The sequence below is a fragment of the Streptomyces sp. NPDC043685 genome (genome assembly GCF_056436585.1).
The window spans coordinates 113,010-569,082 of sequence record NZ_JBWKCH010000001.1 but is presented as its reverse complement, the minus strand read 5'-3'; the positions used below and the strand labels follow the sequence as shown (position 1 = coordinate 569,082).

Below are 456,073 nucleotides of genomic sequence, written 5' to 3'. Positions count from 1 at the left end.
CGTACGCGCCGGTCGACGACCGCACGCTCGGCGAGGTGCGCCGCGCGATCGCCGGGTGGAACGGCCCGGGCGACGACCTCGACATCGACTGGCGCACGGTCGGCGAGTACCTCGACCGGCTGGACCGCGGGATCGCCGTGAACGCGGCCTACCTGATCCCGCAGGGCACGGTCCGGGCCCTCGCCGTCGGCTGGGAGGACCGCGAGGCCACCGAGCAAGAGCTGGACCGGATGCGGCGGTTGGTGGCCGAGGGCATGGAGCAGGGCGCCGTCGGCATGTCCTCGGGGCTTACGTACACCCCGGGCATGTACGCGCGGGGCGCCGAACTGACCGAGCTGTGCCGGGTGGTGGCCTCCTACGGCGGCTACTACTGCCCGCACCACCGCTCCTACGGGGCCGGCGCCCTGGAGGCCTACCGGGAGATGATCGCGCTGACCCGTGAGGCGGGCTGCTCCCTCCATCTCGCCCACGCCACCATGAACTTCGGCGTGAACAGGGGCCGGGCGCCCGAGCTGCTGTCCCTGCTGGACGAGGCCCTCGCCGAGGGAGCGGACATCAGCCTCGACACCTACCCGTACACCCCGGGCTGCACGACGCTGGCGGCCGTCCTGCCGAGCTGGGCGAGCGAGGGCGGCCCGGAGGAGACCCTCCGGCGGCTGGCGGACGACGGCACTGCGGAACGCATCCGCCACCATCTGGAGGTCACCGGCTCGGACGGCTGCCACGGTGTGCCGATCGAATGGGACACCATCGAGATCTCAGGCGTGGGCGACCCGGCCCTGGCCGATCTCGTCGGCCGGACCATCGCCGAGTCGGCGGCCGTCCGGGGCGAGGAGCCCTGGGTGACCGCCCGCGGACTGCTGCTGGCCGACCGGCTGGCCCCGACGATCCTCCAGCACGTGGGCCACGAGGAGAACGTCCGCGCGATCATGCGCCACCGGGTCCACACCGGTGGCTCGGACGGCATCCTCCAGGGCGCGAAGCCGCACCCGCGCGCCTACGGCACGTTCCCGCACTATCTCGGCCACTACGTGCGGGAGTCGGGGGTGCTGTCGCTGGAGGAGTGCGTCGCACACCTCACGTCCCGCCCGGCGGCGCGGCTCCGCCTGCCGGACCGGGGCCTGGTCCGCGAGGGGTACGTGGCCGACCTGGTCCTGTTCGACCCGGCGACGGTCGCGGCGGGCTCCACGTTCGCGGAGCCGCGCACGCTCCCGACGGGCATCCCGCACGTCCTGGTCGACGGCCGGTTCGTGATCGAGGAGGGCCGGCGCACCGACGTGCTGGCGGGCCGGGCGATCCGCGGGACTCCTCCCACGTGACCGCCCGGCCTGCGCCCTGTCCTGGTCCTACGGCTTGGGCAGGGTGCAGCCGCTCGCGCTCAGGTCGAGCTTGTTGTCGATCCCGAAGCAGGCCGGGATCCCGTAGGTCTCCTGGGCGTAGTTGATGCCCTTGCGGACGGTCACGGTGCCGTTGGCGTCGACCTCGCACGGGTTGTTCACCGTGCAGCGCTCACCGTCCTCGTTGCCGGTGTTGTTGATGGCCACGACCTTGTTGGTGGCCTGGTCGACGACGGGCGAGCCGGACGTGCCGCCGATGGTGTTGCAGGCGGAGGTGTAGCGGACCGAGTCCTTCCAGGTCCAGTCGCCCTCCTTCAGGCGGTACGCGAACCCGTCGATGGAGCAGCTGTAGATCCGCTTCCAGTAGCCGGAGGGGATGCTGATGGCGGTGCCGGCGACCGGGTGGGTGTCGTTCAGCGTCAGCGCGTTGATGTTGTACGAGCTCTTGATCTGCGCGTACGTGGTGGTGAGCTGGTACAGCGCGACGTCCGTGTCGGTCATCGTGCCGTAGGCGAGCTTGGCGGCGCGCAGGGTGGCGACGCGCGAGCCGGAGGAGTTGAGCAGGCTGAAGGTGCGGCTGGAGGCCTTGTCGACGAGGACCTGGCCCGGGCCGGGGAAGCCGGACTCCAGGCAGTGGCCGTTCGTCATCACCAGGGCCGGGTCGTCGGCCTCGGAGTCCGGCATCCGGACGACCGAGCCGGAGCAGTTGCTGAGCGCGACGGTGCCGGCGAAGTTCACGGCCTTCGCCGACGGAGCGGTGAGCCCGGACAGCGTCTGCTCCACGGACGTGACCACGCCCGATACGGCGGACGTGGCCGAGCCCGTGTCCGCGGTCTTGCCGACGCCCGTGGGGGCGGCATCGGCAGCGGCCGCGGGGGCCGCGCCGGCCCCGGCTATCGCCAGGGCGAAGAACGCGGCGGCGAGAGGTTTTCTCATGGGGGGTCCCCTCTTGCGACGGAGGCGGCCGAAAATCTTCCGGCCGCCTGCACTGTTGTCATGTGCATTGTGATCGTCGCAAGGGAGTGGCACAAGAACCTGTTCCACAACCGGAATTCTGGAGTCCGGTACCGACCCTACTCAACCGCCCTTACAGGGCGCTCACTTGGGGCCCTTGGTGCCACCGGGCCCATGTCCGGGTTTCCCGTCCCACCTGCCGGGCGCCGAGGTCGTGGCGGTGGGGCCGGAGTTCACGGGTGCGGTGGTCGTGGAGTCGCCGGCCGGGGGCGGCGCGCCTTCCGTGGCGGACGGGGACGCGGACACGGACGGGGTCCGGCTCACGGTGGGGGGCGGAGTCGGGGACGCCGCACCGGACGGGTCGTCAGAGCTTTCCGGGCGGGCCGCCAGCGGGGCGCCGGAGCTCACCCCCGGACCGGTGTCCGAGGGGGAAGCCGTCGGGGAGTCCTCCGTCGCCGGATCCGCACGGCCGCTCTCACCGCCCCGCGGCCCGCCGGAAGGCGCGCCCGAGAAGGAGAACCCGGCGATGAGCACGGCCACGGACAGGGCCCCCACAGCACCGGCCGCGACCGCCACGCGGCGCGACCGCGGGGCAGGGGCTTTGCGCCGGGCCCGGTGTCCGGCCCCGGACCGGCCGCCCGGCACCGGCACCACCGGCAGCTCACGGGTTTCCCCGATGCCGTCGGAGCGATGGCCCTGGTGGGCGCCGTCGGCATCGCTGCCGGGGTAGGCGGGAACGCCGGGGTCCCCCGGGTACGCACGCCCCTCATGGGCGCCGTCGACCTCGCCGGAGTACACGGGCGCGGGACCCCCCGGATTCCCCGGTTCCCCCGGATACGCATGGAGGTCGGGGGCGTCGGCCGGGCCGCCACCGTGGCCGTGATCGTGGCCGTACACGTCCTGCCATCCGTGCGCCGCCGCCGGATCCGCGTAGGCGTCGTACACCGGAGGGGCGACCCCCTGCGGCAGGTACACGTTCGGCGGCCCCTGCGGCTCGCCGCCCGTCGCTCGCTCGGCGTAATCGAATGGCTTGGACATGCCGGGGGATTCTAGGGACCGAAGGTGCTGGTGGGACAGCGCGCACCGATATCGCCGCAAATCCCCGCGTCTCACGTGGCGGAAAACACGGCCCGAGAGGCATTACCGGGCCGTAAGCTCCCAGACATGCAGGTGATCCAGTCGACCAAGCTCGCCAACGTCTGTTACGAGATCCGGGGCCCGGTCCTCGAGGAGGCGATGAGACTGGAGGCTGCCGGGCATCGGATCCTCAAGTTGAACACCGGAAATCCGGCCGCGTTCGGCTTCGAGTGCCCCCCGGAGATCCTGGAGGACATCCTCCGGAACGTCTCCTCCGCCCACGGCTACGGCGACGCCAAGGGCCTGCTGGCCGCGCGCAGGGCGGTCGTCATGCACAACCAGACCCTCGGCATCGAGACGGACGTCGAGCACGTCTTCATCGGCAACGGCGTCTCCGAGCTGATCGTGATGGCCATGCAGGGCCTGCTGGACGACGGCGACGAGGTCCTCGTGCCCGCGCCCGACTACCCGCTGTGGACCGCCGCCGTATCCCTGTCCGGCGGCACGGCCGTGCACTACCGCTGTGACGAGCAGGCCGACTGGATGCCGGACCTCGCCGACATCGAGCGCAAGGTCACCGACCGCACCAAGGCGCTGGTGATCATCAACCCGAACAACCCGACGGGTGCCGTCTACGACGAGGCGATGATCAAGGGCCTGACCGACATCGCCCGCCGGCACAACCTGCTCGTCTGCTCCGACGAGATCTACGACAAGATCCTCTACGACGGCGCCACGCACACCCCCACCGCCTCCGTCGCCCCCGACCTGCTCACCCTCACCTTCAACGGCATGTCGAAGGCGTACCGGGTGGCGGGCTACCGGGTCGGCTGGATGTCGATCTCCGGGCCGCGCGCCCACGCCGACTCCTACATCGAGGGTCTGACGATCCTGGCGAACATGCGTCTGTGCGCGAACATGCCCGGGCAGCACGGAGTCGTCGCGGCCCTCAGCGGACGGCAGACGATCAACGACCTGGTGCTCCCCGGCGGGCGGCTGCGCGAGCAGCGGGACGCGGCGTACGAGCTGCTGACCCAGATCCCCGGCGTGAGCTGCGTGAAGCCGAAGGGGGCGCTGTACCTCTTCCCGCGCCTCGACCCCAAGGTGTTCAAGATCAAGGACGATCGCCGCATGGTCCTGGACCTGCTCCGGCGCGAGAAGATCATGGTCGTGCAGGGCACGGGCTTCAACTGGCCGGAGCCCGACCACTTCCGCATCGTGACCCTGCCGACGGTCGGGGACCTGACCGACGCGATGGGGCGCATCGGGCACTTCCTGGACGGCTACAGCCAGCCCTGATCCGCACCGGCCACACCTCACCCGACCTGCCCGCTCACGCTATGTGCGCGGGCAGTCCGGTCTTGTGAACAACTCAACTTTAGACGAATTCTAAGCTAGGATGGTTTCCTGCAAGGACTCAGGAGGCCTTCCCATGTACGAACCGATCCGCACCAAGTCGGTCCACAGCACGGTGGACGGCCCCAACCCGGACTTCCCCCACCGTTCGCGTGAGGAAGAGCTGGACATCCAGCTCGCGGGCCACCTCGCCGCGCTGCTCGCCGTCACGGACGAGCTGCGGGCGACGCAGGCCTCGGCCGACCTGGACACGGCGGCGGAGCGGCTCGCGAAGCAGGTGAGCAGGCTGCGGGGAGGCCGCACCCCCGTACGGGCGCCGATGAGCGGCCGACACGAGAAGAACGCCGCCGCCCTGCACCGGCGGGCGCACGCCCTGGCGGGCCGGGCACTGGTCGTGGCCGCTTCCCGTGCCGACACGGCGGCCGCGATCCTGGCCGCCGAGCGGATGGACGCCCACACCGCGGCGCTGGGGCCCCGGGAACTCGCGTCCCACTGAGCCCTGCGGGGCTCCCCTTGACGGCCCCGGTCCGCGCGCACCCGCAGCGACGCGCGGACCGGGCGCCACTAAGCCCTCAGTGAGGGCCCTCGGGTACCCCACCCGAAGCCGGTCACGCCTCTTGCAGACCACGATCGCCCGCCACGTCGGCTCGAACAACTCCGAGCCCGTCAAGCTGGGTTCGGCCTGGTTCCACCACACCGCACACCCCGGAAACGCCCGAGCGCCCCGGTCGACGTAGGCAGTCGGCCGGGGCGCTCGGTCATCCATCGGCACGTTCGTGAGCCCGCGGAGCGAGCCGTGCCGAAGCGGGCGGGAGTGGACCTGTCGCCGCAGGGTTCCGTCGGGGCGGACGGAGGGCGGTGACGGGCCCGGAACCCCGCACGCCGTTGTGCGGGCCCCGCCTGTCGGTCCCGCGGCCGGCCGTGACGATGTTGCTGGTCAGGGCACTGTCGGTTCCAGCCGGCCGCGGAGTTCGGGGAGTGGGCTCAGCCCAGGCGCTCCACCAGGGCGCGGTACTGGTCCCACAGCTCCTTCGGCGTGTGGTCGCCGAAGGTGTTGAGGTGCTCGGGGACCAGGGCGGCCTCCTCGCGCCAGATCTCCTTGTCGACCGTGAGCAGGAACTCCAGGTCGGACTCGGCCAGTTCCAGGCCATCGGTGTCGAGGGCCTCCTTGGTCGGCAGAATGCCGATCGGGGTCTCGACGCCCTCGGCCCGGCCGTCCAGCCGCTCCACGATCCACTTCAGGACGCGGGAGTTCTCGCCGAAGCCGGGCCAGACGAACTTGCCCTCGTCGTCCTTGCGGAACCAGTTGACGTAGTAGATCTTCGGCAGCTTGGACTGGTCCTTGTCCTTGGCCACGTCGACCCAGTGGGCCATGTAGTCGCCCATGTTGTAGCCGCAGAACGGCAGCATCGCGAAGGGGTCGCGGCGCAGTTCGCCGACCTTGCCCTCGGCGGCGGCGGTCTTCTCGGAGGCCACGTTGGCGCCGAGGAAGACGCCGTGGTTCCAGTCGAAGGACTCCGTCACCAGCGGTACGGCGGTGGCGCGGCGGCCGCCGAAGAGGATCGCCGAGATCGGCACGCCCTTGGGGTCCTCCCACTCGGGCGCGATGATCGGGCACTGCGAGGCCGGGACCGTGAAGCGGGCGTTGGGGTGGGCGGCCGGGACGCCGGACTCGGGCGTCCAGTCGTTGCCCTTCCAGTCCGTCAGGTGGGCCGGGGTCTCCTCCGTCATGCCCTCCCACCACACGTCGTTGTCGTCGGTGAGGGCGACGTTGGTGAAGACGGAGTTGCCCCACAGGGTCTTCATCGCGTTGGCGTTGGTGTGCTCGCCGGTGCCCGGGGCGACGCCGAAGAAGCCGGCCTCGGGGTTGATGGCGTAGAGGCGGCCGTCCTCGCCGAAGCGCATCCAGGCGATGTCGTCGCCGATGGTCTCGACCGTCCAGCCCGGGATGGTCGGCTCCAGCATGGCGAGGTTGGTCTTGCCGCAGGCACTCGGGAAGGCGGCGGCGACGTACTTGGCCTCGCCGCGCGGCGGGGTCAGCTTCAGCACGAGCATGTGCTCGGCGAGCCAGCCCTCGTCCCGGGCCATGACGGAGGCGATGCGCAGGGCGTAGCACTTCTTGCCGAGCAGGGCGTTGCCGCCGTAGCCCGAGCCGTAGGACCAGATCTCGCGGTCCTCGGGGAAGTGCGAGATGTACTTGGTCTGGTTGCAGGGCCAGGGGACGTCCGCCTGGCCGGGCTCCAGCGGGGCGCCCAGGGTGTGGACGGCCTTGACGAAGAAGCCGTCGGAGCCGAGCTCGTCCAGGACGGCCTGGCCCATGCGCGTCATGGTGCGCATGGAGACGGCGACGTACGCGGAGTCGGTGATCTCCACGCCGAGTGCGGACAGCGGCGAGCCGAGCGGGCCCATGCAGAAGGGCACGACGTACATGGTCCGGCCGCGCATCGAGCCGCGGAACAGACCTCCCTGGCCCCCGGAGCCCTGGAAGATCTCCCGCATCTCGGCGGGGGCCTTCCAGTGGTTGGTCGGGCCCGCGTCCTCCTCCTTCTCGGAGCAGATGAACGTCCGGTCCTCGACGCGCGCGACGTCGGTGGGGTCGGAGGCCGCGTAGTAGGAGTGGGGGCGCTTGATCGGGTCGAGTTTGCGGAAGGTGCCCTTCTCCACGAGCTCTTCGCACAGTCGCTCGTACTCGGCCTCGGACCCGTCACACCAGACCACGTTGTCCGGCTGCGTCAGTTCTGCGATCTCGTTGACCCACGAGATCAGCCCCTGATGAGTGGTGGGGACGGTGGGAGCCGCGATGTCGCGCGCCACGATTGCTCCTAAATGAGGGATTTTTTGTGATGTGGAGGCCCCGTGGGGGCTGCGACCCGGATGCTTCAGGTGGATCTTGGCGCTCATCCGGTGCCGACCGCACTCATTTGATCATCCGATGCTCGCGCCCATCTGTCCAGAGGAGTGCACAAGTGAGCAACGTGAGGCTCGCCACGGTTTCTCGGGCCCTCTTTACGTGCACGTTGCGTTCACCTGACGGTTCATTTGCGTAACCGCCGCCGGGCGAGGGTGAGAGGATGGCCACTCTTCGACGGTCGAACCGAGCCACTGATGGGTCACTTACGGTTCCGTAGCTACCATTCGGCCATGACTGCGTTCGTCCCCGACGCGCCCTCGGACTCGGCGGCCGACGGCCACGGTCCGCAGGAGCTCTCCCTGCCTCATCCGGTGAAGCCGAAGCTGCGCGGCTGGCTGCACCTCGGCATGTTCCCGGCCGTCGTGATCTCCGGCCTCGCGCTGACCGCCCTCGCCGACACCTCCAGAGGCCGCATCGCCTGCGGCGTCTTCGCTCTGACCGCGTGCCTGCTGTTCGGTGTGAGCGCGCTGTACCACCGGGGCGACTGGAGCCCGCGCATGGATGGCGTCCTGCGCCGGCTGGACCACGCCAACATCTTCCTGATCATCGCGGGCACCTACACCCCGCTGGCCATGCTGCTCCTGCCGGGCAGCAAGGGTGAGTGGCTGCTGTGGGGCATCTGGGCCGCGGCCGCGGCCGGCATCCTCTTCCGCGTCTTCTGGGTCGGCGCCCCGCGCTGGCTGTACACGCCGTGCTACATCGCGATGGGCTGGGCGGCCGTCTTCTACCTGCCGGACTTCATGCGCAACGGCGGCGTCGCGGTCCTCGTCCTGATCGTCGTCGGCGGTCTGCTCTACAGCGCGGGCGGCGTGGTCTACGGGATCAAGCGGCCGAACCCGTCCCCGCGCTGGTTCGGCTTCCACGAGGTGTTCCACTCCTTCACGCTCGCGGCCTTCATCGCCCACTACGTGGGAATCTCGCTGGTGGCGTACCAGCACGGTTAGGCCCCCCTGCCCCCAGGCCCCACGGGCCCCCAGGCCACGGCCTTCCGGCCGTGGCCTTTCGCGTGCCCGCACACCCGCCTCGGGCGCGGACACGTGCGAGCGATGCCCGAACACCTGCCGAGTTATTGACATCCACTCTCTTTTGAGAGCTACTGTCATTTCATGGCCGCTGTCATTTCACCCGATCCCCGGCGCTGGTGGGCCCTGACGGCCCTGGTCGCGAGCATGCTCACGCTCGGCTTCGACATGACGATCCTCAACGTGGCGCTGCCGACCATGGCCGGGGAACTCGGCGCCGGCACCGGTGAGCAGCAGTGGATGGCGGACGCCTATGTCGTCGTCTTCGCGGCGCTGATGCTCCCGGCCGGGCTGCTCGGCGACCGGTTCGGACGGCGGCTGATGCTGATCACGGGACTCGGGATCTTCCTGGCCGGCTCGGTCCTTGGCGCCGCGGCCCCGGACGTGCCCTGCGTCGTGGCGGCCCGGGCCGTGATGGGGGTGGGCGGAGCGCTGGTGATGCCGCTGGCGCTGTCGGTGCTGCCGTCGCTGTTCGGTCCCGAGGAGCGCACCAAGGCCGTCGGCGCCATGTCGGCCGCCTCCGCGCTCGGCATGCCGCTCGGACCCGTCCTGGGCGGCTGGCTGCTCGACCACTTCTGGTGGGGCTCGGTCTTCCTGATCAACGTCCCCATGGCCGGCCTCGGCATCACCGCCTGCCTGTTCCTGCTCCCCGAAACGCGCGACCCCTCCGCCCCGAAGGTCGACGCCCTCGCCACGGCCCTCACCGCCGCCGGCCTCGGCGCCCTGGTCTACGCCATCATCGAGGCACCCACCCGCGGCTGGGGCGACCCCCTGGTGGCCGGGTTCCTGGCCGGAGCCGTGGTGCTGCTCACCGGGCTGGTGCTGCGCGAACGCCGGGCCGCGCGGCCCATGATCGACACGCGGCTGCTCGGCCACCGGGGCTTCCTGGTCAGCGCGCTGACGGCGACCCTGGTCACCTTCGTCCTGGCGGGTCTGCTTTTCCTGCTGCCGCCATACCTCCATGCCGTCCTCGGCCACGACGCCCTCGGCACCGGGCTGCGGCTGCTGCCGATGATGGGCGGCCTGATGGTCGCCGCGCGCGGTGCCCAGCCCGTCGTCGCCCGGTTCGGTCCCCGCGCGGTGGTCGGCTGCGGTCTGGTGGTGCTGGCCTGCGCGGCGTTCCTCGGCAGCCGCACCACGCCCGACTCCGGCTACGGCTTCACGGCGTTGTGGCTGACCGTGACCGGGGTGGGCTTCGGCTTCTCCGTGGTCCCCGCGATGGACGGGGCGCTGGCCGCGCTCCCCGCGGACCGGGCCGGCAGTGGCTCCGGGCTGCTGATGACCCTGCGGCAGGTCGGCAGTGCCATCGGCATCGCCCTGCTCGGCAGCCTGCTCGCGGGCGTCTACCGGGACCGGCTCGACGTGAGCGGCCTGCCCGCCCGGGCCGCCGACACCGCCGGGGAGTCGGTGGTCGCCGCACACCTCGTCGCCGAGCGCACGGGCACGGCCGGCCTGGCCGCCTCCGCGGACAGCGCCTACGTCCACGGCATGGGCGTGGTGCTGCTGGTGTGCGGCGTCGCGGCCCTGGCGGCAGCGCCGCTCGCCGGGGCGTTCCTGCCCGGCGCCCGGCCCGCCCCGGCCGGGACGGACGGCGCCCCGGCCATGGCCCCGCCCGAGGCCGATGCCCGACAATGACCTTCATGACGGCCGCACGCACCACCCCCGCCGACCGCCCCCAGCCGGGGCTCCGGGAGCGGAAGAAGATCAAGACCCGCCAGGCGATCCGCACCGCGACCTACGCGCTGATCGAGGAGCAGGGTTACGACGCCACGACGGTCGAGCAAATCGCCGAGCGCGCCGAGGTGTCGCCGTCGACGGTGTTCCGGTATTTCCCCACCAAGGAAGACATCGTCATCACCGACGAGTGGGACCCGTTCATGCTGGCGGAGCTGCGGGCCCGGCCCCTGGACGAGTCGTGGGCGGACGTCCTGCGGCATGTGATGCGCACGGCCCTGGACCTGAGCCTCGCCGAGGAACCCGAGGTGACGCGGCTGCGGACCCGGCTGGGCGTCGAGGTGCCGGCCGTGCGCGCCCGGATGATGGAGAGCATGGCCGCCACCGGCCACCTCCTCCGCCAGGCCCTGGCCGAGCGTTCCGGGCTGGACCCGGACAGCCTGGAGCTGCGGGTGTTCTCCATGGCGGTGATGGGCGGGCTCATGGAGGTCTCCCGCTACTGGGCCGAGACCGGCCACCGGGACGACATCCGGGACCTGGTCGACCGCGCGCTGGACGTCATGGAGCAGGGCCTGCCGAGCGGAAAACTCTGATTCCGGCGCCCCTCACCATGGCATCCTGACCGGGTGAACGGTCCCGAGATCCACGTCGAGTTCGCCCCCGAGCTGCATGTCTTCGTCACCCGGGCCCGCAGGGACGGCACCGTGCGGGCGCCCACCGACGGCGCCTCCAGCCTCGGCCATGTCATCGAGTCGCTGGGGGTGCCGCTGACCGAGGTGGGCCCGCTGGTCGTGGACGGCCGGGAGGTGCCGTTCTCGCACGTGCCGGCCGCCGGCGAGGCGGTGACGGTACGGGCCGTCGCCCGCCCCCAGCAGGTGCCCGGGGCTCCTCTCCGTTTCCTCCTCGACGTCCATCTCGGCACGCTGGCCCGCCGCCTGCGCCTGCTCGGCGTGGACACGGCGTACGAGTCGACCGACATCGGCGACCCGGCGCTGGCCGCGCGTTCGGCGGCTGAGCAGCGGGTCATGCTGAGCCGCGACCGGGGGCTGCTGCGCAGGCGCGAGCTGTGGGCCGGGGCGTTCGTGTACAGCACGCGGCCCGAGGAGCAACTGGACGACATCCTGGACCGGTTCCGGCCGGAGCTGCGCCCGTGGACGCGGTGCACGGCCTGCAACGGGCTGCTGCGCGAGGCGACCAAGGACGAGGTCGCCGACCAGCTCAAGCACGGCACGCACGCCACGTACGACGTGTTCGCGCAGTGCGCGCAGTGCGGTCGGGCGTACTGGAAGGGTGCGCACCACGATCAGCTGGGGGCGATCGTGGAGCGGGCTGTCGGGCTTCGCTCCGAGCGCCGTTGAGGGTGGGGCGCCGCGGGGAACCGCGCGGCCGTCATGGCCGGCCCTGCGGTTCCCCGCGCCCCTGAGGGACGTCTCAGCGCCTGGTCAGGTCCCCCTCGGCGCAGGCGAGGCCGTCCCGGTTCCTGTCCAGGCCCAGCGGGTCGTCCTTGCCGTTGACCTTCAGGCGGCCGTAGTCGTTGGCCTTGAGCCACGCGCAGCGCGCCGCCGCCGACTTCCTCACCTCCGCCGGGAAGTTCGTCGGCACGCACACGTTGATCGAGCCGTAGTGCCGGTCGCAGCCGGAGATCGTGGGGCTGACCTTCTGGGACACCCGTTTCCTGCCGGGCTCGGCCACCTTGCCCGTGGGCCGGTCGGCGAAGTCGTGGACATGGGCCGAGGCGTCCGTCGCCTCGAGGGCCCGCGGGCCCGCCAGGTGCACCCACTTCGCCACCGAGGGCACCCCGTCCACGTCGACCGCGAAGAGCATGTACCAGCCGGGCGGGGCCAGGTTGGGGTTGCTCGTCACGTTCAGGTCGACGTTGTCGCCGTCGACGGACAGCGGCAGGTCCACGAACCGCTGGTTCGGGTCCGAGGAGTGCGTCACGGCGGCCGGGCGGATCAGCTCGGCCTTGGCGATGGGCCGGTCGACGGTGATGCGCTGGGTGTCGCCGTAGTTCCACTCGGTGTCGATCACCGAGGTGATCTGCGGACGCGGGCCCCTGAACAGGTAGGGCGGGCTGTAGACCGACACGTCGTGGTTCCACGTGCCGTTGCCCGGGTTGTCGCCGGTGGTCATCACACGGCCGTCGGGGAGCAGGAACGCCGAGGAGTGGTAGCCGCGGGCCTCGGGGTCGGCGGCCACCGGGTCGAAGGTCTCCGAGGCGGGGTCGAAGATCGACGTCTCGTGGACCGGGTCGGCCCGGTTGTGCAGGGCGCCGCCCGTCTCCAGCACCTTGCCGTCGGGCAGGAGCACCGCGGAGACGTACATCTTGCCCTGGTTCCCGGTCTGCGGGACGGGCCCGTTGCCGAGGTCGACCGTGCCCTGCGGGATGGGCGGCCCCGCCACGTAGGAGGGGCTGGGCTGCTTGAGGTCGATGATGTCGGTCAGCCGGTTCGCCTCCGGGTTGGAGTCGATGTTGCCGCCGCCGAGGGTGAGAACCCTCTGGTCCTGCGCCGGGGGCAGCAGCACGCTGGCCGACTGGTCGCGCTCGTCCTTGTTCCGCAGGCCCGGCACCTGGGTGGTGGCGTTGGCGGCGTAGTCGTAGATCGCCGAGCCGGTGCCGGGGATGTTGTTGCCGAAGACGTGGCTGCCCGAGTAGAAGAGGCGGCCGTCCTGCATGAGGATCATCGACGGGTACAGGCCCCAGTACGACCAGGTCTGGTTGACCTTCCACAGCGGCTGCCACCGCTGCTCGGCCTCGGAGAACAGCTCGGCGGTGACCGAGCCGGTGGAGTCCTCGCGCAGTCCGCCGAAGGAGATGACGTCACCGTTGCCGAGGATCGTCGCCGACGGGTACCAGTGGCCGTCGTTCATGTCGTTGGTCTTGGAGTAGGTCTCGGTTGCCGGGTCGAAGACGTACGAGTCCTTGAAGCCCTCGTAGCCGTGCCCGCCGGGCACCGGGTACGCCTTGTTGCCGCTCATCACCAGCACCCGCCCGTCCTGGAGCTGGACGTGGCCGGCGCAGAACATGTCCTTCGGCGTGGGGATGACCTTGTAGGTGCCCTTCTGCGGGTCGTACACCGCCGAGGTGAAGGTGCCGGCCTTGAACATCGACTCGTCGTTCCCGGAGCCCGCGATCAGCAGCACCTTGCCGCCCGGCAGGACCACCGAGTGCATGGAGCGGACCGGGTTCCGCGTGGGAAGTACGTCCCACCTGCCGTCGGCGCACTGCTCGGCGGTGCCCGTGCACTGCGGCGGCAGGACCGGGTCGGGGACCTGGTCCATCGTGTAGTCGTCGGTGGTGGCGGAGCCGGTGCCGTAGACGGACACGCCCCAGGAGATGCGGTCGGTGCCGGCCGGGACCTCGGGGGTGCGGACGGTGGCCTCGGTCCAGCCGGCCGCCATGTCCAGGGTCTTGAGGTCGGTCCAGTACTGCCAGCCGGCCGTGGTGTCGTGCCGGAAGAGCGTGATCGCCGCGTCGGGCGTGGTCGTCTTGTACCAGAGGCCGAGGTCGTACTGCCGGCCCGCCGTCACCACCGGCGCGCACGCGGCCGACTCGGTGATCAGCGCCTTGCGGTCGCCCTCGACGCGGCGGGTCAGTTCGACCTTCATGGCCTTCGAACCGGTGTGCGCGTCGGCCGTGGTGGTGAAGGTGAAGTCGTTGTCGCCCCAGCCGGACTTCTCCCAGCAGTACGGCATGCCGTCGCCGCCGGCCGTCTCGAAGCCGGGGTTCTTGATGAGGTTGGCGGCGGACGCGGGCTGGGGCGCGGTCATCAGCAGACCGGCCGTGAGGGCGCCCACGCCGGCGAGTGCGGTTCTTCTCCGGTACTTGTTCACACGGTTCTCCTCGCGGCGCGGCTCCCGCGCGCGGGCTTCTCATGCCCCCGGCGCGGCAGGTAGACCAGCGCTTCGGTCCCGGCGAAGCGCAGGACGAACGTCGTCACCAGCGCGAGCGCGGTGGCCGACAGCACACCCAGGTGGAACTGGTGCACGAACAGCGCGATCAGCGGGATGCGCAGCACCAGATCGGCGTTGGCGAGCAGCGCGAACCGCCCGGCGCGGTCCCACCAGCGGCGATGGCGGCGCCGCTCGCGGAACAGCAGGTGCTCGATCAGCACGAAGTTCCAGGCGACACCGAGCTGGTTGGCGAGGATCTCCGCCGGTACGTAGTGCATGCCCACGGCGGTCAGCGCCCACAGGCCGACCAGGTTCGGCAGGAAGCCGGTCAGCCCGATCAGGCCGAAGCCGATCATGCGCGCCACCGGGGAGGCGGCGCGCAGCCCGGCCAGGTGGCGCAGGAAGCGGAAGCCTTCCTGCGCGGTCGACTTGGACTCCCCGGCGAACCGGTCCTGGAAGACGAAGGGCACCTCGGTGACCCGGCCCGGGCGGCTGCGGACGGCGAGTTCCAGGAGGATCTTGTAGCCGAGCGGCTGGAGCACCTCCGCCGTGACCGCGCTGCGGCGGATCGCGAAGAAACCGCTCATCGGGTCGCTGATGCCGTGCAGTCGGCGCGGGAACAGCGCCTTGGTCAGCCAGGTCGCCCCGCGCGAGACGAACACGCGGTAGCTGCCCGCGAGTCCGGCCCGGCTGCCGCCCTTGATGTACCGGGAGGCGACGACCAGCCCGGCGTTGGCCCGTTCACCGGTGGCGACCAGGTCGGGCACCAGGGACGGCGGGTGCTGGCAGTCGCCGTCCATCACGACGATCCAGTCGGACGTGGCGGCCTTCAGGCCCTCGACGACCGCGCCGCCGAGCCCGCCGACCGGCTCCTCGCGGTGCAGGACGGTCACCGGGAACGGGCAGTCCTGCGCCGCCTTCTCGATGACCTCCGGGGTGTCGTCGGTGGAGTCGTCCACGAAGACGACCTCGCAGGGCAGCCGGGCCGGCACGGCCTCGGTGATCTGGCGCAGCAACTGCCTCACGTTCGCCGACTCGTTGAACGTCGGCACCACGATGGTGACCGCGCCGGGCTCGGGGATCTCGGCGGTTTCGACGACCTCGCCGGGGACGGTGGACTCCTGGCTCATCGCGCGCCTCCGGCGGTGGTCTTGATCTGGCGGATCTCGATGCGGTCCTCGCCGGTGCCGAAGGTGGCGACCGGCTCCGAGTGCTCCATGGCGGCCTTGACGTTGGGCAGGTCGGCCGCGTCACGCCGCACGGTCGGCGAGGCGACGACGTAGTCGAGGTCCTTCCAGCCGCGCGGCATCGTCTTCGTCACCGCGGGGTCGAGGTCGGCCTTGTAGAACCAGATGACGCCGAGACCCGGCCGGTAGCCCTGGTGCACCAGGTCCAGCCAGAGCGCGTCGTCGACCAGCACCCGGGTGCGCTCCGGGTCCTCGACCTGTGTGGCCAGCCACGTGGACGCCGCCACGTAGGGGGCGTTGGCGTCGGTGGTGACGGCCGTGCGGGCGCCGTCGTACCAGCGCGGCACCACATAGGCACCGGCGGCCAGGGCGAGCACGGCGGCGAGCGCGTACCGGCCCACGCTGACGTACCGCTGCTCCGCCTCCGCGCGCCAGCGGCTCAGCACCGCGTGGGCGACGGAGGCGGTTCCTCCGGCGAGGACCAGCGCGAGGAACGGCAGGGCCTGGATGACGTACATCGCGGGCAGGTAACCGTTGGGGCGCAGGGCCAGCGCGGCGAAGATCGCCACGGCCAGGGCCGGTCCGGCCAGGGCGCGGGCGGTGACCGACCAGCGCCAGGTGACGAGCAGGAGCAGGGCGCCCGCCAGGCCGCCGAGGGGCAGGATCCTGTCGTAGTACAGCCACGACTGGAGCACGCCCCAGGAGCCGGAGCCCTGGTCGAGGATGAAGCCCGAACCGGGCCTGGTCATCTGGTACTTGACGCCGTCCCAGAGGGACACGTGCCCGGCACCCGGCAGCAACTCGCCCTTGAGCAGGGCGAACAGGGGGTACGAGAAGCCGATCAATGCGCAGGCCGTGACGGCTCCGGTGAGGGCGAACTTGCGGGTGTCCCGGTGGCTGTGGCGCCACATGGTGAGGAACAGGGCGGGCAGGACGACGAGCATCGTCTCCTTGGTGAGCACGGCCGTGGCGGCCGCGATGCCCGCGCCGAAGTGGTGCCAGAGGTGGCGGCTCGGGGAGGCGGCCAGCGTGAAGGCCAGCAGCGTCCACATCACCGCGAGGTTGTCGAGGAAGATCTCCCGCTGGAGCACGACGGACAGCGGCGAGAGCCCGAAGAACACCATGCCGAGCGCGGCGGCCCAGCGGGGCAGCGCCAGGCGCCGGCCCAGCACGAAGACCAGGACCGCGCTGATGCCGCTGATCACCAGCATCGTGGCGCGCATGGTGCCCACGGTCATCGACTCGGGGCTGATCAGCGCGGGGATCCAGGTCAGCACGGCGAGCTGGATCCAGCCCAGCGGCGGATGGTCGTACCAGTAGGTGTAGTGGGCCAGCCCGTTGCCCTGCTGGACCGACCAGGCCTGGGCGAGGTAGGTGCCCTCGTCGTCGCTGAGGGCGGGGTAGTCGGCGATGTTCCAGCCCTGCACGACGAGGATCGCCAGGAGCAGCACACCGCACAGGAGCAGGTCGGGCCGGGAGGAGCGCAGCCGGCTCGGCGGCTCCACGCGGCGGTGCGCACCGGTGCGGGGCGCGGGCCGGCGCTGCGCGGGGACCTTCGGGGCGGTCACCGCGGGAAGGGTGGAGGTCACGCGGGAACGTCCTCTCGGGTCACGGGAACGTCCTGCCGGTGCGCGGCCGTCTCGTCGAGGTGCGCCCCGACATGGCTCGTCAGCTCCCAGTCGTTGCGGCCGCGCTGCTCGCGCCAGACGGCCCGCACGGCCGCGCCGGCGAGCAGGACCTGGTAGAAGGGGCCGCCCAGGATCAGCTTGAGGTAGTGCGCGAAGCGGACGCGCAGCCCGTACTGCTTGCCGAAGTCGTGCAGTCCGACGACCTCGAAGACGAAGGTGACCAGGGCGGTGACGGCCGGCAGGAAGGTGATGAAGGCGATGCCGACGGGCACGTCGAGGAACAGCGCGATCGCCACGTTGAGCGGGATGATCAGGCCGGTGAAGGCCTGCATGAACGGCGTCATCAGGGTGTAGCGGGCGAGTAACCGCTGCCCGAGCGTGGGCAGTTGCCTCCAGTCCCCCTTCCGGTACACCTGGAGGAAGCCCTGGTTCCAGCGGGTGCGCTGCTTGAGCAGGGACATCAGCGAGCCCGGGGTCTCCTCCCGGGTCACCATGTCGGAGTCGTAGGCGACCACGACCTTCTTGCCGACGCTGGACAGGCGCACGCCCAGGTCGCAGTCCTCGGCGAGGCAGTCCGGGTCCCAGCCCTCGGCTTCCCGCAGGACGTCCGTGCGGACGAACACGGTGTTGCCGCCGAGCGGAATGAAACCTTTCTGCGCATGCAGGTGGAGCCGCGAGCGGAACCAGAAGAAGTACTCCAGGCAGTTGCGCAGGCTGTACCAGCTGGAGTGGAAGTTGATCAGCTGCACCCCGCCCTGGACGACGTCCGCGCCGGTGGTGCGGAAGGCGTGGTCGACGTGCGCGAGGAGCTCGGGATGGACCTGGTCCTCCGCGTCGAAGACCCCGACGACATCGCCGCGGCAGTGCGGCAGCGCCGTGTTCATGGCCTTCGGCTTGTTCTTCTTCTCGTGCGTGTCGACGACCACCCGGACCCGCGGGTCACGCGCGGCGGCCCGCTCGGCCACCGCCGTGGTCTCCGGGTCGTCGTGCCCGACGATCACGATGATCTCGAAGTCGGTGTGGCTCGACTCCAGCAGCCGCTGGATCGTGTGGTCCAGCACCGCCTGTTCGTGCCGGGCGGGCAGCAGCAGCGAGAACGAGACGTGCTCGTCCCCGTCCGGACTGCTGAACCGGGTGGAGGCGAGCACTTCCGGCGTACGCCAGGCGTGCATCTGCCACCACAGGGTGAACGCCGCCATCCAGAACAAGGCAAGTGAAACGGCAGCGATGAAGACAGACGTCAGCAAGCAGATCCCCCCAGATCCCAGAGCCCCCTGACGCGGCGGAGGGCAGGTGCGGCCTCGTCCGCCACGTCACTGTGCAGAGATTAGGGGGGAACTGTGAAGCCTGGGGCCTGTTCAGATAAAGACCATGTTTCCGTTCATACGTGACTTCAGCCACTCAAGACCGTACGCAGCCGGTCAGGCTCGGTCGTCGGGGCATCACACGTGAAGTTACGGCAGACGTACGCGGCCGGTTCACCGCCCACCAGCGGACGGTCCGCGAGCAGCGGGAACTCCTCGCTCCCCGGAGCGCCGAAGGCGACCACCGCACCCGGCGCGGTGCCCAGAAGTGCCGTGCGGTGCAGGGCCCTTGAGGCCTCGTGGTCGAGGGACGGACCCACGATCGCGACCTCGCGCGGCCCGTCCAGCACGGCCTCCGCGACGGCGAGACCCCAGCCGATGAAGCGCGGCACCCGCGGCCCCAGCGCCTTGACGACCCCCAACGCCCTCTCGGCGGCGGTACGGTGCGGCTCGGAGCCGGTGTGCGCGGCGTAACTCAGCAAGGCCCCCGCGGCCGCCGTCCAGCCCGAGGGAGTGGCGTTGTCGGTCGGGTCCTGCGGGCGGCGGATCAGCCGCTCGGCGTCGGCTGCGGTGTCGTACAGCGAGCCCGACTCGGCGTCGGTGAAGCGCTCCAGGACGTGATCGAGGAGGAACCCCGCGAACTCCAGCCACACACCCTCGCCGGTGACCGACGCCAGCGCGAGGAAACCCTCCGCGACATCCGCGTAGTCCTCCAGGACACCGGCGTTGGCACCGGCGTGCCCGTCCTTGCTGGTCCGGGTGAGCCGGGCCTGCTCGTCCAGATGCAGCCGGACCAGCAGGTCGGCGGCGGTGACGGCGGCCTCGACCAGATCGGGCCGGTCGAAGTAGGCACCGGTCTCGGCCAGCGCCGCGATCGCGAGCCCGTTCCAGGCGGCCACGACCTTGTCGTCCCGGCCGGGCGCGGGCCGCTCGGCCCGCTCGGCGAACAGCCGCTCACGGATCGAGGCGACCTTCCCGGCGTCGGACACACCGTCGCGCACCGGCAGTTGGAGCACGGACGCGCCCTCCTCGAAGGTGCCCTCCTCGGTCACACCGAAGTGCCGGGCCGCGAGCTCGGCGTCCTCCTCACCCAGAACCTCCCGCAGCTGCGCGGGCGTCCACACGTAGTACGCGCCCTCGACGTGCCTGCCGGTGCCGTCATCGCTGTCGGCGTCCAGCGCGGAGGCGAACCCGCCCTCGGCCGTGCGCAGTTCACGCACCATGAAGTCGGCGGTCTCCAGGGCGACCCGGCGCGCCAGCTCCGAACCGGTGGAGCGCCACAGATGGGCGTACACCCGGCACAGCAGGGCGTTGTCGTACAGCATCTTCTCGAAGTGCGGCACCACCCAGTCACGGTCGACGGAGTAGCGCGCGAAGCCGCCCCCGAGCTGGTCGTAGATACCGCCCCGGGCCATGCGCTCACAGGTGTCCCGCGCCATCTGCAACGCCCCTTCGGCACCGGTGCGGGCGTGGTGGCGCAGCAGGAACTCCAGCACCATCGACGGCGGGAACTTCGGCGCCCCGCCGAAACCGCCCCGCTGCGGGTCGTACTCCCGCGTCAGCCCGAGCAGCGCCTGCGCCAGCTCCTCCTCGCCGGGGGTCTGCGCGTCGCCGTAGGAGATCTCCCGCCCGGCCAGGTCCCGGACGATCTTCCCGGCGACCTCGGTCACCTCGTCCCGCCGCTCGCCCCACGCCTGGTGCACCCCCTGGAGCACCTGCCGGAAGGACGGCATGCCCTGGCGGGGAGCGGGCGGGAAGTACGTACCGAAGTAGAACGGCTCGGCGTCCGGCGTGAGGAAGACGGTCATGGGCCAGCCACCCTGCCCCGTCGCCGCCTGCACGGCCTCCATGTAGACGGCGTCGACGTCGGGACGCTCTTCCCGGTCGACCTTGATATTGACGAAGTGCTCGTTCATGACGGCGGCCGTCACCTCGTCCTGGAAGCTCTCCCTCGCGAGGACATGGCACCAGTGACAACTCGAGTAGCCCACGCTCAGGTGCACCGGGACCCCCCGCCGCCGCGCCTCTTCGAAAGCCTCCTCCGACCAGGGCCACCAGTCGACGGGGTTGTCGGCGTGCTGAAGGAGGTAGGGGGACGTCTCGTGCGCCAGTCGGTTCGGCATGCTTCCATCCTGCCTCACGACGGCCGGCCGACCACGGAACGCGCCCCTGCTCCCGGCGGGCGGCGCGGAGGTCACCGGACCGCAACCGTTGATCGTCACCCCCTCGCGCTCACGGCTCCCACCAAGGACACTCATAGGCCCAGGAGTTGTGGCCGGAGGGGGACCTGACATGCGGGACAGTCATCGGGTGGAGGCCGAGCGGCTGTTGCAGCGGGCCGTGGAGGAGGAGGTGCGGCGTTCGGGCGGGCGCAGCGACGGGAAGGTGCTGCTCGCACGGGCCCGCGGGGCGCTCGACGTCATGGCGCGCAGCGCGTCCGAGGAGTACGAGGCCTACACGCGCGCCCTGGACGAGGCGGCGGCCGGTCAGCTGACCTTCGCGGAGCGTTACGCCCGGGAGGGTGCCGGGACGCCGCTGCTGGTGGCGGGGGTGGCGGCGGTCGCGGCCGTGGTCGCCGACCTGACGCTCGGCACGGGGACCGGGACCGCTCTCGGGGCGGGTGTGACGGTGGGTGTCGTGGGGGCGGCGGCGACGGTGGTGAAGGTGGTCGGTTCGCATCTGCCGGCCGCGAGCCGCCGCGCCGGTGCCGTGAGCCAGCCGGGCGGGCCCGAGCAGTTGCGGCTCCAGTGGCTGACGGCGCTGGAGGTGCGGGGCATCCGGCCGTTCCTGGACCAGCAGCGGGTGCTGGCGGCGTCGACCGGACCGAAGAAAACCGGGCCCAGGCTGCGGGGGGCGGACAAGAGCGCCGCCGCGCGCGGGCGCAATGTGCTGGAGCAGTCCTTCGCGCAGCTCCCCGAGCCGGCGGAGCCGTTCGCGGGGCGGCGGCAGGCACTGGCGCAGATCCGGCAGTGGGTGCAGGCGGCCCGGGCGAGCACGGAGACGCAGCCGACCGTGGTGGTGCTGCACGGCCCGTCCGGCAGCGGCCGTACGGCGCTCGCCGTGCACGCCGCGCACGATCTGAAGGACTACTTCCGGGGTGCCTGCGTCGTCGATCTGCGCGCCGACGGGCCGGGCGAGTCCCCGCTGTCCACCCGTGACGCCCTGCTGCATCTGCTGAACCGGCTCGGCGCGCCCCGCGAGCAGCTGCTGTTCCGTGAGCGCTCCTCCCCCGACCAGCAGGTCAAACGGCTGAGCGAGCTGTACCACCAGCATCTGACGGGCCTGCCGGTCACGGTCGTCCTCGACGACGCCGCCGACGCCGAGCAGATCCGCGCCCTGGTCCCGGAGCGGTCCGACAGCCTGGTGCTGGTGACGGCGCGGGGCCCGCTGGAGCTGCCGGGTCTGCCCGCTCGGGTGCACCAGCTGGCGGTGGCCGCGCTGGACGCGGCGGGCGCGGAGGAGCTGCTGGGCGCGGCGGCGCAGGATCGTTCCGGGCCGTACGACGCGGAGTCCGCGGACCGGGTCCGGGAGCTGTGCGGTGGGCTGCCGCTGGCGCTGCGCATCGCCGGTTCGTGCCTGGGCCCGCGCTCCCCCCGGGCGCTGGCCACGGACCTCGCCGCGTACGGCCCGGTCGAGCCGGTGGAGCGAGCCCTGTGGCTGCGCTACACCGACCAGCCGGAGACCGTACGGCGGCTGCTGCGCCGGCTGGCCCTGGCCGGCCGGGCCTCGCTGGGGGCAGCCGCGGCCGCCGCGCTGCTGGCCACGGACGAGGCGGAGGCCAAGCGCCATCTGCAGACCCTGACCCGCGCCGGTCTCATCGACCACGTCCGCGGCGATCGCTACCGGCTGCACGACCTGGTGCGTTCCTTCGCCCAGGCGCGCCTTCTCGACGAGGAGGAGCCGGCCGAGCGCACGGCCGCGCAGGAGCGGCTGATCGTGAACTACGCCGAGCTGGCCGACTCGGTGCTGCGCATGGTCGACGGCAACATGTCGACCCGCACCAACCGCTTCAGCCCGTACGGCTTCACCTCCCTCGACGAGGCGCTGCGCTGGCTGGACGACGAGTCGAGCTTCATCACGGCGGCGCTGCGGCACGCCGAGGGCGTGGACCAGGCGGCGGTGCTGAACCTGCTGGGCGCCCTGTGCGACTACTGCCTGCTGCGCGGCGACCTGTACCGCCTGGGCGAGATCAGTGAGCTGGCCCAGGCGGTGGACGAGGGGCTGCTGGTCCGCTCGGTGCAGTGGCGCACGGGCATCGCGGCGCGGCAGCTGGGCGAGCTGGACAAGGCCCGTACGACGCTCGCGTCGGTCGTGGACCTCTACCGGGAGGCGCATCACGACGCCGGGGCCGCGCGTGCCCTGTGCTCCCTCGGCATCACCCTGCACCACCAGGGCAATCTGACGGAGGCGTCGGAGAAGCTCCGCGAGGCTTTGGCTCTCCAGGCCTCCCCCGCGCTGGCCGTGGACCGGGCGTGGACGATGCACGCGCTCGCGGCGGTGGAGCGGGACCGGGCCCGGCTGGCGGAGGCGCTGGAGCTGCTGACCGAGTCGCTGGTGCTGCACCGGCGGGGCGAGTCCGTGCACGGTCAGGCGTGGGCGCACTTCCAGCTGGGGCAGCTGGGGCTGCGCATGGGGGACGTGCCGCGTGCCGAGTCGGAGCTGCGGGCGGCGCTCGACCTGTACGGACGGACCCGTGACGCCCGTGGGGAGGCCTGGGCCCTGACGCAGCTGGCCCGGGCGCTGCTGGTGGGCGGGGACGCGTCACCGGCGGTGGAGGAGCTGCGCGGGGCGGCGGCCCGGCACCGTGACAACGAGGACGCGCGCGGGGAGGCCTGGACGCTGTACTACCTGGGCCAGGCCCTGGAGGAGACGGGTGACCTCGACCAGGCGGTCCGCGAACTGGAACGCGCCCGCACGATGTTCTCGCGCATGCGTGACGTCTACGGCCTGGCCTGCGCCCGCCACCACTCCGCCCGCGTCACCCGCGACCAGCGAGCGGCCCAGACGGGCTCGCTGCGCAACTCGGGCTTCGCCCGCCAGCTGCTGGTCGACGCCCGGGCCGACTTCCAGCGCATCGGTGTCGCCCATGGCGAGGCGTGGACCTGCCTGGAGCTGGCGGTCGTCGACGCGGGCAACGCCCGCACGCAGCAGGCCCTGGCCCTGTGCGACGAGGCGGTGGAGCTGTTCACGTCCTACGGCGACCGCCGGGGCGAGGACTGGGCCCGCTTCCTGCGCTGCACCCTGCTCCCCTACGCGGCCCCGGGCGGCATGGAGGTCGGCACGGCGGTGGCCCAGGAGGAGCTGACCCGGTTGTCGCGCGCGGGCCACGACCTGCGCGACGGCAAGCTGGACGACTACATCGACGCCTTCCAGCTCCTGCTGGAGCGCGGGGTGACCCTGGAGGCGGGCTGGCAGGCCTGGCGCCTGGGCATGGTGCCGAACCGGCATGCGCGCGAGGTGATGGGGGTGGCGGTCCCGGCGGGAGGGCGGTGACGCCCCCGCTGGTCGTCGGGGGACCTCCGCCGAGCCCTGCCCCCTCGCCGCTCTCGACCACGGCTTCGTCAGCAGTGGACGCGAGCGATGTCTTCGTCCGGGGGGAGGGCCCGGCGGGCGCGCGCTCCGATCATCTGCGTCCGGAGACGGCACACCTGCTGCTGTCCCTGGCCGCGCCCTCCCGGTGAGGACACCGGCCGGGCCGCCGCCGCGTGCCGGCCGTCTCCGGAGGGTCAGCCGCTTCGGCCGGTCAGCCGTTCCGGACGGCTAGCCGTTTCCGGACGGCTTCTTGCCGGCGCCGGCGGCGCTCTCGGCGGACTCCTCGGACCCGGCCGGTTCCGCCGGTTCCGGCTGCTCCGACCTCGGCTCCGGGACCTGCTTGAAGTCCACCCGGTTCATGTGCCGGCTCATGGACTTCATCAGGGCCCACACCGCCAGGGCCATCGCCGCGAAGACGATGAAACCGAGGACGCCGGGGGTGACCTTGTCCTCGTCGACCTCCTTGGCGAAGGTGACGAGGTGCGTCATTGCCAGGCTTGCGCTTGCGCTCATGTCAGGCATTGTCGCGGATGCCCGCAAAGAGGTCGTCCTCGGGGAGGGAGGTATCGACGAGGGACTTCGCCAGCTCGTACTCCTCGGTCGGCCAGACGTCCTTCTGGATCTCCATCGGCACCTTGAACCAGCCGCCGTCCGGGTCGATCTGCGTGGCGTGGGCGATCAGCGCCTTGTCGCGGATCTCGAAGAACTCGGCGCAGGGGATGTGCGTGGTGAGCGTGCGCTGCTTCATGCCGAACTCCTCCCAGCGCTTGAGCCAGTCCCCGTAGGGGGACTCCAGGCCGCGGTCCAGCATCGCCTGGTGCAGGGCCTCGGTGCGCGGCCGGTTGAAGCCCTGGTTGTAGTAGAGCTTCTGCGGCTGGTAGGCGGGGCCGTACTCGGCCTCCGGGTACTTCTCGGTGTCCGCCGCCGACTCGAACGCCACCATCGAGATCTTGTGGGTCATGATGTGGTCGGGGTGCGGGTAGCCGCCGTTCTCGTCGTAGGTGGTGATCACCTGCGGGCGGAACGCGCGGATCTTGCGCACCAGCTCACCGGCCGCGTGGTCCACGTCCTCCAGGGCGAAGCAGCCCTCGGGCAGCGGCGGCAGCGGGTCCCCCTCGGGCAGGCCGGAGTCGACGAAGCCGAGCCACTCCTGCTTGACGCCCAGGATCTCCCGGGCCTCGTCCATCTCCTTCTTGCGCACCTCGTGAATGTGCTCCTCGATGTACGCGTCGCCCTGGAGCTTCGGATTGAGGATGGAGCCGCGTTCCCCGCCCGTGCAGGTCACGACCAGCACGTCCACCCCCTCGGACACGTACTTCGCCATGGTCGCGGCGCCCTTGCTCGACTCGTCGTCGGGGTGGGCGTGAACGGCCATCAGTCGCAACTGGTCAGTCAAGACTCAATCCTCAGTAAGTCGGCGCCCTGTGTGCGTCGGCGCAATCAGCGGCTTCTATAGTGACCGAATCGGGGGGCGAATAATTCCGGGGCCCTGCCCTGGAGCCCCTTCCGGGACCCGCGTCCCGGCCCGGTCTGGAGGACGATCATGAGTACGGCGAGCACACGACCGCCCGAGGGCCGATACGGCCGTTCCTCGGACGAGCGCGCCGACCGCACGCTCAAGGTCGTGGGTGCCGTCCTCGCGGTGGCGCTGCTGGGGCTCGTCGGCTATTTCGGCTACCACTACGTCGCCAAGAACGAGATCAGCGCCGAGGTGATCAGCTTCGAGCCGGGCAAGGAGTCCGTGCGGGTGCATCTGGAGGTCCGCAAGGACGCCGGCACCGACGGCTACTGCACCGTGCGCTCACAGGCCGAGAACGGGGCCGAGGTGGGCCGGGCCGACTTCCGCTTCGGCGGGGACGACACCCGCATCGACAAGGTCGTCACCCTCCGTACGACCTCCCCGGGGACCACGGCGGAGCTGCTGGGCTGTCACGCCGGCTGACGACAGCCCGGCGTCACCTGGAATGCGTAGAGGCTGACCTGCATTGACGTGATTCTGGTCGCTTATGTCCTCCCCCTTCGGGCCCTGAATTGTTAGGCTCGTGGTTTCGCCCTTCCGTGAAGGAACATTCTTCTGGGTAGGGCGATGCTTTGTATTCCCAGTACCTACGAGGAGCACCTGTGACCCAGACCAGCGAGAACGTCACCTGGCTGACCCAGGAGGCGTACAACAAGCTCAAGGCTGAGCTTGAGTACCTTACTGGTCCCGCGCGGGCGGAGATCTCGGCGAAGATCGCCGCGGCGCGCGAGGAGGGCGACCTGCGTGAGAACGGCGGGTACCACGCGGCCAAGGAGGAGCAGGGCAAGCAGGAGCTCCGTGTGCGCCAGCTCACCCAGCTCCTGGAGAGCGCCAAGGTCGGTGAGGCGCCTGCGGCGGACGGCGCGGTGGCGCCCGGCATGGTCGTCACGATCGCGTTCGACGGCGACGAGGACGACACGCTGACGTTCCTGCTCGCCTCCCGCGAGTACGCGAGCTCCGACATCGAGACGTACTCGCCGCAGTCCCCGCTGGGCACCGGCGTGATCGGCCACAAGGTCGGCGAGGACGCGGAGTACGAGCTGCCGAACGGCAAGAAGGCCCTGGTGAAGATCCTCAAGGCCGAACCGTACGAGGGCTGACCCGCCGTCTTTTCGAGCCCTGAGCTGCCCCCGGCGCCGCTGCGGCACCGGGGGCGCTGTCATGCCGTCGCCGAGCGGTACTTGCGCACCGCCAGTGTCCGGAAGACCACCAGGATCAGGATCGAGTAGATCAGCGAGGCCCACACGGGGTGCTGCATGGGCCAGGCGTCCGACGGTGACCGGCCCGGGTTGGCGAACAGCACGCGGCAGGCCTGGACCGTGGCGCTGAAGGGGTTCCACTCGGCGATGTGGCGCAGCCAGGGGGTCATGTGGCTGGTGTCCACGAAGGCGTTGGAGATGAAGGTGACCGGGAAGAGCCAGATCAGGCCGCTGGAGGTGGCCGCCTCGGGGGTCCTCACGGACATGCCGATGAGGGCGCCGATCCAGGTGAACGCGTAGCCGAGCAGAAGCAGCAGGCCGAAGGCCGCGAGGACCTTGGCGGCGTTGGTGCTGCCGTCCGACCCGACGCGCCAGCCGACCAGCAGGGCGACCACGGCGAGGACCACCAGGGTCAGGGCCGTCTGCACGGAGTCGGCGAGGGTGCGCCCGGTGAGCACGGCGCCGCGCGCCATGGGCAGGGAGCGGAAGCGGTCGATGAGGCCCTTGTGCATGTCGTCGGCGATGCCGGCGCCGGAGCTGGCGGTGGCGAACGTGACGGTCTGCGCGAAGATGCCGGCCATCAGGAAGTTCTTGTAGTCGGCCGCGCTGGTGCTGTTGCCGATCTGCATGGAGCCGCCGAAGACGTAGGTGAACAGCACCACGAACATGATCGGCTGGATCAGCCCGTAGATGATCATCTCGGGGATCCGGGACATGCGGATCAGGTTGCGCTTGGCCACGACCATCGAGTCCCGGATGGACTGGCTGACCGGGTTCGTGGCCGGCGCCACCCGCACGGTGTCGGTGACGGCGCTCACTGGGCGTCCTCCTTGTCGTTCTCCTGGATTTTGGCCTCGGCCACGTGTCCCGTGAGGGACAGGAAGACGTCGTCGAGGGTGGGCCTGCGCAGGCCGATGTCGTCGATCTCGATGCCGCGGGTGTCCAGTTCGCGGATGACCTCGGCCAGGAGCTTGGCGCCGCCGGTGACGGGCGCGGTGAGCTTGCGCATGTGCTCCTCGACGGTGGTCTCGCCCTTGCCGAATCCGGCGAGGACCTCCGCGGCGGCCGGGATGTGCTCCCGCTCGTGCACCACGACCTCGACGCGCTCGCCGCCGGTGCGGGCCTTGAGCTGGTCGGAGGTGCCCTGGGCGATGACCTTGCCGTGGTCCACCACCGCGATGTCGTGCGCCAGGTGGTCGGCCTCCTCCAGGTACTGCGTGGTGAGCAGCAGGGTGGTGCCGCCGGAGACCAGCTGCTTGATGACCTCCCACAGCTGCTGGCGGTTGCGGGGGTCGAGGCCGGTCGTGGGCTCGTCCATGAACATCACGGGCGGTGAGACGACCAGGGCCGCCGCGAGGTCGAGGCGGCGGCGCATGCCGCCGGAGTAGGTCTTGGTGGGGCGGTCGGCGGCGTCCGTGAGGTGGAACTGCTCCAGCAGTTCGGCCGCGCGCTCCTTCGCCGCCTTGGCCCGCATCTGGTACAGCCGGCCGACCATCTGGAGGTTCTCCCGGCCGGTCAGGTATTCGTCGACGGCGGCGAACTGGCCGGACAGGCCGATGGAGCGGCGGACCGCGTCGGGTTGCTTCAGTACGTCGATGCCCGCGACGACCGCGCGTCCGCTGTCGGGCCGCAGCAGGGTGGTCAGGCAGCGGACGGTGGTCGTCTTGCCCGCGCCGTTCGGCCCGAGCAGGCCGAGGACCGTGCCTTCGGGCACGTCGAGGTCGACGCCGTCCAAGGCCTTTACGTCACCGAAGGTCTTGACCAGGCCTTCGGCGTAGATGGCGCCTGGCATATGAGTCTCCACGTCGTCGTAGATGTCATAGATGTCCGGACGGACGTCCGGCGAGGCTTCACACCGACACACCATATCGCGATGTATCGCGTCTCACAATGAGTGGGTCCGTGGGTGTTCTCCGTGCGACGAAAGGATCTTCGACCGGGCCGGGAGCGGTCAGCCGATGACCGTGTAGCCCGCCTCGCGCAGCGCCTGACCCACCTCGGCGCAGTGCGCCGGGCCCTTCGTCTCCAGGTGCAGCTCGACCTCCGCCTCCGTGAGCCCGAGCCGCGGGTCGGTCCGTAGGTGGCTCACATCCAGGACGTTAGCGTCGACCACTGACAACACGCCCAGAAGCGTGGCAAGGGCACCGGGCCGGTCCGTCAGCCGCAGCCGGACCGCCAGGTAGCGGCCCTGTGCGGCCATGCCGTGCCGCAGCACCCGCTCCATCAGCACCGGGTCGACGTTGCCGCCGGACAGCACCGCGACGACCGGGCCCTCGAAGGTGCCGGCCTCGCTCAGCAGCGCCGCCACCGGGCTCGCCCCGGCCGGCTCCACGACGAGCTTGGCCCGCTCCAGGCACAGCAGCAGCGCGGCGGACAGCTCGTCCTCGCTCACCGTGCGCACCTCGTCGACCAGCTGTCCGACGATGCCGAACGGCACGTCGCCCGGCCGCCCCACCTTGATGCCGTCGGCCATCGTCGCCGGGTTCTCCACCGTCACCGGCCGGCCCGCCGCCAGCGAGGGCGGGTAGGCAGCCGCGCCCGCCGCCTGCACGCCCACGATCCGCACGTCCGGCCGCAGGGACTTCACCGCCACCGCGATCCCGGCGGCGAGTCCGCCCCCGCCGATCCCGACCAGGACGGTGCGCACCTCGGGGCACTGCTCCAGGATCTCCAAGCCCACCGTGCCCTGCCCGGCGATGATGTCGGGGTGGTCGAAGGGGTGGATGAACACCGCGCCCGTCTCGGCCGCGTACTCCTGCGCGGCGGCCAGCGTCTCGTCGACCACCTGGCCGTGCAGCCGCACCTCGGCCCCGTAGTCCCGGGTGGCGCTGACCTTGGGCAGCGGGGCGCCGTTCGGCATGAACACCGTGGAACGCACGCCCAGCAGGGAGGACGCCAGGGCGACGCCCTGCGCGTGGTTGCCGGCGCTCGCGGCGACGACACCGGCGGCACGCTCCTCGGGCAGCAGACCGGCGATCCTGACGTACGCGCCGCGCAGCTTGAACGAGCCGGTCCGCTGGAGGTTCTCGCACTTGAGATGCACCGGCGCGCCGACCAGCTGGGACAGGTGCCTGCTGCCCTCCATCGCGGTCACCCGCGCCACACCCGAGAGCATCTTCTGCGCGCCGCGCACGTCGTCGAGGGTGACGGGGCGAAAGGAGTCAGCCGTGCCGTAGCTCATGACTCCAGCATCGCAGTTCACAGGCGGGAACGACCGTTGTGACCAACCTCCGAGACCCGCTTTGCGCAGCGCCGGTACGGTCCGCCTTCCGTCCGCGTACCCTGTCCCCCAATCTGCCAGCCCTCCACGAAGTGAGCCCCCGGCCATGCCCACAACACCTGAAATGTCGATGGACATGACGACCGTCGGTGACACCGGTCTTCTCGACACGCTGCAGCACGAGGTGGCACTGTTCGCCCGCCGTGCCGAACAGACCCGGCTCGGCGGCGTCGGGCAGGTGCGCAATTCCATGGACCGTGCCGCGTACCTGCTGCTCAACCGCCTCGACAAGGAAGGCCCGATGGGCGTGAAGGCGCTCGCCGCGAGCATGGGGATCGACTCGTCGACGGTCACCCGGCAGGTGGCTCCGCTCGTGGACACCGGCCTGGTCAAGCGCACCTCCCACCCCGAGGACGGGCGCGCGGTGGTGTTGCAGCTGTCCCCGCGCGGTCAGGCCCGCCTGGAGGAAGTGCGCTCCTCGCGGCGGCAGTTGATGGCCGAGCTGACCCACGACTGGGAGCCGGAGGAGCGCGAGGCGTTCTGCGACCTCCTCACCCGGTTCAACACGGCGCTGTCCTCCCGGATGTCGGCCCAGGGAATGCCGGGGCCGGAGGCGCAGCCGACGGCCTGAGGGCCGCACGGCGCGGTCGCTCGCGGCACGCGCTCGGCACGGCACGCGTACGGCAGCGATACGACGGCCGGGGTGCCATGCGCGCGTGGCACCGCGCGAGCCGTGCGCGGCTCTTGACCCCGGGGCCGTCCCTGGCCTGATATGAGACCGGGTCCCCGTTCGTGTGCGACCGGGGCCCGCATCCTCAGGGTCGCCGTCAGGCGGGAGGCGCGGTGCTGGAGCGGCATGCGGCCCGGGCCACCCGTCGCGCCCGGGAGTTCGAGGCGTTCGTCGCGGGCGCGGCCGGGCGGCTGCTGCACGCCGCCACGCTGCTCACCGCGGAGGCCCCGGACGACAATCCCCGCGCGCGGCGCCTGCTGACCCTGTCGCTGGCCCACACGTACGCGCGCTGGGACCGGCTGCGCGGCGAGGACCCCTACGACCGCACCCGCTGCCACCTGGCCACCCGATTCGCACGCGGCGCGTGGCACCACGGCGGACTCGGCCGCCCCCGGGCGCACCCCGCGAGCCCCCTGGCCACGCTGACCCCGCAGGAACGGCTGATCCTGGTGCTCAGGCTCCACGAAGGTGTCGCCGAGGAGCAGACGGCGGCCCTGCTGGGGCTGTCCCCGGAGCGGGTTCGCGCCATCTGCCACCGGGCGACCTCGGCCCTCCTGCACCGCCCGCAGGGCCCCTCGCCCACCGTGACCACCGCGAAGCCGGTGCCGTCATGAACCGGGCCGGCGACCGGAGGGCGTCATGAGAGGGACCGACCGTGAGGCGGCCGTACGGCGGCTGCTGGAGCAGGCGCCGCGGCCCCTGCCGCCCGAGATCCATACGGAGGCGGTGCGCAGGGGCGGACGGATCCTGCGGCGCCGGACGCTCGCCCGCCGCGCGATGTGGCTGCTGCTCTTCGCGGCCGCCGTCGCGTTCACGGTGTGGGCCCTGACGGCCCGCCCGTGGGTGGAGCCGCCGTCCGACACGACTCCACCCCTCACCGGCTGGTGACGCAGCTCGGGTCCCGCTAGCCCAGCGCCTGCTGGAGGTCCTCCAGCAGGTCGTCGGCGTTCTCGATGCCCACCGAGAGGCGCACCAGGTCGGCCGGGACCTCCAGGGCCGAGCCGGCCACGGAGGCGTGCGTCATGCGGCCGGGGTGCTCGATCAGCGACTCGACGCCGCCCAGGGACTCGCCCAGCGTGAAGATCCTGGCGCGGTTGCAGACCTCGACGGCCGCCTCCTCGCCGCCCGCGACGCGGAAGGACACCATGCCGCCGAACGACTTCATCTGCTTGGCGGCGACCTCGTGACCGGGGTGCTCCGGCAGGCCCGGGTACAGCACGCTGGTCACGCGCGCGTGCCGGGTGAGCATGTCGGCGACCTTGACGGCGTTCTCGCTGTGCCGGTCCATGCGCACGGAGAGGGTCTTGGTGCCGCGCAGCACCAGCCAGGAGTCGAAGGGCCCGGCGACCGCGCCCATCGCGTTCTGGTGGAAGGCCAGCTCCTCGCCCAGGGCGGCGTCGCCGGTGATCAGGGCACCGCCGACGACGTCGGAGTGACCGCCCATGTACTTGGTCAGCGAGTGCACGACGACGTCCGCGCCCAGCGCCAGCGGCTGCTGGAGGTAGGGCGTGGCGAAGGTGTTGTCGACGACGAGGCGGGCGCCGGCGTCCCGGGCGACCTGGGCCACGGCGGCGATGTCGGTGATGCCGAGCAGCGGGTTGGAGGGGGTCTCCACCCAGACGACCTTGGTCTTGGGGGTGAGGGCGGCCCGCACGGCGGCCGGGTCGCTGGTGTCGGCGACCGACCACTCCACGCCCCAGCGGGCGACGACCTTGGCGAACAGGCGGAACGTGCCGCCGTAGGCGTCGTTGGGGATGACCACGTGGTCGCCGGGGACGAGCAGCGTACGCAGCAGGCAGTCCTCGGCCGCCAGCCCGGACGCGAACGCGAGACCGCGGCGGCCGCCCTCCAGGGCGGCGAGGTTCTCCTCCAGCGCGGTCCTGGTGGGATTGGCGCTGCGGCTGTACTCGTAGCCGCCGCGCAGCCCGCCGACACCGTCCTGCTTGTAGGTGGAGACCTGGTAGATCGGCGGGACGACCGCGCCCGTCAGGGGGTCGGCGGTGTTGCCCGCGTGGATCGCGAGCGTCTCGAAGTGCTGACTGATGTGCCTGTCGCTCATGAGCACCGAGGGTAGTGCGCCGACGCGAGGAGTGCCGGGGGACGGGGCTACGCGGGGTTTTCCACAGGTTCGCGGCCCACGTTGGCCAATTGTCGGCGCGGTCTGGTTCGCTTGTCGCATGGAGATTCTGTGGGTCCTGATCGCGCTGGTCATGCTGGGCTTCGTGCTGCTTCCCTTCCTGCGGCGCAGGCGCGGTGTCGCGACCGGGCTGGTCTCCCCCGACCACCCGGACGCGGCGGACCCGGCGAACTACGGCTTCGTCCTGGAGGAGGAGCTCGACATCCGCATGCCGGGCCCCGACCAGGACCTGCTGGACGTTCTGGACGTGGTGCAGCGCACGGGGGACTACCGCGCCGCACAGCAGCTCCTGGCGGGCACCGAGACGGAGGGCGAGCGGCGCTGGCAGCGCGTGCAGGCCTTCGCGGGCGCGGCCTCGCTGGAGCTCGCGCGGCGGCCCGGCGGGGTGAGCGAGGCGCCGGGCGGGCAGTGGCTGCGGGTGTGGCGGGCCGAGGCGCCCAAGGACGCGGGCGGCGCGGCGGTGCACGCCGAGTTCCTGGTGCAGCAGGCGTGGCGGACGGCGACGCCGGGGACGGACGAGTTCCGGATCATCATGGAGGAGGCCAGGACGGCGTGCGGCGACGCGGCGCTGCTCGCCCCGGGTGACCCGATCCCGTACATCGTGGAGCTGTCGGTGGCCCGCGGTCTCGGCTACTCCCAGAAGGACTTCGAGCAGATCTGGCTGAAGATCCTGGACCGCGCCCCGGCCCACATGGGGGCGCACCTGGCCGCGCTGCACTACTGGTGCGAGAAGTGGCACGGCTCGCGTGCCGAGGCGTACGCGTTCGCCGAGGCCGCGGCGGCGCGGGCGCCCCGGGGTTCGCTCCTCGCGGCGATGCCCCTCTTCGCGGTGTTCGAGCACCTGCCCGAGGTGACCCTGGTGGCGAACTTCTGGCAGAGCGAGGTCGTCACGAAGGCGGTGCACGGCGCGCTGCACGCGGTGCACTCGGCCCGCCCCGACGACCCGATGCTGGCCCATGTGCGGCACCTGCTGGTGTTCTTCCTGGTCCGCGGTGAGCGCTGGTCGGAGGCCATGCACCAGCTGGTGCACGTCGACGGCCACGTGGGCGCCCTGCCCTGGACCCTGTCCGCCGATCCGGCGGCCGAGTTCGCCGTGTACCGGGCGCTCGCGGTGGCGGGCTACGAGGCGAACGGCGGCAGCCCCGCGAGTCTGCCGCACTGAGGCGCGCCGGTGCCGCGGCCGCGCGGGAATGCCGGTCGCGTGCGGCACGTTGAGGGGGGCGTCGCCCCGATTGGAGCCCGCATGTTCCTGTACAGCCGTACGCCGACGCTGCCGACTCCCGAGCAGGCACTGTCCGGCCGCCCGGAACCGGTGTTCACGGTGCCCGACCGCCACACCGTCCTCGGCACCCCGCTGCTCGGCCCGTACCCCGAGGGCCTGGAGACGGCGGACTTCGGACTGGGCTGCTTCTGGGGCGCGGAACGCACGTTCTGGCAGCTCCCCTCCGGTGTCTGGACGACCCTCGTCGGCTACCAGGGCGGCCACACCGAGAACCCCACGTACGAGGAGGTCTGCTCGGGCCTGACCGGCCACACCGAGGTCGTCCGGGTGGTCTTCGACCCGGAGCGGATCTCGTACGAGCGGCTGCTGAAGACGTTCTGGGAGTCCCACGACCCCACGCAGGGCTTCCGCCAGGGCAATGACGTGGGCACGCAGTACCGCTCGGCGATCTACGCCCACACCCCCGAGCAGGAGGCCACCGCCAAGTCCTCCCGCGAGGCGTACCAGAAGGTCCTGACGTCGTCCGGCCGCGGCAGCGTCACCACGGAGATCGTCTCGGCCCAGGGCCGGCCCTTCTACCCGGCGGAGGGCTACCACCAGCAGTACCTGGACAAGAACCCCGCGGGCTACTGCGGCATCGGCGGCACAGGTGTGTCCTGCCCGATCGGTGTGGCCCGGGCCGATGGGTGACACCGCGAGCTTCGGCGGGGGCTGGATCTTCGAGGAGGGTCTGCGGCCGTTCTGCGAGTCGATCGCGGAGTTCTGCGGCTACGACTTCGACGACTCGGACTGGCTGGCCATCGACAACGCGATGCTGCACACGGACGTGGAGGAGCCCGACGGCTGGTACGACTACCCGCTGGCGGGCCGGGTGCCGATGACCCTGCTGGTGGCGGCCGACCCCGGCTCCTCCGTCGTCTTCGTCCGGCTCACGGGGGCACCCGACGACCGCACACGGGCACAGATCGAGGCGGCCCTGCACATCTTCAGCATGTACACCGTCCGCTGACGGCCCGCTCCCGAAGGACGGGGGGCTGCTGGGAACGTACGCACAGCCAATAGGGTGCCTGCGTGACTGCGCCCCTGAGTTCCGACAGATCCCGTGCCGCTCTGCGGATATCCGCGCGGGTTTCCGCCGATGTGCTGCTCGTGTTCGCCCTGTCCGTCGTGGCTCTGTGGCTGCTGGGCCGGATGTGGTCGGTGGTGTGGCCGCTCGTGGTCGGGCTGCTGCTGACGACACTGACCTGGCCCGCGGCCCGTTTCCTGCGCCGGCGCGGGTGGCCGCCCGCGCTGGCCGCTTCCGTCGTGACCGTGCTGTTCCTGCTGGTCGCCGCCGGTGTCGTGGCGCTGATCGCCGTGCCGGTGGCCTCCCAGTCCGGGGAGCTGACCGACGGGGTCGTGGAGGGCATCCAGCGGTTGCGCGAGTGGGCCGCCGGGCCGCCGCTGAACATCGGGGACGCGCAGATCAACAAGGCGTTCGACAGCGCGGTCGCCCGCGCCCAGGAGGGCGTCGGCAGCATGGTGGGCGCCGTCGTCACCGGGGTGAGCACCGTGGTGAACGGCGTCGTCACCGCCGTCCTCGCGCTTTTCCTGATGTTCTTCTTCCTCAAGGACGGCCCGCGGTTCCTGCCGTGGCTGTCCCGCCAGCTGCCCGGCCGGCTCGCCACCGACGTGCCGACCGTGTGCGCACGCGGCTGGGACACCCTGGGTGCCTTCGTGCGGTCCCAGGCGGCCGTCGGTCTGCTCGACGCGGTCCTGATCGGCCTGGGGCTGTGGATCCTGGGCGTGCCGCTGGTGCTTCCGCTGGCGGTGCTGACCTTCGTCTCGGCGTTCGTGCCGATCATCGGCGCCCTGTTCGCGGGCTTCGTCGCGGTGCTCATCGCGCTCGTCTCCAACGGCCTGACGGACGCGCTGATCGTGCTGGTGATCATCGTCGTGGTGCAGCAGCTGGAGGGCAACGTCTTCCAGCCCATGATCCAGAGCCGCGGTCTCGGTCTCCACGCGGCCGTCGTGCTGCTGGCGGTGACCCTGGGCGGCAGCCTCGCCGGCATCGTGGGCAGCCTGCTCGCCGTGCCCGTGGCCGCGCTGATGGCGGTGGTGTGGAACTACCTGCGCGAGCAGCTCGCCGACCCGGCGGGCGAGCCGGGAGACGGTGGACCGGACTCCACACCCGCCGTGCCGTCGTAGCGATTTCGGGGGCGTCCGCCATGCGAACGGCCCTGCCCCGGTCGCCGGACTCCTGCCCGCTTGAGAGCCTGCGGGCGAGGAGGAATGCGCCCATGAATCCTGTCGCCGCTTCCGCTGTGCGTCTGGAGGCGTCCGTCGATCCCCGCCTGTCCCGCTGGATGTGGCTGGTGAAGTGGCTGCTCGCCGTCCCGCACTACATCGTGCTGGTGTTCCTGTGGATCGGGTTCGTCGTCGTGACCGTGATCGCCTTCTTCGCGATCCTGTTCACCGCCCGCTACCCGCGGGTCCTCTTCGACTACAACGTCGGCGTGCTGCGCTGGAACTGGCGGGTCACCTACTACGCGCACACCGCCCTCGGCACCGACCGGTACCCGCCGTTCACCCTCGCCGACGTGCCCGACTACCCGGCGCGCTTCGACGTCGTCCACCCCGAGCGGCTGTCCCGCGGGCTGGTCCTGGTGAAGTGGTGGCTGCTGGCGATCCCGCAGTACATCGTCGTCGCGCTGTTCACCGGGGGCGGCTGGGGCGGCCAGGACGGCTGGCGGGGCGGGCTGCTGCCCTTCCTCTCCCTGGTCGCCGTCGTCATCCTGCTCTTCACCGCCCGTTACCCGCGGCACCTGTTCGACTTCCTGATCGGCCTGGCCCGCTGGGCGGCCCGGGTGACGGCCTACGCCGCGCTGCTGACGGATCAGTACCCGCCGTTCCGGCTCGACCAGGGCGGGCAGGAACCCCCGGCGGCGTCACCGCCGACACCGCAACCGGGCTCCCCGATGACCAAGGCCTGACCCCGCGTAGGCGTAATCCACAGCGGAAGCGTTTCCTCCCGCTCTACGCTCCCTCGCATGGTTCTCAGACGAGCGTTACAGCTGATCATGGTCATCGCTCTGGCCCTCGCGGGGGCGGTCCAGGGCGGGGCGGGCACGGCGCGGGCCGAGGGGAACGGGACGGCGAGCGGGCGTCAACTGCTCTTCTACAACCACGCCTACGGCGTGTTCGACCGGGTGACCGCGGACGCCATCGAGCACTCCTCCTATCTGCGGGACTTCGCCCACTTCCAGGTCCGCACCACGACCGGCTCCGGCGGGCAGACCTGGACCGGCCGCTATCTGATGGGGCGCGAGACCTATCTCGAGTTGTTCGGGGTGGGCGACGTACCCGGCAAGGACGGCACCCTCGGCTCCGCCGGCCTGGGGGTGTCGGCCGAGCGCGCCGGGGACCTGCCCACGGTGGTCGAGCGGCTGCGCGCGTCCGGGATCACCGACCCGGTCGAGTTCCGGCAGACGCGCGACTTCGGCGACGGCGTCCCTGTGCCCTGGTTCGACGCCGTCCTCACCACCGAGCAGTACGACCTCTTCGGGGCCTGGGGGATGGAGTACCGCCCGGAGTACTTCGCCGACCCGCGCGGCAACACCGAGCCCGCCTCCCACCCCGGTGACGTGGGCCGGGAGCGCTACCTGCCGGACACCTACCGCGACCGGCTGATGCGGGACGTCACCGGCATCAGGATCGCGGTCACCGCACGCGACCTCGCCAGTACGGTGCCGTTGCTGGAGGCCGGCGGGTTCGCCGTCCGCTCGCTGCCGGGCGGGGGCGTCGTCGCGAAGGGCGGCGGCACCACCATCCGCTTCGACTCCGTGCCCCTGGACCAGGTGGGCCTGCGGCAGGTCGAGATGTCGCTGAACCATCCGGTGCCGTACCGGCACGTGGAGCGGATCGGCCACTCGGCCCTGGTGGTCGGCCCGGGGTCGCACGCCGTGTGGACCTTCGAGGAGCAGGACCGGTCCTAGCCCGTGTCCGCGAAGTCCCTCCATGCGGACACGGCCTAGCCCAGCCTTTCCGCCAGGAATTCCTCCCACGTCCGCTTCCCCGCCTCCGCCCCGGCCTCCGCCAGGTTCGCCCCCGCCCGGTAGGCCCGCCCCGCCTTCCCCGGGATGCGCACCGGCAGCATCGGGCGGCGCTTGCCGCGCAGGCGGAGGTAGGGGCGGGCCAGACCGGCGAGGTCGTGGAGGTCCGGCCCGGCCAGGTCGGGGACCAGGCCGCGAGGAGCGCCGAGGGCCAGTTCCGCGAGGCGGGCGGCGACCTCGCGCGCGTCCACCGGCTGGAGCCGGAGGCCGCCGGGGACCGGGAACACCGGCAGTTTCGCCATCTTCTCGACCAGGGTGAACGCCAGGTCGTGGAACTGGGCCGCGCGCAGGGTCGTCCACGGGATGCCCGACTCGGCGACGGCCCGCTCCGACTCCAGCTTCGTCCGCATCCAGGCCAGCGGAATCCGGTCGGCGCCGATGACCGAGACGTAGAGCAGGTGCCGGACGCCGGCCCGGGACGCGGCGCGCACCAGGGCGCGGGTGGCCTCGTCGTCGCCCTTGGGGCCGCCCGCCAGGTGCAGCACGGTCCGCGCGCCGTCGACGGCGGCCGCCACGCCCTCGTCCTTCAGCAGGTCGCCGGTGACGTACCGGACGCCGTCCGCGGCCGGGCGGGCGTGCCGGGTGAGGATCCGCACGTCGTGGCCCGCGGCGCGCAGCAGCGGGACGACGTGGCCGCCCAGGGTGCCCGTGCCGCCGGTGACCAGGATCGGTGCTGCCATGACTGCTCCCCAGTTCTTCGTCGGGTGGTCGCCTTCGCCGGTATGACGCGCGGCGGCGCGACGATGTGACGAGCCGGGGGGCGGGCGGCTCAGCCGCCGCTTCCGTAGGGCCGCGTGATGATCTCCAGGCGGTGGCCGTCGGGGTCGTTGAAGTAGGCTCCGCGGCCGCCGTCGTTGTGGTTGATCTCGCCGGGACGGCTGTGGAACGGATCCGCCCAGTAGGTCAGGCCGGCCTTCTGGACGCGGCCCAGGATCTCGTCGAACTCGTCCTCCGAGACGAGGAAGGCGTAGTGCTGCGGCGAGATGGCTCCGGGGCTGTCCATGAAGTCGAGGGTCACGCCGTTGGAGATCTCGACCGGGAGGAACGGCCCGTAGGGCGGACTGACGTCGAGGCCCAGGAGATCGGCGAGGAAGCGAGCGGAAGCGCGCTTGTCGTGTGCGGCGACGATGGTGTGGTTCAGCTGCACGGTCATGGCGGGCCTCCCCTGACGTGGCCGGCGAACCCCTCTGGTGCACTCCCCCACGTGTACCCCCCGGGCCCCCTGTCGTGCATCACGAACGCCCTGAGGGCCCCGGCGCGCGGCCGGGGCCCTCAGGGGGAGGCAATCGTCCGGTCTCAGATGGTGGCCGTGTCGATCACGAACCGGTAGCGCACGTCGCTGGCCTGGACCCGCTCGTACGCCTCGTTGATCTGCTCGCCGCGGATCAGCTCGATCTCGGCGCCCAGGCCGTGCTCGGCGCAGAAGTCCAGCATCTCCTGGGTCTCCGCGATGCCGCCGATCATGGAGCCGGCGAGGGTCTTGCCGCCGCCGATCACTGAGAACAGGTTGAGGGCGATCGGCTCCTCGGGGGCGCCGACGTTCGCCAGCGTGCCCCCGGTCTTCAGCAGCGACAGGTAGGCGTTGAAGTCCAGCGGCGCGGACACCGTGGACACGATCAGGTCGAACGTGCCGGCCAGTTCCTCGAAGGTCTTCGGGTCGCTGGTGGCGTAGTAGTGGTCGGCGCCCAGCCGCAGGCCGTCCTCCTGCTTGCGCAGGGACTGCGACAGCACGGTCACCTCGGCGCCGAGGGCGTGGGCGATCTTCACGCCCATGTGGCCGAGGCCGCCCAGGCCGACGATCGCGACCTTCTTGCCGGGGCCGGCGCCGAAGCGCCTGAGCGGGGAGTAGAGGGTGATGCCGGCGCACAGCAGCGGGGCCGCTTCGTCGAGCGCCAGGCCGTCGGGGATGCGGACGACGAAGTTCTCGTCGACGACGACCTTCTCCGAGTAGCCGCCGTAGGTGGGCTCGCCGTCCTTGCCGATGCCGTTGTACGTCGGGACGTTGCCCTGGACGCAGTACTGCTCCCGGCCCGCCTTGCAGTTCTCGCACTCGCGGCAGGAGTCGACCATGCAGCCGACACCCACGCGGTCACCGACGGCGAACTTCGTGACGCCCGGGCCGACGGCGGAGACGACACCGGCTATCTCGTGGCCGGGGACCATCGGGAAGATCGCCTCACCCCAGCCCTCCTGGGCCTGGTGGATGTCCGAGTGGCAGATGCCGGCGAACTTGATGTCGATCAGGACGTCGAACTCGCGCACCTCGCGGCGCTCGATGGTGGTGCGCTCCAGCGGAGCCTTCGGGGCGGGAGCGGCGTACGCAGCAACAGTGGTCATGCCGGGGTTCTCCTAGCGGGGGTTCCGTGCCCGGTTGCCTTCTGGATCTTCCGGCCGGGCACGATGACCAGCGTGCCCGATCCGCGAGCGTTCACCCAGACCACGCTTTTGCGTACGCACACGGTGCGTACCACTGGCAGGGTCAGGCTCGTGTGCGTACGACCGTGAATACTGGACGGCATGGACGAACAGCCCGAACCCGCACAGACGGCCGGCGGCCTGGACCGGCGCGCCGAGCTCAGCGAGTTCCTGCGCACCCGGCGGGCCCGGCTGAAGCCGGAGGACGTGGGGCTGCCCGACTTCGGGCGGCGGCGGGTGCCCGGGCTGCGCCGGGAGGAGCTGGCCCAGCTGGCCGGGGTGTCGGTGGCGTACTACACGCGGCTGGAGCAGGGCAACGGCCACAACGTCTCGGCGGAGGTGCTGGACGCGATCGCGCGCGCCCTGCGGCTGAGCGACGCCGAGCACGCGCACCTGACGCACCTGGCGAAGCCGAAGCAGCACAAGAAGAAGCCGGTGGCGCGCAGCCAGCAGGTGCGGCCGGCGCTGCGGCACCTGCTGGACTCGATCGACAGCGTCCCGGCGTACGTCGTCGGCCGCCGCTCGCACGTCCTGGCCTGGAACCGGATGGCCGCGGCCCTGTTCGGCGACTGGGCGGAGCTGCCGGCGCAGGAGCGGAACTGGGCGCGGATGGTGTTCCTGCGGCCCGAGTACCGCGAGCTGTTCGTCGAGTGGGACCAGAAGGCGGCCGACATCGTCGGCTATCTGCGCATGGACGCGGGCTGCCACCCGGACGACCCGCAGCTGTCCGCCCTGGTGGGCGAGCTGTCGGTGAAGAGCGAGGAGTTCCGCCGCCTCTGGGCCGCGCACGACGTCAAGGAGAAGAGCTACGGCGTCAAGCGCATGCGCCACCCCCTGGTCGGGGACCTGACCCTGTCCTTCGAGACGTTCCGCCTGGTCGACGACGTGGAGCAGTCCCTGATCACCTACCACGCGGAACCGGGCACCCCCTCGGCGGAGGCCCTGCGCCTGCTGGCGAGCTGGGGGGCGGACGCGACGCGCTCGGGGGCCAGGGCTTCGACGCCGTCGGAGTGAGCGCCGGCGTATCAGTCCGGTACGCCGAGGTCCTGCCGCATGAGCCTGCGCATCACCGACAGCCCCGGCCTCAGTCTCCTTCAGCTCGGGCGGGACGCCTTGCGCGCTCTCGCCGTCGTGAGGCCGGGCGACGCGACGGGCCCGCCGGAAGCCGAAGCTCCCGACGGGCCCTGAACGCGCGGACGCCTACCGCTTACTTGCCGTAGTACGCGTTGTAGATCGAGATCGTCGACTTGTTGCCCTTCTTGTCGGCGATCTTGGCGTGGAAGGAGATGGCCTTCCCCTTCGCCGGGTTCTTGACGCTCACCTTGCCGTCCTTGACGGTGAGCTTCTTCCAGGTCTTGCCGTAGTCGTACGACGCGTACACCGACAGCGACTTCAGGTTGCCGCCCTTGGCCGCGCCCTCGACGGTGACCGGGATCTTGACGGTCTTGTCGGCGGGGACCTTGCTGTCCAGGCCCGTGGTCGCGCCGAAGCGGGCCGTGGAGACGGGCAGCTTCGTGATGTCGCTGGTCTTCTTCGAGCGGAACGTCCAACTGGCGTCGACGCGGGTGGAGGCCGCCGCGAGCTTGACGCTGCGCTTGACCGACGTGGTGAGCTTGTACTCGGCGTCGGCGGACGGGGCCTTGAACTCTTCGCCGAACAGCGGGTCGGCGTTGGAGCCGACCTTGGTGCCGTTGCGGTAGAGGCTCGTGGCGACCGACGTGAAGTCGGACGCGCCCGCGTGTCCGGAGCCGTCGGCGAACAGCGGCAGCGAGCCGTAGAGGGCGTTGCCCTTGCGGAAGACTCCGAAGTCGCCGTTCAGGCGGGGGCCGAACACTGCCGTGTTGAAGGTCTTGGTGTACTTCTGGCCGGCCTTGTACGTCTGGGGGTCGAGCGAATATCCGGCCTCGGGGATCGGGTCGCCGTTCGCGTCCTCGCCCTTGTATTGCGTGAAGTCGAACGACCACTGGACCTTGTCCGAGGTGGACAGATACATCGTGCGCGTGCTCGGCAGCTTCTGTTCCACGGGAACACCGAAGATCAACGTCTCGGGGAGCTGGCCCAGAGTGAACAGGTCGCCGGTCTTGCCGGACGCGGCCGCACCCATATTGTGCTTCACCGTGGCGAGTTCACTCGCCTTGAAGTGCCGGACCTTGTCGCCCTGGATCTTCTTGACCTTGGCGGAGGTGGCGACGCCGTATTCGGCGTTGTCACCCTTGGTCCACTGCCCGCTCCAGGTCTGACTCAGCCCGGAGACTTCCGGACCCAGGTGGGCCATGCGCAGGTCGCGGAACGTACCGGCACCCAGGCCGAGACCTGTGCCAGCCGCGTCGTAGGAGTAGTCGACCATGGCGGACAGCGGCTTGGCCTGCGCGTCCGGGACCCTGATGTCGGCCGGCTCGGCCTTGCGGGCGTCGATGGTCACCGTGGTGTTCTTGGTGACGGCCAGCTTCGGCTGGACCAGCCAGTCGATACCGCCCTCGAACGTCTCGGCGTCCTCGGCGATCAGGCCGTTCAGCAGGTAAGTGCCCGCGGGTACGCGCAGGGTGACGGTGCCCGAAGGATCGACCGGTGCCAGGTACTGACGCTCCTTGCCCAGACCCTCGTAGCCCCAGAGGTCGGTGCCGTAGATGTCCGTCGGCTTCCCGTCCCTGCCGATGTGCTTGACGGTGACGTCGTAGGACTCGATCTCGCGCTGCACCGCCGCCGCCGTGCGAACGCTCTGGCCGCCGCCCGTCGCCGTGATGTACGCCGAGTACGCGCCGTCGACCGTGCCGCCCAGCTTGGTGTCGACGGTGAACGGAACGGAGGCCTTGCCGCCGGCCGGGACCGTCACCGAGGTGGCGCCGAGCTTGAAGAAGCCGGCCGGGGCGGCCTGGCCCTTGGGGTTGGTGGCCGTCGACGTCAGCTTCAGCGTGACGTCCTTCGTACCGAGGTTGCGGTACGTCAGCTCTTTGGTGACCGGCTTGTCGTCGGTGTGCGGCCACTGCTGGACACCGAAGCTCACCGAGACCGGCTCGGCGATCACGGACTGCGCGATGGCCTTGTCGACCTGGATCCGGCCCGAACCCTGCTGGAACGGGGTGTACTTGCCGCCCTTGGTCGAACCGGTGAGGGCGCCCTTCAGCTCGGCGTACTTCCAGTCCGGGTGCTGCTGCTTGAGGATCGCCGCCGCGCCCGCCACGTGCGGGGTCGCCATCGACGTGCCGGAGATCGTCATGTAGCCGGCCGGCTTCTCGCCGACCTCCTGGGCTATCTGGTTGCCCGGGGCGGAGGCCGCGGTGATGTCCACGCCGGGCGCGGTCACGTCGGGCTTGAGGGCGCCGTCCATACCGGGGCCGCGGCTGGAGAAGTCGGCCAGCTTGTCCTTGTCGTCGACCGCGCCGACGGTCAGGGCCGCGGCGGCGCTGCCCGGGGAGCCGACGGTCTGCTCGCCGAGGTCGCCCTCGTTGCCGGCGGCGATGGCGAACAGGACGCCCTTCTCCTCGGACAGCTTGTTCACCGCCGCTTCCAGCGGGTCGATCGCGGGCGTGTCGCCGCCGCCCAGGCTCAGGTTGACGATGTCGGCGCCCTCGGCGGCGGCCCACTCCATGCCGGCGAGGATCTCGGAGTCGCTGCCGAAGCCGCCGTCGTCGAGGACCTTGCCGTTGAGGATCTTGGCGCCGGGCGCGACGCCCTTGTACGTGCCGCCGGACTTCTTGCCGGTGCCGGCCGCGATGGAGGCGACGTGCGTGCCGTGGCCGACCTTGTCTGAGGCGTCGGGCGAGGTGGTGAAGTTCTTGGCGCCGATCACCTGGCCCTTGAGGTCGTCGTGGGTGGCGTCGACACCGGTGTCCAGGACGGCGATCTTGACGCCCTTGCCGTCGTACCCGGCCGACCACGCCTTGGGCGCGCCGATCTGCGCGACGGACTTGTCGAGGCTGGCCTTGCGGACGCCGTCGAGCCAGACGTGCGCGATACCGGAGGCGGTCTTCTCGCCGTTGGTCAGCGCGTCCCAGAGCTCGGGTGTGTCCTTCTGCGGCGTCTGCACCGCGTCGGCGTTCACGGACTTCAGCGCGCGGCTCAGGGTGCCCGCTTCGCGGACGTCGGCCTTGGTGGCCGCGGCGCTGCCCTGATAGCCGACGATGACCTTCAGGCCCTTCCTCTGGGCCTTGCGGGTCGTGGACTTGTTCAGCTCGGTGACGTCGAAGAGCCGCTGGTCCAGCTTGCCGGTGGCGACCAGGCGAGCCGCGTCGGCCGGGATGACGAGGGTGTGGCCGTCGAGCTTGCGGATCTGGACGGGCACGTGCTCCCGGCCCTTGGCGTGCTCCAGGCCGATGACACGGCCCTTGGCGTCCAGGACGACCCGGTCGCCGGTGATCAGTGTGACGCGGTGCTTGGCGGTCAGGGAGGCCGGCTTGGCGGTCGCCGCCGCCTGTTCGCCGTCGGCCGACGCCGGGCTGGTCATGCCCGCCGCCAGAGCCACGGCCGCCGCGGTGGCGACTGTGGCGGCGTACGCCCTTTTCACTTGTCTGCGCAAGTTTCCCCCTTGCAGAAGAACCGGGTGAATTTCCCCGTTCACCCGGCCGGGGGTGGTCTCGTACGCATGCCCGTACACCCCCCGGAATACGCAGTATGCCGAGGGGTGATCAGGCGCTCAATAGATGAGAGGACGGTAAGAATTCCGTCGGCCGACTGTTACACGGCTGTCGGAACTCCGTTACAGGGCCGCATGGTTACGCACGCGCGTTCTCCTTGACGCCGATCCGGACCCGAGGGAAAAGCGAGGGGCCGCTGCCCACCCCTCGTCCGGAGTGGGCAGCGGCCCTTCGTCAGTGGAGCCGACGGACCGTCAGGCCGCGGAACCGGCCTTCCAGTCGGCCCAGCTCATGTTCCAGCCGTTCAGGCCGTTGTCCGGCGCGATCGTCTTGTCGCCGGTGTTCTCGACGACCACGACGTCACCGATGATCGAGTTGTTGAAGAACCACGCGCCCGGCGTGTTCGGGTCGTTGGCGCCCTTGGCGTCCTGGAGGCCGACGCAGCCGTGGCTGGTGTTGACGCTGCCGAAGATGGACTTCGCGCCCCAGTAGTTGCCGTGGATGAACGTGCCGGAGCTGGAGAGGCGGATGGCGTGCGGCACGTCCTTGATGTCGTACTCGCCCTTGCCGTCGTCGTCCGTGAAGCCCACGGTCGCGCCGTTCATGCGCGTCTCCTTGAACTTCTCGGACATCACCATGACGCCCTCGTAGGTCTTGTTCTCGGGCGAGCCGGCGGAGATCGGGATCGTGCGGACGACCTTGCCGTCCTGCGTGATCTTCATCTTCTTGGTCTTCGCGTCGACGTACGAGACCTGGTTGCGGCCGATCTTGAAGGTGACCGTCTTCTGCTGGACGCCGAAGACGCCCTTGGCTCCCTCGACTCCGTCGAGCGCGAGCTTCAGCGTGACGGTGGAGCCTTCCTTCCAGTAGTCCTCGGGCCGGCAGTCCATGCGGTTGGCGTTGAACCAGTGGCAGGCGACCTCCTGGCCGCCGGTCGTGCTGACCTTGATGCCCTTCTGGACCGCGGCCTTGTTGGTGATCGCCTTGTCGAAGGTGATCGACACCGGCATGCCGACGCCCACGGTGGTGCCGTCGTCCGGCGTGAAGTTGCCGATGAAGCTGTTGGCCGGGGAGACCGTGGTGAACGAGGCGTTCTCATGGGCGACGCGACCCTCGGAGTCCTTCGCCTCGGCCGCCAGCTTGTAGGTGGTGGACCGCTCCAGCTGGGTGGTGGGCTTCCAGCTGGTCTTGTCGGCGGATATCTGGCCGCTGACCTCGGTGCCGTCGGCGGTCGTCATCTTCACGTCCGTGAGCGTGCCCTTGCTCACGGTGACGGCGGCGGAGTTGTTGATCGAGGCGTTGTCCGAGCCGTCCTTCGGTGTGATCTTGATCTGGGCCTCGGAGGTCTTCTTGGCCGCGGCCTCGTCGACCTTCGACTGGGAGCTGTCGCCCCCGTCGCCCCCGGAGGCGCTGTCGTCGCCTCCGGAACACGCCGAGAGCATCAGCACTCCGCCGAGCAGTGCGGACGCGACCGTCAGGCCCTTGCGCCGCTTACTGACCGTCATCACACGCTTCTCCATCGTTGCCGATTTCCCCAAAACCCCGAATGTCCCCCCGTCGAGGACCTGAGTGCCCACGGCGGGACCGGTGAGTCCTCGCCGGGACGCGTGAGTCCTCGTCCGGAACGTTCAACGCTACGACCGGTTCGTCCGGTTCCCCAGGTCGCGCAGGTGTGGGGATCAACACGTCCGTGACGGACGGGACCGGTCGACACGGGTGCGGTCGGTGCGCCGTCTGAGACGCGAAGACCCCGGGCGGCGGTTGCCGCCCGGGGTCACGACTTCCGGACAGCTCAGCCGTCGCTGTCGTCGCCATCATCCTCGTCGAGGTCCCAGTCCGGCGAATCGGGGTCGTAGTCGATCCGCTCGCTGCTCCAGGAGGCCTGCTGGAGCTCCACTCCCGGCACCTGGCTGACCAGGTCGAACGGGTCCACGAGATAGGCCAGGGCCTCCGCGGTGTCTTCCGTCACAGCGCCCTCGGCGTGGGCCCGTTCCGTCTCCGGCATCTCGCTCTCGCCGGCGATCTTGCGCAGCGCGGCCTTGGTGACCGCGTCCGCGTCGTCGACCTCGAGAACGACTTCCACCCGAACCCGTACAAAACGTGATGTCTCTGGAGTGCTCATGGCGCGAGCGTACGTCCAGGTTCTCCCGTGACTTTCCCGTGACCCGCGACTTTCACTAACATCGCCCCACACGGCCAATTCGCCGACGTCACAAGGGGATCGATATTCCGTGTCATCCGCTCGCCGTCCGTTGCTGACCGCCACCGCCGCGGCGTCCCTGCTGGGCGCCCTGTGGTTCGTCCCGTCCGCGAACGCGACGTCGGACTCCCCGGTCAGAGACGCGGTCTCGTCGAGCCCGTCGCCGCACGTCACGGAGCAGGCGAGGATCGTGGAGACGACCGCGGACGCCTCCGTCGCCGGCACCCGTCTCGCCGACACGGGCAGCTTCGACAGCACGCCGTACGTGATCGGCGGGACCTTCTGCCTGACCCTGGGCGCCGGGTTCGTCGCGTACTCGGTGCGCCGGGAACGCCTGGGCTTCTGACGGGCGTTGGGCGGGGCCCCGCCGGGCGGCGAGGCCCCTGCCGTCCTACTGGAGCGGCCCGGTGACCTTCTCCACCGCGGCCAGCAACCGCCCGTCGCGCACGAACGCGTCCGCCGCGGCCAGGTCGGGCGCGAGGAACCGGTCCGGCCCGGGCCCCTGGACGCCCGCCTCGCGCACGGCCTCGACGACCGCCTGCGACGCGGGCGCCGGGGTCAGTCCCTCGCGCAACTCCACGGCGCGCGTGGCGGCGTAGAGCTCGATGGCGATCACCCGGGTGAGGTTGTCGACGGCCGTACGCAGCTTGCGCGCCGCCGACCAGCCCATCGAGACGTGGTCCTCCTGCATGGCGGAGGACGGGATGGAGTCGGCCGAGGCCGGTACGGCGAGCCGCTTCAACTCGCTCACCAGGGCGGCCTGCGTGTACTGAGCGATCATCAGACCCGAGTCCACACCGGGGTCGTCGGCGAGGAACGGCGGCAGGCCGTGGCTGCGGTTCTTGTCGAGCAGCCGGTCGGTGCGCCGTTCGGCGATGGAGCCGAGGTCGGCGGCGGCGATGGCGAGGAAGTCCAGCACGTAGGCGACGGGCGCCCCGTGGAAGTTGCCGTTGGACTCCACCCGGCCGTCGGGCAGGACGACGGGGTTGTCCACGGCGGCCGCCAGCTCGCGGTCGGCGACCAGCCGGGCGTGGGCCAGGGTGTCCCGCCCGGCGCCGGCGACCTGCGGGGCGCAGCGCACCGAGTAGGCGTCCTGGACGCGCGGGGCGTCGTCCTGGTGATGCCCGGTCAGGCCGGACCCCTTCAGCACGGCCAGCATGTTGGCGGCGCTGGCGGCCTGCCCCGGGTGCGGGCGGATGGCGTGCAGCTCGGGGGCGAGGACCTTGTCGGTGCCGAGCAGGGCCTCCAGGGACAGCGCGGCGGTGACGTCGGCGGACCGGTAGAGCGTCTCCAGGTCGGCCAGGGCCATGATCAGCATGCCGAGCATGCCGTCGGTGCCGTTGAGGAGGGCGAGGCCCTCCTTCTCGCGCAGTTCGACGGGCTGGATGCCGTGCGCGGCGAGGAGTTCGGCGGCCGGGCGCACGACGCCGTCGGGGCCCTCGGCGTCCCCTTCGCCCATGAGCGCGAGCGCGCAGTGGGACAGCGGCGCGAGGTCGCCGGAGCAGCCGAGGGAGCCGTACTCGTGCACGACCGGGGTGATACCGGCGTTGAGGAGGTCGGCCATGGTCTGCGCCACCTCGGGCCGCACGCCGGTGCGCCCGGAGCAGACGGTCTTCAGCCGCAGGAACATCAGGGCGCGGACGACCTCGCGCTCCACGGCCGGGCCCATCCCGGCGGCGTGCGAGCGGACGATGTTGCGCTGGAGCTGTGCGCGCAGCTCGGGGCTGATGTGCCGGGACGCCAGGGCGCCGAAGCCGGTACTCACGCCGTACACGGGGTCCGGCTTGGCCGCCAGGGCGTCCACGATCTCGCGGGCCGCGGCGAGGGCGGCCACGGCCTCCTCGGAGAGCTCGACGCGGGCGCCGCCGCGCGCCACGGCGAGCACGTCGGACGCCCTCGTCCCGGACGTCCCCACCACCACAGTGTGCATATCCATATTCAGGAGCGTACGCAGTGAATTCGATGATGTCACCACTGGGGGCGGCGTTCACCCCTTACCGAATGCGTCACACCGCCGGGCCGCGGTCAGGGCGTGTGCCGGCCCCGGAACCTCCGGCGCTCACCGCCCGCCTCGTGGGACGGTTCGTCCGCCAGCCGCACGACGGGATCGTTCGGACCGGCCCGCCCGGCCACGACCGGCCGGTTCGCCCGCTCGGCCTTGGCCCGGTACTGGGCGGCGTCGGCCAGACGGAACAGCCGCCGGGCCGAGCGCACGGGCCCGATCGGGTCCTCGGTGGAGGCGACCCCGCAGGCCACCCCGTCCCCGAGCTCCAACTCCGAGGCCCTGCGGCACAGTTCACCGGCCGCCTTGACGACCTGGTCGGCGGACGGCCCGACCGCGAGCAGACAGAACTCGTCCCCGCCCAGCCGCGCAGCCAGCGCCCCCGGCAGCATGGCCCCGCACAGCGAAAGCACCGAGCCGAACCGCTCCAGGAGCCGGTCACCGGCGGCGTGCCCATGGGTGTCGTTGACCCGCTTGAGCCCGTTCAGATCGCACACGACGAGACTGACGACGGACCCGTCACCGCGGTGCCGCTCGATCGCCTGCTCCAGGCGCACATCCACGGCCCGCCGGTTGGCGAGGCCGGTGAGGGAATCGGTGAAGGCCAGCCGCCGGACCTCCTCCAGCCGCTCGGTCTGCGCGAGACCGGCCGCCACGACGGCGGCCAGGACGGTCGCGAAGTCGGCGTCGCCCCGCCCGAAGACGGCCTCGCCGGCCGGCCGGGCGACATAGAGCTCGCCCCAGGCCCGCCCGTGCAGCACGATGGGCGCGACCACACAGCAGCCCCGGCCCCGGCGCCGCAGGGCCGCCACCCGCTGGTGGCAGTACCCGGGCCGCCCGGCGGCGGGCCCCTCGGCGGTCTCCACCCACGCGTCGGGCTCCCCGCCACCGGCCCACTGCTCGTGCAGGAACTCGGTGATCTCCGCGAACTGGTGCACCGGGTAGGCCTCGTCCTCGGGGAACTCCTCCTCCCCCTCGGCCAGCTCGCCGACGTTCACGAGGACCCTCAGCCGGCCGAGCTCCCGCTCCCACACCGACAGCGCGGCGAAGCTCCCGCCCAGCGCCCGGCACGCCCCGAGGGCCGCTGCGCGCCACGCCTCCCGCGACCCGTGCGCGGCCGCCATCCCCTGAGCCAACGCGACGACGGCCGCCAGCCGTCTGTCCTCACCCATCACTCCAGGCTAGGGAGTTTCCAGCCAGACTGACCTGTTTACGACGCGAACGGGGACGACCTCTTCGGCCCGGGCCGCCGGACCGGGCTCCCTACTCCCCCGGCCACTGCGGCTTGCGCCGTTCGTTGAAGGCCGCGACGCCCTCCGCCCGGTCCCCGGAGAACGCCGTGGCCCGCCACGCCGCGTCCTCGACCTCGAGCCCGGCCCGCAGATCCAGGCCCTGGCCGAGCCGCAACGCCCGCTTCGCCGCCCGGAGCCCCACCGGGGAGTTCCCCGCGATCCGGGCCGCCAGCGCCAGCGCCTCCTCCCGGTCCCGCCCCTCCTCGACCAGCTGGTCGACCAGCCCCAACTCCCCCGCCTCCACGGCCTCCACCCGTCGCGCGGAGAAGATCAGCTCGGCCGCCCGGGCCGCCCCGACCCGCCGGGGCAGCAACTGCGTCCCCCCGCCCCCGGGGATCACCCCGACCGAGACCTCCGGAAGCCCCACCACGGCCGTCCGGTCCGCCACGATCACGTCACAGGCGAGGGCCAGCTCGAACCCGCCCCCGAGCGCGAACCCGTGCACCGCCGCCACCGTCGGCACCGGCAGCTCCAGCACCCCGGTGTACGCCGCCCGCGTCACCGGCCGCTGCCGCAGCAGATCCGCGTCGCTGAACGAGTTGCGCTCCTTCAGGTCGGCCCCGACGCAGAAGGCCCGCTCGTGCGTCGAGGTCAGCACGACCGCCCGGACGTCCCGGTCCTCCCCCAGGGCCGTGCACGCACCGGTGATGGACCGCGCCATCTGCGTCGACACCGCGTTCATGGCCTTGGGCCGGTCGAGGACGAGCTCCGCGACATGCCCCTGCTCGTGCCGCCGCACCAGCACGAACTCCCCGAACCGTTCCTCACTCATGACACCCTCCGGTTAACGCGGGTTAACAAGGTCGACGCTCAGATCATCGCAGCCGCGCCCCACCCGCGAAAGGCCGGACGGGTCCAGGTCCCGGCCACCCCGCCCACCCGTTCGAGTGACATCACCCCAACTCCGACCCAACCGCCCATGGGAGCGCATAGCGTGCGTCCTTCTCGGCGCACCGGGGCGCGGGTGCTTCGGGGAGGGGCCGTTCCAGGGAGGGACCGTCCCGGGGGGAGGGACTGTGATGACGACGAACACACCGGCGAGGCCGCGAGAAGCCACCGGGGCCGCCACGCCGCCCACCCGGCGTGAGCCGCCCGCTCCCCACGCGCCGGCCCCGGCCGAGACCGGCCCCTTCGCTCCCCGTGCCCGGGGCCGTCACCGCAAGCCACGCCCCCGCAAGGTCCTGCTCGCCGCCGGCGGTCTCGCCCTGGCCACGGGCGCCCTGAGCCTGCTGCGCCTGACCTCCGGCCCCGGCACGGACACCGGCCCCGTCGAGGCCGGGGCCCGCCCGGACCCGGTCAGCAGTGCCACGGACGACGCCACTCACACCGCCGCGACCTTCCCGGCCGTTCCTCAGGCCGGTCCGTCGTCACCCACGACCCTGGGCGGCCCGGCCCCGTCCCGGGGCGGCACCGAGGGGGCCCGGCCGTCCCCTGCCGCCGCGACCGGCACACCCGTGACCTCCGCGGTCACCGGCCCCGCGCCCATCCCCGACACGCCGAACACCGCGGATCAGGCCCCGGCTCCGAGGGCCTCGGGCGGCGGCACCCCGCGCCCCGCCCCGCCCGCACCACCGACCGGGACGACATCCCCGAGCCGGACCACCGACGCCCCCGCACCCCGGCCCGACGAGCCCGAGCAGCCGCACGATCCCGGTCTGTGCGTGCCGGTCGTCGGCGTCTGCGTGGACTCCCCCCTGGGCCGCTCATGACGTCCCAGGGGCCTCGCGGCTACGGCGCGCTGTCCCGGCGCGTGAGCAGCCACGGCTCCACCACGCCGAGCCCGCGCACCGGCCGCTGCCACATCGGCTGCAGCCCGAACCGGTACACCGGGGGCTCCTCGCCCTCCTTCTCCGCCGCCGCGGCCTCCTCGGCCGCCTCCGCCTCGGAGGCCGGGGCGTCCTGCGTGCGGATCAGCTCCTCGGCGAAGGCGGTGTCGACCAGGACGGCGTCCTTGGGAGCTATCGACGTGAGCCGGGAGGCCAGGTTCACCGTCGTCCCGAACACATCGCCCATACGGGTGGTGACCGTGCCGAACGCCATGCCGACGCGCAGCTCCGGCATCGTCTCGTCGTGCGCCATCGTCTCGATCAGCCGCAGGGCGATCTCGGCGGCCGTTCCGGCGTCGTCCGCGGCGTACAGCACCTCGTCGCCGAGGGTCTTGATCAGTCGCCCGCCGTTCGCGGCCACCAGGTCGGCGGCCGTGGTCTCGAAGGCCTCGACCAGCTCGCCGAGCTCCTCCTCCTCCATGCGGCGGGTCAGCCGCGTGAACCCGACCAGGTCGGCGAAGCCGACGGCCAGCCGCCGGTCGACCATCTCCTCGTCGTCGGCCGCCTGCACGACCCGTCCGGCCGACGCGGCGAGCTGCCGGCGCCAGACGTAGACCAGGAACTCCTCCAGCTCGGGCAGGAGCAGCTCGACGATCGGGTACGTCACCTCGGTGCGGGTCATGCCCGGCTCGGGCGGCTCGGTCAGGCCCTCCAGGAAGGAGTCGATCTGCCACTCGGCGAGCCGCGCGGTGGTCTGGCCCGTGGACCGGGCCACCTGGACGGCCATCGCCTCGCTCAGCAGCCCCGCCTCGACGAGACCGGCCAGGCGCCGCAGCGCGAGGACGTCCGCCTCCGTGAGGGCCCTGGCCTGGCCGATGTCGGCGAAGCCCATGGCCCGCCAGAAGCGGGAGGCCAGCTCCATGGAGACACCGGCGCTGCGGGCCGCCTGGAACGGGGTGTAGCGGCGCTCGGCGCCCAGGATGAGCCCTTCGAGGCGCAGGGCGAGCGGATCCTCGCCGGAGTCGGCGCCCTGCGCGTCCTCGCCGGAACCCGAGTCGTCGACGGTCACGCGTGTTGCCCTTCCGATCTGTCACGGTCATGTATCGACCGGCCTCAACTCTACGGCAGGTGTGCGCCAGCTCACTCCGTTGGTTGAGCCGAGGGGTGAGGTGCCCGGCGTCGTACAGAAACTCGCCGTCTGTGCCGCTGTTCCCAGGAGGCTTCGCCCCCTGGACCCACGATCGGCCTGGACGGCCCGGTCATCAGTCGCCGGACGGGCCGGGAAGTCCGGAACCGCCGGTTCGCGGCACGCTCCGGCCTCGGCTCACGCCGGCCTCAGGTGCACGATGTCCCCGGCCCCGACCGGCTCCTGCACGCCCTCCTCCGTCGCCAGCACCAGCCGCCCGTCTCCGTCCACGGCCACCGCTTCCCCCACGACCGACCGGTCCCCCGGCAGCTCCGCCCGCACCACCCGTCCGAGCGTCGCGCAACCGGCCGCATACGCCTCGTGCAACCCGCAGGCTCCCGCGTCACCCCCCGCCGCACGCCACATGCCGTACCAGTCCTCCAGCGAGCGCAGCACGCCCCGCAGCAGCGGATCCCGGTCCGTGCTCACGGCCCCGGCCAGCGCCAGCGACCCGGCCGTCGGCACGGGCAGCTCGTCCTCCTTCAGCGACACGTTGATGCCGACCCCGATGACGACCCCGTCGTCGCCGGCCCGCTCGGCCAGGATGCCCCCGGCCTTGCGCTCCGCGCCCCCCACCGTGACCAGCAGGTCGTTCGGCCACTTCAGGGCCGTGTCCACACCCGCCGCCCGGGAAAGGCCCGTCGCGACCGCGACCCCGGTCAGCAGCGGCAGCCACCCCCAGCGCGCGACCGGCACCTCGCTCGGCGTGAGCAGGACGGAGAAGAAGAGGCCGGAGCGCGGCGGGGCCGACCACCGGCGGTCGAGGCGGCCGCGGCCCGCCGTCTGTTCCTCGGCGACCAGCACCGCGCCCTCGGTCACCACGCCCTTGTCCGCCCGGGCCACCAGATCGGAGTTGGTGGAGCCGGTGCGCTGCACCAGGTCCACCTCCGACCACAGTCCCCCCTGGCGCACCAGACCCCGGCGCAGGGCGGTGATGTTGAGGGGCGGACGGTCCAGATTGGACCACCGGCTTCCGTTCGGCTCTGATGCATCTCGCGGCGTCATGCAAGCCACCCTAGGTGTGGTAAACGCCGCACTGCCGATGTGGAGGGCCCCCACTACTCTACGGATGAGTAACCGTCCCCCCTTTTGAGCAGGCAGGGAGCCGCATCCCGATGTCCGAGCCGGAAGAGCAGCAGCAGCCCGACATTCACACGACCGCGGGCAAGCTCGCGGATCTGAAGCGACGCATCGAGGAAGCGACACACGCCGGCTCCGCCCGTGCCGTCGAGAAGCAGCACGCCAAGGGCAAACTGACGGCCCGTGAGCGGGTCGAGCTCCTGCTCGACGAGGGGTCCTTCGTCGAGCTCGACGAGTTCGCCCGGCACCGCTCCACCAACTTCGGCCTCGACAAGAACCGCCCGTACGGCGACGGGGTCGTCACCGGCTACGGCACGGTCGACGGCCGCCCGGTCGCGGTGTTCTCGCAGGACTTCACCGTCTTCGGCGGAGCCCTCGGCGAGGTATACGGGCAGAAGATCGTCAAGGTCATGGACTTCGCCCTGAAGACCGGCTGCCCGGTCATCGGGATCAACGACTCCGGTGGCGCCCGCATCCAGGAGGGCGTCGCCTCGCTCGGCGCCTACGGCGAGATCTTCCGCCGCAACACCCACGCCTCCGGTGTCATCCCGCAGATCAGTCTGGTCGTCGGGCCGTGCGCGGGCGGCGCGGTCTACTCCCCGGCCATCACCGACTTCACGGTCATGGTCGACCAGACCTCGCACATGTTCATCACCGGCCCCGACGTCATCAAGACCGTCACCGGCGAGGACGTCGGCTTCGAGGAGCTGGGCGGCGCCCGGACCCACAACGCCACCTCCGGCGTGGCCCACCACATGGCGGGCGACGAGAAGGACGCGATCGAGTACATCAAGCAGCTGCTGTCCTACCTGCCGTCCAACAACCTCTCCGAGCCGCCCGCCTTCCCCGAGGAGGCCGACCTGGAGGTCACGGACGAGGACCGCGAGCTGGACGTGATCGTCCCGGACAGCGCGAACCAGCCGTACGACATGCACACGGTGATCGAGCACGTCCTGGACGACGCCGAGTTCTTCGAGACCCAGCCGCTGTACGCGCCGAACATCGTCACCGGCTTCGGCCGCGTCGAGGGGCGGCCGGTCGGCATCGTCGCCAACCAGCCGATGCAGTTCGCCGGCTGCCTGGACATCAAGGCCAGCGAGAAGGCCGCCCGCTTCGTGCGGACCTGCGACGCCTTCAACGTCCCGGTGATCACCTTCGTCGACGTCCCGGGCTTCCTGCCCGGTGTCGACCAGGAGCACGACGGCATCATCCGGCGCGGCGCCAAGCTGATCTACGCCTACGCCGAGGCGACCGTCCCACTCATCACGGTCATCACCCGCAAGGCCTTCGGCGGCGCCTACGACGTCATGGGCTCCAAGCACCTGGGCGCCGACCTCAACCTCGCCTGGCCCACCGCCCAGATCGCCGTCATGGGTGCCCAGGGCGCGGTCAACATCCTGCACCGCCGCACCATCGCGGAGGCCGAGGCGGCCGGGGAGAACACCGAAAGCGCAGAGGCGGTCAGGGCGCGGCTCATCCAGGAGTACGAGGACGCCCTCCTCAACCCCTACGTCGCGGCCGAGCGCGGCTACATCGACGCCGTGATCCTGCCGTCGGACACCCGCCGGCACGTCGTACGGGGTCTGCGTCAACTGCGTACGAAGCGGGAATCCCTGCCTCCGAAGAAGCACGGCAACATCCCCCTCTAGCCCGCAGCGAGCCCAGGAGGCCCACATGACGATCAAAGTCGTACGGGGCAACCCGACCCCGGAGGAGCTGGCCGCCGCCCTGGCGGTGGTCAGGGCCCGCGCCGCGGCGGCTGCGGTGACGCCGCCCGGCGCGCCCGCCACCCGCGACTCCTGGTCCGACCCGTCCCGCATCGCGGCCCACCGTCTGCCCCAGCCGGGACCGGCGGCGTGGGGCCGCACCTACTGGCCGGGCTAGAGCCCGCGCCCCCGGGGGCGCGGGGAACCGCGCACGGCGGAACAGCGCGGGGCGCCGATTTGAGTACCCCTACTCAGGCGCCCCGCCCCGCCGAGCCGCACGCTGGACTCATGCTGTGGTCCGACCCCGAGAACGAACCGCCGAAAGAACTCCGCGACCTGCAGGACATGCTCCGGCGGCTGGGCGTTCTCATGGCGTTGGCCATGTTCGTGGCCATGCTGGTGATCGGTGTGAGGTGAGGAGGCCTCACCCGTTTGACTAACCTGACCGCATGACTGCTCAGCGCCGCAGGCGACTCGTCCTCGCCTCCCAGTCCCCCGCCCGGCTCGGACTGCTCCGCCAGGCCGGCCTCGCCCCCGAGGTCATCGTGAGCGGCGTCGACGAGGACGCCGTCACCGCCCCCACCCCCGCCGAGCTGGCGCTCGCCCTGGCCGAGGCGAAGGCCTCCGTCGTGGCGGCCCGCCCGGAGGTCAAGGGCGCGCTCGTGATCGGCTGCGACTCGGTGCTCGACCTGGACGGCCAGGCGCTCGGCAAGCCCGCCGACGCCGAGGAGGCCACCGCCCGCTGGAAGTCGATGCGCGGCCGGGCCGGCACCCTCCAGACCGGCCACTGCGTCTACGACACGGGCACCGGCCGCTACGTCTCCGCCACCGCCTCCACGGTCGTCCACTTCGGCGAGCCCACCGACGAGGAGATCGCCGCCTACGTCGCCTCCGGTGAACCCCTCTACGTCGCCGGGGCGTTCACCCTGGACGGCCGCTCGGCCCCGTTCATCGACGGCATCGACGGCGACCACGGCAACGTCATCGGCATCAGCCTGCCCCTGGTCCGGCGCCTGCTGGCCGAACTGGGCGTGGGCATCACGGAGTTGTGGGCGCCGGCGGAGAAGTGACCGGGGAGCCGTCGCCGCTCTTCCCGCCCCCGGGCGCGGCGTCGGCGGGCGCGGCCGGACGGTCGTACGTCATCAGCAGCAGCACGATCAGGGCGAGCACCAGCACCATGAAGAGGAACGCCGGCCAGCCGACCAGGCCCCAGGTGAACGCGCCCAGCAGTCCGTGCACCACGGCCGCGCTGATCAGCAGCACCCGTCCGAAGCCCGCCGGGCGCTGATCCCGCAGCGCCACGAGCAGCGCGACGAGTCCGCACAGGGCGAAGTAGAGGCCGAAGGCGATCCCGCCGATCTTCGACGACGCCGACATCATCTGCGGGTCCAGCCCGGCCAGCGACATGTCCTGCCGGTCGACGACGACCCCCAGGAACCAGTTGAGCGCCGCGACACCGATCGCCTCGGCGAACAGCACCACGGCCACGACCCACGCCACCGGCCTGCGTATCACCGGGCCCACCCTCTTCCCTCTGAAGACATCGCGAACGCTACTAACCGGTAAACCGGGGGACAAGGGTCCGGCGGCGGGCAAAGAATCATTGGGCCATTCGTAGGGACTCGACAAAGAAACCGAGTGGCCCGCAGCACGTGATGACAGAGACCTTGACCACAGGAGACGGCTAGGGTTTCCCGCAGGAGTACTGCGTACCGCGGTGCGACAAGGGATTACGCGGGTCGAGCGAGCCAGCATCACGCTCCGTGTGGGCAAGCTCACCACTGGGGACGGGTCGTAGTGCCGTGTCGGCAGTCCCTAAACTCGGCTTGTTTCAAGGAGGGAGCCTCAATCGTGCGCAAGGTGCTCATCGCCAACCGTGGCGAAATCGCTGTCCGCGTGGCCCGGGCCTGCCAGGATGCCGGTATCGCGAGCGTGGCCGTCTACGCCGACCCGGACCGGGACGCTCTGCATGTCCGCGCCGCGGATGAGGCGTTCGCCCTGGGCGGTGACACCCCCGGGACCAGCTACCTCGACATCGAGAAGGTGCTGAAGGCCGCCCGCGAATCGGGGGCGGACGCGATCCACCCCGGCTACGGCTTCCTCTCGGAGAACGCCGAGTTCGCCCAGGCGGTCCTGGACGCGGGTCTGATCTGGATCGGCCCGCCGCCGCAGGCGATCCGCGACCTCGGCGACAAGGTCGCCGCCCGGCACATCGCGCAGCGCGCCGGTGCCCCGCTGGTGGCCGGCACGCCCGACCCGGTGTCCGGTGCCGACGAGGTCGTCGCGTTCGCCGAGGAGCACGGCCTGCCGATCGCCATCAAGGCGGCCTTCGGCGGTGGCGGCCGCGGCCTGAAGGTCGCCCGCACCCTCGAAGAGGTGCCGGAGCTGTACGACTCCGCCGTGCGTGAGGCCGTCGCCGCGTTCGGCCGGGGCGAGTGCTTCGTCGAGCGGTACCTGGACAAGCCGCGGCACGTGGAGACCCAGTGCCTGGCCGACACCCACGGCAACGTGGTGGTCGTGTCCACCCGTGACTGCTCCCTGCAGCGCCGCCACCAGAAGCTGGTGGAGGAGGCCCCGGCCCCCTTCCTGTCCGAGGCGCAGGTGGAGCAGCTGTACTCCGCCTCCAAGGCGATCCTGAAGGAGGCCGGCTACGTCGGCGCCGGCACGGTCGAGTTCCTCGTCGGCAACGACGGCACGATCTCCTTCCTGGAGGTCAACACCCGCCTCCAGGTGGAGCACCCGGTCACCGAGGAGGTCGCCGGCATCGACCTCGTGCGCGAGATGTTCCGCATCGCCGACGGCGAGGCGCTCGGCTACGGCGACCCGGAGCTGCGCGGTCACTCCTTCGAGTTCCGCATCAACGGCGAGGACCCGGGCCGCAACTTCCTGCCCGCCCCCGGCACGGTCACCACGTTCGCCCCGCCGTCCGGCCCGGGTGTCCGGCTGGACGCGGGCGTGGAGTCCGGCTCGGTCATCGGCCCGGCCTGGGACTCCCTGCTGGCCAAGCTGATCGTCACCGGCCGCACCCGCAAGGAGGCCCTGGAGCGGGCCGCGCGTGCGCTGGAGGAGTTCCAGGTCGAGGGCATGGCCACCGCCATCCCCTTCCACCGCGCGGTGGTGAAGGACCCGGCGTTCGCGCCCGAGCTCACGGGCTCCGCCGACCCGTTCACGGTGCACACCCGCTGGATCGAGACGGAGTTCGTCAACGAGATCAAGCCGTTCGCCGCGCCGGCCGACGCCGAGGCGGACGAGGAGCCGGGCCGCGAGACGGTCGTCGTCGAGGTCGGCGGCAAGCGCCTTGAGGTCTCCCTGCCGTCCTCGCTGGGCATGTCCCTGGCCCGTACGGGCCTCGCGGCGGGCGCCAAGCCCAAGCGCCGCGCGGCGAAGAAGTCGGGCCCCGTGGCGTCCGGTGACACCCTCGCCTCCCCGATGCAGGGCACCATCGTCAAGGTCGCCGTCGAGGAGGGCCAGGAGGTCAAGGAGGGCGATCTGATCGTCGTCCTGGAGGCCATGAAGATGGAGCAGCCCCTGAACGCGCACCGGTCGGGCACGATCAAGGGCCTGAGCGCGGAGATCGGGGCGTCGGTGACGTCGGGCGCGGCGATCTGCGAGATCAAGGACTGACCGGCCCTCACCGTACGAACGTGTGCGGCGCGGCCCCGACCCGGGGCCGCGCCGCACACGCATATCCGGGGCCCGCCCGCCCCGGGCGCACGCACCGACGGCCGGGGGCGCGCCCGGCGGCCTGCCCCACCCCCCTGCGGCTCTTCGCACCGGCCGCGAGGACCGCCCACCGAACCCGCCCCCCTGCGGGCATGCGTGTCGGTCACAGGACCGCCCTCATCCGACCCCGCTGCGGACACGCGTGCCGGCTACCGGACCGCCCCACCTGTGCCGCCCCGTACGGGCACCCGTACACACGGGGCCACAGGAACCGTCCGCCGAACCACCCCAGGGCGGCACGGGTCGGCGGTGAGGGTCCCCCCGCGCGAAACCGGGAGCTGGGAGCTGAAGGGGGGAGGCACCCCACCCGCTCTGCCGGGTGGCGGGCCGATCCCGCTCCGGCACCGGCGGTCAGCCCACCGTCGGCGTCAACGCCGCCGCAGATCGGCCACCCGCGCCCGTTCCGACCCGGGACTCTGCTCCCCCAGCATCGAGGCGGACGCGGAGGCGGACCTCAACTGCCCCGCACTCCCCGGCACCTGCCGCCGGGGCCCGGGCAACGGCACGTCCCGGCGCTGCTGACGCGCCGGGACGGAATCACCCCCCGGGCCCCCCGCCCCCGCTCCGGCAGCGCCCCCTTGCCCACCGGCGACAGCGATCTGCACGCCCTGGTCGGCAAGCGCCTGGAGTTCCGTGGCGGCACGGTCGTCATGCGCGGGCGGCTCGTCCGTGACGAGGCGCGTGATGAGATCCGTCGGCACGGTCTGGAACATGGTGTCGGTGCCGAGCTTGGTGTGGTCCGCGAGGACCACGACCTCCGCCGCGGCCTGCACCAGCGCCCGGTCGACGGATGCCGACAGCATGTTGGACGTGGACAACCCGCGCTCGGCGGTCAGCCCGCTCCCGGACAGGAACGCCCGCGACACCCGCAGCCCGTGCAGGGACTGTTCGGCCCCGCTCCCGACGAGCGCGTAGTTCGACCCGCGGAGCGTACCGCCGGTCATCACGACCTCGACCCGGTTGGCATGGGCCAGCGCCTGGGCGACGAGGAGGGAGTTGGTGACGACGGTGAGCCCGGGCACCCGGGCGAGCCGGCGGGCCAGCTCCTGGGTGGTCGTACCCGCCCCGACCACGATCGCCTCCCCCTCTTCCACGAAGTTCGCGGCGAGGTCGGCGATGGCGGTCTTCTCGGCGGTCGCGAGATGAGACTTCTGCGGAAAGCCGGACTCCCGCGTGAAACCGCCCGGCAGTACCGCACCGCCGTGCCGGCGGTCGAGGAGTCCTTCTGCCTCCAGCGCGCGCACGTCCCGCCGTACGGTCACTTCGGAGGTCTGGACGACGCGGGCGAGCTCACGGAGCGACACGGCCCCGTTCGCTCGCACCATTTCGAGGATCAATTGGCGACGTTCTGCAGCGAACACGAAACTGACAGTAACGCCAGCGACCGTCTGCTTTCAGCAGTTTGCGCTGAATAGCAGAAGATGTTCGCACCGAGCAGCGGGAAGTGGTATAGGGCCTAGTCCCGCCGCCTATGCCGTACGCATGGTCGAACACTCCCCGTGACCAGCGAGGAGTCGGTTTCGGCCTCAGCCGTGGCCGTTCTCCTTGCGGGTGTGCAACTGCCGTGCCACCTCGGCGATCGAGCCCGACAGGGAGGGATAGACGGTGAAGGCGTTCGCGATCTGTTCGACGGTCAGATTGTTGTCGACCGCGATCGAGATGGGGTGGATCAGTTCCGAGGCGCGCGGCGCCACGACGACACCGCCCACCACGATGCCCGTGCCCGGCCGGCAGAAGATCTTGACGAAGCCGTCGCGGATGCCCTGCATCTTCGCGCGCGGGTTGCGCAGCAGCGGCAGCTTCACGACCCGGGCGTCGATCTTCCCGCCGTCGACGTCGGCCTGGGTGTAGCCGACGGTGGCGATCTCCGGGTCGGTGAAGACGTTCGACGACACCGTCTTGAGGTTCAGCGGGGCCACGGCGTCGCCCAGGAAGTGGTACATCGCGATACGGCCCTGCATGGCGGCCACCGACGCGAGGGCGAACACGCCGGTCACGTCACCGGCGGCGTACACGCCCGGCGCGGTCGTACGGGAGACCTTGTCGGTCCAGATGTGCCCGGACTCGCGCAGCCGGACCCCGGCGTCCTCCAGCCCCATGCCCGCGCTGTTGGGCACGGCACCGACGGCCATGAGGCAGTGCGAGCCGGTGATGACCCGCCCGTCGGCGAGGGTCACCTCCACCCGGTCCCCGACGCGCTTGGCGGACTGCGCCCGGGAACGCCCCATCACGTTCATCCCGCGCCGCCGGAAGACGTCCTCCAGCACGGCGGCGGCGTCCGGGTCCTCACCCGGCAGCACGCGGTCGCGCGACGACACGAGCGTCACCCTCGACCCGAGCGCCTGGTAGGCCCCGGCGAACTCGGCACCCGTCACACCCGACCCGACCACGATCAGCTCCTCCGGGAGCTCGTCGAGGTCGTACACCTGGGTCCAGTTCAGGATCCGCTCGCCGTCCGGCTGGGCGTCGGGCAGCTCACGCGGATGCCCACCGGTGGCGATGAGCACGGCGTCGGCCGTCAGCGTCTCCTCACTCCCGTCGGCGGTGCGCACCACGACCTTGCGCGACCCGTCGAGCGCCTGCATGCCCTCCAGCCGCCCGCGCCCGCGCATGACACGCGCCCCGGCACGCGTCACGGAGGCCGTGATGTCGTGCGACTGGGCGAGCGCGAGCCGCTTCACACGCCGGTTGACCTTCCCCAGGTCGACGCCCACCACCCGGGCGGCCTGCTCGATGTGCGGGGTGTCGTCGGCGACGATGATCCCCAGCTCCTCGTAGGAGGAGTCGAAGGTCGTCATCACCTCGGCCGTGGCGATCAGGGTCTTCGACGGCACGCAGTCGGTGAGCACCGACGCCCCGCCCAGACCGTCGCAGTCGACGACGGTCACCTCCGCGCCGAGTTGAGCGGCCACCAGCGCCGCTTCGTATCCGCCGGGTCCGCCACCGATGATCACGATCCGAGTCACGTACTCCATTGTCCCGCACCGCTCAAGGTGCCACCGCCCCGGGGCCCCGCCGGTGCGTCGGTTGTTACGACAGTGACGCCGGGGCCGCCTGCCGTACCCTCTCCCCATGTCGCTCTACGCCGCGTACGCCGGCAACCTCGACGCGCGGCTGATGTCCCGCCGCGCCCCGCACTCGCCGCTGCGCGCCACCGGCTGGCTCAACGGATGGCGACTGACCTTCGGCGGCGAGCACATGGGCTGGGAGGGCGCGCTGCCGACGATCGTGGAGGACCCGCTCTCCCAGGTCTTCGTCTCGCTGTACGACATCGCCCCGATGGACGAGGAGTCACTCGACCGCTGGGAGGGGGTGGGCCTCGACATCTACCGCCGTACGCGCGTACGGGTCCACACCCTGGAGGGCGAGGACTCCGCCTGGGCCTTCACCCTGAACGCCTACGAGGGCGGCCTGCCCTCCGCCCGCTACCTGGGCGAGATCGCCGACGCGGCCGAGTCGGCCGGCGCCCCGCACGACTACGTGATGGAGCTCCGCAAGCGCCCCTGCTGACGGCGGCCCCGCGGCACCCCTTCGTCGGAAACGACAAGACAACGATCGCCACCCCGTGAGCTCTGCCATCTACGCGCGTAGGCAAACAGCCGCTACCCTCGTCGGCGTGAACGCATCTCTTCTTCCGGACGACATCCAGGGCGACCCGCGCGCGGCCGCCGACGCCGCCGCGGCCCGCCTGCGCGAACTGACGGGCGCCGAGACCCACGACGTCGCCCTCGTGATGGGCTCCGGCTGGGCCCCGGCCGTGGACGCCCTGGGCGCCCCCGAGGCCGAGTTCCAGGTCACCGAGCTCCCCGGGTTCCCGCCGCCGGCGGTCGAGGGCCACGGAGGCAAGATCCGCTCCTACCGGATCGGCGACAAGCGGGCCCTGGTCTTCCTGGGCCGTACGCACTACTACGAGGGCCGCGGGGTGGCGGCGGTCGCCCACGGCGTCCGCACCGCGGTGGCGGCCGGCTGCAAGACGGTCGTCCTCACCAATGGCTGCGGCGGCCTGCGCGAGGGCATGCGCCCCGGCCAGCCGGTCCTCATCAGCGACCACATCAACCTCACGGCCACCTCCCCCATCATCGGCGCGAACTTCGTCGACCTGACCGACCTGTACTCCCCGCGGCTGCGGGCCCTGTGCAAGGAGGTCGACGCCACGCTGGAGGAGGGCGTCTACGCCCAGTTCCCCGGCCCGCACTACGAGACTCCGGCCGAGATCCGCATGGCCCGCGTCATCGGCGCGGACCTGGTGGGCATGTCGACGGTCCTCGAGGCGATCGCGGCACGTGAGGCAGGCGCCGAGGTCCTGGGCATCTCCCTGGTCACGAACCTCGCGGCGGGCATGACGGGCGAGCCCCTGAACCACGAGGAGGTCCTCCAGGCGGGCCGCGACAGCGCCACCCGCATGGGCTCCCTGCTGACTCAGGTCCTGGGCCGCCTCTGAGGGACGCCCCTGCTGGTCGTCCGGCGGCTGCGGGCCCGTAATGGCTGGTCGCGCGGTTCCCCGCGCCCCCGGGGTGCTGCGGCCGCCTGCGCGACAGAGCAGCCGCCGTGGTGCGCTCCCGCACCCGCGCACGGCGAGAAGGGGCCGTGTCGGGGGGTGTCCGCCCGCAGCGGTTGGCGCGTCGACGGACGGTCAGTCGGTACGCGACCCCATAGCGCCGTTCCGAGGACGGACACCCCCGGCGCGGCCCCGCCCCCCCCGCCCCCACCCGGGGGAAGGCGCACGCACCCCCACCCCGCCGCAGGCAGGCACACCCCCACCACCGCCGCAGGCAGGCACCCACACCACACCGGAGAGGCTGACACCACACCGTGCACGAAGAACTCATCGCACAGGCCCAGGCGTGGCTCACCGAGGACCCCGACCCGGAGACCCGCACCGAGCTGGCCCGTCTCATCGACGCCGGGGACCACGCGGAACTCGCCGCCCGCTTCGGCGGCACCCTCCAGTTCGGCACCGCCGGCCTCCGCGGCGAACTGGGCGCCGGCCCCATGCGCATGAACCGCTCGGTCGTCATCCGTGCCGCCGCGGGTCTCGCCGCGTACCTCAAGAAGCAGGGCCACGACGACGGCCTCGTCGTCATCGGCTACGACGCCCGCTACAAGTCCCACGACTTCGCCCTCGACACCGCCGCCGTCATGACCGGCGCCGGCCTGCGCGCGGCCGTCCTGCCCCGCCCCCTCCCGACCCCCGTGCTCGCCTTCGCGATAAGGCACCTCGGCGCGGTCGCCGGTGTGGAGGTCACCGCCAGCCACAACCCGCCCCGCGACAACGGCTACAAGGTCTACCTCGGCGACGGCTCCCAGATCGTCCCCCCGGCGGACATCGACATCGCGGCGGAGATCGCCGCCGTCCCGTCCCTCACCACCGTCCGGCGCCCCACCGAAGGCTGGGACGTCCTCGACGACAGCGTCCTGGACGCCTACCTGGCCCGCACGGACGCCGTCCTCGCCGAGGGGTCCCCCCGCACCGCCCGCACGGTGTACACGGCGATGCACGGCGTCGGCAAGGACGTCCTCCTGGCCGCCTTCGCCCGCGCCGGCTTCCCGGAGCCGGTCCTCGTCGCGGAGCAGGCCGAGCCCGACCCGGAGTTCCCGACCGTCGCGTTCCCGAACCCGGAGGAGCCCGGCGCGATGGACCTGGCCTTCGCGACGGCCCGCGCCGGTGAGACCCCGCCGGACCTGATCATCGCCAACGACCCGGACGCGGACCGCTGCGCCGTCGCCGTACAGGACGGCCCGGACTGGCGGATGCTCCGCGGTGACGAGGTGGGCGCCCTGCTCGCAGCGCACCTGGTCCGGCGCGGGGCGACCGGCACGTTCGCGGAGTCGATCGTGTCGTCGTCGCTTCTCGGCCGGATCGCCGAGAAGGCGGGCCTGCCCCACGTCGAGACCCTCACCGGCTTCAAGTGGATCGCCCGGGCCGAGGGCCTGCGCTTCGGCTACGAGGAGGCCCTCGGCTACTGCGTGGACCCCGACGGCGTGCGCGACAAGGACGGCATCACGGCCGCGCTGCTGATCACGGAGCTGGCCTCCCAGCTGAAGCAGGAGGGCCGCACGCTCCTCGACCTGCTGGACGACCTGGCGGTGGAGCACGGCCTGCACGCGACGGACCAGCTCTCGGTCCGGGTCGAGGACCTGTCCCTCATCGCCGCCGCGATGCACCGCCTGCGCGAGCAGCCCCCGACGCAGCTGGCCGGCCTGCCGGTCACCCGCAGCGAGGACCTGACCCTGGGTACGGCCGACCTCCCGCCCACGGACGGTCTGCGCTACACCCTCGACGGCGCCCGGGTGATCGTCCGCCCGAGCGGCACCGAGCCGAAGCTGAAGTGCTACCTGGAGGTCGTGATCCCTGTCGCGTCCTCCGAAGACCTCCCGGCGGCTCGCGCCGAGGCCGCGGACGTCCTGGAGTCGATCAAGCGCGACCTGTCGGCGGCGGCCGGCATCTGAGGCAGGAGGCCGGGGCGTCGGCCGGGTCCACGCCACCGCCCCGGCCGACGGCTCAGGAACTCTTCCGGGCGGCCTCCCGCCGCTGCCGCTTGCCGAGAGGCGCCTGGGAGAGGTCCTCGGTGGTGGACCTGAGGTTCTTGTAGCCGTACCCGCGCTGCTCCAGCCACTCCCGCGCGGCCCCCTCGGCCCGTTCGGCGGCCTCCAGGATGTCCTCCTCGGTCTCCCCGGAGTCCAGGAACCGGAAGGTGAAGGCGGGCCGCACGGCGATGTCGTACGTGAGGCTCCCCTCGAGTGTGAAGGCGGCGCGCAGCAGGTCGTGCTCGGCGGCCCGCTCCAGCAGCTCGGCACGCTGGCCGGCGCTCAGCCCGTCGAAGACGCCCCGGACGGTGACACGGAAGGTACGGGTGCTCATCCCCCGAACCTAGGCGCGCGCCTCGCAGGGCTCCACCGGTTTTCCCGCGGCCCGGGGCCGGAGCCCTCCGGCCCCGGCACTCCCCGGCGCTCCCCGGCACTCCCCCGGCTCGCTACGGGCCTCCAGGGGAGCCGCACCCGCGCCGCCCCACGGCCCCCTCACCGGGCCACGGGCCGTCACCGCGCCACCCCCACGGGGGTCTCCTCACCGGGCCACCGGGCTGTCCCCGCGGCACCCCACGGCCCCCGCACCGGGCCACGGGCCGTCCCCGCGCCACCCACGGGTCCCCTCAGTCCACCGGGCCGTGCCCGCGACACCCCACGGCCCGCACCGGACCACCCCGCGCCACCCCCGTGGTGCTCGTGCTCGTCGCGATCGCCCTGCTCGCGCCGGTCATCACGAGCTGGTGGGCCAGGACCCCACGGCCCCCACACCGAACCACCGAGCCACCCCCGGCTCCGGACCACCCCCGGCTCCGGCCCGGCCCGGCCCGGCGCGACCCGGCCCCGACGACCCCGTCAGCCCACCACCACGAGGATCAGCACCAGCACGGCCCCCGCGACCGCGGGCGCCAGCACCTCGTAGGCCCACCGCACGCTCACCGCACCCCGCGCCGACGCCGCCTCGTGCCGCGCTTCGCGCAGCGCCCGCAGCTCGTCCATGATCCGGTCGGTCTCCGCCCGCACGGGCCCGTCCGAGATCGGCTCCCGGCTGAGGCCCTGCCCCAGCCCCGCGGTCATCCCGAGCGCGCTGCCGCGGCCCTCGTCCCGTCCCATCGCACGCCGCGCCTGCGCCGTCGCCCGCGACTCGCGCCGCGCGGCCTTCTTGCGCGCGCGCAGCGAGACCGGCACGGCCCACAGCTGGTACTTGGCACCGGACTCGGTGAGGACCTCGTTCGAGTAGGCGGAGCGCAGGGCGGCGACCTGCGCCCAGGGCACGACCACGACGCGGAAGGGGTTGCGGATCCGGAGGCGGTCGTCGCCTGCGTACACGGCGGGCCGCAGGGTGAAGGCGACGATCAGCGGCACGACGAGGAGCAGCACGGCGAGTGCCAGCCACGGCGTGCGCCCTTCGCCGGAGATCACCGCGTCGATGCCGAGCCACCCGGTGAGGGCGAGCAGCAGCACGCCACCGGCGATGGCCGGGGCCGACCGGTACACCCGGTCCTGGGACTCGGGCTCCGAAGGCTGCGGCGCGGGCGACTGGGACTCGGGGCTCGTCATGTCTCGATTCTGCCGGACCGTTCCGCGCGTCCGTCATCCGCCCGAGGACAAGGGGCGCACACGTTCGTCATCCGCCCGAGAACACCGGGCGCACGCGTTCGTCGTCCGCCCGAGGACAACGGGCGCACGCGTGGTCATTGGCCCGAGAACACCGGGCGCATCCGTCCGCGAAGAACCCGGGGGCTGTACAGCCGCTACGCGCGTAGATATGCTCGTCTGGTGACCATGCCCAGTTCTGCACTCACCGCAGCTCACCCCCTCAAGGACGTCGCCTCGTCCGACAGCGCGCTGCGCCGCTTCCTCCACGGGCTCCCCGGCGTCGACGCGGTCGGACTCGAGGGCCGTGCGGCCTCCCTCGGCACGCGATCGATCAAGACGACCGCGAAGGCCTACGCCATCGACCTCGCCATCTCGATGGTCGACCTGACGACGCTGGAAGGCGCGGACACCCCGGGCAAGGTCCGGGCGCTCGGCGCGAAGGCGGTCCGCCCCGACCCGACGGACCGTACGACGCCCGCCACCGCGGCGGTCTGCGTCTACCCCGACATGGTGGCCGTGGCCAAGGAAGCCGTCGCCGGCTCCGGCGTGAAGGTCGCCTCGGTGGCCACGGCGTTCCCGGCCGGCCGCGCCGCGCTCGACGTCAAGCTGGCGGACGTGCGCGACGCCGTCGCCGCCGGTGCGGACGAGATCGACATGGTCATCGACCGCGGGGCGTTCCTGGCGGGTCGATACTTGAAGGTGTACGACGAGATCACCGCCGTGAAGGAGGCCTGCGGGACCTCCGCGCGCCTGAAGGTCATCTTCGAGACGGGCGAGCTCTCGACGTACGACAACATCCGCCGCGCGAGCTGGCTCGGGATGCTGGCGGGGGCGGACTTCATCAAGACCTCCACCGGAAAGGTCGCGGTCAACGCGACCCCGGCGAACACGCTGCTCATGCTGGAGGCGGTGCGCGACTTCCGCGCCCAGACCGGCATCCAGGTGGGTGTGAAGCCGGCCGGTGGCATCCGCACCTCCAAGGACGCCATCAAGTTCCTCGTGCTGGTCAACGAGACGGCGGGCGAGGACTGGCTGGACAACCACTGGTTCCGCTTCGGCGCCTCCTCGCTGCTGAACGACCTGCTGATGCAGCGGCAGAAGCTGGCCACCGGCCGCTACTCCGGTCCCGACTACGTGACGGTGGACTGATCACCATGGCACCCGTATTCGATTACGCCCCGGCCCCCGAGTCGCGCTCGATCGCCGACATCGCGCCCTCGTACGGCCTGTTCATCGACGGCGAGTTCGTCGAAGCGGCGGACGGCAAGGTCTTCAAGACCGTCTCCCCGTCCACCGAGGAGGTCCTGTCCGAGATCGCCCAGGCCGGTTCCGAGGACGTCGACCGTGCGGTGAAGGCCGCGCGCCGGGCGTTCGGGACGTGGTCGGCGCTGCCGGGCGCGGAGCGCGCGAAGTACCTCTTCCGGATCGCCCGCATCATCCAGGAGCGCTCCCGCGAGCTCGCCGTCCTGGAGACGCTCGACAACGGCAAGCCGATCAAGGAGACGCGCGACGCCGACCTCCCCCTGGTCGCCGCGCACTTCTTCTACTACGCGGGCTGGGCCGACAAGCTCGACCACGCGGGCTTCGGCGCGAACCCCCGGCCGCTCGGTGTCGCGGGCCAGGTCATCCCCTGGAACTTCCCGCTGCTGATGCTGGCGTGGAAGATCGCCCCGGCGCTGGCGACGGGCAACACGGTGGTGCTGAAGCCCGCCGAGACGACGCCCCTGTCCGCGCTGTTCTTCGCGGACATCTGCCGCCAGGCGGGCCTGCCCAAGGGTGTTGTCAACATCCTCCCGGGCTACGGCGACGCCGGTGCGGCGCTGGTCGCCCACCCGGACGTGAACAAGGTCGCCTTCACCGGCTCCACTGCCGTCGGCAAGGAGATCGCCCGCACGGTCGCCGGGACCCGCAAGAAGGTCACGCTGGAACTGGGCGGCAAGGGCGCGAACATCGTCTTCGACGACGCCCCGATCGACCAGGCCGTCGAGGGCATCGTCAACGGCATCTTCTTCAACCAGGGCCAGGTCTGCTGCGCGGGCTCCCGCCTGCTGGTCCAGGAGTCGATCCAGGAGGAGCTGCTCGACTCCCTCAAGCGGCGCCTGTCCACGCTCCGCCTCGGTGACCCGCTGGACAAGAACACCGACATCGGCGCGATCAACTCCGAGGAGCAGCTGACCCGCATCACCTCGCTCGTCGAGCAGGGCGAGGCGGAGGGCGCCGAGCGCTGGTCCCCGGCGTGCGAACTGCCGGAGAGCGGCTACTGGTTCGCCCCGACGCTGTTCACGAACGTCACCCAGGCGCACCGGATCGCCCGCGACGAGATCTTCGGCCCGGTGCTGTCGGTGCTGACCTTCCGCACGCCGGACGAGGCGGTCGCCAAGGCCAACAACACGCAGTACGGCCTGTCCGCCGGCATCTGGACGGAGAAGGGCTCGCGCATCCTGGCGGTCGCGAACAAGCTCCGCGCGGGTGTCGTCTGGTCCAACACGTTCAACAAGTTCGACCCGACGTCGCCGTTCGGCGGTTACAAGGAGTCGGGCTTCGGCCGCGAGGGCGGCCGCCACGGCCTGGAGGCATACCTCGATGTCTGACACGCGACTGAGTGTCCTCAAGACCTACAAGCTGTACGTCGGCGGGAAGTTCCCGCGTTCCGAGAGCGGCCGGGTGTACGAGGTGACCGACTCGAAGGGCAACTGGCTGGCCAACGCGCCCCTGTCATCCCGCAAGGACGCGCGTGACGCGGTCGTCGCCGCGCGCAAGGCGTTCGGCGGCTGGTCCGGGGCGACGGCGTACAACCGGGGCCAGGTGCTCTACCGCGTGGCCGAGATGCTGGAGGGCCGCCGGGGCCAGTTCACCCGTGAGGTGGCCGAGGCGGAGGGCCTGTCGAAGTCCAGGGCGGCGGCGGTCGTGGACGCCACGATCGACCGCTGGGTCTGGTACGCGGGCTGGACCGACAAGATCGCCCAGGTGGTCGGCGGCGGCAACCCGGTCGCGGGCCCGTTCTTCAACCTCTCCTCCCCCGAACCGACGGGCGTGGTCGCGGTCCTGGCCCCCCAGGAGTCGTCCTTCCTGGGCCTGGTGTCCGTGCTGGCCCCGGTGATCGCGACGGGCAACACGGCGGTCGTGGTGGCGAGCGAGAAGGCCCCGCTGCCCGCCCTGTCCCTGGCCGAGGTCCTGGCCACCTCGGACGTCCCCGGCGGCGTGGTCAACATCCTGTCGGGCCGCACGGCCGAGATCGCCACCCCGCTCGCCGCCCACCAGGACGTCAACGCGATCGACCTCGCGGGCGCCGACGAGGTCCTCGCGAAGGAGCTGGAGATCGCGGCGGCCGACAATCTCAAGCGCGTCCTGCGTCCACAGCCTGTGGATTACACGCAGACCCCCGGCATCGACCGCCTGACGGCGTTCCTGGAGACCAAGACGGTCTGGCACCCCACGGGTTCACTGGGCGCGTCGGGTTCCTCGTACTGACCCCGCACCCCCGCATACGGAAGCCCTGGCCCTCCTCCGTCCAGGAGGGGCGGGGCTTCTTCTCTGACCGTGCGGCCGACAGAGGAAGGCGCCTTCGCCCTCCCCCCGGCCTCCTTGCCTACCGCTGCGACAGCAGCCCGGTCGCCTGCCCCACCAGTGGGATGCTGCCGATCGACTGCGCCTGGGCCACCGGCCCCGTCAGCGCCTGGGACGTCATCGGCTTGAAGTCGGCGAGGTCGGTGCCGATGCCGTTGTCGAGCGGGTCCACGCCCGTGCCGGCGAGCGGGTTGGGCTTGAGGCCGGCGACCGGGCCTGTGACGTAGCCGAGGGTGCCGGTGGCGGCCTGGAGGCCGGACTGGGGGTCGATCCTGCCGAGGGAGGTGGGCCGGGTGTTGACCACGCCCAGGATCGACTCCGTGTCCGCCGCGGCCGTCGCCGTGCCCGCCCCCAGCGCCACGCCCGCGGTCGCGAGGACGGCCAGGGCGCGCCGGGCGGCCGGGTTGGTGGGGGAGTCGTGTCGGGCCATGGGTGCCACCTTCTGATGCACTGGGTGATCGGGTCGGGACCGAGGGTAGTTGAGGTGTGACGCGCGCATCAAAGCCGACCCGCAGGGCGTACGGCCCCCGGTGGATGCCTCACACTGGTGTCCCGTGAGTTCTCCACTGCCCCTACCGACGCGAGTCGTGCTGCTCTGCGGCCCTTCCGGCTCCGGCAAGTCCCTTCTCGCGGCCCGCTCCGGTCTCCCGGTGCTGCGGCTCGACGACTTCTACAAGGAGGGCGACGACCCGACCCTGCCCCTGGTGGCGGAGAGCTCCGACATCGACTGGGACCACCCGGACTCGTGGGACGCGGACACGGCCGTCGCCGCGATAGCCCGCCTGTGCCGCACGGGCCGTACGCAGGTTCCCGTCTACGACCTGTCGCTCAGCGCCCGCACCGGTGAGGAGACCGTCGACGTCGGGCGGACCCCGCTGTTCATCGCGGAGGGCATCTTCGCCGCGGAGATCGTCACCCGCTGCCGCGAACTCGGCCTCCTCGCCGACGCGCTGTGTCTGAGCCGCGGTCCGGTGCGGACCTTCCGCCGCCGCTTCCTGCGCGATCTGAAGGAGGGCCGCAAGTCGGTGCCGTTCCTGCTGCGCCGCGGCTGGCGTCTGATGCGACAGGAGCGGACGATCGTCGCCCGCCAGACGGCACTGGGCGCGTACGCCTGCGACCGCGACGAGGCGATGGGCCGGCTGACGGCAGCGGCGGCCGGCCGGTTCGCGGGGCTGGGCACGGCGGTCTGATGCCCCGGGCGGACGCCGGGGCCGCGCTCGCGACCGAATTGGGCGCACGGGCGGAGGACGTCCAACGGGTGCGCACCCCGCGCGGGGGCACCCTCCTGGGCTTCCGGTGCGCGCCGGACGCGTGCCTGGACGTGTGGCGGCGCGCCTGTGAGCGCTACCCGGCCACGGGATGGTGGCCGTTCATCACCCACACCCCGCCGTCGGACTGGGAGTGGGCGGAACTGCCGGGCGGCAGTCACCGCGGCGAGGCCCGCGTGCCTTTCGTCGACACACTGATGGAGCTTCAGGCGGCGGAGCTGCTCCAGGAGGCGGAGACGTTCCGGCCACCGACGGGACACCTCCCCGTGCGGGACCTGGACGACCTGGCCCGACGTCTCACTGCCGCCGTTCCGCACCCCGCGCCGCCCCGCCCCGCGGAAACACACCTCGCCACCTTCTTCGTGGGGCCCCCGGAGTGGATCTGCCTCGTCCCCACCGAGGACCCGGCCGGCCTGCCGGAACTCCTGGACGCGCCCGACACACCGAACCACACCCCCTTCCCCGGCGAGGAATCCCTCTCCTACCAGGATCACGCCGACGTCCTGCGCGAGTGGCACGACCGGTTCGGGGCCGAGATCTGCTACCTCGACAGCGACGCGCTCCTGCTGTCGGTCGAGAGTCCTCCTACGGATCCGCTCCAGGCGGCGCGGGTCGCGATCGAGCAGTACGCGTACTGCCCCGACTTCGACCAGCTCATCGGCGGGCTGCCGGAGATCGCCGCTCATCAGGCGCCGACACCGTTCTGGTTCTTCTGGTGGGACTGAGCCGACCGGCGGACGGGAGGAGCACACGGCACGAAAAGCGGGACTGGACGGACCCCCCGGCCCTCCAGTCCCGCTTCCGTGCTCCCCCGTTGCCCTCCCCCGCTCTCCCGCGATGACGCCCCCCGGCGTCCCCGCGGTCCCCCACTCTCCCGCGAAGACGCCCCCCAGCGTCCGTACGGTTCCCCCGTGGGCCCCCTTGTGGTGCTCCCCCCCGTACCTTCAGGCGACGAGCTCGCCGAAGGCGTCTTCCTCGTCACGGCCGAAGCTGAGGACCTCGTCCTCGCGCAGCCGGCGGAGCGACCGCCAGATGCTGGACTTCACCGTGCCGACACTGATGTCGAGGATCTCCGCGATCTCCGGGTCCGTGCGGCCCTCGTAGTAGCGCAGGACCAGCATGGTGCGCTGGAGTTCGGGCAGCCGGGCCAGCGCCTGCCACAGGACCGCGCGCAGCTCGGTGCCGCGCATCGCGTCCGTGTCGCCGGCCGTCTCCGGCAGTTCCTCGGTCGGGTACTCGTTGAGCTTGCGGCGCCGCCAGGCGCTGATGTGCAGGTTCGTCATGGTGCGGCGCAGGTAACCGCCGACCGCCGCCTTGTCACTGATCCGGTCCCACGCCCGGTAGGTCGAGAACAGCGCGCTCTGGAGCAGGTCCTCGGCCTCGAAGCGGTCACCGGTGAGGTGATAGGCGGTCGCGTACAGGGAGGCGCGGCGCTCCTTGACGTAGGCCGTGAACGCCGCTTCGGCATCCGCGGTCTCCGTCAGCGAGCGGCGCTCCCCCGAGCCCTCCCCGTACGCTGCTCCCCCGTTGGTGCCCGTGGCTGCTGCCGCCGCGGACCCCTTGTCGATCTCCCCCGTGGGTGCGTCGACCACCGTCATGTAGGCGGTGTGCTGACGCCCGGCGCCGCGAGCGCACCCCCGCACGCTCACTACACCGGCCTTCTCGGAACCCCTGTGCACGTCGTGCAGACGCGTGACAACTGCGCTGGTGCTGATGCCGTGCAGCGTGTTCATCTCGCGCCCCCCGTCGTGGACTTCCGTTGTGCGGCCCGCCTGTTGGGGCGGGCTTCCTTGCCTGTGCCGAAAAGCTTGCCGCCGCACTTTCATGGCCGTGTCCGCCGACTGTCACAGGCCTGTCACAGGGGTCGGGCACAGGCCGACCACAGCCCCAGCACACGCGTCGGCGGTACCGGCCATAACGAGTGGGCCCCACCGGTCGAACCCCGAGCCCTCCATGGGCCAGAATGAGCGCGTGCCTTCCCTGTTGCTGATCGAGGACGACGACGCCATCCGGACGGCCCTGGAGCTCTCACTGACGCGCCAGGGCCACCGCGTGGCGACCGCTGCCAGCGGTGAGGACGGTCTGAAGCTCCTTCGCGAGCAGCGGCCGGATCTGATCGTGCTGGACGTGATGCTGCCCGGCATCGACGGGTTCGAGGTGTGCCGGCGCATCCGGCGCACGGACCAGTTGCCGATCATCCTGCTGACCGCGCGCAACGATGACATCGACGTGGTGGTCGGGCTGGAGTCCGGCGCCGACGACTATGTCGTCAAACCGGTGCAGGGGCGGGTGCTCGACGCCCGGATCCGGGCCGTGCTGCGGCGCGGCGAGCGGGAGTCGAACGACGCGGCGAGCTTCGGCAGCCTCGTCATCGACCGCTCGGCGATGACCGTGACGAAGAACGGCGAGGACCTCCAGCTCACGCCGACCGAGCTGCGGCTGCTGCTGGAGCTGAGCCGGCGGCCGGGCCAGGCGCTGTCCCGGCAGCAGTTGCTGCGGCTGGTGTGGGAGCACGACTACCTGGGCGACTCGCGGCTGGTGGACGCCTGTGTCCAGCGGCTGCGCGCCAAGGTCGAGGACGTGCCGTCGTCCCCGACGCTGATCCGTACCGTGCGGGGTGTCGGCTACCGGCTGGACGCGCCTCAGTGACCCAGGCGCACCAAGGGGGGGCCCACGGCTGGACCGGGGCGCGCAAGGGAGTTCTGTCGGGGCTGCGCTTCACCAGCCTGCGGCTGCGACTGGTCGTGGTCTTCGGGCTGGTGGCGCTGACGGCCGCCGTGTCCGCGTCCGGCATCGCGTACTGGCTCAACCGCGAGGCGGTGCTCACCCGCACCCAGGACGCGGTGCTGCGCGACTTCGAGCAGGAGATGCAGAACCGGGCGGGCGCGCTGCCCGAGCGGCCGACGCAGGACGAGTTGCAGCACACCGCGGGCCAGATGGCGGGCAGCGACCAGCGCTTCAGCGTGCTGCTGGTCGGCCGCGACAGCGCGGGCCGCACGGTCTACGGCAGCTCCGGCGGGCTGAACGGCTTCTCGCTGCGCGACGTGCCGAAGTCGCTGCGCACGGCGGTGAACCGGACGCAGAAGGTCGACGGGTCCAACAAGCACCCGTACCACCTGTACTGGCAGCGGATAGTCGACCACGACACCCCGTACCTGGTGGCGGGTACGCGGGTGATCGGTGGCGGCCCGACCGGTTACATGCTCAAGTCGCTGGAGCCGGAGGCCAAGGACCTCAACTCGCTGGCCTGGTCGCTGGGCATCGCCACGGGGCTGGCACTGATCGGCTCGGCGCTGCTCGCGCAGGCCGCGGCGACGACCGTGCTGAAGCCGGTGCAGCGGCTCGGGACGGCGGCTCGGCGGCTCGGCGAGGGGAAGCTGGACACCCGGCTGCGGGTGTCCGGGACCGATGAACTCGCCGATCTGTCGCGGACGTTCAACAACGCCGCCGAGGCGCTGGAGAAACGGGTCGCCGACATGGCCGCGCGCGACGAGGCCTCCCGTCGGTTCGTGGCCGACATGAGCCACGAGCTGCGCACGCCGCTCACCGCGATCACCGCCGTGACGGAGGTGCTCGAGGAGGAGCTGGAGGCGGAGACCGGCAGCATGGACCCGATGATCGAGCCCGCGGTCCGGCTGGTGGTCAGCGAGACGCGGCGGCTGAACGACCTGGTCGAGAACCTGATGGAGGTCACCCGCTTCGACGCGGGCACCGCCCGGCTCGTCCTGGACGACGTCGACCTCGCCGACCAGATCACCGCCTGCATCGACGCCCGCGCCTGGCTGGACGCGGTCGATCTGGACGCCGAGCGCGGCCTGCACGCCCGGCTGGATCCGCGGCGGCTGGACGTCATCCTGGCCAACCTCATCGGCAACGCGCTCAAGCACGGCGGCTCCCCGGTGCGGGTCTCCGTGCGGGAGGCGGAGGAGTGGATCGTCATCGAGGTGCGGGACCACGGACCCGGCATCCCGCAGGACGTCCTGCCGCACGTCTTCGACCGCTTCTACAAGGCCAGCGCCTCCCGGCCGCGTTCGGAGGGCAGCGGCCTGGGCCTGTCCATCGCGCTGGAGAACGCCCACATCCACGGCGGTGAGATCACCGCGGCCAACTCGCCCGACTCGGGCGCGGTGTTCACCCTGCGGCTCCCGCGCGGCACGTCCCCGGCGGAGGAGCATCCCGCCGAGGACGAGGTGCGGCCCGGCGGCGACACCGACCGGCCGCAGGGCGAGGATTCGAAGGGGGACGCCTGATGACCGCGCGTTTCGCGGCCGTGCCCCGGCTGCTGGCCGTTCCGGTGCTCGCCGTGCTGCTGGCCGGCTGCGGGATCCGGGCCACCGAGGTGCCGACGAACTTCGGGCCCGCGCCCTCGCGGGTGCAGTGCTCGCTCACCGAGCCGGACGTCTCGACGCAGGCCGCCCGTGGGCTGCCGGTGCAGGTGTTCCTGCTGTGCGGCTCCTCGCTGGTGACCGTCGACCGGGCCGTGCGGGTCCCGGACGGCGCGGCCGACTCCGAGCGGCGCATCCTGGTCGCGCAGGGCCTGCTGGACCAGCTCGCCACACCGCCGTCGACCGCCGAGAAGGAGGCCGGGTACAGCACGGACGTCCGCACCGGCATCTCCGTGGGCGGGCCGCGTCCTGGCGACCCGGAGGACACGCTGCGGCTGAGCACGGCACCGGCCGGACTCACCTCGTACGCCCTCGCGCAGATCGTGTGCACCTTCTCCGACTCGGCGGCGGCCGAGGGGGACGGCTCGGTGGTCCTGGGCGGGCCGGGCGCCGAGGCACCGCGCCGCTACGAGTGCACCGACGAGGTGCGGGCCCGGCCGGGCAGTTCGGAACCGCCGTCCAAGGACGTGGCCGGGGAGTGACCCGCCCGGGCTGTGGCGCATGCCTCACCGGCCGATCGGGGCCCCTCCCGGAACCGATCCGGCCGCGGGCCGCGTCTAGGGGGACGTGCAGCGTCAAGGCTCCATCGGCGGCAGCGCCGCGTTCCGCATCCGTGTGACAGGAGGTGTCCTCCTCGTCGCCCACCTCGCGTTCGTCGCCTGGTTCACGCTGCGGCCGCTGGACGTGCCCTGGGTGATGCCGGCCAACTTGCGGCCATTCGCCGGTATCCGGGCCGATCTCGCCCTGGGCTGGCCCGAGGCGGCCCGCAGGATCGGTGAGGGGCTGGCCCTGCTCGCCCCGCTGGGTGTGCTGCTGCCGGTGGTGAGCGGCCGGCTGGCCGTCTCGCCGCTGGTGTCCCTGCTGCGCACCGTCGCGGCCGGCGCCCTGCTCTCCTGGGGCATCGAACTGCTCCAGACCGGTGTGCCCGGTCAGGTCGTCGACGTCGACTCGCTGCTGCTGAACACCGTGGGCGTGGCTCTCGCGCATCTCGCGCTGGTCCCGGCCGGCCGCTCCTGGCTGCGCCGCCGCACCACCGCCCGTCCGCTCCGCACGCCCCTCCCCACGGAGGAGCCGGCTCAGGGTCGGACCCCGACGATTCCCAGGGTCGGGATCGCCCCGTGGAGCGACGCTTTGCCCCCTTCGTCTCCGTAGCGTGGAGTGCAGATGGGGTACTCGGACGAGAGGCCTCACGCACCCTCACGAAGGAGCCGCACATGTCCCGCCTCGCCCGCCCCACCCACGGCCGCATGATCGGCGGAGTGTGCGCCGCGCTGGCACGGCGCTTCGGCACCTCCACGACCACGATGCGGGTGATCTTCCTGGTCTCGTGCCTGCTGCCCGGCCCGCAGTTCCTGCTCTACATCGCGCTGTGGATCCTGCTGCCCGCGGAGAACAAGACGCACGGCGCGACCCGGACGGCTTGGTGACACGACACCCGTACGCGAGAACGCCGATGGGGCGCACCCACTGTGGGTGCGCCCCATCGGCGTGTGCCCGCCTCGGGAGGGTCAGCCGACCGGCACGCCGTTCACCGGCAGGCCGTGGGTGGGCATGCCCTTCACCGGGAGCCCGCCCAGGAGCTTGGCGGCCGGACCCGTCGGGCCGTTGGCGAGCACCTGCTCGGCGACCGGCTGGGCGGCGGCCAGACCGGCACCGGCCGCCGTCTGCCCCTGGCCCAGCGCCTCGGCCGAGCCCGGCAGCGTCTGGGAGAGCTGCTCCGCCGGGAGCGCCGCGGTGACGGTCTCCAGCGCCTGGGCGGTGTCGGGGAGGGAAGAGGCCGCGTTGGCAGCACCCGCACCGGTGGCGGCGAAGGCGGCACCGAGAGCGGCGACACCGAGGGTCTTGGCAGCAGACTGCTTCATGAAATGCGTCCTCGTAATGGGATGACAGGGGGGTGAGCGGTCCAGCGACCGTAATCACGCGGCCCCGCCCGCCGCAAACATCGAAATGCGGACGGTTGGTGAACACCGCCCGCATTCGAGGTGTGCCGAATATGCCCGAGTCAGCCCTCGGAGGGCGTGGAATCGCTGGTGGAGGCGGTTTGACGGAACAGCCATTCGGATTTCAGCTCCGCATATCCGGGCTTGATCACGTCATTGATCATGGCGAGTCGTTCATCGAAAGGGATGAACGCTGATTTCATCGCATTGACGGAGAACCACTGCATGTCGTCGAGCGTGTAACCGAATGCCTCGACAAGGTGCTCGAATTCCCGGCTCATGCTGGTGTGGGACATCAGGCGGTTGTCCGTGTTGACCGTCGCCCGGAAGTGCAGCCGGCGCAGCAGCCCGATGGGGTGCTCGGCGTACGAGGTGGCCGCCCCGGTCTGGAGGTTGGAGCTCGGGCACAGCTCCAGCGGGATGCGCTTGTCCCGGACGTAGGAGGCCAGCCGCCCCAGTTCGACCCGGCCGTCCTCGTGCACCTGGATGTCGTCGATGATCCGCACCCCGTGCCCGAGCCGGTCGGCGCCGCACCACTGGAGGGCCTGCCAGATGGAGGGCAGCCCGAAGGCCTCGCCGGCGTGGATGGTGAAGTGGTTGTTCTCGCGCTTGAGGTACTCGAAGGCGTCGAGGTGCCGGGTGGGCGGGTAGCCGGCCTCGGCACCCGCGATGTCGAAGCCGACGACGCCCAGGTCGCGGTGGCGGTTGGCGAGTTCGGCGATCTCCAGGGCGCGGGCCGCGTGCCGCATGGCGGTGAGCAGCGCGCCGACGCGGATGCGCAGGCCGTTGTCCCGGGCGCGCCGTTCCCCTTCCCGAAAGCCCTCGTTGACGGCCTCGACGACCTCTTCGAGGCTGAGGCCGCCCTCCAGGTGCTGTTCGGGGGCGTAGCGCACCTCGGCGTAGACGACGCCGTCGGCGGCCAGGTCCTCGGCGCACTCGGCGGCGACCCGGACCAGGGCGTCACGGGTCTGCATGACGCCGACGGTGTGCGAGAACGTCTCCAAGTACCGTTCCAGGGAGCCCGAGTCGGCGGCCTCGCGGAACCAGACGCCGAGCTTCTCCGGGTCGGTGTCGGGCAGCTGCGCGTAGCCGCTCTCACGGGCGAGTTCGATGATCGTGCCGGGGCGCAGACCGCCGTCGAGGTGGTCGTGCAGCAGAACCTTGGGCGCCCGGCGGATCTGGTCCGATGTCGGGGTGTTCGCGATGGTCTGGCTCGTCATTTCCGCACTCTAACTCCTACGCGCGTAGACGGCGCGTTCCCGTTCGCTCGACGTTTTCGTCGATACGTAACGGTGACCCCGATGACGGGTCGAGTACACCCGCGCTTCTGACACTGTTCTGTCATGGCACACCAAGCGACGCCGGAGCGCAGGGCCCGGCTGGGCAGGTCACTCGGTCCGGAGCCGACGGCGGTGAGCGGCGTGGTGCTGCTGCTCCCCGGCGGCGACGAAGTGTCCGGCCGCAGGCCGTCCCCGCTGCTGGCGACCGCCTCCGTGCGCGGCGTCGGGCGCCGCCTGGCGCGCGCGGGGCGGGACGAGGGTCTCGCCACGCACGTGGTGCACTACCGCTGCCGCGGCTGGAACGGCGCCGAGGCCAACCTCGCCCAGGACGCGACCTGGGCGGCCGACGAGGTCGTACGGCGCTACGGGGACGTCCCGGTCTGCCTCCTCGGTATCGGGATGGGCGGCCGCGCCGGGTTGCGGGCGGCCGGGCACGAGGCCGTCAACTCCGTGCTGGCACTGGCCCCTTGGCTGCCGGAGGATGATGTCGCGGCGCCACCCGAACCGGTGAAGCAGCTGGTCGGGCGCCAAGTGCTCATCGTGCACGGCACGAACGACGGGCGGACGGATCCGGAGCTGTCGTTCCGGCTGGCGGCCCGGGCGAAGAAGGCGAACCGGGACGTGTGCCGGTTCGAAGTGCACGCGGACGGGCACGGGCTGAGCCAGTACCGGGACGAAGTCCTGGCCCTGGCCGAGGACTTCGTGATGGGGGCGCTGTTCGGAAGGGCGGTGTCGCGGCCCGTGCGGGACGCGTTCGCCGCGCCGCCGCCGCTGGGTTTGCGGATGCCGCTCGCCGCGGGGTTCAGCCCTTCGAGGCGTAGCGCCATGTGAGGTGCCCGTGGATTTCGGGGTGCGGGTTCGCGGTGGGTTGCTCGCGCAGTCCCCCGCGCCCCTTCAGGTGGGCAACAGGCTGCCCCTTCTCGAGAGCAGGAATTTCTTGAAGGCCGCCACCGGGGGCGTGTCCGGGCGGCCCTCCAGCCAGGCCACGCCGATTTCCCGTGCCGCTCTCGGGGCCGTCACCGTCAGTTCCACCACTCCCGGGCGCGGAACGGCCGGCGGGGGCAGGAGGGCCACACCCAGACCCGCCGCCACCAGCCCCCTCAGGGTTTCCGCCTCCTCGCCCTCGAAGGCGATGCGGGGCTTGAAGCCGGCCTCCTTGCAGAGGTCGTCGGTGATGCGGCGCAGGCCGTAGCCGGGTTCCAGGGTGACGAAGGTTTCGTCGGCCGCCTCGGCGAGGCGGATGCGGCGGCGGCCGGCGAGGGAGTGGTCGGCGGGCACGACCAGGCGCAGCTTCTGTTCGTCCAGGCGGCGGGCCACCAGGTCGGGGGCGTCCGGCACCGGGGACGTCAGGCACAGGTCGAGCTCGCCGGCACGCAGGCGTTCCAGCATGGCCTCGCCGTAGTTCTGGACGAGGCTGAAGCGCACGCGCGGGTGGTGGGCGCGGAAGGCGTGCAGCAGGCCGGGGACGGTCTCGGCGCCCATGGTGTGCAGGAAGCCGAAGGCGACCTTGCCGGTGGCCGGGTCGGCGTCCGCGCGCACCTCCTCGGCGGCGCGCTCGACTTCGCCCAGGGCACGTTCGACGGAGGTGAGGAAGGTGCGGCCGGCCGGGGTGAGGGAGACCGTGCGGCCGTGCCGGGCGAACAGGTCCACGCCGAGGTCCTGCTCCAGGCGCGCCATGGACCGCGAGAGCGTCGACTGGGGGACGTTCATCTCCTGGGCGGCGCGGGTGACGTGCTCGGTGCGGGCGACGCCCGCGAAGTACGCGAGGCGCGGCGCCAGCAGCTTCGACATCTCGGCCCTGTCTTGTGTGTCACTGTTGGGTGACAGGCGGCCCTGTGAGCTGGATTGATGCACCATGGGAACGATTATGGCCGATCCATGCATTGGACGGATCAGTGAGGGCGTACGTACTTTCGAGGCATGTCTCCCGCCAGTACCGGGGCGTCCACGATCGTGGGCGCCGATGCCTCTGTCCCCGCCGCCGACTCACGCATGTCCCCGGGTGGCCCCGGCTACCGCCGGATGAGCTTCGCCCTGTTCCTCGCGGGTGTCGCGACGTTCGCGCTGCTGTATTCCACGCAGGCTCTGCTCCCCCTGATCTCGGGTGAGTTCGGGGTGGCGGCGAGCGACGCGAGCTGGACCGTGGCGGCCGCGACGGGCGGTCTTGCGCTGTTCGTGCTGCCGATGAGCGCCCTGTCGGAGCGCTTCGGACGCCGCGCGGTGATGACGGCGTCGCTGGCCGTGGCCGTCACACTCGGGCTGCTGGTGCCGCTGGCCCCGTCCCTCGGTGTGCTGATCGTGCTGCGGGCGTTGCAGGGCGCCGCCCTGGCCGGGCTGCCGGCGTCGGCGACCGCCTATCTCGCCGAGGAGGTCAGCCCCAAGGCGCTGGTCACCGCGATCGGGCTGTTCGTCGCGGGCAACAGCGTCGGCGGGATGAGCGGCCGGGTCATCACCGGCTGGGTCGCGCAGGAATGGGGCTGGCGGGTCGCCGTCGGTGTCATCGGGGTGATCGCGGTGGCGTGCGCGGTGGCCTTCCGGCTGCTGCTGCCCGCCCCGAAGCACTTCCGGGCCGGTTCGCTGCGGCCCCGTGTCCTGGCCCGGACGGTCCGTGACCACCTCTCCGACCCGCTGCTGTGCCGGCTCTACGCGATCGGCGCGCTGTTCATGACGGTGTTCGGCGGCGTGTACACGGTGATCGGCTACCGGCTCACCGAAGCCCCGTTCTCGCTGCCGCAGGGCATCATCGGTTCGATCTTCCTGGTGTACCTGGTGGGCACGGTCTCGGCGTCGACCGCGGGCCGGCTCGTCGGCCGGCTGGGCCGCCGGGGCGCGCTGTACGCGGCGGGCGGCACGACGGCGGCGGGCCTGCTGCTGTCCCTGGCGGGCTCGCTCCCGCTGGTCCTTGCGGGCCTGGTCCTCATCACCGGGGGCTTCTTCGCGGGCCACGCGGTCGCCTCCTCCGCGGTCAGCAAGACGGCCACGCACGGCCGCGCCCAAGCCTCGGCGCTGTACCAGTCGGCGTACTACATCGGCTCCAGCGCGGGCAGCACGGTCGGCGCGATCGCCTTCCACGCGGGCGGCTGGGCCGGGACGGTCGGGGTCGGAATCCTGGCGGTCGTGGGTGTCGTGACGATCACCGTCTTCGGCACCCGGGCGGCGCGGCTTCAGCGCAGGCAACTGACGGCCGCCGCCTGAGCGTTGTGACGAATCCCCCTGGTCGGGGCCGGTTGTCAGAGGGTGCGGATACCGTCCGCGTCGACTGATCACCGGACCGAGCAGGGGGATCTTTCATGGAGTTCCGGGCCGACCGTACGGAGTTCGCCGACGCCGTGGGACGGCTCGCGTGAAGGCGTGCCGGCCTGTCGCAGCCGGTCTGGATCACCTGCTTTCACCTGCGCCTTTGTGCGCTCGGGGGGCCGTTGTCAGTGGGCTGCGGTAGCTTCCGAAGTGCTGGGGCGCAACGGCGCGTGAACAGAACGTCCACAGGGGTGGGTGGAGATGGCGAACGGCACGGCGGCACCGACGGACCTGGACATCAGGCTGGAGGCACACCGCACCGAGCTCACGGGCTACTGCTACCGCATGCTCGGTTCCTCCTTCGAGGCCGAGGACGCGGTGCAGGACACGATGGTCCGTGCCTGGCGCAGCTACGACAAGTTCGAGGGCCGTTCCAGCCTGCGCTCCTGGCTCTACCGGATCGCGACCAACGTGTGCCTGGACATGCTGACCGCGGGCAACAAGCGCGCCCGGCCGATGGACCTGACCGAGTCCACACCGCTGGCCCGGGCGGCCCTCTCCCCCCGCCCGGACAACACCTGGCTGGAGCCCATGCCGGACGCCCGTGTGCTGCCCACGACCGAGGATCCGGCGGAGGCGGCGGTCGCCAAGGAGTCCGTGCGGCTCGCCTTCATGGCCGCGCTCCAGCAGCTCCCCGCCAAGCAGCGGGCCGTGCTGATCCTGCGCGAGGTGCTGGCCTGGAAGGCGAGTGAGGTCGCCGAGCTCCTGGACACCTCCGTGGCGTCGGTCAACAGCGCCCTGCAGCGGGCCCGCGCCACCCTCGCCGAGCGGCAGCAGCCGGGCGCCGACGCGGCCGTCTCCGACCCGCTGGACGAGGACCAGCAGAAGCTGCTGGACCGCTACATGGCGGCCTTCGAGGGCTACGACATGACGGCGCTGACGGCGCTGCTGCACGAGGACGCCGTCATGACGATGCCGCCGTTCGACCTGTGGCTGACCGGCGCCGGGGACATCACCGGCTTCATGACCACCCTCGGCGCGCCCTGCGCGGGTTCCCGGCTGGTGCCGGTGCAGGTCAACGGCCTGCCCGGGTTCGCGCAGTACAAGCCGGACCCGGAGAAGGGCGGCTTCACCCCCTGGGCGGTCCAGGTGCTGGAGATCTCAGACGGCCGGATCACCGGGTTCCACTGCTTCCTCGACACCCAGCGCTGGTTCCCGCTGTTCGACCTCCCCCTCCACCTCGAAGCGGAGACCGACCAGGTCGAGCAGGGTGCGTAGCGCCGGGTCGGGGTCGCGCAGCCTGATCCGGCCACCGGCCCGGCGGGCGGCCAGCTGGAGTCTCGCCAGCACATCGACGGCGGCGAGCCCCGGCGGCCCGAGGCCCGCGACATCGCACACCACGACCCGGGCACCGCTGCCGCGCAGCAGTGCCCGCACATCGTCGCTGAGCCCTCTCACCTCGTCCCGGGTGAGGGGGCCGGGCAGTACGAGCACGGGCGGTGTCATGGCGTCCACGATCGGTAGACCGGGCGGGCGGCCGTAACTCATCGGGGCCGGCCGTCCCGGCGGCGCCGTGCGCCCCGCTCGGCGCCGGAAGGATCACATTGACCGGGACAGCGCCTTCCCCGGAGGGTTGGCTGTATGCCCCAACCATCTCCCGCCGCCGCGCTGCCCGATGCCCGCTTCGCCGGTGAGGAGGCGCCGTGCAGGGGGTGCTGAGCGGGTTCGCGGTCATCGCCGTCGTCATCGGCGTCGGCTATCTGATCGGCCGCCGGGGGTATCTGGGCGACGGGGGCCGGGAGGTCCTGACCAAGCTCGCCTTCCATGTGGCGTCCCCGGCGCTGCTCTTCACCACCCTCGCGCGGGCCGACCTGTCGGTGATCTTCTCCGACCGGCTGCTGGTCACGGCGATGAGCACGGCAGCGGTGGCGGGGGTCTTCGTGGCGGTGGGCGTGGCGCGCGGCTGGGGCGTGGGCCGGACGACGATCGGCGCGCTGTGCTCCAGCTACGTCAACTCCGGGAACCTGGGCATCCCGATCGCCGTGTACGTGCTGGGCGACGCGTCGCTGGTCGCGCCGGTGCTGCTGTTCCAGCTGGTCGGCGTCACACCGGTGGCGCTGACGGTCCTGGACCTGGCGAGCGGCGGGGCGAAGCGGCCCCTGTGGCAGCGGCTGCTCACGCCGCTGCGCAATCCGATAGCGGTGGGTTCCCTGGCGGGGGTGGCGGTCTCGGCGTCGGGCCTCACGGTGCCGGGCCCCCTGATGGATCCGCTGACCCTGATCGGCAACATGTCGGTCCCGGCGGTCCTGCTGGCCTTCGGCATCTCGCTGCGCGGCAGCACGCTCCCGCTGCGCGGTGCGGAACGGGCTCCGGTGCTCCTCGCCGTGGCCCTGAAATCCGTGGTCCAGCCCCTGGTCGCCTGGGCCCTGGCGGCTGGCGTCTTCGGCCTGCGCGGCGCCTTGCTGCTCGATGTGGTGGTGACCTCGGCGCTCCCGGCCGCCCAGAACCTGTTCACCTACGCGAGCAGCTACCGGGTGGGCGAGGTGCTGGCGAGGGAGGCGATCCTGCTGTCGACGGTGCTGGCGGTACCGGTGCTGGTGGTGGTGGCGGCGGTGCTGGGGTGACTCAGTTCTCGGCGAACTCGCCGGTGTCGAGTTCGAGGCCGAAGGGCTCGGGCAGCGCGATGTGTTCTCCGAACTTGCCCGCGTCGAGAACCCGGTAGACGTCCCGCCGCGGTTCGCCGTAGAGCGTGATGGTGGGACCGCCGGGGGCCCAGCCGTCGATGAGTAGGTACAACGGCACACCCGCCTGGGCGTAGCCCGCGGCCTTCTTGATCCGGTCGTGCGCCGCGTTCGACTTGGACGTGATCTCGACGATGAGTTCGGCGGCAGCCGCTGGGATGAAGTTGCCATCCTCGTCACGCAGCACCTGCCTGGGGGCCACTGCGAGATCAGGAATGTAGAGCCCGTCACGGGACGGGACCGCCGTCCCCAAAGTCTGGTAGATGCCCCAGGTCCTGGGGATGACCTCGTACAGGGCCCGCTGAACCAGATCAGCGATGTCGTTGTGGGCGTTGGACGGCGGTGGCGCCACGGTGACGATCCCCTCGATGATCTCCACCTTGCAGCCCTCAGGCGCGTCCGTCTCCTGCCAGATCCGGACGAGGTCGTCCCACTCGCGGCCGTTGGCCGTCGAGTGGTCGACGGTGAGTGCGCTCATGGCGGTTCTCCAATCAGTGCGTCACCGATCCCAGCATGCCGAACGGGACCGGCGGGGGTCCACCGGTCCCGTTCACCCGCAAGGGAAACCGCCTGGTCAGGCGATACGTTCCAGCACCACGGGGGAGGCCGTGAAGTCCGTCCCCGGGGCCGCGATGTCGTAGGAGCCCTCGATCGACTGAAGGGCGTAGTCGAAGCGCTCGGGGGTGTCCGTGTGGAGGGTCAGCAGGGGCTGGCCCTCGGTCACGGTGTCGCCGGGCTTGGCGTGCATCTCGACGCCCGCGCCCGCCTGCACCGGGTCCTCCTTGCGGGCCCGGCCCGCGCCGAGGCGCCAGGCGGCGACGCCGATGCCGTAGGCGTCGAGGCGGGTCAGGACACCCGAGGACGGGGCCTTGATCACGTGCTGCTCACGGGCCACCGGCAGGGCCGCGTCCGGGTCGCCGCCCTGGGCCGCGATCATGCGCCGCCAGACGTCCATCGCCGAGCCGTCGGCCAGGGCCTTCGCCGGGTCGGCGTCCTTCACGCCCGCCGCGTCGAGCATCTCGCGGGCCAGCGCGACCGTCAGCTCCACCACGTCCGCGGGGCCGCCGCCCGCCAGGACCTCCACCGACTCGCGGACCTCCAGGGCGTTGCCGGCCGTCAGGCCGAGGGGCGTGGCCATGTCCGTGAGGAGCGCGACGGTCTTCACGCCGTGGTCGGTGCCCAGGCCGACCATGGTGGAGGCCAGTTCCCGGGCGTCCTCGATGGTCTTCATGAAGGCGCCGGTGCCGACCTTGACGTCCAGGACCAGCGAGCCCGTGCCTTCGGCGATCTTCTTGGACATGATCGAGGAGGCGATCAGCGGGATCGCCTCGACGGTGCCGGTGACGTCGCGGAGCGCGTAGAGCTTCTTGTCGGCGGGGGCGAGGCCGTCACCGGCGGCGCAGATCACCGCGCCGGTGGTGTCGAGGACGTGCAGCATCTCCTCGTTGGACAGCAGCGCGCGCCAGCCGGGGATCGACTCCAGCTTGTCGAGGGTGCCGCCGGTGTGGCCGAGGCCGCGGCCGGACAGCTGGGGGACGGCCGCGCCGCAGGCGGCGACCAGGGGGGCCAGCGGGAGGGTGATCTTGTCGCCGACACCGCCCGTGGAGTGCTTGTCGGCGGTCGGGCGGGACAGGGACGAGAAGTCCATGCGCTCGCCGGAGGCGATCATCGCGGCCGTCCAGCGGGCGATCTCGCGGCGGTTCATGCCGTTGAGCAGGATCGCCATGGCGAGCGCGGACATCTGCTCGTCGGCGACCTCCCCGCGGGTGTACGCGTCGATGACCCAGTCGATCTGCGCGTCGCTGAGCTCGCCGCGGTCCCGCTTGGTGCGGATGACGGAGATGGCGTCCATGGCCATGGCTTGGCTTCCCTTCCGAGGGTTCCAGAAGCCGTGCGGCCCCCCTGAGCCGGTCGCGTGAGCAACTCAGGGGGGCCGCACGGGGATTACTTGGTGAGGTGGTCCGGGCCGAAGGCCTGGGGCAGCATCTCCGCGAGCGGCAGGATCCCCGCGGGGGTCTCCAGCAGGAGCTCCGGGCCGCCGAACTCGTGGAGCAGCTGGCGGCAGCGGCCGCACGGGACGAGGATCTCGCCGTCGCGGTCGACGCAGGTGAAGTGCGTCAGCCGGCCGCCGCCGGTGTTGTGCAGCTCGGAGACCAGGCCGCACTCGGCGCACAGGCCGAGTCCGTAGGAGGCGTTCTCGACGTTGCAGCCGGAGATGATCCGGCCGTCGTCGACCAGGGCCGCCACACCGACCGGGTAACCGGAGTACGGGGCGTACGCCCGGGACATGGCGTCCCGGGCCACCGCGCGCAGCTTCTCCCAGTCGACGGCGGGGCCGGTGCCGGTCACTTGCCCTGCCCCTTCCGGTAGGGCAGTCCGTCCGCCTTCGGCATGCGCAGCCGCTGCGCGGACAGGGCGAGGACCACCAGGGTGATGACGTACGGCGTGGCGGAGACGACCTGGTTGGGGACCTCGTCGGTGGTCGCGTACCAGGTGAACACCAGGGCCCCGGCGATCAGGGTGGCCACGGCCGGGACGTACTTCTTGCGCACGACCAGCCAGATGGCGCCGATGACCAGCAGCAGCGCGCCGAGCAGCAGCAGGGCGTGGACGTTGGCGGAGCCGCCGCGCAGGTTGAGGCTGTCGGTGTAGCCGAACAGGCCCGCGCCGAGGGCGAGACCGCCCGGCATCCAGTTGCCGAAGATCATCGCCGCGAGGCCGATGAAGCCGCGTCCGCTGACCTGGCCCTCCAGGTAGAAGGGGTTGGCCACAGTGGACAGGAAGACACCGCCGAGACCGGCCAGTCCGCCGGAGATGACGACGGCGATGTACTTGTACTTGTAGACGTTGACGCCGAGGGACTCGGCGGCGACCGGGTTCTCGCCGCAGGAGCGCAGCCGCAGGCCGAACGCGGTGCGCCACAGGATCCACCAGGTCGCGGGGATCAGCGCGATGGCGATCAGGGTCAGCCAGGACACGTTGGTGACCAGGCCGCCGAGCAGGCCGGCGATGTCCGAGATCAGGAACCAGCCGTGGGCGTTGAGGTCCCGCAGGGCGTCGGACAGCCCGGGCACCGTGAAGCTCCCGAGGGAGTCGACCGCCGGGGACTGCTTGGCGGAGCCGCCGGTGTGGCCCTCGAAGGCGAGGGGCGCGAGGTAGCGGGTGGCGCCGAGGGCGAGGATGTTGATGGCCACACCGGAGACGATGTGGTTGACGTTGAAGGTGACGGTCACGAAGGCGTGCAGCAGACCGCCGATCGCGCCGCCGAGGATGCCCACCAGGACACCGGTCCACGGCCCCCACTGGAAGCCGGCCCAGGCGCCGAACCAGGTGCCGAGGATCATCATGCCCTCGAGGCCGATGTTGACCACGCCCGCGCGCTCGGCCCACAGGCCGCCCAGACCGGCGAGGCCGATCGGCACGGCGAGCTGGAGCGCGGTGGACATCTGGCTGACGTTGGTGATGCCGTCGGCGCCGGTGATGATGCGGACGAGCGAGGTGAGTGCCAGGCCTCCGGCGATGATGAGCAGCAGGACGGGCCACGACAGGCGGCGGCCGGTCGGCGCCGCGGGCTGCAGCGTGGGCTGGTTGACGTCGATCGCCGAGGTAGGAGCGGTCATCGGCCAGCCACCTCCTTCGTGTTCTGAGCGCCGAGGACGTGTCCGGCGGCGAGTTCGGCGCCGACGCGACGCTGCTGACGGCGCAGACCCCATTCGCGGACGGCCTCGTAGGAGACGACGACCGAGAGGACGATCAGGCCCTGCATGATGACCGCGATCTCCTTGTCGTAGCCGTGGAAGTCCAGCTCGGGCGAGGCCTTGTCGAGCCAGGCCCACAGCAGGGCGGCGAAGGCGATGCCGACGGGGCTGTTGCGGCCGAGCAGGGCGATGCCGATGCCGAGGAAACCGATGCCGGTGGGAAAGTTCAGGCTGTAGGTGTGGGTGTCGCCGAGCAGGATCGGCAGGCCGGCGAGGCCCGCGATGGCGCCGGAGATCAGCATGGCGCTGAGGACCATGCGCTTGGGGTCCACACCGCTGGCCGCGGCGGCGGTCTGCGAGGCGCCGGAGGCGCGCAGGTCGAAGCCGAAGCGGGTGCGGTTGAGGACGATCCAGTAGCCGATGCCGAGCAGGACGGCGAGCAGCACCAGTCCGTAGATCTCGCCGGCGTCGCCCATCGGGATGCCGGGGATCCAGCCGGACTCGTACATCTCGCCGGTGGTGTTGTTGTTGCCGACCTTCACACCGAAGACGTTCGGCAGCCACAGGTAGGCGATCACGGAGGTGGCGATCGCGTTGAGCATGATCGTGGCGACGACCTCGCTGACACCGCGGGTGACCTTGAGGACACCGGCGATGCCGGCCCAGAAGGCGCCGGTGAGGACGGCGGTCAGCAGCAGCAGCGGGACCTGGAGGGCGGCCGGCAGGTTCACGTGGGCGCCGACGACGGCGGCCATCATGGCGCCGAGCTGGTACTGGCCGTCGACGCCGATGTTGAACAGGTTCATCCGGAAGCCGATGGCCACCGCCAGGGCCGCGATGTAGTACATCGAGGCCTGGTTGATGACCAGCACCTGGATGTCCGAGAAGCCGATCTGCTCGAACATCAGGGCGAACGGCTCGAAGGGGCTCTTGCCCGAGGCGAGCAGCACGATCGCGCTCAGGACGAAGGCCACGGCCAGCGCGATGACCGGCCCGGCCACCGCGAGGAGCACGCGCTCCTTGTCGAACTTCTTCATCAGCGGGCCTCGTCTTCCGGAGACTCGGGGGCGTCGGCCTTCGAGGTCTCGGGGGTGTCGTCGTGCTCGAGGTGCCCGGTGACGGCACCGGTCATGGCCGAGCCGAGCTCCTCGGGGGTGATGGTGGCCGGGTCGGCGTCCGCGACCAGCTTGCCGTTGTAGATCACGCGCAGCGTGTCGGACAGGCCGATCAGCTCGTCCAGGTCGGCGGAGATCAGCAGCACGGCCAGGCCCTCGCGGCGCGCGTCGCGGATGTGGTCCCAGATGGCGGCCTGGGCGCCGACATCCACGCCCCGGGTGGGGTGCGCGGCGATGAGGAAGCGCGGCTTGTGGCTCATCTCGCGGCCGACGATCAGCTTCTGCTGGTTGCCGCCGGACAGGGAGGCCGCGGTGACGTCGATGCCGGGGGTGCGGACGTCGTACTCCGTGACGATCCGGCGGGTGTCCTCCTGGGCCGCCTTCGGGTCCAGCCAGACGCCCTTGGCGAGGGGCTTCTCGGTGACATGACCGAGGATGCGGTTCTCCCAGAGGGGTGCCTCCAGGAGGAGGCCGTGGCGGTGCCGGTCCTCGGGGATGTAGCCGATGCCCTGCTCGCGGCGGCGGCGGGTCGGCCAGGAGGTGATCTCCTCGTCGGCGAGCCGGATGGTGCCGGAGTCGGCGGCCCGCAGGCCGATGAGCGCGTCGACGAGCTCGGTCTGGCCGTTGCCCTCGACACCGGCGATGCCGAGGACCTCGCCGGCGTGGATGGTGAAGGTGATGTCGTCCAGGAGGGCCTTGCCGCCGGGGGCCGTCAGGCGCAGCCGGTCGACGCTGATGACCGGGCGGTCGGTGACCGTGGACTCGGCCGTCTCGGGCGTGGGCAGCTCGCTGCCGACCATCATCTCGGCGAGCTGACGGGGCGTCGTCTCGGCGGGGACGGCCGTGCCGACGGTGGTGCCGCGGCGGATGACGGTGATGTCGTCGGCGACGGAGAGCACCTCGCCGAGCTTGTGCGAGATGAAGATGACCGACAGGCCCTCGGAGCGCAGCTCGCGCAGGTTGGCGAAGAGGGCGTCCACTTCCTGCGGCACGAGCACGGCGGTCGGCTCGTCGAGGATGAGGGTGGTGGCGCCGCGGTAGAGGACCTTGAGGATCTCCACGCGCTGGCGGGCGGCGACGCCGAGCTCCTCGACCAGGAGGTCGGGCCGGACGTCGAGGCCGTAGCGCTCGGAGAGCTCCTTGATCTTGCGGCGGGCCTTGGCGCCGATGCCGTAGAGCTTCTCGCTGCCGAGGACCACGTTCTCGAGGACCGTGAGGTTGTCGGCGAGCATGAAGTGCTGGTGGACCATGCCGATGCCGCGGGCGATGGCGTCGGCCGGCGACGAGAAGGCGACCTGCTGCCCGTCGACGGCGATGGTGCCCTCGTCCGGCTTCTGCATGCCGTAGAGGATCTTCATCAGCGTGGACTTGCCGGCGCCGTTCTCACCGACGAGGGCGTGCACGGTGCCCTTGCGGACGCTGAGGTGGATGTCGTGGTTGGCCACGACCCCTGGGAAACGCTTGGTGATCCCGGCGAGTTCGACGGCGGTCACCGATTCGTTGACCGCCGCTCCGGCCGGAGGGCTGCTGGACGCGTTGATGGCGCACTCTCCTGGGGACGGGGGTCGTCTACGCGCGTAGCGCCCCTACGGCATACAAAGGGGCCGACGCCCCGCGGCAACGGGGTACGGGGAGCGGCTCCCCGTACCCCGTCGAGCGGACGTAACCCCGGGGGTTACCGCCTGCTTCGAGGCAGTCGCTCGTCAGCTGCTCTTGACCTTGATCTCGCCGCTGATGATCTTCTCCTTGGCCGTCTTGATGGCTGCCTGGAGCTCGGCGTTGTCCGCGAACTTCGGGTTGGAGTTCGACAGGCTCACCTCGCCGGTCTTCAGATCGCCACGAACGATACCGGTCTCGGGCTTGCCGTCCTCGACCGACTTCGCCAGGTTGTACACCGCCTTGGCGACGTCCTTCATCGCCGAGGTCAGGATGGAGTCCTTGTACTTGGCAAGGGCTTCCTGCTCGTACTGGTCGGAGTCGACACCGATGGCCCACACCTTCTCGGTGGCGGCGGCCTCGATGACACCCTGACCGGACAGGCCGGCGGCCGCGTAGACCACGTCGGCCTTCTTCTCGATCTGGCCCTCGGCAGCCGTCTTGCCCTTGTCGGGGCTGGCGAAACCGCCCTCCTCGGCCGTCTGGGTGAGGTACTGCGAGAGCACCTTGACCTTGGGGTCGGTGTCCTTGACGCCCTGCGCGAAGCCCGCCTGGAACTTGTGGATCAGCGGGATGTCCACACCGCCGACGAAGCCGACGACCTTCGTCTTGGAGGTCTTGGCGGCGGCGACACCGGCCAGGTAGGAGGCCTGCTCCTCGTTGAAGACCAGGTCGGCCACGTTCTTGGTGTTGATCGTGGCGTCGTCGACGATGCCGAAGGTGGTCTTCGGGAACTTCTCCGCGGCGGCCTTCACGGCCGAGGCGTAGGCGTAGCCGACACCGACGACCGGGTTGTAGCCCTGCTTGGCCAGGGAGACCAGGCGCTGTTCCTTGTCGGCGTCCGTCTCGCCCTCGGTGGGCTCCACGTCGGCCGTCTGGTACCCGAACTCCTTCTTCGCCTGCTCCAGGCCTGCGTAGGCGGCGTCGTTGAAGGACTGGTCGCCCTTGCCGCCGACGTCGTAGGCGATGGCGAGACCCTTGTCACCCTTCGAGTCGGACGACCCGGAGGTCGAGGTGCTGCCGCAGGCGGAGAGGGCGAGGGCCAGGGAGGCGGTCGCTGCGCCTGCGACCGTGATCCGGGAAATCCGGCGCATGTCTGGGTGCTCCTGTCGTACAACCGAGGTCGCACAGCGCCGGGACGGTTCAGCTTCAGCGCTGGCTTCGCCGCAGATTAACGCGCGTAGACCTGCCTGAAAACCCCTTCTGTCCACCTTGTTATGCGCCCGTGGCCAAGCCATCACCCGGCCTTGGCCCGGGTGTTGCCGACCGCAAACGGAGGGTGGCGCTGGGTGATCCGGTGCGGGCGGGGGGCTGGGGGTGTTCCGGCGGGATGGAGAGCTGGGTGTGCCGGTCGGGCGGAGAGCTGTGGCGGGCCGGTTCGGGCGGAGAGCTGGGTGTACCGGCCGGTCGAAGAGCTGGGTGTTCCGGTCCGGGCGGAAACGCAGAAGCGGGCGGGTACCCAGGGGGTACCCGCCCGCTTCTGCCGGTCAGACCGGTCGGATCACTCGGTGTTGACCTTGATCTTGCCGTCGATGATCTCCTGCTTCGCCTTGTTCACGGCGTCCTGGAGACCGGCGACCTTCGCGTACTCGGGGTTGGACTCGGAGAGCCCGACACCGTTGACCTTCAGGTCGAAGGTCTGGGTGCCCGACAGCGGCTTGTCGTCGTGGACCGACTTGGCCAGCGTGTAGACCGCGCCGCCGACGTCCTTGAGGGCGGAGGTGAGGATGTAGTTCTTGTACGGCGCCAGGGCGGCCTGCTTGTACTGGTCGGAGTCGACACCGATCGCCCAGACCTTCGCCTTGGCGGCGGCCTCGATCACGCCCTGACCGGACAGACCGGCGGCCGCGTAGAGCACGTCGGCCTTCTTCTCGATCTGGCCCTCGGCGGCGGCCTTGCCCTTGTCGGGGCTGGAGAAGCCGCCCTCCTCGGCCGTCTGCGTCAGGTACTGCGACAGGACCTTCACCTTGGAGTTGGTGTCCTGCACGCCCTGCTTGTAGCCGGCCTCGAACTTGTGGATCAGCGGGACGTCGACACCGCCGACGAAGCCGACGACGTTCGTCTTCGTGGCCTTGGCGGCGGCGACACCGGCGAGGTAGGACGCCTGCTCCTCGGCGAAGACCAGGGAGGCGACGTTCTTGCCCTCGACCACGGAGTCCACGATGCCGAAGGTGGTCTTCGGGTACTTGGCGGCCACGGCCTTCATCGCCGGGCCGTAGGCGAAGCCGACGCCGATGACCGGGTTGTAGCCCTGCTTGGCCAGCGACGCCAGGCGCTGCTCCTTGTCGGCGTCCGTCTCGCCCTCGGTGGGCTCGATGTCGGCCGTCTTGTAGCCGAACTCGTCCTTGGCCTTCGTCAGGCCCGCGAAGGCGGCGTCGTTGAAGGACTGGTCGCCCTTGCCGCCGACGTCGTACGCGATGGCGACGCCGCGGTCGTTGCTGTCGCTGTCGCCGCTGTCACTGCTGGTGCCGCCGCAGGCCGTGGCGACGAGCCCGAGCGACGCGACCCCCACCGCGACACGGGTCAGTTTGGAAATCCGACGCATCTGAAGTTCCCCATTCTCCAAAGCCCCGCAGTGGGTGCTCGGTTCGGCGCACATTAACGCGCGTAGACACTCCTGGGAACGGTTCGCCGGGGCCGTTATCCATTCGTGCCGATGGCCGGTTACGCCCTTGTGAACCACGAGATCGAACGGGGTCGAAAGGTGTACTCGGGGATACGGCGTGTGTCTACCTCGTGACGCGCACCACGCTGCCGTGAGGCTGCGCCGCTCGCAACCGGAGGCTCTGCCGGGGGTGAGGTTGGGAGGTTGTGGGAGTGGGTTCGGTGCTGGTTTGCGGGGTGGGGTGGGGGTTGGGGTGGTTTTTGGGGTGCGGCGGCGTTGTGGTTGGTCGCGCAGTTCCCCGCGCCCCTCAACGAGGCGCCGGCGCCGTCGTGGGCCCGTGCGGCGCCGTCGTGGCTAACCGCGCAGTTCCCCGCGCCCCTGAACGACGTGCCACGCCGTCGTGGCGCGGACGCGCCGCATGAGACGCGGCGTGCCCCAGATGGCGTCTGCCGCGCCGTCGTGGCTGGTCGCGCCGTTCCCCGCGCCCCCGAACGACGTGCCGCGCCCCGGCGGGGGTGGGCTAGCGGAGGCCGTTGACCAGGGCCGCTGCTGTGAAGAGTTCCACTCCTACCGTGATGGCCGACTCGTCGACGTCGAAGTCGCCCTGGTGGAGGTCGCGGATCTGGCGTTCGCCGGGGGTGCGGACGCCGAGGCGGGCCATGGCGCCGGGGACGTGTTCCAGGTACCAGGAGAAGTCCTCGCCGCCGAGGCTCTGCTCGGTGCCCTCGACCGACTCGACACCGCGCCGGGCGATCATGGCGTCGCGCAGCAGCTCGGTCACGCCGGGCTCGTTGACGACGGGCGGGACGCCGCGGACGTAGTTGATCTCCGACTTGGCGCGGTGCAGGTTGGCGATCTCGTCGATCGCGGCCACCACGACGTCGGGGGCCTGTCGCCACGCTTCGATGTCGAGGCACCGGACCGTGCCGGAGAGCTCCGCGTGCTGCGGGATGACGTTCGGCGCGTGGCCCGACTCGATGCGGCCCCAGGTGATGGCGAGCCCGCTGCGGCTGTCGAAGCGCCGGCCGACCAGCGCGGGCACGTCGGTGACGACCCGGGCGGCGGCGGTGACCAGGTCGGTCGTGAGATGCGGGCGTGCGGTGTGGCCGCCCGGGCCGTCGAGGCCGATCTCCAGCCGGTCGCACGCCGAGGTGATGGGCCCTTCCCTGAGCCCGATCCTGCCCGCGTCCACCCGGGGGTCGCAGTGCACGGCGATGATCGCGCCGACGCCTTCCAGCGCCCCGCCCTTGATGGCGTCGGCGGCGCCGCCGGGCAGCACCTCCTCGGCCGGCTGGAAGATCAGCCGGACGGGGCGGGGCAGCGCGCCCCGGCGGTGCAGGTCGGCGAGGACGAGACCGGCCCCGAGGACGACCGTGGTGTGCACGTCGTGGCCGCAGGCGTGGGCGCGGTCGGGCACGGTCGAGCGGTAGGGGCACTCCGCCTTGGTGTCCGGGATGGGCAGGCCGTCGATGTCGGCCCGCAGGGCGAGCATGCTGGGACCGCCGTCCCACTGCACCCCCTCCACGCCGATGTCACAGACGAGGCCGGTCCCCACGGGCAGGACGCGCGGCTTGAGCCCGGCCCGCTCCAGCCGCTCCTTGATCGCGGCGGTCGTGCGGAACTCCTGATTGCCGAGCTCCGGGTGCATGTGCAGGTCGCGCCGGAACGCGATGAGCTCGGCCCGCAGAGCGTCGGGCAGGGCACCGGGAAGTACGGCTCCTCCGGGAAGGTCGACCTCGGACTCCAGTGACATCAGTGGCTTCACCCTTTGAAGGGTAGGGCGCCAAGGCGGTCGGCTGACCCTGGATCAACAAAACTTCAACCCGATAGGGGAAGAAAATATGACCGCCGGGCGCATAGCTATCAAGTGAGATGGGTAAACTGGCCTGCTTTTTGGGCCTGACCGGGCCACCCACCCCCCGGAGTGTGACTTCGATCACACGCGCGTCACGCATCCGGTATCCATCCATCTTCTCCACGGATACCACGCCCTGCGCGGTGAACACGGGCTCGTTCATCTGCCGGACGCGCGCCCCGCTAGTGTGCGCCCCGTGAGCGCCCCCGAGTTCTTACGGTCCACACGGTCCTCGTACGACGCCATCGCCGAGGCCTACACCGCCGAGCACCCCGACAGCCTGGCCGGAAGACCGCTGGAGCGGGCCCTGCTCGCCGCCTTCGTGGATCTGGTCCGGGCCGTCGAGGGCGCTGCGCGGGCCCCGGTCGCGGACATCGGCAGCGGCCCCGGGTACGTGACGGCACGGCTGCACGAGGCCGGGCTGCCGGTCTTCGGGGTCGACGCCTCGCCCCGGATGGTGGCCCTGGCCCGCAAGGCCCACCCGGAGCTGCGGTTCCACGTCGGTTCGATGACGGCCCTGGACCTGCCGGACCGGACGCTCGCCGGCATCGTCGCGCTCTACTCGATCATCCATGTGCCGGACGAGGAGCTGCCCGGGGTCTTCGCCGGGTTCCGCCGTGTCCTGCTGCCGGGCGCGCCCGTGCTGCTCGGCTTCCAGTCCGGGCAGGAGGACGGGCACCGGCGGCTGACCGAGCGCTTCGGCCGGGAGATCTCGCTCGACTACTACTGGCGCACTCCGGACACCGTCGCCGGGCACCTCGCGCGGGCCGGTTTGCGTCCGCACGCCCGCGTCCTGCGCGAGCCCGAGTCCGGGGAGACGATGCCCCGCGCGTTCCTGCTGGCCCGCAGGCCGGTGGAGTCGCAGGAGGAGCCGGCCGCGGACTGACGGCCGGTGGACGGCGGGGACGCGCGGTGGATCGACCAGGGCCGCCGAACCGGGCCACCGGGCCACAGAGCGCCGGCCGCCGGGCTCGTCTCAGCCCGCCGCCACCGCCCCGGCAGCCCCCGGCGGGGCCGCGAAGCTCGCCGTGCCCGCCGACTCGGCGGGGTCGGTGGGATCGGCGGAGTCGGGCGGTTCCGGGTGCGGCGGTTCCGTCGGGTGGGTGGCGGCCGTCGGAGACAGCCGGTGGACGTCGCGGGCCGTGCCCGTGACCCCGGAGAGGAAGCCCTGGGCACGGGGGGAGGCGTTCTCGGCTAGCCAGGCCGGGTCGATGTCGCAGACGGCGACGCGCACCTCCGTGCCGGACAGCGCGAGCGGGAGGGTGTGGACGACCGTGGAGGGGAAGCTGAGGATCGTGCGGCCGATGGGGCCGCGGCGGGCGATCAGTTCCAGGGGAAGCTCGGGGCGGACGATCTCCAGGCCCGTCTCGACCGCCAGGCGGTGCAGCTTGTCGGTGCTCTCGCGGCGGTGGGCGAAGTAGCGCGTGGCCCCGTGGGCCGCGGCCAGGGCGCGGACGGCCTCCAGATAGCGGCCGTCGTCCACCACGCCCGTCTCCACCAGGGACGTGCCGACCATGTCCGCTCCCTTGGTCAGGCGCGGCGGGCCGAAGCGGGCCCGGGTCCAGGCGAACGCGTTGGCGCTCACCGTCACGCCCGTCGGGGCCTCCTCCATCGGCATGGAGGAGAAGATCTCGACGCGGCGGCCGTCGCCCGGGGTCAGGCGGCGGCGCGCCGAGGCCGACACCGGCGCGAAGAGGACGTCCCGCGGGCCGGGGCGGCCGCCCTTGCGGTGCCAGCGCACCAGGCGTTCGCCCCGGGCCAGCTGCCCGACGAACTCCATGGTGGCCGTGCCGTCGTCGACGACGACCAGGTCACGGGCGCGGGTGATCGTCAGCAGCAGCTGGACGTATCGGGAGAAGGGGTCCCCCAGCACGACCCGGCTCGCCCTGCGGAGCAGGCCGGTCAGGCCGCCGATGGTCTGGAAGGGCGCCAGCGGACCGCCGCGCGCTTCCTCCCAGCGGACCTCGTGCCCCTCGTCGCGGGCCAGGTCGGACATCCGTCGCAGCTGGCCGCGCGTCATCGGGTCGACGGGTGACAGCACCACGAGGGTGAGCCCCACGCCGGGGGCATGCGCGTGCGCCCACTCCAGCACGTTCAGCAGCTGTACCGGGCTCTCGACGAAGGCGAGAGTGTGGGGGCCGGCGTTCCCGGCGCGGGGGCTCATCGACGTACGACCGTCCCGTCGTAAGGGGGGTTGTGGGGGTGGTGCGTTCAGACGCCGACCGGCTCGCCCGCGGCCGTGGCGATCTCCGCCTCGGCGACCACACCGCTGACGCGGCGCAGCTTCTTCATCGGGCCGAGCTCGGACTCGTAGACCTTCTTGACGCCGTCACCGAGGGAGGCCTCGATGGTGCGGATGTCGCGGACGAGGCGGGTCAGGCCCTGCGGCTCCACGGAGGCGGCCTGGTCGGAGCCCCACATGGCGCGGTCGAGGGTGATGTGGCGCTCGACGAAGGTGGCGCCCAGGGCGACGGCGGCGAGGGTGGTCTGCAGGCCGGTCTCGTGGCCCGAGTAGCCGATCGGGACGTTCGGGAACTCCTTCTCCAGGGTGTTGATCACCCGCAGGTTGAGCTCCTCGGCCTTCGCCGGGTAGGTCGACGTGGCGTGGCACATCAGGATGTTGTCGGAGCCCAGGACCTCCACCGCGTGGCGGATCTGCTTCGGGGTCGACATGCCGGTGGACAGGATCACCGCGCGGCCGGTGGCGCGCAGGGCGCGCAGCAGCTCGTCGTCGGTGAGGGAGGCGGAGGCGACCTTGTGGGCGGGGACGTCGAACTTCTCCAGGAAGGCGACGGCCTCGGTGTCCCACGGGGAGGCGAACCAGTCGATGTTCTTCGACTTGCAGTAGTCGTCGATGGCGCGGTACTCGTCCTCGCCGAACTCCACGCGGTGGCGGTAGTCGATGTAGGTCATCCGGCCCCAGGGGGTGTCGCGCTCGATGTCCCACTGGTCGCGCGGGGTGCAGATCTCCGGGGTGCGCTTCTGGAACTTCACCGCGTCGCAGCCGGCCTCGGCGGCGGCGTCGATCAGCTTGAAGGCGTTCTCGAGCTCGCCGTTGTGGTTGATGCCGATCTCACCGCAGACATAGACCGGACGGCCCGGGCCGACCTCGCGCGAACCGAACCGGCGGATACGGGAGTTGGTGCTCATGGCAGAGATGTCCTTACTTGGTGAGGGAATCGAGAGAGGGGCCGAGGATCCAGCTGGCGATCTCTCGGATCGCGCCGTCGCCACCGGGGACGGTGGTGACCGCGCGTGCGGCGCCGCGCACGACGTCGTGGGCGCTCGCGACCGCCACGGGCCAGCCCACGAGGGCGAAGCACGGGAGGTCATTGACGTCGTTGCCGACGTAGAGCACGCGCTCCGGCGCGATGCCCTGCTCCTCGCACCACTGCTTCAGCGCGAGGTCCTTGCGGTCGATGCCGTGCAGGACCGGGAGCTTGAGCTTCCGGGCCCGGGCGGCGACCACAGGGTTCTGTTCCGTGGACAGGATGAGCATCTTCAGGCCGCTGTCGCGCAGGGCCGCGATGCCGAGTCCGTCCCCGCGGTGCACGGAGACGAACTCCCGTCCGTCGGAGTCGATCAGCACCCGGTCGTCGGTCTGGGTGCCGTCGAAGTCGAGGACGACCGCGTCGATGTCGTCGGCGGTCGGGAGCGAACCGGGGCGGTCCGCGTCGAAGAGCGGGGCCAGCGCCCGGGCCCGCGCGAGGTCGTGCGGGTCGTCGACCTCCAGCACCCGGGCGGGGTCGGTGCGGACCAGCTCGGTGCGGCCGAAGAAGCGGTGCTGGTGCTTGCGGAAGCCGGTCGCCTCCATGGCGTAGGCGGCGCCGGTCTCCAGCAGGTCCTGGGGGCGGTCCTGGCGGCGGGGCCGGAAGGACTTGTCGTGGTTGACGCCGTAGCCGCCGCCGGTCGCGGCGTCGGACTCCGCGACGGAGCCGGCCGTCACCTCATCGTCGGCGTCCCGCCAGATGAACCCGTGGAAGGGCGCGACGGTGACCGCGGTGTCGGCGCCGTTCCCGGCGATCGCCCCGGCGACTTTGTCGATGTCCTCGCGGACGAGGAACGGGCTGGTGCACTGCACGAGCAGGACCACGTCCACCGGGGCCCCGTGCAGGGCCTCGTGGGCGTCCATGGCGTGCAGGACGGCGGCCTCGGAGGTGGCGGTGTCACCGGCGATGGCGGCGGGGCGCAGCACGACCTCGGCACCGGCCTCGCGGGCGGCGGCGGCGATGGCCTGGTCGTCGGTGGAGACCACGACGTCGGTCACCAGCCGGGCCGCCCGGCACTCGCGCACCGCCCGGGCCACCAGCGGGACGCCGCCGACGGGCAGGAGGTTCTTCGCGGGGACGCCCTTGGAGCCGCCGCGTGCGGGGATCACCGCGAGCACGCGGCGCACGGAGGCGCCTTGGCCGGCTTCCGGTCGGGACATGGGGTCTACTCCTTGGGCAGGGGTCTCGGGGCGGCTCACAGCTCGCCCATCCGCCGGATGACGGGCGCCACGCGCTGCACGCCGTGCCGGTAGGCGCCGCGCGCCGCCCGGCGCACGATCTGCCGGACCGGTCCGGGCTCCTTGTCGGCGGCGGGCGCGCCGGGCAGCGGGGTGCCGTCCGGGCCGAGGTGGTGGCGGGCGAGGATCCCGGGCAGATAGCCGGGCGCGGTGACGGGGGTGTAGTACGGGGCCAGCGGGGGCAGGCCGCCGGGCCGGGCGAGGAGTTTCGCTATGCGTTCGCGGGCCGCGTCGAAGGCCGAGTCGTAGCCGCCGTCCGCCGCGACGCCCTGCCGGGCGACCCACTCCTGGTCGGGCGTGGGCCGGTGTCCGGCGTCGAGCTGGTCCCAGGAGGCGAGGCAGCCGGAGCCCACGAAGTGGTGGTTGCCGAGCGACTCGCGGATGCCGAGGTCGCTCAGCACGACGGTCGGGACGCGGCGGTGCAGCGACTCCAGGGCGGCCGTGGAGCTGACCGTCACCAGCAGGTCGGTGCGGTCGAGGACCTCACCCATGTTCCCGTACACCAGGCGGAAGTTGGCGGGCGGATCGAGGCGCTGCACCAACTTCTGGTACGGCAACTCCTCGATGTGGGTGGTGTGTTCGCCCGGCTTGGAGCGCAGCTTCAGCAGCACCTCGCGCTCGGGGTGACCGCGGGCGTGCCGCACCAGCCGGTCCAGCAGGTACATACGGTCCCTGCGGCTGTCGGGGACCGAGGGCTGGGCGGCGAAGACGACCGTGTAGGGGTCGTGTTCCCCTTCGTACGGAGCACCGCCGAGGAAGGGCAGGGCGACCTCCGTCACCGAGGAGGCGTCGGCGCCCACACCCTCGTAGACGGCCCGGAAACGGTCGGCGTCCTGGCGGGAGTTGGCGAGGACGAGGTCCGCGCCGTGCCGCAGCAGCAGGCCGTCGGCGAGCTTCTCGTAGACGACACCGACGTAGCCGGTGACGACGACGGGCCGCTCGGCGCGGTTCTCCCAGACGCGGGCCAGGCCGTGCAGCATCGCCTGCACACCGCCGCCGACGAGGGAGAGGACCAGGACGTCGTAGGTCCCCTCGGCCATGGCGCGCAGGAACTCGACGGCGGTCACCTCCCGCAACGAGTCGGCGCGTACGCCCACTTCCTCCAGCTGGCGCGGGGTGGGCGTGGCCCGGCCGCGCAGCAGGAAGCCGTCGACGAGGGGGCCGGCTTGCGCGTCTTCGCGCGGTGCGGCTTCCATGGACGGTCGCGGGGCGATGCGGTCCGCGGTCAGCGCACCCCATTTCCATCGGGTGTCACTGTCCGCGAGGACCGCGATGCGCGGGCGCTTCGGTGTACTTACTGGCACGTCGAAAACGCTAGGAAGCGAATGCTAGGTATGGCGGAACCAGGACTCAACGAAAAGTTAACAACAGCCCACTGAGAGCCGAACTGGCCTGCCGGGAAGCGGGAAGTACACGCGGTGCACCGTTCTGACACACGGAGTTCACCCCGTGTACCCGCATCGGAAAGTTCCGCTGCCGGGCGGCCTCCTAACGTTTTGCGGGTGCCTAAGCTTTCCGTGATCGTGCCGTTCTACAACGTGCAGCAATATGCCCCGGACACCCTCAGAAGCCTGCGGTTGAACGCCGACCGCGATTTCGAGTTCATCCTGGTCGACGACCATTCCAAGGACGAAACTCCGGCCATTCTCGAACGAGCGGCCGAGGAGCTTTCGGATGTCGCCCAGGTGCGGTACATCCGCCACGAGCACAACGGCGGGCTCGCCACCGCGCGCAACACCGGCCTGGACGCGGCGCAGGGCGAGTACCTGACGTTCCTGGACGGTGACGACTGGCTGGCCCCCGGCTATCTCACCGAACTGGTGTCCGCGATGGAGGACTTGGGGTGCGACTTCGTGCGCACCGACCATGTGCAGGCCACCGCGCGCGCCCGTTCCGTGCACCGGGTCCCGGTCGGTCGCCGCTGGGAGGCGTTCGACCCGCGGGAGGCGATTCTCCCCGCCCACCGCTCCACGTCCGTCGACTACGCCTACGCCTGGGCCGGCGCCTACCACCGCCGTCTTGTGGACAAGGGCGTGCTCCACTTCACCGACGGGCTGCGCACGGCCGAGGACCGGCCGTGGATCTGGAAGTTGCACCGCGAGGCGGAGTCGTTCGCCGTGGTGAGCCTGCTGGGCGTGTTCTACCGGCGTGGCGTGGCCTCGTCCCTGACGCAGATCGGCGACGTCCGCCAACTCGACTTCATCCGGGCCTTCGACCAGGTGATCGAGGAGACGGCCGCGGACCGGGACGCCGACCGGCTGCTGCCCAAGGCGGTGCGCACCTACTGCGCGATCATCGCCCACCACCTCTCCAACGAGGACCGGTTCGAACCGGCCGTGGCCAGGCAGCTGCGGTCGATGAGCGCGGCGGCCATCAAGCGCATGCCGCAGGACGCACTCTCCGAGGCACTGGAGGCCATGGACATGGACCGCTCGTCCAAGCTGCGGCGGCTGCGGCGCCGGGTGACCACGACGGGAGCGGCCGCCTGATGCCCGGGACCACTCAGATCTTCTGCGCCTCGACGCTGTACGGCGTCGCCACCCTGGCCGCCGCGATCGACTCGGACCTCTTCGAGGAGCCGGACCGCCGGGTGCTGCTGGTGTTCAACAACACCACGACCCCGGAGATCACTCCGGCCCTCGACGAGATGCCGGGCTTCGCTCCGCTGCGCGAGCACTTCGACGAGGTGCTGTCCTGGAACGAGGCCATCCGTCCCTTCCACCCCGGGGCCTGGACACCGCGCTCCGACGACATCCCCCTCTTCGAGCGCTACCTGCGGCTGCTGTGGGGCCTCGGCGACGACCGGGTGAGCCTGGTGCTGGAGTCCATCCAGGTGGCGCCCGCCCTCACGGTGGCCCAGCTGTTCACCGACGCACCCATCGACGTCTACGCCGACGGGCTGATGAGCTACGGCCCCACGCGCAACAAGCTCGACCCGCTGGTCGGCACGCGCGTACGGCGGCTGCTGCACCTCGACCTGGTGCCGGGGCTCACGCCGATGCTGCTGACCGAGTTCGGCGTCCCTGCGCACCTGGTGCCCTCGCCCGCGTTCCTGAAGGTGCTCGGCGAGGTCACCGAGGCGGTGCCCGAACTGCCGCACGTGCCGGGCGACTCGGCGCTGCTGCTCGGCCAGTACCTGTCCGCGCTGGACATCCTCTCCCCCGAGGAGGAGGAGGACCTGCACGTGCGGATGATGCGGGGCGCCGTCGCCCGCGGCCACCGCACGGTCGTCTTCAAGCCCCATCCGAGCGCACCGGCCCGCTACAGCCGCGCCCTGGAGACGGAGGCCGAGCAGCTCGGCGTGGACCTCACGGTCCTGGACACGCCGGTGCTCGCGGAGGTGCTGTTCGACCGGGCCCGGCCCGCCCTCGTCGTCGGGTGCTTCTCCACCGCCCTGTTCACGGCCTCCGCGTTCTACGACCTGCCGGCCGCCCGCATCGGCACCGAGCTGCTCCTGGAGCGGCTGACGCCCTATCAGAACAGCAACCGCGTCCCCGCCACGCTGGCGGACGCGCTGCTGCCCGGCCTGGAGAGCGACACGGCCGGTGACGTCCTGCCGGCCGAGCGGCTGTCCGGCCTCCTCACGGCCCTCGGGTTCACCATGCAGCCGCAGATCTACCCGGAGCTGCGCCCGCAGGCCGAGCAGTTCCTCGCCCGGCACCTCGGCCCGCGCACCCGGCGCTACTTCAAGAAGCGCCGCCTCACCGCGCTCGGGCTGCCCGGTGGCATCCCGCAGCGGCTGGCGTTCCTGCCGCGCAACTCCACCGCACGCCGCGTGGTGCGGCGGGCCCGGGCGCTGCGCAAGGCGGTGCGCCGCTGAGCCACTCGGCCCGGCGGCCCGCCCCGGCGACATCCAGGTGAACCCATGGGGACCGGCAGGAGAAGCCTGTCGCCATCGAACGTGATTGCGTCAACTTCCGTCCTAGGGTGACAGGCGCCCGCCCACCGGCGCCCGCCCACAGGCGGCTCGGGCAAAGGACATACGAGCCACACAGAGGTATCCAGCGTGACCGAGACGGTCGTCAGCACCCACAAGCCCCGGCCCGGCGTCGCCGTGCCGGTCGAAGAGCCGGGCGCCACGACCGTCCCACGGCGCCGAAGGGATTCCGGCGGGCGGCTGCGCGCCCTCGACGGACTGCGGCTGGTCGCGGCGCTGATGGTGGCGCTGTACCACTACGGCGGACGCGGCGGCGAGGTCGCCCAGGCCTGGGGCACCTCGCCCAAGGACCAGTTCCCGACCCTGCACTCGCTGTTCGCCTACGGCTGCCTCGGCGTCCAGGTCTTCTTCGTGATCAGCGGGTTCGTGATCTGCATGAGCGGCTGGGGCCGTCCCCTGAAGTCGTTCTTCGCCTCCCGCGCCTCCCGGCTGCTGCCCGCCTACTGGGTGGCGGTGCTCCTGGTCACGGCGGTGTTCGCGCTGCCGATGGTGGCCTACAAGGCCGTCTCGCCCAGCGACGCCCTGGTCAACCTGACCATGTTGCAGATGCCGCTCGGCGTGGACCGGGTGCTCGGCGTGTGCTGGACCCTGTGGGCGGAGGTCCGCTTCTACGCCCTGTTCGCCCTGTGCGTCGTGCTGCCCGGGGCGAACCGCCGCCGGGTCATCATGTTCTGCGCGTGCTGGACGCTGGCCGCGGTGATCGCCGAGAACGCGAACATGCCGCTGCTCGACATCGTCCTGATGCCCGAGTACGCGCCCTTCTTCATAGGCGGCGTCGGCCTCTACCTCGTGCACCGCGACCGGCGGGACGTCTACGGGTGGGGCATCGTGGCCGTCTGCTGGCTGATGGGCCAGCACTACGCCGTTCAGGCGCTGTGGCACGCCCCCGACCCGCAGGCCTTCTCCTACCGCTCCGCCTTCGGGATCATCGCCGTCGTCACGTTCGGCTTCGTGGCGGTCGCCGCGATCGCGCTGGGTCTGCTCAACCGGGTGAACTGGCGGTGGCTGACGGTGGCGGGCGCCCTGACGTACCCCTTCTACCTGGTGCACGAGCATCTGGGCTGGGTGGTGATCCACGCCCTGCACCGCGGTCTGGGACTGGCCTCCGGGGTGACGTTCGCGCTGACGGTGGCGTCAATGCTGCTGCTGGCGTGGTCGCTGCACAAATATGTGGAGAGGCCGCTGACGCCCCGACTGCGGTCGGCGCTGGCGAAGGCCCCCTGATCCGTTCACGGGACGTTCAGCCGGCCGTCGTCTCGGGCACCGCTCAGAGAGAAGGCTCGCCGCATGAACAACGCACAAGCGACCGACAAGCACCCCGGCGAACTCGCCGACGTCCCGGGCTGGTTCCCCGCGCTGGACCAGATGCTGTTCACCTGGTTCCTGGACCGGCAGACGGCGGCCGGGACCAAGGGTGACCTGCTGGAACTCGGCGTCTACATGGGCAAGAGCGCGATCCTCCTCGGCCGGCACCTCCAGGACGGCGAGCGGTTCACCGTCTGCGACCTGTTCGAGGGCGAGGCCCCGGACGGGGCCAACCAGGCCGAGGCGGCCATGTCGTACGCCTCGCTGACCCAGCAGGCGTTCGAGCGGAACTACCTCTCCTTCCACGACACCCTGCCGACGGTGATCACCGGTCCCAGCTCCCTGGTGTCCGAGAAGGTGGCCCCCGGGACCTGCCGCTTCGTCCACATCGACGCCTCCCACCTGTACGAGCACGTGTACGGCGACATCGGCGCGGCCCGCGACCTGCTGCTGCCCGGGGGTGTCGTGGTCCTGGACGACTTCCGTTCCGAGCACACCCCGGGTGTCTCGGCCGCCGCGTGGGAGGCGGTCCTCAACCGCGGTCTGAACCCGATCTGTCTCAGCACGCAGAAGCTGTACGCCACCTGGGGCGACCCCGAGCCGCTCCAGGAGGAACTGCTCCGGACGCTGCGGGAGCGCTCGGACGTCGGACTGAGCGTGCAGGAGGCGGCCGGGCACCGGCTGATCCGGACCCGGTCGCGGGGCATGAAGCCCCCGCCCTTCCCGCGCTCCCGGCACTACGTGGAACCCCCGGTCGTACCGGCCCCCGCACCGGCCCCCGCCGCCGAGGCCGGTGCCTCGCGCCCGGCCCGTCCCGCCCCGCTCCGCCGGCTCGCCAAGGACCTGCTGCCGCCCGTGGTCACCCGGGCCGTACGGCGGGCCCGCCGGAAACGGCCCTGACCCGCCCCGGGCGCGTCAGGAGACCCCGTAGCGCGCCCCGATCCCGGCGATCACGAGGGCGAGTCCCTCCTCGAAGTGCCGGTCGTAGTCCTCGAAGATCTCCGCGCCCGCCCGGGCCGACAAGGGAAAGTCGGCCATCAGGCGGGCGCGTTCGTCCATGTCGTAGCCCTCGCGGCGCTCGTCCGGCAGTGGCCGGACGCCCTGCTCCTCGGTGACGAAGCCCAGCGTGTACAGGTACGCCGTGGTGAGCGCGCGGACCGCCTCGGCGAGGGTGAACCCGGCGCCCGTGAGCAGGCGCAGGTTGTCCTCCATCGGTCCGGCGTGCTCGATGCCGGTGAAGCGTGAGCCGCTGAAGACCTTCGCGCCGTCCCGGTAGCCGAGCAGGGCCGCGCGCAGGCCCCGGTTGGCCTTCAGCAGCCGGTCCTGCCAGGTGTCGGCCGGGTCGAGAGCGGTCCCGGCGACCATCCGGCGGAACATCTCCGTCGCCATCTCGTCGAGCAGCGCCTGCTTGTCCTTGAAGTGCCAGTAGAGGGCGGGCGCCTTCACGTCCAGCTCGCGGGCGATGGCACGCAGGGTCAGGCCGTCCAGGCCGGTCTCGTTCAGCAGCCGCAGCGCGGTGTCCGCCACCCGGCGGCGGTCCAGGGGCTCACGTCGTTCCGTGCTCACGCTTGACAACTTAACACCGTTAAGGCGACGCTCGTGCGGCGGAGCTACTTAACAGCGTTAAGGAAGGTGGCCCATGAACAGGGACACGGACGTACTGGTGGTGGGCGCGGGCCCGACGGGTCTGGCGCTCGGCATCGACCTGGCACGGCGGGGCGTGGCCGCGCTGGTCGTCGAGAAGGCGCGGGCGTTGTTCCCCGGCTCGCGCGGCAAGGGGATCCAGCCGCGCACGATGGAGGTCTTCGACGATCTGGGCGTGCTCGACGCGATCCGGGCGGCGGGCGGCACCTACCCGGTCGGGATGATCTGGCAGGACGGCAGGCGCACGGGCGAGCACCGGATGTTCGACCCGGCCGAACCGAGCGAGGACGCGCCCTGGAACGAGCCGTGGATGGTGCCGCAGTGGCGCACCCAGCAGATCCTGCGGGAGCGGCTGGAGGAGCTGGACGGGGAGGTGGCCTTCGGCCGGGAAGTCGTCGGGCTGACGCAGGACGAGGACGGGGTGCGCGCGAGGTTGTCCTCGGGCGAGGTGGTCACCGCCCGGTACGCCGTCGCGGCGGACGGCGGGCGTTCGACCGTGCGCGGGCTGCTCGGCATCGGCATGACGGGCGAGACGGTCGACCCGTACCCGACCGTGGTGGCCGACGTCCGGATCAGCGGCCTGGACCGCGACCACTGGCACCTCTTCCCGCCCGGCCGGGCCGGCGACGACTTCCTCGCGATCTGCCCGCTGCCGGGCGTCGAGGATTTCCAGCTGGTGGCACGGTTCCCGGAGGGGACGACACCGGACCTGTCCCTCCAGGGCATACGGAAGGTCGTCGCCGCCCGCTCGCACCTGGCGCCGGAGTCCGTGACACAGCTGTGCTGGGCGTCGGACTTCCGCCCCCGGGCGGCCCTCGCGGACCGTTTCCGCTCCGGGCGGGTCTTCCTCGCGGGCGACGCGGCACACGTGCACTCCCCCGCGGGCGGCCAGGGCCTCAACACCAGCGTCCAGGACGCCTACAACCTGGGCTGGAAGCTGGGCGCGGTGCTGCGCGACGGCGCGGACGCGGCCCTGCTGGACTCCTACGAGGAGGAGCGCCGGCCCGTCGCCGCCGACGTGCTCGGGCTGTCCACCCGGGTGCACCGCGGCGAGACCCGGCGCGGCGAGGCCACCCGCCAGCTCGGCCTCGGCTACCGGGAGTCGTCGCTCACCCGCGAGACCCGGCCCGGCCCCGGCCCGCTGCGGGCGGGGGACCGCGCTCCGGACGCGACGGTGGCCGGAGTCCGGCTCTTCGACGCCTTCCGCGGCCCGCACTGGACGCTGCTGGTGCTGGGGGACGCGCAGGCGCCGGAGCCCGGCGGGCGGACACGGGTCGTCCGGGGCCCCGCACCCGGCGCGTACGGGCCCGGCCTGTATCTCGTCCGCCCGGACGGCTACATCGGCTGGGCGGGCGCCACGGCGGCCGGGCTGCCGGAGTACCTGACCCGCTTCGGCCGCCGCTGACGCGGGTGTGCGGGGTGCCGGTGGGCGGATGTGCGGGGCGCGGGGGCGCTACGAACTCGCCAGGGACAGCTTCACCGCGAAGCCCAGGAACAGCGCACCCGCCGCCGAGGTCGCCCCCGCGGACAGGCGCCTGCGGCGGCGGAACGCGGCGGCCAGCCGGGTGCCGCCGAAGATCAGCGCGCTCAGGTAGAGCACGCTGGCGGCCTGGGCGAGGGCGCCGAGGACGACGAACGACAGCGCGGGATGGGCGTACCGCGGGTCCACGAACTGCACGAAGAAGGCGACGAAGAACAGGATCGCCTTGGGGTTGAACAGGCTGACGACGAAAGCCCGGCGGAAGGGCCGCTCCTCGGCGGGTGCGGGAGCCTCACCCCCGGCGGACCGCTCGGCACGCGTCCGCCACATGCCCCACGCGGCCCGCAGCATGCCGACGGCCAGCCAGGTCAGATATCCGGCCCCCGCGTACTTCACCACGGCGAACAGCACGGCGTTCGCCTGGAGCAGCGAGGCGACCCCGGCCGCGGACAACGTCATCAGCACCGCGTCCCCGCACCACACTCCGGCCGCGGCCGTGTACCCGGCGCGCACGCCGCGGCGGGCGGCCACGGACAGCACGTACAGCGAGTTGGGGCCGGGCAGCAGGATGATCAGGACGAGGCCCGCCAGATAGGTGGGCAGATCGACGACACCGAACATGCGAAGGAGTGTCGCACGCGGGCAGGGCGGCCGGACAGACACTCCCCCGGGCCCTCCCCGGACGTTCCCCGGGCCCTCCCCGGACGTTCCCCGACGGTCAGAAGGCGTCCGACGGGACGTGTGTCCCCCACACCTCGCGCAGCGCCCCGCACACCTCGCCGACGGTGGCCCGGGCCCTCAGGGCCTCCTTCATCGGGTAGAGGACGTTGTCCTCGCCCTCGGCCGCCTTCTTCAGCGCGGCCAGCGCGGTGCCGACGGCCGCCCGGTCGCGCCCCGCGCGCAGTGCGGTGAGGCGCTCGGCCTGCCGGGCCTCGATGGCGGGGTCGACGCGCAGCGGTTCGTAGGGTTCCTCCTCGTCCAGGCGGAAGCGGTTGACGCCGACGACGACGCGTTCGCCGGAATCGGTCTCCTGGGCGATGCGGTAGGCGTTGCGTTCGATCTCGTTCTTCTGGAAGCCGCGTTCGATGGCCTCGACCGCGCCGCCGAGCTCTTCGACCCGGTCCATCAGCTCCACGGCCGCGGCCTCGACGTCGTCGGTCATCCTCTCCACGGCGTAGGAGCCGGCGAACGGGTCGACGGTGGCGGTGACGTCGGTTTCATGGGCCAGGACCTGCTGGGTGCGCAGCGCCAGGCGCGCGGACTTGTCGGTGGGCAGGGCGATGGCCTCGTCGAAGGAGTTGGTGTGCAGCGACTGCGTGCCGCCCAGCACCGCCGCCAGTCCCTGCACGGCGACCCGGACCAGGTTCACCTCCGGCTGCTGGGCCGTCAGCTGCACACCGGCCGTCTGCGTGTGGAAGCGCAGCATCAGCGACTTGGGGTTCTCCGCGCCGAACTCCTCACGCATCACCCGGGCCCAGATCCGGCGCGCGGCACGGAACTTGGCGACCTCCTCCAGGATCGTGGTGCGAGCCACGAAGAAGAACGACAGCCGGGGCGCGAAGTCGTCGACGTCCATACCGGCCGCCACCGCCGTCCGCACGTACTCGATGCCGTCCGCGAGGGTGAAGGCGATCTCCTGCGCGGGCGAGGCCCCCGCCTCCGCCATGTGGTAGCCGGAGATCGAGATGGTGTTCCACCTCGGCATCTCCGCCCGGCAGTACTTGAAGATGTCCGCGATCAGCCGCAACGACGGCTTGGGCGGGAAGATGTAGGTCCCCCGGGCGATGTACTCCTTCAGCACGTCGTTCTGGATCGTGCCGGTCAGCCGGTCCGCGCCGACGCCCTGCTCCTCCGCCACCAGCTGGTACATGAGCAGCAGCAGGGCCGCCGGGGCGTTGATCGTCATCGACGTCGACACCTGGTCCAGCGGGATCCCGCCGAACAGCACCCGCATGTCCTCCACCGAGTCGACCGCCACGCCGACCTTGCCGACCTCACCGTGCGCGATCTCCGCGTCGGAGTCGTGCCCCATCTGGGTGGGCAGGTCGAAGGCGACCGACAGACCCGTCGTGCCGTGAGCGATCAGCTGCCGGTAGCGGGCGTTGGACTCCGCCGCCGTACCGAACCCCGCGTACTGGCGCATCGTCCAGGGCCGTCCGGTGTACATCGACGGGTACACACCCCGCGTGTACGGATACGCCCCGGGCTCCCCCAGCTTCTCGTCCGGATCCCAGCCCTGGAGGGCCTGCGGCCCGTAGACGGGTTCGATGGGCAGTCCGGACTCCGACTCACGCGCCATGGTGGGTGCCTCCCGCGCAGCTGTGACCTCGCTCACCACCATGCCCTCTGGTTCGCGACCGGTCACGTCCGGGGAAGCATCTCAGGTGACATCCGGGCACGCCGGTGAGACGAGCGGGGGACCGTGTGCGTAGTACGGGCATGGGGAGAGCGTTCGCGGCGGGAGTCGCCGTGCTGGCCGCGCTGACCGGTTGCACGGTGCAGGCTCCGGACGGCGAGGGCAAGGGCCGTTCGCCGGTCCACATCGACCTGCCCGGAACCCCGTCCCCGGCCCGCACACCGGACGCCGGTGACGGGGTGCCGGGCACCGCGCCGCCGTCCGGGGACGCCAAACCCGGCGCCGCCCCCGCCCCGCCCCGCGTGCTGTGGTCCCGGGGCGACACCGGCCGGGACGTCCGGGAGCTCCAGGCCCGGCTGCGGCAGGTCGCCTGGTTGTTCGAGGGGCCGACCGGGACGTACGACGAGCCGACGGAGCGGGCGGTCAGCGGCTTCCAGGGCAAGCGCGGGCTGCCGCGCACCGGCAAGGCCGACGCCGTCACCTGGCAGCGGCTGCTGCGCATGACGCGCGAGCCGGGCCGCTGGGACCTGTATCTGATGGGCGGCCAGCCGGCCGACCCGCCGGACGCGCGCTGCCGGACCGGCCGGGTGCTGTGCATCGACAAGACCAGCCGGACGCTGCGCTGGATGATCGACGGGCGGACGGTGTCGACCATGGCGGTCCGCTTCGGCTCGCAGTACACACCGACCCGGGAGGGCGTCTTCTCCGTCTACTGGAAGTCCCGCGACCACGTCTCGACGCTGTACGACTCGCCCATGCCCTACGCGATGTTCTTCAGCGGCGGCCAGGCGGTGCACTTCTCGGCGGACTTCGCGGCCCGGGGCTACGCGGGCGCCTCGCACGGCTGCGTCAACGTACGGGACGAGGCGGCGATCGCGGAGTTGTTCGCGCAGGTCCGCGACGGCGACAAGGTCGTCGTGTCCTGGTGACGGCGGAGAAGGAAGTAAGGGGCGCGGGCGGGACCGGGGGAACGTGTCCCGCCCGCGCTCGGTGCACGAGCCGTAGGTACGGGGGGAACCCCGGCTCCGTGCGACGGCCGATGACCAGTCGGCTCACTCATTACTGCGCCGGGACGCCCGAAAGTGTCACACCTGCCTCGGCGAGTTTTCCTCGGACCACGAAACCGCAGGTCACAGCGTCGGGCAGGCGGCCTGCCTAGCGGCCGTGGCCCGCGCCGTCCCCGCCGTCGCCCTGCTTACCGGCCTGCCCGCCGGCCTTCTTCCCGGGGTTCTGCTCCCCCTGGGAGCCGGCCTGCCCGCCGCCCTTGTCCTGGTCACGGGTCCGGTCACGGTTCTGGTCACGGCCGTGGTGGCCACCCCGGCCGACGCCCGCACCGTTGCCGTTGCCGTTGCCGCCGTTGCCGTTGCCGCCGTTGCCGTTGCCGCCGTTGCCCTTGCCGTCGTTGCCGCTGCCGTTGCCGCCGTTGCCCTTGCTGTTGCCGTGGCCCTGGTCGGTGCGCTCGTCGTTCTCGCGCTGCCCCGAGCGGGGATCGGCCGGGGACAGGACGCCCTGGCAGTAGGTCCACACCCGCGAGCCGCCCGCCGCCTCCCGCAGGGCGCGTCCGCGATCGGCGTCCAGCCGCTTGCCGTCACGCAGGTCACGGCAGGCGGAGGCGATCGTGCCGTGGTCCTCGCCGGAACGGCCCGCCCCGTCGCCGGAGCCCTGCTTCCGGCTCCCGTCGCGGCCCCGGCCGTCCGCACCGCCCGTCGAGGTGCCGTCCGGGGCCCGCTCGGGGGTGGTTCCGCCCTGCACGTCGTCGCTGGGCGAGGGCGACACCAGCGGCCGCTCGCGCGGGGTGGCGTCACCCGGGACGGAGGCACCGGGCTCGGGCTCGTCACCGTCGAACGGCGTCCTCAGGACTCCGGTTCCGGCGGCGACGGCGACCCCGCCGACCATGCCGACGGTCAGCACGGCGGCCAGGGCGAGACGGACCGGGCGGGCCTTGCGAGGCCGCCGGGCGGTGACGGAGCCGCCGTCGCCGGAGCCCTTGAACCGGCCCAGGCCGCCGACGGTGACCTCGGGCGCGTCCTGTCCGACGGCGGCCGCACGGGCCGCGGCCGCGTCGGCGCGTTCCGCGCGGGCCTTGCGGAACGCGGCCATCGCGGCGGCTTCGCCGGGGAGTTCATCGCTGGTCAGCGGAGGTGTGGCGGACAGCGCGCCGAGGGTCCTCGCCAGGTGTTCGGCTCGGTCCCGGTCGGCGCCTTCGACAGCTTCGAGTGGCTCTCCGCTCAGCAAACGCTCCGCCGTTTCGCGGTCCAGCCACCTGTACTGCTCGTCGGCCATCACACATCCTTCTGCGTCCGCGTAACGCTACGCGTCACACCTGCGGACGTCACCGCGCCGCCGCGCGGTTCTCGCTGAGGCGGCAGGGCGTCGAGCACCCCGGCCGATTCCGGATCGGCCTGCGGGTCGTCGCCGAGCAGTTCGGCGAGCCGCTTCAGGCCCCGGTGCGCCGCCGTGCGGACCGCGCCCGGGCGCTTGCCGAGCGTCTCCGCGGCGGTCTTCGCGTCGAGTCCCACCACCACGCGCAGGACGACCGCTTCGGCCTGGTCCTGGGGCAGCCGGGAGATGAGGGAGAACGCGCCGTCGGTGGCGAGCGCCTCGATGGCCTCGCCGGCGGTGTCGGACTCGGCCGCCCGGCCGGTCAGTTCGGTCTCGTCACCGCCGATCGCGGGCCGGCGCCCGCGCATGCGTATGTGGTCCAGCGCGCGGTTGCGGGCGATCCGGGCGGCCCAGCCACGGAACCGGTCCGCGTCGCCGGTGAACCGCTCCAGGTCGCGGGCTATCTGGAGCCACGCCTCGGACGCCACGTCCTCGGCATCGGGGTCACCGACCAGCGTCCGTACATACCCGAGCAGCCGCGGATGCACGGTGCGGTACACAGTCCGGAACGCGTTCTCATCGCCGTCCTGTGCCGCGCGCACCGCGGCGGTCAGCTCCGCGTCGTCCCCCAGCACCGCGCGCCCTTCTGCGCCTGAACCGGCGCCGCTCTCGCGGACCGGGTTCTCGCCGTCGTGGTTGCTCAATTGGTGGTTGCGGTTACAAGGCCGCAGGTGGTTGCGGTGGTCTTGCCGCCTTCGCCGTTGGCGCGAATGGCACGTTACGACCTGAAACCACTCCCCGTCCATGTCCGCCCGGGATGCAACCAAGCCGTGACGCGGCGGGGTGTGACAGAAAACGCACGCCGGGCGCTGTAGGGAGTACGGGCCGCCGCGCGGCCCGTGCCGCGCGACGGCCGGGGCCTCTCCTGTGGGGGGTGGCGGCCCCGGCCGTTGCCATGGCGGGCACCGGCGGATCAGGGCAGCGCTCGGCCCCGACGGCCCGCCCTCACGGAAATCCCTTACCGATGGCGTCCGTTGGACGGGGCGCGCTTGCCGTCGCCGCGGCTCTCGCCCGCGCCGTTGCCCGACCCGCCGTTCCCGGCGTTGCCCGGCTGGTCGCCCCCGCCGTTGTTCGCGGTGGCGGGGTCCTCGCCGCCGGCGGGATCGCCGTTCCCGGAGCCACCGCTCGCCTTCTTCGACTCGGTCAGGTGTTCGGCGCAGTACGCCGTGACGTTCCTCTCACCGCCCGCGGCGGCCACGAGACGCTGCCAGGCTGTCGCCTCCAGGGCCTTGCCGCGTCCCCGGGCCTGCTCGTAGGCACGGCAGTGCGCCTCGGTGTCCCGGGCCGGGGCAGGCCGGTCCGGGCGGGCCGGGGCCGAACCGGTGCCGCTGCCTGGGCTGTGGCTGCCGCGGGACGGCTGCCCGGCCGGGTCGTGCGGGGCACCGCTGGAAGCGGGCCTGCGCTCGGGGGCGTCCGCACGGTCCTTCTCCGGTGCCCCCGCCACGCCGATCGCCGCCACTGCGACACCGCCCAGCGTGAGACTGGCGAACAGCACGGAGAGCGTCGTACGCAGGGACCGGCCCGGGTACCGCCGCTCCCGGGCACGCCAGTCGTCCCGGCGGTGGCCGCGGGCGCGCAGGACACCGGCGTCCCGGGCGGCCCGGAAGGCGGCCACGGCCCGCTGTTCGGCCTCGGCGTCCACCCCGTCCCCGACGAGGGAGGCGACGAGCAGCGCCTCGATGTCGGAGTCCAGGAGGGCGTGACGGGAACCACGGCCGGAAAGCCCGCCGTCGCTGCGCCGTTCACCCATGTCCGTATCCGTCCCTGCTCGATCCGCTCGATCCGTCGGCCCCGGCGGCGCCGGACGGCCCACCGGGTCCCACCAGTACGTCCCGCCGCTCCGCCCTGTTCAGCGCGCCGCGTCCGCACGACCCCCCGGGGCCGTGAGCGAAACCTCCGGTTCCGCTCATGTCGACTCACCCAGCGTCCGGGGAGCCTCATCCGTCACACTCTCCGCGCCCAGCTGCCCGGCGAGGCGTTTCAGACCCCGGTGGGCCGCCGTGCGCACCGCGCCCGGCCGCTTGCCCAGGACCCGTGCGGCGGACGGGCCGTCGAGGCCGACCACGACCCGCAGCAGCACGGCCTCGGCCTGGTCGCGCGGCAGCCCTCTCACCAGTTCCAGGGCCCGCTCGGTGGAAAGGGACTCCAGCGCCTGGTCGTGGGTGCTGTGCGGCCCGGGCAGTTCCAGGACGTCCTGCTCCAGCGCGGACGACCGGGGCCGTACCCGCTGGCGGCGCAGGTGGTCCAGCGCCCGGTGCCGGGCGATGGTCGCCGTCCAGCCGCGGAAGCCGGCCCCGTCGCCCCGGAACCGGCCGAGGTCCCGGGCGATCTCCAGCCAGGCGTCGGACGCCACGTCCTCGGCGTCGTCCCCGACCAGGCCGCGCAGATAGCCGAGCAGTCCGGGCTGCACGAACCGGTAGGCGACCGCGAAGGCCGCCTCGTCACCCTGCTGGGCCCGCGCGACGGCCGCGCCCAGTTCCCCGTCGTACGCCTGCCCGCGCCGTGGTTGTGCTCCCTGACCCAAGTACCGTCCTCGTCCGTGCCGAGTGCGCGCCCTCCCACGGTGATCAGCGCCGGTCCGCGCGGAAGTGTCACAGGGCGTCAGGCGCCGGGCCCCCGCGACCGTTCGGGTCAACCCGGCCCGCCGTCCTCGGGAGCCCGGCCCCGCGGAGGTTTCGGCCAAGTGCCGCACCGGGGACCTCTGCTCGCGATGCCACCGCCCACGAAAGGCGAGCGCCGTATGACACCCCGCCTCCTGCGCACCGCCGTCGCCACCGCCCTGGCCCTCGGTGCCCTCGGCCTCAACCAACCCGCCCGGGCCTCTTCCTCGGACGGTGTGCACACCGTCCGGGTGCCGGACGGCGACCCGCACGTACGGTCCCTCGCCCCGCGCACCACCGCACCGTTCAGTCTGGTCGGGGTCACCTGGGACGACCCGGACGCCGCCCTGGAGGGCACCGCCGAGGTGCGGACCCGCTCGCGGCAGAGCGGCCTCTGGAGCGCCTGGCGCCCGCTGGAGAGCGACGTCCACGCACCCGAGGCGGGCCCCGACCGGGACCGGACCGGCGTGCGCGGGAGCACCCAGCCGCTGTGGACCGGGCCCTCGGACGGCGTCCAGGTGCGTGTCTCGGGCTCGCGCCTGCCGGCGGGGCTGCGGGTCGACCTGGTCGATCCCGAGGCCGGGTCGGGCGCCGTGCACACCGCGGTCGTCGAGCCGGGCGAGGCCGGGCCGCTCGCGGCCGAGCCTCCCGTCGTGACGTCGCGTTCCTCCTGGGGCGCCGACGAGTCCCTGGTGAAGGACCCGCCCACCTACACCGGCGACACCAAGGCGGTGTTCGTCCACCACACGGCGGGCACCAACGACTACACGTGCTCCGAGTCGGCGTCGATCGTGCGCGGCGTGTTCCTCTACCACGTGCAGAGCAACGGCTGGAACGACATCGGCTACCACTTCCTCGTCGACAAGTGCGGCACCGTCTTCGAGGGCCGTGCGGGCGGCATCGACAAGCCCGTGCTCGGCGCGCACACCTACGGCTTCAACACCGACACCAGCAGCGTCTCGGTGCTCGGCGACTACTCGACGGCGGCCACGAACGCCGCCGTGCGCGAGTCGGTCGCGAAGGTCGCGGCGTGGAAGCTCGGCCTCTACGGCGTCGACCCGGCCGGGACGGTCGTGCTGACCTCGGGCGCCGACAACGGCAAGTACAAGCTGGGCCAGAAGGTGACGTTCCACCGCATCTCCGGTCACCGCGACGGCTATCCGACCGCGTGCCCCGGGCAGAACCTCTACGACGACCTGCCCCAGATCCGCACCCTGGCCCAGAACGCCGCCAAGCCCGCCGAGCCCACCCAGGAGCCGGCCGAGCCCCTGCCGGACGACGAGGACGTCCTCACGCGCTGACGCTGTCGCCGGGCGACGCGCACCGCGTCCCTCTGCCGCTGTCGCCGTCGGCGTTATCGCCGGGGCGCGGCGCGCACCGCGTCCCGGCACAGCAGCCGCAGCGATCCATGGCCCGCGTAGCAGCGGCGCGCCTCGTCGATGGGGTCCCACAGACGCCCGTCGGGGGTGCGGAGCCAGTGGTCACCACCGGTCGCCCACCACTCCGCGCCGGTCTGACGCACCACCACCTCACCGGCGTAGGCGCCGAATCCGCGCAGCACCTCCCGCACGGCGGCGTCGGGCACCCCTTCCCGCCGTATCCCCTCGATCATCCGGTCGATGCTCCACAGGCTCTGCGCCGAGTAGTCGAGGCGCAGCCGCGCCCCCTCACGCATCGTCGCCACCGTGTCCGCCGCCCACCGCAGCGGCTTCGCAGCCGCCGATGGCCTGGTCTCCGCTTGAGTCGTCACATCACGGAAAGCGCTGTGGCGAAGCGTTTCGTCACCCGAAATCGGCGGCTCCCCCGAAGCGGCGCAGGACCGCCCCAGCTCGTTCGAGGGACAGTCACAGGACCCTTCCAGGAAGCGGGTTTAGGCCGGTCGGGACGGTCGGCGGGCGTCGTCCCCTCACCCCTGTCGCCGACTGCGGCGGGAGACCACCGCGCGCAGCACGCGCCGCCCCTCGACCGACACCTCCAGCGCCCGGCGCAGACCGGCCGGGCCGTGTCCGGCCAGGACCTCCAGGACGGTGATCTGGCGGCGCAGTTCGGCGGCGACCAGGGGCGACATCCCCTCCGTCCGGCCCTCACGGCGGGAGTCGACGGACGAGGCCTCGTCCGCGGCGGTGTCCAGGAGCCGGTGGATCTGGAGGGAGGCGACGGAGCAGGCGTCGGCCCACACCCGCACCGAGGAGGCGGACCGCTCGGCGGGGGCGGCCTCGAGCATCCGCCGGGCGAGCACGGCCGCCTCGTCCCCCGTCACGGCCGCGTCCAGCTTGCCGCGGACCTGCTCCAGCCGCTCGCCCCACTCACCGGCGTCCGCGCTGTCGCCGAGGCTCGCCCACACCGGGCGCAGGATCTCGTCGTCGCCGCCCAGCAGGGGCACGCACCGATCCAGACAAGCCAGCCCGCTCGCGGCCAGCCCACGCTCGTCGGCCTGTGCGATCAACTCCACCAGGCTCATCCACGCCTCCCTCCACAGGCCGTCTCCGGGCCCCGACCAGGCCACCGCCGGCCCTCACCCCTCACGGAACCCGCACTTCCCCTTACTGCGCGCAACGGCCCCGGATTGTCACAGGCGCACCACACCCAGCCTGTCGAGGAAGCGGAACAGCAGGTTTTCGGCCTGGGGGTCCCCCCGCTCGAGCGAAGCCGAGAGTGGGGGAGGGTCAGGGTCTGACGTCAGTACGTCCACCAGAGCCTCGGCGCTCACCTCACACCCGGCCTCGGCCGCCCAGAGCACGGCACGCTCGGCGGCGTCGCCGGGTTCGAGGAAGTAGTCCTCCAGCGTGAGGCCCTCCCGGCCCGCCCCCAGATATCCGGCCATCGCGGAGCGCGCGAGGCAGGTCGCCCACGCCCCGCTCTGCGGGGCCGCGGCCTCCAGCACCACGCACTCGCTGTTCATGACGTACCCGAAGAGAGCGGGCGCCCCGGTCTCCCGGGCGAGGGCGTTCATGTTCCCGATGTCGCCGTCGCTGCTCGGGTACTCCCACACCTGCCAGCCGCCCGGCGCCGAGGCGCGCTGCGTCGGGTCCTCCCCTGCCCCCGCCAGCGCGTCCAGCTCCGGCAGCGGCCGCTCCCCCCGGCCCACGACGAAATATCCCCAGTAGCCCATGTCCCGGTTCCCCCCGGCATGTTCGGATCCGCTCGTGTCAGAAGACCACCACAGTCGTACGGGAGTCCGCAGCCGTATGGGCCGATGCGCGCCGGGTCAGCCGAGCCGGTCCGCCAGCGCCCGGAACCGGGCCCAGGACAGCTCGGGCTCGCCCGGGTCCCACAGCTTCTGGACGGTCGCCCGCAGCGGCATCCGGATCCCGGCCGCCACCTGGGCTTGTGTCTGGGAGTTCGCCAGGTCGCACCAGACCGCGAAGGACCCGCCGAGGATCTGCCCGTCGTAGCGCGCCGGGACGGCCGCGGTGCCGCGCAGCACCCGTGGCGTCCACTGCTCGTAGATCCGCTGCCCCGTCGGATAGACGAAGGTCTGCGGCTCGCCGAGCACGTAGTACAGGAACTCGTCGTTGTAGTTGATCACCTTGCGGCCCTGCTGGAGGTACTCCAGGGGCGCCCGGGCGCCGATCTCCTTGCCGGTCCAGTAGGCGACCTGGATGTCCTTGGCGGCCTGGACGGAGGTGCCGCGGAAGAACCCGTCGTTCCACGCGCGCGGGACGCGCTGATGCTCGCGGACGGTGTCGGCCCGGTCGTTCAGCCAGCCGGTGGTGAGGTCGGCGACCGTCGCGCCGGAGCCGTACTTCTCCCGGGCTGCGGCGGCCAGCTGCGGGAAGGAGGCCTCCGGGTTCGACCGGGTCAGCGCCTGGTACTCGTCGCCGCCGAGGTGCCAGGGCCTGCCGGGGAAGAGATCGGCGTACTCGTTCAGCAGGTCGTCGACGATCTCGGCGCTCTCGGCCTTGGAGATGTCGACGGCACCCTGCACCGCCGACCCCTGCGCGGTGCGCAACTGCAGGTCGGGATGGGCGTCGATGACCGCGCCGAGGTGCCCGGGCGAGTCGATCTCGGGCACGATCGTGATGTGCCGGCTCTCCGCCAGGTCGATGATCTCGCGCACCTGCGCCTTGGTCAGATGCCGCTCCGACACGATCTCGGGATGCGAGGAGGACTCGATCCGGAACCCCTGGTCGTCGGAGAAGTGCAGCCCCAGCCGGTTGTACTTCAGATCGCCCAGTTCCCGGATCCGGTCCTCGATCCAGCCGGCCGTGAAGTACTTGCGCGCGATGTCCAGCATGAACCCGCGCTCCGCCTTGGCCGGTTCGTCCTTCACGACGCCCTCGGGCGCCGTGCCGCCGTCGTGCGTCTCCTGCTTGAGCGTGCGGGTGCCGTAGAAGACGCCCGTGTCGGAGGGCCCGTCGATCCGCACCCGCCCGTCGCGCACGGTCATCACGTACGACTCGGGGTTCGCGCCCTTGTCACCGTTGAGCGCCAGCCGCAGGTCGCCGGGCTTCTCGTCGTCCTTCTCGCCCGCGTACGTCATCCCGAGCTCACCGGCGACCAGCCGCCCCTCGTCGGCCAGCGCCGGGTCGTCCACGACCACCCGGTCGCCCTTGCCGGGACGCCAGCCCGGGCCGCGCGCCGGTTCGTGGTCGCGCACGGCGGGGATGGTGCGGGGCGTCTCGGACAGCGGGTAGGAGCGGGTGGGGCTGGGGGTGGGGGCCGCTTCCGGCGCTCGGTCCGGGGGCGGCGCCGCGGTGGCCTCGCGCGAGGCCCGGGCCTCCTGGCCCGTGGACCCGCCGTCACCGCCCGAGGCCGTCCAGAGCCCGAGACTCACCCCGGCCGCGACCACGACCAGGGCTACCGCCAAGGCCACGACCAGCACCTGCCGCTTGCTCTCCTGCTTCGCCGAGGTCCGGCGCCTGTGCTGACTCACACGGCCAACCTAAAACCCGGGGCGGCCCGGCGCGCGTCCACCACGCGTTCCGAAACTCTCTCTCCCGGGTGAAATTCAGGCATCCTTCGGACACGTCGTGGTCGCACTCGATAGCGTGTCGTCACATCTCTCACACTTTTCCCTGCCGACACACGTGACGCCCACGAGGACCCACGCTGCCTGCGCACCGCCTTCCCGATCTCCCCGGCCGGCCCGCCATACCGGTGGAGCACTTCAACGCAGCCTCCGAGGAGGACCTGGAGCAGGCCCTCCTGTCCTGCCTGCGCAGCCGCCGCTGGGCCGGGCGGGTCGCCGGGCACCGCCCCTATCCGGACGTGGACTCCCTGCTGGCCGCCGCGGACGAGGCGGCCTACGACCTGAGCTGGGCCGACCTCTCGGAAGCGCTGGCGGCCGAGTCGCTGCCCAGCCTCCCGCCGGACGTCTACTCCGTGGCCCACACCGCCCTCGGCGCGGCCCACGCCGCCTACGAGGCCCGTTTCGGACACGTGTTCGTCATCTGCCTGGACGGGCTGTCCCCCTCCGAGACCCTGGACCGGCTCCTCGAGGCCATCCGGTCACGATTGACAAACGATCTCGAGGAGGAGCGGGCGGTGACGGCGGACGAACTCAGGCGGCTCGCGAGGGGACGCCTGCTGCATGCCCTCAGGGGCGCGGGGAACTGCGCGATCAGTCACTGAGGGCCCACGCCCCGGCAGTCCCGCGGACACCGCCGGCCCCCTCGGCCTCACTAGCCCACCAGTACCTCTTTGCGTGCCAGTTTGATCACACCCCGGGACCCCGGCTCAGCCCGGCGGCAGCACATCGCTACGATGCTGGGGGCCGGTGGACCGTACCCGGCCGGGCCCGACCGACAAGGAAAGCCGGCGCGGCCCCAATCACCGCTCCCGGAGGAAACTTCCGTGCCGGCTGGAACGCTGTACCGCGGCCGGGAAGGAATGTGGTCCTGGGTGGCTCACCGAGTCACCGGCGTCCTCATTTTCTTCTTCCTGTTCGTTCACGTGCTGGACACCGCGCTCGTCCGTGTGTCCCCGGAGGCCTACGACAAGGTCGTGGCCACGTACAAGACGCCGATCGTCGCGCTGCTGGAGTACGGCCTCGTCGCCGCCATCCTCTTCCACGCGCTCAACGGCCTGCGTGTCATCGCCGTCGACTTCTGGATCAAGGGCGCTCGCTACCAGAAGCAGATGCTCTGGACCGTCGTCGCCCTGTGGGTCGTGCTGATGCTCGGGGCCATCTACCCCGTCCTCGGCCACGCCGCTCGTGAACTGTTCGGGAGCTGACGCCAATGTCCACGACTGACAAGACCGCAGCCGGCGTGGGCCCCGTCGAGGGCGGCGCCGTCTACACCGTCGACAACCCGGCGCCCTTCATCGAGGCCCCGCGCAAGCGCACCAAGAAGTCCCCCAAGTCCACCCGGGGCAACTTCGAGCTCGCCGCATGGCTGTTCATGCGCCTGTCGGGCGTCGTGCTGGTCGTGCTGGTCCTCGGCCACCTGCTGATCCAGCTCGTGCTGGACGGCGGCGTCTCCAAGATCGGCTTCGCCTTCGTGGCGGGTCGCTGGGCGTCCCCGTTCTGGCAGGTCTGGGATCTGCTGATGCTGTGGCTCGCCATGCTGCACGGCGCCAACGGCCTGCGCACGGTCATCAACGACTACGCGGAGCGCGCGAACACCCGGCTGTGGCTCAAGGGCCTGCTCTACACCGCCACGGTGTTCACCATCCTGCTGGGCACGCTGGTGATCTTCACCTTCGACCCGAACATCCGCTAGGCACGGGGCTGCGAGAATCATGAAGATCCACAAGTACGACACCGTCATCGTCGGCGCCGGTGGCGCCGGTATGCGCGCCGCCATCGAGTCGACGAAGCGCAGCCGCACCGCCGTGCTGACCAAGCTGTACCCCACCCGCTCCCACACGGGCGCCGCGCAGGGCGGCATGGCCGCCGCGCTGGCCAACGTGGAGGAGGACAACTGGGAGTGGCACACCTTCGACACGGTCAAGGGCGGTGACTACCTGGTCGACCAGGACGCCGCCGAGATCCTGGCGAAGGAGGCCATCGACTCCGTCCTCGACCTGGAGAAGATGGGCCTGCCGTTCAACCGCACGCCGAACGGCACCATCGACCAGCGACGCTTCGGCGGTCACAGCCGCAACCACGGCGAGGCCCCGGTCCGCCGCTCCTGCTACGCGGCCGACCGCACCGGCCACATGATCCTCCAGACGCTGTACCAGAACTGCGTCAAGGAGGGCGTGGAGTTCTACAACGAGTTCTACGTCCTGGACCAGCTGATCACCGAGGTCGACGGCGTCAAGAAGTCGGCCGGTGTGGTGGCGTACGAGCTGGCCACCGGTGAGATCCACGTCTTCCACGCGAAGGCCGTGATCTACGCCTCCGGCGGCTGCGGCAAGTTCTTCAAGGTGACGTCCAACGCGCACACCCTGACCGGTGACGGCCAGGCCGCGGTCTACCGCCGTGGCCTGCCGCTGGAGGACATGGAGTTCTTCCAGTTCCACCCGACCGGCATCTGGCGCATGGGCATCCTGCTGACGGAGGGCGCCCGCGGTGAGGGCGGCATCCTCCGCAACAAGGACGGCGAGCGCTTCATGGAGAAGTACGCGCCGGTCATGAAGGACCTCGCGTCCCGTGACGTCGTGTCCCGCTCCATCTACACGGAGATCCGTGAGGGCCGCGGCTGCGGTCCCGAGGGCGACCACGTCTACCTCGACCTCACGCACCTCCCGCCGGAGCAGCTGGACGCGAAGCTCCCCGACATCACGGAGTTCGCCCGCACCTACCTCGGCATCGAGCCCTACACGGACCCGATCCCGATCCAGCCCACCGCGCACTACGCCATGGGCGGCATCCCGACCAACGTCGAGGGTGAGGTCCTGGCGGACAACACCACGGTCGTCCCGGGCCTGTACGCGGCCGGCGAGGTCGCCTGCGTGTCCGTGCACGGCGCCAACCGCCTGGGCACCAACTCGCTGCTGGACATCAACGTCTTCGGCAAGCGGGCCGGTATCGCGGCGGCGGAGTACTCGCAGAAGGCGGACTTCGTCGAGCTGCCGGAGAACCCGGCGGAGCTCGTGATCGCCCAGGTGGAGCGGCTGCGTGACTCCACCGGCACCGAGCGCGTGACGGTGCTGCGGCGTGAGCTTCAGGAGACCATGGACGCCAACGTCATGGTGTTCCGCACCGAGCAGACGATCAAGACGGCGGTCGAGAAGATCGCGGAGCTGCGCGAGCGCTACAAGAACGTGTCGATCCAGGACAAGGGCAAGCGGTTCAACACGGACCTGCTGGAGGCCATCGAGCTGGGCAACCTGCTCGACCTCGCCGAGGTCATGGCCGTCTCCGCGCTGGCCCGCAAGGAGTCCCGCGGCGGTCACTACCGCGAGGACTACCCGAACCGCGACGACGTCAACTTCATGCGCCACACCATGGCGTACCGCGAGGTCGGCGCCGACGGCTCCGAAACCGTCCGTCTCGACTACAAGCCGGTCGTCCAGACCCGCTACCAGCCGATGGAGCGTAAGTACTGATGGCTACCCCTGTTCTGGACAAGGAAGACGCGGCCGGCAAGCCCGAGCCCGGTTTCGCCGACTCCCCCTACATCACGGTCACCTTCCGCATCCGCCGCTTCAACCCGGAGGTCGCGGCGGAGGCGGTGTGGGAAGACTTCCAGGTGGAGATCGACCCCAAGGAGCGTGTCCTCGACGCCCTCCACAAGATCAAGTGGGACCTGGACGGCACGCTGACGTTCCGCCGCTCCTGCGCGCACGGCATCTGCGGCTCGGACGCCATGCGGATCAACGGCAAGAACCGTCTCGCCTGCAAGACGCTGATCAAGGACATCAACCCCGAGAAGCCGATCACGGTCGAGGCCATCAAGGGCCTCACGGTCCTGAAGGACCTCGTGGTCGACATGGAGCCGTTCTTCCAGGCGTACCGCGACGTCATGCCCTTCCTCATCACGAAGGACACGAACGAGCCGACGCGTGAGCGTTTCCAGACGGCCGAGGACCGCGAGCGCTTCGACGACACGACGAAGTGCATCCTGTGCGCGGCCTGCACCACGTCGTGCCCGGTCTTCTGGAACGACGGCCAGTACTTCGGCCCGGCGGCCATCGTCAACGCGCACCGCTTCATCTTCGACTCGCGTGACGAGGCCGGGGAGCAGCGCCTGGAGATCCTCAACGACCGCGACGGCGTGTGGCGCTGCCGCACGACCTTCAACTGCACGGACGCCTGCCCGCGCGGCATCGAGGTCACGAAGGCGATTGCGGAAGTGAAGCGTGCGCTGATCACGCGCCGCTACTGAGGTCGACCGCTTGCCGCTGAGGGCCCCGTTTCCGCTGGAGACGGGGCCCTCTGGCATATGCCACACCATCGGGTGAACGCAGCGGAACGGGCCGCACGGACGTCGTCCTGCCTACGATGACGCTCTCGACACCAGCTCCCCAGGAGGCACCTGATGTCCGCAGCTTCCGTCGAGCAGCCCTTCCACGAAGAAGAGCCGGTCACCCTCACGACCATCGCCGACGAGATCATGGAGCGCCATCCGGGCTACCGCGTCGAGATCATCGGAGGCCATCTCCTCGTGACCCCGTCCCCGGATGCACCTCATGCCCGAGCCCTGACCGAACTCATGCGCCCGTTCATCGCAGCAGGGCTGGCCGACGGCGAGACCGAGGTTCTCCAGAAGGTCGGCCTCTGGCTCCCCACCGGAGCCGAGGACTACGCCATTCCCGACCTCGTGGTGGTGGACGCCGACATCGACGACCACCTCGTCGAGAACAACGCGTACGACCCCGCCTGCTTCCGTCTCGTTCTCGAGGTCACCTCCGGCAACTGGAAGGACGACCTGAAGACCAAGGCCGCCGCCTACGCCGAGGCCAAGGTCCCGGTCTACCTCGTCGTGGACCGCAAGCACCAGCGCCTCCACGTCCTGACCGACCCGGCCGGAAGCACCTACGAGAACCACCGCCCCCATGCCCACGGCGAGCTCGTCTCCCTCCCGGACTCCATCGGCGCGAAGGTGACCCTCGACGTGGCCGAGATCCTCAAGGCCGGTCAGGCGAGGACGAGCGACTGAGGCTCACAGCTGGCTCAGGATCGACCGGTCCGTGATCTTCGTGTCCGCCGCCAGCAGCATCGCCTTGCTCAGGATGACCGCCAGCATGCGGTCGCCCTCGAAGGGGAGATACCCCGTGCCCTGAGCCGTCGGGTCGGACTTCGGGACGATGCAGAGGTACTGGTCGTTCGGGCTCATGAGGATGTTGCCCGAGCCGAGGTGGATCTTGTAGGTGTGGCGGTCGCCGCGGACGTGGAGGAAGCGGCCCTCCAGCGTGCAGCGGTCGGCTATCGCCAGGCACGGGACGAGGCGTTCGAGCAGGAGCCTGCGGGTCTCGGCGCTCTGGTTCAGCTCGCCGAAGCCGTACGACGTCCAGTACTCGCGGAAACGGCCGCCGGGGCCGCCGTCCTGCCAGGTCGGGTCGTTGCCGATGCTGGAGACGCCGACGAACAGGTCGACGTCGCGCAGGACTTCGGAGAGGACCAGGGGCGGGATGTCCTCCAGGGGGAGCGGCTCGACGGGGTCCTGGCCGTCGCGGAGCCACATGGCGTACTCGCCGCCGTAGCAGTGGGCGGAGTTCTCCGGGGCGTCGATCGGGTAGAAGCGGACCTGGTCGGTGCGCAGGCGCAGATAGCTGCCGGACTCGGTGGTGTCGACGCCGTACTCCTCGCCGTCGCCCTCGATCCAGTACTCGGCGCGCAGGCCCCACTGGGGCAGCTCTCGGGTGGCGGGAGGGGCCGAGTCGTCGACGCACAGGCGGAGCTTGTTGCGCCAGCCGCGCAGCGCCGCCAGGGAGTTGAACTGGTGCTGGCGCAGGATGTGCGCCGCGAAGCGGTTGGAGTAGGTGCGCGTGGCCCGCTCGGCGTCCGTGAGCAGGTAGATCTCGCGATGGGCCTGCTTGAACGGCTGGGTGATGCCGTGCCGCTCCAGCCAGTCGCGCCAGGCGACGATCTCGGCGCTCTCGCGGCCGACGGGGTGCCAGAGTTCGACCCGGGTGCCCTCGGTGAGCGGTTCGTCGGCCAGTGTGCGCAGCTCGCCGTCCGCGTATCCGGCCGGCCGGCCGTCGATCGTCCACAGCAGACGGCGGGCCAGGGTGCCGACCAGGGGATGGTCGAGGTAGCGCTCGCGCCAGACGGCGTAGGGCCAGCTGCGGCGGGCGAGGAACTGGCGGTCCAGGCGCTCGCTCTGCGCCGAGAGCATCTTGTCGATGTCCTTGACCGCGGTCTTCAGGTCCTTCAGCGCGTCGGCGTGGTCGCGCCTCACCGCGGCCGGGACGCTCTTGACCGGCTTGCCCGCCGCGTTGCGCCAGCTCGGCACGGCCCGGGTGCCGTGGACCTCCAGCAGGGCCGTGGCCTCGCCGAAGTGGTACGTCGCCCGGCCGACCTCCGTCAGGCCGTACGCCGGGACCGCCAGTTCCTCGATCTCCTCGCGGCCGAGGCCGAGCGCGGTGGCCCGGGCCTCCAGGGCCGTGTCGACGAGCTTGGCCGTGTTCTTGTACGTCAGCCGTGTGGCCAGCCGGGCCAGTTCGGCGAGGGCCGCTTCGGAGTCGATGCGGGCCAGCGCGACGACACCCGCGTTCGCGACCTTCGGGTTGCGGGGGCCGATGCCCGCCACCTTCCTCAGGGAGGTCTCGACCAGGGCGCCCAGGGCCCGCGCGGTCTCGGGCCGGGGCGGCAGCAGGGAGAGCAGCCAGGCCAGGCCGCGCAGGGCCGTCGCGTTGTAGGGGTCGTAGGCGTTGTTGACGTCCGTTTCCCACTCGCGGCGCTCCAGCGGCAGCGTGCGGGGGCGGCCGACGAGCGCGAGCCAGGTCAGGACCGTCTCGCGGACGGCGTCCGCGCCGAGGGTGTCCAGCAGGGCCAGCGCGCCCTTGTCCCACTTCGCGTTCGGCTTGGAGGCGGTGGCCGTCATGGCGTACCGCAGAAGGGCCTGCCAGTCGGGGGTGGTGGCGTCGCTCAGGGCCTGATCGGCCCATGCCTCGCCGACGTTGAGGACGGGGTCGGTGAGCTGCGGGGCCAGCCCGACGAGGTCGCTCGCGCGGTAGGCGTCCAGGGCCGCGCGGCGGACGACGGCCACGACGGGCGCGGGCAGGGGGCGGCCGGCGGCCAGTTCGGCGCGGATCAGGACCTCGAAGCGCAACGCGTAGAAGAAGGACTGTCGCCGGCCGAGGTCGTCCAGGGCCTTGCGGCGCTCGGCGGCCAGCGGATCGTCGGCGAGGTCCTCGGAGATCATGCCGCACAGGACGAGATGGCGGCAGCGGGCCTCCGTGTCGTCACCGGCCCGGCGGAAGCGGTCGGCCAGGGCGTGCAGCAGCTCGCGGCGGCGGTCGGCGGGCAGCTCGCGGAGCCGGTCGAGCACCTGCTCCCACTCTCCGCCCCAGATGCCGCGGCGGGAGTCCAGGACGGTCAGGACCTCGTCGGCGACCTGCTCCATGTCGCCGCCGGTGATGGGGTCGCGCAGCCGGTCGAGGTGCGACCGGGGGGTACCGGAGGCGCTCATCAGCCACCCACCAGGGGGACGAGCTTGAGGAACGTGACCTCGGTGCCGAGCGTCAGCTCGATCTCCTCGTCCGGGTCGGTGACCTGACGGTCTCCCACCAGCACCAGGAAGCCGTTGCCCGCGAAGGCCCGCTCGGCCAGGGCCGTCTGCGCCTCGGGGTCGATGCGGCGGGGCGTGCGCACCGCGTAGCCGTTCAGCACCCGTTCGGTGTCCTGCGGCTGTACCAGGCCCTGGAAGACCTCCGGCCTGCGGGCGTTGTACTCCGCGACCTCCTGGAACACCCGGCGCCGGATCAGTTCCCGTACGGTCAGGCGCTCTTCGGCGATCTCCAGCCCCCAGGCGGCCCGCCGCTCCCCCGTCGTCGTCTCGTCGACGAACGTCACGATTCCCATGCCGAGGACAGTACGGGGCACCACTGACAATCACCCCGACCCTTGTGTTGAACATGTTCAAAAGTAGGTCTAGAGTCATCCCCGACAGCGTTTTGAACGTGTTCAAGAAGGGTGGGGCAATGGACCGCACGGTCATCGCCTACGTCATATACCTGCTGGTCAGCATCGGTCTGACCGTCTGGGTGGCCCGCACGCTCAGCCGGAACGGAAAGGTCTTCCTCGCCGACGTGCTGCACGGCAACGAGAAGCTCGCCGATGCGGTCAACCACCTCCTGGTGGTGGGCTTCTACCTCGTCAATCTCGGGTTCGTCGCCCTGTACCTGAGCGGCGACGGGACCATCACCGACGCCCGCGGCGTCTTCGAGGCCCTGTCGACCAAGCTCGGCGTGGTGCTGCTGGTGCTCGGCGTGATGCACCTGGCCAACGTCTACGTGCTGAACCGGATCCGGCGCCGGGGGACCATGGAGCGGGAGCAGGTGCCGCCGGTGCCACCGCAGGGCTGGGTCGCCCCGTCGGCGCGGGCCTGACGGAGGCCCGCGTGAACGCCAGCGGCACGAACGCGACCGGCATGAACGCGCCCGCACCGGTGCGCCGGCTCACCGTCCTGTACGACGCCGAGTGCTCCCTGTGCGCGTTCCTGCGCGACTGGCTCCTGCTCCAGCGCCACCTGGTGCCGCTGGAGCTGGTCCCGGCCGCCTCCGAGGAGGCCAGGCGGCGCTGGCCCGGCCTGGACCACGGCGCCACCCTCGACGAGATCACCGTCGTGGGTGACGCCGGGCAGGTCTACCAGGGTCCCGCCGCCTGGGTGGTCACCCTCTGGGCGCTGCGCGAGCACCGCCCGCTCGCCCACCGGCTGAGCACCCCGTCCGGTGCCCGGCTCGCCAGGGGCGCGGTGCTCGCCGCGGCCAAGTGGCGCGGTGCGCAGTGGCACCGGGGGCAGCGCGGCGGCGCGCAGTGGGGCGGCCGGGTGTACCGGAGGGCGGACGGCTGGTCGTACGACCCGGACAGCGGCTGGAGCCACACCGGGCCGGGCTGCGCCGACGGCACCTGCGCCCCTCGGTGACCGCACCGGTGCTGACGTTAGGCTCTCTTCCCGTGCCCGCGAAGAACGACGGCCCCGACGACGGCGCCACCCCCACCAAGTCCGAGCAGACCCGCGCCCTGATCCTGGAGACGGCCATGCGGCTGTTCCAGGAGCGGGGCTACGACAAGACGACGATGCGGGCCATCGCCAAGGAGGCCGGGGTCTCCGTCGGCAACGCCTACTACTACTTCGCGGGCAAGGAGCACCTGATCCAGGGCTTCTACGACCGGATCGCCGCCGAGCACCAGGTGGCGGTCCGCGAGATCCTGGACCGGGAGACCGATCTGGAGGCCCGGCTCGCGGGGGTGCTGCGGGCCTGGCTGGACATCGCCGCGCCGTACCACGAGTTCGCGGTGCAGTTCTTCAAGAACGCCGCCGACCCCGACAGCCCGCTCAGCCCCTTCTCGCCCGAGTCGGAGCACGCGCGCGAGGAGGCCATCAGCGTCCACCGGGACGTGCTGGCCGGGGCGACGAAGACCAAGGTGCCCGACGAACTGCGGGACATCCTGCCCGAGTTGATGTGGCTGTCCCAGATGGGGCTGTGCCTGTACTGGATCTTCGACCGGACCGAGGGCCGCGAGCGGAGCTACCGGCTCGCCGAACGCGGAGCCCGGCTCACCGCGCGGGGTGTGGCCCTGGCCCGCTTCCGGGTGCTGCGACCGCTCGTGCGCGAGGTGCACGAGCTGTTCACGGACTTCCTGCCGGGGATGACACACGCCATCCCCGACCCGGCGGCCCGGCGGCGCACCGACCCCTGACCGGCGGCCATGGCGGGTCGTCGGAGGACGCGGAGGCCTCAGAGGGTGGTGAGGCTCCACAGGCGGAACACGCCCGTGCCGTCCGACAGGTACTGGCCACCGCCGACGTCCTCGGTCGTCACGACGTACTCCTTCGCCTGCCACAGCGGCAGCACCGGCACGTCCTGCGCGACGGTCTGCTGCACCGAGCGGAAGTCCTGGGCGGCGTCGGTCCGCTCGGCGAAGCGCCGGCTGTCCTTGATGAGCCGGTCGACGGTCTTGCTGCTGTAGCCGGTGTTCATGGCGCTGCCGGTGCCGACGAGCGCGGCGCCGAAGGTGTCCGGGTCGGGGAAGTCCGCGACCCAGCCGACGGCGTACGCGTCGAGCTTGCCGGTCGCCCACTGCTTCTGGAAAGCGGTCCACTCGTAGCCCTTGAGGGTGACCTGGAACAGACCGCTCGCCTCCAGCTCCTTCTTGATCTCGGCCGCCTCCTGCTCACCGGCGCCCCGGCCCTCGGCGTAGCCGTAGGTGAAGCGCACCGGCAGGCTCACACCGGCCTGGGTGAGCAGCCGCCGGGCCTTCTTCGGGTCGGGCTCGGGATAGTCGTCGAAGAAGGAAGCGGTGTGACCGGTCAGGCCGGCCGGGATCAGGGAGTACAGCGGGTCGACGGTGCCGTCGTAGACGGTGGCGGCCAGTTGCTCGCGGTCGATCAGCCAGGCCATGGCCTGACGGACCTTCGGGTCGTGCAGCGGCTTGCCGGAACGGGTGTCGAAGTACAGGTTCCGGGTCTCGGAGCCGTCCGCCTCGTAGACGCGCTGCCCGGGGTCGCTCGGGTTGAGCCCGGCGAGGACGCCGGGCGGCAGCTGGTCGGTCGCGACCTCGACCTGCCTGTCCTTCCAGGCGGTGTCCAGGGCCTCGGGGGTGGCGTAGTAGCGCAGGTCCACGGGCTTGGCGGTGCCGCCTCCGACGGCGCCCCGGTAGTGCTTGTTGGGCGTGAGGACGGCGTCCCGGTTCTTGGTGTACGAGGTGAGGGTGTACGGGCCGGTGCCGTCGACGCGGGCGCCGGTGCGCAGCTTGGCGGCCGGGTACGCGGTGTGGTCGACGATCGAGCCGGCGCCGGTGGCCACCTTGAAGGGGAACGTCGCGTCCGGTGAGGTCAGGTGGAAGGTGACGGTCATGCCGTCGGCGTCCACGGAACCGAGCGTGCCCAGCAGGGACGCCGGTCCGACCGGGGCCTTGATCCTCAGGATCCGGTCGAAGGAGTACTTCACGTCCTCGGCGTCCATCGTCCGGCCGCTGGGGAAGGTGAGGCCGTCGCGCAGCTCGCAGCGGTACGTGGTGAGGTCGCCGTGCGCGAACGCGCAGCTCTTCGCCGCGTCCGGCACGGGAGCGGTGCCGCCCGGCGCGAAGGTCAGCAGCGACTGGAAGACGTTGCTGAACAGCGCCCAGGAGCCCGCGTCGTAGGCGCCGGCCGGGTCCAGCGAGGTGACGCCGTCCGTCGTGCCGACCGTGATGGTCTTCCCGTCGCCCCTGGACGGCGACAACTGCCAGGCGCCCACGCCCGCGGCGGCCAGGACCAGCAGCCCCGCGAGTATCCGCATGCGAACCGATCGCATCGGCTTTGCCCTCCCCGGACCCCCTTGGGGCCCTTGTGCGTATGCCACACCCCTTCGTGGCGGGCTCACCCAATCACACGATTTCGAGCAGGGGGAAGGGAGATCGAATGAGTTGGGAAAGAACTTACCGATGGGCGTTTCGGTACGGTTTCACAGCTCCCGCACAGGGTGGGCGTGCCGTCAGGCCTGCCTCGACGCGAGCTCGATCACGGTGATGTCCGACGGTGCTCCCACCCGGGTGGGCGGACCCCAGGCACCGGCGCCGCGCGAGACGTAGAGCTGGGTGTCGCCGTAGCGGTCCAGGCCCGCGAGGGTGGGGTTGGCGCCGGCAGCGACGAGGTTGCCCGGCCAGAGCTGGCCGCCGTGGGTGTGGCCGGAGAGCTGGAGGTCGACGCCGTGCTCGACGGCGTCGTGGATCTGCACGGGCTGGTGGGCGAGCAGGACGCACGCGCGGGCGGTGTCCCGGTCGCCGAGCGCCTTGGCGAAGTCGGGCCCCTGGCCCTCGTCCTCGCCGGCCACGTCGTTGACCCCGGCCAGGTCGAAGTACGGCATCTCCTCGCGGGCGTTTTCCAGGGGGTCGATGCCCAGGCGGCGGACCTCCTCGACCCACTGCTCGGCGCCGGAGAAGTACTCGTGGTTGCCGGTGACGAAGTAGGACCCGTGCCGGGCCCTGAGCCCGGCGAGCGGGGCGGCCGCCGGGCCGAGGTCCTTCACGCTGCCGTCGACCAGGTCGCCGACGACCGCGATCAGGTCGGGCTGCGTCGCGTTGATCGTGTCGACGACCTTCTGTGCGAAGCCGCGCCCCAGGACCGGCCCGAGGTGCACGTCACTGACCACGGCGATCCGGTATCCGTGTGCGGCGCGCGGCAGCTTGGCCAGCGGCACGGTGACCCGCTTGACCTTCGGACCGCGCAGCACCCCGTACGTCCCGTACCCCACGGTCCCGACCGCGGCGGCAGCGGCGGTCCCGGCGACGACCCGGGAGACGAAGAGCCGGCGGGAGGGCCCGGTGGGGGTGGTGGCGCCGGGGGGCTGCGGGGGATCCTCGGGGGCGTCCGGCGCGGGGTCGGACCGCGGGTGGGGTGCGGTGGCGCTGCGGGCGCGGCCGGAGCGGGAGGCCGTCACGGACGCGGTCGTGCCGCCGCCGTTCGCCCGCGGTGCGCTCGTCGCGGCCGGAGACGCGTCGGGGGACGGGCTCGAGGGGGCCGCCGACGTCGGATCAGCGGTGGTCGGCGTCCGGCCCTGGTGCGTTCGGCTCGCTCGGTGTTCGAGGAAGCGGCGCAGGAGCGGGCGGACGATCTCTCCCGCCAGCACGGCCAGCAGCAGGTAGATCGACAGGGCCAGCCACAGGAAGCCCGGCCAGGCGAGGATCTGCTGGAGCCGGAAGGGGACGCCCGTGCGTTCGGCGACCAGGGCGCCGATCGCCAGGGCCCAGCCGCCCGCGATCAGGACCGCACCCGCGCGGCGCACGAGGCCCGGGCCGCCGGTGGTGTCGCGGAACAGGCGGCGCCACACGTACCAGTTGGCCGTCACGACGAGGGCCAGGACCAGGCTTGCGACGAGTACGAAAACGATGACCACGGTGTCGAGTCTCCCGCTCGCCGCTATGACGTCCGGCGCAGTGCGCGCAGACCACGCAACCCGATGGCCCCGATGACCGTCCCCAATACGAAGGAAACGACGGCGAGCAGCAGGTGCACCCAGAAGTAGGCCGTGGGACGACCGTCGTCGAAGGCGAGCCCGCTGCCGTCCTTGACCAGGTTCTTGACGAAAGTGATCCAGATGACCCAGCTCCACACCCCGAAGGCGAGCAGGAACCAGGAGACGGGGCGGCTGAGCTTCATGGCACCAGTATCGCCAGGGCGTGTCCGGTTCCGTTCCCGGGGTGGGGCCGGAGACGGGACTTCCCCCCGTACGGCATGTACGTTTCCGACCGTGCCCGCTCCGAAGAAGACCGCCAGGCGATCCCTGCTGGTCACCTCCGCCGTCCTGTCGTCCCTCGCCCTGGCCGCGCCCGCCGCCCTCGCCGCCCCGAAGCCGTCGGACAGCCCGTCGGCGAGCCCGTCGGCCACTCCCCCGGCGTCGATGTCGACCGTGGGCGGCGCCCGGCTCGGCAAGCCGGGCACGCAGGTGAACCTGGCGAGCGGCGTGCCGGTGCTGCCGAAGGACCTCAGCGCCCGCTCCTGGATCGTCGCCGACGCCGAGTCCGGTCACGTGCTGGCCTCCCACAACGCGCACTGGCGCCTCGCCCCGGCGAGCACGCTGAAGATGCTGTTCGCCGACACACTGCTGCCGAAGTTCCCCAGCGACACCAAGCACAAGGTCGTCCCCTCCGACCTGGCCGGCATCGGCTCGGGCTCCAGCATGGTCGGGATAAAGGAGGAGGAGACGTACACGGTCCACGACCTGTGGCTGGGCGTCTTCCTGCGCTCCGGGAACGACGCCGTGCACGTGCTGTCCGCCATGAACAAGGGCGTCGAGAACACCGTCAAGGAGATGAACGAGCACGCCGAGGAGCTCCAGGCCCTCGACACGCACGTCGTCAGCCCGGACGGCTACGACGCCGAGGGGCAGGTCTCCTCCGCGTACGACCTGACGCTGTTCGCCCGCTCCGGGATGCAGAAGAAGGACTTCCGCGAGTACGCCTCGACGGTGCGGGCCAAGTTCCCGGGGCAGACCAAGAAGGGCAAGAAGGGCAAGAAGGTCCGCGAGTCCTTCGAGATCCAGAACACCAACCGGCTGCTGGCCGGTGACTCCGACGTGCCGGTCTACCAGGGCATCGCGGGCGTCAAGAACGGCAACACCACCAACGCGGGCGCCACCTTCACAGGCGTCGCCGAGCGCGGCGGCAAGGTGCTGCTGGTGACGGTGATGAACCCGGAGAAGCCCGAGCACAACGAGGTCTACAAGGAGACGGCCCGGCTGTTCGACTGGGGCTTCAAGGCGGCCGGGAAGGTGCAGCCGGTGGGCGAGCTGGTGCCGCCCAGGAGCGCCGCGCAGTCCAGTGCCCAGCCCGGCGCGAACCCCTCCGGCGAGGCCGGTGGTTCCGGGGACGGCGGCAGCGGCCCGGCGGCGACCGGTGCGAAGCCGGTGGCCAGCGCCCCGGCCGCGGGCGGTGCCAGCGGCATCGGGACGGCGCTCGGTATAGCGGGCGGGGTGCTGGTGCTGCTCGCGGGCGGCGCGTTCCTGGTCAACCGCCGCTGGCCGCTGCCGGATCTGGTGCGCCGCCGGACGCGCCCGTGAGGCCCGGGACCTCGTCCTCCTTGCTCCGCGTCGCCGTCCAGGAGGCGCAGAACAGCACCAGCTTCGAGGTGAAGTTGATCCACAGCAGCAGCGCGACGGGCACTCCGAACGCGCCGTACATGCTCTTCGCCGCCACGCCCTGAAGGTAGCCGCTGAGCAGCAGTTTCAGCAGTTCGAAGCCGATCGCGCCGGTCAGCGCCGCCACGAACAGGCGGTGGCGCGTCGGCTCGACGCCGGGCAGCAGGGTCAGGACGTAGAGCAGCAGCAGGAAGTTGGCCAGCACGGCGATCAGGAACGCGGCGATGTGCAGCAGGACCCCGCCCCAGCCGCCCTCCTCGATGCCGGCTTCCAGGGTGAACCAGCCGATCATGGCGGAGGCGATGGCAGAGGCGGCGATGGTGACGAGCAGTGCGCCGCCGAGGCCGATCAGGACACCCGCGTCCTTGCCGTAGCGCAGGACCGGGTTCTCCTCCTCCTCGTCGGACAGCTCCCACACCGCCCGCAGGCACTCGCGCATCGACCCGGCCCAGCTGACGCCGGTGAAGAACAGCAGGGCGCCCGCGATGAGTCCGATGGTGCCGGCGTTGTCGACCAGACCGGCGATGTCGAGCTGGTCGGAGATGCCGGGGACCTGCTCGGCGAGCTTGTCCTGGAGCTTGTGCTCCTGTGACGTGCTGAGGGTGGCGGCGGCGATGGTGGCGGACACCGTCAGCAGCGGGAACAGCGCGACGAAACTGGTGAAGGTCATCGCGGCGGCCAGCCGCGTCCACTTCACGCGGTCCAGCCGCTCGTACGACCGCCACGCGTGCGTGATCATCAGCCGCTCCGCCCACGGCCCGATCACCGGGAGTCTTTTCAGCCAGTCCATGATCCGACTCTGCCCTCCGCCCGGAACACCCATGTGCGGGTACCCCAGAACCGCAGGACTGTGGCCAGCGCCATGCCGACGATCGCGCCGGAGACGGTGTCGGCGCGCTGCGAGGTGAGGCCGAGCCCGTAGTGGCTGACGGCCAGGCAGAGCAGTTGCACGGCGGCCCCGGCGAGGTTCACCGCGAAGAAGGCGGCGTACGCCCGCAGGCCGGGTGCGCGCGCGGCGCGGTAGGTGCCCAGGGCGTTGCCGGCGTAGGCGACCGTGCAGGCGGCCAGGAAGGACACGGACTTGGCGGTGAGCGGGTCGAGTCCGGCGGGGCCGCGCAGCGCGGTGAACAGGGCGAGATCGACGGCGTAGGCGGCGAGGCCGACGGTGGCGAAGCCGAGCAGTTCCCGGCGGCGGGGGGTGCCGGGGCCGCCCCACACGCGCGTGGTCACCAATTCGCCACGGCCAGGCCGTACATCGCCATCCACACCACGCCGATGAGGGCGAGCGCGCGGTCGCGCAGGACTACGTCCTCGGGTTCGCCGGCCGTGCCGCGGTCGGCGAAGACGGCGTACCGCAGGACGGCCAGGATGAAGGCCACCATGGACAGTTGGCGCCAGGGCAGCACGCTGGTGTGCGGGACGCCGCCCTCCTCCATGGCCCACAGGCAGTAGCCGAGGACGGCGACCCCGGCCGCGAGCTGCCAGACGAAGCGGAGGTAGCCGGTGGTGTACTCGGTGAGCAACGCCCGTGTGGCGCCCGCCTTCCCGGCCATCTGGACGGCTTCCGAGTAGCGCTTGGCCGACACCATGAACAGCGCGCCGAAGCCGGTGGTGATCAGGAACCAGCGCGACAGCGGGATGCCGAGGGCGAGTCCGCCGATCATGGCCCGCATCAGGAACCCGGTGGTGACGACGGCGAGATCGACGACCAGGACGTGCTTCAGGCTGACGCAGTAGGCCAGTTGCATGCCGAGGTAGGCGGTCAGCAGCGCGGCGACGGCCGGGCCGCACAGCCACGCGGCGGCGGCGGGCGCGAGGACGCCGAGGAGGCCGCCGACGGTGTAGGCGAGGGGTACGGGGACCTGTCCTGCGGCGACCGGGCGGTGCCGTTTGACGGGGTGGGCGCGGTCGGCGTCGGCGTCGCGGGCGTCGTTGACGAGGTAGACGGCGGCGGCGCAGGCGGTGAAGAGGGCGAAGACCAGGCTCAGTTGGATCGCGGCGTGCCGGGAGAAGAGCTCGCCCGCGGCGGCCGGGGCGGCCACCACGAGGACGTTCTTGACCCACTGTTTCGGGCGCGCGGTCCGCAGGAGACCGGCCAGGAGGCCGCCCTTGCGGGGTGGTGCGGACCGCTCCTCAGGGGTGCGCTGCCGCAGGATGGCCGTCTCAGTCATGGTGGGCGCCTCCGCGCATCCAGCGGGCGCCGAGCCGGGCCGTGAGGGCGCCCAGGGCCGCTCCGGCGGCCACGTCCGAGGGGTAGTGGACTCCGGCCACCAGGCGCGAGACGCACACGGCGGCGGCGAGCGGCGGGACCGCGTGTGCTCCCAGGGCGCCGAAGGCGACGGCGGCGGCCGCGGCGGAGGTGGCGTGCGAGCTGGGGAAGGAGTGCCGGCCGGCGGTGCGCACCAGGGGGTCGACGTGCGCGGGGCGCGGTCTGCGCACGACCCGTTTCACCCCCATGCTGACGAGGTGCGCCCCGGCGATGAGGGCGGTGCCGCGCAGCCAGGCGCCGCGCCGGGCGCCGTCGAGGGCGGCTCCGGCGAGGCCCGCCGCCAGCCACAACGCCGCGTGCTCCCCCGCCCAGGACAGGGCACGCGCGGCACCGGCGACGCGTGGGTCGGTGCCGCACGCCCTGAGCGCCGAAACGATCCGGTGGTCCATGTCGTGCAGGTCGTCGAGGTCGTCCATGTGGATTCACTGTTCACGCCCATCAGGCCTGAACTCCGGCAATATTGAGCGACATCCCATTAATCACCCATTTCGGGGAGGGATGCCATGTTCGCTAACTAATCGCTCACAGTAGGGCGATACGGTCACGGACATGTCTGCCGACACCGATTTCGACCCGGACGTCATGGGCCTTGACCACACCACCGTCATGGGCTGGGGGCGCACCGCCCCCACCGCCGCCCGGCTGATCCGCCCCCGGACGTACGAGGAGGCCGCGGCAGCCGTCCGGGACTGCGGGGCCCGCGGCGGGATCCCCCGGGGGCTGGGACGGGCGTACGGGGACGCGGCGCAGAACGCGGGCGGCTCCGTGCTCGACATGACGGCCCTGGACCGGGTGCACGCGATCGACGCCGACGGCGGGACCGTGCTGTGCGACGCGGGCGTCTCCCTGCACCGGCTGATGGAGGTGCTGCTGCCGCTCGGCTGGTTCGTGCCGGTCACCCCGGGCACGCGGTACGTCACCGTCGGCGGGGCGATCGGCGCCGACATCCACGGCAAGAACCACCACGTCTCGGGCTCCTTCGCGCGGCACGTCCTCGCCTTCGAACTGCTCACCGCCGACGGTGAGATCCGCACGGTGATCCCCGGCACGCCGCTCTTCGACGCCACGGCCGGCGGCATGGGCCTGACCGGCGTGATCCTCACCGCGACGATCCGGCTCCAGCCGGTCGAGACGTCGCTGATGTCGGTCGACACCGAACGGGCCACGGACCTGGACGACCTGATGGCCCGGCTCGCGGCCACCGACCACCGCTACCGCTACTCGGTGGCCTGGATCGACCTGCTGGCCCGGGGCGCCGCCACCGGGCGCGCGGTCCTCACGCGCGGCGATCACGCGCCGCTGGACGCGCTTCCCGCACGCCTGCGCCGGGACCCGCTCGCCTTCCGCACCTCGCGTCTTCCGGCCACGCCCAGGCTCCTCCCCGAGGGCCTGCTCACCCGGACGACCGTCGGCCTGTTCAACGAACTCTGGTACCGCAAGGCCCCCCGCGCCCGCACCGGCCAGGTCCAGCGCATCTCCGCGTTCTTCCACCCCCTGGACGGCGTGCCGCACTGGAACCGCGTCTACGGCCGCGGCGGCTTCGTGCAGTACCAGTTCGTCGTCGGCTACGGCCGGGAGGACGCCCTGCGCCGGATCGTGCGCCGGATCTCCGAACGCCGCTGCCCGTCCTTCCTGGCCGTCCTCAAACGCTTCGGGGAGTCCGACCCGGGCTGGCTGTCGTTCCCCGTGCCGGGCTGGACGCTGGCGCTGGACATCCCGGCGAGCCTGCCCGGCCTCGGCGCGTTCCTCGACGAACTCGACGAGGAGGTCGCCGCCGCCGGCGGACGCGTCTACCTGGCCAAGGACTCCCGGCTGCGCCCGGAGCTGCTCGCGGCCATGTACCCGCGTCTCGACGACTTCCGCGAGCTGCGCGCCGAGCTGGATCCGCGCGGGGTGTTCGTGTCCGACCTGGCCCGCCGCCTCAGTCTGTGAGCAACCTCAAGGAGCTGCTGTCATGAAGGACGCCTTCGGTCTCCCCCAGTCCCTGCTCGTCCTCGGCGGGACGTCGGAGATCGCGCTGGCCACCGCCCGCCGCCTGATCGCCCGCCGCACCCGCACGGTCTGGCTCGCCGGCCGCCCCTCCCCGGCCCTGGAGGAGGCCGCCGGGCAGCTGCGCGGGCTCGGGGCGGAGGTGCACACCGTCGCCTTCGACGCCCTCGACCCGGCCTCGCACGAGGCCGTGCTGGGCAAGGTCTTCGCCGAGGGCGACGTCGACATGGTGCTCCTCGCCTTCGGGCTGCTGGGTGACCAGGCCCGTGACGAGCGGGACCCGGAGGCGGCGGTGCGGGTCGCGCAGACCAACTACACCGGCGCGGTCTCGGCGGGCCTGGTGTGCGCCCGCTCGCTCCAGTCCCAGGGGCACGGCTCGCTGGTCGTGCTGTCCTCCGTCGCGGGCGAGCGGGCCCGCCGCGCCAACTTCATCTACGGCTCCAGCAAGGCCGGCCTCGACGCCTTCGCGCAGGGCCTGGGCGACGCGCTGCACGGCACGGGTGTGCACGTCATGGTGGTGCGCCCCGGGTTCGTGCGGACGCGGATGACCGCCGGGCTGCCCGAGGCGCCGCTGGCGACCACGCCCGAGGCGGTCGCGACGGCCGTGGAGCTGGGCCTCAGGCGCCGCTCGGAGACGGTGTGGGTGCCGGGGGCGCTGCGGGTGGTGATGGCGGCGCTGCGGCACCTGCCACGCCCGGTGTTCCGGCGGCTGCCGGTCTGACCCGGAGACGGTCGGCGGGTCGGGACCGCGCCGTGGCCCCGGGGGCCGGTCAGCGGGTCGGGACCGAGCCGCGTTCCACCCGCCCGGCCTGCGGGGGGACCACCGAGCCGCCGAAGGGGAACTCGCGGAGCTTGCGCCACACGCCGTCGGCGCCCTGCTCGTAGAGGGCGAAGCCGGTGCAGGGCCACTCGGCCTCGTAACCGGCGAGCTCCTCGAAGGCGCGGTCCATGGCCGCCTCGTCGATGCCGTGGGCCACGGTGACGTGCGGGTGGTACGGGAACTGCAGTTCGCGTGCGGCCGGTCCTGCGGGGTCGCGGACCTGCTCCTGGAGCCGTGTGCAGGCGTCGGCGCCCGAGACGACCCGGACGTACACCACCGGCGACAGGGGCCGGAAGGTGCCGGTGCCGGACAGCCGCATGGGGAACGGGCGGCCGGCCGCGGCGACCTCGGCCAGATGCGCCTCGACGGCCGGCAGGGCGCTCTCGTCGACCTCGGTCGGCGGCAGCAGGGTGACGTGGGTGGGGATGCCGTGAGCAGCGGCGTCGCCGAAGCCCGCGCGCAGCTGCTGGAGCTCGCTGCCGTGAGGCTCCGGGACCGCGATCGAGACACCGATCGTTACGGTCCCCACGTCGTCTCCTGTCGTGTCAGTGTGGCCGCTGATACGACCACCCGGTTATCGACTGTAAGGCCACGGCCGGGTTCCGGGCAGGCGCAACCGGAGTGATGTACAGCGCTGTTCGGTCGTACGGCTGTGCGCGGGGGCGGGTTCAGTGCTTGGCGGGCAGGAAGCCCACCTTGTCGTACGCCTGGGAGAGGGTCTCGGCGGCGACCACGCGGGCCTTCTCGGCGCCCTTGGCGAGGATCGAGTCGAGCGTCTCGGGGTCGTCCAGGTACTGCTGGGTGCGCTCCCGGAACGGCGTGACGAAGTCGACCATGATCTCGGCGAGGTCGGTCTTGAGCGCGCCGTACATCTTGCCGGTGTACTTCTCCTCCAGCTCGCCGATGCTCTCGCCGGTGAGGGTCGAGTAGATCGTGAGCAGGTTGCTGACGCCCGGCTTGTTCTCGGCGTCGTAGCGGATCACCGTGTCGGTGTCGGTGACGGCGCTCTTGACCTTCTTGGCGGTGGCCTTGGGCTCGTCGAGGAGGTTGATGAGGCCCTTCGGCGTGGAGGCCGACTTGCTCATCTTGATCGACGGGTCCTGGAGGTCGTAGATCTTCGCCGTCTCCTTGAGGATGTACGGCTTGGGGAGCGTGAAGGTCTCGCCGAAGCGGCCGTTGAAGCGCGTGGCGAGGTCACGGGTGAGCTCGATGTGCTGGCGCTGGTCCTCGCCGACCGGGACCTCGTGGGCCTGGTAGAGCAGGATGTCCGCGACCTGGAGGATCGGGTACGTGAACAGGCCGACCGACGCGCGGTCGGTGCCCTGCTTGGCGGCCTTGTCCTTGAACTGGGTCATCCGGCCGGCCTCGCCGAAGCCGGTGAGGCAGTTCATGACCCAGGCGAGCTGGGCGTGCTCGGGGACGTGGCTCTGCACGAAGAGGGTGCAGCGGTCCGGGTCGAGGCCGGCGGCCAGGAGCTGGGCGGCGGCCAGGCGCGTGTTCGCGCGCAGGTCCTTCGGGTCCTGCGGGATGGTGATCGCGTGCAGGTCGACGACCATGTAGAACGCGTCGTGGGTCTCCTGGAGGGCCACCCACTGGCGGACGGCGCCGAGGTAGTTGCCGAGGTGGAACGAGCCGGCGGTGGGCTGGATCCCGGAGAGCACGCGAGGTCGGTCAGAGGCCATGCCCACCATTCTCTCAGGTCCCGGGGTCCGATCCGGAACCGGCCGGAAACAGACGGGCTCCCGTGCGGCTCCGGCGGTGTAACAAGGGTGAGGCACGGAGGGGCTGCCCCCCGGGCGGGTTCGGGGTGGGCCGTTGTGGCCGTTGTGGGGCCGAGCGGAGGGGGACCGATGCGGATACGAGGCGGGGCCGGCGGACGCCGGGGCCGGGTGGGTTCGGCTGGGTTGCGGGCCGGGGTGGTGTGGTGGGGGCTGGTGGTGTCCGTGGCGGCCGTTCCGGCCGGGGGTGCGGCGGTCCCGGCCGCCGCTGCCGTACCGGCGCGGGGGCGGGACGTTCCCGACGTGGCGATGGTCGTCGCGGGCGGGACGGGGCGGACCGCGGCGGTGCGCTCGGGGCAGCGGGACTTCGCCCGGCTGTGGCAGCTGCTGGAGCCCACGCACACGCAGACGGAGCGGGTGCCGGACGACTGGGCGGAGGGGGACTTCCCGCAGGTGCGGCTCACGGTGCTCTGGGGGCTGTCCGGGGTCGGCGGCTGGCCGAGCACGAACCGGCCGCCGGGCGGGGACGTGGCCGTCGAGCGGCAGGACCAGCTGGTCGTTGCCGAGGACGGCACGCCCTGGGTGCGCTCGGACCCCAGCCCCACCGTGGAGGACGACGACATCCGCTGGCACCGGGCGCCGCGGTCCGTCTTCGAGCGGTTCGACCTGGCCCGGCTGCTCGGTGACGCGGAGGGCGGACCCGTCGCGAGCCCGCCCCCCGCGGCGGACCCGGACGGTCCGGTGCGCGGTGACGTCCGGTGGGCGGTGACGGCGGGGGCGCTGGGGCTCGCGGCCGGTGCGGGCGGCACGCTGCTGATACGCCGCGCGGCGGCCCGGCGGGAAGCCGGACCGCCGCGGGAGGAGCCGCGTCAGGTGCTGATCGACCTGGACGAGTGACGGACCGTGCACGTCGGCCCGGGCCCCGGACGGGTGACGGACCACGGGCGTCAGCCCAGGTCGATCTCCGGGTACAGCGGGAAACCGGCCACGAGGTCGGTGGCGCGGCGGGAGATCTCGTCGGCGATCTTGGCGTCGAGGACGTGGGCCGCCTTGGAGGGGGCGCCCGACTTGGTGGTGCCGGGCTCCGCCGTGGTGAGGACGCGGTCGATGAGGCCGGCGACCTCGTCCATCTCGGCGGTGCCGAGGCCGCGCGTGGTCAGCGCGGGCGTGCCGATGCGGATGCCGGAGGTGTACCAGGCGCCGTTCGGGTCGGCGGGGATGGCGTTGCGGTTGGTGACGATGCCCGACTCCAGCAGCGCGGCCTCGGCCTGGCGGCCGGTGAGCCCGTAGGAGGAGGCGACGTCGATCAGGTTGAGGTGGTTGTCCGTGCCGCCGGTCACGAGGGTCGCGCCGCGGCGCATCAGGCCCTCGGCCAGGGCGCGGGAGTTGTCGACGATGCGCTGGGCGTAGTCCTGGAAGGACGCCTGGCGGGCCTCGGCGAGGGCCACGGCCTTGGCGGCCATGACGTGCGGGAGCGGACCGCCGAGGACCATCGGGCAGCCGCGGTCGACCTGGTCCTTGAGGGAGTCGTCGCACAGGACCATGCCGCCGCGCGGGCCGCGCAGCGACTTGTGGGTGGTCGTCGTGACGATCTGGGCGTGCGGCACCGGGTCGAAGTCGCCGGTGAGGACCTTGCCCGCGACCAGGCCGGCGAAGTGCGCCATGTCGACCATGAGCGTCGCGCCGACCTCGTCGGCGATCTCGCGCATGATCCGGAAGTTCACCAGGCGGGGGTAGGCGGAGTAACCGGCGACGATGATCAGCGGCTTGAACTCGCGGGCGGAGGCGCGCAGGGCCTCGTAGTCGATGAGGCCCGTGGCCGGGTCCGTGCCGTAGGAGCGCTGGTCGAACATCTTGCCGGAGATGTTCGGGCGGAAGCCGTGGGTGAGGTGGCCGCCGGCGTCCAGGGACATGCCGAGCATGCGCTGGTTGCCGAAGGCCTGGCGCAGCTCGGCCCAGTCGGCGTCGGTCAGGTCGTTGATCTGGCGGACGCCGGTCTTCTCGAGGAAGGGCACCTCCACCCGGGCGCCGAGGACGGCCCAGAAGGCGACCAGGTTGGCGTCGATGCCGGAGTGCGGCTGGACGTAGGCGTGGCGGGCGCCGAACAGTTCCCTGGCGTGCTCGGCGGCGAGGCCCTCGACGGTGTCGACGTTGCGGCAGCCGGCGTAGAAGCGGCGGCCGATGGTGCCCTCGGCGTACTTGTCGCTGAACCAGTTGCCCATGGCCAGGAGCGTGGCCGGGGAGGCGTAGTTCTCGGAGGCGATCAGCTTGAGCATCTCGCGCTGGTCGGCGACCTCCTGGCCGATGGCGTCCGCCACGCGGGGTTCGACGGCGCGAATCACGTCGAGGGCGGCGCGGTAGGCGGTGGAAGCGGTGGAGAGGGGCTCGGCTGACATGTGTGGACCTCCGGACGTTGCGTTCAGCGTTCACGGTACGGCCCAGGCGCACGGCTCTGACTGCTCGGGCCGCTCCCCGATGGTTGGTCCCATCCCAGCGCGCCAGTCACGGCCCTCGGTCAGCCTACCGGGTGGGGGGCCGGGGGATCATCTGCCGGGTTGCTCGTCGTTGCCGAGTGCGGGTGCGTCGTGGCTTGTCGCGCAGTTCCCCGCGCCCTTGGGTACGTTCCCCCTGAGCTCCGTTTACAAGATCACGTGGGGCAGGAAGCGGGCGTACTCGTCCGTGATCAGGCCCGAGGACTCTCTGATGCCCAGGCCCGCCGACTCGTTCTCCACCACCCAGGCGCCCAGGACCACCCGGTTGCCGTCGAAGTCGGGCAGGGGGGCCAGCTGCTGGTAGCAGCAGGGCTCGTCGCGGACGGTGGGGGTGGATCCGGGCTCGTGGATCGTGACGCCCGCGCCCTCGCGGCCCAGGAGGGGCTTGGCCACCCAGCCCGTGGAGGACGGCAGGTCCCGGGGGCCGTCCAGGTAGGCGGGGAGGAGGTTCGGGTGGTCCGGGTACAGCTCCCAGAGGACGGCGAGCAGGGCCTTGTTGCTGAGGAGCATCTTCCAGGCCGGTTCGATCCACAGGGTGGAGCCCGTGCCGCCGCCGTTGTCGAGGGTGTCCAGGACGTGGTCGGCGAAGCGGTCGGTGGTGAGCCACTCCCAGGGGTAGAGCTTGAAGACGCTGCGGATGAAGCGGAGGCGGTTGTCGACGAACCGGCGGGAGAGGCGGTCCCAGCCGATCTCCTCCATGGCGATCCAGTCGGTGGCCAGGCCCGCCTGCTCGGCGGTCTCCTTGAGGTAGGCGACCGTCATCATGTCCTCGCCGAGTTCGTCGGCCGACGAGTACGCGAAGTAGAGGGGGTTGCCCGGCGGGAGGAGGGCGGCCTGCTTCTTCCAGGCGTCGATGAGGCGTTCGTGCAGGGAGTTCCACTGGTCGGCGCCGGGGAAGCGCTCCTCCATCCAGAACCACTGGGGGGAGGCGGCCTCGACGAGCGAGGTGGGGGTGTCGGCGTTGTACTCCAGCAGCTTGGCCGGGCCGGTGCCGTCGTAGCGGAGGTCGAAGCGGCCGTAGACGGAGGGGAGTTCGGCGCGGCGCCGCCAGGCCTCGGCGACCGCGCGGGCGACGCGCGGGTCGGTGATGCCCAGGTCGGCGAAGCGGTCCTCGGTGACGATGTGCTCGGCGGCGGCCAGGCACATGCGGTGGAGGTCCTCGACCACCTCTTCGAGGGCCTCGATCTCCTCCAGGGAGAAGACGTAGTACGCGCTCTCGTCCCAGTAGGGGCGCAGGGAGTCGTCGGGGTAGCGGGTCAGGGGGTAGATCAGGCCCTGTTCCTCGACGGTCTGCTGCCAGCCGGGGCGGGGCTCCATGGTCCGGCGTTCCATCTGCCGCGCCCGCCCGTCAGCCGCCGCCGCTGCCGGAGCCGGAGCAGCCGAAGCCGCCCCGGTCCACGGCCTCGTCACGGCTGAAGGTGCCGTTGTCGGCGTAACCGCCGCTGACGTCCGCGTCGTAGTACCAGTCGGCGTCGGCGCCCCTGGTCTTGCCGGTCTTCTTGCGGCCCTTGCCGGAGGAGGACGTGCCGGACGAGCAGTTCTTGTCGGCGACGATCTTGTAGCCGTTGATGTAGTCGTAGCTGTCCCGGTCCACACAGCGGCGGTCGGGGTCGGAGCCGCAGGCCGACAGGGCCGCCGCGAGGACGCCCATGCCGCCCAGCACCACCGTGCTCGAGCGCAGCCTTCGACGTGTTTCAGCCATGTGCGTGTCTCCCCCGGTCTCCCCGTCGTGCACTGACAGACGGTCAGCCTAGAGAGCGGTGTGAACGGGCGCGCATGACCCCCCGTACACAGCCGCTCCCCTACTGTCGGTTTGTGATTTTTGGAATGGTGTGCGCCCTTGGTGCGGCGGTCTGCTTCGGTACGGCGACGGTGTTGCAGGCGATCGCCGCGCGGTCGGCGGCGGCGACCGGCCCGGGCGGGGACGTGGCGCTGCTGTGGCGGGCGTTGCGGCAGTGGCGGTACCTGGCGGGCCTCGGACTGGACGGGCTCGGTTTCGTGTTGCAGATCCTCGCCCTGCGGTCGGTGCCGATCTACGCCGTGGGGGCGGCGCTGGCCGCGAGCCTCGCGGTGACGGCCGTGGTCGCGGCGCGGCTGCTGAAGGTGCGGCTCAGCCGCCTGGAGTGGGCGGCGGTGGCGGTGGTGTGTGCCGGGCTCGCGCTGCTCGGGCTGGCGTCCGGGGCGGAGGGCGACGAGGAAGGGCCGGCCTGGCTGAAGTGGGCCATGCTCGGGGCGGCGGGCGGGGTGCTGCTGCTCGGGGCGGCGGGCGGGCGGCTGCCGGAGCGCGGGCGGGCGCTGGCGCTCGGCCTGGGAGCGGGGCTCGGGTTCGGGGTGGTGGAGGTGTCGGTGCGGCTCATCGACGGGCTGTCCCCCGGTGAGCTGTTCCCGAATCCGGCGACGTACGCGCTGCTGCTGGGCGGCGGGGCGGCGTTCCTGCTGCTGACCTCGGCCCTCCAGCGCGGTTCGGTGACCACGGCGACGGCCGGGCTGGTGCTCGGGGAGACGGTCGCGCCCGCGCTGATCGGTGTGGTGTGGCTCGGGGACCGTACGCGGCCGGGTCTGGGGTGGCTGGCGATCGCCGGTTTCGCGGTGGCGGTGGCGGGGGCGCTGGCGTTGTCGCGGTTCGGGGAGGCGCCGGTGGAGGCGGAGGAGAGCGCCGGCGCGCCGCGGTGAGCCGCCGGGCATTTCCGGCCGCCCGCTCATTGTTCGTTGCATCGTGAACGCGCAGTGAGCGCTTTCCGTATGGGACGGCGTGACCGGCAATGCGCGACCGCGCGGCAGCCGGATTTTCGGAGGGTGGGGTAATGGCCGACGCAGGGGCGGAAAGGCATGTCGTCCATCGCTTCACCTGCGAGGGCCCGGCCCCGGCCCGGGAGTGATCCGATCTGACGGCGCTTCCCTGATGCGCTGACTTCAACGCGCTGTTTCGCACGCTGTCGTTGTGTCTGTGCGGCTCCGGCCTTTCTTCGGGAAATGGCCGCACGGGCCCGCGAACGAACAGAGGGAGGTGGGCGGGTGAAGACCCTGCTCATCGACAATCACGACTCGTACACGTACAACCTGTTCCAGCTGATCGCCGAGGTCAACGGCGAGGAGCCGGTGGTGGTCCGGAACGACGCGCCCGTCGACGGCCTTCCCGATCTGCGTGCGTTCGACAATCTCGTGGTGTCGCCGGGCCCCGGGCATCCGGGTGTGCCCCGTGACTTCGGCATCGGGAGCAGGCTGCTCGCCACCTCCCCGGTTCCCGTGCTCGGTGTGTGTCTGGGGCATCAGGGCATCGCGCTCGGGGAGGCCGGGGCGGTGGAACCCGCTCCGGAGCCGCGGGCCGGGCATCTGTCCACGATCCGGCACGACGGGCGGGACCTGTTCCACGGTCTGCCGCAGCACTTCACCGCCGTCCGCTACCACTCCCTGGCCGTGCGCGAACCGCTGCCGGACGCGCTGGAGGCCACGGCCTGGGCGGAGGACGGCGTCCTGATGGGTCTGAGGCACCGCAGCCGGCCGCTGTGGGGGGTGCAGTTCCGCCCGGAGTCGGTCCTCACGGAGTACGGGCACCGGCTGCTCGTGAACTTCCGCAACCTCACGGCGGAGCGGGCGGGCAAGCTGCGCACGAAGAACACGGCGGTGCCGATGCCGACGCACGAGGTGATCCGGCACCGGTCTGCCGTCCTTGGGTACGAGAGGGGGGTGTGGCGGGCGACGGCGGCCCTCCCGGACACCGCGGGCCTGAACAAGCCGGCCCCGGCGAGCGTCTTCCACGCGGCCGCGGTGCGCCTGGCGGCGAGCTTGTCCCGCGGGTCCGAAACGCCGAGCGGCAACAGCCCTGGCGCACCACGGAACAAGCCCGACGACGCCGCCTCCCGCGAGGCGCCCCGGTGGGCGAAGGCGGCGGGCCCGGCCGGGACACCGAGCGGAAACGGCACGGACGCGGCGCCCGGCAGGCCGGTCGAGGGTGCGCCCGACGGGCCGGTCGAGGGTGCGTCCGCGCGAGGGACCGCCGTCCGCGTTCCCCGGCCCCGTCGTCCCGGGCGGGCCGGGTACCGGCTGCACACGCGGCGGATGGTGGGGGCCGTCGACGCCGAGGTGGTGTTCCGGCGGATGTTCGCGGAGGCACCCCGGGCCTTCTGGCTGGACAGTTCGCTGGTGGAGCCGGGACGGTCGCGGTTCTCGTTCCTCGGGGACGATCAGGGGCCGCTCTCCGAGTTCGTGCGGTACGACGTCGATGCCGGGCGGTGCGAGATCGAGCGGGCGGGGCGGCCCGTGCGGCGGGTCGGGGCGAGTGTCTTCGACTATCTGAAGCGGCAGTTGACCCAGCGACGGGTGGACGCCACCGGGCTGCCGTTCGACTTCACGGGCGGCTACGTCGGGTACTTCGGCTACGAGACGAAGGCCGACTGCGGGTCGTCCAACCGGCACCGCTCCCCCACCCCGGACGCCGCCTGGCTGTTCGCCGACCGGGTCATCGCGGTGGACCACGAGGAGGGCTTCACCTACGCCGTCTGTCTGGCGGAGGACACCCCGCAGGCCGCCCGGGAGGCCGCCGACTGGCTGGAGGGCGTGCTGACCGGCCTCTCCGGTGTGGCGGTGCGAGAGCCGGCGCTGCCCGCGGAGCCCGCCCCGGCCGACCCCGGCGCCGCCGAACCGTGGCTGGTGCGCGACCGGGCGACCTACCTCGCGGACATCGAGGCGTGCCGCCGGGCGCTGCGGGCGGGCACCGGCTACGAGGTCTGTCTGACGAACGCCGCCCGGTTGCCCGCTCCGCCCGACCCGCTGGAGTTCTACCGGACGCTGCGCCGCGACGACCCGGCCCCGTACGCGGCGTTCCTGAACTTCGGGGAGGTGGAGGTGGCCGGTTCCTCGCCGGAGCGGTTCCTGCGCGTGCGCCGGGACGGCACGGTCGAGGCCCGGCCCGTCAAGGGCACCGCGCCCCGGGGCAAGGGGCCGGAGGAGGACGCCCGGCTGCGGGACGCGCTCGCCTCCGACGCCAGGGCGCGCGCCGAGAACCTGATGATCGTGGATCTGCTGCGCAACGACCTGGGGCAGGTCTGCCGGACCGGGAGCGTGCGGGTGCCCCGGCTGATGGCCACGGAGACGTACGCGACCGTGCACCAGCTGGTGTCGACCGTGGAGGGACGGCTGCGGGCCGGCACGGACGCGGTGGACTGTGTGCGGGCCTGCTTCCCGGGCGCGTCGATGACCGGCGCCCCGAAGCCGCGCGCGCTGGAGATCATCGACTCGCTGGAGACCGAGGCCCGGGGCGTGTACTCGGGTGCCCTCGGCTACTTCGGGTGTGGCGGCGGCGCGGACCTCGGCATCGTGATCCGGACGGCTGTCTTCGCCGACGGGATGACGCACCTGGGCGCGGGCGGCGCGATCGTGCTCGACTCCGATCCGGAGGCGGAGTACGACGAGATGCTGCTGAAGACGGCGGCCCCGATGCGGGCCCTGCACCGGCACGCGGCCGGCCGGCTGCGGGGGCAGGGCCCGCCGGAGCAGACGGCCGGGGCGGCCGGGGAGGCCAGGCGCTGACCGGTGCGCAGGCCGCACCGCCCCGGGCCCGGCCGCGGCCGGGCACCGCGGCGCCCGGGGATCCCGCGGCCCGCCCGGCCGGGCTCGCCGAGCGGCGCGCGGGGGCCGGACGGCCCGCCCTCCACCAGGGGCACCGGGCCCGGCCCCACGGCGAGGTGCACGACCTCGCCGCCCGCGCGGCCACCGCTCCGGCCGGCCGCGGGATGCGCCCCGGCGACCGTGTGCCGCTCGCGGTGCCGGACTCGAACGCCCGCGTGACGGCCGTCGCCCGGCCCGCCCGCGTGACGGCCTTCGCCCGGGTGACGGCCTTCCTCGCCGCCACCCGTCTCGGTGCCGTCACGGGGCTCGTCACCCCAGGACTGCCCGTGCCGCCCCCGCGGTCATCCCGGCAGTACCGCGCACAGCGCGTCCAGGGCACCGGACCAGGCGTGGTCCGGCGGTGTCCCGTATCCGACGACGAGGGCGTCGGGCGGCTCGACGGACGCGGCGGGGTTGCGGTAGCGGGCGAGTCCGTGGAGCGCGAGACCGCGCCAGTGGGCCGCCTGGACCACCGACTGCTCGGTGCCGGGCGGCAGCCGCAGCAGGACGTGCAGCCCGGCCGCGATGCCGGAGACCCGGGCCTGCGGGGCGCGGTCCGTGACGGCGGCGACCAGGGCGTCACGGCGGCGCCGGTAGCGCAGCCGGGTCGCGCGCACGTGCCGGTCGTAGGCGCCGGAGGTGAGGAACTCGGCCAGGGTCAGCTGGTCGAGCACCCCGCTGGTGTCGACACCGCCCTTCGCCGCCGCGACCTCCTCGGCGAGGCCCGGCGGCAGCACCGTCCAGGCCAGCCGCAGCCCGGGGGCGAGGGACTTGCTCGCGGTGCCCAGATAGACCACCCGGTCGGGGTCCAGGCCCTGGAGCGCGCCGACGGGCTGCCGGTCGTAGCGGAACTCACCGTCGTAGTCGTCCTCCAGCACCAGCCCGCCGGTGCGGCGCGCCCACTCGACGACGGCGGTCCGGCGGTCGCGGTGCAGGGGCACGCCCATGGGGAACTGGTGGGCGGGGGTCAGCAGCAGCGCGTCGGCCCCGGACAGCCCGCCCGGGTCGGTACCCCGGCGGTCGAAGGGCATCGGAACGGTGTCCAGGCCGCAGTCGGCCACGATCTTGCGGTGCACGTCGAGGCCGTAGGACTCGACCGCGACCGTGCGGGCCCCGCGCGCCCGCAGGACCGTGCCGAGCAGCTTCAGACCGTGCGCGAACCCGGAGCACACCACGATCCGTTCGGGGTCGGCGCGCACGCCCCGGGCCCTGGAGAGGTACCCGGCGAGCGCGGTGCGCAGCTCGGGGCGCCCACGCGGGTCGCCGTAGTCGAGGGCGTGGTACGGGGCGGCGGTCAGGGCGCGGCGGGCGGCCTTGAGCCATTGCGCGCGGGGGAAGGACGCGAGGTCGGGGCTGCCGGGGCGCAGATCGTAGGCCGGGCGGGCGGGGGCGCGGGGGTGGTGTGCCGTGCCGGCCGGCGGGACGACCTCGCGGGCGGCGACCCGGGTACCCGAGCCCTGCCGGGCGGTGAGCCAGCCCTCGGCGACCAGGTCGGCGTAGGCGTCGGCGACCGTGTTGCGGGCGATGCCCAGGTCGGCGGCGAGCGCGCGGGAGGAGGGCAGCCGGGTGCCGGGGGCCAGCCGGCCGGAGCGCACCGCCTCGCGCAGGGCGTCCGTCAGCCCCCGGCGCAGGCCCGGCCCGGTCGGTTCCACATGCAGGTCGACGCCCAGAGTGGCCCAAGGTTCCGCCATGGAAATGGACCATACTCCTGGGCTGCTTTCTTCCTAGGGTCGAGGGCATGACGACGCACACCGACGAGAGGACGACCGTGGAGTACGCCCCCGAGCAGCCCGCCCGGCTGGAGTGGACCAAGCACGCGCCCGAGGTCTACAAGGCGATGGTCCGGCTGGACACCGCCGCCCGGAAGGGCCTGGACCACACGCTGTACGAGCTGGTGAAGATCCGTGCCTCCCAGATCAACCACTGCGCCTTCTGCATCGACATGCACACCAAGGACGCCCTCGCGGCGGGTGAGAGTGTCGAGCGGATCGTGCAGCTCAGCGCCTGGGAGGAGTCGCGGCACTTCTACACCGCGAAGGAGCTCGCGGCGCTGGAGCTGACGGAGGCGGTGACGGTCCTGACGGACGGGTTCGTGCCGGACGAGGTGTACGAGAACGCCGCGAAGCACTTCCAGGAGGCCGAACTGGCCCAGCTCATCGCCGCGATCACGGTGATCAACGCCTGGAACCGCTTCGGGGTGACCTGCCGTATGACGCCCGGCCACTACCAGCCGGGGCAGTACAAGTGACGGACCGGACCTCGCTGTCGGCCCCGGCGGCCGGGCAAGCCCGGTCCGAGGCCGCGAAGCACCGCGACGAGGCCGGGCTCGCCCCGCTGATCGGCCTGGTCGTCGCCCTCGACAACGGGAACCGGGTGAGGGTGAGCCGCCGGATCCCGCCGGGGAGTGACACGCCATGAGCAAGGCCGAGGTGTTCCGCGCCCTGCACCACCACCGGGCGCCCGGTGATCCGCTCGTGCTGCCCGGGCCGTGGGACGCGGCCAGCGCGCGGGTGTTCGCGGAGGCCGGGTTCCCGGCGCTCGCCACGCCCAGCGCCGGGGTCGCCGCCTCCCTCGGGTACGAGGACGGGCAGGTCCCGGCCGACGAGATGTTCGCCGCGGTCGCCCGGATCGTCCGGGCCGTCGACGTGCCGGTGTCGGCGGACGTGGAGGGAGGTTACGGGCTCGCGCCGAAGGAGCTGGTGGAGCGGCTGCTGGAGGCGGGGGTGGTCGGCTGCAACCTGGAGGACTCCGAGGGCGGGGTGCTCAAGGAGCCGCGGGCGCACGCCGCCTGGCTGGCCGAGGTGCGGGAGGCGGCCGGTGACCGGCTGTTCGTCAACGCGCGGGTGGACACCTTCATCCGTGGCGTCGCCGATCCGGACCGGGCCCTCGAGCGGGCCGCGCTGTACGTCGCCGCCGGAGCCGACTGCGTGTACCCGATCGGGGCCCCGCCGGACGTCCTGCCGCTGCTGCGGGCCGGGATCCAGGGGCCGCTCAACGTGGGGGCCCCGGCCGAGGGCGGCCCCTCGCCCGCCGAACTCGGCGCGCTCGGGGCCACCCGGATCACCTTCGGGCCGGGACTCCAGCGGTGGGCCGCCCGGGCCCTGCGGGAGATCGCCGACCGGCTGGCGAGGTGAACGTCAGGACAGCCACTTCTTCCACGTGGACTTGTGGCTGTCCACCCACTTCTTCGCCGCGTCCTCCGGTGTCATCTTCTGGTCGGCGATCATCAGGGAGACCTCGTTCTGGTCCTCCGTCGTCCACCGGAACTTCTTCAGGAAGGCCGCCGCCTTGCCGCCCTTCTTCGCGAAGTCCGCGTTGAGGTACTTCTGCAGCGGGGTGTGCGGATAGGCGCAGGCGACCTTGTCCGGGTCGGCGTCGCAGCCCTCCTTGTACGGCGGCAGCTTCACCTCGGTCATCGGGACCTTCTTGAACAGCCACTGCGGCGAGTACCAGTAGGTGAGGAAGGGCTTCTTCTCCTTGGCGAACTGCCGCATCTGCGTGATCTGCGCCGCCTCGGACCCGGCGAACACCACCTGGTAGTCCAGCTTCAGGTTCTTCACCAGCGCCTTGTCGTTGGTGACGTAGGACGGCGAACCGTCCATCAGCTGGCCCTTGCTGCCGCTCTCGGGGGTGCGGAAGAGCTCGGCGTACTTGTTGAGGTTCTTCCAATTGGTGATGTCCGGGTGCTGCTTGGCGAGGTACGTCGGGACGAACCAGCCGATGTGGCCGGTGACGCCGAGTTCGCCGCCGCGCGCGATCGTCTTCTTGTCCTTGACGTAGCGCTGCTCCTGCTCGGGGTGGCCCCAGTCCTCCAGGAGCGCGTCGACGCGGCCCTGGCTGAGGGCGTCCCAGGCGGGCACCTCGTCGACCTGGACGGTGTCGACGCGGTAGCCCAGCTCGTGCTCCAGGAGGTACTGGGCGACGGCCACGTTGGACTGGGCGCCCACCCAGGACTGCACGGACAGGGTCACGGTCCTGGCGCCCTGCGCGTTGGCGAAGGGCGAGGCCTGCTTGGTCATGTCGGCCGCGCCGCAGCCGGTGAGCAGGGCCAGGGAGCTCACCGCGGCGACCGCGGCGGTGGTACGGACGCGCATGTCAGGCTCCCTTCTTCGCGCGGCGTTCGGTGGGCTGGGTCACCCGGTCGAGCATCAGGCCGAGGCAGACGATCGCGGCGCCGGCCACCAGACCGGTCGCCAGGTCGCCCTGGGCGAGGCCGAAGACGACGTCGTAGCCGAGCGCGCCACCGCCGACCAGGCCGCCGATGACGACGACGGCGAGGACCAGGACCAGGCCCTGGTTGACGGCGAGCAGCAGCGCCGGGCGGGCCAGCGGGAGCTGCACCTGCTTGAGCTGCTGCCAGCTGGTCGCCCCGAGCGAACTGGACGACTCCAGCGCGGCCGGGTCGACCTGGCGAAGGCCCTGGGTGGTGATGCGCACGACGGCCGGCAGCGCGTAGACGATCGCGGCGGCCACGGCCGGGGCACGGCCGACGCCGAACAGGGCGACGACCGGGATCAGGTACACGAACTGCGGCATCGTCTGGAACACGTCGAGGACGGGGCGCAGGGCCCGCTCCAGGCGGTCGCTGCGGGCGGCGGCGATGCCGACCGCGAAACCGACGACGAGGGTGACGGCGACGGCCGCCAGGACCTGGGAAAGGGTGTCCAGGGACGGCTTCCAGACACCGAGGACGCCGATCGCGGCCATGGCCAGGACGGCGGTCAGCGCGGTGCGCCAGGTGCCGATCACCCAGGCCAGGGCGGCGACGATCAGCAGTACCGACCACCAGGGCAGTGCCTGCAGGCCGTCGCGCATCGGGTCGAGGACCCAGGTGGTGAAGTGGCCCGCCCAGTCGGCGGTGCCGCCGACGACGGGGACGCCCGAGTACAGGTGCGCGGTCATCCAGTCGACGGCGCGGTTGACGGGTTCGGCGATGCCGACGACCCAGGACTCCGGCCAGTCGAGGCGGCCCGCGAGCCGCCCGGCGACGGCCACGGCGACGACGCCGGCGAGGGCGATGAGCCAGCCGCGCCCGCTGTGGGGCTCGGGTTCGGCGCCGAGCTTCTCCCCCGCCGCGCCGGTGACGCGGTCGAGGACGACGGCCAGCAGCACGATCGGGATGCCGGCTGCGAGCGCGGCGCCGACGTCGACCGAGGCCAGGGCCTGGTAGACGCGGTCACCGAGACCGCCGGCGCCGATGACGGCCGCGATGACGGCCATGGACAGCGCCATCATGATCGTCTGGTTGAGGCCGAGGAGGAGTTCCTTGCGGGCCAGCGGGATGCGGGCGGTCAGCAGGCGCTGGCGTGCGGTGGAGCCCAGCGACTCGACGGCCTCCAGCACCCCCTTGTCGGCTCCGCGCAGCCCGAGCGAGGTGAGACGGGCCATGGGGGGCGCGGCGTAGATGACGGTGGCCAGCACGGCCGCCGGGACGCCGATGCCGAAGACCAGCACGACCGGCAGCAGGTAGGCGAAGGCGGGCAGCACCTGCATGGTGTCCAGGACCGGGCGCAGGATGCGGTCCATCCGGTCGGAGAGGCCGGCGGCGAGGCCGAGCAGCGCACCGACGACGACCGACGCGAGGACGGCGACGACCATCAGGGCGAGCGTCTGCATGGTCGGCACCCACATGCCGAGCAGACCGCAGGCGAGGAAGGCGACGGCCGTGCCGAGTGCCAGCTTCACACCGGCGACCCGCCAGGCGACCAGGGCGCCCAGGGCCGTGACCCCGGCCCAGCCGACGGCGAGGAGGGTGAGGTAGACGGCGCGTACGGCGAGGACGACGACGTTGCTGACGTGGCCGAAGAAGTAGAGGAACAGCGGGTGGCTGTCGCGGTTGTCGATGATCCAGTCGCTGGTCTTGGCGAGCGGCTCGGAGAAGTCGACGGTCAGCGCGCTCGGCCAGCTTCCGCTCGCCCAGCGGGCGTTGGCCAGCGGCACGAGGATCGCGGCGGCGAGACCGAGCAGCAGCAGCTTGCGGACGGCGTGGTGCTTGAGGAAGGCGGGCAGGCCTATGCGCGTCGGGGCCGCGGTGATGGTCGCCATCACACCGCCTCCTTGGGCAGCTCCGTCCCCGGTGGAGCGGGCTGCTCCGTTCCGGCGACGACACCGAGGAGCGTGTCGGAGTCGATCACGCCCACGCACCGGCCCTTGTCGACGACCCGGGCCGGAGCGCCGGCGCGGGCGACCGCCTCGATCGCCTCGGACACCGTCGCGTCGGGCCGTACCGCCGGTCCGGTGCCGTCCTGGTAGCCCGAGGGGCGGCGCATGGCCGTACGGACGGTGAGGACCTGCTCGCGCGGGACGTCCCGGACGAACTCGCGCACGTAGTCGTCGGCGGGCGCGCCGACGATCTCCTCGGGCGTGCCGAGCTGCACGACCCGGCCGTCGCGCATCAGGGCGATGCGGTCGCCCAGCTTGAGGGCCTCGTTGAGGTCGTGGGTGATGAAGACCATCGTGCGGCCCTCTTCCCGGTGCAGCCGGACGACCTCATCCTGCATGTCGCGCCGGATCATCGGGTCGAGCGCGCTGAACGGCTCGTCGAACAGCAGGACTTCCGGGTCGACGGCGAGCGCGCGGGCCAGGCCGACACGCTGCTGCTGGCCACCGGAGAGCTGGCCGGGGCGGCGGTGCTCCATGCCCTCCAGGCCGACCTTGGCGACGACCTCGGCGGCCCGTTCGCGCCGCTCGGCCTTGCCCATGCCCTGGATCTCCAGGCCGTAGGCGACGTTGTCGAGGACGGTGCGGTGCGGCAGCAGGCCGAAGTGCTGGAAGACCATCGCGGCGCGGTGGCGGCGCAGTTCGCGCAGCCGGGAGCGGTCCATGGCCCGGACGTCCTCGCCGTCGATGGCGATGGTGCCGGCGGTCGGCTCGATCAGCCGGGTCAGACAGCGCACCAGCGTGGACTTGCCGGAGCCGGACAGGCCCATGACGACGAAGACCTCGCCCTTGCGCACGTCGAAGCTGACGTCCCGGACGGCGGCCGTGCAGCCGGTGCGCGAGCGCAGCTCGGCCGGGTCGAGGGCGGTGAGCTCGGGGTCGCCGGGAACGCGGTCGGCCTTGGGGCCGAACACCTTCCACAGTCCCTCCACCGAGAAGACGGGTGTGGTGTCCATGGTCTGCTCCGTGGGGGGTTCGAGGGTCGCGGTCACTTGGAACCACCACCGATCAGCTCGGCGGCCTTCTCCCCGACCATGAGCACCCCGATCATCGGGTTCACGGTGGTCATGGTGGGGAACACGGAGGCGTCGGCGATGCGGATGCCTTCCAGGCCGCGGATGCGCAGCTCGGGGTCGACGACGGCGGTCGGGTCGTCGGAGTCGCCCATCTTGCAGGTGCCGGCGGGGTGGTAGACGGTGTGCGCGACCTTGCGGGCGTACTCGCTGAGCTCCTCGTCACCGGTGATGTCCGGGCCGGGGGCCACCTCGCGCTTGAGCCAGCCGGCCAGGGGCTCGGTCCTGGCGATCTCGCGGGCGATCCTGATGCCGTCGACGAGGGTCTTGCCGTCGTAGTCGTCCTCGTCGGTGAAGTAGCGGAAGTCCAGCGCGGGCTTGACCTCGGGGTCGGCGCTGGTCAGGTAGAGCCGGCCGCGGCTCTTCGGCTTGGGGATGTTCGGGGTCATGGAGACGCCGAACTCCGGCCGCTGGTAGCCCAGTCGTTCCGGGTTGTCCGTGAAGGGGATCTGGTAGAAGTGGAACATCAGGTCGGGGTGCGGCAGTTCGGGGTCGCGGCGCACGAACAGGCCCGCGTCCGAGTCCATCGCGGAGTTCTCCGGGATGGGGCCGTTGGTCTCCCACACGATGACCGACTCGGGGTGGTCGAGCAGGTTCTCGCCGACGCCCGGCAGGTCGTGCGTGACGGAGATGCCGAGCTTCTCCAGGTCGGCCTTGGGGCCGATGCCGGAGTGCATCAGCAGCCGGGGCGAGTCGACGGCGCCGGCGCACAGCAGCACCTCGCGCCGCGCCTTGACGAGGATCTCCTCGCCGTCCTTGGTGCGCACGTGCACGCCCTCGGCGCGGTTGCCGTCCAGCTGGAGCTTGTACGCCCAGGTCTCCAGCAGGATCGTCAGGTTGGGCCGCTCGTCCATCACCGGGTGGAGGTAGGCCACCGACGCCGAGGACCGCTTGTTGTTCTCGGCGTGGTAGGCCAGGTCGAAGAAGCCGACGCCCTCGGTGAACGGCTTCTTGTTGAAGCCGTCGACGCGCGGCACGCCCAGGGCCTCCTGGGCGGCGTCGACGAAGTCGCGGGCGATGGCGTTCCGGTCCTTCTCGTCGACCGGGACGATGTTGTTGAGCAGCCGGGCGAAGTACGCCTCCATCTGCACCGCGCCCCAGCCCTTGGCCCCGGCGGCCTCCCACTCGTCCCAGTCGGCGGGCAGCGGCTTGAAGGCGATCAGGGTGTTGTGCGAGGAGCAGCCGCCCAGCACGCGGGCCCGGCTGTGCCGGATATGTGAGTTTCCGCGTGGCTGTTCGGTGGTCGGGTAGTCGTAGTCGAGCTCGCCGCCGAGCAGGCCCATCCAGCGGCGCAGGGTCAGCACATCGTCACGGCCGACGTCACTGGGGCCGCCCTCGATGACGGCGACGGTGACGTCCGGGTTCTCGGTCAGGCGCGAGGCGATCACGGAACCTGCGGTTCCGCCGCCTATCACGACATAGTCGTACTCATGGCTGGTGTGGGACATGGCGTGCTTGCTCCAGTGGGGATGAAGGGACGGGCTCGGGGGACGGGGACCTCGGCCCGGGGTGTGGGGGTCAGCCCGGGATGGGGGTCGGCGGCCCGGCGGGAGGAGGGGTCAGCCCGCGAACCAGCGCACCGGCTTCGGAGCGAGGTTCTGGTAGACGTGCTTGGTCTCCCGGTACTCGGCGAGTCCGGCCGGGCCCAGTTCGCGGCCCACTCCGCTCTTGCCGAAGCCACCCCACTCCGCCTGCGGCAGGTAGGGGTGGAAGTCGTTGATCCAAATGGTGCCGTGGCGCAGCCGGCCGGCCACGCGGCGGGCGCGGCCCGCGTCGGCGGTCCAGACGCCGCCCGCGAGTCCGTACTCGGTGTCGTTGGCGAGGGCGACGGCCTCGTCCTCGGTGCGGAAGGTCTCGACGGTGAGGACCGGCCCGAAGACCTCCTCCCGCACGACGCGCATCTCGCGGTGGCAGTGGTCGAGGACGGTCGGCTCGTAGAAGTAGCCGTTCTCGGGGCGCTCGGGGGACGGCTCGGGGCGCTTGCCGCCGCAGCGCAGCACCGCGCCCTCCTTGAGGGCGGACTCGACGTACATCTCGACCTTGGCGCGCTGCTGCTCGGAGACGAGCGGGCCGCACTCCACGCCGTCCTCGGTGCCGCGGCCGAGGCGGATCTTCTCGGCGCGCCGGGCGAGTTCGCCGACGAAGCGGTCCCGGACGGACTCCTCGATGATGAGGCGGGCACCGGCCGAGCAGACCTGGCCGCTGTGGATGAAGGCGGCGTTGAGGGCCTGGTCGACGGCGGTGTCGAAGCCCTCCTCGGTGGCGCAGGCGTCGGCGAAGACGACGTTGGGGTTCTTGCCGCCGAGTTCGAGGGCGACCTTCTTGACGGTCGGGGCGGCGGCCTGGGCGACCTTGGTGCCGCTGACCAGACCGCCGGTGAAGGAGACCAGGTCGACGTCGGGGTGCTCGGACAGCCGCGCGCCGACGGAGTGGCCCGGGCCGGTGACGATGTTGGCGACGCCCTCGGGGAGCCCGGCCTCGACGAGCAGCTCGATGAGCGCGATCGTCGTCATCGGGGTGATCTCGCTCGGCTTGATCACGAAGGTGTTGCCGGCGGCGAGGGCGGGGGCGATCTTCCAGCTGGCCTGGAGCAGCGGGTAGTTCCAGGGCGTGATCATCGCGCAGACGCCGATCGGCTCGTGCACGACGACGCTGTGGATGTCGGGCGAGCCCGCGTCCACGACCCGGCCCGGAGCCTCGCCCGCGACCAGGTCGGCGAAGTAGCGGAAGGCGTCGGCGACACAGTCGATGTCGACCCGGCCCTCCTCGACGGTCTTGCCCGCGTCCTGGGCCTCCAGCCGTCCGAGCTTCTCGCGGTCCCGGACGAGGAGATCGGCGACGCGGCGCAGCAGCGCGGCCCGCTCGGGGACGGGGGTGTGCGGCCACGGGCCTTCGTCGAAGGCGCGCCGGGCGGCGGCGATCGCCAGATCGGTGTCCTTCTCGTCGCCCTCCGCGATCAGGGCGAAGGGCAGCGCGTCCGCGGGGTCGATGATCTCGCGGGTGGCCCCGGAAGTGGCCGCCCGCCACTTTCCTCCCGCATGGATGGTTTCACGCGCCTGAAGTTCGGTACTTTCCGCCATGATCGCTCTTCGCCTTCCGTTCCTGATCAGCGCCCCTGTGTCACACACGTGTCACTAAGAGACCGAGTTCGCCTGCCCGACTCCCCCGGATGCATGCGCGTCGGTGGCTGAAAGTGCGCTGCGTCACTGAAAATGCGGACAAACAAGGGTCAAGCGCTCATCATTCACAGGTCGACCCGGCGGATCGGTCCCCCCGCGACCGTTCGGCGAGTGTCTCCCGCACCGCGTTCCGCAGCCAGGCGTGCGCGGGATCGACGTCGTGACGCGGGTGCCAGGCGAGCCCGACCGGCAGCGGCGGGAGCGGCAGCGGCACCTCGAAGGTGGCCACGCCGAGGGCCCGCGCCATAGGAACGCTCCAGTAACTGATCAGGCCCGTCAGGTCGGTGGAGCGGACGACGAAGAGGGAGGCGGGGAAGGTGCCCACCGAGCCCACCACCCGCCGGGTCAGACCGAGTCCGGCGAGGGCGTCGTCCACCGGGCCGCGCAGCCTGCCCCGCCGGGAGACCACCAGGTGATCGACCTCCCGGGCGAACCGCTCGGGAGTCAACTCGCCCTCCAGCAGCGGATGTCCGGCCCGTACGACCCCCATCATCCGGTCCTCGTACAGCGGCTCCACGTGCACCTCGGGCGCCACCGTGTCGATCACGCCGACCTCCAGATCGGCGGTGCCCTCCCGCAGCAGCGGCGCGTCCACATGGCTCTCGGCGAGGAACCGCAGCCGGATGCCGGGTGCGTCCCGGGCGGCCCGCGCGAACAGGGCAGGACCGCACGAGGCGGCCACGGCGTCGTGGCACAGCACCGTGAAGGTCCGGGTCACCGTGCGCAGGTCGGTGTCGGCAGGGGGCGCGAAGAGGGCCCGGGCCCGCTCGACCACCGCACTCACCTCGGCCCGCACGGCGAGCGCCCGCGGGGTCGGCACCATCTGCCGCCCGGCCCGCACCAGCACCGGGTCCCCGAGCGCCTTGCGGATCCGGCCCAGGGTGCGGCTCATCGCCGGCTCGGACAGATGCAGCCGCCGCGCCGCCCCGCCGACGCTCTGCTCCTCCAGCAGCACCTCCAGCGCGACCAGCAGATTCAGATCCAGCCCACTTGATTGCGTCACACGCATCGACCCCTTGCAAAGGTTGCACTGGAGTACAGGGACCTCCCGAGCCTACGGTCGGCAGTGCGATCCCCACCCACCGAGCTCCCGAGGAGGAGCCTTGCCCTCGCACGCCCTGAAACGGCCGGCCCTGCTCGCCCTGTGCGCCTGCGCCCTGGTCGCGCAGAGCATGGTCGCGGCCGTCAACCTGCTGATCCCGCAGCTCAGCGCCTCGTCCCTGCACCCCTCGACCGGCGAGATCCTGTGGACGGTCGACGCCTACGTCATCGTCTTCGCCGGCCTCCTCATCCCGGCCGGAGCCCTCGGCGACCGGTACGGCCGCAAGGGCGCGCTGCTCGCCGGACTCACGCTGTTCGCGGCCGGGGCCGCCCTCAGCGCTCTCGCCCGGGACCCCGCCCTGCTGATCGCCGGGCGCGGAGTCTCCGGGGCCGGGGCCGCTCTGATCACGCCCGCGACGATGTCGATCCTGATGCACCTCGCCGGGCCGCGAGGGCGCGCCCGGGCCATGGCCGCGTGGACACTGGCGCTCGGTCTGGGCGGGCTGGCCGGGAACCTGGGCGGTGGTCTCGCCGGCCAGTACGCGTCCTGGCGGGTCCTGTTCGCGGCCATGGTTCCGCTGGCCGCGCTGCTCGTCGCGGCGGTCGCCGTCACCACCCCCCGCACGGACCGCTCCCCGCACAGCCACCTGGCCCCGGCCGGGACGCTGCTCCTCACCGGCGGACTTCTCGCGGTGCTCTTCGGCATCATCGAGGGCCCGGCGTACGGCTGGACCTCGCCCCGGATCCTGCTCGCGTTCGCCGCGGGCGCCCTGCTCGTCGCCCTGTTCACGATCGTGTCCCTGCGCTCGCGCGCCCCGCTGTTCGACCCGCGCGTCTTCACCGCACCCCGGCTGCGCGCGACGACCCTCGGCATGGCGACCGGCTTCTTCGGCCTGTTCTCCCTGTTCTACGTCAACTCGCAGTACCTGCAAGGCGTCAAGGGCTACGGCCCCGCCCGCACCGGCCTCGCGATCGTGCCGCTGATCATCGGCATGGCCCTGGTGCCCGGGCTGGCCGCCCGCTGGTCCGCCCACCCGCGCCCCGTCATCGGCGGCGGCCTCGCCCTCATCGGCACCGGCCTGCTGGGCGTGTCCACGGCCGGGGCGGCAACGCCCTACCCGCTCTACGCCTGCTGGCTGTTGGTCCTGTCCGCCGGCACCGGGCTGTGCATGCCGGCGCTGACCCTGGGAGTGGTCACGTCCCTGCCGCCCCACCAGGCGGGCCTCGGCTCGGGCCTCGGCACCTCCGCCCGGGAGATCGGCGCGGCCCTCGGCGTCGCGGTCACCGGCACGGTCCTGGCCTCCCACGGCGATCTGCACAGCGGCATGGCACCGGCGCTGCGCGTCGTGGGCCTGCTGGTCCTGGCGGCCACGGTGGCGGTGACCGTGGGATACGGCGGGGCCGGCAAGGACTCCGGCCCCACGAAGCCCGCAGGCCCCGCACCGGAAGCGACCGGTACGGGGCCTGCGTACGAACGCGGAGAGACGGCTCTCGGCGGTGGCGTCAGATGAGACCGAGGCTGCGGACCGCCTCGCGCTCCTCCTCCAGCTCCTTGACGGAGGCGTCGATGCGGGCGCGGGAGAACTCGTTGATCTCCAGGCCCTGGACGATCTCGTACGTGCCGTTCTTGGTGGTGACGGGGAAGGAGGAGATCAGGCCCTCCGGGACGCCGTAGGAGCCGTCCGACGGGATGCCCATGGAGACCCAGTCGCCGTCGGCGGTGCCGTTGACCCAGCTGTGGACGTGGTCGATGGCGGCGTTGGCGGCGGACGCGGCCGACGAGGCGCCGCGGGCCTCGATGATGGCGGCGCCGCGCTTGGCGACGGTCGGGATGAAGTCCTCGGCCAGCCACTTCTCGTCGTTGACGACCTCTGCGGCGTTCTTGCCGGCGATGGTGGCGTGGAAGATGTCGGGGTACTGGGTGGCGGAGTGGTTGCCCCAGATCGTCAGGCGCTTGATGTCGGCGACCGTCGAGCCCGTCTTCTTCGCGAGCTGGGTCAGCGCGCGGTTGTGGTCCAGGCGGGTCATGGCGGTGAACCGCTCGGCGGGGACGTCCGGCGCGGCGGCCTGGGCGATCAGGGCGTTGGTGTTGGCCGGGTTGCCGACGACGAGGACCTTGATGTCGTCCGCGGCGTGGTCGTTGATGGCCTTGCCCTGCGGCTTGAAGATGCCGCCGTTGGCCTCCAGCAGGTCACCGCGCTCCATGCCCTTGGTGCGGGGGCGGGCGCCGACGAGCAGGCCGACGTTGGCGCCGTCGAAGGCGACGTTCGGGTCGTCGGTGATCTCGATGCCCTGGAGGAGCGGGAACGCGCAGTCGTCCAGCTCCATGGCCGTGCCCTCGGCCGCCTTCAGGGCGGGCGTGATCTCCAGCAGGCGCAGCTTCACCGGCACGTCCGCGCCGAGCAGCTGACCGGAGGCGATGCGGAAGAGCAGGGCGTAACCGATCTGGCCGGCCGCGCCGGTGACGGTGACGTTCACGGGAGTGCGGGTCATGGCGTTCTCCGTATGACAGCTGGCGGTAGGGGCGGGGTCCCTGCCCCGGACGTTTGATCGATCTCTTGGCGTCAAGAGATCCATCCAGCGGTCAGGCTATCGCGCATCCGGGATCCCGGACGGCCGGGTCGGTGTGGCCCGGCCCACAACACCTCCCCCGCCCATACAAGAGGCGGCCGCCCGTCCGGGAGAGGAGGACGAAGGCGGCCGCCTGGGGGATACCGACCATGCCGGACTCCCGTGGGGGTACGGTTCGCGTGCCCCCGATCGCCCCGCCCATTCCTCCCGGCCCGAAAAATTTCGCGCCGGCTTCCTCGACGGCGGCAGACCCGGCGGGCGGGCCGCGCACGTGTTCGATACGGCCGCTTTCTCCGCGGTGCGGCGCGGTCGGCTTCTTACGGTCCGGGGCGGCTGCCATTCGACTGGCGGCGGGGTCCGCCGGGGCCCTGCTGGCGGGGCGCGGCCTGCCGCCACCGCATACGGCCCGGCTGCTGAGCGGTGTGGCCGCTTCTCTGCGGTGCGGTCGGCTTCTTTGCGGTCAGGCCCGGCCGCTGTGCGGTGCGGCGGGCTCCTTTACGGCGCGGCTCCGCTGCTGTGCGGCGCGGCCACCTCTCTGCGGTGCGGCCGGCTTCTTTGCGGTCTGGCCCGCCCGCTGTGCGGTGCGGCGGGCTCCTTTCCGGTGCGGCTCCGCCGCTGTGCGGCGCGGCTACTTCTCCGCGGTGCGGTCGGCTTCTTTACGTCCAGCCCTGCTGCCGTTCGGCGCGGCCTGCCGCCACCGCGCACGGCCCCGCCGCTGTGCGGTGCGGCGGGCTCCTTAACGGTCCGGCCCGGCCGCTGTGCGATGCGGCCTGCCGCCACCGCGTACGGCCCCGCTGCCGTGCGGTGCGGCGAACTCCTTATCGTCCGGCCCTGTTGCTGTGCGGTGCGGCTGGCTCCATTACGGCGCGGCCCGGCCGTTGTGCGGCGCGGCGGGCTCCGGTGCGGCTCCGCCGCTTCTCTGCGGTGCGGCGCGGCCTGCCGCATCGGGTGCGGCGGCGCCGCTACTCCGTGCAGCCCTGCTTCCCCGCGGACAGCGTCGCGCAGGCCTTGGCGTCGGTGGCGCCCTTCACGGCCACCATCGGGGTGTACGCGATCGTGTCCCCGGCCGCGGTGATGCTGCCGGACTGCTTCGCCTTGCCCGCGCTGATCTGCACCTCGTCGCCCTGTGCCGCCTGCGTGATACGCCCCCAGGCCGCCTTGCAGGTCTTGCTGTAGCGGACCTCGACCGTAACCGTGCCGACGGTCGCCGTCTGCGCGGTGGTCACCAGGTCACCGCTGCACCCCATGGCCTCCGCGTCCTTGCCGGTGCAGCTGTCGCCGCTGCACTTCACGCCGGGCGGCAGCTTCGGGTCGGCGCTGACGGTCGGCGAGGGCGAGGTGTCGCCGCCCTTGGCCTCGTCTCCGCCCCCGCCGCCGGTGAGATAGAAGGCACCGGCGATCACCACGAGCACGCCCACCACACCCGCGAGGAAGGTCACGGTCCGCTTCTTGCCCGCGGAGGCGGAGCCACGGGACCCACCGGCACCCTGCGAACCACCGGCACCGCCGCTCGCCCCGGCCCGGGCCGGAACGGCGTCCTGCGGTTCGCCGTACGAGCCCGCCCCGGCGCCCGGGGTCCGGCCCGGTCCGACGGGCGAACCGGCGGAGGCGCCGGGAGGCGGGCCGGGCCGGGAGCCCCGGTCGGTGCCGGGCCCGGCGGAGCGCCCGCGGGTCGGCGACGGGCCCTGGTACCCGGCCAGCCCCCATGAGTTGACCTCGGGCTCGGCGGCCCGGCCGCTCTCCTCCCGCACACCCGAGCCGGTGGAGTCCTGGACCTCGGGGGCCGTCGGCTGCACCGGCACGCTCGGGACCACACCGGCCGGTCCCGCGACACCCGGCGTGACGGTGGTGCCACCGCGGCGAGGGGGTGTGCCGCTGCCCGCCGACGCCGCTCTGCCCTCGCCCGCGGACGCCGTTCTGCCACCGGCCTTGGGGTCGGTGAAGTCCTGCCCGCCGAACTCCCCGAGGGCGGCGCGCGCCTGGGAGATCCGTATGGCCTCCATCGTCATGTCGTGCCGCATCTCCGAGCGGCTCCAGGCGCGCTCGGCGAGCTCCCACATGGTGGTGAGGTGCACCGGATTGGTGCCGGTGACCTCGGCCAGGGCGACGATCGCGCCCTTCGGCGCGAGCAGCCGGCCGTTCAGATAACGCTCCCACGACGTCTTGCTGTAGCCCGTGCGGTCCGCCACCGACGCGATGCTCAGACCGCTGCGGTCGACGAGCCGGCGCAGCTGACTGGTGAACTCCCTGATCTGTGGATCGAGCTCATCCGGCAAGGCCTTCCAACGAGGCATTGCTCCCCCTCTTCCCCCCGGTACGTGCTGATATTTCTCGCGCTGTTCGCCCCGCGCGCGGCGGCCCCGGCCGATTCCCCGTTCTGGATACCCACAGGGATGCGCCCACTCAGGATCTCAGTTCCCTGACGGGGGGCGCACTGGAGCATGGTGACCGCGCGCGATACACCCTGGACCGTCCCGATTGTCCACGCCCACCCCGTGCTCGCACCACTTCGTACCGAATCGGAAGCACGACGTACCGGAACTGTCACTTCCGTGCCACAGCGCGCTCACAGCCGTTGAACAGGCCGTTCGCCGTGCCGGAGGGTGGGGCGGGACGGCGGCCCGCCCTTCCTCGGGGGAGAGGACGGGCCGCCGCCCGGTCACTCGTTCGTGACGGTGAAGTGCAGCGTGTCCTTGAGGAACGGGATCTGCAGCAACGGATGCGGCTGTGCCATCAGCGCCAGCAGGACGATCACCAGACCCAGCACGGCGTACGTGACGATGTCCGTGAAGCGGGAGCGGACCGCGAGCATGCCGACGTCCGGCAACAGCCAGCGCAGCGCGCCGCCGCCGAGCAGGGCGGCGCCGATCAGCAACGTCCCGACGCGGAACTGGTCGACCGCCGTCACCAGCAGCCCGACCCCCGTCAGCCCCAGTACGGCGAGCACGGGCCACTGCCGGGCCGGCGCGGGCGCGTCCCGGGGAGCAGCCCGGCCACCGCCCTCGGGGCGCGCGGTGTCCTTGGTGAACAGCGGGAAGCGCCGGGTGACCCGCCGCGGTCGCCCTTCGGCGTCGGGCGCGCTGATGGGATCCCGGACGGTGAGGTCCTCCGGCGCCGCGTGCCCGCTCGGCGTGTCCTGCCCGCCGGGCGCCTCGTGCCCGGCGGGGGCCCGGTGCTCAGCCGACACTGCGCTCCGCCGCCTCGACCACGTTCGCGAGCAGCTGGGCGCGGGTCATCGGGCCGACCCCGCCGGGGTTCGGGGAGATCCAGGCGGCGACCTCGGCGACATCGGGGTGGACGTCGCCCACGATCTTGCCCTCCGCGCTGCGCGAGACGCCGACGTCGAGGACGGCCGCGCCGGGCTTGACGTCCTCGGCGCGGATCAGATGGGCGGAACCGGCCGCGGCGACGATGATGTCGGCGCGCTTGAGGTGCGCCGACAGGTCACGCGTGCCCGTGTGGCACTGGGTCACGGTCGCGTTCTCGCTGCGGCGGGTGAGCAGCAGCGGCATCGGGCGGCCGATGGTCACGCCGCGTCCGACGACCACGACCTCGGCGCCCTTGATCTCCACGCCGTACTGACGGAGCAGGGTCAGCACGCCGTTGGGCGTGCAGGGCAGCGGGGCGGGCTCGTTGAGGACGAGGCGCCCCAGGTTCATGGGGTGCAGTCCGTCCGCGTCCTTGTCCGGGTCCATCAGCTCCAGGATGCGGTTCTCGTCGATGCCCCGGGGCAACGGCAGTTGGACGATGTAGCCGGTGCAGGCCGGGTCCTCGTTCAGCTCGCGGACGGCCGCCTCGATCTCCTCCTGGGTGGCCGTGGCGGGCAGTTCGCGCTGGATGGAGGCGATGCCCACCTGTGCGCAGTCGCGGTGCTTGCCGGCGACGTACTTCTTGCTGCCGGGGTCGTCCCCGACCAGGATCGTGCCGAGGCCGGGCGTGACGCCCTTCTCCTTCAGCGCCGCCACGCGGGCGGTCAGATCGGACTTGATCGCGGCTGCGGTGGCCTTGCCATCGAGAATCTGGGCGGTCATGACCCCATCCTCGCGGATGACCCCGCCGCGGTTCCAATCCGACCGCAATCCGGGCACCCGGGGGCCCCTCCTCCCGTATCCGCCCATGATCAGCGATGTTGCACTTGCACAACACATCGGGAATGCGGCTGGACAAGCCGGTCAGTGGTGCAGAACGATGACCCGACAAGTGCCGCGGGCAGCTCAACGGGGGGACGGTCGCACTACTGAAGATTTCCTCCGTGCGGATGTCACGCGTCGTCCCCGCACTCGGACCAACGGAGGAAAGAGCCCCATGAGCTACGGCGACCCCAACAACCCCTACGGCGCTCCCCAGGGGCAGCAGCCGCAGCAGCCGGGCTACGGATACCCGCAGGACCAGGGGCAGGCTCCCGGTTACGGCTACCCGCAGGCTCCTCCGGTCTCTCCCTACGGCGGTCCCGCCGCGCCGACCACGATGCCGGGCTCGGTGAGCGCGGCCCGCGTGATGATGTGGGTCATCGTCGGTCTGCAGGTCCTCGGTGTGGCCATCTTCGCCTTCTCCGCCGTCGCGCTGAACGCCGCGAAGGACGACGAGTCCCTCAAGGACAACACCGCCTTCCAGGACCTGGTCGGTGACTCGACCGGCCTGATCTGGGGCTACGTGGTGTTCGGCCTGGCCTGGCTGGTGTTCGCGGCGGTCCTGGCGACGAAGTTCAAGAACGGCGGCAACGGCGCCCGGGTCACCATCCTGGTCTTCGCCATCATCACGGCGGTCCTCGGCATCTACCCGTTCGTCATCGTGGGCCTGGTGCACACGATCCTCGCCATCCTGGTGGCCGTCTTCGTCGGCAACGCGGCCGGCAAGGCCTGGTTCAACCGCCCCCGGTACTGAAACGGACCCGGTCGAACGGACCGGTTCACACTTATCGCATCCAAGGGCCGTGTCTCACCCGTACGAGGGGGGCACGGCCCTGGTGCGTCGCCCTGGTCTGACAGGGGCAGCTGATCAGGCGCTGACGCCGTACCCGTGCACAAGGGCCACCGGGTCGGTGTCTTGGAGGAGCGGGACCCCACGTCGATTCCCTGCTCGGTTCACGGCTGACGACACAACTACCCGAGCACACAGGTGATTTGCGCCTGCCGGATATCCGGTGCGCCGTCCGTGTGAAGGGTAGCCTTCGATCAAACTGCCGTGCGATTGCTCGTTGCGAGACCACAGCACATCGGGGGACCCATGTCAGACCAACGGCCGATGCCGCCACACTCGCCGGCGTCCGGGGACGCCGCGTTGGAGCAGGCGGGCGCGAGTCCCTTACGTTCCAGGGACCCCGGACAGATCGGCCCCTACTTACCGCTCGGGCTGCTCGGCAGCGGCGGCATGGGCCGCGTCTACCTCGCCCGTCCCGCCGACGACACCCCCGGTCTCGCCGCCGTCAAGGTGATCCGCCCCGAGTACGCCGAAGACCCCCGGTTCCGGCGGCGTTTCGAGCGGGAGGCCTCCGTGCACACCCGGCTGCGTACGCCGCACGCTCCACCCCTGCTCGGCAGCGGGTTCGAGGACGAGTTGCTGTGGATGGCGACCCGGTACCTGCCCGGCCTCAACCTCGCCGACGCCGTCCGCGAGTGCGGTGCGCTCGAGCCGGCCGGGGTGTGGCGGCTGGTGGCGGAGCTGGGGCGGGCGCTGTCGGCACTGGACGCCGCCGGGGTCGTGCACCGGGACCTCAAGCCGTCCAACGTGATCCTGTCGCCGCAGGGCGCTCACGTCATCGACTTCGGCATCGCGCAGGCCGTCGACAGCAGCTCGATCACCATCACCGGAAACCGGGTCGGTACCCCGGCCTACATGGCGCCCGAGTACCTGCGCGAGGGCCACTGCGACACCGCCTCCGACGTCTTCTCTCTCGCGTGCGCGATCGTCTACGCCGCCACCGGGCACGCCCCCTTCGGGGACGGCACAGGCGTGGACGTCATGCACCGGGTCGCCTTCGAAGAGCCCAAGCGGGACGTCATGGCCGAACTGACAGCCGCGGATCCCGCGTTGGCCGCGCTGCTGTCCGCCTGCCTCGCCAAGGACCCGGGCGGGCGGCCCACCCCGCAGCAGTTGATCGACGCGGCCGCGGCGGCCGGCCACGGCCGCACGTCTTCCTGGCAGGAACCGCTGGCCACCCGTCTGCTCGCCCGGCAGCGGGGCGGTCAGCGGCTGGAACGTTCCTTCGACGAGGAGACCGGCCACTTCCGTGCGCCCACGCCGCCGGGGCGGCACGGCGGCCCGGCGACGCCGCCCGTTCAGGACGCCCCCTCCGCCACATCACCCACCGGCGAGCAGGCTGACCGCCGGAAGCGACAGGCCTCCTTCCTCGCCGTCGCTTGCGTCATCGCCGTGTCCGTCGTGGCCGCGGGCGCCTTCTTCGTCACCCGCCCGGACCTCGACGACGGCGCGTCGGCCGCACCGACGGCCTCCAGCGACGTGCCCCCCAGCGACGGACCGGCTTCTGTCCTGCCAGGTTCCTCCGCCTCGCCCTCCGCCACCGAGGAGAACAAGACCGGCACGGAGGAGGTCAAGGAGGAAGCGCGCGAAGAGACCGACAGGGATGCGTCCGGGTCGGCGGGCAGGGCCGGCGGAGCAGGAAGCACCCCCGGCGGTGGCGCCTCCGCCCCCTCCGGCAGCGGCGATACCGGCAGCGACAGCGGCGGCAGCGCCCAGGCCCCCGCCCCCACCGGCACCGCGACGACACCCGCCACCCCGCCCTGGACCGCCCGGTGCACCCACTACTCCGGCACCGAGCTCACCCGGCGCGGCGACGGTGGCCCGCGCGTCGTGCAGGTGCAGTGCATGCTGACCGAACGCGGCTACGGCCTGGGCGGCACGGGCGTGGACGGACAGTTCGGCGGCTCCACGCTGGCCGCTGTGAAGAAGTTCCAGAGGGCGAAGGGCCTCGCCGCCGACGGCGAGGTGGGACCCGGCACCTGGGCGGCGCTGCGCAGTTCGACGTAGCTGTCGCTCCGGCGCGGCGCCGCCCGGGTGAGGTGTCCGTCAGTGGAAGAAGTGCCGCGTCCCCGTGAAGTACATCGTGACGCCGGCCTTCTGCGCGGCCTCGACGACCAGTTCGTCACGGACCGAACCGCCGGGCTGGACCACGGCCTTCACTCCGGCCTCGGTGAGGATCTCCAGGCCGTCCGGGAAGGGGAAGAACGCGTCCGATGCGGCGTACGCGCCCGCGGCACGCTCGGCACCCGCCCGCTCGACGGCCAGCTTCGCGGAGTCGACCCGGTTGACCTGCCCCATGCCGACGCCGACCGAGGCGCCGTCCTTGGCGAGCAGGATCGCGTTGGACTTCACCGCGCGGCAGGCCTTCCAGGCGAACGCCAGCTCGGCCAGCTCGTCGGCGCTCAGCGCCTCGCCGGTCGCCAGCGTCCAGTGGGCCGGGTCGTCGCCGTCGGCCTGGAGGCGGTCGGTGACCTGGAGCAGCGCGCCGCCGTCGATCGGCTTGACCTCGACCGGGGCGGCCGGGCCCTCGGGGCAGCGCAGCACGCGGATGTTCTTCTTTTTGGTGAGGGCCTCCAGGGCGCCGTCCTCGTAGTCCGGCGCCACGATGACCTCGGTGAAGATCTCCGCGACCTGCTCGGCCATCTCCTTGCTGACCGGGCGGTTGACGGCGATCACGCCGCCGAACGCGGACAGCGGGTCGCAGGCGTGCGCCTTGCGGTGCGCTTCGGCGACGTCCGCGCCGATCGCGATGCCGCAGGGGTTGGCGTGCTTGATGATCGCCACGCACGGCTCGGCGTGGTCGTACGCGGCACGGCGGGCGGCGTCCGTGTCCGTGTAGTTGTTGTACGACATCTCCTTGCCGTGCAGCTGCTCGGCCTGGGCGAGACCACCGCCCTCCGGGGAGACGTAGAGCGCGGCCGGCTGGTGCGGGTTCTCGCCGTAGCGCAGGGTGTGCTCGCGCTCCCAGGTGGCGCCGAGGAAGTCGGGGAACCGCGACTCGTCGACGGGCGCGTAGGAGGAGGCGAACCAGGAGGCGACGGCCACGTCGTAGGCGGCCGTGTGCTGGAAGGCCTCGGCGGCCAGCCGCTTGCGGGTGGTGAGGTCGAAGCCGCCGCTCTGGACGGCCTTGAGCACGTCGGCGTAGCGGGCGGGGCTGGTGACGACCGCGACCGACGGGTGGTTCTTGGCGGCGGCGCGGACCATCGACGGGCCGCCGATGTCGATCTGCTCCACGCACTCGTCCGGGGAGGCGCCGGAGGCGACGGTCTCGCGGAACGGGTAGAGGTTGACGACGACGAGGTCGAACGGCTCGACACCCAGCTCGGCCAGCTGCTCGCGGTGGCTGTCCAGGCGCAGGTCGGCGAGGATGCCGGCGTGCACGCGCGGGTGCAGCGTCTTCACCCGGCCGTCCAGGCACTCGGGGAAGCCGGTGAGCTCCTCGACCTTGGTGACGGGGACGCCGGCAGCGGCGATCTTCGCGGCGGTGGAGCCGGTGGAGACGAGCTCGACCCCGGCCTCGTGGAGCCCGCGCGCCAGCTCTTCCAGGCCGGTCTTGTCGTAGACGCTGACGAGCGCCCGGCGAAGGGGCCGCTTGTTGCTCTCGGCGGTCACTGGATAACTACCTTTCGTCCCTCAATGCGATAGCCGTTGCGGGCGAGGCGCCCCACGACCTCGACGAGCAGCCTTCGCTCGACTTCCTTGATGCGCTCGTGCAGAGCGCCTTCGTCGTCCTCGTCCCGGATCTCCACCACGCCCTGCGCGATGATCGGCCCGGTGTCGACGCCGTCGTCGACGAAGTGGACGGTGCAGCCGGTGACCTTGGCGCCGTACGCGAGCGCGTCCCGCACGCCGTGGGCTCCCGGGAAACTGGGCAGCAGGGCGGGGTGGGTGTTGACGAACCGCCCGCCGAACCGCGCCAGGAACTCCTTGCCGACGATCTTCATGAACCCGGCGGAGACGACGAGGTCCGGGGCGTGGGCGGCGACGGCCTCGGCCAGGGCGGCGTCCCACTCCTCGCGGGTGCCATGGTCCCTGACCCTGCACACGAAGGTCGGCAGCCCGGCGCGCTCGGCGCGGGCCAGTCCCTCGATGCCCGTGCGGTCCGCGCCGACGGCCACGACCTCGGCCCCATACTCCCGCGCACCGACGGCGGCGATCTCGTCGAGCAGCGCCTGAAGGTTGGTGCCGGATCCGGAGACCAGCACGACAAGGCGCTTGGCGCGCGGGGCCACGGGCTTGGCGGCCACGATGGAGGCCTTTCTCGGGGGAGCGTCTGTCCAGGGCGGCCGGGCATCCGGCACTTGTGCATTCATACAAATGCTTCGCCTCCCCGGATACGGGGAAGCCTACGAACCGGCCGACCGTCAGCAACGATACCGGCACACCGGACGGCCCCCACGGGACGGGGGCGGGGCCGGAAGGTAGCGTCTGGGCGGAGCCGGTTCGGGAACGACGTCCGGACGTGGTGCGTTCAGGAGGTGACGGACCCGGGTCCGACGCCGTTCCGTTCTGTCCACCCATTCCTCCTCATCAACGGGAAGACGCTCACTTTGATGCCGGACCGCAGCCTGCGACTCCTCACGTTCCCCCAGCTGTCGCCGCAGGGAGGGGAGCGCGGCGCCGTGCTGCTGCGGGAGCGCCCCAGCTCCCCGCCCGACGCGCCTTCCGGCGGGGACGGCGGGCACGGGCGGGGGCGCGGGTCCCAGGAGGACAACCCCTTCGCCCCGCCGCCCGAGGGCACGCCGGACCGGCCCTGGCAGCCGCGGCGACCCACGGGTGACGGCTCCGAGGACTCCCACGGCTCACAGGACGGTGGCGGTCGCGACCGCGCGCCCTGGGGCAGCCAGTGGAGCGACCAGCAGCCCGGCCGCTCCCCCGGCGGCTTCGGTGAGCGTCCCCGCAGCGGGCCCGAGGGCCAGGGCGGACCGCAGGGCGGCGGCCCGAACATGCGCTGGGACCCGACGGACCCCGCGCAGCGCCGGGCCCGCTATGCGCTGCTGTCGGGCATGTGGGCCTTCTTCTTCGCCCTCTTCAGCTGGCCGTACGTGGCTCTGCTGCTCGGCGCGCTGGCCCTGTACTGGGCCATCAGCTCCCTGCGCGCCAAGCCCCGCAGGCCCGACCCGGACTCCCCCGCCCCCGAGCAGCAGGGCGGCCGCCCGACGACGGCGGCGGTGAGCGGCCTGGTCACGGCGTCCCTCGCGATCGCCCTGGTCGCCGCCTCCTTCACGGCGCAGATGGTCTACCGCGACTACTACACGTGCACCACCGACGCCCTCACCAACGAGGCGGAGCAGGCCTGCACCTCGCTGCTGCCGGAGGAGCTCCGGGGGCTGCTGGGGACGGACGACTGACGCCTCAGGACTTCTCCGGCGCGGCGGGCCGGCCGGGCGGGGCCGGAGGGTCGCGGCGCTCGGGAGCCGGGCCGGAGGGCAGGAAGCCGTAGCGCCCCCGGTCGGCGTCCGGGTCGCGTCCGAGCGATCCGTACGGGGCGTCGTCCTCGACGTCGGCGACACCGGCGCCCCACAAGCCGGGGGCGTCGTCCTCGGCGTCGGCGAGCGCGCCGCCCCACAAACCGAGGGCCTCGTCCTCACCTCCGGCCCACCCGGCGGCCCGGCTCCCCCGGGTCGCTCCGGCACCCCCGGCGGCCTCGGCACCTGCGGCCCCCCGGGCGGCGTCGGCGGCACCGGTGCCCCACAAGCCGAACAGGTCCTCCTCGTCCCCGGCACGAGTGCCGTCGGCCCGTCCGGCAGGCCTGTCCGGGGCGGCGGCCCCGGTGGCGCCGACCACTCCCGCGATTCCGGCGACGGAGGTGCGGGTGAACCAGCCTCGGCCGCGACGGGAGCCTTGTCGGAGTCGGCCGGCCCTGTCAGGGGCCTCGGCCGCGTCCTCGCGCTGCTTGCCGATCTTCGGCTCGTCCGTCCCGGGCGTGCGGCAGCGCCAGGCCCGTACGCCCATCGCCGTCGGGACGGCCAGCAGTCCCAGCCAGGCCACAGTCGCGGCGGCGACCTGCCACCACACCGGGCCGAAGCGGGACAGCACGCCGGAGCCGAGGGGGCCGCCCGACAGCGCGGCCAGAGCCCCGAGCACCGCCGCGCCCAGCACCGACGCCAGCGCCGCCGCCCGGGCGGTGCGGCCGGCCGACCAGACGACCTGCGGACGCGGGTGGCCCGGCCGCGTCCCGCCCGGCTCCCCGGCTGCCGCGCCCTCGGCCACCGTCCAGCCGACGGTCACCCCGGCGGCCACCGCCACCAGCCCGGCCGCCGCCCAGTGCACCGGCGTCCCCTCCCCCGCCTCCGGCACCGCCGCCAGCAGCGGAAAGGGCGGCAGGTAGGGAGCCGGTGCCGAGGACAGCGGGCCGACCGCATGACCGGCGCCGAGGGCGAACCCCGGGCCGAGGGCGTAGGCGGCGCCCCACACCGCCGCGTTGGGGAGCAGAGCCGCGCACAGCAGCAGCACGGCGAACCGCCCCGACCACCCCTCGGTCAGCCGGAGCAACGACGCCTGGGCCGTCGCTCCGTGCCCCAGCAGCGACACGGTCATCAGCAGCGCACCGCCCCCGAGGAGCACCGCCGTCCCGGCGACCGCGGCCCGGGCGGCGACACCCGGGCGGCCGTCCGGGCCGAGCACCAGCGGACGTACTCCCGTCGGCAGCACGCGCAGCAGCCGACGCAGCGGCCGCTGTGGACAGCCGTACGCCGACCACACACCCGCCCCCGCCGCCACGACGGCGACCATCGGGACGCACACCCCCGTCCACCCCCACGCCGGGCGCAGCACACCGCCGGCGGCGTACAGGGCGGCGGGCGCGGCGACGGCGAGGTAGCCGAGGACGACACCCGTCCATGCCGTGCGCGGGGCCACGAGGGGCCGGGGCGCGACCGGCACGGGGGCCGTGCCGGACTCGTCGTCCTCGTCCTCTCCGCCGCCGTCCACGGCGTCCCGTCCCGCCCGGTGCAGCAACCACACCGGCAGCGTCAGCAACAGCAGGGGCGGAACGCCCAGGGGGGCGGGGACGCCGGAGAGCGTGTCCGAGCGGACCAGCTCGGCACCGTGCGCCAGCAGCCACAGCGCCGCCGCCACGTGCATCGCACCGCCGGGGCCGCTGTCCGGGTACGGCGAACTGATCCACAGCAGCATCACGAGCACGGCGAACGACGCGAGCCCCAGGCCCGCCGCCAGCGCGCCTCCCATGAGGCCGCCCGCCAGTCCGGGCGAACGGTCGCGCATCCGGCTGAGCAGGGGCGACGGCGAACGTCGGCGAGCGGTCATCTCGGTCACGACCGCCATGCTCCCAACGACACGCGCTTTCCCGTCGTAACAGGCGAACCACCGCTGTGTCGCTCAATATACGTTTATGTACTTTTCCGGACGGAGGGGCGCCCTGTGACGCAGAGCCCTGCCATCCCCCTACCCCCGCCGAGGGAACGCCGACGCCTGCGCGAGGCCGCCTCGCTGACGCGCGCTCAGCTGGCCTCCCGGGTGGGCGTCACCAGCGAGACGGTGCGCGGGTGGGAGACCGGCCGCTCCACGCCGCGTGGCCGCAAAGGGGAGAAGTACGCGAAGCTGCTCAACTCACTGGGTGACGAGGCGGAGGTGACCGCCCCTCAGGAGGCGAGCGCCGACGCCGGTGAGCCGGCCCCTGCCTCCGGGGCGGCAGCCGCACGGCGAGCCGCCCGGGCGCGACGCAAGGGTGCCGCCACCGACCGGAAACGGCCCGCCGCCAAGGACCGGGGGCGCGGCCCCGTCACCGTCCCCGACCGCAGCCACGACCCCGTCCCGCACGGGCACCGCGTCATCCTCACCGGCCGTCCGCGCACGACGTCACCGCGCCGGCCGGACGACGCCGTCACCGCCCTGACCCCCGACGAGGCCTTCGACGCGCTCTACGCCTTCTGCGCCCCCGCGCTCGTGCGGCAGACCTATCTGCTGACCGGCCGCCGTGAACTGGCCCGGGAGTCCGTGGAACGGGCCTTCCAGATCGCCTGGCAGCGCTGGCCCGAGGTGGCCCGCGACCGCGACCCGGCGGGCTGGGTGCGCGCGGTGGCGTACGAGTGCGCGCTCTCCCCGTGGCACCGGCTCCGGCCGCGCTACCGGTACCCCGAGCCGCCCCCGCCCGACGCCTTCGACCGCGCGCTGATGGACACCCTGCTGAAGCTCCCCCCGTGTTACCGCCGCACGCTGGTGCTCTACGACGGGGTCGGCCTCGGTCTGCCGGAGACGGCGGCGGAGACGGAGGCGAGCACCCGCGCCGCGGTGAACCGGCTGGCGCACGCGCGCGAGGCCGTCGCCGAACGGCTGCCCGAGCTGGCGGACCCGGAGACACTGCACTGGCGGCTCGTCGAACTGGCCTCCACCGAGCGGCTGCGGGCCTCCAAGCCGCTGACCGTCCGCAGAGGCGGGGAGCGCAGGGCCCGCTTCTGGACCCGGGCCGCCATCGCCTTCACGGTCGCCCTGATCGGCACCACGGCCCTGACCGCCCGCACGGCCCCCACCCACTACGAGCCACCGGTCCCGGCGGGAGAGACGGTTCAGGGCGTGCCGCCGCCGGTCGCGCCCGGGCCGCTGTCGGAGTCGGAGCGGGAACTGCGCGCGAAGCTGCGCGAGGAGGAGCAGCAGGGTCCGGAACGGTTGCTTCCGCAGCCTTGGTGAGGGTTTGCGGGAGCGCGGAAACGGCAGAGGGGGCTCGGAAACGGCGGTGGGCCCGCCCCCTGTGCAGGGAGCGGGCCCACCGATGAGCTCTGGCCCGGTTCAGCCCGCGAGGATCTCGCGCGCCAGCTTGGCCGTCTCGGTCGGCGTCTTGCCGACCTTGACGCCGGCGGCCTCGAGGGCCTCCTTCTTCGCGGCGGCCGTGCCGGAGGAGCCGGAGACGATGGCGCCGGCGTGGCCCATGGTCTTGCCCTCGGGCGCGGTGAAGCCCGCGACGTAGCCGACGACCGGCTTCTTCACGTTCTCCTTGATGAAGGCCGCGGCCCGCTCCTCGGCGTCGCCGCCGATCTCACCGATCATGACGATCAGGTCGGTGTCGGGGTCCGCCTCGAACGCGGCCAGGGCGTCGATGTGCGTGGTGCCGATGACCGGGTCGCCACCGATGCCGACGGCGGAGGAGAAGCCGATGTCCCGCAGCTCGTACATCATCTGGTACGTCAGCGTGCCGGACTTCGAGACCAGGCCGATGCGGCCCGGCTTGGTGATGTCGCCCGGGATGATGCCGGCGTTGGACTGGCCCGGGGTGATGAGACCGGGGCAGTTCGGGCCGATGATCCGGGTCTTGTTGCCCTTGGACACGGCGTAGGCGTAGAACGCGGCCGAGTCGTGGACGGCGATGCCCTCGGTGATGACGACCGCGAGCGGGATCTCGGCGTCGATGGCCTCGACGACGGCGGCCTTGGCGAAGGCCGGCGGGACGAAGAGGACGGATACGTTCGCGCCCGTCTTCTCGATCGCCTCGGCGACCGTGCCGAAGACCGGGATCTCGGTGCCGTCGATGTCGACGGACGTGCCCGCCTTGCGCGGGTTGACGCCACCGACGATGTTCGTGCCGTCGGCCAGCATGAGCTTGGTGTGCTTCATGCCCGTGGCACCGGTCATGCCCTGGACGATGACCTTGCTGTCCTTGTTGAGGAAGATAGCCATGGCTGTGTAGTCCCTCGTCCCTTACTTCGCAGCAGCCGCGAGCTCGGCGGCCTTGTCGGCCGCGCCGTCCATGGTGTCCACGCGCTGGACCAGCGGGTGGTTGGCGTCGGAGAGGATCTTGCGACCCAGCTCGGCGTTGTTGCCGTCCAGACGGACGACGAGCGGCTTGGTGACGTCCTCGCCCTTGTCCTTGAGCAGCTGCAGCGCCTGGACGATGCCGTTGGCGACCTCGTCACAGGCGGTGATGCCACCGAAGACGTTGACGAAGACGGACTTCACGTCCGGGTCGCCGAGGATGATCTCCAGGCCGTTGGCCATGACGGCGGCGGAGGCGCCGCCACCGATGTCGAGGAAGTTGGCGGGCTTGACCCCACCGTGCGCCTCACCGGCGTAGGCGACGACGTCCAGGGTGCTCATGACGAGACCCGCGCCGTTGCCGATGATGCCGACCTCGCCGTCGAGCTTGACGTAGTTGAGGTTCTTCTCCTTGGCGGCGGCCTCGAGCGGGTTGGCCGCGTCCTTGTCCTGGAGGGCCTCGTGCTCCGGCTGGCGGAACTCGGCGTTCTCGTCCAGGGAGACCTTGCCGTCCAGGGCGATGACGTCACCGGAGGCGACCTTGGCCAGCGGGTTGACCTCGACCAGGAGGGCGTCCTCCTTGATGAAGGTGTCCCACAGCTTGACCAGGACGTTCACGACCTTGTCAGCGACCTCGGCCGGGAACTTGGCGGCCGCGACGATCTCGCGGGCCTTCTCCTCGGTCACGCCCTCGTTGGCGTCGATCGGCGTCTTGGCGACGGCGTCGGGGCGGGTGGCCGCCACCTCCTCGATCTCCATGCCGCCCTCGACGGACGCGATGGAGAGGAAGGTGCGGTTGGCACGGTCCAGGAGGAAGGAGACGTAGTACTCCTCCACGATCTCCGGGGCCGTCTCGGCGATCATCACCTTGTGGACCGTGTGGCCCTTGATGTCCATGCCGAGGATGTTGGTCGCGTGCTCGACCGCCTCGTCGGGGGTGGCGGCGAGCTTGACGCCACCGGCCTTGCCACGGCCGCCGACCTTCACCTGGGCCTTGACGACGGACTTGCCACCGAGGCGCTCGGTGGCTGCGCGGGCCGCCTCAGGCGTGTCGATGACTTCACCGGCCAGCACCGGTACATCGTGCTTGGCGAAGAGGTCCCTCGCCTGGTACTCGAACAGGTCCACGCGCTTCCGTCCCTATCAGTGATCTCGCGGTTCGTTGTCTGCGTGGGCGTGCCGCGAGGGCAACGTGACGTCCGCTGTCTGTCACAAGGGAGGCGCACACGGTGTCCGAGCGCGCGGCATGTCCGTCTCGCAGGTTATCGCTGCTTGCGGGGGGCCTCTAAATCGAGGGTCACACCTGAGCGGTGATACCTGTCACATGATGCCGCGCTCTCTGGCACGGCGTGCCGGGTGTGAGGAGCGGGTGAGGGGCCTCACCGGGTTGGGGTTGGCCCGGTGAGGCCCGCCGGACACCGCCGAAGGAGCGCCGAGGCCCTGTTCAGGGTCCGGCTCTCCGGGGTGCGGGCCGGGTCGTCCCCACCCCGTTGGGGACCACCCGGCCCCTTCACGGGGGTTTCCGCTTCGGACGACCGACGGCTTTCGGCCGTCCGGGCGTGAGGCCTCGTGAAGCGACTGGGGAACAGCGCCGCGCGGCCACACCGATCGGGCCCGCACGGCCTGTCGGAACTAGCCGGGGAAGAGGGGGACGTCCCCCTGGCTGCTCCGGGTGCCGCCAGCAGGGGTGCGCGTGGATGCCCCGGGCAGCGGACCGAGCGGTGCGGGGAGGCGCGGGGTGACGGCGTGGGCGTCGCCATGCCGCGACGATCCGCCGTCGACCGTCACCCGATCCCCGACCACGCCGCCGGGACGGCCGCCGGACGGGCAGTGGGCGGTCGTACGTCCGGCGGAGGCGGACGACGGAGTGAGGCCGGGCCGACCGACGTGGCTGTCGCCGCTGCCGTAGCCGGACCGACAGTGACCTTTCCGGTCCGGGACCGGACGTCTGGTCGGCTGGGTTCCGCTGGCCCCGTGCAACCCCCGGGTGGCGACACCGGCCACCCCGGCCCGCTCAGGGAGCACAGCCCCCTCCGCAGCCGTCCCGGCCGACTGCTGTGGATCGGCCGCGACCGGGCCGGGCAGTCGGTGGCCACCCGGCAGTACGAGGTGCCCCGGCCACCTAGGCACCCAGGGGATCCCTACATGCGTACCGGGCATCACCGCGTGCCCGCCGGGTGGGAGGGGCAGCCGGGACAAGACGGGGATTGCGGGCGAGGTGGGAAGCCCGGGGGTGCTCGGGAGCGGGGGCTTGTCCGGGAACGCGGGCAAGGCGGGTAGCGGGGGCAAGGGCGGGATCGCGGACTGGTCCTGACGCGCGGGTGCGGTGGCAAGCCCAGGTCTGTTCGGAAGTACGGGCTCGTCCGGGAGCGCGGGTGAAGCGGCAAGCCCGGGCGAACCCGGGAACACGGGCTCGTCCAGAAACGCGGGTGAGGCGGCAAGTCCGGGCCTGTCCGGGCGCACGGGTGAGGTGGAGCCCGCAGGCGAGATTGGGAGCGCGGGTGAGGCCGGAGGTCCGGGCGGACCCGAGACCGAGGGCCTGTCCGGGAGGCGTGGCAGGCCCGGAACCGCGGACGTGTCCGGGAGGCGTGGCAAGTGCGGGAGGTGCGGTGACGACGGCCTCGGTCGGGTCTCTCTCCGCCGTTCGCCCGCCGTCTTCCTCACCTCACTCGCAGCCCGAACGACACTGCCCGCACCGGAAACGCGGCCGGCCCGGGCCGGCCGGTGAGCATGCGGTCGCTCCAGGAGATCAGGGCCGCTGATCACCTGCCGCGCACGGACCTCCGGCGGCGTCCCCACCGAGCCCTCGGCATACGCCCGTTCCCCCCACACCAGCCCGATGGCCAGCAACCCGCCCGCCAGCAGCGCCACTTGGAGCGCACGCCGCCCGGCCGCTGTGCGCGGCACGCGCAACGCCGCCTCGGGCAGGGCTGCTGACCAGGTCACGTGGGGGGCTTCCTCCCGTGCGACGGAAGCGATACCGCCCGGCCGCCAGCACACACGGCCGAGCAGGCGCCGATCCTCGCACGGGAGTGCGGAGGTTGCGCAAGCCCTTGCCTACCGACGGGCCGTCATGTCCGGTGCGCTGCCGCACACCGGGCGGCGGTACGTCGGCAACACGCGGAGCCTCACGCCGCGTCCGGTATCGGCAACGGCCGCTTCTCGATCGCCGCCGCCATCACCTCCGGGAACAGGTCGGGCGTACACGCGAACGCCGGCGCCCCCAGCGCCGCGAGCGCCGCCGCGTGCTCACGGTCGTACGCCGGTGCCCCCTCGTCCGAGAGGGCCAGCAGCGTCACGAACTGCACCCCCGACCCCTTCATCGCGGACACCCGCTTGAGCATCTCGTTGCGAATGCCGCCCTCGTAGAGGTCACTGATCAGCACGACCACCGTCTCGGCGGGCCGGGTGATCTGCGACTGGCAGTAGGCGAGTGCCCGGTTGATGTCCGTGCCACCGCCGAGCTGGGTGCCGAACAGCACGTCCACCGGGTCGTCCAGCTGGTCCGTGAGGTCGACGACCGCCGTGTCGAAGACGACGAGTCGCGTGGAGATCGTCCGCATCGAGGCGAGGACCGCCCCGAACACCGATGCGTAGACCACCGATGCCGCCATGGATCCCGACTGATCGATACAGAGGATGACCTCCTTCTTGGTGGACTGCGCCGCCCGGCCGTACCCGATGAGCCGCTCCGGCACGATCGTCCGGTACTCGGGCAGGTAGTGCTTGAGGTTGGCCGCGATGGTGCGGTTCCAGTCGATGTCGTGGTGACGCGGCCGGCTGATGCGGGCGCTGCGGTCGAGGGCGCCGGTGAGGGTGGCCCGGGTGCGGGTGGCGAGCCGCTTCTCCAGGTCGTCGACGACCTTGCGCACGACGGCCCGGGCCGTCTCCTTCGTGGTCTCCGGCATCGCCTTGTTGAGGGAGAGCAGCGTGCCGACGAGGTGCACGTCGGCCTCCACCGCCTCCAGCATCTCCGGCTCCAGCAGCAGGGTGGCGAGACCGAGCCGGTCGATCGCGTCGCGCTGCATGACCTGCACGACGGAGGACGGGAAGTACGTCCGGATGTCCCCGAGCCAGCGCGCCACGGACGGTGCCGACGCCCCGAGTCCCGCCGAACGGTCCCGGCCGCCCTGTGACGCGCCGTCCTTCCTGCCGTAGAGCGCGGTGAGCGCCCCGTCCATCGCCGCGTCCTGCCCCGACAGCGCGCAGCCGGTGCCGTCCGCCGCGTCGCCCCCGAGGACCAGCCGCCACCGCCGCAGCCGCTCCTGCGCCGGGTCCGTCACCTGGGGGGTCATCCCCGTCCTCCCTTGCGAGGCCGTTCCCAGAGCGGGATCACCGGCACGGCCCTCGCCGGCCGCGCCTCCCCCCGGAGACCGCCCGTCGTGATGGCCCCTTCTTCCCGCGGCGTCGTCCGCTCTTTCCGTGCCTGGATCGTCATCCCGTCACCCCCGCCAGATCGTTGCCGGTGTTCTCGTCCACGTCGTCCAGCCCCAGCAGCAGCCGCACGACGGGCAGCACGGCGTCCGCGCGCGCCAGGTCGAGTTCGGCCGCGAATCCCGGTGTCCCCGAGCCGACGGCTGCCCTGCCGCCCCCGGCGCCCGGCCCGCGCCGGACCAGTTCGCCGAGGGTCCGGCGCACCCCGGGCTCGTACGCCGAGAACGTCCGCCGCAGCAGGGGAAGCACGTCGGTGAAGGCCTCGGCCGGCACGCCGGTGAGCCACGCGTCGACCAGCCCCAGCAGCCGTTCGTCGTGCACCAGGAGCATCCCGCCGCCGGAGCCCCCTCCGACGAAGCCCTCGATCCAGGCGGCCGCGTCCGCGGGCAGGGTGCCCGGGGACAGGACGAGGCCCATCAGCACGGCCGCCTCGTCCTGCGCCAGCTCCCCGTCGTCGAGCAGGAGCCGCACGGCACGGCCCCGGATCACCCCGGGCACGGTGTCCCGCCCGGAGAGCACCCGCAGCACCGACTGCCAGCGGCCTCTCAGGCTGCCGTGTCCCTCCGCGGGCGCGTCACCCAGGAGCCCCACGGCCGCGTGCACCGCGTCCACATGGCGCCGCATCTCCTCGGCGGCGTCCGCGTCGAGCCCGGCACAGGCCGGGGGCAGTCCGACGAAGACCCGCTCGGCGAGTCCCGCCGCGACCTCGGCGAGGGCACCGGTGTTCGTGCCGCGCACGTCGCCGTAGCGCAGGGAGCGGACCAGGGCGGGGAGCGCCTGGGCGAGATGGCCCACGTCCGTGTCGAGGGCCGCCCGGTCGGCGAGGACCCGCATCACCGTCGGCAGCGCGTCGGGCAGTTCGGCCAGCAGGCAGCGCTCGGCGAGCCCCGTGACGTCGGCCAGGCCCTCGGCGGTGACGGCGTCCCCCTCGGCCTTCGCCGTCGCCGCGGACAGCACGGTCGTGCCCCACACCCCGGCCTCGGCGACCCGCACGGCCAGCTCGGGCTCCCAGCGCAGCCGCCAGGTCTCCCGGAAGGTGCCCGTGCTGCCACGGGAGGCGGCCGGTTCGCCCCACGCGATCCCGAGCAGCCGCAGCCGGTGCAGGAGTCTGCTGCGGGCGGCGTCGTTCTCCTTGCGCAGGTCGAGCTCGACCTCCCGCTCCAGTGCCTCCGGCTTCAGCCGCAGCCGTCGTTGCAGCCGGGTGAGGTCCCGCTGCAACGGCACCGCCGGAGCCGAGGGCGGCACCTCCCCCAGCACATCCCCCACGACGAGCCGGTCCCGCACGAGGGCCAGCGGTACGTCCGATCCCTCGCACATCACCGCCCGCACCGCGTCGGTCGTCTCGCTCAGGCCGGGCAGCGGACGGCCGCGCATCGCGGCGAGCGTCTCGGCCAGCCGCACCGCCTCGATGACATGCGCGGAGGAGACGATCCGGTCCTCGGCGCGCAGCAGCCGCGCCACCTTGGTCAGCCACCGCTCGACCGGCCGGTCCGGGGCGCTGAACAGGTGTCCGTACCAGCCCGGCGACTCGATGCCGGCCCCGTAGCCGCTGCTGCGGGACAGCCGGCGGTGGGTCCACGGCACCCAGGTCATGTCCGTCTTGACCTTGGGCAGTCCCTTCAGCAGCGCCTTGTCGGCGGCGACGGTGGTCTTCTGCCGCAGGGCGGGTACGTGCCAGGCCCCGCAGACGACGGCCACGGCGTCCTCGAACTCCCGCTGGGCGGCGCGCACCTGGAGCCGCATGTACGCCTCGCGTACGAGGTCCCGGTCGTGTCCCCCGCTGCCGTAGGTCTCCCGCAGGGCGGTCATGGCCTCCTCGAGCGCGGTGAACGGCGCGAGGGCGTCGTCCGCTGCCGCGCTCCGGTGTTCCACGACGTCCTCCCACCACCGCTCCGGGTCGTCGTAACCGGCGGTCTCGGCGAGCACTCCGAGCGGGTCGATCCGCAGCCCGGCCGGGTCCGGGGCGGTGTCCCCGTCCGCCGCCGTCCCGCCCTCCGGGGGGCGTTCGCCCCCTGCCGCCTCGTCCTCCTGCCTTCGCCAGGCCAGCGTGTGCGTGGCCGGCAGGTCGATGAAGCGGGCGGGTACGTCGTGCTCCAGGGCCCAGCGGACGGCGACCCACTCCGGGGAGAACTCGGCCAGCGGCCAGAACGCCGAGCGGCCGGGTTCGTCCACCGCGTGGGCGAGCAGGGCGACCGGCGGCCGCATCTCCCCCTCGGCCGCGAGCGGGATCAGCGCGTCGGCCTCGGGCGGCCCCTCGATCAGCACGACCCGCGGCCGGATGCCCTCCAGCGCCGCCCGCACCGCCCGGGCCGATCCCGGCCCGTGATGCCGCACCCCGAGCAGCACCGGTCCCGCCCCGGCCTCCCGGCCCGCGGTGCTCTCCAGACCGGTCACGTCATCCCCCTCCCGTCCCGCACGCCCGATCCGAACCCGCCGCCGACCGCGGTCCCGCCGCCCGGAGCCCCCGCCCCGTGCCGGTCACGCGCTCACCTCGCGGCAGGCCCGGTAGAAGTCCTTCCAGCCGTCGCGCTCGCGCACGACCGTCTCCAGGTACTCCTGCCAGATGACGCGGTCCGCCGCCGGGTCGCGAACCACCGCGCCGAGGATGCCCGCGGCGACGTCGCCCGGCCGCAGCACGCCGTCGCCGAAGTGCGCCGCCAGGGCCAGCCCGTTGGTGACGACGGAGATCGCCTCGGCCGTGGACAGCGTGCCGCTGGGCGACTTCAGCTTCGTCCGGCCGTCGGCCGTGACCCCGTCGCGCAGCTCCCGGAAGACCGTGACGACGCGGCGGATCTCGGCCAGCCCGTCCGGCACGGCCGGCAGGTCCAGGGAGCGGCCGATCTGGTCGACGCGCCGCGCGACGATGTCCACCTCGGCCTCGGGACTGTCCGGCAGCGGCAGGACGACCGTGTTGAAGCGGCGGCGCAGGGCGCTGGACAGGTCGTTGACCCCGCGGTCGCGGTCGTTGGCCGTGGCGATCAGGTTGAAGCCGCGGACCGCCTGCACCTCCTGGCCCAGTTCCGGTATCGGCAGGGTCTTCTCGGACAGGATCGTGATGAGCGTGTCCTGCACGTCGGCCGGGATCCGGGTCAGCTCCTCCACGCGGGCCGTCATGCCCTCCGCCATGGCCCGCATGACCGGGCTGGGCACGAGGGCTTGGCGGCTGGGCCCGTTCGCGAGCAGCTGCGCGTAGTTCCAGCCGTAGCGGATGGCCTCTTCGGGGGTTCCGGCGGTGCCCTGCACCAGCAGGGTGGAGTCGCCGCTGACGGCCGCGGCCAGGTGCTCGGACACCCAGGTCTTCGCCGTGCCCGGCACGCCGAGCAGGAGCAGGGCGCGGTCGGTGGCGAGCGTGGTGACGGCGACCTCGACGATGCGGCGCGGCCCCACGTACTTCGGCGTGATCACCGTGCCGTCGGGCAGCGTGCCGCCGAGCAGGTAGGTGGCCACGGCCCACGGCGACAGCTTCCAGCGGGCCGGACGCGGACGGTCGTCCTGAGCGGCCAGCGCTGCCAGTTCGTCGGCGAAGGTGTCCTCGGCATGCGGTCGCAACGCCTGGGCCGGTCGCGTCTCCCCCGCTTCGACGGACGTCGGCTCAACGGACACAGTCATGGCAAAGTCCCCCTCCAGCTCGGCCGGTTCGGATCTGTCGCCAACGTTGCACCACACCACTGACAATGCGTTCCGACCTGCGCAAACGCCCCGCCGACGCCGCTCGCCGACCCGATTGTCAGTGGTGGGATCTACCGTCGATGGCATGACTCAGCAGGGGGTGCGCTGGACGGCGGACCAGGTGCTGGCACTGGCACCTGACGCTGCATCACGCAAAGCGGGAAGCAAACTCGGCGCGGCGGGACCGTGGTCCGAGACGGGCAGTTCCGGCGAGGGGGCGGTGTGGGGGCTGTGCAAGGGCAGCGGGAGCAAGCCGTACCAGACGGTGGTCGACATCGCGGACGCCGCCGGGCCCGCGTACAAGTGCAGTTGCCCGAGCCGTAAGTTCCCGTGCAAGCACGCCCTCGGGCTGCTGCTGCTCTGGGCCGGTGACGACGCGGCGGTGCCGCCGGGGCAGGCTCCGGAGTGGGCCGGGCAGTGGATGGAGGGGCGGCGCAGGCGCGCGGAGGAGAAGAGGGCCGGGGACGGCTCCGGTGCGCCGTCGGGGGCAGCCGATCCCGAGGCGGCGCGGCGCCGGGCGGAGCGCAGGGCCGAGCGGGTCACAGCGGGCGCGGTGGAGCTGGAGCAGCGCCTGACGGACCTGCTGCGCGGCGGCCTGGCGTCGGCGGAGCAAGCGGGGTACGGCCTCTGGGACGAGACGGCGGCCCGGATGGTCGACGCCCAGGCCCAGGGCCTGGCGGGCAGGGTGCGGGAGTTGGGGGCGATCCCGTCCACGGGGCCTGGCTGGCCGGTGCGGCTGCTGGAGGAGTGCGCGCTGTTGCATCTCCTCGGCCAGGGCTGGCTGCGCCGCGAGCGGCTCCCGGACGGTCTCGCCGCCACGGTCCGCTCCCGCATCGGCCTGCCTGCCTCCGCGGACGGCCCGCCGCTGCGGGACCGCTGGCTGGTCCTCGCCCAGTACGACACGACGGACCCACGCCTGACGACCCGCCGGATCTGGCTGTACGGCGCCGAGTCCCACCGCACCGTGCTGCTCCTCTCCTACGGCGCCGCCGGGCGCGCGCCGGAGCATGCCCTTCCGGTGGGGCTGGTCCTGGAGGCGGAGGTGTCCGCGTACCCGGGCACGGGTCAACGGGTGGCCCTGGGCGAGCAGTTCGCCCCGCCCGCGCCCTCGGCGATACGCCCATCGGGGATGACGACGTCCCAGGCGGCCGCCCGTTACGGAGACGCCCTGCGCGACGACCCGTGGCTGGACTCCGTCCCGGTGACGCTGGACCGGGTCGTCCCGGCCCCGGACGGCGACTCGTGGCAGCTGGCGGACGCCGACGAGGACGCGGCGTTGCCCCTCACTCCCACCGCGCGTTCCCGGCCGGGCCTGTGGCGGCTGATCGCCCTGTCGGGTGGCGCCCCGGTCAAGGTGTTCGGCGAATGCGGCCACCAGGGCTTCACACCCTTGACGGCCTGGCCCGACGGACCGGGCGAGGCAGTCGCCCTGTGCTGAGGCCGCGACGCGGGCACGGTCAGGGGGCCACCAGGCCCGGGGCGGGCGGCAGCGCAGACACGAGCGGGGTCACCTGCACAGCGCGGGCAGGGACACGGGCAAGGGCAACCACTGGCACAGCACGGGCCACGGCGCGAGCACAGCCACGGCCACGGGCAAGACACGGCGACGGCCACGAACACGGACCCCGGACACCAAGCCCGGGGCGGGCGGCGGCGCAGGCGCGAGCAAGGCCTCAGCACAGCACGCGCGAAGGCACGAGCACGGCCTCGGGCACGAGCACAGTCACGGGCACGAGCACGAGCACGGCCACCGCCAAAGGCAAGGGCAAGGCCACGAACACGAACCCGGACACCAAGCCCGGGGCGGCCGGCAGCGCCGACACGAGCAGGACCACCCCCACAAGGGCGGCGGGGCGCAGACACCGACACCCCTACCAGCCACGGCCGTTAACCCCGTCTCACGCATCCCACAGATCCACGAATCTTTCAGGCATCACGGGACATCCGGTAAGGGCGAGCCTTCAACCACCGGGCGCCCCGCGGAAAGGAAGCTCATGACCAGGACCTCCGCTCCTGTCGACGCGCCCGGCACGGACGCCTGGGAGGGGCTCGTCACCACCGCGCTGCTGGGCACCGACCGCCGCACCCCGCCGGGCACCACGCCCGGCCCGGACGCCCCGGCGGCCCTGCTGGACGCGGCGGCCGTGCAGACCGTGCGGCGCCGGGCCGGTCTGCGTCCGGCGCGGGCGGCCGAGCGGCCGCAGCCGGCTCCGCAGGACCCGCGTCCCGCCCTGCCACCGGCGGCGGCCCGCAGACTCGCGATGCTGCTGGCCGACCGCCCCGGCCCCTCCGGCGGCGGCCGGCGAGGCGCCGCGCCCGACCTGATGGAGCTGTTGCCCCAATGGCTCGCGGCGGCGAACGCCCGTGGGTTCGCACCGCCTCCGCAGGCGCTTCCGGCGTTGCTGGACGCGGCCCGCGGGCGTACCGACCTGCGTCCCGCGGTGCTGGAGTTCGCGGGGCCGCGGGCCCTGTGGCTGGCGCGGCTGAACCCGGACTGGCGGTTCGCCCTGCGGGCCACCCCGGGCGGCGGAGCGGCCCTGCCGCCTATCGGGGACGACGACCGGATCCAGCAGCTCTGGCAGGAGGGCTTGTTCGCCGAACGGGTGGCCCTGCTGTCCGCGCTGCGCTCCCGGGAACCGGCCGCCGCACGCGACCTGCTGGCGACGACCTGGGCGACGGAAAGGGCCGAGGACCGGCTGATGTTCCTCGACTCGCTGCGGGCGGGCCTGGGCGCGGACGACGAGCCGTTCCTGGAACAAGCCCTGGCCGACCGCAGCCGCAACGTCCGGGCGACGGCGGCGGAGCTGCTGTCGTCCCTGCCCGGCTCGGCGCTCGCCGCGCGTATGGCGGTCAGGGCGGAGGCCTGCGTCGCCCTCGACCACGCGCAGATCGCCCAGCCGCCGACGACCGGCAGCGAGAACGAGGGGCCGGGCGCGACCACGCGGCCCACCCCGGCGATCGTCGTCGAGGCGCCGCACGAGTGCGATGCGGGCATGGAGCGCGACGGCGTCGTGGCGAAGGCCCCGGCGGGGCGGGGTGAGCGGTCCTGGTGGCTCGGCCAGCTGGTGGAGGCGGCACCGCTCGGGACCTGGTCCCGGCGGCTCGGCGGACGCACGCCGGAGGAGATCGTGGCGCTGCCGGTGGCGGACGGCTGGCAGGGCGAACTGCACGCGGCGTGGTGCCGGGCGGCGGTGCGTCAGGAGGACGCCGCGTGGGCACGCGCGCTGCTCGGTGAGCCGTCGGCGCCGGAGGCGGGTGGTCCTGGGGCGGTCTCGCTGGCCGAACGCGCCAAGCTGCTCGGCACGCTGGGCGCCGCTGAACGGGCCGAGTGGGTGGCCGGTTTCATCGCCGCGCACGGCCTGTCCGAAGCCTTCCAGTTGCTCGGAGTATGTGCGGTGCCCTGGGCAGCGCCGCTCGGCGGAGCCGTGGTGGACGCGCTCAACATCGCTCGGGACGCGGGGAGTTATCCATGGAGTTTCAGCGGGGTCATGGGCCTGGCGGAGCGCTGCCTCGACCCGTCCGAGGCCGCCCGGCTCGACGCCCTCCTGGCCGTGCCGGACGAACCGGAGAACGCGTCCCCGGGAGCGGGCGGCTACTGGGCGGAGGCCTTCCAGCGCCTGGTGACGACCCTGCGTCTGCGCGCGGCGATGGCCGAGGAACTGGGAGCGGCCTGACCCCGGGCCGCCCGTCGGCAGGTGGGGACCTTCCGGCGGCCGGGAGGTCCGTCCAGCGGTCCGCCGGACGCCGCGGAGCACGCCGACGTCAGGAACGAGACGAACGGCACGGGCAGCGGACAGGGCAGGGACGACCACCGGAACGACAGGAACGACAGGAACGACAGGAACGACAGGGAGCACAGCAAGCACGGCGACCACAGGCACGGCCGCCACAGCCAGCCGTCATGCCGCGAGTTCCCCGGAGCGAGAACGCACGGCCACCGGCCGGACTCACCGGACCGGCCGGACCCGCTGAACCAGCCCGACCCACTGGACCAGCCCGACCCGCTGAACCAACCGGAGCCACCGGACCAGCCGAATCCGCCGGCCCACCCGGACCCGGCGGACCACCCCGACTCGGCCGCCCGGGCCGGACCACCGCAGGCCTAGGCCCCCGCGGGCTGGCGGGCGTTCGTCCGGACCCAGTCCACGATCGACGCCGTCGTCGCGCCCGGGGTGAAGATCTCCGCGACGCCCTTCTCCTTCAGCAGGGGAATGTCCGCCTCGGGGATGATCCCACCGCCGAAGAGAAGGATGTCCTCCGCCTCCCGCTCCTTGAGCAGGTCGATCACCGCCGCGAAGAGCGTGTTGTGCGCTCCGGAGAGGATGGACAGCCCGATCGCGTCGGCGTCCTCCTGGATCGCCGTGTCGACGATCTGCTCGGGAGTCTGGTGGAGCCCGGTGTAGATGACCTCCATACCGGCGTCGCGCAGGGCCCGCGCGATCACCTTGGCCCCGCGATCGTGGCCGTCGAGCCCCGGCTTGGCCACCACCACGCGGATCGGACCGGCTGCCACACCCATCACTGCCTCCATGAAGCGACTACATCCATCCGTACCGACAAGTACCGCACACATCGGGCAAGCCGTACATGCCGCACCGCACGGACTCCCCGCCCCGAACCCTCCGGGCAAGTGAACGAACGTTATCTCCAGCATCCCGCAACCGGCAGTTTCGGGGCGGAGAGCGAGGGGGAAATCACACGATGGGACAAGCGCAAGGGGAGTCGCAACGGGGTTGCCGTACCGCCACGCCGCCCAGGGCACACAGCGGCGGCCGGACACTTCGGCGAAGGCACGCAGAGCAAGCACCGCATTCACGGCACGAACCGCACGCACAGCCAGCAGGGCAGACACGGCGCATCAGCGGGGATCCCCGTCACCCCACCGGTCGGGGACCCCCGTCGCACGTCCGGCGTCCCGGACGTCACACGCCGCGCTCTGCCCCCGCAGCTCACGCGACTCATGCGGCTCACGCCGCTCGCGCGGTCGACGCCGGCCGCCTCCGCAGCTGCTTTCCACGAGGGCACACGGGGGGCGGAACCGTCCTCCCGCGTGCCGACAGGAGGTCGGCCATGAAGGTCACCAGGGCTGCTCTGCCCTTTCTTCCGTTCTGCGAGCGCCTGCTGCCGGGCAGGTTCGCGGGACTCTCCGTGGCCCTGCTGAAGGCCACCGCCCTGGAGTTCGCGATCCTGGCCGGGCATCTCCTCCTCTACCCGTCGGGCATCACCCAGGAGCGGCGCGCCCCGGTTCCGGTGCCGCCCGTGGACGGCGCCGCCCAACTGCCCACGCGGGCCAAGCCTCCGGTCGTCCTGCTGCACGGCTTCATCGACAACCGCTCGGTCTTCGTCCTGCTGCGCCGCAGCCTCGCCCAGCACGGCAGGCAGCAGATCGAGTCCGTCAACTACTCGCCGCTGACCTGCGACATACGGGCCGCGGCCGAGCTGTTCGGCCGGCACATCGAGGAGGTCTGCGAGCGCACCGGGTCCCGGCGGGTCGACGTCGTCGGGCACAGTCTCGGGGGCCTGATAGCGCGTTACTACGTGCAGCGGCTCGGCGGCGACGCGCGCGTGCGGACCCTGGTCACGCTCGGCACGCCGCACGCGGGAACCCGGGTGATGCCCGTGGCGAACGCGCACCCCATCGTGCGCCAGATGCGCCCCGGCTCACCGGTGCTCGAGGAGCTCACTCTGCCCGCCCCTGACTGCCGTACGCGCTTCGTCGGCTTCTGGAGCGACCTCGACCATGTGATGGACCCGGTGGAGACGGCCCGTATCGATCATCCCGACCTGATGGCGCAGAACGTGCACGTGACCGGCATCGGTCATCTCGCCCTGCCCGTGCACCCCGCCGTCGCCAACGGCATACGGGAGGTTCTCGACACGGCCCAGCCGGGTGAACCCTCCGCCGAACACACCGGCGGTCTGACGGTGGCCTGAAACTCGTCATACAGCGGGCACGTCGCGCCACAGCACCACTCAAGGTCGAACAAACTTCGAACACAGAACCAAACCCGTGCCCGCCGTCCGCCAAAACACGGCCGAATGCCCGTTTCCTGCGCGCGCGAAACCTGCAGAAGATTGTCGTGCCCGCGTACCGCCGGGTACAGTCGCCGCACTGCTCTGGCAGCCCCTGTTGTCGAGGCGAAAGAGAAGTTGGTGAACGACCGTCACCCGTCGGGGACCATGACCCCGGCTCCGGCTTCCGACGCCGCCTCGGCGCACTACGCGTCGTACGGCACCCAGGAAGCCCAGTACGGCGACCTCACCACGTACGGCGACTACGCCGCCACCGGTTTTGACGCCACCGGTGCCGCCACGACCGGTACCCACGGCGCCGGTTTCGATGCCTCCGGGCCCGCCACCACGACCTTCGCCACGGATCCCCTCTTCGGCGACATGCCGGGCGGCGGCCACGACACGGGTGCCTACGACACCGGCCAATGGCCCACCGGCACGCACGAGAACGTGCACTACGACGCCTACGCGGCCCAGCACCACGCGGCCTACGACACCGGCGTCTACGACACGACGTCCTGGACGGGCGAGCAGCAGCCGATGTCGGCGATCCCGTCGCCGAGCCCGCCCCCGGACGCCACCGGGCAGTGGGAGGCCGGCGCCTGGCTCCAGCCGGACCAGTCCGGTGACCCCGCCGACCGCACCCAGCAGTGGGAGTGGGGCAAGCAGGCCTTCGACACGGGCGCGTACGACGCCACGCAGTGGAACTCCGACGGCACCGCGGCACCGGCCCCCGAGGCGTACGAGCACCCTGCTGAAACCTTCGACCAGCTCGAGACCGCGACGTTCGAGCAGGTCGCCTACGACGAATCCGCCGGGGCCGGTTACGAGCCCGCAGCGGACGGCGACGGACCGGCCGCCACCGGTGAACTGCCCGTCGTCACCCCGCTCCTGGACGACCAGGAGGACGTCGCCCCCGCGCCGTCCTCGCGGGCGGCCGCCCGCGCAGGGTCCCGTTCCCGCCGCCGCACACCCCCCAAGCGCTCGGCGCTGATGACCATCGCGGTGCCCTCGGCGTGTGTGATGGGGGTCGCCGGGATCGCCGCCGCCTCCGTCGGCACCTTCGCCGACGACAGTGCCGCCGAGGCGCGGACGACCGCCGCGGACGCCCAGCCCGTCCAGCCGGCCGCGGCCAACAACAAGCTGGACACCCAGCTGCAGAGCCTCGCCGCCGGCGCCGACGACTTCGCCGACCGGGCCAGCCGTACGCAGGAGCGCATCGACCTCAAGGCGCAGCAGGCCGCCGAGAAGAAGCGCGCGGCGGAGGAGGCGGCCCGCAAGGAGCGGCTGCGCCCCAAGTTCGCCCTGCCGGTCGCGCGGCACGGACTCAGCGCCTACTACGGCCAGTCCGGCATCAACTGGATGTCCCTGCACACCGGCATCGACTTCCCCGTCTCGTACGGCACGACCGTGATGGCCGCGACCGACGGCACGGTGCGCACGCAGTGGAACAGCGCGTACGGCAACATGCTGATCCTGACCGCCAAGGACGGCACGGAGACGTGGTACTGCCACCTCTCCACCTACACGGTCGCCTCGGGGACGACCGTGAAGGCCGGCGATCCGATCGCCCGCTCGGGCAACTCCGGCAACTCCACCGGCCCGCACCTGCACTTCGAGGTGCGCCCGGGCGGCGGCTCGGCCATCGACCCGCTCCCGTGGCTGCGCAGCCACGGCATCGACCCGACGTAACGTCCGCCAGCCCCCGCCCCGCCCGCATCGGGTAACGCCCCGGCAGCCCCCCGCCCGCGTCGAGCGCGCAGGGGCCCACCGGTTCACCTCTCGGCGCTACAGCTTCTCCACCGGCGCGTACCGCAGCAGCAGCCGCTTCGGCTTGGTGTCCCCGAAGTCGATCGTCGCCTCGGCGTTGCCGCCCGTGCCCTTGACCGCGACGACGGTCCCGAGCCCGAACTGGTCGTGTGTGACCCGGTCCCCGACCGCCAGCGACACCACCGGCTTCTCCGAGGTGCGGCGGGTGGCGAACCCGGAGGCACCCGAGGCGGACGAGCGGGAACGGGACGACGACAGCGAGGCCGCCACCGCCGAGACCGGCCCGGAGGACGCGGGCGCGGTCGCACCCGTGCGCTTCCACTCCAGGTGCGCCGCGGGGATCTCCTCCAGGAACCGGGAGGGCGGGTTGTAGGAGGGCTGGCCCCAGGCGCTGCGCAGCGTGGAGCGCGTCAGATAGAGCCGCTCCCGCGCGCGGGTGATGCCGACGTAGGCCAGGCGCCGCTCCTCCTCCAGCTCCTTGGCCTGGCCGAGGGCGCGCATGTGCGGGAAGACGCCGTCCTCCATGCCGGTGAGGAAGACGACCGGGAACTCCAGGCCCTTGGCGGTGTGCAGGGTCATGAGCGTGATGACCCCGTCGCCGTCCTCCTCGTCCGGGATCTGGTCGGAGTCGGCGACCAGCGCGACCTGTTCGAGGAAGTCGGCCAGGGTGCCCCGCTCGTCCTCGCCGCGCTCCTGCTCGAACTCCATCGCGACGGCGGCGAGTTCCTGGAGGTTCTCGATGCGGGTCTCGTCCTGCGGGTCGGTGGAGGCCTGGAGCTCGGCGAGGTAGCCGGTGCGCTCCAGGACGGCCTCCAGCACCGTGGCCGGTCCGGCGCCGGACTCGACGATGGTGCGCAGGTCCTCCATCAGGGTGTTGAACCGCTTGACGGCGTTGGTGGAGCGCGCGGCCATGCCGTACGCCTCGTCGACGCGCTTGAGCGCCTGCGGGAAGCTGATCTTCTCGCGCTGGGACAGGGCGTCGATCATCGCCTCGGCGCGGTCGCCGATGCCCCGCTTGGGCACGTTGAGGATCCGGCGCAGCGGCACCGAGTCCTCGGGGTTGGCCAGCACGCGCAGGTAGGCCAGGACGTCCCGGACCTCCTTGCGCTCGTAGAAGCGGACGCCGCCGACGACCTTGTAGGGCAGGCCGACGCGGATGAAGACCTCTTCGAAGACACGGGACTGGGCGTTGGTGCGGTAGAAGACGGCGACGTCGCCGGCCTTGGCCTCGCCGGCGTCGGTGAGGCGGTCTATCTCGTCGGCGACGAACTGGGCCTCGTCGTGCTCGGTGTCGGCGACGTAGCCGGTGATCCGGGCACCGGCGCCCGCGTTGGTCCACAGGTTCTTGGGGCGGCGGGACTCGTTGCGCTCGATGACCGCGTTGGCCGCGCTGAGGATGGTCTGGGTGGAGCGGTAGTTCTGCTCCAGCAGGATCGTCGTGGCGTCCGGGTAGTCCTCCTCGAACTGGAGGATGTTGCGGATCGTCGCGCCGCGGAAGGCGTAGATCGACTGGTCGGCGTCACCCACCACGCACAGCTCGGCGGGCGGGACCTCGGCCTCGGGCGGTACGTCGACCGGGTGCTCAACGGTGCCGACCAGCTCGCGGACCAGGGCGTACTGCGCGTGGTTGGTGTCCTGGTACTCGTCCACCAGGACGTGCCGGAAGCGGCGGCGGTAGTGCTCGGCGACGTCCGGGAAGGCGCGCAGCAGGTTGACCGTCGTCATGATCAGGTCGTCGAAGTCGAGGGCGTTCGCCTCGCGCAGCCGCGACTGGTACAGGGCGTAGGCCTGGGCGAGGGTCTTCTCGAATCCGTCGGCGGCCTGGGCGGCGAAGTCCTCCTCGTCGATCAGCTCGTTCTTCAGGTTGCTGATCTTGGCGCTGAAGGACTTCGGCGGGAAACGCTTGGGGTCGAGGTCCAGGTCGCGGCAGACCAGGGCCATCAGGCGCTTGGAGTCGGCGGCGTCGTAGATCGAGAAGGAGGACGTGAAGCCGAGCCTCTTGCTCTCGCGCCTGAGGATGCGCACGCACGCGCTGTGGAAGGTCATGACCCACATGGCGTTCGCGCGCGGGCCGACCAGCTGCTCGACGCGCTCCTTCATCTCACCGGCGGCCTTGTTGGTGAAGGTGATCGCGAGGATCTGGCCGGGGTGCACGTCCCGCTCGGCGAGCAGGTGGGCGATGCGGTGCGTGAGCACACGGGTCTTGCCGGAGCCGGCGCCGGCCACGATGAGCAGCGGGGAGCCGGAGTGGACGACGGCGGCGCGCTGGTTGTCGTTCAGCCCCTCCAGGAGGGTGGCGGTGTCCACCACCGGGCGGGGGGCGCCGTCCCGGTAGTAGGGGTCGCGGTCCGGCGGCGCGTCGAACTTCCCGCCGAACAGATCGTCCGGGATCGGCTCCGGTACGTGATCGTCCTCGGGCGGCGGCGGGGGCTCGTCCGCGGGGCCCCGCCGGGCCTGGAGGTCCGCCAGGAAGCTGTCGTCAAAGAGGCTGCTCATCGCTCTCCGAGTCTAGGGCGCCCCACTGACAGCCCGCCGCCGCCCCGAGAACATCGCCGGAACATCGCCGCGCACCCGGCCGCGGGCCGACGGTCCGGCGGCGTATTGTCGCCCTCCATGACCGGCCGGTGACGGCCTGCTACACCCTCCCCGATCGCGGACATGTCGTGATCAACCGCCCCGGATCATTCACTCTCCGCAACGCTCATGAGTAAGGTCACGAAAATGTATCGGGCATATCACCCATCAACCTTCACAAGGGCCACACGAATTGGCTACGGTGCGATCAGGCCGCATGACCCCCACCGGCGAACGTCGCCGGGCCGCGCGGCCTCCGCCGAGTCCGGTGTGCCGCAGCGGCAGCCGGAGCCGGGGACCCAACCGTGAACCTGGGGTGAATCGGCCCGACTCCCTGTGCGGAGAAGGCCGTAGGGCAACCCTTCCGAACCATCCGCCCGAACCCGACAGCTAACCCGGTAGGCGGAACGTGGAAGGAGTCGCCTCCCTTGGCGTCGCACCGCAAGTCGCGTCCTACGGGTACGCGCGTGGCAGGCATACGGACCCCCGCCCTCGCAACGGCGGCCCTCACCTCCGTGGCCCTGCTGTCCCAGTCGGCCAACGCCACCCCCGAGGCCGACGACAAGCCCAGCCTGGAGGACGTCGAGAAGAAGGTCGGCGACCTGTACCGCCAGGCCGAGTCGGCCACCGACAAGTACAACGCGGCCAAGGAGAAGACCGCGAAGCAGCGCAAGCGCGTGGACACCCTCCTGGACGACGTCGCCCAGCGCACCCAGAAGCTCAACGAGGCGCGGGAGGAGCTCGGTTCCTTCGCCTCCGCCCAGTACCGCACCGGCGCCGCCGCCCCGGACACGGCCACGTTCCTGCTCGCGGACACCCCGCAGGACTACTTCGACCAGACCCAGCTGATGGACCGGATGACGGGCCGTCAGAAGGTCGCGGTCGACGACTACGTCACACAGCAGTCCGAGACGATGAAGAAGCGCCAGGAGGCCACCGAGAGCCTCGAGACGCTCACCGAGTCGCAGGGCGACCTGAAGGCGGCCAAGGCCACCGTCCAGCGCAAGCTGGCCGATGCCCGCGAGCTGATGTCCCGGCTGACCGCCGAGGAGAAGGCCCGGCTCGCGGCGATCGAGCGGGAGAAGCGGGAGGAGGCCGCCCGCAAGGCCGACGAGCTGGCCCGGCAGCAGGCCGCCCGGCAGACGGCGCAGGAGCAGGCGGCAGGGCAGCAGGACGGCGGGTCCTCCGCGTCGGGGTCCACGGGCTCCGGCTCGTCCTCCACGACCGCCCCGGCCGACTCCTCGTACGCCACCAAGGCCGACAAGGCGCTCGCCTTCGCCCGTGCCCAGATCGGCAAGCCGTACGTGTGGGGGGCCGTCGGCCCGGGCTCCTACGACTGCTCCGGCCTCACCCAGGCCGCCTGGAAGGCCGCGTCCGTCACCCTGCCGCGCACGACCTACGACCAGGTGAACGCCGGCACCACGGTCCCGCTCTCCCAGGCCCAGCCCGGTGACCTGGTGTTCTTCTACGACGACGTCACCCATGTCGGGATCTACATCGGCAACGGCATGATGATCCACGCCCCGAAGCCCGGTACGTACGTGCGCGAGGAGTCGATCTACTACGACGGCGAGTCGGCGATCCACAGCGTGGTGCGGCCGGCCTGACGGTCTTGGTCCGATTTTGAGGGGCACGCGCGCGTGCCCCTCTCCCCGCGCGCACGGCGCTGCCTAGCATCGGCGCCATGCCCGGTCTCTCCCTGTCCGCCGCCCTGTGCGCGATGTACGCGCTGACGACCGGCGCCCTGGCGGTCGGTCTCGACTCGGCGGGGTACGAGACCCTCTCCCGTGTCGCCCTCGTCCCGGCCTGCGCGGCCTGGGCCGGGGCGGTCGCGTACGCCGTGCTGCGGCCGTCGCGGTGGCCGGCGCAGACGCCGGCCGCGCTCACCTTCACGGCGGCGACCGCCCTGATCGGCACCGGCTTCTGCGCGGCCGGCTGGCAGCGGTCGGCCGCGGCGCTGCTGGCGCTCGCGGCCCTGCTGTGGGCGGCGCTGCTCGTCGCGGCGAACCCGGAGCGCCGCGGAACGGTGTTCCTGCGCTGTGCGGCCACCCAGGGGCTGGCGGTGCTCGGCGCCACGCTCGCCGCGGCCGAGTCGGCCGCCTGGCTCGCCCACGCGGCCATGGTGCTGTTCTGGCCGGGGCTGGTGCTCTACTGCGTCGCGCTGCTGCGCTTCCCGCCGCGGGAGGTGACCGAGGGGCGCGGGGACCACTGGCTCGCGGCCGGGGCGCTCGCCCTGTCGGCGCTGGCCGGGGCACGTCTGATCACCGCCGACAGCGCCCGCCTGTACCTGTGGAACGACGACGACCACGCCGTCCTCGGCAGGGTGACGGCCGGGCTGCTCGTGCTCACCCTGGTCTGCTGCGTGGGCCTGCTCACCGCCGAGCTCGCCTGGCCCCGGCACGGCTACGACGTGGCCCGCTGGGCGACCGTCTTCACCGCGGTCGGCACGGCCGCGGCCGCCCTGGCCGTCGCCGCCGCCCTGGACGCGCCCTGGCTCGACGCCCTCGGCGAGGTCCTGCTGTGGATGACCGTGGCGGCCTGGCTCGGCTGCACCGCCTGGGCGCTCACCTCGGCGCGCGCCCGTCCCTCCCGGGTCAGGTCCAGAGCACGGCGATGAAGATGTTCGCCGTGGTCAGCAGACCGACCAGGCCGAACAGGCCCTTGTCCACCTTCTCGTCGTCCCGCTTCACATAGACCAGGCCGAGGATCACGATCAGCAGGGCCAGCTTCACGCCGATCTTGATGTTGTTCACGGTCTGGTCGTCGGCCTGGTTGAGGCCGACCAGCGCCACACCGGTGACCAGCATCGTCAGCGCGCCGTGCAGCATCGCGGGCGTGAAGCGGGCCGTGCCCTCGCCCATCGCCTTCATCTGGGTGAGGAATCCGCCCAGGAGCGCGGCGATGCCGATGATGTGGAGGCCGACGAAGAGGTGGATGAGTACGTCCATGAGGCCGGAGCCTAATCAGGGGCCCGCGGGCCGCCCGACACCGGGCCACTGATGCATATATGCGCCCCATAGCACCCGATCAGGGCCACTCGCGCACGATTCGGCGCATCGGTCATCACACTGAGTGAAGCGTTCGGGGTCGAGACGGCGCTACGGTCGCATACGGTCACCGCCGGTCCTCTCGAGACAGTTCCGCACACCTGCCACCGGCCCGCCTCGGCGACGTTTAGCGTCCTCCTCCAGGTGCCCGGCTCCCCACCGCCGCCCGGGCCAGGGGCGGCAGTCGGACACCACCGCCGAGAAGTCCGGCGGCGATCCGCTTCCCCTGTGCGGGCCGTCGCCGGACGCGCAGGCCGCCCGTCCGCTCCCCTGGCGGCGTATGCGCTCCCACCGGCGGTCGAGGAAAGGACGTGGCCTCCAGGTGGCAGCGCACCGCAAGCCCCGACAGCGCGCATTGGGTGGCGGCAAGGCCCGTACGGCCGCCACGATCGCCCTCGCGGGCGCGGCGACGGCGACGGCCTTCGACGGGACCGGGCACGCCGAACCCCCGCTCACCGCCGGTCAGGTCAAGGCCGAGGTGGACAAGCTGTACCGGGAGGCGGAGGTCGCCACCGAGAAGTACAACGGCGCCAAGGAGAAGGCCGAAGCGGCCGCGCAGCGCCTGAGGAACCTCCAGGATCAGGCGGCACGCAAGGAGGAACGGCTCAACTCCGCCCGCCAGGGCCTGGGTTCGGTCGCCGCCGCGCAGTACCGCGCCGGCGGACTGGATCCCGCGGTGCAGCTCGCCCTGTCCGACGACCCCGACCGGTACCTGGAGAACGCCGAGTTCGTCGAGCGGGCCGGCAACCGGCAGAACGCCGCCGTCTCCGGCGTGCGCAGGCAGCTGAGGGAGATCGAGCAGCTGCGCGGGGCCGCCCACATCGAGCTGACCTCCCTGAAGTCACGCCGGGCGGAGCTGAAGCAGCACAAGAAGACGATCACCGGCAAGCTGGGCTCCGCCCGGCGGCTGCTGTCCCGGCTCGAACCGCAGGAACGTTCCCGGCAGGGCGGATCCGAGGTCCGCGCCTCACGCTCCACGGGCGCGCGGGACACCTTGGCGGCCCCCGGCCCGGCCTCCTCCCAGGCGCCCGACTCCCGGGCGGCCGCCGCCGTCTCCTACGCCTACCAGAAGCTCGGCAGCCCCTATGTGTGGGGCGCCACCGGCCCGAACGCCTTCGACTGCTCGGGTCTGGTGCAGGCCGCCTACCGCGCCGCCGGCGTCTCCCTGCCGCGCACCACGTACTCCCAGATCGCCGCCGGCCGCCGCGTCTCCCGCTCCGAACTGCGCCCCGGTGACCTGGTCTTCTTCTATGCCGGCATCAGCCATGTGGGCATCTACGTGGGCAACGGGCGGATGATCCACGCCCCGAACCCGTCCGCGCCGGTGCGCGTCGCCCCGCTCGACGAGATGCCGTACGCGGGGGCGACGCGGGTGGTGTGAGCGCCGGTGTCAGACCAGCCGGCGAGCCGTCGCCCAGCGCGTCAGCTCGTGCCGGTTCGACAGCTGGAGCTTGCGCAGCACCGCCGAGACATGCGACTCGACCGTCTTCACGGAGATGTACAGCTGCTTGGCGATCTCCTTGTACGCGTACCCCCGCGCGATGAGCCGCAGCACCTCGCGCTCGCGCTGGGTCAGGCGGTCGAGGTCCTCGTCGACCGGCGGCGCGTCGGTGGAGGCGAAGGCGTCCAGGACGAACCCGGCCAGCCGGGGCGAGAAGACCGCGTCGCCCTCCTGGACGCGGAAGATCGAGTCCACGAGGTCCGTGCCGGTGATCGTCTTGGTGACGTATCCGCGGGCCCCGCCCCGGATCACGCCGATCACGTCCTCCGCCGCGTCCGACACGGACAACGCCAGGAAGCGGACCGGCTGCTCGGCGTCGCCCATCAACGGGGCGCAGCGGCGCAGCACTTCGACACCTCCGCCGCCGGGCAGGTGCACATCGAGGAGGACCACCTCGGGCCGGGTCGCGGTGATGACCGTGACGGCCTGGTCGACGTCGGCGGCCTCGCCCACGACCTCGACACCCGTCTGCTCGGTCCGGCCGATCTCGGCCTGGACCCCCGTGCGGAACATGCGGTGGTCGTCCACGAGGACCACGCGCACATGGCGCCCGGGGCCGCCGTCCGACTCCGCGGGGCCGGGCGCCTCCGCCGATCCCGCCGTACCGTTCGCCTCGGTCGGGTCGCTCATGACGTCTTCTCCGCCCTCTCCATCTCCAGCTCGACCTCCGTGCCGCCGTCCGGCACCGCGCGCAGCCGCGCCGTACCGCCGTGGCGCTCCATGCGGCCGATGATCGATTCTCTGACACCCATCCGGTCGGCGGGTATCGAGTCGAGGTCGAAGCCGGGGCCGCGATCCCTGACGGACACGAAGACCGTCCCCCCCTCGACCTCGGCGAAGACCTGTACGGCGCCGCCCTCGCCACCGTACTTGGCGGCGTTCACCATTGCTTCCCTCGCGGCCTGCATCTGTGCGGCGATCCCGTCGTCGAGCGGGCAGTCGCCCACGACCACGACCTCGATGGGCACGCCGTGCTTGTCCTCCACCTCGGCCGCGTTGTGCCGGACGGCATCGGCGAGGGTGGCGGGTTCGTCGGCCTCGTCCTTGCCGGTGCCCTCGGGTTTGTAGAGCCAGGTGCGCAGGTCGCGCTCCTGGGCACGGGCCAGACGGCGCACCTCGTTCGCGTTCTCCGCGTTGCGCTGGATCAGGGTGAGCGTGTGCAGCACCGAGTCGTGCACATGGGCGGCGACCTCCGCGCGTTCCTGGGCGCGGATGCGCATGAGGCGCTCCTCGGACAGGTCCTGCGTCATGCGCACCAGATACGGTCCGGCGAGCAGCGTGATCCCGACGAGCACCGCGAGGGCCGCCTGGAGCACCGAGCCGAGGTGGGCCGCCGATCCTTGCAGGACGAAGATGCCGGAGACGCCGGCCGTCACCAGCAGCACTCCGCCCACCGAGCGCAGCAGCGTCACCGTGCGCCGGCGGCGGCCGACCTCGGCCCAGCGGGCCCGGCGGGCGTTGTCCGCCTGCCGCCAGACCAGGGCGACGCCCGCGCCGACGAGCACCATCGGCCAGAGGTAGACCCTGGCCCCGCCGCTGAGATTCACGTTGCCCACGAAGACCATGGCCACCACGACCATGAGGAGCAGGGCCACGATCTGGCCCTTGTCGGGCCTGCGCGCGACGCGTCTGCGGCGGCCGTCGGGCGAGGTCTCCGCGACCGGGGGCGGCGGTTTCTGCGCCTCGACCCCGCCGACGCCGAGCGGGACGAAGAACCAGAACGCGGCGTACAGCAGCGCGCCGAGGCCGTCGGCCATGAACAGGCCGACGAAGACGAGCCGCACCCAGATCACGGGCAGCCCGAGGTGCCCGGCGAGCCCTCGCGCCACGCCCCCGAGCCAGCGTCCGTCACTGCTGCGGTAGAGCTTGCGCGGCGGCCGCGGTTCGGCGAGTGGCGCTGCTGCGGCTTCCGACATGCCATTGATGGTCACACGCGCGGCAGGCCGGAGCATCAGGGTCGTCCCCTAGAGCTCCCCTGATCTGCGTGGGCCACCCCTCGGGCGGTCGCCGGGCGGCCCCTCAGGGCCGATATCAGGGTCCGGCCAGGGTCGTTCCGGCTCCCGCCCGGGCGCCGCGCCCGTCACCATGGACCCATGACCGATCACGAGCACGCCGCGACGGGTCCGGGACCCGGCTCCGGCCCGCGCCCCGCCCCGGGTGCCGGGCCGCAGGGTGCCGCGCCCGCCGCGGGCTCCGCACCCGGGCGCGCGGACGCCGGAGAGCAAGGGGGAGCACCCGGCGCGGCCGCCTCCGCCGAGGAAGCCGTCCCGGCCGGGCCGCCCCACGCCTTCCGCCGCGACCGCCGCCACAAGACCCTGGCCGGCGTCTGCGCGGGGCTCGGGCGGCAGTGCGACATGGACCCGGTGATCTTCCGCATCACCCTCGCCGTGCTCTCCGCCACCGGCGGTATCGGTCTGCTGTTCTACGGCTTCGCCTGGCTCTTCGTCCCGTACGACGACGAGGAGGAGAACGAGGTCCGCAAACTGCTCACCGGCCGCGTCGACGGCCAGGCCCTGGCGGCCGTGCTGTTCGCGCTGGTCGGCTGCGGGGTGTTCCTGACCATGCTGAACAACGGCGGGGTGCTGACCTTCGCCGTGGTCCTCTCGCTCCTCCTCGCGGGCGCCGGTTACTGGTCGCGCCATCGCGGCACCCCCAGCCCCGACCCGCTGGCCGCGCAGGCGGTCGCCGACGCCCCGCCGGAGCCGCAGGCGCCGCCGGTGTTCCTCACCGGCCCGTCCTGGTGGCGCGACCCGATCGTCAAGGACGGCACCCACATCGGCGGCACGGGCTATCTGTGGGGCCCGCGCGACACCCACGACCTCGATGTCGCGGCGGCCGTCGACGTCAGCCTCGGCACCCGGCCGGGCGCCCGCGAGGACCGGCCCGCCCCGCGCTCCCGGCCGCCTCAGCGCGGGCCGCGCTGGATCGGCGGCTGGGTCTTCCTGCTGGCCCTGCTCGCGGGAGCCCTGGGCACCAGCCGCACCTGGGACGGGCACCCGCTCGGCACCAGCCTTCAGACGGGCCTGGCGTGCGCGCTCGCCGTGCTGGGCCTGGGCATGGCCGTCAGCGCCTTCCTGGGCCGCACGGGCGCCGGCTCGATCCTCCTGGCGATCGTCACGGCAGGTCTGCTCGCCGGAGCGGCGGCCCTGCCCAAGGACATCGACACCCACTGGGCGCGCACCACCTGGCAGCCCGCCGACGTGACGGACGTACGGCCGCGCTACGACCTGGGCACGGGCGTCGCCACCCTGGATCTGAGCAGGCTGGACCTGACGGGGAAGCAGACGGTGACGACGCGGGCGGAGGTCGGCATGGGCAGGCTCAGGGTGGTCGTGCCCGAGGAGGTGACCGTGCGGTTGAACGCCGAGGTCGGCATCGGCGACCTCCATCTGCCTGGCGACGACCCGAAGGACCTGGACGTGCGGCCGGACCGCCACCAGGAGATCACCCTCTCTCCCGCCGAGGGGGCCGGGAGGTCCGGCACCATCGACCTGGATCTCCAGGTCGGCATGGGAAAGGCAGAGGTGGCCCGTGCTGCGTCATGAACTCCAGCCCGGGAAGCTGGTCGCCGGCGCCGTCCTGATCCTGGTGGGCGTCCTGTACGCCGGTGACGCGGGCGGCGCCTGGGAGACCCCGTGGTTCGTGGCGATCCCCCTCGTCACGGGCGGGCTGTGCCTGGCGGGCGCGGTGGCGTTCCTGACGGGCCGAGCCCGGCGCCGCCGGAGAGGCGCCGCGGGCACGGACCCGGCGTGACGCGGGCGGCCCACGGGCGTGGACCCGGCCTGAGGCGGGCGGCCGCTAGCGGTACCCGCCGCGCCGCCGTCGTCGGGAGCGCAGCGCGGCGTCGAGGGACAGCAGGGGCGCGCCCGCCAGGATCAGGGGTGTCCAGGCCATGAGGTAGGCGAGGTCGTTGCCGTAGTAGTACGGGTCGGAGGCCCAGCTCACGGTCAGCCACAGGCTCAGCGAGATCAGCGCGCCGCCGAGCGCGGCCAGACGGGCGAGCAGGCCGAGCAGGGTGCCGATGCCGACGGCCAGTTCCCCGAAGGCGATGGCGTAGCCGAACCCGACGGGGCTCTTGAGGGAGAGGTCGACCAGGGCGGGAAGGGCGGAGGAGTCGCGGACGGCGCGCATCATGTCGCCGATGGACCCGGGGCCGGAGTCCCTCATGAAGGCGCTGTCGGTGAGTTTGTCCAGCCCGGCGTAGATGAAGGTGACGCCGAGGAAGAGGCGCAGGGGCAGCAGGGCGTAGCGGGTGGCGTTGTCCCGCCAGTCACCCCCCTCACCGAAGTGGGGGACGTGCGTGTCTGTTCGCATACCGTGAGTCATCGCTGCTGGCCGCCTCTCGCCGGTGCCGAGCCCCCTGACCGACCATACGTACGACGAAGGGGCCGCGCTCAATCCTGCGCGAACGGCTTGTGCGGTCCCGCCGGTGGGTGCCGGCTCACTCCGTCACGTCGACCGCGTACCGGTTCGTCTCCACTCCGGCCGCGGTGACCACCTGCACCTCGACCCGCCCCGGTTCCACGTCCGCCGGCACCGGGACCGTCAGCAGGGTGTCCGTGGGGTTGCGGAACCCGCCGGGCACCGGCACCAGCGGTACGTGGACGTGCACCGCGCCCACCCGCACCACCATCCGGGCCAGCCGGTCGGCCCCCTGCGCGCCGGGCGGCACGAACCCGGCGCCCCGGATCTCGATGTCGTCCCCGGTGCGGATCGGCCCGTCCAGGTCACCCGCCTCCCGGGCGCGGACCACGGAGAGGATGACCGGCCGGCCGCCCTCGGCGTACTTGCCGGCCAGGTACGTCGCCGCCGACACCAGCACCACCAGCGCCAGTCCCCACGGCAGGTCCGGCAGTTGTTCCGGCCGCCTGGCCAGCCGTACCGCCGCGAAGACCAGGGCGACACCGCTGATCACCACGTACTGGATGTCGGCGAAGGTGCCCCGCCCCGCGTCGTCGGTCAGCAGGTCGGCGGCCCGGGGCCGGTCGGCGCGGATCTTCTGCAGCCGTTGCCCCAAGACCCGCAGCCCGACCACCCGCCGCACGAGCACGGCGATCCCGCACACCACGGCGAGCACGGTCACGACCCCGGCGCCCCGGGCGAGGTCCAGCCCGGAGATCAGCGCGTCCCGCTCCCGGCCCCGGGAGGCTGCGGCGAGCCGCCCGGCGAGCACGAGGACCGCGTACGCCACGAAGAGCACCCAGGCCGCCGCGACCGTGCGGGAGGTGGACAGCCGGTTGTCCTCACCGATCACCGGCGCCAGCACCCCGCCCTTCGCCCGGTGGAACCACGACGCGGCGGTCAGCGCCGGCGCCGTGATCAGCGCCGCGGCCAGCCCCGCCGTGCGCGCCGCCGTCCAGCCCGCGCCGACCGCCGTGAGGGCCTGCCCGAGGAGCAACAGCACGACGGCGGCCCAGACCACGGCCGTCGTGCGGCGCCACAGGCCGGTCAGCCAGGCCTGCCCCTCGGCCCGCCTGCGCTCGGCGACATGCTCGGCGGACTGGGCCAGTGCCTCGGAGACCCACTGGCGGGACGCCGAAGCGGAGTGGGCCACCGAGGCCGGCAGCCCCTGCCCGGCCGCGAACTCGTCCCGTCGGCGCAGGAACGCGGCGACGGCCCGCCGATGCCCTTCACGCGCCCCGTGCGGGCAGTCCCCGCAGGCGCACCCGCCCCCGTGATCGCCGCCGGGTCCGCCCGGATGTCCGCCGGTGTACCCACCGGCGTAGCCACCCGCAGGGCCCTCGCCATGGACGCCCGCCCGCGCACCGCTGTACCCGCCCGCGTCCGCGCCGCCCTGTCCCGCCTCCCGCACCGCCACGCCCGACGCCCGCCTTCCCGCGACCCAACAGCGCCGGCCTTCCGGAACCCCGGAAACACCGCTGCGCAACTCCCCTGCGACGACAGCGAATTGTGCCCTACGCCGCCGGGTTTCCGTCCGACCGTTCTGATCAACACGGGTGAACTTCGGCGTGCCGCGTTGACCCGGCGGGAAGAATTGCCCTATGGCCGAGATCATCCAGCGCGACGGCACCTGGGTCTTCGACGGCGACACGATCCGGATCACGCCCGGCCTGCACCGTTGCGTGCCGCTGTTCCGGCAGACGTACGGCGAGGTCGTCGTGCCGCTCGCGGCGGTCTCGGGCGTCACCCTGGGCCCCGAAGGCGGCCGCGGCCGGCCGGGGTTGCGGCTGCGGCTGCGTGAGGGCGCCGACCCGCTGCTTCGGGCCACGGGCGGGCGGCTGCCGGACGCGGCCGACCCCTGCCGGCTGACGGTGGACGCCGACCGGGCGGGGGTCGCCGAGTACCTCGCCGAGGAGATCCGCCGCGCGCTGCTCCTGGACCAGATCCCTCAGGGCCCGGCGACGGCCTACCTGTTGCCCGGCCCGCCGGTTCCGGTGTCGGTGCGCACCTCGGACGGGACGGTCTCCTTCGACGGCACGCGGGTACGGATCGACTGGGCCGACACCTCCGAGCGGGTCAAGCGCGCCACCGGCCCGCGGATCATCGGCATCGACGACCTCGTGCGGGTCGAGTGGCTGCCGAACACCGGCTCCACAAGCGGCTGCCTGCGCTTCGTGACGCGCGAGACGGTCTCGTCGAGACTGCCGCCGGAGAAAGACCCGTACGCGCTGGACCTGTGGGGCAGCGCCCGCCGCGATCTCCTCGCGGTCCTCGTCGCCACGGCGGTCACCGCCCGGCTCCCGCACCCGTCCGCGCGTGCCGGCGCCGAAACCGGCGAACCACCCGCCGGTTCTTCCGCGGCGCCCCCGGCCGGCGACCACCACGACGTCCTGCTGCGCCGGCTGCGCGAGCTGGGCCGCCTGCACCGCGACGGCGTCCTCACCGACGAGGAGTTCGCGAGGACGAAGGCGGCGGTGCTGCGGGGGTTCTGAAGGCGTCGCCTAGTCCAGCAGACCCGGCTCGCTGCGGCTGATGTCCTCCCACATGGGCTGGTAGTTGATCCACGCCACCAGGTCGCCGCCCAGTTGCTCCCGGGTCGCCACGGCCATCCGGTGGTCGATCCGGACCGGCCGGCCGGCCGCCTGCGCGGTCAGCTGCACCTGGCAGGAGCGCTCCATCGACACGAACCACCAGGCCGCCGCGTCCACCGAGTCCCCGACGGTCAGCAGCCCGTGGTTGCGCAGCACGAGCGCCTTGCGGGAGCCGAGGACGGCCGCGATGCGCCGCCCCTCGTCGGCGTCGACGGAGACGCCGGTGTAGGTGTCGTAGAGGGCGTGATCCTCGTAGAAGGCGCAGCTCTCCTGGGTGATCGGCTCCAGCAGCTCGCCGAGGGCCGCGAGCGCCCTGCCGTGCACGGAGTGGCAGTGGGCGACGGCGACCACGTCGGGCCGGGCGGCGTGGACCTGGGCGTGCACGGTGAAGGCGGCCTGGTTGACGTGGTAGCCGCCCTCGACGACCTGGCCGTCCTGGTTGGCGAGCACGAGGTCGCTCACGGTGACGTGCCGGAAGGGCATCCCGAACGGGTTGACCCAGAAGCAGTCGCTGAATTCGGGGTCACGGGCGGTGATGTGCCCGGACACGCCGTCCTCGAAGCCGAGCCGCCCGAAGATCCGCAGGGCGCCCGCGAGCCGTTCCTTGCGGTGCCGGCGCTCGTCCTCGACCGACTCGTGCATCGGCGGCATGGCGAACCGCAGCCGGTCGGTGGGCAGCGGCAGGGGCGGAGTGGGCCCGTGCATAGGTCCTCCAGCGCTGGTTCTGCGTACGGGCGGAAATTACCGTCCGTGAGGCCGGGAAGAACAGGAGCGAATCGTGAAGATGACACGAGCGCCCCTGTGAGCACCGTGTGCCCATTCGTGTGCCCCCTGGCTCCCCGACCCCACGAATAGCCGACAGAAGATGTCGGATTTCGGCGCGACACTCTCCCCATGACTGCGAACTGGGCGGCTTTCGTCACCGCCGAACCGGATCTGGCCGCCACCGTCGAGAAGCGCTTCGGTGCCTACACCCACCACATCCTCGCCACGCTCCGCAAGGACGGTTCGCCCCGCACCAGCGGCCTGGAGGTGCGGTTCCTGAACGGCGAGCTGTGGCTCGGCATGATGCCGCACTCGCTCAAGGCCCTGGATCTGCGCCGCGACCCGCGCTTCGCCCTCCAGGCGAACCCCGGGGAGGGCACGGGCATGGGAGGCGGCGACGTCCGGATCAGCGGCCGGGCGATCGAGGTCGAGGACGTGGAGACCAAGGCCGGATACGTCGAAGAGGTGGAACCGCCGGAGCCGTTCCACCTCTTCCGCACCGAGCTGACGGAGGTCGTGCGGACCTCCGTCGAGGACGACACCTACCTCGTCGTCCAGGTCTGGACGCCCGGCGCGCCCCTGCGCACGGTCAAGCGCACGTAGGGGTCACCGGGGGAATCACTCCCACTCGATGGTGCCCGGCGGCTTCGAGGTGACGTCGAGGACGACCCGGTTGACGTCCTTGACCTCGTTGGTGATCCGCGTGGAGATCCGGGCGAGGACCTCGTACGGCAGGCGCGACCAGTCGGCCGTCATGGCGTCCTCGGAGGAGACCGGGCGCAGCACGATCGGGTGACCGTAGGTGCGGCCGTCGCCCTGGACGCCGACGCTGCGGACGTCCGCGAGCAGGACCACCGGGCACTGCCAGATGTCGCGGTCGAGGCCGGCCGCCGTCAGCTCCTCGCGGGCGATGGCGTCGGCCTCGCGCAGCAGGTCCAGGCGCTCCTTGGTGACCTCGCCGACGATGCGGATGCCGAGGCCGGGGCCGGGGAACGGCTGACGCTGGACGATCTCCTCCGGCAGGCCGAGCTCCTGGCCGACCATGCGGACCTCGTCCTTGAACAGCTTGCGCAGCGGCTCGATCAGCTGGAACTCGAGGTCCTCGGGCAGGCCGCCCACGTTGTGGTGGGACTTGATGTTCGCGGTGCCGGTGCCGCCGCCGGACTCGACGACGTCCGGGTAGAGGGTGCCCTGGACCAGGAACTCGACGGCCGGCCCCTCGTCGGCGATGATCTCCGCCTGGGCCTGCTCGAAGACCCGGATGAACTCCCTGCCGATGATCTTCCGCTTCTCCTCGGGGTCGGAGACCCCGGCGAGCGCCTTGAGGAACCGCTCCTCGGCGTCCACGACCTTCAGCTGCACCCCGGTCGCGGCGACGAAGTCCTTCTCGACCTGCTCGGTCTCGCCCTTGCGCATCAGGCCGTGGTCAACGTACACGCAGGTCAGCTGGGAGCCGATGGCCTTCTGCACGAGGGCCGCCGCGACCGCGGAGTCCACGCCGCCGGACAGGCCGCAGATGGCGCGCTTGTCGCCGACCTGCTCGCGGATCGCGGCGACCTGCTCCTCGATCACGTTGCCCGTGGTCCAGGACGGGGTCAGGCCCGCGCCCCGGTAGAGGAAGTGCTCCAGCACCTGCTGCCCGTGCGTGGAGTGCATCACCTCGGGGTGGTACTGGACGCCGTAGAGCTTCTTCTCGTCGTTCTCGAAGGCGGCGACCGGGACGACGTCCGTGGAGGCCGTGACGGTGAAGCCCTCGGGGGCGGCGGAGCAGGCGTCGCCGTGCGACATCCAGACGGGCTGCTCGGCGGGGGTGCCCTCGAAGAGGGTGGAGGACACCTTGGAGACGTGCAGGTCGGTGCGGCCGTACTCGCGGGCGCCGGTGTTGTCGACGGTGCCGCCGAGGGTGCTCGCCATCAGCTGGAAGCCGTAGCACATGCCGAAGACGGGGACGCCGGCCTCGAAGATCTCGCGGTCCAGGCTGGGCGCGCCCTCCGCGTAGACCGACGAGGGACCGCCGGAGAGGATGATCGCCGCGGGGTTCTTGGCGAGCATCTCCGCGACCGGCATGGTGCTCGGCACGATCTCGCTGTAGACCCGCGCCTCGCGGACGCGACGGGCGATGAGCTGGGCGTACTGCGCGCCGAAGTCGACGACCAGGACGGTGTCGGCGGCGGTGGCAGCGGGAGTCGCTGATGACACGGGGTGCCTTCCGGCGGTGGGGCGGGGGTCTTGTGCTCCCGATTCTACCGGGGGGCGGTGGACCCGTTCCCGTGTGCCGGGGACCGGCCCCCGTCTCAGGATGCGAACCGGCTTGGACGCTTCCGGGGCGCGGTGCATACTTGCCCCCATGTTCAAGCACCAGACGTTCGTCTTTACCTATGGCATCCGGCCCGCCGGACGCCATGGTCGTGCTGCTTGAGCCACTGACAAGCAACGTTCCAGGCGCCCCGGGCCGACAAGGCCCGGGGCGCCTGTCGTCGTCCGGGCCCTGTCGCCCCGGGGCGGCCTCCCCTCACGAGGAGCCCCCCATGACCACCATCGACGTGACCGGCGCCCGCACCCCCGAGGCCGCCGGCGTGATCACCGGAGCGCGCGAGCGGATCGACGCGCTCGACGACCGGATCATCGGCCTGATCCAGGAGCGGGTGGCCGTCTCCGCCGTCATCCAGGAGGCCCGGATCGCCTCCGGTGGACGGCGTGTGAACCTCTCCCGCGAGATGGACGTGCTCGGCCACTACAGGGAGGCGCTGGGCAAGCCGGGCACGGCACTCGCGATGACGCTGCTGGAGCTGTGCCGCGGCAAGATCTGACGGCGGCACGCGTGGCGTGACCGTGTTCCCGGGACAGACGTACGCATCACTCTCACCCGTACGGCGCGTGACCGGACCCGCGCCGCCTCGTTGATCCCGGTGTCCGTGCCAGCCAGGGGCGGGCTCGAAAGAACCACGCGTGGCTCACTGGGGCGATGAGACGCACGGATCGTGCCGTGCGTCGTGGGACCTCGCTCCAGGGTAGTGACCGGACGGCAGGGGACAGTAGCCCGGTCACCCAAGAGAACGGCCGGCTCCGGGGACGCCCGGAGTCGGCCGGCGGACCTTGCATAAATGCACAAGTTCGGGTCGAACGGTTGCGGGCGCCGCGTTCTTCCAGCACGATGCGTAGACAGCCCAAGTCCCCCTCGCGGGCACCCGCATGACCGCACTTCCAGAGGTACAGACCAGCGGCGCTACCCCCCGGCGCCGCTTCCAGGCACCGGCGCTGCCCTGACGTCGGTGCTGACGAGAGGAAGGGCCCCGCGGCTCCACCCCGCGGGGCCCTTCGCTCGTGGCCCACGGCCCTTCACCCCGCTCGGACGGGGGGCATTCACGTGCGGATCGCTCAGGTGCGGGTCACCGTGCCGCAGTCGTCGCCGTCGCCGTGGTCGATCTCCTTGCTGCGGTCGTACGGGTCCGTCGCCGGGCCGCTCGGGTCCGGGCCGGCGGACGTGCTCGACGGGAACTCCGGGTGCAGGAAACCGTCGTAGACGAAGCACGACGAATTGCCTATCTCCTGGTCGTAGTTCAGCAGGAGGGCGCGGCCCGGTGTGACCTGGTACCTGGCGGGGTCGGCGAGTTCGACGTCGAGGACCCGGCGCACGATGGTCCGGGCGACCTCCGGAGGGCCGTCCGCCCGCACGAGGGGGTAGACGAAGGTGTAGTCGGCGCGCACCGCCACACCCCCGTGCGAACCCTTCTTGACCGTCATGCGGCCGCGGGTCTTGACCACGTCACCGGCCGGCCGCACCTCGTCGGGGTCGAAGCGGCTGAACAGCGTCACCGGATCGTGTTCCTTGCTCGGGGAGCGCAGGCCGGTGCCGAGGTCGTCGAGAAGCTCGGGCTGCTTGGGGTCCAGCACGGAGAGCGCGGCCGCCGGGCGCGCCCCCTGGAGCGTCTTCGGGTCGAGGTTGGCCCCGACCAGCAGCTTCTTGGTCAGCTTCAGCGCCTGTTCCACCCGGTCCTTGGAGACCGTGCCGACGGCCTTGGCCTCGGGCAGGACGATGCCGGCCTCGCCGTCGGCCCAGCGCTCGGCGGGGGAACCGGCGAACGGCCGGTCCAGCGTCGGGGTTTCGGGGTCGGACGCTCCGGGCGCGGCGGTGGGCGCGGCCGTCTCCTCGGGCAGCGGTGAGGCCTCGGCGGCCCGGGACCCTCCGGCGCCGAAGGGGTCACCGGGCAGCAGCGACGGCTTCAGTGCCACCACGACGACGGCCACCGCGGCGGACACCCCGAGCGCGGCCCACAGCTTGCGGCGCCTGGCCGCCCGCCCGTTCATCTCCTGCCAGGCGGGGCCCGTGCGCCACCCGGGCGGCTGTTCGCCCCGGGCGTCCTGCTCCCGCAGGCGCTCGGTCACCATGCGCGCCCGCGCCGACGGCTCTTTCGGGGCGGAGGAACGGATGTCCCGCTCGGTGTCGCGGGTGAACTGTTCCCAGACGTCGTCGGGGAGCTCCGAGGCCGACGGTTGATCGTCGGACGGCTTTTCAGACACGAAGCAAGCATCTAAGCGGCCGGCGAGCGCCTTCACAAGAAGGTTCCTGGTGTGACTCAGCCCACATAAGAATTCTGTGAATGCCGGCACAACCATTCACAGGCTTCACGGATCAAACCTGCCGAACCAAGGGCCACTCCCGCGCCCCACACGCGGAGGCCTCCCCCAACGTTCGTGCCGCACCGCGCGGCACGCCGGACTCTCCGAGGTCTTCATGAAGCTTCGCCGCGCCATGGCAGCAGCGGCCGCTACGGCGGTCATAGCCCCGGTGGCACTGCTCGCGGCACCGGCCGCATACGCGACCGACGAAACGTCACCGGCCCCGAGCACGTCCGCGAGCGAGTCCGCTCCCGAGACGTCGCCGGCCCCGAGCACGTCCGCGAGCGAGTCCGCTCCCGAGACGTCGCCGGCCCCGAGCACCTCCGCCAGCGCGTCCTCCCCGGCGCCGAGCGCCTCCGAGCCGGAGGAGTCGGAGACCCCGGACCCGGAGCCCTCCGTGTGCGAGGACACCAAGGTCGACGTCGGCATCTCCGGCCTGCCCGGCAAGATCGCCGCGGGCAGCGGCTGGCACAAGTTCTCGCTGAGCGTGCTGAACAACTCCGACTCGACGCTGAACGACCTCAACTTCTTCGCCGGGGCCTCCCCCGACGAGAACGGCGAGGAGCTGTTCACCAGCAAGCAGGTCAAGCTCCAGGCGTGGGACCCCGACAGCAAGGTCTGGACCGACCTGAACGACGGCGGCTACGCGGTCGGTTACGTCGGCTACACCGACGAGCTGAAGCCCGACTACGAGGTCGACATCCCGCTGCGCCTCAGCGTCAGCAAGTCCGCCCCGGTCGGCGCCGGCTTCTCGCTCGGCGCGACGATCTACGGCGACAACGACGCCGAGTGCACCGGCTTCGGTGACGTGTCGTACAAGTTCCAGATCGTCTCCGCCGGTACGGACACCGACGGCACCAAGCCGCAGGAAGGCGGCAAGGCGCCCGTCACCGACGAGAAGCCGAGCGGCGACACGCCGGAGGTCACCGGCAGCCTCGCCGAGACCGGCTCCAGCTCGGCCCTGCCGATGATCAGCCTGGTCGGCGGTGCCGCGGTCGTCGCCGGTGCCGGCGCGATCTTCGTGGTCCGTCGCCGCAAGGCCGGCGTCCAGGCGTAAGCCGCAGCGGCCGGCAGGCCGCCGCACCAAGCAGAAGAGGGACCTGCGCTCGGAGGGGGGCGCAGGTCCCTCTTCTGTCTTCCGCTTCCGCTCAGTTCTTCGGCGGTACCGCCGGCATGCCGAGGAACGGCAGCCGCAGCGCGCCGAACGCCTCCGCGGGGACCGCCGGGGACTTCGGCTCGACCGGCTGGAGACGCTCGTAGGCCGCGCCCTGCTGCGGGCGCGGGTCGGGCTCGCCCTTGTTGGGCCAGTACGACATGGCCCGCTCGGCCTGGGCGGTGATGGTCAGCGACGGGTTGACGCCCAGGTTGGCGGAGACCGCGGCGCCGTCGACGACCGAGATGCCGGGGTGGCCGTAGAGGCGGTGGTACGGGTCGATGACACCGGACTCGCGCGAGTCGCCGATCGGGCAGCCGCCCAGGAAGTGGGCGGTGAGCGGGGTGCCCATCAGCTCACCGACGTTGGAGCCCGCGAAGCCGTTGATCTCGGCCGCGAGTGCCGTCGCGCCCTCCGTCGCCGCCTTGATCTGCTTGGGGTTGGGGGCCCCGTGGCCCTGGCGGGCGGTGAGCAGACCGCGGCCGACGCCGGACGGTTTCAGGTGCGTCGTCAGGGAGTTGTCCAGCGACTGCATCACCAGGCCGATGATGGTCCGCTCCGACCAGCGGCGGTTGGACAGCGAGCGCAGCACCAGCAGCGGGTGCTTGGCCGCGTGGGCGAAGAAGCCCAGGACCCGTGAGGTGCCCGAGTTCCGCCCGGCGTAGGGCACCTGGAGGATGGACAGGCTGCCCATCGAGTTGGACCCCTTGCCGTAGCGGACCGGCTCGATGTGGGTGCTGGCGTCGGGGTGGATCGAGGACGTGATGGCCACGCCCCGGGTGAAGTCGGCCTTCGGCGCGCCGTGCGCCTTGCGGTAGCGCCGGTCGTCGGTCTGGGCGCCGACCAGGGCCTCGGAGTTGGTGCGGGTCAGTTCGCCCAGCCGGTCGGAGAGGCGGGGCAGCTGACCGCCCGCCTTCATGCGGTGCAGCAGGGTCTGGGTGCCGTAGGTGCCCGCGGCGAGGACGACCTTGCGGGCGGTGTAGGTGCGGCCCTTCGCCTTGCGGCCGCGGTCGGTGGGCAGGGTGGCGACCGCGTAGCCGCCGCGCGAGTCGTCGGTGACCGAGACGACCGTCGTCATGGGGTGGACGACCGCGCCGGCCTTCTCCGCCAGGTGCAGGTAGTTCTCGTTGAGGGTGTTCTTCGCGCCGTGCCGGCAGCCGGTCATGCACTCGCCGCACTCCGCGCAGGCCCTGCGGGACGGACCCGCGCCGCCGAAGTACGGGTCGGGCACCTCCTGGCCCGGCTTCGCCTTCACCGAGCCGTCGGCGTCCTCGCCGTCGCCGAAGAAGACGCCGACCGGCGCCATGTGGAAGGTGTCGCCGCAGCCCATGCGCTCCGCCGCTGCCTTCAGATGGACGTCCGAGGGGGTCATGGTCGGGTTGAGCCGTACGCCGAGCATGCGCCGGGCCTGGTCGTAGTACGGCGCCAGCTCGTCCTGCCAGTCGGTGATGTCACGCCACTGCGGGTCCTCGAAGAACGGCTTCGGCGGCACGTAGAGGGTGTTGGCGTAGTTGAGGGAACCGCCGCCGACACCCGCGCCCGCCAGGACCATGACGTTGCCCAGCAGATGGATGCGCTGGATGCCGTACATGCCGAGCTTCGGGGCCCACAGGTAGTTCTTGAGGTCCCAGGAGTTCTTGGGCAGGGTCTCGCGGGTGAAGCGGCGGCCGGCCTCCAGGACGCCTACCGTGTAGCCCTTCTCGGTGAGGCGCAGGGCGGTCACCGACCCGCCGAAGCCGGAACCCACGACGATGACGTCGTAGTCGTAAGCGTCCTGAGGCACGTGCCGTCTCCCCTTCGAGTGGCTGGAGCGAGGGTCGTCTACCGGAACCGGAACGCCTTCATCAGGCGCAGGCTCCGACTCATGAACCGGGCGTACTGCTCGTCGTCCATGCCCAGCGAGGGGGCCATGGGGAGCACGCGCTGGTGGGCGACCGTCTGGGCCTCGGTGTACTTGAGGATGCCCTCGGAGCCGTGGCGGCGGCCGAGGCCCGAGTCCTTCATGCCGCCCATCGGGGACTGCACGCTGCCGTAGGCGGGGGCGTAGCCCTCGTTGATGTTGACCGTGCCGGTGCGCAGCCGGGCCGCGACCTCCTGGCCACGACGGCCGTTCTTCGTCCAGACCGAGGAGTTCAGACCGTACGCCGTGGCGTTGGCGCGCTCGATCGCCTCGTCCTCGTCCGTGAAGCGGTAGACCGAGACGACCGGGCCGAAGGTCTCCTCCGTGCAGACGGACATGTCCGGGGCGACCCCGTCGAGGATCGTCGGCTCGAAGAAGTACGGGCCGATGTCGGGGCGCGCCACCCCGCCCGCGACGACCTTCGCGCCCCGGGCGACGGCCTCCGCCACGTGCCGTGTGACCGTCTCCAGCTGGCGCTCGCCGACCAGGGAGCCCATGTCGGCGCCGTACGCCAGGGACGTGCCGAGGCGCATGGCCTTCGTGCGGGCGGCGAAGCGCTCCAGGAAGGCGTCCGCGATCGACTCGTGGACGTAGAGCCGCTCGATGGAGATGCAGAGCTGGCCCGCGGAGGAGAAGCAGGCGCGCACGGCACCGGCCGCCGCTTTCTCGATGTCGGCGTCCTCCAGCACCAGCATGGCGTTCTTGCCGCCGAGTTCGAGGGAGACGCCCACCAGGCGGGCGGCGGCCCCCTGGGCGACCTCGCGGCCGGTGCGGGTGGAGCCGGTGAAGGAGACGTAGTCGGCGTGCCGCACGACCTCGGGGCCGACGACCGGGCCGTCGCCGAGTACGACCTGGAAGACGTCGGCGGGCAGTCCGGCCTCGATCAGCAGGTCACGGGCCCACAGGGCGGTCAGGCAGGTCTCGGTGTCCGGCTTCATGACGACCGCGTTGCCCGCGACGAACGCCGGGAGCGCGTCGCCGACCGACAGCTCCAGCGGGTAGTTCCAGGGGGCGATCTGGCCGACGACCCCGCGCGGGTGGCGCAGTTCGGTGACCTTGGTCAGCGTCGGCACGGCGCCGGCGTGCCGCTTGGGCCGGAGGTAGGAGGGGGCCTTGCGACCGTAGTGCCGGGCGGCGACCGCGACGGCCTGGACCTCCTCGTGGGCGTGCAGCCGGGCCTTGCCGGTCTCCAGCTGGATCAGGTCGAGCACCTCGGCCTGGCGCTCCAGCACCAGGTCGTGGAAGCGGAGCAGGACGGCGGCGCGCTGCCGTACGGGGGTCTGCGCCCACACGGCCTGTGCGGTGCGGGCCAGTTCGTAGGCCTTCGCCACGTCCTCGGGCGTCGACGCGGGCAGGTCGGCCAGCTTCTCACCGGTGAACGGCGTGTGGTTGGCGGTCCTGCCGGAGCCGACGACGCCCTTGGTGAGCTGGGCGACCAGCTCGGGCGTGACCACGTCCGCGGCGGTGCGGGCGCCCTCCGGGGCGGGGGCCAGGGGGTTCGTGCCGGTCTGTGCCGTGTCGGTCTCTGCCGTCTTCTCGGCGGCCTGCGCGTCCGTCATGAGGCGCAGGGTATGCCGCCACGGAGGCTTTGGGTACCCGTCGGTAATACGGCTTCACCGAGTGCACACACGCCGCCAGTGACCGCTGGCAACAAATGCGCTGATCAGGGCGTTGTGCGGTGAACGGCCGGAGTGATTCAGCCTTTCACGATCCCGAGCCGCGTCTGGGCCCCGCGGAACACCGCGGTGCCCTCTTCCTCCTCCGGTGTGCCCCGGGGCATGTCGACGCGCAGCTCGTACATGCGGTCGTCGCCGGTGCGGATCACCACCCGCATGGCCCGCCGGGGGGCTTCGCCCCGGTGGTACGCGGTGTCGGCGAGGGCGGCTTCACGGCCCTGGACGTGGGTGCGGGTGTACCGGGTCTCCCCGCCCGCTCCCTGCGTCTTCCTGACCTGGTCCATCGGGGAGGCCGGGGCCTCGTCCCAGGCGAGAAGGCGGACCTGGATCGTGCCGGTCCGCTCGTCGCCGTAGAGCGCCGTACGGGGCCCGCCCGACGCGCCGCCGGTCCGTTCGAGGAGGTGGTAGTGGCGCGGGAGGTGGAGGACGGCCGCCATGTCCGGCTCGGGGTGCGGGGTCCAGGCGTCCGTCGCGTCGGCGGTCCGCTCGGCACTGTCCGCGCTGCTGGTGTCCGCGAGCTGTGTGACGGCCCCCAGACCACCGGCGAGCAGCGCGCTGAGGAGGGCGAGGGGGCCGGGACGGAGGAGGGGCCGGCGTTTGGGGGGTACGGGGTCCTGCGGCGGTACGTCTGCCGGCAGGGCTTCCCGCGCGGCCGGCTGCGCGAGGGGGGTGGGTGAGGCGGCTGCGGGGACGGGGGGCGCGGTGATCACGGGGGCGGGGCGTGCGGGCGGCCCCATGGCGGGCTGAGCGCCGGGCACGGCGGGCTGGGCGCCGGGGATGGCGGCCGGGGAGCCGGGCACGACGGCCGGAGAGCCGGGCACGGCCGCCGGGGAGCCGGGCACGACGGCCGGAGAGCCGGGCACGACGGCCGGAGAGCCGGGCATGGCCGCCGGGGAGCCGGGCACGACGGCCGGAGAGCCGGGCACGGCCACCGGAGAGCCGGGCACGACGGCCGGAGAGCCGGGCACGGCCACCGGAGAGCCGGGCATGGCCGCCGGGGTGCCGGGCACGGCGGCCTGCGGGTCGAACTGCGCGGCGGGCACGGGAGGCTGTGCGGCGGGCGCCGGGTGCTGCGCGGTGGGGACGGGGCCGGGAAGGGTGTCGACGGGTGGCACGGTCCGGGCGTCGGCCTCGCGTACGGCTGCGGTCGCCGGCGGTGCCGCCCGGGCCGGTATGGGCTCCGCCACCGCCTCCAGTTCCTTCGCGACCTCCTCGGCGTCCGGCCGCTGCGCGGGGTCCGGCAGGAGCAGCCGGGCGATCAGCGGTCCCAGCGCTCCGGCCCGTCCCGGCTCGGGCGGCTCGGCGGCGAGGATCGCGGCGACCGTGGCCTCCGGTGTGGCGCGTGCGAACGGGGAGGTGCCCTCGACGGCCGCGTACAGCAGGACGCCCAGCGACCACAGGTCCGAGGCGGGCCCGGCGATGAGCCCCGAGATCCGCTCCGGCGCCACGAACTCCAGCGAACCGGCGGGCCCCCCGCTCGCCGTGCCGGAGTCCTCGCCCTGACCGTGGCCGATGCCGAAGTCCGTGACGACGACACGCCGGTCCGGGCCGAGCAGCACGTTGGCGGGTTTCACATCGCGGTGCACGATGCCGACCGAGTGCGCGGCGCGCAGGGCACCGAGGACGGCGAGGCCGATCCGGGCGGCTTCGGGCGCGTCGACCGGGCCGCGCCGGAGCGTCTCGCGCAGGGACTCGCCGGGCACCAACTCCATGACGATCCAGGGGAGTCCGTCCAGTGCCTCGGCCCCGTCGAGTTCGTCGGGGCCGACGGGTCCCGGCCGTTCGTCGCGCCGCTCCGCCTCGACGACCACGTCGTGGATGGTGACGGCGGCGGGATGGTCGACGCGGGCGGCGGCACGGGCCTCGCGGTGGAGCCGGTGCGCGGCCCGCCGGTGGCTCTCGTCCTCCGGGCCGCCCGGCAACCGCGGTTGCTTGACGGCGACTTCGCGTTCGGCGAGCTCGTCATGGGCTCGCCAGACGGAACCCGTCCCGCCGGAGCCGATGCGCTCGATCAGCCGGTACCGCCCGCCGACCGTCCGGCTCTGGGCGTCGTCCGTCCCGCCCCCGTCGTTGCTCATGCCCCATCAGTACCCCGCGCGGCGCGTTCTTGTCGACGCGGGTCGTTTTCGGGGGTGTTGAGGGGCGGATTCAGGTCCGCCGGGGAGTCGCGGAACCCGTGACGTCGCAGACGGCCCCTCCCTCCTACGGGGTGCTCGGCGGGTCCGTCCGGGAGGCCGGCGCCTTCGGTGTGTCCGGCGCCTTCGGTGTGTCCGGCGACTGAGGCGCCACCGATGTCGGAGGCGCTGCCGGTGTCCGAGGCGCCGCCGGTGTCCGCGGGGTCGCCGGTGTCCGAGGCGCCGCCGTCCTCGGCGTGGACGCCGAACTCGTCGGCGCGGGACCGCCGTCCCCGTCGCCCTCCGCCCTGAGCAGGGCCGCCGCCGACACCCCGGCCCCCGCCATCGCGGCGACCAGCAGCGCGGCGATGAGCACACGCCGGGCGGGCTGTCTGAGGAACGCTTCGTCCGGCCGGCCCGGGCCCGCCTGGGGCGGGAGCGGCTCGGGAGGCCGTGGGCGTCCGCGCGGCGCGTCCCCCACCGTCGGCGCGAAGGGCGGCGGCGACACCGGCGTGCGGCCCGTGTCGCGGAAGGCCCGCAGCATCCGCTCCGCCCGGTCCGCGTCCAGTCGCCGGTCCGGATCGCGTTCCAGCAGGCCGTGGACGACGGGCAGGAGCGGCCCCGCCTGCGGGGGCGGCTGGATGTCGCCCACGACGACCGCGTGCAGGATGCCGCCGAGCGAGTCGCGGTGGAACGGCGACTCGCCGCTGAGGGCCGCGCACAGCAGGGCGCCGAGCGACCACAAGTCGGACTCGGGCCCGGTCCTGACCCCGGACATCCGCTCGGGCGCGGTGTACTCGGGTGAGCCGACGAAGGCCCCGTTCTCGGTGAGCGTGGGGGTGCCCGCGACCTGGGCGATGCCGAAGTCGGTGAGGACGACCCGGTCGGTGCCGGTCTCCAGCAGGACGTTGTCCGGTTTGAGGTCGCGGTGCAGGACCCCGGCCGCGTGGGCGGCGCGCAGGGCGCCGAGCAGGGCGATACCGATGCGGGCGGCCTCGGCGGCGTCGACCGGGCCGTGCCGGGCGAGCCGGTCGGCGAGCGAGCCGCCCTCGATCAACTCCATGACGATGTACGGGCGTTCGTCGTCCTCGACGACATCGTGGACGACGATGATGTGCGGGTGGCTCAGCTGGGCGACGGCCCGGGCCTCGCGCAGCGTACGGTCCCGCTGCCGGCGTGCCTGCGCGCTGGAGAGCGTCTCGTCGTAGGGGAGTTCCTTGACGGCCACGCCCCGGCCGAGCAGTTGGTCGGTCGCCCGCCAGACCACGCCCATGCCGCCGCGACCGAGCTTCGCCTCCAGGCGGTAACGCCCCGCGATGACACGGAAGTCGGCCCCCTCGGTCCCCATGCGCCCCATCATGCCGCAGACGTCGTCGGCGCCCACCAAATCCGGTCGCCGTCCGGCTCCGGACGGTAACGCTCCTACCGCGGCTGTTGCCAGCCCTGCAGGACCCAGGTGAACTCGCGGCTCGCCTGCGCCCAGTCCTGCTCCGGTGAGGACATGTAGATCGCGTACTCGACGCCGTCGCGCGAGAAGTACGTCTCCTCGATGGCGTGGCGCGGTCCGGCCACGTAGGGCGGATCCTTGGCGAGTGCCGTCCAGGTGTACTCCCACAGCGAGCCCCTGCGGTCGCGGTAGGTGTTCTCCCGCATGGCCACCCGCTTGTAGTCGACGAGCCCCTGAAGCTGCTGTTCCAGATCCTCCTGGTGGGACTTGGCGTCGGCGAAGTCCGGTGACGCGTCGATGGCGATGCGGACGAAGTGCTTGCCGCCGTCGGGCGTGTAGTCGATCTGCTTGATCTCGTCCTGCGGGCCGAAGGGCTTGCGCTTCCATCCCTTGGGCAGGTGGAGGCTGAATCCGGCGGGGTCGTCGTAGCGGACCCAGCTGTCCGGAACCGGTCCCCCGGACCCCTCCGTGCCCGTGGACGTCGTGGTGCCGGACCCGCCGTCCTGCGCCGACCGGCCCTCGTTCCACTGCTGGAGCACCACGGCCGTGCCCCCGCCGATGATGGCGGCGAGCGCCACGACGAGGGCGAGGGTGCGCAGCCTGCGGCGCTTTCCGGAACCGGTCTGTCGCGGGCCCGTCATGGGTCCGGCCGTGGCGGGACCGTAGGGCGGGGTGCCCGCCGTCGACGCGCCGGTGGCCGCGGTGCCGGCCAGCGGCGGGAGCGGCGTCCCGGTGTGCGACCCCGAACCGGCGCCGAACCCACCCGCACCGACCGAGCCGGTGCCCGGCGATCCGCTGCCCGTCGGGCCCGTCCCCACCGAGCCGCTGCCGGACGTACCCGCGGGGGCCCGGCCCGTGCCCGTACCGCTGCCGGCCTCCCGGTACGGCGTGGTGCCGCCGAACTGCGTCGGCACATACGCCTGTGCCCCGTTCGGCCGCCGCCCCTCGGCCGCCTCGGCCAGCATCTGCTCGGCCTCGGACACGTCGGGCCGGGCGCCCGGGTCCTTGCGGAGCAGGGCGGTGATGACGGGGGCGAGCGGGCCGGCGTGCCGGAGCTCGGCGGCCTCCTCCTCGACGACGGCCTGCATGGTGGTCAGCGGTGTCGTGCGCCGGAACGGCGACCGGCCCTCCACCGCCGTGTAGAGGGTCGCGCCGAGCGCCCACAGGTCGGAGGACGGGCCGGGGTCGTGGCCGCGTACGCGCTCGGGCGCCAGGTAGTCGACCGAGCCGACGACCTCTCCGGTCCGGGTGATGGTCGTGTCGCCCTCGATCTGGGCGATGCCGAAGTCGGTGAGCAGCACCCGGCGGTCGCGGGCGAGGAGGACGTTGCCCGGCTTGATGTCGCGGTGCAGGACACCGGCGGTGTGCGCGGCGCGCAGGGCCCGCAGCACCCAGAGGCCGATGCGCGCCGCCTCGCGCGGCTCGACGCGGCCCTCCTCCTTGACCGCGTCGGCCAGGGAGCGGCCCTCGACCAGCTCCATCACGATCCAGGGGCGGCCGTCGTGCTCCAGCACGTCGTGCACCGTGACGACGGCGGAGTGGTTGATCCGTGCCGCGGCCCGCGCCTCGGCCCGGGTGCGCGCCAGCAGGATCGCCTGCTCGCTCTCGGAGACGTAGAGGGCGGCCGTCAGTTCCTTGATGGCGACCGACCGGTGCAGCACCTCATCATGCGCACGCCAGACCCGGCCCATGCCGCCACTCCCGATGGATTCGGCCAGCCGGTAGCGGCCCGCGACGAGCAGGCCCTGCATCTGATTCACGTTGCCCCGCAATGGTCTTGACAGGGTCAGCGTAAGGACCCGCCCTCACCCGGGGAACAAGCGGGGTACCACGGTGACCGCACTGTGACGGTTGTGCCTGCCGGGAGGGGAGGCGACCGGAAGCCGAACTGCGGTGTACCAGCGGCGCGGCGGCAGCTCAGCCCGTGACCTTGTACGTCGCCGCCGCCTGCTCGTACAGCCGTGTCACCTCGTCCCGCTCGGACTCCGGGCCGCGCACCTGGACCACGTGGTAGCGCCCGCCGACCAGCATCGCGAGGTTCCGGACGTACAGGTCGCCCCCGTCGCCGCTCCAGGTGAACTGTCCCTCGGCCATGGTCCGTCCGCCCACCTCGATCCTCTTCAGCCCGGTGGAGGTGGCCCAGCTGGAGTCGCGGTACGGCTGCAACTCGCGCTCCGACTCCCGCTGGTACGCCATCGGATCGCTGCCGTACTCCGAGGCGCTGTCGCGGCCCGCCACGACGATCAGCTCGAAGTCGCCCTTGGAGTAGACGACCTGGCCACTGCCGTTGCGGGGGGCGCGGTCCCAGCCCTTGGCGACGGCGACCTGGAAACCCGCCGAGTCCTTGCGCAGGGTGAAGCCGTCGGCGGCGCCCGGGCCGGTGGTCTGGGTCTCGGTGGTGCCCGCCGACGACGACGAGCTCCCGTCCGGCTCGGGCGAGGTCTGCTCGGGCCGGGGCTCGCTGCTGGCGTCCGGCTCGGGCGGCCGGCTGACCTCGCCCGCGGCACCGGTGCGGTCCGCGCCGTTCGCCCCCTCGGTCCCCGACTTGGGCATGAAGAGCATGGCGTAGGCGATCGCCGCGGCCATCACGAGCAGCACCAGCAGGAGCAGGGTGCGGCCGAGCCGGCGCGGCGAACCGGACTCCCTCTTCGCCCGCTTGTGCCGTCCGTGGTGGGCGGGCAGCCCGGCCTTGCGCCTGCGCACGAGCTCGCCGCGGCGCCGTACGACGGGCAGCCGGCCGGCGTCCACCGGCGGCACCGGGACGACGTGCATCCCGGCCTCCGGCTCGGGCGCCGACCGCACCAGGGAGCGCAGCCAGCCGCGCACCTCCTCGAAGTCGAGGCGCTCGGTGGGGTCCTGCCGCAGCAGCGACTCCACCACCGGCCGCAGCGGCCCGCACTCCTCGGCGTACGCGGGCGGCTCCGCGCACACCATCTGCACCAGCTCGGCCGTCGACTCCTCCGGGTAGGGCGCGTGCCCCTGCACGGCCCTGAAGAGCAGCGCGCCGAGCGCCCACAGGTCGGTCGCGGGGCCGATCGGCGCGGCCAGCTGCCAGTTCTCGTGCACCGGTCCGGCCTGCTCCGGCGCCCAGCGCTCGGTCACGGGCCCGACCACGGCCATCCGCGCCTGCCGCGCCCGCTCGGCGGCCAGCGCGGTCGCCGGGCCGCGCCGGGGGGCGGTGGTGCCGGCGACCAGGTCGTCCCACCGCGTGGACTCGCCGTGGGGCGCGCCGTCCGAAGCCGGCGGGAGTGCCGCCCGCTCCCGGTCCCGCGGGGCCGGTCCGTCGCCGGTCGTGCCCCGGGGCGTCGCGCCGTGCCACCCGGTCGTCCGCGGGCCGCCGCCCACGCCGTAGGGGTCGGCGATCCGCCCGGGCGGCTGGGTGCCGGGCGCGGTGCCCTGCCCGGGGATGTACGGCGACTGCGCCGATCCTCTGTCATGGGGCGCGGCCCCGCCGTCCGGGGCGGGCCGGGCCCCGGGCAGGGCGGCCCGCTCGCCCTGCTGCGCCTCCTGCACGCGGGCCGCCGCCCGGGCACCGGCCCGGTAGGCCGCGATCGCCCCGGCGCGCGCCGCCCTCGGGTCCCCGCTGTCCTCCACCGGCCTGCGCACCGGCACCACCGATCCACCGCCGGGCCCCTGGCCCCCGGCCGAGGGCAGTCCCCTGGACTCCCTGGCCTCGATGGCGGCGCGCCGCGCGGCCTCGGGATCAGCCACGCCACCGGCCGGACCCGGACGTCCGGAACCGCCGACGCCCTGGACCGTCCCCCCGGTGCCGTCTTCCCGCCCCGGCTCCGGGGCCTCCTCGAAGGGCGGTTCCGGCACCGGGTCGTACCCGCACAGCGCTTCCTCCGCGGCACCCACCGCCAGCCCGGTGAGCATCACCCGGCCGTCGTCGCAGACCATCACCGTCCGCGCGGTGATGTTCCGGTGCACCCAGCCGTGCGCGTGCAGCACCCGCAGCGCCATCAGCACGTCGGAGGCGACCTCGGCCGCCCGGTACGGCGTCAGCGGCTTCTCGGCGAGCAGCGCCGCCAGCGGACGGGCGGCCACCAGCTCACTGACGATCCAGAGCGAGCCGCCCTCGGCGAACACGTCGAAGACCTGGTCGAGTCGCGGGTGGTCGGGGATGGCCGCCGCGGACTGCGCCGCCTCGACCGCGCGCCGCACCACCGGATCCGTGGGCCGCCGCACGCCCGGACGCGCACCCGCGCGCCCTCCGGGCCGCCGCGCACCACCGTCACGGGCCGTGAACCCGTCGGGCAGCCCCTCCGCGTCGAGGACCTCGGCCTCGACCACCTCAGGCAACGGCACCTGCCGGACCAGGACTTCCTGTCCGCTGTAGGTGTCGAAGGCCCGGGTCTCGGTGAGTTCGTACTCGTCGGAGGGCGGCAGCGGCAGGCGGTAGCGGTCGGCGAGCACCCGGCCCGCATAGTCGTCCACGTTGCCTCCCCCGGCAGCCCGTTCGGTCACATCCAGTCGCCCCACGGTCCGTTCCGGCTGCACACGGTCCGCACACATTCACGATACGTGCCGCGGGCAACCCGCAATGCGGGGATGCCAGATCTCACTCCCCAAACCCGGGGCGCCTCATGCTCAGGACTTGGGTTCGAAGGTCTTCGTCAGCGTCCGCCACGTCTCCTTGCGCAACTGGCCGTCCCAGCCCGCCGCCTTGGCCGTGTACATCAGCGCGTACCCCTGCCGGTCGTCGACCACGAAACCCCGGTCGATGGTCCGGTACCTTGTGCCGTCCTCGGTGTAGGTGAACTCCCAGTCGGCCGTGTTCCAGTCCCGGTAGTCCACCTTGTCTATGCGGATCCTCTTGTACTGCGCGCGCACCATGTAGCGCTCCTGGTTCTTCCAGTCCGCCACCGGGTCGCCCTTGGGCGTGGACGTCCAGGCGATGAGCAGCTTCTGCCCGTCGGGCCCGGTGAAGCGGTCGCCCGCCGCACCGGTGGACCGGTACTTCCAGCCCTTCGGCAGGCCGATCGAGTACCCCTGGGAGCCCTGGTGAGTCGACTCCGCCGCGGTGCCCTTCCCCGCGCCCGAGCCGCTGTCGTCCGAAGAGCCGCTCGCACTGCCGCTCGCCTGGCCGCTCGGCGTGCCCGAGGCGGAGCCGGACGGCGCGGGCTGGGTCTGCGCCCCGTCCGTGCGCGTGCCGTCACTCTTGTCGCCCTTGGTGTCGGAACCGTCCGACGCGGTGGCGGCGGTCTTCCCCGCGCCCTTGCCGGAGGCGCCCTTGGACCCCTCGTCGTCCCCGCCGAGCGCGAGGGCGAGCACGACGCCGATCACGGCGAGCACCAGGACCGCCGCGATGATCATCAGGGTCCGCCGCGGCACCACGTCGGTGAGCGGCGCCCGGGGCACGGGCCTGGGCGGCAGGTCCGGCGGCGGCATGACGGGCCAGCCCGAACTGCGGCCCCCGGAAGCCGTCTTCGACTCCGGCGCGCCCCGCTCCCCGGCCCCTGCGCCCGGCCGTGTCCCGGACGCACCCGCGGCCCCGACCCCGCCCGTACCGCCGTCCGACGCGGAGGACGTCCGGTCGCCCGTCCCCGAAGAGGCTCCGGAGCCACCGGACTTGGCCGAGAGGGCGGCCGGTCCCGCAGCGGCCTTGCGCACGGAACGCAGCGCCCCGCGCAGCCGCTCCCCGGGCTCCTCGCCCCGCTTGCCCCCGGCGCCCGGCGCGCTTCCCTTGCCCGAGGACCTGTCCGGCTGCGTCGGCAGCGGCACGACCTTCGTCGCGTCCATCGCCTCCGGCTCGGCCTTGTCCGGCGCGCGCAGGACCGAGTTGAGCATGGCCCGGGCACCCGCGTCGTCGAGCCGCTGCGCGGGGTCCTTGGTGAGCAGTCCGTGGATGACGTCCTTCAGCGGGCCCGCGTTCTTCGGCTCCTCCAGCGGCTCGGTCATCACGGCCGTGAGGGTCGCTATGGCCGACCCCTTGTCGTACGGCGGAGCGCCTTCCACCGCCGCGTACAGCAGCCCGCCGAGCGACCACAGGTCGGCCGCCGGGCCGGGCTTGTGCCCGCGCGCCCGCTCCGGGGAGATGTAGGAGGGCGCGCCGACGAGCATGCCGGTCGAGGTGATGGACGGGTCGCCCTCGACCTGGGCGATGCCGAAGTCGGTGAGCACGACCCGGCCGTCCTCGGCGATCAGCACGTTGGACGGCTTCACGTCACGGTGCAGGATGCCCTCGCGGTGGGCGGACCGCAGCACGTCGAGGACGGCGAGCCCGACCTCGGCGGCGCGCTTCGGCTCCAGGAGGCCGTCCTCGCGGATGACTTCGGCGAGCGACTTGCCCTCGACGAGCTCCATCACGATCCAGGGCCGGTCGTCCTCCTGGACGACGTCGAAGACCGTCACGGCGCTGTTGTTGCGGATCCGCGCGATGGCCTTGGCCTCGCGCAGCGTCCGCGTGATCAGCCGCCGCTTCTCCTCCTCGTCGATGTTCGTCGGGAACCGCAGCTCCTTGACGGCGACCGTCCGCCCGAGGGTCTCGTCCTGGGCCCGCCACACCGTGCCCATGCCTCCGCGGCCCAGCACCTTGCCCAGCCGGTAACGCCCCGCGAGGAGACGCTCCCTGTTGTCCTGACGAGTGTCCTGACGAGATGTGCCCGCCCGCTCCGCCTCCGACATGCGTCCCCTCATACAACCCGCCCTGACAGAGGCTCCATTGTCTCTCACCCGACAAGTGCCCGGCGCCCAGGGGCCCCCTGGCGGACACCCGCGGCCCTACCCCGCGGCTACCCGGGTGCGGCGCGCCCCACGCCGCCTTGCATGATGGGCGCCGACCAGGGAGGAGCCCGCATGCCACAGATTCGGACATTGCTGGCTCTGCCGGTGGCCGCCGCCCTGTTCGGGCTTCCCCCGGCCGACTCCTCGGCCCTGTCGATGCCGCCGACCGACGCGGTGCTGCCGCTGCTGGTGACGCGGGGCGAGGCCCCGGCCGCAGCCCTGCTGGCCCGCGAGGGGACCACCACCCGTTACGCCGCAGCCGGTTCGGGAATCGCCCGGTCGGACCATTTCCGCGCCGGCAGCATCACCAAGACGTTCCTCGCGACGGTGGTGCTGCAACTGGCCGCCGAGCACCGCCTTTCGCTGTCCGACACGGTGGAGCAGCACCTGCCCGGCCTGGTGCGGGGAGCGGGCAACGACGGCCGCGCGCTCACCCTGCGTTCCCTGCTGACCCACACCAGCGGCCTGTACGACTACACCACGGACACCGCCGGGACCATACCCGTCACACCCCGTCAGGCCCTGAGTCTGGCTCTCGCCCACCCTCCGGCCGAACGCGGCCGCTTCTCCTACTCGAACACCAACTACGTGCTGCTCGGCCTGGTCGTCCGGCAGGTCACCGGACACACGTACGCCACGGAGGCCGAGCGCCGCATCATCACCCCACTGCGCCTGACGGGCACCTCCTTTCCCGGCTCCCGTTCCTCACTGCCCGCTCCGCACGGCCGCGCCTACGCCGCCGACGGGACCGACGTCACCGCCCTCGACCCGCGGGTGGCGGGCGCCGCGGGCGAGTTGGTGACCACGCTCGCCGATCTGGACCGCTTCTACACGGCTCTGCTCGGCGGCCGGCTGCTGCCCCCGCGCCGGCTGCGCGAGATGCTCGACACCCGCACCGCGCACGGCGCGTACGGCATGGGCCTGTTTCCCGAGAAGCTTCCCTGCGGCACCACCGTGTGGGGGCACAACGGGCACATATCCGGCAGCTATGTGCGCACCGCCGCCACCGTCGACGGCCGGCGTGTCCTCACCTTCCGCGTGAACACGGACGCGATCGCGGACCCCGGCCTCGAACCCGCGCTGCTCGCCGCAGAGTTCTGCCCCCGCACCTCCTAGCGCACCTCCTAGGCGCCTGATCACAACGGCACGATGTCCGGCGCCCCCAGCCGCGCCGCGTCCGCCGTCAGGTCGTCCGGCTGACGCTGCGACTCCCGCTCGGCCTCCACCCGCTTCTCGTAGTGCTGCACCTCGCGTTCGATCTGGTCCTTGTCCCAGCCGAGGACCGGCGCCATCAGCTCGGCGGCGTCCCGCGCGCTGCGCGTGCCCCGGTCGAAGGTCTCTATGGAGATGCGCGTCCGCCGGGTCAGCACGTCGTCCAGATGCCGCGCCCCCTCGTGGGAGGCGGCGTACACGATCTCGGCCCGCAGGTAGTCGTCGGCCGCGACCAGGGGCTCGCCCAGCGAGGGGTCCTCGGCGATGAGCTCGAGCAGCTCCTCGGTCATCGCCCCGTAGCGGTTGAGCAGGTGCTCGACCCGCACCACGTGGAGCCCGGTGCGGGCGGCGATCCGCGCCCGGGCGTTCCACAGCGCCCGGTAGCCCTCGGCGCCCAGCAGCGGCACGTCCTCCGTGACGCACTCGGCGACCCGCATGTCGAGTCCGTGCACCGCCGCGTCCACCGCGTCCTTGGCCATGACCCGGTACGTCGTGTACTTGCCGCCCGCCACGACGACCAGCCCGGGCACCGGGTGTGCCACGGTGTGCTCGCGGGACAGCTTGCTGGTGGCGTCGGACTCACCGGCGAGCAGGGGGCGCAGACCCGCGTACACGCCCTCGACGTCGTCCCTGGTGAGCGGCACCGCGAGGACCGAGTTCACATGCTCCAGCAGGTAGTCGATGTCCGCGCTGGAGGCGGCCGGGTGGGCCTTGTCGAGGTCCCAGTCGGTGTCCGTGGTGCCGACGATCCAGTGCCGGCCCCAGGGGATGACGAACAGCACGGACTTCTCCGTGCGCAGGATCAGGCCGGTCGTGGAGTGGATCCGGTCGCGCGGCACGACCAGGTGGATGCCCTTGGACGCCCGCACGTGGAACTGCCCGCGCTCCCCGACCATCGCCTGGGTGTCGTCCGTCCACACGCCGGTGGCGTTGACGACCTGCTTGGCGCGGATCTCGTACTCGCCGCCGCCTTCGACGTCCTGCACCTTCGCGCCGACGACCCTCTCGCCCTCACGCAGGAAGCCCGTCACCCGCGCGCGGTTGGCGGCCTTCGCGCCGTACGACACCGCCGTGCGCACCAGGGTCGCCACGTAGCGGGCGTCGTCCATCTGGGCGTCGTAGTACTGCAACGCGCCGACCAGCGCGTTCTTCTTCAGGCAGGGCGCCACGCGCAGGGCGTGAGAGCGGGTCAGATGGCGGTGCATCGGCAGGCCCCGGCCGTGCCCGCGGGCCATGGACATGGCGTCGTACATGGCGACGCCCGATCCCGCGTACAGCCGCTCCCAGCCCTTGTGCTGCAACGGATACAGGAACGGCACCGGCTTCACCAGATGCGGGGCGAGCCGCTCCAGCAGCAGGCCGCGCTCCTTCAGGGCCTCGCGGACGAGCGCGAAGTCGAGCATCTCCAGATAGCGCAGCCCGCCGTGGATGAGCTTGCTGGACCGGCTGGAGGTGCCGGACGCCCAGTCGCGCGCCTCGACCAGACCGGTGGACAAGCCCCGGGTCACGGCGTCGAGCGCGGTGCCCGCACCGACCACGCCTGCGCCCACGACCAGCACGTCCAGCTCGCGCTCGGCCATCGATGCGAGTGACTCGACGCGCTGCGCCGGTCCGAGTGTCGCTGTCCTCACCGCTGCCTCCCGCTGATCGGTCGCACCGGCCCCACCCGTCGGGTGAGACCCCGTCCGTACCCCCTGCCCAAATTCTGACCGCGTTGCCCCACTTCAGCCACCACGGGCCCGCAGCCTGTGGACAACGCTCACGGAACACTCACCCGAAACTCGGCCGGACAATCCCGCATATCGGTCATATTTACTCCTAGTCTGACATTGCGCTCGCCCGTCCTGTCCACAGGGCTTGCGCACCTGTCCCACTTCGGCTATCGGGAAGGACGGCCACGCCATGCCCGCAGATCTCGCCGTCATCGGACTCGGCGCATACGGCCTGCCCCTGGCCCAGGCCGCCGTCGCCGCCGGCATCCCCACCATCGGCTACCGGACCGGCCCCGAGGCGGGCTCGCTCAGCCCCGCCGAACTGCGCCGGATGCTCTCGGGGGGCTTCCGGCCGATCACCGACCCGGCCGAGCTCGGCCGGGTGCGCACGGCGGTCATCTGCGCGCCGACCCCGCGCGGAGCGGACGGCGGACTCGACCTGACCCAGCTGGAGGCGGCCGCCCGCACCCTGGCCGCCCGTCTGCGCCCGCACACCACGGTGATCCTGGAGTCCCCGGTGTACCCGGGGGCGACCCAGGAGGTCCTGCGTCCGCTCCTCGAGGAGGGCTCCGGCCTGCGCGCGGGCCGCGACTTCCACCTCGCGTACTCCCCCAGCCGCGTCGACCCGGGCAACCGCGACGTCACGCCCGCCACCACCCCCAAGGTCATCGGCGGCCTCACCCCGGCCTGCACCGAGTCGGCCGCCGCGTTCTACGGACGGCTGACCGACAAGGTGGTACGCGCGCGTGGCCTGCGCGAGGCGGAGACCGTGCAGCTGCTGGAGACCAACTACCGCCATGTGAACATCGCGCTCGTCAACGAGATGGCCGTCCTCTGCAACGACCTGGGCGTCGACCTCTGGGACGTCGTCCGCTGCGCGGAGACCAAGCCGTTCGGCTTCCAGGCCTTCCGCCCGGGCCCCGGCGTCGGCGGCCACTCGGTCCCCCAGGACATGACCGCCGGGGGCGGCCGGGGCCTGCGCATGGTGGAACTGGCCCAGCAGGTCAACAGCCGCATGCCGGGCTACGTCGTCCAGCGGGCCGCCACGCTCCTCAACGAACACGGCAAGTCGGCCCGGGGCGCCCGGGTGCTCCTCCTCGGCGTCACCTACAAACCCGACCTCGCCGACCTCCAGGGCACCCCGGCCCGCGAGATCGCCCTGCGCCTGCGGGAACTGGGCGCGGCGGTCAGCTACCACGACCCGTACGTCCCGGCCTGGAGCGTCCTCGACCACCCCGTGCCGCGCGCGGACTCCCTCTACGAGGCGGCGGCCGACGCGGACCTGACCATCCTGCTCCAGCAGCACCGCACGTACGACCTCCAGGGCCTGTCGGTGAAGGCCCAGCTCCTGCTGGACACGCGCGGGGCGGCGCCCACGGGGGCGGCGCACCGGTTGTGACACAGGAGAAGGGCCGGTCGCCCCACCCGGGGTGACCGGCCCTTCCGCGCTTTTCGGGCGGCCTACCGCCGGTGCTGCGAGTCCGCCACCGTCACCTCGACGCGCTGGAACTCCTTCAGCTCGCTGTAGCCGGTCGTGGACATGGCCCGGCGCAGGGCGCCGAAGAGGTTCATCGAGCCGTCGGGGGTGTGGGACGGGCCCGTGAGGATCTCCTCCAGGGTGCCGACCGTGCCGAGGGCGACCTTCTTGCCCCGCGGCAGTTCCTCGTTCACGGCCTCCATGCCCCAGTGGTGGCCACGGCCGGGCCCGTCGGTGGCACGGGCCAGCGGGGAGCCCATCATGACCGCGTCGGCGCCGCAGGCGATCGCCTTGGGCAGGTCGCCGGACCAGCCGACACCGCCGTCCGCGATCACGTGCACGTACCGGCCGCCCGACTCGTCCATGTAGTCACGGCGTGCGGCGGCCACGTCGGCCACCGCCGTCGCCATGGGGACCTGGATGCCGAGCACGTTGCGCGTGGTGTGCGCGGCGCCGCCGCCGAAGCCGACCAGCACACCGGCCGCGCCGGTGCGCATCAGGTGCAGGGCCGCCGTGTACGTGGCGCAGCCGCCGACGATCACCGGGACGTCCAGCTCGTAGATGAACTGCTTCAGGTTCAGCGGCTCGTGCGCGCCGGAGACGTGCTCGGCGGAGACCGTCGTACCGCGGATGACGAAGATGTCCACGCCCGCGTCCACGACGGCCTTGGAGAACTGGGCGGTGCGCTGCGGGGAGAGCGCGGCGGCGGTGACGACGCCGGAGTCGCGCACCTCCTTGAGGCGCTGCCCGATCAGCTCCTCCTTGATGGGAGCGGCGTAGATCTCCTGCAGACGGCGGGTCGCGGTCTCCGAGTCCAGCTCGGCGATCTCGTCGAGCAGCGGCTGCGGGTCCTCGTAGCGCGTCCACAGGCCTTCGAGGTTCAGCACGCCGAGGCCGCCGAGCTCGCCGATGCGGATGGCGGTGGCCGGGGACACGACCGAGTCCATGGGGGCGGCCAGGAAGGGCAGCTCGAAGCGGTAGGCGTCGATCTGCCAGGCGATCGAGACCTCCTTCGGGTCCCGCGTACGGCGGCTGGGGACGACGGCGATGTCGTCGAAGGCGTACGCCCGGCGGCCGCGCTTGCCGCGCCCGATCTCGATCTCAGTCACGTTGGTGGCCTTTCCCTGATGCGTTTCAGCGTCTTCCAGTATCGCCGACGGGCACGCCGAGGGCGGCCCCGGATGCCCCGGGGCCGCCCTCGGAAGGCCTGGCCGCTACTTACGGCTGTAGTTCGGCGCCTCGACCGTCATCTGGATGTCGTGCGGGTGGCTCTCCTTGAGGCCCGCCGAGGTGATCCGGACGAAGCGGCCCTTGGACTCCATCTCCTCGATGGTGGCCGCGCCCACGTAGCCCATGGTCTGGCGCAGACCGCCGACGAGCTGGTGCAGCACGTTGGCCAGCGGGCCCCGGTAGGGCACCTGGCCCTCGATGCCCTCGGGCACGAGCTTGTCGTCGGAGCCGACCTCGGCCTGGAAGTAGCGGTCCTTGGAGTACGACCTGGCCTGGCCGCGGGACTGCATCGCGCCGAGCGAGCCCATGCCGCGGTACGACTTGAACTGCTTGCCGTTGATGAACTGCAGCTCGCCCGGGGACTCCTCACAACCGGCGAGGAGGCTGCCCAGCATCACGGTGTCGGCGCCGGCGGCCAGGGCCTTGCCGATGTCGCCGGAGTACTGCAGACCGCCGTCGCCGATCAGCGGGATGCCCGCCGGACGGGCCGCGAGGGAGGCCTCGTAGATGGCCGTGACCTGCGGGACGCCGATGCCGGCGACCACGCGGGTGGTGCAGATCGAACCGGGGCCCACGCCCACCTTGATGCCGTCGACACCGGCGTCGATCAGCGCCTGGGCCCCGTCACGCGTGGCGACGTTGCCGCCGATCACGTCGACGTTCACGCTCGACTTGATCTTCGACATCCAGCTGAGGGCGTTGCTGTTGTGGCCGTGCGAGGTGTCGACGACCAGGAAGTCCACACCGGCACCGGCCAGCGCCTGGGCCCGCTCCAGGGCCTCGGGGCTGGCACCCACGGCCGCGCCGACGAGCAGCCGGCCCTCGGCGTCCTTCGCCGCGTGCGGGTACTGCTCGGCCTTGACGAAGTCCTTGACCGTGATGAGGCCCTTGAGGACACCCGCGTCGTCGACCAGCGGAAGCTTCTCGATCTTGTGGCGGCGCAGCAGCTCCATGGCGTCGGCACCGGAGATGCCGACCTTGCCCGTGACCAGCGGCATCGGCGTCATGACCTCGCGCACCTGACGGGTGCGGTCGGTCTCGAAGGCCATGTCGCGGTTGGTGACGATGCCGAGCAGCTTCTTGTTGCCGTCGGTGACCGGGACGCCGCTGATGCGGAACTTGGCGCACAGGGCGTCGGCCTCGGCCAGCGTCGCGTCCGGGTGCACCGTGATCGGGTCGGTGACCATGCCGGACTCGGAGCGCTTGACCAGGTCGACCTGGTTGACCTGGTCCTCGATGGACAGGTTGCGGTGCAGGACGCCGACGCCGCCCTGGCGGGCCATCGCGATCGCCATGCGGGACTCGGTCACCTTGTCCATCGCCGCGGACAGCAGCGGGATGTTGACCCGGACGTTGCGGGAGATGCGGGACGAGGTGTCGACCGCGTTGGGGAGCACCTCGGATGCACCCGGCAGCAGCAGCACGTCGTCGTAGGTCAGCCCGAGTGTCGCGAATTTACCGGGCACTCCGTCGACGTTGGCAGTCATGACACCTTCCCCAAATGGCCTTGATCGGTGCGGATGTCCATGCTAACGGGCAGCGGGGCTGTCTCATTCCACGGTTCCACCCGGCTCCGGGCTTCGTATGTTCGTACGGAAGCGGCACACCGCCTGTTCAACGGAGGGGCAGTTCGCCTGGCGCTACTGCTCGGCCAGGGCCCTCAGCCGGCTCAGCGCCCGGTGCTGGGCCACCCGGACCGCACCGGGTGACATTCCCAACATCTGGCCGGTCTCCTCGGCCGTCAGCCCCACCGCGATCCGCAGCAGCAGCAGCTCCCGCTGGTTCTCGGGCAGGTTGGCCAGCAGTTTCTTGGCCCATTCCGCGTCACTGCTGAGCAGGGCGCGCTCCTCCGGACCGAGGGAGTCGTCCGGCCGCTCGGGCATCTCGTCGGAGGGGACGGCCGTCGAACCGGGGTGCCGCATCGCCGCACGCTGGAGGTCGGCGACCTTGTGGGCGGCGATGGCGAAGACGAACGCCTCGAAGGGGCGCCCGGTGTCCCGGTAGCGGGGCAGTGCGAGGAGCACCGCCACGCAGACCTCCTGGGCGAGGTCCTCCACGAAGTGCCGGGCGTCGCCCGGGAGACGGGACAGACGGGTGCGGCAGTAGCGCAGGGCCAGCGGGTGGACATGGGCGAGCAGGTCGTGCGTGGCCTGCTCGTCCCCGTCGACGGCGCGGTGGACGAGCGCACCGATCGCGCCCTGGGCAGGGGCCGCCTCGTCGTCGCGCATCGGTCCATGGTGCCTTGCGGCCACCGGGTCCGCGGCACCGCGCCCGTTGTTGTGCACCGAAGCGTTATGAGCAGGTGCGCCGGCACTCATCCCCTGCGCCCTCCCCTTCCGCTCGACCGACTCGTCCCCGAGGAACTCCACACCCCCAAGGATGCGGCATCCGCGGCGAAACGAGCAGCGGGCCTTCGGCGGACCCCCGGTCCACCCGCGCCCACCTGGCGTTCCGTGCCTCACCACGACCGCTGGGGCCTGCCGTTCGGATCGTCCCGGGGACGTGGGCCCTCGCCCGCGCCGTCCGGGGCTCTCGACCTCGCCCGGATGGGTGCGCAGGGGCGGCGGCGCCGTCATCGGCCACCGGCTCCGGTCCACGTGGGTGCGGCTCGCGCGGGGGCATCCAGGTGCCCCCGCTCGCCGGCCCCGGCCTGAGGCCGCGCGGCGTCGAAGCCGGGCCGATCCGAAGGACAGGCCCTAGCGCACCAGACCCCATCGGAAGCCGAGCGCCACCGCGTGGGCCCGGTCCGAGGCGCCGAGCTTCTTGAACAGGCGCCGGGCGTGCGTCTTGACGGTGTCCTCGGAGAGGAACAGCTCGCGGCCGATCTCGGCGTTGGAGCGGCCGTGGCTCATGCCTTCGAGGACCTGGATCTCACGCGCGGTGAGCGTGGGCGCGGCGCCCATCTCGGCCGAGCGCAGCCGGCGCGGGGCGAGCCGCCAGGTCGGGTCGGCCAGGGCCTGGGTCACCGTCGCGCGCAGTTCCGCGCGGGAGGCGTCCTTGTGCAGATAGCCGCGGGCACCGGCGGCGACCGCGAGGGCAACGCCGTCCAGGTCCTCGGCGACGGTGAGCATGATGATGCGCGCACCGGGGTCGGCCGACAGCAGCCGCCGGACTGTCTCGACGCCGCCCAGTCCGGGCATGCGTACGTCCATCAGAATCAGGTCCGAGCGGTCGGCCCCCCAGCGGCGGAGGACTTCCTCGCCGTTGGCCGCCGTCGTCACGCGCTCTACGCCGGGCACGGTCGCGACCGCACGACGGAGCGCCTCTCGGGCAAGCGGGGAGTCGTCGCAGACGAGGACGGATGTCATGACCGCCCTCCGCAGCTGATGCACGTCACCTTGAGCCTCCAGGCTGGTACGAAATCGTCACCTGTGCGGTCGACCGCCCCGGACACCCGTCCGAGCGCTTGTTGCTTCAACCGCCTCGCACTCTCAACGACGGTCACTCGAAAGAGTTACGGGGCCGGCTGCCCTCTTCGGCACTCTACGTGAGGGGACGGACACGGTGCAGACATGCACCGCAGACCCTCGAACTTTCATCACAACCTATGCCCCATTCAGACCCATTTCTTCCGCTTTGCCAGTGTCTGGAGCTAGATTCGCAATGAGTCATATTTTCATCTCCTTAGATCGTAGTTGTACGGTCGTAGACACCGGATCCGCCCAGAACGGCTACAAGGGGTCACGTAATGGCAGATTTCTCCCGCCTTCCCGGACCGAACGCGGACCTGTGGGACTGGCAGCTGCTGGCTGCCTGTCGCGGGGTGGACAGCTCGCTCTTCTTCCATCCGGAGGGCGAGCGCGGTGCGGCGCGGAGTGCTCGTGAGAACTCGGCCAAAGAGGTCTGCATGCGGTGCCCGGTGCGTGCCGAGTGCGCCGCCCACGCCCTGGCGGTGCGCGAGCCGTACGGCGTGTGGGGCGGGCTGACCGAGGACGAGCGCGAAGAGCTCATGGGGCGGGCACGCAACCGGCTGGTGTCGGCGTCGGCATCGGGCGGGCACTCCGCCTCGAACAGCTGAAGGAACGTTTCTGCTTACCGGCACGCGCACGCGTGCCGTTGGTTTTTGACGCGGGCGGGCCGCGCTAGCGGCGGGCGGCCCGGGCCAGCTGGTCGAGCGTCGCGGCCACCGCCGGGACCTGTGCGAGGTCGGGCAGGGTGAGCGCGACGATCTCCCGCCGCACCGCCGGTTCGAGCCGCACGGTGCGCACCCCCCGGGGCCGTACCGACTCGACGGCCAGCTGGGGCAGCACGGCCACGCCCAGTCCGGCCCCCACCAGTCCGACGACGGCCGGGTAGTCGTCGGTCGCGAAGTCGATGCGCGGGGTGAAGCCGGCCGCCGCGCACACCTCGACCAGTTGTCCGCGGCAGCGCGGGCAGCCCGCGATCCACGGCTCCTCGGTGAGCTCGCCGATGGCGACGGACTGCGCGCCGGCGAGCCGGTGCCGCTCCGGCACGAGCGCGACGAGCCGGTCCGAGAGCAGCGGCCGTACGACCAGGTCGTCCCATTCCTCGGCGCCCGCCGCCCCTTCGTAGCGGAAGGCGAGCGCCACGTCGCAGTCGCCCTCGCGCAGCAGACCGACGGAGGCGGGCGGTTCGGCCTCCTCCAGGGAGACACGGGTGCCGGGGTGCGCCTCGCGCAGCGCGGCGAGGGCCGTGGGCACGAGGGTGGAGCTGCCGCTGGGGAAGGAGACGAGCCGGACCCGGCCCGCGCGCAGCCCGGCGATGGCGGCGACCTCCTCCTCGGCCGCGGTGAGCCCGGCGAGGATCCCGGCGGCGTGCCGCACCAGGGCCTCACCGGCCTGGGTCAGGCGCATCTCCCGTCCGGTGCGGATCAGCAGCGGTGTGCCGACGGAGGTCTCCAGGGCCTTCATCTGCTGGCTGACGGCGGGCTGGGTGCAGCCCAGCTCACGGCCCGCGGCGGAGAAGGAACCGGTGGTCGCGACGGCGCGCAGGACACGGAGATGACGAGCTTCGATCACCCTTCGAGGATAAGTCACCCTTTGAAGCCGCCGCCGATAATGCGTCGACGCTTTGGGTGACGGTCGCCTACCGTGCCGGGCATGAGGCTTCTGTCGGTGAATCTGGGCCATGCCGTGGCCGTGCCCTACACGGACAACCCCGAGGGTGTGACCGGGATCGACAAGCGGCCGGTGGACGGGCCGGTGCGGGTGTCCGCGCCCGGGCCCAAGGGCATCGGCGGCAGCGGGCTGGCCGGGGACGCGGTGTGCAAGCTGGAGCATCACGGCGGTGACGACCAGGCGGTGTACGCCATGGCCCGCGAGGACATGGACGAGTGGGAACGCGAGCTGGGCCGGACGCTGGCCGACGGCGCGTTCGGCGAGAACCTCACGACCCAGGGCCTGGACGTGTCCGGCGCGCTGATCGGCGAGCGCTGGCGCATCGGTCCCGAGGTGGTGCTGGAGATCACCTCCGGGCGGATACCGTGCCGTACGTTCCAGGGCCACATGGACGAGAAGGGCTGGGTGAAGCGGTTCACGCAGCGGGGTGCCCCGGGGGCGTACCTGCGGGTGATCGTGCCCGGGGAGATCCGGGCGGGCGACGCCGTCGAGATCGTGCACCGGCCCGGTCACGACGTCACCGTGGCCCTGCAGTTCCGGGCGGTGACGACCGAGCGGACGCTGCTGCCGCGTCTGCTGGCCGCGGGCGAGGCGCTGCACCCGGAGTTGCTGCGGACGGCACGGGAGTACCAGGCGAAGTACGGGTCCTGACGCCCGCTCACCACGCCCGTGTTCACCGACCCTTCACCACGGACGACCCCACGGGGAAGCGGACCCACGCAGTCCAGGTCACTAACCTTCTGCCATGACAACGGCTCTGATTACGGGATCGACGGCAGGCATCGGGGCCGCGTTCGCGCGGCGACTGGCGGCGGACGGGCACAACCTGGTGCTGGTGGCCCGCGACACCAAGAGGCTTCGGGAACAGGCGACCGAGCTGCACGACCGGCACGGCATCGAGGCGGAGGTGCTGACGGCCGACCTGGCCGAGGACGAGGGCATCGAGGCGGTGGCCGCCCGCCTCGGTGACCGCAAGAACCCGGTCGACCTGCTGGTCAACAACGCCGGGTTCGGCAACAAGGGCCGGTATCTCGAGGTCTCCATGGCCGACGAGCTGAGGATGCTGAAGGTGCACTGCGAGGCGGTGCTGCGGCTGACGTCGGCGGCGACCGGGGCCATGCGCGAGCGCGGGCGCGGCGGCGTCGTCAACGTCGCGTCGGTGGCCGCCTTCGTCCCGCGGGGCACCTACGGCGCCTCCAAGGCCTGGGTCGTGCAGTTCACGCAGGGCGCGGCGCGCGACCTGGCGGGCAGCGGCGTACGGCTGATGGCGCTCTGCCCGGGGTTCGTGCGCACCGAGTTCCACGAGCGGGCCGGGATGGGCACGGACAACATCCCGGGCTGGATGTGGCTCGACGCGGACAAGCTGGTGGCGGCGGCGCTTCAGGATCTGGCGCGCGGCAAGACGCTGTCCATTCCGGACCCCCGCTACAAGGCGCTGATGGGGGCGGCGAAGCTGGTGCCGCGGGGGATGCTCGGGGCGGTGTCGTCCAGGACGGGACGCAAGTACGGGCCGCAGTAGGCGCGGGCGGCCCGGCCACTCCTCCCCCGCCGGGAGGCATCCGGGCGGGCCCCTTGGGACAATGGAGCTGTTCAGCCGGACCCGGGGGGCCGGAGGCGAGGCCATGACCTTCGTACAGCTCATCGAATGCAGGACCAGCCGGCTCGACGAGATGAACCGGCTGATGGACCGGTGGGTCGAGCAGACCAAGGGGAAGCGGACCGCGTCGCACAGTGTGGTGGCCAAGGACCGGGCCGACGCCTCACACATCGTGGAGATCGTGGAGTTCCCGTCGTACGAGGAGGCGATGCGCAACTCCGGGCTGCCGGAGACCGACCGGATCTTCCAGGACATGGTGGCGCTCTGCGACGAGACGCCGGTCTTCACGGACCTGGACGTGGTGCGGGACGAGCAGTTGTACGCGGCCACCGCGCGCAGGTTCTTCGAGCTCGTGGCGGGCCGGGGGGACGCGCCGCCGATGAACGACGTGTTCACCGAGGACTACCACGACCACGATCCCGCCAATGTGCAGGACACCATCGGGCTGGACGCGATGCGGCGCGAGGTGGAGGTGTGGCGGGGCGGCTTCGACTTCTCGTTCACCGTCGAGGACCAGCTGGCGCAGGGCGACCGGGTGTGCACCCGGTGGACCTTCCGCGGGCGCCACACCGGCGACTTCCTGGGGATCCCGCCGACCGGGCAGGACGTCACCATGACCGGCACGACCATCCACCGCTGCACACCCGACGGGAAGATCGCCGAGGGCTGGTGGCAGTACGACCGGCTGGGGCTGATGCAGCAGCTCGGGGCGCTGGAGCCCACGGAGCTCTGACCCTGCGGCGCTCCTTCCGGTCAGCCGACCCGGCGGGCGACGGTGCGCGCCCGCCGGGGACCGGGCGTGCGGCGTTCCTGCCGGGGGACCGCCGGGCGTAGGTCTCAGGACGCGGGAGGGGTATGGCCGTCGGCCGGCTAGTCGCCTCCGCCGCCGCCCCCTCCGTCACCGCCGCCGCCGTCGCCGCCGCCCCCGCCTCCGTCGCCCCCGTCCCCGCCGTCGCTGCCCCAGCCGTCGCCGCCGCCGGGTTCGTTGTCGTCGCGGTTCGTGCCGAGGTTGCTGAACCAGGGGCGCTCCCAGAGGTCGTCGCCCGTGTTCCGGCGGGAGCTCACGGCGCGGAACCTGGCCAGGCCCGTGGTGTCACCGAGGCCGAAGGACACCGCGACCGCGTGGGCCATCACGGCGTCCAGGGGGTCGGGGCTCTCGTGGTGCACGTCGGCCAGCGGCAGCAGCACCGAGCCCGGCGGGGGGCCGGACCGCCGTGAGGGGCGGGTCAGCAGCGCGACCCGCTGGTCGTCGCGCAGCAGCCACGAACTCACGGCGTTCTCGCGACGCAGGGTCCAGAGCCGGTCCGGCAGGGCGATCTCGACCTTGCTCTTGGACTTGCGCACCTTCTTGCGCAGGTCGAGCCGTGCGGTGACGTCACCGACGGCCATGACCAAGCCGTTGGCCCGGTCGGCGCTGTCGGGGCGGTAGCCGTACGGTGCCCACAGGCGCACCGTGGGGGCGTGCGGGCCCCAGACGTCCACGCGTACCGAGCGCCGGTCCACGGCGACGGTCACCCGCCCGGCGGGACCGGGCGCGTGGCGGCGCGCGATCCACAGCGGTACGCCCTCCGCCCGCGCCTGGGCGGCGAGGTCGGCCACGTGGTCCGGCCCGCCGCACCGGCGCACCGCCAGTTCGCCCAGCGCGCGGGCGAAGTCGGCGGCCTGACGGACCTTCAGAGGAGTGGTGGTGCCGGTCACGCGGGTGACCGGGACGACGCCGGGGCCCTGGGGCAGCGTCCCCAGGGGGCGCTCGGTGCCCCCGCCGCCGAGCCAGCGGCCCCGCAGGAACGCCTCGGCCATGGCGGCGAGGTTCAGCTCGTCCGGCGGGGTCGTCCTGCCGCCCCTGCGCAGTCCGTCCTCGGTGAGCCGCACGGTCCGCGCCAGCGGGTTGCGGGACCGCTCCCCGTAGAGCACCTGGTTCATCCCTGCCCCCTCATGATCCGGCTGCTGTGGGGGTAGACCGTCGCGGGCCCCGGCCCGGTTCCCGGACCGGCGGTGGACGGAGCACGGCGAAGGCCCGGCAGCCCCGTCTGGCGGGGTGCCGGGCCTTCGTTCGGGCTCGGGCGAGCTGACGTCGTCAGCCCTCAGCCGTCATGCCTCAGTGGGAGTGGCCGTGGCCGTGGCCCGCGGCGGCCGGCTCCTCTTCTTCCTTCTTCTCGACGACCAGGGTCTCGGTCGTGAGGAGGAGGGAGGCGATGGAGGCGGCGTTCTCCAGGGCGGAGCGGGTGACCTTCACCGGGTCGATGACGCCGGCCTTGACCAGGTCGCCGTACTCGCCGGTGGCGGCGTTGAAGCCCTGGCCCTTGTCGAGCTCGGCGACCTTCGAGGTGATGACGTAGCCCTCGAGACCGGCGTTCTCGGCGATCCAGCGCAGCGGCTCGACGGCGGCCTTGCGGACGACCGCGACACCCGTGGCCTCGTCGCCGGTCTTGCCGAGGTTGCCCTCCAGGACCTTGACGGCGTGGACCAGCGCGGAGCCACCACCGGAGACGATGCCCTCCTCGACCGCGGCGCGGGTCGCGGAGATGGCGTCCTCCAGACGGTGCTTGCGCTCCTTGAGCTCGACCTCGGTGGCGGCACCCACGCGGATGACGCACACGCCGCCGGCCAGCTTCGCGAGGCGCTCCTGGAGCTTCTCGCGGTCCCAGTCGGAGTCCGTGGTCTCGATCTCGGCCTTGATCTGGGCGACGCGGCCCTGAACGTCGTCCTTGTTGCCGGCGCCGTCGACGACCGTGGTGTCGTCCTTGGTGACGGTGACACGGCGGGCGGAGCCGAGGACGTCCAGACCGACCTGGTCGAGCTTGAGGCCGACCTCCTCGGAGACGACCGTGGCGCCGGTGAGGATCGCAAGGTCCTGCAGCATCGCCTTGCGGCGGTCGCCGAAGCCGGGGGCCTTCACGGCGACGGCGTTGAACGTGCCGCGGATCTTGTTCACGACGAGGGTCGACAGGGCCTCGCCCTCGACGTCCTCGGCGATGATCAGCAGCGGCTTGGAGGCGTTGGACTGGATGACCTTCTCCAGCAGCGGCAGCAGGTCCGCGATGGCGGAGATCTTGCCCTGCGTGATGAGGATGTAGGGGTCGTCCAGGACGGCTTCCATGCGCTCCTGGTCCGTCACGAAGTACGGCGACAGGTAGCCCTTGTCGAAGGCCATGCCCTCGGTGAAGTCGAGCTCCAGACCGAAGGTGTTGGACTCCTCGACGGTGATGACACCGTCCTTGCCGACCTTGTCCATCGCCTCGGCGATGAGCTCGCCGACCTGGCTGTCCTGGGCGGACAGACCGGCGACGGCGGCGATGTCGGACTTCTCGTCGATCGGCCGGGCGGTCGCGAGGAGCTCCTCGGAGACCGCGGCGACGGCCGCGTCGATGCCCTTCTTCAGGGCGGCCGGGGAGGCACCCGCGGCGACGTTCTTCAGGCCCTCGCGCACGAGCGCCTGGGCGAGCACGGTCGCGGTGGTCGTACCGTCACCCGCGATGTCGTTGGTCTTGGTCGCCACCTCCTTGACCAGCTGGGCACCGAGGTTCTCGTACGGGTCCTCGACCTCGACCTCACGGGCGATGGTCACACCGTCGTTGGTGATGGTGGGAGCGCCGAACTTCTTGTCGATGACGACGTTGCGGCCCTTGGGGCCGATCGTCACCTTGACCGTGTCGGCAAGCTTGTTGACGCCGCGCTCGAGGGCGCGACGGGCGTCCTCGTCGAACTTCAGGATCTTCGCCATGGGAGCGTGAGCCCTCTTCCGGAATCAGGGGTTACGGCACTGCGCCCCGGGCGCCCGGCTCAATAGCGATCGCGGGGGCCAGGGGCGCAGTTCAAAGCAAGGTGCTGGGGTGAATCACTTCTCGACGATCGCGAGCACGTCGCGGGCCGAGAGGACGAGGTACTCCTCGCCGTTGTACTTCACCTCGGTGCCGCCGTACTTGCTGTAGAGCACGACGTCGCCGACGGAGACGTCGAGCGGAAGACGGTTACCGTCCTCGAAGCGGCCCGGGCCCACGGCCAGGACGACGCCCTCCTGGGGCTTCTCCTTGGCGGTGTCCGGGATGACCAGGCCAGAGGCGGTGGTCTGCTCGGCGTCGAGCGGCTGGACCACAATGCGGTCCTCGAGCGGCTTGATGGCAACCTTGGAGCTGGTGGTCGTCACGATCCGACCTCCCCCTTCGGAGATCTCACGGGGTTAACTGTCTGAGGTGGCGACCAGGTCGATCCGTCGTCGCGGGTGCCGGACCTGCCCGTCGCTGTGTTGGCACTCTCCTAGGGGGAGTGCCAGAGCCGAGACTATGACTGCGATTAGCACTCGGTCAAGCGGACTGCTAATTGCCGGCCGCGCGTCGGCCGGGCGTTCCCTCCAGGTAGTCCTCCAGCCGCCCCACCCGCAGGCCCTTCCGCTCGATCTCGCGCAGCAGCCGCACGGTCCGCCGCGCCAGGGTCGGGGAGGCCGTCTCGCCCGACGGCACCGAGACGATGTCACCGGCCCGCAGCCCGGAGCGGCCCCGGGCGTACGTCAGTTCGCCCTCGGCGTTCAGGGTCGCCCGCCACAGGACGACGGCCGTGATGCCGCAGTCGGCGGCCGCGCGCAGGGTCACCCGGTCGTAGGTGCCGTAGGGCGGGCGGAAGAGGCGGGGTGTGATGCCGAAGCGGGCGCGCAGCTTGTACTGCTGGCCGCAGATCTCGGCGCGCTGTCCGGCGTAGGGCAGGCCGCGCAGGGCGGAGTGGTCGAGGGTGTGGTTCTGGAGGGAGGCGCCGACCGCGCGCAGCCGGGCGAAGTGGCCGTAGCCGGGGCCCACGACGCTGTCGGTGAGGAACATGCTGACCGGAAGCCTCCGTGCGCGCACCAGGCCCACGAAGCGGGGGTCGCGTTCGGCGCCGTCGTCGTAGGTGAGGAAGACGACCGGGTCGCGGGTGGCGACGTGGTCCACGACGGGCGGCAGCGGGTGTGTGCCGCCCACCGCGCGGGCCGGGTCCTGGGCCCGGCCGTCGGCGGTGCCCTGCCGCTCCCCGGCCGCCCCGGCGCAGCCGGCCAGCAGGGCCGCGCACAGCACGGCGGCGGCCTGGCGCCTCACAGGTAGTCCTCCAGCCGCCCGACCGCGTACCCCTGGGCCGTGACGTTGTTCAGGAAGCGGCGGACCATGTCGGCCATCGTGCCCTTCCACTGGTCGCGGCCCCGGAAGTGCGTGAGGACGATGTCGCCCGGGCGCAGCTTGCGGTCCGCCTCGCGGTACTCCCAGTGGTCGGCGAAGACCTCCTCGTTCCACAGCGGGGCGTACACGATGCCGCAGGTCTTGGCGGCGCGCAGGGTCGCCCGGTCGTAGCTGCCGTAGGGCGGGCGGAAGAGGACCGGGCGGGTGCCGAACCGCCGCTCCAGGTAGCGCTGCATGCCGCAGATCTCGCGCTTCTGCTCCTGGTACGACATGCCCCGCAGGTTGGGGTGGTAGAGCGTGTGGTTGTTCAGGACCACGCCCCGGGACTGCATCTTCCGGAAGTACCGGGTGTCGTCCTTGACCAGGTAACCGCTGAGGAAGGCGGTGTACGGGACGTCCAGCTCGCTCATCATCCGCAGGAACGCGGGGTCCTTCTCGGCGCCGTCGTCGATGGTGAGGAAGACGACCTTGTCCCGGGTGGGGATCCGGGTGAAGACGGGCGGGAGGCCCAGCTCCCGGTGGTCCTCCACCTCGAAGCCCTTGCGGGTCCTGATCCTCGGCTTGTGCGCCGGGGGCGGCGGGGCGGAGAGGGGCACCTTGCGCAGGCCGAAGCGGCGCGCGGCGGCGACACGGGCGGCGTGCGCGGCGCGCAGCTTGGTGGCGTAGGAGTCGAGTGCGCGGGCCGGGGGCGCGTCGAGGGGCTGCTGGCCACCGGCCGGGGTGACCCGGTCGCTGTCGTCGCCCATCGCGCAGCCGGAGGCGATGGCGGCGAGGACGAGCACGGCGAGGACGATCCGGGCACCGGCGGGCGCCCGCCCCACTGCCCGGCTTTTGTCATTTTGTACGACTGCTCGCATGATGCCGGATCCTCGCAGCCCCCTCGGGCCGGTCCGGCCCGACACCGCGGCCGGTGCCCCACCGTCCACCGACTGGCCCACACGCCGCCGCCCGCCGGCGTGGCCGACAATGATCCGGTGAACGACCTCGCCCCCCTCCTCACCCCCGAAGGCCGCGCCCTCCTCGACGAGGTGCGGGACACCGACCCGGCGCGGGAGCTGGCCGTCGCGACCCGGCTGCGCCGCGAGCACCCCGCCGAGCTGGTGTCGGCGGCGCTGGGGCAGGCGCGGCTGCGGCAGCGGGCGGCGGTGAAGTTCGGGGCCGAGGACGCGGGCCGGATGTTCTTCACGCCGAACGGCGTCGAGCAGTCGACCCGGGCGAGCGTGGCGGCGTACCGGGCCCGGCGCATGGCCGAGCTGGGCATCACCTCGGTCGCCGACCTGTGCTGCGGCATCGGCGGCGACGCGATCGCGCTGGCCCGCGCCGGGATCCGGGTCCTGGCCGTGGACCGCGACCCGCAGACCGCCGCGGCGGCCCGGGCCAATGCCGACGCGCTGGGGCTGGCGGACCTCGTCGAGGTGCGCGAGGCGGACGTCACGGACGTGGACACGGCCGGTTTCGACGCCGTGTTCGTCGACCCCGCCCGGCGCGGCGGCCGGGGCCGGATCTTCGACCCCGAGGCCTATTCACCGCCGCTGTCCTGGGCGGTCTTTGCCGCCCGCACGGCCCCGCACGCCGCGTTGAAGATCGCCCCCGGCATCCCGCACGAGGCGGTCCCCGAGGACGCGGAGGCCGAGTGGATCTCCGACGGCGGGGACGTCAAGGAGGCGGTGCTGTGGTTCGGCACCGCGCCCGGGGCGGTCCGGGCCACCCTGCTGCCGGGCCCGCGGACCCTGCTCTCACGTGGCCTGCCCGACCCGGACGTCCGCCCGCCGGGCCGCTACCTCTACGAGCCCGACGGCGCGGTCATCCGGGCCCATCTGGTCGCCGAGGTGGCCGACCAGGTCGGCGGCGGGCTGCTCGACGCGACCATCGCGTACGTCACCGCCGACGCCCCGCACCCGACGCCGTACGCCACGGCCTACGAGATCACCGACCATCTGCCCTTCAACGTCAAGAAGCTGAAGGCGCTGCTGCGGGAGCGGGGGGTCGGCACGCTGACCGTGAAGAAGCGGGGCTCGGCGGTGGAGCCGGAGGAGCTCCGCAAGAAGGTCAAGCCGCAGGGCCCAAACGCGGCCACGGTGTTCCTGACCCGGGTCGCGGGGGCGCCGGCGATGCTCATCGGGCATCCCGCCTGACCCTCACGGCCGGTGCGCGGCCCGGTCCAGCAGCAGCGCCCGCTCCCGCTCGTTGCGGGTCAGGGAGGCCGCCCGCGCGAACTCGGCCCGCGCCTCCGGGGCGCGTCCGAGGCGGGCGAGGAGGTCGCCGCGCACGCTGGGCAGCAGGTGGTAGTCGCGCAGGGCGGGATCGCCGGCCAGGGCGTCGACGAGGGCGAGGGCCGGGCCCGGGCCCTCGGCCATCGACACGGCCACCGCGCGGTTCAGCTCCACCACCGGGGACGGGGAGCGGGCGGCCAGGAGGGTGTAGAGGGTGGCGATGCGGGACCAGTCGGTCTCCTCGTAGGTGTACGCGTGCGCGTGGCAGGCCGCGATGGCCGCCTGGAGGGTGTACGGCCCCGGGGCGCCCGAGGAGGTGGCCTCGGCCCGGCCCAGCGCGGCGACGCCGCGGGCGATGAGCATGCGGTTCCAGCGGGAGCGGTTCTGGTCCTTCAACAGCACCGGCTCGCCGGACGGGCCGGTGCGGGCCGCCGTACGGGAGGCCTGCAACTCCAGGAGCGCGGTCAGGCCGTGCACCTCGGGTTCCTTCGGCATGAGGGCCGTCAGGACCCGGGCCAGGCGCAGGGCGTCCTCGCACAGCGACGGGCGGAGCAGGTCGTCGCCGGCCGTGGCGGCGTAGCCCTCGTTGAAGATCAGGTAGATGACGTCGAGGACCGAGCCGAGCCGCACCTCGCGGTCGGGGCCGAGAGGCACTTCGAAGGCGACGTTCTTCGTCGCCAGGGTGCGTTTGGCACGGACGATGCGCTGCGCGACCGTCGGCTCCGGGACCAGGAAGGCCCGGGCGATCTCGGCCGTGGTCAGGCCGCCGAGCAGGCGCAGGGTGAGGGCCGTGCGGGCCTCGGTGGACAGCACGGGGTGGCAGGCGGTGAAGACCAGGCGGAGCAGGTCGTCGTCGATGTCGTCGGGGTCGGCGGGCTCCTCCGGGGCGGCCGTGGCCGAGAGGTCGCGGCCGATCTCCGCCAGCTTGCGGGCGTAGTTCTCCCGGCGCCGGACCAGGTCCACGGCCCGGTGCCGGGCGGTGGCCATGAGCCAGGCGCCCGGATTGTCGGGCACCCCGTCCCGCGGCCACCGCTCCAGCGCCACGACCAGCGCGTCCTGCGCGATCTCCTCGGCGAGACCGATGTCCCGGACGACCCGGGCGACACCGGCGATGATCCGGGGCGACTCCATGCGGAAGACGGTCTCGATGGCCTGGGCGGTCCGGTGGCCGGCCGGCGGCGGCGGGTCCGGCGCCGGCTGTGGGGCCGAGGTGGGCTGCGGGGTCACAGTCCACCATCAGACACCCGTCGGGACGCCCGGCCAAGCGGGGTCGGTCAGTCCTCGGCGATCTGCCGGACCTCGGCGGTGATCGTCCAGTAGTCCTCGTGCAGGGAGAGGAACCGCTTGGTCCACTCGATCGCCTCGGCCTTGTCCTTGCACTGGCTGATGGAGTAGCCGCCGATGACCTCCTTGGACTCGGTGAACGGCCCGTCGGTGACGGACAGCCGACCGCCCTCCCAGGTCACCCGGCTGCCGTCCGACGTGGGCGTGAGCCCGGCCGTGTCGAGCATGACGCCGGCCTTGGTGATCTCCTCCAGCAGCGTGCCCATCCGCTCCATGAGCTCCGGGCTCGGGCCCTCGGCGGGGGCGTTCTTCTCGTCGATGCGGATCAGGGTGAGAAAGCGCGGCATGGTGACTCCTCGGGGTCTGCGCGGCGGGGTCCTTCCCCGCTCTCACCCCTGCGTCGATCGGGAGACCGCCGGATCGACATCCCTCGCCGTATTTCCCCGAAAAACTTTCCGCGGGCTCTTCCGGGACGCATCGGCGCAGGTCAGCGCAGCGACTCCCACAGCTTCCCCGCCTCGGGTTCCTCGGCCACCACCCGGTTGGGATCCGACGGCGCCCGCACCACCGGCATCATCACCGTCCGCACCCCGCTCGCCGACAGGCCCTTCAGACTGCGTCCGAGCCGGGTCAGCTCGGCGAGGGAGTCCAGGCCCGTGTCGGTGGTGAGGCCGGCGGTCGCCGCGTCCGCGACGCGGTACAGCTTGGCCGGGTCGGTCAGCAGGTCCTGGGAGGCGATCTGCTCCAGCAGCGCCTTCACCAGCTTCTGCTGGAGGCCTATGCGGCCCAGATCGCTGCCGTCGCCTATGCCGTGCCGTGTGCGGGCCAGGGCGAGGGCCTGGGTGCCGTTCAGGTGGTGGGTGCCCGCCTTCAGCCGCAGATGGCTGTCCTCGTCGGCGATGTCCTCGTCCGTGGTGACGGTGACCCCGCCGAGCGCGTCGACGAGCTTGGCGAAACCGGAGAAGTCGATCTCCAGGTAGTGGTCCATGCGGATGCCGGTGAGCGACTCGACGGTCTTCACCGCACAGACCGGACCGCCCACCTCGTACGCGCTGTTGAACATGGAGCGGTGGGCGACCGCCGTCGAGCCGCCGGACGGCCGGGGGCAGGACGGGCGCGTGACCAGGGTGTCGCGCGGGATGCTCACCACCGTCGCGGTCGTCCGCCCCGCGTCGACATGGACGACCATCGCCGTGTCGGAGCGGGCGCCGGAGCTGTCGCCGCCGCCGAGCCTGCGGTTCTCCTCACCCCTGCGCGAGTCCGAGCCGAGCACCAGGAGGGTGAGCGGCTCGCTCGGCAGGACGGGGCCCGCGGGCGAGGGCGTGGTCACCGGCTTCGGCGGCCGGTCGTCGCCCAGCGCGTTGTCGATGTCGACGCCGGTGATGTTGTCGGTGAGGTGCCAGTAGGCCCAGCCGGCGGCCCCGGCTCCCAGCACCAGCGTCCCCGCAAGGGTGAGGCCGGCGATCTTCAGCGCTCTCGATCGCCGGCCCACTTCTCTGCCCTCGTCCCCGTGGTCTTCCGTCACAGGAAGGAACATAAGTCCGAATTATTACGGGCAGGGAGTGCAGGACGTCCTTTCTTCGGAAATTCTCAGATTTTCGGACCCCGGCCCACCCCAGGACCACCACGGGCACCGAAGTGCTCCCGCTTCACGCGCAGTTGAGCCCGCGCACCACCGAACCGCCGTCCGCCACCGAGCCGGTGCGCCCGATCTCAGGGGCCTCGTCGCGATGCCGCCGAAAGTTTCGGTGATGCAGCCGATTGGCTTCGGCGCCGGGCGGAGGGGCCGCCACATCCGTCGATGCGGCCCCTACGCCTGCGCCGGTTCCGCCGTGCTGCTGCGCACCACCAGGCTCGTCGCCAGCTCCACCCGGGTCGCCGCCAAGGTCCCCTCGTCCCGCCCGAGGTCGAGGACCAGCTTGGCCGCCGCCTCGGCCATCTCCGTCAGCGGCTGCCGTACGGTCGTCAGCGGCGGCCCCACCCAGGGCGCCACCGGCAGGTCGTCGAAGCCGACCACGCTCAGGTCCTCCGGGATCCGCAGCCCGAGCTCGCGCGCGGCCTCGTACAGCCCGAGCGCCTGGAGGTCGTTGCCGGCGAAGACCGCGGTCGGCCGGTCCGGGCGGCGCAGCAGTTCCAGGCCCTGCCGGTAGCCGGCCTCGTGGTGGAAGTCGCCGGTCGCGATCAGCGCGGGATCGACCGGGAGCCCGGCCGTCTCCAGCGCGGCCCGGTAGCCGTCGATCCGGGCCCGGCTGCACATCATCCGCGAGGGCCCGCTGATCGCGCCGATCCTGCGGTGCCCCAGCTCGACCAGATGCCGGGTGGCGGCGAGACCGCCCTGCCAGTTGGTCGCGCCGATCGAGGGCACGTCGGCGCCCGGGTCACCGGCCGGGTCCATCACCACGAACGGGATGGAGCGGCTGGTCAGCAGCGCCCGCTGCGACTCGTCGAGACCGGACAGGACCAGGATCACGCCGTGCGGCCGGCGCGCGGCGACCTGGTCGGCCCAGGTCCGGCCGGGGGTGAGCCGCCCGGCGCTCTCGGACAGCACGACGCTGAGCCCGGCGTCCCGGGCCACGTTCTCCACGCCCCGGATGACCTCCATCGCCCAGGCGCTCTCCAGCTCGTGGAAGACCAGGTCGAGCAGGGGCGAGCGGGTCGCCTCGGCGCGGCGTCGCCGGTAACCGTGGGCGCGCAGCAGGTCCTCGACGCGGGAGCGGGTGGCCGGGGCCACGTCGGCCCGGCCGTTGAGGACCTTCGAAACAGTCGGGGCCGACACGCCCGCCTCACGGGCGATCTCGGCGAGCGTCGCGGTCTGCGCGGTCCGCCCTTGCGTCCGGGTCTGGGTCCGGCTTTCAGCGGGCTCCGGGGATGTCATGGCGGCGATCGTAACCCTGCGGGCCCCCTTGACGAAGTCCTCAGGGCGCCATAAGTTCCCGGAACATTCGACGTGCATACCGAAACATTCGTAGCAGCGGGCGCGGGGACCGATGGTCAGGGGCTTCCACGCGCTCGTGAGAGGGCCGTCCCGTCCATCCGACAGGAGCTTCATGACCACCGCGCCCTGGCGTGACCCCGCGCTGCCCGCCGCCGCCCGCGTCGACGACCTGCTCGCGCGGATGACCCTGGAGGAGAAGACCGCCCAGCTGTACGGCGTGTGGGTGGGCGCCGCGACGGACGGCGACGGAGTCGCGCCGCACCAGCACGACATGACCGTCGAGTACGACTGGGCCGAGCTGATCACCCACGGCCTGGGCCAGCTGACGCGTTCCTTCGGCACCGCGCCCGTGGACCCGGCGCTCGGCGCGCAGGCCCTGGCCCGCGCCCAGCGCCGTATCGCCGAGGCCGGCCGCTTCGGCATCCCGGCGATCGCGCACGAGGAGTGCCTGGCCGGATTCACCGCCTGGCAGGCCACGGCCTATCCGGTCCCGCTCGCCTGGGGCGCGACCTGGGACCCGCCGCTGGTCGAGGAGATGGCCCGCCGCATCGGCGCCGACCTGCGCTCCGCCGGTGTCCACCAGGGCCTCGCGCCCGTGCTGGACGTCGTGCGCGATCCGCGCTGGGGCCGCGTGGAGGAGACCATCGGCGAGGACCCGTATCTCGTCGGCACGGTCGGCACCGCGTACGTGCGGGGCCTGGAGTCGGCCGGGGTCGTCGCCACGCTCAAGCACTTCGCCGGGTACGCCTCCTCGGCCGGTGCCCGCAACCTCGCCCCGGTCCGGGCCGGTGTCCGCGAGTTCGCCGACGTCACCCTGCCGCCCTTCGAGATGGCCCTGCGCGAGGGCGGCGCCCGCTCGGTGATGGCCGCCTACACCGAGACGGACGGCGTCCCGGCCTCCGCGGACCCCGGGCTGCTGACCCGCCTCCTGCGCGAGGAGTGGGGCTTCACCGGCACGGTCGTGGCCGACTACTTCGGCATCGGCTTCCTCCACACCCTGCACCGCGTCGCCGGCACGTCCGCCGAGGCGGCCCACGCGGCCCTCGCAGCCGGTATCGACGTCGAACTGCCCACCGTCAAGTGCTACGGCGAGCCGCTGCTGGAGGCGGTCCGCTCCGGCGAGGTGCCCGAGGAGCTCGTGAACCGGGCGGCCCGCCACGTGCTGCTCCAGAAGTGCGAACTGGGCCTGCTGGACGAGGACTGGACCCCCGAGCCGGCCACCGCGATCGACCTCGACTCGACGGGCAACCGCCTCCTGGCCCGCCGCATGGCCGAGGAGTCGGTGGTCCTCCTCGACAACCCCGACGGCCTGCTCCCGCTGGCCCCCGACACCCGGATCGCGGTCGTCGGCCCCCGGGCGGCCGACGCCCTGGCGATGCTGGGCTGCTACTCCTTCCCGTCCCACGTCCTCACCCACCACCCCGGGGTGCCGGCCGGCATCGAGATCCCGACCGTGCTGGACGCCCTGCGCACCGAACTCCCCGACGCCAAGGTGACGTTCGCGCAGGGCTGTGACGTGACGGACCCGGACGCCGCGGGCTTCGAGGAGGCGATCGCGCGCACCGCCGAGGCGGATGTGTGCGTGGCGGTCCTCGGCGACCGGGCGGGCCTGTTCGGCCGGGGCACCTCGGGCGAGGGCTGCGACGCGAGCGACCTCGGCCTGCCGGGCGTCCAGGGCGAGCTGCTGGACGCGCTGGTCGCCACCGGCGTCCCGGTGGTGCTGGTGCTGCTGACCGGCCGCCCCTACGCCCTGGGCCGCTGGCACGGCCGTCTCGGCGCGGTCGTCCAGGCGTTCTTCCCGGGAGAGGAGGGCGGCCCGGCGGTCGCGGGCGTCCTGTCGGGCCGGGTGAACCCCTCGGGCCGCCTGCCCGTCAGCGTCCCGCGGCTGCCGGGCGGCCAGCCCTGGACCTACCTCCAGCCGCCCCTGGGCCTGGCGGGCGAGGTCAGCAACCTGGACCCGACCCCGCTGTACGCCTTCGGCCACGGCCGCTCGTACACGGCGTTCGCCTGGGAGGTGCCCGACCCCACCGGACCGGCCGAGATCGGCACGGACGGCTTCCACGACGTGTCGGTGACCGTCCGGAACACCGGCGACCACGCGGGTGCCGAGGTCGTCCAGCTGTACCTGCACGACCCGGTGGCCTCGGTGACCCGCCCCGACGTCCGGCTGGTCGGCTACCGGCGGGTGGAGCTCGCCCCGGGCGAGGCGGCCCGGGTCACGTTCCGTTTCCACACGGACCTTTCGGCGTTCACCGACCGTACCGGCCGCAGGGTGGTCGAACCGGGCGCCCTGGAACTACGGCTGGCGGCGTCCAGCACGGACGTACGCCACACCGCACGGCTCACCCTCACCGGCCCGCTCAGGGTCCTCGGCCCCGACCGGCGGCTCCGGTGCGAGACGGAGGTGTCGGGGGTGGGGTGAGGCCCGTGCCCCGCCTCCCGGACGACCCAGGCGGCCGTCGGTCAGCCGGCGTCCACCGACTCGAACCGCCAGCGGTGCACCGCCCGCGCGACGAGGTCGCCGTCCGGCTCCGGCAGTTCGGGCAGCTCGGCGTCGCAGGGCGCGTCCCACCAGGTGATGACGAGCACCCGGTCGCCGGCTGCCCGGAGCGTCTCCCGGCGCAGGGGCTCACGGGGGAGCTCCTGGGCGCGTGCCCAGGCCAGCAGGTCCCCGCCGCGGCCGTCGGACGCCCGGGCCTCCCACATCAGCGCGACCGTCATGAGTAGAGGTTCTCCTTGCTGACCTCGTGCACATGGTCGTGGTCGTGTCCGGGCACGTGCGGCTCGGTGACCGGCAGGGACGAGTCCGCCGACAGGTCCCAGGACGACGCGGCCCGGCCCCGGGCGACCATCTCGGCGCCGAGGGCGGCGACCATCGCGCCGTTGTCCGTGCACAGCTTGGGCCGCGGCACCCGCAGCCGGATGCCGGCGGCCTCGCAGCGCTCCTGGGCGAGGGCGCGCAGCCGGGAGTTGGCGGCCACACCGCCGCCGATCATCAGGTGGTCGACGCCCTCGTCCTTGCAGGCCCTGACGGCCTTGCGGGTCAGCACGTCCACCACCGCCTCCTGGAAGGAGGCCGCCACGTCCCGCACCGGGACCTCCTCCCCCGCCGCCCGCTTGGCCTCGATCCAGCGGGCCACGGCGGTCTTCAGACCCGAGAAGGAGAAGTCGTAGGCGGGGTCGCGCGGGCCGGTCAGGCCGCGGGGGAAGGCGATCGCGTTCGGGTCGCCCTCCTTGGCGTACCGGTCGATGACCGGGCCGCCGGGGAAGCCCAGGTTCAGCACGCGGGCGATCTTGTCGAAGGCCTCGCCGGCCGCGTCGTCGATGGTGGCGCCCATGGGGCGGACGTCGGAGGTGATGTCCGAGGACAGCAGCAGCGAGGAGTGACCGCCCGAGACCAGCAGGGCCATGGTCGGCTCGGGCAGCGCGCCGTGCTCCAGCTGGTCCACGCAGATGTGCGAGGCGAGGTGGTTGACGCCGTACAGCGGCTTGCCGAGCGCGTACGCGTAGGCCTTCGCCGCGGAGACGCCGACCAGCAGGGCACCGGCGAGGCCGGGACCGGCGGTGACGGCGATGCCGTCGAGGTCGCGGGCGCTGACGCCCGCCTCCTTCAGGGCGCGGTCGATGGTGGGGACCATCGCCTCCAGATGGGCGCGGCTCGCGACCTCCGGGACGACACCGCCGAAGCGGGCGTGCTCGTCCACGCTGGAGGCGACGGCGTCGGCCAGCAGGGTGGTGCCCCGCACGATGCCGACGCCGGTCTCGTCGCAGGAGGTCTCGATTCCCAGTACGAGGGGTTCGTCAGCCATTGATCTCGGTTCCTTGTACGGAGTTCTCGGGGGCGGTCAGGCGCATCACCAGGGCGTCCACGTTCCCCGGCTGGTAGTAGCCGCGCCGGAAACCGATGGGCTCGAAGCCGAAGCGCTCGTAGAGCTTCTGCGCGCGGACGTTGTCGACCCGGCACTCCAGCATCACCTCGGCGCACTCGAAGGTGGTGGCGGCCCGCAGCAGTTCGGCCAGCAGCCGTCCGCCGAGGCCGGTGCCCCACCGCTCGCGGGCCACGGCGATGGTCTGCACGTCGGCCTGTTCACCGTTGGCGACCAGGCCGGCGTAGCCGACGATCCGGGTGCCGGCCTCGGCGACGACGTACCGCCGGTTGGCCTCGGGCCCCCGCGCGTGGGCCAGCTCGGACCAGAACATGCCCCGGGACCAGGCGTCCTCGGGGAACAGGTCCCGCTCGAGCTCGAGCACGGGGTCGATGTCCCACCAGCGCATCTCGCGCAGCGCGCACGTCACGGGTCCGGTCACTTGGGGGTGACCACCTTGTAGTTCTTGGGGACCTGGGCGTCGGGGCGGCGCAGGTAGAGCGGCCGGGGCGCGGGGAGTTCCTCCCCGGCCGCCAGCCTCTCCGCGGCCAGCCGGGCGAGGGCGGCGGCGGACACGTGCTCCGGCTCGTGCGCGTGAGGGAACGTGCCGGGGTACAGCAGCGCGCCCGCGCCGACCGCCGGCAGGCCCTTCACCTGCTCGGCGATGTCGGCGGGCCGGTCGACGGCCGGGTCGGTCAGGCGGGTGCGGGAGTCGGCGTAGCGGGCCCAGTACACCTCCTTGCGGCGGGCGTCGGTCGCGACGACGAACGGGCCCTCCAGGTCGGCGGCGTAGGCGAGACCGTCCAGCGTGCACACACCGTGCACGGGGACACCGAGCGCCAGGCCGAAGGTGTCCGCGGTCATCAGGCCGACCCGCAGGCCGGTGTACGGTCCCGGACCGATCCCGGCGACGATGTCCGTGACGGCGTCGAGCCGCAGACCGGCCTCGGCGAACACCCGGTCGATCGCCGGCATCAGCAGTTCCCCGTGCCTCCGCGCGTCCACCTGACTCGACGAGGCGATGACATCGCGTCCGTCGTGCAGCGCGACGGTGACAGCGGGCGTGGCGGTATCCAGAGCGAGCAAGAGCACGCAAACAGCCTACGGCTCCCCGGGGCCCGGCACGGCCGCGCCTGTCGGGTCGTCACGTGCTGCTACCGTCACCTACCGTCACGACAGGGATGTGCAACGTGAGGTGAAGCCGGTGGCAACCAGCAGCTCGGGAATCGTGGCCGGGCTCACCGCCGCGGCTCTCGCGACGGTCGGCTACCTCGCCCACGAGGCGGCCGAGGCCGTACCGCCCGGCCTGGGCAGGCCGGCGCAGGCGGGCGCGGCACCGGCGGCCGGTACGACGAAGGCGCCCCGGGTCAGGAAGGACCCCACCGCGCTGCCCGCCGCCTCCGGCGAGGGCGCCCGGGTCGTGTACTCGCTGCGCGGCGACCGGGTGTGGCTGGTCGCCGGGGACGAGGCGGTCAGCCGTACGTTCGCGGTCGAGCCGAGCGCCGTGGACCCGGCCCCGGGCAGCTACGCGGTGACGTCCCGCTCGAACGCGGTCACCGGCTCCGACGGCGTCCCCGTCGAGCACGTGGTGCGCTTCGCCACCGTGGACGGCGTGGTCATCGGCTTCAGCGCGGCCGTGGGCGGCCCGAGCGCGCCCGCTCCCGACCCGAGGGTCCGGACGGGCGGTATCCGCGAGTCGCGCGCGGACGGCGACGCGATGTGGACGTTCGCGACGATCGGCCGCAAGGTCGTCGTGGTCCGCTAGGCCGTGTCCGCAAAGTCCCTCCGTCCGCCCGCCCTCCTGCCCCGCGACGCCTGGCACGCACCCTCGCCGCACTCTCGGCGTACTGGACGTACTTGGGGCTAGGCCGCCTCGCGGTGTGCGGGGGCGCGCCCGGAGAGCTCCGGCTCGGGAGCGCGCGGGGGCGTGGAGATCAGCGCCGCCGCCCGGCCCGCCGCCAGCAGGTCGCGCATGGACACCCCGGCGACCGCGGACCGCTGCGGCTGCCCCTTGCTCTCTGTAGCCGACATGGACGCCTCCCGAAGGGCCGGGACCAACGAAGTTAGGTACACCTAACTACGGACTGGGTACCATGTGACCACGCACAAGACGCCGAACGCAACATCTTGCCGACGTCTTGTCGGAACCTCCGCCGCACGTCCGCACCCCCGCCCGCGGGCGGGACGGGCTCAGGCGGCGAGCACGCTCAGGTCCGCCGACGCCCAGCGTTCCCCCACACCGGTGACGGTCATCTGCCGGACCTCGTCGTCCGTGTCGCCCACGGCCCGGTGGATCAGGACCTGGAGCCGGTCGTCGGTCAGCTCCTCGACCTTGCCCTCGCCCCACTCCACGACGACCACGGAGTCGGGCAGCGAGACGTCGAGATCGAGGTCCTCCATCTCGTCGAGACCGCCGGAGAGCCGGTAGGCGTCGACATGGACGAGCGGCGGCCCGTCGCCCAGGGAGGGGTGCACCCGGGCGATCACGAAGGTCGGCGAGGTGACGGCTCCGCGCACGCCGAGCCCCTCGCCCAGGCCGCGGGTCAGCGTCGTCTTGCCCGCGCCGAGCTCGCCGCTGAGCATCACCAGGTCACCCGGACGCAGTAGTTTCGCGAGCCGGCGACCCAGCTCCCGCATCTGCTCGGGGGACGTGACGACGATCTGGACGGAGCCGGGCTCAGCCGGGCTGTGCGGTGCTGGTGCTTCCATAGCCCTTCACGGTAGCCCCTGCGGGCACGGCACCCGTGCGGGTGAGCAGGTCGGCGAGGCGGTCGGTGACCACTTCCGGGTGTTCCAGCATCACCAAGTGCCCCGCGTCCGGCACCAGCACCAGCTCGGCGTCGGGGAGCAGGTCGGCGATGGCCTCGCTGTGCTCGCTCGGGGTGACCAGGTCCTGCACCCCGGCCAGGACGAGCACCGGCAGGTCCGCGAAGTGGACCAGCGCCTCGGTCTTGTCGTGGTCGTTGAACGCCGGGTAGTACTCGGCGACGACGTCGATGGGCGTGCTCTCGATCATCCGCTCGGCGAACCGGGCGACGGCCGGGTCGACGTCCCGGGACGCGAACGAGTACCGCTTGATGACCCCGGCGAACAGGTCGGCCGTGGCCCGGCGCCCCTTCTCCACCAGCTCGGCCCGCTGCCCCAGCGCCTTCAGCACCCCGGGCAGCACCCGCCGCACCGCGTTGACCCCGGCCACGGGCAGGCCGTAGTTGACCTCGCCGAGCCGCCCCGACGACGTCCCCACGAAGGCGACCCCGACGACCCGCTCCCGGATGAGCTCCGGGTACTGGTCGGCCAGCGCCATCACCGTCATGCCGCCCATCGAGTGCCCGACGAGCACGAGCGGCCCCTCGGGCGCCGCCGCGTCGATGACGGCCTTCAGGTCCCGGCCGAGCTGCTCGATGGTGACCGGCTCGTCGTCCCGCGTCTGGGCCACGCCCCGCCCCGACCGGCCGTGACTGCGCTGGTCCCAGTGCACGGTCCGTACGACGCCCCGCAGCGCCGCCCGCTGGAAGTGCCAGGAGTCCTGGCTCAGGCAGTACCCGTGACTGAAGACGACGGTGACGGGCGCGGGGGACTTGCGGCCGAAGAGCCGGCGGCGGCGGGGGCCGATGGCCGCCGGGGCGGCCTCCGCGTCGACGTCGTCGACCTCGTAGTACAGCTCCGTGCCGTCGTCGGCGAACGCCTTGCCGGGCATGCCGCGCAGCGAGCCGTACGGTCCCGCCGAGTCCAGTGCGAGCCGGGCCTTCTGGCGCATGCCCCGGCCGACCGTCATCCGCTCCAGGGCCACACCGGCCGCCGCGCCCGCGGCCACCACGCCTATCGCCACGCCGGCGAGACCGGTCGCCCGGCGCCAGCCGCCCGCCGCCCCCGCGGCGGAGGCCGCGACGGCCGCGGAGGCCACGTCGACGACGACCTCCGCACTGCTCTCGCTCACGTACCGCTCCTCTTCGCCGGGCTGCCGATCGGGTGACCCACCGGGTCGGGTGATGCCTGTGTCGCCTCAGTGACCGCTGTTTCCCGTGTGACCGGGTCTCTGTGCGAGTTACCCGTCCTGTTCCTCATGCACATAGACGCGCGGAACACGCGTTCCGATCCGGGTCACGATCTCGTAGGCGATGGTTCCGGCCGCCTGGGCCCAGTCCTCGGCGGTGGGCTCGCCGCGGTCCCCGGGCCCGAAGAGGACCGCCTCGGCCCCCGCGGTGGGCTCGTCGCCGCCCAGATCCACCACGAACTGGTCCATCGCGACCCGCCCGGCGACGGTGCGCCACTTGCCCTCGACCAGGACCGGCCCGGCCGAGGAGGCGTGCCGCGGGACGCCGTCCGCGTAGCCCAGGGGAACCAAGCCGAGGGTGGTGTCGCCGGGGGTCACGTACCGGTGGCCGTAGCTGACGCCGTGCCCGCCCGGCACGTGCTTGACCAGGGCCAGCGAGGCCGACAGCGTCATGACGGGGCGCAGCCCGAAGTCGGCCGGGGTGCCGAGCTCGGGGCTGGGCGAGATGCCGTAGGTCGCGATGCCGGTGCGCACCAGGTCGAAGTGGCTCTCGGGGAGCGTGAGGGTGGCCGGCGAGTTGGCGATGTGCCGGACCTCGGGCCGTGCGCCCTGTCCCTCGGCGTACGCGACCATCTCGCGGAACACGCCGAGCTGGGCGGCGATGGAGGGATGCCCGGGCTCGTCCGCGCAGGCGAAGTGCGACCACAGCCCGGTGACGCGCAGCAGCCCCTCGGCCTCGGCCCGCAGCGCCTCGCCCACCAGCGCGGCCCAGTCGTCCCCCGGCTGGCACCCGCCGCGCCCGAGCCCCGTGTCCGCCTTGAGCTGCACCCGGGCGGGCCGGTCGGCTTCCCTGGCCGCCGCGACGACCTCCTCCAGGGCCCACAGGCCGCTGACGGACACGTCCACGTCGGCCTCGATCGCCTCGCGCCACGGCCCGCCCGGCGTCCACAGCCAGCACATGATGCGGCCCGGCAGCCCGGCGGCCCGCAGGGCGAGGGCCTCCTCGGGCGTGGCCGTGCCCAGCCAGGTCGCTCCCGCGGCGAGGGCCGCCCGGGCGCACGGCACAGCCCCGTGCCCGTACGCCTCGGACTTCACCACGGCCATCACGGCCGCGCCCGGCGCATGGGCACGCAGGGCCCGCACATTGGCCCGCAGGGCGGCCAGGTCGATCTCGGCCCGGGCCCGCGGGGGCGCGGTCGGGGCTGTTCTCTCGCTCATCGCGCCCAGTGTCTCAGAGGGCTCCGGCGTCGGATCGGCTACGTCCCGGGCCGCCGCCCCCACACGAACACCCGGTCGCCTTTCCTGAGCACCCCCCACAACCTCTGCGCGTCACCGACGGTGAGATTGACGCAGCCCATCGAACCCACGGCGGTGTACAGCGAGCCGTAGACGCCGTGGAAGGCCTGCCCGCCGCTGAAGAACTGGGAGTACGGCATGGGCGTGTTGTACAGCGTCGACCAGTGGTTCTTGTGCCGCCAGTAGACCGTGTGCCACCCGGCCCGGGTCCGGTACCCGGCCCGGCCGCTGCGGATGGGCACCGCGCCGAACGTCACCTGCCGGCCCTTCTGCACCCACATCAGCTGCCGGGTGAGATCCACACACGCCACGGGATGGGTCCGCACCGGGCAGTTCCCGGCGGCGTTCGGATTCCGGCGGGCCGACAGGTACCGCATCCGCGACCAGGTGACCGGCCCGGCGAACCCCATGGCCGGGGTGATCCCCTGCTTCACCTGGAACGCCCGGATGACCCGGCAGTCCGCCGCCGACTGCCGCCCGTCCACCCGCAGTCCCAGCCACCGCTCGACCTGGCGCTGATACGGCCCGGCCTTCGCGGTGCAGCTCACCCGCGCGACCGCCTCCCCCAACGGCACGTACTCGACGAGCGCGTACGTCCCCGCCGGCGCGCTGCGCGGCTCGACGGCCTCCTCCTCGGCGGACGGCCGGTACACCACGGGTGCCAGCGCCTGGTCGGGCGTGTCGAGCGCCCAGGGCTGCGCGATCCCCGGCGCGACCCCGGGCACCAACTCGGCCGCCGGCCCGGGAGCCGGCGGCACGGGGGCGGCCCCGGCGGCCTCACCGGGCAGCACGGCGACAACGGCGAGCAGAAGGGCGAGGGCCGGCCCGGTGACACGTCTGCGGCTCATACGCCCAGACAAACGCGGCCCACGACCCGCCCCACGGTTGCCGCGCGGCGGGGGTCACCCGGAGGCATCAGCACCCCATCGCACAAGACCCCGCCCCGAAGCCGTCACAGCCCGTCCGGCACGCCCCGACGACTCGTCACAGCCCGTCCGGCACGCCGCGACGACACCGTGCGGCCCCCGTCCGCCGCTTGAGGACGAGGGGTTCAGGCCGAACCCGGGGGGCCCAGCCCGTCCGGCGCCTGAGGACGGGGCCGTTCAACCCGAAGCCGGGGCCCGGGGAAGGGGCGGAGGAGACGACCCACCCCCACAGCACCCCCACCGACCCGCACTCTCCATGAGCCCCCGGCCTCCAGCACCACCCCTCAGCCGCAGCCCTCACCCCTCACCCATCACCCCAGAACATTCCGCCAAGCCTCCGGCACCGCCCCGGCCACGTCATGCGCCCCCACCGGCGCCCCGTCCGCCGCCAACCGCCCGGCCAGCCCGTGCAGATACGCCCCCGCACTCCCCGCGTCCAGCGCCGACAGCCCCGCCGCCAGCAACGACCCGCCCAGCCCGGACAGCACGTCCCCGCTCCCGGCCGTGGCCAGCCAGCCCGTGCCCGTCGGATTCACCCGCACCGCACCGCCCCCCGCGTCGGCGACCAACGTCGTCGACCCCTTCAACAACACCGTCGCCCCGTACCGCCGCGCCAGCTCCCGCACCGCGGCCAGGCGCCCCGCCTCGACCTCCCCCCGCTCCACACCCAGCAGCGCCGCCGCCTCACCCGCATGCGGCGTCATCAGCGTCGGCGCCCGCCGCTCCCGCACGACCTCCGCGTCCGCCAGCCGCAGCCCGTCCGCGTCGATCAGCACCGGCACCTGCGCGGCCAGCACCTCCGCCACCGTCTTCGCGTCGTCCCCGGCCCCCGGCCCGACGACCCACGCCTGCACCCGCCCGGCGTGCTTCGGTCCCTGGTCCGACACCAGCGTCTCGGGGAACCGGGCGATGACCGCGTCCCCGGCCGGCCCGACGTACCGGACCGCCCCGGCCCCGCCCCGCAGCGCGCCCGCGACGGCCAGCACGGCGGCGCCCGGGTAGCGCGCCGACCCGGCGGCGATCCCGACCACGCCCCGCCGGTACTTGTCGCTCTCCGCCCGCGGCACCGGCAGCACCCGGGCCACGTCCTCGTGCTGCAACGCCTCCAGCTCCGCCTCGGCCGGCAGCTCCAGCCCGATGTCGACCAGCCGCACCGACCCGGCGTACTCCCGCGCCGGGTCGATCAGCAGCCCCGGCTTGTGCGTCCCGAACGTCACGGTCAGATCGGCCCGCACGGCGACCCCGTGCACTTCCCCGGTGTCGGCGTCGACACCACTCGGCAGGTCGACCGCGACCACGGCCCCCCGCGACCGTCCGGCCGCGGCCGCCAACGGCACGGCGTCCGGCCGCAACCCGCCCTTCCCGCCGATCCCGACGATCCCGTCGAGGACGAGGTCCGCGCCCTCGACCAGCGCCTCCCCCTCCCCCGCCCCGGCGACCCGCCCCCCGGCCCGCCGCAACGCCGCGAGTCCCGCCGCGTGCGCCCGGCCCGGAGCGAGCAGCACCGCCGTGACCCCGGCCCCCCGACGGGCCAGCCGGGCCCCGGCGTACAGGGCGTCACCCCCGTTGTCACCGCTGCCGACCAGCAGCACCACCCTGCTCCCGTACACCCGCCCCAGCAGGTCGGCGCAGGCCGCGGCGAGCCCGGCGGCGGCGCGTTGCATCAGCGCCCCCTCGGGCAGGCGCGCCATCAGCTCCCGTTCGGCGTTCCGGACCGTCTCCACGCTGTACGCAGTACGCATGCGGTCGAGTTTCCCGTACCACCGCCGGGCCACTCCCCCTCACACGCACCTCCCGCATCCCCTTCATCTGCGCACCGTGCCGCATCCATTGACGCTTTGCCGCCTCTTTGCCAGACTCCCGGCCGCGCAGAAAGCGCTTGCGCACCCCCCACGTTCCGACGAAACCGAGGCCCCCATGGGACGCAGAGCCGCATTACTGGCCGCAGCCGGCGCCACCGCCCTCCTCACCGCCGCCGGCACCCTGACCGCCCCCGCCACGGCCGCCCCCACGCGCGCACTGGCCTGCGGAGACGGTTCCTTCCAGGCCGAGGCCGTGCAGAACGGCAGCTCCTGGACCGCCCGGCGCGGCGGCAGCACGGTCTACACCGGCACCGACATGCGCGCGGCCGTCCAGGCGGCCGTCAACAGCCTGACCTCCGGGCGCACGGCGAAGGAGCGGGTGGTGGTCCGGGGCTCGGGCTCGGTCTCGGCCAGTTCGCGCATCTCGCTGCCGAGCTACACCGCCCTCGACGTCTGCGGCACGATCAACGTCACCGGCAGCGGCTCGGGCGACCAGGCGCCGGTCTACTCACGCGGCACACGCGACATCGAGATCCAGAACCTCAAACTCACCGGCACCCCGCTGTACGGCATCTTCCTGCGCAACGTCCAGAACGTGGTGCTGGGTCAGATCGACATGCGCCTCACCCGCGGCCTGGGCGTCCGCATCGACAACCGGGGCGACACCAGCCAGTGGACGCGCAACGTCCGCATCGACGACGTCTACGTCTCCGGCGCGTCCAGCCACGCCGTCGAGACCTACGGCGTCGACGGCATCACCATCGGCACCGTCACCGCGCGCAACGTGGGCGAGTCCGGCCTGCTGCTCAACCAGACCGTCAACGCCACCGTCGGCAAGGTGGACGCCGAGAACGCGGGCACGGGCACCGGCTACGCCGCCTTCCGCATGGCCAACCGCAACGGCCGCGTCGGCAGCGGCTACCCGACCAACATCCGCGTCGGGGAGGTCGTCGCGCGCGGCGGCGGACGCGGCGTGTTCTGCGTCTCGGAGAGCGGCGGGGCCGTCATCGACAAGGTGACGCTCTCCCGGACCGGCAACAACTCGGTCCTGATCGAGAACTGTTACAACGTCAGCCTCGCGGCCCGCAGCGGCACGATCACGGGCGGCGGCGAGCTGCGCCTGGCCGCCCGCTCGGAGTTCCCCAACAACAAGGACATCACCATCCAGAACCTGACGGTCACCGACTCGGCCATCAGGGAGAGCCCCTGCGGCGACAACACGACGTTCCGCGACATCACGCGCGTGAACACCAGCCAGTCGATCTGCTGACGCCGCCGCCGGGCCGTGACCCCACGCTCCGAAGCCCCCGCTTTCACGCCCGGCGGGGGCTTCGGGGTTTCTCCACCACGTGCGCCGCCCCGGGCGTATGATCGAGCCGTGTTTTGAACTCGTTCAAAATAGGGGGATCGCAAGACATGACCAGTTCGACAGCGCCCGGCGAGACGGACAGCCCCGCCACCGCCCTCGGCCCCACGGCCCTGGCCCTCGGCGCCTTCTCGGCGGCGGGCACCTGGATGTTCCTGATCCCGTGGACGATTCTGGCCGGAGCGCTCGCGGTGACGTTCGGGTCGATGGGCCTGCACTACGCCCGCAGGGGCACGGGCCGGCTGTGGCCGGCGGCGGCCGGTACGACGCTGGGCGCGATCGGCCTCATCGGCACGGCGACGCTGATCTGGTCCTTGTCCTAGGTCTGCTGTCCGGGCAGGTCGGGGACGCGGCCCGGCGCCAGGGCCGCTTCTCACCCCTCGGCGATCACCACCGCCGAGGCCACCCCCGCGTCATGACTGAGGGACACGTGCCAGGAACGCACGCCGAGTTCGGCGGCCCGGGCCGCCACGCTTCCACTCACCCGCAGCCAGGGCCGCCCGCTGTCCTCGACACACACCTCGACGTCGGTCCAGAGCAGCCCGGGCGGAGCGCCGAGCGCCTTGGCCAGCGCCTCCTTGGCCGCGAACCGCGCGGCGAGCGAGGCGACCCCCCGCCGCTCCCCGCTCGGCAGCAGCAACTCCCCTTCCACGAAAAGCCGCTTGGCCAGTGCGGGCGTACGCTCCAGTGAAGCAGCGAACCGCTCGATCTCGGCAACGTCGATACCGACCCCGATGATGCTCATGCGCAGCACCCTACGGTGACGGGCCAGGTCCTGGACGAACGGCACCCTGCCCGCCGCCCGCGCCACCCCGTGATCCTCAACTACCCCTGCCTCCTATAGAGTTCGCGCTGACCGCGATGAGCAAACGACATCGCACCAAACGGGAGGACACCGACTCCATGAAGTTCACGTCGTTGGGGACCACGGCCAGTGCCCTAGCTCTCCTCGCCACGGCCCTCACCGGCACCGTCGCCACCGCCGGCCCCGCCGCCGCGGCGACGCAGCCCGACTGCAGCAGCGCACTGACCAACGTGAAGCCCAAGGCGACCGTCAACCTCCGCAGCCAGCCCAAGACCAGCTCGACCGCGCTCGGCACCTGGGGCAAGGGCCAGAAGGGCGGTATCTGCTTCGGCGGCAGCAGGCCCGTCACCGGCGGCAGCTACACGGCCTGCGGCAAGACCAGCAACAAGTGGTACTTCGGCGGACCCAACAGCACCGACGTGGAGGGCTGGGTCCCGGCGACCTGCCTGCCCGTCTGATCCGAGCGTCCGGCGGCCCGACCGCTGCGAGGGGGCGGACGACACCGGTCGTCCGCCCCCTCTCACGCGCCCGGGCCTGACAGCCCGTCACTCCCCCGCCGTCACTCCACCGTCACCGACTTCGCCAGGTTCCGCGGCTGGTCCACCTCGTTGCCCCGGGCCGTCGCCAGCTCGCACGCGAACACCTGAAGCGGCACCGTCGCGACGAGCGGCTGCAACAAGGTCGGCGTGGCGGGGATCCGGACCAGATGATCCGCGTAGGGCACGACCGCCTCGTCGCCCTCCTCCGCGATCACGATGGTCCGCGCACCCCGCGCCCGGATCTCCTGGATGTTGGACACGATCTTGTCGTGCAGCACCGACCGCCCGCGCGGCGACGGGACCACCACGACGACCGGCAGGTCCTCCTCGATCAGCGCGATGGGCCCGTGCTTCAGCTCCCCAGCCGCGAACCCCTCCGCGTGCATGTAGGCGAGTTCCTTGAGCTTCAGCGCCCCTTCGAGCGCCACCGGATACCCCACGTGCCGGCCCAGGAACAGCACCGTCTTCTTCGAGGCCAGCGTGCGCGCCAGTTCCCGCACCGGCTCCATCGTGCCCAGCACCTGCTCCACCGCACCGGCGATCGAGGACAGGTCGCGGATCACCGCCCGGATCTCGTCACCCCACTTGGTGCCCCGCACCTGGCCCAGGTACAGGGCGACCAGGTAGCACGCCACGAGCTGCGTCAGGAACGCCTTCGTCGAGGCGACGGCCACCTCGGGCCCGGCGTGGGTGTACAGCACCGCGTCCGACTCGCGCGGGATCGTCGACCCGTTGGTGTTGCAGATCGCCAGCACCCTGGAGCCCTGCTCGCGGGCGTGCCGCAGCGCCATCAGCGTGTCCATGGTCTCGCCGGACTGGGAGATGGCGATGACGAGCGTCCGCGCGTCCAGGATCGGGTCCCGGTAGCGGAACTCGCTCGCCAGCTCCACCTCGCAGGGCAGCCGTGTCCAGTGCTCGATGGCGTACTTGGCGATCATCCCGGCGTGGAAGGCCGTACCGCAGGCGACGATGACGACCTTGTCGATCTCCCGCAGCACCCCGGCCGGGATCCGCACCTCGTCCAGCGTCAGCGAACCGGAACCGTCGATCCGGCCCAGGAGCGTGTCGGCGACCGCCTTGGGCTGCTCGGCGATCTCCTTGAGCATGAAGTAGTCGTAGCCGCCCTTCTCGGCGGCCGAGGCGTCCCAGTCCACGTGGTACGAGCGCACATCGGCCGGACGGCCGTCGAAACCGGTCACCGTCACGCCGTCCCGGCGCAGCTCCACCACCTGGTCCTGGCCGAGTTCGACGGCCGAGCGCGTGTGGGCGATGAACGCGGCGACGTCCGAGGCGAGGAAGGCCTCGCCCTCACCGACGCCGACCACCAGGGGCGAGTTCCGCCGCGCTCCCACCACCACGTCCGGCTCGTCGGCGTGCACCGCGACCAGCGTGAACGCGCCCTCCAGCCGACGGCAGACCAACCGCATGGCCTCGGCCAGATCCGCGCAGGCGGAGAACTCCTCGGCGAGCAGGTGCGCCACGACCTCGGTGTCCGTCTCGGAGGCCAGGTCGTGCCCGCGCTCCGCCAGCTCGGCCCGCAGGAGGGCGAAGTTCTCGATGATGCCGTTGTGCACCACCGCGACCCGTCCCGCGTTGTCGATGTGAGGGTGGGCGTTGGAGTCCGTCGGACCGCCGTGCGTGGCCCAGCGGGTGTGCCCGATGCCCGTCGCGCCGGTCGGCAGCGGCCTGCCGTCCAGTTCCTTCTCCAGGTTGAGGAGCTTGCCGGCCTTCTTCGCCGTCGCCAGGCCGCCGTCGGCCAGGACGGCGACGCCCGCCGAGTCGTACCCCCGGTACTCCAGCCGCTTCAGCCCGGCCATCACGACCTCGAGCGCGGACTGCGGCCCCACGTATCCCACGATTCCACACATGGGCGGCAGCTTAGGGGCGATTCCCGCGCCGAACCGGCCGCAGCGTGCCCGAAATCGGAAATCACCACCGGGGTACGAACCCCGGAGGGCGATAGGCGTTCGGCCGGTTCTCGCCCCACCGGGGCCCGTGAGGAGCCCGCGTGACGGATCCCACCTCACCATCCGTTCGTACTGCCGTAACAATGGACTGTGATCTCTCCGGTCTCCTCGATGCCCCGGAGCGCCCACCGGCCCCGCCCGGAGGCGACTCCCTACGTCGACCTCACCCGAGCCGAATGGAGCGCGCTGCGTGACAAGACGCCGCTGCCTCTGACGGCCGAGGAGGTCGAGAAGCTGCGCGGTCTCGGCGACGTGATCGACCTCGACGAGGTGCGGGACATCTACCTCCCGCTGTCCCGGCTTCTCAACCTCTACGTCGGGGCCACCGACGGGCTCAGAGGCGCGCTGAACACGTTCCTCGGCGAGCAGGGCTCCCAGTCGGGCACCCCGTTCGTCATAGGCGTGGCCGGCTCGGTCGCCGTCGGCAAGTCGACGGTCGCCCGTCTCCTCCAGGCCCTGCTGTCGCGCTGGCCCGAGCATCCGCGCGTCGAGCTGGTCACCACGGACGGCTTCCTGCTGCCCACCCGGGAGCTCCAGGCCCGCGGCCTGATGTCCCGCAAGGGCTTCCCCGAGTCCTACGACCGCCGCGCCCTGACCCGCTTCGTCGCCGACATCAAGGCCGGCAAGGACGAGGTCACCGCGCCCGTCTACTCCCACCTGATCTACGACATCGTCCCGGACAAGAGGCTCACGGTCCGCCGCCCCGACATCCTGATCGTCGAGGGCCTGAACGTCCTCCAGCCGGCCCTGCCCGGCAAGGACGGCCGCACCCGCGTCGGTCTCGCCGACTACTTCGACTTCAGCGTCTACGTCGACGCCCGCGTCGAGGACATCGAGACCTGGTACCTCAACCGCTTCCGCAAGCTGCGCGCGACCGCCTTCCAGGACCCGTCCTCGTACTTCCGCAAGTACACCCAGGTCTCGGAGGAGGAGGCCCTGGACTACGCCCGGACGATGTGGCGCACCATCAACCGGCCCAACCTGGTCGAGAACATCGCCCCCACCCGCGGGCGTGCCGCCCTCGTCGTGCGCAAGGGCGCGGACCACAAGGTGCAGCGGCTCAGTCTGCGCAAACTGTGACGCGGGAGGGAAGACGGGTTAGATGAGCGCCATGCTCCATCTGCGTCTGATCACACCGTCCGACCGGACCGACAAAGTGGTCCTGCTGATCGAGAAGACGGTCGGCACCACCCACCTCGTCGTCCTGCCGGGCGCCGCCCGGGACCCCGCCGGGGACGTGGTGATGTGCGACGTGGCCCGAGAGGCGGGCGACGACCTGCTGTCCGGGCTGCGGGACCTCGGCATCGACACCTCCGGCTCCATCGCCGTCGAGTCCATCGACCTGTCCTTGTCGGAGCGGGCCGACAAGGCCGAGGCCGACGCGCCCGGCGAGGGCGCGGACGCGGTCCTCTGGGAGCAGCTGACCGACGCGACGCACGAGGAGTCCACCCTCTCGGTCACGTACCTGGCCTTCATCACGCTCGCCACGATGATCGCGGCCTGTGGCGTGGTCCTGGACAACGCGATCCTGATCGTCGGTGCCATGGCCGTGGGCCCGGAGTTCGGCCCGCTCGCCGGCTTCAGCACCGCGATCGTCCGGCGCCGCCCCCGGCTCGCCCTGCGCTCCCTGATCGCCCTGCTGGTGGGCTTCGTGGCGGCGATGGCGGTGACGGTCGCCTTCAGCCTCTTCATGGATGCCGTGGACCTCTTCAGCGAGAAGCAGCTCATGGCCGACCGTCCGAACACGGGCTTCATCTACGCCCCGGACTGGTTCTCCTTCGTCGTGGCGGTCCTGGCCGGCGTGGCCGGCACGCTCTCCCTGACCTCGGCCAAGTCGGGCGCCCTGGTCGGCGTGGCCATCTCGGTCACCACGATCCCGGCCGCCGCGAACGCGGCCGTGGCCCTGAGCTACGGCGACACGAAACAGACGTGGGGCTCGACGGAACAGCTCCTGCTGAACCTGCTGGGCATCATCGTCGCGGGCACAGCCACCCTGCTGATCCAGAAGTGGCTCTGGTCGAGACAACGCCAGGGAGTCGGCAAGTCCTAGGGGCCCATCAACCCAGCACCTCAACGGCCTCGACTTCCCCGCGCCCCTCAGGGGCGCGGGGAACTGCGCGACAAGCCACCCACAACCCGCAGCCCGGCCCCTCAACCCAGCACGGACTTCTCGATACCAACGGCCTCGACCATCACGCCCCCTCAGGGGCGCGGGGAACTGCGCGACAAGCCACCCACAACCCGCAGCCCGCCACAAACCACAGCCCCCACCCCGGCCCGGCCCGGCCCATCAACCCAGCGCGGACTTCACCGCATCGGCCAACCGCCCCGCGACAGACCGAGCCTGCTCGATATCAGCCGCCTCGACCATCACCCGCACCAACGGCTCCGTCCCGGAGGGCCGCAGCAGCACCCGCCCGGTCTCCCCGAGCTCCCGCTCCGCGTCCGACACCGCCGCCGACAGCTCCGCGGACGTCCCCACCCGCGTCCGGTCGACGTCAGGCACATTGATCAGCACCTGCGGCAGCCGGTCCATGACCCCGGCGAGCTCCCGCAGCGAACGCCCGCTCTGAGCCACCCGGGCCGCCAGCAGCAGACCGGTCAGCGTGCCGTCCCCGGTCGTCGCGTGGTCGAGGATGATCACGTGCCCGGACTGCTCACCGCCGAGGGCGAACCCGTGCTCCTTCATCTCCTCCAGCACGTACCGGTCCCCGACCCCGGTCTGCACCAGCCGAATGCCCTCGCGCTCCATGGCCAGCTTGAACCCGAGGTTGGACATCACGGTGGCCACGACCGTCTCGGACCGCAGCACGGAGCGCTCCCGCATCGCCAGCGCGAGCACGGCGAGGATCTGGTCCCCGTCCACCTCCTCGCCGGTGTGGTCGACGGCGAGGCACCGGTCGGCGTCCCCGTCGTGCGCGATGCCCAGGTCGGCGCCGTGCTCGACGACGGCGGCCTTGATCTTGTCCAGGTGCGTCGAACCGCACCCGTCGTTGATGTTGAGCCCGTCCGGCTCGGCCCCGATCGTGACGACCTCGGCACCGGCCCGCTGGAACGCCTCCGGCGAGACCCGGGCGGCGGCGCCGTGCGCCTCGTCGAGGACGATCTTCAGCCCGTCGAGCCGGTTCGGCAGGGCACCCAGCAGATGCGCGACGTACCGGTCGAAACCCTCGTCGTAGTCGCGTACGCGGCCCACACCCGATCCGGTCGGGCGGTCCCACGGTGCGCCGGTGCGGTGCTCCTCGTAGACGGACTCGATCCGGTCCTCCAGCTCGTCGGCGAGCTTGTGCCCACCGCGGGCGAAGAACTTGACGCCGTTGTCGGGCATGGCGTTGTGGCTCGCGGAGAGCATCACACCGAGGTCGGCGCCGAGCTCCGCGGTGAGGTACGCCACGGCGGGCGTCGGCAGCACGCCCACCCGCAGGACGTCCACGCCCGCGCTGGCGAGTCCCGCGACGACGGCGGCTTCCAGGAACTCCCCGGAGGCACGGGGGTCACGCCCGACCACGGCCCTGGGCCGGTGTCCTTCGAACGTGCCCGCCTCGGCCAGTACGTGTGCCGCGGCCACGGACAGGCCCAGGGCCATCTCCGCCGTCAGATCCGCGTTGGCGACACCGCGCACGCCGTCCGTGCCGAAGAGTCGTCCCACAGTGGTGTCCTCCGAATTGCTGAAGAGAGTGCGGCTCACACCCCCGAGTACACCCCCTGAGACTGTCCGGGGGCTGTAGGGGTTGTGTAAACGAAACCGCCCCGGCAGCACAACCGTGCCGCCGGGGCGATCTTTGCGAAGCCAGTCGCAAGGACAGGCGACGCGACTAGCGCTTGCTGTACTGCGGAGCCTTGCGGGCCTTCTTCAGACCGGCCTTCTTGCGCTCGACCGCACGGTCGTCGCGCTTGAGGAAGCCGGCCTTCTTCAGCGGGCCGCGGTTGTTGTCGACGTCCGCCTCGTTCAGCGCGCGGGCGACACCGAGACGGAGCGCACCGGCCTGGCCGGAGACACCGCCACCGGCGATGCGGGCGATGACGTCGTAACGGCCCTCGAGCTCGAGAACCTTGAACGGCTCGTTGACTTCCTGCTGGTGCACCTTGTTGGGGAAGTAGTCCTCAAGGGTGCGACCGTTGATCTTCCACTTGCCGGTGCCCGGGACGATCCGGACGCGGGCGATGGCGTTCTTGCGACGGCCCAGGCCGGCGGCCGGCTGGGGCTCGCCGAAGCGGGAAGCCATGGACTCCGAGGTGTACTCGCCCTCGACGGGAACCTCGGACTCGGTGGTGTAGCTGTCGATGTCAAGCTCTTCGAGCGGCTGCTCGGCAGTGGTCTCGGCCACGATTCTCCTCAGATTCTGTTCAGTCTTGGGGGTGGCCGGACTTACTGCGCGACCTGGGTGATCTCGTACGGCTGCGGCTGCTGCGCGCCGTGCGGGTGCTGGTCACCCTTGTAGACCTTCAGCTTCGAGAGCATCTGACGGCCCAGCGTGTTCTTGGGGAGCATGCCCTTGACGGCCTTCTCGATGGCCTTCTCGGGGTTCTTGTCGAGGAGCTCGTCGTAACGGACGGAGCGCAGACCACCCGGGTATCCGGAGTGGCGGTACGCCATCTTCTGGGTCCGCTTGTTGCCGGAGAGGTGCACCTTGTCGGCGTTGATGATGATGACGAAGTCACCAGCGTCGACGTGCGGCGCGTAGATCGGCTTGTGCTTGCCCCGGAGGAGCGTCGCGGCAGTGGTGGCGAGACGACCCAGGACAACGTCCTGAGCGTCGATGACGTGCCACTGGCGCGTCACATCGCCGGGCTTGGGGCTGTACGTACGCACGGTTCGTAGCCTTCGCTTCGAGTGAATGGTCCATAACTGGTCACCGAAACGATCACGACAGCCTGGACCGCACTGCGGCGACGCATACCGCGTACGTGGGGTCGCTGGTCATCGGCCCGGTGGACCGGTGTAAGGGCCCGTCCCGTGAGAATGAGCAAGCCAATACACAACGAACAAGCAGAATACCGGGGTACGGCACAAGGGTCAAAACGCGGTGTCAGCGCAGCCGCTCGGTCACGGACACGTACAGGACGGCACAGAGCGTCACGGCCCTGCGCAGCGTCCGCCGCCGCACCGGCCGCACCCAGGGGACGACCACCGAGAGCAGCGCGTCGACGGCGACGGCCGCGCACCACCGCACCACGGACCGGCCCCCGCGCGGACGACGGCCCGCCCCCAGCACCCCCATCACGACCGACGGCCACACCCCGGCCCCGAGGCCCTGCCAGGCGAGCAGACAGGCCAGCGGCACCACGGCCGGCAGCAGTCGCCCCAACCACCCGGAGATGTCGCCTTTGACCGTGCGCATGGGAGGAACGCTAGGGGCTGGAGCCCCGATCCGGGCGGACCAGCACACCCCTTGTCCCGTCTAAGATGCGGCCCATGAGCTATGGGCAGCAGGGGGGACCTCAGTCCCAGTGGGATCCCTGGAAACCGCAGTCGCAGCAGCCCTGGAGCAGCGGGGGCGGCCAGTCCCCGGACTGGGCGGCGCTCGCTGAGGCCTCCGAGGCCCGCAACAGGCGGCGCCGGCTGCTGCTGATCGGCGGCGGCGCGTTCGCCACCGTCGCGATCGGCACCGCGGTCGCGGTGGCCGTCGTCTCGGCCGGTGGCGACAAGCAGGGCAATCCGACCTCGCTGCCCTCGGCCGACATCCCGAGCCAGTCCGCCTCGGCCCCGTCGTTCGCCCCGACCAGCGCCCCTCCCCCGCTGGACCCCGAGGACTTCATCGCCAGCGCGAAGAAGGACACGGCCCCGCTCAGCCCGGCGACCCTCTTCCCCGGCACCCAGCTCACCATGGGCGAGACGGTCTACAAGAAGGGCCCCACGGCGGACACGCGGAACTGCGCCTCGGCGGCCGGAGGCACGCTCCCCAAGATCCTCACCGCGAACGACTGCACCCGTCTGATACGCGTCACCTACGTCAAGGACGGCGTCGCGGTCACGGTCGGCGTGGCCGTCTTCGACACCGAGGCGCAGGCCGCCAAGGCCAAGGGCCAGAGCACCAAGCAGAGCTTCGTCAGGTCGCTGTCCGGCGGCGGTGTGAAGCCCTTCTGCGAATCCGGCTTCTGCCGCACGACGACCAACTCCTACGGCCGTTACGCCTACTTCACCAACGCGGGCTTCACCAACGGCAAGGACGTCACGCCCAAGGACACCCCGGTCTACAAGACCGGTGACGACCTGGGCCAGTTCACGTTCAACCAGATCCGCCGCCGCGGCGAAGCCCAGGCCTCGGCCGCGGCCGACGAGTGAGCGGACGTCAGCAGCAGCCCGCCGACGGCAACGACCGCTTGTTGCGCGCCTCCTTGCTGCGCGCGGCGAGCAGTTCGTCGGCCGGGTAACCGACCTCCTCCAGCGTCAGACCGTGCGGCCGCACGACGTGCACGGCCGAGTCCCGCACACCGGCCGCCAGCACCTTCCCCGGCCACTCGGCCGGGCGGTGCCCGTCGCCCACGAACAGCAGCGCCCCGATGAGCGAACGCACCATGTTGTGGCAGAAGGCGTCGGCCCGCACGGTGGCGGTGATGATCCCGTCGTCCCCCCGCACCAGGCTCAGCTCCTGGAGCGTGCGGATGGTGGTGGCGCCCTCGCGCTTCTTGCAGTAGGCGGCGAAGTCGTGCTCGCCCAGCAGCCCGCGGGCGGCCTCGTTCATGGCCTCCACGTCGAGGGGCCAGTCGTGCCACAGCACATGGCCGCGCAGCAGCGGGTCGACGCCTCCGGGGTTGTCGGTCACCCGGTACGCGTACCGCCTCCAGACGGCCGAGAAGCGGGCGTTGAACCCGGGGGGCGCCTCCCTGAGGGCCCAGACGCGTACGTCCCGGGGCAGCCGTCCGGCGAGCCGCTTCAGCAGCTTCTGGTGGTGCTCCGACCACACCTCACGCGGCAGATCGACATGAGCGACCTGCCCCCGGGCGTGCACCCCGGCGTCCGTACGCCCCGCGACGGTCAGCTCGTACGTCTCCCGCGACCGTGTCACGGTCCGCAGGGCGTCCTCGATCTCCCCCTGCACGGTCCGCCGCCCCCCGGCCTGCTTGGCCCACCCGGAGAACTCACTCCCGTCGTACGACAGATCGAGCCGGACCCGGACGTGACCGGGTGCTACTTCCTCACTCACCCCAGGATCCTCTCACCCACACGAAGACGGGCCCGCCCCCTCGAAAGGGAACGGACCCGCTCACGACGCCCTTCAGGGGCGCGGGGAACTGCGCGAACAACCACGGCGAACCGCAAGCCGCCGACCGTCAGTCCCCGGCAGACGCTTACGCGTCCTTGGACTCCTCGGTGTCCTCGGCCTTGGTCGTGTCGACCTGGGCCTCGGCAGCCTCGTTGTCCTTCGCGGCACGCTTGGTCGCGGCCTCGGCCTCGCCCGTCGCCTCCTGCGCCACCGTCAGCGCCTCGACCAGCTCGATGACGGCCATGGGCGCGTTGTCGCCACGGCGGTTGCCGATCTTGGTGATGCGGGTGTAGCCACCCGGACGGTTCTCGTAGCGCGGGCCGATCTCGGTGAAGAGCGTGTGGACGACGCTCTTGTCCGTGATGACCTGGAGCACCTGACGGCGGTTGTGAAGGTCGCCCTTCTTCGCCTTGGTGACCAGACGCTCGGCGTACGGACGCAGCTTGCGCGCCTTCGCCTCGGTGGTGGTGATGCGACCGTGCTCGAAGAGCGACTTCGCGAGGTTCGCGAGGAGCAGCTTCTCGTGCGCGGCGCTGCCGCCCATACGGGCACCCTTGGTGGGCTTCGGCATGGTGTTCTCCTAGGTGTCTGCCCCGGCCGTATCAGGTACCGGGGTCAGTATCCGAGCAGGCGGTCGCCTGTCGGAGATCCGGACGACAAGCCCGAAGGGACTGTCGTCCGGAAGGGGCGCGGGGAACCGCGCGATCAAGCGCAGCGCACCCGCACCCGAGTACGGACCGGAAGGTCCGAGCTCTCAGTACTGCTCGGTCTCGACGAACCCGGCGTCCGCGTCGTCGTCCGCGCCGAAGGCGTCGGCGGCGGCGGTCGGGTCGAATCCGGGCGGGCTGTCCTTGAGGGCCAGGCCCATGCCGGCCAGCTTCGCCTTGACCTCGTCGATCGACTTCGCACCGAAGTTGCGGATGTCGAGCAGGTCCGCCTCGGACCGCGCCACGAGCTCACCCACGGAGTGGATGCCCTCACGCTTGAGGCAGTTGTACGACCGAACGGTGAGCTCGAGCTCCTCGATCGGCAGCGCCAGATCGGCGGCCAGGGCGGCGTCCGTGGGGGACGGGCCCATGTCGATGCCCTCGGCGTCGATGTTCAGCTCGCGGGCGAGACCGAACAGCTCGACCAGGGTCTTACCGGCGGAGGCCATGGCGTCACGGGGACGCATCGCCTGCTTGGTCTCAACGTCGACGATCAGCTTGTCGAAGTCGGTGCGCTGCTCGACACGGGTCGCCTCGACCTTGTACGTGACCTTCAGCACGGGGCTGTAGATGGAGTCGACCGGGATACGGCCGATCTCCTGGCCCACCTGCTTGTTCTGCACGGCGGAGACGTAACCGCGGCCACGCTCGACCGTGAGCTCCATCTCCAGCTTGCCCTTGCCGTTGAGCGTGGCGAGGACGAGGTCGGGGTTGTGGACCTCGACACCGGCCGGGGGCGCGATGTCGGCGGCGGTGACCAGACCCGGGCCCTGCTTGCGCAGGTACATCACGACCGGCTCGTCGTGCTCCGAGGAGACGACCAGCTGCTTGATGTTGAGGATCAGGTCGGTGACGTCCTCCTTGACGCCCGGCACGGTGGTGAACTCGTGCAGCACGCCGTCGATGCGGATGGACGTGACCGCCGCACCCGGGATCGAGGAGAGGAGGGTCCGGCGCAGGGAGTTGCCGAGGGTGTAACCGAAGCCCGGCTCCAGCGGCTCGATCACGAACCGGGAGCGGAATTCGTCGACGACCTCTTCGGTCAACGAGGGACGCTGAGCGATCAGCATGTGTGGATCAGATCCTTCAGTCGTGGGCGCCCGCTATTTGACACCCGACGTGAACCGTCCCCGGCGAAATGGGACGGGTACTGCAAGGGTACGGGCGATACGGCCCTTTTACGGAGCCGTACCGCCCGGAAACCGTGAACCCGAAGGCGTCGCGTCAGACGCGGCGGCGCTTCGGCGGACGGCAGCCGTTGTGCGGGGTCGGGGTGACGTCCTGGATGGAGCCGACCTCGAGGCCCGTGGCCTGCAGGGAGCGGATCGCGGTCTCACGACCGGAACCCGGGCCCTTCACGAACACGTCGACCTTGCGCATGCCGTGCTCCTGGGCGCGGCGGGCAGCCGACTCGGCGGCCATCTGCGCGGCGAACGGCGTGGACTTCCGGGAGCCCTTGAAGCCGACGTGGCCGGCGGAGGCCCAGGAGATCACGTTGCCGGACGGGTCCGTGATCGAGACGATCGTGTTGTTGAACGTGCTCTTGATGTGCGCGTGGCCGTGAGCGACGTTCTTCTTTTCCTTGCGGCGCACCTTCTTGGCAGCGCCCTGACGACCCTTGGGGGGCATCTATAACTCCTACGGGAGGTGGTCGGTCCTACAGCGAAGACCGTGGACAGGCGTCCGCTGTGGACTACTTCTTGCCCGGCTTCTTCTTGCCGGCGATGGCGCGACGCGGACCCTTGCGGGTACGAGCGTTGGTGCTGGTGCGCTGACCGCGGACGGGCAGACCACGACGGTGACGCAGACCCTGGTAGGTACCGATCTCGACCTTGCGGCGGATGTCGGCCTGGATCTCGCGACGGAGGTCACCCTCGGTCTTGATGTTGTTGTCGACGTACTCGCGGATCGCGACCAGCTGCTCCTCGGAGAGGTCCCGAACACGGGTGTTCGGGTCCACGCCGGTGGCGGCCAGCGTCTGCTGGGACAGAGTCCGGCCGATGCCGAACACGTAGGTGAGGGCGATCTCCACGCGCTTTTCGCGCGGGATGTCAACACCGGAAACGCGTGCCATTCAATGGCTCCAGTTGCTTGTCGGAGGTCTTCCGCAGAACCGACTCCCAGCCGCCGTACCAGGTACGAACTGGGTCCCCAGCCTCCGAACCGGGGGTGTCAGACGGACGGGGTCCGTCTGGGTCCTGCGTATGAACAAATTCAGCTTGCGTCGCGCGAAACCCTGCGATGGATGCAGAGGGATCGGTCGTGCGTCAGCCCTGGCGCTGCTTGTGGCGCGGGTTGTCGCAAATGACCATGACCCGGCCGTGACGGCGGATCACCCTGCACTTGTCGCAGATCTTCTTGACGCTCGGCTTGACCTTCATGTTGAGGTTCTCCGGGTCAGTGCCGGCAGTCCCACCGCACGCGGCGGCGGGGCACAGGCAAGATCTACTTGTAGCGGTAGACGATCCGGCCACGCGTCAGGTCGTACGGAGACAGCTCCACCACGACCCGGTCGTCAGGGAGGATGCGGATGTAGTGCATGCGCATCTTGCCGCTGATGTGTGCCAGGACCTGGTGGCCGTTCTGGAGCTCGACCTTGAACATGGCGTTCGGAAGAGACTCGACGACAGTGCCCTCGATCTCGATGGCACCTTGCTTCTTGGCCACGCTTCGCCCTTCGAATCGACTACCTTGATCGTCTCTGTGCGAGCGCATGCAGACATGCGGGTACACAAGAGCCGACGAGTCAGTCTACGACAGGGCCCTCGGAAACACGAATCGGGGAAGTCTGCCCCACCGGAGACAGCTTTAAGCGCGCCCCGTCAGGGGCGCGGGGAACTGCGCGAGCGAGCACGACGCGACCCGCAGCCGCCCGGCGACCGGACCGCCGCGCCCGTAGGGCGATCAGCCCAGCGGATCCGGCGCGGCGGTGATCCCCAGCTCGGCGAGCTTCGCCTTGCCCCCGTCGGGAGACGTCAGCACCAGCGGGCCCTCCTCGGTCAGCGCGACCGAGTGCTCCCAGTGGGACGACCAGGTGCCGTCCGTGGTGATGACGGTCCAGTCGTCCTGGAGGACCTCCGTCTTGGGCGTCCCCAGCGACACCATCGGCTCGATCGCGAGGCAGAACCCGGGCACCAGCTTCGGGCCCTTGCCGCGCCGCCGGTCGACGTAGTTCAGCAGGTGCGGGTCCATGTGCATCTCGGTGCCGATGCCGTGGCCGCCGTAGTCCTCGATGATCCCGTACTTGCCGCCGCCCGGCTTCGGCTGGCGGCGGATGTACGTCTCGATGGCCCGGGAGACGTCGACCAGCCGGTTGCCCTGCTTCATGGCCGCGATGCCGGCCCACATCGACTCCTCGGTCACCCGGGAGAGCTCGACCAGCTCCGGGGAGTGACCGGAGCCCACGAAGGCCGTGAAGGCGGCGTCGCCGTGCCAGCCGTCGATGATCGCGCCGCAGTCGATGGAGATGACGTCCCCGTCCTTGAGGACGACGTCGTCGGAGGGGATGCCGTGGACGACGACCTCGTTCACGGACGTGCAGATCGTCGCCGGGAAGCCGCCGTAGCCGAGGAAGTTCGGCTTGGCGTTGTGCTCGGCGAGCACCTTGCGGGCGACCTGGTCCAGATCCTTCGTCGTGGCCCCGGGCACGGCGGCCTCACGGGTCGCCGCGTGGATGGCTGCGACGACAAGCCCCGCCTCACGCATCTTGGCGATCTGCTCGGGGGTCTTGATCTGCACCATGGGGACTACGGCCTTTCTGACCTCGGGCGACTGCGGACGCCTTCAACGATACGGGGCCGCGCGCCGGGCCCCGTCCATGCAGCAGCCGCGGCCCCCCGAGGGGAACCGCGGCCGTAGCTGTGCACGGACGACTACTTGTCGTCCTCGCCACGCTTCAGCGCCTCCATGGCGCGCGTCGTGACGTCCTCCACCTTGCCGAGCGCCGAGATCGTGACCACCAGGCCCTGGGCCTTGTAGTAGTCGATGATCGGCTCGGTCTGCGTGTGGTAGACCTCCAGGCGCGTACGGACCGTCTCCTCGGAGTCGTCGTTGCGCTGGTACAGCTCGCCGCCGCAGACGTCGCAGACGCCTTCCTTGGCCGGCTGCTTGTACGTCACGTGGAAGACGTGCGAGGAGTCGTTCCGGCAGATGCGGCGGCCGGCGATGCGCTTGACCACCTCGTCCTCGGGGACCTCCAGGTCCAGCACCGCGTCGAGCTGCATGCTCTCGGTCTCGAGCAGTTCGTCGAGCGCCTCGGCCTGCGACACGTTGCGGGGGAAGCCGTCCAGCAGGAAGCCGTTCTCGGCGTCCGGCTGCTCCATGCGGTCCTTCGCCATGGCGATGGTGACCTCGTCGGGCACCAGGTTGCCCGCGTCCATGTAGGACTTCGCCAGTTTGCCGAGTTCCGTCTGCCGACTGATGTTGGCCCGGAACAGGTCGCCCGTGGAGATGTGCGGGATCGACAGGTTTCTGGCCAGGAACGCGGCCTGCGTTCCCTTACCGGCGCCAGGCGGCCCGACGAGGACGATACGCATCAGCGGAGGAACCCTTCGTAATTGCGCTGCTGGAGCTGGCTCTCGATCTGCTTCACGGTCTCGAGACCGACACCCACGATGATCAGGATGCTGGTCCCGCCGAACGGGAAGTTCTGGTTCGCCCCGAAACCAGCCAACGCCATCGTCGGCACGAGAGCGATCAGCCCCAAGTACAGCGAACCCGGCCAGGTGATCCGGTTGAGTACGTAGCTCAGGTACTCAGCGGTCGGTCGGCCAGCCCGGATGCCCGGGATGAAGCCACCATACTTCTTCATGTTGTCGGCGACTTCCTCGGGGTTGAACGAGATCGCCACATAGAAGAACGCAAAGAAAACGATCAGGAGGAAGTACAGGACGAGGTGCGACGGGGCCTTCGGATCCGCGAGGTTCTGCTCGATCCAGATCTTCCAGTCCGACTTGCCTCCGGAGAACTGAGCGATCAGCGCCGGGATGTAAAGCAGCGACGAGGCGAAGATGACGGGGATCACACCCGCCTGGTTCACCTTGAGCGGGATGTAGGTGGACGTACCGCCGTAGGAACGTCGGCCGATCATGCGCTTGGCGTACTGGACCGGGACGCGGCGCTGGGCCTGCTCGACGAAGACCACCAGGCCGACCATGGCGAAGCCGACCAGGATGACCGTGCCGAACTCGATCCAGCCACCGGCCAGGGAGCCCTCCTGCTTGATGGCCCACAGCGCGGACGGGAAGGTGGCGGCGATCGAGATGAACATCAGGATCGACATGCCGTTGCCGATGCCGCGGTCGGTGATCAGCTCACCGAGCCACATCACGGCCGCCGTACCGGCGGTCATCGTGATGACCATGGTGATGGTGACGAAGATCGACTGGTCCGGGACGATCTGGCTGGCCACCGGGCAGCCCTGGAACAGCGCGCCGCTGCGGGCGGTGGCGACGAGGCCGGTGCCCTGGAGAATGGCGAGGGCGATCGTCAGGTAACGGGTGTACTGCGTGATCTTCGCCGTACCGGCCTGGCCCTCCTTCTTCAGGGCTTCCAGACGCGGGATCACCACGGTCAGCAGCTGCAGAATGATGCTCGCCGTGATGTACGGCATGATGCCCAGCGCGAAGATCGTGATCTGCAGCAGCGCGCCGCCACTGAACATGTTGACCAGGCCGAAGAGGCCCTGGTTGGCCTGGGCGTTGTCGATACAGGTCTGGACGTTCCGGTAGTCGACGCCTGGGATCGGTACGTGGGTACCGACCCGGTAGACCACGATGATGCCGAGCGTGAAGAGCAGCTTCTTGCGCAGGTCGGGCGTCTTGAACGCCCGGGCGAACGCGGTGAGCACGGTGCCTCCTGCGACCCCCGCGCAACTGCGTCAAGGGTGACGGTCTTGAGGTTCGACGAATAGGTAACGGTCAACTGCCGCTCAGAGTGCCGGAAGTGAAGCACCCTGTGAAAAGAGGGCAGTGCAGGCCACCTTACCGGCGAGACTGCCGCCCTAGGAACGACCAACCGGGGATACCCCATATGTGGGGTATCCCCGGTCGGGATCGCTCAGGTCATCGAGACGCCTGTGGTGTTCAGACGAGCTCGGTGACGGAACCGCCGGCGGCGGTGATCTTCTCCTTGGCGGAGCCGGAGACGGCGTCGACCGTCACCTGCAGCGCCACGGAGATCTCGCCCTGGCCGAGGACCTTGACGAGGCTGTTCTTGCGAACGGCACCCTTGGCCACCAGGCCCTCGACGGTGACCTCGCCACCCTCGGGGTAGAGGGAGGCCAGCTTGTCGAGGTTCACGACCTGGTACTCGGTCTTGAACGGGTTCTTGAAGCCCTTCAGCTTCGGAAGACGCATGTGGAGGGGCATCTGCCCACCCTCGAAGCGCTCCGGAACCTGGTAACGGGCCTTCGTGCCCTTGGTACCACGACCGGCCGTCTTACCCTTCGACGCCTCACCACGACCCACACGGGTCTTGGCGGTCTTGGCGCCCGGGGCGGGACGGAGGTTGTGGATCTTGAGCGGGTTGTTCTCCGCCATGATCAGTCGACCTCCTCGACCGTCACGAGGTGGCGGACGGTGTGCACCATGCCGCGGAACTCGGGGCGGTCCTCCTTGACGACCTGCGTGTTGATGCCCTTGAGACCAAGGGAGCGCAGGGTGTCACGGTGGTTCTGCTTGCTGCCGATGTACGACTTCGTCTGCGTGATCTTGAGCTGAGCCATTACGCAGCACCAGCCCCGGCACGCGCACGCAGCAGAGCCGCGGGAGCGACGTCCTCGAGCGGCAGACCGCGGCGGGCCGCGATCTCCTCGGGACGCTGCAGGCCCTTCAGGGCCTCCACGGTCGCGTGCACGATGTTGATCGCGTTCGACGAGCCGAGCGACTTCGACAGGATGTCGTGCACGCCGGCGCACTCGAGCACGGCACGCACCGGACCACCGGCGATAACGCCGGTACCGGGGGAAGCAGGCTTGAGCAGGACGACGCCCGCGGCCTTCTCGCCCGTGATCGGGTGCGGGATGGTGCCCTGGATGCGGGGGACCTTGAAGAAGTGCTTCTTGGCCTCCTCAACACCCTTGGCGATGGCGGCCGGCACCTCCTTGGCCTTGCCGTATCCGACACCCACGGTGCCGTCACCGTCGCCCACCACGACCAGCGCGGTGAAGCTGAAGCGACGACCACCCTTCACAACCTTGGCGACGCGGTTGATCGCGACGACGCGCTCAACGTACGCGGTCTTCTCGGCGGCAGCAGCGCCGCCGTCACGGCCCTTCCGGTCCCGCCGCTCGCCGCCACCGGCACCGCCACCGCGGCGCTGGGGTCCAGCCATTGGAATTACCTCTCTCTGTTTCCGCTAGCTACGGAACCGACTCAGAACTTGAGTCCGGCCTCGCGGGCGGCGTCCGCCAGGGCGGCGATGCGCCCCGCGTACTGGTTACCACCACGGTCGAACACGACGGCCTCGACACCGGCGGCCTTGGCGCGCTCGGCGACCAGGGCGCCGACCTGCTTGGCCTGCGCGGACTTGTCGCCCTCGCCACCGCGGATCGAGGTGTCCAGGGTGGACGCCGACGCCAGGGTGTGACCCTTGATGTCGTCGATCACCTGGGCCACGATGTGGCGGTTCGAGCGGGTAACGACCAGACGCGGACGCTCCGCCGTACCGTTGATGTGCTTACGGATCCGGATGTGGCGGCGCTTGATCGCGGCGCGCTTGTAGGCGTCGCCCTTAAGGATCTTCTGTCCGTATGCCATGGCTTACTTACCCGCCTTTCCGACCTTGCGGCGGATGACTTCGCCCTCGTACTTGACGCCCTTGGCCTTGTACGGGTCGGGCTTGCGCAGCTTGCGGATGTTGGCCGCAACCTCGCCGACCTTCTGCTTGTCGATGCCCTCGACCGAGAAACGGGTCGGGGACTCCACCTTGAAGGTGATGCCCTCGGGGGCCTCGACCAGGATCGGGTGGCTGTAGCCGAGGGAGAACTCCAGGTTGGAGCCCTTCGCCACGACACGGTAACCGACACCGCTGATTTCGAGCTTCTTGACGTATCCCTGGGTCACACCGGTGATCATGTTCGCCACCAGCGTGCGGGACAGGCCGTGCAGGGCCTTGCTCTGCCGCTCGTCGTTGGGCCGCAGCACCTGAAGGGTGCCGTCCTCGGCCTTGGCGATGTCGATCGGCGCGATGACGGTGTGGGTCAGTTCGCCCTTGGGGCCCTTGACCGCGACCGTACGGCCGTCGATGGTGACGTCCACGCCGGCGGGAACCGGGATGGGGAGCTTGCCGATACGCGACATTGCTGTCTCTCCTCCGTTCCCGAATTACCAGACGTAGGCGAGGACTTCCCCACCCACGCCCTTCTTCTGCGCCTGCTTGTCGGTCAGGAGCCCGTGCGACGTGGAGATGATGGCCACGCCCAGGCCGCCCAGAACCTTCGGCAGGTTGGTGGACTTCGCGTACACCCGGAGACCGGGCTTGGAGATCCGCTTGATGCCCGCGATGGAGCGCTCACGGTTGGGGCCGAACTTCAGCTCCAGGACGAGGTTCTTGCCGACCTCGGCGTCCTCGACCTTCCAGCCCGTGATGAAGCCCTCCTGCTGGAGGATCTCCGCGATGTGCGACTTGATCTTGGACGCCGGCATCGTCACAGAGTCGTGGTACGCCGAGTTCGCGTTCCGCAGACGCGTCAGCATGTCTGCGATCGGATCAGTCATGGTCATGAATTGGCCTGTGGCCTCTCTCGCCGGGGTTTCCTGGTGCGCCATCCCTCTCCCCGATCCGAGACGGGACGGGTGCGGCGCGGTGGACCTACGGCGTAGTAAGTCGTAAGGGCGGCGGCAGACGCCCAACCCCACAAGCCTAAGGCATGTGGGCTGGGCGTCCTGCCGCCCCAGATGCTTACCGAGAGTCCTGCAAATCCCTTATTTGGGGGATTACCAGGAGCTCTTGGTCACGCCCGGCAGCTCGCCACGGTGAGCCATCTCACGAAGGCACACGCGGCACAGGCCGAACTTGCGGTACACGGAGTGCGGGCGGCCGCAGCGCTGGCAGCGGGTGTAGCCACGCACACCGAACTTGGGCTTGCGAGCAGCCTTAGCGATCAGAGCCTTCTTCGCCATCTCGCTCACGCCTCCTTGAAGGGGAAGCCGAGGTGACGAAGGAGCGCGCGGCCCTCAGCGTCGTTGGTCGCCGTGGTCACCACGGTGATGTCCATACCCCGGGTGCGGTCGATCTTGTCCTGGTCGATCTCGTGGAACATGACCTGCTCCGTGAGACCGAAGGTGTAGTTGCCACGGCCGTCGAACTGCTTGGGGGACAGGCCGCGGAAGTCGCGGATGCGCGGCAGCGCGAGCGACAGGGTGCGGTCCAGGAACTCCCACATGCGGTCGCCACGGAGCGTGACGTGGGCACCGATCGGCTGGCCCTCACGCAGCTTGAACTGCGCGATGGACTTGCGAGCCTTGGTGACGGCCGGCTTCTGACCGGTGATCGTGGTGAGGTCGCGGATGGCGCCCTCGATCAGCTTGGAGTCGCGGGCGGCGTCGCCCACACCCATGTTGACCACGATCTTGACGAGACCGGGGATCTGCATGACGTTCTCGTACTTGAACTCGTCACGCAGCTTGCCCGTGATCTCGTCGCGGTACTTCTGCTTCAGACGCGGAGTGGTGGTGGTAGCCATCAGATGTCCTCACCCGTCCGCTTGGCAACGCGGATCTTGTTGCCTTCGTCGTCGAAGCGGTAACCGACGCGGGTCACGACCTTGTTGCCGTCCTTCTCCACGACCAGCTGGACGTTGGAGACGTGGATCGGCGCCTCGGTGGTGACGATGCCGCCGGCCTGCGAACCGCGAGCCGTCGGACCGGCCTTGGTGTGCTTCTTGACCCGGTTGACACCCTCGACCAGGACACGGTCCTCACGGGGGAAGGCCGCGATGACCTTGCCCTGCTTGCCCTTGTCCTTACCGGTGATGACCTGGACCAGGTCGCCCTTCTTGATCTTCATGCTTACAGCACCTCCGGCGCGAGCGAGATGATCTTCATGAACTTCTTCTCGCGCAGCTCCCGGCCGACCGGGCCGAAGATACGGGTGCCACGAGGGTCGCCGTCGTTCTTGAGAATGACGGCGGCGTTCTCGTCGAAGCGGATGTACGAGCCGTCCGGACGGCGGCGCTCCTTGACGGTGCGAACGATGACCGCCTTGATGACGTCACCCTTCTTCACGTTGCCGCCGGGGATCGCGTCCTTGACGGTGGCGACGATGACGTCACCGATACCCGCGTAGCGGCGACCGGAGCCACCGAGCACACGGATGCAAAGGATCTCCTTCGCACCAGTGTTGTCGGCGACACGCAGTCGCGACTCCTGCTGGATCACGTCTATCTCCTGATTGTCTGCCGGTTCCCGGGGCGGGTGCGCGAGTCACGCACCCGCCCCGAGCCTGGCGGAACGATGCCTAGGGGGTCCCCCTAGGAGGGATTACTTGGCCTTCTCGAGGATCTCGACGACGCGCCAGCGCTTGGTCGCGGACAGCGGCCGGGTCTCCATGAGGAGGACACGGTCGCCGACACCCGCGGCGTTCTGCTCGTCGTGGGCCTTGAGCTTGCTCGTACGGCGGATGACCTTGCCGTACAGCGCGTGCTTGACGCGGTCCTCGACGGCGACGACGACGGTCTTGTCCATCTTGTCGCTGACGACCAGGCCCTCGCGGGTCTTGCGGAAACCGCGGTCCGTCTTGGTCTCTTCAGTCACGTTGCTCTCGCTCATGCGCTCTCCACCGTCTCGATGCCCAGCTCGCGCTCACGCATCAGGGTGTAGATCCGCGCGATGTCCTTGCGGACGGCCTTGAGCCGACCGTGGTTCTCGAGCTGACCCGTCGCCGCCTGGAAGCGGAGGTTGAACAGCTCTTCCTTGGCTTCGCGGAGCTTGTTGAGGAGCTCCTCGTTGCCCAGCTCGCGCAGCTCCGACGCCTTGGTACCGGCCGACATCACGCTTCACCTGCCTCGCGCTTGACGATCTTGCACTTCATCGGCAGCTTGTGAGCCGCACGGGTCAGGGCCTCGCGCGCGATCTTCTCGTTGGGGTACGACAGCTCGAACATCACACGTCCGGGCTTGACGTTGGCGATCCACCACTCAGGAGAACCCTTACCGGAACCCATGCGGGTCTCGGCGGGCTTCTTGGTGAGGGGGCGGTCCGGGTAGATGTTGATCCAGACCTTGCCGCCACGCTTGATGTGGCGGGTCATCGCGATACGAGCCGCCTCGATCTGGCGGTTCGTCACGTAGGCCGGGGTCAGCGCCTGGATGCCGTACTCGCCGAACGCAACCTGCGTGCCACCCTTGGACATGCCGTTGCGCTTGGGGTGGTGCTGCTTGCGGTGCTTGACCCTACGGGGGATCAGCATGACGGTCAGGCCTCCGTTCCGGTGCTCTCAGCCGGAGCGGCGGCGGGAGCCTCGGCCTTGGGGGCCTCGGCGCCGGCAGCCTGCTGCGGCTTGCGACCGCGCCCGCCACGCTCGCCACCACGGCCACCACGGGCCGGGCGGTCGGCGCCGCCACGGGCCGGGCGGTTACCCGCACGGGCCGCAGCGTTCTCGGCGCGGACCTCGGCGATGTTCTTGACGTCGCCCTTGTAGATCCAGACCTTCACGCCGATGCGGCCGAAGGTCGTCTTGGCCTCGAAGAAGCCGTAGTCCACGTTCGCGCGGAGCGTGTGCAGGGGCACACGGCCCTCGCGGTAGAACTCCGAGCGGGACATCTCGGCGCCACCGAGGCGGCCACCGCACTGGATCTTGATGCCCTTGGCGCCGGCCTTCATCGCCGACTGCATGCTCTTGCGCATGGCACGGCGGAAGGAGACGCGGGAGGAGAGCTGCTCGGCGACGGCCTGGGCAACCAGCTGAGCGTCGGTCTCGGGGTTCTTGACCTCGAGGATGTTCAGCTGGACCTGCTTGCCGGTGAGCTTCTCGAGGTCACCGCGGATGCGGTCGGCCTCGGCGCCGCGGCGGCCGATGACGATGCCCGGACGAGCGGTGTGGATGTCCACACGCACGCGGTCACGGGTGCGCTCGATCTCGACCTTGGAGATGCCGGCGCGCTCCATGCCGGACGTCATCATCCGACGGATGGCGACGTCTTCCTTGACGTAGTCCTTGTACAGCTTGTCGGCGTACCAACGCGACTTGAAGTCGGTCGTGACACCGAGCCGGAACCCGTGCGGGTTTACCTTCTGGCCCATTACCGGGTTCCTTCCTTGCTGCTGACGACCACGGTGATGTGGCTGGTCCGCTTGCGGATCCGGTAGGCACGGCCCTGGGCCCGCGGACGGAACCGCTTCAGGGTCGGACCCTCGTCGACGTACGCCTCGGAGATGTAGAGGCTGTCGACATCGGTGTGGTCGTAGTTGTGCGCGGCGTTGGCAATGGCGCTGTCAAGCACCTTGCCGACCGGCACGCTCGCGGCCTGCGGGGCGAAACGCAGGACCGCCTGAGCCTCCGTGGCGTTGAGGCCACGGATGAGGTCCACCACGCGGCGGGCCTTCATGGGCGTGACGCGGATGTACCGCGCCTGGGCCCTGGCTTCCATGGTTGTCCTTCCAGTGTCTGTCATGGTCATTCCACCCCGCGCTTAGCGGCGCTTCGACTTCCGGTCGTCCTTGACGTGTCCCCGGAAGGTGCGGGTCGGCGAGAACTCGCCGAGCTTGTGGCCGACCATCGACTCGGTGACGAACACCGGAATGTGGGTCTTGCCGTTGTGCACCGCGAGCGTGTGGCCGAGCATGGCCGGCACGATCATCGAGCGACGGGACCAGGTCTTGATGACGTTCTTGGTGCCGGCTTCGTTCTGGGCGTCCACCTTCTTGATCAGGTGGTCGTCGACGAAGGGCCCCTTCTTCAAGCTACGAGGCATCTCAACCCGTCCTTAGCGCTTCTTGTTCGTCTTGCGGCGGCGGACGATGTACTTGTTCGACGCCTTCTTGGGCGAACGAGTACGGCCTTCCTTCTTGCCCCACGGGGACACCGGGTGACGACCACCCGAGGTACGGCCCTCGCCACCACCGTGCGGGTGGTCCACCGGGTTCATGACCACACCACGCACGGTCGGGCGAACGCCCAGCCAGCGCTTACGGCCCGCCTTACCCCAGTTGATGTTGCTCTGTTCGGCGTTGCCCACCTCGCCGACGGTGGCGCGGCAGCGCACGTCGACCAGGCGGATCTCACCGGACGGCATGCGCAGGTGGGCCATGGAGCCCTCCTTCGCGAGCAGCTGCACGGAGGCGCCGGCGGAGCGGGCGAACTTCGCGCCGCCGCCCGGACGCAGCTCGATGGCGTGCAGCGTGGTACCGACCGGGATGTTGCGCAGGGCAAGGTTGTTGCCCGGCTTGATGTCGGCCCCGGGACCGTTCTCGACGCGGTCACCCTGCTGCAGGTTGCGCGGGGCGAGGATGTAGCGCTTCTCGCCGTCGGCGTAGTGCAGCAGCGCGATGCGCGCGGTGCGGTTGGGGTCGTACTCGATGTGCGCGACCTTCGCCGGCACGCCGTCCTTGTCGTGACGACGGAAGTCGATCACGCGGTAGGCGCGCTTGTGGCCACCACCCTGGTGGCGGACGGTCACACGACCGGAGTTGTTACGGCCACCCTTGCTGTGCAGGGGGCGGACCAACGACTTCTCCGGCGTGGACCGCGTGACCTCGACGAAGTCGGCGACGCTCGAGCCACGACGGCCCGGCGTAGTCGGCTTGTACTTGCGGATTCCCATTTCTCAGTCCTCGTCCGATATCGGACGATCCGGACCGCCCTCAGGCGGTCGGACCGCCGAAGATGTCGATACGGTCGCCCTCAGCGAGGGTCACGATCGCGCGCTTGGTGGACGCGCGCTGGCCGAAGCCCGTGCGGGTCCGCTTGCGCTTGCCCTGGCGGTTGATCGTGTTGACCCCGGTGACCTTGACCGAGAAGACCGACTGCACGGCCTGCTTGATCTGGGTCTTGTTGGCGTTCGGGGCGACGATGAACGTGTACTTGCCCTCGTCGAGGAGCGCGTAGCTCTTCTCGGAGACGACCGGCTTGAGCAGCACGTCACGGGGGTCCGTGAAGGACTTGCTCAGCGGGGTCTCGACAGTGTTCTTGCCCTCGGCGGCGTGGCGGCGCGCCTTGGCGACGCGCGCGGCCTTGGCCTTCTTCGCCGCCTTGGAGGCGATAGCGGGGTGACGGATAGCCATCAGACCTCGCTCCCTTCGGTGTCATTGGCCTTCGGGCCGGACACGAAGGACTCGAAGGCGGCCTGGGTGAAGACCACGTCGTCCGAGACGAGAACGTCGTACGTGTTCAGCTGGCCCGGCTCCAGGATGTGGATCTGGGGCAGGTTGCGGGCGGACAGCCACGCGGCCTCGTCGGCGCGGTCGACGACCAGGAGCAGGTTCTTGCGCTCCGAGATCTTGCCGAACAGCGTCTTGGCGGCCTTCGTCGACGGGTTCTCACCCTCGACGACGCCGGAGACGACGTGGATGCGGTTGTGGCGGGCCCGGTCGGTGAGGGCGTGACGCAGCGCGGCAGCCTTCATCTTCTTGGGCGTCCGCTGCGAGTAGTCACGCGGCACGGGACCGTGCACGACGCCACCACCGGCGAACTGCGGCGCGCGGGTCGAGCCCTGACGGGCGCGACCGGTGCCCTTCTGGCGGTACGGCTTCTTGCCGCCACCACGGACTTCACCGCGACGCTTGGTCTTGTGCGTGCCCTGGCGGGCAGCGGCGTTCTGCGCGACGACGACCTGGTGGATCAGCGGAATGCTGATCTTCTCCACGCCGAAGATCTCCGCGGGGAGCTCGACGCTACCGGTCTTCTCGCCTGCAGGCGAAAGGATGTCAACAGTGCTCATCGGTACCTCAGGCCCCCTTGGCCGCGGTGCGGACCAGGACGAGGCCGCCGTTCGGACCGGGAACCGCGCCCTTGATGAGCAGCAGACCCTTCTCCGCGTCAACGGCGTGGACGGTCAGGTTCTGGGTGGTGACTCGCTCGTTGCCCATGCGACCCGCCATGCGGAGGCCCTTGAACACACGGCCCGGGGTGGCGCAGCCACCGATGGAACCGGGGGAGCGGTGCTTGCGCTGGGTGCCGTGTCCGGCGCCGAGGCCCTTGAAGTTGTGACGCTTCATGACACCGGCGAAGCCCTTGCCCTTGCTCTTGCCGGTCACGTCGACCTTGATGCCGGCCTCGAACACCTCAGCGGTGATCTCCTGGCCGAGGGTGTACTCGCTGGCGTCAGCGGTACGGATCTCGACGAGGTGGCGGCGGGGAGTGACGTCGGCCTTGGCGAAGTGGCCCTTGAGGGGCTTGTTCACCTTGCGCGGGTCGATCTCGCCGAACGCGATCTGGACGGACTCGTAGCCGTCGGTGTCGTTCGTACGGACCTGGGTGACGACGTTGGGGCCGGCCTTGACGACGGTGACCGGAACAACACGGTTGTTCGCGTCCCACACCTGCGTCATGCCGAGCTTCTCGCCCAGGATGCCCTTGATCTGCTTAGCCATCGTTCAGATCACCGGCCTCAGAGCTTGATCTCGATGTCGACACCGGCCGGGAGGTCGAGTCGCATCAGAGAGTCAACGGTCTTGGGGGTCGGGTCGAGGATGTCGATCAGGCGCTTGTGCGTGCGCATCTCGAAGTGCTCGCGCGAGTCCTTGTACTTGTGCGGCGACTTGATGACGCAGTACACGTTCTTCTCAGTGGGCAGCGGCACCGGGCCCGCGACCGACGCACCAGTGCGCGTCACCGTCTCGACGATCTTCTTGGCCGAAGAGTCGATGACTTCGTGGTCGTAGGCCTTGAGCCGGATGCGGATCTTCTGTCCCGCCATGGCTACTCAGTAGTCCTGTCTCTCTTACGCTCTGGAACCCGGCGGATTCCTTCTGCTGCCTTCGCTTCTCCGACCCACGCGGTCGGGCGTGTCGCGCTCCCGCTGACACAGATGTCCCTTGTTCGAACATCCCTGCTGGGAATGCACACGGCCTTTCCGGAACCGCAGGCCGGGGGCGAAGGCCCACCGGGTGCCTGGTCGGTGCCGCACTGACACTTCCCGGAAGATTCCCGTACGTCCGCCCCAGCGCTGCCGTGAGGCAGTTAGGGCGACGAGTACTGTGGGACTCGCTTCCGGTCCCCCCGGCGGGAGGCGCGCAGCATCAACACTCGACCGAGCAACTCGGACAGTCTGCCATATGGGGCAGGGCCGACGCCAATCGAGCCGAGGAGAATACCCCGGGGGTGACGAAGGTCAAACGCCCGGCCGGACGAACCCGGACCTCTCCCCCTCGATGAGTCGCTCCGGTTCTGCGTCGTGGGCCCGGTGGCCTACCTTCCCCGCCGGGCGCGTCGAGCGCCGACCGCGGCAGAACCGACAGGTGGAGGACCCGCCGCACGCCTGGGCAACCGGGCCGGCTGAAGATCGGCCCTGCTCGATCCGGCCCATGTACCGTGCCGACCGGGAGCTGGGGATCGCCGAGAGGCGTACGTTCTTTCTGTCAGCGCCGCCGCAGAGCCTTCCAGGCGTCACTGACCGCGTAGGCGGCCTCCAGCCGCCAGGTCTCCAGCTTGTCCTGGACCTTTGACACGGCCTTCCACGCTTTCAGCCACAACGGCAGCTGCCGGAACGGCACATAGTCGAGGGTGTCGTCGATGGCGTTCACAGCGAACCCCTTGCGGCCGGGGCCTTCCGCCCGCAGCGCGGCGTAGAGCTCTGGCGTCAGCTCGCCGTTGATTCGTGCCGCTGTACCGGCCGCGGTGAACGCGAACGAGCGCTGAGTGACGTCCGGCAGCCGCATCGCCCGGACGATCCGGGGCGACGCATCCTCCAGCGAGCAGTTGAAGGCCAGCCCGATAACCGCCGTCCCGAGAGAACGCTCGCCACGCTCGAAGGCCGCATCCACCTCGGCGGGGTCGTCGATACCCAACAGACCCTCGCCGCTCTCCCAGTCCCATCCGGACGCCATGACCGGTCTTTCCTCCCCCTCCCGTCACCCGTCGCACTTGGGCGGGAACACCTGCTGCTCTTGTTATTAATCATTCCGGCCCTGACAAGCTTGGTCAGGTGGTTCGCGGACCGCCAGGCGATCAGGCCGTGCGTTCCGACGAGTTCGTCAAACGGTGAGCCCTTCGGAGGTGCCGGGCGGTCGGGATGGGTGACGAAGTCGATGTCCGCGTCCGCAAGCGGATCCCCGCCCGGAAGGCGGTTTGGGGTGATCCGCACTGTAGTTGCCGCCCCGGCTCCATATCCGTTCCGGGGGCCACCCCCACCCCCGTCCACCGGCCCACCGGATGGCCCGCCCCCGCTCCCCCGGGCACCGTAGGGGCACACCACCGACCACACCACCGGGGGATTCACCATGCGCACCGCCACCGCCACCGCCACCGCCTTGGTCCTGGCCCTCGCCGCAGCAGCCGCAGTGCCCGCCACGGCCGTCTCCACCCCCGGCAGGCCGGGTACCGACGGCCTCTGGCGCATGGACGGCTACGGCACCGTCCTCTCCCTCGACGGCGACACCCTCCAGGAGTTCCAGACGACGTCCGTCAGCTGCATCGAGGGCGACACGGCCCGCCGGACCGCCCCCGGCACGTACGCGGCCGGAGACGGCACCACACTGACCGTCCGGCCAGGCCCCGGCGGGAGCCGCGCCACTCTCGGTTACGACACCTCGGTCGGGCACCGCTCGCTACGGCGGATCCAGAAACTGCCGGCCGACTGCACCCGGCCCTCCCCCAAGGATCCCCGCGCCGCCTTCGACGTCTTCTGGCACTCCTTCGCCGAGAACTACCCCTTCTTCGCGGCGAAGCGTGTGGACTGGCAGGACATGCGCCACCGGTACCGGCCGAAGGTCCACTCGGACACCAGCCGTGAGGAGCTCTTCCGGATCTTCAGCGACATGGTCCGGCCGTTGTACGACGCCCATGTCGCCGTCCTGGACGGGGACCGGGTCTTCGCCCAGGTGCGTCCCGGCACCGAGATGCCCAGCCCTCAACTCGACGCCAGGGTCAAGAAGTTCATCACCGAGCGCGACCTCGAGGGCGCCCCGTACCGCCAGGACTTCGCCAACGGCCGGATCACCTACGCCGACCTCCCCGGCGGCGCGGCCCAGGGCTACCTCCGCATCTCCGGCTTCGCCGGCTACACCGCCGAGGACGCCCCCTACCCCGCCCACCTCGCCGAGCTGGACAAGGCCCTGGACGCCGTCCTCACCACGGACCGCACCCGGCGCCTCAAGGGCCTGATCATCGACCTGCGCATCAACGGCGGCGGCTCCGACGCCCTCGGCATCCCCCTCGCCGAGCGCCTCACCCACAGGCCCTACGTCGCCTACGCCAAGCGCGCCCGCAACCACCCCACCGACCCGGACCGGCACACCCGCCCCGAGCCCATCCGGGTCGTACCGGCCGACGGGCCCCGCTACACCGGGCCCATCGCCGTACTGACCTCGGGCACGACCGTCAGCGCGGGTGAGACCTTCACCCAGGCCCTGATCGACCGGCCGGGCGGCACGGTCCGTATCGGGCAGCCGACCCAGGGTGTGTTCTCCGATGTCATGCAGCGCACTCTGCCCAACGGCATGACGGCGATCCTCCCGAACGAGGAGTTCCTGAACCGGTCGGGCCGGACCTACGACGGCACGGGCATCCCGCCCCACCTGACCGAACCGGTGTTCACAAAGGAGGAGTTCACCGAGAAGCGCGACTCGGCGTTCGACCGCGCGGTACGCGTCCTGCGGAATGACGGCTAGACGGCTAGACGGCTAGACGGCTAGACGGCTAGAGATCTTTAAGGGTGCGGGTTATGTGCGGCCGTGACGGCTGCCGTGGGTCGCGCTATGCCGTAGGGATGAGGTGTCCCGATGGCGGAGGGCTGACGGCTGAGGAGCGAGTTCGGCGTGAGCGGGTCCGGCTGGCGGCCGCTGATCTGATCGAGGCCGGGGCCAGTGACCGGGAGGTGGCCCGGCAATTCAGGGTGACCCGGATGTCGGTGAACCGCTGGCCGCGGGCGCTGGCTTCGGGAGGTCGGCAGGCCTTGGTGCCAAGGGGCCCGGTGGTGCCCGCTACAAGCTCGATTCGCGCTGACCGGTTACCAGCTGCCTCCGTACTCACCCGAGTTCAACCCGGTCGAGGGTGTCTGGTCACACCTGAAACGGTCACTGGCCAACCTCACCAAACACAGCCTCAGCCAGCTCACCACGCTGGTGAAGACCCGGCTCAAACGGATGCAGTACCGACCCGGCCTCATTGACAGCCTCATCGCCAAGACCGGCCTCGACCTCCGACCGCCGTAACCTCAGCCATTGAAAATTCTAGAACGGCAGTACCAGCAGCCTGATCAGCCACAAAAGCGTCGGAAGGCAGAAGATGACACCCCACACACCGGCCGCCAGGAATGCGGCCAGGGCGACTCCCAGCCAGGCGATGCGGGTTGGCGCGAGCACGCGCGAGGGGTCCTGCGGGTCGTATCGAATCTCATCCCGGCGGCCTCGCACTTGCCCGTGCGCCGTGATCTTCCGGCCCTTGAGCGTGCGGAAGTGGACGATGTAGGCGCTGGTGGCCTCGCTGTACGGGTCGGACTCGAACCGCGCCCGCACCGTGATGCCTCGCCGCCACATCACCCACCGCGTGTCCAGCTCGGCCATGCCCACCCAAAGGCGCAGCAAGGCGATGCCCGGCGGCAGCATCAGCCAGGCGATGGGTCCGAGAAAACGGGGCTCCACCGGCAGCCACACGGCCAGGGGGAGCCCCAGAAGGACGTACCACAGGGCACGCCGCCACCAAGGGCTGCCGTTCCGTACCCGATCACGCAGACCCGCCAGGGCCTGCAGGGGCCACACGCGCACCGACTGCCGCCGGATCGACTGCCCGTTCCCCGCAGCCCCCGCGTCGCTCATGATCGCTTCAATCTCGGCGCCGAGCGCGGCAACCGCCGCCGTATTGCGATGGCGGACCGTCAAGGCCGCGTCGGCCTGCGCCTCCTCGAAGAGGCCCACGGCCAGCGACTGCCCGGCGACCTCGACCTGACGGATCTGCGACCCCGGCACGGTGACGGTCGTACGCCCCCGCCTCCAGTGCAGCGCACCGCGCTGCACCCACACCCGGGTGCGGCCAGTGGCCAGGACAACCCCTGCCGACACAGGGTTCGACTCCCCCACGGCGCTCATCCTAGACGTGTCAGGAGGCAGATACGCCCTGACCGTCAGGGGAATGGCTTCGCATCCCGTAACCCCAGCCATTGAAGATCTCTAGACGGTAGACGGAGGCCAGGAACTCCGACCAGGCCTGCGGCGCAAGCGCGAGCCGGGGCCTTCGGCGTGGGTGGAGTCCCGGACGTGGATGGTGCCCGCGTCGAGGGCTGTGGCGATCTCGACGCAGGAGTCGCCGTCCGGGCCACTGCTCTAGCTGCTCTTGAACCACGCCGGTTCAGCGTTGCGGATCATGTCTCTCCCCGCGGTTGCTCGATGAAGGCCAACGACTCTCGCAGGGGAAGGGCCTGAGCTCGGATGGTGCCGTAGCGCAGTTCGAGGATCCGGATGTGCTTCGGATCAGTGGTCGGCCGGCCGGTGAACGCGCCGTCGGACCGGCCCACCGCGGTGCCGTCCCCGAATTTCAGCACCTCGATCCTCCAGGCCGCAGGGCGACGACAGGGCACGAACGCCTCGCCGGTCGGGCTCAGGTGCAGCAGTCGCATCCGGGGCGGCAGCCGCACGCGTCCGCGTCCACCCCGGCCGAGGCCGTCGCCGTCGCCGTCGGGGGCATGGGTGCGCAGCATCCCTTCCCCTGCCAGGCGTCGCGCCCCTCCTTGCCTGCGATGGCGGCAATGACGAGCGCGGCGAACGGGTCGGCCCAGGACCAGCCGAAGGTGGCATTGAGGAGCAGGCCGACGAGGAGCACGGCGGAGAGGTACGTGCACAGCAGGGTCTGCTTGGAGTCCGCCACGGCCGACGCGGAACCGAGTTCGCGTCCGGCGCGGCGCTGCGCGGCGGACAGGAACGGCATGATCGCGAGCGACAGGGCTGCCAGCACGATGCCGGTGATGGAGCGGTCGGCATCGCCGGCGCCGGCCAGGGCACGGATCGCGTCGACACTCACGTAGGCGGCAAGGGCGAAGAAGGAGACCGCGATGATCCGCAGGGTGGTCTTCTCCCGAGCCTCACGGACGGCGTGGTCGGCCGCGGAGAACTGCCAGGCGACCGCGGCGGCGGAGGAGACCTCGATGACGGAGTCGAGACCGAAGCCGATCAGCGCGGTGGAGGAGGCGGTCGCGCCGGCCACGAGGGCGACGATCGCCTCGACGACGTTGTAGGCGATCGTCGCGGCCACCAGCAGCCGTATCCGGCGGGTGAGCGTATCGCGGCGGGCCGGGGACGGCCCCGGGGACAGGGCCACCATCAGCAGCAGCCCTCCGTGGCGGCGTCCGGGCAGGTCCTGTCCTCCTCGACCGCGACCACCACGGCGAGCAGCTGGTCGAGCGCGTGGCCGAGACGTTCGTCGGCGAGCTCGTAGCGGGTGCGCCGCCCGTCCGGGACGGTCACCACGAGGCCGCAGTCCCGCAGGCACGCCAGATGGTTGGAGAGCCGGGTGCGGGAGACGCCGAGCGCGTCGGCGAGGTCGGCGGGGTAGGCGGGGGCTCGGCGCAGCGCGAGGAGGATCCGGCAACGGATCGGGTCGGCGAGCGCGCGGCCGAAGCGGGCCAGCACATCGATGTCGGAAGCAACGGTCAGCACCCCGCCACAGTACAGCGAACCCTGAATTCAGGAAACCATGAACCATGAGGGCAGAATTTGGCCCGACCAACGGCAAAAGGGCCCGCACGACCGAAGTCGTGCGGGCCCCTTCGAGCCACTCAGGTCAGTGGACCCTCAAGCCAGTCCGAGGACTCACTTGTTGATCTTGGTGACCTGGCCGGCGCCCACGGTCCGGCCACCCTCACGGATGGCGAACTTCAGGCCCTCTTCCATGGCGACGGGCTGGATGAGCTCCACCTTCATCTCGGTGTTGTCACCCGGCATGACCATCTCGGTGCCCTCGGGGAGGGTCACCACGCCGGTCACGTCCGTCGTACGGAAGTAGAACTGCGGGCGGTAGTTGTTGAAGAACGGCGTGTGGCGGCCACCCTCGTCCTTGGACAGGATGTAGGCCTGCGCCTCGAACTCGGTGTGCGGGGTGACCGAGCCCGGCTTGATGATGACCTGGCCGCGCTCGACGTCCTCGCGCTTGATGCCACGGAGGAGCAGACCGACGTTCTCACCGGCCTGGCCCTCGTCGAGCAGCTTGCGGAACATCTCGATGCCGGTGACCGTGGTGGTGGTCTTCTCCGGCTTGATGCCCACGATGTCGACGGTCTCGTTGACCTTGAGGACACCACGCTCGATACGGCCGGTGACGACCGTACCGCGACCGGTGATCGTGAAGACGTCCTCGATCGGCATGAGGAACGGCTTGTCGACGTCACGCTCGGGCTGCGGGATGTTCTCGTCCACGGCCTTCATGAGCTCGAGGACGGAGTTGCCCCACTCCTTGTCGCCCTCGAGGGCCTTGAGCGCCGAGACCTTGACGACCGGCAGGTCGTCGCCCGGGAACTCGTACTCGGAGAGGAGCTCACGGACCTCGAGCTCGACGAGCTCCAGGATCTCCTCGTCGTCCACCATGTCGGCCTTGTTCAGCGCGACGACGATGTACGGAACGCCGACCTGGCGGGCCAGGAGCACGTGCTCCTTGGTCTGCGGCATCGGGCCGTCGGTGGCGGCGACCACGAGGATGGCGCCGTCCATCTGCGCCGCACCCGTGATCATGTTCTTGATGTAGTCCGCGTGACCGGGGCAGTCGACGTGGGCGTAGTGACGCGTCTCGGTCTGGTACTCGACGTGCGCGATGGAGATGGTGATACCGCGCTGGCGCTCTTCAGGAGCCTTGTCGATCTGGTCGAAGGCCGAGGCCTCGTTCAGGTCCGGGTACGCGTCGTGCAGCACCTTGGTAATGGCGGCCGTGAGGGTCGTCTTACCGTGGTCGATGTGACCGATGGTGCCGATGTTGACGTGCGGCTTAGTCCGCTCGAACTTCGCCTTCGCCACTGGGGTCCTCCTGGGGAGTGGTTCTGGTACGCCTTACTCATCGGCGCCAGGTGATCTTTGCTGGAAAGCCCGGGCCCCGGGGCACTCTCACCGCGATCGCGGCGGAATGCCCCTCAAGGCTCCGGAGTCAAGCCTACGGCGTGTAGACGCGGTGCGTTACTCGCCCTTGGCCTTCGCGATGATCTCCTCGGCGACGTTCCGCGGAACCTCGGCGTAGGAGTCGAACTGCATGGAGTAGCTCGCACGGCCGGACGTCTTGCTGCGCAGGTCGCCGACGTAGCCGAACATCTCCGAAAGGGGCACGAGGCCCTTCACGACGCGGGCACCGGCCCGCTCCTCCATGGCCTGGATCTGACCACGGCGGGAGTTGATGTCGCCGATGACCTCACCCATGTAGTCCTCGGGCGTGGTGACCTCGACGGCCATCATCGGCTCGAGCAGCACGGGGCTGGCCTTGCGCGCGGCCTCCTTGAAGGCCTGCGAGCCGGCGATCTTGAACGCGAGCTCGGAGGAGTCGACCTCGTGGTAGCCACCGTCGATGAGCGTCACGCGGACGCCCGTCATCTCGTAGCCCGCGAGGATGCCGAACTGCATGGCCTCCTGCGCACCGGCGTCCACCGAAGGGATGTACTCCTTCGGGATACGGCCACCGGTGACCTTGTTCACGAACTCGTACGAGGCGTCGCCGCCCTCGATCGGCTCGATCGCGATCTGCACCTTGGCGAACTGGCCGGTACCACCAGTCTGCTTCTTGTGCGTGTAGTCGACGCGCTCGACGGCCTTGCGGATCGTCTCACGGTAGGCGACCTGCGGCTTACCGACGTTGGCCTCGACCTTGAACTCACGGCGCATACGGTCGACCAGCACCTCGAGGTGCAGTTCGCCCATACCACCGATGATGGTCTGGCCGGTCTCCTCGTCCGAGTGAACCTGGAAGGACGGGTCCTCCTCGGCCAGGCGCTGGATCGCGACGCCCAGCTTCTCCTGGTCACCCTTCGACTTGGGCTCGATGGCGACCTGGATGACCGGCGCCGGGAAGTCCATGGACTCCAGGATGACCGGGTTCTTGTCGTCGGACAGCGTCTCACCGGTGGTGGTCTGCTTCAGGCCCATCACGGCGACGATGTCGCCGGCGCCCACCGAGTCGATCTCCTCACGCTTGTTCGCGTGCATGCGGTAGATCTTGCCGATGCGCTCCTTCTTGCCCTTGACGGAGTTCAGCACCGCGGTGCCGGACTCCAGGCGGCCCGAGTAAACCCGGACGAAGGTGAGCTTACCGAGGTGCGGGTCGCTCATGATCTTGAACGCGAGCGCGGCGAGGGGCTCGTCCTCCGACGGCTTGCGCGCGACGACCAGCTCCGGGTCCTTGACGTCGTGGCCCTCGATGGCCTCGACGTCGAGCGGAGTCGGCAGGTAGCGCACGACCGCGTCGAGCAGGGGCTGAACGCCCTTGTTCTTGAACGCGGTGCCGCAGAACACGGGGGTGACGGTGGTGCCGCCGCCCTTGCCGGACGCGATCGTGATACGGCGGATCGCGGCGTAGAGCTGCTCCACGGTGGGCTCGGTGCCCTCCAGGTACAGCTCCATCAGCTCTTCGTCGTTCTCGGCGACGGCCTCGAGCAGCTTGCCGCGGTACTCCTCGGCAGCCTCGGCGTGGGTGTCCGGGATGTCGACGGTGTCGTACATCTCGCCCTTGGTCGCCTCGGCGGACCAGACCAGGGCCTTCATCGTCACGAGGTCGATGACGCCCTTGAAGTCCGCCTCCGCACCGATCGGCAGCTGCATGACCAGCGGCTGCGCGCCCAGGCGGTCCGAGATCATGTCCACGCAGCGGTGGAACTCGGCGCCGGTACGGTCCAGCTTGTTGACGAAGCAGATACGCGGCACACCGTAACGGTCGGCCTGACGCCACACCGTCTCGGACTGCGGCTCGACACCGGCGACACCGTCGAACACCGTCACGGCACCGTCGAGCACGCGCAGGGAGCGCTCCACCTCGACGGTGAAGTCGACGTGACCCGGGGTGTCGATGATGTTGATGGTGTAGTCGTTGTCCTCGAGCGGCCAGTGACAGGTGGTCGCAGCAGACGTGATCGTGATGCCACGCTCCTGCTCCTGCTCCATCCAGTCCATGGTGGCAGCGCCGTCGTGGACCTCACCGATCTTGTACGACACGCCCGTGTAGAACAGGATCCGCTCGGTGGTGGTCGTCTTGCCCGCGTCGATGTGGGCCATGATCCCGATGTTGCGGACCTTGGCCAGGTCAAGTGAAGTGGTAGCCATAAGGCTTCAGTCTTCTCTCGGTCTCGATGTGGGTAGCGACTACCAGCGGTAGTGCGCGAAGGCCTTGTTGGACTCGGCCATCTTGTGGGTGTCCTCGCGCTTCTTCACAGCGGCACCGAGGCCGTTGGACGCGTCGAGAAGCTCGTTGAGCAGACGCTCGGTCATGGTCTTCTCGCGACGGGCGCGGGAGTAACCGACCAGCCAGCGCAGCGCGAGCGTGTTGGCGCGACCGGGCTTGACCTCGATCGGAACCTGGTACGTCGCACCACCGACACGGCGGGACTTGACCTCGAGGGTCGGCTTGATGTTCTCCAGCGCGCGCTTCAGCGTGATGATCGGGTCGTTGCCCGTCTTCTCACGCAGACCCTCCATGGCGCCGTAGACGATGCGCTCGGCGGTGGAGCGCTTGCCGTTCAGCAGCACCTTGTTGATGAGGGAGGTCACCAGAGGAGAACCGTAGACCGGGTCGATGATGACCGGGCGCTTCGGGGCGGGGCCCTTACGAGGCATTCTTACTTCTCCTTCTTGGCGCCGTAGCGGGAACGGGCCTGCTTGCGGTTCTTGACACCCTGGGTGTCGAGGGAGCCACGGATGATCTTGTAACGAACACCCGGCAGGTCCTTCACACGGCCGCCGCGCACGAGCACGATGGAGTGCTCCTGCAGGTTGTGTCCCTCACCCGGAATGTAAGCGGTGACCTCGATCCCGCTGGTCAGACGCACACGCGCGACCTTACGCAGGGCCGAGTTCGGCTTCTTCGGGGTGGTCGTGAACACACGCGTGCAGACGCCACGACGCTGAGGGGAACCCTCGAGTGCGGGCGTCTTGTTCTTCTCGACCTTGTCCTGCCGGCCCTTACGGACCAGCTGCTGGATCGTAGGCACTACTTCTCCGGTTTCTGTGTGCCGAATGGTAAAGCTAACCTGGAACAACTCCGACCCACGCGGTCGGGTGTGTCGAACCCGCGGACTTCCGCCGCGAGGCAGAAACAGCGCAGATTACGGTGGCCGGCGTCGACTCGCCGTGCGGTTCATGGCACACACGCGAGCCAGGGCACACCCCAGGCACAAGGTCTGAGCGTACCTACCGCATTCGCTGCGGTCAAAACAAATGGGCACCGCCCGCATCGTCACGCGGGACATGTCAAGCCCCCCGGCCGTTGTCGATCTTCATTTCGACGGCCTGTGTCCGATATGCACACGTTCACGATGCTACGACGGACACCACCGTCAGCAACACCAGAACGAGTGCCCAGCCAGCGGTGGACAACCACCCGAGCACCAGCCCGGTCAGCGCAAGCCCGTCCCCCAGCTCCCCGCGGCTGCGGATCTCGGCCCGGGCCACATGCCCCAGCACCACGGCCGGGATCCCGGTCAGCCCCATGGTCGGCACGCACAGCAGCCCGCACACGCCGGCCGCGACGGCCTTGGCGTTGGTCCGGGGCCGATGCAGGGGCAGGAAGGGCGGCGGCACCGGCACCGCAGGGGCCGGCTGAGGCAGCGGTCCCTGCGGCAGGTCCGCGACGAGCAGGGCCAGCTCCCCCACGGTCCGCGCCCCGTAGGCCCGCCCCACCCGCTTCTCGAACTCCTCCCGCTCCATCCGCCCCTCGCCGTACCCGGCTCTGAGCACGTCCACGGCCCGCTCCCGATCGGCGTGCGACGCGAGCATGGACGGGGCACCGGAGCCCTGCCAGGGCTGCCAGGACGGATAGTGCGGCTGCGACACGGAGCACCTCCCCGGAGGCCGGAGTCCTTCCATGATGCGCCGAGCGCGCCGTTGTGGCACGGGTGCGTCCGGAACGGGGCGTCACCTGTCCGCCGGACGGCCCACTGACGCCCTGCCGCGCCGTGACCGGCCACCGACGCGCCGGCGGGCCCCGCACGCGCCGAGGGACCCGCCCTGGCGGCGTCCGGGCCCGTCCCGCTCCGGCTCCTGGCACGCGAGAACGCCGAAGGGCGGCCACCCCGCAGGGTGACCGCCCTTCGCATCAAGCGACTCGCTTACTGGTTGTACGGACCGTAGTCGTAGTCCTCCAGCGGAACGGCCTGGCCGGAGCCCGTGCCGAACGGCGAGTAGTCGATGTCGTCGTAGCCGACGGCCGAGTACATCGCGGCCTTGGCCTCCTCGGTCGGCTCGACCCGGATGTTGCGGTAGCGGGACAGACCCGTACCGGCCGGGATGAGCTTACCGATGATGACGTTCTCCTTGAGGCCGATGAGGCTGTCGGACTTGGCGTTGATCGCCGCGTCCGTCAGGACTCGGGTCGTCTCCTGGAAGGAGGCGGCCGACAGCCAGGATTCCGTCGCCAGCGAGGCCTTGGTGATACCCATGAGCTGCGGACGACCCGAAGCCGGGTGACCACCCTCCTGGACCACACGACGGTTCTCGGTCTCGAACTTCGAGCGCTCGACCAGCTCACCGGGCAGCAGCTCGGCGTCGCCGGACTCGATGATCGTCACACGGCGCAGCATCTGCCGGATGATGATCTCGATGTGCTTGTCGTGGATCGACACACCCTGCGAGTTGTAGACCTTCTGGACCTCGCCGACCAGGTGGACCTGGACGGCACGCTGGCCCAGGATGCGCAGCACGTCGTGCGGGTTGGTGGCACCCACGGTGAGCTTCTGGCCCACCTCGACGTGCTCGCCCTCGCTGACCAGGAGACGGGCGCGCTTCGAGATCGGGTAGGCCGTCTCGTCGCTGCCGTCGTCCGGGGTGACGACGATCTTCTTGGTCTTCTCGGTCTCCTCGATCCGCACGCGGCCCTGGGCCTCGGAGATCGGGGCGACACCCTTCGGGGTACGGGCCTCGAAGAGCTCGACGACACGCGGCAGACCCTGGGTGATGTCGTCACCGGCCACACCACCGGTGTGGAAGGTACGCATCGTCAGCTGGGTACCGGGCTCACCGATGGACTGGGCGGCGATGATGCCGACCGCCTCACCGATGTCGACCAGCTTGCCGGTGGCCAGCGAACGGCCGTAGCACATCGCGCAGGTGCCGACGGCGGACTCGCAGGTCAGGACCGAGCGGGTCTTGACCTCCTCGACGCCGCGCTGCACGAGCTCCTCGATGAGGACGTCGCCCAGGTCGGTACCGGCCGGGGCCAGCACCTGCCCGTCGACGACGATGTCCTCGGCGAGGCAGCGCGCGTACACGGAGGTCTCGACGTCCTCCGTCTTGACCAGCGTGCCCTCGGCGTTCCGGTCGGCGATCTTCAGACGCAGACCGCGCTCGGTGCCGCAGTCCTCCTCGCGAATGATGACGTCCTGGGAGACGTCGACCAGACGACGCGTGAGGTAACCCGAGTCGGCGGTACGCAGAGCGGTGTCCGCCAGACCCTTACGGGCACCGTGGGTGGAGATGAAGTACTCCAGCACGGACAGGCCCTCACGGAAGGACGCCTTGATCGGACGCGGGATCGTCTCGTTCTTCGCGTTCGACACCAGACCACGCATACCGGCGATCTGACGCATCTGCATCATGTTGCCTCGTGCACCCGAGTTCACCATCATGAAGATCGGGTTGGTCTTCGGGAAGTTGTCGTTCATCGCCTCGGCGACCTCGTTGGTCGCCTTGGTCCAGATCGCGATGAGCTCCTGCGTGCGCTCGTCCTTGGTGATCAGACCGCGCTCGTACTGCTTCTGGACCTTCTCGTCCTGCGCCTCGTAGCCCTTGACGATCTCCTTCTTCGCCTCGGGAACGACGACGTCGGAGATGGCCACGGTCACGCCGGAACGGGTGGCCCAGTAGAAGCCGGCCGCCTTCAGGTTGTCGAGCGTCGCCGCCACGATGACCTTGGGGTAGCGCTCGGCGAGGTCGTTGACGATCTCGGAGAGCTGCTTCTTGCCGACCTCGTAGTCGACGAACGGGTAGTCCTCGGGCAGCAGCTCGTTGAAGAGCGCGCGGCCCAGGGTGGTGTTCAGGCGGAAGGTGTCACCCTGCTGCCACTCCGGCTCGCCCTCCTCACGCGCCGGCGGGGTCCAGCCACGCGGCGGGATGGTGCCGACCGGGAAGCGGACGTCGATCCTCGACTGGAGCGACAGCTCGCCCGCGTCGAAGGCCATGATCGCCTCGGCGACCGAGGCGAAGGAACGGCCCTCACCCTTGAGCTCGCGCATCTCGCCGTCGGTGGTGAGGAAGAACAGACCGAGGACCATGTCCTGGGTCGGCATCGTCACCGGACGGCCGTCGGCGGGCTTGAGGATGTTGTTCGAGGACAGCATCAGGATGCGGGCCTCGGCCTGCGCCTCCGCGGACAGCGGCAGGTGCACGGCCATCTGGTCACCGTCGAAGTCCGCGTTGAACGCGGTGCACACGAGCGGGTGGATCTGGATGGCCTTGCCCTCGACCAGCTGCGGCTCGAAGGCCTGGATGCCGAGGCGGTGCAGCGTGGGCGCACGGTTCAGCAGAACCGGGTGCTCCGCGATGACCTCTTCCAGCACGTCGTACACGACCGTGCGGCCGCGCTCGACCATGCGCTTGGCGCTCTTGATGTTCTGCGCGTGGTTCAGGTCGACCAGGCGCTTCATCACGAACGGCTTGAAGAGCTCCAGCGCCATCGCCTTCGGCAGACCGCACTGGTGCAGCTTCAGCTGCGGACCGACGACGATCACGGAACGCGCGGAGTAGTCCACACGCTTACCGAGCAGGTTCTGACGGAAGCGACCCTGCTTACCCTTCAGCATGTCGCTGAGGGACTTCAGCGGGCGGTTACCGGGACCGGTGACCGGACGGCCACGGCGGCCGTTGTCGAACAGCGCGTCGACGGCCTCCTGGAGCATGCGCTTCTCGTTGTTCACGATGATCTCGGGCGCACCGAGGTCGAGAAGGCGCTTCAGTCGGTTGTTCCGGTTGATCACACGGCGGTACAGGTCGTTCAGGTCGGAAGTCGCGAAGCGGCCACCGTCCAGCTGCACCATCGGTCGGAGGTCCGGCGGGATGACCGGCACGCAGTCGAGCACCATGCCCTTGGGGCTGTTGCTGGTCTGCAGGAACGCGGAGACGACCTTCAGGCGCTTGAGCGCACGGGTCTTCTTCTGGCCCTTGCCGGTACGGATGATCTCGCGGAGACGCTCGGCCTCCTCGTCGAGGTCGAAGGACTCCAGGCGCTTCTGCAGCGCCGCGGCACCCATCGAACCGTCGAAGTACGTGCCGAAGCGGTCACGCAGCTCGCGGTAGAGCAGCTCGTCGCCCTCCAGGTCCTGGACCTTGAGGTTCTTGAAGCGGTTCCACACCTCGTCGAGGCGGTCGATCTCGCGCTGCGCACGGTCGCGCAGCTGCTTCATCTCACGCTCGGCACCCTCGCGCACCTTGCGGCGCACGTCCGCCTTGGCGCCCTCGGCCTCCAGCTCGGCCAGGTCGGTCTCGAGCTTCTTGGCGCGGGCCTCCAGGTCGGCGTCGCGGCGCTGCTCGATCTGCTGGCGCTCGACGGAGACGTGGGCCTCCAGCGAGGGCAGGTCGCGCGTACGGCGCTCCTCGTCGACGTACGTGATCATGTACGCCGCGAAGTAGATGACCTTCTCGAGGTCCTTGGGAGCCAGGTCGAGCAGGTAGCCCAGCCGGCTCGGGACACCCTTGAAGTACCAGATGTGGGTGACCGGGGCGGCGAGCTCGATGTGGCCCATCCGCTCACGGCGCACCTTGGCGCGCGTCACCTCGACGCCGCAGCGCTCACAGATGATGCCCTTGAAGCGGACACGCTTGTACTTGCCGCAGTAGCACTCCCAGTCCCGGGTCGGACCGAAGATCTTCTCGCAGAAGAGTCCGTCCTTTTCGGGCTTGAGCGTGCGGTAGTTGATCGTCTCGGGCTTCTTGACCTCGCCGTGGCTCCACTGACGGATGTCGTCAGCGGTGGCCAGACCGATCCGGAGCTCGTCGAAGAAGTTGACGTCGAGCACTATGCGTCAATCCCTCTCAGGGTTGTAAGTCATGGGGTCTGATACGGGGGTCCTGGGGCCGGAGGCCTTCATGAAGAAGGCCTCCGAACTCCCGTCAGACCTCTTCGACGCTGCTCGGCTCACGCCGGGACAGGTCGATGCCAAGCTCCTCCGCAGCGCGGAAGACGTCCTCGTCGGTGTCGCGCATCTCGATGGACATGCCGTCCGAGGACAGCACCTCCACGTTGAGGCACAGGGACTGCATCTCCTTGATGAGCACCTTGAAGGACTCGGGGATGCCAGGCTCGGGGATGTTCTCGCCCTTGACGATGGCCTCGTAGACCTTCACGCGGCCGGTGACGTCGTCGGACTTGATGGTCAGCAGCTCCTGGAGGGCGTAGGCGGCGCCGTAAGCCTCCAGCGCCCACACCTCCATCTCACCGAAGCGCTGGCCACCGAACTGGGCCTTACCACCCAGCGGCTGCTGGGTGATCATCGAGTACGGACCGGTCGACCGGGCGTGCAGCTTGTCGTCGACCAGGTGGTGCAGCTTGAGGATGTACATGTAGCCGACCGAGATCGGCTCCGGGAACGGCTCGCCGGAGCGGCCGTCGAACAGCGGCGCCTTACCGGTCGGGAGCACCATGCGCTCGCCGTCCCGGTTCGGGATGGTGTGGTTGAGCAGACCGGCCAGCTCGTCCTCACGCGCACCGTCGAAGACGGGGGTGGCGACGTTGGTACCCGGGGCGACCTGGTCGGCCTCGATGGCCTGCAGGCGCTGCGCCCAGTCGTCCGCGAGGCCGGAGACGTCCCAGCCGCGGCTGGCGAGCCAGCCGAGGTGGATCTCCAGCACCTGTCCCGGGTTCATTCGGGACGGCACACCGAGCGGGTTGAGGATGATGTCGACCGGGGTGCCGTCCTCCAGGAACGGCATGTCCTCGATCGGCAGGATCTTCGAGATGACGCCCTTGTTGCCGTGACGGCCGGCGAGCTTGTCACCGTCGGTGATCTTGCGCTTCTGCGCCACGTACACGCGCACCAGCTGGTTCACACCGGGGGGAAGCTCGTCGCCCTCCTCGCGGTCGAAGACGCGGACGCCGATGACCTTGCCGATCTCGCCGTGCGGCACCTTCAGCGAGGTGTCACGGACCTCGCGGGCCTTCTCACCGAAGATGGCGCGCAGCAGGCGCTCCTCCGGCGTCAGCTCGGTCTCACCCTTGGGCGTGACCTTGCCGACGAGGATGTCGCCGGCGACGACCTCGGCACCGATGCGGATGATGCCGCGCTCGTCGAGGTCGGCGAGGACCTCCTCGGAGACGTTCGGGATGTCCCGGGTGATCTCCTCGGGGCCGAGCTTGGTGTCACGGGCGTCGACCTCGTGCTCCTCGATGTGGATCGAGGAGAGGACGTCGTCCTGCACGAGGCGCTGCGACAGGATGATCGCGTCCTCGTAGTTGTGACCCTCCCACGGCATGAACGCCACGAGCAGGTTCTTGCCCAGCGCCATCTCGCCGTTCTGGGTGGCCGGACCGTCGGCCAGGACCTGGCCCTCGATGATCCGGTCGCCCTCGTTGACGATGACCTTCTGGTTGACCGAGGTGCCCTGGTTGGAGCGGGCGAACTTGGCCAGGCGGTACGTGATGTACGTGCCGTCGTCGTTGGCGGTGGTGATGTAGTCCGCGGAGACCTCCTGGACCACACCCGCCTTCTCGGCCTTGACCACGTCGCCGGCGTCGACGGCGGAGCGGTACTCCATGCCGGTACCGACGAGCGGGGCCTCGGACTTAATCAGCGGCACGGCCTGACGCATCATGTTCGCGCCCATGAGGGCACGGTTGGCGTCGTCGTGCTCGAGGAAGGGGATCATGGCCGTCGCGACCGACACCATCTGGCGCGGCGAGACGTCCATGTAGTCCACGTCCTCGCCGGTGACGTAGTCGACCTCGCCGCCCTTGCGGCGGACGAGCACCCGGGCCTCGGCGAAGCGGAGGTCATCCGTCAGCTGCGCGTTGGCCTGCGCGATGACGAAGCGGTCCTCCTCGTCGGCGGTCAGGTAGTCGACGTCGTCGGTGACCTGGCCGTCGATGACCTTGCGGTAGGGGGTCTCGACGAAACCGAACGCGTTGACCCGGCCGTAGGAGGCGAGCGAGCCGATCAGACCGATGTTCGGGCCTTCGGGCGTCTCGATCGGGCACATGCGGCCGTAGTGCGAGGGGTGCACGTCACGGACCTCGAAGCCGGCCCGCTCACGGGAGAGACCACCCGGGCCAAGAGCCGACAGACGGCGCTTGTGGGTGAGACCCGACAGCGGGTTGTTCTGGTCCATGAACTGCGACAGCTGGCTGGTGCCGAAGAACTCCTTGATGGAGGCGACGACCGGCCGGATGTTGATCAGGGTCTGCGGCGTGATCGCCTCGACGTCCTGGGTCGTCATCCGCTCGCGGACGACACGCTCCATACGCGCCAGACCCGTGCGGACCTGGTTCTGGATGAGCTCGCCGACGCTGCGCAGGCGGCGGTTGCCGAAGTGGTCGATGTCGTCGGTCTCGACGACGATGTTCGTGCCACTGTCGCCGACCGTCTCGGTCTCGCCCGCGTGCAGCTTCACCAGGTACTTGATCGTCGAGATGATGTCCTCGACGGTCAGGATGCCCGCGTCCAGCGGAGCGTCCGCACCCAGCTTCTTGTTGACCTTGTAGCGGCCGACCTTGGCCAGGTCGTAGCGCTTGGGGTTGAAGTAGAGGTTCTCGAGCAGCGTCTGCGCGGCCTCACGCGTGGGGGGCTCGCCCGGACGCAGCTTGCGGTAGATGTCGAGCAGCGCGTCGTCCTGGCCCTGGGTGTGGTCCTTCTCCAGGGTGGCGCGCATGGACTCGTACTCGCCGAACTCCTCGAGGATCTGCTCGGTGGTCCAGCCGAGCGCCTTGAGCAGGACGGTAACGGACTGCTTGCGCTTGCGGTCGATGCGGACACCGACCATGTCGCGCTTGTCGATCTCCATCTCCAGCCAGGCACCCCGGGAGGGGATGATCTTGGCGGAGAAGATGTCCTTGTCGGACGTCTTGTCGATCGAGGAATCGAAGTAGACACCGGGCGAACGGACGAGCTGCGACACCACGACACGCTCGGTGCCGTTGATGACGAAGGTGCCCTTGTTCGTCATGAGCGGGAAGTCGCCCATGAAGACCGTCTGGGACTTGATCTCGCCGGTCTCGTTGTTGGTGAACTCAGCGGTGACGAAGAGCGGAGCCGCGTACGTGAAGTCGCGGTCCTTGCACTCGTCGATGGAGTTCTTCGGCGGCTCGAAGCGGTGGTCGCGGAAGGTCAGCGACATCGACCCGCTGAAGTCCTCGATCGGGGAGATCTCCTCGAAGATCTCCTCGAGCCCGGACTTGGTGGGGACGTCCTGACCGTTCTCGAGAGCCTCCTCGACCCGACTCTGCCAGGCGGTGTTGCCGAGCAGCCAGTCGAAGCTCTCGGTCTGCAGCGCGAGCAGGTTCGGAACCTCGAGAGGCTCCTTGATCTTTGCAAAAGAGATGCGCAGCGGGGCAGTGCTGGCGGCGTTGTTCGTATTCGCGGTCGAGGCGTTGCGCGAGGCGGCCAAGAGGGGGTCCTTCCGAGGGCTCGGACTCACTACGCGCGTACCGGCCCCTCTCCCGTACACGGAGACAAGCCGCGTGGATCCGGCCGAAAGGCCAGGTCAACAAGTCTTGTCATCGATGCTCGGGCGAGGGCAGACCCCTGGTGACGGGCAGGGGACAGCTAACAGGCAGCGCAAAGGGTCAGTGTAGCCACTTGGCCCACTGATGTCCAGTGCGGGTCGTGAAACCCGTGTTCACCCTCGTTGTTCCACTCCTGCGACACGGCGCTGCCCTCAACGCACGTTGATACTGCCCTCTTCGTCGCCGATCCATGCCTCGGATTCGGATCCTGTGACGACGCGTCCTGAGAATTGCGCGCTGCGTGCGGTTCGTCAAGGCCCCCCTGCCCGATCCGGAGCCGCCCGGAGACACGACGAAGATCACCATACCCCCCGTCACAGAGGGTTCAAGGCAACCGTGGCCGGCCCCCGAAAACGCTGAAGAGCGACCACCCGGATGGATGATCGCTCTTCCGCGCTTACGCGTTACACGTCCGGTGGGACGTGTTGCGGATCCTGACGGATCCGAGGGTGTTACTTGACCTCGACGGAGGCGCCGGCGCCCTTGAGGGACTCGGCGGCCTTCTCAGCGGCCTCCTTGGCGACCTTCTCGAGAACGGGCTTCGGGGCGCCGTCCACGAGGTCCTTGGCCTCCTTCAGACCCAGGGAGGTCAGCTCACGCACGACCTTGATGACCTGGATCTTCTTGTCGCCGGCACCCGTGAGGATGACGTCGAACTCGTCCTGCTCCTCAGCGGCCTCGGCAGCGGCGCCACCAGCGGCACCACCGGCGACGACGACCGGCGCGGCAGCGGCGGCGGTGACGTCGAACTTCTCCTCGAACGCCTTCACGAACTCGGAGAGCTCGATGAGGGTCATCTCCTCGAACTGCGCGAGCAGGTCTTCCTGGCTGAGCTTCGCCATGATTGGCGGTCCTTCCACTAAATCGGCAGGTGCCGGATGTACATGTGAGGCGGGCGTACTACTGGCCCGCTACGGTCGCCGCGTTCAGGCAGCGGCGGCCGGGATGCGAGCCGAGTTACTCGGCACCGCCCTGCTCGTCCTGCTTGGCACGGAGCGCGTCCACGGTGCGGACGAGCTTCGACGGCAGCGCCTGGAAGACAGAGGCAGCCTGGGACTGCTTGCCCTTCATGGCACCGGCCAGCTTGGAGAGCAGAACCTCGCGGGACTCGAGGTCCGCAAGCTTCTTGATCTCATCGGCGGACAACGCCTTGCCGTCAAGGACGCCGCCCTTGATGACGAGGTTGGGGTTGTCCTTGGCGAAGTCACGGAGACCCTTCGCCGCCTCGACCGGGTCACCGGTCACGAAGGCGACGGCCGACGAACCCGCAAAGAGGTCGTCCAGCGTCGTGATCCCGGCCTCGTTGGCCGCAATCTTGGTCAGCGTGTTCTTCGCCACACGGTACTGAGCGTTCTCACCGAGTGAACGACGCAGCTGCTGGAGCTGCGCGACGGTGAGACCGGTGTACGCGGTAACGACAGCAGCGTTGGAGTTGCGGAACTTGTCCCGCATCTCCTCGACGGCATCGACCTTGTCAGGCCTCGCCATGAGCCTCGGCCTCCTTCCGGGTGATTCGGACCGCGCGGACCCGAAGGAGGACTGGGGAAAACGAAACGCCCCGGCGCAAGCGCACGGGGCGTAGCTCGACCGGTTTCACGCGCGCACTGGGCGGCGGGGCTCCGGGAACTCTTCCTGTGTCACCTGCGCGGGTCGTCCGCCGTTCAGCGGATCCTTCGGCCACCACGCCCTCAGATGAGCACGCGGTAACGACCAGCGGTCTTTGGCTTCTGTAGGAGAGTACGGGAACGGATCGCCGTCAAGCAAATCCGCCCGTACGGCTGATCTGTGCGGGGCGGTTCAGCCCTGCTCCAGCTCCTTGAACATCTCGCTCAGGTCCGCGACGTCCTTGGCCGGCGGGGCCGTGACGGTGACCGGCTTGTTGTAGTCCAGGAAGGTGATGGTCATGTCCATCGGGCCCTTGTCGGCCTGGCCCTTCATGCGGAACTGCTTGGTGTGGTCCTCGCCGTCGATCCACATGTCCATCGCGAGCTTGTCGATGCCGAGCTTCTCGTACTGCTTGATGCTCTTCTCGCGCTGCTTGCGGGTCTCCGCCTTGTCGTCCTTGAGCGAGGCGCGCAGGTCGTCGAGGGTGACCGTGCCCGAGTAATGGGTGGTCTCGACGCCTTCGACCTTCTCGCTGCCGACCTTCTTCACGTCCTTGGCGCCCTTGAGGAAGGTGGACTCCGCGGCCGGATTCTGCTCGGCCTGGCTCGTGGACCCCATCCGGTCCATGTCCTTGGCCGCCTCGGAACCGGACAGGTCGAACTTCAGCCAGCGCTTGCCGTCCATCTCCTTGGCCATGTCGGCTCCCCCACCGAGGTACATGGCCTTGTCGACGAGCCGGATCTCCACGGCCTCGCCCGCGCCCTGGGCGGACGCCGTCATCTTCATGCTCATCGCCACCGTGGGCTTCAGGCGCATGGAGGCCTCGCCCTGGACACTGCCCGACTCCGGGACCGTGCCCTTCATGCGGTACCGGAGGGACGTGATGTCCTCCGTGTTCTTCGCCGCCTTGGCGACGGCCGCGGCGGGCGTCATCTCCGGAGACTTCTCGGAACCGCAGCCGACGGCCCCGGCGGCCAGGAGCAGGGCAGACAGCCCGGCGGCAGGTATGGACTTCTTCATCTGAATTCCCCCCAAGGAATACACGCTTGCTTCACAGCAAGGCCGCGAGCCTATCCCAGAGGGGTACAGGTGATCTATCGAAATAGGGGCGGGCTCAGGGTGTGGCGGACTGCTTGCGCATGAGGTCCTCGAAGTCCCCGGTGTCGGCGTGCGGGGGCCGCTCGGCGCGGACCGGCACGCCGTAATCGGTGTAGTGCGCGGTCTGGGTCATCGGGCCCGTGTCCGTCCGCGCCTTCTCCACCTTCTTGACCAGCAGGTCGCGCCGGTCGACCCAGATGTCGACGGTCTGGGTGGTGACACCGGCGCCGGTGAGCTGCTTGCGCAGATCTGCGTCGGCGACGTCGGCCGCGGTCACGGTCCCGGACCAGTGGGTGGCGGACCGGCCGCGGACCCGCTCCTCGCCGACCTTCCTGACATCGCCGGAGGACAGCAGGAGTTTCACGGACTGGTTGGGTGTGGTGCTGCGCAGCTGGTCGCCGAGGTGGCCGCCGGAGCCGCCGGTGAGGGCTTCGAGGTCCTTGTACGCGTACCGGATCCAGTGTTTGCCGCCGGCCTGCTCGGCGAATTTCTCGCCCATCCGCGCGTAGTACGCGTCGGGCAGGTAGCGGGCCTCCATGGAGGTGGTGCCGAGCCGGCGCATGGTGCCGGCCATGGTGCCGCCGGTGTACGTGATGGTGAGGGTGCCGGTGATGCCGTCGCTCCAGCCGAGGGTGCCGTCGGCGGTCATGGACATCAGGGAGCCCATGGTCGTCGTGGACTCCACCCGCGCGGACTCGGCGTGCTCGGTGGCGCGTTCGGCCAGGCGCAGGGCGGCGAGGGACCGCCCGTGCGGTGCGCGCCCGGGCCGGTCGGATCCGTCGGTGGTGTCCGGGGAGGTGCAGGCCGTCAGCCCCGTCAGCGCGGTCACCACTGCCAGTCCCAGGCCCATGCGTCGCACCCTCGTGCCCTGCATACGTCCCCCTGTTCGCCTCCGGTTCCCGCACGTTAACCCAGGCCACCGGCGTACGTACCGGAAAAGGGAACGGGCCCCGCACCTGTAAGAGGTGCGGGGCCCGTGACCGGTTGGGTGAGCCTCAGGCTCAGACCGCAGCCGGGTCCTCCTCGACGAGGAGGTTGCGGGTGCGGTTGGAGTCGACCGGAATGCCGGGGCCCATCGTGGTGCTGATGGCGGCCTTCTTGATGTAGCGACCCTTGGCGGCGGACGGCTTCAGACGGAGGATCTCCTCCAGCGCCGCGCCGTAGTTCTCCACCAGCTTGGTGTCGTCGAACGACGTCTTGCCGATGATGAAGTGCAGGTTCGCGTGCTTGTCGACGCGGAACTCGATCTTGCCACCCTTGATCTCGGTGACAGCCTTGGTGACGTCGGGGGTCACGGTGCCGGTCTTCGGGTTAGGCATCAGACCACGCGGACCGAGCACACGGCCGAGGCGGCCGACCTTGCCCATGAGGTCCGGGGTGGCGACGACGGCGTCGAAGTCCAGACGGCCCTTCGACACCTCGTCGATGAGCTCGTCGGCGCCGACGATGTCGGCGCCCGCGGCACGAGCGGCCTCGGCACGGTCACCGGTCGCGAAGACCAGGACCCGGGCGGTCTTACCGGTGCCGTGCGGGAGGTTCACGGTGCCACGGACCATCTGGTCGGCCTTGCGCGGGTCGACACCCAGACGGAAGGCGACCTCGACGGTGCCGTCGAACTTGGTCGTGGAGGTCTCCTTGGCGAGACGGACGGCCTCGAGCGGGGCGTAGAGCTTCTCCCGGTCGATCTTGGCGTCCGCAGCGCGAAGGGACTTGCTGCGCTTGCTCACTACTGCTCCTGTGGATGCTGAGGAGTCGTGGTCCGGGCCGAGCAGGCCCTGCCACTTCTGCTGATGGAGGTTGGGGCTCAGCCCTCGACCGTGACGCCCATGGAACGGGCGGTGCCGGCGATGATCTTCTCGGCGGCGTCCAGGTCGTTGGCGTTGAGGTCGGGCATCTTGGTCGTGGCGATCTCACGGACCTGGTCACGCGTGATCTTCGCGACCTTGGTCTTGTGCGGCTCGCCCGAGCCCTTCTCGATGCCCGCGGCCTTCAGGATCATCTTCGCGGCCGGCGGCGTCTTGGTGATGAAGGTGAAGGAACGGTCTTCGTAGACCGTGATCTCCACCGGGATCACCCAGCCACGCTGCGACTCGGTCGCGGCGTTGTAGGCCTTGCAGAACTCCATGATGTTCACGCCGTGCTGACCCAGCGCGGGGCCGACCGGCGGGGCCGGGTTGGCGGCACCGGCCTGGATCTGGAGCTTGATGAGCCCCGTGACCTTCTTCTTCTTGGGAGGCATAGCTCTCCGGGTCCTTTCGATTCGGGTCCTGCCGGCCTCCGGGGACCACCCGGACGCAGGCATACCGCACAACGATAGCGGGTATAGATGCGCGGCCAAAAACCGCGCAGGTCAGGCAAGCGCCGGAGCGATCGCCTGACCTGCGCGGAAGCGGTGAGGTCCGGAAGAAACTAGTTCTTCTGGATCTGGTCGAAGGAGAGCTCGACCGGCGTCTCGCGACCGAAGATCTCGACGAGGCCCTTGACCTTCTTGGAGTCCGGGTTGATCTCGTTGATGGTCGCCTGCAGCGTGGCGAACGGGCCGTCGGTGACGGTGACCGAGTCGCCGACCTCGAAGTCCAGCACCTGGACCTCGACCTTGCGCTGCGGAGCCGGCTTGCCCTCGGCCTCGGCGGCCTCGCGGGCGGCCTTCTCCTCGGCCTCCGGGGCGAGCATCTTGACGATCTCGTCCAGCGTCAGCGGGTACGGGTCGTAGGCGTTGCCCACGAAGCCGGTGACGCCAGGGGTGTTGCGGACGACGCCCCAGGACTCGTTCGTCAGGTCCATGCGGACCAGGACGTAGCCCGGGAGCTTGTTCTGCTTGATCGTCTTGCGGTCGCCGTTCTTGATCTGGACGACCTCTTCCTGCGGCACCTCGGCCTGGAAGATGTAGTCCTCGACGTTCAGCGAGACGGCGCGCTGCTCGAGGTTGGTCTTCACGCGGTTCTCGTAGCCGGCGTAGGTGTGGATGACGTACCACTCGCCGGGCAGGACGCGCAGTTCCTCGCGGAGCTTCTCGATCGGGTCGCGGTCGTCCTCGGGCTCTTCCTCGAGCTCGGGCTCTTCCTCGAGTGCGTCCGCGGCCTCTTCGCCGTCCTCGGTCTCCGCCTCGGCGGCGTCGTCCGCGACGGCGTCGGCAGCCTCGGCCTCGGCGGAGGCCTCGGTGTCCTCGCTGTCCGCGCCCTCGACGGTGTCGAGCTCGTCCTCGACGGACTCGACCGGCTCGATGGCGTCGTTCACGTTCGGGTCAGACACGGTGGCTGCTTCTTCCTGGATACATAGGGGTGGAACATGCGAAAAAAGCGCCGGGTACCTCGGCGCTCTTCGCGGACTGCTCAGCCGAACACGTACTTGGCGGCGTTGCTGAGCCCATAGTCAATCACGGTGACCAGGCCGATCATGATGACGACGAAGATGATCACCACGGTCGTGTAGGTCGCCAGCTGGTTGCGGGTCGGCCAGACGACCTTGCGCAGTTCCGCGACGATCTGGCGGTAGAAGAGGGCAAGGCGCTTCAGCGGGCCCTTCTTGCCACGCTTGCCGCCCTTGCGGGTCTTCTTCGACTCCGGCGCCTCGTCCTGGGCATCAGGCATGTCGATGGAGCCCACGGCGTCCGTCACTCGTCCTCACCTGATTCCGGGTCGTGGCCGTGCCGCGCCCGGTCTGAGCCGCACGGCGGTGCATTGCTGTACGTACATGCGCACACATCCTGGCGAAGGTGTGTGTAGCAGGGCCGGAGGGACTTGAACCCCCAACCGCTGGTTTTGGAGACCAGTGCTCTACCAATTGAGCTACGACCCTTTGTGTGTCCCCCAACGTACCGCATCCGTCCGGATGCTTGGTGTGCACCGAACGGGCGCGGCCTGCTGAAGGCCAACGAGGTGAGAGTGTACGTGCTCGGCGGCCGGTCGTCGAACAGAAAGGGCCGGACGCGGGGCTCGCCGGCGGAAGATCGCCACCGGAACGGCGGGCGGACTGATGGGATTCCGCCGAAGATCGCCCAGGCCGCGCGGGCGATCCGCACTGTTGTTCAGGGCTTTGCCCGACGTTGTTCAGTCTGTGAAACCCCTGTGCCGCGCGCGATTCCTGTCTGAAACGATGGGGCCCATGAGCGCTGCAACCCCTCCCACCGAGCGCCGGGTCTCCGCCCGAGTCGGCGCGATCTCCGAGTCCGCCACCCTCGCCGTGGACGCCAAGGCCAAGGCCCTCAAGGCCGCCGGGCGGCCGGTGATCGGCTTCGGCGCCGGTGAGCCCGACTTCCCGACCCCGGACTACATCGTCGAGGCCGCGATCGAGGCCTGCAAGAACCCGAAGTTCCACCGCTACACGCCGGCGGGCGGCCTGCCCGAGCTGAAGGCCGCCATCGCCGCGAAGACCCTGCGCGACTCCGGCTACGAGCCGGACGTCTCGCAGATCCTGGTCACCAACGGTGGCAAGCAGGCCATCTACGAGGCCTTCGCCGCGATCCTCGACCCGGGCGACGAGGTCATCGTCCCCGCGCCGTACTGGACGACGTACCCGGAGTCGATCCGGCTGGCCGGGGGTGTCCCGGTGGAGGTCGTCGCCGACGAGACGACCGGCTACCGGGTGACCGTCGAGCAGCTGGAGGCGGCCCGTACGAAGAAGACGAAGGTCGTCCTCTTCGTCTCCCCGTCGAACCCGACCGGCGCGGTCTACAGCGAGCAGGAGACCGAGGCCATCGGTCGCTGGGCCGTGGAGCACGGCCTGTGGGTGATGACCGACGAGATCTACGAGCACCTGGTCTACGGCGACGCCTCCGCGGTGTCGCTGCCGGCGGTGCTGCCCGAGCTGCGCGACAAGTGCGTCGTGGTCAACGGTGTCGCCAAGACGTACGCGATGACCGGCTGGCGCGTGGGGTGGATCATCGGCCCGAAGGACGTCGTCAAGGCCGCGACGAACCTGCAGTCGCACGCCACGTCCAACGTCTCCAACGTCGCCCAGGCCGCCGCGCTGGCCGCCGTCTCCGGTGACCTGGACGCCGTGGCGGCGATGCGTGAGGCCTTCGACCGGCGCCGCAAGACCATCGTGCGGATGCTGAACGAGATCGACGGCGTGGTGTGCCCGGAGCCGGAGGGGGCGTTCTACGCGTACCCGTCGGTGAAGGCGCTGATCGGCAAGGAGATCCGGGGCCGGCGCCCCAAGGACACCGTCGAGCTGGCCGCGCTGATCCTGGAGGAGTCCGAGGTCGCGGTGGTACCGGGCGAGGCGTTCGGCACGCCGGGCTACCTGCGGCTGTCGTACGCGCTCGGTGACGAGGACCTCGTCGAGGGCGTGAGCCGGATCCAGAAGCTGCTGGCGGAGGCGCGGGACTGACGTCCGCTTTCGCCGGTCCACGGCTCCTGGGGCACCTACCGGGTTCGGTAGGTGCCCCATTTGTTTGTGCGAGCAAGACCACGAAAGGGGAAACGGCTACCGGGACGGCCGGGACGTACGGCAGGATCCTGGGATGGAGCGTGTACGTGATGTCTCTGAGCTGCCGAAAGCCCATCTGCACCTGCACTTCACCGGGTCGATGCGGCCCTCGACCGTGCTGGAGCTGGCCGACAAGTACGGCGTCCGGCTGCCCGACGCGCTGAGTGAGGCGCTGACCAGCGGGGAACCGCCGAGCCTGCGGGCGACGGACGAACGGGGCTGGTTCCGCTTTCAGCGGCTGTACGACGCGGCCCGCTCGTGCCTGCGGGCGCCGGAGGACATCCAGCGACTGGTGCGGGAGGCCGCGGAGGAGGACGTGCGGGACGGGTCGGGCTGGCTGGAGATCCAGGTCGACCCGACGTCGTACGCGCCGCGGCTGGGCGGGCTGATCCCGGCGCTGGAGATCATCTTGGACGCGGTGGAGACGACGTCGCGGGACACGGGACTCGGGATGCGGGTGCTGGTCGCGGCGAACCGGATGAAGCACCCGCTGGACGCGCGGACGCTGGCACGGCTGGCGACGCGGTACGCCGACCAGGGCGTCGTCGGGTTCGGGCTGTCCAACGACGAGCGGCGGGGCATGGCGCGCGACTTCGACCGGGCGTTCGCGATCGCCCGGGAGGCCGGGCTGCTGTCGGCGCCGCACGGGGGTGAGCTGGCGGGGCCGTCGTCGGTGCGGGACTGTCTGGACGACCTGGGGGCGGACAGGGTCGGGCACGGGGTGCGGGCGGCGGAGGATCCGCGGCTGATGAAGCGGCTGGCCGACCGGCAGGTGACGTGCGAGGTGTGTCCGGCGTCGAATGTGGCGCTGGGGGTGTACGAGAAGCCGGAGGACGTGCCGCTGCGGACGCTGTTCGAGGCGGGCGTGCCGTTGGCGCTGGGCGCGGACGACCCGTTGCTGTTCGGATCGCGTCTCGCCGCGCAGTACGAGATCGCGCGGCTGCATCACGGGTTCACGGACGCGGAGCTGGCGGAGGTGGCCCGGCAGTCGGTGCGCGGGTCGGCGGCTCCGGAGGACGTGAAGACGAAGCTGCTGGCGGGGGTGGACGACTGGCTGGCGTCGTAGCGGCCGGTCCACCGGTGATGTGGCGGCCCGCGCCGGGTCCTCTCGCGTGCGGTGGCCGCGGGCGCGCCGTGACCGGCGTCCCGGCGGTATCCCGCCCGGCCGGGCCCGGAAGCGGCGGCCGCGTCGGTCAGACGCCGATACCGGCCAGGAGCGTACGGGCCAGTCTCGCGGCGAACGTGTGCGCCGAGGGCCGATCGGCCGTCACGTCGTAGGCGAAGGCCCGCTGCGCGCACGCCCCCATCAGCAGCGAGGCGGCGGCGAAGGTGTCCGCGTCGGCCCGGATCCGCCCGGCGGCCTGCTCGGCCCGCAGGTACGCGTCCAGCCCCTCGATCGGCAGATGCGGTCCCTTTCCCCGCTCCCGCATCGCCTCGTCATGGCGCCGTTTGAGCTGCGTCTCGGCGTACAGCGACGCCGCGATCGGAAAGCTCTGCTCGTAGAAGAGGGCCGCCCGGTGGGCGATCTCGGTGAGGTTCTCCTCGACCGTGCCGCCGCCGTGCTCGGTGGCCAGGCCGTCCAGGAACGGGGTCAGCTGTGGCAGCCGTTCCATGAGGACCCGGATGAACAGGTCCTCCTTGCTCGCGAAGTGTTTGTAGAGCGCGGCCTCGGAACAGCCCGCGGCCCGGGCGATCTCCTTCGTCGTGGCGCGGGCCAGTCCGACCGTGAGCATCAGCTGGTGGGCGGCGTCCAGGACGCGCTCCCTGGCCGGCTTCGATGCCGGTGGCTGCATGACCATCCCCTGGGTTGACGAGTGGGTGAGTACTTACTCACTCTAGGAGACACCGGGGTGAGTGAATACTCACCCACCAGGTTGGGGGAACTCATGAAGCTGACTGTGTTCGGGGCCACCGGCGGGGTCGGACAGGAGATCGTGCGCCAGGCGCTGACGGCCGGCCACCGGGTCACGGCCGTCGTGCGGGATCCCGGACGGCTTGAGGTGACCGGCCCGGGGCTGGACGTGGTCCGTGCCGATCTGACGGATGAGGGGGCGGTGCGTCCGGCCGTGGCGGGGCGTGACGCCGTGCTGTCGGGGCTCGGCGCCCGCAGCCGCAAGGACGCCGGGATCGCGACCCGGCTGACGCGTACGGTGCTGGGCGCGATGGAGGCGGAGGGGGTGAGGCGACTGCTCGTGGTCAGCGCCGCGCCGCTCGGGCCCGCGCCGGAGGGGGACGGGCCGTTCGACCGGGCCGTGCGCGGCGTCGTCTCCGCCGTGCTCAAGGAGGTCTACGCGGATCTGCGCGCGATGGAGGAGCAGATCGCCCGTAGTGCCACCGACTGGACGGTGGTGCGGCCGCCGCGACTGCAGGACCGGCCCGTCACCGGGAAGTACCGGGTGGTCGTCGGCGGGTCCCCGGCCAGGGGCCGCTTCCTGGGGAGGGCCGACGTCGCCCACGCGATGCTGGCGATGACCGGCGACCCGGCCACCGTGAAGCAGGGCGTCGGGATCGCCTACTAGGTCGTGTCCGGCCTAGGCCCCCCTCAGAGGCTGACCCCGACCGTCACCGGCTCGTTGACCAGGGTGATGCCGAAGGCCTCGCGGACTCCGGCCACGACCTCGCGGGCGAGGGCGAGGAGGTCCTCCGTCGTCGCGCTCCCCCGGTTCGTCAGCGCCAGGGTGTGCTTCGTGGAGATGCGGGCCGGTCCGTCGCCGTAGCCCTTGGTGAAGCCCGCCTTGTCGATCAGCCAGGCCGCGGAGGTCTTGGTGCGGCCCTCGCCGGCCGGGTAGGCGGGGGGTTCCACCCCGTCGCCGAGCCGGTCGCGGACGCGGGCGCGGAATGTCTCGAAGTCCGTGTCCGTGAGGATCGGGTTGGTGAAGAAGGACCCGGCCGACCAGGTGTCGTGGTCCTCGGGGTCCAGGACCATGCCCTTGCCGGCGCGCAGCTTGAGCACCGTCTCGCGGGCCTGGGCCAGGGGGACGCGGTCGCCCGGCTCCACGCCGAGGGCCCGGGCCGTCTCGGCGTAGCGGAGAGGGGCGGAGAGGCCCTCGGCGTCCTCCAGGCAGAAGCGGACGCGCAGGACGACGTAGCGCTCGGGGTCGGACTTGAAGCGGCTGTGGCGGTAGGAGAAGGCGCAGTCCTCGTTGGCCAGGGTGACGGTCTCACCGCTGCGGCGGTCGTAGGCGACGACCTCCGTGATCGTCGAGGAGACCTCCTGGCCGTACGCCCCGACGTTCTGGATGGGGGTCGCTCCGGCCGAGCCGGGGATGCCGGCCAGGCATTCGATGCCGGCCAGGCCCGCCTCGACCGTGCGCGCGACGGCGTCGGTCCAGATCTCGCCGGCGGCCAGTTCGAGCCGGGTGCCGTCGAGGGTGAAGCCCTTGGTGGCGATGACGAGGGCGGTGCCGTCGAAGCCCTTGTCGCCGATGACCAGGTTCGAGCCGCCGCCGATGAGCAGCAGCGGGGTGCCCGCCTCGTCGGCTTCGCGGACGGCGGCGATCACCTCGTCGTCCGTCGTGGCGGTGACCAGCCGGGTCGCGGGGCCGCCCAGCCGGAAGGTCGTCAGCGGGGCGAGGGGGGCGTCGTGGAGTTCCTGCACGGGCTCAAGACTACGAGACGGCACCGACAGCGCCGGGCACGCGTCCGTGCGGCCCCGTCCCACAGGGGAAGGGGCCGCACGTGGTGGTGCTCAGGTCAGGCGGCGGAGCGCCTCGGACCAGGGGACCGGGAGGTCGTCGCTGTCGACCTGCCAGGCGGTGAAGGCGGAGTCCTTCATCTGCGGGGCCAGGCCGCTTGCGGCCGGTCCGTGCGTGCCCGCGCGGGCGAAGGCGTGCAGGGCGTCCTTGGACTCCCAGGCCGACAGGGTCCAGAAGGTCCGCTGGAAGGGCTTGGCCCGCAGGGTCGCTCCGTAGGCGCCGGGGCTGGTGCGGACCTGCCGCCAGACGGCGGGCGTGCCGGCGAGGAACCTCAGCGCTCCCCACAGCGTGCGCGTCTCGAAGCGGGAGGCGAAGACGTGCACCTCGGTGCCGGGAGGCGGGGTGTTCGGGACGGTCCAGGGAAGGGTCGGCATGGCCGCTTCTCCTTGTCGGGTCGTGGTGGGGTCAGTGGGAGGCCTCGGCGAGCACGGGTGCCGGCTCGGCCGGGGTCTGCTGCCGTCCGGCCTGGCGCCGGGTGGGTGTGAGCAGGGCCGCGACGCCCGCGAGGGCCACCACCGCGGAGCCCGTCACCAGGGCCGGCCGCATGCCGTCGACGAAGGTCTGGCCGGTCTCGTAGCCGCCCTGGGCCGCGAAGATCGACGCCATGACGGCGATGCCGAGCGCCCCGCCCACCTCGCGCAGGGCGTTGTTGGCGCCGGAGGCGATGCCCTGCTCCGACGGCCGCACACTGGACATCACCAGGTGCGAGGCGGGGGCGAAGAACAGGGCCATGCCGACGCCGCTGACGATCAGGGCGGGTAGCTGGGCCGCGTAGGAGGCGTCGGCCGTGGCCACGGCCGCCATGTAGCCGAGGCCCAGGGCCTGGAGGAACAGTCCCGCGGCGACGACCGGGCGGCCGCCGACGCGGTCGGCCAGCAGGCCTGCGATCGGGGCGACGAGCATCGGCATGCCGGTCCAGGGCAGCATCCTGAGGCCCGCCTCGGTGGGCGAGTAGCCGAGTACGCCCTGCATGTACTGGCTGAGCAGGAAGATCGAGCCGAACATGCCGAGGAACATCAGCAGGCTCGCCGCGTTGATGCCGGCGAAGGCGCGGGAGCGGAACAGCCGCATCGGGAGCATGGGGTTCTTGGCGCGTGTGCTGTAGAGGACGAAGCCGACGAGCAGCGCGCCGCCCGCGAACAGCCCGGTCAGCACCAGGGAGGAGGTCCAGCCGTCGGCGGGGCCGCGGACCAGGCCGTAGACGATGCCGAAGAGGCCGCCGCTGGCGAGCAGGGTGCCGGGGATGTCGAGCGGGGCCCCGGTGCCGTGGGACTCGGCGAGGCGGAGGCGGGCGAGCGGCAGCAGGGCCAGACCGAGCGGGACGTTCAGCCAGAAGATCCACTGCCAGGAGATGTGTTCGGTGAGGCTGCCGCCGACCAGCGGTCCGGAGGCTACGGCGAGCCCGTTGACGGCGCCCCATATGCCGTACGCCATGCCGCGCTTGGCGGCGGGCACGGCGGCGGTCAGCAGGGTGAGTGTGAGCGGCATCATCACCGCCGCGCCGGCGCCCTGGACGGCGCGGGCGGCGATGAGGGAGTCGATGCCGGGGGCCATGGCCGCGGCGGCGGAGGCGCCGGTGAAGACGGTGAGGCCGGCGATGAAGAGCCGGCGGCGGCCGAAGCGGTCGCCGAGGGCCGCGCCGAACATCAGCAGCACGGCGAAGGTGAGCGTGTAGGCGCTCACGGTCCATTCCAGGTCGTGCAGTCCCCCGCCGAGGTCCTTCCGGATGGAGGGCAGGGCGGTGGTGACGACGAGGTTGTCGAGGGCCGCCATGAATCCGGCGACGCTGGTGATGACGAGGGCCCAGGCGGCTCCCCCGCGACGTGCGGTCTGCTGTGACATCGCTCCCCCATGGAGTGTGTGCCGTGATCGATTAGTTATTGATTACTAACTTTCGAGGTCATGAAAGGGCCGCGCCTTCGCCCTTGGGTGTCGTCAGCCGCCGGCCGCCGACGGGTTCAGCCCCGCCCAGACCCGGTGATCGGCCGGGAATCGCATGGCCACCAGACAGTTGATGAGCATGCCCTGGGCGAGGAAGGCCGTCGTCTCGCGGGCGTCGGCGCCCAGCGGCAGGTGGATGGTGTCCCACAGCCGCATCCAGCCCGCGCGCACCGCCTCACCGAACTCGTGGTCCCCCTCTTCCTCGGCGGCCGCCACGGCGAGGTACATCTGCATCTGCATCATCAGCCACTCGGGCTGCTCGGAGATGGTCTCGATGTACGCCCCGCCCATGGCCTGACGGGCCTCTTCGCCCTCCAGCCCCTCGGCCGCCTCGGCGAACATCCGGATGGTGTCCTCGACGCACCGCTCGGCCGCCGCCAGGAAGATCGCCTTCTTGCCGGGGAAGAGCCGGAAGAGATACGGCTGCGAGACGCCGACCCGGCGGGCGATCGCCTCGGTCGAGGTGCCGTGGTAACCGCCCCGGGCGAACTCCGCCGTCGCCGCCCGGATGACACTCTCGCGCCGCTCTTCCGCACTCATCCTGGCCATGCCATCGAAGTTAGTGCTCAATCACTAACTAAGTCAAGCGCTGTTCTGCGCCGCGGCACGTGCACGCGTAAGGGGCACCCTCAAAAGAGAGCGCCCCTTACATCGCGTCACGTCCTTCTCAGGCCAGCCGTACGACCGCCCGGGACATGCCCAGCACCTTCTGACCGGCGCTGGTGGCCGTCAGGTCCACGCGGACCGTGTTGTCGTCGAGCTTGGCGGCGACCTTGCCGGCGACCTCGATCACGGCACCCTGGTCGTCGTTCGGGACGACGACCGGCTTGGTGAAGCGGACGCCGTACTCGACGACCGCGCCCGGGTCCCCGGCCCAGTCGGTGACCACCCGGATCGCCTCGGCCATGGTGAACATGCCGTGTGCGATGACATCCGGCAGGCCGACCTCCTTGGCGAACTTCTCGTTCCAGTGGATCGGGTTGAAGTCGCCGGAGGCACCCGCGTAGCGGACGAGGGTGGCGCGCGTCACGGGAAAGGTCTGCGCGGGCAGCTCGGTGCCGACCTCGACGTCGGCGTAGGAGATCTTCGCGGTCATGATGTCGCTCACGCCTCCTCGGCCGCGCGGGCCACGAGCTTCGTCCAGGCGGTCACGACGTGCTCGCCGGCCTCGTCGTGCACCTCGCCGCGGATGTCCACGATGTCGTTGCCCGCGAGGGACTTGATCGCCTCGATGGTCGAGGTGACCGAGAGCCGGTCGCCGGCGCGGACCGGGCGGCGGTAGGCGAACTTCTGGTCCCCGTGCACCACGCGGCTGTAGTCCAGGCCGAGCTGGGGGTCCTGGACGACCTCGCCCGCGGCCGCGAAGGTGATCGCGAAGACGAAGGTCGGCGGGGCGATCACGTCGGGGTGACCGAGTGCCTTGGCGGCCTCCGCGTCCGTGTACGCCGGGTTGGCGTCCCCGACCGCCTCGGCGAACTCACGGATCTTCTCCCGGCCCACCTCGTAGGGCGCGGTGGGCGGGTACGTCCGCCCCACGAAGGACTGATCGAGCGCCATGGCTCGGTACCTCCTGCTAGGTCTACTGACCGGTACGGGTCCCTTACAACGACGCGAGGCCGCCCCCGATCACTCGGGAACGGCCTCGTGTACGAGCCTGTTTTTATCGCGTTTCGCGATGCGCGGTGTGCGCATTGCAACGCGGGCAGTGCTTCTTCATCTCAAGACGATCCGGGTTGTTACGCCGGTTCTTCTTGGTGATGTAGTTCCGCTCCTTGCACTCCACGCAGGCCAGCGTGATCTTCGGGCGGACGTCGGTGGCAGCCACGTGAGTGCTCCTAAGACGAACGGATGGACTGTTTAACGCAAGAAGAGTAGCCGATCGAAGGACCGACCCCGCAATCGGCTACTGTGTGTAGCGGTGACCGGACTTGAACCGGTGACACAGCGATTATGAGCCGCTTGCTCTACCGACTGAGCTACACCGCTTTGATGTGGTCCGGGCCCCGCCTCGCGACGGGAACCAGTCACACCAGAGCCCCAAAACGGAATCGAACCGTTGACCTTCTCCTTACCATGGAGACGCTCTGCCGACTGAGCTATTGGGGCGAGCGATGAAGACATTACACGCTCGGCCGCCGTTCACCCAAATCCGTTTCGCGGCGCCCGTCCCGGGCCCCGGACCGTCCTCCCGGCAGCCCCGTGCGTGCCTCGCGTCCCGTGCGCGGACCACGCCGGTACGACTATTGCGCTCCTCCCCGCCGGGGCCGGGAGGCCGTCCTAGGCTCGTCTCACTCTGCGTGATCATGCGTCCTCCCGCGCACAGCCCGAGCCCCTGGAGTGCGATGCCCGACAGCCGGCCGCAGCCGCCACCGCCCCCGTCGTCCTCGCCGGGTCCGGCGGACCCGTCGTCGCTGCTGCTGTGCGGCGCCCGGCTCACCGACGGCCGGACCGTGGACGTACGGCTGGGCGGCGGGCGCATCGAGGCGGTCGGCACGGCCGGCAGCCTGGCGGCAGGCACCACGCGCGCGGGCGGCGCGCGCGTGGACCTCAGCGGCTATCTGCTGCTGCCGGCCCCGGTCGACCCGCACACCCACGCCGACACGGCTCTGTCGGCCGACGACGAGGGCCCGGTCTCGTACGAACCGCAGGACGTGCAGCGCCGGGCGACCGAGGCCGCCCTGCTCCAGCTCGGGCACGGGGCGACGGTCACACGGGCGCATGTGCGCGTGGGCGGCGTCCAGGGCCTCGGCGCACTGGCGGCCGTGCTGCAGGCCCGGCGGGCGCTGCGCGGGCTGGCGGAGCTGACGACGGTGGCGATGCCCCGGGTGCTGACCGGGGTGGCCGGCGCGGACGGGCTGGCGATGCTGCGCGACGCGGTGAAGATGGGCGCCTCGGTGGTGGGCGGCCGCCCGGACCTCGACCCGGATCCGACGGGGTACGCGGAGGCGGTCCTGGAGGTGGCCTCCGAGCACGGCTGCCCCGTCGACCTGCACACGGACGCCGGGGACCCCGCCCGGCTGGCCCGGCTCGCGGCGATGGCGGGCGGACTGCGCACCGGCGTGACCCTCAGCCCGTGCGGCGACCTCGGGCGGCTGCCCGCCGACGTGGCCGCGCGCACGGCCGACCAACTCGCGGCGGCCGGGGTGTCGGTGGTGTGCCTGCCGCAGGGCGGCTGCGGTGGTGTCGACCGGCGCGGGGCGGCTCCCGTACGGCTGCTGCGGGCGGCCGGGGTACGGGTGGCCGCCGGGAGCGGGGCGCTGCGGGACGTGTCCAACCCCGTGGGCCGCGGCGATCCGCTGGAGGCGGCCTTCCTGCTGGCCTCGCGCCACGGGCTGTCGCCCGAAGAGGCGTACGACGGGGTGAGTTCCGCGGCGCGGGCGGTGCTGGGGCTGCCCGAGGTGCGGGTGGAGGCGGGTTTCCCGGCCGAGCTGCTGGCGGTGCGCGGTGACGGGCTGGCGGGGGCGCTGTCCCTGGCGTACAGCCGGATCGTCGTGCACCAGGGGCGCGTGGTGGCGCGTACCAGCGCGGTGCGGGAGTACTGCAGTTCGGCGGCCTCGGTGGAGCTGGGGCTGCCGCGGCAGGGCCGGGGCGAAGCGCCGTAAGGCGTCGGGCGGGGTGGGGCGGCGTCGTGCGGCGGACGGTGCTGTCCAGGCGTACGGTCGAAGGCATGCGCATTGTCATCGCTGGTGGTCATGGTCAGATCGCGTTGCGGCTGGAGCGGTTGCTCGCCGCGCGCGGAGACGAGGTGGCGGGCATCATCCGCAAGGCCGAACAGGCCGACGACCTGCGGCAGGCCGGTGCCGAACCGGTCGTGCTCGACCTGGAGTCGGCGTCCGTGGACGAGGTCGCGGAGCGGCTGAGGGGTGCCGACGCCGCGGTCTTCGCGGCGGGCGCGGGCCCGGGCAGCGGGGCGTCCCGCAAGGACACGGTGGACAAGGCCGCGGCGGTCCTCTTCGCTGACGCGGCGGTGAAGGCGGGCGTACGGCGCTTCGTGATCGTGTCGTCCATGAGTGCCGACGCGCGTCACCAGGGCGACGAGATCTTCGACGTGTACCTGCGCGCCAAGGGCGAGGCGGACGCCTACGTGCGGGGACTGGACGCCCTGGACTGGACGATTCTGCGCCCCGGGCAGCTCACCGACGACGCCGGCACCGGTCTCGTACGGCTGGAGGCGCGCACGGGCCGCGGCCCGATCCCGCGCGACGACGTGGCCGCCGTGCTGGCGGAGCTGGTGGACACCTCGGCGACGGCCGGGCTCACGCTGGAGCTGATCAGCGGTCCGGTGCCGGTGTCCGTGGCGGTGAAGTCGGTGGCCGGGAACTGAGGTTCGCGGCGGCGGCGGGAGTCGGCGGGCCTCACGACAGGGGCAGTTGGTCGGCGAGAGTCGGCGGGCCTCAGACCAGCGGCAGTTGGGCAGCGGGAGCCGGCGGGCCTCAGAGCAGGGCAGTTGGGCGGCCGGAGCCGATGGGCCTCAGAACAAGGGCAGTTGGCTGGGGAAATCCGGGACCGTGTAGCCGTCCAGGGATGGTTGCTCCGGGCCCGGACGGGCCTGGCGGCGGGAGCCCGGGCATGAGGTGAGTTCGCCGTGCTCGCGGGCACCGGGCGGGTCGTGGCGCGCGTACCGCCCGGCCACGACGGCGATCTCGCGGCGGCACTCGGGGCAGATCCTGCGGCGGGAGGACATGGGGCCAGTGTGCCGCGCGAGCGGCCGGACCGCGCCTGTGCCCTGCGCGGACAGCCCTGTTTCGCCTCCGCCTCCGGTGCCGACAGGGGTGGCGATGCGGTTGCCTGGGTCGATCGGCGGAGGTGGGCTCGTTCGGCGTGGTCGGGTGGGGGCCGCTGGGCGGGTTCGGCACAGTCGGGTGAGCGCCGACGGGCGAGTCCGGCACCGTCGGGTCAGCGCCGACGGGCGAGTCCGGCACCGTCGGGTCAGCGCCGACGGGCGAGTCCGGCACCGTCGGGTCAGCGCCGACGGGCGAGTCCGGCACAGTCGGGGGGCCACGCCGGCGAGTCCGGCGCGGTCCTCCAATGGGCCGCGCCGGGTGAGTTGCGTACGGTCCGGTGGGCCACCGCCGGGTGGGGCGTGTGAGGCGGAGGCGCCGTCACACGTCACCCCACCGGCCCGCACCGGGCCCTCTCAGCCGGTCGGCGCTCCGAACCACCTCGGCAGCACGTCGAGCAGCTCCCGCTGGTCCTCACCGGCCCAGGCCACGTGGCCGTCCGGTCGCAGCAGCACCGCGGGCACGTCGAGTTCCTCGCTGACGTCGACGACATGGTCGACCCGGTCCGCCCAGCCCGCCACGGAAAGCCCGCCGCCGCCGGCCCGCCGGGCGCCGGTCTGGTCGAGCAGCAGCCCGCGGCCACCGCGCATCCGCTCGTAGAGGCGGCCCTCCTTCAACCGCAGGTCCCGCAGCCGCCGTCCGAGCAGTTCGTGGCCCTCACCGAAGTCGTAGCGGACGGCGATCGCGGTGGTCTTCTCAGTCAGGTACCGGTTCACCTCCTCGAAGTCCATCAGTTCCGCCAGCAGACGGCGCACCGCCTGCGGACCCGGATCGGGCGACAACAGGTGCATCTGCGCCCGGGTGTTGTCCAGCACGGCGGCGGCCACCGGGTGGCGTTCGGCGTGGTAGCTGTCCAGCAGTCCCGGCGGTGCCCAGCCGCGCAGTTCGGCGGCCAGCTTCCAGCCGAGGTTGAACGCGTCCTGGACGCCTAGGTTGAGGCCCTGGCCGCCGGTCGGCGGATGGATGTGCGCGGCGTCACCGGCCAGCAGGACCCGGTCGACGCGGAAGCGCTCGGCCAGCCTGGTGGCGTCACCGAAGCGGGAGAGCCAACGCGGGGAGTGCACGCCGAAGTCGGTACCGGAGTATGTGCGCAGCTGCTGCTTGAACTCCTCCAGGGTCGGGGCGACCGTGCGGTCCGCTGCCACGCCCTCGGCCGGCACGAGGACGCGGTACACCCCGTCCCGGACCGGCATGGCGCCGAACCGGAAGTGGGTCTTGCGCACTTCGGCCATCACGGCCGCCAGCTCCTCGGGTGGCGCGGTCAGCTCCATCTCGCCCAGCAGCGTCTCCACCCTGGAGGGCTCACCGGGGAAACCGACGCCCAGCAGCTTGCGCACCGTGCTGCGGCCGCCGTCGCAGCCGACGAGGTAGCGGGAGCGCAGCCGCGTGCCGTCGGCCAGCTCGGCGGTCACACCGTCGCCGTCCTGGCTCAGCCCGACCAGAGCCTCGCCGCGCCGGATCTCGGCGCCGAGCTCGGCGGCGTGCTCGGCCAGGAGCCGGTCCGTGACGGGCTGCGGGATGCCGAGGACATACCCGTGCGTGGTGTCCAGCCGCCCGGGTGACGGTGTGGCGATGCCGGCGAAGCCGCCGATGTGGTGGTGCTTCTTGCCTTCGGCGAGGAAGCGGTCCAGCAGGCCGCGCTGGTCCAGCACCTCGATGCTGCGCACGTGCAGCCCGAGCGCGCGCACGTACGCGGCCGGCTCGGCCTCCTTCTCCAGCACCACGACCCGCACGCCGTGCAGCCGGAGCTCCCCGGCCAGCATCATCCCGGTCGGGCCACCGCCGGCAATGATCACATCGATCAAGGGATCCCCCGTAATTCGCGTCGTTTTTCCTCTTCCGGCGGAAGAGTCTGCGGCACGACGGGGGCCTTGCCGCAAGGCCCCCCATGCGCTATACGTTGAAAGTGGCAAGGAGCGACCGACTCCTTGCCCTTTCCGTTTTCGGATTCCGGGAAATGCCGGATGGCCGGCGGGGAATGACGGAGGGCCGGTTCAGTAGCCGGTGGCCAGGTCCAGCGTCCACCAAGGCCCGCCGGAGCCCTGCGCGACCCCCACCCCGGCATGGATGTAACGGCAGGTCAGGATGATGGCCCTGTGCTCGGGACTGTCGATCCAGACACGGACGGCGGCCTCGGGTGTGCCTGGGCCGGCGGCGATGTTCTCGGCGATGTGGCCGGGGTGGTAACCGGCGTCCCGCATCCGCGCGGCCGGACTGCTGCCGTCGCTTCCGGTGTGGGTGAGACGCTGCCTGCGGGCCATGTCGGTGCTGTGCCTCTGGGCGGCGCGGTTGAGTGAGCTGCGCAGCCGAACGGGCCCGCAATCGGCCTGGGAGCGCTGCTTGTTGACGGCGTCGACGACCCTGGCCACCAGATCGTCACGGACCGGGCTGGGGCGGGTGTCGGTGGTCGTGCCCCGGGGTCGGGCCGGCCCGGGCGGCGGCAGGAGCGACGAGGGTGCCTCACGGTAGGGCGGCGGCATCGGCACGGGTGGCCCGGCCCAGCCGACGAGCAGAGCGGCCCCCAGGGCGAGCGTGGCTGTCGACATCCCCGTCATCGTCTCCCTCTTCGTCTCTCGTCTTTTCCGTCTTTTTCTTTCGTCGCTCTTCGTCCTGTCTTCTTCGTCTTCTCCTTTCTCTGCTGTCTGTGTTCCGTGCCGGAGTGGCGGAGGAAACGAAAAGCCCCCTTTCGCCTGCGTCCGCAGGCGAAAGGGGGCCGCTCGTGGTGAGGGTGTCAGCGCACGTCGACGTAGTCGGCCGTGCTGGTGGCGACGCCGGTGGTGGAATTGCCGAAGTACACCCAGCGGTAGTAACCGTCCACCGAGGCGGTGACCGTGGTCTTCATGCCCCCGGTGCTGCTGGTGGTGGCCTTCTTGACCGTCTTGTAGGTGTCGGTGCCCTTGGCGCGGAACTGGAGGCTGACCGTACGGCCGCTGTAGGCGTCGTACCTCTTGGTGCTCCAGTTGGCGCGGGTCAGCTTGCCCGTGACGGTGATCGTCCTGCCCTTGGTGACCGGCTCGGGTGAGGCGTCGGTGGTGGCCTTGGCCGCGCGCTTGAGCTGGGCGGTCGTGGACCGCGTCTCCAGCTCCCCGGTCTTCAGGCCGCCGTCGGCCTTCCACAGCTTCAGCGAGACGCCCACCTTCCAGGTCGTGGCGTCACTGTTGGAGTCGACGTGCTCCTGGCTCGGGTGCGGGTCGATGTAGAGGCTGCCCTCGCAGCGAGCGTGCTTGGAGTCGATCTCGTAGCAGGTGTAGACGCCCGGCCCGATGAAGTTCTCCCCCGTGTCGGCAGCCGTGTTGATGCTGCCGCGGTAGAGGAAGGGGTACGCGTCGTAGCGGGAGGGGTCGGCGGTGGTGTAGCCGGAGGGCAGCGCGATGTTGAAGCTGATCGACGGCTCCACCTCCTTCGACGTCCCGACGACGATGGGCTTGCCCTGGTTGACGGCGATGTCCGACACCTTGATGCCGGTGTCCGCCGCCTGAGCGGCCGGCGCGTTCAGCACCGGAAGGCCCAGCGCCCCCACGAGCGTGAGCACCGCGACGGTTCGTCTGCCTGTTTTCATTCACACCTCATCAGGAGGATGCCGTTGGAAGAGGCGGCAGCCTATCTGACGGGTTCATGCCGTCCGGCCCTGACCGAGCAGTATGCGGCGCCACGGTCACCGGCCAACGAAAAACCCCCTCTGATCAGGTCAGGACCTGATCAGAGGGGGTCTTCCCCAGTGTGGCGGCGCCAGGATTCGAACCTGGGAAGGCTGAGCCGGCAGATTTACAGTCTGCGCGACGCTCAGGCGCTCATCTGCGTCTTCATACCTGCTGTTGCCTCACTGCCCCACAAGTGCCCCACGCGAACACGCCGGCATCCGCATCTGGCTCTTCCTGTTGCGGTCGTTGGGCCAAGCAACCTGCGGCACACCGGTGCGGGGGCCGCCACCTCCAGCTGGCGCTAAGTAGAAGAAGCAGGAGGCTCATCAGTCTCCACACGGGGGCCTGAGAAGATGAACGTGTGCAGCTCCCGCCCCTCAGGCCAGCGGGCGAGTATCTGATCTACGTGGGCATCGCGCACGGGAAGAGCCTCGGAACGGAGAAAAGCACCGAGGCAGGCGATACTGTCCGAGCAAAGAGCCATTCCGTCTCCGCGTCGCTCGACGTCACTACGGGAATCGCCGACCGGGCCGACCTGCGTATATAGGGCGTTGACACTGAGTCGGGACCTTAGTTCGACATCGGGCAGCCACTGAGAGTGCAACTGGATCGTTGCATGGTGGTGCTGCAAGGCCCTTAGGTAGTCTCGCTGCTCCTCCTCGGCGGCACCGTACGAGCCCAGCCGCAGGCTGTGTTGCATAGCCAGCAGCTCGGCCAAGATCTTTTCTGCGGCCGCAACCGCTTCACCCCGCAGCCTGGCGACCCTTGCTTCCCGTGCGCCATGTCGTTGCTGATACACGACCCCGCCGAACGTGGCGCCAGCACCAGCTCCTACACCGATCAGCCCTACCAGCGCACTGAGCACCGATGCGTCCATCCAGGGATGGTCGCATCCCGGCTGAGGGCAGGTCATCGAAACCTGAGAACCAGCAACCCACCGAAGACCTGCCATGAGCCGGCCGCGGACCGTGGCCGCAGGTCTCGCCTGAAGACCTGCCGTTGAGCCGCGCCTTACGTCGGCCGGGGCCGCGACTCGTGCTAAACCCCGGCCGGCATCTGGTGCTTCGCATGGGCGCATCAGTCGTTGGCAGCTTAGAGCGGCCTTAGTTCACCCATTACGACGTGCGGCCTATCGTGGTCTACCTACTCCGGAGGAAACCCGGGGGAAGATGAGCTCGGCCCACCTCCAACTCGGAAGTCACATTGGCTACGACCAGTGCCCGGCATCGGGCCACACTTCTAGCGCAATGTCGGCCATCTCGAGTTGCCGTGCATGGATCCCTGCCGGGTTCCACTGGCCTCTAGTCGAGTCCCACAAGCGCTCGATTCCGGTGTCCGTGGAGACGAGCAGGGCCGATTCTGAGTAGTTGTGACACTTTTCTGGGTACGTTCGATTAGCAACGGCGGCATTCTTCCTTCCGCTTAGCAAAGTGAGGTTTCCGATTCGGTGCACCCACGCCTCATGCTCATCCAAACGGAACTCGACATCAGGATGCTGAGGGTAGATATTCTCCACGTGCACCTTGCCGGAACCCGCTACAGTTAGTTCATCAACGCCCGCACTGACTCGCAGTTGGGCCTCGATCTTTTCGAGGATGTGGCGCGCCTGAGAAGCCTTGGGGAGAGTTGCCTCTTCGAATGCCGCCTTGAACGTGTCATTATCTGGAATCCAACTACACACTCGCCGCATGATAGAAGCGCAACCGGCACCTCCTGAAAATTCTTTAGCCACTCCGAAGATATTCTCCTCGAGCAATGTAGATTCACGCGTGCCGATCACAGTCCAGCGCACATAGTAGCTTAGGCAAGCTTCAATTAGCTCCTGTAGCTGAGTATAGTCATTACGTTCTGACGCAGCCAGCAGGAGCGGGTGCAGCGCATCAGCATTCAGTGCTTTGATGTCCGCTAGGGCAGCGTCGAACTTCTCAATCCCTGTCGAGCAATGAATGAGATCAACATACCGCAGGGATGCACTTTCCAATTCGGCGGCGAAGGCCTTTGGTGAGTACGTTTGCGGGACCTTAGAGAACTCGCCCGTCAATTCTCCTCTAATTGTTGCGTATAGGCTATGTGATTTCACGTCACCGTGACGCGCCACCCAGAAGTGCCGCAAGAACCGCTCGATCTCCTCCCTCTTCTCAAAGTTGTCGAGTAGAACCCTCCATGTGTCATTGACCCGCTTTTTCGTATCATCCTCCTTACTTTTCTCCATTAGGAAATTGCGGACTAGGTCAACGGTGGACAAATCCTTTCCGCGCGAATTAATGGTCTCGAATACTTCATTCGCGTCACTTGACGTCGGAGTTTGAATTTCAACAAACACTAGCCCTTTAATGAGGCATTCATAGAGAGAATCAAGCCAGTCAAGACGAGAGTCTTCGTCAGGGTAAATAGACAGCTGGTTGCTGACTTTACTTTCGAAGTTGGAATAGGCCTCTCGGATCAACTTGTGCGATGGGCGCTTACTTTCCTCGGCACCCCTAGTACTTCCAGACGTTTCATTCCAATCCTGGATGAAATCACGAAAGAAGTCCCGATCAAATAGTGACAATACAAGGAAGTATTCCATGGGCTCCCTGCGGCCAGCTTTTCGAGCGATGTAGTCACGCTGCATATTGTTGGCCATGGCCTGCGCTGCAGGAGATCCCATCCTCCAAAGGATGTCACGGATCACCGCAATCAAGATTGTTGAGGTGGTGAGACGCTGTTGCCCATCCAGAAGGGACCTGCTTTTCACGTGTTCATCAGTGATTGTAACGATGGGGCCAATGAAGTATTCGGAAGCTGACTCCTTTCCAGTCTCTCGGGCGATCCTAAACTTCTGAATATCTTCCCAGTAAGTGTCCACCTCCTTCTTCGACCATGCATACTGACGCTGACTGTCATCTGGCACGGTCACTACCGGATTGTTGGCGCCAATCAGCTGGCCAAGTGTCTGGCGTGCTGCGTGCTTGATGATAGCCATGGAGATCTCCGAGGAAGGCTGCGTCGTCTGAGCGATGATATCTCTCTAGCGACCCGTGCTGTGGCCTTTCGGGAGATGATGCGCATGCCTCCACGACTCGGGCCCCAGGGGTCCGCCGCCATACCCCTCCAGCAGGCAGTGAGGGATGCGTTCCGCGAACGCTCACTTAGTGCTACCGTCGCGATACTCACTGGACGCCGGGGGGCGGACAGGCATGCAATGAGGGAAGACATGAGCCTTTCTAGCGACAACACGGCACCCCACCACCTGCACACTCTGCTGTCCAGAGTGCAGAGCTCGGGTAAACACACCTACGCGGACGGTTGGGCCACGGCGCTTGGGGCCGAATGGGGATCCGTCGAATTTGCAAAGCGTCATGGTGAGGTGGTGAACCTCATGGTCACGACAATCGAGCAGTTGAATGCCCTGCCTGAGAGAGCTCGCGAGCGTACCCTTCGGTATGTTAATGCGTGGTGGAACTCCATTGTCCAGCCTCAGGTCAACTGGAACGATACGGGAAGGCATGCTAACGGCATTATCAAGCAGGACATGCTTGACCACCTGGAGGCGGCAGCAGATATCATTGCCGGGAGCCTCGTTGGGTCAGCTGCCGCCCCACGAGGCGTTGACCTTGATGCCATCGTCGACCAATGCAAAGAGTGGTTGGATCTCCTCTCCAGCATGGAAGACTCAGAGATCGCAGGGCCAGTGAAGGATGGCTTGATCTCGCAAATCGAGCACCTGATTTGGCTGGTGGAGAACGTCGACCTCTTTGGCGGGGCTCGCGTCGCCTCGGAAGCTAGCCGAGTTATTGGGTCCTTGGCGCAAGCGTCGGCAACTATGGAGAACGCGAATCCAGAGACAGTGAGCCGCTGGAAGAAGGGGTGGCTGGCGCTTATCGCTGTATGCGTGGCGTTCAATGGCGGAGTGGCCGTAGTTCAAGAATCGATCGACTCAGGCACCGCCATCGTCAAGGAAATCACTGGCGTGGTTAGTGACATTCAGGGTGGAGAGTAGCGGAATCTCGGCCTAGCAGTTGGCGGAGCCAGAGACACAACCCGCTCTCAAGGAGGATTTTGGCGAGTCGGGCGTCTCTGGCCTTCCCCGACCCAACCTGCAGCGAGATCCATACTGTGAGGATTCGCCCCGATACAGGCTCTATGCAGTTGTAGAGGCGGTTGCCCTAACACCTTACGTGTCCTCGCTCAAGAGGTCGCGGAGTGCCTGCTCCGACCAGTGACCAGCGGCGCCGGGGCATGCTGCTACATACGAGGCCACCGCCTCCAGATCCCACGCGCCGGCGGACAGTAGTCCCGAAGCCAAGAAGCGCACGTAGGCGGCAGAGGGCGGGACCCATTCGACGTCCTGCACGCCCCACGGGGCGGTGAACGTAAGGACCGGCAACCCATCGACCTGCCCAGCGCATACGAGTGTCTCGTAACGACCCTCACCTAGCACTGCGCGGCCCTGTGACAGCACGCCCACCAGGTCAAGGCCCGCGCCGGGGCCCCTGTACATCTCCTGGGCGGCGATGTCCGAGAACTGATCAGTAGTCACCAGGTGAGCTCTAGCTAGCACTCGCCCACTTACCTGGTGATCGTAGAAGGCCCTCCCCCCTCCCCATACGGGCGACTCGGTTGCGAAGTACATGGCGCCGGTCAGTTCAACAGGGATGGAGCGGGTGGGCATTGCTGGGTTACGGCACCCTGGGTACTGCCTCGATGCGCCGGGTGGGCGGCCGCCCTGGATGTAGGCGGCCAGTCGATCGAGGTGCATGTTCGAGCCGTAGGACGTGTACCAGACCCGTTCCGGATAGTGGTCGGTTGGCAAAGTCGGATCGATGCTCTGTAGGGCCTTCACTCTTGCCTGCTCCCGGGAGATGCGCTCAGTCTGCCGAAACGTCGTACCTGATGACATGACGGTCTCCAGGGAGGATCGTGATCATTACTCGTAGGGGCCGATTCTTCTCGTCATAGCCCGTGCGCATGTGCACAGCCACAGGCGTGGCGGAGGGCAGTGACAACTTCTCGACCTCAGCACGAGTCGGCATACGCACAGTGATTTCGTCCCGATAGCGAGCCTGAACGAGGCCAACGCTGGCCAGCACGCCACCCGGCGCTGACACGTCTTCGGGCAGCATCAACGGCGTGCCTCGGACTAGCTCTTCCGGGAAGTACGAGTCAGCCAGGGCATACGGGTCGTGATCCACTATGCGCACTCGTTCCCGGACGACAGTCAGCGCGGTCTCAGGATCCAGCTCCAGGCGTTCCGCGACTTCGGCCGGCGGGCGGCGGATGGAGACGCGGACCTCCTGCCGAGGCTGACGCCCACTTTCAGCCACGATGCTGGCCCACTGGTCACCGCGATCGTTGGACTGGTGCCGGGTCCGAGACTCCAGTACTGACCAGTCCCAGACGGCTGGTGTCAGGCTGCGGCGAACGAAGCTTCCCCGCCCCTGACCAGCAATGATGAGCCCTTCTTCGGTCAAGCGCCGCAAAGCCAGGCGGACCGTGTTGCGACTCGCTTCGTATCGCTCGACCAGCTCGAACTCCGTTGGGAGCTGTTGACCCGGCTCCAGCTCACCCCGCTCGATCTGTCCTCGCAGGTCATCCGCGATTCGGTGGTACCTGGGGCGCTGCTCCCGCACGGTGCCTCCCTGCTAGTTGGCTGACTTGTGCCAACAACATACGCCCTCTGCCTTGACGGTCGTAGCGACTTAAGGCAACACTCAGGGCGTCGGTTGTTGGTACAACACCACCAACACCGTTGAGTCAGTCTTTATGCCGGGCGGGGCTACTGCGGTTCGCCGTAAGTCCCTGGACTGGGTGTTCTTTGACAACTGCATGGGGATAGCGCCGCCTCTCCTCGACCAAGTAGGCGGCCACGCGGAAGCTCCCGCGTGAGGTACAGCGCGGATTCGACCTCTCCGCAGCTCTCAGCGGCTGCGGGCCGGTTGCCTCCCCTGCTCGTCTCGAACGAGCAGGGCTGAGGGGAGCCGGATTTACCGACTTCAACGGCAAGTGCCCCCGGTGCTGGAACACCGGGGGCACGGTTCGGGCCGTTCCACCTGCGAGAGGAACACGACCCAATGAGCCACATCGTCACTGTTCAGGACGCTGTTACCGCGTTCGCTCCATGGATGGAGCCGACGGACGCGGAGCTGGATGCGATCGAGCAGGAGATGCCCGTCATCCTGGCGGACGTTGACCTGCTGGACGCGCAGATCATCATTCTGGACCGCATCCAGACCGAGCTGGACAACCGGCGCCTGCGCCGCGCCCGCCGCCGGGCCCTGGCCGCGCGTATCGCTCTGGCCAACCGCACCACCGCCGCAACGGGCAATGGGGGTGCCGCGTGAGCGCCACCGGCCGCAACCTGAGCACCGCGCACGCTGAGGTGAAGGCGGAGATCACGCGGACCGACACCAAGACCGGCTTACTGCTGGCGTTCGTGGGCGCGGTCCTGGCGGGCGCCTGGACGGTCGCCCGCGATCTGCCGATGAACCTGCCGGCCTACATCGCTGGCGGACTCGGGATGGCGCTGCTGCTCGCGGCCGCTGGTCTGCTGCTGCGCTCGACCCGGCCTAACCTGCGCGGCCGGCACGGCTTCCCGCTGTGGGCCACCCTCACCGCCGAGGAGATCACCACGGCCGTGGAGCGGGACATGGCCGCCGACGTCACCGGGCTGTCCCGGCTCGCGGTCGCCAAGTTCACGACCCTGCGCCGTGCAGTCGACCTGACCTGCGCCGGCGGGGCGCTGCTCATCCTCGCCGCGCTGCTCACGGTAGGGGGTGCGCTGTGACGCTGCTTGAGCTCGTCTACGGCCCCCGTGCCGACGAGGAGGACTTCCGGACGCTGCTGGTTCGGGCCCTGGAAGCGAACGTGGCGCTGGCCCGGACCTGCGCGCTGGTCGGCGATCGGGTCAACGAGGCGCTCTACCACCGGGAGATCAATCATCTGCTCGACCTGCGTGAGCGGGAGGCTGCCGAATGAACGCGAAGACTGTTCTGCCGGCCGTCGGGATGACGGCGGTGTCCATGGTCCTCACCCTTGCCGTGGTGATGATGTGGCTGGGGGCGGCGGTGCCGTGGCCGGTCGCTCTGGTCGTCGGTCTCGGCATCGATGGCGGATGGCTGGCCACCCTCGCCTACGAACGTCGCCTTGCTGCGCAGGGCGACCACAACCGTGCCGTAACGGCGGTCGGTTGGTTCTTCGGCGTCCTCGCCGCCGGCGTCTTGGTTGCGCACGCGCTGACAGTTGAGCACTCCGCCGGCGCGTGGCTGGCTGTGGCGTGGCTGCCGATCGCGGCCAAGGCCCTGTGGATGGTGCACAGCCTTTGGGAGCGCACCGCGCTCACGCCCCTCGCGCTGGACGCGATCCGGGGCATTCAGCAGGAGGCGCGCGACGAAGCGGCCGTGGCCCGTGCCCGGCTGCGGGCAGAAGCGGCCACGGAGGCGACGCGGCTGACGGCCGTGACGGAAGCTGGCGCCCGCGTCGCACGCGTCCAGGCACAGACCGCGCAGACCCTCGCGGGGGCGTGGTCGACGCTGGAGACCGCCCGCAAGGGCGAGGAGACCGGCAGGGCCCTGACCAGCGTGACGACCCCCGTCACGCCCGGCGTCACACCCTGCTGGGAACTCCCCGTATGGGGTCCGACCGAGCCGGTTCCGGCGCTGGAGACGGGGGCGCCCGCGTTGTCGGATGACGCGCTGGACACGCTGGTTCACGACATCCGGCACAGCCAGACGCCGCCGTTGTCGTACCGCGACATGGCCGCCCGCTTCCGCGCCGCCGGCCACTCCGCCTCTGAGGTCCGCCTTCGGGCCGCGTGGAAGCGCGTCGCCTGATGGCCACGCTGCCGGTCTACCGGTGGAGCCTGGCCCCGGACGGCTACGCCACCCGCCGCCAACTGCGCGCCCTTGGCCTGCGGCCCGGTGGCCAGGACGTGGCCGCGCAACTCGAACGGCCGCGCCGCCGCCGGGACCCACTGGTCGCCTACCTCTACCGCATCGACCTCGCCAAACCGGTGAGGCCGATGACCCCTGCCCGGTGGGCAGCGCTCGCCAAGGCCAACACCGCCCGCCGCACATGCCCCGCATGCCGGCGTGACGCCGGATACGTCATCCCCCCGACGCTCGGCATGTGCGCCGCGTGCGCCTACCCCGAGCAGTACGCCGCCTGAACTCCCGGCGGGGCCCGTCCGCACACCTCCTACAGCGACGGACCGGGCCCCGCCTTCCCTCTGCGAGAGAAGGAACCTTCAGTGAAGCACCCCGACGACGACCACGAACTGTTCAACCGCCTGGAAGCCGAAATGGCCGCCGACCACCGCGCCGACGTGGTCGACCTGGACAAGGCCCGCGCCGCCCGCGAACCGGCCGCCGCCCCCGCTCCGGAGCCAGAGCCGGCCGACCCGGACACGCCGGTCATTGTCGACCAGCCCGCCCCCGCGGCGACCGGCCCCGGCTACCTCGGTCGACTCGCCGGCGCCCGCCGCCGCGCGGTCGTACCGGTCTGGCTCAAGTCCCTGGCGGAGCTGCGGACCGCGTCGGCGTGGGTGGCCCGCCATTACGCCCACGCCGCCGGCTACCACGCGCTGCGGGCCCCGATCTACGCCGCCCGCCTCGCGCTTCAGGCCCCCGCCGGCGCCGCGAAGGTGGTCGGGGGCACGATGCGGTGGGTGGCCGACCGCGAGGGCGAACCGGTCCGCCTCGCCGCCGTGCGGCGTGAGGACGCTGCCGAGTACCTGAAGCTGTCGCGGCAGCGTGACGGACGGGTGCGGCTGCGGACCCTGGTCGCCGTGCTGGGGATGTTCGTTAGCCTCGGTCTGGCGCTCGCGCTGTATGTGCTGGCTCCCGACTGGCTGCAAGCCGTGTCCGTGGGCGCGGTCGTGCTCGCCCTGGGGGCCACCGGCCGTAAGGCGGACGCGCCGGTCGTGCACCGGGCGGTGGAACTGCCCAAGGCGACGAAGCTGACCAGTGACATCGTGCTGCGGGCGCTGGGGGCGTTGGGGATTCCCGCGATCAATCAGGCGCAGGGCAAGGGACGGGACGGGTTCGAGTTCACCGCCCCGATCACCCGCGACGGGCCCGGCTGGCGTGCGGAGGGGAACCTGCCCTACGGCGTCACGGTCACGGACATCATCGAGCGTCGCGAGCGGCTCGCCTCCGGTCTGCGCCGCCCGCTGGGGTGTGTGTGGCCCGAAGCCGTCCCCGACGAGCACACCGGGCACCTGGTGCTGTGGGTCGGGGATCAGGACATGTCCCGGGCGTCTCAGCCGGCGTGGCCGCTGCTGAAGTCCGGGAGTGTGGATCTGTTCGAGCCGGTCGCCTACGGCACCGACCAGCGCGGCCGGTGGACCGAAGTGACGCTCATGTACATCGCGGGCGTCATCGGCGCCATCCCGCGCATGGGCAAGACGTTCCTGCTGCGTCTGCTGCTGCTCATCGCGGCCCTCGATCCGCGCGCTGAGCTGCACACCTACGACATGAAGGGCACCGGCGACCTCGACCCGGTCGGCAACGCGGTCGGCTACCGGCACGCCGCCGGCGACGACGACGAACCCGTCCAGTACGCCCTGGACGACTTCCGGGCCCTGCGCGAGGAACTGCGCCGCCGCACAAAGGTGATCCGCTCCCTGCCCCGCGACATCTGCCCCGAGTCCAAAGTGACCAGCGCCCTTGCCGACAAGCGGTCGTTGGGGCTGCACCCGATCGTGGTCGGGGTGGATGAGTGCCAGGTCCTCTTCGAACACCCCGAGCACGGCAAGGAGTTCGAGGAGATCATCACCGACCTGGTCAAGCGCGGCCCCGCCACCGGCATCGTGGTCCTGCTGGCCACGCAGCGCCCCGACGCCAAGTCGCTGCCCACCGGCATCAGCGCCAACGCGTCCGCCCGGTGGTGCCTGAAGGTGATGGGCCAGCTGGAGAACGACATGGTGCTGGGCACCTCCGCCTACAAGCGCGGGGTGCGGGCGACCATGTTCGCCTGGGGAGACAAGGGCATCCACTACTTCGTGGGTGAAGGCTCCGACGCCCGCATCGTCCGCTCCGTCTACGTCGACGCCAGCGGCGCCGAAGCCATCGCCGCCCGCGCCCGCCGCGTCCGCGAGAAGGCCGGACTGCTCGCCGGCCACGCCCTCGGGGAAGCACCGGAACCGACCACGGCCGCCTACGACCTGCTGGCGGACATCCTCGCCGTGGTCCCCGCCAAGGAAGCCAAGGCATGGTCGGAAACCATCGTGACCCGGCTCGCAGACCTGCGCCCGGAGGTCTACGACGGATGGGACCCCGACGCGCTCGCCGCCGCACTCAAGCCGCACGGCATCGCCACGATCCAGGTCGGGCGCCGGGTCAACGGCAAGGTCGTCAACCGGCGCGGTGTCGACCGCTCCCACATCACCACCGCGATAGCGGAGCGTGACGGAAAGCGCGACGCAGGCTGACACTCCGGAGCCGCTAACGATAGCGGCAACCCCCGCTAACGTTAGCGGCCCCGCTAGCGCCCCAATCCGCCTCTGATCAGGCCGCTAGCGGATAGCGGCCCACCTGCGCAAACCCCAAAAACCCGCCAGGAAGGGCCCCACGTGACCCCCGCCCTGCTCGCTATCGCCTGCCTACTCGCCGTCACCCTCAGTTACGCCGGAATATGTGCGGTGTCGCCGTTCGGTGACTGCCGCCGCTGCCGTGGCATGGGCCACGCCCTCAAGACCGACCGCAAGGGCCGCATCAAGCGCGGCAAGGACTGCCGCCGCTGCCACGCCACCGGCAAGCGCATCCGCACCGGCCGCTGGCTCTACAACCGCTGGGCGCGCATCTACCGCGCCGGCACCGACTGAGCATGCGACCGGCGACCGCCCGTCATGAGACGGACCCCGCTCCGAGAAGGAGCTAGGCAGGCGCGGTCGCCGGTCAGACGCCCCAAGCTTGCGAGCACCCGGGGCGCCTGAAGCGTATCCACCCATCCGCCTCACCCGGAAGCGAGTTCTTCCCGATGATCCTCGACATCTCCGCCGTGCTGCTGTTCGGCGCCGCCTCCGTCTTCGCCGTCAAGACCAAGTCCGCCGGCGGCGGCGCCGCCCTCGTGCTGTTCCTCTTCGGGTTCTTCGCCGCCGGCACCGGCGCCTACGAGCCCATCCACAACCTCGTACAAGCCTCCGCCGACGCCCTGTCCGCCCTCGACAACTGAAAGGAGACCCGGCCGTGAACGAACCCACCACCCAACGGACCGCACCCCTCGTGGTCCACCACCCCACACCGATCACCCCCGCCGCCATGCACGCGGCGCCGGTCGTCCCCGTCCAGCCGGGCCACATCCCGGCCGTGGCGAGCGTCGTCCTGCCGGACGGCCGTGTCGTCACCGGCTACGCCGTGGCACCGGCTCAGCCGGCACCGGTCACCGCCAAGCCGGCCGTGTCCAGCACGGCGGTGAACGTCACCCTCGGGGGCGTCGGGTTCCTCGCCGTGTGCGGCGGCCTGCTGCTGCTCACCTCGTTCATCGCCGCCCTGACCGCATTCATCGGCCAGCTCATCATCCTCGCCACCGTCATCTTCGGCGGATGGATCGCCGTGCAGGCCTTCAGCGCGAGGGGCCACCACGGCGGAACCACGGTCAACATCCGCAAGGCCGTGATCAAGCGGAACAGGTTCTACGGCTGACAAGGAGACCGACACCCGTGATCCGACTCCGCATCAAGGTCACCCACTGCCCCCACCGGGCCCTTGCCCTGTCCGACACCCCTCGCCCCGACTGTCCCGACTGCCGCGGAGAGGGCGGCATCGCGCACGACTACGGCGACCACAACGGCGAGTACGCCGGTACCAACTGGGAGCCCTGCCCGTGCTGGACGCAGTGGGCCGTGATCCTGCTGCCCCTCCCGCGCCTGCCGCGCTGGCTGCGCCAGCGTCGCCGTGACAGTGACCCGTGGGCGCCCAGCGGATACAGCGACGAACCGCCCTTCTAGCTACGTCAAGGGCGGCCCCCCATTCCGCCAAGAACCGGGGCCGCCCTGACCATCCAGCACGCTAGCGACGAACTGGAGACATCCAGCATGACCCAATCGACCGACATCCGACGAGTACGGGACCACCGGCCGCGCTCACTCGATCTGCACGAACCCCTGCGCACCGCGCTGACGCTGGCCGCTGCGCGTGTGCCGGTGCTGCCCCTACGCGCGGGAAAGGCACCGTTCGGCAACTGCCGCACCTGCGTGGGCAACGCGTGCGGTGGCCGGCCGAATATGAAGACCGCCGGGCCGTGCCAGTGCCCTGGCGTCTGCCACGCCTGGGCCGCTGCCACCGCCGACCCTGCGGTCCTCACCTCCCCGGCCTGGACGGCCGCATGGCGCCGGGCCGTCACCGTCGCCTACCACCCCGGCGCCGCCGGGCTGACCGTCGTGGACCTCGACGACACGGCGGCCGTCGACTGGGCACGCGCCACCCTGCCCGCCACCCGGACCGTGCCGACGACGCGCGGTGAGCACTGGATCTACCAAGGCGCCATGACGTCACACAACGCCGTCCGGCCCGGAGTCGACATCAAGTCGACCATGTCTTACGCCCGTTACCTCGGACCCGGCACCGGCACCCTGACCGCCCTGCCCGACGTCGTCCGCGCGCTGGCCGTCAAGGAACCGCCCACCGCCCGGCCGGCGCCTCGTTCCGTCTCCCTGCCTGCAGGGTCCGGCGGCGGTAAGTGCCCGCACCGCACACCTGTCTTCCTGGAACGCGGCATCGCCATGGCGGAGCAGCGCATTACGCAGGCCCGCACCGCGATTCACGCCACGGTCTACGGGGCGTTTCTGGCCGTGCTGTCCACGCACGGCCGGTGCGGCTGCCTCACCGACGCCCACATCACCCGGCTGTTCACCGCCGCGCAGGCCAAGGGCGAGACGGCCCGGCACTGCACGGATGCGTGGAACAACGCCCGCACCACGTTGGGACTGTGACAATGTCCGACGACGACAAGAACCCTGCCCGCGAAGTCATCACCGACTACGCGCAATCGCACTTCCGGTACTTCCGCACCGCCGACGGGACCGTGTACGCGCAGCGCAACGGCCACCCCGTGGCCCGCCCGATCCGCTCGCAGGGCACCACGGGCAGCCACCGGCAGGAACTCATGGTCGGACTGTTCAAGGACGGCATCGGCGTGTTCAACGGCACCGCCATGAAAGAGGCGCTCGACCTGATCGAGGCACTCGCGCTGACCGAAGACGTGCAGCCCGTGCACATCCGCGTCGCCCCCGGATTCGACGGGGCCACGTGGCTCGACCTCGGGCGCAGCGACGGGCAGTCCGTGCGTATCCACCCCACCGGATGGGACATCGCCACCCCAGACCCGCGGGAGGTGTGCTGGCGCCGTACCCAACTCACCGGGGAACTTCCCCTGCCGGTCAAGGACACCGACGGCAAGGGCATCGATCTGCTGATGCGTCTATGCAACTTCGCGACCGCGGAGACGGAGTGCCTGGCCATCGCCTGGCTCATCGGCTGCCTGGGGCCGACGGTGCCCGTCCCGGCCCCGTTCCTCACCGGACCGCAAGGGGCGGGCAAGTCCACTGGTGGGCGGATGCTCGTGCGGATCATCGAGGGCATGAGCGGCGACCTGCGCCGGGCACCGAAGGATGAGGAGAACCTGATCACGGCCGTGGCGGCCGGTTGGGTCACTGCCCTGGACAACCTCTCTCACATGACCCCGGAGCTATCGGATGCGATGTGCTGCATCGTCACCGGGGCCGAGAACGTCAAACGTGCCCTGTTCACCGACGGGGACGTCTTCCGCATCGGCTACCGCCGCCCCTTGCTGCTAACCGGCATTGACGTCGGCGTGATCCGGCCCGACCTTGCAGAACGGCTGTTGCCCCTGCGGCTGGAACGCCCCCGCGTCCGGCGCACTGAGGCGGAACTGTGGTCGGACTTCGCAGAGGTGCTGCCCGTCATCCTCGGCTCGCTCCTGGACCTCACCGTGCAGGTGCGCGCGGCTAAGGCGGACATCCCGACCGACCTGCGGATGGCGGACTTCGCGCACCTGTGTGCGCAGTTCGACGCGGCCACCGGTCTGGGGGCGCTCGCCGCCTACCGGGCCAGCCTGGACGACCTCAACGACGACGTCATTGAAGGCGACTTGCTGGCGCAGACCGTGCTCAAGCACGCCGCCGGCATCGACCCGGGCACCGAGCAGCGGATGACGTCGGCCGAGTGGCTGCACTGCCTCACCGGCCTATACACGGGCGAGGACTTCCGTCCCCTGCCTAAAGGGTGGCCGACCACCGGCAAGGTGCTTTCAGACCGCCTCAAGCGCCTTCAGCCCACCCTCGCCGCCCGGGGCGTCCTCATCGACTGGGGCCGCACCAAAACGTCCCGCTACATCGAGATCGCACGGCCGTCCGCCGCACCCGACCGGCACGAGCAATGAGCGGCTTTCTGACCGTGCGGCACCACGGCTGCCCGGACAAGCAAGAGGAGCACCCGTCGCCGCGTGCTCCTCTTGCTGTTCGGCGGCAGCGCCGCCCTGCGATGGTCGCGCCGCGAAGCGGCCCCTCCTTCACTCTCTGAGCTGCGCACCACAACAGACACCCCCCTCTTGTCCGAAGTAGAGAGACCCTGCGTCACCTGCGTCACCCACACCCCGCAAACGGGCTGCGACCTGCTGAAAGAGCGGTGACGCAGACGGCACCGTTCTGCGTCATCCTGCGTCACCTGCGTCACCCGGTGACGGAGGTCTACGTCACCGGGTGACACACCCTCAGGTTCCTGCGTCACCCCGAAACCGCAGGTCAGGGGCGCGAATGACGCAGATGACGCGGGTGACGCAGAGATCCGCACCTCGGACACACGCGGACCCGCTTCCCTTCACCCTGCCCGCTGAACTCTCCGAAGGAGTCCCTGCCTTGGCCCGCCCCAAGATGCTCAAGCTCCCCGAAGTCCTCGAAGAGATCGAGATGAGCCGCGCCGCCTTCTACCGCATGCGCGCCCGAGGCAAGGCCCCCAAGCTCATCAAGCTCCCGAACGGGCATATCCGGTGTCGCCGTAGCGACCTGGACGCCTGGTGGGCCACGCACGAAATCGCAGCCTGATCTCTGACCGCACCACGGGGCCCCGCCATGGCGGGGCCCTTTCGTAGGAAGGCCCTCGATGGGGAAGACGTACGACGTTCGGATCTGGTCCGTCCGCCAGCGGAAGGATCGTGGACAGACCTCCGCAGAGTTGCGCTGGAAGACGGGCGAGACGCCTCACTCGCAGACGTTCCGCACCAAGACACTGGCAGAGGGCCGACGCGCTGAGCTGCTGCGCGCGGCGCACGCCGGTGAGCCGTTCGACGAGTCCACCGGAGCACCGCTCTCTGAGCTGCGGCAGCGCAACGACGTGAGTTGGTACCAGCACGCCCGCGAGTACATCGAGATGAAATGGCAGTACTCACCCGGCTCCACACGCCGCACGCTCGCGGAAGCAATGGCCACCGTTACGCCCGCTCTCGTCAGGGACACCAAAGGCATGGCTGATGCCCAGACGGTACGGACGGCTCTCTATAGCTGGGCATTCAACGTGAGCCGCCGCGACCAGGACCCGCCCGACGAGGTGGCCGCCGTGCTGGCATGGTTCGAACGGAAATCCCTGCCCACGTCCGCGCTGGCCGACCGTATGCAGGTACGCGCCGCCCTGGACGCCTTGACCAAGAAACTGGACGGCACCACGGCGGCGGCGTCGACCATCCGCCGGAAGCGGGCCATCTTTCACAACGCTCTCGGCTACGCCGTAGACGCCGGACGCCTGACGGACAACCCCCTGCCACAGGTGCAGTGGAAATCTCCGGAGCAAGTAGCGGAGGAACTGGACCCCGCCTCAGTGCCGGACCCCCGACAGGCTCTCGCCCTGCTCGATGCCGTGCGTACGCAGAGCCCCCGTGGGCGACGCCTGGTGGCGTTCTTCGGCTGCATGTACTACGCGGCGGCGCGGCCTGCGGAAGTCATCGGCCTCCGTCTCCAGGACTGCGACCTGCCCCGCCGGGGGTGGGGCATTCTGCGCCTCCGGGAGACTCGTCCGCGCTCAGGGGCGGCCTGGACGGACAGCGGTGAGGCGCACGATCGGCGAGGGCTCAAGCACCGGCCCCGGAAAGCAGTCCGCACCGTTCCGATCCCGCCCGATCTCGTGAACCTGCTGCGGTGGCACGTCACGGCATACGGAGTTGCCCCAGACGGGCGGCTATTTCGGACGCAACGCGGCGGGCTCATCCAGGACACCGGATACGGCGAGGTGTGGGCGGAAGCCCGTGCGCGCGCTCTCACGCCCGCTCAGTGCGCGTCACTGCTGGCGAAGCGTCCGTATGATCTTCGCCACGCCGCCGTGTCCACGTGGCTCAGTTCCGGGGTGGAACCGCAGGAGGTAGCCGCGCGCGCCGGCCACAGCGTGGCCGTGCTGTTCCGGGTGTACGCGAAGTGCCTGGACGGCGGCGCCGCCACAGCGAACGCCCGGATCGAGCGGGCGCTAAGGAACGGCAGCTAGGAGGGTCGGAAGCTGCCCCACGCCTGCCCCACACGGACTGGTCAGCACCCGAATCAGGGTGAGACAGGCTGGGAAAAAGCACCCATAACGATCAGGTCGGGTCCGTGAACGCCGAAAGGGCCTGCGATCAGCATTGCTGCTGGTCACAGACCCTTTCGGTCCTGTGGCGGCGCCAGGATTCGAACCTGGGAAGGCTGAGCCGGCAGATTTACAGTCTGCTCCCTTTGGCCGCTCGGGCACACCGCCGGGGTGGCTGCTCGTCACGCCGCTCTTCGGCGGCGCTCCGTGGCAACGACGTAAACAATACCTGATGCCGAGGGGTGCTTCGCCACCCGATTGATCGGCGCTCGGGGGGCCGGGGGTGGCTAGGCTGGTCCGGATGCGGCCCCGGACCCGAACGGGCCCTGCGGCCGCCCCCATACGCCGGTACGCACGATACGCACCCCGATACAAGGAGCCACAGGACATGGCCGACTCCAGTTTCGACATCGTCTCGAAGGTCGAGCGGCAGGAGGTCGACAACGCACTCAACCAGGCCGCCAAGGAGATCTCGCAGCGCTACGACTTCAAGGGCGTGGGCGCCTCGATCTCGTGGTCCGGTGAGCAGATCCTCATGGAGGCGAACTCCGAGGACCGGGTGAAGGCCATCCTCGACGTCTTCCAGTCCAAGCTGATCAAGCGGGGCATCTCGCTGAAGGCTCTGGACGCGGGCGAGCCCCAGCTCTCCGGCAAGGAGTACAAGATCTTCTCGTCGATCAAGGAGGGCATCTCCCAGGAGAACGCGAAGAAGGTGGCGAAGACCATCCGCGACGAGGGCCCCAAGGGCGTGAAGGCCCAGGTGCAGGGCGAGGAGCTGCGGGTCAGCTCCAAGAGCCGTGACGATCTGCAGGCCGTCATCACCCTGCTGAAGGGCAAGGACTTCGACTTCGCGATGCAGTTCGTGAACTACCGGTAGTCCGGCCCCGGGCTCCCGCCCGCACGGCTACGGGGAAGGGTGGGCCCCCGCGGGTGCCCGCCCTTGTCCTTCACCGGCCGCGGTCGGCACGGCCCAGTCAGTCGCGTGAGTGACCGAACAGCAGGCGGTAGACGATCAGGAGGACGAGCGATCCACCGATCGCCGCTGCCCAGGTCGCACCGTCGTAGAAGTCCTTGGTGATCGGGTGGTCCATCCAGCGGGACGATATCCAGCCGCCGATGAACGCGCCCGCGATACCGATCAGGGTCGTGCCGATGAGACCACCCGGGTCGCGTCCGGGAAGCAGGAACTTCGCGATCGCCCCGGCCAGCAGTCCGAGGATGATCCAGCTGATGACGGTCATGCCGTGAACCTGCCCTTTCACGCTGTGCCCGCGCTGTCCCGGCCCTGTGATCTCGCTCCCCGAGGACCGACCCGAGCGTCGTGCGTCGGGCGTCTCCCGTGCGGCGTCCTTGCCGCGCGTTCACGCCCTCTTGGTGGGGATGACGTCTGGGCTCCACCCGCCGGTTGCGTCGGTCAATAGGGTGCGACGCATGACAACACCCCGTTCCGGACTGCGCCGCACCCTTGGTGTGGGTGACGCCGTCGTCATCGGACTCGGCTCGATGGTGGGAGCCGGGATCTTCGCCGCGCTCGGGCCCGCGGCGCACGCGGCCGGCTCGGGGCTCCTCCTGGGGCTCGCCGTCGCCGCGGTGGTCGCGTACTGCAACGCCATGTCGTCGGCCCGCCTCGCCGCGATGTATCCGGCCTCGGGCGGCACGTACGTGTACGGGCGGGAGCGGCTCGGGGAGTTCTGGGGTTACCTCGCGGGCTGGTCGTTCGTGGTCGGGAAGACGGCTTCCTGTGCGGCGATGGCGCTGACCGTCGGCACCTACCTCTGGCCGGGGCAGGCGCACGCGGTGGCGGTCGGGGCCGTGGTGGCGCTGACCGCGGTGAACTACGGCGGTGTGCAGAAGTCCGCGTGGCTGACGCGGGTCATCGTGGCGCTGGTCCTGGCTGTCCTCGCTTCCGTGGTGGTCGTGTGTCTGGCCTCCGGTGAGGCGGATGCCGGGCGGCTGGACGTCGGGGCCTCGGGCGGTGCGGACGGGGTGCTCCAGGCGGCCGGTCTGTTGTTCTTCGCGTTCGCCGGGTACGCCCGGATCGCCACCCTCGGCGAGGAGGTGCGGGATCCGGCGCGCACCATCCCGCGCGCGATCCCGCTGGCGCTGGGCATCACGCTGGTGGTGTACGCGTGTGTGGCGATGGCGGTCCTTTCGGTACTCGGGTCGGGTGGTCTCGGGGACGCGACGGCACCGCTGGCCGACGCGGTCCGGACGGCAGGGGCGCCCGGGCTCGTGCCGGTGGTGCGGGTCGGTGCGGCCGTGGCCGCGATGGGGTCGCTGCTCGCACTGATCCTCGGGGTGTCGCGGACGACGCTGGCCATGGCCCGGGACCGGCATCTGCCGCCGGCCCTGGCGGCGGTGCATCCCCGCTTCCAGGTGCCGCACCGGGCGGAGCTGGCCGTGGGTGCGGTGGTTGCGGTCCTGGCCGCCACGGTGGACGTCCGGGGCGCGATCGGGTTCTCCTCCTTCGGTGTGCTGGCGTACTACGCCGTGGCCAACGCGTCGGCGTGGACTCTGTCTTCGGCACCGGCTGCGCGGGTGGTGCCGGTGGTCGGGCTGGTCGGCTGCGCGGTACTGGCGTTCTCGCTGCCCGGGGTGTCGGTGGCCGTGGGCGCGGGGGTGTTGGTGGTGGGGGCCCTCGCGTACGCCCTGCGGCGGTGGGTGAAGGCCCGGCCCGGCAGGAGGGAGTAGGGGCAGGGCGGCCTACAGGGTGGTGGTCGGGGCACGCGGCCTACCGGGCGGCGGTGAGAGGTGGGGCCGGTCCCCTTCTCAGCCGAGCTTTCCTCTGGCTCGGGGCTCTCGGGGACTTTCACCGGAGCGGCCCGTATGCGGCGCGACAGGTCAGCCCTCGGACACGAAAGGCGGGCGGCCTGCCGGGGGTTACGCCCTGGCGCAGCGGGCCGCCTCCCGGATCGTCGGGGGTCGGTCGTCACTCGGGTCGGCAACTGCTCGGTCGCGGTCATGGGTTCATCATGCGGGCCGCCGCCGACAGCCGCGCGAACCTGTGGACAACGCCCGGTCTGTGGAAAACGAGGAGGGAGGTGCCTCCCTCCGTCAGCGCACCGCGAACGGCTCGTCGGTCCGCACGATGTCCCGGCCGAGCGGGAGCAGCGAGACCGGGATGAGCTTGAAGTTGGCGATGCCCAGCGGGATGCCGATGATCGTGACGCACAGGGCGATGCCGGTGGCGATGTGGCCGAGGGCGAGCCACCAGCCCGCGAGCACGAGCCACAGCACGTTGCCCACGCAGGACGGGGCGCCCGCGTCACGGCGCTCGACCGTCGTGTACCCGAAGGGCCACAGGGCGTAGACGCCGATGCGGAAGGCAGCGATGCCGAACGGGATGCCGATGATGGTGACGCACAGGAGCAGGCCCGCGAGCATGTAGGCCAGGAACAGCCAGAAGCCGCTCAGCACGAGCCATATGACGTTGAGTATGGTCCTCACTGGTTCCCACCTGCCATCTTCTCGAGCCGGGCGATGCGTTCCGCCATCGGCGGGTGTGTGGAGAACATCTTGGAGAGGCCCTGGCCGGGCCGGAACGGGTTCGCGATCATCATGTGGCTGGCGGTCTCGATGCGCGGCTCCGGGGGCAGCGGGAGCTGTTTGGTGCCGAGTTCGAGCTTGCGCAGGGCGCTGGCCAGGGCGAGCGGGTCGCCGGTGAGCTGCGCGCCCGAGGCGTCCGCCTGGTACTCCCGGGAGCGGCTGATGGCCAGTTGGATGAGCGAGGCGGCGAGCGGGCCCAGGAGCATGATGAGCAGCATGCCGAGCAGGCCGGGGCCGTCGTCGTCGTCCGAGCGCCCGATCGGGATCAGCCAGGCGAAGTTGACCAGGAACATGATGACCGAGGCGAGGGCGCCGGCCACCGACGAGATGAGGATGTCGCGGTTGTAGACGTGGCTGAGCTCGTGGCCGATGACGCCGCGCAGCTCACGCTCGTCCAGCAGGCGCAGGATGCCGTCGGTGCAGCACACCGCGGCGTTGCGTGGGTTGCGGCCCGTGGCGAAGGCGTTGGGTGCCTCCGTCGGGGAGATGTACAGGCGTGGCATCGGCTGGCGGGCCTGGGTGGAGAGTTCGCGGACCATGCGAAAGAGCGCGGGGGCCTCGAACTCGCTCACCGGGCGGGCGCGCATGGCGCGCAGGGCCAGCTTGTCGCTGTTCCAGTACGCGTACGCGTTGGTGGCCAATGCGACCACGACGGCGATGACGAGCCCCATGCGGCCGAAGAAGCTGCCGATGACGATGATGAGTGCGGACAGTCCTCCGAGGAGGATCGCTGTCCTGAGCCCGTTGTGCCGGCGGTGCACGGTGCGCCCTCCAAGTGGTGCGGCAGGGGGACCTTTGCTTGCTGAATCTGCGGTGCCACTGGGCCGCGCTTTCACGTCCAGTGGACCCTCCCGTACTGGTCAACGCCAGGCGGGAGGCTCTAGTTCCCTGGCGCGCACGGCGGCGCGTGTGGGCCGTCCGGGTGACGGCTCCGGGAAGCGGCACGCGCGCGTGGGGGCGGGTGCCCCACGCGCGCGTGGTGTAAGCGGCCGGATTCCGGGGAAGCCCGGCCTCTTCAGAAGAGGCCGGTGTCGGTGAAGCGCAGGATCAGCTGGGGTGCGCCGGACAGGGCGATGCCGAGGACGCCGGTGAGGGCGATGGCGGCGGTGACGGGGCCGGGGACGCGATGCCTGCCGGGTTCGCCCTCGGGGGCCCGGAAGAGCAGGGCGGTCCACTGGAGGTAGTAGAACAGCGCGACGACGACGTTGACGGCCATGATCACGGCCAGCCAGCCGAGGCCGGCGTCGACGGCGGCCGAGAAGACGGTGACCTTGGCGAAGAGGCCGATGATGCCCGGCGGCAGTCCGGCGAGGCAGAGCAGGAAGAACGCCAGGAGCAGCGCGGACATCGGGCTCGACGCGTAGAGGCCGCGGTAGTCGGCGACACGGTTGAGGGACTTCGTGCGGCCGACCAGCGCGGCCACGGCGAAGGCGCCCAGGTTCACGGCGCCGTACATCAGGGCGTAGGCGACGGTGGAGCCGATCGACTTCTCGGCGTCCTCGGAGTAGGCCGCGGCGGCGATCGGCACCAGGAGGTAGCCGGCCTGGCCGACGGAGGACCAGGCGAGCAAGCGTACCGCGCTGTACGCGCGCGTGGTCTGCTGCCGCAGGGCTCCGGCGTTGCCCACCGTCATGGTGAGCGCGGCCAGGACCGCCAGGGCGGGGCCCCAGACGTCGGCGTACGACGGGAGGGCCACGACGGTGACGAGGATCAGGCCGCTGAAGCCGACGGCCTTGCCGACGACCGACAGATAGGCCGCGATCGGCAGGGGCGCCCCGACGTAGGTGTCGGGCACCCAGAAGTGGAAGGGCACGGCGGCCGTCTTGAAGGCGAAGCCGACGAGGGTGAGGACGACGCCGGCCTGCGCGAGGGTGTGGAACTGCCCGTCGACGTGCTGGACACGGTCGGCGACCTGGGTGAGGTAGAGGGTGCCGGTGGTCGCGTACACGAAGCTGATGCCCATGAGGCTGACCGCGGTCGCCGTGACCGAGGACAGGAAGAACTTCAGGGCCGCCTCGGAGGACTTCCGGTCGCCGTACCTGAGGCCGACCAGCGCGAACGCGGGCAGGGACGCGACCTCCAGGGCGACGATCAGGGTCGCGAGGTCGCGGGAGGCGGGCAGCAGGGCGGCGCCGGCAGCGGAGGACAGCAGCAGGAACCAGTACTCGCCTTCGGGGAGCTGCTTGCGGGCGTCCTTCAGGGCGGTGACGGACAGGAGGGCGGCGAGGAGGGCGCCGCCGAGCACCAGGAACTGGATGACCAGGGTGAAGCGGTCGGCGGTGTAGCTGCACACGGTGGCGTCACCGGCCAGGCAGAAGGTGCCGCGATCGCCGTCGAGCAGCGGGAGCAGCAGGGCCGTGGCGGCGGCCAGGCCCGCGACCGACGTCCAGCCGAGCACGGCCTTGCGGTGCTCGGCGACGAACAGGTCGGCGACCAGGACGACGAGTCCGACGACCGCCGCGAGGGTGGGCGGTGCGATCGCGAGCCAGTCGACGGACTGGACCAGCGACGCGGCCAGGGACGGGGCCGGGGAGCTCATCGGGTGCCTCCTGCGAGGAGCTGCTGGACGGCCGGGTCGCTCAGGCCGAGCAGGGCCTTGGGCCACAGGCCCGCGACGACGGTGAGGACGACGAGCGGCGTCCACGCCGCGAACTCGTAGGAGCGGACGTCGGCGAGCCGGGGGGTGTCCTGCGGCAGGGCGCCCATGCAGACGCGGCGGACCACGATCAGCAGGTAGGCGGCCGTGAGCAGGGTGCCGAACGCGCCGATCGCCATGAAGGTGAGGAAGGCGGGGCGGCTGAGGCCCTCGGCGGGCCGGAACGCGCCGAACAGGGCCAGCATCTCGCCCCAGAACCCGGCCAGGCCCGGCAGCCCGAGCGAGGCGACGGCGGCGAAGGCGAGCAGGCCGCCGAGGCGCGGGGCCTTGCCGTACAGGGCGGCGCCGGTCTCCTCGGCGAGAGTGTCGAGGTCGGTGGTGCCGGTGCGGTCCTTCAGCGCTCCGACCAGGAAGAACAGCAGGCCGGTGATGAGGCCGTGGGCGATGTTGGCGAACAGGGCGCCGTTCACGCCGGTCGGGGTCATCGTCGAGATGCCGAGCAGGACGAAGCCCATGTGGCCGACGGAGGAGTAGGCGATGAGCCGCTTGAGGTCGCCCTTCGCGCCCTGTCTGGCGAGGGCCAGGCAGGCCAGCGATCCGTAGACGATGCCGACGACGGCGAGGGCGGCGAGGTAGGGCGCGAAGGTGCGGAATCCGTCCGGTGCGACGGGGAGCAGGATCCGGACGAATCCGTACGTACCCATCTTGAGCAGGACACCGGCCAGCAGGACCGAGCCGACGGTCGGGGCGGCGGTGTGGGCGTCGGGCAGCCAGCTGTGCAGCGGCCACATCGGTGTCTTCACGGCGAGCCCGAGCCCGATCGCCAAAACGGCGATGACCTGCACGGATGTGGTCAGGGACCGGCCGTTGTCAGTGGCGAGTGCCATCATGTCGAACGTGCCCGCCTTGATTCCGATCAGGAGCAGGCCGAGCAGCATGACCACGGAGCCGAGCAGCGTGTAGAGGATGAACCGCCACGCGGCCTGGCCGCGGCCCTCACCGCCCCAGCGGGCGATGAGGAAGTACATCGGGATGAGGACCATCTCGAAGGCGAGGAAGAACAGCAGCAGGTCGAGGACGGCGAAGGTTGCCAGCGTGCCGGACTCGAGGACGAGCAGCAGGGCGACGAAAGCCTTCGGAGTCGGGCCTTCGGGCATTTTGAAGTACGAGTAGAGCGCGCAGAGGAAGGTCAGCAGCGCGGTCAGGACCAGAAGGGGGAGGGAGATGCCGTCGATGCCGAGGTGGATGCGCACGTCGAGTGCGGGGATCCAGCTGATGTCCGTGCCGGCCTGCATCGTCGACGGCTGGTCGTGGTCGAAGCCGAGCGCGAGGACGATCGCCGCGATGAGGACCGCGCCGGTGACGGTGACGCCGTGCCGGAGCACGGCCTGCTCGGGTGACTTCCCCTTCAGTCCGGGCGGGGCGGGCAGGAGAGCCGCGGCGGCGCCGAGGAGCGGGCCGACGACGACGAACGCCAGAAGGAACTGCATCACGGACTCGTTGATATCGATCACGCCTGCTCACGCTCCCGTGGCGACGAGGACGACGGCCACCGCGAGGACGACGGTGCCGGCGAGCAGCGCGCTCACATAGGTCTGGACGTTGCCGGTCTGGGCGCGCCGTACGGCGGCGCCGAGCCAGCGGGGCAGCGCACCCGCACCGCGCACGTAGGTCTCGACGACCTCGCGGTCGAGGAACCGGACGAGGCTCGCGCCGGCCTGGACGGGGCGAACGAAGAGGGCCGTGTACAGGGCGTCCAGGTGGAAGCCGGCGGCGGCGTGCCGGTGCAGGGGGCCGAGCAGCAGCCGTCCGGGGTCCGCGGGGTCCGGCGCGTAGGCGATGTCCCCATAGGCCAGCTCGTGGGCGGCGATGGCTTCGGCCTCGACTTGGGCGGCGTCGCCCCGGGGGTGGGCGGCGACGGCGCCGAGCGGGACGCGGGCGGTGAGCGCGGTGGTGTGCCGCCAGGCGGCGTAGGTGACGATGCCGCCGATCAGGGCCACGCCCGTGCCGAGCACGGAGGTGGTCAGGGTCGGGGCGAGGTCGCGGCCGTCGAACCAGTCGGGCAGCAGGCGGAAGGCGAACCCGCCGAGGGCCAGGGAGGGGACGGCCAGCACCCACAGCACGACGGTCATCGTCAGCGGCTGCCGTCCGTGGTCGGGGGCTTCCACGCCCCGGCCCCGGAAGGCCAGCAGCCACATGCGCATCGCGTAGGCGGCGGTGAGCACGGCGGTGAGCAGACCGGCGACGAGGACGATCCAGCCCGCGGCGGCGGGTGCGTGCTCGGTGTGTCCGGTGACGACGTGCTCGGCGACGCCGAGGACGGCCTCCTTGGAGAAGAAGCCGCTGAAGGGCGGGATCGCGGCGAGCGCGAGCAGCGCCACGGTCATCGTCCAGTAGGCGTCGGGGACGCGGTCGCGCAGGTTGCCCATGCGAGACATGGCGGCCAGCGAGTTGGTGCCGGCGGCGTGGATGATCACGCCGGCCGCGAGGAACAGCAGCGCCTTGAAGGCGCCGTGCGACAGGAGGTGGAAGACGGCGGCACCACGGTCGCCGACGGCGAGGGCACCGGTCATGTAGCCGAGCTGGCCGATCGTCGAGTAGGCGAGGACGCGCTTGATGTCGTCCTGCGCGAGTGCGGCGAGGGCCGAGCCGGCCATGGTGACGGCGGCCATGACGGCCATGACCACCATCGCGGCCTGGGAGGCCTCGAAGACCGGGAGGAGACGGGCGATGAAGTAGACACCGGCGGCGACCATCGTCGCGGCGTGGATCAGCGCGGAGACGGGGGTCGGGCCCGCCATCGCGTCGGGGAGCCAGGTGTGCAGCGGGAACTGCGCCGACTTGCCCGCCACGCCCGCGAGGAGCAGCAGGGCGATCAGCGTCGGGTGGTCGAGCCCGCCGCTCGCGACGGTGCCGAGGATCCGGGTGATGCGGAAGGACCCGGCGTCGCCGGCCAGGGCGAACAGGCCGATGAGGAAGGGGACGTCGCCGAGCTTGGTGACCAGGAAGGCCTTGAGGGAGGCGGCGCGGGCCTCGGGGGTCTCCCAGTAGTGGCCGACGAGGAAGTAGGAGCAGATGCCCATGACTTCCCAGCCGACCAGCAGCACCATCAGGTCGCCGGAGTAGACGACCAGGAGCATCGCGGAGGTGAACAGCGACACGAGCGCGGCGTAGGAGGGGTAGCGCGGGTCGTCGCGCAGGTAGCCCGTCGAGTAGATCTGCACGCAGGTGGCGACGAGGCCGACGAGGACGGCGACGAGGGCGGCGAAGCCGTCGATGTGCAGGGCCAGTTCGATCGGGACCGAGCCGGTGGGGGTGAGTTCCGTGGCCGAGGAGATGGCCGCGTCGCCGCCCTGGCGCGAGGCGACCAGCGCGGCGAGCACCAGGGAGGTGAGCGTCGGCAGGACGGCGAGCGGGCGGACGAAGCCGGGGGCCGTGCGGCCGAGGAGCAGGCCGGCGGCGGCGCCGAGGAACGGAAGGAGGGGGACGAGGACGGCGAGGGTGGTCGTGGTCACGCGGTGGCCTCAGCCTTCTGGGCCTCGTCGGTCGGGCCGGCCGTGCGGGCGTCGTGGCCGGGCCCGTCGGTGCCGTCGGGGTCGTGCCGTTCGGCGGTGTCGCGGAGCTTGTCGATGTCCGCGGTGCCGCGGTTGCGGTGGACGGCGAGGACGATCGCCAGGCCGATGCCGATCTCGGCGGCGGCGATGGCGATGGTGAACAGGGTCAGGGCCTGGCCGGAGTGCAGGGTCTCCTCGGCGGTCTTGCTGAGCCAGACGTCGAAGGCGACCAGGTTGAGGTTGACGGCGTTGAGCATCAGCTCGACGGACATCAGGACCAGGATCGCGTTGCGGCGGGCGAGGACGCCGTACAGGCCCGTGCAGAAGAGGAGGGCGGAGAGCACGGCGGGATAGGCGAGGTGCATCAGCGTGCCCCTTCCGTGTCGCGCCGGGTGTCGGCGCCGCCCGGGGTGGTGGCCTCGGCCTTGGCCTTGCGGGACAGGACGATCGCGCCGACCAGGGCGGCGAGGAGGAGGACGGAGAGGGCCTCGAAGGGGAGGACCCAGTTCTGGAAGAGGCTCGCGCCGGTCACCTCGGTGGACCCGGCGGCGGGACCGTCCAGGTCGATCCAGGTCGCGCGGAAGGCGTCGACCACGACCCAGACCAGGGCGGCCGCCGCGGCGACGGCCACGGTGAGGGCGGCCCAGCGGTTGCCCGAGTCGGCGTCCGGGGAGCGGCCGATGGGGGCCCTGGTGAGCATCAGGCCGAACAGGAGGAGGACGACGACGGAGCCGACGTAGATGAGGACCTGCACCCAGGCGATGAACTCGGCGGTGAGCAGGAGGTACTCGACGGCCAGGCCACCGAGGGCGACGACCAGCCACAGGGCGGCGTGCACCAGTTGGCGGGTGGTGACGGTGACGAGCGCGGCGCCGAGGGTGACCAGTCCGACGAGGAGGAAGGCGATCTCGACGCCGGTCGGGGAGAGGAAGCCGCGGGTGTCGGCGGCGGCCCCGTTGGCCGGGCCGACCGCGAGGAGAGCGGCGGTCGTGGCGAGGGTCATTCCGAGCCCTCCTGTCCCGGCGACTGCCGTCCCGGCTTCGGCTGGTCGGTCTGCTGCTTGGAGTCGCCCTGCGGGCGGGTGGGCTGTTCGGCGGCGCGGGCCTGCTCGTCGGCGTGCGGTGTGGTGGCCGGCGGGGTCTGCTGGGCGGCCAGTTTGTCGGCGGCCTTGCGGGCGGCGGCGAGTTCCTTCGGTTCCTCCGCGCCGGGGTCTAGGGCGGGCGGGGCCGGGACGGTCCACATCCACTCGCGGAGTTTGTCGCGCTCGTGGGTGAGGTCGCGGATGTCGGTCTCGGCGTACTCGAACTCGGGCGACCAGAACAGGGCGTCGAAAGGACAGACCTCGATGCAGATACCGCAGTACATGCACAGGGAGAAGTCGATGGCGAAGCGGTCGAGGACGTTGCGGCTGCGTTCGCGTCCGCCCGGGGTCGCCGCGGGGACCGTCTCCTTGTGGGAGTCGATGTAGATGCACCAGTCCGGGCACTCACGGGCGCACAGCATGCAGACCGTGCAGTTCTCCTCGAACAGGCCGATCACACCGCGGGAGCGGGGCGGCAGCTCGGGCTGGGCGTCCGGGTACTGCGCGGTGACGGACTTCTTCGTCATCGTGCGGAGGGTGACGGCCAGGCCCTTGGCCAGGCCACTTCCTGGGATCGGGGCCATGGTTACTGGATCACCACCTTGACGATTCCGGTGAGGGCGATCTGGGCGAGGGAGAGGGGCACGAGGAGGGTCCAGGAGAGTCTCTGCAGCTGGTCCTCGCGCAGGCGGGGGTACGTCACGCGCAGCCAGATCACGAGGAACGCGAGGACGGCGGTCTTCAGCAGGGTCCAGACCCAGCCGAGGCCGTCGGCGCCCCAGGGGCCGTGCCAGCCGCCCAGGAAGAGGACGGTGGTCAGACCGCACAGGACGACGATCCCGGCGTACTCGGCGAGGAGGAAGAGGGCGAAGCGGAGGCCGGTGTACTCGGTGTACGCGCCGAAGATGATCTCGGAGTCGGCGACGGGCATGTCGAAGGGCGGGCGCTGGAGTTCGGCGAGGCCGGCCACGAAGAAGACGATCGCGCCGACGATCTGCCAGGGCAGCCACCACCACTCGAAGGCGTCGAGGATGCCGGGGAGGGAGACGGTGCCGGCCGCCATCGCCACCGAGGCGGCGGTCAGGAGCATTGGCAGTTCGTAGGCGAGAAGCTGGGCGGCGGTGCGCAGGCCGCCGAGCAGGGAGAACTTGTTCGCGGACGCCCAGCCGGCCATGAGGGAGCCGAGGACGCCGACGCCCATGACGGCCAGCACGAAGAAGACGCCCGCGTCGATGACCTGGCCGACGGCTCCCTCGCCGGGGCCGACGGGGATCGCCAGCAGGACGAGGAGGTAGGGCAGGAGGGCGACGGCCGGGGCGAGTTGGAAGACACGGCGGTCGGCGCCCGCGGGGACGATGTCCTCCTTCTGCGCGAACTTCACGCCGTCGGCGACCAGCTGGGCCCAGCCGTGGAAGCCGCCGGCGTACATGGGGCCGAGGCGGCCCTGCATGTGGGCCATCACCTTGTGTTCGGTCTGGCCGATGACCAGGGGGAGGGTGAGGAACACGACGAAGACGATCAGGAGTCGCAGGGCGACGTCGAGCACGTCGTTCACTGCGGGCCTCCCTCGGGGTCCTCGGAGGTGGTGTTCGGGGTGTCGGGGGCGTCGGGGGTGTCGGCAGTCTTGGTGGGCTCGGCGCCGTCGTCCGTGGGCTCGGGGATCTCCGACCCGTCCGGTGCGTTGGGGGACGGTGGTCGATCCGTCTCCGGCGACGGTTCGGGTGCCGGTTCGTCGAAGGCCGGGCGGGCGTGGTGCCAGGGGGCGTCCGAGCTGCGCGGGGCGCTGCGGGGACGGCTGTCGCCGGGTGTGGACGCGGTGGGCCGGCTCGGGCCGTCTTCCGGGTCGGGGGTTGCGGAGTCGGGGCGGTGGGTCGGGGGTGCCGGGGTTGCGGGAGTGGCTGGAGCCGTCGAGGTTGCGGAGGTTGCAGGGGTGCCCGATGTTGTCGGGGCGTCCGAGGTTGCCGGGGCCGTGGGCTGCTGGCTTGCCGAGCCCTGCGACGCCGTGCGGTTGCGGCGCGGCCGGGGCGAAGCGGGCGCGGGCTGACCGGCTTCCTCTGCGGCAGGCGCCTGGCCAGACGTCGGCCGGCTCGCCGAGCCCGGAACAGACGCTTCGCTGGACGCCGACTGACCAGCCGACCCCGCGGCAGGCGCCTCACCCGACGGGGCGACGGAGTGGTCCGGGGCCGCGGAGGTCGGGGCGGGCGACTCCCCCTGCGGGGACTGGCTCGCCGAGCCCTCTGATGCCGAGCGGGTGCGGCGCGGCCGGGGCGAAGCGGGGGCGGGCCGCTCGCCGGGCGCGGGCTGACCAGCACGGCTGGACGAAGCCGCGGCAGGCGCCTCACCCGACGGGGCGACGGAGTGGTCCGGGGCCGCGGAGGTCGGGGCGGGCGACTCCCCCTGCGGGGACTGGCTCGCCGAGCCCTCCGACACCGAGCGGTTGCGGCGCGGCCGGGGCGAAGCGGGGGCGGGCCGCTCGCCGGGCGCGGGCTGACCAGCACGGCTGGACGAAGCCGCGGCAGGCGCCTCACCCGACGGGGCGACGGAGTGGTCCGGGGCCGCCGAGGTCGGGGCGGGCGACTCCCCCTGCGGGGACTGGCTCGCCGAGCCCTCTGATGCCGAGCGGGTGCGGCGTGGAGGGCGTTCTCCGGCCGGGCGGGCCGCGGCTCGGGCCGGGCGGTCGGCCGCCGTGCGGGTCGCGCCGCGGGCCGGGCGGGCGGGGGCAGGGGGGAGTTGGCCCTTCAGGGGGCCCCATTCGTTGGGGTCGGGGACGCCGGGCGGGAGCATCTGGCGGCGCTTGGGGCCGCCGTGTTCCGACTCGCCCGGTTCCTTCGCGCCGGGCCACGCCTTGGCGACGCGGGCGGCCAGGACGAAGTCCTTGCGCAGGGGGTGGCCCTCGAAGTTCTCGGGCAGGAGGAGGTGGTCCAGCGCCGGGTGGCCCTCGAAGACGATGCCGAACATCTCGTGCGTCTCGCGCTCGTGCCAGGCCGCGCCCGCGTACACGTCGATCGCCGAGGGCAGGGCGGGGGCCTCGTGCGGCACGGTCGTGCGCAGGAGGAGCCGCCGTACCGGGGAGAGCGCGGCGACGTGGGCGGCGACGAGGAAGCCGGTGCCCGGTTCGTCGACCGCGCTCAGCCAGTCGAAGTAGGTGCACCCGAGCCGGTCGCGGGCGGTCTCCAGGGCGGTGATCCAGGCAGCCGGCGGGACGTCGACCGTCAGGACCTCGTAGGACTCCTCGGCGGTGGCGTCGGGACCGAAGAGGTCCTCGGCGCCGGCGGGCAGCCAGCCGACGGCGGTCATCGTCCCTCCCCCGGCGAGTCGGTGCCCGCGGTGGGGGCGGGCGGCTGCACCAGACCGCTTTGCAGGGCCGCTGTGGAGGGACGGCCGGCGCCGGTGCCGTACCGCTCCCCCAGCGACTCGCGGGCGATCTTCTCCTGGAGCTTGAGGATGCCCTGGAGCAGCGCCTCCGGACGGGGCGGGCAGCCGGGGACGTAGACGTCGACGGGGATGATCTGGTCGACGCCCTTGGTGACGGAGTAGGAGTCCCAGTAGGGGCCGCCGCAGTTGCTGCACGCGCCGAAGGAGATGACGTACTTCGGTTCCGGCATCTGCTCGTAGAGGCGCTTGACCGCCGGGGCCATCTTGTCCGTGACCGTGCCGGAGACCACCATCAGGTCGGCCTGGCGCGGGCCCGGCGCGAAGGGGATGACGCCGAGCCGGATGAAGTCGTGGCGGGCCATCGACGCGGCGATGAACTCGATCGCGCAGCAGGCGAGGCCGAAGTTGAAGACCCAGAGCGAGTAGCGGCGGCCCCAGTTGAGGACGACCTTCATCGGCTCGGGGGCGAGGCGGGCCAGGGCGCCCAGCCGCTTGGGCTCGGGCAGCGGTACGGGCTCGGACACCGAGGGGTTCACGTCCATGCCAGGACGCCCTTCTTGTACGCGTAGAGCAGGCCCACGGCCAGGAAGCCGAGGAAGATGAACATCTCGACCAGGGTCGCGGCGCCGTAGCCGGGGGCGGCGAAGACGGTCGCCCAGGGGAACAGGAAGATCGAGTCGACGGCGAAGATCACGTAGAGGAAGGCGTACACGTAGTAGCGGACCTGCGTGTGGGCCCAGCCCTCTCCGACGGGGTCGACGCCGCACTCGTACGTGAGGAGCTTCTCCGGGGTGGGGACGACGGGTCGCAGCAGGCGGCCGGCCCCGAAGGCGACGGCGACGAACAGCACACCCACCACGGCGAGCAGTCCGACGACCGAATAGGACTGGAAGTAGTCCGCCGCGACGACGGTCGTGGTGACGACGGTCGGTTCCGGCACGTCCGTCCCTCGCTCCCTGAAACTCGGACCTGGATCCTGCGCGACGCCGCGGCTCACCAGGACGCCGCCGTTCGACGATCTGTACGCACGGGAGTCTAGGCCCTGATAAAGGCAGGGTAAGCAGCCCGTCACCGCCCGGGACAGGGGGGTGGGGTTTTCCTCAGTGGATCCTGGCGGCCCACCTCATGGCGCGGCCGCCCGCCGCCCGGCACGCTAACGCATATGACCCAACGCATCCCGTCCCAGGGCACGACGGCGACCCGGCAGGACGCCGGGCCGGACGACCGTCCGCCGCCCGCCCGGCTCGCCTTCGACCGGCACACCTGGAAAGAGATCGCGCACCTGCTGGCCAACCTGCCGGTCGCGCTGCTCGGTTTCACCTACGTCGTGACGGTGCTGTTCACCGGTTTCGGGCTGACCGTCACGGTGGTCGGGTTCCCGCTGCTCGCCGCCGGGCTCATGGGCGCGCGGCAGTTGGGCAGGATGGAGCGGGCGCGGGCCAGGGCGCTGCTCGGGGTGCGGGTGGACGAGCCGAGCCGGCTGCGGCTGCGCGGCGCGGGCGGGTTCTTCCAGCGGCTGTGGATGCAGTTGAAGGACCCGGTGGGCTGGCGCACGATCCTCTACGAGTTCATCCGGCTGCCGTGGGGTGTCCTCACGTTCACCGTCACGCTGACCTCGCTGTTCGTGCTGTGGCCGGTGCTGCCGTTCATCGCCCGGGGGCTGACCAACGCCGACCGGGCCATGGTGCGGGCCCTGCTGTCGCCCTCCGACGAGCTGGAGCGGCGGATCGCCGAGCTGGAGTCGGACCGGGGGGTCGTGGTGGACACGGCGGCGGCCGACCTGCGGCGCATCGAGCGGGATCTGCACGACGGGGCACAGGCCCGGCTGGTCAATCTGGCCATGGGGCTCGGTCTGGCCAAGGAGAAGGTGCTGGAGGATCCCGACGCGGCGGCGGCGATGGTCGAGGAGGCGCACGGTGAGGTGAAGCTGGCGCTCCAGGAGCTGCGGGACCTGGCGCGCGGGATCCACCCGGCGGTCCTGACCGACCGCGGGCTCGACGCGGCCCTGTCGTCGGTGGCCTCGCGCTGCACGGTGCCGGTGAAGGTGACGGTCGATCTGCCGGAGCGGCCGGCCGCGGCCATCGAGGGGATCGCCTACTTCACCGTCTCCGAGCTGCTGCAGAACGTCAGCAAGCACAGTGGGGCGAAGGCGGCCTCGGTGGAGGTGTGGCGGACGGACACCCGGCTGCTCATCCAGGTGTGGGACGACGGGGTCGGCGGCGCGAGCCTCGACGGCGGGACGGGGATGAAGGGCCTGGCGGACCGGCTGGACGCGGTCGACGGTCTGTTCGTCCTGGAGTCGCCCCTGGGCGGCCCGACCACGGTCACGGCGGAACTGCCCTGGCGCCACCGCGACGACGCGGCCGACGGCACGGGCGTGCGCTAGACGACGGGCCGGCGCGGGCCGAGACGGCCCGCGCCACCCGCTCCGGCCTGCCCCACAGGGCACATCGGGCCGGCGCCCCCGCCCGAAACGGCCCGCGCCGAACCCCGGGCCTGCCCGCTGGCCCGCTGGACCGCGGCCCCGCCCGACCGAAGCGCGCCGGGCGGCAAGCCCCGATGAACGGCCCCCCGTCGACCCCGGCCTGCCCCACAGGGCACACCGGGCCGCCGCCCCGTCCGACCGGAGCACGCCGGGCGGCAAGGCCCTGACGAACACGGCCCACGTCGGTCCCCCGGCCCCCCACCTGGCACACCGGGCCGCCAGTCCCGCCCGACCGAACCGAAAACGGCCCGCGCCGAACCCCCGCCTGCCCGCCTGGCACGCCGGGACCGCCGGCCCCGCCCCACCAGAGCGCACCAGGTCGCCAAGCCGCCGGGCCAGAGGTCCCCGAAGCCCGTACCGGGCCACCGCACTCGGGCAGGCCACGCCTCCCCGGCCCGCCCCACCGGGCCGGTTCTCACAGCCACCGCCCGGCCAGGGCCCGGGTAGGGAAAACCCCCCTCCCCGGACGCCGACGGACTCCATGGTCAGGTGCGCTGCCGTGGAGGAGGGTGGGGATACCGGAGCACAGCCGTAGGACGAGGAGAAGGACGACGCCGATGGCCACGGAGTACGGACAGGGATACGGGCTGGACAGCGGGTCCGGATACCCCGGGGGCGCCGAACGGTGGCGCCGGCTGCCCGCCGCGCTGCGGGCGCCGGTCGAGCGCCGCAGCTGGCTGGAGCTCACCCACGTGCTGCTCAGCCTGCCGATCAGCATCCTTCTGTTCACCTACGCGGTCACGACGGTGTCCCTGGGCGCGGGCCTGTTGATCACGTTCCTGGGCGTTCCGGTGCTGGCGGTGGCGCTCGCCGGGTGCCGCGGGATCGGGGCGCTGGAGCGGGCGCGGGCGCGGGCGCTGCTGGGTCTCGAGGTGGCCGAGCCGGATCCGCTGCGGATGCGCAAGCCGGGCGCCCTGGCGTGGATGGGGGCCGTCCTCAAGAGCGGGGCCTCGTGGCGGGCCCTGCTCTACGCGGTGCTCCAGCTGCCCTGGGCGGTGTTCTCCTTCGTCGTCGCCGTGAACGTCTGGGTGCTGGGCCTGGCGCTGCTGACATATCCGCTGTGGTTCTGGGTGTTCCCGATGTACGCGGGCGGTGGGGGGATCCAGCTGTACGGCGACGGGGCGCACCGGATCTACCTCGACAACCCGTTCGAGATCACGGTGACCGCGCTGGTGGGTCTGCTGTTCACGATCGCCTCGCCGTGGATCGTGCGGGCGCTGACGATGGTGGACCGGCTCATGGTGCACGGGCTGCTCGGGCCGTCGCGGCTGGTCTCGCGGGTGGTGGAGCTGGAGTCCGACCGGGGGGTCGTGGTCGACACGGCCGCGGCCGACCTGCGGCGCATCGAGCGGGATCTGCACGACGGGGCACAGGCCCGGCTGGTGGCGCTGGCCATGGATCTGGGGATGGCGAAGGAGAAGCTCCACGAGGACCCGGAGACGGCCGCGCGGATGGTGGACGAGGCGCACGGCGAGGTGAAGACGGCACTCCAGGAGCTGCGGGACCTGGCCCGGGGGATCCACCCGGCGGTGCTGACGGACCGGGGGCTGGACGCGGCGCTGTCGTCGGTGGCGTCGCGGTGCACGGTGCCGGTGCGGGTCGAGGTCGACCTGGCGGAGCGGCCGGCGCCGGCGATCGAGGGGATCGCGTACTTCACGGTGTCGGAGCTGCTCCAGAACGTCAGCAAGCACGCCCGGGCCACCTGGGCGGGCGTGGAGGTGTGGCGCACGGAGAACCGGCTGATGCTCCAGGTCGTGGACAACGGCGTGGGCGGGGCCGACGCTTCCCGGGGGTCGGGGCTTGCGGGGCTCGCGGAGCGGCTCGACGCGGTGGACGGGGTCCTGGTGGTGGACTCGCCGGCGGGCGGGCCGACCCGGGTGACCGCCGAGCTGCCGTGGCGGGGGCAGCACGTGCGCTGACCGTCGGCGGGGGCCCGGCCCCCGCGCGCTGTGACAGGGCCGGGGGGCTTCACCCCCGGCCTCAGGGCTTTTCCCCCGCGCCCGATCGGCCGGGCAAGAAGACGGTCCCGTCCCCATTCACCGCCCGACCCTGAAATGCTGGACCCGTCGCACGGGTGGGCGGAGCCGTTGTGGGCTGCGCACGGGCGGCATCGGGCTGTGGGGGGCCGGACATCGTGGAGGACAGGGTGCGAGTGGTCATCGCCGAGGATTCAGTGCTGCTCAGGGAGGGCCTGACCCGGCTGCTGACCGACCGCGGGCACGACGTCGTCGCCGGTGTGGGTGACGGCCAGGCGCTGATCAAGACCATCACCGAGCTGGACGCGGCCGGCGAGCTGCCCGACGTGGTCGTGGCGGACGTGCGGATGCCGCCGACGCACACGGACGAGGGGGTGCGGGCGGCGGTGCAGCTGCGCAAGGCGCACCCGGGGCTCGGGGTGCTGGTGCTGTCGCAGTACGTGGAGGAGCGCTACGCCACGGAGCTGCTCGCGGGCTCCAGCCGGGGCGTCGGTTACCTGCTGAAGGACCGGGTCGCGGAAGTGCGGGAGTTCGTGGACGCGGTGGTGCGGGTGGCCGAGGGCGGGACGGCGCTCGACCCGGAGGTGGTCGCGCAGTTGCTGGGCCGCAGCCGTAAGCAGGACGTGCTCGCGGGGCTCACCCCGAGGGAGCGCGAGGTGCTGGGGCTGATGGCCGAGGGACGCACGAACTCGGCGATCGCGCGGCAGCTCGTCGTCAGTGACGGAGCGGTCGAGAAGCACGTCAGCAACATCTTCCTGAAGCTGGGGCTGTCCCCGAGCGAGGGCGATCACCGCCGGGTCCTGGCGGTGCTGACGTATCTCAACTCCTGACATCGGGACATCCTGACAAGTCCGGACGGACAACCGTCCCAAAGTCGTGTCCAAGATGCGAATGACCCGAAGAACGCGGCCCTTGCGGTCGTAGGGTTGATCCTGGGACGGCCTGCGGGAAGGCCTGTCCCGGACAGCCGCCTCGAGGGAGGTCCAGTTCAGTGACCAGCCAGGTCAGTAGCCCAGCGGAGCAGGCCGACGGAGCAGTCGCAGGGGAGCAGCGCAAAGCGGCGGGCGCGAAGGACGTCCGGCGCCTGGACCGGGTGATCATCAGGTTCGCGGGGGACTCGGGTGACGGTATGCAGCTCACCGGTGACCGTTTCACCTCGGAGACCGCGTCGTTCGGCAACGACCTGTCGACCCTGCCGAACTTCCCGGCCGAGATCAGGGCGCCCGCGGGGACGCTGCCGGGTGTGTCGTCCTTCCAGCTGCACTTCGCCGACCACGACATCCTCACCCCCGGCGACGCGCCGAACGTGCTGGTGGCGATGAACCCGGCGGCCCTGAAGGCGAACATCGGCGACCTGCCGCGCGGCGCCGAGGTGATCGTCAACACGGACGAGTTCACCAAGCGTGCGATGCAGAAGGTCGGCTACGAGACGTCGCCGCTGGAGGACGGCTCGCTGGACGGCTACCACCTGCACCCGGTGCCGCTGACCACGCTGACGGTCGAGGCGCTGAAGGAGTTCGACCTCAGCCGCAAGGAGGCCGAGCGCAGCAAGAACATGTTCGCGCTGGGTCTGCTGAGCTGGATGTACCACCGGCCGACCGAGGGCACGGAGAAGTTCCTGAAGTCGAAGTTCGCCAAGAAGCCCGATATCGCGGCGGCCAACATCGCGGCTTTCCGGGCGGGCTGGAACTTCGGCGAGACGACGGAGGACTTCGCGGTCTCCTACGAGGTCGCCCCGGCCGCCACGGCGTTCCCGCCGGGTGTCTACCGCAACATCTCCGGCAACCTCGCCCTGTCCTACGGGCTGATCGCCGCCTCGCGGCAGGCGGATCTGCCGCTGTATCTGGGGTCGTACCCGATCACTCCGGCCTCCGACATCCTGCACGAGCTGAGCCGGCACAAGAACTTCGGTGTGCGGACCTTCCAGGCGGAGGACGAGATCGCCGGCATCGGGGCCGCGCTGGGCGCTGCCTTCGGCGGGTCGCTGGCCGTGACGACGACGAGCGGTCCGGGGGTGGCGCTGAAGTCGGAGACCATCGGTCTCGCGGTCTCGCTGGAGCTGCCGCTGCTGATCGTGGACATCCAGCGCGGTGGCCCGTCGACGGGTCTGCCCACCAAGACCGAGCAGGCGGACCTGCTCCAGGCGATGTACGGGCGCAACGGCGAGGCACCGGTGCCGGTGGTCGCGCCGCGCACCCCGGCGGACTGCTTCGACGCCGCGCTGGAGGCGGCGCGGATCGCGCTGACGTACCGGACGCCGGTGTTCCTGCTGTCCGACGGCTATCTGGCCAACGGTTCCGAGCCCTGGCGCATCCCGGACGTCGAGGAGCTGCCCGACCTGCGGGTGCAGTTCGCGCAGGGCCCGAATCACACGCTGGACGACGGTTCCGAGGTGTTCTGGCCCTACAAGCGGGACCCGCAGACGCTGGCGCGCCCCTGGGCGATCCCGGGCACGCCGGGTCTGGAGCACCGGATCGGCGGCATCGAGAAGCAGGACGGCTCGGGCAACATCTCCTACGACCCGGCCAACCACGACTTCATGGTGCGCACCCGGCAGGCGAAGATCGACGGCATCGACGTCCCGGACATCGAGGTGGACGACCCGTACGGGGCCAGGACGCTGGTGCTGGGCTGGGGCTCGACGTACGGGCCGATCACGGCGGCGGTGCGGCGGCTGCGCCGGGCCGGGGAGTCCGTCGCGCAGGCGCATCTGCGCCACCTCAACCCCTTCCCGCGGAATCTGGGCTCCGTGCTGGAGCGTTACGACAAGGTGGTGATCCCCGAGATGAACCTCGGGCAGCTCGCCACGCTCATCCGGGCGAAGTACCTGGTCGACGCGCACTCGTACAACCAGGTCAACGGCATGCCGTTCAAGGCGGAGCAGCTCGCCGCGGCTCTGAAGGAGGCCATCGATGGCTGAGACGTCCACGACAGGCACCCGCACCGTCGAGGCACTGTCCCTGGTCCCCAAAGCCGAGGGCAGGCAGTCGATGAAGGACTTCAAGTCCGACCAGGAAGTGCGCTGGTGCCCCGGCTGCGGCGACTACGCCATTCTCGCCGCGGTGCAGGGCTTCATGCCCGAGCTGGGGCTGGCGAAGGAGAACATCGTCTTCGTCTCGGGCATCGGCTGCTCCTCCCGCTTCCCGTACTACATGAACACCTACGGGATGCACTCCATCCACGGCCGCGCGCCCGCCATCGCCACGGGGCTGGCGAGCTCGCGCAGGGACCTGTCGGTGTGGGTGGTCACCGGTGACGGCGACGCGCTGTCGATCGGCGGCAACCACCTGATCCACGCGCTGCGGCGCAACGTCAACCTCAAGATCCTGCTGTTCAACAACCGGATCTACGGCCTGACCAAGGGCCAGTACTCGCCGACCTCCGAGGTCGGGAAGATCACCAAGTCGACGCCGATGGGCTCGCTGGACGCGCCCTTCAACCCGGTGTCGCTGGCGATCGGCGCGGAGGCGTCGTTCGTGGCGCGGACGGTGGACTCCGACCGCAAGCACCTCACCGAGGTGCTGCGCCAGGCCTCCGCCCACCAGGGCACGGCCCTGATCGAGATCTACCAGAACTGCAACATCTTCAACGACGGCGCCTTCGACGCGCTGAAGGACAAGCAGCAGGCCGAGGACGCCGTGATCCGGCTGGAGCACGGCAAGCCGATCCGCTTCGGCGCGGACCAGGGCAAGGGCGTCGTGCGGGACCCGCTCACCGGTGATCTGAAGGTGGTGGCGGTGACGCCGGACAACGAGGACCAGGTGCTCGTCCACGACGCGCACTCCCCGTCCCCGACCACGGCGTTCGCGCTGTCCCGGCTGGCCGATCCGGACACCCTGCACCACACGCCGATCGGTGTGCTGCGCTCGGTCGACCGGCCCGTCTACGACACCCAGATGGCCGACCAGCTCGACACCGCGGTGGAGCAGCACGGCAAGGGCGACCTGGGCGCACTGCTGGCCGGCGGCGACACGTGGACGGTCGTCGGCTGAGCAACGGCGACACCGAGAGGCCGAGACCGAGAGGCCCGGACCGCTACGAGGCGGCCCGGGCCTTGTCGTACCGATCAGGAAGCGGCCCGGGCCTCGTCGTAGGCCCGCCTCGCCTTCTCCACGTCGTCCATCCGCCGGTGCGTCCACGCCGCGAGCCCCCGCACCTGCTCGGCCGCCTCGCGGCCCAGGTCCGTCAGGGAGTAGTCGACGCGCGGCGGGATGACGGGCCTGGCGTCGCGGTGGACCATGCCGTCGCGCTCCAGCGTCTGGAGGGTCTGGGTGAGCATCTTCTCGCTGACGCCCCGGCCACCGTAGGAGCCGATCGCCCGGCGCAGCTCGCTGAACCGGTACGGGCGGTCCAGGAGCTCGACGAGGACGAGCACGCCCCAGCGGCTGGTCACATGCTCCAGGACCAGCCGGTACGGGCAGAGGGCTTCGTTGTCACTTACCGCCATGCCAGTACCTTACTTCAAAGTAGGTACTTTCCAAGAGTTAGCGCATCTCCTAGGGTTAGTGCCAACGCACCCCACAAGGAGAGTCCTCGCCATGAGCATCATCGTCACCGGAGCCACCGGACAGCTCGGCCGCCACGTCGTGGAGCAGCTGCTGGAGAAGGTCCCCGCCGAGCAGATCACCGCGGTCGCGCGGACGGCGGAGAAGGCCGCCGACTTCGCGGCCCGCGGGGTGAAGATCGCGCTCGCCGACTACAACACGCCCTCCTCCTTCGACGGCCTGTTCTCCGCCGGCGACAAGGTGCTGCTGATCTCCGGCAACGAGTTCGACAAGGGCCGCGTGCAGCAGCACAAGGTCGTCATCGACGCCGCCAGGGCCGCCGGTGTCGCCCTGCTCGCCTACACCAGCGCCCCGGGCACCCTGACCGCCGCGCTCGCCGACGACCACCGCGGCACCGAGGAGCTCCTGCTGGACTCCGGTGTGCCCTACGCCCTGCTGCGCAACGGCTGGTACCACGAGAACTACACCGAGAACCTCGCCCCGGTGCTGGAGCACAACGCGGTCGTCGCCGCGGCCGGCGAAGGCAAGGTCTCCTCGGCCGCCCGCGCCGACTACGCCGCCGCCGCCGTCGCCGTGCTGACCGGTGAGGGGCACGAGAACACGACGTACGAGCTGGGCGGCGACACCGCCTGGAGCTTCGCCGAGTACGCGGCCGAGCTGAGCCGGCAGACCGGCAAGGAGATCGCCTACCACGCCGTCTCCCCCGAGGCCCTCGTCGGCATCCTGACCGGCGCCGGCCTGCCCGAGCCGTTCGCGCAGATCCTCGCGGGTGTGGACGCCTCCATCGAGAAGGGCGAACTGGTCGTCTCCAGCGGCGACCTGTCCCGGCTGACCGGCCGCCCCACCACCCCGTTCTCCGAGGCCATCGCCGCGGCGCTCAAGAGCTGACCCGTCTCGCCCCGCCACCCCCGGACTGTCATGACCGTATGCCGATACGGGCATGACAGCCGGGGGCGCCCGGCGTTACCGTCGAGCACGCGGACACACGCCAGGCGCGAAGGAGGGCCCGTGACCGGCAAGCCGAGGGGTGAGCGGCACATAGGACTGCTGAACGGCTTCGCGGCCTACGGGATGTGGGGCCTCGTCCCCCTGTTCTGGCCCCTGCTGAAGCCGGCCGGCGCGGCGGAGATCCTGGCCCACCGGATGGTGTGGTCGCTGGTCTTCGTGGGCGCCGCCCTGCTGGTGCTGCGCCGCTGGGCCTGGGCCGGCGAGCTGCTGCGGCAACCGCGCAAACTGGCGCTGATCACGGTCGCCGCGGCGGTCATCACCGTCAACTGGGGCCTGTACATCTGGGCCGTGAACTCCGGGCACGTCGTCGAGGCCTCGCTCGGGTACTTCATCAACCCGCTGGTCACCATCGCGATGGGGGTGCTGCTGCTGAAGGAGCGGCTGCGTCCGGTGCAGTGGGCGGCGGTCGGGACCGGCTGCGCCGCGGTCGTCGTGCTGACCGTCGGCTACGGCCGCCCCCCGTGGATCTCGCTCTGCCTCGCCTTCTCGTTCGCCACCTACGGGCTGGTGAAGAAGAAGGTGGGCCTCGGCGGCATCGAGTCGCTGGCCGCCGAGACCGCGATCCAGTTCCTGCCCGCCCTCGCCTTCCTGGCCTGGCTGACCGCGCGGGGCGGCTCCACCTTCACCGGTGAGGGCGCGGGGCACGCGGCGCTGCTGGCCTCGGCCGGCATCGTCACCGCGCTCCCCCTGGTCTGCTTCGGCGCGGCCGCCATCCGCGTGCCCCTGTCCACCATCGGCCTGCTGCAGTACTCGACGCCGGTCCTGCAGTTCCTGCTCGGCATCTTCTACTTCCACGAGGAGATGCCGCCGGAGCGCTGGGCCGGGTTCGCGCTGGTCTGGCTGGCGTTGACGCTGCTCACCTGGGACGCGTTGCGCGCCGCCCGCCGGGCCTCGCGCACACTCACCAGCGAGATGAGCGTGCCCAGCACCACCAGGGCGACCGGCACGGTCAGTGCCGCGCGGAACGCCGACAGCGTGGCCTCGGGACCGGACCCGGTGGACGCCAGGCCGTAGACCGCGGTCACCGCCGAGATGCCGATCGCCGAACCGAACTGGGTGGCAGTGGTCAGCAGCCCGCCCGCCAGACCCTGCTCCGCCCCCGCGACCCCGTCCGTCGCCGCGATGGTCAGCGGCCCGTAGGCCAGGGCGAACGCGAAGCCGGACAGCAGCAGGGTCGGGAACATCATGGCGTAGGACCAGTCCATGCCGACCGGCAGGAACAGCGCGTACGCGGCCACGGCCAGGACGAAACCGCCGGTGATCACCCGGGCGTTGCCGAAGCGGGTGACCAGTCTGGGTGTGAGCGTCGGCGCGAGGACGGCGTCGATGCCCATGACGACCAGGGCGACCGCCGTCTGCAGGGACGACCAGCCGCGCAGTTCCTGCAAGTAGAGCGTGACGACGAACTGGAAGCCGAAGAACGCCCCGAGGAAGAGCAGCGCCCCCAGGTCGGCACGCACCACCGGGCCCTTGCGCAGCAGGGCGAGCCGGACGAGCGGGTCGGGGCAGCGGCGCTCGACCACGACGAAGGCACCGGCCAGGAGCACGGCCGCCAGGCCCGAGACCAGGGTGAGCGGCCAGTCGTGCAGGCCGTGCTCCAGGCGGACGACGGTGTAGGCGGCCAGCAGCATGGCACCGGCGGCGGTGATCGCGCCGGGCAGGTCGAAGGTGCGCCGGCGGCGCGGCGGGGCGTCGCGCCCGGGGATCAGGCGTACGGCCGTGACGAGCAGCGCGGCGGCCAGCAGGACGGGCGCGAAGAACACCCAGCGCCAGCCGATCTCGGTGAGCAGTCCGCCGACGACCAGGCCGAGGGAGAAACCGGCCGCGCCCGTTCCGGCGAAGACCAGCAGGGCCTTGTTGCGCTGCGGGCCCTCCTCGTACGACGTGGTGATCAGGGAGAGCGCGGCCGGGGTCATGAACGCGGCGGCGACGCCCGTGACGAACCGGGCGACGATCAGCATCCAGCCCTCAGTGGCCAGGCCGCCGAGCCCCGAGAAGGCGAGGAAGACGGTCAGCCAGAGCAGGAACATCCGCCGCCGGCCGAGCAGGTCGGCGGCCCGGCCGCCGAGCAGAGTGAAGCCGGCGTAGCCGAGCACATAGGCGCTCATCACCCACGCCGCGGTGCCGGTGGTCAGGTGGAGATCGGCGCGGACGGCCGGGATCGCCACCGCCATCATCGCGACGTCGATGCCTTCGAGAAAGATCGTTCCGCACAGAACGAGCAGCAGCGCCCAGGCACGGGTGCCCATGAGTCAACACTCCTCCGGTCAGGGGCGGTTACGCAAGTGAGGGTCGGTTCCCTCTTGTAACCACAGCCCACCCTGCGGCAGCATCGACAGACATGGAAGAAGGCACTTCGAAGTCACCGAGTCACTGCGAGAGCACCGTGGAGCACGGCGACGCCGATCCCTTCCAGTGGGACACCCGGGAGGACTGCCAGGTGCGGCAGATCCTCGACCGGATCGCCGACAAGTGGTCGCTGCTGGTCATCGCGCTGCTGGAGAACCGGCGGCTGCGCTTCACCGAACTGCGCCGGGAGATCGACGGGGTCAGCCAGCGCATGCTGACGGTGACCCTGCGCTCGCTGGAGCGGGACGGCCTGGTGAAGCGGACGGTGCACCCCGTGGTGCCGCCGCGGGTCGACTACGAGCTGACCTCCCTCGGCAGAGGGCTGCACACCACGATCCAGTCCCTGGTGACCTGGACGGAGAAGCACCAGGAGGAGATCGCGGCGGCGCGGACGGCCTACGACACCCGCGTGGCCCAGGACGCGGAGACTACGGCTTCGTAGGGGCGTGGCGGGCGCGGTGCGCCCGGACCTTCTCGCGGTTGCCGCAGTGCTCCATCGCGCACCAGCGGCGGCGGCCCGGGCGTGAGGTGTCGACGAAGAGCAGCCGGCAGTCGTGGGCGCCGCACTCGCGCACCCGGTCGGCGAAGGGCCCGGTGAACAGGTCGATCGCGTCGCGGGCGACGGTGGAGAGCAGGTGGGCGCCGGTCGCGCCCGGCGCCCAGGAGCGGATGCCGCCGGGTTCGATACGGGCGACCAGCGGGGGCCCGGCCGCTGCGGCGTTGACGACGTCCAGGTGGGCGGCCTCCAGGGGGCGGCCGTGGGCCCAGGCGGCGGCGAGCAGGAACACGGCGTCGCGCAGGGTGCGCACCCGTTCCAGCTCCGCGATGGAGACGGTGAGGTCGAGACCGTCCGGCAGCCGGCTGCGCCCGGCCCAGGTGATCAGGTCGGAAGGTTCGTGCAGCACTTCCCAGCGGGCGAAGGCGCCCGGGCCGCCCGTGGCCGTCAGCTCCAGGCACAGGGTGCCGGGGTCGAAGCGGTAGGGCTTGCCCTCGTGCGAGACCAGCGTCAGGCCGGGCGGGCGGTCCGGCGTTTCCCCTGCGCGTCCACTCACCTAACCAGTATAACTGGTTACATGTCGCAGACACCCGCCTCACCCGCGCCCGTGCACTTCAAAGTCGTCATCGACGCGAGCGACCCGCACGCCCAGGCCGAGTTCTGGGCCGCCGCCCTCCATTACGAGGTCGAGGACAACAGCGTCCTGATCGGGAAGCTGCTCGGCTTCGGCGCCCTGCCGGAGGAGGCCACGGTCGACTTCCACGGCCGGCGCGCCTTCCGGGACCTGATCGCGGTACGGCACCCCGGGGACCCGTTCGACGAGGAGAGCGGGACCGGGCTCGGGCGGCGGCTGCTGTTCCAGCGGGTGCCGGAGGAGAAGACGGTCAAGAACCGGCTGCATCTGGATCTGCACCCGGGCGAGGGGCGGCGCGACGAGGAGGTCGCACGGCTGGAGGGGCTCGGTGCGAGTGTGCTGCGGCGGGTGAAGGAGCAGGGCGGCGAGTGGGCGCTCATGGCGGACCCGGAGGGCAACGAGTTCTGCGTGCAGTGACACCGGCTGCGCAGACCCGCACTCCGTAACGCCCTGGCCGAATACGGACCTTGACGGAGAGTCAGTCCCAGCTTCACCATCCAGGCACCCCATTCACTGTGGGCGGCCCGTGGACACCCCACGGGCCGCCCGACGGAATCCGGAGCCCCCACATGAAGCTCTCCGTTTCCGCGCGCGCCGTCGCGGCGGGAGGCATGGCGACAGCCGTGCTCCTGACCGGCGGTGCCGTGGCCGACGCCGCGTCCCCCGCTCCCTCCAGAGCGGCCGCCGCGCCGGACATACCCGTGGCGAACGTCAAGGCCCACCTGTCCCAGCTGCAGTCCATAGCCACCGCCAACGGCGGCAACCGGGCGCACGGCCGGGCCGGTTACAAGGCCTCGCTCGACTACCTGAAGGCCAAGCTGGACGCGGCCGGATACACCACCACCATCCAGCAGTTCACCGCCTCCGGCCGCACCGGCTACAACCTGATCGCCGACTGGCCGGGCGGCGACGCGAACCAGGTCGTGATGGCCGGCTCGCACCTCGACAGCGTCACCTCGGGGCCCGGCATCAACGACAACGGCTCCGGCTCGGCCGCCGTCCTGGAGACCGCCCTGGCGGTGTCCCGGGCGCAGTACAAACCCACCAAGCACCTGCGGTTCGCCTGGTGGGGCGCGGAGGAGCTCGGCCTGGTCGGCTCCCGCTCCTACGTCAACCGGCTCACCACCGCCGACCGTTCGAGGATCAGCGCCTATCTGAACTTCGACATGATCGGCTCGCCGAACCCGGGCTACTTCGTCTACGACGACGACCCGGCGATCGAGAAGACCTTCAAGGACTACTTCGGCGGCATCGGCGTCCCGACCGAGATCGAGACCGAGGGCGACGGGCGCTCCGACCACGCGCCCTTCAAGAGCGCGGGCGTGCCGGTGGGCGGTCTGTTCACCGGGGCCAGCCGGACGATGACGTCGGCGCAGGCGGCCAAGTGGGGCGGAACGGCCGGCCGGGCCTTCGACCGTTGCTACCACTCCTCCTGCGACACCATCGCCAACATCAACGACACCGCCCTGAACCGCAACAGCGACGCCCTCGCGTACGCGGTGTGGGAGCTGTCGGAGTAGCCCTCGCGGGCCACGCCTACTGCCTGCGGGCGCGTTCGGTGAGGCGGCCCATGCGGGCGCGGGCCGACTCCAGTTGCTCGACCTCCTCGGCGGCCGGGCCGTCCTCGGCGGCGAGCTCCGTCCACAGGCCGATCAGGTCGCGCCCCAGTTCCAGCCCCAGTGCCGGGTCGCGCACCGCGCGCCAGGCGGTGGCCGCGCTCTCCACGTTGCCGTAGGCGGCCTCCGCGTCGCCGGCCCGGCGGCGGGCGCCGGCCAGGTCGAGCGAGAGCCGGCAGGCACGGAGCGGGTCACCCGCCAAGTAGGCGATGTACGCGCTGAGTTCGCGCAGCCGGAGCACCTCTGGGTGCTCCGGCCCCAGCGTCCCCGACGCCTGCGCGACGGTCTGCTCGGCCAGTTGGGCGGCGGAGTCGATCCGGCCCTCCTTCACCGCCTCGTTGATCCGCCCGACCGGCTCCGCGAGGAGCGCGGGCGCGGCGGGATCGCCCGGGGCGGTGAGGGGTTCGTCCCCGAGCACGGCCTCCGCGACGGCGTCGAAACCGCGCGGGGGCGTGGGCTTGGGGTCGGGGTCGGCGGCGAGCAGAGCGTCCTCGGGGACCGGTCGGGCCCGCGGAGCCGGAGGGGCTTCGGGGACCGGCAGGGGCCTCGCGTCCATGGGCGGGGGCGGCCCGAACGCACCGACGGGCGGCGCGACGGTACCGGGCGGCGTCGCCGGACCCGGGGCCGGTGGCGCGTCCTCGGGCGCGGGCTCCGTGACCTCCGGTACGGCCCGCAGCTCGAACGTCGGCACGGGTTCATCGGCCGGCTGCGGCTCGGGAACCGCCCGCAGCGGGAACGTCGGGGTCGAGCCCCGAGCGGGCCCCGACGCGCGACGCAGCACGTGCGTGGCGCTGTCACCCGGCGCGGGCGGTGCGGGCTGCGGCTCGGGCGAGGTCGCGGCGCCACCGCTTCGGAGGTGCTGCGGTCCGGCCGGGATCACGTCGGCGTCGTTCCGGGCGTGGTGCGGTGCCGGCCGTGACGGTGCGGCGTCGCTCCCGGCGTGCTGCGGTGACGGCGGCGCGGGGAGACCTCCGCCGGCCTGCTGACGCACGGGCGGCGTCGGAGCGGCGTCGCTCCCGGGGTGCTGCCGTGCCGGCGGGGTCGTGGCGATCGGCTCGGCCGTGAAGCGGCTGGAGCCGTCCGGGTCGACCTGGAGCGGGACGACGTAGCCGATGCGCTCGTCGTGGATCGTTGCGAGGACGGGGTGGCCGGTGGCGAGGGCGATGTGGTGGAGCCGGTTCAGGACGGCCCGCTGGATCTCCTCACCGGGGGCCGCGTGGACGACGACGCCGCCGACAAAGGCACCGCCGGACATCCCGCCGGCTCCCCCTTCCGCGTCCGTTCCGGGCCCGGGGACGTGGACGTCGATCGGCGCCGCCGGGGTCGCCGCGCGTGCGGCCTGCTTCTGTTCCCGCTTCTTCTCGCGGCTGAGTCGCGACATCGTCCCCTCACTGGGCGTCGTACACCTACTGTCGAGTGTGTCCGCTCGCCCCCGTTTCTCACGTCACCACGGTGTCACAGGCTCGTCCCAAGGGCCGCCGGCCCCGGCGCGGTCGTGGCGGAGGGCATGAGGTGCGGGCGTACGAGGGAGGAGAGGGGCATGCACACAGGCATGCGACAGGGTCCGGAGATCTGGCTGCGCGGACCGGTGACCACCCCGGATGCGGGGCCGCCGGAGCCCGCGCACGCCCATGCGGCGGGGCGGCGCTTCTCCTTCGTCGGCACGCACGGCGGCGCGGGCGTCTCCACCCTCGCCGCGGTCTACGGCGGCCATGACAGCGGCCGGTCCTGGCCCCGGCCCGGCGATCCCCCGTCGGTGCTGCTGGTCGCCCGGACGCACGCGGCAGGGCTGGACTCGGTCGCCGGGGCGGTGGAGCTCTTCCGGCGGGGTCAGGCTCCGCCGGGGCTCGACCTGGACGCCGTCGTCCTCGTGGCGGACGCCCCGGGCCGGCTGCCGCGCCCGCTGGCCCAGCGGGTCAGGTCCCTGGAGTCGGTCATCGACGTGTACCGCGTGCCGTGGGTGACGTCCTGGCGGCTCGGCGCACCGGGTGCTCCGCCGCGCGAGACGGCTGACCTGGCCCGGCTGACGGGAGTCCCCCGCTGACGGCCGTGCCGGACGCATCCGCGTCGGCCGGGGAGATCGCGGCGGCGGTCCGGGCCCGGGAACTGCGTGCCGCGGATGTCGTCGCGGCGGCCCTGGAGCGGATCGAGCGGGCCGATCCGGGGCTGTGCGCGTTCGTCGAGGTGTGGCGCGAGGAGGCGCTGCGGCGGGCGGACGAGCTGGACACGCGACTCGACCGCCGGGGCGCGGCCCCGTCCCTGCCGCTGGCGGGGGTGCCGATCGCCGTCAAGGGGCGGCACGGTCTGCGCGCGGCGGGTGCGCTGCTCGCGGCCGGGGGTGTGGCGGTGGGAGCGACGTCCGTGCCCGGCCCGGGAACGGCTTGGCAGACCTGGGGGCTCGGGGCGCGGGGCCGGACCGTCAACCCGTGGCGGGCCGACCGTACGCCGGGTGGTTCGTCGGCCGGGGCCGCGGCGGCCGTGGCGGCCGGGCTGGTGCCGCTGGCCACGGGCGGCGACGGGGCCGGGTCGGTGCGCATCCCGGCGGCGTGGTGCGGGGTGGCCGGGCTGAAGACGACGAGGGGGCGGCTGCCCTCGGGCGACCGTACGGGGCTCGCGGTTCCGGGGGTGCTCGCCCGCTCGGCGTCGGACGCGGAGCTGTGGTGGCGCGTGGTGTCCGGGGAGCCGGTGCCGGGTGCGGCGGACCTTCCGGTCACCGCCGTCTGGTCGCCGGACCTGGGTTTCGCCGGGCCCGACCCCGAGCCCGTCGCGCTCGCGCGGGCGGCGGTGGAACGGCTCGTCGCGGCGGGCGTCGTCCGGCTCGTACGGCCGCGGACGCCCGTGCGGCTGGTGGACCCCGGGCCGGCCTGGCTCGCCCTGCGCACACCCGGTGCCGACCCGGCCGGGGCGCACCGCGTCCGGGCGGAGAACGACCGGCGGCTGGCGGAGCTGTTCGCCGGTGCCGCGCTGCTGCTGACCCCGACGGCACCCACCGCCCCGCACGGTCACGACGGACCCGGGGACCGCTACTCCACCTCGCTGACCTGGGCGTTCAACCTCAGCGGGCATCCGGCGCTGAGCCTGCCCGCGGGCTTCGGCGGTGACGGCTGCCCGGCCGGGCTCCAGCTGGTGGCGCCGCACGGGCGGGAGGCGCTGTTGCTGGCGGTGGCGCGGGAGGCACGGGAACGCGGCGTCCGCTGACCGGCACCCCTGGCACATTTACTTGCGCACGCATATGATGCACACGCGTGTAATTGACGTACGCCGACCGTCAGAGGGGCACCCCATGACCCGCCGTTTCCTTTTCGTCCTGGGCAGCGCTCGCGCCGAGGGCAACTCCGAGCTGCTCGCCCGCCGGGCCGCCGAGCAACTCCCCCCGGACGTCGAGCAGGAGTGGATCGACCTCACGGAGTTCCCGCTGCCCGACTTCGAGGACCTGCGGCACGACAGCGACCACGTCCGCCCGACCGAGGGGACCGTGGCCCGGCTGCTGGACGCCACGCTCGCGGCGACGGACATCGTGATCGTCTCGCCGCTGTACTGGTACTCGGTCTCCGCGCAGACCAAGCGCTACCTGGATCACTGGTCGGGCTGGCTGCGCACGCCGGGCCTCGACTTCAAGGCGACCCTGGCCGGCCGCACCCTGTGGGGCGTCACCGCCCTGGCGCACCGGGAGGAGATCGTCGCCGACCCGCTGGTCGGGACGCTGCACAACTCGGCCGCGTACATGGGGATGCGCTTCGGCGGGGTGCTGCTGGGCAACGGCAGCAAGCCCGGTGACGTGCTGGCCGACGACGCGGCGCTGACCCGGGCGAAGACCTTCTTCGCGCAGGAGGCGCCGCTCGCCCGGTTCCTGTACGAGCAGGACGTCACGGCCTGAGCGCTAGGCCGTGATGTCCTTCGCCGTGAAGCGGGCCCATGCCGCCGATCCGAACACCGCCGCGTACAGGGCCTGGAGGCCGAGGTTCTTCGCCAGGCCGTCCCAGAGGACCGGCTCGCGCATGAGGTCGGCGAAGGAGAGCCAGTGGTGGGAGAAGAAGTACGGCTGAAGGGCGTGCAACTGCGGGATCTGGTCCAGGATCTGCACGGTGATCAGCAGCCCGACCGTCGTCGCCATCGCCGCGATGCCGCTGCCCGTCAGGGTGGACACGAACAGGCCGAGCGCGGCGACGCCGACCAGTGACGCGGCGACGACCAGGGCGATCAGCAGGGCTCTGCCCAGGCCCTCGGCGAAGCTGATCCGCGTACCCGAGATGGTCGTCAGCTCCCCGAGCGGAAACAGCAAGGAGCCCACGACCAGGGCCGATACGGCGACCACCAGCGTGGCGGCCAGGCAGAAGACCACGACCGCCGCGTACTTGACGAGCAGCAGGCGGCTGCGGCCGGCCGGGGCGACCAGGAGATAGCGCAGCGTCCCGGAGTCGGCCTCACCGGCGATCGCGTCGCCCGCCACGACCCCGACCGCCATGGGCAGGAAGAACGGGAGCGTGGCGGCCAGGGCGGTGAAGACGAGGAACAGACCGTTGTTGGTGATCTGCGCGACGAAGGCCGGTCCTGAACCGCCCCCGCCGCCGGGCGAACCGCCTTTCCCCGTCTCGATCCTGACCGCGATGCCGACGAGGACCGGCACGCCCGCCAGTACGGCCAGCAGCGCGAGCGTGCGCCAGCGCCGGAAGGTGGTGACGAGCTCGTTGCGCAGCAGCCCGAAGGTCCACAACGGGCTCACCGGCCGTACGGCTTCGGGCACTTCAGCCCGCGACATCGAAGCCCTCCCCCGTCAGTGCCACGAACGCGTCCTCCAGCGAGGCCCGTTCGACGGTGAAGCCGCGCACGCGGACCCCGGCCGTCACCAGCGCGGCGTTCACCTCGGCCAGGTCGCGCTCCGGCGGTTCGCCGGTCACCCGGTCGCCGGTGACGACGACGTCGCCGACGCCCTGCTCCTTCAGTACCCGGGCCGCCTCCGCCGGGTCCGGTGTCATCACGACCAGCCGGCCGCGCGCCCCGGCGGCCAGGTCGGCGACCGGGCCCTGCGCGATCAGCCGGCCCCGGGCCATCACGGCCGCGTGGGTGCAGACCTGCTCGATCTCGTCGAGCAGGTGGGAGGAGAGGAAGACGGTGGTGCCGTCCGAGGCCAGTTCGCGGATCAGGGCGCGGATCTCGCGCATGCCCTGCGGATCCAGGCCGTTGGTCGGCTCGTCGAGGACGAGCAGCCTGCGCGGCCGGAGCAGCGCGGCGGCGAGACCCAGACGCTGCTTCATGCCCAGCGAGTACGCCTTTGCCTTCTTGGACCCGGCCGCCGCCAGGCCCACCCGGTCCAGGGCGGCGGCGACCCGGGCCCGCCGGGTGCGCGGGTCGGTGGCCGGGTCGGCGCTGTCGTAGCGGATCAGATTGTCGCGGCCGGAGAGGAAGCCGTAGAGGGCCGGGCCCTCGATGAGGGCGCCGACCTGTGGCAGCACGGCGCGGATGGCCCGGGGCATGGGCTGCCCGAGCACCCGCGCCGTGCCGGAGGTGGGCTCGATGAGGCCCATCAGCATGCGGATGGTGGTGGTCTTGCCGGAGCCGTTGGGGCCGAGGAAGCCGAAGACGCTGCCCTCCGGGACGGTCAGGTCGAGACCGTCGACGGCGAGCTGTCCGCCGCGGTAGCGCTTGGTGAGCGCGCGGGTGGCGATGACCGGTTCCCCGGTACCGGCCCGCGCCGCACCCCGCTCCTCCGGTTGCCCGGCGGACGGTTCGCCCATCGGCTTCCCCGTTCTCTCGACGTCCCGCAGGGCTTCCTCGTCCTCCCGGCGCACCGTGCGCCCGCGGGACCTACTTCGCGGCGTCGGCCGCCTTCACGAGCGCGTCCTTGGTGACCAGGCCCGCGTAGACCTTGCCGTCGTCGGTGATGAGGGCGTTGACCAGGCGGGTCGAGAAGACCGTGCCGGAGCCGAACGTGCCGTGCACCTTCTCGCCGAGCGAGTCCATGAAGCCGCCGAATTCGCCGCCGGCCTTGCCGGAGGGCACGCCCTCGCCGCCGGTGTCGAAGGTGGCGATCGCGTTCCAGCCCTCGCCGATGGTCTTCATGCCGTCGGGGCCCTTGCCGAGGTCCTTTCCGTCCTTGGGGGCGTGCCCGGGTGCCTCACCGAGGCCGAAGGGCTTGCCGGGAGCCTTGCGCGGAGCCTCGTCGGAGGCCTTGGCGTCCTTCTCCTCGGTGACCTTCGCGCCCTTGGGCGGGGTGAAGTCGAAGGTCGAGGCGGGCGGCTGGGCGAAGCTGACCTTCGTGAAGCCGGCGTCCACGACGGCGGCGCCGCCGCTCGCCGGGGTGAGCGTGAACTTCAGCGGCATGCCGGTCTCGGCGTCCACGGCGACGGTGATCGCGCCGACCGTCGAGCCGGACTGCTTCGGCTCGACGACGAGCTTGTAGGCGTCCCGGCCGGCGACCTGGGCGGTGCCGTCCACGGTCACGGAGGTCGTGTCGTCGACCGCCTTCAGGGCCTCCTCGGCGAAGTCCTTCGGCAGGGCCGGCGGCTGCTGGTCCTTGCCGCGCTCCGGGCTCTCGGAGGAGGTGCCGTGGTAGACCTCGTTGGACTTGCTGTCGTAGCCCCAGACGTCCTTGCCGTTGTGGATGAGGCTGTACTCGGCGGCGTTCTCCAGCAGCGACAGCTTCTGCCGGTCCGGGCCGTCGGCGGCGACGCGCAGGGTGTGCGTGCCGGAGGCCAGTTCGGTGAGCTTGGCCGTCGGGTCGGCCGAGGAGCCGTCACCACCGCCCGCGGCACCGGACAGCAGACCGGACTCCAGGCCGCCGAGGTTCGGCAGACCGAGGTCGGTGCTGATCTTGACGGTGCCGGACAGCTGCTCGACGTCGGACGCGGCGATCTTCTCTATGAGCTGCTGGGCGGTGATCTTCGGAAGGTCGGGGTCACCGGAGTCGGCGAGCGCGGGGACCAGGCCGATCGTCGCGGCGGCCACCCCGATCACCGTGACCGGGACGATGTACCGCGCGGCGGTGCGCCGCCCGGAGCGCTGCTCGTCGGCCTCCCCGGCGGTCGTGCTGTCGTCGGATGCGTACGGTGCCATGTGTGCCCTACCTCCGTGGTCGGCGGCGGCTGTCCGTGTCGTGCACGCACTCGTCCCTGAGCCGCCATTCTCACCCGAACAGGTGAGGAGTGGTGCTTTCCGTGGTCACCATCTGACCAAATCGGCCAGGGAGATACGTCAGACCCCGGGCTCAACTCCGTGTACTGCTGGGGTATGACACGGAGGCCGGGCTTCTCCCCCGACCCGTAGGGGTCGTACGGGGAGGAGGTGTCAGCCGGCCCGGTGCACCACGGCGTCGCACAGCTCCAGGAGCGCCGTCTTCGCGGCGCAGTCCCGCAGGGGGGCCAGCGCCGCGCGGGCGTCCTGGGCGTAGCGGACGGTGTCCCGCCGGGCCTGCTCCAGCGCCGGGTGGGCGCGCAGCAGGCGCAGGGCCTCCGCGTGCCGCGCGTCGTCGGTGAGGTCGGAGTCCAGCAGCTCGCACAGGGCGACGTCCTCGGCGAGCCCGAGCCGGGCGGCCCGCTCGCGCAGCCGCAGCACCGGCAGGGTGGGGATGCCCTCGCGCAGGTCGGTGCCGGGGGTCTTGCCGGACTCGTGGGAGTCGGAGGCGATGTCCAGGACGTCGTCCGCGAGCTGGAAGGCGACGCCGAGGCGCTCGCCGTACTGGGTCAGCACGTGCACGACCGTCTCGTCGGCGCCGGACATCATCGCGCCGAACCGGCACGAGACGGCGACCAGCGAGCCGGTCTTGCCGCCCAGCACGTCCAGGTAGTGCTCGACGGGGTCGCGGCCGTCCTGCGGTCCGGCGGTCTCCAGGATCTGGCCGGTCACCAGGCGCTCGAACGCCTCGGCCTGCACCCGCACGGCCTCCGGGCCGAGGTCGGCCAGGATGTGCGAGGCGCGGGCGAAGAGGAAGTCGCCGGTGAGGACGGCGACGGAGTTGCCCCAGCGGGTGTTCGCGCTCGCGACGCCGCGGCGCACGGCGGCCTCGTCCATGACGTCGTCGTGGTACAGCGTGGCGAGGTGGGTCAGCTCCACGACGACGGCCGAGGGCACGATCCCGGGGGCGTGCCGGTCGCCGAACTGGGCGGACAGCATCACGAGCAGCGGACGGAACCGCTTGCCGCCGGCGCGCACCAGATGCTGGGCGGCCTCCGTGATGAAGGGCACCTCACTCTTGGTGGCCTCGAGCAAGCCTTCCTCGACAGCCGTCAGTCCGGCCTGGACATCGGCTTCCAGAGCCTGGTCCCGCACGCTCAGCCCGAACGGCCCGACGTCGGTCACGAGGGGTCTCCTGTCTGCTGTGTCTGCCGGTGATTACGCGGTTTGTCGATAGGTCGCTGCCCTCACTCGAGTCAGCGTATCCGGTCACGTTTCGATCACCGCCAGCGCCCAGGGTTACAGGCCGGGCGGTATCCGATCACGACCGCAATGTTTTCGATCAACCTATAAGAACAGATATTTATCGACTTACCCAAGGGTGGTGAACTATGCACCATTTGCCGCTTTGGGTAAGCAAATTCCCGTTGGTGGAAAATGCCCCACGGACTCGTGATCAGTGAGTTGAATCACTGCCTCCGCTTTTCCGCCCTCCTCCCACCTCGCCCCGTACCCCCTTTTCCGGAAAGCAAGTTGAGCCCTTGGCTGCCGCAAAGGATCAAGCGGCCCAAATGCCTCCGACCAAGGTCAACTACGTGATATGTGACTGAGGCGCTTGTTCCGGACATGTGCTCTCGCATACGTTCCCGCCCTGTCCGGCGGACGCCTCATCCTGCCGCCGCCCGGACTCCCCACTGGAACCGACTCACTCACGCAGGGCAGGAGCGGGGGACCCAGGTAAGTCGCCGGACCGCACAGCGGCACGGCTCGGGGTGAAGCCGCGTACGGCACACAGCGCCGTACGCGGCCGGGCACCTCCCGGCCCGAACCCGACAGCTCACCTCGCAGGCGCCGGAGAGGAACATCGTCATGGCCGGACGAGGCAAGCACCGTCGCCCCAGAACCAACCCGCTGACCCGCGGCTTCATCGCCGTCGGCACCGGAGGAGCCGCACTCACCCTCCCGCTCCTCGGCGCCGCCCAGGCGAGCGCCGCCGAGCCCCAGAGCGCCCCCGTCGCCGCACAGTCCGCGCCCCGCGCGGCCCAGCCCGCCACGTCGCTCACGTACACCGTGGTCAAGGGCGACTCGCTGGCCCGCATCGCGGACAAGTACGACGTCCGGGGCGGCTGGAAGCGGCTCTACAAGGACAACCGCGCCGCCGTCGGCGACAACCCGAAGCTGATCCACCCGGGTCTGAAGCTGACGGTGAAGACCACCAAGGCGAAGGCCGCGAAGAAGACGGCCACCCCGTCGTCCGCCCCCGCCAAGCCGGCCGCGAAGCCCGCCACGGGCGTCGCCCAGGCCACCCAGGCGTCGGCCAAGACCTACGCGAACAACCTGGACGGCTGGATCCGCGAGGCGCTGGACATCATGGCGCAGAAGGGCATCCCCGGGTCCTACGACGGCATCTACCGCAACATCATGCGCGAGTCGTCCGGCAACCCGCTGGCGATCAACAACTGGGACTCGAACGCCGCGGCGGGCACCCCGTCCAAGGGCCTGCTCCAGGTCATCGACCCGACGTTCGCCGCCTACCACGTGGACGGCACCTCCTTCGACCCGTTCGACCCGGTCGCCAACATCACCGCGGCCTGCAACTACGCGGCCGACCGCTACGGCTCGATCGACAACGTCAACGGACCGTACTGAGCCGCCCCGCCCAGCAGTCGCTCGAGGACGACGGCGATGCCGTCGTCCTCGTTCGACAGGGTGACCTCGTCGGCCACGGCCTTGAGTTCGGGATGGGCGTTCGCCATCGCGACGCCGTGGCCGGCCCAGTCGAACATCGGGATGTCGTTGGGCATGTCGCCGAAGGCGATGGTGTCCGCCGGACGCAGCCCCAGATGCTCGGCCGCCAGCGCCAGGCCCGTCGCCTTGGTGATCCCGCACGGCTGGAGCTCCACCGTGCCGGGCCCCGACATCGTCACCGTCGCCAGCGAACCCACCACCGAGCGGGCCGTCGCCGCCAACGCGTCGTCCGACAGGTGCGGATGGCGCAGCAGCACCTTGCTGATGGGCTCGCCCCACAGGTCGTCACGCCGTTCGACCCGCACCGCGGGCAGGGTCGGGTGCGGCATGAGATAGCCCGGCTCGATCAGCGTGAGCCCGTCGACCCCGTCCTGGTCGACCGCCGCGTACACCTGCCCCACCTCGGCCTCGATCTTGCCGAGGGCGGTCTCGGCCAGCTCCCGGTCCAGCGTGATGGACCACAGCAGCCGGTCCGCGCCGGCGTCGTACACCTGCGCGCCCTGCCCGCAGACCGCGAGCCCCGTGCAGCCGAGGTCGTCCAGCAGCGGCCGCACTCTCGGCGCCGGCCGGCCCGTCACCACGAGGTGCTGGGCACCGGCGTCCGCCACCCGCGCGAGCACGGCGAGGGACCGTTCGGAGAGGGTGTCGTCGCCGCGCAGCAACGTCCCGTCCAGATCGGTGGCGATGAGTGAATATGCGAGGGGTGCGGCCATGATCAGAGAATACGGACAACGCGGCCCTTCGTTTCATCGCACAGGGGACGCCGATTGCCCGGTTGAAGGCCTCTGCACCGGTTGGCAACAACATGCTCCGCTACCTACCCGAGAGGCCGCATAGAGCGGTACCTTCCATGTGTCCAGGGGGGACTTGATCGGGGGGTCAGGTTGAGCAGTGGGCGCATTCGCGTGGCGGGGGCCGGGGAGCTCGGTGAAGGGGAGAAGGAGCGCTGGCGTGCGCTGCGCGCGGCCTCCGGGGCACCGCGCAACCCCTTCATGGAACCGGAGTTCACCGAAGCCGTCGGCCGGGTCAGGCCGGGGGCCCGGGTCGCCGTGGTGTACGAGGGGCTGGAGCCGGCCGGCTTCCTGCCCCATGAGCGGGGCCCGTTGGGGCAGGGCCGGGCGATCGGGTTCGGCGTCTCGGACGCCCAGGGCGCGATCCTGCGGCCGGGCCTGGACCTGGAGACGGGTGAACTGCTGAGGGCCTGCTCGGTGTCGAGCTTCGCCTTCGACAATCTGGAGGCCGAGCAGCGGCTGTTCGTCCGGTACGCGGCCGAGGAGTACGCCACCTACGTCATCGACGTGGAGAAGGGCTACGAGGCCTACGAGTCGGTGCTGCGCGCGCAGTCGCCGAAGTTCCTGAAGACCACCCTGGCCAAGGAGCGCAGGCTGGGCCGGCAGGCCGGTGAGCTGCGGTTCGTCTTCGACGAACGCGACCCGGCCGCCCTGCGCACGCTGATGGAGTGGAAGTCGGCGCAGTACCGCAGGACCGGCCGCCGCGACCGGTTCGCCCAGGAGTGGATCACCCGGCTCGTCGGGCAGCTGGCCCGGACCCGGGCGCCGGAGTGCAGCGGCACGCTGTCCGTGCTGTACGCGGGTGAGCGGCCGGTCGCCGCGCACTTCGGGCTGCGTTCGGCCTCGGTGCTGGCCTGCTGGTTCCCGGCCTACGACCCGGAGTTCGCGAAGTTCTCGCCGGGGCTGGTGCTGCATCTGCGCATGGCCGAGGCGGCGGCTGCCGAGGGGGTGGGCATGCTCGACCTGGGGCGGGGCGCGGCCGAGTACAAGGACGCGCTCAAGACGGGCGAACTGCCCGTTTACGAGGGTGCGGTGACGCGGCCGGGGGCGGGCGCGGCGCTGTACTGGCTGGGCCGCGAGCCGGCGCGCCGCGCGCACAGCTTCGTCCGCGGCAGGCCGCGGCTCGCGGCGCTGGCCGCGCGGACGCTGAAGGGCGTGGCTCGGCTGCGCCGTACCTGACACACAAGGGGGGTGGGCGCATGGCCCGTTCGGCGCGTGCGCAGGAGGAGATACGGCGGTTCCTCGACATCGGGGCGGTCCAGGTCGCCGAGCTGGACCTCGACGGCGACGAGGCGGTGCTCAGACCCGGCCCGGGCAGTCCGCCCGTGACACACGGGGAGGTGTTCGTGCTGGTCAGGAGGTCCGGTCGGCCGGTGGGCACCCTGCTCGGGCGGGTGCCGCAGGGGGCGGATCCGAAGGCCGTGCTGGCGGGGCGGGCGCGAGCGGAGTGCGGGCCCGCCGTCTTCGGCGAACCCGGCGAGCCACCGTTCACCACGGTCGTCGTCGCGACCCGGGAGCGGGCCGGGCAGCTGGCCCGGGCGCTGGACTCGCTGCTGGCGCAGGACCATCCGCGGTTCGAGATCGTCGTCGTCGACAACGCGCCCGTCACGGACGAGACGCGCCGGCTGATCGAGACGAAGTACGCCGAGCGCGTGCGCTACGTCCGTGAGTCCGTTCCGGGGCTCGCGGCCGCCCACAACGCCGGGCTGGAGGCCGTGCGCGGCGAGGTGGTCGCCTTCACGGACGACGACGTGGTCGCCGACCCGCGCTGGCTGACCGAGCTGACCGCGCCCTTCACCGCCGACCCCGGGCTCGGGTGCAGCACCGGCCTGATCCTGCCCGCGCGGCTGACCACTCCGGCCCAGGTGCTGCTGGAGAGCCACGGCGGCTTCGCCAAAGGCTTCACTCCAAGGACGTACGACCCGGCGCACCCGCCGGGCGACGAGCCGCTGTTCCCGTTCACGGCGGGACGGTTCGGCTCGGGCGCGAACATGGCGTTCCGCACGGCGGTCCTGCGTTCCGTGGGCGGTTTCGACCCGGCCACCGGTGCCGGGACGGCCGCCCGGGGCGGGGACGACCTCTACGGCTTCGTCCGCGTCCTGGCGCAGGGCCACCGGCTGCGCTACACGCCGTACGCCCTGGTGTGGCACCACCACCGGGAGACCTGGCGGGACCTGGAGACCCAGGCGTACGGCTACGGCGCCGGACTCACGGCGTACCTCACCGCGGTGCTGGTGAACCGGCCCGCGCTGCTGCCGGCCTTCCTGGCGAGGCTGCCCCGCGGCCTCGCCCACGCGCGCGCGCTGACGGCCGCGCGCGGGGCCGGGGCGGCGGACGGCGCGGGCACACCGGGTGATCACGACGTGCGGACCCACCCCTGGCCCGGGCGGCTGTCGCGGTTGCAGCGCCGGGGGATGGCGTACGGGCCGGTGGGCTATCTGAAGGCGCGGCGGGCGCTGCGCGCGGCGGCGCGTGAGAAGACGGCTCGGGGGGCGGGATGAGGACGGACGGCAGAGGCCGGGACGGGCGGGGCGGGCAGGACGGCGAGGGGCCGATACGGCCGTCGGCCACCCCAGCCGTCCCCGTCTTCCTGTATCACTGCGTGATGGACGATCCGCCGGACTGGATCGCCGAGTTCACGGTCACGCCGAAGCAGTTCGCCGCGCATCTCGACGCCGTGGTCCGCAGCGGCCGCACACCCGTCACCATCAGCGCGATCGCCGACCACCTGGCCGGCCGGGCGCCGCTGCCACCCCGGCCCGTGCTGCTCACCTTCGACGACGGGTTCGCCGATCTGCCCGGCCCGACCGCCGAGGCGCTGGCCGAGCGCGCGCTGCCCGCCACCGCCTATCTCACCACCGGAGCCCTCGCCCCGGGCGGCCGCTGTCTGCTGCCGCCCGCCCCGATGATGACCCTGGCCCGGGCGGCGGAGCTGGAACGTTCCGGCATGGAGATAGGCAGCCACACCGTCACCCACGCGCAGCTCGACACCCTGCCGGCCAAGGCCCTCGCGTACGAACTGCGCACCTCCAAGGCCGTGCTGGAGGACGCCCTCGGGCACGAGATTCGGCACCTCGCCTACCCGCACGGCTACAACAGCCCCCGCGTACGGGCCATGTCGGCCCGGGCCGGCTACGAGACGGCCACCGCCGTGCGGCACGCGCTCAGCTCCAAGCGCGACGAGCGGTACCGCATCGCCCGGCTCATCGTCCGGCGCACCCACACCGTCGCCGACGTCGAGGGCTGGCTGGCGGGGTCGGGCGCGCGGGTCGCGCCGTACCGCGACGGGCCGAGGACGATCGGGTGGCGCTGGTACCGGCGGGCCCGTGCGGTGGTGCGCGGGCCCGAGTTCGCGGGCTGACCCCGCCAGGTGAGGGCGGCTACTTCAGCGGCTGGTTGAGGTACGGGTCGGCGACCGCCTCGCGCAGGCTGTCCCAGGCCGCGTCGTTCGCCAGCGCCAGGTTGCAGTGCGGTCCGGGGTCGCGGTAGTTCCACTGGAGGGCGGCCTTGACGCCGTCCAGGTCCTTGAGCACCCCGGGCACCTGCGCGTACCACTCGGCCTGCCGCCGGGGGCGGTCGCCATCCGCGGCGGTGCCGAACTCGGAGAGCATCAGCGGCTTGTCGTCGGAGAGGTGCGCGCGGATCCAGTCGTGCGTGGCGTGCTGCGTCTGCGCGAAGGTCAGCCAGCCCGCGTCGTGGCAGCGGTAGTAGTTGTACTGGTTGTAGCCGATCCAGTCGACGTAGTCGTCGCCCGGGTACATCCGCTTCATCTCGTCGGCGTGGTCGAGGTAGCCGGTGGTGATCCACGTCCACACCACGTTGTCGACGCCCAGGGCGCGGAAGCGGTCGTGGATGTGCCGGTAGGCCTGCACGTAGTCGGCGGGCGTGCCGCTGGCCGGGGTGCGGGTGTCCATCTCCAGGTCGAAGGAGAGGAACACCTTCTTGCCGTAGTCCTTGACGCGGCGGGCCTGGACGTCGATGACCTTCTCGTCCAGCTCGCCGGCCGCGATCTGCTTCCAGGTCGGCTGCTGCCGCTGCGTGCCGCCCCACCACTTGCTCTCCCAGGAGAGCAGCAGCAGGTGGTCCTCGCCGACGCGCCGCTCCTCCGGGGTGAGCAACTGGCCCTCGCGCCGGGTGCCGGAGGGCAGGGACATGTCGTGGTACGTGTACACGATGTCGAGTGCGCGGCCCACGCGCTCCTCGTAGGCGCGGACCTTCTCGGGCAGGTCGTCGCGCTCGTGCGGCACGAACGCGCCGAACCAGGCGCCGCAGGGCGGCTCCAGCAGGGCCGTGGGGCGGCAGTCCGCCTTGGAACCGGCCGCTCCCCGCTCCTGCGGTCCCGAGGCGTCCCGCAGGGCGAGCACGGCGACCAGGACCGCGCTGACGACCGTGGCGGACGTGATCAGCAGTCGGCGCCGGCTCGATGCCAACGGGCCGGCGGTCCGCGCCTCGTGCGGCTCCTTCCGGTGCTGTCCCGCGGTCGTGCCCGGTGTGCGGCGGTGGGGGCGGTGGGGGCGGTTGAACCTCACTGAGTGGAACCCTTCGGTGTCCTCGTCGTGTCCGGCGGCGGGGAGGCGCGCAGCGGCGGGCAGAACGCGGCGAGTGTGGTCAGCAGCGTCAGCGTCAGCAGCACCCGCTGCGCGCTGAAGGTGTGCGTGGCGATGAGCACGGTCGCGACGAGCATCACCGCGCCGATGCTCAGGAACAGCGTCAGCATCAGCCGCTCCAGCAGGTCGGAGTGGCGGGCGAAGTCCGCGTCCCGGCGCTCCACCGGCCCTTCGGCGGGCCGGGCCCCCAGGGCGGGTGCGCAGACTCTGACCGCGGCCGCGCCCGGACCGGCCGCCAGGAAGAGCACGACCGCGGCGCCCCGCAGCGGCGAACCGCCGGGCAGGGCGAGCGCGGCCAGTGCCAGCCAGCCGCCGAACGGGGGCAGCATCCGGACCACGAGCTCCTGCGGTGTCATCGCCGCACTCCCCCCGACTGCTTCAGCACGTAGAGCCATCCGGCGCCGTTCTTCGCCACCAGCCGGAACCGGGGCGAGGCGGCGACGGACTTCTGGATGCGGTCGAGCTGCGCCCGGTCGAGCTGCCCGTTCATCTCGGAGTTGGCCAACTGCCCTTGCGTGAGCAGGAAGTAGGCCCGGCCGGGTGGCTCCACCCCGGCCATGTCCCGCGCGAGGGTGGTGGCCGGGCTCCTGACGATCTCGTCGACGTGGCTGCGGCCGTCGTCGAGGAACCAGTAGTGGTCGACGCTCCAGTAGGAGGCGTACGCGTCCGGGTAGTTGCGGTTGGCGGCCACGACCAGCGAGCCGTCGGGCGCCTGGTCGAAGAGCTGCCGTACGAGGGCCACTTCCCCCGGCGGGAAGTAGTTGATGCGGTCCTTGCCGGAGTAGGCCGGGACGAACGCCAGGGTGCCGCCGAGCAGCGCGGCCAGCGGCACCCAGGTGCCGACGCCGCCCCGCCGGCGGGCCGTGGCGGAACCGGTGGGCTGCCGGCCGCCCGCCTCCTGCGCGGCGGCGTCGGCGGCCAGGGTGCGGACTTCGGGCAGCAGTGCCGCCGCGGCGAAGAAGGCGGCGCCGGGCAGCATGAACAGCAGCACCCGGAAGATCATCTCGCTGCCGTAGCTGCTCGCCGCGAACATCGGCAGCGGGGCCGCCGCGATCAGCAGCAGGGGCCGGGCGCGGTGGCGCAGCACCCGCTGGCGCAGCACGCCCACGGCCGCGAGCAGCAGTACGGTGCCGGACAGCAGCCGGGCCGCCCAGGAGGTCGCGATCGCTCCGGTGCCGGTCGGGGTGGCGCCGTAGCCCGTCTCGACGTTGGCGCCGACGTCGCCGATGGAGCGGATCATGTCCGGCATCGCCGCGGACAGGAAGGGCAGCGCGGCCGTCAGACACCAGGCCAGGAAGATGACGACGGTCGTGACCACCGGCACCCAGTCGCGGTAGCGGCGGCTCAGGCACAGGGCGAGCAGACAGACGACCAGCATGCCCGGGGTGAGCTGGTGGGAGATGACGATCGCCACGATCATGACGGTGATCACCACCGTCCACACGGCCTGCCGCGGCCGGCCGCGCCCCACGGCGGACCGGCCGAAGCGGCGCAGCACCACGGCGAGGACGCCCACGTGCAGCGCGTAGGCCACGGACTGGGGGGAGAAGTAGTCCTGCCCGACCCAGTTGGCGACGTAGAAGAGCCAGACCGCGGTCCAGATCAGCCGCCGGTCCTCGGTGAAGGTGCGGTAGATCAGCAGCAGCGGGAGCAGTAGCATCAGGCTGGAGGCCAGGGGCCACCAGGCCATGAACATCGCCGCCGAGTCCACGCCCAGCAGCCGCTGGAGGGCGGCCTGGGCCGCGAAGAACCCCGGCCACTGGTCGTACACCGCCATGTCGCCGACCTGATCGGCCGTCTGAAGGCCGCCCGCGGTCAGCAGATGGTCGATGACCGCCTCGTGCTTCCACGCCCAGGCGTACAGCGGGGTCGGGTAGAGCACGGCCTGGGTGGCCCGCTCCATCACCAGCAGACCGAGCACGTACGCCGCCGACCAGGCACCCGGGCGGCGCGCGTCGCGGACCGTGAACCAGAAGCCGGTGGTGAGCACCGCGAGCCCGGCCCAGAAGGCCGGGTGCAGCGCGCTGACCAGCCCGTAGTCGTCGAGCCGTGAGACGTCGGTGTGCCGCACGGCGTACGCCCACAGCGCGAGCGCGAGACCCAGCGGGACGGCGGGCCGGGCGATCGCGCCGCGCCCGGACCAGGCGGGAGCCAGGTCGGACAGATCCCTGACGGGCTCGCGGGCGGGACGCGACGACTCCGAGGAGGACGGGCTGGAGGACTGGCTGGCCCTCTCGGGGCCGCTGCCGGGGGTGTTCGCGCCGCCCCGCGCGGGTGTGGGTTCCGGCGTGGCTCTCTCCCTCGGTGTGACTGGCGGACGCACGGTGGTTCCCCCCTGGCGGTTGCTCTCTTCGGCTCTGCTCGGCCCTGTCCGGGCCAGGGCTCGGTCGGTCTCGGCTTCGGGTGTGATCAGTAGCGGGGCCGGTCGTTCGGTGGTGCGCCGGCCGTTCGGCCGGCGGGGGGACCTGTCGGGGCTGTGGTGCGGGAGCGCGTCCACGCCGACGCGGCGCGCTGGAGCGGCAGGAGCAGCAGGAGGGCGGCGAGCAGGGGCGGCGCGAGGGGTGCGAGCGCGTCGCGCCACACCCAGCCGCCGACCGCGACGAGATACAGAACCCCCCAGCGCCCCGGCCACGGCAGCCGGCCGCCCGCGCTCGCGAGCAGCAGGCCCAACGGGACGAGACACAGCAGCTGGCAGACCGGCGGCGCCCAGCGCAGCAGCGGCTCGGGGCCGTCGAGCCCCACCGCGTCCGCAAGGAAACCGGCCGTCCTGTCGTAGAACGCCCCGTCGACCGGCCGCGGTTCCCGCCCGAGGGCGAGGGGTGCGGCGTACAGGGCGAGCAGGGCGGCGCCCAGTGCCGTGCCCGGCAGCCACGGGTCGCGCCGGGTGCTCAGGGTGACGGCGGCGACGAACACCACGAGCAGCAGGCCGCCCGCGGTGAGCGACGGCAGCGGCATGCCCTCCAGCAGCCGGCGTCCGGTGAGCGCCGCTTCTGAGGCCCCGGCGGGCCGGGGCAGGTCCCGCAGCGGTGCGAAGAAGAACACCACCGCGACGGCGAGCAGGCTCCACAGGGCCCCTCTCAGCCGCCGCTCCCACGGCTCCTGGTCCGGTTCCCGGGACGCGTGTTCCCGGGACTCGTGGGGCGGGGGTTCCCCGGTCGGTCCCTCCGGGCGCACGATCAGTGCCAGCGTGTCCGCCTGCAACGCCTCCCGCTCGTACCCCGGGCGCCCGATGAACAGCGTCACCGTGTCCTGGTCGCCGCCCTCGGGCCGGTAGGCGGCCCGGCGGGCCCAGGTCGTGCCGTATCCGGCGGTGGCGTTGAGTTTCGCCCAGCGGGTGCCGTAGGGGAGGTCGGCGGGCGGGCGGACGGCGGGCGCGCTGTCGTGGGGGCGCAGGGCCTTGCGCAGCCCTGCCGCGGCGACGACCGCGATCAGCGTCATGCTCAGCAGCACCGCCCAGCCGGCGCCGGCGATCCCCGACGGGGTGAACAGCACGGCCGCACTGCCCAGCACCAGGGCGCACATGGCTCCTTGGAGCGCGGCCAGCACACCGGTGCGCCCCTGAACGCGCAGCACGCCGATGTACAGCTCCACCACGACCCGCGGCAGGGCGCCGAGGGCGAGCAGCCGCAGCACGGTCGAGCCGTGCTCGGCGTAGTCCGGACTGAAGGGCGTGAGGATCTGCGGGGCGAAGACGACCAGCACGGCCACGACCGGGACCAGCAGCAGCGTCATGCGCCGCAGGGCGCCCCGGACGCCGTCGGCGAGCTGGCGCGGGTCGTGCGAGGCGTGCGCGGTGAGCGACGAGGCCATGTTGATGGCCATGAACTCCATCGTGCCGCCGACGGTGTAGGCCACGTAGAAGTAGCCGTTCTCGGCGGCGCTGAAGCGGACCGCGACCATCACCGGCAGCAGGTTGATCATCGCCAGGCTGAACAGCGCGCCGAGCGAGTCCCCGGCCAGGAAGCGGCCCATGTCCCTGATCTTCGGGGGCTCCTTGTCGCGGTCGGCCTCCGCCTGGCGCGGGATCAGCCGGCGGAAGATCAGCCAGCCCAGCGGCAGGGTGGAGAAGGCGATCGCGACCGCCCAGGAGACGAAGATGCCGAGGACGGGGAGGGTGCCGGCGAAGACGGCCAGGAGGGCCAGCTTCCCGACCGAGAACACCGCGTTCCCGGCGGGCACCCACTCCGCCTTGCGCAGCCCGGTGAGCACTCCGTCCTGGAGGGTGAGCAGGGCCCAGGCGACGCACGCCGCGACGAACACCGCCCCCGCCATGGGAGTGCCCAGAGGCGCGTAGGAGGCCCCCCACTCGTCGAGCGTGAGCAGGAAGACGGCGGCGGCGAGCGCCACGACCAGCGAACTGGCCGCGTAGGTGCCCCAGACCAGGCGCCCGGTCTCCCGGCCGGCCCGCGGCACGAAGCGGACGACGGCGCCGATCATCGTCGTCGCCGTGATGCTGGCGAGCAGCCGCATCGCGGCGATCGCGGCCGACCCCTGGCCGACGGCCTCCTCCGTGTAGTAGCGGGCGGCCACCAGCCAGAAGCCCAGGCCCAGCACGGCGGAGACGCCGGTGCTGAGCATGAGGAAGTAGGCGTTCTTGAACAGCGAGTCGTGGGTGTGGTCGCGGTCGGCAGGCTTCGGCCCGCCGTCGTCGGTGCGCGCGGCGGCGGGCTCGTGCACCTGGATCTCAGCCACGGGACTGTCCCAGCCCTCCCGGTGCCGGCGTGTTCCCGGACCGCTCCCCCGGGGCCCGGACCGGTCGCGCCCCGGACCGCTCCAGCACCTCGATCACCGTCCGCGCCCGCAGCGGGTCCACGGGCAGCGCGTGCCGCGCGAACCAGCGCGCCGCCTCGGGAGCCGGTGAGGGGTCGGTGAACTCCGCGCCGGCGTAGTCGTCCAGCGGCGGGTCGTAGAGGTAGCCGACGACGACGCCCTGCCGTGCCAGCGCCGCGATCGCCGCGTCCCGGTCCGCCACGAACAGCGGGACGCGGAACAGCGGCTGCGTCCCGTGGCCGTCACGCGGCTTGGCCCAGGGCGTGGACAGCAGCAGTTCCGTGCCCGCCCGGCAGGCGTCCAGCACCGCGTCCAGCCGGTCGAGCCTGTGGCCGATGCGCCGCAGCCGCAGCCGGCCGGACGCCAGGCGGTAGTCGTGCATGTCGACGCGCACCCACGGGTGGTGGGCGTCGAGTCCGGGCGTCCGGCGGGCGGCGAGGGCGAGTTCGTCCGGGCGCAGCGGCATGCGGATCTCCTCGCGGTCCGCGAGGCCCAGCAGCCGGATCGCTGCCCAAGCGGCCCGCCGCAACCGCAGCCCGCGCACCGCGGCCTCCGCGTACGGCCGGACCAGATAGGTGAGTTCGGCGCTCGTGCGGCGCGGTGCGAGCAGACCGGCGCAGGTCTCCTCCACCGCCTCGCGCAGCCCCGGGTCGGCGAGTGAGAGCACGCCTCCGGCCTTGGCCCCGACGTGCTTGGACAGGCTGAACACGGAGGCCTCACCCCAGGCCCCGACCGGCCGGTCCCCCACCCGGCTGCCGATCGCGTGCGCCGCGTCCTCGAAGAGCGGGATCCCCAGCGCGTCGCACTTGCGTCTGAGGCGCGGCGCCGGGTCGGGATTGCCGTACAGGTTCGTGGTGAGCACGGCCGAGACCGAGCCCCACACCTCGTCCGGCACGGCATCGACGTCGATGGACGCGTCGAGCGGGTTCAACGGCGCCTGCACCGGGCGCAGTCCGGCCGCGAGCACGACGAAGAAGATCACGTCGTCGTTGACCGGTGACATCAGCACCCGCCCGCCGGGCGGGCACCAGTGGCGCAGCGCCACGTACAGCCCGAAACGGCACGACGGTACGTACACACATTCCCGGTCGAGCCGGACGCGCATGGTCTCTTCCAGCCGCTTCGGCTGTGCGCCATGCCGCACCGGACCCGGACCGGCCTCCCCTTTGGCCATCCGCCCCCCAGATGTGCCGTGGGAAAGCCCCCTCCCCGAGGCCTTCCGGCACCCGCCCAGAGTCGCCCCGTTCGCACCGCTCCGTCAAGATTGCGTCGCGTCCTGTGGATAACTTCCGGCACGTACGCATACGGCGTCCCGTCCGGTGCGCCGGAGCCGCCCCGCCCGGTCCCACCCGGGCCACCTGCCCCGTTCGCCCCTCTGCGCCTCCTCAGGCCCTGCCCAGGACCGTCGTGTCACCCGTAACGTGTGGCACGACCACGAATGCGTGGTGACGACACGGCACACCCGAAAGCGAGGCAGCACCCGATGCCCCCCTTCGATGTCCCCGAGGGCGACCCCTTCGGCCCGCACAACCTGCCGTACGGCGTGTTCTCCCTCCCCGGCTCGTCCCACCGGACCGTGGGCGTCCGGCTCGGCGACCACGTGCTGGACGCGGGCGCCGCGGCCCACGCGCTCGGCTCGCCGTACGCCTCCCTGCTCGCGCGGCCCACCCTCAACCCACTGCTCGCCGCGGGGCGCACGGCCTGGTCCGACGTGCGCCGGGCGCTCACCGCCTGGGTGACCGTGCCGTCCCACCGGGAGACGCTCGCACCCCTGTTCCACCCACTGTCGTCGGTGACCCTGCACCTGCCCTTCGAGGTCGCGGACTACGTCGACTTCTACGCTTCCGAGAACCACGCCCGGAACGTAGGCCAGATCTTCCGGCCCGACGCGGAGGACTCCCTCACCCCCAACTGGAAGCACCTGCCCATCGGTTACCACGGCCGCTCCGGCACGGTCGTCGTCTCCGGCACGGAGATCGCACGCCCCTCCGGCCAGCGCAAGGCGCCCACCGACGCCGCTCCCGTCTTCGGCCCGTCCGTCCGGCTGGACATCGAGGCCGAGGTCGGTTTCGTCGTCGGCGTGCCCTCCCGGATGGGCGCGCCGGTGGCCCTCGGCGACTTCCGCGAGCACGTGTTCGGGTTGTGCCTCCTCAACGACTGGTCCGCCCGCGACATCCAGGCCTGGGAGTACGTCCCCCTCGGCCCGTTCCTCGGCAAGTCCTTCGCCACGTCGGTGTCGGCGTGGATCACCCCGCTGGACGCCCTGGAGGAGGCGCTCGTGGCGCCTCCGGCCAGGACGCACCAGCTGCTGCCCTACCTGGACGACAGCGACGAGGAGCCCGGCGGCTACGACCTAAGGATCAGCGTCGCCGTCAACGGCCACGTCGTCTCCGAGCCCCCCTTCTCCACCATGTACTGGACGGCCGCCCAGCAGCTGGCCCACATGACCGTCAACGGCGCCTCCCTGCGCACCGGCGACCTCTACGGCTCCGGCACGGTCAGCGGCCCCGCGGAAGGGGAGCGCGGTTCTCTGCTGGAGCTGACCTGGAACGGCCGCGAGCCGCTCGAACTCCCCGACGGCAAGCGGACGTTCCTGGAGGACGGCGACGAGGTCACCCTCTCGGCCTGGGCGCCCGGGCCGCACGGTGCGCGGGTGGGTCTGGGCGAGGTGACGGGGCGGGTGGTCCAGGGCTGACGCCGCCCCGCCGGGAGCCGCCCGGCAGCCGTCCCTCCGGCCCCTTCTGTTGCCTTCGAGCCCCTGACGCACACCGCCCGGCCCGTCATACTGGGCAGGGCGGTGTGCGCGCACCTCCACCACGCTCGTCGTGGTCGCCGGTGCGCACGGCGACCGCCCTCCTGCGCACGACCCGTAGCCGCCCCTCTTCCTGCGAGGAACCGGAGCCCGTGGCCATGACCGTCTGCCTGCTCCTGCTGAGCGTCGTCGCCGTGACGGCCGCCTTCCCCGTTCCCCGTGCGCTGACCAGGGCCGCGTGGCCCGAGCGGGAACCGGTGGTCGCGCTGTGGGTGTGGCAGTGCCTGGTCGCCACGGTCCTGCTGTGCTGCGTGGCGGCGCTCTCCCTGGGCGGCGCGGCCGTCTTCGGCACGGTCCGCGCCCAGCTCTTCGCACCGGCGCCGCCGGCGGTGACCGCCGCGTACGACCTGTCCGCCGCGCCGCCGTGGGCCGCCGGCCTCACCCTGCTGCTGGCCTGCGGCGCGGCCTGGACGACCGCGATGCTCGCGCGTGAACTCGTCGAGGCGCGCCGCCGCCGCGCCCAGGCCCGCGCCCACCTGCGCGAACGCGCCCCCGACCTGCCGGCCGGTCTGCCCGCCGCGAAGGGCCCGCTGCTGGTCCTGGAGGACGAGTATCCGGACGCCTGGTGGATGCCCGGCAGCCCGCCCCAGCTGATCGTCACCACGGGCGCGCTGCACCGCCTCACCGGCCACCAGCTCGACGCCGTCCTCACCCACGAGCGGGGCCACGCCCGGGCCCGCCACGACTGGCTGCTGCACCTGTCCACGGCCCTCGCCACCGGCTTCCCGCGCGTCCCGCTGTTCGCCCACTTCTGCGACCAGACCCACCGCCTGGTCGAACTGGCCGCCGACGACACGGCCTCCCGCCGCTGCGGCCACCTGACCACGGCCCTGGCGCTGATCGAGCTCAACCAGCACCGCGGCGTGCTGTCCTGCGCCTCCAGCCACCGTCTGCTCGGCGAACGGGTCGACCGGCTCCTCGAACCGCCGCCCCGGCTGGACCGGCGGCACCGCGCCCTGACCACCACCACGGCCGCGCTCGTCCCGCTGCTGCCCCTGCTGATCGCCTTCGCCCCGGGGCTGACGGCACTGTCGTAGCCGCAACCGCCGGGGGTGGGCGGTGGCCGGAGCGGCACCGGCCGGACAGGGGGCGGTGGCCGGAGCGGCACCGGCCGGACAACGGGCTGTCGAAGGCCGCACCCGGCCGGGCGGTCGGTGGCGGATGTGGTCACACGCCGGGCAAAAGGCCAGCTCGCTCGTCGAACGCGTCACATTCGGGGTGGCGCAACATTCCCGCAACACCACTTTTCCTATCGGATAGGTATGGTCCGAGCCATGCCCAGTGACCGCATCCGAGACCACGCCGGACAGGGAGCCGCGACCACCGTCGCCGCCCACCGCGCGCGGCGACGGCTGCGCGCCGACCGGGCCCGGCAACTGGCCGATCCGCTCCGCCGGCTGCTGCTCACCGGCGCCTTCCCCGACGGCGTCCTCCCCCACGAGTCGACCCTCGCCACCGAGTACGGCGCCAGCCGCAACACGGTCCGCGAGGCACTCGACCTGCTGCGGGCCGAGGGCCTCGTGGAACGCCAGCCCGGCGTCGGCACCGTGGTCGTGGCCCACAAGTACCCCCACGGCCTCGACCGGTTGATGGGCCTCGCGGAAACCCTTCGCGAACACGGACAGGTCACCAACGAGGTCCGCACCATGGGCCCCGCACCCGCACCCGCGCCGGTCGCCGACCGCCTCCGGCTCGCGCCCGGCACGGACGTCCTCTACATCGAGCGTCTGCGCAGGCTGGGTGGTCTGCCCCTGTCCCTCGACCTCACCTACATCCCCCTGGACATCGGTACCGAGCTGCTCGGCGCCGATCTGGAGAACAACGACGTCTTCCGCCTCCTGGAAGCCGCCACCGGCCGGCGCCTCGGCCACGCCGAGATCACCCTGGAAGCGGTCAGCGCGGACACCCACTCGGCCGCCGTGCTCGAGGCCCCGCGCGGCGCCGCCGTCCTCATGCTGGAACGCCTCACCCACCTCGCGGACGGCCGCCCGGTCGACCTGGAGTTCATCCGTTTCCGCGGCGACCGCATCACCATGAGCGGCCTGCTGCACCGGACCCGGTAACCACCCCGCTCGCGCACATCCCTGGAGACAGCCATGCCCTTGGCGCCCCAGCGGGCCGACGTGCCCGTGACCATCGACGAGTCGAAGTGCATCGACGGCTGCACGCTGTGCGTGGACATGTGCCCGCTGGACTCCCTCGCCATCGACGAGCGCAACGGGAAGGCGTACATGCATGTCGACGAGTGCTGGTACTGCGGCCCCTGCGCGGCGCGCTGCCCCACCGGAGCCGTCACGGTCAACATGCCCTATCTGCTCCGGTGAGAGGCCCGAATCGTCATGTCCCGAACCACTATCGAACGTACAGCCGTCGCGCTCTCCGCCGTCGTCCTCCTGCTTCCGCTCAGCGCCTGCGGCGGTGACGCCGAGGCGGGCGGCGGCTCCACGGTCACCGTCACCGTCGGCTACCAGTCCAGGACGATCAACACCGTCACCGCGGGCACCCTGCTCCGCTCCCTCGGCGCCTTCGAGAAGCAGCTGAACTCCCTGCACGACGGCGTCCACTACAAGGTGGACTGGCAGGACTACGCCACCGGCGCCCCCATCACCGCCCAGATGACCGCCGGGAAGATCGACATCGGCTCGATGGGCGACTTCCCGCTGCTCATCAACGCCGCCCGCGGCAAGCAGCTCAACAACCCCACCCACCTGGTGTCGGTCACCGGCTACAACCTGCGCGGCGGCCTCAACACCATCGTCACCGCCCCGGATTCGAAGCTGACCTCCCTGAAGGACCTCAAGGGCAGGAAGGTCTCCACCAGCGTCGGCTCGGCCGCGGACGGCACCCTCGTACGGGCCTTGCAGCGGGCCGGCATCGACCCCGGCAGCGGCATCGAGAAGCTCAACCAGCAGCCCTCCGTCGGTGCCTCCGCCCTCGCGGCGGGCAGCACGGACGCGCTGTCGCAGTTCGTCGCCTGGCCGGGCCTGCTCGCCTTCCAGGGCAAGGCGAAGGCGATCTACGACGGCGCCCGGCTGAACCTGCCCACCTTCCACGGCGTCACCGCCCGCGAGGGCTTCGCCAAGCGGCACCCGGCCGTCCTGGAGGCGTTCCTGAAGGCCCAGGCGCAGGCGACCGACTACCTGAACGAGCACCCGGTGGACGCCGCCGAGAAGGTCGCGAAGGCGACCGGCCTGCCCGCCGAGGTCGTCTACCTCTACAACGGCGATCACGGCATCGCCACCTTCGACCCGGCCATCAAGCCCCGGCTGGTGTCCGCGCTGAAGCAGGACGTGTCGATCCTGAAGTCGGCCAAGCTGACCGGGGACGTGGACGTCGACTCCTTCGTCGACGACCGGTACGTGAAGAAGGCCCTCGGGCCGGCGGCGTACGCCAAGCACCTCGCCACCGAGCCCGCACCGGCCGCGAGCGAGGTCTGGCTCAAGGGCGCCTCGAAGACCGTCACCTTCACCTCCCCCTCCCTGCTGCTGCGTTACGTGGCCGAGCACCGCGACGCCGTGCGGGCCGCCTACGTCCCCGACACCACCACCGGCACGCTCTGGTTCGCCGACAAGGCGGTGTGGGTGGCCGACGGCGGCAAGCTGCTGCCCTTCGTCACCCCCGACACCGCGCGGGCCTACATCGCGGGCCACGGCGGAGCGCGGCTCGTCCCGTACGGCGACGCTCTGGAGCGGGCGTCGTGAAGCGGTACGCGCTCCGCGCGGTGTCGCTGGCCACCGCGCTGGGGCTGTGGCAGGTGGTGACCAGCCTGAACGTCGATCTGTGGCTGCGCTTCTCGCAGTTCCCGACGGTCACCGACGTGGCCGGGACCTTTGCGGCCCGGGTGTCGGGGCCGGACTACTGGACGGACCTCACCGACAGCCTCGTCCGGATCCTCACCGGCTTCCTGCTGGCCGCCGTCCTCGGCGTGGCGACGGGCGTGCTCGTGGCGCGCTCGCGGCTCGCCGAGGATTTGCTCGGCCCGGTGCTGGAGGTGATCCGCCCGATCCCGGCCATCGCCCTGGTGCCCGTCGCGATCCTGCTGTTCCCCTCCAACGAGCAGGGCATCGTCTTCATCACCTGCACCGCCGCCTTCTTCCCCGTGCTGGTCTCCACCCGGCACGCGGTGCGCGCCCTGACGCCGGTGTGGGAGGAGGCGGTGCGCACGATGGGCGGCGGCCGATGGCGGATCCTCGGCTCCGTCGTCCTGCCGGGCGCGCTGCCCGGCGTGTTCGGCGGTCTGTCCGTCGGCATCGGCGTCTCGTGGATCTGTGTGATCTCCGCCGAGATGATCTCCGGCCAGTACGGGGTCGGCTACCGCACCTGGCAGGACTACACCGTCGTCGACTACCCCGGCGTGTTCGTCGGCATGGTCACCATCGGCGTCCTCGGCTGGCTCACCTCCACCGCCGTGGAACTCCTGGGCCGCCGCCTGACCCGCTGGCTGCCGCGCACCGCGTACGCCCCCGGCGCCCGGCCGCCCCGGCCCGACCGGTCCGTGAAGCCCGCGCCGGCCGCCCCCGCCGTCCCCGCCGCCGTCCCCGGCGATGCCCGATCCGAGGAGGCCCGCGATGAGCACCTCGTCTGAGACCGTCCCGGACGCCTCGCCCGGGACGAGCCCGAACAGCCCGGCCCGGCCCGGCCACGGCTCCCGCGAGGCCGCCGCCACCACCGGCGCCCCTGACCGCGGCACCCGCCTCACCCTCACCGGTGCCTCCCTCGGGCGGCCCGGCGCGACAGCCCTGGACGGCGTCGGCTTGGACATCGCCCCCGGCGAAATCCTCACCGTCGTCGGCCCCTCGGGCTGCGGCAAGTCGACGCTGCTGCGCACCCTGGCCGGTCTGCTGCCGCCGCTCACGGGCGAGATCACCCAGGACGGCCGGCCGCTGACCGGTCCCTCGGCCGACCGCGCCCTGGTCTTCCAGGAGGACGCTCTGCTCCCCTGGCGCACCCTGCGCGCCAATGTCGAACTGCCCCTCGCCATCCGCGGCGTGCCCCGCGCCGAGCGCCGGGAGCAGGCCCAGGCCTGGCTGGAGCGGGTCGGCCTCGGCTCCCAGGCACGGCAGTTGCCGCACCGGGTCTCCGGCGGGCAGCGCCAGCGCGTCCAGCTCGCCCGCGCCCTGGCCGGGCGCCCGCGCGCCGTCCTGATGGACGAGCCGTTCGGCGCGCTCGACGCGCAGACCCGCGCGGGCATGCAGGACCTGCTGGTGGAGGTCCTGCGGGGCACGGGCGCCACCGTCGTCTTCGTCACCCACGACGTGGACGAGGCCCTGTTCCTCGGCGACCGCGTGGCCCTGCTCGGCGCGGGCGGCCTCCTCGCCGTCCGGGACATCCCCCGCCCGCGCGAGCGCGGCGCGCTCGACGACCCGGCGCGCGTGGCCCTGCGGCGCGACGTCCTCACCTCGCTCGGTACGTGAAAGGCACCCCGGTGACCACCTCCGTGAACCCCCCTGCGGACACCCCCCTGGCCGTCCCCTCGCTCGCCGACGCCGAGGAACTCACCTGCGACGTCCTCGTCATCGGCGGCGGCACCGCAGGCACCATGGCCGCCCTGACCGCCGCCGAGCACGGCGCGAACGTGCTGCTGCTGGAGAAGGCCCACGTGCGCCACTCCGGCGCCCTCGCCATGGGCATGGACGGCGTCAACAACGCCGTCATCCCGGGCCGGGCCGAACCCGACGACTACGTAGCCGAGATCACCCGCGCCAACGACGGCATCGTGGACCAGTCCACCGTCCGCCAGACCGCCACCCGCGGTTTCGGCATGGTGCAGCGGCTGGAGTCCTACGGCGTGAAGTTCGAGAAGGACGAGCACGGCGACTACGCCGTCCGCCAGGTGCACCGCTCCGGCTCCTACGTGCTGCCGATGCCGGAGGGCAAGGACGTCAAGAAGGTGCTCTACCGGCAGCTGCGGCGGCGCGAGATGCGCGAGCGGATCCGCATCGAGAACCGGGTCATGCCGGTGCGTGTCCTCACCGCCGGGGGCCGGGCCGTGGGAGCGGCCGGCTTCAACACCCGCACCGGGCAGTTCGTCCAGGTGCGGGCGGGCGCGGTGATCCTGGCGACCGGCGCCTGCGGCCGCCTCGGCCTGCCCGCCTCCGGCTACCTCTACGGCACCTACGAGAACCCCACCAACGCGGGCGACGGCTACGCCATGGCCTACCACGCGGGTGCCGAACTCACCGGCATCGAGTGCTTCCAGATCAACCCGCTGATCAAGGACTACAACGGCCCCGCCTGCGCCTACGTCGCCAACCCCTTCGGGGGCTACCAGGTCAACCGGCACGGCGAACGCTTCGTCGACTCCGACTACTGGTCGGGCCAGATGATGGCCGAGTTCGCCGCCGAGGTGGCGTCCGACCGGGGCCCCGTCTACCTGAAGCTGAGCCACCTCCCCGAGGAGTCCGTCTCGGCCCTGGAGACGATCCTGCACTCCACCGAGCGGCCCACCCGCGGCACCTTCCACTCCGGGCGCGGCCACGACTACCGCACCCACGACATCGAGATGCACATCTCCGAGATCGGCCTGTGCGGCGGCCACTCCGCCTCCGGCGTCCGCGTCGACGACCACGCCCGCACCACCGTGCCCCGGCTGTACGCGGCCGGTGACCTGGCCTGCGTGCCGCACAACTACATGATCGGCGCGTTCGTCTTCGGCGACCTCGCGGGAGCGGACGCGTCCCAATACTCGGCGTACGAGGGGGAGTTGCCGGGCGACCAGCTCCGCGAGGCGCACGAGCTGATCTACCGTCCGCTGCGCAACCCCGACGGCCCGCCGCAGCCCCAGGTCGAGTACAAGCTGCGCCGCTTCGTGAACGACTACGTGGCCCCGCCCAAGTCCGGCGCCCGGCTGTCGCTGGCGCTGGAGGCCTTCGAGCGGATGCGCACCGACATCGCCGAGATGGGCGCCCGCACCCCGCACGAGCTGATGCGCTGCGCCGAGGTCACCTTCATCCGTGACTGCGCGGAGATGGCCGCGCGCTCCTCCCTGGCCCGCACGGAGTCCCGCTGGGGCCTCTACCACGACCGTCTCGACCACCCCCGGCGCGACGACGCGTCCTGGTTCCACCACCTCGATCTGCACAAGTCCCCCTCTGGTGCGATGGAGTTCACGGCCCGGCCCGTGGCTCCCTATCTCGTTCCGGTCGACGGTTTCGACCCCGTCGGCGGTCCCTCCCGTGCTCTCGGCGAGGTGCATGCCGAGGATGTGGCCACGGCCGGGTCGCGGGACGTGGCGCCGGTCGCCTCGGCCGTGGGAACGCCGGTGCCGGAGCCCACATCGGCCCCCTCGGCCCCGGTCACCGCGCCGTCCGGTGAGCAGTCCTCCACCCGCCTGCTCGAACTCGTCGCCCTGGCCGAGGAGGAGCCCGAACTCGACGCCCTGCTCCCCTATCTGACGGACCCGGTGTCCGCCGTCCGCCGTGAGGCCGTCGCCGTGCTCACCGAGACGCTGCCGCCGGGGACGGGCACCGCCCTCGCCGCCGCCCTGCGCGACAGCCACGCCGAGGTGCGTGCCGCAGCCGCCGCGTCCCTGCGTGAGCTCGTCGAGACGCTCCCGGCCGAGCCCGACCTGCGCGACGGCCTCGCCGCCGCCCTGGCCGAGCCGGACCCCGTGGTCCGCGCCGCGGCACTGGACGTCCTGCGCGCCCTGCGCCTCGGAGACGCGGCCCTGTTCGCGCCCTCCCTCGCCGACTCCGACATCGCCGTCCGCATAGAGGCCGTCCGCGCCCTGGTGTCGGTCGACGCCGCCCGTGAACTGGCCGGCGCGGCGGTCACCGACCCCTCCCGCGAGGTCCGGGTCGCCATCGCCAAGGGCCTCGCCACGGTGAGCGCGCAGCGGCCGACCGCCCGGGGACCGGCTACGGCGGATGCCGAACAGCCGACCGCCGAGGACCGGACCACGCCGGGTGCCGAACAGCCGACCGCCCAGGGACCGGCCACGCCGGATGGCGAACAGCCCACCGTCCAGGACCCGGCCACGCCGGATGCCGAACAGCCCACCGCCGAGGACCCGGCCACGCCGGATGCCGAACAGCCGGCGGATGACGCCCCGGTCGGCCCCGATGCCGCCACCGCCGCCATCGAGGCGGCCCTCACCGGCCTCCTCGACGACCCCGACGCTCTGGTGCGGGCAGCGACCTACGGAGCGCTGGGCACCACCGGCTGCCCGGAGCCCCTCACCGCACGCGCGGTGGCGGCCCTGGCCGAACAGGCCTGGCAGGTCCGGGCCGGAGCCGCCACGGCCCTGTCCGTCGCCGACCCCGAGGTGGCCGTCCCGGCCCTCGCCAAGGCCCTCGCGGACCCCAACGCCGATGTCCGCAAGGCCGCCGTCCTGGCGCTGACCCGGCACCGCGCCACCGAGGAGGCCCGGGCGGCCCTCGCCACGGCGACGACCGACTCCGACGCGGATGTCAGGGCGTACGCGGGCCGGGCGTTGTGACCGGCCCGGCTCCCGGATCCCTGTGACCCCGGCCGGAGCCCGGCCTCATATCCAGTCGTCGGGCTCCGGCTCCTCGTCCATCTCCGGCCAGTGGTCCGGCTCGCCCGCGTCCTGACCGGAGCTGTGAGCAGGGGCCTGGGCCGGAGCCGGGTCCGCTGCCGGAGCCGACCGCGCCGGTCCGCCCAGCGAGGCGAGCACCTCCAGCACACCCTCGCCGTACGTCGCCAGCTTCTTCTCGCCGACTCCGCTGATCCCGCCGAGCTCCCCCACCGAGGCCGGCCACGCCAGGGCGATCTCCCGGAGTGTGGCGTCGTGGAAGATCACATACGCCGGGACGCCCTGCTCACGAGCCTGCTCGGCACGCCAGGCGCGCAGCGCCTCGAAGGCGGGCAGCAGCTCCTCGGGGAGCTCGGCGGCGACTGTCTTGCCCTTGCGCTCGCCCCGCCCGGAGCCCGTGGACGAGGCACCCGACCGGGAGGTCACCGGCTTCTTGGGCTCCTTGCGCAGCGGCACGTCCCGCTCGCGCCGCAGCACCGCACCGCTGGCCTCGGTCAGCACCAGCGTGCCGTAGTCGCCCTCCACCGCGAGCAGCCCCTGCGCGAGCAACTGCCGTATGACGCCGCGCCATTCGCCCTCGGTGAGCTCCTCGCCGATGCCGAACACGGACAGCTGGTCGTGGTCGAACTGGATGACCTTGGCGGTGCGCTTGCCCAGCAGGATGTCGACGATCTGCACCGCCCCGAACTTCTGCCCGCGCTCGCGCTGCAACCGGACCACCGTCGACAGCGCCTTCTGTGCCGCGATGGTGCCGTCCCAGGTCTCCGGCGGGGTGAGGCAGGTGTCGCAGTTGCCGCAGCCGGCCGGGTCCGGGTCCTGGCCGAAGTAGGCCAGGAGCTGCCCCCGGCGGCACTGGGCCGTCTCGCACAGCGCCAGCATCGAGTCCAGATGGGCCTGGGCCCGGCGACGGAAGGCCTCGTCACCCTCACCGGACTGGATCAGCTTGCGCTGCTGGATGACGTCGTTCAGTCCGTAGGCCATCCAGGCCGTGGACGGCAGCCCGTCGCGACCGGCCCGGCCCGTCTCCTGGTAGTAGCCCTCGACCGACTTGGGCAGGTCGAGGTGGGCGACGAAGCGGACGTCCGGCTTGTCGATGCCCATGCCGAAGGCGATGGTCGCCACCACGACCAGGCCGTCCTCCCGCAGGAACCGGGACTGGTGGGCCGCGCGGGTGCCCGCGTCCAGGCCCGCGTGGTACGGCACCGCCTCGACGCCGTTGCGGTTGAGGAACTCGGCGGTCTTCTCCACCGAGTTGCGCGACAGGCAGTAGACGATGCCCGCGTCGCCGGCGTGCTCCTCGCGCAGGAAGCTCAGCAACTGCTTCTTGGGGTCGGCCTTGGGCACGATCCGGTACTGGATGTTGGGCCGGTCGAAGCTCGCCACGAAGTGCCGGGCCGTCGGCATGTTCAGCCGCTGGGTGATCTCCTGGTGCGTCGCGTGCGTGGCCGTCGCCGTGAGCGCGATCCGCGGCACGTCCGGCCAGCGCTCGCCGAGCAGGGACAGCGCGAGGTAGTCGGGCCGGAAGTCGTGGCCCCACTGGGAGACGCAGTGCGCCTCGTCGATCGCGAAGACGGCGATCTTGCCACGGGAGAGCAGCTCGAGCGTGCTCTCCAGCCGCAGCCGCTCCGGCGCCAGGTAGAGCAGGTCCAGCTCACCGGCGAGGAACTCGGCCTCGACCGTCCGCCGCTCGTCGAAGTCCTGCGTGGAGTTCATGAATCCGGCGCGCACGCCCAGGGCCCGCAGTGCGTCCACCTGGTCCTGCATCAGGGCGATGAGCGGGGAGACGACCACGCCCGTACCGGGCCTGACCAGGGACGGGATCTGGTAGCACAGCGACTTGCCGCCGCCGGTCGGCATGAGCACGACGGCGTCGCCGCCGGCCACGACATGGTCGATGACGGCTTCCTGCTCGCCGCGGAAGGCCTCATAGCCGAAGACCCGGTGCAGCGTGACGAGCGCCTCGCTCGCGTCGGCACCGAGGGGCCCGGCGGAGTCACTGCCCGCACCGGCCACGGTTGTGGTGCCGGACCCGCTCTCGGCCCCGGTCACCGCGTCCCGTTCCGTCATCACACCCGTACCGCCCGTCGCGCCCATCGTCGTGTCCCCCGTGTGTCGCGCCTCGACCACTGCGTCCACCATAGGCGCCCGCACCGACAGCCCCGGAGTTGTCCACAGGTCCCGCCCGATGGAGAGGGAGCCCATACAAACGTTCGACATGGCCCCGGCGGGCAGCCCTCCGCCCCGGACACGCCGCGGGACCCGGCTCCCGAAGGAGACCGGGTCCCGCACCGACACACGCGGACCTCAGCGAACGAACACGCCCGCCTGCCCCGCCAGATCCAGGAAGTACTGCGGCGCCACTCCGAGCACCACAGTCACCGCCACGCCCACCCCGATCGCCGTCATCGTCAGCGGCGACGGCACGGCCACCGTGGGGCCCTCCGGCCGCGGCTCGCTGAAGAACATCAGCACGATGACGCGGATGTAGAAGAACGCCGCGATCGCCGACGAGATCACACCGATCACGACGAGCGGGGCCGCCCCGCCCTCCGCCGCCGCCTTGAACACGGCGAACTTCCCGGCGAAGCCGGACGTCAGCGGAATGCCCGCGAAGGCCAGCAGGAACACCGCGAACACCGCCGCCACCAGCGGGGATCTGCGCCCGAGCCCGGCCCACTTGGACAGGTGCGTCGCCTCACCGCCCGCGTCGCGCACGAGGGTGACCACCGCGAAGGCGCCGATCGTCACGAACGAGTACGCCGCCAGGTAGAACAGGACGGAGGAGACGCCGTCGGGCGTGGTCGCGATGACACCCGCGAGGATGAACCCGGCGTGCGCGATCGACGAGTACGCCAGCAGCCGCTTGATGTCGGTCTGCGTGATCGCGACGATCGCACCGCCCAGCATGGTGACGATGGCCACGGCCCACATGACCGGCCGCCAGTCCCAGCGCAGGCCGGGCAGCACGACGTACAGCAGCCGCAGCAGCGCGCCGAACGCCGCCACCTTCGTCGCCGCCGCCATGAAGCCGGTCACCGGCGTCGGCGCGCCCTGGTACACGTCCGGCGTCCACATGTGGAACGGCACCGCGCCCACCTTGAACAGCAGGCCCATCACCAGCAGCGCGGCGCCGATCAGCAGCAGCGCGTCGTTGCCCATGGTGTCGGCGAGCGCCGGGTTGACGTCCTGCACGGTGCCGTCGACGACCTGCGCGATCGTGGCGTACGACATCGAGCCCGCGTAGCCGTACAGCAGCGCGATGCCGAACAGGGTGAACGCGGAGGCGAAGGCGCCGAGCAGGAAGTACTTGACCGCCGCCTCCTGCGACATGAGCCGCTTGCGGCGGGCCAGCGCGCACAGCAGGTACAGCGGCAGGGAGAGGACCTCCAGCGCCACGAACAGCGTCACCAGGTCGTTGGCCGCCGGGAAGATCAGCATGCCGGCGACGGCGAACAGCAGCAGCGGGAACACCTCGGTGGTGGTGAACCCGGCCTTGACCGCCGCCTTCTCGCTCTCGCTGCCCGGCACGGACGCGGCCTGCGCGGCGAAGGAGTCGACGCGGTTGCCGTGCGCCACCGGGTCCAGGCGCCGCTCGGCGAAGGTGAACAGGCCCACCAGGGCCGCCAGCAGGATCGTGCCCTGGAGGAACAGGGCGGGCCCGTCGACGGCGATCGCGCCCATCGCCGCGATGCGCGCCTTGGTGGTGCCGTACCCGTCGGCCGCCAGGGCCACGACCGCGGCGAAGGCGGCGACCAGGGCGACGACGGACACGAACACCTGGGCGTAGTAGCGCGACTTTCGCGGGACGAACGCCTCGATCAGGATCCCGATGATCGCCGCGCCGACGACGATCAGGATCGGCGACAGCTGGCCGTACTCGAACTTCGGCGCGTCGATCTTGGTGATCGGGTCGGCCGCGGTTGTCCACAGGCTGTGGACGGCTGTTGCGCTCACTTGGCCGCCTCCACCTCGGGCTGGGGGTCCTTCTTCTGGACGTCGGACATGGTCTGCTTGACCGCCGGGTCGATGATCTGCGTGAGGGGCTTCGGGTAGACGCCCAGGAAGATCAGCAGGACGACCAGCGGCGCCACGACCACGAGCTCCCGCACCCTGAGGTCCGGCATCGCGGAGACCGCCGGTTTCACCGGGCCCGTCATCGTCCGCTGGTAGAGGACGAGGGTGTAGAGCGCCGCGAGGACGATGCCGAACGTGGCGATGATGCCGATCACCGGGTAGCGCGTGAACGTGCCGACCAGGACCAGGAACTCACTGACGAACGGCGCCAGGCCCGGCAGCGAGAGCGTGGCGAGGCTGCCGATCAGGAAGGTGCCGGCGAGCACCGGGGCGACCTTCTGCACTCCGCCGTAGTCGGCGATGAGCCGCGAGCCGCGCCGGGAGATCAGGAAGCCCGCCACCAGCATCAGCGCGGCCGTCGAGATGCCGTGGTTGATCATGTAGAGCGTCGCGCCGGACTGGCCCTGGCTGGTCATCGCGAAGATCCCCATGATGATGAAGCCGAAGTGGGAGATCGACGCGTACGCCACCAGCCGCTTGATGTCCCGCTGGCCGACCGCCAGCAGCGCCCCGTAGATGATGCTGATCAGCGCCAGGACGAGGATCGCGGGCGTGGCCCACTTGCTGGCCTCCGGGAAGAGCTGGAGGCAGAAGCGGAGCATCGCGAAGGTGCCGACCTTGTCGACGACCGCCGTGATCAGCACCGCGACCGGGGCGGTGGACTCCTGCATCGCGTTGGGCAGCCAGGTGTGCAGCGGCCACAGCGGCGCCTTGACCGCGAAGGCGAAGAAGAAGCCGAGGAAGAGCCAGCGCTCGGTGTTGGTCGCCATGTCGAGCGTGCCGTTGGCGCGGGCCTCGGCGATCTCCTGGAGCGAGAAGTTCCCGGCGACCACGTACAGGCCGATCACCGCGGCCAGCATGATCAGGCCGCCGACCAGGTTGTAGAGGAGGAACTTCACCGCCGCGTACGAGCGTTGGGTCGCCGCCGCCTTCTCGCCGTGCTCGTGGGCACGGTCCCCGAAGCCGCCGATGAGGAAGTACATCGGGATCAGCATGGCTTCGAAGAAGATGTAGAAGAGGAAGACGTCGGTGGCCTCGAAGGAGAGGATCACCATCGCCTCGACGGCCAGGATCAGGGCGAAGAAGCCCTGCGTCGGGCGCCACCGGCTGCTGCCGGTCTCCAGAGGGTCGGCGTCGTGCCAGCCCGCCAGGATGATGAACGGGATCAGCAGCGCCGTGAGCGCGATGAGCGCCACGCCGATGCCGTCCACGCCCAGTTCGTAGCGGACGCCGAAGTCGGCGATCCAGGCGTGCGACTCGGTGAGCTGGTAGCGGTCGCCGTCCGGGTCGAAGCGGACCAGGACGGTGACCGCCAGGGCCAGCGTGGCGAGCGAGAAGAGCAGCGCCAGCCACTTGGCGGCGGTGCGCCGCGCGGCCGGTACGGCGGCCGTGGCGATCGCCCCGACGGCCGGGAGCGCCGCTGTCGCTGTCAGCAGAGGAAAGGACATCGGTATCAGACCGCCCTCATCAGCAGGGTCGCGGCGACGATGACCGCCGCACCCCCGAACATCGAGACCGCGTAGGAGCGGGCGAAGCCGTTCTGCAGCCTGCGCATCCGCCCGGAGAGGCCGCCGACCGAGGCCGCCGTGCCGTTGACGACGCCGTCGACCAGGGTGTGGTCGACGTAGACCAGGGACCGCGTGAGGTGCTCGCCGCCGCGGACCAGGACGACGTGGTTGAAGTCGTCCTGGAGCAGGTCGCGCCGGGCGGCCCGGGTGAGCAGCGAGCCGCGCGGGGCGACGGCGGGGACCGGGCGGCGGCCGTACTGGGCCCAGGCGAGGGCGACGCCGACGACCATGCACGCGACGGTCGCGCCGGTGACCACGCCCGCGCTGATCGGCGGGTTGCCATGGCTGTGTCCGGTGACCGGCTCCAGCCAGTGCATGAACCGGTCGCCGATGCTGAAGAACGCGCCACCGGCCACCGATCCGACGGCCAGCACGATCATGGGGATCGTCATGATCTTGGGCGACTCGTGCGGGTGCGGCGGGGTGTACTCGCCGCGCGTCTCGGCGGCGGGCTCCACGTCGGGCTTGGCCGGCGACGGGGTCGGGGCGTTGCGCCAGCGCTCCTCGCCGAAGAACGTCATCAGCATCACGCGCGTCATGTAGAACGCGGTGATGGCCGCGCCCAGCAGGGCGCAGGCGCCGAGGATCCAGCCCTCGGTGCCGCCCTTGGCGAACGCCGCCTCGATGATCTTGTCCTTGGAGAAGAAGCCGGACAGACCCGGGAAGCCGATGATCGCCAGGTAGCCGAGGCCGAAGGTGACGAAGGTGACCGGCATGTACTTCCGCAAGCCGCCGTAGCGGCGCATGTCGACCTCGTCGTTCATGCCGTGCATGACCGAGCCGGCGCCGAGGAACAGGCCGGCCTTGAAGAAGCCGTGCGTCACCAGGTGCATGATCGCGAAGACGTAGCCGATGGGGCCGAGTCCGGCGGCGAGGATCATGTAGCCGATCTGCGACATGGTCGAGCCGGCCAGGGCCTTCTTGATGTCGTCCTTCGCGCAACCGACGATCGCACCGAACAGCAGCGTGACCGCGCCGACGATGGTGACGACCAGCTGCGCGTCCGGGGCGCCGTTGAAGACGGCGGCGGAGCGGACGATCAGGTAGACGCCCGCGGTCACCATGGTCGCGGCGTGGATGAGGGCCGAGACCGGGGTCGGGCCCTCCATCGCGTCCCCGAGCCAGGACTGCAGCGGCACCTGGGCGGACTTGCCGCAGGCGGCGAGGAGCAGCATCAGCGCGATCGCGGTCAGCTTGTCCTCGCCGGCGGCACCGGCCAGCCCCGCCTCCCCGTGGCCGCCGAGCACCGGCCCGAAGGCGAAGGTGCCGAACCACAGGAACATCAGCATGATCGCGATGGACAGGCCCATGTCGCCGACGCGGTTGACCAGGAAGGCCTTCTTGGCGGCCGTGGCGGCGCTGGGCTTGTGCTGCCAGAAGCCGATCAGCAGATAGGAGGCGAGACCGACGCCCTCCCAGCCGACGTACAGCAGCAGGTAGTTGTCGGCGAGGACGAGGATCAGCATCGCCGCGAGGAACAGGTTCAGATAGCCGAAGAAGCGGCGGCGCCGCTCGTCGTGCTCCATGTACCCGACGGAGTACAGGTGGATCAGCGATCCGACGCCCGTGATCAGCAGCACGAACGTCATGGACAGCTGGTCGAGCTGGAAGCCGACGTCCGCCTGGAAGCCCTCCACCGGGACCCAGCTGAACAGGTGCTGGGCCATCTCGCGGTGTTCGGCGTCCTGGCCCAGCATGTCGGTGAACAGCACCAGGCCGAGCACGAAGGAGACGGCCGCGAGCAGGGTGCCGATCCAGTGGCCGACGGCGTCCAGCCGCCGGCCCCCGCACAGCAGGACCGCCGCTCCGAGCAGGGGCGCCGCCACCAGCAGCGCAATGAGGTTCTCCACGATTCTTCCGACCCCTTACAGCTTCATCAGGCTGGCGTCGTCGACCGAGGCCGAGTGGCGGGCACGGAACAGGGACACGATGATCGCGAGCCCGACCACGACCTCGGCGGCGGCGACGACCATCGTGAAGAAGGCGATGATCTGGCCGTCGAGGTTGCCGTGCATCCGGGAGAAGGCGACGAACGCGAGGTTGCAGGCGTTGAGCATCAGCTCGATGCACATGAACACCACGATCGCGTTGCGCCTGATCAGCACGCCGGTGGCGCCGATCGTGAACAACAGGGCCGCGAGGTAGAGGTAGTTGACGGGGTTCACTTCGACGCCTCCTCGGACCGCTGGAACTTCGCCGGCCCGACCGCCCTGCGCTCCAGACGCTCCTCGGCCCGCTGCTCCAGGGCCTTGAGGTCGTTGAGCGCCTCTTGCGACACGTCACGGACCTGGCCGCGCTCGCGCAGGGTCTTGCTGACGGTGAGGTCGGACGGGGTGCCGTCGGGCAGCAGGCCCGCGATGTCGACCGCGTTGTGCCGGGCGTAGACACCGGGCGCCGGCAGCGGCGGCAGGTACGTGCCCTTGCGGACGCGTTCCTCGGCGAGCTCCCGCTGCGTCTTGGCGCGCTCGGTGCGCTCTCGGTGGGTGAGCACCATGGCGCCGACGGCGGCCGTGATGAGCAGGGCGCCGGTGATCTCGAACGCGAAGACGTACTTGGTGAACAGGAGGGCGGCGAGGCCCTCCACATTGCCCCCGGCGTTCGCCTGGCCGGTGCCGTTGAACTCCGTCAGGGACGCGTTGCCGATCCCGGCGATCAGCAGGACGCCGAAGCCGAGCCCGCACAGCAGGGCCAGCCAGCGCTGGCCCTTGATGGTCTCCTTCAGGGAGTCCGCCGCGGTGACGCCGACGAGCATCACCACGAACAGGAACAGCATCATGATCGCGCCGGTGTAGACGACGATCTGCACGACGCCCAGGAAGTAGGCGCCGTTGGCGAGGTAGAACACCGCCAGGATGATCATGGTTCCGGCGAGGCAGAGCGCGCTGTGCACGGCCCTTCTCATGAGGATGGTGCACAGGGCGCCGATCACCGCGACGGTGCCGAGGATCCAGAACTGGACGGCCTCTCCGGTGGAGGTGGAGTAGGCGGCGAGCTGGGAGGTCATCGCCCGGTCACCCCCTCCGACGCCGGTTCCGTCCCGCCGAAGGTCGAGTCGGCCTCCTGCACCACCTCGCCCTTGGAGTGGGCGGCCTGCCGCTCGGTGCCGGGCGCGGCCTCCGTCACCAGGCCCCGGTAGTAGTCCTGTTCGTCCGTGCCCGGGTAGATGGCGTGGGGCGAGTCGACCATGCCGTCTTCCAGACCGGCGAGCAGCTGCTCCTTGGTGTAGATGAGGTTGGCGCGGCTGGAGTCCGCCAGCTCGAACTCGTTGGTCATCGTGAGCGCGCGCGTGGGGCAGGCCTCGATGCACAGGCCGCACAGGATGCAGCGGGCGTAGTTGATCTGGTAGACGCGGCCGTAGCGCTCGCCCGGCGAGTAGCGCTCCTCGTCGGTGTTGTCCGCGCCCTCCACGTAGATCGCGTCGGCGGGGCAGGCCCAGGCGCACAGTTCACAGCCGACGCACTTCTCCAGGCCGTCCGGATGGCGGTTGAGCTGGTGCCGTCCGTGGAAGCGCGGAGCCGTGGTCTTCTGCTGCTCCGGGTACTGCTCGGTCAGCCGCTTCTTGAACATGGCCTTGAAGGTCACGCCGAAGCCGGCCACGGGGTTCTGGAAACCGGGCTTGGTGTCCTTGGGTTCCTCAGCCTTCGAACGCTCGAGTTCCTCAGCCATCGGACGCCTCCTTTCCATCCGTAGTTCCGCCCAGAGATTCGTCACTCTGAGTATCGGGCCCACCACTGACAATCAGCTCCCGCTCACGGCGCGAGCGGCGCGGGACCGGCGGAAGTTCCTGTCCGGGCAGGGGCGGTACGGGGAATCCGCCCGCCATCGGGTCGAAGGCGGCCGGGGTGTCGGCCGGCTGTTCGGCCTTCTTGGCCTTCTCGCGGAACATGTCGGCGACGAAGGAGAGCAGCAGCAGGGCGAGGACGCCGCCGCCCACGTACAGGGCGATGTCGGCGAAGTCGTAGCCCTCGTTCCGGAAGGCCCGCACGCTCGCGACGAGCATCAGCCACACCAGCGAGACCGGGATGAGGACCTTCCAGCCGAGCTTCATCAGCTGGTCGTAGCGGACGCGCGGCAGGGTGCCGCGGATCCAGATGAACATGAACAGCAGCAGCTGGACCTTGACCGTGAACCACAGCAGCGGCCACCAGCCGTGGTTGGCGCCCTCCCAGAAGGTGCTGATGGGCCAGGGGGCGCGCCAGCCGCCGAGGAACAGCGTGGTGGCGACGGCCGAGACGGTGACCATGTTGACGTACTCGGCGAGCATGAACATCGCGAACTTGATCGACGAGTACTCGGTGTTGAAGCCGCCGACCAGGTCGCCCTCGGACTCCGGCATGTCGAAGGGGGCGCGGTTGGTCTCGCCGACCATCGTCACGATGTAGATGAGGAAGGAGACCGGCAGCAGCACGATGTACCAGCGGTCGGCCTGCTGCTCCACGATCGTCGAGGTCGACATGGACCCCGAGTAGAGGAACACGGAGGCGAAGGCGGCGCCCATCGCGATCTCGTAGGAGATCATCTGCGCGCAGGAGCGCAGGCCGCCCAGCAGCGGGTACGTCGAGCCGGAGCTCCAGCCCGCCAGCACGATGCCGTAGATGCCGACCGAGGCGACCGCGAGGATGTAGAGCATCGCGATCGGCAGGTCGGTGAGCTGCATCGTGGTGCGCTGGCCGAAGATCGAGATCTCGTTGCCGGCCGGGCCGAAGGGGATCACCGCGATCGCCATGAAGGCCGGGATGGCCGCGACGACCGGCGCGAGGACGTACACCACCTTGTCCGCGCGCTTGACGATCACGTCTTCCTTCAGCATCAGCTTGATGCCGTCGGCGAGCGACTGGAGCATGCCCCAGGGGCCGTGCCGGTTCGGGCCGATGCGCAGCTGCATCCAGGCGACGACCTTGCGCTCCATGACGATGGAGACCAGCACGGTCACCATCAGGAAGGCGAAGCAGAACACCGCCTTGACGACGACCAGCCACCAGGGATCGGTGCCGAACATCGAGAGGTCTTCAGCGGCGAGGTACGGGCTCATGCCTCCACCTCCTTGGGGGCCTCGCCGGCGAGGGTCGCCGGACCGATGCGGACGAGGGAGCCGGGCCGCGCCCCGGTGTCGGAGGCGACGCCGCCGCCCGCGGAGTTCAGCGGCAGCCACACCACCCGGTCGGGCATCTCGCTGATCTGGAGCGGGAGTTCCACCACGCCCCGTGGGCCGGTCACCGCGAGCAGGTCGCCTTCCTTGACGCCCGCCTCGGCGGCCGTCGCGGACGACAGCCGGGCGCGGGCGGCGTGCCGGGTGCCGGCGAGCGCCTCGTCGCCCTGCTGGAGGACGCCCTGGTCGAGCAGCAGCCGGTGCCCCGCGAGGACGGCTTCTCCGGCGGCGGGCCTGGGCAGCGCGGCCGCGGTCTCCAGGGGCTCCCCGGCCCGCGGGCCGTCCCAGGCGCCGAGCCGGTCGATCTCGCCGCGCACGGTGCGCAGATCCGGCAGGCCCAGGTGGACGTCCATGGCGTCGGCGAGCATCTGGAGCACCCGCGCGTCGGTGGGCGCGAGGGTGCGGGTCATCTGGTCGGGCTTGAGCGCGGCCTCGAAGAAGCGGATGCGGCCTTCCCAGTTGAGGAAGGTGCCGGCCTTCTCGGCGACCGCGGCGACGGGCAGGACGACATCGGCCTTGCGGCTGATCTCGCTCGGCCGCAGCTCCAGCGAGACCAGGAAGCCCACCTCGTCCAGCGCCGCACGCGCGCGTGCCGGGTCGGGCAGATCGGCGATCTCCACGCCCGCCACCAGCAGGGCCTGGAGCTCTCCGGTCGCGGCGGCCTCCACGATCTGGCCGGTGTCACGGCCGTAGCGGTGCGGGAGACCGGCGACGCCCCAGACGGCGGCGACCTCGTCCCGCGCGCGGGGGTCGGTGGCCGGGCGCCCGCCCGGCAGCAGCGACGGCAGCGCGCCCACCTCGACCGCGCCGCGTTCCCCGGCCCGGCGCGGGATCCACACCAGCCGGGCGCCGGTCGCGGAGGCCGTGCGTGCGGCGGCGGTGAGCCCGCCGGCCACGGCGGCCAGCCGCTCGCCCACGACGATCACCGCGCCCTCGGTGCGCAGTGCCTCGGCGGCGAGCGCACCGTCGTCCTCCAGGCCGGCGCCGCTCGCGAGCGCGTCCAGCCACTCGGTCTCGGTGCCGGGCGCGGCCGGCAGCAGCGTGCCGCCGGCCTTCTCCAGGCCCCGGGTGGCGTGCGTGGCGAGCGAGAAGGTCTTCTGCCCGTGCTTGCGCCAGGCCTTGCGCAGCCTCAGGAAGACGCCGGGCGCCTCCTCCTCCGCCTCGAACCCGACCAGCAGGACGGCCGGTGCCTTCTCCAGCGCGGTGTACGTGACGCCCGTGCCGTCGAGGTCCCGGCCGCGCCCGGCGATCTCGGCGGCGAGGAAGTCGGCCTCCTCGCTGCTGTGCACGCGCGCGCGGAAGTCGATGTCGTTGGTGTCGAGTGCCACGCGCGCGAACTTGCTGTACGCGTAGGCGTCCTCGACGGTGAGGCGGCCGCCGGTCAGCACGCCGGTGCGCCCCCGGGAGGCCAGCAGCCCCTGCGCCGCGATCTGCAGCGCCTCGGGCCAGGAGGCCGGTTCCAGCTCACCCTCGGCGTTGCGCACCAGGGGCGTCGTCAGCCGGTCCCGCTGCTGGGCGTACCGGAAGGCGAACCGCCCCTTGTCGCAGATCCACTCCTCGTTGACCTCGGGGTCGTCGGCCGCGAGGCGCCGCATGACCTTGCCGCGCCGATGGTCGGTACGGGTGGCGCAGCCGCCGGAGCAGTGTTCGCACACCGACGGCGAGGAGACCAGGTCGAATGGCCGGGAGCGGAATCGGTACGCCGCCGAGGTCAGCGCGCCGACGGGGCAGATCTGGATGGTGTTGCCGGAGAAGTACGACTCGAAGGGGTCGCCCTCGCCGGTGCCGACCTGCTGGAGCGCGCCCCGCTCGATCAGCTCGATCATCGGGTCGCCCGCGACCTGGTTGGAGAAGCGGGTGCAGCGGGCGCACAGCACGCACCGCTCGCGGTCGAGCAGCACCTGCGTGGAGATCGGGACGGGCTTGTCGTAGGTCCGCTTCCGTCCCTCGAAGCGGGACTCGGCGTCGCCGTGCGACATGGCCTGGTTCTGCAGCGGGCACTCGCCGCCCTTGTCGCAGACCGGGCAGTCCAGCGGGTGGTTGATGAGCAGGAGCTCCATCACACCCTTCTGGGCCTTCTCGGCGACCGGGGAGCTGAGGTGCGTCTTGACGACCATGCCGTCGGTGCAGGTGATGGTGCAGGAGGCCATCGGCTTGCGCTGGCCCTCGACCTCGACGATGCACTGGCGGCAGGCGCCGGCCGGGTCCAGGAGGGGGTGGTCGCAGAACCGGGGGATCTCGATGCCGAGTTGTTCGGCGGCCCGGATGACCAGGGTGCCCTTGGGCACGCTGATCTCGGCGCCGTCGATCGTCAGCGACACGAGGTCCTCCGGCGGGACCGCCGCCTCTCCCCCGCCGGAGGGAGAGCTGGTGGTCACGGTCATGCGTTCACCTCCGTGCGGTCGGCCCAGGCCGTCGACTTGGCCGGGTCGAAGGGACAGCCCCGGCCCGTGATGTGCTGCTCGTACTCCTCGCGGAAGTACTTGAGCGAGGAGAAGATCGGCGAGGCGGCGCCGTCGCCGAGGGCGCAGAAGGACTTGCCGTTGATGTTGTCGGCGATGTCGTTCAGCTTGTCGAGGTCGGACATGCGTCCCTTGCCGGCCTCGATGTCGCGCAGCAGCTGCACGAGCCAGTAGGTCCCTTCGCGGCAGGGCGTGCACTTGCCGCAGGACTCGTGGGCGTAGAACTCCGTCCAGCGGGTGACGGCTCGGACCACGCAGGTCGTCTCGTCGAAGCACTGGAGGGCCTTGGTGCCGAGCATGGAACCCGCGGCGCCCACTCCTTCGTAATCAAGGGGGACGTCGAGGTGCTCGTCGGTGAACATCGGGGTCGAGGAGCCGCCCGGCGTCCAGAACTTCAGGCGGTGCCCGGGGCGCATCCCGCCGCTCATGTCGAGGAGCTGGCGGAGCGTGATCCCGAGCGGCGCCTCGTACTGACCGGGGCTGGCGACATGGCCGGAGAGGGAGTAGAGCGTGAAGCCGGGCGACTTCTCACTGCCCATCGACCGGAACCATTCCTTGCCCCGCTGGAGGATCGCGGGAACCGACGCGATCGATTCGACGTTGTTCACCACAGTCGGGCACGCGTAGAGGCCCGCCACGGCAGGGAAGGGGGGACGGAGCCGCGGTTGACCCCGGCGGCCTTCCAGCGAGTCGAGCAGTGCGGTCTCCTCACCGCAGATGTACGCGCCCGCGCCCGCGTGCACGGTGATGTCGAGGTCGAGTCCGCTGCCGAGGATGTTCTCGCCGAGGAAGCCCGCCTCGTACGCCTCGCGCACGGCGGAGTGCAACCGCCGCAGCACGGGGACGACTTCACCCCGGAGATAGATGAAGGCGTGCGACGACCTGATGGCGTAACACGCGATGATCATGCCCTCGATGAGGCTGTGCGGGTTCGCGAAGAGGAGCGGGATGTCCTTGCACGTCCCCGGCTCCGACTCGTCGGCGTTGACAACGAGATAGTGCGGCTTGCCGTCCCCCTGCGGGATGAACTGCCACTTCATGCCCGTGGGGAATCCCGCGCCGCCGCGTCCGCGCAGGCCGGAGTCCTTGACGTACGCGATCAGGTCGTCCGGCGACATGGCGAGCGCCTTGCGCAGCCCTTCATAGCCGTCGTGCCGCCGGTACACGTCCAGCGTCCAGGATTTGTCCTCGTCCCAGAAGGCCGACAGCACCGGTGCGAGCAGCTTCTCGGGGCTGGTGTCTTTCAGCTCGGGTGCCAAGGTCATCACTCCCCCTCCTCGGCGGTGGGCCCGGCCGGGTGGGCCGGGTCGGAGGCCGATGTGTCCTGCGGCGCGTCGTGCGAGCTCAGGTGCTCCGTCGGGGACGGCTCGTGCGGTGCCCCGGTCCGGGCCGCCTCACCGCGCGGGTGCACCACGCGCGCGGGAGAGGTCTCGCCCTTGGCGAGCTTCAGGCCGACCAGGGAGGCGGGTCCCGCGCTCCCCCCGGACTCCACGGCCCCCTCCCGCTCGTCGGGGAAGCCCGCCAGGATCCGGGCGGTCTCCTTGAAGGTGCACATGCGTGCCCCGCGGGTCGGCGTGACCGGCCGTCCCGCGCGCAGGTCGTCGACCAGGCTCTTGGCGCTGGCGGGGGTCTGGTTGTCGAAGAACTCCCAGTTGACCATCACGACCGGCGCGAAGTCGCAGGCCGCGTTGCACTCGATGTGCTCCAGGGTGACCTTGCCGTCGCCGGTGGTCTCGCCGTTGCCGACGCCGAGGTGCTCCTGGAGCTCCTCGAAGATCGCGTCCCCGCCCATCACGGCGCACAGGGTGTTGGTGCACACCCCCACCTGGTAGTCACCGCTCGGCTTGCGCCGGTACATGGTGTAGAAGGTGGCGACCGCGGTGACCTCGGCCGTGGTCAGGCCGAGCACGTCCGCGCAGAACCGCATGCCGGTGCGCGTGACGTGCCCTTCCTCCGCCTGCACGAGGTGCAGCAGCGGCAGGAGGGCGGACCGGGAGTCCGGGTAGCGGGCGATGATCTCGCGCGCGTCCGTCTCGAGCCGGGCCCGGACGTCGTCCGGGTAGGCGGGTGCGGGCAGTTCGGGCATGCCCAGGCTGACGCCCCGCTCGGAAGACGATGTGGTCACCGGTCGACGCCTCCCATCACGGGGTCGATGGACGCGACGGCGACGATGACGTCGGCGACCTGGCCGCCCTCGCACATCGCCGCCATGGCCTGAAGGTTGGTGAAGGACGGGTCGCGGAAGTGGACCCGGTAGGGGCGGGTGCCGCCGTCGGACACGACGTGCACCCCGAGTTCGCCCTTGGGCGACTCGACCGCCACGTAGGCCTGGCCCGGCGGGACCCGGAAGCCCTCGGTGACCAGCTTGAAGTGGTGGATCAGGGCCTCCATGGAGGTGCCCATGATCTTCTTGATGTGGTCGAGGGAGTTGCCGAGCCCGTCGGGGCCCAGGGCGAGCTGGGCGGGCCAGGCGATCTTCTTGTCGGCGACCATGACCGGTCCGGGCTGGAGCCGGTCCAGGCACTGCTCGATGATCCGCAGCGACTGGCGCATCTCCTCCAGCCGGATGAGGAAGCGGCCGTAGGAGTCGCAGGTGTCGGCGGTCGGGATCTCGAAGTCGTACGTCTCGTAGCCGCAGTACGGCTGCGACTTGCGCAGGTCGTGCGGCAGGCCGGTGGAGCGCAGGATCGGGCCCGTCGCTCCGAGGGCCATGCAGCCGGCCAGGTCCAGGTAGCCGACGTCCTGCATACGGGCCTTGAAGATGGGGTTCCCGGTGGCGAGCTTGTCGTACTCCGGGAGGTTCTTCTTCATCTTCTTCACGAACTCGCGGATCTGGTCCACCGCGCCGGGCGGCAGGTCCTGGGCGAGTCCGCCGGGGCGGATGTACGCGTGGTTCATCCGCAGGCCGGTGATCAGCTCGTAGATGTCGAGAATGAGTTCACGATCACGGAATCCGTAGATCATGATCGTGGTGGCGCCCAGCTCCATGCCGCCGGTGGCGATGCACACCAGGTGCGAGGAGAGCCGGTTCAGCTCCATCAGGAGCACCCGGATGACCGAGGCGCGGTCGGGGATCCGGTCCTCGATGCCGAGGAGCTTCTCGACGCCGAGGCAGTACGCCGTCTCGTTGAAGAACGGCGTGAGGTAGTCCATGCGCGTCACGAACGTGGTGCCCTGCGTCCACGTCCGGTACTCGAGGTTCTTCTCGATGCCGGTGTGCAGGTAGCCGATGCCGCAGCGGGCCTCGGTGACGGTCTCGCCCTCGATCTCCAGGATCAGGCGGAGCACGCCGTGCGTGGAGGGGTGCTGCGGGCCCATGTTGACGACGATGCGCTCGTCGTCGGCGCGGGCCGCGGACTCGACGACCTCGTCCCAGTCGCCGCCGGTGACCGTGTAGACGGTGCCTTCGGTGGTCTCCCGGGGGGAGGCGTGGGAAGTGCTCATGAGTACGACCTCCGCTGGTCCGGAGCCGGGATCTGGGCGCCCTTGTACTCGACGGGGATGCCGCCGAGGGGATAGTCCTTGCGCTGCGGATGGCCCTGCCAGTCGTCCGGCATCATGATCCGCGTCAGGGCCGGGTGGCCGTCGAAGACGATTCCGAAGAAGTCGTACGTCTCGCGCTCGTGCCAGTCGTTCGTGGGGTACACGGAGAACAGCGACGGGATGTGCCGGTCGCCGTCCGGGCAGCTGACCTCCAGGCGGATCACCCGGTTGTGGGTGATCGAGCGCAGGTGGTAGACGGCGTGCAGCTCGCGGCCCTTGTCGTTCGGGTAGTGCACGCCGCTGACGCCGGTGCACAGCTCGAAGCGCAGCGCCGGGTCGTCGCGCAGGGTGCGGGCGACGCGGACCAGGTGCTCGCGCTCGATGTGGAAGGTCAGCTCGTCGCGGTCGACGACCGTCCGCTCGATGGCGTTCTCCGGAAGCAGGCCCTGTTCCTCCAGGGCCCCCTCCAGCTCGTCGGCGACCTCGTCGAACCAGCCGCCGTAGGGGCGGTTCGCCGGTCCCGGGAGCCGGACCGAGCGGACCAGGCCGCCGTAGCCGGAGGTGTCGCCGCCGTTGTCGGCGCCGAACATGCCGCGCTGGACGCGGATCTCCTCACCGCCCCGGCCGCGCTGGCCGGGGAGGTTCTCCGCGGAGAGGTCCTTCTCGGGATTGACACCGTTGCCGTTCGCGTCGCTCACCGCAGCAGCCCCTTCATCTCGATCGTGGGCAGGGCCTTGAGCGCCGCCTCCTCCGCCTCGCGGGCCGCCTCCTCGGCGTTCACGCCGAGCTTGGAGGACTGGATCTTCTGGTGGAGCTTGAGGATCGCGTCCATCAGCATCTCCGGCCGTGGCGGGCAGCCGGGGAGGTAGATGTCGACCGGCACGATGTGGTCGACGCCCTGGACGATCGCGTAGTTGTTGAACATGCCGCCGGACGAGGCGCAGACCCCCATGGAGATCACCCACTTGGGGTTCGGCATCTGGTCGTAGACCTGCCGCAGCACGGGCGCCATCTTCTGGCTGACCCGGCCTGCGACGATCATCAGGTCCGCCTGGCGGGGCGAACCGCGGAAGACCTCCATGCCGAAGCGCGCCAGGTCGTAGCGGCCCGCGCCCGTGGTCATCATCTCGATGGCGCAGCAGGCGAGGCCGAAGGTGGCGGGGAAGACGGACGCCTTGCGCACCCAGCCCGCGGCCTGCTCGACGGTGGTCAGCAGGAAGCCGCTCGGCAGCTTTTCTTCGAGTCCCATGACTAGTGGCCCCTCAGTCCCATTCCAGGCCGCCGCGCCGCCATACGTACGCGTACGCGACGAAGACGGTGAGCACGAAGAGCAGCATCTCCACGAGCCCGAAGATCCCCAGGGCGTCGAAGGTGACGGCCCAGGGGTAGAGGAAGACGATCTCGATGTCGAAGACGATGAAGAGCATCGCCGTCAGGTAGTACTTGATGGGGAAGCGCCCGCCGCCGGCCGGCGTGGGGGTGGGCTCGATTCCGCACTCGTAGGCCTCGAGCTTGGCCCGGTTGTACCGCTTGGGCCCGATCAACGTGGCCATGACCACGGAGAAGATCGCAAAGCCTGCCCCGAGGGCTCCCAGTACGAGGATGGGCGCATAAGCGTTCACCGCTCCTCGCTCCTCTCAGTCGGCACTGACTGCTGGCGGTTGGCGTCGGACTCACTTCCGCCCCACCTGTTTCCTGAACCCCGCCCGCCCCGGCGAAGATCGAGAACATGTGAAGCAGGTCACAAGCCCAACCGCGTGCATCTTATGCCCGACACTCTGTGATCTGCGACACGGGGTATTGCACAAGCTTTGTGATCTCCACCACCTGACGATCAATCATGAAGTCGGATGAGCGGTGATCTTCACACGCGAAGCGTCCGAGTGATCACGAGAGGTGACATTTTGGCTCGTCAGCGCAGGCCGGAGGGGGCGTCTCAATATCAAGATGGTTCGCGTGCATGCAAATTGGCGGTGGACTTGATCTCTTGATAGAGGCGCGTTCACACGTCAGGGGTCGCGCGGGGCGAGGTGTGGACACGTGCACGCGTTCACGATCTCCGCGAGGTCGTGACACGGCCGTGATCTACGCGCCGGGACGCGGTCGGCAGGGCGACCGTTCCGTGACCTCCGTCACACCGATGAGAGGCCCGTGAGAACGGGGCTTGGCCAATCAGGCCAACCGATGGTAGGCGCGGGGCAATTCGGGCGTATTGATCAAACACCGTGATCACAGGCCGGTCACGGTGCGCCCGCAATGTCCGTTACGGCGTCAATAGAGGGGCTCATCGAGGGTTTTTGGGGCCTCGGTTGAACAACTGTGGCGCAGCACACGTTTCTTGAAGATATGAAGGAGCCCCTGGTACCGGTTATTCCCATGTCCCACACCGCTCACATACGCAGCCACCGGAAGCCCCGCCGCAGCGCGACCTCTTCGATCGCCGTGCGTGCCGGAGTTGCCGGTGGCGTCCTCAGCATGGCGGCGGCAGGTGCGTCGGCTTCGGCGAACGCCGCCGAGCCGGTGACGCAGACCATCGAACTGCCCACCCTGACGGCCGACCTGTCCACTCAGGTGGCCCAGTCCGCGGCCGCCACCCAGCAGGCCGCGGCCAACTACGAGCTGCGCGCCGAGCGTGACGCGGCCGCCGCCAAGGCCGCCGCGGAGGCCAAGAAGGACCTCGCCGAGGCGAAGAAGAAGGCCGAGGCCAAGAAGAAGGCCGCCGAGGCCGCCCGCAAGGCCGCCGCCGAGCGCGCCACGCGCAGCGCCGAGCGCGCGACGCTGTCCGCCTCCGCGTCCGCGTCCGCGTCCACCTCCACGTCCGTCTCGGCGCCCGCCAGCGGCAGCGTCGCGACGGTCATCTCCTTCCTCAAGGCCCAGCTGGGCGACGCCTACGTCATGGGCGCCACCGGTCCCAACGCCTGGGACTGCTCCTCCCTGGTGCAGGCCGCGTACAAGCAGGTTGGTGTGGACCTGCCGCGCGTCTCGCAGGACCAGTCGATGGCCGGCACGGACGTCCCGCTCTCCAGCATCCAGGTCGGCGACATCCTGTACTGGGGTGGCAAGGGCTCCGCGTACCACGTGGGTGTCTACATCGGGAACGGCCAGTACCTGGACGCGGCCAACCCGTCCAAGGGCGTCGTCATCCAGGACCTGTCGGGCTACCCGGCGTCGGGCGCGGTCCGCGTCCTGTGACGACGGGCATCTCCTGACACATCCGCACATTCGGGCTTGAGGGCCGCTGCCGCACGAAGGCAACGGCCCTCCCGGCCTGTCCGGGACCGTCCAGGCGCCCGGACCCCCTCGGCTCGGCTCCGGGCCGAGCCAGGGGCCGCCAGGGCCCTTCTGAGGGCCGCCCGGCATCGCCGCCCGCCTGTGCGCTCCCGTCACTCCGGCATCTCGCGCCCGAATTGTCACGGCCTGGCCGGGTGTTGACGTCGACCGGGACGGCGAGCCGCTCATGATCGAGGCACCGGCTCTTCGCCCGCTGCCCCGACTCGCGCACGAGGCCGGTCACCGCGACGGGCGGCTCCAAACCGGCTCTCCGCACGGGAGCGGAAGGCCGCACGGGAGCGGAAGGCCGCTCTGCGGCAGATCGGCGGACCGGCGGACCGGCGGACGCGGTGTACGCACGCCGGGCCGCCGGCATCGCGGCGCCGAACGCCTGATCAGGCCTTCGGGGCCACCTTGCTCAGGCCGTTGATGATGCGGTCCATCGCGTCGCCGCCCGTGGGGTCCGTGAGGTTCGCCAGGAGCTTCAGGGTGAACTTCATCAGCATCGGGTGCGTGAGCCCGCGCTGGGCGGCGATCTGCATGACCTTCGGGTTGCCGATGAGCTTCACGAAGGCGCGGCCCAGCGTGTAGTAGCCGCCGTAGGTGTCCTTGAGGACGCGCGGGTAGCGCTGGAGCGCCAGTTCGCGGCTCGCGGGCGTCGGCCGGGCGTGCGCCTGGACGATGACGTCGGCGGCGATCTGGCCGGACTCCATGGCGTAGGCGATGCCTTCGCCGTTGAAGGGGTTCACCAGGCCACCGGCGTCGCCGACGAGCAGCAGGCCCTTGGTGTAGTGGGGCTGGCGGTTGAAGGCCATGGGGAGCGCGGCGCCGCGGATCGGGCCGGTCATGTTGTCGGGGGTGTAGCCCCAGTCCTCCGGCATGGACGCGCACCAGGCCTTCAGGACCTCGCGCCAGTCCAGCTCCTTGAAGGACTCGGAGGTGTTGAGGACGCCGAGGCCGACGTTGGACGTGCCGTCGCCCATGCCGAAGATCCAGCCGTAGCCCGGGAGCAGACGGTCCTCGGCGCCGCGGCGGTCCCACAGCTCCAGCCAGGACTCCAGGTAGTCGTCCTCGTGGCGCGGGCTGGTGAAGTAGGTGCGCACCGCCACGCCCATCGGGCGGTCCTCGCGGCGGTGCAGGCCCATCGCGAGGGACAGCCGGGTGGAGTTGCCGTCGGCGGCGACGACCAGCGGCGCGTGGAAGGTGACCTCGCGCTTGTCCTCGCCGAGCTTGGCGTGCACGCCCGTGATGCGGCCCGTGCGGTCGTCGACGATCGGGGCGCCCACGTTGCACCGCTCGAACAGCCGGGCACCGGCCTTCTGGGCCTGCCGGGCGAGCTGCTCGTCGAAGTCGTCGCGCTTGCGGACGAGCCCGTAGCCGGGGAAGGAGGCGAGATCCGGCCAGTCCAGCTGGAGCCGCACCCCGCCGCCGATGATGCGCAGGCCCTTGTTGCGCAGCCAGCCGGCCTCTTCCGAGATGTCGATGCCCATGGCCACCAGCTGCTTGACGGCACGCGGGGTGAGGCCGTCGCCGCAGACCTTCTCGCGCGGGAACTCGGTCTTCTCCAGCAGGAGGACGTCGAGTCCGGCCTTGGCGAGGTGGTAGGCGGTGGTGGAGCCGGCCGGCCCCGCGCCCACGACGATCACATCGGCGGTGTTCTCGGAGAGGGGCTCGGTCACGACGGTCACGGCGGGATCTCCCCAAGTTCGTCAATCTTGCGTGCCGACCGGCACTGGACATGGGCAGTCTATGCAGCGGCATCGATCACCCGGCTGAAGGGCTGCCTCCATGAACCGAGCTCTCCCCGCCGTGCGGCTCCGCGTCCCCACCCACGAGGACGCCGTCGCCTGGCACCGGATCTTCGACGACCCGGACGTCATGGAGTTCCAGGGCGGCAGGGCCGCCGAACTCTCGGTCTACGAGGAGCTCACCGCCCGCCAGCGCCGGCACGACGCCGAGCTCGGCTTCTGCCTGTGGACGGTGCTCGACGAGGCGGGCCGGGTCATCGGGTTCACGGGCGCCCAGCCGTGGGAGCGGACCTGGGGCCCGACGGGCGAGATCGAGATCGGCTGGCGGCTGGGCCGGGAGCACTGGGGCAGGGGCTACGTCACCGCGGCCGCGCGGCAGACGCTGGAGCGGATGCGGGCCTGTGGCGTGCCGGGCGTCGTCGCCCTGGTCGACGCCCGCAACAGCCGGTCCATCGCGGTGACCCGGCGCCTGGGCATGCGGCTCGCCGAGACCTTCACGACACCGGCCTCGCAGCGGACGGGCCACTGCTACCGGCTCGACCTCCAGGGCGTCGACGCGCCGTAGCCGACGGTCACACGCAGGCACCCACGTGGGCCTCAGCTCTCCTTGAAGCCCCGGTGCAGCGCGACGATCCCGCCGCTCAGGTTGCGCCAGGCCACCCGCGACCAGCCGGCCTTGCCCAGCCGCTCGGCCAGGGCGGGCTGGTCGGGCCAGGCGCGGATGGACTCGGCGAGGTAGACGTAGGCGTCGGGGTTGGAGGACACGGCCCGGGCCACCGGCGGCAGGGCACGCATCAGGTACTCGGTGTAGACCGTGCGGAACGGCGCCCACGTGGGGTGCGAGAACTCGCAGATCACGATCCGTCCGCCGGGCCGGGTCACCCGGTGCATCTCGCGCAGCGCCGCGTCCGTGTCCTGCACGTTGCGCAGCCCGAAGGAGATGGTGACGGCGTCGAAGCTGTCGTCCTTGAAGGGGAGCCTGGTGGCGTCGCCCGCGGTGTAGGGCAGCCAGGGACGGCGCTGCTTGCCGACCTGGAGCATGCCCTGCGAGAAGTCGCACGGGACGACGTAGGCGCCGGTCTGCGCGAAGGGCAGCGAGGAGGTGCCCGTGCCAGCCGCCAGGTCGAGGATCTTCTGCGCGGGGCGCGCGTCGACCGCCTTGGCCACCTCCTTGCGCCACCGCCGGTCCTGGCCGAGGGACAGCACGTCGTTGGTCAGGTCGTACCGTTCCGCCACGTCGTCGAACATCGAGGCGACTTCGTGCGGCTGCTTGTCCAGGGATGCGCGGGTCACGGGCCCATTCTTGCAGCACCCCCGCCGGGAAGGAGCCGCGGCTTCCTGCGTGCCGCCACGACCTCCACCCAGCCGCACACCAGCACGAACACCGCGATCAGCACCCAGCCCACGCCGAACATGAACCCGTGGCTGTCCAGCGGCAGGTATGCCTCGAACTGCCGGACGAGCCGTAGGGCGGCGACCGGTGCGAGGGAGGCAGCGCGGGGCGCCGGAGGGAGCGCGCCATGAGCGTGCCGGCCAGCCCGAACATCACCCCCATGGAGGGGAAGACCATCCCGGCCCAGGCCCCCGCCGGCGTGACGATCCGGAAGAGCACCACCAGCGGCATGCCGACCCGTCCGAAGCGTCCCGAAGTCCCCCTGCCGGTGAGGGACTTGTGCTCGCGGGCTGACCCGCCCGGGGGTCAGCGGGCCCGGTACACCAGCCGGCCCGCCAGTACGGTCGCCACGCAGGTGGCCGCGCCGCGCTCCCGCAGGGCCCTCTCGTCGGGTACGTCGAAGACGGCCAGGTCGGCCCGGCCGCCGACGGTCATCGGGCCGTGGACCGTGCCGGGCAGGTCGTACCCCTCGGCGAACGGGTCGAGGTCGGGCCGCTCACCGAGCAGCACCCCGGGAGCGTTCGTCGTCCCCACGACGGTCAGCCCGGACCGGGCGACGGCCGTGGCCACCAGCGGATCGCGGAAACGGGCCCCGGGCGAGGCGACCGCGGTCGTGCCGTGGCGCAGCATCCGCTGCACCCCGCGCCGTACGCTGCCCGACCAGCGGGACTCGCCGAGGTCACCCAGGACGGCCAACCGCTCGCCCCACAGAGGCTGTTCGCCCAGCTCGTCGGCCTCGCGCGGGTCGGGGTGGTAGCACTGGCGCAGCAGCCACAGCGGGTGCCACTGGCGCAGCCCCGGGGTGAGCACGCCGGGCCAGCGCCGCACCCGCGCGCCCGGCGCGTCGTCGACGGCCTCCTCAAACGGCACGACGGCGGTGATCCGGTCGCCGTCCACCACGACGGCGCCGTCCACCACGGGGTCCGCGCCCGCCGGCAGGACCAGCGGGGCGGTGTGAATCGTCAGCACGGTCGGGTCAGTTGGGCGCCAGCAGCTTCAGCTCGGGGTGAGCCGTGCCGCCCTCGATGGCCGTCGAGGAGATGTGCGAGACCACGCGGTCGTCGACCGGGTCGTTCGCCGGGTCGTCGTGGACGACGAGGTGCTCGTAGGTGGTCGCGCGCTGGGCGGGCACCCGGCCCGCCTTCCGGATCAGATCGATGATCTCCATCCGGTTGGACCGGTGCTTGGCACCGGCCGACGACACCACGTTCTCCTCCAGCATGATCGAGCCGAGGTCGTCGGCGCCGTAGTGCAAGGAGAGCTGCCCGACCTCCTTGCCCGTGGTCAGCCACGAGCCCTGGATGTGGGCGATGTTGTCCATGAACAGCCGGGCGATGGCGATCATCCGCAGGTACTCGAAGAGCGTCGCCTGCGTGCGGCCCTTCAGGTGGTTGTTCTCGGGCTGGTAGGTGTACGGGATGAAGGCCCGGAAGCCGCCCGTGCGGTCCTGGACGTCCCGGATCATGCGCAGGTGCTCGATGCGCTCGGCGTTGGTCTCGCCGGTGCCCATGAGCATGGTGGAGGTGGACTCCACACCCAGGTTGTGCGCGATCTCCATGATCTCCAGCCAGCGCTCGCCGGACTCCTTCAGCGGGGCGATGGCCTTGCGGGGCCGCTCGGGCAGCAGCTCGGCACCGGCCCCGGCGAAGGAGTCCAGACCGGCGGCGTGGATGCGCTGGATGGCCTCCTCGACGGACACCTTGGAGATCCGGGCCATGTGCTCGACCTCGGACGCCCCCAGGCTGTGGATGACCAGTTGCGGGAATTCCTTCTTGATCGCCGCGAAGTGCTTCTCGTAGTACTCCACGCCGTAGTCCGGGTGGTGGCCGCCCTGGAACATGATCTGGGTGCCGCCGAGTTCGACGGTCTCCGCGCAGCGGCGCAGGATGTCGTCCAGGTCACGCGTCCAGCCCTTGGCGGTGTCCTTGGGAGCGGCGTAGAACGCGCAGAACCGGCACGCCGTCACGCAGACGTTCGTGTAGTTGATGTTGCGCTCGATGATGTACGTCGCGATGTGCTCGGTCCCGGCGTACCGGCGCCGGCGCACGGCGTCGGCGGCGGCGCCCAGCGCGTGCAGCGGGGCGTCCCGGTACAGCACGAGCGCCTCGTCCGGGGTGATCCGCCCACCGGCGGCTGCACGGTCGAGGATGGGCTGAAGGTCGGCCTTCTCGGTCACCGGGCGTCCCTTTCGTAAGGGTTGTGGACGGACCAGCCCAGCGTACGCCAGGGGTTCGGGGGGCCGGACGTCAGGCCGTGCGGGCGGGGTCGTGGGGCGCCGGGGCGGACAGGCGCTGCGGAGAGCGCCGCCGGGCCAGCCACAGCACGAGCGCCGCGTAGAGCAGGTCGGTGACCACGGCCGTGAGGGCGAGCGACCAGGGCGCGTCGGCGGCGGTCTCGTCCGACGACAGTCCGTCGACGATCGCGGCGGAGACGCCGAAGGCCAGCAGGTTGTTCAGGACGTGCAGGGCGATCGCCGCTTCCAGTCCCCCGGTGCGGATCGTGAGCAGCCCCATCACCAGGCCGTTCACCAGCAGTCCGAGGAAGCCCCAGCGGGTGCCCCAGCCGTGGGCCGCGGCGAACAGCACGGCCTGCGGGATCACCGCGAGCCACGGCGAGCGCACGAAGGCGCCGACCGCCTGGGTCAGCCAGCCCCGGAAGACGTACTCCTCGGCCGCGGCCTGCAACGGGACGAAAACGGCCAGCACGGCCAGGGCCGTCAGGAAGGAGCGCCAGCCGACCCAGGTCTCGGACTCGCCCGAGCCGTCCGGCCGGAAGAAGGACGTCACCGTGAGCAGCGCGATGGGCGCCAGCCCGGCCAGCAGACACCACCCCAGCCAGCCGAACCGCAGCCGTCCGGCGACCGACGAGACGGTTCCGGCCCGCCGTCTCGCCGGCCACAGGGTGGCCAGCAGCACCAGGGGCAGGGCTGCCGCGATGGCCACCAGATCCATCGCGGTGTTCCCGGCCGGCCCTAAGTCGGGGCCGCCGTCGGGCAGTTCCGGCACGCCTAGCGCCGTTCCGAGGCCATAGGTGACGGCCAGCAGTACGAGCACGGCGACGACGTAGGCGACGCTCAGCAGCAGGGTCCCGGCCAACGGCCGCCACCAGCGGTGACGTCCTGTGGCGCGGTCCAGGCGGTGGTAGGGGTGACCGGTGGCGTCGGGCGGTGGGGCCGCGGGGTACGGCGAGGGGGCGGCGGGGTACATGGGGATGTTTGTCATGATCACAAGGATGCCGGGCCCCGGGTCAGGCCGTGCAGGAACCCACCACAAGCCCCAGGAACGCCCCCGCGATCAGGAACGGGCCGAAGGGGATGGCCGTCTTGCGGGTGGCCCGGCGGGCGATCATCAGGGCGACGCCGTACAGCGCGCCCAGCAGGAAGCCGGCGAAGGTGCCGAGCATGACCGTCGGCCAGCCGTACCAGCCGAGGACCGCGCCGGTGCCGAGGGCGAGTTTGACGTCGCCGAAGCCCATGCCGGCGGGGTTGATGAGGAACAGCACGAAGTAGCCGGCACCCAGCGCGAGGGAGCCGAGCAGGGCGGTCGTCCAGACGCCCGCGTGTTCGGGGACGAGGGCGGTGAGGCCGAGCAGGGCGAGTGCGGCGGCGGCGAAGGGGAGGGTGAGGGGGTCGGGCAGGCGCCGTACGCGGAGGTCGACCACCGTGAGCAGGACGCCGACCGGGGCGAGCAGCAGCCAGACCCCGAGCTCGGGGCGGGTGCCGGTCGCGGCGGCCAGGGCGGCGCAGACCAGGGCGGTGGCGATCATCAGGGGGGCCGCACGCGGCCCGAACCCGGGCTCCGCGCACCGCGCGCACGCCGCCCGTCCCAGCCAGCCCCGCACGGCGTGCCCGCCGGGGCACTCCTTACGCCAGGCCTCCCCCGAGGGGGCGGAGAACCGGTAGGCCGCGCGCGGCAGCAGCGCTCCCGCCGCCGCGCCCCACAGCGCGGCGGCGAGGACCAGCACCCCGGTGTTCATCCGGCCGCGGCGATCGCGTCGCGCCAGGACGGCAGCAGCTCGTCGAGCAGCGCCTCGGTACGCGGCGCCAGCCCGCGCGCACCACCGCGGGTGACGAGGTCGGCGGCCAGGGCGCGCAGGCGGTCCTCGTCACCGGTGGCGTGCGTTGCGCGCAGCATCTCGTGCCACAGGCGCTCGTCGGCCGGCGCGGTGCGCAGGGCCGCGTTCAGCGCCTCGATGGCCTTCTCCGCGCGGTCCTTCTCCATGTGGAACGCGCACAGCGCGAGCCCGGTGTCCGCGACGAGCAGCGGCAGCTGGGCGTCGACGATCTCGTGGGTGAGCCACCGGTAGCGCCCCTCGGGCCGGTCGGCGAGCAGCGGCCCGCGCACCAGCACCAGCGCGTCGGTGAGCAGCCGCCCGCGCACGGCCCGGCTGCCGACGCCCCTGCCCTGCGTGGCCTCGTGGTAGAGGGAGCGCAGCACGTCCAGGTCGGAGACGACCGTCTTGGCGAGCGTCAGCCGGCCCGAACCGTCGGTGGCCAGGCGGGGCGTGCCGTCGGGGTCGGTGCCGAGCCAGTCGCGCAGCCGGTCCAGCAGCGCGTTGCGGACGTCGTCGGTGACACCGCGCGGCCACAGCGCGGAGGACAGCACCCGCGGGTGCACGCCCTCGCGGTGCAGGAGCAGCAGGGCGAGCGCCTCGTGCAGCAGCGCGCTGCGCTCCCCGTCCGGCTCCTCCAGGCCGATGATCTCGTACGGCCCGACAAGCCGGGCGTACACGGCCGGCCGCCCCTGCTCGCTGATGTCGACGAGGAACGGCGGGGCGGTCGTCGGCCCGTCGGGCCCCCGCTCCGGGTCGGCCTCCACGAACAGCTCGACCACGGCTCGCTGCTGGGCCACGGGAAGCGACTGCGCGTCGAGTTCGAGCCCGAGGAGCGGCGCGAGCAGCTTGCCCTCGCCGGTGATCTCCATCTCCCAGGCGGCGCCCGGCAGATCGCCCGTCTCGGTGCCGACGAGGTAGCCGATGCCGAGCCGGCTCGCGTCGGAGGCCAGTTCGGCGAGCTTGACGGCGTCCTCGGCGGACGGCTGCGCGGCGAGCAGGACCAGGTGCGGGGCCCAGCGGGTGTGCTGGGCGGGCCCGGTGCGCCCGGTCAGGACGGAGTCGTGCCCGGCGGCGCCCAGCGCTCCGCGCCGCTGCCGCGTCTCGGCCTCCATGGTCTCGACGAGCGCCTCGACGTCCTCGAGGTGCCGGATGCGGTTGGGGGCGAGCGGGGTGAGGTCCTCGCCGAAGCCGACGAGCGTGATGGTCATGCGGTCGGACCAGCCGTTGGTCGCCAACTCGGCGGCGACGGAGGCGAAGACGGCGGCCCGGTCGGCCTCGCGTCCGCTCAGCGACACGATGCCGGGCACGGCCTCCAGGTTGAGCAGCAGCCGCGAGTCGTCCATGGTGCCGAGGCTGACCAGGCCCGGGTAGGGGGCGGCCGTGTCGACGTCCTCGTAGCGCTCGGCGTCGGCGCGGGACAGCATCCAGAACGTCTGGTCCTGTCCCTGCTGCCAGGGGGCCGGGGGCTTACCGGCGGGCTGGGCGAGCTGGAGGTGCAGGTCGCCGTTGCTGAGCCAGGCCGCGTACACGACCGGCAGGGCCCGCGACTCCTCGGCGAGACAGGCGGCGAGACCGCGCAGGGACCGGTCGAGCAGCCGTACGCCCTCGGGGTCGGCGCCGACGAGCAGCGCGTCCTGGACGTCCTGCGCGTCCCCGGTCGGCGTGGGCGGCTCCATGCCGCGCCGTCCGCCGAGGGAGCCGAACGCCGACTGCCACAGCGCCTGCCGGCGGCGCCGGCCCAGGGCGCCGAGGAGACCGGCGGCGAGGAGGGGCGCGGTGAGGAGGGCCTCGGGCAGGCCGAAGGCGCTGTCGGACTCGGCGCCGACGGCGGTCGCCTGCCGGTGTCCGGCGTCGTGGGCGGGCCGCTGCTGCTCGGGGACGGACACCTGGGTGGCACCGCCGCCCCCCGCCTGGTCGCCGCCGCCCTGGGCGCCGCCTCCGCCCTGGGCGTGGTCGCCGGTCCGCGCGTAGTCGCTGATCTGCTGCTGCACCTCGGGCGACACGTCGGGCGCCTCATGGGGCATCTCGACGAGATCGCCGCCGCGGGCGTCGCCGGGCATCTCCATGATCCAGCCGGGCCGGATGAGACTGGCCTCGGAGAGCTTGGACCCGTCCGGCTGCACCCGGTCCTTGTTGAGCTCGAAGATCTCCTTGTACCGGCGCCCGTCACCGAGATGCCGTTGGGCTATCTCCCACAGGGAGTCGTGGTGACGGCCCTCAGGCGGCTGGATCCGGTAGAACTTCGTGTCGCCCTGCCGGGCGGTGCCGCCACCGGCGTCCGCGTGGGCGGCGGCGTGCGAGGCCTGCTCGGCGAGGGCCGCGGCGGCACCGGAGGCCTGCTCCTGCTGCTGGGCGAAGAGGCCCGGGGTGGCCTGGGCTGCCGCGGCGGCCGGCTTGTGGTGGGCGTCGTAGCTCTGCCCGAGCTGCGACAGACCGGGCGCGAAGCTGGCGGCGGTCGCGCCGACGAGCAGCAGCGCGGCGACGAGCTGGCGCGCCAGCAACTGGCTCGGACCGGCACCGGGCACCCGCCCCGGCACGCCGACGCCCGACAGCGCGGCCTTCATCTCCACGAGCACGCACGCCGTGAACTGGGCCCATGCCAGCCACACGACGACGGTGAGGATGTTCAGGAACGTGTGGACCGTGATCTCCTGCTGGAGCCAGTCCAGGCTCGGCACCCCGTTCGGCAGCGGCCACCCGATCTGCGTGGCCAGCGCGCCCGGCACGCCGACGAGCAGCACGGCCAGGGCGACGAAGGCGAGGAACGCCTTGACGAAGTCCCCGAACGACCGCCGCCGGATCCTCACCGGTTGCGGCGTCCGGTTCCTGGGGGCACCCGTGGTCCCCGCCGGTCCCGTTCTTCCCGTCGTTCCCGGTGTACTTCCCGTCGAGCTTGACGAGCTTGAGGTGCGGCGTCGCGGCATGGCGGGTGTCCTGGGGTCGTGTGTGAAGTGGGTGAGGCCGAGCTGTGGAGTGAGGAGTGTGCTGAGCCTACAGAGATCTTATGGACTGTCCCCGGGGTCGTCGAAGGGCGGATCGACACATCCCCGCGGACGTCCGATTCACCCCCGACGTCACGGGTGTTCACCCTTGAGCCGGACGCCCGGGAGCAGCGTCTTCGCAAGTGCCACGCAGGCCTCTCACGATCCCCACGCAACCCACCACTGGCCCTCGAAGCACCCCGGCCCACCCCTGATAGCTTCGTTCCCTGTTGCGTACACCGAAACTCACGGGGAGATCAACTGTGGCCCGCCGCGCACTGACCACCGCTGCCGCAGCGTTCGCCGCGACGGCGGCACTGCTTCTGACCGCATGCGGCGGGGGCGGTGACGCGTCGTCGGACGACATCAAGGGCGCGGGCGACAGCTCCCCCGGCCCGGCGGCGTCGAAGTCGTCCACGGCACCCGGCGTCAAGCGCCCGGTCATCAAGCTCCCCGACAGCTTCCGGCTGACGTTCGAGAACTGGACGAGCAGCGATCCGGTGGAGCAGGCGGTGCTCGATGACGGCAAGGAGCAGCTCCGGGCCGGGTACGAGGCGATCATCGAGAACGACCCCGACAGCAAGGACCGCGCCTTCTACGACACCAAGAACGGCTTCCTGCAGAGTCAGCAGTGGATCAGGTCCTACACGGACAAGAACCTGACGGTCATCGGGACGTTGCCCGTGTTCGATCCCAAGGTCACCCTCTCCAAGGACAAGGCGGCGGCCTCCCTCTCCTACTGCACCGACGAGAGCAAGGCCTCCACGAGGAACCGCAAGACCGGCGAGGTCAAGGGCAACCCGGCGGGCACGGACCCCGAGGTCTTCTACATGATCTCCATGGGCAAGAGCCCCCAGGGTGTGTGGCAGGCAGTGTCGGCCCGCTCGGAGCGGGGTGGCTGCCCCAAGTGAGGCCCTCACACGCCTTGCGGCCCCTCACGGTCCTCTCGCTCACCGGAATCCTCCTCGCCCCCGTCCCCGCCGTCGCTCTCGGCGGCGAGGGCAGTTACGGAGGCGGGGCCAAGAACGACGAGATATCCGCGTCCGCCTCCCACTCCCGCATCAAGGTCACCCAGAAGAGCGGCCCCACCGGCGGCAAAGAGGGCACCGTCGCCTCGACGGATCTCAACTGGAAGCCGCCGCCGTGCTGGTACGAGCCGGTCTTCACCCCTGAGCAGCTGAAGGACTTCTCGGAGAACGACGGCAGCGGCGACGCCGGTCTGCGCGACGGCTGGTACGGATCGAAGCTGTGGACCGACCACTTCAGGGACGAGAAGGACGCCACCACCATCTTCACGAAGCCGGCGACCGTGAAGGGGTACAAGGACTACAACCTCGGCAAGAAGGGCTACTTCTGGCGCGGGGTCGCACCGAAGGTGACCGAGCTCGACGACACGACCCTGTGCAGCCGGCTGATGTTCTGGCAGGACGCGGGCGAGATCCCCGACGTGCCGAACGCCCCCACCCCGGAGATCCTCGCCGACTACGCCTACGACAAGGTCAAGGTGCCCGAGACCGAGGTCGAGTTGAAGCCGGCGGTCAAGTCGACGGTGAACCTGCCGACCTGGGTCTGGCTGGACAAGGGCACCTTCAAGGACGTCGAGGTCCGCGCGGAGCTCCCCGGTACGGGCCTGTGGGCGGAGACCACCGCCAAGCCGGTCGCCCTGCACCTGGACCCGGGGACCGAGGACGCCGAGGTCTTCCCCTCCTCAGGCGACTGCGAGATCGGCGACGACGGCTCGATCGGCACCCCGTACACCGAGGGGTCCGCCGACAAGACCCCACCGTGCGGCATCCGCTACCTCCGCGCGACCGACGGCACCCCCTACCGGCTCTCCGCCAGCGTCACCTGGAAGATCACCTGGCAGGGCTCCGACGGCACCGGCGGCGACCTGCCCGACGGCACCTTCGAGACGACCCAGGACATGAACGTCCAGGAGATCCAGTCGATCAACCGCTGACCGGCACGGGGGACCCGACCCGGCGAAAGAACAGGCCGGGGTACGGTTCTGCCGAGATCAGGGTGTCCGATGCCAAGGGGGCTGCCGCATGGGCAAAGGCAAGAGCGACCTCGCGCTTCCGCTCACCGAGTTGGAGAGCTACGGGCGTCGGCTGCGGTCCCTCAAGACCCGCCTGAATCACACCAGGAAGCTCTTCGAGTCGTACAAGGACGACATCGGCGACGGCTCCGTCAATGACGCGCTCGACGATTTCGAGTCCAACTGGGAAGACGGACGTGAGGACATCACACAGCAGTTGGACGCGCTGGCGAGCATGTCCGATGCGGTGGTGCGCGAGTTCAAGAAGCTGGACGACGAACTCGCCAAGAAGGTGAACGACGCCGTGAAGACCGAGGACAAACGGGGCGTTAAAAGCGGTAAGGGCGGTCAGGGCGGTACGGGTCGCGAATGAGTCCCGCCAGAGATAAGCGAAAGGCCCCGGGTCCGTGGACCCGGGGCCTTTTCCGCGCTTGGGTCAGGAAGCGACGGCCGCGTTGAGGTGCAGGTCCGCCGCGATGCCCTGCGGCGAGACGGCGAGGCCCACGCCGCCGCCCACGCCGGCGGTGAGGCCGGCGGCCGTGGTCTCGACGTAGAGGCCGGCTGCGGCACCGGCACCCGCGGCGACACCGCCCGCCTGGCCGCCGGCGACGGTGTCCAGCTCGGCGTCGGACATCTGGGCGGTCTGGATCTGCGGGGTGAAGGCCATGGGGGGCGGTTCCCTTCGTTCAATGATGCGAAGTGCTCGAGCGCGATTGATCAAAGCACGCCGGAAGAAGGAGCGGCCAGTCAGTGCCCGGTCCGTGGAAAGGGGTGTGCGCGAAATTCGGGGCGCGTATTCACGGGTGTGACCGATCGGTCACACCGGTCCCCCTGGTCTTCACTCCTTCTGCCACTTCGCGGTACGGAAATGCGTTCCGCGGGGCGGCACATGGGCCCCTCTCGGTTTCCGGCCCTCTCCGTCCCGACCTCACGGTGAACGGTGTGCAGATTCGCCGGAGGTTCCGCTCCGGCTCAGCCGACCTCGTTCTGCGCCACCGCCTGGCCGTGGACCACCACGTCACCGCCGTAGAACATGCCCGTGAAGACCGGGGAGTAGGTGAGCTGCACCTCGACCTCGACCTGCTCCGCGTTCGCCGCCACGCAGTGGGTCGCGCCGATGTCCGCGCCCGTCATGTCCATCTCGCGGGCGAAGGCCTTCACGCGGGCATCGCAGTTCTCGAAGTTGATCGGCGCCGGGCCGCCCTCGTTCTCGTACAGGGCCTCTTTGTCGATGTCCTGGGCCGCGTAACGAGCCGCCTGTTCGGCGATGTCGGCGGCGCGTTCCCGCTTGGAGATGGACAGGCCGCCGTCGATCACGAACGCGGAGAGGGAGAGGAAGACGAGCGCGAAGATGATGACCGCGCCGGCGCCGGAGCCGCGGTCGTCCAGGCGCGCGCCCCGGGCCGCCCACCACGACCGCCGGAAGGACCGCAGACGTCTCACACCGACCTCCGGAACGGATCGAGCGGGGAGCTGAAGCTCGACGACAGGGTCGTCGGGACGTCCAGGCCGAGCATGGCGAGGCCCCGCACCTGGCAGCTCACCTCGACCGTGAAGATGGTGTCCGGTTCGAAGCCCTGGCTGGTCTGCGTGACGGACACCGGGCCCGAGCACACGTCCGCGAGGTCCGCCTCGGCGGCCTTCTTCGCCTCGGCCATGGCCGTCGCGTGGTCCTTCTGGATCGAGCCTGCGCGGGCCGCGTCCCGGGCCGCGCCGTCGAGCGCTCCGCGGCCGTCCACGAGCTGGCCGAACGCCACCAGGACCAGGATGAACAGGATCATCACCGGCGCGAGGATCACGACCTCGACGGTGGACAGACCGCTGTCGTCCGCGGACCGACGGCCCCCGGGGAGAGAAGGGACGGACATTCAGTTCCCCTCGTCCTGCACGAACCGCTCCACCGGCCCGACCGACTGCGCGTGCACCGTCAGGTCAAGGCCGGGGAACACCGTCGGCACCCTCGCCGCGATCTCCACCCCCACCGTGTTCTGCTCCGGCTGCACCATCGTCACGTCCGGGGAGAGGACCAGTTGGGGACCGAGCTGGCGGATGTAGCTGTCCACGACGTCCCGTGCCTCGCCCCGCCACGCGCCCGGTTGCTCGTCGGCCGTGGCACGTGCCTTGCGGGCTCCGGCCTGGGCCGCCGCCTGGGCGACGTGGTCCGCGAAGAAGTACAGGGCGAACTGCACGGTCGCGAAGATCATGAAGAAGAGGACGGGGGTGAGCAGCACGAACTCGATCGCGGTCATGCCTGAGTCGCCGCGGGTGGCCGCCCGTTCCCGTGCGGCCCGCACCCAGCGGCGTGCCCGTCTGCTGACGTCTGCCGGCATCCCCGTGAACCCCGTTGCTCTGATGCTCCTGATGGTCCTCGGGCGATCAGCAGGTCTTGCCCGCGTCCGCGCCCTTGATGCAGTCGCCGACCTTGTTGGCGCCCTCGCTCAGCGCGGCGTTGATGATGGCGGCCACGACACCGACGATCGCCACGACGACCGCGGAGATGATGACCCACTCGACCGCGGAGGCACCGCGGTCCAGCTCGCCGGAGCGGACCCGCTCGGTGCGGGCCTGGAGGAAGGTGACGAGGAAGTCCACGGCCGGGATGCCGGTGTGGAAGGTGCGTCCGTTCATGACGTCTTGTCCTTTCGAAATCGGTTCACGGAGTTCTGGAGTTGTGAAGGTCGCTCACCGCGAGCTCACCGCGAGGCTCATGCACGGCTCACTGCACCTGGAACACCCGCATCGCCGCCGGAAAGATCAGGAACACCAGGAACCCGGCGCACAGCAGCAGCTGTGCCACGAGCATCGACTGGGACTTCTCGCCCGCGCTGCCCTCGATCTCGGCGAGTTCACGGTGCCGCATGGTCTCGGCGCGGGAGGCGAGGGACTCGCGGACCTTGGCACCGTCGTCCGCGACCAGGGCCAGGGAGGCGGAGAGGTCCTTCAGCTCCTCGACTCCGATCTCCTCGCCGAGGGCGCCGAGCGCCTGCCACTGACTGACGCCGGTGATGCGGGCGTCGGACAGGGCGTTGCGGATGCGCTGGTTGGCCCAGCCGTCGGAGATCTCGGCCGCGGCCATCAGCGCCTCGGGCAGACCGCGTCCGCCGGCGAGGCTCATCGACACCAGGTCGAGGTAGGCGCCGATCACCCGCCGCAGGTCGCGCCGCTTCTCGGCGGCGTCCCGCCGTACCTCCAGGTCGGGCAGGAAGAAGAAGACCACCGCGAAGAGCAGGGCCAGCCAGACCGGGATGATCGGGCTCCTGCCGAAGCCCAGGGTGTAGACGATGGCGAACAGGAACGGACCGAAGAACAGCCCGGCCACGCCCAGCAGCACCTTCGTCGCCAGGAACTTCTCCCAGCTGCGGTCCAGCACCGCGAGGTCCGCGCGCAGCGAGCGCTGCTCCCAGCCCTGCTGGAGGTAGAACTCCGAGACGCGCAGGCCGACTTCGGCCCGCAGCGCGCCCATGCGCCCCTTTTCCCGCTCGACCCGGGCCGACTCGTAGGCCGAGCCGCGGGCCCGCATCGCGTCGATCCGCGCGACCTGTGAGATCGCGCTGCGCTTGCCGGGCATGAGGGCGCGGACGAGGGCGTAGAGGCCGAGGCCGAGGACGGCGCCGACGACGAGCGGCATCGTGAGGTCCATCAGCGAGCCCCCTCTTCCTGCGGCAGCCGCTGCGGGGACTGCGCGTGCGACGGCGTCCTCGGGCGGACGAACTGGACGGAGGCCTCGTCACGGACCAGGAAGCGCTCGGGCGTCTCGATGGTGGACAGCTTGCGCAGCCACCAGAAGCCGAGCGCGAACAGGCCGCAGACACAGGCCAGGACGAGCTGGCCCACGGCTGTTCCGTACGGCGCCACGAAGTCGCGGTTGAAGATGGACAGGCCGGGGACGAACGCGACAGAGACCGCGACGACGATCTGCACGGACCTGCGGGTCGAGGCGCGCTGGGCCATGACCCGCTGGCGCATGTCGACCTCCTCGCGGGCCGACTTGGCCAGGGCGCCGAGGACCTGGCGCAGACCCGGGCCGCGCAGGCGGGCGTTGAGGATGAGAGCCGCCACGATGATGTCGGCGGAGGCGTCGTCGATCTCGTCGGCGAGTTGCTGGAGCGCCTCCGGCAGCGGGGTGCGGGCGCGCAGCCGGTCGACGAGGGCGTCGAGATGGGGGCGCAGGACGGGGGCCGCCGCGCGGGCGGAGGCCGGGATGGCCTGCTCCAGGCCCACCGCACCGGCGATGGTGTCGCGCAGCGACTCCGTCCAGGAGGCCAGGGCCTCCACGCGGCGCATGGCGGCCCGCTCCTCGCCGGCGCCGCCGAACAGGCGGTCCCAGAAGAAGACGAGGACACCGGCGGCCAGGCCCGCGACGGCCCAGCGGGTGAGGACCAGGACGACCAGGCCGACGATGGCGGCGAGCGAGCCGCGCCGGCCGGCGAAGCGGATGAGTTCGCTCGCCCGCTCGGCGGCCTTCTGCTTCTCGTGGTCGGGCTTGGCCGGCAGCCCGCGTACGGCGACGACGAGGAGGGCCAGTCCGCCGCCGACGGCGACGCCGCTCCCGATCGAGTACAGGACGGTGGTGGAGAACAGGCCGCCCATGGAGCCGAGCGAGCCGACAGCCGCGAGAGTCGTGTTCATCGCCGGCTCACCCCCAGGTCCCGGACGGCCGGTAGCCGTGTGCCATCAGTTCCTCCAGGCAGGCTATGGGGGCGTGCGGCACGACCCGGCCGTCGGCAGCCTCCGCGAACACCTCGCTGGACAGCACGCGTCCGTCGACGCCGTTGACCTCGCGCACGGAGGTGACCATGCGCTGGAGGCGGCCGCCGTTGCCGTAGTTGTTGCGCCGCTGGATGAAGACGACGAAGTTGACCGCGCCCGCGATCAGCATCTGGCTGGCCTCGATGGGCAGCCGTTCCGTGGCCTGCAGCGCGTAGGTGGAAATACGGTTGAAGACCTCGTGCGAGCTGTTGGCGTGGATCGTGGACAGCGAGCCGTCGTTGCCCTGCGACATGGCGTTGAGCATGGTGACGATCTCGTCGCCGAGGACCTCGCCGACGATGACCCGGGAGGGGTTCATACGCAGCGAGCGCCGCACCAGTTCCGCCATCGAGATGGAGCCCTGGCCCTCGGAGTTGGGCAGGCGCTCCTCGAAGGCGACGACGTTGGGGTGCAGGTCGGGGAAGGTGTCGAGGCCGAGCTCCAGGGCCCGTTCGACGGTGATGAGACGCTCGTGCGGCGGGATCTCGTTGGCGAGGGCGCGCAGGAGCGTGGTCTTTCCGGCGTTGGTCGCACCGGCGATCATGATGTTCTTGCGGGCACGGACCGCGCAGGCCATGAAGTGGGCGACCTCGGGCGTCAGCGTGCCGTTGCCGACGAGGTCGGAGATGAACACCTTGCCCATGCGGGCCCGGCGGATGGACAGCGCGGGGCGCCGGGTGACGTCCATGACGGCCGACAGACGCGAACCGTCGGGCAGGCGCAGGTCGAGCTGCGGGTTGGCGGAGTCGAAGGGGCGCGAGGACAGCCCCGAGTACGCGCCGAGCACCTGGATGAGCTCGATGAGCTCCTCGTCGGTCTCGGCGACCGGGTCGCCCTGCGTCTCACGGCCGTCGGCGTATCCGATGAACACCTGGTCGCAGCCGTTGATGTCGATGTTCTCGACCTCGGGGTCGTCCAGCAGCGGCTGGAGCCGGCCGACGCCGAACAGCGCGGCGTGCACGGCGGCCGCGTACTGCTCCTCGGTCTCGGCGTCCAGCGGCGTACGGCCCGCGTTGATCTCGGCGCGGGCGTACTCCTCCAGGATCTGGGCTATGACGGCACGGGCGTACTGCCGTTCGTCCTCCGTGGACATCGGGGTGACGCCCGCGACCTGGTCCTGGCGGCGCTGCTCAGCGATGCGGTCGCCGGCGTCCTGGCGGAACCGCTTGACCAACCCGTGGTCGACAGCGGTCATGCGCCGGCCCCCGCGTGGCCCTGCGTCCGGCCCGGGGCGTGCGGGGCGTGGGGGGCCTGGGGCACCTGGTCGGCCCGGGCGGAGGCGGCCCAGGCGGCGCCGTACTGCTGGTAGAGGTCGGCGGCGACCTTGCGGGCCGAGCGGATCAGCAGCGACTTGTCGAGACGGCCGCGCTTGCGGCCGGCCAGCTGGTCGGCGCCGGCCGGGTCGTCGGCGATGGTGCCGACCACGCGGGCGCCGGTCTGGGCGTGCACCAGCATGTCGTTGACCTGCGAGGCGAGCTTGCCGGCCGTGCCGGTGTCGGCGATCAGGACGACACCGATCATCGGAGTGCCGAGGCTCGCGGCGCCGCGCGCTCCGCCGTGCAGCTTCCCGGCGAGGGCGGCGGCGCGGTCGCGGACACGGGCGATGGCCTCCGGCTCGGTGCGCGAGATGAGCAGCACGAGCGCGGCGTGCGGGAACAGTTCGACGACCGGGGTGTCCCCGCTGATGCGTCCGCAGTCGGCGATGACGTCGGCGGCGGCGTGCGGGGAGTCGGCGAGGGAGCTGAAGGCGTGCCCCAGGGTCGGCCACAACCCGGCGAGCCCCGCGGCCTGTTCGGCGATCCCGAGCCCGACGAGGACCTCGAGCCCCCCGCTCAGCGGCTGTACGTGGTCCCAGAGCTGGTCGGGCACGAGGCCGCGGCGGGCGGTCGCGGCGATGGAGAGCATGCCGGTGTTGGGGTTGAGCGGTCCGCCGTGCGCCGCGGCACTGCGGTAGACGAGGTCACCGCCCGCCGGGTCCGCCTCGGCGAGCAGGACACGCCGCGGCCAGACCGCCGCGAGGGCGACGGCCGCGGTGGTGACGCCGGGGGAACCCTTGTCGGCGGCGAGAGCGATGAGCGCCATGGGGTGGGTGTCGCCTTCTAGTTGCCGGGGACGTGCACGACGGCGACCTGGTTCGCGGCCGCCGCCGAGGCGAGCGCGGCCGCGTCGGCCTGGTCGACGAGAAGGGTGAGCGAGAGGTTGCCCGTGCTCACGGTGGCGTCGTCGTCCGCGGCGACGGCGCTCACCCGCGCGTCGTCGACGAGCGCGCCGCCGGAGGAGGCGTTGCCGGAGGAGCCGCTGCCGGAACCGCTGTTGCCCTCGGAGTTGCCCGAACCGGAGCCGCTGGAGCTGACGCGGTAGGCGGAGACGATGTCACCGGCCTTGATGTCCGTGGGGTACGTGCCCTCCTTGAGGGCGAGACCGACGGCGGCCTTGCCGGGGGGGAGATCGGCCTTCTTGGCGAACATCTCGCCGACGGCGAGAGTCCCGGCGTAGAGCGTGGACTTGGCCTTGTAGGACTTGATGGCGTCGAGCTGCGACCACTCGACGTAGTGGATGCTGTCATCCTTGGCGACCATCACGGAGGTCACGTCACTGTCGGTGAGAGACTCCCCGGCCTGGATCTCCTTCGTCACCTTGACGACCTCGATCCGGTTGCCCACCTGCAGCACGAGCATCGTCACACCCAGCGCGCCCACGAGGATCAGCAGCACGGCGAGTGCGGCCAGTGCCGGTTTGCGCTCGCGAGGCGGAGTGGGAAGCCGGTCGCCGACCGACGGCTGAGCCGGAACGGCAGCACGACCCGCGCCCGCCCCCGTACGCTCTTGGATCTTCACGCAACCGCTCCCCGTACACCCAAGAAGATGTCTGTCATGTGCCGTCAAATTCGGACACTTCACCCGCGGCGGCCCGCATCGAGAAGTGCGGGACGGCTCGGACGTACCCGCCCGACCTGGGCGAATAGCCAGCACTGGGGGTGAGTGTCAAGCCATCGCACCGTATCAGCCGCACATAAGCCCCTCAAGGCGCGCCCGGCCCCACGGGTCGCGGGGCACGACCCGTTATCCATCTGCAACGCCGACACCGCACAACCCGTCGGCGACCAGCCCCACATGAGGCCCCCGCCTGTGCGCCAGCGAATCGCCATCGGGCCCAACGGCCGTGGAGGACCGTGGGGTTCGTCACCTATCGGCCATCAGGCCTGCACGATTCACTCACGAAGCGGCGGGTGGGACCGCATGGTGAACATGCCTCTCAAGGGTGACGGCCGCAGTGGGAGCGACCGCGTCCCGTCCCCATCTCCCCCTCAAGCAACGCCCATCCTTCTGCCAGCACCGGTCACACGCCGTACACCTCTGCCTAAGATCACGAGCACCCCGCCCCACCGGAACCGCCGGGAACGCAACGTGAGTGATCTGCGGCTCGAGGACACCGTCTTCGAGGACCTGAAACGCACCTTCTCGACGGTCTCCGACCGCATGGACGGCGCCCGGCGGACGTTGCGCGGCACGGACGGATCGGTCGTGGGGGCGCCCCGGCTGGTCGAGGACGTGCACGACTTCGCCGACGACTGGGCCTACGGCATCAAGCGGCTCGGGAAGCACACCCAGAACGCCGTCAAGATGATCAACAAGATCGGCGAGACCTTCGACCGGCTCGACCTGGAGGCGGTGAAGGAGCTGGACGGCCCGGAGGCATCCGCGTCGCAGTCGTCCGGGTCACCCGCATCCGAGTCGCCATCCGCGAACGGCAGCGGCACCGCGGGGTGGTGGCTCTGGACGCTCATCGCCGTGCCCGCCCTGTCCCTGGCCGCGCTCGCGACCCGCGCCGCCCTGCTCCGTTCCCGGCGGCCCTCCCCGACCGTCCCGCAGCTGGTCTTCGCCACGGCCCGCGCGGCCGACGAGGCGCAGGTGCGGCGCCGTGCGGAGTCGGAGCTCCTGGCGCTGGGCGAGACGACCCAGGCCGCCGACGCGGCACCGACTCCGGGCCTCCAACAGGCCCTCGACGCATACGCCGCGGCCGGCAAGGTCCTCGACGAGGCCAGAGGCCTGCCGGACCTGGCGGGCGCCCTGGCCCTGGCGCAGGAGGGCCGCGACGCGCTGACCGGCTCTGCCGGCCTCCCCCTCTGCTTCTTCAACCCCCTGCACGGCCGCGTCGACCTCCGCACCGACTGGCGCCCGCTCGGCCGCCGCGACCGACTGGACGTGGCGGTGTGCCAGACATGCGCGGACGCGCTGCGCGAGCACCGCGCCCCGCAGGTGCTCACCGACAAGGACGAGGACGGCCGCACGGTGCCCTACTTCGAGGTCCCGTCCGGTCGGAGCGCGTGGCGGCGAGCGGGTACGGCTCGCTGATGTCACCGCTGGACGGCTTGGACTCCCAACGGTTGAGTACCAGTTGATCAGCGCGCGGCTGGTCCTCACCGAATGCGACGCCTACCACCGCCAGGTACGGGCGGAGCGACGAGTCTCAGGCTGATGGACTTCGCCCGCAGCGGGTCGGAGTCACGGAAATCCCACCGGTACCGTCATTGCGCATACCGAACCTCTGTCCCCCGGGGAGTCACTGTGAAGCGCCGCCCATTGCCCGTTGCTGCCGCACTCGCGGTAACGGCAGCCCTCCTGTTGACGGCCTGTGGTAGCGGGGACGAAGAGCCCGGCATCGGCCAGGGGACACAGACACCGAAGCAGTCGACGTCAGCCTCGGGAGCATCGGCAGGGGACAAGCCTGACGGCGTGCACGTGTCCCTGCCCAGCGACGTGAACCTGGTCTTCGACTGGGACAAGCCGAAGGACAAGAACGAAGCGGCGGCGATGGATGACGCCGCGAACTACCTCCGCGCCATCTATCGAGGCGTTGCCAAGCGCACCACCAAAGACGCGGCCGTGACGGCCTACTCCACTGGTGATGGGCTCCACTACGCGCAGGTGCAGATCAATGAGTGGATCAAGGGCGGCTGGACCGCCACCGGAACCCTGCGCCACTACCATGGCACCACACGCTCCGCCACGAATGGCACGTCGGTGGAGGTGGCGTTCTGCGCGGACTCGGGCCAGTTCTACGGCAGAGAAATCAAGACCAGGAAAATCCTTAAGACGGAGCCCAGCAGTGCGGACTTCGACTACTTCAAACTCATCATGGTCAAGCTCCCCACCGCCGATGGTCTATGGCAGGCGTCCAAGGTGTACGTCGAGACCAAGGCGGCGAGGTGCCGGTGAATGGGTCTCGGCGTGCCGCCCTC

423 protein-coding genes, 5 tRNA genes, 4 pseudogenes and 3 riboswitches (1 of these 435 running past the window's edge) are annotated in these 456,073 nt (G+C 71.4%); of the genes and pseudogenes, 159 read left to right on the top strand and 273 right to left on the bottom strand.

The window, feature by feature from the left end; translation table 11 throughout:
• On the top strand, positions 1-1,319 hold the 3' portion of the coding sequence (locus AC0665_RS02720; protein WP_478604897.1) for an N-acyl-D-amino-acid deacylase family protein. Its footprint begins 295 nt before the window's first position; only the last 1,319 of its 1,614 coding nucleotides appear in the window; its start codon lies off the left edge, out of view; its stop codon occupies positions 1,317-1,319.
• A 27-nt stretch (positions 1,320-1,346) separates the two neighbouring features.
• Here AC0665_RS02720 and AC0665_RS02715 read toward each other — a convergent pair whose 3' ends face one another.
• A complete protein-coding gene (locus AC0665_RS02715) occupies positions 1,347-2,273 on the bottom strand; it encodes a S1 family peptidase (protein WP_363118373.1) in 927 nt (308 codons plus the stop codon).
• A gap of 162 nt (positions 2,274-2,435) precedes the next feature.
• On the bottom strand, positions 2,436-3,329 hold the full coding sequence (locus AC0665_RS02710; RefSeq protein ID WP_478604901.1) for a hypothetical protein: 894 nt from the start codon (positions 3,327-3,329) through the stop codon (positions 2,436-2,438).
• A gap of 126 nt (positions 3,330-3,455) precedes the next feature.
• Here AC0665_RS02710 and AC0665_RS02705 point away from each other — a divergent pair, with 126 nt between their 5' ends.
• Positions 3,456-4,667: a pyridoxal phosphate-dependent aminotransferase gene (locus AC0665_RS02705; RefSeq protein WP_468407090.1), complete on the top strand. Its 1,212-nt coding sequence runs from the start codon at positions 3,456-3,458 to the stop codon at positions 4,665-4,667.
• A gap of 133 nt (positions 4,668-4,800) precedes the next feature.
• Positions 4,801-5,220: an SCO4983 family protein gene (locus AC0665_RS02700; protein ID WP_468407088.1), complete on the top strand. Its 420-nt coding sequence runs from the start codon at positions 4,801-4,803 to the stop codon at positions 5,218-5,220.
• Positions 5,221-5,708: 488 nt separating this feature from the next.
• Here AC0665_RS02700 and AC0665_RS02695 read toward each other — a convergent pair whose 3' ends face one another.
• Entirely contained in the window at positions 5,709-7,538 is a 1,830-nt protein-coding gene (locus AC0665_RS02695; RefSeq protein WP_363118379.1) for a phosphoenolpyruvate carboxykinase (GTP), read from the bottom strand.
• 327 nt (positions 7,539-7,865) lie between these two features.
• Here AC0665_RS02695 and trhA point away from each other — a divergent pair, with 327 nt between their 5' ends.
• The 4 genes from trhA (at position 7,866) to AC0665_RS02675 (ending at position 11,689) form a co-directional block, all read left to right on the top strand.
• Complete coding sequence (trhA, locus tag AC0665_RS02690; protein ID WP_468407086.1) at positions 7,866-8,579, top strand: PAQR family membrane homeostasis protein TrhA; 714 nt, start codon at positions 7,866-7,868, stop codon at positions 8,577-8,579.
• Between the two features lie 162 nt (positions 8,580-8,741).
• Positions 8,742-10,292 carry an MFS transporter gene (locus tag AC0665_RS02685; RefSeq protein ID WP_478604905.1) on the top strand — a complete coding sequence of 517 codons (1,551 nt, stop codon included), beginning with the start codon at positions 8,742-8,744 and terminating at the stop codon, positions 10,290-10,292.
• Positions 10,293-10,297: 5 nt separating this feature from the next.
• Positions 10,298-10,924, top strand: a complete 627-nt coding sequence (locus AC0665_RS02680; protein WP_468407082.1) for a TetR/AcrR family transcriptional regulator — start codon at positions 10,298-10,300, stop codon at positions 10,922-10,924.
• A gap of 33 nt (positions 10,925-10,957) precedes the next feature.
• The gene (locus tag AC0665_RS02675; protein ID WP_478704287.1) at positions 10,958-11,689 is read left to right on the top strand and encodes a Mut7-C RNAse domain-containing protein; all 732 of its coding nucleotides are present in this window, start codon (positions 10,958-10,960) and stop codon (positions 11,687-11,689) included.
• A 73-nt stretch (positions 11,690-11,762) separates the two neighbouring features.
• Here AC0665_RS02675 and AC0665_RS02670 read toward each other — a convergent pair whose 3' ends face one another.
• The 5 genes from AC0665_RS02670 to AC0665_RS02650 form a co-directional block, all read right to left on the bottom strand.
• A complete protein-coding gene (locus AC0665_RS02670; RefSeq protein ID WP_478605377.1) occupies positions 11,763-14,102 on the bottom strand; it encodes a galactose oxidase-like domain-containing protein in 2,340 nt (779 codons plus the stop codon).
• A 59-nt stretch (positions 14,103-14,161) separates the two neighbouring features.
• The gene (locus tag AC0665_RS02665; RefSeq protein ID WP_478604908.1) at positions 14,162-15,355 is read right to left on the bottom strand and encodes a glycosyltransferase; all 1,194 of its coding nucleotides are present in this window, start codon (positions 15,353-15,355) and stop codon (positions 14,162-14,164) included.
• Positions 15,352-17,001: an ArnT family glycosyltransferase gene (locus AC0665_RS02660; RefSeq protein ID WP_478704286.1), complete on the bottom strand. Its 1,650-nt coding sequence runs from the start codon at positions 16,999-17,001 to the stop codon at positions 15,352-15,354. Before AC0665_RS02660 ends, AC0665_RS02665 begins: the two co-directional genes overlap by 4 nt.
• Positions 16,998-18,287, bottom strand: a complete 1,290-nt coding sequence (locus AC0665_RS02655; RefSeq protein ID WP_363118385.1) for a glycosyltransferase — start codon at positions 18,285-18,287, stop codon at positions 16,998-17,000. Before AC0665_RS02655 ends, AC0665_RS02660 begins: the two co-directional genes overlap by 4 nt.
• Before the next feature lie 146 nt (positions 18,288-18,433).
• The gene (locus tag AC0665_RS02650; protein ID WP_478604915.1) at positions 18,434-20,467 is read right to left on the bottom strand and encodes a thioredoxin domain-containing protein; all 2,034 of its coding nucleotides are present in this window, start codon (positions 20,465-20,467) and stop codon (positions 18,434-18,436) included.
• Positions 20,468-20,636: 169 nt separating this feature from the next.
• Between AC0665_RS02650 and AC0665_RS02645 the strand changes: the two genes are divergently transcribed.
• The gene (locus AC0665_RS02645; RefSeq protein WP_478704285.1) at positions 20,637-23,837 is read left to right on the top strand and encodes a tetratricopeptide repeat protein; all 3,201 of its coding nucleotides are present in this window, start codon (positions 20,637-20,639) and stop codon (positions 23,835-23,837) included.
• 267 nt (positions 23,838-24,104) lie between these two features.
• On the opposite strand, the gene AC0665_RS02640 is transcribed toward AC0665_RS02645, so the two are convergent.
• Both AC0665_RS02640 and mca read right to left on the bottom strand, forming a co-directional pair.
• Positions 24,105-24,398 carry a hypothetical protein gene (locus AC0665_RS02640; RefSeq protein ID WP_478604920.1) on the bottom strand — a complete coding sequence of 98 codons (294 nt, stop codon included), beginning with the start codon at positions 24,396-24,398 and terminating at the stop codon, positions 24,105-24,107.
• On the bottom strand, positions 24,391-25,272 hold the full coding sequence (gene mca / locus AC0665_RS02635) for a mycothiol conjugate amidase Mca (RefSeq protein WP_468407066.1): 882 nt from the start codon (positions 25,270-25,272) through the stop codon (positions 24,391-24,393). Before mca ends, AC0665_RS02640 begins: the two co-directional genes overlap by 8 nt.
• A 147-nt stretch (positions 25,273-25,419) precedes the next feature.
• Here mca and AC0665_RS02630 point away from each other — a divergent pair, with 147 nt between their 5' ends.
• Positions 25,420-25,818: a DUF4307 domain-containing protein gene (locus AC0665_RS02630; protein ID WP_363118395.1), complete on the top strand. Its 399-nt coding sequence runs from the start codon at positions 25,420-25,422 to the stop codon at positions 25,816-25,818.
• Between the two features lie 179 nt (positions 25,819-25,997).
• Positions 25,998-26,495, top strand: coding sequence for a transcription elongation factor GreA (gene greA / locus AC0665_RS02625; protein WP_363118396.1), 498 nt, complete (start codon positions 25,998-26,000; stop codon positions 26,493-26,495).
• Between the two features lie 59 nt (positions 26,496-26,554).
• Here greA and AC0665_RS02620 read toward each other — a convergent pair whose 3' ends face one another.
• The 3 genes from AC0665_RS02620 to ilvA form a co-directional block, all read right to left on the bottom strand.
• Positions 26,555-27,412, bottom strand: a complete 858-nt coding sequence (locus tag AC0665_RS02620; RefSeq protein ID WP_363118397.1) for an ABC transporter permease — start codon at positions 27,410-27,412, stop codon at positions 26,555-26,557.
• Positions 27,409-28,386, bottom strand: a complete 978-nt coding sequence (locus AC0665_RS02615) for an ATP-binding cassette domain-containing protein (RefSeq protein ID WP_468407062.1) — start codon at positions 28,384-28,386, stop codon at positions 27,409-27,411. The genes AC0665_RS02620 and AC0665_RS02615 overlap by 4 nt, the downstream gene beginning before the upstream one ends.
• Before the next feature lie 159 nt (positions 28,387-28,545).
• Positions 28,546-29,775, bottom strand: coding sequence for a threonine ammonia-lyase (gene ilvA / locus AC0665_RS02610; RefSeq protein WP_468407060.1), 1,230 nt, complete (start codon positions 29,773-29,775; stop codon positions 28,546-28,548).
• Positions 29,776-29,938: 163 nt separating this feature from the next.
• Between ilvA and AC0665_RS02605 the strand changes: the two genes are divergently transcribed.
• The 3 genes from AC0665_RS02605 (at position 29,939) to AC0665_RS02595 (ending at position 31,432) form a co-directional block, all read left to right on the top strand.
• On the top strand, positions 29,939-30,445 hold the full coding sequence (locus AC0665_RS02605; protein ID WP_363118635.1) for a MarR family winged helix-turn-helix transcriptional regulator: 507 nt from the start codon (positions 29,939-29,941) through the stop codon (positions 30,443-30,445).
• 212 nt (positions 30,446-30,657) lie between these two features.
• Positions 30,658-31,158 (top strand): sigma factor-like helix-turn-helix DNA-binding protein, encoded by a 501-nt coding sequence (locus AC0665_RS02600; RefSeq protein ID WP_468407058.1) that lies wholly within the window; start codon positions 30,658-30,660, stop codon positions 31,156-31,158.
• A gap of 25 nt (positions 31,159-31,183) precedes the next feature.
• Positions 31,184-31,432 (top strand): hypothetical protein, encoded by a 249-nt coding sequence (locus tag AC0665_RS02595; protein ID WP_468407056.1) that lies wholly within the window; start codon positions 31,184-31,186, stop codon positions 31,430-31,432.
• Positions 31,433-31,448: 16 nt separating this feature from the next.
• Here AC0665_RS02595 and AC0665_RS02590 read toward each other — a convergent pair whose 3' ends face one another.
• Entirely contained in the window at positions 31,449-32,603 is a 1,155-nt protein-coding gene (locus AC0665_RS02590; protein WP_468407054.1) for a cystathionine gamma-synthase, read from the bottom strand.
• A 118-nt stretch (positions 32,604-32,721) separates the two neighbouring features.
• On the opposite strand from AC0665_RS02590, the gene AC0665_RS02585 reads away from it, so the two are divergent.
• The 6 genes from AC0665_RS02585 to AC0665_RS02560 all read left to right on the top strand — a co-directional run bounded on the left by AC0665_RS02585 (position 32,722) and on the right by AC0665_RS02560 (position 37,877).
• A complete protein-coding gene (locus tag AC0665_RS02585) occupies positions 32,722-33,843 on the top strand; it encodes a hypothetical protein (protein WP_468635765.1) in 1,122 nt (373 codons plus the stop codon).
• A gap of 81 nt (positions 33,844-33,924) precedes the next feature.
• Positions 33,925-34,593, top strand: coding sequence for a peptide-methionine (S)-S-oxide reductase MsrA (gene msrA / locus AC0665_RS02580; protein ID WP_478604928.1), 669 nt, complete (start codon positions 33,925-33,927; stop codon positions 34,591-34,593).
• A complete protein-coding gene (locus AC0665_RS02575; protein ID WP_468407048.1) occupies positions 34,586-34,912 on the top strand; it encodes a hypothetical protein in 327 nt (108 codons plus the stop codon). Before msrA ends, AC0665_RS02575 begins: the two co-directional genes overlap by 8 nt.
• Before the next feature lie 62 nt (positions 34,913-34,974).
• A complete protein-coding gene (locus AC0665_RS02570; protein WP_478604931.1) occupies positions 34,975-36,090 on the top strand; it encodes an AI-2E family transporter in 1,116 nt (371 codons plus the stop codon).
• A gap of 92 nt (positions 36,091-36,182) precedes the next feature.
• Positions 36,183-36,875 (top strand): DUF4389 domain-containing protein, encoded by a 693-nt coding sequence (locus AC0665_RS02565; RefSeq protein WP_478604934.1) that lies wholly within the window; start codon positions 36,183-36,185, stop codon positions 36,873-36,875.
• 81 nt (positions 36,876-36,956) lie between these two features.
• Entirely contained in the window at positions 36,957-37,877 is a 921-nt protein-coding gene (locus AC0665_RS02560; RefSeq protein ID WP_478605380.1) for a DUF5829 family protein, read from the top strand.
• Between the two features lie 35 nt (positions 37,878-37,912).
• Here AC0665_RS02560 and AC0665_RS02555 read toward each other — a convergent pair whose 3' ends face one another.
• The 3 genes from AC0665_RS02555 to AC0665_RS02545 all read right to left on the bottom strand — a co-directional run bounded on the left by AC0665_RS02555 (position 37,913) and on the right by AC0665_RS02545 (position 40,331).
• A complete protein-coding gene (locus AC0665_RS02555; RefSeq protein WP_478604937.1) occupies positions 37,913-38,674 on the bottom strand; it encodes an SDR family oxidoreductase in 762 nt (253 codons plus the stop codon).
• 89 nt (positions 38,675-38,763) lie between these two features.
• Positions 38,764-39,147 (bottom strand): VOC family protein, encoded by a 384-nt coding sequence (locus AC0665_RS02550; RefSeq protein WP_468407040.1) that lies wholly within the window; start codon positions 39,145-39,147, stop codon positions 38,764-38,766.
• Positions 39,148-39,290: 143 nt separating this feature from the next.
• Positions 39,291-40,331 (bottom strand): NAD(P)-dependent alcohol dehydrogenase, encoded by a 1,041-nt coding sequence (locus tag AC0665_RS02545; protein WP_478604941.1) that lies wholly within the window; start codon positions 40,329-40,331, stop codon positions 39,291-39,293.
• Between the two features lie 180 nt (positions 40,332-40,511).
• Here AC0665_RS02545 and AC0665_RS02540 point away from each other — a divergent pair, with 180 nt between their 5' ends.
• Positions 40,512-41,423, top strand: a complete 912-nt coding sequence (locus AC0665_RS02540; protein WP_478704284.1) for a helix-turn-helix transcriptional regulator — start codon at positions 40,512-40,514, stop codon at positions 41,421-41,423.
• A 193-nt stretch (positions 41,424-41,616) separates the two neighbouring features.
• On the opposite strand, the gene AC0665_RS02535 is transcribed toward AC0665_RS02540, so the two are convergent.
• The 3 genes from AC0665_RS02535 to AC0665_RS02525 all read right to left on the bottom strand — a co-directional run bounded on the left by AC0665_RS02535 (position 41,617) and on the right by AC0665_RS02525 (position 47,105).
• Positions 41,617-44,925, bottom strand: a complete 3,309-nt coding sequence (locus tag AC0665_RS02535) for a S8 family peptidase (protein WP_478704283.1) — start codon at positions 44,923-44,925, stop codon at positions 41,617-41,619.
• Between the two features lie 312 nt (positions 44,926-45,237).
• Complete coding sequence (locus AC0665_RS02530; protein WP_478507328.1) at positions 45,238-46,488, bottom strand: L,D-transpeptidase; 1,251 nt, start codon at positions 46,486-46,488, stop codon at positions 45,238-45,240.
• Between the two features lie 287 nt (positions 46,489-46,775).
• Positions 46,776-47,105 (bottom strand): hypothetical protein, encoded by a 330-nt coding sequence (locus tag AC0665_RS02525; RefSeq protein WP_468407032.1) that lies wholly within the window; start codon positions 47,103-47,105, stop codon positions 46,776-46,778.
• Positions 47,106-47,214: 109 nt separating this feature from the next.
• On the opposite strand from AC0665_RS02525, the gene AC0665_RS02520 reads away from it, so the two are divergent.
• Positions 47,215-47,529, top strand: coding sequence for a hypothetical protein (locus AC0665_RS02520; protein WP_468635746.1), 315 nt, complete (start codon positions 47,215-47,217; stop codon positions 47,527-47,529).
• A gap of 45 nt (positions 47,530-47,574) precedes the next feature.
• Here the strand turns inward: AC0665_RS02520 and hutH are convergent, their stop codons facing one another.
• From hutH to AC0665_RS02505, 3 genes are all read right to left on the bottom strand, one after another.
• On the bottom strand, positions 47,575-49,113 hold the full coding sequence (gene hutH, locus AC0665_RS02515) for a histidine ammonia-lyase (protein WP_478605386.1): 1,539 nt from the start codon (positions 49,111-49,113) through the stop codon (positions 47,575-47,577).
• Positions 49,114-49,208: 95 nt separating this feature from the next.
• Positions 49,209-50,357 carry a GGDEF domain-containing protein gene (locus AC0665_RS02510; RefSeq protein WP_478507329.1) on the bottom strand — a complete coding sequence of 383 codons (1,149 nt, stop codon included), beginning with the start codon at positions 50,355-50,357 and terminating at the stop codon, positions 49,209-49,211.
• Positions 50,358-50,448: 91 nt separating this feature from the next.
• Positions 50,449-51,249: an enoyl-CoA hydratase/isomerase family protein gene (locus AC0665_RS02505; protein ID WP_478507330.1), complete on the bottom strand. Its 801-nt coding sequence runs from the start codon at positions 51,247-51,249 to the stop codon at positions 50,449-50,451.
• 247 nt (positions 51,250-51,496) lie between these two features.
• On the opposite strand from AC0665_RS02505, the gene AC0665_RS02500 reads away from it, so the two are divergent.
• A complete protein-coding gene (locus AC0665_RS02500) occupies positions 51,497-52,186 on the top strand; it encodes a hypothetical protein (RefSeq protein WP_478604946.1) in 690 nt (229 codons plus the stop codon).
• Positions 52,187-52,205: 19 nt separating this feature from the next.
• Here AC0665_RS02500 and AC0665_RS02495 read toward each other — a convergent pair whose 3' ends face one another.
• Entirely contained in the window at positions 52,206-53,312 is a 1,107-nt protein-coding gene (locus AC0665_RS02495; RefSeq protein ID WP_468407022.1) for an adenylate/guanylate cyclase domain-containing protein, read from the bottom strand.
• A 255-nt stretch (positions 53,313-53,567) separates the two neighbouring features.
• Positions 53,568-54,434, bottom strand: a complete 867-nt coding sequence (locus tag AC0665_RS02490) for a biotin--[acetyl-CoA-carboxylase] ligase (RefSeq protein ID WP_478604949.1) — start codon at positions 54,432-54,434, stop codon at positions 53,568-53,570.
• Positions 54,435-54,544: 110 nt separating this feature from the next.
• On the opposite strand from AC0665_RS02490, the gene AC0665_RS02485 reads away from it, so the two are divergent.
• The 4 genes from AC0665_RS02485 to AC0665_RS02470 all read left to right on the top strand — a co-directional run bounded on the left by AC0665_RS02485 (position 54,545) and on the right by AC0665_RS02470 (position 57,285).
• Positions 54,545-56,158 (top strand): acyl-CoA carboxylase subunit beta, encoded by a 1,614-nt coding sequence (locus AC0665_RS02485; RefSeq protein WP_468635736.1) that lies wholly within the window; start codon positions 54,545-54,547, stop codon positions 56,156-56,158.
• A gap of 25 nt (positions 56,159-56,183) precedes the next feature.
• The gene (locus AC0665_RS02480) at positions 56,184-56,393 is read left to right on the top strand and encodes an acyl-CoA carboxylase epsilon subunit (protein ID WP_366050559.1); all 210 of its coding nucleotides are present in this window, start codon (positions 56,184-56,186) and stop codon (positions 56,391-56,393) included.
• Positions 56,394-56,503: 110 nt separating this feature from the next.
• Positions 56,504-56,632 carry a morphogenic membrane protein MmpB gene (gene mmpB / locus AC0665_RS02475; RefSeq protein ID WP_468407016.1) on the top strand — a complete coding sequence of 43 codons (129 nt, stop codon included), beginning with the start codon at positions 56,504-56,506 and terminating at the stop codon, positions 56,630-56,632.
• A gap of 32 nt (positions 56,633-56,664) precedes the next feature.
• Entirely contained in the window at positions 56,665-57,285 is a 621-nt protein-coding gene (locus tag AC0665_RS02470) for a Maf family protein (protein ID WP_468635733.1), read from the top strand.
• Here AC0665_RS02470 and AC0665_RS02465 read toward each other — a convergent pair.
• Positions 57,254-57,730, bottom strand: coding sequence for a hypothetical protein (locus AC0665_RS02465; protein WP_363118424.1), 477 nt, complete (start codon positions 57,728-57,730; stop codon positions 57,254-57,256). The two genes, AC0665_RS02470 and AC0665_RS02465, sit on opposite strands and share 32 nt — an antisense overlap.
• A 336-nt stretch (positions 57,731-58,066) precedes the next feature.
• On the opposite strand from AC0665_RS02465, the gene AC0665_RS02460 reads away from it, so the two are divergent.
• Positions 58,067-59,839, top strand: coding sequence for an acetyl/propionyl/methylcrotonyl-CoA carboxylase subunit alpha (locus AC0665_RS02460; protein ID WP_478704282.1), 1,773 nt, complete (start codon positions 58,067-58,069; stop codon positions 59,837-59,839).
• A 467-nt stretch (positions 59,840-60,306) separates the two neighbouring features.
• On the opposite strand, the gene AC0665_RS02455 is transcribed toward AC0665_RS02460, so the two are convergent.
• Positions 60,307-61,299, bottom strand: a complete 993-nt coding sequence (locus tag AC0665_RS02455) for a DeoR/GlpR family DNA-binding transcription regulator (protein WP_363118427.1) — start codon at positions 61,297-61,299, stop codon at positions 60,307-60,309.
• Positions 61,300-61,464: 165 nt separating this feature from the next.
• On the bottom strand, positions 61,465-62,913 hold the full coding sequence (locus AC0665_RS02450; protein WP_363118428.1) for an NAD(P)H-quinone dehydrogenase: 1,449 nt from the start codon (positions 62,911-62,913) through the stop codon (positions 61,465-61,467).
• Between the two features lie 97 nt (positions 62,914-63,010).
• Here AC0665_RS02450 and AC0665_RS02445 point away from each other — a divergent pair, with 97 nt between their 5' ends.
• The 3 genes from AC0665_RS02445 to AC0665_RS02435 all read left to right on the top strand — a co-directional run bounded on the left by AC0665_RS02445 (position 63,011) and on the right by AC0665_RS02435 (position 66,388).
• On the top strand, positions 63,011-63,448 hold the full coding sequence (locus AC0665_RS02445) for a gamma-glutamylcyclotransferase family protein (RefSeq protein WP_363118430.1): 438 nt from the start codon (positions 63,011-63,013) through the stop codon (positions 63,446-63,448).
• 106 nt (positions 63,449-63,554) lie between these two features.
• Positions 63,555-64,379 (top strand): purine-nucleoside phosphorylase, encoded by an 825-nt coding sequence (locus tag AC0665_RS02440; RefSeq protein WP_478604953.1) that lies wholly within the window; start codon positions 63,555-63,557, stop codon positions 64,377-64,379.
• Between the two features lie 371 nt (positions 64,380-64,750).
• Positions 64,751-66,388, top strand: coding sequence for a phospho-sugar mutase (locus tag AC0665_RS02435; RefSeq protein WP_478704281.1), 1,638 nt, complete (start codon positions 64,751-64,753; stop codon positions 66,386-66,388).
• Between the two features lie 52 nt (positions 66,389-66,440).
• Here AC0665_RS02435 and AC0665_RS02430 read toward each other — a convergent pair whose 3' ends face one another.
• A complete protein-coding gene (locus tag AC0665_RS02430) occupies positions 66,441-66,800 on the bottom strand; it encodes a DUF6204 family protein (protein WP_478604957.1) in 360 nt (119 codons plus the stop codon).
• A gap of 518 nt (positions 66,801-67,318) precedes the next feature.
• Positions 67,319-68,023 carry a PH domain-containing protein gene (locus AC0665_RS02425; RefSeq protein WP_468407003.1) on the bottom strand — a complete coding sequence of 235 codons (705 nt, stop codon included), beginning with the start codon at positions 68,021-68,023 and terminating at the stop codon, positions 67,319-67,321.
• A 225-nt stretch (positions 68,024-68,248) separates the two neighbouring features.
• Between AC0665_RS02425 and deoC the strand changes: the two genes are divergently transcribed.
• Genes deoC through AC0665_RS02410 form a run of 3 tightly spaced genes read left to right on the top strand, consistent with a single transcriptional unit; the run spans position 68,249 to position 71,533 of the window.
• The gene (deoC, locus tag AC0665_RS02420) at positions 68,249-69,211 is read left to right on the top strand and encodes a deoxyribose-phosphate aldolase (RefSeq protein ID WP_363118436.1); all 963 of its coding nucleotides are present in this window, start codon (positions 68,249-68,251) and stop codon (positions 69,209-69,211) included.
• A gap of 5 nt (positions 69,212-69,216) precedes the next feature.
• Positions 69,217-70,653, top strand: coding sequence for an aldehyde dehydrogenase family protein (locus AC0665_RS02415; RefSeq protein ID WP_478704280.1), 1,437 nt, complete (start codon positions 69,217-69,219; stop codon positions 70,651-70,653).
• Positions 70,646-71,533, top strand: a complete 888-nt coding sequence (locus tag AC0665_RS02410) for an aldehyde dehydrogenase family protein (RefSeq protein ID WP_468407001.1) — start codon at positions 70,646-70,648, stop codon at positions 71,531-71,533. Before AC0665_RS02415 ends, AC0665_RS02410 begins: the two co-directional genes overlap by 8 nt.
• Before the next feature lie 118 nt (positions 71,534-71,651).
• Here AC0665_RS02410 and AC0665_RS02405 read toward each other — a convergent pair whose 3' ends face one another.
• Positions 71,652-72,059 carry a hypothetical protein gene (locus tag AC0665_RS02405; protein ID WP_468406999.1) on the bottom strand — a complete coding sequence of 136 codons (408 nt, stop codon included), beginning with the start codon at positions 72,057-72,059 and terminating at the stop codon, positions 71,652-71,654.
• A 124-nt stretch (positions 72,060-72,183) separates the two neighbouring features.
• Between AC0665_RS02405 and AC0665_RS02400 the strand changes: the two genes are divergently transcribed.
• Entirely contained in the window at positions 72,184-72,819 is a 636-nt protein-coding gene (locus AC0665_RS02400) for a uridine kinase family protein (protein ID WP_468406997.1), read from the top strand.
• On the top strand, positions 72,819-73,622 hold the full coding sequence (locus AC0665_RS02395; protein WP_478704279.1) for a DUF4253 domain-containing protein: 804 nt from the start codon (positions 72,819-72,821) through the stop codon (positions 73,620-73,622). Before AC0665_RS02400 ends, AC0665_RS02395 begins: the two co-directional genes overlap by 1 nt.
• Positions 73,623-73,841: 219 nt before the next feature.
• On the opposite strand, the gene AC0665_RS02390 is transcribed toward AC0665_RS02395, so the two are convergent.
• Positions 73,842-74,630 carry a SigE family RNA polymerase sigma factor gene (locus tag AC0665_RS02390; protein WP_478704278.1) on the bottom strand — a complete coding sequence of 263 codons (789 nt, stop codon included), beginning with the start codon at positions 74,628-74,630 and terminating at the stop codon, positions 73,842-73,844.
• A 238-nt stretch (positions 74,631-74,868) separates the two neighbouring features.
• On the opposite strand from AC0665_RS02390, the gene afsQ1 reads away from it, so the two are divergent.
• The 5 genes from afsQ1 to AC0665_RS02365 all read left to right on the top strand — a co-directional run bounded on the left by afsQ1 (position 74,869) and on the right by AC0665_RS02365 (position 78,709).
• Positions 74,869-75,546, top strand: coding sequence for a two-component system response regulator AfsQ1 (afsQ1, locus tag AC0665_RS02385; protein WP_097219620.1), 678 nt, complete (start codon positions 74,869-74,871; stop codon positions 75,544-75,546).
• Positions 75,543-77,147, top strand: coding sequence for an ATP-binding protein (locus tag AC0665_RS02380; RefSeq protein ID WP_478507336.1), 1,605 nt, complete (start codon positions 75,543-75,545; stop codon positions 77,145-77,147). The genes afsQ1 and AC0665_RS02380 overlap by 4 nt, the downstream gene beginning before the upstream one ends.
• On the top strand, positions 77,147-77,764 hold the full coding sequence (locus AC0665_RS02375; protein WP_363118443.1) for a hypothetical protein: 618 nt from the start codon (positions 77,147-77,149) through the stop codon (positions 77,762-77,764). Before AC0665_RS02380 ends, AC0665_RS02375 begins: the two co-directional genes overlap by 1 nt.
• A gap of 85 nt (positions 77,765-77,849) precedes the next feature.
• Positions 77,850-78,434, top strand: a complete 585-nt coding sequence (locus AC0665_RS02370; protein WP_478507337.1) for a VanZ family protein — start codon at positions 77,850-77,852, stop codon at positions 78,432-78,434.
• Between the two features lie 62 nt (positions 78,435-78,496).
• Entirely contained in the window at positions 78,497-78,709 is a 213-nt protein-coding gene (locus AC0665_RS02365) for a PspC domain-containing protein (RefSeq protein ID WP_468406987.1), read from the top strand.
• 81 nt (positions 78,710-78,790) lie between these two features.
• Here AC0665_RS02365 and AC0665_RS02360 read toward each other — a convergent pair whose 3' ends face one another.
• Positions 78,791-79,144 (bottom strand): ATP-binding protein, encoded by a 354-nt coding sequence (locus tag AC0665_RS02360; protein WP_363118446.1) that lies wholly within the window; start codon positions 79,142-79,144, stop codon positions 78,791-78,793.
• 140 nt (positions 79,145-79,284) lie between these two features.
• Positions 79,285-80,442, bottom strand: coding sequence for an adenosine deaminase (locus AC0665_RS02355; RefSeq protein ID WP_478507339.1), 1,158 nt, complete (start codon positions 80,440-80,442; stop codon positions 79,285-79,287).
• 123 nt (positions 80,443-80,565) lie between these two features.
• On the opposite strand from AC0665_RS02355, the gene AC0665_RS02350 reads away from it, so the two are divergent.
• Positions 80,566-81,333, top strand: coding sequence for an alpha/beta hydrolase (locus AC0665_RS02350; protein WP_478604963.1), 768 nt, complete (start codon positions 80,566-80,568; stop codon positions 81,331-81,333).
• Positions 81,334-81,396: 63 nt separating this feature from the next.
• Here AC0665_RS02350 and AC0665_RS02345 read toward each other — a convergent pair whose 3' ends face one another.
• The gene (locus AC0665_RS02345) at positions 81,397-82,359 is read right to left on the bottom strand and encodes a LysR family transcriptional regulator (protein ID WP_478604965.1); all 963 of its coding nucleotides are present in this window, start codon (positions 82,357-82,359) and stop codon (positions 81,397-81,399) included.
• A gap of 63 nt (positions 82,360-82,422) precedes the next feature.
• Between AC0665_RS02345 and AC0665_RS02340 the strand changes: the two genes are divergently transcribed.
• Together AC0665_RS02340 and AC0665_RS02335 are read left to right on the top strand one after the other, a co-directional pair.
• Positions 82,423-83,697, top strand: coding sequence for an MFS transporter (locus AC0665_RS02340; RefSeq protein WP_478507341.1), 1,275 nt, complete (start codon positions 82,423-82,425; stop codon positions 83,695-83,697).
• Between the two features lie 303 nt (positions 83,698-84,000).
• Positions 84,001-85,017 (top strand): sigma-70 family RNA polymerase sigma factor, encoded by a 1,017-nt coding sequence (locus AC0665_RS02335; protein ID WP_468635703.1) that lies wholly within the window; start codon positions 84,001-84,003, stop codon positions 85,015-85,017.
• Here the strand turns inward: AC0665_RS02335 and AC0665_RS02330 are convergent.
• Positions 84,901-85,287: an STAS domain-containing protein gene (locus tag AC0665_RS02330; protein WP_478604971.1), complete on the bottom strand. Its 387-nt coding sequence runs from the start codon at positions 85,285-85,287 to the stop codon at positions 84,901-84,903. The two genes, AC0665_RS02335 and AC0665_RS02330, sit on opposite strands and share 117 nt — an antisense overlap.
• A 155-nt stretch (positions 85,288-85,442) precedes the next feature.
• On the opposite strand from AC0665_RS02330, the gene AC0665_RS02325 reads away from it, so the two are divergent.
• Positions 85,443-86,363 (top strand): AEC family transporter, encoded by a 921-nt coding sequence (locus AC0665_RS02325; protein WP_478604973.1) that lies wholly within the window; start codon positions 85,443-85,445, stop codon positions 86,361-86,363.
• 1 nt (position 86,364) lies between these two features.
• Here AC0665_RS02325 and AC0665_RS02320 read toward each other — a convergent pair whose 3' ends face one another.
• From AC0665_RS02320 to AC0665_RS02280, 9 genes are all read right to left on the bottom strand, one after another.
• Complete coding sequence (locus AC0665_RS02320) at positions 86,365-86,958, bottom strand: Uma2 family endonuclease (RefSeq protein ID WP_478704277.1); 594 nt, start codon at positions 86,956-86,958, stop codon at positions 86,365-86,367.
• A 96-nt stretch (positions 86,959-87,054) separates the two neighbouring features.
• On the bottom strand, positions 87,055-88,338 hold the full coding sequence (locus tag AC0665_RS02315) for a thymidine phosphorylase (protein WP_468406967.1): 1,284 nt from the start codon (positions 88,336-88,338) through the stop codon (positions 87,055-87,057).
• Between the two features lie 86 nt (positions 88,339-88,424).
• Positions 88,425-88,829, bottom strand: a complete 405-nt coding sequence (locus AC0665_RS02310; RefSeq protein WP_468406965.1) for a cytidine deaminase — start codon at positions 88,827-88,829, stop codon at positions 88,425-88,427.
• Positions 88,826-90,100, bottom strand: coding sequence for an ABC transporter permease (locus AC0665_RS02305; protein WP_478704276.1), 1,275 nt, complete (start codon positions 90,098-90,100; stop codon positions 88,826-88,828). The genes AC0665_RS02310 and AC0665_RS02305 overlap by 4 nt, the downstream gene beginning before the upstream one ends.
• Entirely contained in the window at positions 90,097-91,215 is a 1,119-nt protein-coding gene (locus AC0665_RS02300) for an ABC transporter permease (protein ID WP_363118460.1), read from the bottom strand. The genes AC0665_RS02305 and AC0665_RS02300 overlap by 4 nt, the downstream gene beginning before the upstream one ends.
• Complete coding sequence (locus tag AC0665_RS02295; RefSeq protein ID WP_478604979.1) at positions 91,215-92,786, bottom strand: ABC transporter ATP-binding protein; 1,572 nt, start codon at positions 92,784-92,786, stop codon at positions 91,215-91,217. Before AC0665_RS02295 ends, AC0665_RS02300 begins: the two co-directional genes overlap by 1 nt.
• Before the next feature lie 210 nt (positions 92,787-92,996).
• A complete protein-coding gene (locus AC0665_RS02290; RefSeq protein ID WP_478704275.1) occupies positions 92,997-94,043 on the bottom strand; it encodes a BMP family lipoprotein in 1,047 nt (348 codons plus the stop codon).
• A 407-nt stretch (positions 94,044-94,450) separates the two neighbouring features.
• On the bottom strand, positions 94,451-95,494 hold the full coding sequence (locus AC0665_RS02285; RefSeq protein ID WP_468635696.1) for a BMP family lipoprotein: 1,044 nt from the start codon (positions 95,492-95,494) through the stop codon (positions 94,451-94,453).
• Positions 95,495-96,074: 580 nt separating this feature from the next.
• A complete protein-coding gene (locus tag AC0665_RS02280; RefSeq protein WP_478605389.1) occupies positions 96,075-97,307 on the bottom strand; it encodes a M20 family metallopeptidase in 1,233 nt (410 codons plus the stop codon).
• Between the two features lie 289 nt (positions 97,308-97,596).
• On the opposite strand from AC0665_RS02280, the gene AC0665_RS02275 reads away from it, so the two are divergent.
• The gene (locus tag AC0665_RS02275; protein WP_478704274.1) at positions 97,597-98,295 is read left to right on the top strand and encodes a class I SAM-dependent DNA methyltransferase; all 699 of its coding nucleotides are present in this window, start codon (positions 97,597-97,599) and stop codon (positions 98,293-98,295) included.
• 90 nt (positions 98,296-98,385) lie between these two features.
• On the opposite strand, the gene AC0665_RS02270 is transcribed toward AC0665_RS02275, so the two are convergent.
• From AC0665_RS02270 to AC0665_RS02255, 4 genes are read right to left on the bottom strand one after another with little or no spacing between them, the layout of a single operon-like run.
• Positions 98,386-99,573 (bottom strand): hypothetical protein, encoded by a 1,188-nt coding sequence (locus AC0665_RS02270; RefSeq protein WP_478704273.1) that lies wholly within the window; start codon positions 99,571-99,573, stop codon positions 98,386-98,388.
• A gap of 47 nt (positions 99,574-99,620) precedes the next feature.
• Positions 99,621-100,559, bottom strand: coding sequence for an N-acetylneuraminate synthase family protein (locus AC0665_RS02265; RefSeq protein ID WP_363118466.1), 939 nt, complete (start codon positions 100,557-100,559; stop codon positions 99,621-99,623).
• 13 nt (positions 100,560-100,572) lie between these two features.
• Positions 100,573-101,838, bottom strand: coding sequence for a cytidylyltransferase domain-containing protein (locus tag AC0665_RS02260; protein ID WP_468406951.1), 1,266 nt, complete (start codon positions 101,836-101,838; stop codon positions 100,573-100,575).
• A 35-nt stretch (positions 101,839-101,873) separates the two neighbouring features.
• A complete protein-coding gene (locus tag AC0665_RS02255) occupies positions 101,874-103,220 on the bottom strand; it encodes a DUF6716 putative glycosyltransferase (RefSeq protein WP_478704272.1) in 1,347 nt (448 codons plus the stop codon).
• A 198-nt stretch (positions 103,221-103,418) separates the two neighbouring features.
• On the opposite strand from AC0665_RS02255, the gene AC0665_RS02250 reads away from it, so the two are divergent.
• From AC0665_RS02250 to AC0665_RS02235, 4 genes are all read left to right on the top strand, one after another.
• Positions 103,419-104,405 carry a glycosyltransferase family 2 protein gene (locus AC0665_RS02250; RefSeq protein WP_363118469.1) on the top strand — a complete coding sequence of 329 codons (987 nt, stop codon included), beginning with the start codon at positions 103,419-103,421 and terminating at the stop codon, positions 104,403-104,405.
• Complete coding sequence (locus tag AC0665_RS02245) at positions 104,405-105,736, top strand: alpha-2,8-polysialyltransferase family protein (RefSeq protein ID WP_478604992.1); 1,332 nt, start codon at positions 104,405-104,407, stop codon at positions 105,734-105,736. The genes AC0665_RS02250 and AC0665_RS02245 overlap by 1 nt, the downstream gene beginning before the upstream one ends.
• Positions 105,737-105,922: 186 nt before the next feature.
• Positions 105,923-107,077, top strand: coding sequence for an acyltransferase family protein (locus AC0665_RS02240; protein WP_478704271.1), 1,155 nt, complete (start codon positions 105,923-105,925; stop codon positions 107,075-107,077).
• 63 nt (positions 107,078-107,140) lie between these two features.
• Positions 107,141-108,058 carry a class I SAM-dependent methyltransferase gene (locus tag AC0665_RS02235; RefSeq protein WP_478704270.1) on the top strand — a complete coding sequence of 306 codons (918 nt, stop codon included), beginning with the start codon at positions 107,141-107,143 and terminating at the stop codon, positions 108,056-108,058.
• Between the two features lie 15 nt (positions 108,059-108,073).
• On the opposite strand, the gene AC0665_RS02230 is transcribed toward AC0665_RS02235, so the two are convergent.
• Positions 108,074-108,724: a TetR/AcrR family transcriptional regulator C-terminal domain-containing protein gene (locus AC0665_RS02230; protein WP_478704269.1), complete on the bottom strand. Its 651-nt coding sequence runs from the start codon at positions 108,722-108,724 to the stop codon at positions 108,074-108,076.
• Between the two features lie 73 nt (positions 108,725-108,797).
• Here AC0665_RS02230 and AC0665_RS02225 point away from each other — a divergent pair, with 73 nt between their 5' ends.
• Entirely contained in the window at positions 108,798-110,207 is a 1,410-nt protein-coding gene (locus AC0665_RS02225) for an FAD-dependent oxidoreductase (RefSeq protein ID WP_478704268.1), read from the top strand.
• Between the two features lie 48 nt (positions 110,208-110,255).
• Here AC0665_RS02225 and leuE read toward each other — a convergent pair whose 3' ends face one another.
• Together leuE and AC0665_RS02215 are read right to left on the bottom strand one after the other, a co-directional pair.
• Positions 110,256-110,903 carry a leucine efflux protein LeuE gene (gene leuE / locus AC0665_RS02220; protein WP_468406937.1) on the bottom strand — a complete coding sequence of 216 codons (648 nt, stop codon included), beginning with the start codon at positions 110,901-110,903 and terminating at the stop codon, positions 110,256-110,258.
• 97 nt (positions 110,904-111,000) lie between these two features.
• Positions 111,001-112,581 (bottom strand): acyl-CoA mutase large subunit family protein, encoded by a 1,581-nt coding sequence (locus AC0665_RS02215; protein ID WP_478704267.1) that lies wholly within the window; start codon positions 112,579-112,581, stop codon positions 111,001-111,003.
• Positions 112,582-112,721: 140 nt separating this feature from the next.
• On the opposite strand from AC0665_RS02215, the gene AC0665_RS02210 reads away from it, so the two are divergent.
• Entirely contained in the window at positions 112,722-113,567 is an 846-nt protein-coding gene (locus AC0665_RS02210; RefSeq protein ID WP_478605008.1) for a L,D-transpeptidase family protein, read from the top strand.
• A 226-nt stretch (positions 113,568-113,793) separates the two neighbouring features.
• Here AC0665_RS02210 and AC0665_RS02205 read toward each other — a convergent pair whose 3' ends face one another.
• From AC0665_RS02205 to AC0665_RS02190, 4 genes are all read right to left on the bottom strand, one after another.
• Positions 113,794-114,921 (bottom strand): hypothetical protein, encoded by a 1,128-nt coding sequence (locus tag AC0665_RS02205; protein ID WP_478704266.1) that lies wholly within the window; start codon positions 114,919-114,921, stop codon positions 113,794-113,796.
• A complete protein-coding gene (locus AC0665_RS02200) occupies positions 114,921-115,595 on the bottom strand; it encodes an RNA polymerase sigma factor (protein WP_468407637.1) in 675 nt (224 codons plus the stop codon). The genes AC0665_RS02205 and AC0665_RS02200 overlap by 1 nt, the downstream gene beginning before the upstream one ends.
• A 383-nt stretch (positions 115,596-115,978) precedes the next feature.
• Entirely contained in the window at positions 115,979-116,770 is a 792-nt protein-coding gene (locus tag AC0665_RS02195) for a hypothetical protein (protein ID WP_468406929.1), read from the bottom strand.
• 156 nt (positions 116,771-116,926) lie between these two features.
• A complete protein-coding gene (locus AC0665_RS02190) occupies positions 116,927-117,544 on the bottom strand; it encodes an RNA polymerase sigma factor (RefSeq protein WP_468406927.1) in 618 nt (205 codons plus the stop codon).
• Positions 117,545-117,760: 216 nt separating this feature from the next.
• On the opposite strand from AC0665_RS02190, the gene AC0665_RS02185 reads away from it, so the two are divergent.
• Positions 117,761-118,921, top strand: coding sequence for a peptidoglycan recognition protein family protein (locus AC0665_RS02185; RefSeq protein ID WP_478704265.1), 1,161 nt, complete (start codon positions 117,761-117,763; stop codon positions 118,919-118,921).
• 53 nt (positions 118,922-118,974) lie between these two features.
• Here the strand turns inward: AC0665_RS02185 and AC0665_RS02180 are convergent, their stop codons facing one another.
• From AC0665_RS02180 to AC0665_RS02165, 4 genes are all read right to left on the bottom strand, one after another.
• Entirely contained in the window at positions 118,975-119,370 is a 396-nt protein-coding gene (locus tag AC0665_RS02180) for a hypothetical protein (RefSeq protein ID WP_468406923.1), read from the bottom strand.
• Positions 119,371-119,526: 156 nt separating this feature from the next.
• Positions 119,527-120,081 carry a hypothetical protein gene (locus AC0665_RS02175; RefSeq protein ID WP_478704264.1) on the bottom strand — a complete coding sequence of 185 codons (555 nt, stop codon included), beginning with the start codon at positions 120,079-120,081 and terminating at the stop codon, positions 119,527-119,529.
• Positions 120,082-120,189: 108 nt separating this feature from the next.
• Positions 120,190-120,732 (bottom strand): hypothetical protein, encoded by a 543-nt coding sequence (locus tag AC0665_RS02170; RefSeq protein ID WP_478704263.1) that lies wholly within the window; start codon positions 120,730-120,732, stop codon positions 120,190-120,192.
• Between the two features lie 96 nt (positions 120,733-120,828).
• Complete coding sequence (locus tag AC0665_RS02165; protein ID WP_478704262.1) at positions 120,829-122,496, bottom strand: beta-N-acetylhexosaminidase; 1,668 nt, start codon at positions 122,494-122,496, stop codon at positions 120,829-120,831.
• A 224-nt stretch (positions 122,497-122,720) separates the two neighbouring features.
• On the opposite strand from AC0665_RS02165, the gene AC0665_RS02160 reads away from it, so the two are divergent.
• The 6 genes from AC0665_RS02160 to AC0665_RS02135 all read left to right on the top strand — a co-directional run bounded on the left by AC0665_RS02160 (position 122,721) and on the right by AC0665_RS02135 (position 127,612).
• A complete protein-coding gene (locus AC0665_RS02160; RefSeq protein ID WP_468406915.1) occupies positions 122,721-123,194 on the top strand; it encodes a 2-oxo-4-hydroxy-4-carboxy-5-ureidoimidazoline decarboxylase in 474 nt (157 codons plus the stop codon).
• A gap of 222 nt (positions 123,195-123,416) precedes the next feature.
• Positions 123,417-123,797 carry a succinate dehydrogenase, cytochrome b556 subunit gene (gene sdhC / locus AC0665_RS02155; protein ID WP_037670267.1) on the top strand — a complete coding sequence of 127 codons (381 nt, stop codon included), beginning with the start codon at positions 123,417-123,419 and terminating at the stop codon, positions 123,795-123,797.
• A 5-nt stretch (positions 123,798-123,802) separates the two neighbouring features.
• Entirely contained in the window at positions 123,803-124,285 is a 483-nt protein-coding gene (locus tag AC0665_RS02150; RefSeq protein ID WP_351356775.1) for a succinate dehydrogenase hydrophobic membrane anchor subunit, read from the top strand.
• 19 nt (positions 124,286-124,304) lie between these two features.
• On the top strand, positions 124,305-126,059 hold the full coding sequence (sdhA, locus tag AC0665_RS02145; protein ID WP_468635663.1) for a succinate dehydrogenase flavoprotein subunit: 1,755 nt from the start codon (positions 124,305-124,307) through the stop codon (positions 126,057-126,059).
• On the top strand, positions 126,059-126,838 hold the full coding sequence (locus AC0665_RS02140) for a succinate dehydrogenase iron-sulfur subunit (RefSeq protein WP_030842154.1): 780 nt from the start codon (positions 126,059-126,061) through the stop codon (positions 126,836-126,838). Before sdhA ends, AC0665_RS02140 begins: the two co-directional genes overlap by 1 nt.
• A gap of 153 nt (positions 126,839-126,991) precedes the next feature.
• Entirely contained in the window at positions 126,992-127,612 is a 621-nt protein-coding gene (locus AC0665_RS02135; protein WP_478704261.1) for a Uma2 family endonuclease, read from the top strand.
• Positions 127,613-127,615: 3 nt separating this feature from the next.
• Here AC0665_RS02135 and AC0665_RS02130 read toward each other — a convergent pair whose 3' ends face one another.
• The gene (locus tag AC0665_RS02130) at positions 127,616-130,087 is read right to left on the bottom strand and encodes a DUF4132 domain-containing protein (protein WP_478704260.1); all 2,472 of its coding nucleotides are present in this window, start codon (positions 130,085-130,087) and stop codon (positions 127,616-127,618) included.
• A complete protein-coding gene (locus AC0665_RS02125) occupies positions 130,087-130,479 on the bottom strand; it encodes a hypothetical protein (protein ID WP_468406906.1) in 393 nt (130 codons plus the stop codon). Before AC0665_RS02125 ends, AC0665_RS02130 begins: the two co-directional genes overlap by 1 nt.
• Before the next feature lie 119 nt (positions 130,480-130,598).
• Here AC0665_RS02125 and AC0665_RS02120 point away from each other — a divergent pair, with 119 nt between their 5' ends.
• The 3 genes from AC0665_RS02120 to AC0665_RS02110 are packed head-to-tail and all read left to right on the top strand — an operon-like array spanning position 130,599 to position 132,321.
• Complete coding sequence (locus AC0665_RS02120; protein ID WP_363118490.1) at positions 130,599-131,006, top strand: hypothetical protein; 408 nt, start codon at positions 130,599-130,601, stop codon at positions 131,004-131,006.
• A 41-nt stretch (positions 131,007-131,047) separates the two neighbouring features.
• Positions 131,048-131,542 (top strand): thiol-disulfide oxidoreductase DCC family protein, encoded by a 495-nt coding sequence (locus tag AC0665_RS02115; protein WP_468407635.1) that lies wholly within the window; start codon positions 131,048-131,050, stop codon positions 131,540-131,542.
• 32 nt (positions 131,543-131,574) lie between these two features.
• A complete protein-coding gene (locus AC0665_RS02110; protein WP_468406903.1) occupies positions 131,575-132,321 on the top strand; it encodes a TetR/AcrR family transcriptional regulator in 747 nt (248 codons plus the stop codon).
• A gap of 38 nt (positions 132,322-132,359) precedes the next feature.
• Here AC0665_RS02110 and AC0665_RS02105 read toward each other — a convergent pair whose 3' ends face one another.
• From AC0665_RS02105 to AC0665_RS02095, 3 genes are all read right to left on the bottom strand, one after another.
• The gene (locus AC0665_RS02105; protein ID WP_478704259.1) at positions 132,360-133,901 is read right to left on the bottom strand and encodes an ABC transporter substrate-binding protein; all 1,542 of its coding nucleotides are present in this window, start codon (positions 133,899-133,901) and stop codon (positions 132,360-132,362) included.
• 195 nt (positions 133,902-134,096) lie between these two features.
• Positions 134,097-135,497: a metallophosphoesterase gene (locus tag AC0665_RS02100; RefSeq protein WP_478704258.1), complete on the bottom strand. Its 1,401-nt coding sequence runs from the start codon at positions 135,495-135,497 to the stop codon at positions 134,097-134,099.
• 23 nt (positions 135,498-135,520) lie between these two features.
• The gene (locus AC0665_RS02095; protein WP_003992504.1) at positions 135,521-135,760 is read right to left on the bottom strand and encodes an SCO4848 family membrane protein; all 240 of its coding nucleotides are present in this window, start codon (positions 135,758-135,760) and stop codon (positions 135,521-135,523) included.
• Between the two features lie 91 nt (positions 135,761-135,851).
• Between AC0665_RS02095 and AC0665_RS02090 the strand changes: the two genes are divergently transcribed.
• Entirely contained in the window at positions 135,852-137,159 is a 1,308-nt protein-coding gene (locus AC0665_RS02090; protein ID WP_468635649.1) for a D-alanyl-D-alanine carboxypeptidase family protein, read from the top strand.
• Here the strand turns inward: AC0665_RS02090 and AC0665_RS02085 are convergent.
• From AC0665_RS02085 to AC0665_RS02070, 4 genes are read right to left on the bottom strand one after another with little or no spacing between them, the layout of a single operon-like run.
• On the bottom strand, positions 137,107-138,027 hold the full coding sequence (locus AC0665_RS02085) for a YihY/virulence factor BrkB family protein (RefSeq protein WP_478704257.1): 921 nt from the start codon (positions 138,025-138,027) through the stop codon (positions 137,107-137,109). The genes AC0665_RS02090 and AC0665_RS02085 overlap by 53 nt on opposite strands.
• Positions 138,015-138,467, bottom strand: coding sequence for a GtrA family protein (locus AC0665_RS02080; RefSeq protein ID WP_468406892.1), 453 nt, complete (start codon positions 138,465-138,467; stop codon positions 138,015-138,017). Before AC0665_RS02080 ends, AC0665_RS02085 begins: the two co-directional genes overlap by 13 nt.
• Complete coding sequence (locus AC0665_RS02075) at positions 138,464-139,408, bottom strand: decaprenyl-phosphate phosphoribosyltransferase (RefSeq protein ID WP_468406890.1); 945 nt, start codon at positions 139,406-139,408, stop codon at positions 138,464-138,466. Before AC0665_RS02075 ends, AC0665_RS02080 begins: the two co-directional genes overlap by 4 nt.
• A complete protein-coding gene (locus AC0665_RS02070; RefSeq protein WP_478704256.1) occupies positions 139,401-139,922 on the bottom strand; it encodes a phosphatase PAP2 family protein in 522 nt (173 codons plus the stop codon). The genes AC0665_RS02075 and AC0665_RS02070 overlap by 8 nt, the downstream gene beginning before the upstream one ends.
• 133 nt (positions 139,923-140,055) lie before the next feature.
• Between AC0665_RS02070 and AC0665_RS02065 the strand changes: the two genes are divergently transcribed.
• Positions 140,056-141,438 (top strand): FAD-binding protein, encoded by a 1,383-nt coding sequence (locus tag AC0665_RS02065; protein ID WP_478704255.1) that lies wholly within the window; start codon positions 140,056-140,058, stop codon positions 141,436-141,438.
• 22 nt (positions 141,439-141,460) lie between these two features.
• Entirely contained in the window at positions 141,461-142,216 is a 756-nt protein-coding gene (locus AC0665_RS02060; RefSeq protein ID WP_366050602.1) for an SDR family NAD(P)-dependent oxidoreductase, read from the top strand.
• A gap of 49 nt (positions 142,217-142,265) precedes the next feature.
• Here AC0665_RS02060 and AC0665_RS02055 read toward each other — a convergent pair whose 3' ends face one another.
• On the bottom strand, positions 142,266-142,844 hold the full coding sequence (locus AC0665_RS02055; RefSeq protein ID WP_363118501.1) for a 2'-5' RNA ligase family protein: 579 nt from the start codon (positions 142,842-142,844) through the stop codon (positions 142,266-142,268).
• 139 nt (positions 142,845-142,983) lie between these two features.
• Positions 142,984-143,997 carry a tryptophan--tRNA ligase gene (trpS, locus tag AC0665_RS02050; RefSeq protein WP_363118502.1) on the bottom strand — a complete coding sequence of 338 codons (1,014 nt, stop codon included), beginning with the start codon at positions 143,995-143,997 and terminating at the stop codon, positions 142,984-142,986.
• Between the two features lie 168 nt (positions 143,998-144,165).
• Here trpS and AC0665_RS02045 point away from each other — a divergent pair, with 168 nt between their 5' ends.
• A complete protein-coding gene (locus tag AC0665_RS02045) occupies positions 144,166-144,930 on the top strand; it encodes a hypothetical protein (RefSeq protein ID WP_478605039.1) in 765 nt (254 codons plus the stop codon).
• 50 nt (positions 144,931-144,980) lie between these two features.
• On the opposite strand, the gene AC0665_RS02040 is transcribed toward AC0665_RS02045, so the two are convergent.
• The 3 genes from AC0665_RS02040 to AC0665_RS02030 all read right to left on the bottom strand — a co-directional run bounded on the left by AC0665_RS02040 (position 144,981) and on the right by AC0665_RS02030 (position 148,227).
• On the bottom strand, positions 144,981-146,429 hold the full coding sequence (locus AC0665_RS02040; protein ID WP_478507368.1) for a glycine hydroxymethyltransferase: 1,449 nt from the start codon (positions 146,427-146,429) through the stop codon (positions 144,981-144,983).
• Between the two features lie 33 nt (positions 146,430-146,462).
• A riboswitch (ZMP/ZTP riboswitch) is annotated at positions 146,463-146,549 on the bottom strand.
• Between the two features lie 123 nt (positions 146,550-146,672).
• A complete protein-coding gene (locus tag AC0665_RS02035) occupies positions 146,673-147,857 on the bottom strand; it encodes a glutathionylspermidine synthase family protein (protein WP_478704254.1) in 1,185 nt (394 codons plus the stop codon).
• A 16-nt stretch (positions 147,858-147,873) separates the two neighbouring features.
• Positions 147,874-148,227, bottom strand: a complete 354-nt coding sequence (locus AC0665_RS02030; protein ID WP_468406878.1) for a hypothetical protein — start codon at positions 148,225-148,227, stop codon at positions 147,874-147,876.
• 125 nt (positions 148,228-148,352) lie between these two features.
• Here AC0665_RS02030 and AC0665_RS02025 point away from each other — a divergent pair, with 125 nt between their 5' ends.
• Positions 148,353-149,198 (top strand): DMT family protein, encoded by an 846-nt coding sequence (locus AC0665_RS02025; RefSeq protein WP_363118506.1) that lies wholly within the window; start codon positions 148,353-148,355, stop codon positions 149,196-149,198.
• A 342-nt stretch (positions 149,199-149,540) separates the two neighbouring features.
• Entirely contained in the window at positions 149,541-152,054 is a 2,514-nt protein-coding gene (pabB, locus tag AC0665_RS02020; RefSeq protein WP_478704253.1) for an aminodeoxychorismate synthase component I, read from the top strand.
• A 380-nt stretch (positions 152,055-152,434) separates the two neighbouring features.
• On the opposite strand, the gene pdxR is transcribed toward pabB, so the two are convergent.
• On the bottom strand, positions 152,435-153,823 hold the full coding sequence (gene pdxR, locus AC0665_RS02015; protein WP_478507371.1) for a MocR-like pyridoxine biosynthesis transcription factor PdxR: 1,389 nt from the start codon (positions 153,821-153,823) through the stop codon (positions 152,435-152,437).
• 47 nt (positions 153,824-153,870) lie between these two features.
• Here pdxR and AC0665_RS02010 point away from each other — a divergent pair, with 47 nt between their 5' ends.
• The 3 genes from AC0665_RS02010 to AC0665_RS02000 are packed head-to-tail and all read left to right on the top strand — an operon-like array spanning position 153,871 to position 155,266.
• The gene (locus AC0665_RS02010; protein WP_478605050.1) at positions 153,871-154,380 is read left to right on the top strand and encodes a carboxymuconolactone decarboxylase family protein; all 510 of its coding nucleotides are present in this window, start codon (positions 153,871-153,873) and stop codon (positions 154,378-154,380) included.
• Positions 154,377-154,550 carry a hypothetical protein gene (locus AC0665_RS02005; RefSeq protein ID WP_478605053.1) on the top strand — a complete coding sequence of 58 codons (174 nt, stop codon included), beginning with the start codon at positions 154,377-154,379 and terminating at the stop codon, positions 154,548-154,550. Before AC0665_RS02010 ends, AC0665_RS02005 begins: the two co-directional genes overlap by 4 nt.
• Positions 154,547-155,266 carry an isocitrate lyase/PEP mutase family protein gene (locus AC0665_RS02000; RefSeq protein WP_478605055.1) on the top strand — a complete coding sequence of 240 codons (720 nt, stop codon included), beginning with the start codon at positions 154,547-154,549 and terminating at the stop codon, positions 155,264-155,266. Before AC0665_RS02005 ends, AC0665_RS02000 begins: the two co-directional genes overlap by 4 nt.
• Positions 155,267-155,269: 3 nt before the next feature.
• Here the strand turns inward: AC0665_RS02000 and AC0665_RS01995 are convergent, their stop codons facing one another.
• The 6 genes from AC0665_RS01995 to AC0665_RS01970 form a co-directional block, all read right to left on the bottom strand.
• Positions 155,270-156,226 carry an ABC transporter substrate-binding protein gene (locus tag AC0665_RS01995; protein ID WP_468635622.1) on the bottom strand — a complete coding sequence of 319 codons (957 nt, stop codon included), beginning with the start codon at positions 156,224-156,226 and terminating at the stop codon, positions 155,270-155,272.
• Between the two features lies 1 nt (position 156,227).
• Positions 156,228-158,177 carry an ABC transporter permease gene (locus AC0665_RS01990; RefSeq protein WP_478704252.1) on the bottom strand — a complete coding sequence of 650 codons (1,950 nt, stop codon included), beginning with the start codon at positions 158,175-158,177 and terminating at the stop codon, positions 156,228-156,230.
• Positions 158,177-159,247: a quaternary amine ABC transporter ATP-binding protein gene (locus AC0665_RS01985; RefSeq protein ID WP_468406862.1), complete on the bottom strand. Its 1,071-nt coding sequence runs from the start codon at positions 159,245-159,247 to the stop codon at positions 158,177-158,179. The genes AC0665_RS01990 and AC0665_RS01985 overlap by 1 nt, the downstream gene beginning before the upstream one ends.
• A gap of 32 nt (positions 159,248-159,279) precedes the next feature.
• Positions 159,280-160,812 carry a GMC family oxidoreductase gene (locus tag AC0665_RS01980; protein WP_478704251.1) on the bottom strand — a complete coding sequence of 511 codons (1,533 nt, stop codon included), beginning with the start codon at positions 160,810-160,812 and terminating at the stop codon, positions 159,280-159,282.
• Between the two features lie 111 nt (positions 160,813-160,923).
• Positions 160,924-162,444: an aldehyde dehydrogenase family protein gene (locus tag AC0665_RS01975; RefSeq protein WP_468406858.1), complete on the bottom strand. Its 1,521-nt coding sequence runs from the start codon at positions 162,442-162,444 to the stop codon at positions 160,924-160,926.
• Positions 162,445-162,604: 160 nt separating this feature from the next.
• On the bottom strand, positions 162,605-163,552 hold the full coding sequence (locus AC0665_RS01970) for a LysR family transcriptional regulator (RefSeq protein ID WP_478605060.1): 948 nt from the start codon (positions 163,550-163,552) through the stop codon (positions 162,605-162,607).
• Positions 163,553-163,646: 94 nt separating this feature from the next.
• Between AC0665_RS01970 and AC0665_RS01965 the strand changes: the two genes are divergently transcribed.
• Positions 163,647-165,095, top strand: coding sequence for an MFS transporter (locus AC0665_RS01965; protein ID WP_478605062.1), 1,449 nt, complete (start codon positions 163,647-163,649; stop codon positions 165,093-165,095).
• On the opposite strand, the gene AC0665_RS01960 is transcribed toward AC0665_RS01965, so the two are convergent.
• From AC0665_RS01960 to AC0665_RS01945, 4 genes are all read right to left on the bottom strand, one after another.
• On the bottom strand, positions 165,088-166,077 hold the full coding sequence (locus AC0665_RS01960) for a malate dehydrogenase (protein ID WP_363118520.1): 990 nt from the start codon (positions 166,075-166,077) through the stop codon (positions 165,088-165,090). The two genes, AC0665_RS01965 and AC0665_RS01960, sit on opposite strands and share 8 nt — an antisense overlap.
• 1,040 nt (positions 166,078-167,117) lie before the next feature.
• Positions 167,118-168,449, bottom strand: coding sequence for a helix-turn-helix domain-containing protein (locus AC0665_RS01955; protein WP_478704250.1), 1,332 nt, complete (start codon positions 168,447-168,449; stop codon positions 167,118-167,120).
• A gap of 365 nt (positions 168,450-168,814) precedes the next feature.
• Positions 168,815-169,240: a DUF3017 domain-containing protein gene (locus tag AC0665_RS01950; protein ID WP_478704424.1), complete on the bottom strand. Its 426-nt coding sequence runs from the start codon at positions 169,238-169,240 to the stop codon at positions 168,815-168,817.
• A 91-nt stretch (positions 169,241-169,331) separates the two neighbouring features.
• Positions 169,332-170,186, bottom strand: a complete 855-nt coding sequence (locus AC0665_RS01945) for a bifunctional methylenetetrahydrofolate dehydrogenase/methenyltetrahydrofolate cyclohydrolase (protein ID WP_468406847.1) — start codon at positions 170,184-170,186, stop codon at positions 169,332-169,334.
• A gap of 274 nt (positions 170,187-170,460) precedes the next feature.
• Between AC0665_RS01945 and AC0665_RS01940 the strand changes: the two genes are divergently transcribed.
• Together AC0665_RS01940 and AC0665_RS01935 are read left to right on the top strand one after the other, a co-directional pair.
• Positions 170,461-171,039, top strand: coding sequence for a hypothetical protein (locus tag AC0665_RS01940; RefSeq protein WP_363118524.1), 579 nt, complete (start codon positions 170,461-170,463; stop codon positions 171,037-171,039).
• 342 nt (positions 171,040-171,381) lie between these two features.
• The gene (locus tag AC0665_RS01935; RefSeq protein WP_478704249.1) at positions 171,382-173,142 is read left to right on the top strand and encodes a protein kinase domain-containing protein; all 1,761 of its coding nucleotides are present in this window, start codon (positions 171,382-171,384) and stop codon (positions 173,140-173,142) included.
• A gap of 39 nt (positions 173,143-173,181) precedes the next feature.
• Here AC0665_RS01935 and purH read toward each other — a convergent pair whose 3' ends face one another.
• Together purH and purN are read right to left on the bottom strand one after the other, a co-directional pair.
• Complete coding sequence (gene purH, locus AC0665_RS01930) at positions 173,182-174,747, bottom strand: bifunctional phosphoribosylaminoimidazolecarboxamide formyltransferase/IMP cyclohydrolase (RefSeq protein WP_468635604.1); 1,566 nt, start codon at positions 174,745-174,747, stop codon at positions 173,182-173,184.
• Entirely contained in the window at positions 174,744-175,382 is a 639-nt protein-coding gene (gene purN, locus AC0665_RS01925) for a phosphoribosylglycinamide formyltransferase (RefSeq protein ID WP_478704248.1), read from the bottom strand. The genes purH and purN overlap by 4 nt, the downstream gene beginning before the upstream one ends.
• A gap of 306 nt (positions 175,383-175,688) precedes the next feature.
• On the opposite strand from purN, the gene AC0665_RS01920 reads away from it, so the two are divergent.
• Positions 175,689-176,486, top strand: a complete 798-nt coding sequence (locus tag AC0665_RS01920; RefSeq protein WP_478605073.1) for a hypothetical protein — start codon at positions 175,689-175,691, stop codon at positions 176,484-176,486.
• A 4-nt stretch (positions 176,487-176,490) separates the two neighbouring features.
• Here AC0665_RS01920 and AC0665_RS01915 read toward each other — a convergent pair whose 3' ends face one another.
• Positions 176,491-178,422, bottom strand: a complete 1,932-nt coding sequence (locus AC0665_RS01915; RefSeq protein WP_478704247.1) for a cell division protein PerM — start codon at positions 178,420-178,422, stop codon at positions 176,491-176,493.
• Between the two features lie 96 nt (positions 178,423-178,518).
• On the opposite strand from AC0665_RS01915, the gene AC0665_RS01910 reads away from it, so the two are divergent.
• Entirely contained in the window at positions 178,519-179,784 is a 1,266-nt protein-coding gene (locus tag AC0665_RS01910) for a helix-turn-helix domain-containing protein (protein WP_478704246.1), read from the top strand.
• A gap of 99 nt (positions 179,785-179,883) precedes the next feature.
• Here AC0665_RS01910 and sucD read toward each other — a convergent pair whose 3' ends face one another.
• The 5 genes from sucD to AC0665_RS01885 all read right to left on the bottom strand — a co-directional run bounded on the left by sucD (position 179,884) and on the right by AC0665_RS01885 (position 188,886).
• Positions 179,884-180,768, bottom strand: coding sequence for a succinate--CoA ligase subunit alpha (sucD, locus tag AC0665_RS01905; RefSeq protein WP_363118531.1), 885 nt, complete (start codon positions 180,766-180,768; stop codon positions 179,884-179,886).
• A gap of 21 nt (positions 180,769-180,789) precedes the next feature.
• On the bottom strand, positions 180,790-181,971 hold the full coding sequence (gene sucC / locus AC0665_RS01900) for an ADP-forming succinate--CoA ligase subunit beta (protein ID WP_363118532.1): 1,182 nt from the start codon (positions 181,969-181,971) through the stop codon (positions 180,790-180,792).
• A gap of 2,000 nt (positions 181,972-183,971) precedes the next feature.
• Positions 183,972-185,138: a VWA domain-containing protein gene (locus AC0665_RS01895; RefSeq protein WP_478605080.1), complete on the bottom strand. Its 1,167-nt coding sequence runs from the start codon at positions 185,136-185,138 to the stop codon at positions 183,972-183,974.
• A gap of 139 nt (positions 185,139-185,277) precedes the next feature.
• Positions 185,278-187,671 (bottom strand): DUF5682 family protein, encoded by a 2,394-nt coding sequence (locus AC0665_RS01890; protein WP_478704245.1) that lies wholly within the window; start codon positions 187,669-187,671, stop codon positions 185,278-185,280.
• An 84-nt stretch (positions 187,672-187,755) separates the two neighbouring features.
• Positions 187,756-188,886 carry an ATP-binding protein gene (locus AC0665_RS01885; protein ID WP_478605085.1) on the bottom strand — a complete coding sequence of 377 codons (1,131 nt, stop codon included), beginning with the start codon at positions 188,884-188,886 and terminating at the stop codon, positions 187,756-187,758.
• A gap of 145 nt (positions 188,887-189,031) precedes the next feature.
• Between AC0665_RS01885 and AC0665_RS01880 the strand changes: the two genes are divergently transcribed.
• On the top strand, positions 189,032-190,384 hold the full coding sequence (locus AC0665_RS01880; protein WP_478704244.1) for an SWIM zinc finger family protein: 1,353 nt from the start codon (positions 189,032-189,034) through the stop codon (positions 190,382-190,384).
• A 235-nt stretch (positions 190,385-190,619) separates the two neighbouring features.
• Here AC0665_RS01880 and AC0665_RS01875 read toward each other — a convergent pair whose 3' ends face one another.
• Positions 190,620-190,781 carry a hypothetical protein gene (locus AC0665_RS01875; protein ID WP_468406823.1) on the bottom strand — a complete coding sequence of 54 codons (162 nt, stop codon included), beginning with the start codon at positions 190,779-190,781 and terminating at the stop codon, positions 190,620-190,622.
• Between the two features lie 159 nt (positions 190,782-190,940).
• On the opposite strand from AC0665_RS01875, the gene AC0665_RS01870 reads away from it, so the two are divergent.
• On the top strand, positions 190,941-192,620 hold the full coding sequence (locus tag AC0665_RS01870; protein ID WP_478704243.1) for a DUF5691 domain-containing protein: 1,680 nt from the start codon (positions 190,941-190,943) through the stop codon (positions 192,618-192,620).
• A gap of 428 nt (positions 192,621-193,048) precedes the next feature.
• On the opposite strand, the gene AC0665_RS01865 is transcribed toward AC0665_RS01870, so the two are convergent.
• Positions 193,049-193,465: a coenzyme B12-dependent isobutyryl CoA mutase small subunit gene (locus AC0665_RS01865; RefSeq protein WP_363118538.1), complete on the bottom strand. Its 417-nt coding sequence runs from the start codon at positions 193,463-193,465 to the stop codon at positions 193,049-193,051.
• 551 nt (positions 193,466-194,016) lie between these two features.
• On the opposite strand from AC0665_RS01865, the gene AC0665_RS01860 reads away from it, so the two are divergent.
• Both AC0665_RS01860 and AC0665_RS01855 read left to right on the top strand, forming a co-directional pair.
• The gene (locus AC0665_RS01860; RefSeq protein ID WP_468406818.1) at positions 194,017-194,880 is read left to right on the top strand and encodes an esterase/lipase family protein; all 864 of its coding nucleotides are present in this window, start codon (positions 194,017-194,019) and stop codon (positions 194,878-194,880) included.
• Between the two features lie 219 nt (positions 194,881-195,099).
• Positions 195,100-196,650, top strand: coding sequence for a M23 family metallopeptidase (locus AC0665_RS01855; protein ID WP_478704242.1), 1,551 nt, complete (start codon positions 195,100-195,102; stop codon positions 196,648-196,650).
• A 96-nt stretch (positions 196,651-196,746) separates the two neighbouring features.
• Here AC0665_RS01855 and pcrA read toward each other — a convergent pair whose 3' ends face one another.
• The gene (pcrA, locus tag AC0665_RS01850; RefSeq protein WP_478704241.1) at positions 196,747-199,224 is read right to left on the bottom strand and encodes a DNA helicase PcrA; all 2,478 of its coding nucleotides are present in this window, start codon (positions 199,222-199,224) and stop codon (positions 196,747-196,749) included.
• 325 nt (positions 199,225-199,549) lie between these two features.
• Positions 199,550-199,722, top strand: a riboswitch (cyclic di-AMP (ydaO/yuaA leader).
• 8 nt (positions 199,723-199,730) lie between these two features.
• Between pcrA and AC0665_RS01845 the strand changes: the two genes are divergently transcribed.
• Together AC0665_RS01845 and AC0665_RS01840 are read left to right on the top strand one after the other, a co-directional pair.
• A complete protein-coding gene (locus AC0665_RS01845) occupies positions 199,731-200,909 on the top strand; it encodes a C40 family peptidase (protein ID WP_468635582.1) in 1,179 nt (392 codons plus the stop codon).
• Between the two features lie 77 nt (positions 200,910-200,986).
• Complete coding sequence (locus AC0665_RS01840; protein ID WP_478704240.1) at positions 200,987-201,919, top strand: TDT family transporter; 933 nt, start codon at positions 200,987-200,989, stop codon at positions 201,917-201,919.
• On the opposite strand, the gene AC0665_RS01835 is transcribed toward AC0665_RS01840, so the two are convergent.
• Positions 201,897-202,250, bottom strand: coding sequence for a hypothetical protein (locus tag AC0665_RS01835; protein ID WP_478605103.1), 354 nt, complete (start codon positions 202,248-202,250; stop codon positions 201,897-201,899). The genes AC0665_RS01840 and AC0665_RS01835 overlap by 23 nt on opposite strands.
• Positions 202,251-202,671: 421 nt before the next feature.
• Here AC0665_RS01835 and AC0665_RS01830 point away from each other — a divergent pair, with 421 nt between their 5' ends.
• The gene (locus tag AC0665_RS01830) at positions 202,672-203,730 is read left to right on the top strand and encodes a C40 family peptidase (protein WP_478704239.1); all 1,059 of its coding nucleotides are present in this window, start codon (positions 202,672-202,674) and stop codon (positions 203,728-203,730) included.
• A gap of 9 nt (positions 203,731-203,739) precedes the next feature.
• Here the strand turns inward: AC0665_RS01830 and AC0665_RS01825 are convergent, their stop codons facing one another.
• Positions 203,740-204,480 (bottom strand): LuxR C-terminal-related transcriptional regulator, encoded by a 741-nt coding sequence (locus AC0665_RS01825; protein WP_468406804.1) that lies wholly within the window; start codon positions 204,478-204,480, stop codon positions 203,740-203,742.
• Positions 204,477-205,766 carry an ATP-binding protein gene (locus AC0665_RS01820; protein ID WP_478605109.1) on the bottom strand — a complete coding sequence of 430 codons (1,290 nt, stop codon included), beginning with the start codon at positions 205,764-205,766 and terminating at the stop codon, positions 204,477-204,479. Before AC0665_RS01820 ends, AC0665_RS01825 begins: the two co-directional genes overlap by 4 nt.
• A 177-nt stretch (positions 205,767-205,943) precedes the next feature.
• On the opposite strand from AC0665_RS01820, the gene AC0665_RS01815 reads away from it, so the two are divergent.
• Together AC0665_RS01815 and AC0665_RS01810 are read left to right on the top strand one after the other, a co-directional pair.
• Positions 205,944-207,395, top strand: coding sequence for a PspC domain-containing protein (locus AC0665_RS01815; protein ID WP_478605112.1), 1,452 nt, complete (start codon positions 205,944-205,946; stop codon positions 207,393-207,395).
• Positions 207,382-207,603: a hypothetical protein gene (locus AC0665_RS01810; RefSeq protein ID WP_478605114.1), complete on the top strand. Its 222-nt coding sequence runs from the start codon at positions 207,382-207,384 to the stop codon at positions 207,601-207,603. Before AC0665_RS01815 ends, AC0665_RS01810 begins: the two co-directional genes overlap by 14 nt.
• A gap of 45 nt (positions 207,604-207,648) precedes the next feature.
• On the opposite strand, the gene AC0665_RS01805 is transcribed toward AC0665_RS01810, so the two are convergent.
• Both AC0665_RS01805 and AC0665_RS01800 read right to left on the bottom strand, forming a co-directional pair.
• Positions 207,649-208,176 carry a DoxX family membrane protein gene (locus tag AC0665_RS01805; protein ID WP_363118550.1) on the bottom strand — a complete coding sequence of 176 codons (528 nt, stop codon included), beginning with the start codon at positions 208,174-208,176 and terminating at the stop codon, positions 207,649-207,651.
• Positions 208,177-208,291: 115 nt separating this feature from the next.
• Positions 208,292-209,668, bottom strand: a complete 1,377-nt coding sequence (locus tag AC0665_RS01800) for a hypothetical protein (RefSeq protein WP_478605117.1) — start codon at positions 209,666-209,668, stop codon at positions 208,292-208,294.
• Positions 209,669-209,852: 184 nt separating this feature from the next.
• Between AC0665_RS01800 and AC0665_RS01795 the strand changes: the two genes are divergently transcribed.
• The gene (locus AC0665_RS01795; protein ID WP_478605120.1) at positions 209,853-210,743 is read left to right on the top strand and encodes a DUF4429 domain-containing protein; all 891 of its coding nucleotides are present in this window, start codon (positions 209,853-209,855) and stop codon (positions 210,741-210,743) included.
• Positions 210,744-210,752: 9 nt separating this feature from the next.
• Here the strand turns inward: AC0665_RS01795 and AC0665_RS01790 are convergent, their stop codons facing one another.
• Positions 210,753-211,547 (bottom strand): class II aldolase/adducin family protein, encoded by a 795-nt coding sequence (locus AC0665_RS01790; protein ID WP_468635566.1) that lies wholly within the window; start codon positions 211,545-211,547, stop codon positions 210,753-210,755.
• Positions 211,548-211,736: 189 nt separating this feature from the next.
• On the opposite strand from AC0665_RS01790, the gene AC0665_RS01785 reads away from it, so the two are divergent.
• Complete coding sequence (locus AC0665_RS01785; protein ID WP_468406788.1) at positions 211,737-212,210, top strand: pyridoxamine 5'-phosphate oxidase family protein; 474 nt, start codon at positions 211,737-211,739, stop codon at positions 212,208-212,210.
• A gap of 15 nt (positions 212,211-212,225) precedes the next feature.
• On the opposite strand, the gene guaA is transcribed toward AC0665_RS01785, so the two are convergent.
• Positions 212,226-213,806, bottom strand: a complete 1,581-nt coding sequence (gene guaA / locus AC0665_RS01780) for a glutamine-hydrolyzing GMP synthase (RefSeq protein WP_468406785.1) — start codon at positions 213,804-213,806, stop codon at positions 212,226-212,228.
• Positions 213,807-214,135: 329 nt separating this feature from the next.
• Between guaA and AC0665_RS01775 the strand changes: the two genes are divergently transcribed.
• A complete protein-coding gene (locus AC0665_RS01775; RefSeq protein ID WP_030841942.1) occupies positions 214,136-214,417 on the top strand; it encodes a chorismate mutase in 282 nt (93 codons plus the stop codon).
• Positions 214,418-214,985: 568 nt separating this feature from the next.
• Here the strand turns inward: AC0665_RS01775 and AC0665_RS01770 are convergent.
• Entirely contained in the window at positions 214,986-216,128 is a 1,143-nt protein-coding gene (locus AC0665_RS01770) for a hypothetical protein (protein ID WP_478605126.1), read from the bottom strand.
• A gap of 214 nt (positions 216,129-216,342) precedes the next feature.
• Between AC0665_RS01770 and AC0665_RS01765 the strand changes: the two genes are divergently transcribed.
• On the top strand, positions 216,343-217,284 hold the full coding sequence (locus AC0665_RS01765) for an LAETG motif-containing sortase-dependent surface protein (RefSeq protein WP_478704238.1): 942 nt from the start codon (positions 216,343-216,345) through the stop codon (positions 217,282-217,284).
• Positions 217,285-217,375: 91 nt separating this feature from the next.
• On the opposite strand, the gene AC0665_RS01760 is transcribed toward AC0665_RS01765, so the two are convergent.
• From AC0665_RS01760 to AC0665_RS01730, 7 genes are all read right to left on the bottom strand, one after another.
• On the bottom strand, positions 217,376-219,163 hold the full coding sequence (locus tag AC0665_RS01760; RefSeq protein WP_478704237.1) for a GMC family oxidoreductase N-terminal domain-containing protein: 1,788 nt from the start codon (positions 219,161-219,163) through the stop codon (positions 217,376-217,378).
• Between the two features lie 38 nt (positions 219,164-219,201).
• The gene (locus AC0665_RS01755; protein ID WP_478704236.1) at positions 219,202-220,839 is read right to left on the bottom strand and encodes a succinic semialdehyde dehydrogenase; all 1,638 of its coding nucleotides are present in this window, start codon (positions 220,837-220,839) and stop codon (positions 219,202-219,204) included.
• A gap of 137 nt (positions 220,840-220,976) precedes the next feature.
• A complete protein-coding gene (locus tag AC0665_RS01750) occupies positions 220,977-223,034 on the bottom strand; it encodes a protein kinase domain-containing protein (protein WP_478704235.1) in 2,058 nt (685 codons plus the stop codon).
• A gap of 124 nt (positions 223,035-223,158) precedes the next feature.
• Positions 223,159-224,418, bottom strand: a complete 1,260-nt coding sequence (locus tag AC0665_RS01745) for a serine/threonine-protein kinase (protein WP_478605135.1) — start codon at positions 224,416-224,418, stop codon at positions 223,159-223,161.
• Between the two features lie 74 nt (positions 224,419-224,492).
• Positions 224,493-226,268 carry a serine/threonine-protein kinase gene (locus tag AC0665_RS01740; RefSeq protein ID WP_478704234.1) on the bottom strand — a complete coding sequence of 592 codons (1,776 nt, stop codon included), beginning with the start codon at positions 226,266-226,268 and terminating at the stop codon, positions 224,493-224,495.
• A 166-nt stretch (positions 226,269-226,434) separates the two neighbouring features.
• Positions 226,435-228,954, bottom strand: coding sequence for a protein kinase (locus tag AC0665_RS01735; RefSeq protein ID WP_478704233.1), 2,520 nt, complete (start codon positions 228,952-228,954; stop codon positions 226,435-226,437).
• A gap of 153 nt (positions 228,955-229,107) precedes the next feature.
• Positions 229,108-231,144 (bottom strand): serine/threonine-protein kinase, encoded by a 2,037-nt coding sequence (locus AC0665_RS01730; RefSeq protein WP_478704232.1) that lies wholly within the window; start codon positions 231,142-231,144, stop codon positions 229,108-229,110.
• A 171-nt stretch (positions 231,145-231,315) separates the two neighbouring features.
• Here AC0665_RS01730 and AC0665_RS01725 point away from each other — a divergent pair, with 171 nt between their 5' ends.
• On the top strand, positions 231,316-232,359 hold the full coding sequence (locus AC0665_RS01725) for a serine hydrolase domain-containing protein (RefSeq protein WP_478605144.1): 1,044 nt from the start codon (positions 231,316-231,318) through the stop codon (positions 232,357-232,359).
• 20 nt (positions 232,360-232,379) lie between these two features.
• On the opposite strand, the gene AC0665_RS01720 is transcribed toward AC0665_RS01725, so the two are convergent.
• Positions 232,380-234,086: a glycerol-3-phosphate dehydrogenase/oxidase gene (locus AC0665_RS01720; RefSeq protein WP_478605147.1), complete on the bottom strand. Its 1,707-nt coding sequence runs from the start codon at positions 234,084-234,086 to the stop codon at positions 232,380-232,382.
• A 271-nt stretch (positions 234,087-234,357) separates the two neighbouring features.
• On the opposite strand from AC0665_RS01720, the gene AC0665_RS01715 reads away from it, so the two are divergent.
• On the top strand, positions 234,358-235,566 hold the full coding sequence (locus AC0665_RS01715; RefSeq protein ID WP_468406759.1) for a nucleotide sugar dehydrogenase: 1,209 nt from the start codon (positions 234,358-234,360) through the stop codon (positions 235,564-235,566).
• Positions 235,567-235,628: 62 nt separating this feature from the next.
• On the opposite strand, the gene AC0665_RS01710 is transcribed toward AC0665_RS01715, so the two are convergent.
• From AC0665_RS01710 to AC0665_RS01695, 4 genes are all read right to left on the bottom strand, one after another.
• Positions 235,629-236,753: a GuaB3 family IMP dehydrogenase-related protein gene (locus tag AC0665_RS01710; protein WP_468406757.1), complete on the bottom strand. Its 1,125-nt coding sequence runs from the start codon at positions 236,751-236,753 to the stop codon at positions 235,629-235,631.
• Positions 236,754-236,858: 105 nt separating this feature from the next.
• Positions 236,859-238,361, bottom strand: coding sequence for an IMP dehydrogenase (guaB, locus tag AC0665_RS01705; RefSeq protein WP_468406755.1), 1,503 nt, complete (start codon positions 238,359-238,361; stop codon positions 236,859-236,861).
• 153 nt (positions 238,362-238,514) lie between these two features.
• Complete coding sequence (locus AC0665_RS01700; protein WP_030854669.1) at positions 238,515-239,102, bottom strand: sigma-70 family RNA polymerase sigma factor; 588 nt, start codon at positions 239,100-239,102, stop codon at positions 238,515-238,517.
• A 468-nt stretch (positions 239,103-239,570) separates the two neighbouring features.
• A complete protein-coding gene (locus AC0665_RS01695) occupies positions 239,571-240,182 on the bottom strand; it encodes a response regulator transcription factor (protein ID WP_003948568.1) in 612 nt (203 codons plus the stop codon).
• A gap of 380 nt (positions 240,183-240,562) precedes the next feature.
• Between AC0665_RS01695 and AC0665_RS01690 the strand changes: the two genes are divergently transcribed.
• Entirely contained in the window at positions 240,563-240,892 is a 330-nt protein-coding gene (locus tag AC0665_RS01690; RefSeq protein ID WP_478605150.1) for a WhiB family transcriptional regulator, read from the top strand.
• A 64-nt stretch (positions 240,893-240,956) separates the two neighbouring features.
• Here the strand turns inward: AC0665_RS01690 and AC0665_RS01685 are convergent, their stop codons facing one another.
• Positions 240,957-241,853, bottom strand: a complete 897-nt coding sequence (locus AC0665_RS01685) for a LysR family transcriptional regulator (protein ID WP_361308633.1) — start codon at positions 241,851-241,853, stop codon at positions 240,957-240,959.
• A gap of 81 nt (positions 241,854-241,934) precedes the next feature.
• On the opposite strand from AC0665_RS01685, the gene AC0665_RS01680 reads away from it, so the two are divergent.
• From AC0665_RS01680 to AC0665_RS01670, 3 genes are all read left to right on the top strand, one after another.
• The gene (locus AC0665_RS01680; RefSeq protein WP_468406752.1) at positions 241,935-242,603 is read left to right on the top strand and encodes an MOSC domain-containing protein; all 669 of its coding nucleotides are present in this window, start codon (positions 241,935-241,937) and stop codon (positions 242,601-242,603) included.
• A gap of 94 nt (positions 242,604-242,697) precedes the next feature.
• Positions 242,698-243,471: an SDR family NAD(P)-dependent oxidoreductase gene (locus AC0665_RS01675; RefSeq protein ID WP_478704231.1), complete on the top strand. Its 774-nt coding sequence runs from the start codon at positions 242,698-242,700 to the stop codon at positions 243,469-243,471.
• 103 nt (positions 243,472-243,574) lie between these two features.
• Complete coding sequence (locus AC0665_RS01670) at positions 243,575-244,282, top strand: ester cyclase (protein ID WP_468406748.1); 708 nt, start codon at positions 243,575-243,577, stop codon at positions 244,280-244,282.
• 137 nt (positions 244,283-244,419) lie between these two features.
• Here AC0665_RS01670 and AC0665_RS01665 read toward each other — a convergent pair whose 3' ends face one another.
• From AC0665_RS01665 to AC0665_RS01645, 5 genes are all read right to left on the bottom strand, one after another.
• Positions 244,420-245,472 (bottom strand): hypothetical protein, encoded by a 1,053-nt coding sequence (locus AC0665_RS01665; RefSeq protein WP_478704230.1) that lies wholly within the window; start codon positions 245,470-245,472, stop codon positions 244,420-244,422.
• 175 nt (positions 245,473-245,647) lie between these two features.
• Positions 245,648-247,273 carry a chaperonin GroEL gene (gene groL / locus AC0665_RS01660; protein WP_478605159.1) on the bottom strand — a complete coding sequence of 542 codons (1,626 nt, stop codon included), beginning with the start codon at positions 247,271-247,273 and terminating at the stop codon, positions 245,648-245,650.
• A 114-nt stretch (positions 247,274-247,387) separates the two neighbouring features.
• Complete coding sequence (groES, locus tag AC0665_RS01655) at positions 247,388-247,696, bottom strand: co-chaperone GroES (protein WP_003974211.1); 309 nt, start codon at positions 247,694-247,696, stop codon at positions 247,388-247,390.
• 169 nt (positions 247,697-247,865) lie between these two features.
• Positions 247,866-248,615 (bottom strand): polysaccharide deacetylase family protein, encoded by a 750-nt coding sequence (locus tag AC0665_RS01650; RefSeq protein ID WP_478605161.1) that lies wholly within the window; start codon positions 248,613-248,615, stop codon positions 247,866-247,868.
• Positions 248,612-249,550, bottom strand: coding sequence for a polysaccharide deacetylase family protein (locus tag AC0665_RS01645; protein WP_478704229.1), 939 nt, complete (start codon positions 249,548-249,550; stop codon positions 248,612-248,614). Before AC0665_RS01645 ends, AC0665_RS01650 begins: the two co-directional genes overlap by 4 nt.
• Positions 249,551-249,667: 117 nt before the next feature.
• On the opposite strand from AC0665_RS01645, the gene AC0665_RS01640 reads away from it, so the two are divergent.
• Positions 249,668-250,828 carry a THUMP-like domain-containing protein gene (locus tag AC0665_RS01640; RefSeq protein ID WP_478704228.1) on the top strand — a complete coding sequence of 387 codons (1,161 nt, stop codon included), beginning with the start codon at positions 249,668-249,670 and terminating at the stop codon, positions 250,826-250,828.
• 3 nt (positions 250,829-250,831) lie between these two features.
• On the opposite strand, the gene AC0665_RS01635 is transcribed toward AC0665_RS01640, so the two are convergent.
• The 4 genes from AC0665_RS01635 to AC0665_RS01620 all read right to left on the bottom strand — a co-directional run bounded on the left by AC0665_RS01635 (position 250,832) and on the right by AC0665_RS01620 (position 255,065).
• Complete coding sequence (locus tag AC0665_RS01635) at positions 250,832-252,133, bottom strand: RNA polymerase sigma factor (protein WP_478704227.1); 1,302 nt, start codon at positions 252,131-252,133, stop codon at positions 250,832-250,834.
• 47 nt (positions 252,134-252,180) lie between these two features.
• Complete coding sequence (locus AC0665_RS01630; RefSeq protein ID WP_468406737.1) at positions 252,181-252,537, bottom strand: YciI family protein; 357 nt, start codon at positions 252,535-252,537, stop codon at positions 252,181-252,183.
• A gap of 140 nt (positions 252,538-252,677) precedes the next feature.
• Positions 252,678-253,727 (bottom strand): LCP family protein, encoded by a 1,050-nt coding sequence (locus AC0665_RS01625; protein ID WP_468635530.1) that lies wholly within the window; start codon positions 253,725-253,727, stop codon positions 252,678-252,680.
• A 273-nt stretch (positions 253,728-254,000) separates the two neighbouring features.
• A complete protein-coding gene (locus tag AC0665_RS01620) occupies positions 254,001-255,065 on the bottom strand; it encodes a LacI family DNA-binding transcriptional regulator (RefSeq protein ID WP_363118581.1) in 1,065 nt (354 codons plus the stop codon).
• A gap of 172 nt (positions 255,066-255,237) precedes the next feature.
• Here AC0665_RS01620 and AC0665_RS01615 point away from each other — a divergent pair, with 172 nt between their 5' ends.
• Complete coding sequence (locus tag AC0665_RS01615) at positions 255,238-257,547, top strand: beta-xylosidase/alpha-l-arabinosidase (protein ID WP_468406732.1); 2,310 nt, start codon at positions 255,238-255,240, stop codon at positions 257,545-257,547.
• A 41-nt stretch (positions 257,548-257,588) separates the two neighbouring features.
• Here AC0665_RS01615 and AC0665_RS01610 read toward each other — a convergent pair whose 3' ends face one another.
• From AC0665_RS01610 to tsaB, 4 genes are read right to left on the bottom strand one after another with little or no spacing between them, the layout of a single operon-like run.
• On the bottom strand, positions 257,589-257,846 hold the full coding sequence (locus tag AC0665_RS01610; RefSeq protein WP_468406730.1) for a hypothetical protein: 258 nt from the start codon (positions 257,844-257,846) through the stop codon (positions 257,589-257,591).
• Positions 257,843-258,934 (bottom strand): tRNA (adenosine(37)-N6)-threonylcarbamoyltransferase complex transferase subunit TsaD, encoded by a 1,092-nt coding sequence (gene tsaD, locus AC0665_RS01605; protein WP_468406728.1) that lies wholly within the window; start codon positions 258,932-258,934, stop codon positions 257,843-257,845. Before tsaD ends, AC0665_RS01610 begins: the two co-directional genes overlap by 4 nt.
• On the bottom strand, positions 258,927-259,433 hold the full coding sequence (gene rimI / locus AC0665_RS01600; RefSeq protein WP_363118585.1) for a ribosomal protein S18-alanine N-acetyltransferase: 507 nt from the start codon (positions 259,431-259,433) through the stop codon (positions 258,927-258,929). Before rimI ends, tsaD begins: the two co-directional genes overlap by 8 nt.
• On the bottom strand, positions 259,430-260,083 hold the full coding sequence (tsaB, locus tag AC0665_RS01595; RefSeq protein WP_468635525.1) for a tRNA (adenosine(37)-N6)-threonylcarbamoyltransferase complex dimerization subunit type 1 TsaB: 654 nt from the start codon (positions 260,081-260,083) through the stop codon (positions 259,430-259,432). The genes rimI and tsaB overlap by 4 nt, the downstream gene beginning before the upstream one ends.
• Positions 260,084-260,195: 112 nt before the next feature.
• Between tsaB and AC0665_RS01590 the strand changes: the two genes are divergently transcribed.
• Positions 260,196-260,756, top strand: a complete 561-nt coding sequence (locus AC0665_RS01590) for a hypothetical protein (protein WP_478507419.1) — start codon at positions 260,196-260,198, stop codon at positions 260,754-260,756.
• A gap of 98 nt (positions 260,757-260,854) precedes the next feature.
• Here AC0665_RS01590 and AC0665_RS01585 read toward each other — a convergent pair whose 3' ends face one another.
• The 6 genes from AC0665_RS01585 to AC0665_RS01560 all read right to left on the bottom strand — a co-directional run bounded on the left by AC0665_RS01585 (position 260,855) and on the right by AC0665_RS01560 (position 266,949).
• Positions 260,855-261,022, bottom strand: coding sequence for a hypothetical protein (locus tag AC0665_RS01585; RefSeq protein ID WP_468406721.1), 168 nt, complete (start codon positions 261,020-261,022; stop codon positions 260,855-260,857).
• Positions 261,023-261,181: 159 nt separating this feature from the next.
• Complete coding sequence (tsaE, locus tag AC0665_RS01580; RefSeq protein WP_363118589.1) at positions 261,182-261,700, bottom strand: tRNA (adenosine(37)-N6)-threonylcarbamoyltransferase complex ATPase subunit type 1 TsaE; 519 nt, start codon at positions 261,698-261,700, stop codon at positions 261,182-261,184.
• Entirely contained in the window at positions 261,669-262,928 is a 1,260-nt protein-coding gene (locus AC0665_RS01575; protein WP_468406719.1) for an alpha/beta fold hydrolase, read from the bottom strand. The genes tsaE and AC0665_RS01575 overlap by 32 nt, the downstream gene beginning before the upstream one ends.
• Positions 262,929-263,036: 108 nt before the next feature.
• Positions 263,037-264,203 carry an alanine racemase gene (alr, locus tag AC0665_RS01570; RefSeq protein ID WP_478605173.1) on the bottom strand — a complete coding sequence of 389 codons (1,167 nt, stop codon included), beginning with the start codon at positions 264,201-264,203 and terminating at the stop codon, positions 263,037-263,039.
• Between the two features lie 38 nt (positions 264,204-264,241).
• Positions 264,242-265,129, bottom strand: a complete 888-nt coding sequence (locus tag AC0665_RS01565) for a L,D-transpeptidase (RefSeq protein WP_478605176.1) — start codon at positions 265,127-265,129, stop codon at positions 264,242-264,244.
• Positions 265,130-265,518: 389 nt separating this feature from the next.
• Entirely contained in the window at positions 265,519-266,949 is a 1,431-nt protein-coding gene (locus AC0665_RS01560; protein ID WP_478605179.1) for an NAD(P)H-hydrate dehydratase, read from the bottom strand.
• Positions 266,950-267,124: 175 nt separating this feature from the next.
• Here AC0665_RS01560 and AC0665_RS01555 point away from each other — a divergent pair, with 175 nt between their 5' ends.
• Positions 267,125-268,279 carry a hypothetical protein gene (locus tag AC0665_RS01555; RefSeq protein ID WP_478605181.1) on the top strand — a complete coding sequence of 385 codons (1,155 nt, stop codon included), beginning with the start codon at positions 267,125-267,127 and terminating at the stop codon, positions 268,277-268,279.
• Between the two features lie 146 nt (positions 268,280-268,425).
• Entirely contained in the window at positions 268,426-268,698 is a 273-nt protein-coding gene (locus tag AC0665_RS01550) for a hypothetical protein (RefSeq protein ID WP_468635512.1), read from the top strand.
• A gap of 50 nt (positions 268,699-268,748) precedes the next feature.
• On the opposite strand, the gene AC0665_RS01545 is transcribed toward AC0665_RS01550, so the two are convergent.
• The gene (locus AC0665_RS01545; protein WP_468635510.1) at positions 268,749-269,120 is read right to left on the bottom strand and encodes a holo-ACP synthase; all 372 of its coding nucleotides are present in this window, start codon (positions 269,118-269,120) and stop codon (positions 268,749-268,751) included.
• A 116-nt stretch (positions 269,121-269,236) separates the two neighbouring features.
• Here AC0665_RS01545 and AC0665_RS01540 point away from each other — a divergent pair, with 116 nt between their 5' ends.
• Complete coding sequence (locus AC0665_RS01540; protein ID WP_478605187.1) at positions 269,237-269,638, top strand: hypothetical protein; 402 nt, start codon at positions 269,237-269,239, stop codon at positions 269,636-269,638.
• Positions 269,639-269,739: 101 nt separating this feature from the next.
• Here the strand turns inward: AC0665_RS01540 and glmS are convergent, their stop codons facing one another.
• Positions 269,740-271,587 carry a glutamine--fructose-6-phosphate transaminase (isomerizing) gene (gene glmS, locus AC0665_RS01535; protein WP_468406703.1) on the bottom strand — a complete coding sequence of 616 codons (1,848 nt, stop codon included), beginning with the start codon at positions 271,585-271,587 and terminating at the stop codon, positions 269,740-269,742.
• A 210-nt stretch (positions 271,588-271,797) separates the two neighbouring features.
• Between glmS and coaA the strand changes: the two genes are divergently transcribed.
• Positions 271,798-272,766 (top strand): type I pantothenate kinase, encoded by a 969-nt coding sequence (coaA, locus tag AC0665_RS01530; RefSeq protein ID WP_363118647.1) that lies wholly within the window; start codon positions 271,798-271,800, stop codon positions 272,764-272,766.
• 31 nt (positions 272,767-272,797) lie between these two features.
• Entirely contained in the window at positions 272,798-273,736 is a 939-nt protein-coding gene (locus AC0665_RS01525; protein WP_478605395.1) for a DUF389 domain-containing protein, read from the top strand.
• 240 nt (positions 273,737-273,976) lie between these two features.
• Here the strand turns inward: AC0665_RS01525 and glmM are convergent, their stop codons facing one another.
• The 4 genes from glmM to AC0665_RS01505 all read right to left on the bottom strand — a co-directional run bounded on the left by glmM (position 273,977) and on the right by AC0665_RS01505 (position 277,028).
• Positions 273,977-275,335 (bottom strand): phosphoglucosamine mutase, encoded by a 1,359-nt coding sequence (glmM, locus tag AC0665_RS01520; protein ID WP_468406699.1) that lies wholly within the window; start codon positions 275,333-275,335, stop codon positions 273,977-273,979.
• A gap of 166 nt (positions 275,336-275,501) precedes the next feature.
• The gene (rpsI, locus tag AC0665_RS01515; protein WP_004927169.1) at positions 275,502-276,014 is read right to left on the bottom strand and encodes a 30S ribosomal protein S9; all 513 of its coding nucleotides are present in this window, start codon (positions 276,012-276,014) and stop codon (positions 275,502-275,504) included.
• 41 nt (positions 276,015-276,055) lie between these two features.
• Positions 276,056-276,499, bottom strand: a complete 444-nt coding sequence (rplM, locus tag AC0665_RS01510; RefSeq protein WP_010036634.1) for a 50S ribosomal protein L13 — start codon at positions 276,497-276,499, stop codon at positions 276,056-276,058.
• Positions 276,500-276,716: 217 nt separating this feature from the next.
• Positions 276,717-277,028: a hypothetical protein gene (locus AC0665_RS01505; protein ID WP_478605190.1), complete on the bottom strand. Its 312-nt coding sequence runs from the start codon at positions 277,026-277,028 to the stop codon at positions 276,717-276,719.
• 74 nt (positions 277,029-277,102) lie between these two features.
• Between AC0665_RS01505 and AC0665_RS01500 the strand changes: the two genes are divergently transcribed.
• Entirely contained in the window at positions 277,103-277,972 is an 870-nt protein-coding gene (locus tag AC0665_RS01500; protein WP_468635504.1) for a hypothetical protein, read from the top strand.
• 7 nt (positions 277,973-277,979) lie between these two features.
• Here the strand turns inward: AC0665_RS01500 and truA are convergent, their stop codons facing one another.
• The 32 genes from truA to AC0665_RS01340 form a co-directional block, all read right to left on the bottom strand.
• Positions 277,980-278,834 carry a tRNA pseudouridine(38-40) synthase TruA gene (gene truA / locus AC0665_RS01495; protein ID WP_363118601.1) on the bottom strand — a complete coding sequence of 285 codons (855 nt, stop codon included), beginning with the start codon at positions 278,832-278,834 and terminating at the stop codon, positions 277,980-277,982.
• A 145-nt stretch (positions 278,835-278,979) separates the two neighbouring features.
• The gene (gene rplQ, locus AC0665_RS01490; RefSeq protein WP_478507426.1) at positions 278,980-279,465 is read right to left on the bottom strand and encodes a 50S ribosomal protein L17; all 486 of its coding nucleotides are present in this window, start codon (positions 279,463-279,465) and stop codon (positions 278,980-278,982) included.
• Between the two features lie 183 nt (positions 279,466-279,648).
• Positions 279,649-280,671, bottom strand: a complete 1,023-nt coding sequence (locus tag AC0665_RS01485) for a DNA-directed RNA polymerase subunit alpha (protein ID WP_003966937.1) — start codon at positions 280,669-280,671, stop codon at positions 279,649-279,651.
• A gap of 154 nt (positions 280,672-280,825) precedes the next feature.
• Entirely contained in the window at positions 280,826-281,230 is a 405-nt protein-coding gene (gene rpsK / locus AC0665_RS01480) for a 30S ribosomal protein S11 (RefSeq protein WP_003956432.1), read from the bottom strand.
• Between the two features lie 64 nt (positions 281,231-281,294).
• Positions 281,295-281,675, bottom strand: a complete 381-nt coding sequence (gene rpsM / locus AC0665_RS01475) for a 30S ribosomal protein S13 (RefSeq protein WP_004984507.1) — start codon at positions 281,673-281,675, stop codon at positions 281,295-281,297.
• Between the two features lie 193 nt (positions 281,676-281,868).
• On the bottom strand, positions 281,869-281,982 hold the full coding sequence (rpmJ, locus tag AC0665_RS01470; RefSeq protein WP_003974245.1) for a 50S ribosomal protein L36: 114 nt from the start codon (positions 281,980-281,982) through the stop codon (positions 281,869-281,871).
• A gap of 64 nt (positions 281,983-282,046) precedes the next feature.
• The gene (gene infA, locus AC0665_RS01465) at positions 282,047-282,268 is read right to left on the bottom strand and encodes a translation initiation factor IF-1 (protein WP_003948620.1); all 222 of its coding nucleotides are present in this window, start codon (positions 282,266-282,268) and stop codon (positions 282,047-282,049) included.
• 237 nt (positions 282,269-282,505) lie between these two features.
• On the bottom strand, positions 282,506-283,342 hold the full coding sequence (map, locus tag AC0665_RS01460; RefSeq protein ID WP_468406687.1) for a type I methionyl aminopeptidase: 837 nt from the start codon (positions 283,340-283,342) through the stop codon (positions 282,506-282,508).
• Positions 283,343-283,473: 131 nt separating this feature from the next.
• Positions 283,474-284,136, bottom strand: a complete 663-nt coding sequence (locus AC0665_RS01455) for an adenylate kinase (RefSeq protein ID WP_478605195.1) — start codon at positions 284,134-284,136, stop codon at positions 283,474-283,476.
• Positions 284,136-285,449, bottom strand: coding sequence for a preprotein translocase subunit SecY (gene secY / locus AC0665_RS01450; protein ID WP_468406681.1), 1,314 nt, complete (start codon positions 285,447-285,449; stop codon positions 284,136-284,138). The genes AC0665_RS01455 and secY overlap by 1 nt, the downstream gene beginning before the upstream one ends.
• A gap of 235 nt (positions 285,450-285,684) precedes the next feature.
• On the bottom strand, positions 285,685-286,140 hold the full coding sequence (rplO, locus tag AC0665_RS01445) for a 50S ribosomal protein L15 (RefSeq protein ID WP_363118608.1): 456 nt from the start codon (positions 286,138-286,140) through the stop codon (positions 285,685-285,687).
• Between the two features lie 2 nt (positions 286,141-286,142).
• Entirely contained in the window at positions 286,143-286,325 is a 183-nt protein-coding gene (gene rpmD, locus AC0665_RS01440; RefSeq protein ID WP_005481207.1) for a 50S ribosomal protein L30, read from the bottom strand.
• Positions 286,325-286,933 carry a 30S ribosomal protein S5 gene (gene rpsE / locus AC0665_RS01435; protein ID WP_013001409.1) on the bottom strand — a complete coding sequence of 203 codons (609 nt, stop codon included), beginning with the start codon at positions 286,931-286,933 and terminating at the stop codon, positions 286,325-286,327. The genes rpmD and rpsE overlap by 1 nt, the downstream gene beginning before the upstream one ends.
• Positions 286,934-286,974: 41 nt before the next feature.
• A complete protein-coding gene (rplR, locus tag AC0665_RS01430) occupies positions 286,975-287,358 on the bottom strand; it encodes a 50S ribosomal protein L18 (protein ID WP_007494754.1) in 384 nt (127 codons plus the stop codon).
• Between the two features lie 3 nt (positions 287,359-287,361).
• On the bottom strand, positions 287,362-287,901 hold the full coding sequence (gene rplF / locus AC0665_RS01425) for a 50S ribosomal protein L6 (protein WP_003992368.1): 540 nt from the start codon (positions 287,899-287,901) through the stop codon (positions 287,362-287,364).
• Between the two features lie 24 nt (positions 287,902-287,925).
• The gene (gene rpsH / locus AC0665_RS01420) at positions 287,926-288,324 is read right to left on the bottom strand and encodes a 30S ribosomal protein S8 (protein WP_030839654.1); all 399 of its coding nucleotides are present in this window, start codon (positions 288,322-288,324) and stop codon (positions 287,926-287,928) included.
• Between the two features lie 213 nt (positions 288,325-288,537).
• Complete coding sequence (locus tag AC0665_RS01415) at positions 288,538-288,723, bottom strand: type Z 30S ribosomal protein S14 (protein ID WP_003948630.1); 186 nt, start codon at positions 288,721-288,723, stop codon at positions 288,538-288,540.
• 5 nt (positions 288,724-288,728) lie between these two features.
• Positions 288,729-289,286, bottom strand: coding sequence for a 50S ribosomal protein L5 (rplE, locus tag AC0665_RS01410; protein ID WP_283973836.1), 558 nt, complete (start codon positions 289,284-289,286; stop codon positions 288,729-288,731).
• Positions 289,286-289,609, bottom strand: coding sequence for a 50S ribosomal protein L24 (rplX, locus tag AC0665_RS01405; protein WP_003992365.1), 324 nt, complete (start codon positions 289,607-289,609; stop codon positions 289,286-289,288). The genes rplE and rplX overlap by 1 nt, the downstream gene beginning before the upstream one ends.
• Positions 289,610-289,611: 2 nt before the next feature.
• Positions 289,612-289,980: a 50S ribosomal protein L14 gene (gene rplN / locus AC0665_RS01400; protein WP_003992364.1), complete on the bottom strand. Its 369-nt coding sequence runs from the start codon at positions 289,978-289,980 to the stop codon at positions 289,612-289,614.
• Positions 289,981-290,082: 102 nt separating this feature from the next.
• On the bottom strand, positions 290,083-290,370 hold the full coding sequence (gene rpsQ, locus AC0665_RS01395; RefSeq protein WP_030839660.1) for a 30S ribosomal protein S17: 288 nt from the start codon (positions 290,368-290,370) through the stop codon (positions 290,083-290,085).
• A complete protein-coding gene (rpmC, locus tag AC0665_RS01390; RefSeq protein WP_010036720.1) occupies positions 290,367-290,591 on the bottom strand; it encodes a 50S ribosomal protein L29 in 225 nt (74 codons plus the stop codon). Before rpmC ends, rpsQ begins: the two co-directional genes overlap by 4 nt.
• Positions 290,591-291,010: a 50S ribosomal protein L16 gene (rplP, locus tag AC0665_RS01385; protein ID WP_003992362.1), complete on the bottom strand. Its 420-nt coding sequence runs from the start codon at positions 291,008-291,010 to the stop codon at positions 290,591-290,593. The genes rpmC and rplP overlap by 1 nt, the downstream gene beginning before the upstream one ends.
• Before the next feature lie 5 nt (positions 291,011-291,015).
• Positions 291,016-291,843, bottom strand: coding sequence for a 30S ribosomal protein S3 (gene rpsC, locus AC0665_RS01380; RefSeq protein ID WP_030839666.1), 828 nt, complete (start codon positions 291,841-291,843; stop codon positions 291,016-291,018).
• Positions 291,843-292,190, bottom strand: a complete 348-nt coding sequence (gene rplV, locus AC0665_RS01375) for a 50S ribosomal protein L22 (RefSeq protein WP_010036727.1) — start codon at positions 292,188-292,190, stop codon at positions 291,843-291,845. Before rplV ends, rpsC begins: the two co-directional genes overlap by 1 nt.
• Before the next feature lie 42 nt (positions 292,191-292,232).
• Positions 292,233-292,514, bottom strand: a complete 282-nt coding sequence (gene rpsS, locus AC0665_RS01370; protein ID WP_003992359.1) for a 30S ribosomal protein S19 — start codon at positions 292,512-292,514, stop codon at positions 292,233-292,235.
• Positions 292,515-292,526: 12 nt separating this feature from the next.
• Positions 292,527-293,363 (bottom strand): 50S ribosomal protein L2, encoded by an 837-nt coding sequence (rplB, locus tag AC0665_RS01365; RefSeq protein WP_145867745.1) that lies wholly within the window; start codon positions 293,361-293,363, stop codon positions 292,527-292,529.
• Positions 293,364-293,403: 40 nt separating this feature from the next.
• A complete protein-coding gene (gene rplW / locus AC0665_RS01360; RefSeq protein WP_283973837.1) occupies positions 293,404-293,823 on the bottom strand; it encodes a 50S ribosomal protein L23 in 420 nt (139 codons plus the stop codon).
• Positions 293,823-294,479, bottom strand: a complete 657-nt coding sequence (gene rplD, locus AC0665_RS01355) for a 50S ribosomal protein L4 (RefSeq protein WP_361308544.1) — start codon at positions 294,477-294,479, stop codon at positions 293,823-293,825. Before rplD ends, rplW begins: the two co-directional genes overlap by 1 nt.
• Positions 294,480-294,486: 7 nt before the next feature.
• Positions 294,487-295,131 (bottom strand): 50S ribosomal protein L3, encoded by a 645-nt coding sequence (gene rplC / locus AC0665_RS01350; protein WP_102909540.1) that lies wholly within the window; start codon positions 295,129-295,131, stop codon positions 294,487-294,489.
• 17 nt (positions 295,132-295,148) lie between these two features.
• A complete protein-coding gene (gene rpsJ, locus AC0665_RS01345; protein ID WP_003948644.1) occupies positions 295,149-295,457 on the bottom strand; it encodes a 30S ribosomal protein S10 in 309 nt (102 codons plus the stop codon).
• 661 nt (positions 295,458-296,118) lie between these two features.
• Positions 296,119-296,586: a hypothetical protein gene (locus AC0665_RS01340; protein WP_478605197.1), complete on the bottom strand. Its 468-nt coding sequence runs from the start codon at positions 296,584-296,586 to the stop codon at positions 296,119-296,121.
• Positions 296,587-296,979: 393 nt separating this feature from the next.
• Between AC0665_RS01340 and AC0665_RS01335 the strand changes: the two genes are divergently transcribed.
• Both AC0665_RS01335 and AC0665_RS01330 read left to right on the top strand, forming a co-directional pair.
• Positions 296,980-298,368: a S41 family peptidase gene (locus AC0665_RS01335; RefSeq protein WP_478605199.1), complete on the top strand. Its 1,389-nt coding sequence runs from the start codon at positions 296,980-296,982 to the stop codon at positions 298,366-298,368.
• Positions 298,369-298,466: 98 nt separating this feature from the next.
• Positions 298,467-298,911: pseudogene (locus AC0665_RS01330) on the top strand (transposase).
• Between the two features lie 18 nt (positions 298,912-298,929).
• Here AC0665_RS01330 and AC0665_RS01325 read toward each other — a convergent pair.
• The 21 genes and pseudogenes from AC0665_RS01325 to AC0665_RS01225 form a co-directional block, all read right to left on the bottom strand.
• Positions 298,930-299,775, bottom strand: coding sequence for a hypothetical protein (locus AC0665_RS01325; RefSeq protein ID WP_478605202.1), 846 nt, complete (start codon positions 299,773-299,775; stop codon positions 298,930-298,932).
• Positions 299,776-299,865: 90 nt separating this feature from the next.
• Complete coding sequence (locus AC0665_RS01320) at positions 299,866-299,985, bottom strand: hypothetical protein (protein WP_478605397.1); 120 nt, start codon at positions 299,983-299,985, stop codon at positions 299,866-299,868.
• A gap of 71 nt (positions 299,986-300,056) precedes the next feature.
• A pseudogene (locus AC0665_RS01315) lies at positions 300,057-300,245 on the bottom strand (Scr1 family TA system antitoxin-like transcriptional regulator); the annotation flags it as partial.
• Positions 300,246-300,292: 47 nt separating this feature from the next.
• The gene (locus tag AC0665_RS01310; protein ID WP_478605204.1) at positions 300,293-301,012 is read right to left on the bottom strand and encodes a cation efflux transmembrane domain-containing protein; all 720 of its coding nucleotides are present in this window, start codon (positions 301,010-301,012) and stop codon (positions 300,293-300,295) included.
• Complete coding sequence (locus tag AC0665_RS01305; protein WP_468406661.1) at positions 301,012-301,347, bottom strand: ArsR/SmtB family transcription factor; 336 nt, start codon at positions 301,345-301,347, stop codon at positions 301,012-301,014. The genes AC0665_RS01310 and AC0665_RS01305 overlap by 1 nt, the downstream gene beginning before the upstream one ends.
• 153 nt (positions 301,348-301,500) lie before the next feature.
• Positions 301,501-302,694, bottom strand: coding sequence for an elongation factor Tu (gene tuf / locus AC0665_RS01300; protein WP_016434619.1), 1,194 nt, complete (start codon positions 302,692-302,694; stop codon positions 301,501-301,503).
• Between the two features lie 156 nt (positions 302,695-302,850).
• Positions 302,851-304,977 carry an elongation factor G gene (gene fusA, locus AC0665_RS01295; protein ID WP_363118620.1) on the bottom strand — a complete coding sequence of 709 codons (2,127 nt, stop codon included), beginning with the start codon at positions 304,975-304,977 and terminating at the stop codon, positions 302,851-302,853.
• Positions 304,978-305,016: 39 nt separating this feature from the next.
• Positions 305,017-305,487: a 30S ribosomal protein S7 gene (rpsG, locus tag AC0665_RS01290; RefSeq protein ID WP_003992340.1), complete on the bottom strand. Its 471-nt coding sequence runs from the start codon at positions 305,485-305,487 to the stop codon at positions 305,017-305,019.
• Positions 305,488-305,489: 2 nt separating this feature from the next.
• Positions 305,490-305,861, bottom strand: coding sequence for a 30S ribosomal protein S12 (gene rpsL, locus AC0665_RS01285; RefSeq protein ID WP_003948652.1), 372 nt, complete (start codon positions 305,859-305,861; stop codon positions 305,490-305,492).
• A 319-nt stretch (positions 305,862-306,180) separates the two neighbouring features.
• The gene (locus AC0665_RS01280; protein ID WP_478605209.1) at positions 306,181-306,735 is read right to left on the bottom strand and encodes a DUF1707 and DUF4190 domain-containing protein; all 555 of its coding nucleotides are present in this window, start codon (positions 306,733-306,735) and stop codon (positions 306,181-306,183) included.
• Between the two features lie 242 nt (positions 306,736-306,977).
• Positions 306,978-310,877 carry a DNA-directed RNA polymerase subunit beta' gene (locus AC0665_RS01275; protein ID WP_478605211.1) on the bottom strand — a complete coding sequence of 1,300 codons (3,900 nt, stop codon included), beginning with the start codon at positions 310,875-310,877 and terminating at the stop codon, positions 306,978-306,980.
• A 94-nt stretch (positions 310,878-310,971) separates the two neighbouring features.
• On the bottom strand, positions 310,972-314,457 hold the full coding sequence (gene rpoB, locus AC0665_RS01270; RefSeq protein WP_468406654.1) for a DNA-directed RNA polymerase subunit beta: 3,486 nt from the start codon (positions 314,455-314,457) through the stop codon (positions 310,972-310,974).
• Between the two features lie 570 nt (positions 314,458-315,027).
• A complete protein-coding gene (gene rplL / locus AC0665_RS01265; protein WP_363118624.1) occupies positions 315,028-315,417 on the bottom strand; it encodes a 50S ribosomal protein L7/L12 in 390 nt (129 codons plus the stop codon).
• Between the two features lie 115 nt (positions 315,418-315,532).
• Entirely contained in the window at positions 315,533-316,063 is a 531-nt protein-coding gene (gene rplJ / locus AC0665_RS01260; protein WP_033308984.1) for a 50S ribosomal protein L10, read from the bottom strand.
• Positions 316,064-316,372: 309 nt separating this feature from the next.
• The gene (locus AC0665_RS01255; RefSeq protein WP_478704226.1) at positions 316,373-317,200 is read right to left on the bottom strand and encodes an SCO4651 family lipoprotein; all 828 of its coding nucleotides are present in this window, start codon (positions 317,198-317,200) and stop codon (positions 316,373-316,375) included.
• A 94-nt stretch (positions 317,201-317,294) separates the two neighbouring features.
• The gene (locus AC0665_RS01250) at positions 317,295-318,152 is read right to left on the bottom strand and encodes an SCO4651 family lipoprotein (protein WP_478704225.1); all 858 of its coding nucleotides are present in this window, start codon (positions 318,150-318,152) and stop codon (positions 317,295-317,297) included.
• A gap of 127 nt (positions 318,153-318,279) precedes the next feature.
• Positions 318,280-319,005, bottom strand: coding sequence for a 50S ribosomal protein L1 (gene rplA / locus AC0665_RS01245; protein ID WP_030839732.1), 726 nt, complete (start codon positions 319,003-319,005; stop codon positions 318,280-318,282).
• A 77-nt stretch (positions 319,006-319,082) separates the two neighbouring features.
• Complete coding sequence (gene rplK / locus AC0665_RS01240; protein ID WP_003992325.1) at positions 319,083-319,517, bottom strand: 50S ribosomal protein L11; 435 nt, start codon at positions 319,515-319,517, stop codon at positions 319,083-319,085.
• Between the two features lie 170 nt (positions 319,518-319,687).
• Positions 319,688-320,530, bottom strand: coding sequence for a transcription termination/antitermination protein NusG (gene nusG / locus AC0665_RS01235; protein WP_468406646.1), 843 nt, complete (start codon positions 320,528-320,530; stop codon positions 319,688-319,690).
• Positions 320,531-320,610: 80 nt separating this feature from the next.
• Positions 320,611-320,895 carry a preprotein translocase subunit SecE gene (secE, locus tag AC0665_RS01230; RefSeq protein ID WP_468406644.1) on the bottom strand — a complete coding sequence of 95 codons (285 nt, stop codon included), beginning with the start codon at positions 320,893-320,895 and terminating at the stop codon, positions 320,611-320,613.
• Positions 320,896-321,003: 108 nt separating this feature from the next.
• Positions 321,004-321,076 (bottom strand) — tRNA-Trp (locus AC0665_RS01225).
• Between the two features lie 306 nt (positions 321,077-321,382).
• Between AC0665_RS01225 and AC0665_RS01220 the strand changes: the two genes are divergently transcribed.
• Together AC0665_RS01220 and AC0665_RS01215 are read left to right on the top strand one after the other, a co-directional pair.
• Positions 321,383-322,609, top strand: a complete 1,227-nt coding sequence (locus tag AC0665_RS01220; protein WP_478605219.1) for a pyridoxal phosphate-dependent aminotransferase — start codon at positions 321,383-321,385, stop codon at positions 322,607-322,609.
• Positions 322,610-322,742: 133 nt separating this feature from the next.
• Positions 322,743-323,774: an adenosine deaminase gene (locus AC0665_RS01215; RefSeq protein ID WP_478704224.1), complete on the top strand. Its 1,032-nt coding sequence runs from the start codon at positions 322,743-322,745 to the stop codon at positions 323,772-323,774.
• 127 nt (positions 323,775-323,901) lie between these two features.
• On the opposite strand, the gene AC0665_RS01210 is transcribed toward AC0665_RS01215, so the two are convergent.
• Positions 323,902-324,501, bottom strand: coding sequence for a TetR/AcrR family transcriptional regulator (locus tag AC0665_RS01210; protein WP_478507433.1), 600 nt, complete (start codon positions 324,499-324,501; stop codon positions 323,902-323,904).
• Between the two features lie 93 nt (positions 324,502-324,594).
• Here AC0665_RS01210 and AC0665_RS01205 point away from each other — a divergent pair, with 93 nt between their 5' ends.
• Positions 324,595-325,227 (top strand): NAD(P)-dependent oxidoreductase, encoded by a 633-nt coding sequence (locus AC0665_RS01205; RefSeq protein ID WP_478605222.1) that lies wholly within the window; start codon positions 324,595-324,597, stop codon positions 325,225-325,227.
• 23 nt (positions 325,228-325,250) lie between these two features.
• Here AC0665_RS01205 and AC0665_RS01200 read toward each other — a convergent pair whose 3' ends face one another.
• From AC0665_RS01200 to AC0665_RS01160, 9 genes are all read right to left on the bottom strand, one after another.
• Positions 325,251-326,306 (bottom strand): UDP-N-acetylmuramate dehydrogenase, encoded by a 1,056-nt coding sequence (locus AC0665_RS01200; protein ID WP_478605225.1) that lies wholly within the window; start codon positions 326,304-326,306, stop codon positions 325,251-325,253.
• Between the two features lie 90 nt (positions 326,307-326,396).
• Positions 326,397-326,777: a DUF3291 domain-containing protein gene (locus AC0665_RS01195; protein ID WP_468635464.1), complete on the bottom strand. Its 381-nt coding sequence runs from the start codon at positions 326,775-326,777 to the stop codon at positions 326,397-326,399.
• 31 nt (positions 326,778-326,808) lie between these two features.
• Positions 326,809-328,245, bottom strand: a complete 1,437-nt coding sequence (locus AC0665_RS01190) for an MFS transporter (protein WP_468406630.1) — start codon at positions 328,243-328,245, stop codon at positions 326,809-326,811.
• Positions 328,246-328,338: 93 nt separating this feature from the next.
• Positions 328,339-328,893, bottom strand: coding sequence for a TetR/AcrR family transcriptional regulator (locus tag AC0665_RS01185; RefSeq protein ID WP_363121043.1), 555 nt, complete (start codon positions 328,891-328,893; stop codon positions 328,339-328,341).
• A gap of 118 nt (positions 328,894-329,011) precedes the next feature.
• Positions 329,012-329,440: a MaoC family dehydratase gene (locus AC0665_RS01180; protein ID WP_363121054.1), complete on the bottom strand. Its 429-nt coding sequence runs from the start codon at positions 329,438-329,440 to the stop codon at positions 329,012-329,014.
• 8 nt (positions 329,441-329,448) lie between these two features.
• Positions 329,449-329,901 carry an FAS1-like dehydratase domain-containing protein gene (locus AC0665_RS01175; RefSeq protein ID WP_468406629.1) on the bottom strand — a complete coding sequence of 151 codons (453 nt, stop codon included), beginning with the start codon at positions 329,899-329,901 and terminating at the stop codon, positions 329,449-329,451.
• A 103-nt stretch (positions 329,902-330,004) separates the two neighbouring features.
• Complete coding sequence (gene rpmG, locus AC0665_RS01170) at positions 330,005-330,169, bottom strand: 50S ribosomal protein L33 (protein WP_003948671.1); 165 nt, start codon at positions 330,167-330,169, stop codon at positions 330,005-330,007.
• 88 nt (positions 330,170-330,257) lie between these two features.
• Positions 330,258-330,330: transfer RNA gene (locus tag AC0665_RS01165), tRNA-Met, on the bottom strand.
• A gap of 47 nt (positions 330,331-330,377) precedes the next feature.
• Positions 330,378-330,450 (bottom strand) — tRNA-Thr (locus tag AC0665_RS01160).
• 236 nt (positions 330,451-330,686) lie between these two features.
• On the opposite strand from AC0665_RS01160, the gene AC0665_RS01155 reads away from it, so the two are divergent.
• Together AC0665_RS01155 and AC0665_RS01150 are read left to right on the top strand one after the other, a co-directional pair.
• Entirely contained in the window at positions 330,687-331,946 is a 1,260-nt protein-coding gene (locus tag AC0665_RS01155) for an amidohydrolase family protein (protein ID WP_468406627.1), read from the top strand.
• Positions 331,947-332,011: 65 nt separating this feature from the next.
• The gene (locus AC0665_RS01150) at positions 332,012-332,668 is read left to right on the top strand and encodes an NAD(P)H-binding protein (protein ID WP_478704223.1); all 657 of its coding nucleotides are present in this window, start codon (positions 332,012-332,014) and stop codon (positions 332,666-332,668) included.
• 147 nt (positions 332,669-332,815) lie between these two features.
• Here AC0665_RS01150 and AC0665_RS01145 read toward each other — a convergent pair whose 3' ends face one another.
• The 6 genes from AC0665_RS01145 to AC0665_RS01120 form a co-directional block, all read right to left on the bottom strand.
• Positions 332,816-333,028 carry a hypothetical protein gene (locus AC0665_RS01145; RefSeq protein WP_478704222.1) on the bottom strand — a complete coding sequence of 71 codons (213 nt, stop codon included), beginning with the start codon at positions 333,026-333,028 and terminating at the stop codon, positions 332,816-332,818.
• Between the two features lie 453 nt (positions 333,029-333,481).
• Entirely contained in the window at positions 333,482-334,930 is a 1,449-nt protein-coding gene (gene rox / locus AC0665_RS01140) for a rifampin monooxygenase (protein ID WP_478704221.1), read from the bottom strand.
• 189 nt (positions 334,931-335,119) lie between these two features.
• Complete coding sequence (locus tag AC0665_RS01135) at positions 335,120-335,671, bottom strand: CAP domain-containing protein (RefSeq protein WP_478704220.1); 552 nt, start codon at positions 335,669-335,671, stop codon at positions 335,120-335,122.
• Positions 335,672-335,856: 185 nt separating this feature from the next.
• On the bottom strand, positions 335,857-336,684 hold the full coding sequence (locus AC0665_RS01130; protein WP_478704219.1) for a hypothetical protein: 828 nt from the start codon (positions 336,682-336,684) through the stop codon (positions 335,857-335,859).
• 162 nt (positions 336,685-336,846) lie between these two features.
• Positions 336,847-336,953, bottom strand: a tRNA-Tyr gene (locus tag AC0665_RS01125).
• Between the two features lie 1,020 nt (positions 336,954-337,973).
• Positions 337,974-339,731, bottom strand: a complete 1,758-nt coding sequence (locus AC0665_RS01120; RefSeq protein ID WP_478704218.1) for a DUF262 domain-containing protein — start codon at positions 339,729-339,731, stop codon at positions 337,974-337,976.
• A 231-nt stretch (positions 339,732-339,962) separates the two neighbouring features.
• Between AC0665_RS01120 and AC0665_RS01115 the strand changes: the two genes are divergently transcribed.
• A complete protein-coding gene (locus AC0665_RS01115) occupies positions 339,963-340,748 on the top strand; it encodes a hypothetical protein (RefSeq protein ID WP_478704217.1) in 786 nt (261 codons plus the stop codon).
• A gap of 868 nt (positions 340,749-341,616) precedes the next feature.
• Here AC0665_RS01115 and AC0665_RS01110 read toward each other — a convergent pair.
• Positions 341,617-342,378 carry a GntR family transcriptional regulator gene (locus AC0665_RS01110; protein WP_478704216.1) on the bottom strand — a complete coding sequence of 254 codons (762 nt, stop codon included), beginning with the start codon at positions 342,376-342,378 and terminating at the stop codon, positions 341,617-341,619.
• Between the two features lie 441 nt (positions 342,379-342,819).
• Between AC0665_RS01110 and AC0665_RS01105 the strand changes: the two genes are divergently transcribed.
• From AC0665_RS01105 to AC0665_RS01040, 14 genes are all read left to right on the top strand, one after another.
• Positions 342,820-343,089, top strand: a complete 270-nt coding sequence (locus AC0665_RS01105) for a DUF6284 family protein (RefSeq protein WP_478704215.1) — start codon at positions 342,820-342,822, stop codon at positions 343,087-343,089.
• A complete protein-coding gene (locus AC0665_RS01100; protein ID WP_478704214.1) occupies positions 343,086-343,532 on the top strand; it encodes a Pycsar system effector family protein in 447 nt (148 codons plus the stop codon). The genes AC0665_RS01105 and AC0665_RS01100 overlap by 4 nt, the downstream gene beginning before the upstream one ends.
• A complete protein-coding gene (locus AC0665_RS01095) occupies positions 343,529-343,723 on the top strand; it encodes a hypothetical protein (RefSeq protein ID WP_478704213.1) in 195 nt (64 codons plus the stop codon). The genes AC0665_RS01100 and AC0665_RS01095 overlap by 4 nt, the downstream gene beginning before the upstream one ends.
• Positions 343,720-344,577: a protein spdB gene (locus tag AC0665_RS01090; protein WP_478704212.1), complete on the top strand. Its 858-nt coding sequence runs from the start codon at positions 343,720-343,722 to the stop codon at positions 344,575-344,577. Before AC0665_RS01095 ends, AC0665_RS01090 begins: the two co-directional genes overlap by 4 nt.
• The gene (locus AC0665_RS01085; protein ID WP_478704211.1) at positions 344,577-344,912 is read left to right on the top strand and encodes an RRQRL motif-containing zinc-binding protein; all 336 of its coding nucleotides are present in this window, start codon (positions 344,577-344,579) and stop codon (positions 344,910-344,912) included. The genes AC0665_RS01090 and AC0665_RS01085 overlap by 1 nt, the downstream gene beginning before the upstream one ends.
• 81 nt (positions 344,913-344,993) lie before the next feature.
• Positions 344,994-347,174: a cell division protein FtsK gene (locus AC0665_RS01080; protein ID WP_478704210.1), complete on the top strand. Its 2,181-nt coding sequence runs from the start codon at positions 344,994-344,996 to the stop codon at positions 347,172-347,174.
• Positions 347,175-347,315: 141 nt separating this feature from the next.
• Positions 347,316-347,567, top strand: coding sequence for a hypothetical protein (locus tag AC0665_RS01075; protein WP_478704209.1), 252 nt, complete (start codon positions 347,316-347,318; stop codon positions 347,565-347,567).
• Between the two features lie 155 nt (positions 347,568-347,722).
• The gene (locus AC0665_RS01070; RefSeq protein ID WP_381102794.1) at positions 347,723-347,917 is read left to right on the top strand and encodes a hypothetical protein; all 195 of its coding nucleotides are present in this window, start codon (positions 347,723-347,725) and stop codon (positions 347,915-347,917) included.
• A gap of 14 nt (positions 347,918-347,931) precedes the next feature.
• Positions 347,932-348,387 (top strand): hypothetical protein, encoded by a 456-nt coding sequence (locus tag AC0665_RS01065; RefSeq protein ID WP_478704208.1) that lies wholly within the window; start codon positions 347,932-347,934, stop codon positions 348,385-348,387.
• A gap of 17 nt (positions 348,388-348,404) precedes the next feature.
• The gene (locus tag AC0665_RS01060; RefSeq protein WP_478704207.1) at positions 348,405-348,692 is read left to right on the top strand and encodes a hypothetical protein; all 288 of its coding nucleotides are present in this window, start codon (positions 348,405-348,407) and stop codon (positions 348,690-348,692) included.
• Between the two features lie 87 nt (positions 348,693-348,779).
• Positions 348,780-349,676 (top strand): bifunctional DNA primase/polymerase, encoded by an 897-nt coding sequence (locus AC0665_RS01055; protein ID WP_478704206.1) that lies wholly within the window; start codon positions 348,780-348,782, stop codon positions 349,674-349,676.
• Between the two features lie 2 nt (positions 349,677-349,678).
• Positions 349,679-351,145 carry an ATP-binding protein gene (locus tag AC0665_RS01050; protein ID WP_478704205.1) on the top strand — a complete coding sequence of 489 codons (1,467 nt, stop codon included), beginning with the start codon at positions 349,679-349,681 and terminating at the stop codon, positions 351,143-351,145.
• A 475-nt stretch (positions 351,146-351,620) separates the two neighbouring features.
• Positions 351,621-351,806, top strand: a complete 186-nt coding sequence (locus AC0665_RS01045; RefSeq protein ID WP_308884014.1) for a helix-turn-helix transcriptional regulator — start codon at positions 351,621-351,623, stop codon at positions 351,804-351,806.
• 58 nt (positions 351,807-351,864) lie between these two features.
• Positions 351,865-353,232: a tyrosine-type recombinase/integrase gene (locus AC0665_RS01040; RefSeq protein ID WP_478704204.1), complete on the top strand. Its 1,368-nt coding sequence runs from the start codon at positions 351,865-351,867 to the stop codon at positions 353,230-353,232.
• 164 nt (positions 353,233-353,396) lie between these two features.
• On the opposite strand, the gene AC0665_RS01035 is transcribed toward AC0665_RS01040, so the two are convergent.
• Positions 353,397-353,478, bottom strand: a tRNA-Tyr gene (locus tag AC0665_RS01035).
• Between the two features lie 220 nt (positions 353,479-353,698).
• On the opposite strand from AC0665_RS01035, the gene AC0665_RS01030 reads away from it, so the two are divergent.
• Positions 353,699-354,187 carry a YajQ family cyclic di-GMP-binding protein gene (locus AC0665_RS01030; RefSeq protein ID WP_033309004.1) on the top strand — a complete coding sequence of 163 codons (489 nt, stop codon included), beginning with the start codon at positions 353,699-353,701 and terminating at the stop codon, positions 354,185-354,187.
• Positions 354,188-354,284: 97 nt separating this feature from the next.
• Here the strand turns inward: AC0665_RS01030 and AC0665_RS01025 are convergent, their stop codons facing one another.
• Positions 354,285-354,551, bottom strand: coding sequence for a GlsB/YeaQ/YmgE family stress response membrane protein (locus AC0665_RS01025; protein ID WP_363121035.1), 267 nt, complete (start codon positions 354,549-354,551; stop codon positions 354,285-354,287).
• Positions 354,552-354,741: 190 nt separating this feature from the next.
• On the opposite strand from AC0665_RS01025, the gene AC0665_RS01020 reads away from it, so the two are divergent.
• On the top strand, positions 354,742-356,001 hold the full coding sequence (locus tag AC0665_RS01020) for an APC family permease (RefSeq protein ID WP_478704203.1): 1,260 nt from the start codon (positions 354,742-354,744) through the stop codon (positions 355,999-356,001).
• Between the two features lie 363 nt (positions 356,002-356,364).
• On the opposite strand, the gene AC0665_RS01015 is transcribed toward AC0665_RS01020, so the two are convergent.
• The 12 genes from AC0665_RS01015 to AC0665_RS00960 all read right to left on the bottom strand — a co-directional run bounded on the left by AC0665_RS01015 (position 356,365) and on the right by AC0665_RS00960 (position 368,402).
• Positions 356,365-356,757 (bottom strand): YccF domain-containing protein, encoded by a 393-nt coding sequence (locus tag AC0665_RS01015; protein ID WP_363121033.1) that lies wholly within the window; start codon positions 356,755-356,757, stop codon positions 356,365-356,367.
• Positions 356,754-357,617, bottom strand: coding sequence for a zinc metalloprotease HtpX (gene htpX / locus AC0665_RS01010; protein WP_478605242.1), 864 nt, complete (start codon positions 357,615-357,617; stop codon positions 356,754-356,756). Before htpX ends, AC0665_RS01015 begins: the two co-directional genes overlap by 4 nt.
• Positions 357,618-357,871: 254 nt before the next feature.
• Positions 357,872-359,395: an NADH-quinone oxidoreductase subunit N gene (locus tag AC0665_RS01005; RefSeq protein ID WP_468406578.1), complete on the bottom strand. Its 1,524-nt coding sequence runs from the start codon at positions 359,393-359,395 to the stop codon at positions 357,872-357,874.
• Complete coding sequence (locus AC0665_RS01000; protein WP_478605246.1) at positions 359,392-360,966, bottom strand: complex I subunit 4 family protein; 1,575 nt, start codon at positions 360,964-360,966, stop codon at positions 359,392-359,394. Before AC0665_RS01000 ends, AC0665_RS01005 begins: the two co-directional genes overlap by 4 nt.
• Before the next feature lie 6 nt (positions 360,967-360,972).
• The gene (locus AC0665_RS00995) at positions 360,973-362,967 is read right to left on the bottom strand and encodes an NADH-quinone oxidoreductase subunit 5 family protein (protein WP_478605249.1); all 1,995 of its coding nucleotides are present in this window, start codon (positions 362,965-362,967) and stop codon (positions 360,973-360,975) included.
• Positions 362,964-363,371, bottom strand: a complete 408-nt coding sequence (gene nuoK, locus AC0665_RS00990; RefSeq protein WP_363121028.1) for an NADH-quinone oxidoreductase subunit NuoK — start codon at positions 363,369-363,371, stop codon at positions 362,964-362,966. Before nuoK (AC0665_RS00990) ends, AC0665_RS00995 begins: the two co-directional genes overlap by 4 nt.
• A complete protein-coding gene (locus AC0665_RS00985; protein WP_478605252.1) occupies positions 363,371-364,009 on the bottom strand; it encodes an NADH-quinone oxidoreductase subunit J family protein in 639 nt (212 codons plus the stop codon). The genes nuoK (AC0665_RS00990) and AC0665_RS00985 overlap by 1 nt, the downstream gene beginning before the upstream one ends.
• Positions 364,006-364,671 carry a 4Fe-4S binding protein gene (locus AC0665_RS00980; RefSeq protein ID WP_363121026.1) on the bottom strand — a complete coding sequence of 222 codons (666 nt, stop codon included), beginning with the start codon at positions 364,669-364,671 and terminating at the stop codon, positions 364,006-364,008. The genes AC0665_RS00985 and AC0665_RS00980 overlap by 4 nt, the downstream gene beginning before the upstream one ends.
• 2 nt (positions 364,672-364,673) lie before the next feature.
• A complete protein-coding gene (locus tag AC0665_RS00975; protein ID WP_468635440.1) occupies positions 364,674-365,642 on the bottom strand; it encodes a complex I subunit 1/NuoH family protein in 969 nt (322 codons plus the stop codon).
• Positions 365,639-367,384: an NADH-quinone oxidoreductase subunit C gene (locus AC0665_RS00970; RefSeq protein WP_478704202.1), complete on the bottom strand. Its 1,746-nt coding sequence runs from the start codon at positions 367,382-367,384 to the stop codon at positions 365,639-365,641. The genes AC0665_RS00975 and AC0665_RS00970 overlap by 4 nt, the downstream gene beginning before the upstream one ends.
• The gene (locus AC0665_RS00965; RefSeq protein WP_478704201.1) at positions 367,381-368,004 is read right to left on the bottom strand and encodes an NADH-quinone oxidoreductase subunit B; all 624 of its coding nucleotides are present in this window, start codon (positions 368,002-368,004) and stop codon (positions 367,381-367,383) included. Before AC0665_RS00965 ends, AC0665_RS00970 begins: the two co-directional genes overlap by 4 nt.
• Entirely contained in the window at positions 367,995-368,402 is a 408-nt protein-coding gene (locus AC0665_RS00960; protein WP_030234112.1) for an NADH-quinone oxidoreductase subunit A, read from the bottom strand. Before AC0665_RS00960 ends, AC0665_RS00965 begins: the two co-directional genes overlap by 10 nt.
• Positions 368,403-368,624: 222 nt before the next feature.
• Between AC0665_RS00960 and AC0665_RS00955 the strand changes: the two genes are divergently transcribed.
• The 5 genes from AC0665_RS00955 to AC0665_RS00935 all read left to right on the top strand — a co-directional run bounded on the left by AC0665_RS00955 (position 368,625) and on the right by AC0665_RS00935 (position 375,915).
• Positions 368,625-369,848 (top strand): sensor histidine kinase, encoded by a 1,224-nt coding sequence (locus AC0665_RS00955; RefSeq protein WP_478507450.1) that lies wholly within the window; start codon positions 368,625-368,627, stop codon positions 369,846-369,848.
• A 656-nt stretch (positions 369,849-370,504) separates the two neighbouring features.
• Complete coding sequence (locus AC0665_RS00950; protein ID WP_478704200.1) at positions 370,505-371,866, top strand: sensor histidine kinase; 1,362 nt, start codon at positions 370,505-370,507, stop codon at positions 371,864-371,866.
• A 215-nt stretch (positions 371,867-372,081) separates the two neighbouring features.
• A complete protein-coding gene (locus AC0665_RS00945) occupies positions 372,082-372,753 on the top strand; it encodes a response regulator transcription factor (RefSeq protein ID WP_363121019.1) in 672 nt (223 codons plus the stop codon).
• A gap of 161 nt (positions 372,754-372,914) precedes the next feature.
• Positions 372,915-374,843, top strand: coding sequence for a 2-oxoacid:acceptor oxidoreductase subunit alpha (locus AC0665_RS00940; RefSeq protein WP_478704199.1), 1,929 nt, complete (start codon positions 372,915-372,917; stop codon positions 374,841-374,843).
• Complete coding sequence (locus AC0665_RS00935; protein WP_363121017.1) at positions 374,836-375,915, top strand: 2-oxoacid:ferredoxin oxidoreductase subunit beta; 1,080 nt, start codon at positions 374,836-374,838, stop codon at positions 375,913-375,915. The genes AC0665_RS00940 and AC0665_RS00935 overlap by 8 nt, the downstream gene beginning before the upstream one ends.
• A gap of 74 nt (positions 375,916-375,989) precedes the next feature.
• Here AC0665_RS00935 and AC0665_RS00930 read toward each other — a convergent pair whose 3' ends face one another.
• Positions 375,990-376,370, bottom strand: a complete 381-nt coding sequence (locus AC0665_RS00930) for a winged helix-turn-helix transcriptional regulator (RefSeq protein WP_468406562.1) — start codon at positions 376,368-376,370, stop codon at positions 375,990-375,992.
• Positions 376,371-376,461: 91 nt separating this feature from the next.
• On the opposite strand from AC0665_RS00930, the gene AC0665_RS00925 reads away from it, so the two are divergent.
• On the top strand, positions 376,462-377,316 hold the full coding sequence (locus tag AC0665_RS00925) for an SDR family oxidoreductase (protein ID WP_468406561.1): 855 nt from the start codon (positions 376,462-376,464) through the stop codon (positions 377,314-377,316).
• Between the two features lie 120 nt (positions 377,317-377,436).
• The gene (gene rarD, locus AC0665_RS00920) at positions 377,437-378,450 is read left to right on the top strand and encodes an EamA family transporter RarD (protein ID WP_478605263.1); all 1,014 of its coding nucleotides are present in this window, start codon (positions 377,437-377,439) and stop codon (positions 378,448-378,450) included.
• 80 nt (positions 378,451-378,530) lie between these two features.
• Here the strand turns inward: rarD and AC0665_RS00915 are convergent.
• Positions 378,531-379,610, bottom strand: a pseudogene (locus AC0665_RS00915) (MFS transporter); the annotation flags it as partial.
• 167 nt (positions 379,611-379,777) lie between these two features.
• Here AC0665_RS00915 and AC0665_RS00910 point away from each other — a divergent pair.
• A complete protein-coding gene (locus tag AC0665_RS00910) occupies positions 379,778-380,227 on the top strand; it encodes a winged helix-turn-helix transcriptional regulator (protein ID WP_468635425.1) in 450 nt (149 codons plus the stop codon).
• On the opposite strand, the gene AC0665_RS00905 is transcribed toward AC0665_RS00910, so the two are convergent.
• Positions 380,214-380,837, bottom strand: a complete 624-nt coding sequence (locus AC0665_RS00905) for a CGNR zinc finger domain-containing protein (protein ID WP_478704198.1) — start codon at positions 380,835-380,837, stop codon at positions 380,214-380,216. The genes AC0665_RS00910 and AC0665_RS00905 overlap by 14 nt on opposite strands.
• A gap of 21 nt (positions 380,838-380,858) precedes the next feature.
• On the opposite strand from AC0665_RS00905, the gene AC0665_RS00900 reads away from it, so the two are divergent.
• Together AC0665_RS00900 and AC0665_RS00895 are read left to right on the top strand one after the other, a co-directional pair.
• Positions 380,859-381,332, top strand: coding sequence for a VOC family protein (locus AC0665_RS00900; protein ID WP_478704197.1), 474 nt, complete (start codon positions 380,859-380,861; stop codon positions 381,330-381,332).
• Positions 381,333-381,484: 152 nt separating this feature from the next.
• Positions 381,485-382,435: a M28 family metallopeptidase gene (locus AC0665_RS00895; protein ID WP_468406552.1), complete on the top strand. Its 951-nt coding sequence runs from the start codon at positions 381,485-381,487 to the stop codon at positions 382,433-382,435.
• A 16-nt stretch (positions 382,436-382,451) separates the two neighbouring features.
• Here the strand turns inward: AC0665_RS00895 and AC0665_RS00890 are convergent, their stop codons facing one another.
• Positions 382,452-383,912: a tetratricopeptide repeat protein gene (locus AC0665_RS00890; RefSeq protein ID WP_478704196.1), complete on the bottom strand. Its 1,461-nt coding sequence runs from the start codon at positions 383,910-383,912 to the stop codon at positions 382,452-382,454.
• A 159-nt stretch (positions 383,913-384,071) separates the two neighbouring features.
• Here AC0665_RS00890 and AC0665_RS00885 point away from each other — a divergent pair, with 159 nt between their 5' ends.
• The 3 genes from AC0665_RS00885 to AC0665_RS00875 all read left to right on the top strand — a co-directional run bounded on the left by AC0665_RS00885 (position 384,072) and on the right by AC0665_RS00875 (position 386,408).
• A complete protein-coding gene (locus AC0665_RS00885) occupies positions 384,072-384,575 on the top strand; it encodes a DUF6668 family protein (RefSeq protein ID WP_478704195.1) in 504 nt (167 codons plus the stop codon).
• 5 nt (positions 384,576-384,580) lie between these two features.
• Positions 384,581-385,729, top strand: a complete 1,149-nt coding sequence (locus AC0665_RS00880; protein WP_478704194.1) for an amidase — start codon at positions 384,581-384,583, stop codon at positions 385,727-385,729.
• Between the two features lie 85 nt (positions 385,730-385,814).
• Positions 385,815-386,408, top strand: a complete 594-nt coding sequence (locus AC0665_RS00875) for a flavodoxin family protein (RefSeq protein WP_478507457.1) — start codon at positions 385,815-385,817, stop codon at positions 386,406-386,408.
• Between the two features lie 3 nt (positions 386,409-386,411).
• Here AC0665_RS00875 and AC0665_RS00870 read toward each other — a convergent pair whose 3' ends face one another.
• The 4 genes from AC0665_RS00870 to AC0665_RS00855 form a co-directional block, all read right to left on the bottom strand.
• A complete protein-coding gene (locus tag AC0665_RS00870; protein ID WP_478704193.1) occupies positions 386,412-387,290 on the bottom strand; it encodes an ABC transporter permease in 879 nt (292 codons plus the stop codon).
• Complete coding sequence (locus AC0665_RS00865) at positions 387,277-388,266, bottom strand: ABC transporter ATP-binding protein (protein ID WP_478704192.1); 990 nt, start codon at positions 388,264-388,266, stop codon at positions 387,277-387,279. Before AC0665_RS00865 ends, AC0665_RS00870 begins: the two co-directional genes overlap by 14 nt.
• A gap of 70 nt (positions 388,267-388,336) precedes the next feature.
• The gene (locus tag AC0665_RS00860; RefSeq protein WP_478507460.1) at positions 388,337-389,584 is read right to left on the bottom strand and encodes a LolA family protein; all 1,248 of its coding nucleotides are present in this window, start codon (positions 389,582-389,584) and stop codon (positions 388,337-388,339) included.
• 231 nt (positions 389,585-389,815) lie between these two features.
• Entirely contained in the window at positions 389,816-390,826 is a 1,011-nt protein-coding gene (locus AC0665_RS00855; protein WP_363120997.1) for a polyprenyl synthetase family protein, read from the bottom strand.
• 503 nt (positions 390,827-391,329) lie between these two features.
• A riboswitch (cyclic di-AMP (ydaO/yuaA leader) is annotated at positions 391,330-391,507 on the top strand.
• Between the two features lie 3 nt (positions 391,508-391,510).
• Here AC0665_RS00855 and AC0665_RS00850 point away from each other — a divergent pair.
• The gene (locus tag AC0665_RS00850) at positions 391,511-392,290 is read left to right on the top strand and encodes a transglycosylase SLT domain-containing protein (RefSeq protein WP_478704191.1); all 780 of its coding nucleotides are present in this window, start codon (positions 391,511-391,513) and stop codon (positions 392,288-392,290) included.
• Here AC0665_RS00850 and AC0665_RS00845 read toward each other — a convergent pair.
• Entirely contained in the window at positions 392,254-393,102 is an 849-nt protein-coding gene (locus tag AC0665_RS00845) for an HAD family hydrolase (RefSeq protein ID WP_363120995.1), read from the bottom strand. The genes AC0665_RS00850 and AC0665_RS00845 overlap by 37 nt on opposite strands.
• A 171-nt stretch (positions 393,103-393,273) precedes the next feature.
• Here AC0665_RS00845 and AC0665_RS00840 point away from each other — a divergent pair, with 171 nt between their 5' ends.
• The 3 genes from AC0665_RS00840 (at position 393,274) to AC0665_RS00830 (ending at position 396,541) form a co-directional block, all read left to right on the top strand.
• Positions 393,274-394,359 carry a GNAT family N-acetyltransferase gene (locus AC0665_RS00840; RefSeq protein ID WP_478704190.1) on the top strand — a complete coding sequence of 362 codons (1,086 nt, stop codon included), beginning with the start codon at positions 393,274-393,276 and terminating at the stop codon, positions 394,357-394,359.
• A 20-nt stretch (positions 394,360-394,379) separates the two neighbouring features.
• Positions 394,380-395,681 (top strand): glycosyltransferase family 2 protein, encoded by a 1,302-nt coding sequence (locus AC0665_RS00835; protein ID WP_478704189.1) that lies wholly within the window; start codon positions 394,380-394,382, stop codon positions 395,679-395,681.
• 104 nt (positions 395,682-395,785) lie between these two features.
• Complete coding sequence (locus AC0665_RS00830) at positions 395,786-396,541, top strand: polysaccharide deacetylase family protein (protein WP_478704188.1); 756 nt, start codon at positions 395,786-395,788, stop codon at positions 396,539-396,541.
• A 19-nt stretch (positions 396,542-396,560) separates the two neighbouring features.
• Here the strand turns inward: AC0665_RS00830 and AC0665_RS00825 are convergent, their stop codons facing one another.
• The 5 genes from AC0665_RS00825 to AC0665_RS00805 all read right to left on the bottom strand — a co-directional run bounded on the left by AC0665_RS00825 (position 396,561) and on the right by AC0665_RS00805 (position 403,731).
• A complete protein-coding gene (locus tag AC0665_RS00825; protein ID WP_478704187.1) occupies positions 396,561-397,709 on the bottom strand; it encodes a glycoside hydrolase family 26 protein in 1,149 nt (382 codons plus the stop codon).
• Entirely contained in the window at positions 397,706-398,143 is a 438-nt protein-coding gene (locus AC0665_RS00820; protein WP_468406524.1) for a hypothetical protein, read from the bottom strand. Before AC0665_RS00820 ends, AC0665_RS00825 begins: the two co-directional genes overlap by 4 nt.
• A complete protein-coding gene (locus AC0665_RS00815) occupies positions 398,140-400,110 on the bottom strand; it encodes a glycosyltransferase (protein WP_478704186.1) in 1,971 nt (656 codons plus the stop codon). The genes AC0665_RS00820 and AC0665_RS00815 overlap by 4 nt, the downstream gene beginning before the upstream one ends.
• 86 nt (positions 400,111-400,196) lie before the next feature.
• A complete protein-coding gene (locus tag AC0665_RS00810; protein WP_478704185.1) occupies positions 400,197-402,479 on the bottom strand; it encodes a lipopolysaccharide biosynthesis protein in 2,283 nt (760 codons plus the stop codon).
• Entirely contained in the window at positions 402,472-403,731 is a 1,260-nt protein-coding gene (locus AC0665_RS00805) for a DegT/DnrJ/EryC1/StrS family aminotransferase (protein ID WP_478704184.1), read from the bottom strand. Before AC0665_RS00805 ends, AC0665_RS00810 begins: the two co-directional genes overlap by 8 nt.
• Before the next feature lie 309 nt (positions 403,732-404,040).
• Between AC0665_RS00805 and fahA the strand changes: the two genes are divergently transcribed.
• The 8 genes from fahA (at position 404,041) to AC0665_RS00765 (ending at position 413,806) form a co-directional block, all read left to right on the top strand.
• Positions 404,041-405,252 (top strand): fumarylacetoacetase, encoded by a 1,212-nt coding sequence (gene fahA / locus AC0665_RS00800; RefSeq protein ID WP_468406516.1) that lies wholly within the window; start codon positions 404,041-404,043, stop codon positions 405,250-405,252.
• Between the two features lie 215 nt (positions 405,253-405,467).
• A complete protein-coding gene (locus AC0665_RS00795) occupies positions 405,468-406,406 on the top strand; it encodes a M56 family metallopeptidase (protein WP_478704423.1) in 939 nt (312 codons plus the stop codon).
• Between the two features lie 237 nt (positions 406,407-406,643).
• Entirely contained in the window at positions 406,644-407,432 is a 789-nt protein-coding gene (locus AC0665_RS00790) for a GntR family transcriptional regulator (RefSeq protein WP_363120985.1), read from the top strand.
• Between the two features lie 33 nt (positions 407,433-407,465).
• The gene (locus AC0665_RS00785; RefSeq protein ID WP_003992261.1) at positions 407,466-407,693 is read left to right on the top strand and encodes a 4Fe-4S dicluster domain-containing protein; all 228 of its coding nucleotides are present in this window, start codon (positions 407,466-407,468) and stop codon (positions 407,691-407,693) included.
• 15 nt (positions 407,694-407,708) lie between these two features.
• Positions 407,709-409,070 carry an ABC transporter substrate-binding protein gene (locus AC0665_RS00780; RefSeq protein WP_478704183.1) on the top strand — a complete coding sequence of 454 codons (1,362 nt, stop codon included), beginning with the start codon at positions 407,709-407,711 and terminating at the stop codon, positions 409,068-409,070.
• Complete coding sequence (locus AC0665_RS00775; protein ID WP_478605299.1) at positions 409,067-409,954, top strand: ABC transporter permease; 888 nt, start codon at positions 409,067-409,069, stop codon at positions 409,952-409,954. Before AC0665_RS00780 ends, AC0665_RS00775 begins: the two co-directional genes overlap by 4 nt.
• On the top strand, positions 409,938-410,783 hold the full coding sequence (locus tag AC0665_RS00770) for an ABC transporter ATP-binding protein (RefSeq protein ID WP_478704182.1): 846 nt from the start codon (positions 409,938-409,940) through the stop codon (positions 410,781-410,783). The genes AC0665_RS00775 and AC0665_RS00770 overlap by 17 nt, the downstream gene beginning before the upstream one ends.
• 11 nt (positions 410,784-410,794) lie before the next feature.
• Positions 410,795-413,806 carry a fumarate reductase/succinate dehydrogenase flavoprotein subunit gene (locus AC0665_RS00765; protein WP_478704181.1) on the top strand — a complete coding sequence of 1,004 codons (3,012 nt, stop codon included), beginning with the start codon at positions 410,795-410,797 and terminating at the stop codon, positions 413,804-413,806.
• 45 nt (positions 413,807-413,851) lie between these two features.
• Here AC0665_RS00765 and recQ read toward each other — a convergent pair whose 3' ends face one another.
• The 15 genes from recQ to AC0665_RS00690 form a co-directional block, all read right to left on the bottom strand.
• On the bottom strand, positions 413,852-415,930 hold the full coding sequence (gene recQ / locus AC0665_RS00760) for a DNA helicase RecQ (protein WP_478605402.1): 2,079 nt from the start codon (positions 415,928-415,930) through the stop codon (positions 413,852-413,854).
• 237 nt (positions 415,931-416,167) lie between these two features.
• Positions 416,168-417,817, bottom strand: coding sequence for an NADH-quinone oxidoreductase subunit NuoN (gene nuoN / locus AC0665_RS00755; protein WP_478704180.1), 1,650 nt, complete (start codon positions 417,815-417,817; stop codon positions 416,168-416,170).
• Positions 417,814-419,385: an NADH-quinone oxidoreductase subunit M gene (locus AC0665_RS00750; RefSeq protein ID WP_478704179.1), complete on the bottom strand. Its 1,572-nt coding sequence runs from the start codon at positions 419,383-419,385 to the stop codon at positions 417,814-417,816. The genes nuoN and AC0665_RS00750 overlap by 4 nt, the downstream gene beginning before the upstream one ends.
• Positions 419,386-419,390: 5 nt before the next feature.
• Entirely contained in the window at positions 419,391-421,355 is a 1,965-nt protein-coding gene (gene nuoL, locus AC0665_RS00745) for an NADH-quinone oxidoreductase subunit L (protein WP_363120979.1), read from the bottom strand.
• Between the two features lie 15 nt (positions 421,356-421,370).
• A complete protein-coding gene (gene nuoK / locus AC0665_RS00740; protein WP_003992252.1) occupies positions 421,371-421,670 on the bottom strand; it encodes an NADH-quinone oxidoreductase subunit NuoK in 300 nt (99 codons plus the stop codon).
• Entirely contained in the window at positions 421,667-422,509 is an 843-nt protein-coding gene (locus AC0665_RS00735) for an NADH-quinone oxidoreductase subunit J (protein WP_478605311.1), read from the bottom strand. The genes nuoK (AC0665_RS00740) and AC0665_RS00735 overlap by 4 nt, the downstream gene beginning before the upstream one ends.
• Positions 422,506-423,171, bottom strand: a complete 666-nt coding sequence (gene nuoI / locus AC0665_RS00730; protein WP_468406501.1) for an NADH-quinone oxidoreductase subunit NuoI — start codon at positions 423,169-423,171, stop codon at positions 422,506-422,508. The genes AC0665_RS00735 and nuoI overlap by 4 nt, the downstream gene beginning before the upstream one ends.
• The gene (gene nuoH / locus AC0665_RS00725; protein WP_468406499.1) at positions 423,164-424,537 is read right to left on the bottom strand and encodes an NADH-quinone oxidoreductase subunit NuoH; all 1,374 of its coding nucleotides are present in this window, start codon (positions 424,535-424,537) and stop codon (positions 423,164-423,166) included. The genes nuoI and nuoH overlap by 8 nt, the downstream gene beginning before the upstream one ends.
• The gene (locus AC0665_RS00720; RefSeq protein WP_468406498.1) at positions 424,534-427,038 is read right to left on the bottom strand and encodes an NADH-quinone oxidoreductase subunit G; all 2,505 of its coding nucleotides are present in this window, start codon (positions 427,036-427,038) and stop codon (positions 424,534-424,536) included. The genes nuoH and AC0665_RS00720 overlap by 4 nt, the downstream gene beginning before the upstream one ends.
• Entirely contained in the window at positions 427,035-428,381 is a 1,347-nt protein-coding gene (gene nuoF / locus AC0665_RS00715) for an NADH-quinone oxidoreductase subunit NuoF (RefSeq protein WP_478507477.1), read from the bottom strand. The genes AC0665_RS00720 and nuoF overlap by 4 nt, the downstream gene beginning before the upstream one ends.
• Positions 428,381-429,241 carry an NADH-quinone oxidoreductase subunit NuoE gene (nuoE, locus tag AC0665_RS00710; protein ID WP_468406494.1) on the bottom strand — a complete coding sequence of 287 codons (861 nt, stop codon included), beginning with the start codon at positions 429,239-429,241 and terminating at the stop codon, positions 428,381-428,383. Before nuoE ends, nuoF begins: the two co-directional genes overlap by 1 nt.
• Positions 429,238-430,560 carry an NADH-quinone oxidoreductase subunit D gene (locus AC0665_RS00705; RefSeq protein WP_468406492.1) on the bottom strand — a complete coding sequence of 441 codons (1,323 nt, stop codon included), beginning with the start codon at positions 430,558-430,560 and terminating at the stop codon, positions 429,238-429,240. Before AC0665_RS00705 ends, nuoE begins: the two co-directional genes overlap by 4 nt.
• Positions 430,557-431,297 (bottom strand): NADH-quinone oxidoreductase subunit C, encoded by a 741-nt coding sequence (locus AC0665_RS00700; protein WP_468406490.1) that lies wholly within the window; start codon positions 431,295-431,297, stop codon positions 430,557-430,559. The genes AC0665_RS00705 and AC0665_RS00700 overlap by 4 nt, the downstream gene beginning before the upstream one ends.
• Positions 431,294-431,848, bottom strand: a complete 555-nt coding sequence (locus AC0665_RS00695; RefSeq protein WP_007383964.1) for a NuoB/complex I 20 kDa subunit family protein — start codon at positions 431,846-431,848, stop codon at positions 431,294-431,296. The genes AC0665_RS00700 and AC0665_RS00695 overlap by 4 nt, the downstream gene beginning before the upstream one ends.
• Positions 431,849-431,861: 13 nt before the next feature.
• Positions 431,862-432,221 carry an NADH-quinone oxidoreductase subunit A gene (locus AC0665_RS00690; protein ID WP_003992243.1) on the bottom strand — a complete coding sequence of 120 codons (360 nt, stop codon included), beginning with the start codon at positions 432,219-432,221 and terminating at the stop codon, positions 431,862-431,864.
• Positions 432,222-432,945: 724 nt separating this feature from the next.
• Between AC0665_RS00690 and AC0665_RS00685 the strand changes: the two genes are divergently transcribed.
• A complete protein-coding gene (locus AC0665_RS00685) occupies positions 432,946-433,791 on the top strand; it encodes a C40 family peptidase (protein ID WP_478605322.1) in 846 nt (281 codons plus the stop codon).
• Positions 433,792-434,264: 473 nt separating this feature from the next.
• Here the strand turns inward: AC0665_RS00685 and AC0665_RS00680 are convergent, their stop codons facing one another.
• Complete coding sequence (locus tag AC0665_RS00680) at positions 434,265-435,557, bottom strand: geranylgeranyl reductase family protein (RefSeq protein ID WP_363120969.1); 1,293 nt, start codon at positions 435,555-435,557, stop codon at positions 434,265-434,267.
• A 100-nt stretch (positions 435,558-435,657) separates the two neighbouring features.
• On the opposite strand from AC0665_RS00680, the gene AC0665_RS00675 reads away from it, so the two are divergent.
• Positions 435,658-436,182, top strand: coding sequence for a GNAT family N-acetyltransferase (locus tag AC0665_RS00675; RefSeq protein ID WP_468635367.1), 525 nt, complete (start codon positions 435,658-435,660; stop codon positions 436,180-436,182).
• Positions 436,183-436,214: 32 nt separating this feature from the next.
• Here AC0665_RS00675 and AC0665_RS00670 read toward each other — a convergent pair whose 3' ends face one another.
• From AC0665_RS00670 to AC0665_RS00640, 7 genes and pseudogenes are all read right to left on the bottom strand, one after another.
• Positions 436,215-436,910 (bottom strand): demethylmenaquinone methyltransferase, encoded by a 696-nt coding sequence (locus AC0665_RS00670; RefSeq protein ID WP_363120967.1) that lies wholly within the window; start codon positions 436,908-436,910, stop codon positions 436,215-436,217.
• Positions 436,907-437,077 (bottom strand): annotated as a pseudogene (locus tag AC0665_RS00665) (acyltransferase family protein); the annotation flags it as partial. The gene AC0665_RS00670 and the pseudogene AC0665_RS00665, both read right to left, overlap by 4 nt.
• Positions 437,078-437,316: 239 nt before the next feature.
• Positions 437,317-437,979, bottom strand: coding sequence for a hypothetical protein (locus AC0665_RS00660; protein ID WP_478704178.1), 663 nt, complete (start codon positions 437,977-437,979; stop codon positions 437,317-437,319).
• 7 nt (positions 437,980-437,986) lie between these two features.
• Positions 437,987-439,186 (bottom strand): cyclic dehypoxanthinyl futalosine synthase, encoded by a 1,200-nt coding sequence (gene mqnC / locus AC0665_RS00655; RefSeq protein ID WP_363120961.1) that lies wholly within the window; start codon positions 439,184-439,186, stop codon positions 437,987-437,989.
• Between the two features lie 70 nt (positions 439,187-439,256).
• Positions 439,257-440,231: a lysostaphin resistance A-like protein gene (locus AC0665_RS00650; protein ID WP_478704177.1), complete on the bottom strand. Its 975-nt coding sequence runs from the start codon at positions 440,229-440,231 to the stop codon at positions 439,257-439,259.
• A 25-nt stretch (positions 440,232-440,256) separates the two neighbouring features.
• Positions 440,257-440,985: a prepilin peptidase gene (locus tag AC0665_RS00645; RefSeq protein ID WP_478704176.1), complete on the bottom strand. Its 729-nt coding sequence runs from the start codon at positions 440,983-440,985 to the stop codon at positions 440,257-440,259.
• Positions 440,982-443,870 carry a BTAD domain-containing putative transcriptional regulator gene (locus tag AC0665_RS00640; protein WP_478704175.1) on the bottom strand — a complete coding sequence of 963 codons (2,889 nt, stop codon included), beginning with the start codon at positions 443,868-443,870 and terminating at the stop codon, positions 440,982-440,984. Before AC0665_RS00640 ends, AC0665_RS00645 begins: the two co-directional genes overlap by 4 nt.
• A 437-nt stretch (positions 443,871-444,307) precedes the next feature.
• Between AC0665_RS00640 and AC0665_RS00635 the strand changes: the two genes are divergently transcribed.
• The 3 genes from AC0665_RS00635 (at position 444,308) to AC0665_RS00625 (ending at position 446,455) form a co-directional block, all read left to right on the top strand.
• Entirely contained in the window at positions 444,308-444,955 is a 648-nt protein-coding gene (locus AC0665_RS00635) for a hypothetical protein (protein WP_478704174.1), read from the top strand.
• Positions 444,952-446,004 (top strand): hypothetical protein, encoded by a 1,053-nt coding sequence (locus tag AC0665_RS00630; RefSeq protein ID WP_478605335.1) that lies wholly within the window; start codon positions 444,952-444,954, stop codon positions 446,002-446,004. Before AC0665_RS00635 ends, AC0665_RS00630 begins: the two co-directional genes overlap by 4 nt.
• 88 nt (positions 446,005-446,092) lie before the next feature.
• Complete coding sequence (locus AC0665_RS00625; protein WP_478605338.1) at positions 446,093-446,455, top strand: hypothetical protein; 363 nt, start codon at positions 446,093-446,095, stop codon at positions 446,453-446,455.
• Positions 446,456-446,518: 63 nt separating this feature from the next.
• On the opposite strand, the gene AC0665_RS00620 is transcribed toward AC0665_RS00625, so the two are convergent.
• The 10 genes from AC0665_RS00620 to AC0665_RS00575 form a co-directional block, all read right to left on the bottom strand.
• Positions 446,519-446,749, bottom strand: coding sequence for a hypothetical protein (locus tag AC0665_RS00620; protein ID WP_468406464.1), 231 nt, complete (start codon positions 446,747-446,749; stop codon positions 446,519-446,521).
• Between the two features lie 305 nt (positions 446,750-447,054).
• Positions 447,055-447,516 (bottom strand): TadE/TadG family type IV pilus assembly protein, encoded by a 462-nt coding sequence (locus AC0665_RS00615; RefSeq protein ID WP_468407620.1) that lies wholly within the window; start codon positions 447,514-447,516, stop codon positions 447,055-447,057.
• A gap of 5 nt (positions 447,517-447,521) precedes the next feature.
• On the bottom strand, positions 447,522-447,950 hold the full coding sequence (locus tag AC0665_RS00610) for a TadE/TadG family type IV pilus assembly protein (RefSeq protein WP_363120951.1): 429 nt from the start codon (positions 447,948-447,950) through the stop codon (positions 447,522-447,524).
• Positions 447,951-448,412 (bottom strand): TadE family protein, encoded by a 462-nt coding sequence (locus tag AC0665_RS00605; protein WP_468406461.1) that lies wholly within the window; start codon positions 448,410-448,412, stop codon positions 447,951-447,953.
• A 46-nt stretch (positions 448,413-448,458) separates the two neighbouring features.
• On the bottom strand, positions 448,459-448,710 hold the full coding sequence (locus AC0665_RS00600; protein ID WP_359152711.1) for a hypothetical protein: 252 nt from the start codon (positions 448,708-448,710) through the stop codon (positions 448,459-448,461).
• 88 nt (positions 448,711-448,798) lie between these two features.
• Positions 448,799-449,722, bottom strand: a complete 924-nt coding sequence (locus AC0665_RS00595) for a type II secretion system F family protein (RefSeq protein WP_363120949.1) — start codon at positions 449,720-449,722, stop codon at positions 448,799-448,801.
• Positions 449,722-450,711: a type II secretion system F family protein gene (locus AC0665_RS00590; RefSeq protein WP_478704173.1), complete on the bottom strand. Its 990-nt coding sequence runs from the start codon at positions 450,709-450,711 to the stop codon at positions 449,722-449,724. Before AC0665_RS00590 ends, AC0665_RS00595 begins: the two co-directional genes overlap by 1 nt.
• Positions 450,712-450,718: 7 nt before the next feature.
• Positions 450,719-452,026, bottom strand: coding sequence for a CpaF family protein (locus AC0665_RS00585; protein WP_468635342.1), 1,308 nt, complete (start codon positions 452,024-452,026; stop codon positions 450,719-450,721).
• Complete coding sequence (locus AC0665_RS00580) at positions 452,023-452,913, bottom strand: hypothetical protein (RefSeq protein ID WP_468635340.1); 891 nt, start codon at positions 452,911-452,913, stop codon at positions 452,023-452,025. Before AC0665_RS00580 ends, AC0665_RS00585 begins: the two co-directional genes overlap by 4 nt.
• Before the next feature lie 17 nt (positions 452,914-452,930).
• The gene (locus tag AC0665_RS00575) at positions 452,931-453,668 is read right to left on the bottom strand and encodes a hypothetical protein (protein ID WP_478704172.1); all 738 of its coding nucleotides are present in this window, start codon (positions 453,666-453,668) and stop codon (positions 452,931-452,933) included.
• Positions 453,669-454,238: 570 nt separating this feature from the next.
• Between AC0665_RS00575 and AC0665_RS00570 the strand changes: the two genes are divergently transcribed.
• Complete coding sequence (locus AC0665_RS00570; protein WP_478704171.1) at positions 454,239-455,186, top strand: hypothetical protein; 948 nt, start codon at positions 454,239-454,241, stop codon at positions 455,184-455,186.
• 213 nt (positions 455,187-455,399) lie between these two features.
• Complete coding sequence (locus AC0665_RS00565; protein ID WP_478704170.1) at positions 455,400-456,050, top strand: hypothetical protein; 651 nt, start codon at positions 455,400-455,402, stop codon at positions 456,048-456,050.
• Positions 456,051-456,073 lie beyond the last annotated feature (23 nt).

Coding starts and splice junctions, on each gene's coding strand:
- deoC (WP_363118436.1), top strand. CDS start 68,249: ATGCCCAGTTCTGCACTCACCGCAGCTCACCCCCTCAAGGACGTCGCC.
- AC0665_RS00620 (WP_468406464.1), bottom strand. CDS start 446,749: ATGGCCTTCACCCCGCAGATCCAGACCGCCCAGATGTCCGACGCCGAG.
- AC0665_RS02575 (WP_468407048.1), top strand. CDS start 34,586: ATGGGTGACACCGCGAGCTTCGGCGGGGGCTGGATCTTCGAGGAGGGT.
- rplR (WP_007494754.1), bottom strand. CDS start 287,358: ATGGCATACGGACAGAAGATCCTTAAGGGCGACGCCTACAAGCGCGCC.
- AC0665_RS01765 (WP_478704238.1), top strand. CDS start 216,343: ATGAAGCTTCGCCGCGCCATGGCAGCAGCGGCCGCTACGGCGGTCATA.
- AC0665_RS02590 (WP_468407054.1), bottom strand. CDS start 32,603: ATGAGCGACAGGCACATCAGTCAGCACTTCGAGACGCTCGCGATCCAC.
- AC0665_RS00580 (WP_468635340.1), bottom strand. CDS start 452,913: ATGGCGCTCATCGCTCTCGCCGCCGACAAGGGTTCCCCCGGCGTCACC.
- AC0665_RS01750 (WP_478704235.1), bottom strand. CDS start 223,034: ATGAGCAACGACGGGGGCGGGACGGACGACGCCCAGAGCCGGACGGTC.
- AC0665_RS01645 (WP_478704229.1), bottom strand. CDS start 249,550: ATGCGAGCAGTCGTACAAAATGACAAAAGCCGGGCAGTGGGGCGGGCG.
- AC0665_RS02235 (WP_478704270.1), top strand. CDS start 107,141: ATGAACAACGCACAAGCGACCGACAAGCACCCCGGCGAACTCGCCGAC.
- AC0665_RS01620 (WP_363118581.1), bottom strand. CDS start 255,065: ATGACATCCCCGGAGCCCGCTGAAAGCCGGACCCAGACCCGGACGCAA.
- AC0665_RS02120 (WP_363118490.1), top strand. CDS start 130,599: ATGGACCGCACGGTCATCGCCTACGTCATATACCTGCTGGTCAGCATC.
- AC0665_RS00790 (WP_363120985.1), top strand. CDS start 406,644: ATGCCCAGTGACCGCATCCGAGACCACGCCGGACAGGGAGCCGCGACC.
- AC0665_RS01455 (WP_478605195.1), bottom strand. CDS start 284,136: ATGCGTATCGTCCTCGTCGGGCCGCCTGGCGCCGGTAAGGGAACGCAG.
- AC0665_RS00805 (WP_478704184.1), bottom strand. CDS start 403,731: ATGGCCAAAGGGGAGGCCGGTCCGGGTCCGGTGCGGCATGGCGCACAG.
- AC0665_RS01795 (WP_478605120.1), top strand. CDS start 209,853: ATGGCCGAGATCATCCAGCGCGACGGCACCTGGGTCTTCGACGGCGAC.
- rpmD (WP_005481207.1), bottom strand. CDS start 286,325: ATGGCTCAGCTCAAGATCACGCAGACGAAGTCGTACATCGGCAGCAAG.
- AC0665_RS01690 (WP_478605150.1), top strand. CDS start 240,563: ATGGCAGATTTCTCCCGCCTTCCCGGACCGAACGCGGACCTGTGGGAC.
- AC0665_RS01155 (WP_468406627.1), top strand. CDS start 330,687: ATGCCCGACAGCCGGCCGCAGCCGCCACCGCCCCCGTCGTCCTCGCCG.
- rplJ (WP_033308984.1), bottom strand. CDS start 316,063: ATGGCGAGGCCTGACAAGGTCGATGCCGTCGAGGAGATGCGGGACAAG.
- AC0665_RS02265 (WP_363118466.1), bottom strand. CDS start 100,559: ATGAGCACCAACTCCCGTATCCGCCGGTTCGGTTCGCGCGAGGTCGGC.
- AC0665_RS01785 (WP_468406788.1), top strand. CDS start 211,737: ATGACTGCGAACTGGGCGGCTTTCGTCACCGCCGAACCGGATCTGGCC.
- AC0665_RS02555 (WP_478604937.1), bottom strand. CDS start 38,674: ATGGCAGCACCGATCCTGGTCACCGGCGGCACGGGCACCCTGGGCGGC.
- AC0665_RS00935 (WP_363121017.1), top strand. CDS start 374,836: ATGGCTGAGACGTCCACGACAGGCACCCGCACCGTCGAGGCACTGTCC.
- AC0665_RS02315 (WP_468406967.1), bottom strand. CDS start 88,338: ATGGCCATGGACGCCATCTCCGTCATCCGCACCAAGCGGGACCGCGGC.
- AC0665_RS00610 (WP_363120951.1), bottom strand. CDS start 447,950: ATGTCCGTCCCTTCTCTCCCCGGGGGCCGTCGGTCCGCGGACGACAGC.
- AC0665_RS00970 (WP_478704202.1), bottom strand. CDS start 367,384: ATGACCGCCGTCGGCTGGCTGCCCGCCGGCGCCGAGGACCTCTTCGGT.
- AC0665_RS01935 (WP_478704249.1), top strand. CDS start 171,382: ATGTCAGACCAACGGCCGATGCCGCCACACTCGCCGGCGTCCGGGGAC.
- AC0665_RS00925 (WP_468406561.1), top strand. CDS start 376,462: ATGAGCATCATCGTCACCGGAGCCACCGGACAGCTCGGCCGCCACGTC.
- AC0665_RS01725 (WP_478605144.1), top strand. CDS start 231,316: ATGCCACAGATTCGGACATTGCTGGCTCTGCCGGTGGCCGCCGCCCTG.
- AC0665_RS01610 (WP_468406730.1), bottom strand. CDS start 257,846: ATGACGGTCGCGCTGATGTGGGAGGCCCGGGCGTCCGACGGCCGCGGC.
- AC0665_RS00860 (WP_478507460.1), bottom strand. CDS start 389,584: ATGGCACCGTACGCATCCGACGACAGCACGACCGCCGGGGAGGCCGAC.
- nuoK (WP_363121028.1), bottom strand. CDS start 363,371: ATGCACCTCGCCTATCCCGCCGTGCTCTCCGCCCTCCTCTTCTGCACG.
- AC0665_RS02105 (WP_478704259.1), bottom strand. CDS start 133,901: ATGCGGATACTCGCGGGGCTGCTGGTCCTGGCCGCCGCGGGCGTGGGC.
- AC0665_RS02060 (WP_366050602.1), top strand. CDS start 141,461: ATGAAGGACGCCTTCGGTCTCCCCCAGTCCCTGCTCGTCCTCGGCGGG.
- rpsS (WP_003992359.1), bottom strand. CDS start 292,514: ATGCCTCGTAGCTTGAAGAAGGGGCCCTTCGTCGACGACCACCTGATC.
- AC0665_RS02305 (WP_478704276.1), bottom strand. CDS start 90,100: ATGACCGCTCCTACCTCGGCGATCGACGTCAACCAGCCCACGCTGCAG.
- AC0665_RS01185 (WP_363121043.1), bottom strand. CDS start 328,893: ATGGCCAGGATGAGTGCGGAAGAGCGGCGCGAGAGTGTCATCCGGGCG.
- AC0665_RS01715 (WP_468406759.1), top strand. CDS start 234,358: ATGCCCGCAGATCTCGCCGTCATCGGACTCGGCGCATACGGCCTGCCC.
- AC0665_RS02685 (WP_478604905.1), top strand. CDS start 8,742: ATGGCCGCTGTCATTTCACCCGATCCCCGGCGCTGGTGGGCCCTGACG.
- AC0665_RS02025 (WP_363118506.1), top strand. CDS start 148,353: ATGGTGTGCGCCCTTGGTGCGGCGGTCTGCTTCGGTACGGCGACGGTG.
- AC0665_RS02335 (WP_468635703.1), top strand. CDS start 84,001: ATGGCGAACGGCACGGCGGCACCGACGGACCTGGACATCAGGCTGGAG.
- AC0665_RS00985 (WP_478605252.1), bottom strand. CDS start 364,009: ATGACCCTCGCCACGACCGCCGCTCTCCTCGCGGTCGGCCCGGCCAAC.
- AC0665_RS00770 (WP_478704182.1), top strand. CDS start 409,938: ATGAGCACCTCGTCTGAGACCGTCCCGGACGCCTCGCCCGGGACGAGC.
- AC0665_RS00705 (WP_468406492.1), bottom strand. CDS start 430,560: ATGAGCACTTCCCACGCCTCCCCCCGGGAGACCACCGAAGGCACCGTC.
- AC0665_RS02115 (WP_468407635.1), top strand. CDS start 131,048: ATGAACGCGCCCGCACCGGTGCGCCGGCTCACCGTCCTGTACGACGCC.
- AC0665_RS01730 (WP_478704232.1), bottom strand. CDS start 231,144: ATGTCGGAGGCGGAGCGGGCGGGCACATCTCGTCAGGACACTCGTCAG.
- AC0665_RS01130 (WP_478704219.1), bottom strand. CDS start 336,684: ATGAAAACAGGCAGACGAACCGTCGCGGTGCTCACGCTCGTGGGGGCG.
- AC0665_RS01860 (WP_468406818.1), top strand. CDS start 194,017: ATGAAGGTCACCAGGGCTGCTCTGCCCTTTCTTCCGTTCTGCGAGCGC.
- AC0665_RS01415 (WP_003948630.1), bottom strand. CDS start 288,723: ATGGCGAAGAAGGCTCTGATCGCTAAGGCTGCTCGCAAGCCCAAGTTC.
- AC0665_RS00590 (WP_478704173.1), bottom strand. CDS start 450,711: ATGAACACGACTCTCGCGGCTGTCGGCTCGCTCGGCTCCATGGGCGGC.
- AC0665_RS02040 (WP_478507368.1), bottom strand. CDS start 146,429: ATGTCAGCCGAGCCCCTCTCCACCGCTTCCACCGCCTACCGCGCCGCC.
- rplX (WP_003992365.1), bottom strand. CDS start 289,609: ATGAAGATCAAGAAGGGCGACCTGGTCCAGGTCATCACCGGTAAGGAC.
- AC0665_RS01840 (WP_478704240.1), top strand. CDS start 200,987: ATGCCCGGTCTCTCCCTGTCCGCCGCCCTGTGCGCGATGTACGCGCTG.
- rpsQ (WP_030839660.1), bottom strand. CDS start 290,370: ATGAGCGAGAGCAACGTGACTGAAGAGACCAAGACGGACCGCGGTTTC.
- AC0665_RS02270 (WP_478704273.1), bottom strand. CDS start 99,573: ATGAGCCCCCGCGCCGGGAACGCCGGCCCCCACACTCTCGCCTTCGTC.
- AC0665_RS01025 (WP_363121035.1), bottom strand. CDS start 354,551: ATGACCGTCATCAGCTGGATCATCCTCGGACTGCTGGCCGGGGCGATC.
- AC0665_RS01205 (WP_478605222.1), top strand. CDS start 324,595: ATGAAGCTGACTGTGTTCGGGGCCACCGGCGGGGTCGGACAGGAGATC.
- AC0665_RS01050 (WP_478704205.1), top strand. CDS start 349,679: ATGTCCGACGACGACAAGAACCCTGCCCGCGAAGTCATCACCGACTAC.
- rplW (WP_283973837.1), bottom strand. CDS start 293,823: ATGGCTATCCGTCACCCCGCTATCGCCTCCAAGGCGGCGAAGAAGGCC.
- AC0665_RS01955 (WP_478704250.1), bottom strand. CDS start 168,449: ATGCCTCGTTGGAAGGCCTTGCCGGATGAGCTCGATCCACAGATCAGG.
- pcrA (WP_478704241.1), bottom strand. CDS start 199,224: ATGAGCAGCCTCTTTGACGACAGCTTCCTGGCGGACCTCCAGGCCCGG.
- AC0665_RS02485 (WP_468635736.1), top strand. CDS start 54,545: ATGTCCGAGCCGGAAGAGCAGCAGCAGCCCGACATTCACACGACCGCG.
- AC0665_RS00650 (WP_478704177.1), bottom strand. CDS start 440,231: ATGACAAACATCCCCATGTACCCCGCCGCCCCCTCGCCGTACCCCGCG.
- AC0665_RS02445 (WP_363118430.1), top strand. CDS start 63,011: ATGTCGCTCTACGCCGCGTACGCCGGCAACCTCGACGCGCGGCTGATG.
- AC0665_RS01920 (WP_478605073.1), top strand. CDS start 175,689: ATGCCGGACCGCAGCCTGCGACTCCTCACGTTCCCCCAGCTGTCGCCG.
- AC0665_RS02645 (WP_478704285.1), top strand. CDS start 20,637: ATGCGGGACAGTCATCGGGTGGAGGCCGAGCGGCTGTTGCAGCGGGCC.
- AC0665_RS02045 (WP_478605039.1), top strand. CDS start 144,166: ATGCGGATACGAGGCGGGGCCGGCGGACGCCGGGGCCGGGTGGGTTCG.
- AC0665_RS02425 (WP_468407003.1), bottom strand. CDS start 68,023: ATGACGAGCCCCGAGTCCCAGTCGCCCGCGCCGCAGCCTTCGGAGCCC.
- AC0665_RS01975 (WP_468406858.1), bottom strand. CDS start 162,444: ATGGCGGAAAGTACCGAACTTCAGGCGCGTGAAACCATCCATGCGGGA.
- AC0665_RS01485 (WP_003966937.1), bottom strand. CDS start 280,671: ATGCTGATCGCTCAGCGTCCCTCGTTGACCGAAGAGGTCGTCGACGAA.
- rplD (WP_361308544.1), bottom strand. CDS start 294,479: ATGAGCACTGTTGACATCCTTTCGCCTGCAGGCGAGAAGACCGGTAGC.
- AC0665_RS02070 (WP_478704256.1), bottom strand. CDS start 139,922: ATGGACGACCTCGACGACCTGCACGACATGGACCACCGGATCGTTTCG.
- AC0665_RS01695 (WP_003948568.1), bottom strand. CDS start 240,182: ATGACATCCGTCCTCGTCTGCGACGACTCCCCGCTTGCCCGAGAGGCG.
- rplK (WP_003992325.1), bottom strand. CDS start 319,517: ATGCCTCCCAAGAAGAAGAAGGTCACGGGGCTCATCAAGCTCCAGATC.
- AC0665_RS02355 (WP_478507339.1), bottom strand. CDS start 80,442: ATGACGAGCCAGACCATCGCGAACACCCCGACATCGGACCAGATCCGC.
- alr (WP_478605173.1), bottom strand. CDS start 264,203: ATGAGCGAGAGAACAGCCCCGACCGCGCCCCCGCGGGCCCGGGCCGAG.
- AC0665_RS02125 (WP_468406906.1), bottom strand. CDS start 130,479: ATGGGAATCGTGACGTTCGTCGACGAGACGACGACGGGGGAGCGGCGG.
- AC0665_RS02300 (WP_363118460.1), bottom strand. CDS start 91,215: ATGAAGAAGTTCGACAAGGAGCGCGTGCTCCTCGCGGTGGCCGGGCCG.
- AC0665_RS02710 (WP_478604901.1), bottom strand. CDS start 3,329: ATGTCCAAGCCATTCGATTACGCCGAGCGAGCGACGGGCGGCGAGCCG.
- AC0665_RS01755 (WP_478704236.1), bottom strand. CDS start 220,839: ATGACGGACGCGCAGGCCGCCGAGAAGACGGCAGAGACCGACACGGCA.
- AC0665_RS02525 (WP_468407032.1), bottom strand. CDS start 47,105: ATGAGCACTCCAGAGACATCACGTTTTGTACGGGTTCGGGTGGAAGTC.
- AC0665_RS02010 (WP_478605050.1), top strand. CDS start 153,871: ATGACGACGCACACCGACGAGAGGACGACCGTGGAGTACGCCCCCGAG.
- AC0665_RS00625 (WP_478605338.1), top strand. CDS start 446,093: ATGGGCAAAGGCAAGAGCGACCTCGCGCTTCCGCTCACCGAGTTGGAG.
- AC0665_RS02500 (WP_478604946.1), top strand. CDS start 51,497: ATGACGACGAACACACCGGCGAGGCCGCGAGAAGCCACCGGGGCCGCC.
- rplP (WP_003992362.1), bottom strand. CDS start 291,010: ATGCTGATCCCCCGTAGGGTCAAGCACCGCAAGCAGCACCACCCCAAG.
- nuoI (WP_468406501.1), bottom strand. CDS start 423,171: ATGGCTGAGGAACTCGAGCGTTCGAAGGCTGAGGAACCCAAGGACACC.
- AC0665_RS02550 (WP_468407040.1), bottom strand. CDS start 39,147: ATGACCGTGCAGCTGAACCACACCATCGTCGCCGCACACGACAAGCGC.
- AC0665_RS02415 (WP_478704280.1), top strand. CDS start 69,217: ATGGCACCCGTATTCGATTACGCCCCGGCCCCCGAGTCGCGCTCGATC.
- rplO (WP_363118608.1), bottom strand. CDS start 286,140: ATGGCGGAGAACAACCCGCTCAAGATCCACAACCTCCGTCCCGCCCCG.
- AC0665_RS02185 (WP_478704265.1), top strand. CDS start 117,761: ATGACACCCCGCCTCCTGCGCACCGCCGTCGCCACCGCCCTGGCCCTC.
- AC0665_RS02195 (WP_468406929.1), bottom strand. CDS start 116,770: ATGGGTGAACGGCGCAGCGACGGCGGGCTTTCCGGCCGTGGTTCCCGT.
- AC0665_RS01115 (WP_478704217.1), top strand. CDS start 339,963: ATGAGCCTTTCTAGCGACAACACGGCACCCCACCACCTGCACACTCTG.
- rplF (WP_003992368.1), bottom strand. CDS start 287,901: ATGTCGCGTATCGGCAAGCTCCCCATCCCGGTTCCCGCCGGCGTGGAC.
- AC0665_RS01665 (WP_478704230.1), bottom strand. CDS start 245,472: ATGAACCAGGTGCTCTACGGGGAGCGGTCCCGCAACCCGCTGGCGCGG.
- sucD (WP_363118531.1), bottom strand. CDS start 180,768: ATGGCTATCTTCCTCAACAAGGACAGCAAGGTCATCGTCCAGGGCATG.
- AC0665_RS02210 (WP_478605008.1), top strand. CDS start 112,722: ATGGGGAGAGCGTTCGCGGCGGGAGTCGCCGTGCTGGCCGCGCTGACC.
- AC0665_RS02665 (WP_478604908.1), bottom strand. CDS start 15,355: ATGAGCCAGGAGTCCACCGTCCCCGGCGAGGTCGTCGAAACCGCCGAG.
- AC0665_RS01820 (WP_478605109.1), bottom strand. CDS start 205,766: ATGTCGGAAGCCGCAGCAGCGCCACTCGCCGAACCGCGGCCGCCGCGC.
- AC0665_RS02480 (WP_366050559.1), top strand. CDS start 56,184: ATGACGATCAAAGTCGTACGGGGCAACCCGACCCCGGAGGAGCTGGCC.
- AC0665_RS00780 (WP_478704183.1), top strand. CDS start 407,709: ATGTCCCGAACCACTATCGAACGTACAGCCGTCGCGCTCTCCGCCGTC.
- AC0665_RS00950 (WP_478704200.1), top strand. CDS start 370,505: ATGGCCACGGAGTACGGACAGGGATACGGGCTGGACAGCGGGTCCGGA.
- AC0665_RS00845 (WP_363120995.1), bottom strand. CDS start 393,102: ATGGCCGCACCCCTCGCATATTCACTCATCGCCACCGATCTGGACGGG.
- AC0665_RS00955 (WP_478507450.1), top strand. CDS start 368,625: ATGACCCAACGCATCCCGTCCCAGGGCACGACGGCGACCCGGCAGGAC.
- AC0665_RS01105 (WP_478704215.1), top strand. CDS start 342,820: ATGAGCCACATCGTCACTGTTCAGGACGCTGTTACCGCGTTCGCTCCA.
- rpmJ (WP_003974245.1), bottom strand. CDS start 281,982: ATGAAGGTCAAGCCGAGCGTCAAGAAGATCTGCGACAAGTGCAGGGTG.
- rpsK (WP_003956432.1), bottom strand. CDS start 281,230: ATGCCCCCCAAGGGTCGTCAGGGCGCTGCCAAGAAGGTGCGCCGCAAG.
- AC0665_RS02140 (WP_030842154.1), top strand. CDS start 126,059: ATGGCTACCCCTGTTCTGGACAAGGAAGACGCGGCCGGCAAGCCCGAG.
- AC0665_RS01280 (WP_478605209.1), bottom strand. CDS start 306,735: ATGGAAGGACTCCGGCCTCCGGGGAGGTGCTCCGTGTCGCAGCCGCAC.
- AC0665_RS02215 (WP_478704267.1), bottom strand. CDS start 112,581: ATGGCGCGTGAGTCGGAGTCCGGACTGCCCATCGAACCCGTCTACGGG.
- AC0665_RS01895 (WP_478605080.1), bottom strand. CDS start 185,138: ATGACCCCCCAGGTGACGGACCCGGCGCAGGAGCGGCTGCGGCGGTGG.
- AC0665_RS00830 (WP_478704188.1), top strand. CDS start 395,786: ATGGACGATCCGCCGGACTGGATCGCCGAGTTCACGGTCACGCCGAAG.
- AC0665_RS00750 (WP_478704179.1), bottom strand. CDS start 419,385: ATGTCCTTTCCTCTGCTGACAGCGACAGCGGCGCTCCCGGCCGTCGGG.
- rplQ (WP_478507426.1), bottom strand. CDS start 279,465: ATGCCGAAGCCCACCAAGGGTGCCCGTATGGGCGGCAGCGCCGCGCAC.
- AC0665_RS01670 (WP_468406748.1), top strand. CDS start 243,575: ATGACCTTCGTACAGCTCATCGAATGCAGGACCAGCCGGCTCGACGAG.
- AC0665_RS02680 (WP_468407082.1), top strand. CDS start 10,298: ATGACGGCCGCACGCACCACCCCCGCCGACCGCCCCCAGCCGGGGCTC.
- AC0665_RS02595 (WP_468407056.1), top strand. CDS start 31,184: ATGAGAGGGACCGACCGTGAGGCGGCCGTACGGCGGCTGCTGGAGCAG.
- AC0665_RS01815 (WP_478605112.1), top strand. CDS start 205,944: ATGACCGATCACGAGCACGCCGCGACGGGTCCGGGACCCGGCTCCGGC.
- AC0665_RS01505 (WP_478605190.1), bottom strand. CDS start 277,028: ATGCGCACGGTCAAAGGCGACATCTCCGGGTGGTTGGGGCGACTGCTG.
- AC0665_RS01310 (WP_478605204.1), bottom strand. CDS start 301,012: ATGGTGGCCCTGTCCCCGGGGCCGTCCCCGGCCCGCCGCGATACGCTC.
- AC0665_RS02075 (WP_468406890.1), bottom strand. CDS start 139,408: ATGACTGAGACGGCCATCCTGCGGCAGCGCACCCCTGAGGAGCGGTCC.
- AC0665_RS01805 (WP_363118550.1), bottom strand. CDS start 208,176: ATGACTCACGGTATGCGAACAGACACGCACGTCCCCCACTTCGGTGAG.
- coaA (WP_363118647.1), top strand. CDS start 271,798: ATGCCCCGGAGCGCCCACCGGCCCCGCCCGGAGGCGACTCCCTACGTC.
- AC0665_RS02030 (WP_468406878.1), bottom strand. CDS start 148,227: ATGGCTGAAACACGTCGAAGGCTGCGCTCGAGCACGGTGGTGCTGGGC.
- rpsG (WP_003992340.1), bottom strand. CDS start 305,487: ATGCCTCGTAAGGGCCCCGCCCCGAAGCGCCCGGTCATCATCGACCCG.
- AC0665_RS01960 (WP_363118520.1), bottom strand. CDS start 166,077: ATGACCCGCACTCCCGTGAACGTCACCGTCACCGGCGCGGCCGGCCAG.
- AC0665_RS00595 (WP_363120949.1), bottom strand. CDS start 449,722: ATGGACCTCACGATGCCGCTCGTCGTCGGCGCCGTCCTCGGCCTCGGC.
- rpsE (WP_013001409.1), bottom strand. CDS start 286,933: ATGGCTGGACCCCAGCGCCGCGGTGGCGGTGCCGGTGGCGGCGAGCGG.
- AC0665_RS00890 (WP_478704196.1), bottom strand. CDS start 383,912: ATGTCGCGACTCAGCCGCGAGAAGAAGCGGGAACAGAAGCAGGCCGCA.
- AC0665_RS02510 (WP_478507329.1), bottom strand. CDS start 50,357: ATGGGTGAGGACAGACGGCTGGCGGCCGTCGTCGCGTTGGCTCAGGGG.
- AC0665_RS01545 (WP_468635510.1), bottom strand. CDS start 269,120: ATGAGCATCATCGGGGTCGGTATCGACGTTGCCGAGATCGAGCGGTTC.
- AC0665_RS01885 (WP_478605085.1), bottom strand. CDS start 188,886: ATGACTGTGTCCGTTGAGCCGACGTCCGTCGAAGCGGGGGAGACGCGA.
- AC0665_RS02365 (WP_468406987.1), top strand. CDS start 78,497: ATGTCCCGCCTCGCCCGCCCCACCCACGGCCGCATGATCGGCGGAGTG.
- AC0665_RS01150 (WP_478704223.1), top strand. CDS start 332,012: ATGCGCATTGTCATCGCTGGTGGTCATGGTCAGATCGCGTTGCGGCTG.
- AC0665_RS02095 (WP_003992504.1), bottom strand. CDS start 135,760: ATGAAGCTCAGCCGCCCCGTCTCCTGGTTCCTGCTCGCCTTCGGGGTG.
- AC0665_RS02290 (WP_478704275.1), bottom strand. CDS start 94,043: ATGCGCCGGATTTCCCGGATCACGGTCGCAGGCGCAGCGACCGCCTCC.
- AC0665_RS02670 (WP_478605377.1), bottom strand. CDS start 14,102: ATGACCGCGCCCCAGCCCGCGTCCGCCGCCAACCTCATCAAGAACCCC.
- AC0665_RS02390 (WP_478704278.1), bottom strand. CDS start 74,630: ATGAACACGCTGCACGGCATCAGCACCAGCGCAGTTGTCACGCGTCTG.
- rpsJ (WP_003948644.1), bottom strand. CDS start 295,457: ATGGCGGGACAGAAGATCCGCATCCGGCTCAAGGCCTACGACCACGAA.
- AC0665_RS01675 (WP_478704231.1), top strand. CDS start 242,698: ATGACAACGGCTCTGATTACGGGATCGACGGCAGGCATCGGGGCCGCG.
- AC0665_RS01825 (WP_468406804.1), bottom strand. CDS start 204,480: ATGAGCGACCCGACCGAGGCGAACGGTACGGCGGGATCGGCGGAGGCG.
- AC0665_RS02205 (WP_478704266.1), bottom strand. CDS start 114,921: ATGGCCGACGAGCAGTACAGGTGGCTGGACCGCGAAACGGCGGAGCGT.
- AC0665_RS00980 (WP_363121026.1), bottom strand. CDS start 364,671: ATGGCCCCGATCCCAGGAAGTGGCCTGGCCAAGGGCCTGGCCGTCACC.
- AC0665_RS00605 (WP_468406461.1), bottom strand. CDS start 448,412: ATGCCGGCAGACGTCAGCAGACGGGCACGCCGCTGGGTGCGGGCCGCA.
- AC0665_RS01740 (WP_478704234.1), bottom strand. CDS start 226,268: ATGCAGGGCCTGCTCGTCGCGGGCCGCTACCGGCTGGCCGAATCCATC.
- recQ (WP_478605402.1), bottom strand. CDS start 415,930: ATGACGGAACGGGACGCGGTGACCGGGGCCGAGAGCGGGTCCGGCACC.
- AC0665_RS02585 (WP_468635765.1), top strand. CDS start 32,722: ATGGAGATTCTGTGGGTCCTGATCGCGCTGGTCATGCTGGGCTTCGTG.
- AC0665_RS01145 (WP_478704222.1), bottom strand. CDS start 333,028: ATGTCCTCCCGCCGCAGGATCTGCCCCGAGTGCCGCCGCGAGATCGCC.
- AC0665_RS01565 (WP_478605176.1), bottom strand. CDS start 265,129: ATGAGCCGCAGACGTGTCACCGGGCCGGCCCTCGCCCTTCTGCTCGCC.
- AC0665_RS02605 (WP_363118635.1), top strand. CDS start 29,939: ATGTCGATGGACATGACGACCGTCGGTGACACCGGTCTTCTCGACACG.
- AC0665_RS00675 (WP_468635367.1), top strand. CDS start 435,658: ATGAACCGAGCTCTCCCCGCCGTGCGGCTCCGCGTCCCCACCCACGAG.
- AC0665_RS01865 (WP_363118538.1), bottom strand. CDS start 193,465: ATGGGTGTGGCAGCCGGTCCGATCCGCGTGGTGGTGGCCAAGCCGGGG.
- AC0665_RS01970 (WP_478605060.1), bottom strand. CDS start 163,552: ATGCGTGTGACGCAATCAAGTGGGCTGGATCTGAATCTGCTGGTCGCG.
- AC0665_RS02320 (WP_478704277.1), bottom strand. CDS start 86,958: ATGAGCGCACTCACCGTCGACCACTCGACGGCCAACGGCCGCGAGTGG.
- AC0665_RS02615 (WP_468407062.1), bottom strand. CDS start 28,386: ATGCCAGGCGCCATCTACGCCGAAGGCCTGGTCAAGACCTTCGGTGAC.
- nuoF (WP_478507477.1), bottom strand. CDS start 428,381: ATGACCTTGGCACCCGAGCTGAAAGACACCAGCCCCGAGAAGCTGCTC.
- trpS (WP_363118502.1), bottom strand. CDS start 143,997: ATGGCCTCTGACCGACCTCGCGTGCTCTCCGGGATCCAGCCCACCGCC.
- AC0665_RS00965 (WP_478704201.1), bottom strand. CDS start 368,004: ATGGACGTGAACCCCTCGGTGTCCGAGCCCGTACCGCTGCCCGAGCCC.
- AC0665_RS02700 (WP_468407088.1), top strand. CDS start 4,801: ATGTACGAACCGATCCGCACCAAGTCGGTCCACAGCACGGTGGACGGC.
- rplV (WP_010036727.1), bottom strand. CDS start 292,190: ATGGAAGCCAGGGCCCAGGCGCGGTACATCCGCGTCACGCCCATGAAG.
- AC0665_RS01180 (WP_363121054.1), bottom strand. CDS start 329,440: ATGACCGCGAAGATCTCCTACGCCGACGTCGAGGTCGGCACCGAGCTG.
- AC0665_RS00820 (WP_468406524.1), bottom strand. CDS start 398,143: ATGACACCGCAGGAGCTCGTGGTCCGGATGCTGCCCCCGTTCGGCGGC.
- AC0665_RS02340 (WP_478507341.1), top strand. CDS start 82,423: ATGTCTCCCGCCAGTACCGGGGCGTCCACGATCGTGGGCGCCGATGCC.
- AC0665_RS01915 (WP_478704247.1), bottom strand. CDS start 178,422: ATGGCGGTCGTGACCGAGATGACCGCTCGCCGACGTTCGCCGTCGCCC.
- AC0665_RS01255 (WP_478704226.1), bottom strand. CDS start 317,200: ATGAAGAAGTCCATACCTGCCGCCGGGCTGTCTGCCCTGCTCCTGGCC.
- AC0665_RS00735 (WP_478605311.1), bottom strand. CDS start 422,509: ATGACCTCCCAGCTCGCCGCCTACTCCACCTCCACCGGAGAGGCCGTC.
- AC0665_RS01630 (WP_468406737.1), bottom strand. CDS start 252,537: ATGCCGCGCTTTCTCACCCTGATCCGCATCGACGAGAAGAACGCCCCC.
- AC0665_RS01995 (WP_468635622.1), bottom strand. CDS start 156,226: ATGCGCGTCCGTACCACCGCCGCGGTCGCCGCGGTGAGCTCCCTGGCC.
- trhA (WP_468407086.1), top strand. CDS start 7,866: ATGACTGCGTTCGTCCCCGACGCGCCCTCGGACTCGGCGGCCGACGGC.
- AC0665_RS00900 (WP_478704197.1), top strand. CDS start 380,859: ATGTCGCAGACACCCGCCTCACCCGCGCCCGTGCACTTCAAAGTCGTC.
- nuoH (WP_468406499.1), bottom strand. CDS start 424,537: ATGAGCCCGTACCTCGCCGCTGAAGACCTCTCGATGTTCGGCACCGAT.
- glmS (WP_468406703.1), bottom strand. CDS start 271,587: ATGTGTGGAATCGTGGGATACGTGGGGCCGCAGTCCGCGCTCGAGGTC.
- rpsC (WP_030839666.1), bottom strand. CDS start 291,843: ATGGGCCAGAAGGTAAACCCGCACGGGTTCCGGCTCGGTGTCACGACC.
- AC0665_RS00930 (WP_468406562.1), bottom strand. CDS start 376,370: ATGGCGGTAAGTGACAACGAAGCCCTCTGCCCGTACCGGCTGGTCCTG.
- AC0665_RS02430 (WP_478604957.1), bottom strand. CDS start 66,800: ATGAGCACCCGTACCTTCCGTGTCACCGTCCGGGGCGTCTTCGACGGG.
- AC0665_RS00720 (WP_468406498.1), bottom strand. CDS start 427,038: ATGACCGTGACCACCAGCTCTCCCTCCGGCGGGGGAGAGGCGGCGGTC.
- AC0665_RS01615 (WP_468406732.1), top strand. CDS start 255,238: ATGACCACCGCGCCCTGGCGTGACCCCGCGCTGCCCGCCGCCGCCCGC.
- AC0665_RS02245 (WP_478604992.1), top strand. CDS start 104,405: ATGCCCGGGACCACTCAGATCTTCTGCGCCTCGACGCTGTACGGCGTC.
- AC0665_RS02065 (WP_478704255.1), top strand. CDS start 140,056: ATGTCTGCCGACACCGATTTCGACCCGGACGTCATGGGCCTTGACCAC.
- AC0665_RS01990 (WP_478704252.1), bottom strand. CDS start 158,177: ATGGCGACCATCACCGCGGCCCCGACGCGCATAGGCCTGCCCGCCTTC.
- rpmC (WP_010036720.1), bottom strand. CDS start 290,591: ATGTCGGCCGGTACCAAGGCGTCGGAGCTGCGCGAGCTGGGCAACGAG.
- hutH (WP_478605386.1), bottom strand. CDS start 49,113: ATGCACACTGTGGTGGTGGGGACGTCCGGGACGAGGGCGTCCGACGTG.
- AC0665_RS00895 (WP_468406552.1), top strand. CDS start 381,485: ATGAAGCTCTCCGTTTCCGCGCGCGCCGTCGCGGCGGGAGGCATGGCG.
- AC0665_RS02545 (WP_478604941.1), bottom strand. CDS start 40,331: ATGACCACTGTTGCTGCGTACGCCGCTCCCGCCCCGAAGGCTCCGCTG.
- tsaE (WP_363118589.1), bottom strand. CDS start 261,700: ATGGAAGCACCAGCACCGCACAGCCCGGCTGAGCCCGGCTCCGTCCAG.
- AC0665_RS02330 (WP_478604971.1), bottom strand. CDS start 85,287: ATGAGTTACGGCCGCCCGCCCGGTCTACCGATCGTGGACGCCATGACA.
- rplE (WP_283973836.1), bottom strand. CDS start 289,286: ATGGCTACCACCACCACTCCGCGTCTGAAGCAGAAGTACCGCGACGAG.
- AC0665_RS01745 (WP_478605135.1), bottom strand. CDS start 224,418: ATGGGGACCGAGGGGGCCGACTTCCGTGTCATCGCGGGGCGTTACCGC.
- AC0665_RS01005 (WP_468406578.1), bottom strand. CDS start 359,395: ATGAGCTCCCCGGCCCCGTCCCTGGCCGCGTCGCTGGTCCAGTCCGTC.
- AC0665_RS02000 (WP_478605055.1), top strand. CDS start 154,547: ATGAGCAAGGCCGAGGTGTTCCGCGCCCTGCACCACCACCGGGCGCCC.
- AC0665_RS02395 (WP_478704279.1), top strand. CDS start 72,819: ATGCCCCGGGCGGACGCCGGGGCCGCGCTCGCGACCGAATTGGGCGCA.
- fahA (WP_468406516.1), top strand. CDS start 404,041: ATGCCCCCCTTCGATGTCCCCGAGGGCGACCCCTTCGGCCCGCACAAC.
- AC0665_RS01120 (WP_478704218.1), bottom strand. CDS start 339,731: ATGGCTATCATCAAGCACGCAGCACGCCAGACACTTGGCCAGCTGATT.
- AC0665_RS00885 (WP_478704195.1), top strand. CDS start 384,072: ATGCACACAGGCATGCGACAGGGTCCGGAGATCTGGCTGCGCGGACCG.
- AC0665_RS01220 (WP_478605219.1), top strand. CDS start 321,383: ATGAGCGCTGCAACCCCTCCCACCGAGCGCCGGGTCTCCGCCCGAGTC.
- rplB (WP_145867745.1), bottom strand. CDS start 293,363: ATGGGAATCCGCAAGTACAAGCCGACTACGCCGGGCCGTCGTGGCTCG.
- AC0665_RS01680 (WP_468406752.1), top strand. CDS start 241,935: ATGAGGCTTCTGTCGGTGAATCTGGGCCATGCCGTGGCCGTGCCCTAC.
- AC0665_RS02490 (WP_478604949.1), bottom strand. CDS start 54,434: ATGACGCCGCGAGATGCATCAGAGCCGAACGGAAGCCGGTGGTCCAAT.
- rpsH (WP_030839654.1), bottom strand. CDS start 288,324: ATGACCATGACTGATCCGATCGCAGACATGCTGACGCGTCTGCGGAAC.
- AC0665_RS02630 (WP_363118395.1), top strand. CDS start 25,420: ATGAGTACGGCGAGCACACGACCGCCCGAGGGCCGATACGGCCGTTCC.
- AC0665_RS01880 (WP_478704244.1), top strand. CDS start 189,032: ATGACTCAGCAGGGGGTGCGCTGGACGGCGGACCAGGTGCTGGCACTG.
- rplC (WP_102909540.1), bottom strand. CDS start 295,131: ATGGCTAAGCAGATCAAGGGCATCCTGGGCGAGAAGCTCGGCATGACG.
- AC0665_RS02405 (WP_468406999.1), bottom strand. CDS start 72,059: ATGGCCCGACACGACTCCCCCACCAACCCGGCCGCCCGGCGCGCCCTG.
- AC0665_RS01070 (WP_381102794.1), top strand. CDS start 347,723: ATGATCCTCGACATCTCCGCCGTGCTGCTGTTCGGCGCCGCCTCCGTC.
- AC0665_RS02130 (WP_478704260.1), bottom strand. CDS start 130,087: ATGAGCGCCTCCGGTACCCCCCGGTCGCACCTCGACCGGCTGCGCGAC.
- AC0665_RS02410 (WP_468407001.1), top strand. CDS start 70,646: ATGTCTGACACGCGACTGAGTGTCCTCAAGACCTACAAGCTGTACGTC.
- groL (WP_478605159.1), bottom strand. CDS start 247,273: ATGGCGAAGATCCTGAAGTTCGACGAGGACGCCCGTCGCGCCCTCGAG.
- AC0665_RS01020 (WP_478704203.1), top strand. CDS start 354,742: ATGACAACACCCCGTTCCGGACTGCGCCGCACCCTTGGTGTGGGTGAC.
- AC0665_RS02170 (WP_478704263.1), bottom strand. CDS start 120,732: ATGGGCTACTGGGGATATTTCGTCGTGGGCCGGGGGGAGCGGCCGCTG.
- AC0665_RS01980 (WP_478704251.1), bottom strand. CDS start 160,812: ATGTCCCACACCAGCCATGAGTACGACTATGTCGTGATAGGCGGCGGA.
- AC0665_RS01775 (WP_030841942.1), top strand. CDS start 214,136: ATGACCACCATCGACGTGACCGGCGCCCGCACCCCCGAGGCCGCCGGC.
- mmpB (WP_468407016.1), top strand. CDS start 56,504: ATGCTGTGGTCCGACCCCGAGAACGAACCGCCGAAAGAACTCCGCGAC.
- AC0665_RS01210 (WP_478507433.1), bottom strand. CDS start 324,501: ATGCAGCCACCGGCATCGAAGCCGGCCAGGGAGCGCGTCCTGGACGCC.
- AC0665_RS02505 (WP_478507330.1), bottom strand. CDS start 51,249: ATGAGTGAGGAACGGTTCGGGGAGTTCGTGCTGGTGCGGCGGCACGAG.
- AC0665_RS02360 (WP_363118446.1), bottom strand. CDS start 79,144: ATGAAGCAGTCTGCTGCCAAGACCCTCGGTGTCGCCGCTCTCGGTGCC.
- AC0665_RS01835 (WP_478605103.1), bottom strand. CDS start 202,250: ATGGACGTACTCATCCACCTCTTCGTCGGCCTCCACATCATCGGCATC.
- pdxR (WP_478507371.1), bottom strand. CDS start 153,823: ATGGCGGAACCTTGGGCCACTCTGGGCGTCGACCTGCATGTGGAACCG.
- AC0665_RS01550 (WP_468635512.1), top strand. CDS start 268,426: ATGACCAGTTCGACAGCGCCCGGCGAGACGGACAGCCCCGCCACCGCC.
- AC0665_RS02540 (WP_478704284.1), top strand. CDS start 40,512: ATGGACGAACAGCCCGAACCCGCACAGACGGCCGGCGGCCTGGACCGG.
- AC0665_RS02705 (WP_468407090.1), top strand. CDS start 3,456: ATGCAGGTGATCCAGTCGACCAAGCTCGCCAACGTCTGTTACGAGATC.
- AC0665_RS02150 (WP_351356775.1), top strand. CDS start 123,803: ATGTCCACGACTGACAAGACCGCAGCCGGCGTGGGCCCCGTCGAGGGC.
- AC0665_RS01700 (WP_030854669.1), bottom strand. CDS start 239,102: ATGCGCGACGACGAGGCGGCCCCTGCCCAGGGCGCGATCGGTGCGCTC.
- AC0665_RS02175 (WP_478704264.1), bottom strand. CDS start 120,081: ATGAGCCTGGTGGAGTTGATCGCACAGGCCGACGAGCGTGGGCTGGCC.
- AC0665_RS00870 (WP_478704193.1), bottom strand. CDS start 387,290: ATGTCGCGGGCTGAAGTGCCCGAAGCCGTACGGCCGGTGAGCCCGTTG.
- AC0665_RS01090 (WP_478704212.1), top strand. CDS start 343,720: ATGAACGCGAAGACTGTTCTGCCGGCCGTCGGGATGACGGCGGTGTCC.
- leuE (WP_468406937.1), bottom strand. CDS start 110,903: ATGTTCGGTGTCGTCGATCTGCCCACCTATCTGGCGGGCCTCGTCCTG.
- guaB (WP_468406755.1), bottom strand. CDS start 238,361: ATGACTGCCAACGTCGACGGAGTGCCCGGTAAATTCGCGACACTCGGG.
- AC0665_RS01555 (WP_478605181.1), top strand. CDS start 267,125: ATGGGACGCAGAGCCGCATTACTGGCCGCAGCCGGCGCCACCGCCCTC.
- AC0665_RS01085 (WP_478704211.1), top strand. CDS start 344,577: ATGGCCACGCTGCCGGTCTACCGGTGGAGCCTGGCCCCGGACGGCTAC.
- AC0665_RS01335 (WP_478605199.1), top strand. CDS start 296,980: ATGCGCACCGCCACCGCCACCGCCACCGCCTTGGTCCTGGCCCTCGCC.
- AC0665_RS01195 (WP_468635464.1), bottom strand. CDS start 326,777: ATGCCGACCCTTCCCTGGACCGTCCCGAACACCCCGCCTCCCGGCACC.
- AC0665_RS02225 (WP_478704268.1), top strand. CDS start 108,798: ATGAACAGGGACACGGACGTACTGGTGGTGGGCGCGGGCCCGACGGGT.
- AC0665_RS02280 (WP_478605389.1), bottom strand. CDS start 97,307: ATGTCACTGGAGTCCGAGGTCGACCTTCCCGGAGGAGCCGTACTTCCC.
- AC0665_RS01560 (WP_478605179.1), bottom strand. CDS start 266,949: ATGCGTACTGCGTACAGCGTGGAGACGGTCCGGAACGCCGAACGGGAG.
- AC0665_RS02715 (WP_363118373.1), bottom strand. CDS start 2,273: ATGAGAAAACCTCTCGCCGCCGCGTTCTTCGCCCTGGCGATAGCCGGG.
- AC0665_RS02350 (WP_478604963.1), top strand. CDS start 80,566: ATGGCACACCAAGCGACGCCGGAGCGCAGGGCCCGGCTGGGCAGGTCA.
- AC0665_RS00850 (WP_478704191.1), top strand. CDS start 391,511: ATGGCCGGACGAGGCAAGCACCGTCGCCCCAGAACCAACCCGCTGACC.
- AC0665_RS01500 (WP_468635504.1), top strand. CDS start 277,103: ATGAGCTATGGGCAGCAGGGGGGACCTCAGTCCCAGTGGGATCCCTGG.
- AC0665_RS01340 (WP_478605197.1), bottom strand. CDS start 296,586: ATGGCGTCCGGATGGGACTGGGAGAGCGGCGAGGGTCTGTTGGGTATC.
- AC0665_RS02035 (WP_478704254.1), bottom strand. CDS start 147,857: ATGGAACGCCGGACCATGGAGCCCCGCCCCGGCTGGCAGCAGACCGTC.
- AC0665_RS00600 (WP_359152711.1), bottom strand. CDS start 448,710: ATGAACGGACGCACCTTCCACACCGGCATCCCGGCCGTGGACTTCCTC.
- AC0665_RS02135 (WP_478704261.1), top strand. CDS start 126,992: ATGTCCGCAGCTTCCGTCGAGCAGCCCTTCCACGAAGAAGAGCCGGTC.
- sdhA (WP_468635663.1), top strand. CDS start 124,305: ATGAAGATCCACAAGTACGACACCGTCATCGTCGGCGCCGGTGGCGCC.
- AC0665_RS01250 (WP_478704225.1), bottom strand. CDS start 318,152: ATGCAGGGCACGAGGGTGCGACGCATGGGCCTGGGACTGGCAGTGGTG.
- AC0665_RS01790 (WP_468635566.1), bottom strand. CDS start 211,547: ATGCACGGGCCCACTCCGCCCCTGCCGCTGCCCACCGACCGGCTGCGG.
- AC0665_RS00835 (WP_478704189.1), top strand. CDS start 394,380: ATGGCCCGTTCGGCGCGTGCGCAGGAGGAGATACGGCGGTTCCTCGAC.
- AC0665_RS01135 (WP_478704220.1), bottom strand. CDS start 335,671: ATGTCGACAGCCACGCTCGCCCTGGGGGCCGCTCTGCTCGTCGGCTGG.
- AC0665_RS01625 (WP_468635530.1), bottom strand. CDS start 253,727: ATGTTCCTTCCTGTGACGGAAGACCACGGGGACGAGGGCAGAGAAGTG.
- AC0665_RS02450 (WP_363118428.1), bottom strand. CDS start 62,913: ATGGAGTACGTGACTCGGATCGTGATCATCGGTGGCGGACCCGGCGGA.
- AC0665_RS00910 (WP_468635425.1), top strand. CDS start 379,778: ATGGAAGAAGGCACTTCGAAGTCACCGAGTCACTGCGAGAGCACCGTG.
- AC0665_RS01190 (WP_468406630.1), bottom strand. CDS start 328,245: ATGTCACAGCAGACCGCACGTCGCGGGGGAGCCGCCTGGGCCCTCGTC.
- map (WP_468406687.1), bottom strand. CDS start 283,342: ATGGTGCAGATCAAGACCCCCGAGCAGATCGCCAAGATGCGTGAGGCG.
- AC0665_RS01055 (WP_478704206.1), top strand. CDS start 348,780: ATGACCCAATCGACCGACATCCGACGAGTACGGGACCACCGGCCGCGC.
- AC0665_RS00685 (WP_478605322.1), top strand. CDS start 432,946: ATGAAGGAGCCCCTGGTACCGGTTATTCCCATGTCCCACACCGCTCAC.
- AC0665_RS02640 (WP_478604920.1), bottom strand. CDS start 24,398: ATGCCTGACATGAGCGCAAGCGCAAGCCTGGCAATGACGCACCTCGTC.
- AC0665_RS00795 (WP_478704423.1), top strand. CDS start 405,468: ATGACCGTCTGCCTGCTCCTGCTGAGCGTCGTCGCCGTGACGGCCGCC.
- AC0665_RS00875 (WP_478507457.1), top strand. CDS start 385,815: ATGACCCGCCGTTTCCTTTTCGTCCTGGGCAGCGCTCGCGCCGAGGGC.
- AC0665_RS02260 (WP_468406951.1), bottom strand. CDS start 101,838: ATGTCCCGACCGGAAGCCGGCCAAGGCGCCTCCGTGCGCCGCGTGCTC.
- AC0665_RS02285 (WP_468635696.1), bottom strand. CDS start 95,494: ATGCGTCGGATTTCCAAACTGACCCGTGTCGCGGTGGGGGTCGCGTCG.
- AC0665_RS00695 (WP_007383964.1), bottom strand. CDS start 431,848: ATGGGACTCGAAGAAAAGCTGCCGAGCGGCTTCCTGCTGACCACCGTC.
- AC0665_RS01030 (WP_033309004.1), top strand. CDS start 353,699: ATGGCCGACTCCAGTTTCGACATCGTCTCGAAGGTCGAGCGGCAGGAG.
- AC0665_RS00645 (WP_478704176.1), bottom strand. CDS start 440,985: ATGAACACCGGGGTGCTGGTCCTCGCCGCCGCGCTGTGGGGCGCGGCG.
- AC0665_RS02085 (WP_478704257.1), bottom strand. CDS start 138,027: ATGGACTGGCTGAAAAGACTCCCGGTGATCGGGCCGTGGGCGGAGCGG.
- AC0665_RS02565 (WP_478604934.1), top strand. CDS start 36,183: ATGAATCCTGTCGCCGCTTCCGCTGTGCGTCTGGAGGCGTCCGTCGAT.
- AC0665_RS01540 (WP_478605187.1), top strand. CDS start 269,237: ATGAGCAAACGACATCGCACCAAACGGGAGGACACCGACTCCATGAAG.
- AC0665_RS02375 (WP_363118443.1), top strand. CDS start 77,147: ATGACCGCGCGTTTCGCGGCCGTGCCCCGGCTGCTGGCCGTTCCGGTG.
- ilvA (WP_468407060.1), bottom strand. CDS start 29,775: ATGAGCTACGGCACGGCTGACTCCTTTCGCCCCGTCACCCTCGACGAC.
- AC0665_RS01525 (WP_478605395.1), top strand. CDS start 272,798: ATGCTCCATCTGCGTCTGATCACACCGTCCGACCGGACCGACAAAGTG.
- AC0665_RS01985 (WP_468406862.1), bottom strand. CDS start 159,247: ATGGACACCACACCCGTCTTCTCGGTGGAGGGACTGTGGAAGGTGTTC.
- AC0665_RS01870 (WP_478704243.1), top strand. CDS start 190,941: ATGACCAGGACCTCCGCTCCTGTCGACGCGCCCGGCACGGACGCCTGG.
- AC0665_RS02530 (WP_478507328.1), bottom strand. CDS start 46,488: ATGACGGTCAGTAAGCGGCGCAAGGGCCTGACGGTCGCGTCCGCACTG.
- AC0665_RS01175 (WP_468406629.1), bottom strand. CDS start 329,901: ATGGCGCTCGATCAGTCCTTCGTGGGGCGGACGTACCCGCCCACCGCG.
- fusA (WP_363118620.1), bottom strand. CDS start 304,977: ATGGCTACCACTTCACTTGACCTGGCCAAGGTCCGCAACATCGGGATC.
- msrA (WP_478604928.1), top strand. CDS start 33,925: ATGTTCCTGTACAGCCGTACGCCGACGCTGCCGACTCCCGAGCAGGCA.
- AC0665_RS02345 (WP_478604965.1), bottom strand. CDS start 82,359: ATGGTGCATCAATCCAGCTCACAGGGCCGCCTGTCACCCAACAGTGAC.
- AC0665_RS02470 (WP_468635733.1), top strand. CDS start 56,665: ATGACTGCTCAGCGCCGCAGGCGACTCGTCCTCGCCTCCCAGTCCCCC.
- AC0665_RS01040 (WP_478704204.1), top strand. CDS start 351,865: ATGGGGAAGACGTACGACGTTCGGATCTGGTCCGTCCGCCAGCGGAAG.
- tsaD (WP_468406728.1), bottom strand. CDS start 258,934: ATGGCTGACGAACCCCTCGTACTGGGAATCGAGACCTCCTGCGACGAG.
- AC0665_RS00865 (WP_478704192.1), bottom strand. CDS start 388,266: ATGGGCGAACCGTCCGCCGGGCAACCGGAGGAGCGGGGTGCGGCGCGG.
- AC0665_RS01215 (WP_478704224.1), top strand. CDS start 322,743: ATGGAGCGTGTACGTGATGTCTCTGAGCTGCCGAAAGCCCATCTGCAC.
- AC0665_RS01945 (WP_468406847.1), bottom strand. CDS start 170,186: ATGACCGCCCAGATTCTCGATGGCAAGGCCACCGCAGCCGCGATCAAG.
- AC0665_RS01940 (WP_363118524.1), top strand. CDS start 170,461: ATGAGCTACGGCGACCCCAACAACCCCTACGGCGCTCCCCAGGGGCAG.
- AC0665_RS02650 (WP_478604915.1), bottom strand. CDS start 20,467: ATGCCGAACCGACTGGCGCACGAGACGTCCCCCTACCTCCTTCAGCAC.
- AC0665_RS00585 (WP_468635342.1), bottom strand. CDS start 452,026: ATGACCGCTGTCGACCACGGGTTGGTCAAGCGGTTCCGCCAGGACGCC.
- AC0665_RS01585 (WP_468406721.1), bottom strand. CDS start 261,022: ATGTCGGCTACAGAGAGCAAGGGGCAGCCGCAGCGGTCCGCGGTCGCC.
- rplL (WP_363118624.1), bottom strand. CDS start 315,417: ATGGCGAAGCTCAGCCAGGAAGACCTGCTCGCGCAGTTCGAGGAGATG.
- AC0665_RS00785 (WP_003992261.1), top strand. CDS start 407,466: ATGCCCTTGGCGCCCCAGCGGGCCGACGTGCCCGTGACCATCGACGAG.
- rpsM (WP_004984507.1), bottom strand. CDS start 281,675: ATGGCACGCGTTTCCGGTGTTGACATCCCGCGCGAAAAGCGCGTGGAG.